The organism is Terriglobia bacterium (assembly GCA_020073495.1).
GTDB lineage: Bacteria > Acidobacteriota > Terriglobia > Terriglobales > Acidobacteriaceae > JAIQFD01.
Genome location: JAIQFD010000002.1, coordinates 459,347 through 800,853, shown reverse-complemented (window position 1 = coordinate 800,853; position 341,507 = coordinate 459,347). Strand labels below are relative to the sequence as shown.

Annotated in this window: 297 protein-coding genes, 7 tRNA genes and 3 pseudogenes (1 of these 307 cut by a window edge); 165 read left to right on the top strand and 142 right to left on the bottom strand. The window is 63.0% G+C overall.

Annotated features, from left to right (window positions below; all coding sequences use genetic code 11):
* On the top strand, positions 1 to 253 hold a 253-nt coding region (locus tag LAN37_07410), incomplete at its 5' end, for a hypothetical protein (GenBank protein ID MBZ5647035.1).
* Positions 254 to 383: 130 nt separating this feature from the next.
* Here LAN37_07410 and LAN37_07405 read toward each other — a convergent pair.
* Positions 384 to 842, bottom strand: coding sequence for a hypothetical protein (locus tag LAN37_07405; protein MBZ5647034.1), 459 nt, complete (start codon positions 840 to 842; stop codon positions 384 to 386).
* 584 nt (positions 843 to 1,426) lie between these two features.
* On the bottom strand, positions 1,427 to 1,885 hold the full coding sequence (locus LAN37_07400; protein ID MBZ5647033.1) for a hypothetical protein: 459 nt from the start codon (positions 1,883 to 1,885) through the stop codon (positions 1,427 to 1,429).
* A 45-nt stretch (positions 1,886 to 1,930) separates the two neighbouring features.
* Here LAN37_07400 and LAN37_07395 point away from each other — a divergent pair, with 45 nt between their 5' ends.
* Entirely contained in the window at positions 1,931 to 2,422 is a 492-nt protein-coding gene (locus LAN37_07395) for a hypothetical protein (GenBank protein MBZ5647032.1), read from the top strand.
* An 89-nt stretch (positions 2,423 to 2,511) separates the two neighbouring features.
* Positions 2,512 to 2,934: pseudogene (locus LAN37_07390) on the top strand (transposase).
* A 424-nt stretch (positions 2,935 to 3,358) separates the two neighbouring features.
* Here the strand turns inward: LAN37_07390 and groL are convergent.
* Both groL and LAN37_07380 read right to left on the bottom strand, forming a co-directional pair.
* Positions 3,359 to 5,026, bottom strand: coding sequence for a chaperonin GroEL (groL, locus tag LAN37_07385; GenBank protein ID MBZ5647031.1), 1,668 nt, complete (start codon positions 5,024 to 5,026; stop codon positions 3,359 to 3,361).
* A gap of 104 nt (positions 5,027 to 5,130) precedes the next feature.
* The gene (locus tag LAN37_07380) at positions 5,131 to 5,463 is read right to left on the bottom strand and encodes a co-chaperone GroES (protein MBZ5647030.1); all 333 of its coding nucleotides are present in this window, start codon (positions 5,461 to 5,463) and stop codon (positions 5,131 to 5,133) included.
* Between the two features lie 382 nt (positions 5,464 to 5,845).
* Between LAN37_07380 and LAN37_07375 the strand changes: the two genes are divergently transcribed.
* The 6 genes from LAN37_07375 to LAN37_07350 all read left to right on the top strand — a co-directional run bounded on the left by LAN37_07375 (position 5,846) and on the right by LAN37_07350 (position 12,127).
* Complete coding sequence (locus LAN37_07375) at positions 5,846 to 7,015, top strand: M48 family metalloprotease (protein MBZ5647029.1); 1,170 nt, start codon at positions 5,846 to 5,848, stop codon at positions 7,013 to 7,015.
* A gap of 156 nt (positions 7,016 to 7,171) precedes the next feature.
* Positions 7,172 to 7,537 carry a carboxypeptidase-like regulatory domain-containing protein gene (locus LAN37_07370; GenBank protein MBZ5647028.1) on the top strand — a complete coding sequence of 122 codons (366 nt, stop codon included), beginning with the start codon at positions 7,172 to 7,174 and terminating at the stop codon, positions 7,535 to 7,537.
* 275 nt (positions 7,538 to 7,812) lie between these two features.
* On the top strand, positions 7,813 to 9,633 hold the full coding sequence (locus tag LAN37_07365) for a M20/M25/M40 family metallo-hydrolase (protein ID MBZ5647027.1): 1,821 nt from the start codon (positions 7,813 to 7,815) through the stop codon (positions 9,631 to 9,633).
* 88 nt (positions 9,634 to 9,721) lie between these two features.
* Complete coding sequence (locus tag LAN37_07360) at positions 9,722 to 10,762, top strand: hypothetical protein (GenBank protein MBZ5647026.1); 1,041 nt, start codon at positions 9,722 to 9,724, stop codon at positions 10,760 to 10,762.
* A gap of 231 nt (positions 10,763 to 10,993) precedes the next feature.
* Positions 10,994 to 11,248 carry a 4Fe-4S binding protein gene (locus LAN37_07355; protein MBZ5647025.1) on the top strand — a complete coding sequence of 85 codons (255 nt, stop codon included), beginning with the start codon at positions 10,994 to 10,996 and terminating at the stop codon, positions 11,246 to 11,248.
* Between the two features lie 114 nt (positions 11,249 to 11,362).
* Positions 11,363 to 12,127 (top strand): hypothetical protein, encoded by a 765-nt coding sequence (locus tag LAN37_07350; protein MBZ5647024.1) that lies wholly within the window; start codon positions 11,363 to 11,365, stop codon positions 12,125 to 12,127.
* A gap of 109 nt (positions 12,128 to 12,236) precedes the next feature.
* Here the strand turns inward: LAN37_07350 and LAN37_07345 are convergent, their stop codons facing one another.
* A complete protein-coding gene (locus LAN37_07345; GenBank protein ID MBZ5647023.1) occupies positions 12,237 to 12,941 on the bottom strand; it encodes a pirin family protein in 705 nt (234 codons plus the stop codon).
* A gap of 44 nt (positions 12,942 to 12,985) precedes the next feature.
* Entirely contained in the window at positions 12,986 to 13,438 is a 453-nt protein-coding gene (locus LAN37_07340; GenBank protein MBZ5647022.1) for a MarR family transcriptional regulator, read from the bottom strand.
* Between the two features lie 180 nt (positions 13,439 to 13,618).
* Here LAN37_07340 and LAN37_07335 point away from each other — a divergent pair, with 180 nt between their 5' ends.
* Both LAN37_07335 and LAN37_07330 read left to right on the top strand, forming a co-directional pair.
* Positions 13,619 to 14,350: an SDR family oxidoreductase gene (locus LAN37_07335; protein ID MBZ5647021.1), complete on the top strand. Its 732-nt coding sequence runs from the start codon at positions 13,619 to 13,621 to the stop codon at positions 14,348 to 14,350.
* 700 nt (positions 14,351 to 15,050) lie between these two features.
* Positions 15,051 to 15,794 carry an SIMPL domain-containing protein gene (locus LAN37_07330; GenBank protein ID MBZ5647020.1) on the top strand — a complete coding sequence of 248 codons (744 nt, stop codon included), beginning with the start codon at positions 15,051 to 15,053 and terminating at the stop codon, positions 15,792 to 15,794.
* Positions 15,795 to 15,999: 205 nt separating this feature from the next.
* Here LAN37_07330 and LAN37_07325 read toward each other — a convergent pair whose 3' ends face one another.
* Genes LAN37_07325 through LAN37_07310 form a run of 4 tightly spaced genes read right to left on the bottom strand, consistent with a single transcriptional unit; the run spans position 16,000 to position 20,000 of the window.
* Entirely contained in the window at positions 16,000 to 17,280 is a 1,281-nt protein-coding gene (locus tag LAN37_07325) for a Glu/Leu/Phe/Val dehydrogenase (protein ID MBZ5647019.1), read from the bottom strand.
* A 51-nt stretch (positions 17,281 to 17,331) separates the two neighbouring features.
* Complete coding sequence (nrfD, locus tag LAN37_07320; protein ID MBZ5647018.1) at positions 17,332 to 18,534, bottom strand: polysulfide reductase NrfD; 1,203 nt, start codon at positions 18,532 to 18,534, stop codon at positions 17,332 to 17,334.
* A 3-nt stretch (positions 18,535 to 18,537) separates the two neighbouring features.
* Positions 18,538 to 19,299 carry a 4Fe-4S dicluster domain-containing protein gene (locus LAN37_07315; GenBank protein MBZ5647017.1) on the bottom strand — a complete coding sequence of 254 codons (762 nt, stop codon included), beginning with the start codon at positions 19,297 to 19,299 and terminating at the stop codon, positions 18,538 to 18,540.
* A 32-nt stretch (positions 19,300 to 19,331) separates the two neighbouring features.
* Positions 19,332 to 20,000, bottom strand: coding sequence for a glycine cleavage system protein H (locus LAN37_07310; GenBank protein ID MBZ5647016.1), 669 nt, complete (start codon positions 19,998 to 20,000; stop codon positions 19,332 to 19,334).
* Positions 20,001 to 20,397: 397 nt separating this feature from the next.
* Between LAN37_07310 and LAN37_07305 the strand changes: the two genes are divergently transcribed.
* Entirely contained in the window at positions 20,398 to 22,068 is a 1,671-nt protein-coding gene (locus LAN37_07305) for a serine/threonine protein kinase (protein MBZ5647015.1), read from the top strand.
* 199 nt (positions 22,069 to 22,267) lie between these two features.
* Here LAN37_07305 and LAN37_07300 read toward each other — a convergent pair whose 3' ends face one another.
* From LAN37_07300 to LAN37_07290, 3 genes are all read right to left on the bottom strand, one after another.
* Positions 22,268 to 23,653, bottom strand: a complete 1,386-nt coding sequence (locus LAN37_07300) for a sigma-54 dependent transcriptional regulator (GenBank protein ID MBZ5647014.1) — start codon at positions 23,651 to 23,653, stop codon at positions 22,268 to 22,270.
* Positions 23,653 to 24,573, bottom strand: a complete 921-nt coding sequence (locus LAN37_07295; protein ID MBZ5647013.1) for a hypothetical protein — start codon at positions 24,571 to 24,573, stop codon at positions 23,653 to 23,655. The genes LAN37_07300 and LAN37_07295 overlap by 1 nt, the downstream gene beginning before the upstream one ends.
* A 255-nt stretch (positions 24,574 to 24,828) precedes the next feature.
* Complete coding sequence (locus LAN37_07290; protein MBZ5647012.1) at positions 24,829 to 25,242, bottom strand: secondary thiamine-phosphate synthase enzyme YjbQ; 414 nt, start codon at positions 25,240 to 25,242, stop codon at positions 24,829 to 24,831.
* Between the two features lie 147 nt (positions 25,243 to 25,389).
* Here LAN37_07290 and LAN37_07285 point away from each other — a divergent pair, with 147 nt between their 5' ends.
* The 3 genes from LAN37_07285 to LAN37_07275 all read left to right on the top strand — a co-directional run bounded on the left by LAN37_07285 (position 25,390) and on the right by LAN37_07275 (position 27,701).
* The gene (locus LAN37_07285; protein MBZ5647011.1) at positions 25,390 to 26,334 is read left to right on the top strand and encodes a tyrosine recombinase XerD; all 945 of its coding nucleotides are present in this window, start codon (positions 25,390 to 25,392) and stop codon (positions 26,332 to 26,334) included.
* Positions 26,331 to 27,230, top strand: a complete 900-nt coding sequence (locus tag LAN37_07280) for a tyrosine recombinase XerC (GenBank protein ID MBZ5647010.1) — start codon at positions 26,331 to 26,333, stop codon at positions 27,228 to 27,230. Before LAN37_07285 ends, LAN37_07280 begins: the two co-directional genes overlap by 4 nt.
* A 99-nt stretch (positions 27,231 to 27,329) precedes the next feature.
* Positions 27,330 to 27,701, top strand: coding sequence for a PilZ domain-containing protein (locus LAN37_07275; GenBank protein MBZ5647009.1), 372 nt, complete (start codon positions 27,330 to 27,332; stop codon positions 27,699 to 27,701).
* On the opposite strand, the gene LAN37_07270 is transcribed toward LAN37_07275, so the two are convergent.
* Together LAN37_07270 and LAN37_07265 are read right to left on the bottom strand one after the other, a co-directional pair.
* On the bottom strand, positions 27,698 to 30,463 hold the full coding sequence (locus LAN37_07270) for an AMP-binding protein (protein MBZ5647008.1): 2,766 nt from the start codon (positions 30,461 to 30,463) through the stop codon (positions 27,698 to 27,700). The two genes, LAN37_07275 and LAN37_07270, sit on opposite strands and share 4 nt — an antisense overlap.
* A 42-nt stretch (positions 30,464 to 30,505) precedes the next feature.
* Positions 30,506 to 31,051 (bottom strand): superoxide dismutase family protein, encoded by a 546-nt coding sequence (locus LAN37_07265; GenBank protein ID MBZ5647007.1) that lies wholly within the window; start codon positions 31,049 to 31,051, stop codon positions 30,506 to 30,508.
* Positions 31,052 to 31,203: 152 nt separating this feature from the next.
* Here LAN37_07265 and secA point away from each other — a divergent pair, with 152 nt between their 5' ends.
* Positions 31,204 to 34,188 carry a preprotein translocase subunit SecA gene (gene secA, locus LAN37_07260; GenBank protein MBZ5647006.1) on the top strand — a complete coding sequence of 995 codons (2,985 nt, stop codon included), beginning with the start codon at positions 31,204 to 31,206 and terminating at the stop codon, positions 34,186 to 34,188.
* Positions 34,189 to 34,250: 62 nt separating this feature from the next.
* On the opposite strand, the gene LAN37_07255 is transcribed toward secA, so the two are convergent.
* The gene (locus tag LAN37_07255; protein MBZ5647005.1) at positions 34,251 to 34,877 is read right to left on the bottom strand and encodes a hypothetical protein; all 627 of its coding nucleotides are present in this window, start codon (positions 34,875 to 34,877) and stop codon (positions 34,251 to 34,253) included.
* Positions 34,878 to 35,299: 422 nt separating this feature from the next.
* On the opposite strand from LAN37_07255, the gene LAN37_07250 reads away from it, so the two are divergent.
* The 3 genes from LAN37_07250 to LAN37_07240 all read left to right on the top strand — a co-directional run bounded on the left by LAN37_07250 (position 35,300) and on the right by LAN37_07240 (position 39,624).
* On the top strand, positions 35,300 to 36,328 hold the full coding sequence (locus LAN37_07250; protein ID MBZ5647004.1) for a TonB family protein: 1,029 nt from the start codon (positions 35,300 to 35,302) through the stop codon (positions 36,326 to 36,328).
* A gap of 38 nt (positions 36,329 to 36,366) precedes the next feature.
* A complete protein-coding gene (locus LAN37_07245) occupies positions 36,367 to 38,124 on the top strand; it encodes a M48 family metalloprotease (GenBank protein MBZ5647003.1) in 1,758 nt (585 codons plus the stop codon).
* A 114-nt stretch (positions 38,125 to 38,238) separates the two neighbouring features.
* The gene (locus tag LAN37_07240) at positions 38,239 to 39,624 is read left to right on the top strand and encodes an MBOAT family protein (GenBank protein ID MBZ5647002.1); all 1,386 of its coding nucleotides are present in this window, start codon (positions 38,239 to 38,241) and stop codon (positions 39,622 to 39,624) included.
* A gap of 6 nt (positions 39,625 to 39,630) precedes the next feature.
* Here the strand turns inward: LAN37_07240 and LAN37_07235 are convergent, their stop codons facing one another.
* Positions 39,631 to 40,662 carry a polysaccharide biosynthesis/export family protein gene (locus tag LAN37_07235; GenBank protein ID MBZ5647001.1) on the bottom strand — a complete coding sequence of 344 codons (1,032 nt, stop codon included), beginning with the start codon at positions 40,660 to 40,662 and terminating at the stop codon, positions 39,631 to 39,633.
* A gap of 157 nt (positions 40,663 to 40,819) precedes the next feature.
* On the opposite strand from LAN37_07235, the gene LAN37_07230 reads away from it, so the two are divergent.
* A tRNA-Phe gene (locus tag LAN37_07230) sits at positions 40,820 to 40,895 on the top strand.
* A 47-nt stretch (positions 40,896 to 40,942) separates the two neighbouring features.
* On the opposite strand, the gene LAN37_07225 is transcribed toward LAN37_07230, so the two are convergent.
* The 9 genes from LAN37_07225 to LAN37_07185 form a co-directional block, all read right to left on the bottom strand.
* Positions 40,943 to 42,136 carry a site-specific integrase gene (locus LAN37_07225; protein ID MBZ5647000.1) on the bottom strand — a complete coding sequence of 398 codons (1,194 nt, stop codon included), beginning with the start codon at positions 42,134 to 42,136 and terminating at the stop codon, positions 40,943 to 40,945.
* A gap of 1,845 nt (positions 42,137 to 43,981) precedes the next feature.
* Positions 43,982 to 44,686 carry a Crp/Fnr family transcriptional regulator gene (locus LAN37_07220; protein MBZ5646999.1) on the bottom strand — a complete coding sequence of 235 codons (705 nt, stop codon included), beginning with the start codon at positions 44,684 to 44,686 and terminating at the stop codon, positions 43,982 to 43,984.
* 260 nt (positions 44,687 to 44,946) lie between these two features.
* Positions 44,947 to 45,630: a response regulator transcription factor gene (locus tag LAN37_07215; protein MBZ5646998.1), complete on the bottom strand. Its 684-nt coding sequence runs from the start codon at positions 45,628 to 45,630 to the stop codon at positions 44,947 to 44,949.
* Between the two features lie 2 nt (positions 45,631 to 45,632).
* On the bottom strand, positions 45,633 to 46,892 hold the full coding sequence (locus tag LAN37_07210) for a PAS domain-containing sensor histidine kinase (protein MBZ5646997.1): 1,260 nt from the start codon (positions 46,890 to 46,892) through the stop codon (positions 45,633 to 45,635).
* Positions 46,893 to 46,912: 20 nt separating this feature from the next.
* Entirely contained in the window at positions 46,913 to 47,242 is a 330-nt protein-coding gene (locus LAN37_07205; protein ID MBZ5646996.1) for a circadian clock KaiB family protein, read from the bottom strand.
* A 38-nt stretch (positions 47,243 to 47,280) separates the two neighbouring features.
* A complete protein-coding gene (gene kaiC / locus LAN37_07200; GenBank protein ID MBZ5646995.1) occupies positions 47,281 to 48,768 on the bottom strand; it encodes a circadian clock protein KaiC in 1,488 nt (495 codons plus the stop codon).
* A 329-nt stretch (positions 48,769 to 49,097) separates the two neighbouring features.
* A complete protein-coding gene (locus LAN37_07195) occupies positions 49,098 to 49,352 on the bottom strand; it encodes a hypothetical protein (GenBank protein MBZ5646994.1) in 255 nt (84 codons plus the stop codon).
* Positions 49,353 to 49,587: 235 nt separating this feature from the next.
* Entirely contained in the window at positions 49,588 to 50,856 is a 1,269-nt protein-coding gene (locus tag LAN37_07190) for a hypothetical protein (GenBank protein MBZ5646993.1), read from the bottom strand.
* Between the two features lie 85 nt (positions 50,857 to 50,941).
* Positions 50,942 to 51,640 carry a hypothetical protein gene (locus tag LAN37_07185; protein ID MBZ5646992.1) on the bottom strand — a complete coding sequence of 233 codons (699 nt, stop codon included), beginning with the start codon at positions 51,638 to 51,640 and terminating at the stop codon, positions 50,942 to 50,944.
* Positions 51,641 to 52,291: 651 nt separating this feature from the next.
* On the opposite strand from LAN37_07185, the gene LAN37_07180 reads away from it, so the two are divergent.
* From LAN37_07180 to LAN37_07170, 3 genes are all read left to right on the top strand, one after another.
* Positions 52,292 to 53,116, top strand: a complete 825-nt coding sequence (locus tag LAN37_07180) for a DUF3494 domain-containing protein (GenBank protein ID MBZ5646991.1) — start codon at positions 52,292 to 52,294, stop codon at positions 53,114 to 53,116.
* A 137-nt stretch (positions 53,117 to 53,253) separates the two neighbouring features.
* A complete protein-coding gene (locus tag LAN37_07175) occupies positions 53,254 to 54,849 on the top strand; it encodes an outer membrane beta-barrel protein (GenBank protein MBZ5646990.1) in 1,596 nt (531 codons plus the stop codon).
* Positions 54,850 to 55,050: 201 nt separating this feature from the next.
* Positions 55,051 to 55,923: a DUF3494 domain-containing protein gene (locus LAN37_07170; protein MBZ5646989.1), complete on the top strand. Its 873-nt coding sequence runs from the start codon at positions 55,051 to 55,053 to the stop codon at positions 55,921 to 55,923.
* Between the two features lie 71 nt (positions 55,924 to 55,994).
* Here the strand turns inward: LAN37_07170 and LAN37_07165 are convergent, their stop codons facing one another.
* The 4 genes from LAN37_07165 to LAN37_07150 form a co-directional block, all read right to left on the bottom strand.
* Positions 55,995 to 56,906 (bottom strand): hypothetical protein, encoded by a 912-nt coding sequence (locus tag LAN37_07165; protein ID MBZ5646988.1) that lies wholly within the window; start codon positions 56,904 to 56,906, stop codon positions 55,995 to 55,997.
* A gap of 168 nt (positions 56,907 to 57,074) precedes the next feature.
* The gene (locus tag LAN37_07160) at positions 57,075 to 57,230 is read right to left on the bottom strand and encodes a DUF3309 domain-containing protein (protein ID MBZ5646987.1); all 156 of its coding nucleotides are present in this window, start codon (positions 57,228 to 57,230) and stop codon (positions 57,075 to 57,077) included.
* Positions 57,231 to 57,380: 150 nt separating this feature from the next.
* Entirely contained in the window at positions 57,381 to 57,608 is a 228-nt protein-coding gene (locus LAN37_07155) for a hypothetical protein (GenBank protein ID MBZ5646986.1), read from the bottom strand.
* Positions 57,609 to 57,739: 131 nt separating this feature from the next.
* Positions 57,740 to 58,393: a Crp/Fnr family transcriptional regulator gene (locus LAN37_07150; GenBank protein MBZ5646985.1), complete on the bottom strand. Its 654-nt coding sequence runs from the start codon at positions 58,391 to 58,393 to the stop codon at positions 57,740 to 57,742.
* 701 nt (positions 58,394 to 59,094) lie between these two features.
* Here LAN37_07150 and LAN37_07145 point away from each other — a divergent pair.
* Positions 59,095 to 59,256 carry a hypothetical protein gene (locus LAN37_07145; protein ID MBZ5646984.1) on the top strand — a complete coding sequence of 54 codons (162 nt, stop codon included), beginning with the start codon at positions 59,095 to 59,097 and terminating at the stop codon, positions 59,254 to 59,256.
* 208 nt (positions 59,257 to 59,464) lie between these two features.
* Here the strand turns inward: LAN37_07145 and LAN37_07140 are convergent, their stop codons facing one another.
* Complete coding sequence (locus LAN37_07140) at positions 59,465 to 59,740, bottom strand: hypothetical protein (protein ID MBZ5646983.1); 276 nt, start codon at positions 59,738 to 59,740, stop codon at positions 59,465 to 59,467.
* Entirely contained in the window at positions 59,737 to 60,144 is a 408-nt protein-coding gene (locus LAN37_07135) for a response regulator (protein MBZ5646982.1), read from the bottom strand. Before LAN37_07135 ends, LAN37_07140 begins: the two co-directional genes overlap by 4 nt.
* Before the next feature lie 284 nt (positions 60,145 to 60,428).
* Between LAN37_07135 and LAN37_07130 the strand changes: the two genes are divergently transcribed.
* The 4 genes from LAN37_07130 to LAN37_07115 all read left to right on the top strand — a co-directional run bounded on the left by LAN37_07130 (position 60,429) and on the right by LAN37_07115 (position 63,304).
* Positions 60,429 to 61,163 carry a hypothetical protein gene (locus tag LAN37_07130; GenBank protein ID MBZ5646981.1) on the top strand — a complete coding sequence of 245 codons (735 nt, stop codon included), beginning with the start codon at positions 60,429 to 60,431 and terminating at the stop codon, positions 61,161 to 61,163.
* An 842-nt stretch (positions 61,164 to 62,005) separates the two neighbouring features.
* Complete coding sequence (locus LAN37_07125) at positions 62,006 to 62,701, top strand: lipid-binding SYLF domain-containing protein (GenBank protein MBZ5646980.1); 696 nt, start codon at positions 62,006 to 62,008, stop codon at positions 62,699 to 62,701.
* 74 nt (positions 62,702 to 62,775) lie between these two features.
* Positions 62,776 to 62,922 carry a lmo0937 family membrane protein gene (locus LAN37_07120; GenBank protein ID MBZ5646979.1) on the top strand — a complete coding sequence of 49 codons (147 nt, stop codon included), beginning with the start codon at positions 62,776 to 62,778 and terminating at the stop codon, positions 62,920 to 62,922.
* 166 nt (positions 62,923 to 63,088) lie between these two features.
* Positions 63,089 to 63,304 (top strand): hypothetical protein, encoded by a 216-nt coding sequence (locus tag LAN37_07115; protein ID MBZ5646978.1) that lies wholly within the window; start codon positions 63,089 to 63,091, stop codon positions 63,302 to 63,304.
* Positions 63,305 to 63,465: 161 nt separating this feature from the next.
* Here the strand turns inward: LAN37_07115 and LAN37_07110 are convergent, their stop codons facing one another.
* From LAN37_07110 to LAN37_07100, 3 genes are all read right to left on the bottom strand, one after another.
* Positions 63,466 to 63,855: a hypothetical protein gene (locus tag LAN37_07110; protein MBZ5646977.1), complete on the bottom strand. Its 390-nt coding sequence runs from the start codon at positions 63,853 to 63,855 to the stop codon at positions 63,466 to 63,468.
* 95 nt (positions 63,856 to 63,950) lie between these two features.
* Positions 63,951 to 64,757 (bottom strand): hypothetical protein, encoded by an 807-nt coding sequence (locus LAN37_07105; GenBank protein MBZ5646976.1) that lies wholly within the window; start codon positions 64,755 to 64,757, stop codon positions 63,951 to 63,953.
* A 14-nt stretch (positions 64,758 to 64,771) separates the two neighbouring features.
* Positions 64,772 to 66,148, bottom strand: coding sequence for a zinc dependent phospholipase C family protein (locus tag LAN37_07100; GenBank protein ID MBZ5646975.1), 1,377 nt, complete (start codon positions 66,146 to 66,148; stop codon positions 64,772 to 64,774).
* A gap of 399 nt (positions 66,149 to 66,547) precedes the next feature.
* Here LAN37_07100 and LAN37_07095 point away from each other — a divergent pair, with 399 nt between their 5' ends.
* On the top strand, positions 66,548 to 68,947 hold the full coding sequence (locus LAN37_07095) for a hypothetical protein (protein MBZ5646974.1): 2,400 nt from the start codon (positions 66,548 to 66,550) through the stop codon (positions 68,945 to 68,947).
* Between the two features lie 498 nt (positions 68,948 to 69,445).
* Positions 69,446 to 69,946: an Hsp20/alpha crystallin family protein gene (locus LAN37_07090; protein ID MBZ5646973.1), complete on the top strand. Its 501-nt coding sequence runs from the start codon at positions 69,446 to 69,448 to the stop codon at positions 69,944 to 69,946.
* A 348-nt stretch (positions 69,947 to 70,294) separates the two neighbouring features.
* Here the strand turns inward: LAN37_07090 and LAN37_07085 are convergent, their stop codons facing one another.
* Positions 70,295 to 71,038, bottom strand: coding sequence for a hypothetical protein (locus LAN37_07085; GenBank protein MBZ5646972.1), 744 nt, complete (start codon positions 71,036 to 71,038; stop codon positions 70,295 to 70,297).
* Between the two features lie 524 nt (positions 71,039 to 71,562).
* Here LAN37_07085 and LAN37_07080 point away from each other — a divergent pair.
* Positions 71,563 to 71,656 (top strand) — tRNA-Phe (locus LAN37_07080).
* 63 nt (positions 71,657 to 71,719) lie between these two features.
* Here the strand turns inward: LAN37_07080 and LAN37_07075 are convergent.
* Entirely contained in the window at positions 71,720 to 72,274 is a 555-nt protein-coding gene (locus LAN37_07075) for a tyrosine-type recombinase/integrase (GenBank protein ID MBZ5646971.1), read from the bottom strand.
* A gap of 68 nt (positions 72,275 to 72,342) precedes the next feature.
* On the opposite strand from LAN37_07075, the gene LAN37_07070 reads away from it, so the two are divergent.
* On the top strand, positions 72,343 to 75,033 hold the full coding sequence (locus LAN37_07070; protein ID MBZ5646970.1) for a hypothetical protein: 2,691 nt from the start codon (positions 72,343 to 72,345) through the stop codon (positions 75,031 to 75,033).
* Here LAN37_07070 and LAN37_07065 read toward each other — a convergent pair.
* On the bottom strand, positions 75,030 to 77,516 hold the full coding sequence (locus tag LAN37_07065) for a hypothetical protein (GenBank protein ID MBZ5646969.1): 2,487 nt from the start codon (positions 77,514 to 77,516) through the stop codon (positions 75,030 to 75,032). The genes LAN37_07070 and LAN37_07065 overlap by 4 nt on opposite strands.
* Before the next feature lie 594 nt (positions 77,517 to 78,110).
* Between LAN37_07065 and LAN37_07060 the strand changes: the two genes are divergently transcribed.
* The 8 genes from LAN37_07060 (at position 78,111) to LAN37_07025 (ending at position 87,094) form a co-directional block, all read left to right on the top strand.
* Complete coding sequence (locus tag LAN37_07060) at positions 78,111 to 78,434, top strand: metalloregulator ArsR/SmtB family transcription factor (GenBank protein MBZ5646968.1); 324 nt, start codon at positions 78,111 to 78,113, stop codon at positions 78,432 to 78,434.
* Between the two features lie 127 nt (positions 78,435 to 78,561).
* Positions 78,562 to 80,427 carry a hydrogenase 4 subunit B gene (locus LAN37_07055; GenBank protein ID MBZ5646967.1) on the top strand — a complete coding sequence of 622 codons (1,866 nt, stop codon included), beginning with the start codon at positions 78,562 to 78,564 and terminating at the stop codon, positions 80,425 to 80,427.
* Complete coding sequence (locus LAN37_07050) at positions 80,424 to 81,359, top strand: NADH-quinone oxidoreductase subunit H (protein MBZ5646966.1); 936 nt, start codon at positions 80,424 to 80,426, stop codon at positions 81,357 to 81,359. The genes LAN37_07055 and LAN37_07050 overlap by 4 nt, the downstream gene beginning before the upstream one ends.
* Positions 81,360 to 81,362: 3 nt before the next feature.
* Positions 81,363 to 82,025, top strand: coding sequence for a hydrogenase (locus LAN37_07045; protein MBZ5646965.1), 663 nt, complete (start codon positions 81,363 to 81,365; stop codon positions 82,023 to 82,025).
* A gap of 4 nt (positions 82,026 to 82,029) precedes the next feature.
* Positions 82,030 to 83,484, top strand: coding sequence for a hydrogenase 4 subunit F (locus LAN37_07040; GenBank protein ID MBZ5646964.1), 1,455 nt, complete (start codon positions 82,030 to 82,032; stop codon positions 83,482 to 83,484).
* Positions 83,481 to 84,953, top strand: coding sequence for an NADH-quinone oxidoreductase subunit C (locus LAN37_07035; GenBank protein ID MBZ5646963.1), 1,473 nt, complete (start codon positions 83,481 to 83,483; stop codon positions 84,951 to 84,953). Before LAN37_07040 ends, LAN37_07035 begins: the two co-directional genes overlap by 4 nt.
* A gap of 392 nt (positions 84,954 to 85,345) precedes the next feature.
* Positions 85,346 to 85,744 carry an NADH-quinone oxidoreductase subunit B family protein gene (locus LAN37_07030; GenBank protein MBZ5646962.1) on the top strand — a complete coding sequence of 133 codons (399 nt, stop codon included), beginning with the start codon at positions 85,346 to 85,348 and terminating at the stop codon, positions 85,742 to 85,744.
* Between the two features lie 582 nt (positions 85,745 to 86,326).
* A complete protein-coding gene (locus LAN37_07025; protein MBZ5646961.1) occupies positions 86,327 to 87,094 on the top strand; it encodes a recombinase family protein in 768 nt (255 codons plus the stop codon).
* 93 nt (positions 87,095 to 87,187) lie between these two features.
* Here LAN37_07025 and LAN37_07020 read toward each other — a convergent pair whose 3' ends face one another.
* Complete coding sequence (locus LAN37_07020) at positions 87,188 to 88,522, bottom strand: cytochrome c family protein (protein MBZ5646960.1); 1,335 nt, start codon at positions 88,520 to 88,522, stop codon at positions 87,188 to 87,190.
* A 217-nt stretch (positions 88,523 to 88,739) separates the two neighbouring features.
* Here LAN37_07020 and LAN37_07015 point away from each other — a divergent pair, with 217 nt between their 5' ends.
* The 3 genes from LAN37_07015 to LAN37_07005 are packed head-to-tail and all read left to right on the top strand — an operon-like array spanning position 88,740 to position 92,633.
* Complete coding sequence (locus LAN37_07015; protein ID MBZ5646959.1) at positions 88,740 to 90,395, top strand: cyclic nucleotide-binding domain-containing protein; 1,656 nt, start codon at positions 88,740 to 88,742, stop codon at positions 90,393 to 90,395.
* Between the two features lie 2 nt (positions 90,396 to 90,397).
* Positions 90,398 to 91,297 carry a hypothetical protein gene (locus LAN37_07010; protein ID MBZ5646958.1) on the top strand — a complete coding sequence of 300 codons (900 nt, stop codon included), beginning with the start codon at positions 90,398 to 90,400 and terminating at the stop codon, positions 91,295 to 91,297.
* Position 91,298: 1 nt separating this feature from the next.
* The gene (locus LAN37_07005; protein ID MBZ5646957.1) at positions 91,299 to 92,633 is read left to right on the top strand and encodes a cytochrome c3 family protein; all 1,335 of its coding nucleotides are present in this window, start codon (positions 91,299 to 91,301) and stop codon (positions 92,631 to 92,633) included.
* A 3-nt stretch (positions 92,634 to 92,636) separates the two neighbouring features.
* Here the strand turns inward: LAN37_07005 and LAN37_07000 are convergent, their stop codons facing one another.
* Positions 92,637 to 96,368, bottom strand: a complete 3,732-nt coding sequence (locus LAN37_07000) for a hypothetical protein (protein ID MBZ5646956.1) — start codon at positions 96,366 to 96,368, stop codon at positions 92,637 to 92,639.
* Complete coding sequence (locus LAN37_06995) at positions 96,349 to 98,439, bottom strand: carboxypeptidase-like regulatory domain-containing protein (protein ID MBZ5646955.1); 2,091 nt, start codon at positions 98,437 to 98,439, stop codon at positions 96,349 to 96,351. The genes LAN37_07000 and LAN37_06995 overlap by 20 nt, the downstream gene beginning before the upstream one ends.
* 140 nt (positions 98,440 to 98,579) lie before the next feature.
* Here LAN37_06995 and LAN37_06990 point away from each other — a divergent pair, with 140 nt between their 5' ends.
* Positions 98,580 to 100,115: a heme-binding protein gene (locus LAN37_06990; GenBank protein ID MBZ5646954.1), complete on the top strand. Its 1,536-nt coding sequence runs from the start codon at positions 98,580 to 98,582 to the stop codon at positions 100,113 to 100,115.
* A 711-nt stretch (positions 100,116 to 100,826) separates the two neighbouring features.
* On the opposite strand, the gene LAN37_06985 is transcribed toward LAN37_06990, so the two are convergent.
* The 9 genes from LAN37_06985 to LAN37_06945 all read right to left on the bottom strand — a co-directional run bounded on the left by LAN37_06985 (position 100,827) and on the right by LAN37_06945 (position 114,239).
* Positions 100,827 to 102,269: an NAD(P)-binding domain-containing protein gene (locus LAN37_06985; protein ID MBZ5646953.1), complete on the bottom strand. Its 1,443-nt coding sequence runs from the start codon at positions 102,267 to 102,269 to the stop codon at positions 100,827 to 100,829.
* A gap of 3 nt (positions 102,270 to 102,272) precedes the next feature.
* Positions 102,273 to 103,214 (bottom strand): hypothetical protein, encoded by a 942-nt coding sequence (locus LAN37_06980; protein MBZ5646952.1) that lies wholly within the window; start codon positions 103,212 to 103,214, stop codon positions 102,273 to 102,275.
* The gene (locus LAN37_06975; GenBank protein MBZ5646951.1) at positions 103,211 to 104,017 is read right to left on the bottom strand and encodes a hypothetical protein; all 807 of its coding nucleotides are present in this window, start codon (positions 104,015 to 104,017) and stop codon (positions 103,211 to 103,213) included. Before LAN37_06975 ends, LAN37_06980 begins: the two co-directional genes overlap by 4 nt.
* Entirely contained in the window at positions 104,001 to 105,758 is a 1,758-nt protein-coding gene (locus LAN37_06970) for a hypothetical protein (GenBank protein ID MBZ5646950.1), read from the bottom strand. The genes LAN37_06975 and LAN37_06970 overlap by 17 nt, the downstream gene beginning before the upstream one ends.
* Before the next feature lie 3 nt (positions 105,759 to 105,761).
* Complete coding sequence (locus LAN37_06965; protein ID MBZ5646949.1) at positions 105,762 to 107,474, bottom strand: hypothetical protein; 1,713 nt, start codon at positions 107,472 to 107,474, stop codon at positions 105,762 to 105,764.
* Between the two features lie 89 nt (positions 107,475 to 107,563).
* On the bottom strand, positions 107,564 to 109,444 hold the full coding sequence (locus tag LAN37_06960; GenBank protein ID MBZ5646948.1) for a hypothetical protein: 1,881 nt from the start codon (positions 109,442 to 109,444) through the stop codon (positions 107,564 to 107,566).
* A 402-nt stretch (positions 109,445 to 109,846) separates the two neighbouring features.
* The gene (locus LAN37_06955) at positions 109,847 to 110,590 is read right to left on the bottom strand and encodes a FecR family protein (protein MBZ5646947.1); all 744 of its coding nucleotides are present in this window, start codon (positions 110,588 to 110,590) and stop codon (positions 109,847 to 109,849) included.
* Positions 110,587 to 112,875, bottom strand: a complete 2,289-nt coding sequence (locus LAN37_06950) for a CHASE2 domain-containing protein (protein ID MBZ5646946.1) — start codon at positions 112,873 to 112,875, stop codon at positions 110,587 to 110,589. The genes LAN37_06955 and LAN37_06950 overlap by 4 nt, the downstream gene beginning before the upstream one ends.
* Positions 112,872 to 114,239 (bottom strand): sigma-54 dependent transcriptional regulator, encoded by a 1,368-nt coding sequence (locus LAN37_06945; protein MBZ5646945.1) that lies wholly within the window; start codon positions 114,237 to 114,239, stop codon positions 112,872 to 112,874. Before LAN37_06945 ends, LAN37_06950 begins: the two co-directional genes overlap by 4 nt.
* 712 nt (positions 114,240 to 114,951) lie before the next feature.
* Between LAN37_06945 and LAN37_06940 the strand changes: the two genes are divergently transcribed.
* Entirely contained in the window at positions 114,952 to 115,194 is a 243-nt protein-coding gene (locus LAN37_06940) for a recombinase family protein (GenBank protein ID MBZ5646944.1), read from the top strand.
* A gap of 313 nt (positions 115,195 to 115,507) precedes the next feature.
* Here the strand turns inward: LAN37_06940 and LAN37_06935 are convergent, their stop codons facing one another.
* On the bottom strand, positions 115,508 to 116,281 hold the full coding sequence (locus LAN37_06935; GenBank protein ID MBZ5646943.1) for a hypothetical protein: 774 nt from the start codon (positions 116,279 to 116,281) through the stop codon (positions 115,508 to 115,510).
* Positions 116,282 to 116,561: 280 nt separating this feature from the next.
* Here LAN37_06935 and LAN37_06930 point away from each other — a divergent pair.
* Positions 116,562 to 116,630, top strand: a tRNA-Ser gene (locus LAN37_06930).
* A 150-nt stretch (positions 116,631 to 116,780) separates the two neighbouring features.
* On the opposite strand, the gene LAN37_06925 is transcribed toward LAN37_06930, so the two are convergent.
* Genes LAN37_06925 through LAN37_06915 form a run of 3 tightly spaced genes read right to left on the bottom strand, consistent with a single transcriptional unit; the run spans position 116,781 to position 127,790 of the window.
* Complete coding sequence (locus LAN37_06925; GenBank protein MBZ5646942.1) at positions 116,781 to 117,521, bottom strand: 4'-phosphopantetheinyl transferase superfamily protein; 741 nt, start codon at positions 117,519 to 117,521, stop codon at positions 116,781 to 116,783.
* 35 nt (positions 117,522 to 117,556) lie between these two features.
* Positions 117,557 to 125,986, bottom strand: coding sequence for an SDR family oxidoreductase (locus tag LAN37_06920; GenBank protein MBZ5646941.1), 8,430 nt, complete (start codon positions 125,984 to 125,986; stop codon positions 117,557 to 117,559).
* A gap of 49 nt (positions 125,987 to 126,035) precedes the next feature.
* The gene (locus LAN37_06915; protein ID MBZ5646940.1) at positions 126,036 to 127,790 is read right to left on the bottom strand and encodes an acyl-CoA dehydrogenase family protein; all 1,755 of its coding nucleotides are present in this window, start codon (positions 127,788 to 127,790) and stop codon (positions 126,036 to 126,038) included.
* 322 nt (positions 127,791 to 128,112) lie between these two features.
* On the opposite strand from LAN37_06915, the gene LAN37_06910 reads away from it, so the two are divergent.
* Positions 128,113 to 128,487 (top strand): hypothetical protein, encoded by a 375-nt coding sequence (locus LAN37_06910; GenBank protein MBZ5646939.1) that lies wholly within the window; start codon positions 128,113 to 128,115, stop codon positions 128,485 to 128,487.
* A 35-nt stretch (positions 128,488 to 128,522) separates the two neighbouring features.
* Positions 128,523 to 128,753 carry a hypothetical protein gene (locus LAN37_06905; protein MBZ5646938.1) on the top strand — a complete coding sequence of 77 codons (231 nt, stop codon included), beginning with the start codon at positions 128,523 to 128,525 and terminating at the stop codon, positions 128,751 to 128,753.
* 5 nt (positions 128,754 to 128,758) lie between these two features.
* On the opposite strand, the gene LAN37_06900 is transcribed toward LAN37_06905, so the two are convergent.
* Positions 128,759 to 129,211 carry a hypothetical protein gene (locus LAN37_06900; protein MBZ5646937.1) on the bottom strand — a complete coding sequence of 151 codons (453 nt, stop codon included), beginning with the start codon at positions 129,209 to 129,211 and terminating at the stop codon, positions 128,759 to 128,761.
* A gap of 98 nt (positions 129,212 to 129,309) precedes the next feature.
* On the opposite strand from LAN37_06900, the gene LAN37_06895 reads away from it, so the two are divergent.
* Both LAN37_06895 and LAN37_06890 read left to right on the top strand, forming a co-directional pair.
* Complete coding sequence (locus LAN37_06895; GenBank protein ID MBZ5646936.1) at positions 129,310 to 131,190, top strand: GMC family oxidoreductase; 1,881 nt, start codon at positions 129,310 to 129,312, stop codon at positions 131,188 to 131,190.
* Complete coding sequence (locus LAN37_06890; GenBank protein MBZ5646935.1) at positions 131,187 to 132,839, top strand: wax ester/triacylglycerol synthase family O-acyltransferase; 1,653 nt, start codon at positions 131,187 to 131,189, stop codon at positions 132,837 to 132,839. The genes LAN37_06895 and LAN37_06890 overlap by 4 nt, the downstream gene beginning before the upstream one ends.
* A 19-nt stretch (positions 132,840 to 132,858) precedes the next feature.
* Here LAN37_06890 and LAN37_06885 read toward each other — a convergent pair whose 3' ends face one another.
* On the bottom strand, positions 132,859 to 133,335 hold the full coding sequence (locus tag LAN37_06885; protein ID MBZ5646934.1) for a pesticin: 477 nt from the start codon (positions 133,333 to 133,335) through the stop codon (positions 132,859 to 132,861).
* Between the two features lie 126 nt (positions 133,336 to 133,461).
* Here LAN37_06885 and LAN37_06880 point away from each other — a divergent pair, with 126 nt between their 5' ends.
* Together LAN37_06880 and LAN37_06875 are read left to right on the top strand one after the other, a co-directional pair.
* The gene (locus tag LAN37_06880; protein ID MBZ5646933.1) at positions 133,462 to 134,373 is read left to right on the top strand and encodes a hypothetical protein; all 912 of its coding nucleotides are present in this window, start codon (positions 133,462 to 133,464) and stop codon (positions 134,371 to 134,373) included.
* A gap of 305 nt (positions 134,374 to 134,678) precedes the next feature.
* Entirely contained in the window at positions 134,679 to 135,467 is a 789-nt protein-coding gene (locus LAN37_06875; protein MBZ5646932.1) for an alpha/beta fold hydrolase, read from the top strand.
* Here the strand turns inward: LAN37_06875 and LAN37_06870 are convergent.
* Together LAN37_06870 and LAN37_06865 are read right to left on the bottom strand one after the other, a co-directional pair.
* Positions 135,464 to 137,158 (bottom strand): hypothetical protein, encoded by a 1,695-nt coding sequence (locus LAN37_06870; protein MBZ5646931.1) that lies wholly within the window; start codon positions 137,156 to 137,158, stop codon positions 135,464 to 135,466. The two genes, LAN37_06875 and LAN37_06870, sit on opposite strands and share 4 nt — an antisense overlap.
* Positions 137,159 to 137,432: 274 nt before the next feature.
* The gene (locus LAN37_06865) at positions 137,433 to 138,872 is read right to left on the bottom strand and encodes a DUF4118 domain-containing protein (protein MBZ5646930.1); all 1,440 of its coding nucleotides are present in this window, start codon (positions 138,870 to 138,872) and stop codon (positions 137,433 to 137,435) included.
* 54 nt (positions 138,873 to 138,926) lie between these two features.
* On the opposite strand from LAN37_06865, the gene LAN37_06860 reads away from it, so the two are divergent.
* The 5 genes from LAN37_06860 (at position 138,927) to LAN37_06840 (ending at position 143,505) form a co-directional block, all read left to right on the top strand.
* Positions 138,927 to 140,048: a universal stress protein gene (locus LAN37_06860; GenBank protein MBZ5646929.1), complete on the top strand. Its 1,122-nt coding sequence runs from the start codon at positions 138,927 to 138,929 to the stop codon at positions 140,046 to 140,048.
* Positions 140,045 to 140,746 (top strand): response regulator transcription factor, encoded by a 702-nt coding sequence (locus LAN37_06855; protein ID MBZ5646928.1) that lies wholly within the window; start codon positions 140,045 to 140,047, stop codon positions 140,744 to 140,746. The genes LAN37_06860 and LAN37_06855 overlap by 4 nt, the downstream gene beginning before the upstream one ends.
* 221 nt (positions 140,747 to 140,967) lie before the next feature.
* Positions 140,968 to 142,449 carry a porin gene (locus tag LAN37_06850; protein MBZ5646927.1) on the top strand — a complete coding sequence of 494 codons (1,482 nt, stop codon included), beginning with the start codon at positions 140,968 to 140,970 and terminating at the stop codon, positions 142,447 to 142,449.
* Positions 142,450 to 142,557: 108 nt separating this feature from the next.
* Positions 142,558 to 142,647, top strand: a complete 90-nt coding sequence (gene kdpF, locus LAN37_06845) for a K(+)-transporting ATPase subunit F (GenBank protein ID MBZ5646926.1) — start codon at positions 142,558 to 142,560, stop codon at positions 142,645 to 142,647.
* Between the two features lie 222 nt (positions 142,648 to 142,869).
* On the top strand, positions 142,870 to 143,505 hold the full coding sequence (locus tag LAN37_06840) for a hypothetical protein (GenBank protein MBZ5646925.1): 636 nt from the start codon (positions 142,870 to 142,872) through the stop codon (positions 143,503 to 143,505).
* 55 nt (positions 143,506 to 143,560) lie between these two features.
* Here the strand turns inward: LAN37_06840 and LAN37_06835 are convergent, their stop codons facing one another.
* From LAN37_06835 to LAN37_06825, 3 genes are read right to left on the bottom strand one after another with little or no spacing between them, the layout of a single operon-like run.
* On the bottom strand, positions 143,561 to 143,911 hold the full coding sequence (locus LAN37_06835; protein MBZ5646924.1) for a hypothetical protein: 351 nt from the start codon (positions 143,909 to 143,911) through the stop codon (positions 143,561 to 143,563).
* Between the two features lie 18 nt (positions 143,912 to 143,929).
* Complete coding sequence (locus tag LAN37_06830; protein ID MBZ5646923.1) at positions 143,930 to 145,129, bottom strand: AMP-binding protein; 1,200 nt, start codon at positions 145,127 to 145,129, stop codon at positions 143,930 to 143,932.
* Positions 145,130 to 145,161: 32 nt separating this feature from the next.
* Positions 145,162 to 145,404: a glutaredoxin family protein gene (locus LAN37_06825; protein MBZ5646922.1), complete on the bottom strand. Its 243-nt coding sequence runs from the start codon at positions 145,402 to 145,404 to the stop codon at positions 145,162 to 145,164.
* 81 nt (positions 145,405 to 145,485) lie between these two features.
* Between LAN37_06825 and LAN37_06820 the strand changes: the two genes are divergently transcribed.
* Positions 145,486 to 146,217, top strand: coding sequence for a TlyA family RNA methyltransferase (locus tag LAN37_06820; GenBank protein MBZ5646921.1), 732 nt, complete (start codon positions 145,486 to 145,488; stop codon positions 146,215 to 146,217).
* Positions 146,214 to 147,068 (top strand): NAD(+)/NADH kinase, encoded by an 855-nt coding sequence (locus tag LAN37_06815; GenBank protein MBZ5646920.1) that lies wholly within the window; start codon positions 146,214 to 146,216, stop codon positions 147,066 to 147,068. The genes LAN37_06820 and LAN37_06815 overlap by 4 nt, the downstream gene beginning before the upstream one ends.
* Positions 147,069 to 147,215: 147 nt before the next feature.
* On the opposite strand, the gene lysA is transcribed toward LAN37_06815, so the two are convergent.
* From lysA to hpt, 4 genes are all read right to left on the bottom strand, one after another.
* Positions 147,216 to 148,469: a diaminopimelate decarboxylase gene (gene lysA / locus LAN37_06810; protein ID MBZ5646919.1), complete on the bottom strand. Its 1,254-nt coding sequence runs from the start codon at positions 148,467 to 148,469 to the stop codon at positions 147,216 to 147,218.
* A 48-nt stretch (positions 148,470 to 148,517) separates the two neighbouring features.
* Entirely contained in the window at positions 148,518 to 150,338 is a 1,821-nt protein-coding gene (locus LAN37_06805; GenBank protein ID MBZ5646918.1) for a GAF domain-containing protein, read from the bottom strand.
* A 70-nt stretch (positions 150,339 to 150,408) separates the two neighbouring features.
* Positions 150,409 to 151,119 carry a deoxyribose-phosphate aldolase gene (gene deoC, locus LAN37_06800; protein MBZ5646917.1) on the bottom strand — a complete coding sequence of 237 codons (711 nt, stop codon included), beginning with the start codon at positions 151,117 to 151,119 and terminating at the stop codon, positions 150,409 to 150,411.
* Positions 151,120 to 151,161: 42 nt separating this feature from the next.
* Positions 151,162 to 151,695 carry a hypoxanthine phosphoribosyltransferase gene (hpt, locus tag LAN37_06795; protein MBZ5646916.1) on the bottom strand — a complete coding sequence of 178 codons (534 nt, stop codon included), beginning with the start codon at positions 151,693 to 151,695 and terminating at the stop codon, positions 151,162 to 151,164.
* Between the two features lie 90 nt (positions 151,696 to 151,785).
* Here hpt and LAN37_06790 point away from each other — a divergent pair, with 90 nt between their 5' ends.
* The 3 genes from LAN37_06790 to LAN37_06780 are packed head-to-tail and all read left to right on the top strand — an operon-like array spanning position 151,786 to position 153,588.
* Positions 151,786 to 152,139, top strand: a complete 354-nt coding sequence (locus LAN37_06790) for a sulfurtransferase (protein MBZ5646915.1) — start codon at positions 151,786 to 151,788, stop codon at positions 152,137 to 152,139.
* 40 nt (positions 152,140 to 152,179) lie between these two features.
* Positions 152,180 to 152,887, top strand: a complete 708-nt coding sequence (locus LAN37_06785) for a metal-dependent hydrolase (protein MBZ5646914.1) — start codon at positions 152,180 to 152,182, stop codon at positions 152,885 to 152,887.
* A 38-nt stretch (positions 152,888 to 152,925) separates the two neighbouring features.
* On the top strand, positions 152,926 to 153,588 hold the full coding sequence (locus tag LAN37_06780) for an O-methyltransferase (GenBank protein ID MBZ5646913.1): 663 nt from the start codon (positions 152,926 to 152,928) through the stop codon (positions 153,586 to 153,588).
* Here the strand turns inward: LAN37_06780 and bshB1 are convergent.
* The 5 genes from bshB1 to LAN37_06755 form a co-directional block, all read right to left on the bottom strand.
* The gene (bshB1, locus tag LAN37_06775; GenBank protein MBZ5646912.1) at positions 153,585 to 154,394 is read right to left on the bottom strand and encodes a bacillithiol biosynthesis deacetylase BshB1; all 810 of its coding nucleotides are present in this window, start codon (positions 154,392 to 154,394) and stop codon (positions 153,585 to 153,587) included. The two genes, LAN37_06780 and bshB1, sit on opposite strands and share 4 nt — an antisense overlap.
* Positions 154,395 to 154,441: 47 nt before the next feature.
* On the bottom strand, positions 154,442 to 155,323 hold the full coding sequence (locus LAN37_06770) for a polyprenyl synthetase family protein (protein ID MBZ5646911.1): 882 nt from the start codon (positions 155,321 to 155,323) through the stop codon (positions 154,442 to 154,444).
* Between the two features lie 119 nt (positions 155,324 to 155,442).
* A complete protein-coding gene (locus tag LAN37_06765; protein MBZ5646910.1) occupies positions 155,443 to 155,814 on the bottom strand; it encodes a hypothetical protein in 372 nt (123 codons plus the stop codon).
* 100 nt (positions 155,815 to 155,914) lie between these two features.
* Positions 155,915 to 156,154 carry an exodeoxyribonuclease VII small subunit gene (locus tag LAN37_06760; GenBank protein ID MBZ5646909.1) on the bottom strand — a complete coding sequence of 80 codons (240 nt, stop codon included), beginning with the start codon at positions 156,152 to 156,154 and terminating at the stop codon, positions 155,915 to 155,917.
* A 111-nt stretch (positions 156,155 to 156,265) separates the two neighbouring features.
* Entirely contained in the window at positions 156,266 to 158,140 is a 1,875-nt protein-coding gene (locus LAN37_06755; GenBank protein ID MBZ5646908.1) for a bifunctional homocysteine S-methyltransferase/methylenetetrahydrofolate reductase, read from the bottom strand.
* A 123-nt stretch (positions 158,141 to 158,263) separates the two neighbouring features.
* Here LAN37_06755 and LAN37_06750 point away from each other — a divergent pair, with 123 nt between their 5' ends.
* Complete coding sequence (locus tag LAN37_06750) at positions 158,264 to 159,463, top strand: hypothetical protein (protein MBZ5646907.1); 1,200 nt, start codon at positions 158,264 to 158,266, stop codon at positions 159,461 to 159,463.
* A gap of 63 nt (positions 159,464 to 159,526) precedes the next feature.
* Here the strand turns inward: LAN37_06750 and LAN37_06745 are convergent, their stop codons facing one another.
* Positions 159,527 to 160,207, bottom strand: coding sequence for a lytic transglycosylase domain-containing protein (locus LAN37_06745; GenBank protein MBZ5646906.1), 681 nt, complete (start codon positions 160,205 to 160,207; stop codon positions 159,527 to 159,529).
* A 38-nt stretch (positions 160,208 to 160,245) separates the two neighbouring features.
* A complete protein-coding gene (locus tag LAN37_06740; GenBank protein MBZ5646905.1) occupies positions 160,246 to 161,076 on the bottom strand; it encodes a Cof-type HAD-IIB family hydrolase in 831 nt (276 codons plus the stop codon).
* 75 nt (positions 161,077 to 161,151) lie between these two features.
* Here LAN37_06740 and LAN37_06735 point away from each other — a divergent pair, with 75 nt between their 5' ends.
* The 4 genes from LAN37_06735 (at position 161,152) to LAN37_06720 (ending at position 164,528) form a co-directional block, all read left to right on the top strand.
* Positions 161,152 to 161,886, top strand: a complete 735-nt coding sequence (locus LAN37_06735; protein MBZ5646904.1) for a tetratricopeptide repeat protein — start codon at positions 161,152 to 161,154, stop codon at positions 161,884 to 161,886.
* 54 nt (positions 161,887 to 161,940) lie between these two features.
* Entirely contained in the window at positions 161,941 to 163,149 is a 1,209-nt protein-coding gene (locus tag LAN37_06730) for a threonine synthase (GenBank protein ID MBZ5646903.1), read from the top strand.
* 23 nt (positions 163,150 to 163,172) lie between these two features.
* Positions 163,173 to 164,384: an alanyl-tRNA editing protein gene (locus LAN37_06725; GenBank protein ID MBZ5646902.1), complete on the top strand. Its 1,212-nt coding sequence runs from the start codon at positions 163,173 to 163,175 to the stop codon at positions 164,382 to 164,384.
* 68 nt (positions 164,385 to 164,452) lie between these two features.
* Positions 164,453 to 164,528, top strand: a tRNA-Ala gene (locus tag LAN37_06720).
* A 217-nt stretch (positions 164,529 to 164,745) separates the two neighbouring features.
* Here LAN37_06720 and LAN37_06715 read toward each other — a convergent pair.
* The 5 genes from LAN37_06715 to aceA all read right to left on the bottom strand — a co-directional run bounded on the left by LAN37_06715 (position 164,746) and on the right by aceA (position 170,984).
* Positions 164,746 to 166,317 carry a benzoate-CoA ligase family protein gene (locus LAN37_06715; protein MBZ5646901.1) on the bottom strand — a complete coding sequence of 524 codons (1,572 nt, stop codon included), beginning with the start codon at positions 166,315 to 166,317 and terminating at the stop codon, positions 164,746 to 164,748.
* Between the two features lie 18 nt (positions 166,318 to 166,335).
* Complete coding sequence (locus tag LAN37_06710) at positions 166,336 to 166,671, bottom strand: PilZ domain-containing protein (protein ID MBZ5646900.1); 336 nt, start codon at positions 166,669 to 166,671, stop codon at positions 166,336 to 166,338.
* 62 nt (positions 166,672 to 166,733) lie between these two features.
* On the bottom strand, positions 166,734 to 167,294 hold the full coding sequence (locus LAN37_06705) for a hypothetical protein (GenBank protein ID MBZ5646899.1): 561 nt from the start codon (positions 167,292 to 167,294) through the stop codon (positions 166,734 to 166,736).
* 33 nt (positions 167,295 to 167,327) lie between these two features.
* A complete protein-coding gene (locus tag LAN37_06700) occupies positions 167,328 to 169,388 on the bottom strand; it encodes a hypothetical protein (GenBank protein ID MBZ5646898.1) in 2,061 nt (686 codons plus the stop codon).
* Positions 169,389 to 169,577: 189 nt separating this feature from the next.
* Positions 169,578 to 170,984, bottom strand: a complete 1,407-nt coding sequence (gene aceA, locus LAN37_06695) for an isocitrate lyase (GenBank protein ID MBZ5646897.1) — start codon at positions 170,982 to 170,984, stop codon at positions 169,578 to 169,580.
* A gap of 211 nt (positions 170,985 to 171,195) precedes the next feature.
* Between aceA and LAN37_06690 the strand changes: the two genes are divergently transcribed.
* Complete coding sequence (locus tag LAN37_06690) at positions 171,196 to 171,999, top strand: IclR family transcriptional regulator (protein ID MBZ5646896.1); 804 nt, start codon at positions 171,196 to 171,198, stop codon at positions 171,997 to 171,999.
* Positions 172,000 to 172,148: 149 nt separating this feature from the next.
* On the opposite strand, the gene LAN37_06685 is transcribed toward LAN37_06690, so the two are convergent.
* Positions 172,149 to 173,744, bottom strand: coding sequence for a S41 family peptidase (locus LAN37_06685; GenBank protein ID MBZ5646895.1), 1,596 nt, complete (start codon positions 173,742 to 173,744; stop codon positions 172,149 to 172,151).
* Between the two features lie 255 nt (positions 173,745 to 173,999).
* On the opposite strand from LAN37_06685, the gene LAN37_06680 reads away from it, so the two are divergent.
* The 5 genes from LAN37_06680 to LAN37_06660 all read left to right on the top strand — a co-directional run bounded on the left by LAN37_06680 (position 174,000) and on the right by LAN37_06660 (position 179,004).
* Positions 174,000 to 174,341, top strand: coding sequence for a twin-arginine translocase TatA/TatE family subunit (locus LAN37_06680; protein ID MBZ5646894.1), 342 nt, complete (start codon positions 174,000 to 174,002; stop codon positions 174,339 to 174,341).
* A 52-nt stretch (positions 174,342 to 174,393) separates the two neighbouring features.
* Positions 174,394 to 175,131 carry a twin-arginine translocase subunit TatC gene (gene tatC / locus LAN37_06675; protein ID MBZ5646893.1) on the top strand — a complete coding sequence of 246 codons (738 nt, stop codon included), beginning with the start codon at positions 174,394 to 174,396 and terminating at the stop codon, positions 175,129 to 175,131.
* The gene (locus LAN37_06670; protein ID MBZ5646892.1) at positions 175,128 to 176,102 is read left to right on the top strand and encodes a M28 family peptidase; all 975 of its coding nucleotides are present in this window, start codon (positions 175,128 to 175,130) and stop codon (positions 176,100 to 176,102) included. The genes tatC and LAN37_06670 overlap by 4 nt, the downstream gene beginning before the upstream one ends.
* A 67-nt stretch (positions 176,103 to 176,169) precedes the next feature.
* A complete protein-coding gene (locus LAN37_06665) occupies positions 176,170 to 177,972 on the top strand; it encodes a Na+:solute symporter (GenBank protein ID MBZ5646891.1) in 1,803 nt (600 codons plus the stop codon).
* Positions 177,973 to 178,029: 57 nt separating this feature from the next.
* Positions 178,030 to 179,004, top strand: a complete 975-nt coding sequence (locus LAN37_06660; GenBank protein MBZ5646890.1) for a TerC family protein — start codon at positions 178,030 to 178,032, stop codon at positions 179,002 to 179,004.
* Positions 179,005 to 179,011: 7 nt separating this feature from the next.
* Here the strand turns inward: LAN37_06660 and nadB are convergent, their stop codons facing one another.
* Entirely contained in the window at positions 179,012 to 180,595 is a 1,584-nt protein-coding gene (nadB, locus tag LAN37_06655) for an L-aspartate oxidase (protein MBZ5646889.1), read from the bottom strand.
* Between the two features lie 109 nt (positions 180,596 to 180,704).
* On the opposite strand from nadB, the gene aroB reads away from it, so the two are divergent.
* From aroB to LAN37_06640, 3 genes are read left to right on the top strand one after another with little or no spacing between them, the layout of a single operon-like run.
* Positions 180,705 to 181,802 (top strand): 3-dehydroquinate synthase, encoded by a 1,098-nt coding sequence (aroB, locus tag LAN37_06650; protein MBZ5646888.1) that lies wholly within the window; start codon positions 180,705 to 180,707, stop codon positions 181,800 to 181,802.
* Positions 181,803 to 181,862: 60 nt separating this feature from the next.
* Positions 181,863 to 183,536: a DUF885 domain-containing protein gene (locus tag LAN37_06645; protein ID MBZ5646887.1), complete on the top strand. Its 1,674-nt coding sequence runs from the start codon at positions 181,863 to 181,865 to the stop codon at positions 183,534 to 183,536.
* Positions 183,533 to 184,282 carry a ubiquinone/menaquinone biosynthesis methyltransferase gene (locus tag LAN37_06640; GenBank protein MBZ5646886.1) on the top strand — a complete coding sequence of 250 codons (750 nt, stop codon included), beginning with the start codon at positions 183,533 to 183,535 and terminating at the stop codon, positions 184,280 to 184,282. Before LAN37_06645 ends, LAN37_06640 begins: the two co-directional genes overlap by 4 nt.
* A 27-nt stretch (positions 184,283 to 184,309) precedes the next feature.
* Here LAN37_06640 and LAN37_06635 read toward each other — a convergent pair whose 3' ends face one another.
* Both LAN37_06635 and LAN37_06630 read right to left on the bottom strand, forming a co-directional pair.
* Entirely contained in the window at positions 184,310 to 185,422 is a 1,113-nt protein-coding gene (locus tag LAN37_06635; GenBank protein MBZ5646885.1) for an NAD-dependent epimerase/dehydratase family protein, read from the bottom strand.
* A complete protein-coding gene (locus LAN37_06630) occupies positions 185,423 to 186,574 on the bottom strand; it encodes a peptidyl-prolyl cis-trans isomerase (GenBank protein MBZ5646884.1) in 1,152 nt (383 codons plus the stop codon).
* Positions 186,575 to 186,690: 116 nt separating this feature from the next.
* Between LAN37_06630 and LAN37_06625 the strand changes: the two genes are divergently transcribed.
* From LAN37_06625 to LAN37_06610, 4 genes are all read left to right on the top strand, one after another.
* Positions 186,691 to 188,127, top strand: a complete 1,437-nt coding sequence (locus tag LAN37_06625) for a cation-efflux pump (GenBank protein MBZ5646883.1) — start codon at positions 186,691 to 186,693, stop codon at positions 188,125 to 188,127.
* Between the two features lie 14 nt (positions 188,128 to 188,141).
* Positions 188,142 to 188,546 carry an OsmC family protein gene (locus LAN37_06620; protein ID MBZ5646882.1) on the top strand — a complete coding sequence of 135 codons (405 nt, stop codon included), beginning with the start codon at positions 188,142 to 188,144 and terminating at the stop codon, positions 188,544 to 188,546.
* A 121-nt stretch (positions 188,547 to 188,667) separates the two neighbouring features.
* On the top strand, positions 188,668 to 188,823 hold the full coding sequence (locus LAN37_06615) for a glutaredoxin family protein (GenBank protein MBZ5646881.1): 156 nt from the start codon (positions 188,668 to 188,670) through the stop codon (positions 188,821 to 188,823).
* Positions 188,813 to 189,772, top strand: coding sequence for an EamA family transporter (locus tag LAN37_06610; GenBank protein ID MBZ5646880.1), 960 nt, complete (start codon positions 188,813 to 188,815; stop codon positions 189,770 to 189,772). The genes LAN37_06615 and LAN37_06610 overlap by 11 nt, the downstream gene beginning before the upstream one ends.
* Here LAN37_06610 and LAN37_06605 read toward each other — a convergent pair.
* The 4 genes from LAN37_06605 to LAN37_06590 are packed head-to-tail and all read right to left on the bottom strand — an operon-like array spanning position 189,759 to position 193,129.
* On the bottom strand, positions 189,759 to 190,709 hold the full coding sequence (locus LAN37_06605) for a bifunctional riboflavin kinase/FAD synthetase (protein ID MBZ5646879.1): 951 nt from the start codon (positions 190,707 to 190,709) through the stop codon (positions 189,759 to 189,761). The genes LAN37_06610 and LAN37_06605 overlap by 14 nt on opposite strands.
* A 5-nt stretch (positions 190,710 to 190,714) precedes the next feature.
* Entirely contained in the window at positions 190,715 to 191,485 is a 771-nt protein-coding gene (locus tag LAN37_06600) for an MBL fold metallo-hydrolase (GenBank protein MBZ5646878.1), read from the bottom strand.
* Positions 191,482 to 192,042, bottom strand: coding sequence for a DUF1844 domain-containing protein (locus LAN37_06595; protein MBZ5646877.1), 561 nt, complete (start codon positions 192,040 to 192,042; stop codon positions 191,482 to 191,484). Before LAN37_06595 ends, LAN37_06600 begins: the two co-directional genes overlap by 4 nt.
* A 31-nt stretch (positions 192,043 to 192,073) precedes the next feature.
* A complete protein-coding gene (locus LAN37_06590) occupies positions 192,074 to 193,129 on the bottom strand; it encodes a folate-binding protein (protein ID MBZ5646876.1) in 1,056 nt (351 codons plus the stop codon).
* A gap of 81 nt (positions 193,130 to 193,210) precedes the next feature.
* Between LAN37_06590 and LAN37_06585 the strand changes: the two genes are divergently transcribed.
* Positions 193,211 to 194,260: a 3-isopropylmalate dehydrogenase gene (locus tag LAN37_06585; protein MBZ5646875.1), complete on the top strand. Its 1,050-nt coding sequence runs from the start codon at positions 193,211 to 193,213 to the stop codon at positions 194,258 to 194,260.
* A gap of 42 nt (positions 194,261 to 194,302) precedes the next feature.
* On the opposite strand, the gene LAN37_06580 is transcribed toward LAN37_06585, so the two are convergent.
* Entirely contained in the window at positions 194,303 to 194,725 is a 423-nt protein-coding gene (locus LAN37_06580) for a tetratricopeptide repeat protein (GenBank protein ID MBZ5646874.1), read from the bottom strand.
* Positions 194,726 to 194,853: 128 nt separating this feature from the next.
* Between LAN37_06580 and LAN37_06575 the strand changes: the two genes are divergently transcribed.
* The 9 genes from LAN37_06575 to LAN37_06535 all read left to right on the top strand — a co-directional run bounded on the left by LAN37_06575 (position 194,854) and on the right by LAN37_06535 (position 205,780).
* A complete protein-coding gene (locus LAN37_06575; protein ID MBZ5646873.1) occupies positions 194,854 to 196,455 on the top strand; it encodes a hypothetical protein in 1,602 nt (533 codons plus the stop codon).
* A gap of 87 nt (positions 196,456 to 196,542) precedes the next feature.
* On the top strand, positions 196,543 to 197,421 hold the full coding sequence (gene mtnP / locus LAN37_06570) for an S-methyl-5'-thioadenosine phosphorylase (GenBank protein ID MBZ5646872.1): 879 nt from the start codon (positions 196,543 to 196,545) through the stop codon (positions 197,419 to 197,421).
* On the top strand, positions 197,421 to 198,341 hold the full coding sequence (locus LAN37_06565) for a sugar kinase (GenBank protein ID MBZ5646871.1): 921 nt from the start codon (positions 197,421 to 197,423) through the stop codon (positions 198,339 to 198,341). The genes mtnP and LAN37_06565 overlap by 1 nt, the downstream gene beginning before the upstream one ends.
* 22 nt (positions 198,342 to 198,363) lie before the next feature.
* Positions 198,364 to 199,995 carry a hypothetical protein gene (locus LAN37_06560; GenBank protein ID MBZ5646870.1) on the top strand — a complete coding sequence of 544 codons (1,632 nt, stop codon included), beginning with the start codon at positions 198,364 to 198,366 and terminating at the stop codon, positions 199,993 to 199,995.
* 40 nt (positions 199,996 to 200,035) lie between these two features.
* Positions 200,036 to 200,836, top strand: coding sequence for a diaminopimelate epimerase (gene dapF / locus LAN37_06555; protein ID MBZ5646869.1), 801 nt, complete (start codon positions 200,036 to 200,038; stop codon positions 200,834 to 200,836).
* 30 nt (positions 200,837 to 200,866) lie between these two features.
* On the top strand, positions 200,867 to 201,838 hold the full coding sequence (locus tag LAN37_06550; GenBank protein ID MBZ5646868.1) for an LD-carboxypeptidase: 972 nt from the start codon (positions 200,867 to 200,869) through the stop codon (positions 201,836 to 201,838).
* Entirely contained in the window at positions 201,835 to 203,259 is a 1,425-nt protein-coding gene (gene mpl / locus LAN37_06545) for a UDP-N-acetylmuramate:L-alanyl-gamma-D-glutamyl-meso-diaminopimelate ligase (GenBank protein MBZ5646867.1), read from the top strand. The genes LAN37_06550 and mpl overlap by 4 nt, the downstream gene beginning before the upstream one ends.
* Positions 203,256 to 205,073, top strand: coding sequence for a PDZ domain-containing protein (locus LAN37_06540; GenBank protein ID MBZ5646866.1), 1,818 nt, complete (start codon positions 203,256 to 203,258; stop codon positions 205,071 to 205,073). Before mpl ends, LAN37_06540 begins: the two co-directional genes overlap by 4 nt.
* Positions 205,074 to 205,189: 116 nt before the next feature.
* Positions 205,190 to 205,780, top strand: a complete 591-nt coding sequence (locus LAN37_06535; GenBank protein ID MBZ5646865.1) for a 1-acyl-sn-glycerol-3-phosphate acyltransferase — start codon at positions 205,190 to 205,192, stop codon at positions 205,778 to 205,780.
* Between the two features lie 4 nt (positions 205,781 to 205,784).
* On the opposite strand, the gene LAN37_06530 is transcribed toward LAN37_06535, so the two are convergent.
* The 3 genes from LAN37_06530 to LAN37_06520 form a co-directional block, all read right to left on the bottom strand.
* A complete protein-coding gene (locus LAN37_06530) occupies positions 205,785 to 206,576 on the bottom strand; it encodes a response regulator (protein MBZ5646864.1) in 792 nt (263 codons plus the stop codon).
* 34 nt (positions 206,577 to 206,610) lie between these two features.
* Positions 206,611 to 207,615 (bottom strand): UDP-3-O-(3-hydroxymyristoyl)glucosamine N-acyltransferase, encoded by a 1,005-nt coding sequence (gene lpxD / locus LAN37_06525; protein MBZ5646863.1) that lies wholly within the window; start codon positions 207,613 to 207,615, stop codon positions 206,611 to 206,613.
* Between the two features lie 155 nt (positions 207,616 to 207,770).
* Entirely contained in the window at positions 207,771 to 208,253 is a 483-nt protein-coding gene (locus LAN37_06520; GenBank protein MBZ5646862.1) for a hypothetical protein, read from the bottom strand.
* Positions 208,254 to 208,504: 251 nt separating this feature from the next.
* Between LAN37_06520 and LAN37_06515 the strand changes: the two genes are divergently transcribed.
* The 5 genes from LAN37_06515 to LAN37_06495 all read left to right on the top strand — a co-directional run bounded on the left by LAN37_06515 (position 208,505) and on the right by LAN37_06495 (position 217,723).
* Positions 208,505 to 209,998 carry a CCA tRNA nucleotidyltransferase gene (locus LAN37_06515; GenBank protein MBZ5646861.1) on the top strand — a complete coding sequence of 498 codons (1,494 nt, stop codon included), beginning with the start codon at positions 208,505 to 208,507 and terminating at the stop codon, positions 209,996 to 209,998.
* 156 nt (positions 209,999 to 210,154) lie between these two features.
* On the top strand, positions 210,155 to 213,631 hold the full coding sequence (gene dnaE, locus LAN37_06510; protein MBZ5646860.1) for a DNA polymerase III subunit alpha: 3,477 nt from the start codon (positions 210,155 to 210,157) through the stop codon (positions 213,629 to 213,631).
* 81 nt (positions 213,632 to 213,712) lie between these two features.
* Complete coding sequence (locus LAN37_06505) at positions 213,713 to 214,669, top strand: acetyl-CoA carboxylase carboxyltransferase subunit alpha (GenBank protein MBZ5646859.1); 957 nt, start codon at positions 213,713 to 213,715, stop codon at positions 214,667 to 214,669.
* A 167-nt stretch (positions 214,670 to 214,836) separates the two neighbouring features.
* Positions 214,837 to 216,675 carry a 2-oxoacid:acceptor oxidoreductase subunit alpha gene (locus LAN37_06500; protein MBZ5646858.1) on the top strand — a complete coding sequence of 613 codons (1,839 nt, stop codon included), beginning with the start codon at positions 214,837 to 214,839 and terminating at the stop codon, positions 216,673 to 216,675.
* Between the two features lies 1 nt (position 216,676).
* Entirely contained in the window at positions 216,677 to 217,723 is a 1,047-nt protein-coding gene (locus LAN37_06495) for a 2-oxoacid:ferredoxin oxidoreductase subunit beta (protein ID MBZ5646857.1), read from the top strand.
* A gap of 78 nt (positions 217,724 to 217,801) precedes the next feature.
* Here LAN37_06495 and LAN37_06490 read toward each other — a convergent pair whose 3' ends face one another.
* Both LAN37_06490 and LAN37_06485 read right to left on the bottom strand, forming a co-directional pair.
* A complete protein-coding gene (locus tag LAN37_06490) occupies positions 217,802 to 219,061 on the bottom strand; it encodes an ABC transporter permease (GenBank protein ID MBZ5646856.1) in 1,260 nt (419 codons plus the stop codon).
* Entirely contained in the window at positions 219,062 to 220,300 is a 1,239-nt protein-coding gene (locus LAN37_06485; protein ID MBZ5646855.1) for an ABC transporter permease, read from the bottom strand. It abuts the gene before it with no gap.
* 107 nt (positions 220,301 to 220,407) lie between these two features.
* Between LAN37_06485 and LAN37_06480 the strand changes: the two genes are divergently transcribed.
* Positions 220,408 to 221,388, top strand: coding sequence for a glycosyltransferase family 2 protein (locus tag LAN37_06480; GenBank protein MBZ5646854.1), 981 nt, complete (start codon positions 220,408 to 220,410; stop codon positions 221,386 to 221,388).
* Between the two features lie 21 nt (positions 221,389 to 221,409).
* Here LAN37_06480 and LAN37_06475 read toward each other — a convergent pair whose 3' ends face one another.
* Entirely contained in the window at positions 221,410 to 221,640 is a 231-nt protein-coding gene (locus tag LAN37_06475) for a hypothetical protein (protein ID MBZ5646853.1), read from the bottom strand.
* 151 nt (positions 221,641 to 221,791) lie between these two features.
* Here LAN37_06475 and LAN37_06470 point away from each other — a divergent pair, with 151 nt between their 5' ends.
* Complete coding sequence (locus LAN37_06470) at positions 221,792 to 222,979, top strand: pyridoxal phosphate-dependent aminotransferase (protein MBZ5646852.1); 1,188 nt, start codon at positions 221,792 to 221,794, stop codon at positions 222,977 to 222,979.
* Positions 222,980 to 223,147: 168 nt separating this feature from the next.
* On the top strand, positions 223,148 to 224,263 hold the full coding sequence (locus tag LAN37_06465; protein MBZ5646851.1) for a D-glycerate dehydrogenase: 1,116 nt from the start codon (positions 223,148 to 223,150) through the stop codon (positions 224,261 to 224,263).
* A 117-nt stretch (positions 224,264 to 224,380) separates the two neighbouring features.
* On the opposite strand, the gene purQ is transcribed toward LAN37_06465, so the two are convergent.
* Positions 224,381 to 225,076 carry a phosphoribosylformylglycinamidine synthase subunit PurQ gene (purQ, locus tag LAN37_06460; protein ID MBZ5646850.1) on the bottom strand — a complete coding sequence of 232 codons (696 nt, stop codon included), beginning with the start codon at positions 225,074 to 225,076 and terminating at the stop codon, positions 224,381 to 224,383.
* Between the two features lie 284 nt (positions 225,077 to 225,360).
* On the opposite strand from purQ, the gene LAN37_06455 reads away from it, so the two are divergent.
* The 5 genes from LAN37_06455 (at position 225,361) to LAN37_06435 (ending at position 230,266) form a co-directional block, all read left to right on the top strand.
* A complete protein-coding gene (locus tag LAN37_06455; protein MBZ5646849.1) occupies positions 225,361 to 226,107 on the top strand; it encodes a YebC/PmpR family DNA-binding transcriptional regulator in 747 nt (248 codons plus the stop codon).
* Between the two features lie 134 nt (positions 226,108 to 226,241).
* Complete coding sequence (locus tag LAN37_06450; GenBank protein MBZ5646848.1) at positions 226,242 to 226,790, top strand: acyloxyacyl hydrolase; 549 nt, start codon at positions 226,242 to 226,244, stop codon at positions 226,788 to 226,790.
* Positions 226,791 to 226,895: 105 nt separating this feature from the next.
* Positions 226,896 to 228,368 (top strand): glutamate formimidoyltransferase, encoded by a 1,473-nt coding sequence (ftcD, locus tag LAN37_06445; protein ID MBZ5646847.1) that lies wholly within the window; start codon positions 226,896 to 226,898, stop codon positions 228,366 to 228,368.
* A gap of 199 nt (positions 228,369 to 228,567) precedes the next feature.
* A complete protein-coding gene (locus LAN37_06440) occupies positions 228,568 to 229,542 on the top strand; it encodes a hypothetical protein (GenBank protein MBZ5646846.1) in 975 nt (324 codons plus the stop codon).
* 112 nt (positions 229,543 to 229,654) lie between these two features.
* On the top strand, positions 229,655 to 230,266 hold the full coding sequence (locus tag LAN37_06435; GenBank protein ID MBZ5646845.1) for a sulfite oxidase-like oxidoreductase: 612 nt from the start codon (positions 229,655 to 229,657) through the stop codon (positions 230,264 to 230,266).
* A gap of 85 nt (positions 230,267 to 230,351) precedes the next feature.
* Here the strand turns inward: LAN37_06435 and LAN37_06430 are convergent, their stop codons facing one another.
* The 4 genes from LAN37_06430 to LAN37_06415 form a co-directional block, all read right to left on the bottom strand.
* On the bottom strand, positions 230,352 to 230,969 hold the full coding sequence (locus LAN37_06430; protein MBZ5646844.1) for an SPOR domain-containing protein: 618 nt from the start codon (positions 230,967 to 230,969) through the stop codon (positions 230,352 to 230,354).
* A 23-nt stretch (positions 230,970 to 230,992) separates the two neighbouring features.
* Positions 230,993 to 231,766, bottom strand: a complete 774-nt coding sequence (locus LAN37_06425) for a slipin family protein (GenBank protein ID MBZ5646843.1) — start codon at positions 231,764 to 231,766, stop codon at positions 230,993 to 230,995.
* A gap of 186 nt (positions 231,767 to 231,952) precedes the next feature.
* Entirely contained in the window at positions 231,953 to 233,260 is a 1,308-nt protein-coding gene (locus LAN37_06420) for a nodulation protein NfeD (protein MBZ5646842.1), read from the bottom strand.
* A gap of 55 nt (positions 233,261 to 233,315) precedes the next feature.
* Positions 233,316 to 234,917 (bottom strand): tetratricopeptide repeat protein, encoded by a 1,602-nt coding sequence (locus LAN37_06415; protein ID MBZ5646841.1) that lies wholly within the window; start codon positions 234,915 to 234,917, stop codon positions 233,316 to 233,318.
* A gap of 174 nt (positions 234,918 to 235,091) precedes the next feature.
* On the opposite strand from LAN37_06415, the gene LAN37_06410 reads away from it, so the two are divergent.
* The 10 genes from LAN37_06410 to LAN37_06365 all read left to right on the top strand — a co-directional run bounded on the left by LAN37_06410 (position 235,092) and on the right by LAN37_06365 (position 246,155).
* The gene (locus LAN37_06410) at positions 235,092 to 235,574 is read left to right on the top strand and encodes an OsmC family protein (protein ID MBZ5646840.1); all 483 of its coding nucleotides are present in this window, start codon (positions 235,092 to 235,094) and stop codon (positions 235,572 to 235,574) included.
* 408 nt (positions 235,575 to 235,982) lie between these two features.
* Positions 235,983 to 236,648 carry a glycine cleavage system protein H gene (locus LAN37_06405; protein MBZ5646839.1) on the top strand — a complete coding sequence of 222 codons (666 nt, stop codon included), beginning with the start codon at positions 235,983 to 235,985 and terminating at the stop codon, positions 236,646 to 236,648.
* A 297-nt stretch (positions 236,649 to 236,945) separates the two neighbouring features.
* Positions 236,946 to 237,710, top strand: coding sequence for a 4Fe-4S dicluster domain-containing protein (locus LAN37_06400; protein MBZ5646838.1), 765 nt, complete (start codon positions 236,946 to 236,948; stop codon positions 237,708 to 237,710).
* 3 nt (positions 237,711 to 237,713) lie between these two features.
* The gene (gene hybB, locus LAN37_06395; protein MBZ5646837.1) at positions 237,714 to 238,904 is read left to right on the top strand and encodes a Ni/Fe-hydrogenase cytochrome b subunit; all 1,191 of its coding nucleotides are present in this window, start codon (positions 237,714 to 237,716) and stop codon (positions 238,902 to 238,904) included.
* Between the two features lie 3 nt (positions 238,905 to 238,907).
* Positions 238,908 to 240,617 (top strand): HAMP domain-containing protein, encoded by a 1,710-nt coding sequence (locus LAN37_06390; GenBank protein ID MBZ5646836.1) that lies wholly within the window; start codon positions 238,908 to 238,910, stop codon positions 240,615 to 240,617.
* A 5-nt stretch (positions 240,618 to 240,622) separates the two neighbouring features.
* Positions 240,623 to 241,996, top strand: coding sequence for a sigma-54 dependent transcriptional regulator (locus tag LAN37_06385; GenBank protein MBZ5646835.1), 1,374 nt, complete (start codon positions 240,623 to 240,625; stop codon positions 241,994 to 241,996).
* Positions 241,993 to 242,550, top strand: coding sequence for an archaemetzincin family Zn-dependent metalloprotease (locus LAN37_06380; protein ID MBZ5646834.1), 558 nt, complete (start codon positions 241,993 to 241,995; stop codon positions 242,548 to 242,550). The genes LAN37_06385 and LAN37_06380 overlap by 4 nt, the downstream gene beginning before the upstream one ends.
* A 206-nt stretch (positions 242,551 to 242,756) precedes the next feature.
* On the top strand, positions 242,757 to 244,781 hold the full coding sequence (locus LAN37_06375) for a protein kinase (GenBank protein MBZ5646833.1): 2,025 nt from the start codon (positions 242,757 to 242,759) through the stop codon (positions 244,779 to 244,781).
* The gene (locus tag LAN37_06370) at positions 244,778 to 246,064 is read left to right on the top strand and encodes a hypothetical protein (protein ID MBZ5646832.1); all 1,287 of its coding nucleotides are present in this window, start codon (positions 244,778 to 244,780) and stop codon (positions 246,062 to 246,064) included. The genes LAN37_06375 and LAN37_06370 overlap by 4 nt, the downstream gene beginning before the upstream one ends.
* Before the next feature lie 17 nt (positions 246,065 to 246,081).
* Positions 246,082 to 246,155 (top strand) — tRNA-Gly (locus LAN37_06365).
* 32 nt (positions 246,156 to 246,187) lie between these two features.
* Here the strand turns inward: LAN37_06365 and LAN37_06360 are convergent.
* The 6 genes from LAN37_06360 to LAN37_06335 form a co-directional block, all read right to left on the bottom strand.
* Positions 246,188 to 247,429, bottom strand: a complete 1,242-nt coding sequence (locus LAN37_06360) for a cytochrome c3 family protein (protein ID MBZ5646831.1) — start codon at positions 247,427 to 247,429, stop codon at positions 246,188 to 246,190.
* Positions 247,426 to 248,514, bottom strand: coding sequence for a cytochrome bc complex cytochrome b subunit (locus tag LAN37_06355; protein ID MBZ5646830.1), 1,089 nt, complete (start codon positions 248,512 to 248,514; stop codon positions 247,426 to 247,428). The genes LAN37_06360 and LAN37_06355 overlap by 4 nt, the downstream gene beginning before the upstream one ends.
* Before the next feature lie 3 nt (positions 248,515 to 248,517).
* Complete coding sequence (locus LAN37_06350) at positions 248,518 to 248,994, bottom strand: Rieske 2Fe-2S domain-containing protein (GenBank protein ID MBZ5646829.1); 477 nt, start codon at positions 248,992 to 248,994, stop codon at positions 248,518 to 248,520.
* 71 nt (positions 248,995 to 249,065) lie between these two features.
* Positions 249,066 to 249,371 (bottom strand): hypothetical protein, encoded by a 306-nt coding sequence (locus LAN37_06345; protein MBZ5646828.1) that lies wholly within the window; start codon positions 249,369 to 249,371, stop codon positions 249,066 to 249,068.
* A 1,020-nt stretch (positions 249,372 to 250,391) separates the two neighbouring features.
* Positions 250,392 to 251,171, bottom strand: a complete 780-nt coding sequence (locus LAN37_06340) for a carboxypeptidase-like regulatory domain-containing protein (GenBank protein MBZ5646827.1) — start codon at positions 251,169 to 251,171, stop codon at positions 250,392 to 250,394.
* Between the two features lie 208 nt (positions 251,172 to 251,379).
* A complete protein-coding gene (locus LAN37_06335) occupies positions 251,380 to 251,595 on the bottom strand; it encodes a dodecin family protein (GenBank protein ID MBZ5646826.1) in 216 nt (71 codons plus the stop codon).
* 273 nt (positions 251,596 to 251,868) lie between these two features.
* Here LAN37_06335 and LAN37_06330 point away from each other — a divergent pair, with 273 nt between their 5' ends.
* On the top strand, positions 251,869 to 253,005 hold the full coding sequence (locus tag LAN37_06330; GenBank protein MBZ5646825.1) for an energy transducer TonB: 1,137 nt from the start codon (positions 251,869 to 251,871) through the stop codon (positions 253,003 to 253,005).
* Here LAN37_06330 and LAN37_06325 read toward each other — a convergent pair whose 3' ends face one another.
* The 3 genes from LAN37_06325 to LAN37_06315 are packed head-to-tail and all read right to left on the bottom strand — an operon-like array spanning position 253,006 to position 256,924.
* The gene (locus tag LAN37_06325) at positions 253,006 to 254,205 is read right to left on the bottom strand and encodes a cytochrome c (protein MBZ5646824.1); all 1,200 of its coding nucleotides are present in this window, start codon (positions 254,203 to 254,205) and stop codon (positions 253,006 to 253,008) included.
* On the bottom strand, positions 254,202 to 255,572 hold the full coding sequence (locus LAN37_06320; protein ID MBZ5646823.1) for a sigma-54 dependent transcriptional regulator: 1,371 nt from the start codon (positions 255,570 to 255,572) through the stop codon (positions 254,202 to 254,204). The genes LAN37_06325 and LAN37_06320 overlap by 4 nt, the downstream gene beginning before the upstream one ends.
* The gene (locus tag LAN37_06315) at positions 255,569 to 256,924 is read right to left on the bottom strand and encodes a PAS domain S-box protein (GenBank protein ID MBZ5646822.1); all 1,356 of its coding nucleotides are present in this window, start codon (positions 256,922 to 256,924) and stop codon (positions 255,569 to 255,571) included. Before LAN37_06315 ends, LAN37_06320 begins: the two co-directional genes overlap by 4 nt.
* Positions 256,925 to 257,043: 119 nt before the next feature.
* On the opposite strand from LAN37_06315, the gene LAN37_06310 reads away from it, so the two are divergent.
* The 5 genes and pseudogenes from LAN37_06310 (at position 257,044) to LAN37_06290 (ending at position 260,279) form a co-directional block, all read left to right on the top strand.
* Positions 257,044 to 258,651, top strand: a complete 1,608-nt coding sequence (locus LAN37_06310) for a UbiD family decarboxylase (GenBank protein MBZ5646821.1) — start codon at positions 257,044 to 257,046, stop codon at positions 258,649 to 258,651.
* Positions 258,652 to 258,660: 9 nt separating this feature from the next.
* Positions 258,661 to 258,891 carry a type II toxin-antitoxin system HicB family antitoxin gene (locus tag LAN37_06305; protein ID MBZ5646820.1) on the top strand — a complete coding sequence of 77 codons (231 nt, stop codon included), beginning with the start codon at positions 258,661 to 258,663 and terminating at the stop codon, positions 258,889 to 258,891.
* Complete coding sequence (locus tag LAN37_06300; GenBank protein ID MBZ5646819.1) at positions 258,888 to 259,112, top strand: type II toxin-antitoxin system HicA family toxin; 225 nt, start codon at positions 258,888 to 258,890, stop codon at positions 259,110 to 259,112. The genes LAN37_06305 and LAN37_06300 overlap by 4 nt, the downstream gene beginning before the upstream one ends.
* Positions 259,113 to 259,120: 8 nt before the next feature.
* Positions 259,121 to 259,285 (top strand): annotated as a pseudogene (locus tag LAN37_06295) (menaquinone biosynthesis decarboxylase).
* Positions 259,286 to 259,832: 547 nt separating this feature from the next.
* Positions 259,833 to 260,279 (top strand): hypothetical protein, encoded by a 447-nt coding sequence (locus LAN37_06290; protein ID MBZ5646818.1) that lies wholly within the window; start codon positions 259,833 to 259,835, stop codon positions 260,277 to 260,279.
* Between the two features lie 260 nt (positions 260,280 to 260,539).
* Here the strand turns inward: LAN37_06290 and LAN37_06285 are convergent, their stop codons facing one another.
* Positions 260,540 to 260,932 carry a hypothetical protein gene (locus LAN37_06285; GenBank protein ID MBZ5646817.1) on the bottom strand — a complete coding sequence of 131 codons (393 nt, stop codon included), beginning with the start codon at positions 260,930 to 260,932 and terminating at the stop codon, positions 260,540 to 260,542.
* A 366-nt stretch (positions 260,933 to 261,298) separates the two neighbouring features.
* Here LAN37_06285 and LAN37_06280 point away from each other — a divergent pair, with 366 nt between their 5' ends.
* Both LAN37_06280 and LAN37_06275 read left to right on the top strand, forming a co-directional pair.
* Positions 261,299 to 261,823 carry a hypothetical protein gene (locus tag LAN37_06280; GenBank protein MBZ5646816.1) on the top strand — a complete coding sequence of 175 codons (525 nt, stop codon included), beginning with the start codon at positions 261,299 to 261,301 and terminating at the stop codon, positions 261,821 to 261,823.
* A gap of 73 nt (positions 261,824 to 261,896) precedes the next feature.
* Positions 261,897 to 262,139, top strand: a complete 243-nt coding sequence (locus LAN37_06275; protein ID MBZ5646815.1) for a hypothetical protein — start codon at positions 261,897 to 261,899, stop codon at positions 262,137 to 262,139.
* Positions 262,140 to 262,168: 29 nt separating this feature from the next.
* On the opposite strand, the gene LAN37_06270 is transcribed toward LAN37_06275, so the two are convergent.
* A complete protein-coding gene (locus LAN37_06270; protein MBZ5646814.1) occupies positions 262,169 to 262,555 on the bottom strand; it encodes a hypothetical protein in 387 nt (128 codons plus the stop codon).
* 325 nt (positions 262,556 to 262,880) lie between these two features.
* Here LAN37_06270 and LAN37_06265 point away from each other — a divergent pair, with 325 nt between their 5' ends.
* A complete protein-coding gene (locus LAN37_06265) occupies positions 262,881 to 263,654 on the top strand; it encodes a PilZ domain-containing protein (protein MBZ5646813.1) in 774 nt (257 codons plus the stop codon).
* 14 nt (positions 263,655 to 263,668) lie between these two features.
* Here LAN37_06265 and LAN37_06260 read toward each other — a convergent pair whose 3' ends face one another.
* A complete protein-coding gene (locus tag LAN37_06260; protein MBZ5646812.1) occupies positions 263,669 to 264,022 on the bottom strand; it encodes a PilZ domain-containing protein in 354 nt (117 codons plus the stop codon).
* Between LAN37_06260 and LAN37_06255 the strand changes: the two genes are divergently transcribed.
* The 5 genes from LAN37_06255 to LAN37_06235 all read left to right on the top strand — a co-directional run bounded on the left by LAN37_06255 (position 264,014) and on the right by LAN37_06235 (position 271,340).
* Positions 264,014 to 264,337, top strand: a complete 324-nt coding sequence (locus LAN37_06255) for a cytochrome c (GenBank protein MBZ5646811.1) — start codon at positions 264,014 to 264,016, stop codon at positions 264,335 to 264,337. The genes LAN37_06260 and LAN37_06255 overlap by 9 nt on opposite strands.
* Before the next feature lie 91 nt (positions 264,338 to 264,428).
* Positions 264,429 to 265,712, top strand: a complete 1,284-nt coding sequence (locus tag LAN37_06250) for a cyclopropane-fatty-acyl-phospholipid synthase family protein (GenBank protein ID MBZ5646810.1) — start codon at positions 264,429 to 264,431, stop codon at positions 265,710 to 265,712.
* A 51-nt stretch (positions 265,713 to 265,763) separates the two neighbouring features.
* Positions 265,764 to 266,300, top strand: coding sequence for an NADH-quinone oxidoreductase subunit I (locus LAN37_06245; protein ID MBZ5646809.1), 537 nt, complete (start codon positions 265,764 to 265,766; stop codon positions 266,298 to 266,300).
* Between the two features lie 112 nt (positions 266,301 to 266,412).
* Complete coding sequence (gene metH / locus LAN37_06240; protein MBZ5646808.1) at positions 266,413 to 269,892, top strand: methionine synthase; 3,480 nt, start codon at positions 266,413 to 266,415, stop codon at positions 269,890 to 269,892.
* A gap of 734 nt (positions 269,893 to 270,626) precedes the next feature.
* Positions 270,627 to 271,340: a PEP-CTERM sorting domain-containing protein gene (locus LAN37_06235; GenBank protein MBZ5646807.1), complete on the top strand. Its 714-nt coding sequence runs from the start codon at positions 270,627 to 270,629 to the stop codon at positions 271,338 to 271,340.
* Between the two features lie 230 nt (positions 271,341 to 271,570).
* Here LAN37_06235 and LAN37_06230 read toward each other — a convergent pair whose 3' ends face one another.
* From LAN37_06230 to tadA, 4 genes are all read right to left on the bottom strand, one after another.
* Positions 271,571 to 272,008, bottom strand: coding sequence for a hypothetical protein (locus LAN37_06230; protein MBZ5646806.1), 438 nt, complete (start codon positions 272,006 to 272,008; stop codon positions 271,571 to 271,573).
* A gap of 640 nt (positions 272,009 to 272,648) precedes the next feature.
* Positions 272,649 to 273,680, bottom strand: coding sequence for a methyltransferase domain-containing protein (locus LAN37_06225; GenBank protein MBZ5646805.1), 1,032 nt, complete (start codon positions 273,678 to 273,680; stop codon positions 272,649 to 272,651).
* Between the two features lie 54 nt (positions 273,681 to 273,734).
* Positions 273,735 to 273,824 (bottom strand) — tRNA-Ser (locus tag LAN37_06220).
* Between the two features lie 347 nt (positions 273,825 to 274,171).
* Positions 274,172 to 274,636, bottom strand: coding sequence for a tRNA adenosine(34) deaminase TadA (gene tadA / locus LAN37_06215; GenBank protein MBZ5646804.1), 465 nt, complete (start codon positions 274,634 to 274,636; stop codon positions 274,172 to 274,174).
* Positions 274,637 to 274,728: 92 nt separating this feature from the next.
* On the opposite strand from tadA, the gene LAN37_06210 reads away from it, so the two are divergent.
* Complete coding sequence (locus LAN37_06210) at positions 274,729 to 275,190, top strand: NADH-quinone oxidoreductase subunit I (protein ID MBZ5646803.1); 462 nt, start codon at positions 274,729 to 274,731, stop codon at positions 275,188 to 275,190.
* Between the two features lie 62 nt (positions 275,191 to 275,252).
* On the opposite strand, the gene LAN37_06205 is transcribed toward LAN37_06210, so the two are convergent.
* From LAN37_06205 to LAN37_06195, 3 genes are all read right to left on the bottom strand, one after another.
* Positions 275,253 to 275,603: a VOC family protein gene (locus tag LAN37_06205; GenBank protein ID MBZ5646802.1), complete on the bottom strand. Its 351-nt coding sequence runs from the start codon at positions 275,601 to 275,603 to the stop codon at positions 275,253 to 275,255.
* A 76-nt stretch (positions 275,604 to 275,679) separates the two neighbouring features.
* Positions 275,680 to 276,792 carry an agmatine deiminase family protein gene (locus LAN37_06200; protein MBZ5646801.1) on the bottom strand — a complete coding sequence of 371 codons (1,113 nt, stop codon included), beginning with the start codon at positions 276,790 to 276,792 and terminating at the stop codon, positions 275,680 to 275,682.
* Positions 276,792 to 277,691 (bottom strand): carbon-nitrogen hydrolase, encoded by a 900-nt coding sequence (locus LAN37_06195; GenBank protein ID MBZ5646800.1) that lies wholly within the window; start codon positions 277,689 to 277,691, stop codon positions 276,792 to 276,794. Before LAN37_06195 ends, LAN37_06200 begins: the two co-directional genes overlap by 1 nt.
* A 181-nt stretch (positions 277,692 to 277,872) precedes the next feature.
* On the opposite strand from LAN37_06195, the gene LAN37_06190 reads away from it, so the two are divergent.
* The gene (locus tag LAN37_06190) at positions 277,873 to 278,943 is read left to right on the top strand and encodes a deoxyhypusine synthase family protein (protein ID MBZ5646799.1); all 1,071 of its coding nucleotides are present in this window, start codon (positions 277,873 to 277,875) and stop codon (positions 278,941 to 278,943) included.
* 85 nt (positions 278,944 to 279,028) lie between these two features.
* Here LAN37_06190 and LAN37_06185 read toward each other — a convergent pair whose 3' ends face one another.
* From LAN37_06185 to LAN37_06175, 3 genes are all read right to left on the bottom strand, one after another.
* A complete protein-coding gene (locus LAN37_06185; protein MBZ5646798.1) occupies positions 279,029 to 280,333 on the bottom strand; it encodes an NCS2 family permease in 1,305 nt (434 codons plus the stop codon).
* A gap of 111 nt (positions 280,334 to 280,444) precedes the next feature.
* Positions 280,445 to 280,990 (bottom strand): arginine decarboxylase, pyruvoyl-dependent, encoded by a 546-nt coding sequence (locus LAN37_06180; GenBank protein ID MBZ5646797.1) that lies wholly within the window; start codon positions 280,988 to 280,990, stop codon positions 280,445 to 280,447.
* 177 nt (positions 280,991 to 281,167) lie between these two features.
* Positions 281,168 to 282,067, bottom strand: coding sequence for a LysR family transcriptional regulator (locus LAN37_06175; protein ID MBZ5646796.1), 900 nt, complete (start codon positions 282,065 to 282,067; stop codon positions 281,168 to 281,170).
* 364 nt (positions 282,068 to 282,431) lie between these two features.
* Between LAN37_06175 and glnA the strand changes: the two genes are divergently transcribed.
* The 5 genes from glnA (at position 282,432) to mdh (ending at position 290,092) form a co-directional block, all read left to right on the top strand.
* Positions 282,432 to 283,844 carry a type I glutamate--ammonia ligase gene (gene glnA, locus LAN37_06170; protein MBZ5646795.1) on the top strand — a complete coding sequence of 471 codons (1,413 nt, stop codon included), beginning with the start codon at positions 282,432 to 282,434 and terminating at the stop codon, positions 283,842 to 283,844.
* Positions 283,845 to 283,961: 117 nt separating this feature from the next.
* Complete coding sequence (locus LAN37_06165) at positions 283,962 to 284,393, top strand: nitroreductase family deazaflavin-dependent oxidoreductase (GenBank protein ID MBZ5646794.1); 432 nt, start codon at positions 283,962 to 283,964, stop codon at positions 284,391 to 284,393.
* Positions 284,394 to 284,486: 93 nt separating this feature from the next.
* Entirely contained in the window at positions 284,487 to 287,405 is a 2,919-nt protein-coding gene (locus tag LAN37_06160; GenBank protein ID MBZ5646793.1) for a DUF294 nucleotidyltransferase-like domain-containing protein, read from the top strand.
* 183 nt (positions 287,406 to 287,588) lie between these two features.
* Entirely contained in the window at positions 287,589 to 289,010 is a 1,422-nt protein-coding gene (locus tag LAN37_06155; protein ID MBZ5646792.1) for an NADP-dependent isocitrate dehydrogenase, read from the top strand.
* A gap of 155 nt (positions 289,011 to 289,165) precedes the next feature.
* On the top strand, positions 289,166 to 290,092 hold the full coding sequence (gene mdh / locus LAN37_06150) for a malate dehydrogenase (protein ID MBZ5646791.1): 927 nt from the start codon (positions 289,166 to 289,168) through the stop codon (positions 290,090 to 290,092).
* A 94-nt stretch (positions 290,093 to 290,186) separates the two neighbouring features.
* On the opposite strand, the gene LAN37_06145 is transcribed toward mdh, so the two are convergent.
* From LAN37_06145 to LAN37_06105, 9 genes are all read right to left on the bottom strand, one after another.
* On the bottom strand, positions 290,187 to 290,495 hold the full coding sequence (locus LAN37_06145) for a pyrimidine dimer DNA glycosylase/endonuclease V (GenBank protein ID MBZ5646790.1): 309 nt from the start codon (positions 290,493 to 290,495) through the stop codon (positions 290,187 to 290,189).
* 6 nt (positions 290,496 to 290,501) lie between these two features.
* Positions 290,502 to 291,029 (bottom strand): peptidylprolyl isomerase, encoded by a 528-nt coding sequence (locus LAN37_06140; protein MBZ5646789.1) that lies wholly within the window; start codon positions 291,027 to 291,029, stop codon positions 290,502 to 290,504.
* Between the two features lie 61 nt (positions 291,030 to 291,090).
* Positions 291,091 to 291,852 (bottom strand): peptidylprolyl isomerase, encoded by a 762-nt coding sequence (locus LAN37_06135; GenBank protein ID MBZ5646788.1) that lies wholly within the window; start codon positions 291,850 to 291,852, stop codon positions 291,091 to 291,093.
* Between the two features lie 61 nt (positions 291,853 to 291,913).
* Positions 291,914 to 293,218 carry a dipeptidase gene (locus tag LAN37_06130; protein MBZ5646787.1) on the bottom strand — a complete coding sequence of 435 codons (1,305 nt, stop codon included), beginning with the start codon at positions 293,216 to 293,218 and terminating at the stop codon, positions 291,914 to 291,916.
* A gap of 94 nt (positions 293,219 to 293,312) precedes the next feature.
* Entirely contained in the window at positions 293,313 to 293,936 is a 624-nt protein-coding gene (locus tag LAN37_06125) for a DUF5715 family protein (protein MBZ5646786.1), read from the bottom strand.
* 358 nt (positions 293,937 to 294,294) lie between these two features.
* Positions 294,295 to 295,047, bottom strand: coding sequence for a succinate dehydrogenase iron-sulfur subunit (gene sdhB / locus LAN37_06120; GenBank protein ID MBZ5646785.1), 753 nt, complete (start codon positions 295,045 to 295,047; stop codon positions 294,295 to 294,297).
* 52 nt (positions 295,048 to 295,099) lie between these two features.
* The gene (locus LAN37_06115; protein ID MBZ5646784.1) at positions 295,100 to 295,270 is read right to left on the bottom strand and encodes a hypothetical protein; all 171 of its coding nucleotides are present in this window, start codon (positions 295,268 to 295,270) and stop codon (positions 295,100 to 295,102) included.
* A gap of 6 nt (positions 295,271 to 295,276) precedes the next feature.
* Positions 295,277 to 297,058, bottom strand: coding sequence for a succinate dehydrogenase flavoprotein subunit (sdhA, locus tag LAN37_06110; GenBank protein ID MBZ5646783.1), 1,782 nt, complete (start codon positions 297,056 to 297,058; stop codon positions 295,277 to 295,279).
* Positions 297,059 to 297,090: 32 nt separating this feature from the next.
* Positions 297,091 to 297,777, bottom strand: a complete 687-nt coding sequence (locus LAN37_06105) for a succinate dehydrogenase (GenBank protein ID MBZ5646782.1) — start codon at positions 297,775 to 297,777, stop codon at positions 297,091 to 297,093.
* Between the two features lie 284 nt (positions 297,778 to 298,061).
* Between LAN37_06105 and LAN37_06100 the strand changes: the two genes are divergently transcribed.
* Complete coding sequence (locus tag LAN37_06100; protein MBZ5646781.1) at positions 298,062 to 298,604, top strand: hypothetical protein; 543 nt, start codon at positions 298,062 to 298,064, stop codon at positions 298,602 to 298,604.
* Between the two features lie 41 nt (positions 298,605 to 298,645).
* Here LAN37_06100 and rdgB read toward each other — a convergent pair whose 3' ends face one another.
* Positions 298,646 to 299,290 carry an RdgB/HAM1 family non-canonical purine NTP pyrophosphatase gene (gene rdgB / locus LAN37_06095; GenBank protein ID MBZ5646780.1) on the bottom strand — a complete coding sequence of 215 codons (645 nt, stop codon included), beginning with the start codon at positions 299,288 to 299,290 and terminating at the stop codon, positions 298,646 to 298,648.
* A gap of 260 nt (positions 299,291 to 299,550) precedes the next feature.
* Between rdgB and LAN37_06090 the strand changes: the two genes are divergently transcribed.
* Positions 299,551 to 300,960 carry a sigma-54 dependent transcriptional regulator gene (locus tag LAN37_06090; protein ID MBZ5646779.1) on the top strand — a complete coding sequence of 470 codons (1,410 nt, stop codon included), beginning with the start codon at positions 299,551 to 299,553 and terminating at the stop codon, positions 300,958 to 300,960.
* A 57-nt stretch (positions 300,961 to 301,017) separates the two neighbouring features.
* Positions 301,018 to 301,094: transfer RNA gene (locus tag LAN37_06085), tRNA-Arg, on the top strand.
* Positions 301,095 to 301,274: 180 nt separating this feature from the next.
* On the opposite strand, the gene LAN37_06080 is transcribed toward LAN37_06085, so the two are convergent.
* Positions 301,275 to 301,643, bottom strand: coding sequence for an STAS domain-containing protein (locus LAN37_06080; GenBank protein MBZ5646778.1), 369 nt, complete (start codon positions 301,641 to 301,643; stop codon positions 301,275 to 301,277).
* A gap of 182 nt (positions 301,644 to 301,825) precedes the next feature.
* Here LAN37_06080 and LAN37_06075 point away from each other — a divergent pair, with 182 nt between their 5' ends.
* Positions 301,826 to 302,551, top strand: a complete 726-nt coding sequence (locus LAN37_06075; protein MBZ5646777.1) for a tetratricopeptide repeat protein — start codon at positions 301,826 to 301,828, stop codon at positions 302,549 to 302,551.
* A gap of 82 nt (positions 302,552 to 302,633) precedes the next feature.
* On the opposite strand, the gene LAN37_06070 is transcribed toward LAN37_06075, so the two are convergent.
* Positions 302,634 to 302,861, bottom strand: a complete 228-nt coding sequence (locus LAN37_06070) for a hypothetical protein (protein ID MBZ5646776.1) — start codon at positions 302,859 to 302,861, stop codon at positions 302,634 to 302,636.
* Between the two features lie 130 nt (positions 302,862 to 302,991).
* On the opposite strand from LAN37_06070, the gene LAN37_06065 reads away from it, so the two are divergent.
* A complete protein-coding gene (locus LAN37_06065; GenBank protein ID MBZ5646775.1) occupies positions 302,992 to 303,357 on the top strand; it encodes a metal-sensitive transcriptional regulator in 366 nt (121 codons plus the stop codon).
* Positions 303,358 to 303,359: 2 nt separating this feature from the next.
* Positions 303,360 to 305,759 carry a heavy metal translocating P-type ATPase gene (locus LAN37_06060; protein MBZ5646774.1) on the top strand — a complete coding sequence of 800 codons (2,400 nt, stop codon included), beginning with the start codon at positions 303,360 to 303,362 and terminating at the stop codon, positions 305,757 to 305,759.
* 100 nt (positions 305,760 to 305,859) lie between these two features.
* On the opposite strand, the gene LAN37_06055 is transcribed toward LAN37_06060, so the two are convergent.
* Entirely contained in the window at positions 305,860 to 306,309 is a 450-nt protein-coding gene (locus LAN37_06055) for a TlpA family protein disulfide reductase (protein ID MBZ5646773.1), read from the bottom strand.
* Positions 306,310 to 306,371: 62 nt separating this feature from the next.
* On the opposite strand from LAN37_06055, the gene LAN37_06050 reads away from it, so the two are divergent.
* The 6 genes from LAN37_06050 to LAN37_06025 all read left to right on the top strand — a co-directional run bounded on the left by LAN37_06050 (position 306,372) and on the right by LAN37_06025 (position 310,323).
* Positions 306,372 to 307,514, top strand: coding sequence for a glycosyltransferase (locus LAN37_06050; GenBank protein ID MBZ5646772.1), 1,143 nt, complete (start codon positions 306,372 to 306,374; stop codon positions 307,512 to 307,514).
* Positions 307,502 to 307,912: a 6-carboxytetrahydropterin synthase gene (locus tag LAN37_06045; protein ID MBZ5646771.1), complete on the top strand. Its 411-nt coding sequence runs from the start codon at positions 307,502 to 307,504 to the stop codon at positions 307,910 to 307,912. The genes LAN37_06050 and LAN37_06045 overlap by 13 nt, the downstream gene beginning before the upstream one ends.
* The gene (locus LAN37_06040; GenBank protein ID MBZ5646770.1) at positions 307,909 to 308,331 is read left to right on the top strand and encodes a 6-carboxytetrahydropterin synthase; all 423 of its coding nucleotides are present in this window, start codon (positions 307,909 to 307,911) and stop codon (positions 308,329 to 308,331) included. Before LAN37_06045 ends, LAN37_06040 begins: the two co-directional genes overlap by 4 nt.
* Positions 308,332 to 308,345: 14 nt before the next feature.
* Entirely contained in the window at positions 308,346 to 308,948 is a 603-nt protein-coding gene (gene folE, locus LAN37_06035; GenBank protein MBZ5646769.1) for a GTP cyclohydrolase I FolE, read from the top strand.
* Positions 308,948 to 309,667 (top strand): SDR family NAD(P)-dependent oxidoreductase, encoded by a 720-nt coding sequence (locus LAN37_06030; GenBank protein MBZ5646768.1) that lies wholly within the window; start codon positions 308,948 to 308,950, stop codon positions 309,665 to 309,667. Before folE ends, LAN37_06030 begins: the two co-directional genes overlap by 1 nt.
* A gap of 104 nt (positions 309,668 to 309,771) precedes the next feature.
* A complete protein-coding gene (locus LAN37_06025) occupies positions 309,772 to 310,323 on the top strand; it encodes a hypothetical protein (protein ID MBZ5646767.1) in 552 nt (183 codons plus the stop codon).
* A gap of 67 nt (positions 310,324 to 310,390) precedes the next feature.
* Here LAN37_06025 and LAN37_06020 read toward each other — a convergent pair whose 3' ends face one another.
* On the bottom strand, positions 310,391 to 311,086 hold the full coding sequence (locus LAN37_06020; protein ID MBZ5646766.1) for a rhomboid family intramembrane serine protease: 696 nt from the start codon (positions 311,084 to 311,086) through the stop codon (positions 310,391 to 310,393).
* Between the two features lie 87 nt (positions 311,087 to 311,173).
* Between LAN37_06020 and truB the strand changes: the two genes are divergently transcribed.
* Positions 311,174 to 312,076, top strand: a complete 903-nt coding sequence (truB, locus tag LAN37_06015) for a tRNA pseudouridine(55) synthase TruB (GenBank protein MBZ5646765.1) — start codon at positions 311,174 to 311,176, stop codon at positions 312,074 to 312,076.
* A gap of 28 nt (positions 312,077 to 312,104) precedes the next feature.
* A complete protein-coding gene (locus LAN37_06010; protein ID MBZ5646764.1) occupies positions 312,105 to 313,787 on the top strand; it encodes a VWA domain-containing protein in 1,683 nt (560 codons plus the stop codon).
* 114 nt (positions 313,788 to 313,901) lie between these two features.
* Here the strand turns inward: LAN37_06010 and LAN37_06005 are convergent, their stop codons facing one another.
* The 5 genes from LAN37_06005 to LAN37_05985 all read right to left on the bottom strand — a co-directional run bounded on the left by LAN37_06005 (position 313,902) and on the right by LAN37_05985 (position 317,303).
* Positions 313,902 to 314,213, bottom strand: coding sequence for a hypothetical protein (locus LAN37_06005; protein MBZ5646763.1), 312 nt, complete (start codon positions 314,211 to 314,213; stop codon positions 313,902 to 313,904).
* An 81-nt stretch (positions 314,214 to 314,294) separates the two neighbouring features.
* Positions 314,295 to 314,783 (bottom strand): bifunctional nuclease family protein, encoded by a 489-nt coding sequence (locus tag LAN37_06000; GenBank protein ID MBZ5646762.1) that lies wholly within the window; start codon positions 314,781 to 314,783, stop codon positions 314,295 to 314,297.
* 23 nt (positions 314,784 to 314,806) lie between these two features.
* Positions 314,807 to 316,129 (bottom strand): tRNA (N6-isopentenyl adenosine(37)-C2)-methylthiotransferase MiaB, encoded by a 1,323-nt coding sequence (gene miaB / locus LAN37_05995; protein ID MBZ5646761.1) that lies wholly within the window; start codon positions 316,127 to 316,129, stop codon positions 314,807 to 314,809.
* Between the two features lie 96 nt (positions 316,130 to 316,225).
* Positions 316,226 to 316,999 (bottom strand): HAD family hydrolase, encoded by a 774-nt coding sequence (locus LAN37_05990; GenBank protein ID MBZ5646760.1) that lies wholly within the window; start codon positions 316,997 to 316,999, stop codon positions 316,226 to 316,228.
* Complete coding sequence (locus LAN37_05985) at positions 316,965 to 317,303, bottom strand: STAS domain-containing protein (protein MBZ5646759.1); 339 nt, start codon at positions 317,301 to 317,303, stop codon at positions 316,965 to 316,967. Before LAN37_05985 ends, LAN37_05990 begins: the two co-directional genes overlap by 35 nt.
* A gap of 194 nt (positions 317,304 to 317,497) precedes the next feature.
* Here LAN37_05985 and LAN37_05980 point away from each other — a divergent pair, with 194 nt between their 5' ends.
* The 4 genes from LAN37_05980 (at position 317,498) to LAN37_05965 (ending at position 323,613) form a co-directional block, all read left to right on the top strand.
* Positions 317,498 to 319,903, top strand: coding sequence for an efflux RND transporter periplasmic adaptor subunit (locus tag LAN37_05980; protein ID MBZ5646758.1), 2,406 nt, complete (start codon positions 317,498 to 317,500; stop codon positions 319,901 to 319,903).
* A gap of 98 nt (positions 319,904 to 320,001) precedes the next feature.
* A complete protein-coding gene (locus LAN37_05975; GenBank protein ID MBZ5646757.1) occupies positions 320,002 to 320,814 on the top strand; it encodes an efflux RND transporter periplasmic adaptor subunit in 813 nt (270 codons plus the stop codon).
* Positions 320,811 to 322,973 (top strand): HlyD family efflux transporter periplasmic adaptor subunit, encoded by a 2,163-nt coding sequence (locus LAN37_05970; protein MBZ5646756.1) that lies wholly within the window; start codon positions 320,811 to 320,813, stop codon positions 322,971 to 322,973. The genes LAN37_05975 and LAN37_05970 overlap by 4 nt, the downstream gene beginning before the upstream one ends.
* A gap of 67 nt (positions 322,974 to 323,040) precedes the next feature.
* The gene (locus tag LAN37_05965; GenBank protein MBZ5646755.1) at positions 323,041 to 323,613 is read left to right on the top strand and encodes a pentapeptide repeat-containing protein; all 573 of its coding nucleotides are present in this window, start codon (positions 323,041 to 323,043) and stop codon (positions 323,611 to 323,613) included.
* A gap of 27 nt (positions 323,614 to 323,640) precedes the next feature.
* Here the strand turns inward: LAN37_05965 and LAN37_05960 are convergent, their stop codons facing one another.
* Together LAN37_05960 and LAN37_05955 are read right to left on the bottom strand one after the other, a co-directional pair.
* Entirely contained in the window at positions 323,641 to 325,059 is a 1,419-nt protein-coding gene (locus LAN37_05960) for a sigma-54 dependent transcriptional regulator (protein ID MBZ5646754.1), read from the bottom strand.
* A gap of 158 nt (positions 325,060 to 325,217) precedes the next feature.
* Positions 325,218 to 326,321 (bottom strand): radical SAM protein, encoded by a 1,104-nt coding sequence (locus tag LAN37_05955; protein MBZ5646753.1) that lies wholly within the window; start codon positions 326,319 to 326,321, stop codon positions 325,218 to 325,220.
* Between the two features lie 235 nt (positions 326,322 to 326,556).
* Here LAN37_05955 and LAN37_05950 point away from each other — a divergent pair, with 235 nt between their 5' ends.
* Both LAN37_05950 and LAN37_05945 read left to right on the top strand, forming a co-directional pair.
* A complete protein-coding gene (locus LAN37_05950; protein ID MBZ5646752.1) occupies positions 326,557 to 327,144 on the top strand; it encodes a class I SAM-dependent methyltransferase in 588 nt (195 codons plus the stop codon).
* A gap of 77 nt (positions 327,145 to 327,221) precedes the next feature.
* Positions 327,222 to 327,713, top strand: a complete 492-nt coding sequence (locus LAN37_05945; GenBank protein ID MBZ5646751.1) for a PaaI family thioesterase — start codon at positions 327,222 to 327,224, stop codon at positions 327,711 to 327,713.
* 28 nt (positions 327,714 to 327,741) lie between these two features.
* On the opposite strand, the gene LAN37_05940 is transcribed toward LAN37_05945, so the two are convergent.
* Complete coding sequence (locus tag LAN37_05940) at positions 327,742 to 329,220, bottom strand: PLP-dependent aminotransferase family protein (GenBank protein ID MBZ5646750.1); 1,479 nt, start codon at positions 329,218 to 329,220, stop codon at positions 327,742 to 327,744.
* A gap of 117 nt (positions 329,221 to 329,337) precedes the next feature.
* On the opposite strand from LAN37_05940, the gene pdxS reads away from it, so the two are divergent.
* From pdxS to LAN37_05895, 9 genes and pseudogenes are all read left to right on the top strand, one after another.
* Positions 329,338 to 330,273: a pyridoxal 5'-phosphate synthase lyase subunit PdxS gene (pdxS, locus tag LAN37_05935; protein ID MBZ5646749.1), complete on the top strand. Its 936-nt coding sequence runs from the start codon at positions 329,338 to 329,340 to the stop codon at positions 330,271 to 330,273.
* A 97-nt stretch (positions 330,274 to 330,370) separates the two neighbouring features.
* A complete protein-coding gene (gene pdxT / locus LAN37_05930) occupies positions 330,371 to 330,937 on the top strand; it encodes a pyridoxal 5'-phosphate synthase glutaminase subunit PdxT (protein ID MBZ5646748.1) in 567 nt (188 codons plus the stop codon).
* Positions 330,938 to 331,187: 250 nt separating this feature from the next.
* Positions 331,188 to 331,997 (top strand): cytochrome c oxidase subunit II, encoded by an 810-nt coding sequence (coxB, locus tag LAN37_05925; GenBank protein MBZ5646747.1) that lies wholly within the window; start codon positions 331,188 to 331,190, stop codon positions 331,995 to 331,997.
* Between the two features lie 68 nt (positions 331,998 to 332,065).
* Positions 332,066 to 333,823, top strand: coding sequence for a cbb3-type cytochrome c oxidase subunit I (locus LAN37_05920; protein ID MBZ5646746.1), 1,758 nt, complete (start codon positions 332,066 to 332,068; stop codon positions 333,821 to 333,823).
* A gap of 7 nt (positions 333,824 to 333,830) precedes the next feature.
* Complete coding sequence (locus LAN37_05915; GenBank protein MBZ5646745.1) at positions 333,831 to 334,508, top strand: cytochrome c oxidase subunit 3; 678 nt, start codon at positions 333,831 to 333,833, stop codon at positions 334,506 to 334,508.
* Between the two features lie 711 nt (positions 334,509 to 335,219).
* Positions 335,220 to 335,318, top strand: a pseudogene (locus LAN37_05910) (cytochrome c oxidase subunit 3).
* Positions 335,319 to 335,325: 7 nt separating this feature from the next.
* The gene (locus LAN37_05905; protein MBZ5646744.1) at positions 335,326 to 335,661 is read left to right on the top strand and encodes a cytochrome C oxidase subunit IV family protein; all 336 of its coding nucleotides are present in this window, start codon (positions 335,326 to 335,328) and stop codon (positions 335,659 to 335,661) included.
* On the top strand, positions 335,658 to 335,921 hold the full coding sequence (locus LAN37_05900; protein ID MBZ5646743.1) for a hypothetical protein: 264 nt from the start codon (positions 335,658 to 335,660) through the stop codon (positions 335,919 to 335,921). The genes LAN37_05905 and LAN37_05900 overlap by 4 nt, the downstream gene beginning before the upstream one ends.
* Positions 335,887 to 337,308: a M20/M25/M40 family metallo-hydrolase gene (locus LAN37_05895; protein MBZ5646742.1), complete on the top strand. Its 1,422-nt coding sequence runs from the start codon at positions 335,887 to 335,889 to the stop codon at positions 337,306 to 337,308. Before LAN37_05900 ends, LAN37_05895 begins: the two co-directional genes overlap by 35 nt.
* Before the next feature lie 5 nt (positions 337,309 to 337,313).
* Here the strand turns inward: LAN37_05895 and LAN37_05890 are convergent, their stop codons facing one another.
* The gene (locus LAN37_05890) at positions 337,314 to 338,246 is read right to left on the bottom strand and encodes a cation diffusion facilitator family transporter (protein MBZ5646741.1); all 933 of its coding nucleotides are present in this window, start codon (positions 338,244 to 338,246) and stop codon (positions 337,314 to 337,316) included.
* A 168-nt stretch (positions 338,247 to 338,414) separates the two neighbouring features.
* Between LAN37_05890 and uvrA the strand changes: the two genes are divergently transcribed.
* A complete protein-coding gene (uvrA, locus tag LAN37_05885; GenBank protein MBZ5646740.1) occupies positions 338,415 to 341,363 on the top strand; it encodes an excinuclease ABC subunit UvrA in 2,949 nt (982 codons plus the stop codon).
* A protein-coding gene (locus tag LAN37_05880) for a tetratricopeptide repeat protein (protein MBZ5646739.1) crosses the window boundary here: on the top strand, positions 341,350 to 341,507 show its start. Its footprint extends 1,171 nt past the window's final position; 158 of the gene's 1,329 nt are visible here — the first part of the coding sequence; it begins with the start codon at positions 341,350 to 341,352; its stop codon lies off the right edge, out of view. Before uvrA ends, LAN37_05880 begins: the two co-directional genes overlap by 14 nt.

The window sequence follows — 341,507 nt, the reverse complement described above, 5'->3', positions numbered from 1 at the left end:
ATTTTCGTTTCGCATAAAGAAGGAACTCGGCTATCGCCGGGAGGTGTGGCAGCAGAGCTTCACGGAGCATCGCATCAAGGACACGGCCGACTACGAGCATCATGCGGAGTACGTCCGGATGAATCCGGTGCGAGCGGGAATCGCGTTGACAGCGGATGGGTATCCGTACTCGTCGGCTGCGCATGTCCTCGATACCGATCCTTGCCCACCGTGGCTAAAGCCACAACCCTCAGGGGCCGGTACGCGGGCCTAAAGGCCCGCTCTTCCACCGAAAAGAAGAAGCCTTGTGCTTCCGCGAGGTTTTGCTAACGACCGCCCTGAGCGAAGTCGAATGGCACCCTACCAATTCCTGCCTTTCCTACCTACCAGCTACTAGCTACCTGCTACTTTCTCTTTCCCGTGAGCACGATAACCAGCAACTCCGCCAGCACATCGCGCTTGTACCCCGGCCGCCCTCGGCCGGCTGTTCTTGTGGTGTCATCCTGAGCGAGGCTCCGCTCTGCGGAGCCGAGTCGAAGGACCCCTACTGGAAATTCCTTAGCCGCGCATCGCTCTCCCCCTATCTCCACTACCACCTTCAGTCCAATCTCCTTTGGCCGCGCCATTCCGTACTCTTCCAGATGGAAGTCCACGCCCCACAGCCGCTCCGCCTCGGCCAGCAACTGCTCAGTCGTCCAGGAATCGTACTTGCGCGCCTCCAACTCCGCCTCGTGCGGAGTCCGCCGACGCGCCCTCTCCCGCCGCTCTTCTCGCTTCTGGTCATCCTCTCGCTGCCTCTTCTCCCGATATTCCCGCTCCAACCTCCGCCACCACACCCACTCCCACATCCTTCCGCCTTTCATCGTCCCTTCACCTCAAACGAATGTCATCCCGAACGCATTTATGCGTGAGAGCCTGCCCTGAGGCAAGCCGAAGGGGACCTGCTTTTTTGACCACCGGTCACTGCCCACTGAAGCGGGCAGCAAAACAAAAGGCGCGCCCTTGAGCGCGCCTCTTAGGTCTTTAGGTTTTCAAATCACCAATTTCAAATCACAAATTGCAAATGAAAACGGGCCTTTCGGCCCGTCTGTACACTTCTTCCTACTTCCAGTATGGCACATCAGGCACCCTGAAAGTACCACCTTCCCCGACGATATATTTGCCGCCGATTCAGGCGCTTAGACCCGGATTGTGAGCGGCGCACGTCTTGACAGGTGACGGGCGTCGCGTCGAGTTGTGACAGTGCCGCTAAGTTCCTCGACGAGATGCTGGTAGCTGAATTCTTCAGTGTCCAAAAGTCCAATTGCATGGCTGTGGATTGTGCCTTCCTTTTCCATGCGCTCGAACCGTTTCTCCAATCGCTCCCTCTGGGCAGTCGTGAGGCGAGCCACTTGAACGTATTGCGAAAATGGGTCGTTCGTTGCGTAGTGGACGATGTATCGCTTTTTCATCTGAGGTTGTCGTCAGTTAACTCGGCGCGAGTACCCGCATAGTTGAGGCACATCCGGCGAAGGTCGAATAGCCCAATGCACTCGCTGGCAGAAACGTCCCATCCGTAGCCGCGCACGATTACGTCTTGCTCCTCCAGAGCCAGAATTCCCTTCTTCGTTTTTTCCGCTTGTTCGGGTGTCAGCACAGCCTCGTGGTGCTGGTCCAAATAGTGACCGCTGGCGGTCGCACGGTAGGTAATCCCGTACAGGTTCTTGCCAGCAAGGAGTTTCTTGTAAATCCGCTTGAGAGCCATGACGTGTTCCGGCCCACCATCTTTGCGTGTCATCTCCGCCGTGGGATATCGAAGTAGTTCGCCAATCGCCGCTAGAGCCACCGATGCTTCTTGTCCTTCCAACTTTATTAGCCTGCCAGGAAGCAGTTCGGCCAAGAATCCATCTGTTGTTTTTGTCGCCATGGAAATCAGCTTAGTGCAGAACGATCTTGATCTAAAGAGATCGCCATGTTATTGATCGCGAGATCAATGCCGGACCATGTAGCTAATCGCGGTCGTGAGAAACGTGGGCTCGAGATTCTGGCGAAGTCCATTCCGGGTTTCTACAGACCGAATTCCGCAGAGAAAGACCGCCTCCTCGAGTTGTTAGGGGTAAGCAGAAGTTTCAAACAGGCGTTCGACGCGATTCGGCTGCACGTGCCTAAGTTTTACGACGTTCGCTCTGCGAAGGACTTCGACCTCATTGAAACAAAGACAACCGATAAGTGCCTTCCGAAGTTGCCGCAGGGGTTCTTTTTCGGGATGACAGAGAACGAGGAAATGTTGTTGCGGGTGCTGGAAGGGAAGTATTTCCTGTGCCTCGTGTCCTTGCACAAGGACTCTGCGCCCCACTGCCTCGTGAGTTGGAAAGAACTTAAGGCCTTGAGTCAGACGAAGCGGATTCAGTACCAAATCAATATCCGTACGCCCACGACGAGCGCCGCAGCGGGCCGGGGCTAAAGCTTAAGCGTGCTCTCTTTAGCGGTGGAAGAGCGGGCCTTTAGGCCCGCGTCAAGGTCTAGAATGAATCCGGCCTTCAGGCCCGGTCCATGAAACCTCCTGCGCCACAAGAACAGCGAACCTTCTTTGTTACGACAAATTGTTACCAGCGTCAGCCGCTCTTTGGCGTCGACGAGAGCGCGCGCCTGCTGATGGACGTTTTGCGTGAGAGCCAGGGCAAAGGGCGCTTTCTTTTGCATGAGTTTGTCATCATGCGGGACCACGTTCACGTCTTGCTCACTCCCGCGCCGGACATCTCCCTGGAAAAGGCCGTTCAATTCATCAAAGGCGGATTTTCGTTTCGCATAAAGAAGGAACTCGGCTATCGCCGGGAGGTGTGGCAGCAGAGCTTCACGGAGCATCGCATCAAGGACACGGCCGACTACGAGCATCATGCGGAGTACGTCCGGATGAATCCGGTGCGAGCGGGAATCGCGTTGACAGCGGATGGGTATCCGTACTCGTCGGCTGCGCATGTCCTCGATACCGATCCTTGCCCACCGTGGCTAAAGCCACAATCCACAGGCATCGGTACGCGGGCCTGAAGGCCCGCTCTTCCACCGAAAAGAAGGGCCCGGCTTGCGCCGGGCCTTTGAGCTTGGCCCGCTCGAGGGCGAGCGGGCTACAAGTGAGACAGCCGAGGGCGCCTGTCCCACACGTGCTTCTCTAGTGCGCTCCGTGTCGCCGTGGTGGGTTTTCAGATAAAGCAGGTCCCTCGGGCTTAAAAAGCCCTCGGGATGACACTAGGGGTTCGCAATCAGAGAAAAAGCCCCGCGTTTCCGCGGGGCTTGGTTCTCGTAGAGATCCTTCGACTCGGGCTTGCGCCCTGGCTCAGGATGACGGCGGCGGGCTCTCGTTCGCGAGCCAGGCTCGCTCACTCACGCCCGCCAGGCGCCGTCAGTACATCCCTTCCATGCCGTGGCCGTGGCCGCCGGGCATCGGAGCTTCCCTCTTTTCCGGGATCTCCGAGACCAGGGCTTCGGTCGTCAGCATCAGGGCTGCGATCGAGCTGGCGTTCTGCAGAGCGGTGCGGGTGACCTTGGTGGGGTCGATGACGCCGGCCTTGACCAGGTCCTCGAACCCGCCAGTCTGCGCGTTGTAGCCGAAGTTCGGGTTGTTGTTCTCGCGCACCTTGCCCACCACGATGGCGCCTTCTTCGCCGGCGTTGCCGACGATCTGGCGCAGGGGCTCTTCCAGCGCGCGCTTGACGATGTCGGCGCCGATCTTCTCCTCAGCGTCCAGCGACTTCGCCAGCTTGTCCACCGCCGGGATGCAGCGCGCCAGGGCGACTCCGCCGCCAGGCACGATGCCTTCTTCGACCGCCGCGCGGGTAGCATGCATCGCATCCTCGACGCGCGCCTTCTTCTCCTTCATCTCGGTCTCGGTGGCCGCGCCGACCTTGATCACCGCCACGCCGCCCACGAGTTTCGCCAGGCGCTCCTGGAGCTTCTCACGGTCGTAGTCGCTGGTGGTCTTGTCGATCTGGCCGCGGATCTCCTTCACCCGGCCCTCGATGTCACTGGATTTGCCCTTGCCTTCGACGATGGTGGTGTTGTCCTTGTCGATGGTGATCTTCTTGGCCCGGCCCAGGTCCTGGAGCTGGATGTTCTCGATCTTGATGCCCAGGTCCTCGGTGATGGCCTTGCCACCGGTGATGATGGCGATGTCCTGGAGCATGGCCTTGCGGCGGTCGCCGAAGCCCGGCGCCTTGACGGCCACGGTCGCCAGCGTGCCACGCAGCTTGTTGACCACCAGGGTGGCCAGCGCCTCGCCCTCCACGTCTTCCGCCACGATCAGCAGCGGCTTGCCCGACTTGGCGATCTGCTCCAGCAGCGGCAGCAGGTCCTTCATCGAGCTGATCTTCTTTTCGTAGATCAGGATGTAGGCGTCCTCGATGACCGCTTCCATGCGCTCCGGATCGGTGACGAAGTAGGGCGACAGGTAGCCGCGGTCGAACTGCATGCCCTCGACCACTTCCAACTGGGTCTCCATGGTCTTGGACTCTTCCACGGTGATGACCCCGTCCTTGCCCACCTTCTTCATGGCTTCTGCGATGATGCGGCCGATGGTCTCGTCGTTGTTGGCCGAGATGGTGCCCACCTGGGCGATCATCTCGCCGGTGACCGGCTTGGAGAACTCGTCGAGCGCGCCCTTGCCGCGGTTGCCTTCCTTATCCAGCTTGCCGTTGACCACGGCGATGGCCTTCTCGATGCCGCGCTTCAGCGCCATGGGATTGGCCCCGGCCGCGACCGTCTTCACGCCTTCGCGGTAGATGGCCTGCGCCAGCACGGTGGCGGTGGTGGTGCCGTCGCCGGCCACGTCGGAGGTCTTGGACGCGACCTCGCGTACCATCTGCGCCCCCATGTTCTCCAATGGATCTTTCAGTTCGATCTCCTTGGCCACGGTGACCCCGTCCTTGGTGATGGTCGGGGAGCCGAACTTCTTTTCGATGACCACGTTGCGCCCCTTGGGGCCCAGCGTGACCTTGACGGCGTCCGCCAGTATGTTTACGCCGCGGAGGATCGCCTGCCGGCTCTCCTCCCCTTGAATGATTTGCTTCGCCATAGCTTCCTCTCTCCTTCAAATCTCGTTAGAAAATCCAAACTTGTGTCATCCCGAACGGCTGGTAGCCTTGGGCTTCAGCCCAAGGTATCCGTGAGGGACCTGCTCTAACGCTTTGCCCCGACCTTTTCCGCCGGCTTGCTCGCGCCGGACAGGATGCCGAGCACTTCTTCTTCGCGGATGATCAGGAACTCCTCGTTGTCGATCTTGATCTCGGTGCCGGCGTACTTGCCGAACAGGATGCGGTCGCCTGCTTTCACATCGAGCGGGCGGACCTTGCCTTCCTCGTTGATCTTGCCTTTGCCCACGGAGATCACCTCGCCCTCCTGCGGCTTCTCTTTGGCCGTGTCGGGGATGATGATGCCGCCGCGGACCGTTTCGCCCTCCTCGATGCGCCGTAACAGGATGCGGTCGTGCAGGGGAGTCAACTTCGTAGCCATTCGCCTACTCCTTTCGTAATTGTGTCTATCGTATTGTTCTTCAATGTGTTCCGGACGGATCGTCCGATGAAAACCAGGCCTTGCAACCCCTTGAATAGTCAGCCGGGAGCGGACTATTAGCACTCCGGCCTAACGAGTGCTAATTCTAAGGACACGGTTGGCGGTTGTCAAGGAGGTGGGGGAGGGGGAGGGCAAGGAAGAGGGCGGGGAGAGGTTGCGGGGGAAATCTCGAAGCATTGAAGGGTAAAGATGCGGGGCGAGAGGTTCTGGTCTAAGTTTGTCAGAAGAGAGTTGCCAATCCACGGCATCGGGAGCAGGATGGGGCTTCTGTGCCCTGGGCCTGGAGTGGGGAACGGCCATGATTTTCCGGAATAAGACGGGGATGAGAGTCGCTGGGATGGCGCTGGCGGTGGTGGTGTGGGTGGCTCCGGGGTGGGGGCAGAACGTCACCGGGACGGATGGGGCGGCGGCGCCTTCCACCAGCAAGGCCGCGGAGCCAGCCAAGCAAGTCGCCGACAAGTACGACGTGGGCAAGATCGGGAACCGGAACGTCGGCGGCGGGGTGAACTTCTACTCGCTGGAACGGGAAGTCGCTCTGGGTCGGCAACTGGCGGCCCAGGTGGACCAGTACTCGAAGTTCGTCACCGATCCGGAAGTGACGGAATATGTGAACCGGATCGGGCAGAACATCGTGCGCAACTCGGATGCAAAGGTTCCGTTCACCATCAAGGTGATCGACGACGACACGGTGAACGCGTTCGCGCTGCCGGGGGGCTTCTTCTACGTGGACTCGGGACTGATCCTGGCGGCGGACAACGAAGCCGAGCTGGCCGGGGTGATGGCGCACGAGATTGCGCACGTGGCGGCGCGGCACGCAACCCGGAATGCGACCAAAGGCGAGATCCTGAACCTGGCGTCAATCCCGCTGATCTTCGTGGGCGGGGCGGCGGGATATGCGGTGCGGTCGGTAGCCGGACTGGCGGTGCCGCTCAGCTTCCTGAAATTCAGCCGGAGCGCGGAGCGCGAGGCGGACCTGCTGGGGCTGGAGTACCAGTACGCGTCGGGATATGACCCGGAGGCGTTCGTGCAGTTCTTCGAGAGGCTGGAAGCGAATGAAAAGAAGAAGCACGGCTTCCTGGCCAGGACGTTCTCGACGCATCCGATGACGGCAGCGCGGGTGAAGGCGGCGCAGGAAGAAATCGCGAAATATCTGCCGGACCGTCCGCAATACGTGGTGACGACCAGCGAGTTCGACGAAGTGAAGGCGCGGCTGTCGGGGATCATCAATGCGCACCGCATCAACAACGGGAACGAGGCGCGACCGACGCTGCGGCAGCGGCCGGGCTCCGAGAAGGTGGACACGGCCCAGACGGACACCGCCGGCAGCAGCGGAGACAAAAGCGGCAGCGACGACGACCAGCGTCCGACACTGAAGCGGCGGTCGGGATCGGATGCGTCGGGAACGACTCGTCCGCAGACGGATACGGGCAGCAACGCTCCGACCAGCAGTGACGATGAGCAGCGGCCGACGCTGAAACGGGCGCCGCAGTAGTCGGCGCCGGCATCGCCCCACTGGCGTGGGGCTCGCTTCGAGACGCGGGCTGTAGATCCTCACGCTCATCCCTACGGGATCTCGCTCAGGATGACAAATGAAAGCGGGCGCGACGAGAGTCGCGCCCGTTGTGTTTACACGAGCTACAATCAGGCCATGCGGAAAACGGGAGTCAGTATTTTCTTAGTGGCGTTGCTGGCCATAGCGGCGGGGGCGGAAGAAAAGACGTCGAACCTGAAGTTCGTGGTGCTGAAGCAGCACAACGGGAAGCCGGTACGAAGCGCGAGCGTGATCCTGCACACGGTGGACAAGAAAGGCAAGCAGGGCAAGGGCGGATTGCAAACCAAGACCGACAGCGAGGGGCGGGCGATGATCCCGTCGATCCCGTACGGGAAGATGCGGGTGCAGGTGATCGCGCATGGGTTTCAGACCTTCGGCGAGGATTACGAGGTCAACCAGCCGGAGCAGGAGTTCGTGATCAAGCTTAAGATGCCGCAGGAGCAGTACACGATCTACAAGTAGCTAGTAGCTGGTAGTTGGTAGGCAGAGGCCGCGACTGAGGTCGCGGCTTTCTTGCGGGCATAGGGGTCCTTCGACTCGGCTGCGCAGGGCGCAGCCTCGCTCAGGATGACGCCAGTAAACACCTCCCCTTCCGTGCGTGAGCAGATCGCTTTGACTTCGACCAGCGGGGAACCTAGGATGGCGGGTTGCCCGAGGAAGTCATGGCCCTCATAGCTGGTCGTTGGTCTTTGGTCGCAAGTCCCTGGCCTGAAAGAGCCGGAAACGGGGAGCGGCGGATGGCATTGCGGCCCCGTCGCCCGCGCATCGTCCGCCTGGTCATTCCACTCATTCTTCTTCTGCTGTCGGCCGCGTGGGCGGGGGAGCAGGCAAGCCCCAAACGCTACATCGAAGACGTGAAGGTGCTGACCGAGGCGAAGATGGAAGGGCGGGGCGACGGGACGAAGGGACTGTCGCGCGCGGCCAAGTACATCGAGAAGGAATTCAAGCGGCTGGGGCTGGAACCGGCGGGGGTGGACGGCAGCTATCGGCAGCCCTTCACGGTCACGACGGGCGCGAAGCTCAAGGGCAAGAACCACCTGGTGGTGAAAGAGAACGGAAAGGAATGGCCGCTCAAGCTGGAGCAGGATTACATCCCGCTGAGCTTCTCGTCGGTGGGGACGGTGAGCGGGCCGCTGGTGTTCGCGGGCTACGGGGCGTCGGCGGACGAGTTCGGCTACGACGATTACATGCACTTCGACGTGAAGGACAGGATCGTGGTGGTGCTGCGCTACGAGCCGACGCTGTTCGGGCAGAAGAGCGGGGGGCAGGGCAAGACGCAGCACTCGCACCTGATCACCAAGGCAATCAACGCCAAGATGCACGGCGCCAAGGCGGTGCTGCTGGTGAACGGCAAACTCGATCCCAAGGAAGAAGACGCGCTGGTGCGCTTCGGCAGCCTGGCCGGGCCGGAGGATGCCGGCATCCCCATCGTGCAGGTAAAGAACGCGGCCGCGGACGAGTGGTTCAAGGCGGCGGGGAAGTCGCTGAGCGAAGTGCAGGGGGCGATCGACAAGGACGGCAAGCCGCAGTCGTTCGCGTTTCCCCCCGGCGTGCAGGCGACGCTGGCGGTGGACATCGAGCGCACGCACGCGACGGTGAACAATATCCTGGCCTACCTGCCGGGGAAGACGGACGAGTACGTGATCCTGGGGGCGCACTACGACCACCTGGGGTACGGGAACGCAAGCTCGCTGGCGCCGTCGCAGGTCGGGAAGCTGCATCCGGGGGCGGATGACAATGCGTCGGGCACGGCGGGCGTGCTGGAGCTGGCAAGATTGCTGGCGCCGCAGAAAGGGAAGCTGGAGCGCGGCGTGATGTTCATGTCGTTCGCAGGAGAAGAGATCGGGCTGCTGGGATCCGCAGACTGGGTGAAGGAGCCGACACGCCCGCTGGAAAAAGCGGTCGCGATGATCAACCTGGACATGATCGGGCGGCCGAAGAACCTGAAGATCTACGTGGGCGGAGTGGGCACCGGGTCCACGTTCCGGCCGCTGGTGGAGAAAGCGGCGAAGGACCAGGGGCTGACGGCGGAGATCTCGCAGGGCGGATACGCGGCCAGCGATCACACGTCGTTCCTGCCCAAGAGGATCCCGGTTCTGTTCGTGTTTTCGGGGCTGCACTCGGACTATCACAAGCCGTCGGACACGTGGGAGAAGATCGACAGCGAGGCGGCTGCGAAGGTCGTGGACATGGTCGAGGAGATCGCGACCGGAGTGGACAACGCGGCAGAGCGGCCGCAGTTCGTGAAGGTGGAGATGGAGTCGGCGCCGATGGGCGGGGGCGCGGGCGGCTATGGGCCGTGGTTCGGGTCGGTGCCGGATTTCGGCGAGACCGCGAACGGAGTGAAATTCGCCGACGTGACGCCGGGGTCGCCGGCGGCCAAGGCGGGATTCAAGGCGGGCGACATCCTGGTGCAGTTCGGCGAGATGCCGATCAAGAACCTCTACGATTTCACCTTTGCACTGCGCAAGCACAAGATCGGAGACGAAGTGGAGGTCACGGTGCTGCGGGAGGGGCAGCCGGTGAAGGCGAAAGTCACGCTGGCGCAGAGAAAGTAATCGCCGGGATCGCCGACATCGCCGGGAACGCCGCCATCGCCGGGAACGCCGCCATCGAACGAAATCTCACCACAAAGGACACGAAGGAATGCGAACCTGGATCATCGTGGTTGCAATCATTGCGTTCTGCGCCGAGATATCAGCGCAGCAAAATAAGCTCACAACGCCCGAGGAAGAGAAGCACCTGAAGAACGTCAAGCAGTTGACGTTCGGCGGGGAGAATGCGGAAGCGTATTTCTCGGCGGACAACAAGTGGCTGATCTTCCAGCACGCGGGCGAAGGCGTGCCCTGCGATCGCATCTACATCATGCCAGCTCGCGGCGGGACGCCGAAGCAGGTGAGCGACGGCAAGGGCAAGACCACGTGCTCGTACTTCTTCCCTCAGGGCGACCGGGTGCTGTTCTCGTCCACGGAGGCGGCGGGAGCGGAGTGTCCGGCGCGGCCGGAATATTCGCACGGATACGTGTGGCCGATCTACAGCAGCTATGACATCTACACCGCGAAGCGCAATGGAAGCGACCTGAAGCGGCTGACCGATTCGCCGGGCTACGACGCGGAGGCCACGATCACGCGCGACGGCAAGCACATCGTCTTCACCTCGACGCGCGACGGCGACCTCGACATCTACACCATGGATGCGGACGGCAAACACGTGAAGCGGCTGACCAACGAACTGGGGTACGACGGCGGGCCGTTCTGGTCGGCGGACGGAAAGAAGATCGTGTACCGGGCGCAGCGGCCGCGAAACGCGCTGGAGGCCGAGGAGTACAAACTGCTGCTCAAAGAGGGGCTGATCAAGCCGGGGAACCTGGAGATCTGGGTGATGAAAGCGGATGGCTCGGGAAAACACCAGGTCACGCACAACGGGGCGTCGAACTTCGCGCCGTTCTGGCATCCGGACGGGAAGCGGATCATCTTCGCGTCGAACATGGCCAAGCCGGACAGCATGGAATTCGACCTGTACCTGATCAAGGAAGACGGCAACGGGCTGGAGCGGGTGACCTATCATCCTGCGTTCGACGGGTTTCCCATGTTCAGCTCGGACGGGAAGAAGCTGGTGTGGTCGTCGAACCGGAACCAGTCGAGGCCCCACGAGACGAACATCTTCATCGCGGATTGGAAGGAGTAGAGATCGGGGGATCCGGGGATCGCCGGGATCGCCGAGATCGCCGGGGTCAAGAAGAGGGTCAACACAAAGGGCACAAAGGTCCGCGAAGGAAGGCACGAAGGGAGCCGGACGCTCACGCTGCGATATGTCGGACCTCACAAATTGACGTGACGGGCGTCACCGAGCAAGGTCCGGGCGGACGCTACCGTAGGAATGGCTTCACCCGAAACCCATCTTACGGAGTCAGCTTTCATGGCCTACGTCATCACCGATGGTTGTATCAAGGACTCGCTGTGCGTAAACGCGTGTCCGGTCGACTGTATCCACCCCAAAGAGGACGAACCGAAGTTCGCGGAAGCGACACAGTTGTACGTGGACCCGGCGACCTGCATCGATTGCGGCGCGTGCGTGGGGGTCTGCACTTCGGATTCGATCTTTGCCCTCGACGATGTGCCGGAAGACAAGAAGCAGTTCATCGAGGTCAACGCCCAGTTCTACGCCGCCTAGGCGCCGGCGTCCGCAGCCTCAAGTCAAGACAGGGAGACGTGTCTGCGTCTCCCTTTTTCATTCCGGGCAAAGGCAGCGGGGCGGGTACAATCTGGCGGAGGAAAATCAGGCGCGATGGCTGCCCCCACCCCATTGGCGTTGGATCTGGCGCTGATCTCGGCGGCGTTGCTTGGATTCCGCCACGGCTTCGATCACGACCACGTCGCGGCCATCACCGACATCGCCAGCGTGGAGAAGAGCCCGCGGCAGGCGATGAAGATGGGCCTGCTCTATGCCGCCGGGCACGCGGCGACGGTGGCGGCGCTGGGGACCGCGGTCATCCTGTTGCAGAAGTCCTTGCCGGCGGGGATGGACGCGTGGATGGAGCGCGTGGTCGGGGTGACGCTGCTGGCGCTCGGCTTCTACGTCCTGTGGACCGCAATCGTCCCGCGAGCCGGGCATGCGCATGCGCCGCGGACCAGGATCGTGCTGCTGGTGAACGCGGTGTTGTGGGCAGCGTGGCGCGTGCGCAAGGCATTCAGGAGAGCTCCGGTGGAGCGGTACGGACTTTTTCGTGACGGGATCGGGAAAGCGCCGGCCTTCGCGGTGGGGGTGATCCACGGCCTGGGCGCGGAGACACCCAGCCAGATCCTTCTCTTCCTGCTGGCGGTCAACCTGGGCGGCATGGCCAAGGGCCTGCTCGGCCTGGGCACCTTCATCGTGGGGATGATTGCGATGAATACGCTGATATGCGCGGTGGCGGCCGGGGTGGTCAAGGTGTCGGCGCAGCGGCCGCGGGCCTTCCAGTGGATGACCGGCCTGGCGGCGGCGTATTCGATCGTGGTCGGGGCAATCTTCCTGCTGGGGCCGACAGCGGTGTTCGCAGTCGTGGGGCGATAACTTCCTTTCCGCGGATGGACGCGGATCCGTGCAAATCAGGCAAAGAAAAAGGACGGGCGAGAGCGCCCGTCATAAATCGCCGAGACCGCCGAGATCGCCGGGAATGTAGTCAAGCAAGGTCGAAGACAAGTACCTCAGCGGGGTGAGGTTCCGCGCCGATGAGATGGAGAGCGGACTCATCGCTGACGGAGGCGCCGTCGCCGGCGTTCAGCGTCTTTCCGTTAAGTGTGACCGAACCGCGCGCGACCTGAACCCAGGCGTGGCGTCCGGGCGCGATCTGGTGGCGGACGGAGGCGCCGGTGTCGAGCACGGCGGCGTAGATGCTGGCGTCCTGGTGGATGGTGACAGAGCCGTCGCGGCCGTCGCGCGAGGCCACCAGGCGCAGGCGATTGCGCTTGTCGTCCTGAGAGAACGTCTTCTGCTCGTAGCTGGGTTCGAGCTCCTTCTTCTCGGGAAAGATCCAGATCTGAAGCAGGTGGACAAGCTCCTGTTTGGAATGGTTGTACTCACTGTGCAGGACGCCGGTGCCGGCGCTCATGCGCTGGACGTCGCCGGGGCGGATGGTGGAGCCGGTGCCCATGCTGTCCTTGTGGGAGAGCGCGCCCTCGAGCACGTAGGTGACGATCTCCATGTCGCGGTGCGGGTGCGTGCCGAAGCCGTAGCCGGGCTGCACAAAGTCTTCGTTGATGACGCGCAGGGCTCGGAACTGGTGGTGCGCCGGATCGTGGTAGTCGGCAAAGGAAAACGTATGCCAGGTGTTCAGCCAGCCATGGTCGAAATGGCCGCGTTCGCCAGCAGGACGGATGGTGATCATGTTCGCCTCCCGAAGGATATAGATGCTTTAACGTTGAAATAGATTCAGGGGCGCTTTTGGGCGAGGCCCAGCTTGCGGCAGAGGGCCGCCAGGGTCGCCTGTTGGGCGGGGCTGAGGGCGGAGAGGGCGCGGGTGATCTCCCGAGCGTGGGCGGGGAACAGGCCGGCGATGAGTTTCTTCCCCCGGGGCGTGAGGGAGACGCGCACGAAGCGGCGGTCGGTGGCGTCCGGGCAGCGGGAGGCCAGGCCGCGCTTTTCCAGGTTGTCCACCACCATGGTCAGGTTGCCGCTGGTCTTAAGGATCTTGCGGGCAAGGTCGGAGAGGAACAGCGGGCCCAAATGGTGGAGGGCCTCAAGAACGCCGAACTGGCTGACGGTGAGGCCGGCGGCATCGAGGCGGCGGTTGACGTGTGCAGTGACGCTCTCGGCGGCACGCAGCAGCTTGACGTAGGCGTCCAGCGCACGCTTCTCCTGCGGTCGTCCCTTGTAGTGGCCCATCGGTTCAATCTTAAAGCATCGGAAGAAAAAGACTCACCACAAAGAACGAGTCAACGAAGATCGCCGGGACCGCCGACATCGCCGGGATCGCCGAGAGTGCAAAGCCGACCACCAGAAGAGGACACCAGGGAGAGGGAGGAACGGGCACAGAGGAGAGGCCTCCATTTACAATCGGCGGGCATGGCTGGACTGAAGGGCAAGACGGTGCTGGTGACGGGGGCGGCGCGGCGCATCGGGCGGGAGATCGCGCTGGAAGCGGCGCGCGCAGGGGCGAATGTCGCCATCACGTACCTGGGTTCCGAGCGGGATGCGCGGCGGACGCTGGCGGAGGTCGGTGCGGCGGGGGCGCAGGGCCTGTCGGTGCGCTGCGATGTCCGCGAGCCCAAGAGCGTGATTGCAGCGGTGCGCGCGGTGGTGCGCGAGTTCCGCGGCATCGACGTGCTGGTGAACAATGCGGCGGTGTACGAAACGGCGCGGTTCGAGGAGATCACGGTCCAGCAGTGGGACAACATCTTCGCCACCAATGCGCGCGGGGCGTTCCTGGTGAGCCGGGCGGCGCTCGAGACGGTGCGCGAGCGGCGAGGAAGGATCGTTAATCTGGGGTCGCTAGGCGGCCTGCAGCCGTGGGCGACGCACGCGCACTATTGCGCGTCCAAGGCGGCGCTGATCATGCTGACGCAGGTGATGGCCAAGGCGCTGGCGCCAGAGGTCGCGGTGAACTGCGTGGCGCCCGGGATGATCGACATGGACGAGGGCGACAAGGCGTTTTTCCGCAGGCTGGCCAGGAAGACTCCAATGCGACGCAGCGGCGAAGCGGGGGAAGTGGCCGCGGCGGTCATGTTCTTCGCCACGGCGCCGCGGTTCATCACCGGGCAGACGCTGGCGGTGGACGGGGGATTAGGGCTGGGGTAGGCGTTCTCCGGCGGGAACCCACAGCGGCTTTGGAAATAGAGGTCCTTCGACTCGGTGCGCGAAACCCCGGCGCACCTCGCTCAGGATGACACCCGTTCTACCCGTGCAGCCGCCCTTGGCTGGCGGTAGGGGATGGAAGCGGAGGCCGAGACCGAGTTATGGGTTGGCCTTGGATTCCGTCGCGGGTGCGAGTGCCCGTTCGTCCTGCTGGTCATAGTGACTGTGCAGACCCGCAGCGATCTCCTGTTCACTGACGCGTTTGCGACAGTGATAGCAAATGATCACCGGTTTCATCTTCCACCCCCACCATGTCATGCGCGGATGATGGATCGAATCCCGGACCGCTTCAAGATAACGAGGGGCACCAGGAGCATGGTTACTATGGGGTCCAGAAGGTAATCGAGGGGAAGCGAACGGGGCGGAAGACCCGCCGGCGGATCGAGCCAGGTCGCCGGAATGACCGTGGAGGCCGAAGTGGCTTCGCGCGGTCTGCGATTGCGTGATTGCGCTTGCGACCGTTGCAGATCCGCAGGGTGATTTTCCACCCCGATCTACGAGCGCAGCATAGCGCGTAGCGCGGGAACCGCAAGATAACGGCGGTCACACCCATGGTTACCAGAAGTTTCCCGATCCGGCTCATCGGATTTCTGGCTGCTAGAATCATGAACTCTCTGAAGGGCAGTTTGAACCGGAGGCGCCTATGCCAGGCAGACAGTTCAGCACGCTTGTTCTGGGGATACTCTTACTTTGCACTGCAGCGGTGTTCGCTCAAGTCCAGCAGATTCCACCAAGCATTTCGGTCAGCGGCCAGGCGGATGTGCGGGTGATACCGGATGAAGTAGTTCTGACACTGGGAGTCCAAACCGCCGACAAGGTTCTCAAAACCGCGAAAGCGGCCAACGACAAGATCATCAAAGAGGCGACAGCCGTTTGCAGACGACACGGAGTCGAACCGCAACATATCCAGACCGATTACCTGCAAATCGAACCGCACTATCGAGACGAGGAAGTCACCGGCCAGTTGCTGGGATACGTCGTGCGACGTTCGATCGTGGTGCGCTTGAAGAACATAAGCCAGTTCGAAGGTTTGCTGTCAGACGTACTGGACGCCGGAGTAAACCATGTCCACGGAATCGATTTCCGTACGACGGAAATGCGCAAGTATCGGGACCAGGCGCGCACGCTGGCGATCAAAGCCGCCAAAGAGAAGGCGGACGCACTGGCCACCGACGCCGGACGGACAGTAGGGAAAGTGCTGACCATCAGTGAAGGCGGACAAGGCTGGTGGTCAGGGTATGGGGCGTGGTGGGGAAGCCGCGGCGGATACATGTCCCAAAACGTGATCCAGAATTCCGGTCCGGGGCCTTCACCGGAAAGCGGCAACCTGGCTCCGGGGCAGATTTCGGTGAGCGCGAGTGTTTCCATGACATTTGCCCTGGAGTAGGAGGCATATCTGTACTCGGGAATTTTCAACATCGCTGTGGAAAATTATGTGGAAAACTCGGACTTTAATTACGAAATGCCGCGTAAGTTCGGGCGGTTCTACAGGTTGCACACGTAGAGGTGCGGATTGCGGCGAGCAAAATGCTGAGGCCGAAATCAAGAAAAGGGGCGGGTCGGAGACCCGCCCCGCGCAACCATCGTTGCTGTCAGTGCCGTAAGCGGAGGGCCGAGGCCACGCGTTCCACGGCGAGCAGGTGGGCAGCACGGCGCAGGGAGATATGCTCGCGTGCCGCGGCATCGTGCACCGCGAGATAGGCTTTCTGGATGCAATCCTTGATGTGCGCCTCGACTTCTCCGTTCAGGCGGCAGACGCCGCGCTGGTTCCGCGACCACTCGACCACAGAGGCCAGCAGGCGGGTGGAATTGGCAAGAATGTCGGGGACCACCAGCACATCGCGATCCTCGAAGATGTGATCGGCCGCCGGGGTAATGGTCTCCTTGACGGCCTCCACCACTACGCCGGCGCGGACTTTGCCGGCGTTGGCGGAGGTGAGCTGGTGCTCCGCGGCGGCGGCAAGCAGCAGGTCGCAGGGCGCCTCGAGAACGTCCTCGTTGGCGACCGTGGAGGCGCCGGGGAAGCCGAACATGATGTGGTTGGTCTCGACGTAAGATTGGAGTCCCTCGACGTCCAGACCGCGCTCGTTGTACAGGCCGCCGGAGATGTCGGCGATGCCGACGATGCGAGCGCCGGCAGCGTGCAGGAGGCGGGCGGCCGCAGCGCCGATCTTGCCGAAGCCCTGCACGGCGATGGTCGACTCGCGCAGGTGGCGGCCTCGCTCCACCAGCACTCGCTCGAGCAAGAGGAAGAGGCTGCGAGCGACCAGCGCATCGTATCCGGGCAGTCCCCAGAGCCCCTCGGGTTTGCCGGTCACGACACCGGCTTCGATGTGTCCAGCGGCGCGGATGAAGCCGTCGAACATCCAGGCGGCGGTCTGGGGGTTGCTGCCGATGCCGGGCGCCAGGACGTCGGTCATGGGCCCAGCGATACCGCGCAGGGCATAGACGTACTCCTTGGTGACGTCGCGCAGCTCGCGCTCGCTGAGCTTCTGCGGATCGCAGACCACGGCGCCGGCGCTGCCACCGAACGGCAAATCAAATAGCGCGCACTCCCAGGTGGTGGTCATGGCGGCAGCCCGAACCTGGTTGAGGTGGACGTCGGGAGCAAAACGCACGCCCCCGAGGGTCGGCCCCTGCCAGGTGCAGTGCTGGACGCGGTAGCCGGTGATGGTCAGAGCCTGGCCGGCGTCGGAGACCAGGGGCAGATTGACCGAGAGCTCGCGCTCGGGATGGCGCAGGCGCTCGACGATCCAATCCTCAAGATCGAGTGCGCGTGCAGCCGTCTCGAAGTGCAAGGTGGCCTGGACGAATGGATCGAAGGATTCTTCTTCCGCTGCGATGTGCGCGGGGAGCAGCTCGTTGGAGATCATGGTGAACCTCCCCGGGGGCCCGGTGACGCGGGCCCCCGAACCAGTAGTCGGTCAGTCTGCGGCCCCAGCCTGTGGCATATAGGCGCGAGGCTGTGGGTAGCGGAAGTGCGGGAGCTCGCGCGGCGGCTCGCTCCGCGGGAAGATCTTCAGGTGGAGGACCGCCAAGCGGAACGCCAAGACCGCGGCCGTAGCCAGCATGATGGTCACCGCCATTTCCGGCCACTTGGGCACGTAGTGGGCCTGCGTAGCCCGCTCCAGCGAGGTGATAGAGACATTGATACGATGAACCATGAAGCCGGCGACCGTGACCGCGCTCGCCCAATACAACCCGATGGGCGCCTGCCGCACACGCCGCAGGTTGAACAGCACCAGCGGCGCGGCGATGAACAGTGCAATCTCCAGCCAGAAGTATGCGGTTTCTTCCACCGGCCGGAACATGTAGGGGAGCGCATTCTGCTTGGCCAGATCGGCGAAGCGGAACAGCGCGAAGATCACGAGAATGGGGGTGATCATCCGGCTGAGCTCATCCAGGATGCGCAGATCGATGCGCACATGCAGCGAGCGTACGCAGAGATACAGCGCCATGATGATCATGGCCATGCCGGCGGGGATGGCGGACATATAGAAGAGCGTCGTCTGGTAGTTGCTGTACCAGAGGGGATACATCTTGCCCTTGAAGATGATGAACAGCCCGCCCAGGAAGGACTGGTGTAGGGAGGAGAGCAGCACGCCGACCAGCACCAGTGCGATGAGGATGCGATGCTGCCAGGCCAGGTACCACTCGCGAACCGGCTTCCAGGGGATCTTCTCTGCCAGGGCGGGGGAGAACTCCAGCGCCAGCACGGTGGTGTAGAGCATGATGCACCAGACCACTTCGAAGAGCACCGAGTTACGGTTCCACATGACGATGGGATGCCAGAAATTCCAGGGCAGACCCAGCTCCCAGGCGTATCCCAGGCACACCGACAGGTAGCCAAGGAAGGCGATCATGACGGCCGCCCGCAGGATGGGGCGGTAGCGCTCCATGCCCAGCAGGTACACCGCGCCGGCGATGGCGAAGCCGCCGGCAGAAAGTCCGACACCGCAGAGCGTCGCCACGCCGACCCAGATGCCCCAGGGCTGCGCGTTCGACATGTTGGTGGCCACCGCGAAGCCTTTGACGAAGCGGAGATAGGTGGCCCAGATGCCGGCGGCGAAGATGATGCCGACCAGCACTCGCCACAACGTGATCTTGTCTGCAATCTTGTGCGACATGGCTCAGCTCCTTTCCTCGTTGGACTCGGTCGCGCGGCTTTCGGCCAGCGCCACCTCGCGCTTGCGCTGGGTGAACCAGTAGAGGCCGGAGAGCAGGGATCCGCCCACCAGGACGACCGTGGGCACTTCACCCAGGGCGGCCGCGCTCAAAGTGGGCAGCGGTTGCATCATGGGCGCGGTCACGAAGCCCAGCGCTTCGAAAGGCACATCGGAGATGTAGAAGACCGAAGTGCCGCCCACTTCCATCTCGCCGTAGATCTTGCGCACGTAGGCGGGGTTCTCGGCGATACGCTTGTGCGCCTCGGCCAGCAGTTCTTCACGGTCCCCGAAGATGGTCGCCCCGACGGGACAGACCTCAGCGCAGGCGGTGGGCTTGCCGGCGAGTACACGCTCGGCGCACATGTCGCACTTGGTGACGTAGGGCGCCAGCTTGCTCCACTCGTACTTGGGGACCTCGAAGGGGCAGGCGATCATGCAATAGCGGCAGCCGATGCACTTACCGCCGGCGTAACGCACCGCGCCCTGAGCCGTTTTCGTCAACGCGCCGACGGGACACGCCGAGACGCAGGCCGGGTTCTCGCAATGCATGCACTGCCGGCGGACAAACTTTCCGCCACGCTCCTGCACCACGGTGAGGGCCGTGGCCGAGAGCGCGGTCTCGTGCTCTGGCGGGAAGCCGTGGATCTCCTTGCACTTCTGCTCGCAGGCCTGGCAGCCGATGCACTTGGTGATGTCGATCAGCAACGCGTTCGATCTGGTTTCCATGGTCATGCCTCCTCATGCGTTCTGGCCGAGCCCTAGGTCAGGAAGAATTCCCTGACGATGCGGCGCTGGAGATCGGCGTCCACCTTCTTCAGTAAACCGGCGACCGGTTGCCCGCCATCCTGCATGACGGCGGCGCTCTGGGCCGTCATCGAAGCCAGACGGCTGAGAGTGCTCTGCATCCAGGGAGCGACCATCGGTCCCTGCACCAGGTTCTTCAGATTGGTGTTGATCTCGGGCGACTTGATGACGCAGATCCAGCCTTCCTTGTAGGGGTCCTTCAGCGCCAACTCGGGGTCCTTGAGGACACTGTTGTTGACCGAGATGAGCACCCCCTCGACGGGGGAAAGCATGTCCACGGTCTGGCCGTCAAAGGTGACGCTCCAGAGCTTCTGGCCCTGGCGGACCCAGCGGTTCAGGGCAGCGACCTCGATGCGCTCCGCCTTGCCGAACAGGTTGGCGGCAAAGCCGTCGAGGCCGATGCGCGCGTTCTGGTGGCCTTCGTCGATGGCCCAGGTATGACCAGGATGGAAGAAGTAGCCGCGCGGAAGGTCGAAACCCATCTCGCGGGTCATGACCGGCTGGGCGGGCGTGGCCGTGGCCAACACCGTCTTCGCTGCCAGCACCCGCTCATCCCTGCCCCTGATGAAGTAGGTGATCACCATGATCAGCAAGAATGTGAGCAGTACGAACAGAATCGACATATGCGCCTCCAAACTCCACTCGTAAACAGTGCACGTTGGGGCGCACTCCGAATGTGGTGGAGGGAAAGGAGTTACGAGAGGTCAGGAGGGCAGACTCTGGATTGTGATTAGCGTTTTGCTAGGGGGCGCTGCATTTTGCAGGAGCGCGGAAAGCAGTCGCCATGGGCTCGACCGGCTTGGCTTGCTCGAAATCACGGATCTCCGCGGGAAGATACGAGGCGTCGATGTCGCCCTCCGGAGCGAGGATCATGGCGCCGGAAGTGCCTTCGCCTTGACCAGTGATGGTTCAGGCGGCATAATCTCGCGCGCACCCGCGGTTGTTCCTCCGGCCTCATCTTGTCGCGCGTCCCGCGGCGACTGAGGCCCGGTCAAGTTCCACTCCACAGGAGTTCCGGCAATGAGCGATTCAGAGACCAAACGGCTGGGCGATTACGAGATCCTTGACGAATTGGGCGCCGGCGGCATGGGCCGCGTGTACCGCGTGCGAAACGTCCTTACCGACCGCGTTGAAGCCATGAAGGTACTGTTGCCCAACCTGCAAGGCCATGAAGAAGTGGCGGCCCGCTTCCTGCGCGAGATCAAGGTGCTGGCTGCGCTCAACCATCCGAATATCGCCGCTCTGCGCACTGCGCTGACCATCGAGAACCAGCTGGTCATGGTGATGGAGTATGTCGAGGGCGAGTCGCTGTCGTCGCGGCTCAACATCGGCGCGATCCCGGTCGGGGAGGCGCTGAAGTACCTGGACCAGGTGCTGGACGCGCTCAGCTATGCGCACCGGCACCATGTGATCCACCGCGACATCAAGCCCGCGAACATGATGCTCACCAGGCAGGGTGTGGTGAAGTTGATGGACTTCGGCATCGCGCACACCGAAGGCGAGGCCAAGAAGCTCACCGCTACCGGCTCGACGCTCGGCTCGATCAGCTACATGTCTCCGGAACAGGTGAAGGGCGAAGCCACGGACGAGCGCTCCGATCTTTATTCATTGGGGATCTCGCTCTACGAGATGGTGACGGGGAAGAGGCCATTCGATGAAGGCAGCAGCTTCTCGATCATGGCGGCGCACGTCAACCAGGCGCCGAGGCCACCGGTCGAGTTGCATCCGGGCCTGCCGGCGACGGTGAATGACCTGATCCTGACTTCGATCGCCAAGCTGCCGAGCGAGCGCTTCCAGACTGCGGACGCATTCCGTAATGCGGTGCGGCAGGCGCGGGCGTCCGTCCCCGCGGACGACCGGACGATCCTGCAAGGCTCGGCCAGCAACACATCGGCCGATGCGCCGACTGTGTCGCGTCTTGGCGCCGCGGCGAACGACAGGACGGTGGTGCAAGGCTCGACCAACGACACAGTTGACGCGTCAATGGCGCCTACCGCGTCGCACGCCGCAATCCCGAGCATGCCGGCGCCTCTTCCTCCCGCCTATCGGCAGGCATACGCAGCGGCTCCCACCCCTGCGCCACCGCGGGCGGCCTCTCCCCAATCCGCAGCAGCGCCGGCACAAGCTCCGCCCGCAGCGGCCAGCCACCGCGGGTTGTACATGGCGCTTGGTGGGTTGCTGGTGGTCGTGGCCCTGATCGGCGCCGGACTCTATATGCCTGGGCACAAGAAGGCGTCGGCATCCGATGCGGTGGAAGCGCCCAAGGTCATGCAGCAAACTGCGGCGCCGACTCCGGCGCCGGCTGCCACACCGGTCGCCGCGCCTGAACCGACACCGGACGCTAAGGCCCTCGCCCACGCCAAAGCGCAACGGCTCGCGCAAGAGAAGGCCGCCGCTGATGCCGCCGCTGCCGCCGAGCGAAAGGCGCAACTCGACCAGGTCGAGCACCAAATCGATCAACTGACCGGCCGGGCCGGGGCGGTGAATGCTAGCCTCAACACCATGCAGCGTCAGCAGGCCGCCGCTGGGTACGGGCTGCGCGGCGATATGGCTTCCGCGCAAACCAGGCTGAACGTCAATCTGCAGAAAGCCCAGAGCGCTATCCAAGCCGAAGATCTGGACCGCGCCAAACGATATGCGGCGCAGTCCGAAGCCGATCTCGAGGTGCTGGAGAAGTTTCTGGGCAGATGACTAGCGCCGACGGTTGTGCCCTCCACCCTTCGCGTCCAAAAGCGGGGCGCCCATCGGCTCCGCTCAGGGCAGGCTCCGGATGGGGCACCCACATTTGCCTTGCTCCCGGATAGCTCAGTTCTATGTTCTGCGCGAATAGGTGGGCCACCCGCCAACGGTTCGGAAATTGCCGCTTGTCACCGTCCTCCTGACTGATTCGTCAGTTGTCCGAGTGCGTGCGTTTCAGGCGGCGGAGCAGGGAAGTGGGGTGGATGCCGAGGATGCGCGCGGCCTGGGTCTTGTTGTTGCCGCTGGCGCTGAGCACCTCGTGGATGTACCGGTCTTCCAGTTCATCCAAGCTGAGGAACTGATGCCCGGTGGGAGAAACCTCGATGCTGGTCATGGGGGCTTCGGGCGGCTTGGCTTGCTCGTAATCGCGGATCTCTTCCGGAAGGTAGGCCACGTCAATGTCGCCTTCGGGCGACAGGATCATGGTGCGCTCGATGACGTTGCGCAGCTCGCGGATGTTTCCCGGCCAAGGATAGCGGCCGAGACTTTCAGCGGCGGCGGGGGTCAGGCCGGTAAAGTTCTTCTTTAAGTCCCGGTTGTAACGCTGCATCAGGTCAAGGGCGAGGGGGACGATGTCTTCCTTGCGCTCGCGCAGCGGATGGATGTGAACCGGGACCACCGCAAGGCGGTAGTAGAGGTCTTCGCGGAACTTGCCGGCGGCGATCAATGCCTTGAGGTTCTGGTTGGTGGCAGCGATGATGCGCACATCCACGGTGATGACGCGGGTGCCGCCCAAACGCATGAAGGTGCCTTCCTCGAGCATGCGCAGCAACTTGGCCTGCACGTTGAGCGACATGTCACCGATCTCGTCGAGAAAGAGAGTGCCGTGGTGAGCGCGCTCGATGAGGCCTTCCTTGCGGTGGCGGGCGTCGGTGAAGGCCCCGGGCTCGTAGCCGAACAGCTCGCTCTCGAGCAGGGTGTCGGGCAAGGCGGCGCAGTTGAGCTCGATGAGCGGCATGGCGGCGCGGGGGCTGTGATAGTGGATGGCCTTGGCCAGCACTTCCTTGCCGGTGCCGCTCTCGCCCTGGATAAGGATGGTGGTGCGGTCGGAGTCGGCGGCCTTGCGGCAGACCTCCAGCATCTCGTGGACCAGGGGGTTCTGGGTCACGACGCGGCCGAAGTCATAGCGTCCCTTGGCGTTCTGCACGGTCTCGGTGACGCGGACGCGAAGCGCGAGCATCTCGGTGGCGCGGCGTACGGTGTTCACCATGTCGGCCAGATGGAAGGGTTTGACCAGGAAGTCGTAGGCGCCGAGCTTCATGGCTTCGACCGCGCGATCCACCTGGTGATAGGCGCTCATCATGATGGCGATGGTAGTCGGCGACTGCTGCTTGATCTCGCGCAGGACCTCGACCCCGTCGATGCCGGGCAGGACGACGTCGAGCAGGACCAGGCTGGGATGGTCCTGGGCGAACATCTCCAGCGCCTGCTCGCCGCTGGTGGCCAGCTGCGCCTCGAAGCCTTCCTCGTGCAGGGCGCGGCTGATGGTGCGCAGGGTGAGCGCCTCATCGTCGACGACCAGGATCGAGTACGCCATTACGTCACCACCTCTTCGAACTCGGGCGCGGGACGTCCCACCTGCCGGATGGGCAGGGTGATGCGCACCGAAGTGCCCTGGTTGGGGATGCTCTCGATCCGCAGATCGCCCTTGTGGCTGCGGACGTAAGACTGGCTGATGCTGAGCCCGAGGCCGGTGCCTTTGCCGCGCTTGGTGGTGAAGAAAGGCTCGGTCACACGCGGCAGTATGTCGGCGGGGATGCCGCACCCGGTGTCGGAGACGACGATCTCGATCTCCTCCGCAAACTTGACCTTGCGCGCAGTGACGCAGATGCGGCCGCCTTCGTCCGTCGCCTGGCCGGCGTTGAGCAACAGGTTCATGAGCACCTGGGAGAGCTGGTTGGCGTCGGCGGAGACCTGCGGCAGGTCGGCGGGGATGTCCCTGGCCAGCTCGATGCCATGGAACAGCGGCTGGTAGCGGAGGAAGGCAAAGGTGTCCCCGACCAGGCGATCGAGATTGATCTTGCTGATGAGCAGCGGGCCGGGGCGGGCGTAGTTCAGCAGGCCATGGATGGTGGCGGAGATGCGCTTGGCGCCCTCGATGCATTGCTGGATCTCTTCGCGCAGCTCCTCGTCTTTGGCGGCGCGCAGCTCGAGTTCCAGGTGGGAGAAGATGCCGAGCAGGGGATTGTTGATCTCGTGAGCGGCGCCCATGGCGAGCTGGGCCAGGGCCGCGTACTTCTCGTACTCGGCGAGCTGCGCCTGGAACTGGGTCTTCTCGCGGGCGAGCTCGCGTTCTTCATTGAGGCGATGCGCCAGCTCCTCCTGGGCCAGGTCGCGCTCCTGCTCGCGCTGCTGGGCTAGTTCGAGGGCTTTGCCCAGCTCCTTCGTGGTCCTTTGGTACCGCTTCCGGGTGATCCACCACGCCAGAAGAGCAACGAGGAGGCCAACTGTCGTCATCAAAATGACGATCTCGTGGTTGATGAAAAACGGAGGGAGGGCGAGGGCGCAGCTGCCGAGCGGCAGGGCGGAGATCATATCCCGGGGCGGAAAGTGGGGCCGGCACGCAAGCAAAGTCCGCTCCTTTCCGTTATCCAACTTAACAATGGACGGGGACGGGCGGAGAGGCAGTGATGGGGGTCACACGGAGAGGTGATTCAGAACGTGGAGGAGCCCGGAACTGGTTGATTCCAGAGAGCGTTTCGTGATTGCGCATCATTCGCCCATGACTTTGACAATGACGCGCTTGCTGCGCTGGCCGTCGAACTCGGCATAGAAGATGCGCTGCCAAGTGCCGAAGTCGAGCCTACCGGCAGTGACGGGCACGACGACCTCGTGGTGCACCAAGATCGCCTTCAGGTGTGAATCGCCATTGTCTTCGCCGGTGCGGTGATGGCGATAGTCCTGGCGGAAGGGCGCCAGCCGTTCCAGCCACTCGTCGATGTCCTGGATCAGTCCGGACTCGTCGTCGTTGACGTAAACGCCGGCGGTGATGTGCATGGCCGAGACCAGCACCAGGCCCTCGCGCACGCCGCTCTTGCTGACAATGGCTTCGACCCGCGGCGTGATGTGCACGTACTCGCGGCGCTTCTTCGTGTGGAACGTCAGATATTCGGTGTGGACTTTCATGGCGTTCTCCTGCCGATGTGCTCCGAAACAGGATTCTAGCCCGGGCACGAGGACATGGCCGAGCCGGAAGGAGGAGGGCCGCCGGCCGGGGAGAAGCGAACCAAGGCGGGTATCGCGGAGCACGTCTGATAATGCGAGGATGGCAGCATGTCTGCCGCCATTCAAAACCAGCCAGCGCTGGTCTCCTTCACCGATTACTTAAAGGTGGAGAAGGGGCTGGCGCGGCTGACGGTCGCGGCCTATACCTGCGACCTGCTCCAGTTCGCCGAATTCCTCGAGGGGCGCCGCCGGGTGCTGGCCGGCGCACGGCGGGACGACGTCCGCGACTTCCTCGACCGGCTGTTCGCCCACCGGGTGGACGGCCGCTCGGTGGCGCGCAAACTCTCCGCTCTGCGCCACTTCTACAAGTACCTGCTGCTCGACCGCATGATCGAGCACGATCCCACGCTTAACATCGACACTCCCCGGCAATGGAAGGTCCTGCCCAAGGCGCTCTCGCGCGAGGAGATCGGGAGCATGTTGGGGCCGAGATCGCGCGAGCCGAAAACGAAGTTGGAGCGGGCGCTCGCGGCGCGGGACCGGGCGATGCTGGAGGTGTTCTACGGCGGCGCGCTGCGGGTCTCGGAGATGGTGGGAGTGAAACGGGAAGACCTGAAGCTCGACCTGGGCTACGTTCTGGTGCGCGGCAAGGGGGACAAGGAGCGGATCGTGCCGCTGGGCAAGCCGGCGATCGACGCGGTAGAAGACTATCTGAAAAACTGCCGGGAGGCGCTGGCCGGGGGCAAGAGTTCGCCGCTGCTTTTCATAGCGCGAGGCGCGCGGCAACTGACGCGGCAACGCGTATGGCAGATGGTGCGCGCGGCCGCCACCGGCACGGGTCGTCCCGCGAGCCCGCATATGCTGCGTCACAGTTGCGCGACGCATATGGTGGAGAAGGGCGCGGATCTGCGCACGGTGCAGACCATCCTGGGGCACGCCGACATCGCCACCACGCAGGTGTACACGCACCTGGCGCTGGACCGGCTCAAGACGGTGTATCGCGAACACCACCCGCGGGCGAAGAGGATAGCTCCACAGGGCGCGAAGGAATGACATCGCAGATCGAAAAATCGGTGGCCCGCTTCCTGAAGTCTCTGCGGGAGAAGAACGCTTCGGCGCACACCATCCGGGCATACGCAAATGACCTGGAACGGTTCGTGAGCTTCGCGGGCGGTGGGGCAACGTGGAAGGCGATCGATCACGTGCGCATCCGCGGGTTCCTGTCGCACCTGTACGAGGCGGGGCTGGGGAAGACCTCGGTGGCGCGGGCGCTGGCGGCGCTGCGGTCGTTGTACCGCTGGCTAGCGCAAGAGGGCGTGGTGGAGCAGAACCCCGCGCTGCTGGTGTCCACGCCGAAGCTTCCCAAGAAGCTGCCTCGGGTGCCGACTATCGAAGAGATGAACACCGTGCTGGACGGCGGCATGCCCGAGTGCGCCTCGTGGCCGGAGCGCGACCTCCTTATACTTGAGCTGCTCTACGGCTGCGGCATCCGCAACTCGGAGCTGGTCGGGATCCAGCTGGACGACATCCGCTGGTCGAACGAAGCCATCCTGGTGCGCGGCAAGGGCAAGAAGGAGCGGTACGTGCCCTTCGGCGATGCGGTGCGTGGGGCGGTCGAGGCCTACCTGCCGACTCGGCAACAACTCCTGGGAGAGAGGAAGAAGGCGACGCGAGCCCTGCTGGTGAACCTGCGCGGGGCGCCGCTGACCACCCGCAGCGTGGGCCGGATCGTGAAGCAGATCGCGGTGGCGAAGGGACTCTCGCCCGACGTCCACCCGCACACCCTGCGCCACGCATTCGGCACACACATGCTGGAGGAGGGTGCCGACCTGCGCGCCATCCAGGAACTGCTGGGCCACGAGCGGCTCTCGACCACCCAGCGCTACACGCAGCTCTCCATGAAGCACGTGCTCCGGGTGTACGACGAGACCCACCCGCGAGCGAAATAGTGGTCTATGCCGCAGAAAGCGGCAACGGCAGGGATTATTCGTGCTACGATTCGTCTCTCCTCTACCGGCTCCGAACGCCTGTTCACGGAGTGAGTCGACATGAGCTCTGCTGAAAAATCTGCCGAAGGCATCGACAAGCGGCGGCATCAGCGCGTGCCGCTGGACGTCCGCATGATGGTGCGTGTGACCACATCGGCGGTCACCACGCGCCTGAAGGCGCGCAGCGTGGACATCAGCGAATCGGGCCTGGCGTGCCGCCTGCCGGAGGATCTGATGGACGGCCAGTCCGTGGTGCTGGAGTTCGCACTGCCGCTGTGCCCGGAGACGTTCAAGGTACAGGCGGTGGTGCGTCACCGCAAGGGTTCGCGGCACGGCTTTGAATTCGTCAAACTGCCGCCCGAGTACAAGAAGCGGATCCTGGGTGTGCTGGAAGCCCTGCCCACGCTGGAAGGCGAGACCCGGACGTATTAATCGGCGGCGAGTTCCTCGGCCGGCGCCGGCACGCCGGCGATCTCCACCCACATCCGCATGACGCGCTCCTTCAGTTCGCGCGTGAGCTCCTCGTAGACCTTCTCATCGTGTTGCCGGCCGGGCGCCGGCAGGATGGGGTCGCCGATGGCGATGCGCAGGCGCGAGAAGCTCTGGAAGCTCCTTCCGCGAGGCCAGGCCTCGTGGAATCCCGCTACTGCCACCGGATAGATGGGGACGTTGAGGTGAGTGCTCAGGATGGCAGCGCCCTTCTTGAAGGTCCGTGGCGTGCCGTCGATGGAGCGCTCGCCCTCGGGAAAGAGCACCAGGATCCTTCCGCGCCGCAGGCCGAAGGCGCCGGCGCGCATCGCGGGGACGAGGTTCGAGTCGGGATCCACGGGGATGAGCTTGATGGAGCGAGCCAGGCGCCGCAGCAGACCGTCGCCGAAGATCTCGCTCGTGCCCACAAAGAACAACTCCCGGTAGATGGACCAGGGCACGAGGCTGACCAGGACGGGCGCGTCGAGGTAGCTCTGGTGATTGGGGGAAATGATGTAGGGCCCGCGGGGCGGCAGTTTTTCCAGGCCCGTGACCTTCAGGCTGAAGCTGTCACGAGCGACGAGATTCACCAGCCTGCCGAAAAGGAACCAGGCGAGCGTCTGAAGACGGTGCGGCTCGACGATGGCGAGGACTTCGGGATCGTCGGACTCGGTGGCGAAGACGGCGTCCCAACCGGCGAAGCCGCCGCGGGTCGAGGTGGAACCGATGCCGGCGCGCACCGCGTCCACCAGCTCCCGGACGGTGTACACCTCGGAGACGACCGAGTCTTCTACCTGTGCGCCAAGCTCTTTCTCGAGGGCCACGAGCAACTCGACCCGCTCCATCGAATCCAGGCCGAGGTCGAGTTCGAGATTATCGGCGGGCCGCAGTTCGCGTCCGCCGCTATTTGACGTCCTGCGGATGAGAGCCATGGCGCGCTGCACATCGGAGTCCTGGAGCCAATCGATCTCATCGCGGGTAAGCTCGCGTGCGGCCAGCGCGGGTGCGTCGCGGCGTGCAGTAAGCTCCTGGACGCGCTTCTGGATGGCATAGCGCTTCAGCTTGCGGGTGGTGGTGCGTGGCAGCTCGCCCCTCCAGATCTCATAGCTGAGGATGCGCTTGGTGCTGGGCAACTGCACCGAGAGCGTGTCGATGTCGAAGCGGATGACCTCGTTGACGTTGACGATCCTCTTCTGCTTCAGCAGCTCGAAATCCGGGACGACGACGGCGTGCAAACGCTCGGCGAAGGGCTCGCCCGGAGCGCTTTCCAGGCCAATCACGCAGATCTCCTTGATCCACGGCGACTGCGCGTAATGGGCTTCGAGCTCTTCGGGGTAGATGTTCTTGCCGGAGCTGAGGACGATGACGTCTTTCTTGCGGCCGGTGATGTGCAGGTTCTTCTGCTCATCGAAGAAGCCGAGATCGCCGGTGTGCAGCCAGCCCTCGCGGATGACCTGCTCGGTGGCGTCGGGGCGGTTCCAGTAGCCCTTCATCACGAGACGGCCGCGGACGCAGATCTCGCCGTCGGCCGGCCCGCCCTCGCCGGAAGGCTGCGGATCCAGGATCTTGCCCTCCACGCCCCACAGCGCCTGCCCGACGGAGCCGACCACGTTGTGCTGTGGGCGGGTGAGGAATGCGCCTCCGCTGGTCTCGGTGAGGCCGTACGCCTGCAGGATCTCGAAGCCCATGGCCTGCAGGTCGAGGCCGATGGCGGGGTCGAAGCGCGAGCCCCCGGTGATGAGATATCGCATCCGCGGTCCGAGCGCCTCGTGTGCCCGGCGGAAGAACAGCTTGCCGGCATTGATGCCGAAGGGATGCAGCAGGCGGGAGACGCGCATCATGGCACGTACGGCAATCCGCGCCAACGCGCCGCGCGCCTGCACCTCTTTCATGATGCGCTCGTGGATCAGATAGAAGAACTGGGGGACGCAACAGAATAACGTGGCGCCGCCCTCACGCAGCGCACGCAGCAGGTCGGTGACATTGAGCGACTCGAGGTAGATGACCTTGGCGCCGAAGCTGAAAGGGAGGAGCAGGTTGGCCATCTGCGCCAGGGCATGGAACAAGGGCAGCACTCCCAGGATCGCGTCCGTGGGGCCGAGCTCGAGGGTGCGCACCACAGCGTCCACTTCGGCAACCAGGTTGTCGTGCGTGAGCACCACGCCCTTGGGATCGGCGGTCGTGCCGGAAGTGTAGAGCAGGACCGCGAGATCCTCCGGCCCCACGCCGGCTGGAGTGAAGTTGCCGGGACCGGATGCGAACATGACGTCCAGGGTGGGGAACTGCCGGCCGGAAACGGGCTCAAGCAGGAGGATCCCAACTCCGATGCGCGCTGCCGCCTCCTCCGCAATGTGGAAGTGCCGCTGGTCACAGAAGATGTAGCGGGAGCCGCTGTCCTTGAGCAGTTTCTCGACCTGCTGGGCGGTGAAAGCGGTGTCGAGAGGGACGGCGATGCCGCCGCTGCTCATCACCCCGAGATACGCCGCGACCCAGCGGGGGCCATTGGCGGCGAGGATGGCGACCCGTTCGCCGCGGATGGCCCCTGCCTCCGCCAGCCATCGCCCGACCGACTCTGCCATGCGCCGCAATTCCGCGTAGGTGAACTGCTCGATCTCGGGCCGGCCGGGGGCCGCCTGGGAGTGGCGCATCTCGACCGCGATGTTCTGCGGCCACCTGGCCACCGCATCCAGGAAGAGCTGGTAGAAGCTTTGCATGCGGATGGGCATCTTATCAAACCGCCACCGTCCACCCGCGGACTGGAACGCGCGTTATCTGGTGATCACTCCGCACGCGATACGATCGCCGGCGTTGCCGGCCGGGTCCGTTTTCTCGTCGTCCGCCTTGGCGTGGATGACCAGCGCCGTTCCGCCATCGGCGAAGACCGAATTCGGAGACCCTTCGCCGAGGGTCACGCGCGGGTTTTGCAAGGTCCCCTTGGCGACGCCCTTATCATTCGCCTTGAAGTTGGGCATGTCGCCGGCGTGCGGGCCGTCTGGGTTCTGCAGGCCGTGCTTCTTGCCCTCGGGATTGAAGTGCGGACCGGCGGACTTGAAGCCGTCCGCCCCATCGCACTTCGCGTTCTTGTGGACGTGCAGGGCGTGCTCGCCCGGCGGCAGGTTCTTGAAGTTGTAGACGATCGCAACCGCTTGGCCATCGGATTTCAGCGTGGCCGTGCCCACGGCCTGCCCTTTGGCGTCCTTGAGCGACACGGTCACCGGCTTGGGCTTAACCTTCTTGTCGGCCTTGGTCTTGGCGACGGCTACGCCCGTGGTGAGAAGAATCACGGCCAGAATCGAACTCGCAAGCTTCCGCATCATCATCCTCCTAGGTCTGACAACTGATTAGCAAGTACCGGGTACTGAACTGGTAAGAGTCCCTGTTCGAGCGGCTGCATCCAATCCAAAGAAGCGTATGTTACGCTTTATTGATACGGAGCGGAACCTGCGGTTCCCGCCTAAAGGTCAAATTGTTCCACAAAATAGTAGCGAAGATTTTCGGCACCAAGAACGAGCGCGAGCTGAAGCGCATCCAGCCCCGGATCGGGGAGATCAATGCGCTTGAGCCGGAGATGCAGAAGCTTTCCGACGAGCAACTGCGGGCCAAGACCGAGGAGTTCCGGGCCCGCATCGCGGAGTACCTGAAGCCCTACGACGAAGAGGTCGAGCGGGCAGAGGAGCAGGACGCCGACGAAGTAAAGCGCGCGGAAGACACCCGCTACCAGGCCCTGCAGGACGTGCTCAACGAGATCCTGCCCGGGGCCTTCGCAGTGGTGCGGGAGGCCGGCCGCCGCGTGCTCAACATGCGGCACTTCGACATGCAATTGGTCGGCGGCATCGTCCTGCACGAAGGCAAGATCTCGGAAATGAAGACGGGCGAAGGAAAAACGCTCGTTGCCACGCTTCCCGTGTACCTGAACGCGCTCTCCGGCCGCGGCGTGCACGTGGTCACGGTCAACGACTACCTGGCCAAGCGCGACGCCGAGTGGATGGGGAAGATCTACAACTTCCTGGGGCTGACGGTGGGCGTGATCGTGCACGAGCTGGACGACAACGAGCGCCGCGAAGCCTACGCCGCCGACGTCACCTACGGAACGAACAACGAGTTCGGCTTCGATTACCTGCGCGACAACATGAAGTTCGACCTCAGCGAGTGCGTGCAGCGGGGGCACAACTTCGGGATCGTGGACGAAGTGGACTCCATCCTGATCGACGAGGCGCGCACACCGCTGATCATCTCCGGCGCCGCCGACGAATCCACCGACAAGTACGCCCGCGTGGACCGCATCATCCCCAAGCTCCAGCAGGGAGAAGAGATCAAGGGACCGACGGGCGAGCCGCCCACCTACACCGGCGACTACACCGTCGACGAAAAGCACAAGACGACTCTCATCACCGACCAGGGCTGGGTGAAGGTCGAGCAGATGCTCGGCATCGAGAATATCGCCGACCCGGAGAACTGGGACCTGAAGCACCACGTCGAGACCGCGGTGAAGGCGCACGCGCTCTACCGACGCGACGTGGACTACGTGGTCAAAGAAGGCGAAGTCCTCATCGTGGACGAGTTCACCGGGCGCCTGATGCCGGGGCGGCGCTGGTCCGACGGCCTGCACCAGGCCATCGAGGCCAAGGAGCGGGTGAAGATCGAGCGTGAGAACCAGACGCTGGCCACCATCACCTTCCAGAACTACTTCCGCATGTACAAGAAACTGGCCGGGATGACCGGCACGGCGGAGACGGAAGCCCCGGAGTTCGACAAGATCTACCGGCTGGAAGTGATGGTGATCCCGACCAACCGGACGCTGGTGCGCATCGAGAACCCCGACATCGTATACCGCACGGTGCGGGAGAAATACTTCGCCGCGGCGGACGAGATCAAGGTCTTCGCCGAGCGCGGCCAGCCGGTTCTGGTGGGCACGACCTCGATCGAGAAGTCGGAGACTCTCTCGGACCTGCTGAAGAAGAAAGGCGTGAAGCACTACGTGCTGAACGCGAAGATGCACGAGAAGGAAGCCGAGATCGTGGCCCAGGCCGGACGCAAGGGCATGATCACCATCGCCACCAACATGGCGGGCCGCGGCACCGACATCCTGCTGGGCGGCAACCCGGAGTTCATGGCCAAGCAGGAGGTCATGAAGAAGGGCCTGGCGCAGCCCATCAAGACGGCGGCAGGCATCGTGGGCCGCACCTCCCTCTCCGAAGGCATGACCTCGTGGTACTACCAGGGCAACGAGTACCAGGTCCCGAGCGACAAGTGGAACGAGATTTACGGCAAGTACAAGACGCAGTGCGACGCCGAGCACGATGAGGTGGTGAGCCTCGGCGGCCTGCACATCCTGGGCACGGAACGGCACGAGGCGCGGCGCATCGACAACCAGCTACGCGGACGCGCCGGACGCCAGGGCGATCCCGGCAGCTCGCGTTTCTACCTGTCGCTGGAAGACGACCTGATGCGCATCTTCGCCAAGGAGTGGGTGTCAACCCTGCTCCAGCGTCTGGGCATGGAAGAAGGCGTGCCCATCGAGTCGCGGCTCATCACGCGGCGCATCGAGGCGGCGCAAAAGGCGGTCGAGGGGCAGAACTTCGAGGCCCGCAAGCACCTGCTCGAGTACGACGACGTGATGAACAAGCAGCGCCAGGCGGTGTATGGCCTGCGCACCCGGCTGCTCGAGGGCGTGGACCAGAAAGACCTGATCCTCGAAGACTACGTCTCCGGCATCCTGGGCGACCTGCTCGACGAGTGCGCGCCCCGGGACAAGCACCCCGACGAATGGAACACCGACGGTCTGAAGCAGCAGGTGTTCACCCGCTTCGGCGTGGATATCGTCGCTGAGGGCGTCGACCCCAACAAGCTCAACCGGCAGGAGCTGGGCGACGCCATCTTCGAGAAGCTCAAGGAGCGCTACGACGCCAAGGAGCGCCTGATCAGCCCCGAGGCCATGCGCTACCACGAGCGCATGATCATGCTCAGCGTCTTGGACAGCAAGTGGAAGGACCACCTGCTCGACATGGACCACCTGCGCGAGGGGATCGGGCTGCGCGGTTACGCCCAGCACGACCCGCTGGTGGAGTACAAGCGCGAGTCGTTCGACATGTTCGAGCAGATGATGGCCCGCTTTCAGGAAGAGACCATTCGCTACCTGTATCTGATGCAGGTGGTGGAGGCGCCGGCCGCCGCAGAGGTCCGCGAGGAGCCGCAGCCCGAGACTGCCGCCTTGCAGCCCGCGCGAAGCGGCGGCGACGGCTCGCGCCGCCTGTCGACCACCATCGACGACATCGAAGTGGAGTTCCAGCGCAAGAAGAAACGCGAGCTGGAGCAGGCGCGCATGGCCGGCGCCGGCGACCTGCAACCAGTGCAGCAAGTGGTGCGCTCCGGCCAAAAGATCGGACGCAACGATCCCTGTCCCTGCGGCTCAGGGAAGAAATACAAGAAGTGCTGCGGGGTGGCCGCGTAAGCGAGACAGGAAACAAGAAGGCCCGCCGAAAGGCGGGCTTTCTTGTTTGAGATCGATTCAGCTTACGGTCCGGATGGGCTGGCTTGCGAGCAGAAGCCATTGACCGCGCAGTAGGCCACGATACCTGAAACTGCTGCGACGGCGATCGCGGGGATGTAAATCTTTGTCGAGCCCTGCGGGACCGTGGCGACCGGGCCGCACATTCCACCTGGGCGCTGCCGGGTGAGCGACTGGCCCGCGGAGAGCATGTGCTTGGCGCCGTCATCGACGACCGCCGAGCCTTGCTCTACCGTGATCTTCAGCGTGCCGTTCGTTTGCGAGACGCGGAATTTGGTCGTTCCCTGGCCGGCCGGCGTGATGGAGATGCCGGCTACGCGCACCACCGCTCCCATGCTGGTGGTCACCAGCGCGCTGCCGCATCCCAGGTCCAGAGCTTTATCGGAGAAGATGGCCGAAGTATTGGGATCAAGTTGGACCATGGTGCCCTGAGCGGAGATGGTGGCCGTGCTGTTGCCGGCTGTCTCGATCTTGTCGCCCGCGAAGACCGTGGTCGAGCCAGGCACGCGCGCGCCATTCACCGTCACCGCGCCCTGCGCCTGCACGGTCCCCTGCGCGGGAAGGGCGACCATCGGCACTGGAAACAGGACCAGTAACAGGCAGGCTGTCGCCTTCGAAATTGACGTTCGCATGCGGGAGCTCACTTGCGCCCATCGTAATCTGTCCTCTTGAGCAAGGTCAACGTGACTTTGGTGTAGTGGGGGGAAGACACGCGACCAAGTGAAACGGCAATGGAATACTGCGTCCCGCGACGGGAATGTTCCCAATCTGGACCGGTTGACGACTCTCGCGCCGCCGCGCCCAGCTATTTCCCGGCGAAGTAGCTGTTGCCTTCCCGATATCCGCCGGCGGTTTGCAAATCATTGTCCCTACAGTGATTCCCTCGTGGTGGCCGCTCTCCCAGAGTCGAGGGCGAATGGGCCAATGACCTTCCGGTGGGTACGCCGGGGTGACCCATCGGCCAATGCCGTGACCGGTCCCGGATGCTGCCCGCCGGACATCTTGTGAGAGTTTCGGGACACCCATAAGCTCGGGGCGAGTTCCAGGAGTGGGGATGGACTACACATTCAACTCGCTGCTCGCTCCCCTGGCGGAACCACCACGCCGCACGCGGCAGTTCAGCGCCAGCCTGCTGGTACACACCGCGGCGCTGATGCTGGTGGCGCTGATCCCCCTGACGCATCCCCAGATCGTTCTTCACAAGCCGACGTCCGGCTACCTGGTCATGCCGCTGCTGAGCGAGTATCAGGCGCCGAAGCACGTACAGGCTGCGCCCAAGGTGAAGCTGCCGCCGGTGCCCCAAGTGGACCCGGCCACGGTTGCCAAGCTCGAAGTGCCGCGGCGAATGCGGCAGGTTGAGCGCGAGATCGAGCCGCCCAAGGTCGTTGGTGCCAAGTTCGATCCGGTCGTTCCGGCGCCCGCGCCGGTGCAGCCCAAGCTAGTGCACGAAGTGAAGACGGGCGTGCTGGGCGAAGGGAGCTCCGCCAAGCCCACGGTCAAGGCGGCGGTAGCGAAGGTCCAGACCGGCGGTTTTGGTGACGAGAACGGAGTGAATGGCGAGGGCCGCCGCGACGCGCGACTTCTCGTGGCCCATCTCGGCTCCCCCGACCTGCCCTTCGGCGGCGGTGGATATGGGAACGGCTCCGGCGGCGCGCACGGGGTGCGCGGCACGGTGGCCAGCGCCGGGTTCGGGAACGGCATCGCGACCCCGCTGGCTGGGGGAAGCTCCCGCGAAGTGCATGCCGGAGGGTTCGGCGACGGCTCAGCCGTAACTGGCGGTTCGAGGATGCGCGTCCAGAGCGACAGGGGAGACCTGAAGCCGGTCGAGATCCTCTCCAAGCCGCGCCCGGTCTATACCGCGGAAGCGCGGCAACTGAAGATCGAGGGCGAGGTGCTGCTGGAGGTCGTATTCGGCGCCGACGGCTCGCTGCGCGTCCAACGCGTGGCCCGCGGATTGGGACACGGGCTGGATGAGGCCGCAGTCCGCGCCGCGCAACAGATCCGCTTCCGGCCGGCGCGCCGCGACGGCCAGCCCTTGGATTCTACGGCCATGCTGCACATCGTTTTTGAACTGGCATATTGATCCGAGCGCGTACGGCGCTGCATCGATGGGGTGAGCCTATGAAGAAAGTAGATCTGGTCCTGTTCACGCTTCTGCTGGCCACGATGGCGCTGGCGCAGGAGCAAGCGGTTCCCGACAGCCAGGTGATCGACCGCTTCATCGCGCGCGAGCAGTTACTGGTGCAGAACCTGCACAACTTCTCGCCTCTGGTCGAGACCTACGTCCAGTACATGCGTCCGGACGCCGAACTGGGTTCGGTGCCGGAGAAGGACGAGTACTTCCTGGGACGCATGAAGCTGTCCAAAGCCATCACTGAAGCCAGCTACACCGAGAAGCAGGGCCGAACCAAACGCGTGCTGGGCGTGTTCGGCGGCATGTTCACCGTGAAGTTCGCGCCCGAAGGCTTCGACGGGCTGATCCTGGTGGACGGCGAGCACTTCGACCGGGCGCATTACGGCTTCACCTTCGTGCGCCGGGAATTCCTGGGCGACATCCGCACCATGGTGTACGACGTGAAGCCGGCGAAGGGCTCGAAGGCGGGGTTCCTGGGACGCATCTGGGTCGAAGACCAGGAGTACAACATCGTGCGCTTCAATGGGACGCACGAAGCGCCCGGGATGTTCAAGTACAACTTCCATTTCGACAGCTGGCGGCAGAATGTCCGGCCCGGCCTTTGGCTGCCTACCCTGGTCTACAACGAAGAGTCGGACATGAAGTACGCAATGTTCCGCACGCTGCGCTTCAAGTCCCAGACCCGTCTGTGGGGCTACGACCCGAAATTCGCCGGGTACGAGGACGAGCTGACGCGCATCAAGGTCGAATCCAAGACGGGCGCGCAGGACCACAGCCAGACCGCGGAAGAATACTCGCCGTTGCAGAGCCAGCGCATGTTCGAAGGCGAAGCCGAGCAGAACGTGATCGAGCGCCTGGAGCGCGCGGGCCTGATCGCGCCCAAAGGCGAAGTGGACAAGGTCCTCAACACGGTGGTCAACAACCTCGAGGTGACCAACAACCTCGACATCGAGCCCGAGGTGCAGTGCCGCGTGCTGCTGACCTCGCCGCTGGAGTCCTTCACCGTGGGCCACACCATCGTGCTGAGCCGCGGGCTGATCGACACGTTGCCCGACGAAGCCAGCCTGGCGGCAGTGCTGTCGCGTGAGCTGGCGCACATCGCGCTCGGCCACCGCCTGAACACGAAATACGCCTTCAGCGACCGCATGCTGTTCTCCGATCCCGAGACCTTGCAGAAGATGCGGCTGCGCCGCGCGGAGCACGAGGAGGACGAGGCGGACACCAAGGCCATCGCGTTCCTGAAGGCTTCGCCGTATTCCGCGAAACTGGGCAACGCAGGCCTGTTCCTGCGTCAGCTCCAGGCGCGCGCCGGGTCGCTGCCCAACCTGACCACGCCGCGGCTGGGCAACCCGCTCATCCACGGCAACACCGTGAGCATGGCCGGCCTGGCCGCCAGCGCGCCTGAGCTCCAGATGCAGCGCACGGAACAGGTGGCGGCGCTGCCCCTGGGCGCGCGCGTCAAGCTCGATCCCTGGAGCAGCTCCATCGAGATGGTGAAAGCCAGGCCGCTGCCGCTGCTGTCGGCGCGGGAGAAGATGCCGTTTGAAGTGACGCCGCTGCGGCCTTACCTGAAGCGCCAGGTGAGCGAGGGCGAATCGGCGACCGCGCCGGAGAACTCGCCGGCGCCGGAAACAGCTCCTGCGACGGTGTCGCCCGCCGGCGCGCCAGGCGGCAGTGTCTCCGTTCCGGCCGCTGCGCAATCCAGCATCAACATGTCGCCCCTCCTGCAAGTAAAGCGCCCGTAGCTCGGGTGGCTCTCCCCCAAACGGCACAGCGGACCGGCTGTGCCGTTTGCCTTTTGTGTGGCACAGCCGCCCTCGGCTGTGCGAAGCTCGAAACGCGACTGAACCTTCAGCCGGATGCTCTTCAACAGCTACATCTTTGTTTTCGTATTCCTGCCTCTGGCGCTGCTGGGCTGGTGGCAGCTGCGGCATACCGCGGCGCGGCTGGTGTTCCTCACCCTGGCCAGCTACCTCTTCTACGCCTGGTGGGACTGGCGCTTCCTGCCGCTGATGATCGCTTCGACCACCGTGGACTACATCGCGGGCCAGCACATCGCCCGCAGCGATGATTCCCGCACCCGCAAGCTGTGGCTGGTGTGCTCGCTAAGCTTCAACCTCACCATCCTCGGATTCTTCAAGTACTACGGCTTCTTCGCGCGCTCGGCGAACACGGTGGCCGAGAGCATGGGTCTGATCGGTTTCGCGCCGGTGCTGAACATCATCCTGCCCATCGGGATCTCGTTCTACACCTTCAACTCGATGAGCTACACCATCGACATCTACCGGCGGATCGTTAAGCCGGCGAAGAGCGTCCTGCATTTTTCGACGTTTGTGGCCATGTTCCCGCACCTGATCGCGGGGCCGATCGTGCGCTACGCCGACATCGAGGACCAGTTCAACGACCTGAAGAGCCGGCTGCCGTGGCACCAGGCGTCGGTGGGGATCTACTTCTTCGTGATGGGCATGGCGAAGAAGCTGTTGATCGCCGACCAGCTAGCGCCGCAGGTGAACGCGTATTTCGCCGGGCCACAGGGGCAGGGAATGGCGGCGGCATGGATCGGAGCGCTCGGCTACACCTTCCAGCTTTACTTTGACTTTTCCGGCTACAGCGATATGGCGGTGGGGCTTGCGCACCTTCTCGGGATCCAGTTCCCGCAGAATTTCAACTCGCCGTACAAAGCCGAGAACATCGGGGACTTCTGGCGGCGCTGGCACATGAGCCTGAGCACCTGGCTGCGGGACTATCTTTTCATAACGCTGGGCGGCTCGCGCGGCACCACGCTTGCGACGGCGCGCAACTTGTTCATCACCATGTTCCTCGGGGGACTATGGCACGGCGCCAATTGGACCTTCGTGGTCTGGGGCCTGTACCACGGCGTGCTGCTGGCGGGATATCACCTGCTGCGGAAAAGAGGATTCGTGCCCAAGTCGGTCGGCCTCTCGCGGGCGTTGACCTTCCTGGCGGCGGTGGTCGGCTGGGTGTTCTTCCGCTCCGAGACGCTGCCCAAGGCGGGGCGGATCCTGTACGCGATGGTGGGCGGGGAAGGCTTCGGCTCGCTCCACGTCCCGCACGTTTATCTGGCGCTGATCGTGCTGGCGGCGGCGATCTCGTTCTTCGCGCCCAACACCTGGGAGATCAAGTTGGCGCCCAAGCCGCGCTACGCTTACCTGCTGGCGCTACTGCTGCTGTTCGCCATCCTGCTGCTGGAGAAGGAAAGCCCGTTCCTGTACTTCCAGTTCTGAGATTTGTTACCAGGGCCGGACGGCAAGGCTGGTGGTGACGCTCACGATGGAATCCAGGGTACGTAGGGCGGCGCGCTTGCCGCCGCTGGCGGGCACGAAAAGGATGTCGTCCGCCTGCAGGGTCACGTCCTTTTCCTTGGCGTCGAGGATCTTCTTCAATGGCACGGAGATCTCCTGGTAGGAGCCGTCCGGCTTCTTGCGGATGACCTTGGATTTGTCGAGGGAGGCGAAGCGGGCGGGCCCGTGGGCCAGCGCCAGCGCTTTGAGGACGGTGAAGTTCTGCGAAGCTTCCATGAGGAAGCCGCTGGGCTGCTGCACCTCGCCGACGACGTAAATGACGCCCGCCCTGGTCACGACCACGGTGTCGCCCTGGACGATCTCGACGTTGCTGACGGAATTCTTGGCCGGGTCGGGATCGAAGCTGACGCTCACCGGTTCCTGGGGCTTGTCGCGGTGCGTGATGGTGACCACGCGGCCGGCCTTGTCGGTAAGTCCGCCGGCGGCCGAGATCACGTCGAACAGGCGGCGCGAGCCGAAGATGGGATAGACGCCGGGGCGCGCTACCTCGCCCATCACCGACACGCCCGTCGCGTACTCGGCGACGAAGATGGTGACGTGGGGATCGTTGACGAACCGGCCTTCGATCAGGCGCTTCTCGATGGCGCCTTGCGCATCCTCGATGGTGAGGCCGTCGAGGTGCACGTAGCCCACCAGCGGGAGGTACACGTCGCCGGAACTGGTGACGCGGGTCTTCTGGCTGAGGTCAGGCACGCCGAAGACAGTGATGTCGAGGAGGTCTCCGGGGCCGATGCGCACCGTGCCGCTTACCGGCGGCGCCGGAGCCGAGCCGGGAGCCTGCACGGCGGGCTTGTCGGCGAGTGCGGCGCCGGCGTCTTGCACGGCCGGCGGCGGAGACGCCTGAGCCGGCTGGTTGGGCTGAACCGGCTGCTGCGCGAACGCGATCAGGGCGAAGAAGAGCACCCCGGCGCAAAACACCCCACGCGCGAATGTCCGATGAAAGCCCCGAGGAGAACTCATGAAGATCCTGTCAGGAATGAGAGAAGTCTAGCACGCACAGAGACTCGCGCGGAGCGGTTTGAGCGGTGGATACATCGTTGCTATAATCGGGTCTCCGCATTGGAGAAACCGGCCGCAGCGTGGCCGGCCCTCACTGCAGTCCTGCACACGCAAGCGTGGCCAGGTAGCTCAGCTGGTAGAGCGCAGCCCTGAAAAGGCTGGCGTCGGCGGTTCGATTCCGTCCCTGGCCACCATCATTTCAATCACTTGCGGCGCTCCGTTTCGCGGGGTTGGTCACAATTCACTGGATCAGCTGCGTCGCGGCGGTGCGGCGCTGCTCGACCATTGCGGTCAGTTTCGTGACCGCTCTACGCTGTGACTCCGGCACGAACTGCGCGTAGATGTCGAGCGTCGTCGAGATCCGGCTGTGGCGCATCTGTGCCTGCACGTCCTTTGGGTTCGCGCCTGATTCCACCATCCAGGTCGCGTACGAAGTGCGCAGGCAGCGCCAGTTGATAAAGGGCAGCCCGAGCTTCCGAGCCGCCGGCTTGATGAAGCGGGTGAGGATGTTGTTGTCGCGCATCGGGCGCCCGCTCCGCACTGACTGAAAGACGAGATCAGTGGGAGCGTCGGACTTCACCACCTTGTACTTGCGGGTGGCGCGGCCGGCGCGCACTTCAACGGTGAGCATCTTGAGGCGGTGCATCCGCTCAATGACGCATCGATCCACGCCGATGGTGGCGTTGCTGGCCGAGCTCTTGGTCTGGTCCCAATCGCCGCGGCAGTAACGCTCGTCCACGGTGAGCGACTCCTCGTGCACATCCTCCCACTTGAGCCCGATCAGTTCAGAGACGCGCAGCGCCGAGTACACCGCGACAAAGACCATCGTGGTGTAGGGCTCGGGGATGAGCGCTAGCAACATTCCGAACTGTTCCGGGGTGATGTGCGGTTTGACGGTTTTCCGCCCGGTGCGGTCGCGCGGGATCGCGACGCCCTCCGCCGGGTTCTTCACCAGTAGGCCGTACTTGACCGCCGATTTGAGGATGCTGGAGAGGACGTCGCGGATCTTGTCCTTCGACGCGTGCGATAGTTCGCTCTTGGCCAGCCCGGAGAAGTGTTTCTGGATGGTCAAGGGCGTCAGGTCGCGCAGGCAGAGCTTCCCGAAGGCCGGGAGAAGGTAGTCGTCAATCACCCCCTCGTAACGGTCCGTCGTTGTCTTTGCCAGCAACGGCAGTTCCACGGGTCGGTAGGTCGAATCCACGAACATCGTAAAGTTGGTGGTAGAGCCGATTGACTCAAGCCCCTGATTGAGGGGCCGGAGGTATTCGGCCAGGATCTTCAACACTTCCCGCTCCGGTGTTGAAGCCGGGGCGAGACGGATGCGCTCCTGCTTGCGCATGAGCTGGTTGTTCTTGGAGTGGTCCTTCCAGATGAGGACAGTCCACCACTCCCCGCGCCTCTGTGGCGCGGGGTTCTGGAATCTCCGGCGTGCCATCCTTTCAAACTCCACAGGAAACGGCTTGCCGGTGTCTGCCTCAAGGACAACACTAGCATGAGCATTTGATTCCGCATAATCATGTCTGTGCTTGACGGCCACGATTCGTTCCTGGCCAGCGCTTACGGCACGGGGAGCGGCCGGACGGTGTCGACCTCCTTCATACGAGCTTCTGTTAACGCTGTTAACGCCGCTCCAAGGCGATCCTGGAGCTTCGGAGGGAGTCGGACAGCCGGATCGCGGCAAAGCGCCCGTAAACACGGAATACAGAACGGCACGCTCTTTGCGGGTTTTTGCTTCCGTGGGCGGACGCCGAGCGTCGAAAGCAGGCCGCAAAGGGTCATCTCCGCGGGTCCGCCGCAGGTGACACACAGCTTAGACGTGTCCTGGCTTGCAGCAGCTGCAGCAGCGGGCTGGAGCACAGAGTTCATCTGCATCTCTGTGCCTCAGGGTATGCAGAAACACGTTTTATGCAAGAGATGGCTTGTATATTAGGGGCTGGGGGAATATGAGCGCTCGGAAGGCACTTCCCGCCGATTCAGTGCCACGGCTGCTGCCAGAAGAATGCGAAGACTTTGCCAACTGGCAGCTTGCAAATATCTGCCGCAGTGACGGTCGGGATTCGAGACCAGGGCCCCGCGTATTGCAGAGCAAGCATATGGCTCGTCATGGAGTCAGACATTTACGCGGGTCAGATCAAACCGAACGGATCTTCATCGTGGTCACGGTCTTGATGGCAAGCGGTTGGTCCGAAAACGAAGCATGTCTCTTCGTCGCCGACCACGCCAACGTTCGTCTAGGACAATCGAGGCGGGGGAGGCCAGCGAAACGCACTCACTCAAGAGACTTGTCGAGCAAGGTGCAGACGGTGCGGGCGATCGTAAATCGCTTCAAGCGAGCAGATCCGATGAACCTGGTACGCTTTACCGTCGACACCTTCCGATGGCAGCGCGAGAACAGGATTCTAGAGGGATCGAAATACCCAGAGGATTCTGGCCTACGTTTGCAGGAGGCCTATCGGCGCAGAGTGGCAAGTCTCGGACTTGATCCCGATCGGATTGGGCACGTCTAGACAGTTGACGGCTTCACTCCACGACTCGAGCTAGAATCGCTACGCGACTGTCCAGTATTTGCCGGTTACTCTGGCCAACCAACGCGATTGCGAAGCGCACAGCGAGCATGGTTCGCGGCACAAACGTGCGTCCGGCAGGGCGCAGAGCCTGTTTCTAGAGTTTGCGCTTCCTCGGGACGCGGCACACTTCAGGGGACGAAATTCGAAATGGACAGTAGCGGACGCTTGCTGAGGCTTTCGCCAAAGGTTGGCGAGTCTTGGATTCGACCCGGATCGAGCAGGTCGTCTACGAGGGGACCAACTGACGCCGTGACGCGGGTACAGTAGGTACTCTACGTACTATACCCGGATACACCGAGCGGATACCATCGGAACACCAGTACACTCCACAACGTGCAGCGCGCACTGTCCCGCGGCTACTCAATTGCCATTCCGGGACTCTACGACAGCCCTTCACGGCTCCTCAGAAACTCGGAGCTCTTTCGAATTGGTCCGCACAGGCGGGGCAGCTTCTGGCCGCCTGTCAACCCGGTCCTCATTGTGGGGCTCTGTGAGGGTTGAGAATCTCCAAGTGGCCGACGGTGGTGGATTTAAGCCGCAGACCTTTGGGTTATGAGTGAGTTGTCGTTGTGGGATTCTCAGGAAACCCAAAGAGTTCCGCGGCACGGATGATAGCCTTTAGTCACTCTCTGAACGGCCCGGAATACGTCATCGGGAGCTGAATGGGAGCAGCTTGCTGACCACGGCCGAATTCCTCGAAGAAGGTTCGCCTTCTAGTCGTGCAGGATGACGTTGAGAAGGGAACTGTGCACATCCGTTGAGGTGCCGTTGTACTCAATGAACCCCATCTTGCGGAAACGATTCATGAAGAAACTGACCCGTGACCGGGTGGTGCCGATCATTTCGGCCAAGGTCTCCTGGCTGATCTTGGGAATCACCGTTTCGGGTTTGCCAGGTTTGCCAAAGTGAGCCAGCAGCAAGAGGATCCGGGCCAGGCGCTTTTCGCTGGAATTGAATAGCTGGTCGACCAGGTCTTCCTGGATACGAGCATTTCGCGTGAGAAGAAACGCGACAAACAAATCGGACAAAGCCTGCTCCTTGTGAAGCGCTCGCACCATCTCCGCTTTGTGGATCCTGAGAACGGTGCACGGCGTAAGCGCTGCCGCAGTGGCCATACGCACCGGATGATCCGAAACGATGCAGTCTTCTCCCATGAACTCCCCGGCTCCCAGCAGGGCGATGGTCGCTTCCTTGCCGTTGTGGGAGACGACGGTCAGCTTCACCCGTCCTTTCTGAATGTAGAAGATGGCGTCGGCAGGTTCACCTTGTGCAAACGCGCGTTCATTTTTCGCCAACTCGATGATCGTTCTGCCGACTCCGGCCTTCGCCAGGAAGGCTTCCGGGTCAAAATCCCCATTCGACTTTTTGCGCGCAACCGCAGCGGCTCCCGAATTCAGGTTGCGGCGGACCGCAGCCATAACGGGAGGCGGGGGACCTTGCGGAATCGATGTCCTTCGCATTGTGCTGCTCTCCATGGTGCTGTACTCCACTGGCTGTTGGTTCGTTGCGCTAGTGTGTCCAAGAAAGTTGGAGAAACACTTCGAAACTCTGCCAGATAGTGTGCAGCGACTCAATCAAGCGGAGTATCGGGGATGCTGCTAAAAATGGAGGGTCTTGTCGGGAAAATCCCTGACAAGATGCGGTGGATAGACTCCCTCACCTGGCCTGGCGGCCCGGTTCAGCTCTCCAGCGACTCTGCGGTCAATAGGCCCATTCGGATCGCATACCGAACCACCTCACTGCGCGTCCGAAGCCCGAGCTTGTCAGCGAAACGAGCGCGATACGTTTCCACAGTCTTCACGCTCACAAAAATCCGTTTGGCGATCTGTGGACTGCTGTATCCCTGCGCGACAAGTTTGAGCACCTGCTGCTCACGGTCGCTGAGGATCTTTACCGGCCGCATGGAACGAGCTTTTGTGCCTCTCTTCGCAAGCACGTCCTGGACAAGAATGTTCGCCAGACTCGGGTCCACGAAGGTCCCTCCCCGATGCACCGCTCGTATGGCCGCAAGCAGTTCCGTATCCGCGGTCCTTTTCAACAGGTAGCCAGAGGCGCCGGCGGCCAATACCGATCTCAAATAGGCAGGGTCATCGTGCATCGTGAGGACGAGCACCCGGGTCCCGCGGCAGTTTCGCGCCATCTCTTGAAGCGCCTTCATGCCCCCGCCCCCAGGCATGGTGAGATCCAGCAATGCCACATCCGGTCTCGTTTCCCGTGCCGCCTGAACGGCCTTTTCTCCATCGGGAGCTTCTGCGACAACTTCCATGTCGGCCTGGGCGTTGACCAGCATTCTTAGCCCGGCGCGGAGAATCGCGTGATCATCCGCGATCATCACCCTGATCTTGTGCGTTCGCGCCGGCATTCTTAAGTTCTCGCCCGCCCCCCCAGGGGCTGGAGGCCCTGCTTGTGAAGTGGGATTTGCACCAGAACCCTGGTCCCCTTGCCCTGGGATGTGAAACTGACCGTCCCCCCCAACATGGCTGCTCTTTCTCGCATGCCCTGAATCCCCAGGCGATGCGAGGAGGCAGCCGCCGCTCCAGCGTCAAAGCCACAACCGTCGTCGATCACCGCTACCTTCAGGGCCGTGGCCGAACGCGCGAATGTGATGCTGACCTTCTTGGCTCCCGCATGTCTTGCCACGTTGGTCAGGGCTTCCTGGAGAATGCGATACAACCGGATCTGGACTGCTCGCGGCAGGTTGCTGGAGTTAAGTCCACTGAGCGTGAGATGGACAGCTATCTTGTGGGTCTCTGTATACTCGGCAGCGTATCGGGTCAGCGCAACACCCAGGCCATGGTCGTCGAGCACCATTGGGTGGAGCCCGCGGGCGAGTCGTCCGATCTCTTCGATCGCCCGGGCTGCGAGCTTTCGTAGCCGATGCCCCTGTGTCTTAAGTCTTGGTATCTTGGCGGAGTCTTCCAGGGTACGCAGGCCGACCAAGAGAGACGCCAGCAACTGGCCGGCTTCGTCATGCAATTCGCGCGCTATCCGGCGCCTTTCCTCCTCCTGAGCCGTAAACGCGCGTTCCAGGAGAAGCCGGTGCATCTCCGCGGCCTGCTTGATTTCCGCGGCCTGCGTGCGCTTTTGCTCGCTCAGATCGGTTACCACCATGCCCAGGGCGCGGCCCTCGTATCCCCGAAACCGGTTCAGAGACAGATTGACCGGAACCAGACTTCCATCTCTGCGCCGCAGGTTGAATTCACCTTTGGCAACCCCCTTCTGGGCCTCTGCCAGCAAAGCTTCAATCCTGTCTCGCTCTGTCTCCGCAACCAGCGACCGAACCGCAGCTCCGATGACTTTCTTGGGTGGCCGGCAAATCAGTTCTGCAAACCTGCGATTGCAGTAGAGCACGGCGCCATTGCGGGACAGAGTCGCCGCGCCTTCGCTCATGGCCTCCACCAGAATGCGATAGGCGGGTTCTCCACCGGCCAGAGTGACCACCTTCGGTCGGCGACGGCCGGCAACCATCAGAGCATCCACTTCGCCGGACCGTATGGCGAGCAGGGTCTCCTCCGCAGCTTTCAGCCGAGCGAGGAGCTTTTTTTGCTGATTGGGCGCACCGACTTTGCCGGGCAGCCCTCCTGGGAGGACTCGGCGATCGGAACGCGCTCGCTTGTTAGGCATCTGCGATCGGAGCCCTTACTTCAGCGCACCGGTTGAAGATCCAACCCCACAATGACGCTCTCGGTCCTGGAGAGGTTGCCAATGATCTTCTTGACCGGCGGCGGGAGCCTTCTCACTAGGGTCGGGATCGCGATGATCTGATCGCCCTTGGCCAGTTGCGGCTTCTTGAGTAAATCGATGACTTCGATACGGTACTTGCCCTGGAGCTGGTCCTCGCAAATCTTCTTGAGGTTGGCGACCGCCGCGATCGAATTAGGGGTATGACCCGCTATGTAAAGCCGCAATCGCCAAAAGTCACTCCTGCTGCTTTTGGCCGGGCGGCGCTTGCTTGCTGAACTCTTCTTCTTCATGTCGGTGCTCGGTGTCTGCCCCAGATGGGCTTAACTTGCTACTCGGCTGCCGCGACTGCACTTGGGCCTGCGACGGTCGTGGCCAGCGTGTGATCCCTCAGCACGATGCCCAATTCGATGCCGCGGTCACTCACGGTTAGCTCACGAACTTCGCGCGAATGTGCCATACCGCGGGATTTCAGAACGTAAAGCTCGCGTTTCGGTCGTCCATTGGGCTTGCTGTCCCGCAACACGATCCAGGTGTCCATGAGCGAGGAGACGGCCGCCGCAGTTCTCTCCTGGGGGTCTCCTGAGAATGTCAGATTCGTGAACATCGATGTGATCTGTTCCACCTTTAGAAAATCGACCAGGCGCATGAGCATCGATTTGACGCCATAAATGCCCGAGGCCGTAACCAGGTTCGTGATCGGGTCGATGACCACGACGTTGGGTCGAAGCTTGGCGCTCAATTTGTGAATAATGGCCAAGTGTCCTTCCAGGCCGGTGCTGGTCGGCCGCATCGCGTGGAAGTGCAATAGGCCCTGTCTTACCCACCGCTCCAGGTCAATGCCAACCGAGCGCATGTTCCGGAGGATCTGGCTGGGAGACTCTTCAAAAGCGAAATACAGGCAATCTTCGCCACGGGCGCAGGTGGCGCCGGCGAAGTTCGCCGCCAGGCTGGACTTGCCGGTTCCCGACGTGCCCGACACCAGCACACTGCTTCCACGGTAGAACCCCTTACCTTCCATCATCTCGTCCAAAGCGGGAATTCCCGTTGCAACGCGGTCCGTCGATGCTTTGTGGGCAAGGGCCAGTGAGGTGATCGGCACCACCGAGATGCCCTCGTGATCGATCAGGAACGGATACTCATCGGTGCCGTGGGAAGTGCCCCGGTACTTGACGATCCGCAGCCGCCGCGTGGAGATCTGTTCCGTGACCCGGTGGTCCAGCGCGATCACGCAATCGGCGATGTATTCCTCCAGCCCGTGGCGGGTCAGCGTGTGCTCTCCCGCTTCCCCGGTAACGACGGCGGTAAGCTTGTGGTCTTCCAGCCAATGGAACAGCCGGCGGAGTTCCGCTCGCAATATCGTGGAGTCAACTAATCCGGAAAAAAGCGCCTCGATGCTGTCCAGGACAACGCGCTTTGCCTTGATCGCCTTGACCGCGTGGGCCAAGCGGATGAACAGTCCCTCGAGGTTGTATTCTCCGGTCTCGGCGATCTGGCTTCGCTCAATGGAAACGTAGTCCACCAACAGCTTCTTGCGCTTGATAAGCTCACGCAGATCAAAACCCAGCGATGCGACGTTGGCCGTCAGCTTCTGCTCGGTCTCTTCGAAGTCCATGCATACGCCAGGCTCGCCGTATCGAACCGCGCCGTGCACCAGGAATTCCATCGCGAGTAAGCTCTTGCCACATCCCGCGCTGCCGCACACCAGCGTGACACGGCCTTTCGGCAGGCCTCCGCCGGTGACCTCATCCAGTCCTTGGATTCCTGTCGGGGCCTTGGGGAGCGAGGGGCGAACGACTTTTGGTTTGGCGCGCGCCATAGCAACACTCCTGAAACCAAATCTCCCTCGGGTCAGGTGTGAACGTCGAATCGGCTCCTTTTATACCATGCCCAGGTTCCGATGCGCAGGCGCGCGGGCATTGAGTCTGCGGAATCATCGCGCGCGGTTGGGCTTGCTTACCTGGACACACGATTATTGCGGTCGGCAGTCTTCGTTAAGTTGCTGGCTCATCTCAGCCAGAACAAACTTGATGCCTGCGATGGCCTGGGCCCGCACTGCCGCGGGCAGGGAATCGATCAGGGATTTCAGATCGCCGAGGATGCGTGGCCGTTCGGCGATTCGGCTCGGACTTTCTATCATTCGCAGGCCTATGCAGCGCTCTTATTGGTGATGTCCTGAGCCGGAGCACTCGCCTTGTCGCTGCAATGGTCGGCGTGGAGCTTTGCGGCTTCCGCGCCATGCTGAGTCGCATGTTGAAGATGTCCGAGGGCCAGGTACGCGTGGTGCGCAGCTCTTTCGTGATCGCCGGCCTCGTCGTGCGTCGCAGCCTGGTTGTGGTGGTAGGCCGCAAGCTCATGATGTTGGGCGGCGTGACGGTGTTGCTCCCAAGCTTGCGTAGACATACGGGTCTCCTTCGCTGCTAAAAATCGAAAGCAGATGTTACGTTCGGACCCAACGCCGGTCTGTTCAGAATTGAACAGCCTGGGGGACACGCCAGGGCCCGCGACAGTGGGTAGAGTGCTGCATCTCGCTGATTCAGCTGTTCCCTACTGATAAACCTCGGAACGCGCCTGACTCCACTGGCTCTTCTCGGTCAATGGAGCCGGGCGCTGGTTCAGGACACCACCATTCCAGTCTCTAGCGAAGCGGCTGGAAGTTGAGGACTTGCGACAGGATAACGTCCAGGATGCTATACCTGCCGTCAGAGTACCGACCATATTGATAGCGGCTGTTGTAGCCATCTTCATAGCCGCGACGGAAGCCCTCACGGAAATAGTAGTTGTAGTCGGCCTGGTTAACGTAATAGCCGTCATAGCCGTAGTTCGCGTCCTGATAGGCATACGAGGCGCGGTAGTCGGAACGCCAGCGATCCTCCCGGTCTGCCACTCCGGCGCGGTAGCCCTCCTGGTAGCCGTTGTTTACGGCCTGGCGGAGCAGATCTGCGCCATATTGATTCGTCTGGTAGTAGCGGCCGCCGCGGTTGTAACGATAGCTCGGAGCCGTGTAGTAGTACGGATCACGGTCGTAATCGTGGCGCTCGTTCTGGAGACGTATTTGCTGCTGGTGCAGGCGCGCGTAGTAGTCTTCCTGAAAACGATACTGCGCCATACGCTTTTGTTGCTGTAGCTGTGCTGTGTGCTGTTGTGCAAGACGCTGCTGCTGATCTAGATGTTGGCGGTACTGCGTCGAGCGCTGCTGCTCCTGGGCAATAAGCTGCCGCTGACGCTCTTGCGACAAACGGCTCTGCTGTTGCTGCTGGGCCTGCTGCTTGTTCCGGTCCTGCTTCTGTTGTTCCTGGGCGCGCTGCTGCTGCTGCTTGTTCTGGTCCTGCTTCTGCTGTTGCTGGGCCCGTTGCTGTTGCTGCTTGTTCTGGTCCGCCTTCTGCTGTTCCTGGGCGCGCTGTTGTTGCTGCTTGTTCTGGTCCTGCTTCTGCTGTTGCTGGGCGCGCTGTTGCTGCTGCTTGTTCTGGTCCGCCTTCTGCTGTTCCTGGGCGCGCTGTTGTTGCTGCTTGTTCTGGTCCTGCTTCTGCTGTTGCTGGGCGCGCTGTTGCTGCTGCTTGTTCTGGTCCTGCTTCTGCTGTTGCTGGGCGCGCTGTTGCTGCTGTTTGTTCTGGTCCGCCTTCTGCTGTTCCTGGGCGTGCTGTTGCTGCTGCTTGTTCTGGTCCTGCTTCTGCTGTTGCTGGACCCGTTGCTGTTGCTGCTTGTTCTGGTCCTGCTTCTGCTGTTGCTGGGCCCGTTGCTGTTGCTGCTTGTTCTGATCTTGCTGTTGCTGGGCGCGCTTTTGCTGCTGTTCGGGCTTAGCTTGCTTTTCAGGCTTGCCCTGCTTTTCGCCCGGCTGCTCCTGCTTCTGCTTTTCGCCTTGCTGCTCCTGCTGTGCGTAGGCAGGCGCAGTGGTTCCGAGAAGCAAAGACAGAACTGCTGTGCTGATAACCCCGACTCGTTTCATCATGGTTGCCTCGATTGCAGCTTAACCCGTTCCCCTTCCATCTCAATTAGAACGCGATGGTGACTGCGATCCCGAGACCGGGGTGCATGCGGTTGTATACGTAGTACCCATCGTCGGTGTAATCCAGATATACGTCGTCGGTTTCGTACCACGTTTCCGGCCACGTTTCCGGCCACGGATCAACGAATGTGACCCAATAGCCGTCGTACTGGAAGCGTGGATACCCGCCTACGAAGACCATCGGAAGGCCGTACATGCGGAAATAGTGGTTACTCCCGAAGTAGAGCCTGAAGCGGTCTTGAGGTACGCGGTAGCCGTTATAGCCGCCGCGCTGACCCCAAGTGCGGTGGTCGTTATTCCACGAACTGGCGCGAGACTGGCCGAAACCGCTGCGCACCTGCCCTTGGTGTTGTGGGACGCCGCTATGGTGGACGCCCCCATAGGCAGGGCCGTTGGGCTGGACGCCGCCGTGGTAGACGCCGCCGTAGGTCTGTTGCGGTTTTGCCTGACGTTGCGCAGGTTTGTTAGCCTGCTGCTTCTGCTGTTGCTGCGCGGGTTGCTGATGCTGTTGCTTCGCGGGTTGCCCCTGTTGATGTTGCTGCCCCTGTTGCGATTTGCCCTGCTCTTTACCCTGTTTCGATTTTCCCTGCTCCTTACCCTGTTGCTCGTGCTGTGCGTAGGCAGGAGCAGTGGTTCCGAGAAGCAAAGACAGAACTGCTGTGCTGATAACGCCGGCTCGTTTCATGGTGGTTGCCTCGGTTGCAGCTTACATGCAGCAAAGAGGATGGACTGTCTCCTTTTGACCACTTTGACCACTTTGGGAAACTGTCGATTTGGTCACGGTTTCTGCAATTGGTGGCTAATGCTTGCACGCGTGCACGACTATGCACGGACCGCAGTCTTGCTCGATGGGAGAGGCATCATTTGGGGAGCGGGAAGGCGCTCCGAAATGACGCTGATCACCGGCTATCGCAAATCGGGTTTGGCGCCCGCCGCTTCCTGAACATTCCTGTCCCGGGTTGTGCAACATTGGACAGCCGTGAGCGACTCCGCCACGATAAAAAGTGGCGATGAATGCGAACAGCACCGTGCTCTACATCCATCAGGACGCGGCGCACCCGCCTGAGTTCCTGCTGCCGACGCTTCGCTTCATGTTGAATGGCAAACGGGCGCAGGGAGCCCGGACGCGACCAAAGCCGACTGGTACCGCTCGGAGTGCTAGTCCGCGGTAGCGGCAGAGCCTTGCCTGGCTGCTGACGCGCCCTTGACGAAAAAGAGTGCCTACTCAATCTTGGCCAGATGTTCAATTTTGAACATACAACATGATCCACAGTTGCTAAGGTTGGCGGCCCGGAACGAGATTCGGCGGTAGTTGAGCCGAGAAGAAGAGGTATGTATGCGGACACACACCAACCGCAAGATCTGGTTCATAGCACTCCTACTACTCGGTTTTGCCGCCGGATGCGCCGATCTCGATAAGGGACTGGCGGGAGGAGGGGGAGGTGGAGGTGGGGGGCCTGTCGTTGTGCTGGGAGCAGCCGGCGGCTGTGCGATTCTGGGCGCAACTCCTGTAGTCAGCAATACCGGCCCGACCGTCGTCACGGGTGGAGACATCTGCATTAGCCCGGCCTTGTCGTTCACCGGCTGGGCCAGGATCGACGCTGGTCCTGGCGTTCTGACCCCTCCGGGACTCTTTCGTGCACCCAGCGGGCTCTCGCTCTTTCCCCTCTGCCCCCCCCAGTGCGGGCCCGACCCCGATCCTATCCCGGCTCAAGCTCAACTGGATATGCTTACCGCCTACAACGATCTTGCGGGAAGGACAGGCGGGCTTCCTCTACCTGGCGATATCAGCGGTTTGACTCTTACCCCCGGTATCTACAAGAACGCAAGCTCGACAGGGATTCTATCGCCGGCGCCGGGGCCGTTGTCGATCGTCACGCTCGACGGATTGGGTAACCCGGATGCCGTTTTCATCTTCCAGATCGGGTCGGCGCTGACTACCAACACCGGGACCCAGGTCAAACTGACCAACGGTACTCAGGCGAAGAACGTCTTCTGGCAAGTCGGCAGCTCGGCGACGCTGGGCGTAAATTCCACCTTCAATGGAAGCATCCTGGCCCTTGCGTCGATCACCTTGGACACCGGCGCGACCCTGAATGGCCGAGCCCTTGCACATACCGGAGCAGTCACGTGTGATTCGAATCCTGTGACCGTCCCGTAAGACGATTCGTGCTCCGTGCGGCAACGCGAACTAGCCCACCCGGGGAAGGTGGGGATGAAATCAAAGCTTATGCTCCGAGGAGTTCTCAAATGTCATCTCACTCGCAAAGCAATCCTGGCCCGCTTGCACTAAGGTTCGTGGCACTGGTCGTAGCCCTGTTCTTCCTGGGTGATCTAGCGCGTGCGCAAGAACAACCCGCACCAAAGTGGGAGATCTTTGGCGGATACTCCTTCATTTATCCCAACGCCAGGTTGCACGCCATTAATCCGATCATCGACGCAAACCAGGAGGGGAACCCTCGCGGTCTCGGCGCCAGCGTCACCTACAACTTCAATCGCTGGTTCGGGCTCACGGCGGATTTCAGCGGGACGCTTTGGGGAAGTGGTGAGACCCCGGCGCAGTTGGCGTTGCTGGACGACGCGCAGTTCTACAACGTCTCGTTCGGGCCCAAACTGACCTACCGCCGCGAGCATTTCGCGCCGTTCGTTGAGGGTCTGGTGGGCTGGCATCGCCTGACCGAAGATCAAGTGCCGCTGGTCGGCAGCAGCAACGCGTTCGGATTCATGCTCGGCGGCGGAGTCGATGTTCCGATCAGCAGGCATTTCGCGCTGCGGCTCTTGCGGGCAGACTTCGTGTTCTCAAATCACCAATTTCCTCCCGCGGCGCTGGTCGGGACCACCGATGTGCGAGGAGTGAGACTGCAGACGGGCATTGTCTTGATGTTCGGCGGGGAACGGATCGTAACGCCAACCGGCGCAACCTGCTCGGTACAGCCGACCGAAGTCTTTGCCGGCGAGCCGGTGCAGGCCACGGCCACTACCAGCGGATTCAATCCCAAGCACACGCTGAGCTACAACTGGACCTCCACCGGCGGCGCCATCAGCGGCAAGGACGCCTCCGCCAGCGTGGACACCAAAGGCCTGAATCCCGGCAGCTACACCGTCAACATGCACGTGACCGACGCCAGGAACGCCAAGGCCATGGCCGCCTGCAACACCGCATTCGCCATCAGGGAACGCGCCAAGCACCCGCCGCAGATCTCCTGCTCCGCCTATCCGGGGACCGTGCAGTCGGGCACTCCTTCCAACGTCACCTGCACCTGCTCGACGCCGGACAGCGGGCCGGAGTACCGGCCCCCGGTCTCGGTGAGCATCGGCAACTGGAGCTCCAGCTCCGGCAAGGTCAGCGGCAGCGAGGGCAGCGCCACCCTGGATACCGCGGGCGTGGGCGCCGGTCCGGTCACGGTCAGCGCCACCTGCACCGATAACCGCGGTCTCTCCAGCAACGGCGAAGCTAACGTCAACGTAGAGAACCCGCCGCCTCCGCTTCAGGCCAGCAAGCTGAACGAGTGCGGCTACACCAACAAGGCCAAGCCGGCACGAGTTGATAACGCCTGCAAGGCCGCTCTCGACGACTATGCGCTCCGCCTGCAGCGCGACCCTGACGCTAAGGGCGTGGTCGTCGGCAATCGTGGCGCCACCGAGAAAGCAAAGAATGTCGCCGGTCAGCGTGCCGCCAACGTCAAGGACTACATGGTCAAGGAGAAGGGTATCGATCCCGCGCGCATCGAGACCCGCACCGGCAGCGCCGATGCCATGAGCACGGAACAGTGGGTCGTTCCTGCCGGGGCTACCTTCAGCGAAGCAGGCACCGAAGTCGTGACCCAGACGGCTACCGCCGAGACTCACGGCACCGGCAAGAAGAAAGCTGCTCCCAAGAAGGAGGCCCAGTGAGAGGGGAACGGACCCCGAGTTGGTCGGCTGGTCCTTAGGGAGCAGTTTTGCTCGACTCGGAGCGGAGCTCCGAATTAGCGGAGGTGAGCAATTTTGGACATACAGAAGGGGGATGGGTCTGTCAGATTTGTTCACAGGCGTTTCGATCCCAGGTGGCAATAGTCGCTTCGCAACAGCTGTGAAGCGTCGGAGGAAACACTAATGAAATCACTTTGCGTTTGTTTGTTGCTCTTACCCTTACTGGCATTCGGCGCCCGTGCGGACACCCTCAATACAGCGGATAGTTTTGCGGTCCTGGCGGGTTCGACGGTGACCAACGCCGGCGTCGGAGTTCTCGGCGCGACTGTTGTCAACGGAAGTCTGGGTGTCAGTCCGGGGAGCACGTGTTCTGGCTTTGGGACCTGTCCGACCACGGGTCCGGGCACGGTCATCAATGGAACGGTACATTTAGCTGATGGGGTCGCGCTGCAGGCTCAGAGTGATCTCACCACTGCGTTCACTACTCTACAAGCCCTGGGCCTAGGCGGTTCTCTAGTGCCTGGTGGTGTCCTGAGTGGGACCTACGCGCCGGGCGTCTACTTTGCTCCCGCGGCGTCTTTGACGGGAAAGATCTTTCTCAACGACGGGGGCGTCGCCGGTTCGCAATTCATTTTCTACACACCGAGCACGCTGATCACCGCACCCGACTCGGCTATTGATGTGAGCGGTCTCTCCCCAAGTGACGGCCTGTTTTGGGTGGTCGGCAGCTCCGCGACTCTCGGTGACAACACTGTGTTCTACGGAAATATTCTTGCGCTCACGGACATCAACTTCGACCCCGGCGCAACCATTGGATGCGGTAGAGCCCTGGCGCGAAATGGTCAAGTGACGTTTGCCGGACAGAACGCGACTACAGGAATTGAGAACCTGGTATCCATTGGCTGCGAGGGCACTACTGGCGAAGGTGGCGGTGGCTTTAACGGTAGCGGTGGCGGTCCCGGTCCCGCTCCCGTGCCCGAGCTCTCCAGCTTGCCTCTGGTAGCGACAGGGTTAGCAGCGTTGGTGGGAAGCATTCGCCGCAAGCTGCTCCGGTAGCCTGGTCAGGTTCCATGTTTCACAAAGCCGCCCGCGAGGCGGCTTTTTCATTGTGTGGGGCAGACTCGGCCTTACATCCCCTGGGGTGGGATAGCCGGAGCAGAAGAAGCATTGAGTGTGGCCAGCTCATGCGCAAAGAGGGGGTTCTCCGGGAACTCCGCGACCAGCTCCATAAGTTGCGTGCGCGCCACTTCTGGCTTCTTCTCCCGCAAGGCCGCCATCGCCAGCAAAATCTTTGCGAACGGCTTGAGGTAGCGGCCGTGCGCGGCGGCAATCTCGAGCTGCTCTATGCCGCTGTTCTTATCGCCGCGGATCCCCGCGAGGCGGAGGAAGAACCGTTTGGGCGCCGACAGGCTCCCGATGATGTAATTGGCCGCGCCCAGGGTGAGGTAGGCATCGGCGGCATCCGGGGCGACCGCCAATAGTTTCTTGGCAAACTTGTCAGCCTCGCGGATCATGCGCAGGCTTTCGATCTGACGCTTATCGATCAGGCTGGCATAGTCGGCCTGCATGCCCAGGCTCAGCGTCATGGCAAACAGGGCGTTCGCATCGTCCGGGTCTACCTGGATGCGAAGCCGCGCCAGGTCTTGCGCCTGCTGGACCGCGGCGAAGAATGCCGCGCGCAGTGCCGGGTCCGGCTTGAGAGCGATCTTGCCCAGAAAACGCTTGTCGTTCAGAAAAAACTCGGAGGTCAAGACACCCTGCCGGTAACATTCCTCAAACAGATAGCTCGCGGCTTCCGAGGCGCTGCCCAGAGGGTCTCCCGGATGGGCCTTCTGCCAGACGGCAAACTGCGCACGAGCTTCAACCGGCTTAAGTTCGTAAAGCAAGCGATAGCCGGCGTCGAGTTCCGGCGCGTGGGAGACCTGGGCCTCAGCCCGCCACGAGCCTGCGGGGCTCGCCGGCGCCCCGAGTGCCACCCCGGGCACAATCGCGCCGCAAAGGAGCAGGCAAATCAGTAAATGGGGCCGAATCTTGGGCACTAGGCCCCCTTGCTTTAGCGCACCGGTCTCGACACCAGCAGCTTCACAAGACGAATGACGATCGATCCAACAGCCGACGCGAGAGCCTACCAAGGCAGACGCCGGTGGAGCCAACCCGACTCATGGGCTGTTGAGCTTGTAACTCCGACGTCAGGCGCCTCAGGCCAACTAAAGTTGACCCAGTAGCACCAGGATGATCAGAATCACCAGGACCATCCCCAGGCCGCCACTCGGGAAATAACCCCAGTTGCGGCTGTGCGGCCATGTTGGGAGTGCTCCCACCAGCAGCAGAAGCAGGACGACGATGAAAATGGTTCCTAGCATTTCATTTCCTTCCGAGAAACTTTGCCAATCACAGCGAGGTTACCAACTGTAGCGCCGGCCGTCTGAGCAATGATGCTCACACGCACGACTAATCCGGATGCGGTGACCAGGTAGTCGTCGTCACCACCGGCACAGACGCTGCGACGGAAGTCATGCGTTGCCCTTTCGAAGCACGCCACCCGCTACCGCCATCATCGCGCCCCCGACCATCATGACCAGGCTCGCCGCCGGAGGCAGTGTCTGGGTGTGGGTGGTCTCGACCCCTACCGACATCCCTCCTGCGCTCATTGTTTGTCTTTCACGTTGGGGAAACGGCACGAAGAAAGATGCGATCCCCAACGCGAAAACGATCACTCCGATCCAAAGTAAAGGCTTCATTGCATTCCTCCTGACAACGGCGTCGCTAGCCCTGCTCCCCGGACTGGCAATCCGGCCTGGGTGGGCTCCGGCGTCGCTGTTGGTATTTTGTGTGCCCGTACGACAAGTCTTTTTGGTGCGGCCTGTCGTTCTTAGTCATGCAGCAGGAAGGTGAGCAGTGACTCGTGCACCTGGAAGCTTCCGTTGTAGTTGATGAGACCCAACTTCCTGAACCGATTCATAAAGAAACTCACCCGGGAGCGGGTAGTGCCGACCATCTCCGCGAGCGTTTCCTGGTTCACCTTGAGGTGGGAGCGCCCCGAGTTTGAACCGTTTCCAACATTCGCCAGCAGCACCAGCAACCGAGCCAGCCGCTTCTCGCTGGAGCTAAAAATGTGGTCGACCAGGTCTTCCTCGATGCGCACGTTACGGGCCAGCAGGTGTGAAATGACGAGCTTTGCGAAGGCCGGGTCTTCGTGGATGATATGGAGGACGGTTGCTCTCCTGACTCGAACGATCGTGGACGGCTCCATGGCCGTTGCCGTCGAGATCCGCCGGGATCGGGTTGCCAGACAGCCCTCGCCGAAAAAGTCGCCTTGTCCCAGGATGGCGGCTACCGCTTTCTTGCCCTGCTTGGATTGGATTGTGAGCTTCACGATCCCGGTATGGATATAAAACATTGCTTCCGCGGCATCCCCTTGCGAGTAGATGGTCTGCTTCTTTCGATAAAGTCGGGTGGTCTTCTGACTGCCGATCTTGTGGAGGAATCTCTTGGAATTGAAGACAAGACTGCGTTCATTCGCCATGGCCGATCCTTACGAATCCCGTGCTACCCCGCTCGGGCACGCGGAAGCTCGACGTGAGGCCCTGAATGCCGGTGCACCTGAAGTGATCCAGCTTAGTGGGAGGGACACAATCCCGCTGGTCAATAGTGCTCACTCAGCAGTGCCGGGAACAACAAGCCGCGGCCGTTGCATTCACTGCAGTCCCGTCCATACATCTGGCCGCTTCCGAGACAACGAGAGCGCGTGTCTACGTGGCACTTCAGCGGCGGTAGATTTTGCGAAATATGGTAGCTCACGCCTTCGTGAGTCACTGTCTCGTCGCTCATCAGCTTCGCACCTTTCAGGCGGCGCGATCGATTATCTAAAGGTGTTTTCATCCACGACCAGAGGGTACTGGAACCTCGTCTGTGAATATTGGGTGAGCTCCCTTTGGGCGCATCTTCCTGGCATGAGTTTTGGCGACATTATGTCCTCCCCGATGGCCACTCTTCGATAGACTGGGTCAAGCGGTGTTAGAAATCGCTCAAACTCTTCCGGAAGATCTGCGACTGTGCAGCGATGCATAGCCCGCGGACACGTCAGCGGGGAGGTCAATTTTGCACATCTTCCGGGTGCGGGTAGCCGATAAACTATGGCACGAGGTGTTGTGGCGTCCAAGGCCGGACGACAGAACGCATAGCGGGTGTGCAGTTGGTAGCGTAGGACGGCAAAGGAGGAGTGGAATGACAAACTCCAAGCTCCAGGCCGCGCTTGACGAACTGGAGAGGCTGAACGGGACGGTTAAGGAATTCAAAGCTCGCAACGGCAGGCTGCCGAATCCGGACAGCGACGCTGGCCGCGCCGTCTCCCTCCTGGAGACGTTCGCAGGTGAGCTGAAAAACTGAATATCGGCCGGCTCGAATACGCCACTCTTTAAGACTCTTTGGCACACTCGGAGCTCTTATTTGCTGGTTGGTGGCGATAGCGCTTGGAAACGGCGAGGGCTGGCGGCCTCGCGCTGAAGCCGTCGCAGTCGACGCTTGATCGAGGCGAGATGCTGTCGCGCGGAGACCGTGTCCAACGGGGATTTGCTCTTGGATGTTCGACGTGAGGTCATGACACTATTCCCTCGACGCGAGTTGTGGCGCGCATCGTAGAGAGCAGTTCCAGGAAATGAGAGTCGTCCACTCCTGCTGTGATCCCTTCATACACGGTTCTGAATCTCTCGCGGGTCGCAGTCCGCATCTGGCGGTCGCCGAGGATCGCGTTCCTGCGGATCTCCCAATCGCTCGCCGCATGATCTTGGATCAGGACGGTCTGCAGGGACACGACTTCCAGGAACAGTGCCTCGACAAGACGGGTCAGGCTTTGTCTTTCTTCATTTGTCATGAACGGATCTGCATACACGCTCGTCCCCGCTGCGGAGGCGTAGATATCAGCTCAGCGATCTTCGAGCACAGCTGGTGAATGGTGAAAGATCCCTTTTGTAGGAACGCGTCAGCGAGTATCCCGGCCGGCAGCTCCTTTTCAGAAAACTCTCCGCTCATGGCGATCACTGGAACATGAGGGAACCGTTCGCGGACCAATGTCAACAGTTCAAATCCGGACATACGCGGCATTCTCAAGTCGGAGATCACCAGATCCGGTAATGGCTCCACCAGTTGCCCCATTGCCTCCACGCCATCTTCCGCCGTACTCACGTCGTAACCTTCCCATGCCAGCAGAGCAGATGTGACCTCGCGAATGGCGGGTTCGTCGTCGACAAGTAGAAGCCGCGCACGTGAACTGGCCATGGAAAAACCTCCGGCTGCAGGTTGGGAATACTGCCGATGAAGACGCCATCATCTATGTCTCAACCAACCGATGTCTGTTCAAAATAGAACACCCTTCGGCGCCTCCTTAAGGCTTACCCGGAGCCAACCGCCGCCAGAGCTGCGGTGGCCAAATGTGCACAGTATCGCGTTGCTCCCTGTGAGACTCTTGTTATGGTACACCTCCCGATCGAGCTCAGCATCTCGGCACCAAGTTCGGTACAGGGGTCCATATGAAGAAAGCGTGGTGCTTCCATTTCGCGGTCTTGTTGCTGTTCTTCGGGACGGGCCTGCGGCAGCCTGCGGCCGCACAAGAGTCGCAGTCCGCGGTCTCCATGCCTCCTGCTCCGCTCGACGCCGAGCAGGTCGTAGAGAACCTCGTTCGGATGAACCGCCAGCGGGCACAGGCACTCCGCGCCTATCAGGGGAGCCGGACCTACCATATTGAATACCGCGGTTTCCCAGGCACCCGAAGTGCGGAGATGGTGGTGGCGGTGAGGTACCGATCGCCGGAATCCAAAGAGTTCACTATCCAGTCTCAGGCCGGGTCCCAGCTGATCATCGACAGGGTGTTCAAGAAACTCCTGCAAAGCGAGCAGGAAGCGCTCGAGGCGGAGAACCAAAGGCGCACCGCTCTCGACAACGACAACTATGTCTTCACGCTGGCCGCATACGAAAGCACTCCCACCGGTTCAACGTACATTCTTGCGGTTGAGCCGAAGATGAAGAGCAAGTTTCTATACCGTGGGCGGATCTGGGTGGACGGCGACGACTTTGCCGTAACCAGGATCGAAGCGGAGCCCTCAAAAAGTCCTTCCTTCTGGACAAAGAACACCGAAGTCGAACATGTGTATGTCAAAGTCAGCGACTTCTGGCTTCCGCAACACAATCACAGCGTCAGCCGGATCCGCCTGGGTGGCCGGGCCGAATTGACGATTGATTACACCGATTACCAGATCACCGATGCGAATCCCCTGAGCACGCTCCAAGCGTCTCGTTGAACGACTAGGTGTCGAGAGGACCTTCACTTGCCAGACGAAAGTGGATCCCGAATGCGAAAACAATATCTTCACTTGTCACTGTATCGTTGCACGAATTGCAAAGGCCCGGTCGTCGCCGCATCTTCGGGCATACGCGAGGGCGAAATCACCAGGGAATCCGAGATCAAGCTGCTCGGTGCAGTTTGCCTATCGTGCGGAAACAGGCAACTGGAGGGGCCGGACAATGTCCGTCGCTTCCCGCCGGTGCAGTGGGAGACTCCTGAATCCGTAGATGCTTTCGATCGCCTTGTCCAGTCCAGTAGGTCTCCGCGGATCAGGGTCTCAGCAACGCGCAACGATCGCCATTTCCAAGAGGAAGAAGCTTCTTCGCGAATGGTTGACGAAGGATGCCCCAATGCACGGATCGCATTGACGCCGATCGCCGGCTATCGTAAAGCGCATTTGGCGCCCGCCGCTTCCTGAACACTCCTGTCCCGGGGTGTGCAATGTTGAACAGCCGTGAATGACTCCGCCGCGATATAAAGTGACCATGGATGCGAAATTCGGTAATCGAAGCGCAACCACGCATCGGTAATCGTACAGAGAGCCGGCCGCTAGCGGCCGGCTCCTCGTTTCTCTGCCTTCCGTCACGCGCGAGCCCAACCAACAACCGGAGGCTTTCCCGACGACGACTTATAGGTACCGTGTGCAAGAACCCATACTGGGGGCCGGGAATCGCCGTCGGTCGGTTGAGCGTTATTGCTCAGACGGCGCCATGTGAGCCGTCTAACGTAAGAAGTACCCCGTGTGCTACGAATTCGATCGAATGCGGCGCAGGGGTAGAAGATAAAGAGGCGGGAACTGTGAAGAAACTTATCTTGTTAGTCGCGTTGCTGAGTCTTACCAGCCTGGGCTGGGCGGGATCGGACCGCGAATCGTCGATTGATCGCCTGAATAATGCAGGCAAAGTGCTGCACGAGATCATGGCCGCGCCGGATAACGGCATTCCGGAAGAGGTACTGGAACACGCAAAGTGCGTAGCCGTGGTTCCGCACATGATCAAGGGTGGCCTTGTGTTCGGTGCCGAAAATGGCCGCGGCGTGGCCACATGCCGCACCGCCGATGGGTGGAGCGCGCCAGCGTTCTTTGCCATCACCGGCGGTAGCTGGGGATTGCAGATCGGTCTCGAAGGTGTGGACCTGGTCATGATCATCCAGAATGAAAAAGGCATGCAGCAGTTGCTGGCGAGCAAGTTCCAACTGGGAGCAGACGCTTCGGCGGCAGCGGGACCGGTCGGACGGCATGCTTCAGCTAACACGAATTGGAAGCTGGAGACCGAGATCCTGACCTACTCTCGCGCCAAGGGCGCCTTTGCTGGGCTCACGTTGTCGGGTGCTTCGATTCGTCGGGACGACGATTCCATGCAGGCCATCTACGGGCATAACGTCACGACCCGGAGCGTACTGCTGGGTAAAGTCGCAGCGACACCTGAGTCGGAATCGTTCCTGAACGCAGTCCGAAGCGCGAAGGCGCAGGCCGTACAGGTTGTAAAGGAATAGTTGGATCTGGAATGCACGTGGCACCCGAGGAGAATGTCAGGTCTCGGGTGCCGACGATGCGGAAGAAGGCGATTATGCTTTGGACGATCCTGGTCATCCTCATGATTATGTGGCTGCTTGGTTTCAGCCTGAACGTGGGCGGGGGGCTGATCCACCTGCTGCTGGTTGTGGCTCTGGTGGTCCTGATCTTCAACCTGGCGACTGGACGCCGCGCCGTGTAGGGTGAAGCAAGGCGTTGCACGCGAAGTAGTCGTGAGGATGCCTGCGCTCCGATGAGACTGTCGTTCGCATCGGGCGACGTCCCAAACTCTCCTAAGCAGCCCACTGAGCAAGATGCGGCGGGGTAACAGGTACGCTGAGCGGAGAGTTGCAAGGAAGGCCAAACCAATGAAACCTATATCCTGGATTGGACTCGTCGTGCTGATACTGGGCGTTCTGTCGCTCGTGGTCCCCATTCCTCACAAGGAGCGTGAAGGCTTTTCGGCCGGGGACTTCTCCATGGGAGTTGAGACTCAGCACAGTCAAACCGTCTCGCCGGTCATCAGTGCAGTGATGATCTTGGGCGGCGCCGGCATGATGATTGCGGGCAAGAGCATGAAATGAGCTGCGCCGCTTCTGCGCGGCTGGTTCAGGTTCGAGGGCGGTCCCAGAGGATCAGGACCGCCATCACGACCGCGTTAGGCCTTTGTGAACTCAGCCCGCCGGGGTTTTCCACAGACCCGCGGGTCCAGAACCCTACTCTGAAACATGCGTGCCGAGCGTCACTACTGGCAAGTGTCGCTGACCATGGTCAAATGCGTGACCGTCATATGGCCGCGCTCGGCGGTGTGTTTCTCCACGCCGTGCTCTTTCATCTCCGCCTTCGCGTCTTCCTTCATCCCGTGCAGTTTGGCCATGGAAACCACGCCGGTGATCCTGACCGTATGCCCGACATGTTTGTGGAGTTTGACGCTGTCGCTCTTGATCTCCCAGGCGCTGCCGTCCTTCGCGGCAAAATTGTACTCGTGGGCTTCCTCGCCTTTCTGAAGGCAGCCCGTGAGCGTCCGCGTTTTCTTATGGGTGGTCTTTGTTGGCTCCTCTGCCATAGCCAGTCCGGCCGCGCCCGCAAACATGAACAACGCAATGATCCCCGTCACGATCTTTAGATTCATCATTAGCCTCCAGAAGTTATGAATTGCCTCGCAGGTCGGGATGGTACGGCTTGCGCACATGGCGCGACTGGTCAATCTTGCACACTATTCAGAATATTCTAGCGAGCCAGAAGCTGGCTCGCCTCTACGAGGCTAAGAGCACCGGAAACCGTACGGAAATCCGACCGGGTCTCGTATTCCTGTTTGCTGATCGTCTTGAAGAACACCAGACGCCCTGATAATTGAATATTGATCAGGGCCGTCTTCCATTGTGAAGGTCCGACCTGAACGCGCCCAATCTCGATTGTGCCGCCATCGTCGATGTGCCCCAAGAGCCCCCACCCGAATTCCACACGGTTTATGAGTTGGCCCGAGAGCTTGGCCAGGCGTTTCTGCCGCGGATCGACCAGAACGATTCCGGCAAGGCTGTGCACCACCCGGGCTTCGTAGTTCGGGGGTTTGTAGTTGGGGTCGGGGCGGAATTTGAGCCGCACAAGATCTCCATCGACGCCATCGTAGTCGTAGAGAAAAGCGTCCGGCATCACCCGCATGAGGGTCTCCAGCTTCTGCTCGTCATCGTCATACTGTTGCTTGAGCTTCGACTGCTGGCCGGTATCGCGCAAAAGGCGGCCGATCCGTGCGTTATCCTGCTGCCGCTGGTCAGGGGTCAGCGGTATGCCGTCCATTGCGAGTACACGGTAGACGGGGCCACTCTTGGTCTCCACCTGCTCTTCCGTGAGGGATTGGGTTCCCACTCGCTTCTCGATCACATACATCCATTTCAGTTGCTGCACGCGGTCCCCGAGCTCATTTGCTACGACGGCATGAATGAGTTCGCCCGCAGGCACCACGGGACTTTGCCCTTGTGCAAGGGCGGCGGTAGAAACTACCAACACGATTGCGATGATGAGGCGGCTTAGATTCATAGGGTCCAGAGGGATTATCGATGTGCGAAGTTGTCGCTCGATCGAGGTGCTTCCTGCGCCTCGGGTGTTGTCGCTTCTGGAACCATCGATTTGAGCGATGCAATATTCCTGAGCGCTTTATTCCATCTTTCGGGGTTCTTCTTCGCGTAAACGGGAACATTCGTGGTGTTGTAGAAGTCCAGGAGGTTTTGCCGCAGTGAATCTAGCATGTGTGCGAATTTTGCGTCCGCCAGCTTGTCCAACAGCTTGGCATACGCTTCGTCCGTCAACCCGTACTCCCCAGCTACGGTCGGCTTGCCAGTATCAAAGTCCGTGTTTTTCAAAGAGAGCTTGTCCGCCTTCACATCCCGGAGATAGATCCCATATTGGTCTACGGTGGAGTTGATACTCTTCAGATACAGGGTCTCAGTCTCCGGGCTTGGCATCTTGAAGCCGATCGCCTTGAATGGGCCGATCTTGGGCACGAGCTTGAAAAGTACGGCGAGTATCCGGGCGCCTGCCCCCGGTTTCTGGTAGCCCTTTCCCCAGTCTCGCTCATAATCAGTGCGCTTCATGTTGAAGAGAAACTTCTTCTTGGCGAAAGTCGGGTCTTCCTTGACCATCTCGTCTTTCTTGACGAGGAGCGCGACGCGAGTCATTTCAGGAATGACATGGCCGATGGACCAGCGAAAGCTGCCGATGGATAGATCGATATTGGACACAACATCTTTCAGCTCGATCCCGTATGTCTTCAGGAATGCCCGTTCCAGCAATGGTTTAGAGACCTGAAACCCGATGAAGTTGTGGTACGCGTCCGTCGTGTAACGCTGTTTGGCGACTTGGACGACATCAAAGCCGAACTCTGTCTGGATGTGGGCTTTCTTGTTCTGGGCAAATGTGACTTGGGGGCCATACTTGGCTCTCAGTTTGGGAAAGCTGTCAGCTACGGCAGTGTTCACGGACGGATGCCCGGTTATGTCGGAGGTGTAGTGCGCCAGCGCTCCCAGCGCGAAGGCGTATTCATTGACGTCGGTCGCCTCGGAAAGCAGTGCCTGAACGAAATCGCCGCTCCGGACGTAGTGCACCAGGTCGCTGAAGAACCGGTTACCGAAGGGGTAATAACCGATATCCTGGATCAGGCATCCGCCGTACGCATAGCCATGCGCCACGCGCAGCTCCTCGTCTGATGTGCCGGGATACTTCTGCAGCAAGAGGGGTTTGATCTGTTCGTCCCAAAGCAGATCAACGATCTGTTCATGCGTCAGCACCGAGTAGCCGCTGCACACCTGACTTAGAGCGCAGACAAACAGTACCGACACTGCCAATGCTCCGCCGACACGGCGCACGAATTTGTGAGCTTTTATCATTGCGATGTGAAATCCTAACAAGTGGGAAAGGGATTTGATGTTCAATAATGCTCATCGTTGAGATGGGTCCGTATCGTTGGGCTTCGGAACCACCTCTGTCGCCAGCCTTTCGTGTGATTGAAGGGATCCCGGCACCGTGACCCTACACCCGCTTCTTGATTGATAGATCCTTCCCAGTCGATGTGAGCATTTCGGAACAGACGACTCCATCCGCGGGTTGGTACCGTCGGCAGTAGGGTTATTCCACGAGCCGCGGCCTGGGTTTGGTCCTGGTTACTCCGATCGTCCCGGTACTGTTCTGGGTGCCTCTGATTGGCCTCAATCCTACCCCTTACCAATACCGAGGGCGCTGAGCGAAACGCCGATTCTTGTGAGGCACAGTGCATTCCAGACAACCGTTGCCCCAAAATCGTTATTAGCGAGAAGAGAGAGAGAGCAACTTCCATGAGTACAAAACTGAAGAAGAGGCTGAGTTGGATGGCCGCGCTGCTCGCGGCCGCGCTCCTGACGTTAACTTTCCCGCAAGCGGCCGCCGCGGATGATAACGATCCCCCGGGCCGCGTGGCCCGCCTGAACTACATTCAGGGCTCGGTCTCCTTCCAGCCGGCCGGTGAACCGGATTGGGTCTCCGCTGTCATCAACCGTCCCATGACGACCGGCGACAGGCTGTGGACCGACCAAGGGGCGCGCGCAGAATTGCATACCGGTTCGGCGACGATCCGCCTGGACGGCGGCACTGGCTTTTCCTTCCTCAACCTGGACGACCGCACCGTTCAGATCCAACTCACCGAAGGAACGCTCGATATCCGCGTGCAGCGGCTCGGCCGCGACGAGATCTTCGAAGTGGATACGTCCAATCAGGCGTTTTCCATCCTGCGCCCAGGCCAATACCGCCTTCAGGCCAGCGAAGATGGGAACTCCACGTTCGTGACCGTGCGCAGCGGTGAGGGGGAATCGACCGGCGGTGGCCAGATCTACACCCTCCATGCCGGGCAGAGCGGCACGTTCACCGGCACGGATTACCTCTATGGAGATATCTACAACGCGGGCCGCAATGATGACTTTGACGATTGGGGCCAGAGCCGCGACCGTCACGACGATGAATCCCAATCGGCGCGATACGTCTCGCCCGACGTCGTCGGCTACCAGGACCTGGACGACTACGGTTCCTGGCGATCGGATCCGGGCTACGGCAATGTCTGGGTGCCCACCAGGGTTGCTTCCGACTGGGCTCCCTATCGCGATGGCCATTGGGCCTGGATCTCTCCCTGGGGCTGGACCTGGGTCGATGACGCGCCGTGGGGTTACGCACCGTTCCACTACGGCCGTTGGGTATCTATCAGAGGAAGCTGGGGTTGGGTGCCAGGACCAAGGCAAGTCCAGCCCGTGTATGCGCCCGCGCTGGTGGTCTTTATAGGCGGACCGCAGTTCGGCGTGTCGGATTCCAGAGGCAGAGGCGGTTACGGGGGCAATGTGGGGTGGTTCCCTCTGGGGCCAAGAGAAGTCTATGTGCCCGGCTATAACGCCAGCCGTGGGTACGTGGACCGCGTCAATGTGAGTAACACGACGGTCAGCAGCACGACCATCACAACCGTCTACAACAACCGAACCACAAACAACATCAACATCACGAACGTTACATACGCGAACCGGACAGTGCGGGGCGGGGTAACCGCTGTTCCACAGAACACGTTCACGAGCGCACAGCCGGTGGCCAGGGCCGCTGTCGCAGTGAATCCGCAGCAGATTGCATCGGCGCCCGTCACTTCGAGGGCAGCGGTGGCTCCAACCAGGAACAGTGTTCTTGGAACATCAGCCCATGCCGCCGACCATGTGGCTCAGCCCCCGGCAGCGATCGCCAACCGGTCAGTCGTGGCAAAAGCGCCGCCGCCTCCGCCGCCTGTGGCTTTTGCAAAGCAACAGCAAGCGCTCGCAGTGCACCCCGGCCAGCCGCTCGCTCGGCATGAAGTCGAAAGTTTGCGTCCGGCGAACGTTCCAGCGGAGCACCCGATGGTCAAGCAGGCGCCTCCGGGTAAACCCGCGACGCCGAATACAAACCGTCCGGTCAGCCAGCCGGCCAACGCGCAGCCGTCGAACGCGCCAGCGAGCAAGCCCGCCAACGTCCAGGCGAATGTGCCAGCCGAGAAGCCTCAACCAGTTCGCGGCGACCGGCCCCCTTCGGCACAGCAGCAGGCCGACAAGGCTCGCGAACAACAGGCAGTCCAACAGCAGGCGGAGAAGACTCGAGAGCAGCAGGCGGCTCAGCAGCAGGCGGAGAAGACTCGAGAGCAGCAAGCAGCTCAGCAGCAGGCGGAGAAGGCTCACGAGCAGCAGGCGGTTCAGCAGCAGACGGACAAGGCTCGCCAGCAGCAAGCGGCTCAGCAGCAGGCAGAGAAGGCTCACGAGCAGCAGGCGGCTCAGCAGCAGGCGGAGAAGACTCGAGAGCAGCAAGCAGCTCAGCAGCAGGCGGTTCAGCAGCAGACGGACAAGGCTCGCCAGCAGCAAGCGGCTCAACAGCAGGCGGAGAAGACTCGAGAACAGCAGGCGGCTCAGCAGCAGGCAGAGAAGGCTCACGAGCAGCAGGCGGTTCAGCAGCAGACGGAAAAGACTCGCCAGCAACAAGCAGCTCAACAGCAGGCGGAAAAGGCTTACCAGCAGCAGGCGGACAAGGCTCGCGAAGAGCAAGCCGCTCAAAAGCGGTCCGACCGGCCACCGAGTACACAACCTGTTCAACCATCAAAAGCGCAACCGGTAAAGTCGGCCGAGGCGCCGCAGACGCAGGCCCAGAAAGACAAAGCCCGCGAGGAACAAAAAAAGAAGGATGACAAACCCACGCCGCAGTAGGAGCGGCGGCAGCTTTGATCCGCCACAAGCTTCACACCCGGCATTTCCTGCGGACAGGTCAGCCGCCCCACGGGGCGGCTTTTTCTGTTACACCGAATCGACCGCGTTAATCAGATGTGCCGGACTCCCTCGACAAGCCAGGCCAGAGCAGCATCCAGGCGGTTCTGACCACCCGCGATTCGGAGTGTGCAATATTGAACAGTCTGAAGCTGCCGCCGGAGTTAGTGTCACCTTACTTGAGAGACAGAGGTTCCCAGACCTCTTACAGAAAAGCGCTCCATCTCCAGCGGAGCGCTTTTTCATTTCAAGTCAAGTAAGGCTGGCACCGGACAGGGGATCACTTATTCAGGCGGGCCAGGGGGCTGCAACATTGCGAGCTTGCTCGCGTGATATAATGCAACTGAGGTGGTTACCACCTTCCCCTCTTTCAGGTTCCCTGAACTAAGTCAGCCCATCTGAAGTCTTCCCTCTTAGATCACCCCGAGGAGGAACTGAGTCATGACACAATTGACCCGTTGGGAACCTTTCCGTGAGTTTCCGACCATGCAAGACCGCATGAGCCTGATGAACCGACTTTTCCGTGAGTCGTATAGCCCCGAAGGCCCGGAAGAGGCGTTGACAACCACCAGCTTCGCACCGCCGGTGGACATCTACGAAGATGAGCACAACATCACCGTGAAGATGGAAGTCCCGGGCATCGACGAAAAAGACATCGATGTCCGCATCGAGAACAGCACTCTCACCGTCCATGGCGAGCGCAAGATCGAGAAGGAAGAGAAAGAGGAGAACTTCCGTCGCGTCGAGCGGCACTACGGAAGCTTCACCCGCTCGTTCACGCTGCCCAGCTCCGTGGATCCGGGACAAGTGAGCGCCGACTATGACAAGGGCGTGCTGAAGATCAACCTCGCCAAGAAGGCCGAAGCCAAGCCCAAGCAGATCAAGGTCAATGTTCGCGGCGAGAAGACCCTCGAAGGCAAGGCTCACAGCAAGGTTGCGTAAAACCGTCACCAAGTGAGAGAAATGGGGGGCGGCGTATATCGCCTCCTTTTCTTTATCTTCACGAACGACCAAGGAAAAACCATGAAAAACACCAAATTTGTCGTAAAAGTGAACCGTGGCGGTACTCGTGCCCCTGCCTACGTGCTGCGGATCGATCGGACTCCCGTCCAGACCACAACCGACCGTAAGCTGGCACTGGTTATGGGGAGATTCACGGCTGAGGACGCTGTCAAATCCATCCAAAACTCCCGGTGCAGCCCGGAGTTAGTGTCCGTACAGGTTAGTGCCTAGCTTCATCTGGAAAGCTACTTGGAAGACCCTGCGACGCGGCTACGTAAGCAAGCCCGACTAACGCTTGTTTTCGCCTTTGCCGGTGCCGTTTTTCGACTCTGCTGCCGGCCAGGCTGGACTGGCTAGCTCGATCCGCCAGATCGGGCCGCCCAGGTAAAGCGAACCCTCTAATCTAACGAAGGCCGGGGCATCCCCGCTCTGGATCCAGACGTGGATGTCTGGGGGCTGCTTGCCCAGCATCGGCGCCAGCCACACGGCTACGCCCCCAATCTCAACCTTCAAGACGTAATGCGTGGCTCTGCGCTTGGAACCGCCGATCGAGAACGGCTCCTCGCCTTGGGGAGCGATCACGAGCTTTACCAGCCGCGGCTTTGGTGTGGCCGCCACCATCGACACTGTCGTCCGCGGCTGATCCGGTGCGACGTTCTTCACCAGCGTGAGGATCAGGCCGTTGGCTACGTCCGGCGGCAGTTGGAGGCGGTCGCTCGCGACCTTCTCCTTGCCATCGTCGCCGGTGTAACGGACCGTGACCTGGCCGGTGGAGCCGTCGATGGAGACTTCTACCGGATGCGGGAAGGCTGGGCCCTTCTGCACCAGGTGATAACGGAGGAGTCGGAAGCTGCGACGCTGAGAATAGACAGCGGTTTCGTCGTGCACCGAGCCGTCCTTGAAGCGGAACAGCAGCTGGCTGGTCACCCGATCACCACGGGCGACCTGAATCACGTCGCCGTCAGCGAGGGCGTTGCCCTCGAGCGTGCGGAGTACTAGAAAGCCGTGGACTACGCCCTCCGTGTGGCGCACGGCTACCGGCGCCGCCGGCAGCGCGCCAGGATGGAGCAGCGCGGCGCAGGCCAGCAGCACTGCGAACAGTCTGGACCGGGCATTTTCGAGCATCGCGTTCCGCATTCCTGGTGCTGGGCTAGGATGTTCGCTCGGATCAATCCTTACTTCTCGACGTCCCCAGCGGTCTGCTCACAATTGCTCATTAGACACCAGACTGGGCCGTTCTACCGCCAGAACGAGTGATCGTGTGAATTCTTCGTGGTTAGGGCAGACATGCTCGCAGGATTACCTCGTGCGACAGATCGTCGTTCGTGAGTGCACGAGGAGGAGGACTGCCGGGCGTTCCACGCTCTCGTAAGAAGCAGCGAGAAGGTACGCGAGCCCGCCCTTTGGGTTGCTACCCCTACGGTCGCTCGATGTTGATAGGCCCAGGAGTTTTCCACCCCGGCATACTTGGTGTCTGTGAGGCAAACACCGACAGCTCTATGTCACAATTGGTCACGTTTGGTCACAAAACACTGGCCCAAGATCGGCCCGCTCGGGGAGTTAAGTGCTGGTGATTGAACACGATGACGATGGGCGAAGCCAGCCCTGAAAAGGCTGGCGTCGGCGGTTCGATTCCGTCCCTGGCCACCATCATTTCAATCACTTGCATCGCGCGTCCCCGTCCATTTTGGCTGCAATTGGCTGCAATTGAACTCAGTTCACCATCTGCGACTGCGGTTTTGCCGAAATCACTGGCTTCGACGCGGTCGGCTGGGACATGCGCGCATTCACCATCTCGGACATCTTGGTCAGAGCGCGCCGTTGCGACTCCGGCACGAACTGAGCGTAGATGTCCATGGTGGTCGAGATGCGGGAGTGCCGCATCTGACCCTGCACGTCCTTGGGGTTTGCTCCGGACTCGATCATCCAGGTGGCGTGCGAGGTTCGCAGGCACCGCCAGTTGACCCAGGGCAGTTCCAATTTGCGCGCGGCCGGCTTGATATGGCGCGACAGGATGTTGTTGTCGCGCATGGCCGCACCCGTCTTGACCGACTGAAAGACTAGATCCACGGGGCCGTCCGATTTCACCAGGTTGTACCGTCGCCGCGCACGACCCGCCCTGACCTGTACGGTCAGCAACTTGAGGCGGTTGATGCGGTCGATGACACAAGGCTCGACCCCTATGGTGGCGTTGCTGGCCTGGCTTTTGGGAGTCCCCCAGTCACCGCGGCAGCCGTCAAGAGAGTCTTCAGCGTCGCTTCGCGCCAAGACTTGCTTCACAGCGCAGTGAATAAAAACTGAAGTGAGAGCTGCTGTTGAATAGTTAGAATAAGCGTATGAAGCGGCTCACAGCGCTGGAGATCCGCGATTTTCGAGTGCGGGGGAATTACTTCAACCAGCGCAGCCTGCTGACCCGGAAAGAGCAGCACTATCTGAAGCGGGAGCAGGCGGTCGCCGACCTGCCCGGATATTCTCCGCCGGTGGTGGATTACGAAGGGGAGGAGGGCGAGAGCGGCAGCATCGTCGTCAGCGAGATCGATATTCCTCTGCTGTGTGACAACGATCTCGAAAAGTCCAGGCATTACCTGTCGCTGATCCTGCAATCGCGGGGCGGCGACTCCCAAGCAGCGCGCGATCTGCTGGCCCTCACGCAAAAACATCCCTTCCTGGGCAAAACGGCAAAACGTGGGGCCACGGAGAGCCGATTCGTGGTCCCGTGCACCAGTGAGGAAGCGCACTCGGACCAGGACATCAGCCAGAAGGGGTCCATCCTGCTGAGGCTGAGCCAGGAAGGGTATCCGGTGCCGGACTTCGTGGTGCTGACGTCGCAGGCGTACCTGGACCGCGACGTGCCGGTGGAGAAGAAGCTGGCCGAGGCCATCGAGCAACTGGAGATCCTCACGTTGCAGAGCCTGGGAAGCGCGCCGGACCCGCTGGTGTTCGCCATCCGCAGCGCCACCACGCGCTATCTCCCGGGAGTGATGGACACGTACCTGAACCTGGGAGTGACGGAGAGAACGCTGCCGTGCCTGGAGAATATGTACGGTTCGTTCGTAGCCCGCAGGATGTTCCTGAACAACCTGAGGAATATCTGCAACGCGCTGGACAGCGAGCAGTACGCGGCGGTAGTCAGCGCGGTGCGCTCCGGCCTGTCGGCGAGCGAAGTGGCGCAACTGATCGACCAACTGTCCGAGATCATAAGGAGGACAGATCCCGGGCTGGTGGAAGATCCCTTCACGCAGGCCGTGTTCATCGTCAAGCACGCGTACGAGGAGTACGAGGAGAACAAGGACTTGCTGCTCACGCTGTGCCGGGGGACCGAACGGGGCAGCGAACCGTATCCCTCGCTGATCATGCAGAAGATGGTGTGCACGGTGCGGGCCGAGGAAGCGTATGCGGGAGTGCTGTGCAGCCGGCACACCCAGACCGGATCGGGGAGCGAACTGCAGACGGCGCGCAACATCTTCGGCGAGGAGATGATGACGGGAACGGCGGAGGTGGAATCGACGGCGTTCGCGGACCGGGAGGAGATCAAGAGCAAGTTCCCGGCCGTATACCACTTCGCGCCGCACCTGACCGAGCTCGAGATCGAGTTCGAGTCGCCGGTGACGATCGAGTTCGCGGTGGAGGCGACCAGCCGGTACCAGTGGTTCGCGCTGCTGCAACTGAACGAGACGGGCATGGCGGGACGGGCCGCGCTGACCGCGGTGGTCGACATGCACAAGGCGGGGACGATCTCGCGCAAGCGTGTGACCGAGATCATCCGGCCGTACCACATCAAGCAGCTTTGCAGCGACGCCATCGACCAGGAGGCCTACAGCGTGCTGAACAGCTTCGCGACCGGGGTGGCGGTGCTGCCGCGGTCGGCGGTGTCGGCGAGAGTGTATTTCTCCGGCGAAGCGGCGTTGCGGGCGAAGAGCCAGGGCGAGAAAGCGTGTCTCTGCAAGAAGACGTTCATTCCCACCGACACGGTGGTGATGCGGGAAATGGACGCGATCATCAGCCTGACCTCGGCCGCCATCCACGTAGTTACCATTTGCCAGAACCTGGGCATCCCCGCCCTGCTGAGCCTGGAGAAGAATGGCGTGACCCTGCATCCCGACGGACGGCTGGTGAACTCCGCCGGAAGGGAGATCCGGGAGGGAGACTGGATCACGGTCTCGTCGCGGCGGCAGGCGATGTACGAAGGGCAGGGAAAGTTCAAGCCCGCCCGGCTGCTGCGCTACATGCGAGGCGAGGCGGTGGAGATCGCTCCGGAGGAGGCCGAAGCTTTCCGCTCGATTGCCTACTCGTACCGCTATTACCTGCAGTTGATCAAGGGCCTGACGGTGGGGCAGATCTCGACGCTGGATGAGGTGACGCGGCTGGTGAATGTCGAGCTTCGGACCCAGTCGGAGGAAGCCAGCCAACTGGTGAACCAATGGTTCGACGACCGCGAGCAGAGTTACGTGGAGCAGGTGCTGAAGTGCGATATCGGCGACCACCTGGTGCAGAACCGGGTGTTCGACATCCTGACGCTGGACCGCAAGATCCGGTTCTTCAAGCGGGCGCTGGAGAAATGCGCGGGCGACCGCATCTCCGGGTACGAGGCGGGAGCGTTCATGATCGGGCGGTTCCTGTCGTCCCGCTATCCGGTGGCTTTCTGGAAGTGCTTCACTCCTTCGGAGATCGGCATGCTGGTGAATGAGTGGGTCCTGTTCGAGAAGTACATGCAGGTGCTGCACAAGATGGGGGAACGCAAGCTGCTCCAGGCGCGCAAGAAGATCCTGAAGGAAGGGCTGGACGAGCTCTACCTTCACCCCGGGAACGTAAAGGCGCTGATCACGTTGAAGCTGGCGGGCGTGCCCCTGAGAGAAGCCAAAGAGTCCATGCTGGACTGGAGCGACCCGCAGGTGGGGCGGGTGCTGGAGCTGCTGCAACAGCCGTACCGGGTGTTCTATGACTTCAGCGCGGCGTGGTCGGTGAAAGAGCTGGAGAAGATCTGCCAGGAGGGAAGTGTCCCCCTGCCCCAACCGGACGACGCCTAGACGGTCACCGCCGCCTTCCTATCCTCCTTCGCAGCCTGAGCCTTGAGCCCGTACAGATAATCGCGGTCAATGATGGGTTCCAGGTCGCGGAGCACCTCAGGGAGTTCCTTCCCATCGCGGGCGGCAATCAGGCGGCCGAGAGCCAGCGAAAGAGAAAGAACGGCGTTCATGCCGAGATTCGCCTTGCGCTGCATGATGCGGATCTTCTCTTCGGCGGGGGCGTTGGGCGCGATCTTGCCGCGCTTGGTGGCCAGATCGAGCTCGAGCAGCAGAAGCTCGCGGTCGATGTCGGTGATCGTCCCCAAGCTCGAGATCTTCTGGCCGAGGAAGCGCGGAGCTGCCACTTCGGTGACGTTGGCGACGGCGTTCAGACAGCCTTTCCCGCCATAGCGCTTCGCCCGCATCCAGAGGTCGGCGAGCTCGCCGCCCTCCTTGGGCGCGGACTTCCTGGCCTCGTCGGAGAAGCGGAAGGTCTTATCCCGGTCGTTGGAGACGAAGTATTGGGGGAACTTCCGGGTCAAGGGTCCGGCTTCGATAATGCTGTCGATCAGGTGAATGGCTTCGTCGGTGCCGGCGGAAGTCCCGAGGGGGGTGGCGGCGGCGAATTTCATGCCGTTGTCGAGCATCACCACCACGCCGACGGTCGGAATGCCGGCGTTGGTCGGCTCCTCGTGGGCGGAGATGTCGGCGATGATGGAATTCGGATCGAGCTTGCGGGTGATCTTGAGGCCCTTCTGGGCCATTTCGATCAGCTCGACGATGCGGCTGTACTTGACCAGACGCTCGGTATTGGCGCCGCCGCCGCATTTCAGGCCGAGTGCGCCGATGGCGAAGCTGATGTCGGCCTCCATGACCTCGTTCGGCGACTTGGAGCGGTGCGAGACGACCAGTGAGAGCCCTTTGTCCTTGGCCATGCGGGTGGCGAGCAGGGTCTCACTGAGGGTGCCGATCTGGTTGGCCTTGATCAGCACCGTGTTGATGAGCCCCTCTTCGGCGCATTTCTGGATCGTAGTGTCCTTGGTGGTGACTAGATCGTCGCCGATGATGAGGATGTCCTGGTCGAGGCTCCTCATGAGCTTCTTCCATCCTTCGTGGTCGTCCTCGGCGAAGGCGTCCTCCAAAGAGACGATGGGATACTTCTTGACCCAGCGTTCATAGAGCTCGACCATCTCGTCGGTGGTCATAACCCTTGGGTCTTCGGCCCGCCAGAACAAGTACTGGCCTACGGAATCTTTTTCTCCGGTCTTCTCGCGGTAAGCATTGCTGAGCTCGCTGGCAGCGGGGTCGAGGGCAAGGCAGACATCGCGGTCGGGTACGAAGCCGCACTCCTCGATGGCCTGGACGGCCACGCGGAGTGCGCGCTCCTCGGGGAGAATGTCGCCCTTCTCGCGGGCGTAGGAGGCGACAATGCCGCCCTCAAGCCCGATCCCCACGAAGTTCAGGCCTTCGGAATCCTGGATGATCTGGATGGCGCGGCTTTGCAGCATGTTGGTGACGCGCTGCGCCTCGATGTAATCCTGCGCAGTGAGGGGGATGAACATCAGCTCCTGGAAGCTGAGGTTCCCGCCCATCTCCTCGGTGTGACGCCCGCCCATGATGGAGTTGCGGAACTCCCAGGGGGCAAAGACGACGCGGCCGTCCGGCAGCTTCACTTCCTGAAGACGATGGAGCCGGAGCTTGCGGCGAAGCTCCGCTGGCTTGCCGCCGCGGCCTTCTGCGGTGGCGGCGGCCGGCTCCGCAGCTCTGACCTCCGCGGAGCGGGCGGCGGCCTCCCGCTGCCGTTCGTGGAATGCCTTGTATTTTCCCGGGTCGGCGATCAGGAAGTCGAAGAGCGCGACCACGCCGATGGTGAAAAGAAGTCTTCCCGCATACACGGCCGCAGGGATTCTGCCGTACATGCCGAGCAAGATCAGGATGATACCCGGCAAAAACGCGATCTGGGCGAGCACCTTGCTGGCCCCCGGGCCCGCAGCTGAAACCGCGAGGTTTTGCGTCTTGACGCTGGGATGGAAGCTGCCCGCCTCCTTATTCACTCCCGGAAACGCGCCGTAGGGAATCTTCGCAAACATCTCGAGGTACCAGAGCCAGCGGGCGACCAGGCCCTGGTTCAGACACGCCTGGGCCGGAGCGGCAAACTCCGGTCTCAAGTTGTTGGTTCGAACCGCGGCCAGGTAGTGTCCGATCTCGTGGATGGCGATATTGACGTGCCATGCGGCGTACCACATCGCAATGGAGATGAAGACCTCGAACCCGAAAAACATTTCGCGGATGACATCCAGCCGCGAGGCGACAAGTGGGGAGATGCTGAGCAGTGAGGTCAAGAATGCGGCGTGGAAGGAAACTAGCTTGTGATTGGCGATGATCCAGCCGCGATCGAGGCGGGCAGTCTCGGTCTGTGGGAAGATGGAACGCAGAAACCTCAATAAGGCCATGAGTACGATCCCGTAAGAAGAAGTTGTGACGATCAGGGGAACCCGACGCATCGCGACATCGCGCCGCACTCTGGTCGTCACCGGCGCGGCACGGTCGATCCTACGGTGCTCCTCGGCTATTATACGGACGAGGCTGGGGCTTTCCGGCAGTCATGCGTCACTGGCAACTGTGTCGGTGGTCACAGAAGTGCGTGCGGTACTCGGCGCATCTCGCGGAGGCCACTCGTCCGCCCATCGTGAGAGGGTGTAGGCATCTATTCGTCGGATCATTGTGCTATGGCACACCCACCAGCCCTTCTCTAAGAACTTGGCAACGGCGGGTACCGTTAGCCCAGGGTCCGCCTGCATGCGCTGAACGATTACTATTTCGCACCCATTTCATCCGACTGCGATCCCGGAATGACTAACTGTTGATAACAGCCCTTATCAACGGTTACGCCCAGCGGAGGCGAAGGGAAAGCGCACACTTGTGCTAAGGGGATTTCTCAACAGTCATGCACCGAGTCCAAGCAGTCGACGGAATGCCCACGGGCCGAAAACAGTCGTATAGATCGCTGACATGAAAAACCAAGAGTTCAGTCCATCAAGATTCCTACTTGCGGACCCTGTCTATACATCGTAATATATAGACATTAGAATATAGCAATGCCTCAGCTCTCCCAATTTACGGCGGAGTTTTTCAAGGCCCTGGCTCATCCCTTAAGAATCAGGATCTTAGACGCACTCCGCGCGGGGGAGGTGGGAGTGAACGAACTGTGCGGACGTCTCCAGGTCGAGCAGAGCACCCTGTCGCAACAGCTTGCGGTGCTGCGGAGGGGCAATATCGTCACCGGCCGCAAAGAGGGGCAGAACGTCTTTTATTCAGTGAGTGACCCTGCCATTTTCCGTCTTCTGGATGAGACGCGGAACATCTTCAACAACCATCTCGTCGACCTCCTTGCGCAATTGACGCCTACGGGTGAGAAGTGAGGTTGGACCCTTCCTGCTGATGTTCCAGACAGCATTCAGTGCGTTCCTGGTCTCACTCCTTTGTCTTCCAGCAATGTTCCTGCTGGGTGGCCGCCGGAAGGGCGCACGGATTGGAACCGCGGCCCTAATGCTGTTTTCGCTCGGTGTGGGCGCCTCGGTTGCCGCGGCCGGCTTCTGGCGAGGTGAAGGGCTCGCAATCAATCTGTCGGGTGGGGCTCCGCTGCCGTTCACGCTGACCGTGGACCGGCTCAGCGCATTCTTCCTGCTCATGATCTGCGCGGTGAGCGTGCCGGTCACGCTGTTCTCGATGTCCTACGTCGAGCGTCACTACGAGGGCAGGAAGCGCACATTGCTTTGGGCGCTGCTGCCGTTGTTCCTCGGATCGATGGTGCTGGTGGTCACCGCTTCCACCGCGTTCGCTTTCCTGTTCGGCTGGGAGCTGATGACGCTGTTCTCGGCCGGACTGATCCTGATCGAGGGCGATGCCGGCGAACGGCGGCACAGCGTCTTCATCTACCTTCTTATGATGCATGCGGGCGCAGCCGCCGTGGTCGGCGCCTTCTTCATGTTCCTGCCGCGCGCGACCGGTCTGGACTTCGCGTCCATGCGCGCCGCCGCCGGGCTGATGACGCAGGGGGTACGGACAGCGATTTTCGTTCTGGCCTTCGTCGGATTTGGAACCAAGGCCGGCATTATCCCCCTGCACCTCTGGCTGCCGCGGGCGCACCCGATCGCGCCCAGCCCGGTGTCGGCGCTGATGTCGGGCGTGATGCTCAAGACGGCCGTTTACGGCTTCGTTCGTTTCGGTTTTGATTTCCTCGGCGCTGGACCAGCCTGGTGGGGATATGTGGTGTTGGCGGCGGGCGCGCTGTCCGGCGTGCTCGGCGTGCTGTACGCCATCAGCGAGCACGATCTGAAACGGCTGCTCGCGTATCACAGCGTGGAAAACATCGGCATCATCTATCTCGGGTTGGGCACATCGTTGGTATTCATCTCGCAGGGCGCCTCAGGGTGGGCCGTGCTGGCGCTGGTCGCGGCGCTGCTGCATACGCTGAACCACGCGCTGTTCAAGAGCGCATTATTTCTGGGCGCCGGGGCGATCTTGCACGCGACCCACACCCTCGACATCGAGGAACTCGGCGGCCTGCTCAAGCGCATGCGGGTGACGGGAGTAGCGTTCCTGGTCGCGTGTTGCTCGATCGTGGGGCTCCCGCTGTTCAACGGCTTCATCAGCGAATGGCTGACCTTCCGCAGTTTTCTCGCCGGATCCACTCTCGCCAATGTGCGCGCCGCCATCGTTCTGCCACTGATGGCGGGCGTGCTGGCGCTGATCGGCGGATTGGCAGCCGCTTGCTTCGCGAAAGTGTTCGGGGTGGCGTTCCTCGGGAGGCCACGCAGCTCTGAGGCTGAGCACGCGCATGAGGTTCCGTTGCCGATGACGGCGGCCATGCTGTTGCTCTCAGCCGCCTGCGTGGTGATCGGCATCGCGCCGGCGATATTCTTGCGGCCTCTTGGTGCGGCGGTGCAGTCATTCGTCCCCGGCGGCATTCTGCCGGATGAGGCATTTTCGATCGCGCGGGTGATCCCGTGGGTGGCAGTCGCCGTGATGGCGGTCACCGCGCTGGCCGGCGCGATCCGGCGTGCGACGAGGATCACGCCCACGTGGGCCTGCGGCATGCCGGGTCTTGACAGCCGCATGCAGTACACCTCCACGGCGTTCTCCAAGCCGCTGCGTAGAGTCTTCGCGCGCGTGTACCGGCCGGAGCGGACGGTAGAAGTCGCGCCCGCCGAGGGCACATATTTCCCGACCGCGATCTCGTACCGCTCGGTGCGGACGACCTCATTCGAACGCATGCTCTACCGTCCCGGGGTGGACGCGATCGTCGCTGCGGCCTACCGCCTCCGCCGGTTACAGACCGGCAATATCCAGATCTACCTGCTCTACATCTTCCTGGCGCTGGTGGCGCTGCTGGTGTTCACGAGGTTCGCATGATGCTGGTGAACATCCTGCAAGCTGCGCTGCTGATCCTCATCGCGCCACTGTTGCGTGGCGTCATCGCGGTGGTGAAAGCCCGCATCCAGAACCGGCGCGGCGCCAGCGTGTTTCGGCCGTATTCCGACCTGCTGAAGCTCTTGCGCAAGGAAGACCTGGTCCCCGACACGGCTTCAGCGCTGTTCCGCGTCGCTCCCGTCGTTTTGTTCGCGGTCACGGTGGTCTGCGCCGCATTCGTTCCGGTGGTGTACGGCTCCGCGCTGCTGGGCACGAATGGCGACTTCATCCTGCTGGTCTATCTCTTCGCGCTCGGCCGGTTCTTCCTGGTGCTGGGAGCGATGGACGGCGGCAGCTCGTTCGGCGGGATGGGCGCGAGCCGCGAAGCCCTGGTTTCGACGCTGGCCGAGGCGCCCCTGCTGCTCGGGTTGGCGGCCGTTGCGATCCAGGCGCGGTCGGCGAGCCTCGCGTCGATGGTGCAGTGGACGCTCCGGCAGGAGTTCTTCCAGCTCTCGGCGGTGCATGCGCTGGCCTTCGCCGCGCTGGCGCTGGTGGCGATCGCGGAGACCGGCCGCATCCCGGTGGACAATCCCACCACCCACCTGGAGCTCACCATGATCCACGAGGCCATGGTGCTGGAATATTCCGGGCCGAGTCTGGCGCTGATCGAGTGGGCGAGCGCCATCAAGCTCAGCGTCATCGCGGGGCTGTTGATCGCGCTGTTCCTGCCGCCAGGAATGGCGATGACGGTGACCGCATCGACGCTGGCCATAGCTCTACTCGCGTTCCTGCTGAAGCTGCTGCTGCTGGCGGTGGCGGTAGCAGTGGTGGAGAGCAGCGTGGCCAAGCTGCGCATGTACATGGTGCCGGACTTCCTTGGTGTCGCATCGGCGCTGGCGATCCTGGCGGTGGTGTTCACCGCCCTGATGAGGTGATGGATGGGACTGGTTGAACTTGCGGCGACGAAAACGCTGGCGTCTTCCGCCGTGCTGCTGTTCATCACCGTGCTGCTGATGGCGTCGGCCAAGCGGATCTCCACCTGCATCGTCCTTTTCGGGGCGCAGTGCGCGGTGCTGACGTCGCAGATCCTGGCGCTGGCATTCGTTCACAAGTCGCCCGAGGCGTACGTGATTGCCGGTATGGTCTTCGTGGTGAAGGTGCTCGCTATTCCCTATGCGCTGTTCCGGATCGTGGAGCGGCTGAATGCGCCGCGAGACGTGGCGTCCTCGACCACCCCGGCGCAGTCCGTGTTCATCGCCGCCGGTTTGATCCTGCTTTCGTTCTTCGCGGTACAACCGTACGTACATACGCTGGGCGTGGATGAGGACATGCTCGCCGCCGCCGTGGCGCTGGTCTTGACCGGGATGCTGCTCATGGTCAGCCGCAAGAAGGCGCTGATGCAGGTGGTCGGACTTCTGGTGCTGGAGAACGGCATCTTCCTGGCCGCCCTGACCACTACGTTCGGCATGCCGCTGGTGATCGAGATCGGGATCTTCTTCGACCTGCTGATGGGAGTGTTCTTGATGGGGCTGTTCGTATTCCGTATCCGCGACACTTTTGAGCACCTCGACGTCTCCAAACTGCGGAAGCTGAGGGGATAAGACGATGACATTAACCCTTCTACTTCTGATCCCGCTGCTCGGCGCCGCTGTCGTCATGGCCTGCAAGCAGCGGCGTCCTGCCGTAGCGGTCGCGCTGGCGACCGGCGCGCTCGAACTGGCGGCCATCGGCAACGCCGTGTGGAAGATCCACGTGAGCGGGTCGCTGCAGACCGGCCGTTACCTGCGCGCCGACGGTCTCACCTCGTTCTTCCTGATCAACATCGGCCTGATCTTCGCGTTGGTGCTGGCGTATTCGGTCGGATACATGCGCCACATCCCGGAAGGCCGGTTCTCCTCGCCGCGCTGGTTTTATGCACTGGTGCTCGTGTTCCTGTTCACGATGGTCGCGGTCTACCTCTCGGCGAATCTTGGGATGCTGTGGATCTTCGTGGAAGGGACCACGCTGGCCTCGGCCCTGCTGGTCGGCTTCTACAACACCGAGGGCGCGGTCGAAGCCGGTTGGAAATACCTGATCGTATGCACCGTGGGCATCGCGTTTGCCTTGTTCGGCACTATCGCCCTGTACCTGGCGGCAGTGCGCGGAGGCGTGAGCCCGGAGACGGCGCTCGATTGGGCGGCGCTGATGGCGGCCGCTCCGAAGCTCCGCGCCGTGCCGGATCTAATGAAACTGGCGTTCGTGTTCGTCGCGGTGGGCTACGGGACCAAGGTCGGCTTCGTGCCCATGCATAGCTGGCTGCCGGACGCGCACGCGGAAGCGCCGTCGCCCATCAGCGCGCTGCTTTCTGCGGTGCTCCTGAACTGCGCCATGTACGCGGTGTTGCGGTTCGATGCGATCGTATCGCGCGCCATCGGGAGCGGCTTCAGCCACACGCTGCTGCTGGTGTTCGGCGGGATGTCGATCACCGTCGCCGCATTCCTGATGATCGTGCAGCGCGACCTCAAGCGCCTGCTGGCCTACAGCAGCATCGAGCACATGGGCATCGTCGCCATCGGCGTGGGCATCGGCGGGGCCGTCGGCATCTTCGCTGCACTACTCCATGCCTTCAACCATTCGATCGCTAAGTCACTGCTGTTCTTCGGTGCTGGCAATGTACGCGAGAACTACGGGACCCTGCACATCGAGCGCATCCGTGGCATGGCCAACTCGCTGCCTTGGACCAGCGGCGCCATGATCGTCGGCGGCCTGGCCATCGTCGGACTGCCGCCCTTCGGATTATTTGTCAGCGAATTCATGATCCTGACGCAGGCGTTCGCCACGGCGCACTATTTCATTGCGGTCCTGCTGCTTGCCGTGCTGTCTGTGGTTTTCGGCGCGCTGCTCTATCACTTCCAGCACATGCTAGGCGGCGAGAAAGAGCAGCCACCGACGAAGGTGAGCTTCGTGGCTTCTGATTTTGCGGCCATGTCGATCTGCGCGATGTGCCTGGTGGTGCTCGGCGTCCGCATCCCAGCAGCTTTCAACGTCGTGCTGAACGGAGCCATGGCGGTGTTGCGATGACTCCCGAGAAACAACGCGCCCACGAGACCAAGGTCGAGGACGTGCTGGATTTGTTGCGTTCCGACGGGGTGCGCCTGGTCTCGATTTTCGGCAGTCTGGACGAGGATGGGCAGCGCCGCGTGCACTACGTCGTGGACGTGGATAGTCGCGAGTACCGCGTACTCGACTGTGCGGTGGAGGGCTCGATCCGCTCCGCCACGGCGGTCACCCCGGCTGCGGCCTGGTATGAGCGCGAGCTAGCCGACCAGTTCGGCGTCGAGATCCACGGCCACCCGGACCTGCGCCCGCTGCTGTTGCATGAGAACTGGCCTGACGGGGTACATCCGATGACGGACGAGGTCGTCAAGGTTCCGACGGCGCATCGCGACTATCGTTTCCTGAGGGTGCAGGGCGAGGGTGTGTGCGAAGTCCCGGTCGGCCCGGTGCACGCCGGCATCATCGAGCCGGGACATTTTCGGTTCAGCGTGGTTGGCGACACCGTGCTCCACCTCGAACTGCGCCATTTCTACACCCACAAAGGAACCGAGAAGCTGTTCAAAGGCGCGCCCATCCTCAGCGGCCCGCTGTTGGCGGAGTCGGTCTCCGGAGATCACTGCTTCGCGCACGCAGTTGCATATTGCCAGGCGGTGGAGAACGCGTTCGGGGTGGCGGTTCCGCCGCGCGGCCGGGCGATCCGCCTCGTCGGCCTCGAGCTGGAGCGAATGGTGGCCCACATCGCGGACCTGGGTGCACTGTGCGGTGACGTCGGGTTCACCGTGCCTGCCGCCTACACCGCCCGCATCAAGGAATCGTTGCTGCAGGCGTCGGTGCGCTCGGTCGGAACCCGCTTCTGGCGCGGCATTGCCATATCCGGCGGAGTGAAACGCGATTTGCTGGAACGCGAGGCGCGCCAACTGTCCGCCACCGTTGCCGAAGCCGCGCGGGACTTCGCGGCCTTGGCGCGCATGGTGCTGGACACGCCGTCGGTCCAGGACCGCTTTGAGACCACGGGAGTCCTGACGCGCGAAGCATCCCGCGCCCTTGCGGTGGTGGGCCCGGCCGCGCGCGCCAGCGGAGTTCGCATGGATGTGCGGGTAGACCATCCCTACGGCCTTTATCGCACCATCAGTACAAACGTCCCGCACTACCGTTACGGCGACGTGCTGGCGCGGGCTCGCATGCGGATCGACGAGACCGCGGTCTCGGCGCGGTTGATCGACGAGACTCTGAGTGGGCTGCCGGCGGGCGCCATTAGCACTTCTGTCCCCCCGGAGCAAAGCGCAGAAGGATTTTCCGCGGTCGAATCACCGCGAGGCGAGCTGCTCTACTGGGTGCGGGTGAGAGATGGGGTCGTCGCGCGCTGCCACATCAAGTCGCCGTCGTTCCAGAACTGGCCGGCTCTGCCCCTGGCCATGCCGGGCAACATCATCGCGGATTTTCCGCTGATCAATAAGAGCTTCAACCTGTCCTATTCCGGGTGCGACCGATGATCTTCGACATCGCCAAACGCAGCCTGCAAAGCGAGAACGTCCTCATTCCGGTGGATGCGCTGGCGCGCAATGCAACAGGCAGCCGCATGCCGGCGGTACAGGCGCCGCGGCTGAACCGCGCCATCGCCGAGCGGGTCGTAGCCGCCTGTCCGACTTCGGCGCTCGCGCTGGAGACCTCGGGCTCGAAGCAGCACCTCACGTTGGATTACGGCCAGTGCATCGGCTGCGGCCGGTGCATCGAGGTCGGAGACGGAGCGTTCTTCGCCGCCGAAAAGCTGTCCCGCTGCGGAGTGGGCAAGGCCGGGCTGGTGCGCCGTTGGGATGTGGATGCAGCAGCCGAGTTCCCGAACGAGGAACCCGCATTGACCAAGGCAGCGGAAACCATTCGGGCGATGCTCGGGCGCGCGCTGAACATCCGCGAAGTAGACGCGGGCTCCTGTAACGGCTGCGAACAGGAGATCGTCGCACTGAACAGCCCTTACTACGACCTGGAACGCTTCGGGATCCATTTCGTGGCTTCGCCCAAGCACGCAGACATGCTCCTGGTGACCGGTCCGGTGACGCGCAACATGGCAGAGGCGGTGAAACAGACTTACGCGGCGACTCCCTCACCCAAACTCGTCGTCGCCGTGGGCGCGTGCGGCTGCAGCGGTGGCGTTTTCTCGGGCAGCTACGCCGTGGCCGGCGCGGTGGACTCGATCATACCGGTTGACGGCTACATACCGGGCTGCCCTCCAACGCCGGGCATGCTCCTGACGGGGATCTTGAGAGTCTTGCAGAAGCGAGGATGAGGCGCTCGATTCGAAGTTTTGTGAAGGTCGCAGGGTTACCCCGATCCGCATCGGAAACCTCTGCGCAGTAGAATCACTGTCGATAACAGACCTTCTCACCAGCTACGAACTGCTCCCCCACATATTGTGGTTGTGATGTCAGCGAGCACTATCGAGACCGACTGCCCGACACCAGTTTTTCTCGCCCAATCCGGTGGTCGGCCGCAGGCCGCCCCGATTTGGGGTGGTGATTACTTTCAGGCCGCGGCGAGCGGCGCGTTTTGGGCCGCGAAGGGCTGGCAAAGGTGGCAAGGCCGCCTACCAGAATTGAACTTGACAGTGTACACCAATGGTGTACACTTACCCCGTAATGCCGAAACGTCTCGAACGCGTGATCGTCTGGATTTGCGGACAATGCGGGCATGAGTGGCAGTCGAGAAACAATGACAAGCCACTTCGTTGTGCCCGATGCAAGAGTCCCTACTGGGACCGAGCAAAAGCGCCCAAAGCTGCTGCAGGCAAGAGGCGGGAGTAATCAGCGCGCCGCATCGGTGCTCGAACACCGACACGGCGCTAACCAAAGTCGCCTAGAAGGAGGCAACAATGGCTAAGAATCACCGTACCACCGCATGGAAGATCCCTCAAGAACTGCCCCCCACCATCACCCGCGTCGGGGCGTACGCGCGCGTCTCAACACTAAACGGACAAGATCCCGAGATGCAGCTACGAGACCTGCGCGAGTACGCGTGCCGGCGCGGATGGACGATCGTCGAGGAGTACGTCGATCAAGGCGTCTCGGGCTCAAAGGAGACGCGGCCGGCCCTGACGCGACTGATGGCAGACGCCTGTCAGCGCCGATTTGACGCCGTCCTTGTCTGGAAGGTAGATCGCTTCGGCAGATCGCTAAAGCATCTGGTCAACGCACTAGCCGAACTGGGCGCTTTGGGGGTGGCATTCGTCAGCCTGCGTGACAATCTGGACCTCAGTACTCCATCTGGCCGACTGATGTTTCAAATCATCGGGGGAATCGCTGAATTTGAACGCGCACTGATCCAAGAACGGGTAAAAGCCGGTCTGCGGAATGCTCGTGCAAAAGGGAAGCGGCTGGGCAGGCCGCGCGTTGTCGTGGACAGCACCAGGATTGGCTCTCTACGCGCTCAGGGGCGCTCCTGGGCCGAGACTAAGACCGAGGTAGGGGTCAGGGCAAAGGAACAGCGCAAAGGGCAGTTTCTAAGGCGTCAGTGGCCTGATTACAGCCACATTCTCGTCCGAATAGCTTGTCTCATCCGCAAGCCCTGTCAGTTCTTAACCGGTGCCGCTTCCGGAGGCTCCTCAGTCGGCCAGATGCGGTCGTGCCATTCAACGCAGTAGGCGACATCATCGTAGTGGAGATGGAGGTTAGCCCTTCTCACCAATAACGATCAGTGGCAACAAGGGGATTTGGCAACGCTGATCTGGCAATCGTCAGGGCAGGTGGGACTTGATCTTGCCGAGTTGCTCGCGGAAACGCTGCGGATTGTAGCTGGAAGGATTCTCCAACTGTTGGAACATGGCATCGATGGCGGCTTTCAGCTCGGCGTCGTTCGCGAGCTTCCCGTTCCTCGAGCACGCGAGGTACAAGGCGTCGGCTGCCATTACCGCCTGTTCGGCGCTGCGTTCGCCGCCATTGCTGATGGCGTCGGCGTCGGCCGAGATCTCGCCCAGGAGCCGCAAGGCGGACGCCTGACCATGTTTCCTGGACGCGAGGAGCTCCACCGCCCGGTTTGCGATCCCTCCGGCGGAGGATGCGGTTTGCCCCGCTGCCTCGCGGGCCGGCGAGAGCCGTTCCATCGACGCGGCGACCTTCGCCATCTCTCCGTCGAGCTGCTGTGCCAGTTGCGGATCGGCATCGCGCACGATGTGCCGCAGCACCGCGATCCGCGAGTTGTTCCAGGGAGGCGTGCCCGGTTTGCGGCTGGGATAGCCGGTCTGCTGCCGCCAGCTATCTGCCGGCTTGGTCAAAGCGTGATGGCACGCGAAGCAATCCAGTTCGGCGTACTCCGGCCAGTTGCCGGAACGAGCCCTGCGGTCCAGTTGGCGCAGTCCTTCGCGCAGTTGCACCGCCTGGCCGACACTCCAGCCGCGCACACTTGCCCAAGGATCTTTCTCGGGCTTCCAGTGGCGCGGCATCACGGCAGTGTAGGAGTCGAGTTCGAAAGCCAGGTCGGGATGGCCGGCGGCAATCATCTCGTGGTCCACCGCCTTCTCCGCCGTCCCCAGGTGGCACGACAGGCAGAGTTCCGAGCGTTTCACCAGTTCCTTGGTGTCGTACATGCCCAGCCGGACCGACTGCTCGTGCGTCCAGTTCTTGCTGGTGTGCGGTCCCAGCCATGCCGACGCCGGCCCGTGACAGCTTTCGCAACTGACCCCGTCGTCCAGCTCGAAGGTCCGCGCCCTGCGGCTGGCAGGCACATCGAGCGCGTGACACGCCAGGCACTTCGCCGACCTCTCCGCCGGCTCGCTCAGCTTCAGGTTGCGCGCGATCCGCTTCGACTGCGCGTTCGACAGCACCGCGTATGCCTTGGAGTGCTTGTCCTGGACCACCCAGGTGCTGTACTCGTTCTGCTGGACGTCGGTCTCGGTCTTTGGCTGGATGGCGCCGTGGCAACTCGACGACGCGCACGATCCCGGGCCGGTGTACTGGGACGCCGCAGGGCCTTGGGGAGCCGCGTAGGAGGAAACGCAGAGAAAGAGGATGGCGGAGAACAGGACGATAGGCGAGCACATCTCGGTCGTCGTTCTGGCCCTGTCGGATCTCACGTGCTCAGCCTGGTGCCCCGGGATAACGGACTTCAGCCTTATATCCGCGCTCTGGCGATTCGTCAATCGTACGGTTGGACGTCCCCCAAAATCCCGCTCTGGACATGGGTTTGCTCTTCTTATATCTTCCCTCTACTGTTCTTGCGCGCGGTGGATCCTGTCGCGCGTGATTTCCCATCAGCCAGCCCCCAGCTTCTGATCGGCATAGGGCCCGAATATGAGCACGAGCGATCACCTCTCACCGCCAGAGGCCACGAAGCAAGCTCCCGCCGGCTGGGGCACCACCCTGGGGCACGGCGAGCCGCTCGAGCCCGATGAGCTGCTGAAGATCTCGATCTTCGAAGGCGTGTCGAAGGGCCTGCTGGAGAAGAATCGGGGCGCCGTCGTCCGCCGCACCTTCCGCGCCGGCGAGGAGGTCTGCCGCGAAGGCGAGTTCGGCTCGACGGCCTTCTACATCCTCGACGGCCGAGCTGAAGTTTTCATTTCCAGCCCCATCGCCCACGTGAAGGTCGACGCCAGCGCTCCGGGGTTTTTCAGCCGCCTCAAGAGCAAGCTGGTCGCCCGCACCGCTCACCAGCGAGACGAGGAGAGCCAGCGCCGCTTCATCCCCATCGACGCTCCCGTCGATCTCTCCTACGACAGCCCGACCGCCTCGCTCGGCCCCGGTGACTTGTTCGGCGAGATGACCTGCATGAATTTCTACCCGCGGTCGGCGACCGTGCGCGCCGCCACCGACTGCGTGATGTTGGAGATGTTGCGCAACGTCCTCGACATTCTGCAGAAGAACCCGAAGTTCAAGGCCCAGCTCGACCAGAACTACCGGCAGCGCGCTCTCGACGACCACCTGCGCAGCGTCCCCATGTTCGCCAATCTCGCTCAGAGTCGCAACCTGCAACAGCTCCTGGCCGCTCGCGAATTCATCTCGGAGCTGCGCCAGAAGGTCGAACTGGTCCGCTACGCTCCGGGACAGGTGATCTGCAAGCAGGGCGAGCCCGCCGACTCCTTCTTTCTCATCCGCCTTGGCTTCGTGCGTGTCTCTCAGAACTATCCCGGCGGCGAGTTCGTGCTGACCTATCTCTCACGTGGCAACTACTTCGGCGAGGTCGGGCTGCTCGGCGGAGGCGTGCGCACCGCCACCTGCACCGCTCTGGACCACGTGGAGGTGGTCCGCATCAACGAAGCGGAGTTCCGCGAAATGATCGACCGTCTTCCGGATGTCCGCAAGGCGCTGGCGGAGGTGGCGGGTACCCGCCAGGCGGAGAACCAGGAGCAGCTCAGGACTGTCCAGAGCGTCCCCATCGGCGACTTCCTCTCCCAGGGCCTGATGGAGGCGCAGAACCTGCTGGTGCTCGACCTCAACAAGTGCACTCGCTGCGACCTCTGCGTGCGGGCGTGCGCCGACACCCACGATGGCATCACCCGCCTGGTCCGCGAGGGCCTGCGGTTCGACAACTACCTGGTCGCGACCTCTTGCCGTCAGTGTCGCGATCCCTTGTGTATGGTCGGCTGCCCCGTCGGCTCCATCCGCCGGCGCAACTCACTCGAAATCATCATCGAGGACTGGTGCGTCGGCTGCGGGCTGTGCGCCAAGAACTGCCCGTACGGCAACATCAACATGCATCCGGTGAAGATTGTCGGCGATGCGGCTTCAGCTGCCGAGGCGGTCGGCCATGCCATCGCCCGTCCCGAAGACGCGGAGCGCATCGCCAAGGCGGCCATGAAAAAAAAGGCGATCACCTGCGATCTCTGTGCCGACCTCAACCAGCCCAGCTGCGTCTACGCCTGCCCGCACGATGCTGCCTACCGCATCGAGCCACGCCAGTTTTTCCGCAGGATGGAGCACAAAAACCGGGCGGATGCGACGAGGTTCTAGCCGTGGTCATCGATTGCACGCACAAGCCGTGGGCTATCGCGACCATCGGGACGATCGTCCTCTGCGGAGTGCTCTTCGTGCCTTACTCGATGTCGAGGCCGGAGGGCGTCTCGGGCGGCAGCGCGGCCGGCCTTACATACGGGATCTCCGCGTCCCTCCTCATGGTGATCGCCGGTCTGCTCGGCGCGCGCCGCAAGGTGCCCGGTTGGAGGATCGGGCGCATGCAGTTCTGGATGCGCGCCCACCTCTGGCTCGGGTCCCTCGCCCTGCCCCTGGTCTTCCTCCATGGCGGGTTCAGCATGGGACATGCCACCTTGACCCGCATCCTCATGGCCCTTCTGATCCTCGTGAGCGTCAGCGGCTGGGCTGGCGCCGTGATCCAGCACTTTGTTCCCAAGGTGATGACCCGCCAGCTTCCCTTGGAAACCATCTACGAGCAGATCGACCATGTCCGCGAACAGCTCCGCGAAGAGTGTGAGCAACTCCTCGCCGCAGCCGAAAAGACTGTTGCGGCGACTGCTCCTGCCGCGGTTGCCGCGAAAGCCGGCGCTACTGCTGCACCGGCTGCCCTGGCACCTCCCGAGGCGGATTCCGCCATCCCGACCCTGCGCGCCTTCTACGACCTCGAGATCCATCGCCTGCTTGCGGGTACGCAGGCTCCCGACATGCTGTCCGACCGCGTGGCGGCCCGCGGCACCTTTCTGTCACTCCGCACCTTATGTCCCCCCGCGCTGCACGAAACGGTCGCTGCCCTGGAAGAGATCTGGGAGGAAGCCCGCGAGTTGAACCGCCAGGAAAAGCTTCATCACCTTCTTCACGGGTGGCTCCTGGTCCACGTCCCGCTCTCCTACGCGCTGCTGGCGCTTACCGTCGTCCACGCCGTCCAGGCGCTGAGGTACTGACGTGCCGCGCCGCCGCACCGCCAAAACCCTCGCTCAGCGCATCGACCTCGACTACTTCAAGCGCCTACACCCGTTCCGCCGGTGGAAGTTCATCCTTTCCCTCGCGCTGCCGCTGATCGCGGTCGTCTGGGTCGTCGCCACCACCATCACCGGCCACCAGAGGCCTTATAGCGCCGGCCCAATGTCGCCTGCGCACGCCTTCGTGGGAAAACGCTGCGAGGTCTGCCACACCTCCACCGCCGGCTTCTTCCTCAAACACGTCGACGACGACTCCTGCAAATCCTGCCACGACGGGCCCGTGCACCAGTCCCGGCAGATGTTCACGCCGGCCTGCTCCTCCTGCCATGTCGAGCACCAGGGCTCCGTGCAGCTCGCCGGCGTCGCCGACCGCATGTGCACCCAGTGCCACGCCGACCTCCGCACCCGCGACGGCCACGCGCGCTACGAGACCGCGATCGGCAACTTCAACACCGCGCATCCCGAGTTCGCCCCGGTCAGAAGCGGCAAGGATCCCGGCACCGTCAAACTCGACCACGAAGTGCACCTGAAGGCGGGACTCAAAGGACCGCGCGGCCCGGTACAGATGGTCTGCGCCGACTGCCACCGGTCGCCAGCCGACGCCCGCGCCTGGCCATACTCGGCACCGCAGAACCAGCCGGTCGCTGCCGCGGCGCCCGACCCGCTCGCTCCGCAGCCCACGCGCGCCTATATGTCACCAGTCAACTACGAGAAGCACTGCGCCGCCTGTCATCTGCTGAACTTCGACCGCCGCTTCGCCGAGCCCGTGCCCCACAAAGAGCCGAGGGTCGTCCACGAGTTTGTCGTGAAGAAGCTCTCCGACTACATTACCGCGCATCCGGAGGCGATCCGCCAAGTGGAAGTCCCTGTTCAGCGGATCCCGGAAGTGAAGATTGAGACCCGCCCCGCGCGCGATGCCGCCGACTGGGTCTCGATGCGCGTCGCCGAGGCCGAGCAGCTCCTCTGGAAGAAAACCTGCAAGGAGTGCCACGCGGTGAAATTCGGCGCCACGCCGCTCCCCGAGATCCCCAAGGCCCAGATCGCGGTGCGCTGGCTGCCGCATTCCGTCTTCAGCCACGACCCGCACCGCATGCTCGACTGCACCGCCTGCCATGCGCAGGCGCCGAAGAGCAAGGAAACCGCCGACGTCCTGCTCCCCGGCATCGCCACCTGCCGCCAGTGTCATGCCTCGCAGCAGACCGCGCCCACCGATTCCGCGCAGGCGCGCTGCTTCGAGTGCCATCAGTACCACGACTGGACCAAGCAGGTTCCCGTCAACGGCCGCTACACGATCCCAAGATTGTTGAAGGGAATGTGATCGTTACTTCGCGGGCTGCGGCGGATCGTCGCTGACCGTGTAGAGCCTGCCGTCGCGCAGGTACATGCGGCGCATCTCTTCGCGGTTGAACGGACGCGACCCGCGCCGCCCGAACACCGCCACCTGGTTTCCGCTCTCGTCCACCGCACGATCGCGGTCGATGCCCTTTGACACGGCCAGCGCCGCCCCGCGCGTGCGCCGCGTCGCAATCAGCTTCGGCGTCGGGCGCGGGCTGAACCCGTAGAACCCCGGCGTCTCCGGTGAGAACAACTGCACCACGCGCAGCCCGTTCTTCCCGTCGGCGACGAATGCGAACTGCGACGAGCTGACCATCCCAATCCTCACGTCGCGCGTGTCGTTGAGCTGTCCCTCGGCGGTGAACATCTGCTCCAGCGCGGGATGCTCCGGCCGCTCCACGTCCACGATCGCCAGCCCTTGCGCGCCCCCCGCCACGTACGCGTACGTCCTCGCTGCATACACATTTTGAGCGTCGGTCAGCGGGACCAGCGCGCGCTCCACCGGTTTCGGTGACGCGAGGTCGGTCACGTCCAGCACCTTCAGGCCCTGCCGGTCCACGACAAACGCGTAGCGGAACTGGATGGAAATGCCGCGCGGATCGTCCAGCGACGGCGCGCCGACCGCCGCCGTCACACGCGGCTCCAGCGGCTTGTCCAGATCGACCACCACCAGCCCCCGATCGCACAGCACGTACGCGAATGTCCCCGCGATCACGATCCGCCGCGCTCCATCCAGCGCGTGCTCCGGGTTGAAGGCCAGTGCGCGCGTCAGGAAGTTGTTCGCCGGGTTTCCGTCCAGCAGCGTGCCCACCCCGGGCGTCGGATGCTTCAGGTCCGGGTCCCCGACCACCACTAGCCCTTCCTTGCGGTCGGCGACGTACAGGAACCCGTACATCAGGTGGATCGGCTGCTCTTCATTCTCCGCGTGCCGCGCGCGCAGCGGGTCCACCGCAAGCGTGGACGGCGACGCCACGTCGGCCGCATCCTCGGTCTTCACGTACAGCCGTTGCCCCAGCGGCGACACCGGCGCCGTCACCATCCGCTCCGAGAAATCCTTGTTGTCGATGTTCGCGACGTCGAACGCCCGGAACCCGCCCTTGCCCATCGCCGCGTAGAGATACTCGCCGCGAAGCTGCACGCTCTCCACGTGGCCCTTGTGCTCGTGCGCTTCCGTCAGCTCGCGTCCACCCGCGACGAACCTCCGATAGTCCTGCGGATACGCGACCTTCTGGAACTCGCTGCCGTAGACCGCGGGCGGATCATCGTGCTCCGCCACCGCCACCGCTTCGTAGCCGTGCTCTCCGGTCGCGACGTACACCCAGCGGCCCATCTGGTTCAGGAAGTTGGTCCCCAGCAGCAGCACCTGCGACATCCACGCGTTATTGTCGCCCGCCGATGAGACGTGACAATCGCTGCAGCGCTTCGTCTCTTTGGCGCGCACCGTGTGCGGCATGTAGGGGCTGAATGCCTGCCCACTGAACCCTTCCGCCGACACCGTCTGCTGCATGTAGTAGATCCAATCGCGGTTCTGGTTCTGCGAGCTCACCAGCACCGCGCACGCCGACCGCACCGGCGCCACCTTGTTGCCGGTCGGCGTGCCGTCGATCCCCAGCATGTACACGTCGTCGCGCAGCACCTGGAAGTTGTAGCTGGTCCAGTTGCGCGTCATCAGACCTTCGTTGTGCAGCATCGGACGCCGCTGGTTCGCCGTCATGGAGAGGTGACACCCGAAGCAGCTCGTCGTCCACGATGTGTGGCATCCGAAGCACGTCATCCGCTCGTCCGGATGCGCCAGGTCGGTCCCGTGCGCCGGCACTGTGCCCCACGTGCGCCCGTCTTTGTTGATCGTCTTGGCCAGCCGTGACTGCTCGCTGTAGTGCGCATTCCCCGGCGTGATCGTGTCCAGCACCTGCACCACTTCCCATTCCTTGTCCGGATCGATCATCGAGCGCTGGTACAGCCTTCCATCTCTCCAATAGAACTGGCGCTCGCCGCTGGGTGTGCGCAGCCGCTCCAGGTGTGTGCCGGCGGCGGGCGCGGCCGGGCCGCTGGTCACCAGCTTGGCGCGCTCGCGGATCGTCCCGTGGCAGTCCACGCAGCTGATCTCGATCGCGTTCCGCGTCTCGCCATACAGCTTGCCGTTGCCGTGGTTGTCCTGCGTGAAGTGGCAATCGACGCAGTGCATCCCCTTTTGCATGTGGATGTCGGCGAGTTGCACCGCCTTCTCGAACTTCTTGGGATCGCCGTCTTCGATCTTCTTCCCGTCCTCATCGAGCAGGTTTCCCTTGCGGTCGCGCTTGAATACCGCCCGGAAGATCCACCCGTGGCTGTGGAAGTCGCCGAACTGCGCCTTGTCGAGCCTGGCGTTGAACTCCGGCGTGCCTGTCTGCTTCAGGAAATTGACGTCGGACCACAGCCCGCGCGCCGCCGACGCTTCCGGATTCCGCTGCGTGACTTCGAACCTCTCCTTCGCCGACGGGTCTCGCTGCTCCTTCGGGTACATCCTTTCGCCGTCCACTTCGTTGTCCCACCACGTGTACCCGAAGTAGCTGGCGACCATGTTGGTGCCCGGATGGACGTGACACACCATGCACTGGCTCGACGGCACTGCCCGCGTCAGCGCATGCCGGATCGGATGTCCGGACTCGTTCTTGTTGATCGTCGGGTCCCTCGACGCACTGCGACCGTCGTTGCCGAACGCCGCATACGGCCCCGAATGCGCCGCAGCCCGATCATTAGCGTAGACGACGTGGCATCCGGTGCATCCGCTGCCGCGATAGTCGCCCGGCTGGTCGTTCGTGCCCGGGAGCGACAGCAACGGGTCGAGCAGCCGCGTCTTCTGCAACCCGAGGAAGACCGGATCGGTGCGCAGCAGCGTGCCGAAACCGCGGTCGCTCAGCTTGACGTCGGGCCGGCCCGGGTTCTGCGATTCCTCCAGGTTCGGATTCCCGACCTCCGTCCGCGGCCCGCCGCCCCGCTCGAACACCCGCAGCACGTTGCCCGGCTGCGACGTTTCCCAGCGCGGGAGCGGCTCCAGCAACGGCAGCACGCCCTTGGCGCGCGTCTCTTCCGGCGTGGGTGGCGGAGACGTCCGCAATTCCTGCGGCTTGCCGTCCGCGCCGTAGCTCTCTCCATACCGCGGATTCTTGAACCACACGCCGCCGTTGTTGTAGAGCGCGGCGCTCCAAAGCATCGCTCCATGCGACATCATGCTGGTGCGTACCGCGCGCGCTTCCGTGACGTGACATCCGGAGGTCCCGCACGTCTGGTCCGCCACCCGAAGATCGCCCGGATTCACAAACCGGATGTACGCCGCATCTTCTTTCAGCCACTCCGTGTACGCGCGCACCGGAGCCTCGAACGAGCGGTCGCGCTGCCGCCGCGGCTGCACGTGCGCCTTTTCTTTCACTGCCCCGTACGAAGCCGAATCTTTAGCCGTTCCTTGCTCGACCCGCGCGCTCGTGTCGCCGCCGTGACAATCCACGCACCCCAGCCGCACCGTCCTGGTTGCGTGCATCGTCGGCTCATCGGTCGCGGTGTGGCAGGTCACGCAGCCCGCGCTCTTCCGGTCCGCTTCCTCCTGCGGCTGCGTCAACAGCACCTCGTGCGGCGCGGCATCGGAGTGCTGCGGACGGGCGCGCGCCGCCGTCCATCCCAGCAGCAGCGCCAGGACCACCAGCCCCGCCAGCGTGATTCGTTTAGAAACGGAAGCGCACATTGGTGAACATCGAGAACAGATCATGGTTGCTGTAGATGTCTCGGAATCCCTGGAACGGCGTCAGCACCGACGCCCCTCCCGTCAGCACGATGTTTTCCGATAGCTTGGGCCGGTACTGGAGCCCCACGCTGTAATCCGCCCCGATCCCGTGCCGGATCGGGCTTTGGAACAGCAACAGCTCCAGCGGCTCGGTATGCGCGAAGCGCATGAAGTTCGCGTTCAGGATCGCGCGCAACTTCGGCGTCAGTTCCAGGTCGCTGCCCGCGTTGAATAGCAGGATGCCGGGATTCACGAAGTTGGCCTTGCCCTGGAACTTGTTCGGACGCAGGCTGGGCAGAAAGCTGTCCGGTCCCACCAGCGCGACGCCCGTGCTCGTCAGCCGGATAGCTTCCCGGTTCCAGATGCTAAAGATCCCGCCCGCGAACGCCGGCTGGTCCACGATGGTGTCGAAGCCGCGCGCGGTGCCGTCGCGCGGGTTGCCGTCGCCCGAGGCGTAGAAACCCGAAACTTTGAACCGCGCCCAGTCCTTGTCGTAGGAGACCTCCACTGCGGCCATCTGCGCGTTGATGTCCACCGGCCGCCCGGCGATCAAGTTCAGGCTCTCGTGCCCGAAGGCCTGGTAGAACGCGTGGCTGATGTTGATGCGATGGATGTGCCCGTTCCCCGTCCAGCCGACGTACTTGGCATTCACTCGGCGCGACGCGACCAGTCCGATCGGCGCCGGCCGCACCAGAAAGTCGTTGTCGTCGTACTTCTTGCCCGCGTCGTCCTTGTTGAGGTGAAAGCTGAACTGGGTGGTGTAACCCTTCCAGATGAAGTCCTGGATATACACGTTCGCCAGCAGCACCTCCTGGTGCCGCGCATTGAAGGTGTTGAGCTGGCTGTTGGTGTTCTTCTCGAGGAAATAGAAATATGCGAGGTTGTATTCGATGCGGTTCGACTTCAGGTTGCCGAAGACGCGTACTCCGGGCTGTTCTTCGACGAACAGGAAGCCGCGGAAGTCGCTGGTGAACTGCTGGATGCCGGCCCGCACCGAGACGAAGTCGTAATTCGGGCTGAGGTCGCGGATCTTCTTCTCGACGAACGCCTCCTGCAAGGCCACTGTACCGTCCAGCCGGCTTGTTCCCGCGCGCACGTCGATATTCACAATCCCGTTCTCCTGCGCTTGCAGGTAATTGATGTTCGCCACCGGCGTCACCCGGATGCGCCAGTCCACCGGCTTGTACGCCGTGTCGCCGTGGAACAGGTCGGCGGAGAAGCGGAAGTTCTGCGCAAAGAAGAACTGCCCGCCGTGTCCGAAGAACTCGATGCTGCCGGGATTGGCCGCGCTGACTCCGCTGGCTACCGGCAGCCGCCTTCCTTCCGGCAGGCTTTCGGAGATCACGCTGATGTTGAGGAACGTCTTCTGCCCGATGATCGGGTAATCGCCCTTCAGCTTGTTGCGCTCGAAGGGGTTCCACGTGCCTTTATTCTGCTGCTGCAACTCGCCCTTCTTCTTGTAGCGCCGGTTGGGCGGCACCTCGATGTCCCAGCGGTCCGACTTCGCCACGAACACGCTGCCCGCGAGAGGAAGCCGCTCCGGCGACTGCTCCGGCGGCGCCGACTCCGCGCGCGGCAGTTCACGGTACGGTCCGGATTCCGATTCCGGCAGGCTGGGCGGCGGACCCACACCCCGCCAGACCACGGCGACGCCGGTTTCCCCGGGTGTCAGCGCAATGGACAGCGGCAGCACGTCGCCCGCTTTCACCTCGAACTCGACACTTCGATACGCCTGGAAGCCCTCTCGCGCCGCTTCCACGATGTACCGTCCCGGCTTAAGCTCCGCGGCGCGGAACACGCCGTCCCCTGACGTCTGCAAGGTCAGTGTCTGGCTGGTTTGCACGTTGCGGACAGTGACTGCCGCGCCCGGCACGCCCTTGGCATCAGGCCCGTGCACCAGCCCGAGCACCGCTCCGGTCGGCTTGGTTGTCTGTCGCGGGATCCGCTGTTCGCGCTGCGCGGCGTGCGCCGACGGCGCCATCAACATCGCCAGCGCACACAGCACCCCGATGCGGCCCACGCGACCCAGCACTCAGCTTGCTCCTTGCACTGCCCCGAGACGGAATCGTCTTTGCTATCACAATGGTCCGGCAATCACAAGACGGCCAAAAGACCAGTATCATCTTCACCGCAGGCTGTCGTATGGTATGAGTTTCTTTTGGGGACCGGCTCGTGCCTGCAAGAATCTGGGATTGGAAACTGGCGCTGGCGCTTTGTCTTGCTGCGCTGCTGCTTTCCTGCGGAAGCAATGGTGGCGGCTCACTGTCTTTTCCAGTGCCTCCACCGCTGCCGCCCCAGACGCTCACCTTGGCCGACGTCCAGTCGGTGGTGCAGAACGCCGTCCAGTCCGTGGATGCGCCGTTCGCTGTTGCTGTCACCGACCGCTCAGGGAACATCCTCGCCGTCTTCCAGAAGCCCGGCACGCCCCCCACCTCCATCGGCAACTTCAGCGCCGTCGTGGACACCAACGAGCTCGCCGTCTCGCTCGCCCGCACCGGAGCATTCTTCAGCAATAACCAGGCGCCGCTGTCGTCGCGTACCGTGCGCTTCATCAGCGGGACCCATTTCCCTCCCGGCATCCAGTTCGTCGCCAATGGCGCGCTCTACGGCATCGAGAACACCAACCGCGGGTGCCCCCTGAACATCCCCTACCTTCCCGGGCAATCGCTTCCGCCGGCGCGCTCCATCAGCGGCGCCGCTCTGGGCCTCGGAATCGCGACCGGCAAGGTGGATGTGAACGATTCCGACCAGACGGCGGTCGATCCCGGCGGCGTGCCGCTGTTCAAGAATGGTGTGCTGGTCGGCGGCGTGGGAGTCGCGGGCGTGGCGCCGAATGTCGCCGAATTCGCGGCCTTCTCGGGCGCCGTTGGTGCAGGGTTTGGCCCCAATCCCGCGCCGCCCGGCGTGGTCGTGATCGACGGCGTGTCGCTGCCCTTCGTGAACCAAACCACGCGCCCCGTCGGCTCGAACCCCGGGACCATCGTCGGAGGGTACGTCGTCGGCCCCATCGCCAGTCCGGGACCGCCCCCGGAAGGCGGCCTGATGGCTCCACAACCGGGCCCGATCGGCGGACTGACGGCAGCGGAGGTTCAGTCCATCATCACCAATGCCGTGGATACCGCCAGCATCACGCGCGCCGTCATCCGCCTGCCGCTGGGTTCCCGCGCGCGTATGGCCATCGCCGTCGCCGACCTGGACGGCACCATCATCGGCCTCCATCGCATGCCCGACTCCACCGTCTTCAGCATCGACGTGGCCGTCGCCAAGGCGCGCAACATGGTGTACTTCAACTCGCCCGCGGGTATCGGCGATCTTCCCGGCATCCCGCCCGGGACCGCCAGCACCAATCGCACCATCAGCTTCGGCGCACAACCATTCTTCCCGCCTGGAATCGACGGCAGCGGGCCTGGACCTTTCTTCTTCAGTCTCTATCAGTTCGACGTCGCGAACCCGTGCACCCAGGGTTCACAGCCGCCGGGTCCGAACCAGAGCGGCATCGTCTTTTTCCCCGGCAGCGTCCCGCTGTACAGAGATGGGGTGCTGGTCGGCGGGCTGGGCATCAGCGGCGACGGCGTGGAGCAGGACGACTTTGTCGCCAACGGCGGCAGCCTCGGCTTCGAGGCGCCCCTCAACATCCGCGCCGACCAGGTATTCATCAACGGCGTGCGCATGCCCTACCTGAAGTTCCCCCGCAATCCCGCCCAATAAACCCACCATGCAGATGTCGCCGGCTGAGAATACGTGTGTTCTGTAGGAACGGGAGCGGGATCCGCGGCAACTCATGTTGCAAACAGCGAAAGGCTCTTACACGCTCAGGTTGAAATATGGGGCCGGGCATCCCAACGGCCCTGACGGCGGAAGATTCATCGACGTCTTCACATTTCCGTGGCTGGATTAGGAAAGTGGATGGAGTTGCAGTGGCTATTTGACCCGACGTCCACGCCCGGTTAACCGCAAGTTGTTGTTTATCAGTCTGGTTTTCGACTCCACCCTCAGTTCAGATGCGCATAACACCTGTGGGTTCCCACAACACGAAGGGCTCGATACCGACTTATGTTCCATTTGTATCGCTCCGCGCTGGTTTGCTGGTTATTTCACTTCGGCTGGCCTCAGTTGGTTTTTCGAATCAGCTGGTGATGATAGCTGCGGAGCAAAGGCTTACACGTTGACATCCAATGCAAAGACGCCTCGCACGCTACCGAAAGCGGATGACCCCGTTCTCAAGGAAGTGGTCCGACAAGCAATCGGCCTCGTCGCGTCGATTCACTATAAGCGTTGCCCTCCAGCAGACTCGTCAGGAGGGTTACATGTCAGGCTACGAGAGAGGCTAAAACTCGCCAGGTCACAGTCGGGGATACCGCTGGGGCCGGTGACAGCAGATCTTTTCGGCAGCATGCCCTGGCAGGCTGCCGTTTTTTCCTATGCGGAGAGGGATTTGTTCACCATCTCGATGCCCACCCTGCGGAGGAACTCCTCGGGCGATTCGCCGCCGATGAGCACGAAGACGTAGTCGTTGGGAATGCGGATCGCCTGCCGTTCGACGCTACTGATGACAACGTGGTCCGTCGCGATCTTCTCCAAATTCGAATTCAGGATGACCTGTACATGCCCGCCTTTGCGTGCCTGTTCCAGGTGCTCCCGGTTACGCTCGCGCGCCCGGCGGAAGGAATCGCCGCGATATGACAAGTTGACCGTGTTCTTCCCAGAACGGCAGAGTGCAAGCGCCGCTTCGATAGCCGAATCGCCGCCTCCGACCACCAGTACCTGCTTGCCGTCGTAGGTATCGGCCTCGATGAGGCGATACGACACCTTGGGGAGATCCTCCCCCTCAACCCCGAGCTTGCGGGGCGTGCCGCGCCGGCCCATGGCGAGTATGACGTAGCGCGCCCGATAGTCGGTTTTCATGGTCTTGACATGGAACCCGGACGAGTTCTTCTGCACCGATTCCACTTTCTCGTTGGTGTTGATGCGCACTCCGGTGTTGGCGATGATGGTCTCCCAGACCGCCAGCAGCGCTTCCTTGGTGCCGTCGCCGACGTAGAGCGCCCCGTAAAGCGGGATGTCGATCGGCTCCGCCATGAGGAACTTCTGTCGCGGGTAATTCCGGATGGTGGACGCGATCTCTCCCTGCTCGAGCGTTATGTATTTCAGCCCGAACTGCTGCGCGCTGAGGGAGGCGCTCAGCCCAGCAGGACCAGCGCCCACGATGGCGACGTCGTACATCCCATCGGTCTGAACTCCTGAACCCTCCGCAGGCAGCCGCTTCCGCACGTGATCGATGACCAGCTTGCCTTCATTGACGGCGGTCTTGATTAGCCCCATGGCGCAAAGCTCGCCGACGATGAACATGCCTGACACGTTGGTCTCGAAGTTCTCCTTCACCAGCGGCACGCGCAGGGTCTGCAAGACCCCGCCGAAGGAGAGCGTGATGGCTTGCGTGGGGCACACTTCGACGCACTTGGCGTGCCCGGTACAGCGCTCGGCATGAGCCAGGATCGCCTTGCCGGCGCTCAGCTCCAGCGTGCCGGTCTCCGGGCATTCGTGGACGCAGCTTCCGCACCCTATACACAGCGAGGCATTGATCACCGGCTTGGGCTTCCCCGTGGCGGCCGCTGCTTCTCCCTGCTGCGCGGCGGCCCCGTGCACAGTCCACATAGCCATGGCCGCGCCACAGTGCGGGCAAAAGGCGGTTCCCAGTTCCATGGACTTGCCGCATCGCGGGCAGGGACGGACTTTTTTCGGAACCTGGTGTTCCCCTGCGCCGCGCACGCTCTTCGCAGCGGTGAGCTTCTTCAGGTATCCGCGCACGAAGAACAGCGTCACCGCACCGGCAAGCAAGAATGTGAGCAGCGATTCGAACATAGATCAGTAGTAGCCGAGCAACAGCACCACCGCGATATGGATCAGCGCGAGCACTGCGAAGGAGTAACTGAAGGGCCGGTGCACGACGTGCCAGAGGTGGAACACCTGCTGCGTGCGAGAGAGGAAGGCCACGCGCTTGGAGAGCGCCGACTTGCGCCGCGCGGTTTCGATGACGCGCTCCACTTCCGGGTTCTCCGTACTCAACAGCCCGCCGAGCGAGAGCGCGATGCCGGTCCATCGCAGGGCCCGGCGGCGCAGGCGCGCGATCTGGAAGGGGCGCATCAGGTCGAGGGCGATCACCAGCAGCAATGCCCGGTACAGCGGCATACGCCGCACTTCCTCCGGGCCCGGCATGCGCAGTACACGCTGCAGGTCCGCAGCCGCGAGGATCCGCTGTCCCGCGAGTTCGCTCTCCATCTCTTCCTGTTCGTTCCCCAACTCCTTCAGGGACACTTCGGCGGAATCCAGCGACCGCGGGATCTGGGCGTAGATGTACCGCCCGATGATCCCGCTGATGGCGACCGCCACCATGATCCAGAAGGCGATCCCGGCGATGCCGTGGAACTTGAACGAAGAATGGAGGGCGATCACCACCGGCGCGGTGAGTCCGGCCACAACGTGGTAATCGAGCCAGTGTTTCGATTTGCCCTGTTTCGCCAGCCACGGCACGCGCTTTCGCAGCGCGTAAAGAAAGATCAACAGGAACAAGCCGGCGCCGAGAATGCCCAGCTTGGTCCCGATCCGGCCGCTGGGCTTCAGCAGCGCGTGCTTGGGTGAGAGGGGCCGGTCCGCAGCGCCCAGGACGTAGTAGTCGGCGCCGTAAAAGGCTAGCGCGGACAGCAGCACCACGGAGGCCATGGCCGCCGCGTACACCCGCATCCGATGCCCGCGTTCCTTGTCAGCCGCGGGCGCCACGTAGGTTGTCAGAGTTGCAGGAGTGCTCATTTCTTTCCTATGTCGCTGGACACCGATTCCTGGGTGTCGACCATGAACCGTTTGTATTCGCTGAAGCGGTGTTCGTTGCGCCAATGCTGGCGAAGGGTTTCGACGTCAACGGTCGCCAGTACCGGGAAGCGGTATGTCTGCGTCCACCCCGGCAGACGGATGGGGGCGTAGTCGACATGGGTAGAGAGTGCACTCAAGCCGACGTCGCGCATGTCCTTGGCGACGGCGGCGTCGATGCGCGCGATCATTCCGGTGGCGGGGTCGATCCACGCCGTGCCGGCCAGGTCCAGCGGATACTCCCGGCCACGCACCGCGAGCGCTGCCGGTGTGCGCGACCCTGGGACATGCGAGAAGTGCACGCGCAGCAAGCGCTGTCCGTCGATCGTGTCATCCGCTTCGGCATCGAAGCGAAAACTACCCCGGTAGTAGGGATGGAAGATCAAGAACAGGGTGGAGAACCCATTGCTGATCAGCATGGGGAGATTCTTTGTCTTGCGGTCCTGCGCGGACGGTATCCGCGATTCGTTCAGTTGCAGATCGTCGTTCCCTCCCGACAACAGGACGAGGTAATCGTAGGTGCCATGTTCGGTGTATTCCGCGTGGCCTCCCTTGTTGAGCTTCTCCAGTGTGACCCGCTCCGTGCATTTCACGTCCGAGACCTGGTCCAGGAAGGCGCTGACCTGGTGGCTGGTCTTGTCGAGCACTTTTTCCAGGTCTGTGTCCTGGGCCCAGGCGCGCGGCTCCGCCCGGATCAGGAACATGGCCAGGGCAAGGGCGAGACGCGCCCTACTTCTGTTCGGCATCGGCCTTCTCCTGCTTGCGCCACCGGTTGTCGAACCGGTAGCCGAAGCTGGTGTACCACTGGGTATAGTTCTGGATCGCTCCACGCTGCAGCGTGAACCCGCCCTCGAGGAAGTAGCGCGACCCGAGATTCAGGTCCACGTGGGTGTTGATGAAGCGCGAACCGTTGTCCGTGGTGAACGGCGAGACGAATACCTGCGAGCCGGCCTGCACTTCCCAGCGGATCGCCTCTCGGAAGTTGCGGGACAAAGAGAGGGCGCGGTAGGAGCCTTGCGCAAAAGCGCTGTCGAACTTGGAGTAGCGGAGGTCGGCGCGCAGCCCGGTCCGCCAGATGCGCCCCAGCGTCACTCCAAACATCGTGTTCCACGAGCCCTTGGTGTCGCCGCTGCTGCTGCTGCGGCCGATGTTGGTGTACACGGTCACGTGCTGCGGCAGCTCCACGCGCGCTCCCCCGCTCACCCCTTGGAATAGGTACTTGTCGAGCAAGCCGGTGCCGACGAGTTGCGGGTCGTAGGTGGGCACGTCGCGAAAATAGTTGTGGTTCAGGTCGAGCGACACGCGCGGATGGACCTGGAAGCGCAGGGTGAGATAGCTGTGGCCGATGCCCATTCCCACTGGCGGCAAGGTGGGATCGGGCGAGCGCGGGTTGTCGATCTGGACCGCGTGGTACAGCGAGAACACGCGCTTGTAGGAGATGTTGTTCTCGGCGAAGGCGAAGGGGCGGTCGATCCGCCAGCCCAGCGTTTCCACTCCGAATCCAAAGGTGCTGCTGTACTTGACCGCGTCCCAAGAGCCACCTTCGAAGTTGATGAACGATCCGGCGATGCGGCGGTTCGGGTTGTAGCTCCAGGAAGCCGGGTCGGGCGTGGACCCGGCGAAGATCCCGGCGGTCGTGCCCTGCGCCAGCCGCCGCCCGAAGTAGCCGCCGTCGATGGTCTCGAGGCTGCTTGCCCACGGCAGGTACATGCGTCCCAGGCCCGCCACCCAATGCGAATCAGGGTTCACGTAGGTCAGGCTCATGTGATACGTGCGGTTGAGCAGGTCCTGGATCGATTGTTGTGTTGCATCGGAGGCACGTGAGTCGATGCGCCCGCGCCAGTAGCCGCTCAGGTTCCAGTGCGAGCCGTTGATGCGGGTGATGTCGGCGCGCAGCACCAGGCCCACCTCCGAGGAACTCGAGGCAAACGCTCCACCGCTTCTCATGCCGCTGTAGTCGAAGCCGATCCGCCCGCGCGCCTGGTTTACTTCCGGCAGCGGCGGCCGGGGCACCAGGTCGCGCACTTCCTCGTCCATGGGGTCGCCCTCGGTGAAGCTAACCACGGCGGGATACTTGCGCGTGCTGCTGAGCGCGCGCTTTTGTACCAGCACTTCCACCTCGTCGGAGGGAAGGGTGGCCACGTCGCCGGCCACAAGATCGCGAGTGTGCGAGACCACTTCGCACACTGCCGATGTCTCCGCCACCGACACGACTTTCAGTTCTGCGATGAGCGGCACTTCGACCGGCTCGTCGCTGTTGTTGCTGCTGCTGGACGCGGTCACACTGGGGGCCTGCTTGATGACCAGCTTCATCCCCTCAGAGAGTCCGGCGCGGCGGCCGCCCTCGACGTACACGGCGCCGAGCGTCACGTAACGGATACGGAAGGTGGTCTGCACACCCTGCTCCGAGACCTGACCGTCGCTGTCCGACGCGCAGAGCGCCATCATGCAGGCCATCAGTACCGCCCAATGGATCCAGCGCGGCATGGCTTAGCCACCTCCCTGTCCGGTGGGATGACACGAGTAGCAACTGGTCGCGTTGTAGTTGTAGCTGCCAACCTCGGTGTGTTTGGGATTCACGACCGAGGCGTCATGCGCGTGGCAGGTGATGCACGAGAACACCGCGAAATTGCTCGGGTTGACATGGCAGTCGTTGCACGTCATCCACTGCCCAGCATGGGCCCCGGAGTAGATGGGGAACCAGGTGTGGTTGAACGTCGCTCCCAGCCACGTCGCCGTGTTGTGACAGGTGCCGCAAGTGGTCGGGAAGTGGGCGGCCACGTGGTTCGGATTGGTGACGCTGTTGTAGTCCTTGGCATGGCAGGAGAAGCAGTCCGTCGGAGTTCCGGCGAACTGTCCGTTCACGTGACAGCTTGCGCAGGCCACGTTTACGTGCGCTCCGGTGAGCGGGAAAGGCGTCAGGTTGTGGTTGAAGGAGGCGGGATGCCAGGCCGAAGTCGAGTGGCAGACCGCGCAATCCGTCGGGAACCCGGCGGCCTTGTGGTTCGGATTGGTGGTGTTGTTGTAGTTGGTAAGGTGGCAGGAGACGCAGGTCGTCCCCAGGTTGGTGAAGTTGCCGTTCACGTGACACGAGACGCAGGCCAGAGTGGCGTGCACTCCGGTCAACGCAAAACCGGTGGCGGCATGATTGAACGTGGCCGGCGTCCAGCCGCTGGTCGTGTGACAGATGGAGCAGTCGGTCGGGAAGCCGAGGACCTTGTGATTCGGGCTGGTTGCGCCGTTGTAGTCGTTGATGTGGCAGGAGGAGCACGCCGTCGAGGTGAGGTTGTAATTCCCGTTCACATGGCACTGCTGGCACGGCACGGTCGCGTGCATGCCGGTGAGCGGGAAGCCGGTGAAAGCGGTGTGATCGAATTTTGCGTTCAGCCAGGTCGCAGTGGAGTGGCACATCCCGCAGTCGCGGGGGAACCCTGCCTTGGCGTGGTTCGGGTTCGTGGTCCCCAGGAAGTCCTGGGAGTGGCAGCCGTAACAGGTGGCTGGTGTGCCCTGGAACCTGCCATTCACGTGGCAGGAGGTGCAGTCCAGAGTGGCGTGCATCCCGGTTAGGGCGAACCCGGTGAATCGTGCGTGGTCGAACTTCGCGCCCAGCCAGGTGTCCATGGAGTGACAGGTCTGGCAGGTGGTGGGAAAGCCCATGGCACGATGGTCGAATGCCTTGTTTGCAAAGTCTTTCTGGTGGCACGAGTAACAATCGGTAGACAGCCCTTCGAAGCGGCCGGCGGCGGCATTCTTGTGACAGGCATCGCATTCCACCGTGGCGTGCACGCCGATCAGGGGGAAGCGGTTGTCGTGCTGCCGGATCTGCTGGATCGATACCATCCAGCCCTTCACCGTGTGGCACTGCTCGCAGTTGGCTCCGAACTGGCGGCGATGGATGTCGGCGTGGCAATCGGCGCACTTGGTGGGCGCGCTGCTGAACACCAGGCTGGTATGGCACTGGCGGCAGCTTACGCGTTCATGCATGCCGCGGAGCGGGTAGCGCGTCCTGTTGTGGTCAAACTCCGGGATGTTACGGATCGGCTTCCACGCTGTGTTGGTGTGGCAGTTGTCGCAATTGATGGAGAGGGCTCCGTGCGGGCTCCGGGTCGTGGGACGAGGCGCAGCTCCGCGCTGCTGCGCCTGCGGCATCGGCCACAGGAATCCCAGCATCGCCAACGTCAGCGAGATCAGCCCTGCTTTCAAATCCCCCGCATCCTTTCGGCCAGAGAAATCACTACCTACACTGCACGCCTCGGACCAAACGCGGCGTTCGGTGCCCTACCGCCCGCGCACTATAGGCCCTTCGTAACCACGACCGTGGCGCCGTGGCAGGCGGCGCAGGCCGTCGGCGTCGGCTTGTAAAACACGACTTTCCTTTCGCTCACCGCCCGGACATTGGTGTGACAACCGGCGCAACGGACGTCCTTGTGCGCCCCCTTGAGCCCAAAAATCGTCTTCTCGTGGTCGAACAGCGAGGGGCGCCATTTGGTGGTGTTGTGGCACTCGGCGCAGCGTGTCTCCTTGTCCGCGCGCGCGAACTGGGCGCCGTGTGGGTCCTCGTGGCACTCCTCGCACTTTGCTGGCGCCGAACTGAAGTTGACGTGCATAAGCGTCCGTTCCATGTTCGGTGGGCGATGGCACCCGGCGCACTCCACGGCGCGGTGCGTGCCCACCAGTTGGAATTTCGTGCTGTCATGGTCAAAGCGCGTGAGGTCCTGCCACGACTTGGTCGAGTGACACGCCTCACATCCCGCGGAGCGCCTGTTGGCCGCGGCCCTCTGCATCCGCGGCACGAACTCGCCGCGGTGCGGATCGGAATGACAGGTGGTGCACGCCAACGCGTCGAAGTGATAACTGATGGTGCGTCCGGCCTCCGCGGGCTTGTGGCAGTCGATGCAGGCGACCGCAATGTGCCCGCCGGTCAGCACGAATGTGCTCTCCTGGTGCCGGACGAGGGTGAACATCGACGGCTTGAAGCCGGATTCGGTGTGACACTTCTCGCAGCGGTTCCAATAAGGGGCGCGCGCGAACTGCCCGCGATGCGCATCGGTATGGCAGTCGGTGCAGGCCGCGAACTTCACCTTGAACAGCGTGGCGCGGCCCGAGGGCGCGTGACATTTGGCGCACTGTACGGTCGCGTGCTTTTCGCGCAGCGGGAACCCGGTCCGGTTGTGCTCCGCCAGCTCGAACTTCGCCGGCTTGAAGCCACCCACCGTGTGACAGCTTTCGCAACGGCCGCCGTCGGCGCGTTTGGCGAACTGCCCGTTATGCGGGTCGGGCTTGTGACAATCGGCGCAAGCCTGAAATGCAAGCGGAGTCTTGAAATCGCCGCCGCGGTGGCAGGTGTCGCAATGCACCTCCAAATGCCTTCCCAACAGCGCGAACCTGGTCTTCGAGTGATCGAAGCGCGCCATGAACGACGTTCGCTTCCAGCCGGCGGTGTTATGACACGATTCGCACCCTTGCTGAAAAGTGCCGCGGTGCGGGTCGCTGTGGCAGGACTCGCATTGCTGGAACTTCAGCCCGACGAACTTCACCACGCCATCGGCCGCGGGCACGTGACATTTCTGGCAGGCTACCTGTGCGTGCAGGCCGGCCAATGCGAACCGCGTCTTGGAATGGTCGTAGCTGCGGGCGATCCTCCAGTCGGTGGCGTTGTGACACTGCGCACAGTTCGTCCCCAATTGGCCGCGGTGCTTGTCTTCGTGGCAGCCTGCGCAGCTGGTGGAGAGGCCGAGAAAAGTGTGGCTCAGGTTAGTCGCCGTGAGCTTTTGCCGCTCCCCAGGCGGGAACTTGTCCGGCGTATGACACTTGGCGCAGGCCAAGCCGGCGTGTTTCCCGTCGAGCGAAAATCCGGTCTTGGAGTGATCGAACCGGGCGGGTGACGGGTCCCAGTGCGAGAGCGCGAAATTCTCGCCATTATGTTCCGAGTGGCAGCGGGCGCAGGACGTATTCCCGCCGCTCGCGCCGACATAGACAGGATGCATGCCTTTCTTCTGCTGCAGGCGCGTAGCGATCTCTTGATGACAATCCAGGCAGCGGAAATTCGGCGAACCCGCCGAAACTTCGTGGCAGCGCGTGCATCCGGCGGGGCCACTGAGGCGGGAGTGCGCCTTCGACAAAGGGCCGGGAGAGAGCTGGGCTGCCGCAACCGGGGTGAACAGAGCGGCCATCGTCACTACCAGCAAGGCCAGGCAGCCCCGGCCTCTCCCGGTCAGCCACACGGGGAGACGTGTCGGCTGAAGGAAAAAAACGGCTGACGGGAGCTCATGCGCCGATAGTTTGCCGTCAGCCGTTTTCACGTGAGTGGCCTTTGATTCCCAGGCGTCGATGTGCGCGCCACGGTGGCACACAGGTTCATGGCCGCCGATAGACACCCCCGCCTGGATTTGACCAAGGGAAGTGCACGTTACAGTCCATCGCGGAGAGGGGTGCGGACTGTTCGAGCGGTGCGCTTGTCAGGCGGAAAAACCGGGCGGGAGTCGGCCGAAATCGTCCGGGGAGGACGCGCAGGTGTGTCCATCGGACCCACACTGGGTCCGATGAGTACCCAACTGCGGAAAATCACAACGGAGCTAATCGGGCTCGCGGCTTCTTCCAGGCTGCTGCTGTTGCTGCTGCTGCTGTTGGTCGCGCTCCTGCCTGGAGCTCGAATCCCCGCGCGAAGAGTCGGGCTGCTCTCGCTCTGATCGGCCACCAGGTCCTCTGTTGTCGTCGAGGTTGTTGATCCGCTGTGGCCGTTCCGGATCCCGGTCCCGCGGCACGTACGTCCGGTACCCAGGCCCCACAAGCACTGGACGCGCTCCGATCATCATGCCCCGGACCTCGACGACGCCTTCGTACACGTAGAGGGATGTCTTGCCTTTCTTGTCCACTTCGGTCAGGAACTGGGTCCCGCGCACCGTGATGACGGCGGTCGGAGTCCCCATGCGGAATGAGGGTGTGCTGCCCAATTTCTTTTGGATCTTCGTCAAGACTTCGCCGATGAACAGTTCGAGCGAGAATTTCTTGCCCTGGGTCGGATCTTTCAGGACGACGCGGCTGTGGCCTTTGATCTGTACTTGCGAGCCGTCCTGCAGATTGAGAAGAACGCTTCCTTTCTCGGTTTCGATGACGGTCTCCGGCGCTAGGACCTGTCCGCGCTGCGTCGGAACCGCGGCTCCCTGGACCGAATGGATGGAGACGTTTCCCTTGATGGCCGCAATCGTTCCTTGTCCGACCGCCAGCGATGTCTGCTGCGGGGCCGGAGCTTGCCCTGTCGCCAGCGGCAATACCAACATCAGCAGGAACGCGATGCGCCAGACTGTACGAGATTTCATGTCGTGCCTTTCGCAGCTAGCGCCAGTGACCTGACCGGAAGATGAATCTCAAACGAAGCGCCCTCTGCGGTAATACTGATGTGTACCGAACCGCCGTGCTTTTCCGCAATACGTTTCACGAAAGCAAGGCCGAGTCCCCATCCCGCTTTGTTCGCTTCCGCTTCCGGAGTTCGGTAGAAGGGCTCAAAGAGCCGGGAGACGTCTTCCTCCTTGACCGGCACCCCTTGATTCTGCACGCTCAGTACCATCGCGTCACGCGCACAGGCGCATTTCACGAGAATGTCCTTGCCGGGCTTCCCGTACTTGATTGCATTGCTTACCAGATTGAGTACGGCCCCGGTGAGCAGTGGTGCGTCGCCGGAGATCGCAACCGGTTCCTGGCCCTCGAAAACCAGGCGTGAGCCGGCAGCAGCGGCGAGTGGCTGAAGGATGTCGAACACCTGCTTCACGACTTCATCGAGATTCACGGCATCCGACCGGAGAGGCCTTGCCCCCGCGTCCAGCCGCAGCACGTCGAGATAGCTGTTGATCAGCGCCAGCAGCCGCTTCGATTCCCGGAAGATGGTCTCCGGAGCCGCGGCGCAGGACGGCGAGTCGGGGTATTGCATCATCACCTCGGCGAAGCCCTGGATGGAGACCAAGGGCGTGCGCAGTTCGTGAGTGATGAATCCGAGGGCCTCGGCGCGGGCACGGTCGCGCTCCACGCGCGCGGCCAGGTCGGTGAGCAGAACCACGGTCCCGCCGCCCGGCGACAACGTCGTCGGAGGCAGGGGTACAATGCGCACAAAATACAGCGCATCGCCGATAAACGCCTCGCCCTCGACGGTGTGCCCGGTGGAGACCAGCGGGGCGTCTTCCTTCGGAGCCAACCGCGAGCGCACGTCGTCAAGCGCCAATCTTGGCTGATCTTCGCATTGGAAGACGTGGGCGAATGAGCTGTTCTTGAGCAGCAAGTGTCCGCCGTCATCGAAGATCGCCACCAGGTCCTGGGTCGATTCCAGCAGCGTCTCGTGAAGTTCGTAGAGCGAGCCGAGTTCCGTCTGGAGATCGTGCAACAGCTCGAGTCTCCAGGAAAGGTCGGCCTTGTCCGCCAGGGAAACGTTGTGCCGCCGCGACGCCAGCCAGTGCCTCAACTCTCGCAGTTGGCGGAGGTGGCTGCGCTCCACGATCACCAGGTCCGAGGTGTAGACCAGCAGCGGGCCTAGCAGCACGGCAAGGATCATGGAGCCGGCGGGCACGATGCGGAACCAGAGCGCGAACACCGCCAGCGCGCCACCGTACACCGCCGCCCCCATCACCAGGAAAACGCCGGCCGCGGGCCAGCCGCGCAAGCGGCTGAAGGCCAGCACCACGATCACGCAAGTCACCAGCAGCAGCGCGGCGGAGGACCCCATCGGGATGTCCCGCAGCGTGCGCCCGCTGATGATGCTGTCGAAGATATGCGCGTGCACTTCCACGCCCGGCGTCGGTAACTCGCCGCTGAGGGGAGTGATGACTCGGTCGCTGATCTCGGCCGGCCCGAAGCCGACCAGCACGGGCCTCCCACGCACGCGGGCAAGATCCTTGCCTTGCAGCACCGCTGCCGCAGAAACGGTCTCGAAACCGCCGCGCCGGAACGAGATCGGCACCAGCACCGGCTTGGCGATGGTCGCCACGAGCGCATCGTCCTGGAAGGGGATGTCATACGCGGAGAGGAACTGCGCCGTCCGGCGGGGATCGACGCGGCGCGCCAATTCCACCGCGAATGCCCAGCGCGGGCCGTCGGTGGTCAGCTCGCGCGGCGGGAATCGGCGGCAGACTCCGTCGCGATCCAGGACGGCGAGCGCATGCCCGACCGCGCCAGCCGATCGCGCGAACTCCGGCAGCGGCTCGGTCCAGCGCGGCCCGTCCGGATAGGTTCCGATCTTGTCCACCAGCACGGTGCGCTGGTCGAGTGCGTCCCGCAATCGGCTGTCGGCTGCAGGAGACTGCGGTTCAGCCAGCAGGATGTCGAGTCCGATCACACCCGCGCCCGCATCCTCCAGGTTCCGCGTGAGCTGTGCCAGCAGAGTACGCGACCACGGCCAGCGCCCGTAGCGGCGCAGGCTTTCGTCGTCGATCAGGACCAGCATAGCGGTGGCCGGCGAGGCCGGCTGAGGCGCGACGTGAAAATACGTGTCGGTGAGACGAAGCTGAAGTTCGCGGATGACAGGGGCGACCGAGAGGCCGGCCGCGAGTACGAACAGCATCGCCGACAAACCACAAGTCCTGCCCCAGCCGCCTCCGCGTGGCATCTTCGCGCTCATGGCTCTTCCGTTGTGTGCAGGTCGATCCCCAGCCGCAGCGCCTTCTTGTAAAGGGTCTTGCGCTCGATACCCAGACGCCGCGCGGCCTCCGACTTGTTGCCGCGCGTCTCCTTCAGGATGCGCACGATGTGCTCGCGCTCGAGCTCCAGCAGCCGGTCCGGCGGCACAGCCGCGGCAGTGCGCGGCGTGGGGGTGGAGGACGCCCGCTGCGCCTCGGCCTGGATGTCCGCCAACGTGATCCGGCCGGTCGGGGCAAAGATGGCGAGGCGGTTCACTGTGTTCTCCAGTTCGCGCACGTTGCCCGGCCAATCCATCTGTTGGAGGCGCTCGACCGCGCCCGCCTCGATGGTCAGATTGCGGTCGTTCTTCGCGTTGAATTGCTGGAGGAAATGCGTGACCAGCAGCGGGATGTCCTCGCGCCGCTGGTCCAGCGATGGGACTGCGATCTGGACTACGCTCAAGCGGTAATACAGGTCCTCCCGGAACTGCCCCTTCTTGATCATCGCGGGCACGTCCCGGTTCGAGGCCGACAGGATGCGCACGTCCACCGGGATGTAGGCGCTGGAGCCGACGCGCCGTACTTGCTGTTCCTGGATCACCCGTAGCAACTTCACCTGGAAGCCGAGCGTCGTTTCCGTCACTTCGTCGAGGAACAACGTGCCGCCGTTGGCCGCTTCCACCAGTCCCTTGTGCACCTTCTCGGCGCCGGTGAACGCTCCCTTCTCGTGGCCGAAGAGTTCGCTTTCCAGGATGGTTTCGGTGAACGACCCGCAGTTGACGGGAATGAAGGGCTGCGGCGCCCGCTTGGAATGCTGGTGGATGGCTCGCGCCACCAGTTCCTTGCCCGTGCCGCTGGCGCCGGTGACCAGCACATTGGCGTTGCTGGGCGCCACCCGTCCCACCGCTTTGTACACCTCCAGCATGTTGGGGCTGCTCCCGATGATCGCGGAGTCTTCCAGCCGGACCTGGGCAGGAGCGGGCGGCTTGCGGCTGTGCGAGCGGAATCCGTCGGCGCGGGTACAGATCTGGCGTATCTGTTCGATGGTCAGCGGCTTGCTGACGTAATCGACGGCGCCTTCCGCGACCGAGCGCGCGGCGGTCTCCACGCTGATTCGCGCCGTCATCACCACCGGGTAAAGCTCAGGCTGCAGCGCCTGGAGACGGCCCAGCAGGTCGATGCCGTTGGCCGAGCCGAGATAGATATCCACCAGCGCCAGGTCTGCCTTGTTGGCCGCGAGGTGCCGTTCTGCGCTCTCCGCGTTGAGGAAGGCCTGGCAGTCGTGGCCTTCCGCGGAGAATACGGCACGCAGGAAGGCACACGTGTCCGCGTCGTCGTCGATCACCACCACACGCAAGGGCCGCATCAAGCTGGTCTCGCTTCTTGCGACGGAATAATGAGCACGCTGTTTAATCTGACTTCTTCGAGTACTTCGAAGTCAAGCTGTTGCCCGACGTGAGCATCCGCCGAGGATACAGTCTGTGCAATTCGCAGCTTCACAGGCGTGCCGTCTTCCAACAGCAGCGTACTGGGTACCGTGGCGCTGGCATTGATTGTGGTTTCAGGTGGGCCAGATTTCTTCGGCTCAGCGAGAGGTGCCGGTGCTCCAGTGTGGGTAGCTGAATCCCCGCCCGCAGTTGCGTTTGGGGTTGGTGGGTTTTGGGTTTGTACTGGGACAGGCGGTTCGGGCGCGGCTTGATCCGATTGCGGCCAAGCTGGCGCGGGAAGAACGAAACACACCATGAGAACGTATGCGACGCAGTGGCGCGCCATGCGACCTCCAAGGCGGACTGGTATCTTCGGGGTGCGCCAATTCTCCGCCTGCGTTACGTCGCAGGCAATCGAATTCGCGGTGTATGCGACGACCGTCCCCGCCATTGTTCAGTGGATGCTTTCGGCGTGGGTGTGATACTCCTGCCGCATGCAAGCCGCGACATCGCCAGCGGCGTCCCCGGGGCGATGGTATTGGTTTAGAGCGGCGCCCACCTACCTGCACGATCACAAACGATTCCTCCTGTCTCTCATCCAACTTGCCGTGTTGTTGTTCGTTGCCAGGAAAGTGGACTTGATCCTCGCCGATCTCGAACCGGTCGCTAAGGCACCTCATCAACGCACTAGCCGAGCTTGAAGCCCTTGGAGTGGCGTTCGTCCGCCTGCGCGACAACCTAGACCTCAGCACGCCCTCGGGCCGGCTCATGTTCCAGATCATTGTCGCGGTGGCCGAATTTGAGCGGGCGCTGACCCAGGAGCGCGTGAAGGCCGGACTTCGGAATGCGCTTGCGGCGATTCTGAGCCAACCGGGAGCGGCGGTCGTCAATTGACCTTGGCTGATTTTTCGGAACTTGGGCCGGACTTGGGCTAGCGCGAAAATGGAAAAGCTGGGTAAACGATAGGAAGTAGATGGTAGGCACGCGTGCCCCTGAGCGCGCATGCCAGCAATTCTGTACGGTCCACGACGATGCAATGTCGACCGTGCCGCTTGTCTTTGAACGTCCCTGCTTCTGTCTCGGCCAAGTCGACAGTCGCCTTGCCCGCAAAGCAGTAGATAAGTTATCGCCCTAATCGGACATATGCCCACGGCATTTCAGGGAGTCATTCAGCTGAAATCTCAGCAACGCTCGCGCAATCCCACAATCAAAGACTTCCAGGTCTCAACCATCGCTCCAAGCTATTTGCGAGTGCGTCTACCGCCACCTTTGCGCCGAATGCCCACAGGAATAGCTTGACGTAGTCATGAACCGTCCCAAAGTTCTGCCCGAAGTAATTCATGCTGAGGCCGGTGAGGATGGCGGTTAAGTAGGCAAGCATGCCTAACAGACGATCTCGATGCTTGATCTCGGCCAGATAGTCAGCCGCTGAACGAGTCGAGCGATAGGCTCCGTATGTCCTGGGGCTGTACAGGCCAAAGCCTGCGAGCACCGGCGCTTGGACTGCCAATGCTGGCGTCGTCACCCCAGCGTCGACGAGCAGTTGTGCATAAGCACTCTCGAGCGAGCTCACATCCTCGTGAGCCTTCTTTACCTTTGTGGCATCTGCGCTATCAAGCCCCCAAATCTCGACCCACGTTTGTTCAGCGGCTTGTTGAACCTTTGCAACCTTGTCCCGATGGGCCTCTACGTAGTCGTGATGTGACTGGACGAATTCCGGTAATCCAGGGCCCAGCTTTTTCAATCTGCTCCAGAGATCCAGCCAAGTTGGAATAAACTTCGTGGCGGTCACGACTCGCGCTTGCAGGTCGTTGAACTCGGCGATTGTCAATGCTCGGCCATTGAGGAGAGAATCCGTTTCTCGCGCTATCGCTGGTTCCGAATCTGACCGCAGTTCACGTCCTAAAGCCTGGCCTTTTGATTGCGCGAGCACCCGCAGCTGCTGGCCAAAGACGGCCCAATTCTTTGCGACAGCTTCCAAGCTCGGGAGCTCCGTATCCAGCTGCTGGAAGATTTTGTTGGAAGAGTCGAGGGCTCCTGAGAGGCTGGATTGAAATTGGTCGATGTTGGACCACAACCTCCCGGGAAGCCCTTTGTGAATTGGCTGCCACTAACTTGGGCATCCAGAGACAAAACCCGTCACCGGCTGGGGTCTTCCTGGATGAGGCAAACACCGCACCCGCGGAATTGGCTGCAATTTGGCTGCTTTAAACTGGGGTAAAAGGGCAGGGAATTTGAGCGCAACTGTCCTGATTTCAGGTGGATAGGTACGGGAGAATCCAGCCCTGGAAAGGCTGGTGTCGGCGGTTCGATTCGGTCCCTGGCCACCATACTCAGAGTCAAGATTGAAATTCTTCGGGAGAGGTCCTTCGCCGCAAAGTGCGGCTCAGGATTTCGCCAGCGGGCTCTCCCCGTCGCTTTACGCCGGGTCACGCCCGCTAGGCGGCTCAAGTTCGATTCCGTCCCTGGCCACCATCAATTCAACGACTTGCACGCTTGGTTGGCGCCCCTTGGCTGCGATTTGCTGCACCCAGGTTCAGGGCGATGGGCTGGGACGGCGCCGGAACGGCAATCAAGGTTCGCACCAGGTTGCCATTGCGTTGCCACCATCCGTGAAAGACCTGACCGTCCGCACAACGCGCTTGCAGCGGATGCCAGGCCCGGGTGCACTGCTGCTGCTCCGGGCCACAGCTAACCTGCACGGAGCGGGTGTCCAGCCGAAGTCCCTCGCGCAGCGTTTTCAGTGCGCTCTCCTTCGCGCTCCAGAGGAGGGCCACAAGCAGCGACCGGTCGGCGGCGACGGTCCGCGCGATCGACGCCTGCTCGTCTGCGGTGAAGTAATCAGCGATGAAACCGTCGCTGTGCGGCTCGACGATCTCCAGATCGCAACCCAACGACGCGCCGGGAGACGCCAAGGCACACGCCGCTGTGCCGGCACTGTGGCTCAGTGAAATGACGACCGCAGCAGGTTTGTCAGCGAGGAAAACCTCAGGCGCTCCCGATGCCGCCGCGCGTATCTCGATGGTGGCAAGCGTGCGTGCATCACTGGGCAGGTTCAAGTACGTGGCCACTGCACACTTCGCCGTCCAGCGTCCCAGCCGCCAGTCGGCTCGGCGCTTGGGAAAACGCAGGCCGCGCAGGCGCGAGAGTTCGACGGCGCTGAGCCACGCATCGTCCTCGGGCAGCTCGGCCTCTGTCTGCTCCAGCCAATAGGTATCCATGCAACTGCTCGATGCGAGCGAGCGATCTGCGGCCGTCACACGGGTTCGACCTCGCACTCCTCGCGCACGACGTACTGCAGCGCCTTCAACGCGTCGGCATCAACGCCACCCGGCAGGGCGACTGTGCGATAGCCGGTCAACTGGAGATAGCGCGTTCCCGCCGTATCCAGGACCTCCGCATCGAATGTGCCTTGCTCCGGGTTCGGAGTGACGACGGCATGCAGACGGCCTTCGGCGAGATCCGGTGTGCGCAAGATGCAGACCCGATCGACATGGAGCGGCAGGCCAAAGCGTCCTTGCATCCCGAGCTCCCAGAGACCAGCAGTCTGGAAGCAGAGCTCGATTAGCCGCGGCGCCATGACCGTCGGCTGCTCGGGTGGTTGGTGATTGCTGGGCAAGTCCTTGGTCATGCGCCCGACGATCCGGTTCTCGTCCCACCACGCCTCCTCGATGACGCGGTAGGCCGGTCCATGGAAATAGACGCGATAGATGTCGGCGGCTTCGATGATCGATCCAGCCAGACGTGCCGGGGGTGTACCGGGCATACCTTTGGGCGGATGTTTCGCCAGCCGCAGGCGGGCGGTGAAGTGGGTGGTGATCTGGGGATCGGGTTGCCCCGGAAGCACCCGACGACCGGTCAGCCGGCAGTCCGCCTCCAAGCTGTCGCCGAGCGGATGGAGCGCCACCTGGATCGTCAACGCGCGCTTCTCGCTGCGGTAGAACTTGAAGGGCGCGAGGAAGTTCACGTCTTCGACGCTCTCGACGTGCCAATCCGGCAGCATGCAAAGCGTGGCCTCCGCAAACGCCTCGATGCCCATGACGCCGGGCAGCACCGGCGTGCCGTCGATTTGATGATCGTGCAAGAAGGGTTGGACGGCCGGGTCCAGCGTCGTCTCGATGGTGAGGCCTTCTCCCACGGTCATGGCTGTGATGTTGCCCACCATTGGTCCGGTCGCCGCGCCGGGAATCTCAACTGCCTTTGGATCGAGCCCACCGGTCGCGTCCCATTCACTCAACAGAATGCCGAGGCGCTCGCCGATAATGATCTCACCGCTCGTCCCCCCTTCGGTGAGCTCGCGGCGGATCAAGGGGATGCCCGCTTCCGGCGGCAGCATGTCGATCCCTGCAACTTCCATCATCTTGGGAATGGAACCGCGCGTCGCCATACCGATGCCGCCCCAGGCGGTCCAGTCGATGACGATGCCGCGGGTCGCGGGACGAGTGGTGCGGAAGCTCGACGTGATCTTGCACAACAGATCGTTGGCGGAGCTGTAATCCGTCTGTCCTGCGTTGCCGAAACGGCCGGCGATCGAGCTGAACGCCACCGTCGCCCCCAAAGGCATGTCGCCGATGGCGTGCAGAAGGTTGAACCACCCGTCGCTCTTGACGTCGAAGATGAGATCGAATTCCCGCGGCTCCTTATCGGGCAGGAGATGGCTGCGCTCCATGCCGGCGGCGTGCAGCAATACGTCGATGCGGCCGCTGCGCTCGCGCACTTCGCGCATGACCATGGCGACCTCGTCGCCATGGGTGAGATTCACGCTGAAATAGAGCGCGGTGCCGCCAGCCGCTCGTACTGCCTCGATGGCGCTACACGCGGCGTGTGCCCGCTCCAGCGCCGCCAGTTCCTTCTCCACCAGCGTCGGCGTGGCCCTCTCGCCACGAGCCTGAATGCGCGCGAACAGGTCGCGCTTAAGTCCGTCCTTGTCGCTCACGAAGCGCTTGAGATCCGGATCGTTCGGATCAGGCTCGGGAACAAGATCGAGCAGGTAGAAGGTACCGCCGGAAGCCGCCGCCAGGTCGGCTGTGATAGCCGAGACGATGCTTCCCGCTGCGCCGGTGATCACGAAAACAGTATCCTTACCGAGCTTCAGCCCGGGCTGACCGTCGGCCGCAGGTCGTTCCTGCAATCCGATGGACCAGCGCTGACCTTTGCTGTAACCGATCTCGACCGCGCCGGGATCGCGCAGCGTCTCCTCGATCAGGATGCCGGCGAGCTCCGACGGCTTGGCCTCGATCTCGAAATCGACCGCCTTGACGAGCACGTCGAGACGCTCGCGCTTGTACGTCTTGGTGAACCCGACGACCGCGCCACCCAAAGGCGCGACTGCTCCGGCTTCGTCGTAACCATGCTGGCCGCCCAGCCGCGTCGCCGATACCAGGAACGTGCCGGGCGCCGCCACTTGCTCGTACAGAGCACGCATGGTCGTGTACAGCGATTTCAGCCGGACCCGCACAGCTTCGTGCCAGGTTGCGGGCTCCATTGCGCTGAGCGAGCCTTCGTGATCGAGGGCGGGCAGCCAGAAGACCCCTTGTACGGGACCGTCCGAGATCCAGTCCTTCAGACGGCTGGTCAGCGCACCCGCATCGGCTACGGCTTCGAGGCGAAGGACTTCAACGCCTTTGCTCCGCAGCTGTTGCGCGAGAGCGTCGGCGACACCGCCTTGATCCGGCATGAGGACCACGCGGCTGCCGCGGCCCAGACTCACTCCCGTATCCTTGCAGATGTTGAGCGGAGGTCGGAGGATCGGCGCGGGCACGCGGCGCGGAATACGGTTTGCGGCGTCGAACGATGCGGGCGCTGGCCGCGCGACCGAAGTCGGCATAGGCGCTGCGACCGGCGCAGCTACCGGACTTTCCGCAGCCGGTTCAAGGATCCCCCGCAACTCGGAAGCGGGGGGCGGGGGCGCTGGTTTCTGCCCCGACCGTCTCTGTTGCGCGAATTGGATCACGTGAGCCAGGGTTGGGAAGTCGCGCAGCTTGAGATGTTCATCGCGTGGGATGTCGTATGCCGCGCGCACGGCCGCGAACATCTCCGCCTGTTTCACGGTATCAATGCCGAGGTCTGCTTCCAGATCGAGGTCCAGGTCCAGCATGTCCTTGGGGTAACCGGTCTTCTCGGCAACGATCTCAAGGACCTTTTCCTTGATGGCGTCATCGCTGGCAGGTTCGCCTGCGATCGGAACCGGAGCAGGCACGGGAATCGCGCGAGAATCGATCGGCTCGATTCTCGCCGGAGCCGCAGCGGCGAGGTCCGGCCGCTTCTCGTGAACGAACCGGATCACGTGCGCCAACGTCGGATAATCGCGCAGCTTGCGGCTCTCATCGCGAGGGATGTTGTAGATCTCGCGGATCGCCGCGAACAACTCCGCCTGCTTGACGGTGTCGATGCCGAGGTCTGCTTCCAGGTCCAGGTCCAGGTCCAGCATGTCCTGCGGATATCCGGTCTTCTCGACGACCAGGGCCAGCACGCGCTCCTTCACGGCATCCTCGGCGCCGTCTTCTGCCGGTGGAATCGGGGGCGCCGGAGCGACGACCTTGATCTCCTGCTTGGGTGTTTCTGGTGCGATTGATCCCGTCGCGGGAGACGACGCTTCGCTGCGCAGCTCCGGGCGGCGCTCGTGCACGAACCCGATCACGTGCGCGAGGGTAGGGAAGTCGCGCAACTTCAGTTTGTCGTCGCGCGCGATGCCGTAAGCTTCGCGGACGCTGGCGAACACTTCCGCCTGCTTGACGGTATCGACACCCAGATCCGCCTCGAGGTCCAGATCAAGGTCGAGCATGTCGACCGGGTAGCCGGTTTTTTCGGCCACGATCGCCAGGATCCGCTGTTTCACTGAATCTCCGGTCGGAGCGGGTTTTGATGGGGCAGGTGCAACCGGTGCGGCGACTTGAGGTGGCGCCTTTGGTTCGGCGACCGCGACGGTTGGCGGCGGTGCGGCGGGTTTGGACTGCGGGGCTGGCGGGGGCGGCGGTACCTGCACCGTAGGTGCGGGCGATGGAATCTTTCGGACCGCCGGAACAACTTCTTCGACCCGGGCTGCCTGCCGCTGATCGCGCACGCGCAGGGTGCGGTGGACCACTTCGAGCTCTACGTTCGGGAAGCCGGCGATCTTGCTGAGCCAGGTTTCCCATGCATGTTTATCGTCAACACGAGATGAATATCCCAGAGCGTTCGGGCTGGGGCGGAGGCCGTCTTTGCTGGTCACCCAACGCAACAGCGCCATGCAGACCTGCGAGCCGAACCCGGCGGCCAGACGCAAAGCGTATTCGACCGGATAAATGCCGCCCTTTGACAGGTTCAGGGCGCCCAACTCGGGGTCGACTTCCTTGAAGTTGGCCACTGGCGGCACCACGCCGGTCTCCAGCGCTTTCACCGCGACAACGTCTTCGATACCCGTTCCCATCGGGTGGCCGGTGAAGCCCTTGGTGTTGGCGATCACGATGCGATCCGCGTTCTCGCCGAAGACGCGGCGCAGGGCGTGGATCTCCGCCGCGGCGCTGCCGCCGCGTGCCGGTGTGTAGGTCTCGTGAGAGACGAACACCATCTGTGACGCGATCTCTCCGCGTTTTATGCCGCGGCGCGACTCCGCCTGGGAGACGAGGCCCTCCATCACGTCGCCGATGTGCTGTACATCGAGGCGCGTGCCGTGGAAGGCGCTGTTGGCGATCACCGCGCTCAGCACCTCGCAGATGGGACGGATGCCGCGTTCGTGCACGGCCTCTGCGCTCTCGACCACCAGGGCCGCGGCGCCCATGCCGATGATCATGCCGTGCCGGCGGCGATCGAAGGGAATGGCAGCCTGTTCCACGACCTCATCGGTCGCTGCCGCTCCGCTGGCCAGAAAACCGGCGCCGATCCACTCTATGAGATTGTCGGAAGTGACGTCGTCGGCCGAGACCACGATGACCCGGCGGCACCGCCCGGTGCGGATCCAGTCCTCCGCCACGGCGAGCGCTTGCGTGGTGCTCGCGCAGGCGGCATTGACGTTGGTGTTGGGACCGCGCGCACCGATGAACTCGGCAAATTGTGAATGTCCCATGGAGAGGATCCGGAACAGGAACCGCCGATCGAAGACGTACGGGTCCTTCTCGATGGCCGCGCGTAGTTCGTTGATGCGGCGCTCGATCTCCTGACCCAGGGTCGAATGACCATTGATCTCCGCCGCTCGTGAGCGGAGGCTCTCCAGCGTTGCGATCTGCTGGTGGCGCGCGAGGTCGGCGTAGTACCGCGAAAAGTCCTGGGCGAAAGCGTCGTAGCCAGGGAAGGCGGAGGCGAAGATCACGCCCGTGTCGTCGCGCAAGGACTCCGGCAGCATCCACCGATCCGGCAGCAGCGTGCCTTTGCTGGTCGTCTTGTACCGCATGACCAGAGGGATGCCGGCGTCGCGCAACGCGTCGATGCCGGCCGCGATCGCTAATTGGGTGGCCCGGTCGAGGGCAGCCACGCGATCGGCGGGGACACCGAATTCTTCTTCCACGTCGAATGCGCCGCCACGGCCGGCCAGCTTGATCACGTCCGCCAGGTCGCCGATGGACTCGAACGTCGGTCCACCGTTGTCGCTCTTGACCAGCCGCGTGATGTGTTTGTCGAGCATGGCCCGGCGAAAGCGGGTCGGGATCACATCGATGAATTGATCACCGCGCAGGATGCGGCTGACATTCGAGTCGTCGAAGATGCGCTCGGTGCCAGGCAGTCCCAACGACGCGCCCGTGATCACCACCGGCGAACCGGTCGGGATATCGTCCTGAGAACGTGGGATGGAAGCGGCTTTTGGGACATACGTCGGCGATCCGACAGCGAACACTGACTTCACGGGCTTAGTGGAGAGTTCGTGCGCGGTTGTCGCTTGTCCGTGGCCCAGCCCGGCCGCATACAAGCCGCACAGCGCCTGATTGAAGGATTCGAGGTCGCGTTTTGGATGATTGGTGAAGAGCGACATCACGTCGTCGCGCTCGCCGAGCACATCATCCACGAATCCCTGCAATGCTCTTTTCGGCCCGGTTTCGACGAAGATGCGCGCACCGGCTTCGTACAGCGTGCGCAGGCCCTTGACGAATTGCACGGGAGAGGCCACCTGCCGCGCCAAGATGTCGAGCATCTGCGGTACGACGTCAGCGCCCATCGGATAAAACTCGCCGGTCACGTTCGCGATGACCGGGACGCGTGCCGATTGCATCCGCAGCCGCGTCAGCACCTCGCGCAGCGGCTCGCTGGCCGGCGCGACGATCGAGGTGTGGAAGGCATGGCTGACCGGCAACGCGATCACGTGGCATCCCGCTTTCTGGAAAACGTCGATTGCCTGCTCGACCGCTTTGCTCGCGCCCCCGATGACTGCCTGGTTCTCACTGTTGATGTTCGCGATCACCACATAGCCTTCGACGGACTTCAAGATCCGCTCGATCTGTTCGAGCGGAGCAAAGACGGCGGCCATGCGGCCGTTGTCCGCTACCGATACCCGTGTCATTTCGCGGCCCCGCGCGCTGACCGCTTCCAGCGCGTCGGAGAACGGGAGGGCGCCGGCAGCGACCAGGGCTCCGTACTCTCCGAGGCTGTGGCCCATGGTTAAGTCTGGGGTGATGCCGTAAGCCGCCAGGAGCCGAGTCAACGCAATGTCGGTGGCTAACACGGCGGGCTGGGTGATGGCGGTTTGGCGCAGATCCTGTTCAGCCCGGGCGACCGCGCCGTCGGTTTCGTCGACAAAGATGTACTCACTGAGCGGCTTGCCGAGCAAAGAAGCCAACGCGCGATCCGCTTCGGCAAAGGTCTGAGCGACGATCGGTTCGGTGTCGCGGAGCGGCCGAAGCATGTTCACGTACTGCGACCCTTGACCCGTGTACAGGAACGCGACTTTGGGCGCAGCACCACGACCGCGGAAGATGCCTTTGGCGCGCAGAGCCTTCCAGGTTCCTCCGTGATTGGCCTGGAGCGCCTTGAGCGCCCGGGCAGACTTGTCCGCCAATTCAGGCGCGTCGGCATAGTCAATGGCCACGCGTTCGGGCGCACGCAGATCCGATTCCGCGGGAATCGTCGGTGCAGGGGCCCGGCCGGCCTCAGCGTTCTTTTGCACGGCGCGCAGACGCTCGGCCAATGCGGCCTCGGTGGCGGCGCCGATCACCAGCGCACCGCGCAACGGCGCTTTGAACGAGGATCCAACCTGAGAACTGCAGGAAAGCTCTTTGACATTCATAGTTGCGTCCTTCGCCAGAGTGGGCGGGATCGCACTGACCGTCACCGAGCGCTTGTGGTTGCCGGTCAGCTTCTGAGGAATGTGTTCTTCCAGGACGAGATGGAAGTTCGTCCCGCCGAAACCAAAGGCGCTCACTCCGGCGCGCCTCGGACTGTCGGCTGGAGCGGTCCACGGTTTCAGCTCGGAGTTGACGAACAACGGAGTGTGGGCGAAGTCGATGTCGGGATTGGGGTGCTCGCAGTGCAGGCTCGGCGGAAGCACTTTGTCGCGCAGTGCCAGCGCGGTCTTCAGAAGTCCAGCCGCCCCGGCGGCGCCTTTGAGATGGCCGATATTCGATTTCACCGAGCCCAGGGCCACCGATCTCGCCGGCAGATGAAAGCTGCTGAGCACCTCCGCCAGGCATTCGACTTCGACCACGTCGCCGACCTTGGTGGAAGTGCCGTGGCCTTCGAACAACGTGGCGGTGGCGGGCGACAGCCCGGCATTTTGCCAGGCTCGCTGGATCGCCAACCTCTGGCCGATGGGATTGGGAGCGGTGATCCCCTTGCCCTTGCCGTCGCTCGAGCCGCCGATGCCGCGCAGCACCGCATAGATCTTGTCGCCGTCCCGTTCGGCGTCAGCCAGACGCTTCAGCAAGAGGATGACACCGCCTTCTCCCATGACGAAGCCATCGGCTCCGTCCGCGTAGGGCCGAGTGCCGGTCGCCGAAAGCGCGCCGATCTTGCTGAACTTGATGAATGTCGATGCGCCCATGTTGTGGTCAATGCCGCCGGTGACCACCAGGTCGAAATCGTTCTCCGCCAGCCCGTCGACCGCCGCGCTGATCGCCGCCATCGCCGACGCGCACGCGGCATCCACAACGTAGTTCGGGCCATGAAAGTTGTAGAGGTTGGCGATGCGGCCGGCGATGCAGTTGGCCAGTTCGCCCGGCATCGTATCTTCCGTGATCTCGGGAAAATGCTTGCCGATCCGCTGCTGCAATTCGCGCGTGATCTCGCGGCGAAGCGCCTCGGGCAAAGCGGCAAATCCAGCCGTCTCCGCCAGTTCGCGCGCGTACTCGGGAAAATACGCGCGCAAGACGGTGAGGAACTGCTGTTCTCCGGCCATCGCGTTGCCCAGGATCACCGCGGTGCGATCGGGGTCCAGCGTCCGCTTGGGATACCCGTAGTCTTCCAGGGCTTCGCGGGTGGCAGCGATTGCCCATTTCTGCGTCTGGTCCATCGCAATCGCGACGCGCGGCGGGATGGGCAGGTGCCACTTCACGGGATCCCATGCGCTCTCGCGCACCCAGCCACCGATCTTCGAGTAAGTCATGTCGGGAGCGGTGCGGTCGGGATCGTAGAAAAGCGCCGGGTCCCAGCGGTCGGGCGTGACTTCGCTGATGCTGTCGCGTCCCTTTTTCACGTTCTCCCAGAATGCCGCTGCGTTGGGGGCATCGGGTAGGACGGCTCCCACGCCGACGATCGCCGTCGCTCGTCCAGCGGTCTTTTCCATGACGCTCCTTATCTCTATCTATAGTTCGCGACGCTCATGCGGCCTTCGGCTATCCGGACTGTCCTGCGCGCGTGGTGTTGCGATCGAACAAGACGTCGGCGATCAGATCCATGTCCGCGATCAGCCCTGCCTGCGCACGATGGATCTTGGCCAGTCCCAAGGCCGCTTCGAATGCTGCCATCTCGGGATCGCTGATCGCGGCGGCCCCAGTGATCCAGCGCAAGCCGTCTTCCGCTACTTTCAGCGCCGCCTCGCGGGCGAAGGTGCGGCTCAGGGCGGCTAGCGCCGTGACGTCGAAGCGCCGGTTGGCTTTTTCGTTCAGCCGGTTCTCCGAGGCAAGACCGACGCGGCGAACGAGACTGCCGGCGCACTCCGCGAAAGCAATCAGCTCGCCCAGGCGCAAAAGGATGTGTTGATACCGTGTCAGGCGAGCCAGGCGGGCCTTTTCCATCACTTCGGCCAGGGCATGGAAAGCCAGCCCCGCGACATCAGCACCAGCAGCCGGATAGCGGGCGTGCAGAGCTTCCAGCCGGCGCGCCTCGTCGTGATAATGCTGCCCGCGCGTCTTCAGGTGGAGCTGCCAGCGGTCGCGGCTGATGGTCATCTCCATGATCTCCGAAGTGCCTTCGTAGATCGTGGTGATGCGGACGTCGCGCTTGATCTTCTCCACCTTGTATTCGTGCGTGTAGCCGTAGCCGCCGAGCGCCTGGATGGCCGCGTCGGCAGCCAGATTCCCGGCTTCGGACGCCATGTACTTGGCGATCGACCCTTCGGTGTTCAAGCTTCCTTCGCCGGAGTCGATGCGCTCCGCCGATTCTTCGATGTAGGCACGACTGGCCTCCAGGCGGGCCACATGCGGCACGATCAGCTTGTGGGTGTATCCCTGCTTTTCCGAGAGCGGCGACCCCGCCTGGATACGTTCCGCCGCGTAAGGGATTGCTCGATCGAGCGCGGCCCAGCCGGCGCCGAGCCCAAACGCCGCCACCATCAAGCGCGTGTATCCGAACACCGCCTGTGCCTGGATCAGCCCCAGGCCTTCCACACCGCCGACGAGGCGGTCGACATCCACATCGACGTCGTCAAAGGACAGGGCGGCGGTGTTGCTGGTGCGGATCCCATGCTTATTCTCGGGCTTGTCGTGGCTCAGCCCTGGCGCGCCCTTTTCAACGATGAACCAGCTGGGCCCCCCGGGCGCCGTCGCCAGTACGCTGTACGCATCCGCGATGCCACCGTTGCTGATCCATTGTTTGCTGCCGTTGATCTTGTAGCCGATGACCCGACCGTCCTTCGTGACTGGCTCCGCGGTGGTGCGGAGCGCCGCCAGATCGCTTCCGGCTTCCGGTTCGGTCGCGGCATAGGCGAAGAGCAACCCCTCGTCGGCGATGCGAGTCATCCAGTATTTCTTTTGCTCGGCGGTGCCGCCGACGCTGATCGGCTCGCTGCCCAGGAATGTCGCCAACACGGCCGTCGCGATGCCCAGGTCGATCCGGGCCATCTCTTCGCACACGCGATACACATCGAACGCGCCCCCACCCATGCCGCCGAACTCTTCACGAATAAAGAGGAGCTGAATGCCCAGTTCCGCGCCGCACATGCTGCGGACAATGTCGAGCGGACACTCGTCCCGCGCGTCAAGTTCCAGTAGCTTTTCGTCCGGCAGACGGTCCTTGGCGAAGTCCCGTAGCGATTTCAAGCTGAGTTCAAGACTTTTGTCGTCGAGACCGGCGCTCGGCTTAGCTGCCGACTCCGCGATGGGATCACTGGAGACGGGGAGAGCGCTGACGGCTGCTGCGCTGTCGTCCATATGGGGCTGCCTCCGCACCCAAGTCTGGGACTCCTCAGGTACTCGGGCGATTGCGGTCGGGAGTGGCGACTCGGCAGCCGAGTCGGATCATGCCCGGCTGGCGGATAACGATTATGTTTCCGCCTGACGCACTGGTCTGTGAGGCGCGTCACAGGCGCATGGCAATGTGGCCGGAGCGGAATACAGCGTCACCGCCGCATCACCGGACTTCGTGCCCCACATCACAGACGCACATCGCACTACATGAGAATCTCTAGCGCGAGGTAGCCCGCCGCCGTCTATCGATGCGTCAACCATTCGAACCTTGAAGTGGAGAATCCGCATGGACCAGCATTCCGGAACCCCCTTCGACGGCATCGAGAGCGCCCACGAATTCTTACGAGTCTTGTCCGAGTGTGTCGCGGAAGCGAAGCACGAAATCGAGCTAGATGTAGAACGAGAGAGTGCCAAGGGTTCGCGCCGTCTCGATGCCTTGCGCGTAGCGTCGTACAACCTGGAAAAGCTTGAGGGCCACGTGAACAAAGGCGTTCGGATCCTCAATGATCTTCGTTCTTTGCGCCGACTCCTGTTTGAGGAACGAACCGCCGGCGCATACAAACTGAAGCCGCCCCAGGCCGCGAGTGCAGAAATACCACCCTCGACCACTTCACGGCGTGGCCGTGCGGCTGCGAAAAGCGGAGACCTAGTCGCGGCATGACAATGAGTTACTTTCAAGATTGATGAGAGGCCAGAATGGCGGCTGTAAGACAGATTCCGGTCCTAGAGTTCAGACCCGACTACACCACCTGGCTCAACGAGGTGCGGGCGACCCTTGCGTCCATGCACATGGAGATGGACGCCTGGCGGAAGAATTGGGCATACGACTTTCGCAGAGATTACGATGCGGGTGTCAGCGCGTACGATGCCGCCATGCATGCCCACACGTTCTGGTGGCAAGAGTTGATGGCTGAATCCTGGACGTGACCGGATTAGCTGGCGAATTGACGTGAGCCGATCGCGGTTTCGGCTTTTCGGATGGCCTTCTCGTGCAGATCCCAGGAGTGAATGGCTTTTCGACATCCCTCTCGGGCCAAACGGGTGCTTAATTGGCTCTCGGCTTCGTCAAACGTGTCCTCGGCGTCCATCCTGGCGCGATAGGCGTCTTCGGCGGCGCGTTTCATCTCCTTGGCAAAGGCCCGCAATCCGCCATCGGCGGTCCGTGCGTCCTTCGCAATTTCCGGTCCGGCCAATTCAGCGTAGGCAGCCAGCAGATCCTGACTCCAGCGGGCTTTCGTCTGCTCCATCGATTGGTCGAGAGCATCGTTGGCGCGGTCCGCTATCTTGCGCACCCGTTTCTTTTCCTTCAGCCATCTCATCACAGACCACTCCACGGCCTCGTTCATCAACGCCGTTGCCTCTTCGACTTCGGTGAGCTTTCGCATTGGCAGGAGATCCTCGTCCCAGCGACGGACGATACCGCGCCTTCGCCAGGATGTCTAGGACGCCGCCAAGCGGAACGGGCACGACCCGGAGCCGGGTCATGACGGCTCCTCATCGTGACGAATTCGATTTCGACTTCATCGTCATTGGGTCCGGCTTCGGCGGCAGCGTGGCTGCGCACCGTCTCACGGAAAAGGGATATCGAGTCGCGGTCATGGAAATGGGGCGGCGCTGGGAGGCGGACGATTTTCCCCGCACCAGCTGGGCCATCCATCGTTGGTTCTGGCGCCCGAAACTGGGGCTGCGCGGCTTCTTCAACATGCGTTTCTTCAAGCACGTAACGATCCTGCACGGTTGCGCGGTCGGCGGCGGCTCCATCACCTTTGCCTGCACTCTGCTGCGGCCGCCGGACACGATCTGGGACATGGGCTCGTGGGCGGGGCTTTCGGATTGGAAGGCGGAGATGCCGCGGCATTACGACTCGGCTTCCCGGATGCTCGGCGTCGTGCCCAATTCGATCCTCGGCCCCGCCGACGATCTGCTGAAACAAGCCGCAGGATCGCTCAACCTCGGCCACACCTTCTATCGCACGAGCGTGTCCATCTTCCAGCCGGCCGAGGGAGACTCCGGCGGCAAGACCGTGCCGGACCCGTTCTTCGGAGGAGAAGGGAGGGAGCGAACGACGTGCATCGCCTGCGGCGGCTGCATGATGGGCTGTCGCCACGGCGCCAAGAACAGCCTGGACCTCAATTATCTGTACCTCGCCGAAAAGCATGGCGCGCGGGTGTACCCGGAGACCCGGGTGGTCGACGTGTGCGCGCGGAACGGTGTCGCGGACGGTCGCGATGGGTACGAGGTGCATACCGTCTGCTCGACGGCTTGGATACGCCGAAACCGGAGACGCTTCAACTGCCGCGGCGTCGTGTTTTCCGCATCGTCGCTCGGCACCATGGAACTGTTGTTCCATCTGAAGGAAACGGGCTCCTTGCCGGCGATCAGCGATCAGTTGGGCCGGCGCGTGCGGACGAATTCCGAATCGCTGATCGGCGTGCGGATCCCGCGGTCTCGCCAGGACCTCTCGCAAGGGGTCGCGATCGGGTCCGGCCTCTACATCGACCAGCACACGCACATCGAAGCCGTGCGATATCCCAGCGGCTCGGATGCGATGAGCCTGCTGGCCACCATCCTCACCGACGGCCGTCCCGGCCCCGTCCGGATCGCGCTCTGGATCCAGAATGTCGCCGCGGCGTTGCTGCGGCATCCGTTCAAAACGCTGCGGTTGTTTCAACCCTGGGGCTGGGCGCGCGAGAGCATCATCCTGCTCTGCATGCAGGCGCTGGAGGGCCACATCGATATGCGCTGGGGACGCCCGTGGTTCTGGCCCTTCACGAAGTCTCTCGTCAGCCGTGGCGACAAGGTGCCCACGTTTATCCCGCAGGCAAACCAGTTCGCCGGACATTTTGCACGTCTCACGGGCGGGACCGCGATGAGCATGTTGCCGGAGATCCTGTTCAATGTACCCGGCACCGCGCACTGTATTGGAGGGTGCGTGATCGGCGATTCGCGCCACACCGGAGTGGTCGATCATCGTCACCGGGTCTACGGCTACACGAATATGTACCTGTGCGATGGATCGGTGGTGGCCGCGAATCTTGGAGTCAATCCGAGCTTGACGATCACCGCCCTGGCCGAACGAGCGATGAGTTTCATTCCAGCAGCTACAGAGACAGCTTGGCAAGACACCGCCGAGGATTCCCGGGAACGAGCTGGCAATCCGGGCAAAACGTCATCACGCGACCTGTTGAAGAACTCAACAGTACCGAATTGGAACCGTCGAAAATTATCCTCGATGATGTCCGTGCGGCCCGTCCCAAAGCGGAACTACGATAATGGGGTCTTAGATGTCTTCATTGACGGATTCATAAGACCTTTCATAAGGCGCTCGACCAGCGGTACGGCTGAGCGTGGAGGCAGCGCATGAGCACCACTGCAGCTTCCGAACAGAATGATTGCCTCTCCTTCGGAGACTCTCTTTTTCTGAATCTGGAACGCGAGGGCATGCCACTTCACGTCGCCTCGCTCTCCATCTTCGAGGGCCGGATCTCGCTGCAGGACTGCATCCGCTACGTTGAATCGAAACTGCCGCTCATCCCGCGCTATCGCCAGCACGTCGTAGCCCCGCCCATGAACGTCGGACTGCCATCGTGGCAGTACGATCGCGGCTTCGACATACGCAATCACGTCCGTGAGGTGACGCTCAGGCGCGGCACCGAAGCTGAGCTGAGGACCGTTGCCTCCCGCATCCTGAGCTCCACCATGGATCGCGCGCGGCCGCTTTGGGATTTGACCTTGCTCCGAGGGCTGAAAGGGAATCGCACCGGCATTCTGACCCGGGTGCATCACTCGATGGCCGATGGTCTCTCGGGGGTTGGACTGATGACCGTTTTGATGGACTCGAGCCCGGTTCGACCGGTCCTGCCGGCCGGAAAGCGGACGCCTGCGCCGACCAACGGCCAGCACCCGCAATCGGTTCTGCAATGCCTCGTCGACTCCTGTTTCAACGCTGTGCAACGGGTGCTGACCGCGGAATCGCAGTTGCTGAATATCGCCCAGCATCTGGTCGCCGCTGCGGAAAAAGAGGAAGAGACGGCGGTACCGGTACCCGCATTAAACGTTCCTTTCAACTCCGATACGCCGATCCCGTCCCTTCAGGATCTGAACCGGCTGCTTCCGGAATTGCTTGGACCGACCGAGCGGTTGCCATTCAACATCGTCTGTCGCGGTCCGCAGAAGTTTGCTTGCGCGGAGATCCCGCTTGCCCAACTGAAAGCCGTCAAGCACGCCTGCGGCGCCACTCTCAACGATGTCGTGCTGGCCTTGATGACCTCCGCGGTGCGCCGCTATGTCCAACTGCATGGCCTCAAGATACGTGGCCGTCGCCTGCGGATCGTTGTTCCCGTGAGTATGCGCGCCAAGTCCGAGATGGGGGAACTGGGAAACCACATCACTTTCATTCCTGTCACGATACCGCTGGATATCCGTCGGCTTCGGAGTGTCGTCGCCGCCGTACACGAGAACGTGGCCTTGCTAAAGAGCACGCATGTCGCGGAACTGGTCGGACTCGCAGGCACATTATTGGGGGCCATCCCAGCGCCGTTCCAGGCGGCGATCGGGCCCGTCGCCAGCCAATTGCCGCTGAGCGTATGCAATCTGATCTGCACCAATGTGCCCGGCCCGAAGACCCCTCTGTACCTGCTCGGCCACAAGATGCTCTCCTGTTATCCCTACGTGCCGATCGGCGGCGAGATGGGCATGAACTGTGCGATCCTGACGTACAACGGCACCGCCTATTTCGGATTTACCGCCGACGTGCACGCGGTCTCCGATGTTGAACTGTTTCCCAAGTTCCTCCGGGCAAGTTTTGCCGAATTGCAAAGGGAGACCGGTGTCGACCATCCAGCGCGGCGAAGTCACGTGCTGCCGACACAACATGGCAGCGCACCCGAAATGTCACCGCCTGCGCCGGCCGCCAAGCCGACAACGCCAGTGATCCGTTTTCCGGAAAAAGTTGCGACTTCGCCTGAGGGCGATCAGAAGCACAGGGCAATCCATGCGGCCATCGGCGCGTAGCAATCTCGCGGCACCCAGGTCAGCGCGTCGTCCGTCCGCGCTTCCCGCGTCGTGTGGGTTTCTTGCGGCGCGATCTCCGCAACTCGCCGCTGTCCGTCTGCTCCGCCGTTTTGCCCTGGATAAGGTCCTTCATCACATCGAGCGGAGACAGCGCCGCGGAGCGCACCTCCGTCAGCCCGCCTTGCAGCGCGTTCTGCATTTTCTGGTAGGTGCTGAATGCGGATTTCAGGTACCACATGACGAACTCTCGCCCGACGTGGTCGGTGGCGACGATGAGTTGGCGAAGCAGTTCCAGCGGCAGGCCGGCAGGCTGTTCTTTCGCATCTTCCACGATGATCTGCGTCAGGGTCACCCGTGTAAGGTCGTCTCCGGTTTTTGCATCGATCACACGGACGTCTTTCCCATTTCGGACCAAGCGGGCGATGTCGTCCAGGTTGATGTACCGGCTCGCGGAAGTGTCGTAGAGTCTGCGGTTTCCGTACTTCTTGATAACGATCGTCCTTGTCTTCACGCAATCCCCTTCATGATGCAGTGCAATAAAAAGCTGCCCCTATATTGACATAAACTGGCGGAAACACTATATTTTTCCTGATGCTGCAATGCAGCAAGAACGGAGGCCATCATGCCAAAAAAGACCAAGCCCGCCCCCACCAATCATCCATCTTCCTTCCTCACACTGTTGTCGGGCTGGGTGCAGCAAGGAGTTGAAAGCTTCTTTGCCACCCAGCGGATCCTGGTCGACATTGCCATGCGCCAGAATGCAGTCGCGATGAAGAGCCTGCGGGACGGATTGTCAGACCCGGAGCATTCTCCCGTCGCGGTCCTGACCGAACTGGCGGTCGAGGGGACCTCGAGTTTCATCGAAGCGCAGAGGATCTTGCTCAACCTGGCGCAGCAGGAGAATGAGATCCTGATGAACGGCGTAAAGGAACGGGTCGCGAGCTCCGTCCCGGCGACCGCCGTGACTGAACTTATGCGCCGCACCATCGATACGTTCCTGGGGGTGCAGCACGAATTCCTCAAAATCTCCAGCAAGCAGACGCTTGACTGGCTGGAGGCAACGAAGAAAGGCAAATACATGGGCACTCATGTCGTCGACCTCGCCCGCGAAGCGATTGAGGCCTTCGTCCACGCCCAAAAGAAATTCCTCGACGTGGTCGCACAGGAGACGAACCGGCTGGCCGCCGGCAAGGCGGAGAAGGCCAAGATGGTCAAGAAGACCGAACTGGCGAAGCTTGCGCGCGACGCCAGCAACGCCTTCATCGAGGCCCAAAAGAAGCTGCTGGACGTCGCTGGCCAGCAGATGAACGTCAACCTCAAGGCGGCGACGAAGACGATGGCGTTGATCACACCGTCCCGGCTGTTGCCCATGGCGAACATCACCGGAGAAGGCATCAAGAGCTTCGTGACCGCGGAGAAGGCGCTGATCGACTCCATGGTCAGGACTCGCGGCGGCCCGAAACACGTGGCGGAGCGTCACACCAAGCGTCCACCGCGGCGCAAGACCGCAGTGGCCCGCGCAGCCGCGGCTTGATGCAGAGAGCAGAAGGGCGGACGGCTGGTATCGGGCTGAACGCAGCATGATCGAAGGGCGTGCCGTTGCTTCCGCAACGGCACGCATCTCCTTCGTAGCCTCTGCCGGTCGGCCTGCTTGATTGCGGCTCAACGCGGAGATCGACGTGCTTTGATTGAGTCCCAACTGCGGAATTCGTGTTTCCCGAGCGACAAGAAAATCGTAGACATCGATCCACAGGACAAGAGATACTGACCCACCTTTTCATGTGGGTCGCCCACGGTCCCGGTCGAGTGAGAAAAAAAACAACAGTGGCATCGCACTGTATGGCCCCGCACCGCTACAGCGTCCGCAACGATGACGCGGAGGCTGACATCCCAATTTGGAAAGAAGTGCTGTTCGGCGCCGAACTTCTTCTCCTGCACGCCTCGCCTGTTTTTTACGGCCTTGGCATACCCCGCGGAGACGGCTCGGCAGTCGTCGTCATCCCCGGCTTCCTCGGCAACGACGTCTATCTCACGCACCTGAGTTCCTGGCTGGGACGCATCGGCTACCGCGCGTATCTCTCCGGCATCGGTTTGAACGCCGAATGCCCTAACCTGCTCATCAAGTACCGCCTTCATGAGGCCATCGAAAAAGCGCTCAAGCAGACCCGGAGAAAGATCCACTTGATCGGCCACAGCCTGGGCGGCATGATGGCGCGCTCGATCGCCACCCAGAGGCCGAAGGACGTCGCCTCGGTCATCACGCTGGCCGCTCCCTTCCGCGGGAAGGTCCTCCATCACAAGGTGATGCAGGTGGCATCCGCGGTGCGGCGGCAGATCCTCGACCACCACGGTTCCGACGTCCTGCCCGAGTGTTACACGTCTCACTGCACCTGCGACTTCGTCAATTCCTTGCGCTGCGAGATGGCCGGCCACGTGAAGGAGACTGCGATCTACACCCGCGATGATGGCATCGCGGATTGGCGATATTGCCGGACCGGCAACAGCGACGTCGACTTCGAGGTCTCGGGCACCCACATCGGGCTGGTTTTCAACCCTTCCGTGTACACCATCGTCGCCGACCGCCTGGCGGAAGCTTCGGACAAGCGGCGTGGTCGCGCCCCCAGCTAGCCACGCGCCTGCGAGGCCGCTTTCGCTCGCGGCGGCGAAGTCGTCGACTCAAGCGGGAGGAATCGGTTCAGGATCGTCTGTTCGCTCTTTACCCATAACCGGCTGCCGTACAGCAGCGCGCTGCATTGCACCGTGATCCAGTCGGTGGCAGTGAGCGGCGAGGCGAATGCCTTGCGATCGGCAAGCCAATGGCGCGCGATGTGGCGTGCCAGCACCAGGCCCATCGAGGTGCTGCTCCCGCCGATATCCACCAGGATGCCATCCAGCGTGAACACCACCTTCGACAGCATGACCAGGGGGCCCGGGAACCGGATGCCTTGAAAGGCGACCTGCTCCATCAGCCGCATGGCATCCACCGCGCTCGGAATATGCTTCAGCGGCAGGACGTCGAGAAAGTGGCGCACACAATCGCGAATGGTCTGCGCCTGTCGTGCACCGCGCCGCCCCCGCTGCTCTCCCAGCGCGGTGATGGCGTTCGATGCTCCGACCGGATCGCGCAATGCGACCATCAGGAACAGCAGCGCCAGGTGGCGCCGTTGATCGCGGCTCAACCGTTCCCGCAACGCCCAATCGATGAGGATCAATTGCCCGGTGGCGCCGTTGTACAGCAGGTTGCCGGCGTGAGGGTCGGCATGAAACAGCGAAAGCTCTCCCGATGCGAACAGGGGGACGGCGACCAGCGCTTCCACCAGCTGGTCGGCCACGCGGCTGCGTCGCCATGCCGGCATGCGGGCGGCTGCGTCTGTCACCTTGGACCCGGCCTCCTCGGACATCGCCGTGATCGTGGCCGTGCATAATGGCTGCATCACGCGCGGGACCCGGACCCCTGAAATTCCCCGGTAGAGCGCCCCAGCTTCGACCAATGTCTTCTGCTCGCGGACAAAATCCACCTCGTGCTGCAACAACCTGCGGACTTTCTTGAATGTATCCGGGATCAGGCGAGCTCCCGGACCGTACTCGCGATGCCTTCGTCCGAAGTATTGAGCGAGTTCCTGCAGCATTGCCATGTCTTCAGCGAAGCATGCAGGGATGTGCGGCTTCAGGACCTTGAAGACTCCCCGCTCCCGTTCGCCGGTCTCGGGATTGCGCCAGGTGAAACGGATGATGGCGCTGACGCTGGCTTCCGACAGCACGGCCGGCCTGATCTCCACCGCGAATTTCCCGATCCGCGCACCCAGTTGCCGGCGGATGATCTCGCAGATCCCTGCCGCGTCCACGTCGCGGATGCCGTTTTCCAATCTCGAGAGCGCCTTGCGCAGGGCCGGAAGGAGATGCCGGTTTCGCGCCAGCACCTGGCCGAGTTTTTGCAGGCCGGGGACCTTGGCGATGAGCCGCAGCAAACGCGTCTCCGGATGTGTCCTGGGAGGCAGCTCGATCTGTTCCAGGAGCTTGGGCGCGAGGCGCGCGTCCGATAGGTGGGCGACCACGAACAGCATGGCATCTCGTACCGGGGCTCGCCATGCCGCGTAGGCCTCCGGGACCAGGTGTTCGGCAGGAACGAGGTTGTCCACGATCCACGTTCCCATGTCGGCCCGCAGCGCCCGCCCCATGGGGCTTCCCAGGGCAGCCTCGATGGCGGAGATCCGCTCCTCGCGAGTGGCTTGGCCGGGCAGCAGACCAGCGAAGGCATGGCGTAACTGCTCTGGAGACATCCTGCCAGGGTCGAACTGGATAAATGGTTGGTCCGGCATAGAGGATTCGGGATGAGAGCTGCCGCGCGGGCGGCGCTCAAGTCGCCATAGATACCATTTGTTCTTCCTGTTCGGCTATGACCGTCGTCACCTGCGACAGTTCATTCGCGGCGGGCTCCCACGCCCCTTCGGATGCGCCTTCGGACCGCTCACGCCCGCTCAGCGGCTCAAGTTCGATTCCGTCCCTGGCCACCATTCTTTCCAAGATTCGTGGGAAGCCTAGGAATAAAGGGTTTTGATGGCACCTATGCGCGATGAATCGGCCATCGGCCCCTCAAGTAATAGGCAGCGTAAACGAGAACACCGATCCATGCCCCAATTGACTAGTCACATTGATCGATCCGCCGTGCGCCTCAACGATGGCTTTCGCGATCGCGAGTCCCATTCCGGTGCCTTGGACGCGGTAACGCTGGTCCTTTCCGCGGTAGAACTTGTCGAAGATCAGCGTTTGTTCGAAGTCGTCGATGCCGGGGCCGCGGTCCGCGACGCTCACCAGGATGCGCCGGTCCTTGGCCTCTGCCGTGATCCGGATCGGCGAGTCGGCCGGAGAATACTTGCCCGCATTCTCCAGGAGATGGTTGAGCACGTCTTTGATCCGGTCAAGGTCGATCCGCACAGTGGGCAGTTCTTCGGGCGCCACAACCTCGAGCGGGTGGCCGGCCAGGGCCTGCTTCGACTCCTCGACGGCCCGCTCCACCACCTCCTTGATCTGGTGCGGCTCGCGGTGGAGTTCGACCTGATTGGCGTCCAACTGGGCCATCTGCGCGGCCTCGCCCACTAGGCGATCCAGGCGGTCGCTCTCCTCGTTGATGACGGTCAACAGTTCCTTTTGTTGCGCCGGATCGAGATTGCCGTCGGAGAGCAGGCTCGTGACCGATGCCTTGATGCCGGTGAGCGGAGTGCGAAACTCGTGGGTGACCGAATCCAGTAGCGCGGAGCGCAGCTTTTCGCCTTCGCGCGACGCTTCCGCTTTGCCCAGCTTCTCCACCGCGCCGGCACGCTCGATGGCGATGGCGACCAGGCTGCCGGCCGCTTCCAGGGTTTCGCGGGTCAATTCGCCGCCGGCCACCCCGATGGCCCCTACCACGCGCACGCCCATCCGCAACGGCAGGAAGCGAAGCCCGTGCCCGGCGTCGACGATCGGCTCGCCGCGCGCGGCCGCGGTCCGCAGGCGCTCCGCATCCAGCTCACGCGTACTCGGGCTAGAGCGATAGATGTTCTCCCGCCCGGTGACGAACAGCGCTGCGGCGCTGACGCCGAACCCTTCCACCAGGTACTGGGGAAGGGTGTTGAGCAGCCCCACCACGTTGTCGGCTATCAGCATCTGCTGGCTGAACGCGTACAGCCGCTCGACTTCGTGACGTCGGTGGGTGGCGTCCTGGGCTTCCCGCCGCGCGCGCTCCGAAAGATGGCTGGCGATGATCGCGGTGACCAGAAATGCGAACAGCGCGACCCAGTTCTGGGTGTCGGCGATGGTGAACGTCCCCACCGGCGGCAGGAAGAAATAGTTGAAGGCCAGAGTGGCCAGCAGCGCCAGGACGACGGAGTACTTCAGCCCCCAGGTGGCGGAGACTACCAGGACGGCCAGAAGGAAGGTTAGCGCCGCGGTGGTCGGATTCACTCGCACCACGTGCCGGTACGCGCCCACGACGGCGAGAACGATCCCCACCGTCACCACGAAGCGCAACAACGAACTGGCCGGCGACCGTTTCACGCCCGCATTGTAGCCGACATCGACAATTCCTCCGCGCTCAAGGACAATAGCCCCATGCAGAGGACTCCGGAACAATGGCTGGACGAGGCCAGCCCGGAAAAGAAGGAAGGTGTCTTCAAGCTATTCCTTGGCTTTGCCCCGGGCGTGGGCAAGACCTACAACATGCTCAGCGAAGCCATCCGCCGCTACAGCCGCGGCGAGGACGTCGTCGTCGGCGTCGTGGAGACGCACAGCCGCAAACCCATCGGTGAGCTGGCGGGGAAGCTCGAGGCCGTCCCGAAGCGGAAGCTGGAATACAAGGGCACGGTCTTCGAAGAAATGGATGTGGACGCCATCATCGCGCGCAAGCCGCAGGTGGTGCTGGTGGACGAACTGGCGCATACCAACATCGAGGGCAGCAAGCATCCCAAGCGCTACCAGGACGTCATGGAGATCCTCGATGCCCGGATCGACGTCCTCTCCACCATGAATGTGCAGCACATCGAGAGCCTGACGCCAACAGTCGAGCGCATCACCGGCGTGCACGTGCGTGAGACCGTTCCCGACTGGGTAGTCCAGCGGGCGGTCGAGATCGTGATGGCCGACCTCACCCCGCAGGCGCTGCAAACGCGCATGAAGCGCGGCGACATCTACCCGCTCGACCGCGCGGAGCGCGCCTTGTCGAACTTCTTTCGTCCCGGCAACCTCATCGCCCTGCGCGAACTGGCCCTCCGCCAGGTCGCCCAGGTCGTGGACAAGACCCTCGAATCGTACCTGGCGAAAGAGCACATCGAGCGCAATCTCGGCGTGCGCGAGCGCATCGCGGTATGCATCAGTTCCAATCCGGCCGCCCAGTATCTGATCGCGCGGGGCGCGCGCATGGCGCAGGCCATCGACGCCGAGTTCTACGTGGTGTACGTCGATATCGGCGCCGATTCGCGGGATGAAGATCGCCGCACGCTGGCGGAGAACATCCGTTTTGCGGAGAACCTGGGCGCGACCGTGGTCCGGCTCGAAGGCGGCAGCGTGGCTGAGCGAGTCGCGGAATTCGTCCGCGAGAAGCACATCACGCAAGTGGTGTTCGGCCGGTCAGCATCCCGGGGCTGGCGCAAGCACCTCTACTTTTCCGCCATCCACAAGTTTCTGCGCGATGCGCCGTCCGTGGACGTCCACATCGTCACCCAAGAGGCCAAGTGACCGCCAAGGACCACCGCCGCATCCTGGTCGTGGACGACGAGCCCCAGATCACCCGCGTCCTGCGCACCAGCCTCTCCTCCCAGGGCTACGACATCCGCGTCGCCAACGACGGCGAAACTGCGCTGGAGATCATGAAGGACTGGACTCCCGACCTGGTGATCACCGATCTTTCCATGCCTCACATGGACGGCCTCGAACTGTGCCGCCGGGTGCGCGCCAGGGCCCAGATGCCCATCATCGTGCTCTCGGTCAAGAGCGAGGAGCGGACCAAGGTGCAGGCGCTCGACGTGGGCGCCGACGATTACGTCACCAAGCCCTTCGGCATGAGTGAACTGCTGGCCCGCGTTCGTGCCAATCTGCGGCGCGTGCCGGGCGGCGAACCGGAAGAGGGCGGCGTCATCGAGGACGGAGATTTTCGCATCGATCTGGGGGCCCATACGGTCGCCCTCCGCGGCAGAGACGTCCACCTCACTCCCAAGGAGTTCGACCTGCTGGTGTATATGGCGCGGCACGCAGGGAAGGCGGTGACTCACCGCGCGCTGCTTGCTGCCGTCTGGGGTCCGAACGCCACCGAGCAGCCGGAATACCTGCGCGTCTTCGTCGGCCAATTGCGCAAGAAGATCGAGCCTGACGCATCTACTCCACGTTACATCCTTACCGAGCCCTGGGTCGGATACCGCTTCACCCCCGGCGACTAGCTTCCTTCCCGTCCGGGTCTTTACGAACGTTTTACGAACCCTTTATCCCACCCTTATTGCCGCAGATGTCCAATCGTTTCAGGACGGCGCGGAATGCAAGCGGCGATGAGATCGATCCTTCCGGTTGTTGCAGTCACGGGCTTCAGTTCGGCCGGTGTTGTTTTCTTCTGTGGTGTCTGTGCAACTTCATTCACGAAGACAGGCGATACAGGAGGCGGAGAGTGAACGTCGCGTGCATCGAAAAACCATCGGCTCGCAGTTCGAAGGTCGTATCCATGCCGGTCACCTCGGCGCAGAGTCGCGGAAGGCACAAGCAGGCCGCATTGATGGTCTTGCTAGCGATTCTGCTCTCCCTGCCGGCGGCTCATGCGCAGCAAGCCTCCGATGCAGCGGCCGACAAGAAGGAGGTCGAGGAGCTCAGGCAGATGGTGCGCGAACTGCGCGACCGTGTGGCAGCGCTCGAGGCGCGTGGCGCTTTTCGCCCGTCCGCGCCACCGCAGGTTCAGGCCGCCACCGCAATCAATACGGCTCCGGCGCAAGTCGCTCCGGCTGGCGCCTTGAGTGACGCTGAGCGTAGTACGGTCGATTTTCTTCGCGACACGACTATCAACCTCGCCGTGGACGGCTACTACGGTTACAACTTCAATCAGCCGGTCGGGCGCGTGAACCTGCTGCGTGCCTATGACGTTTCCAGCAACAGCTTCAGCCTCAACCAGGCCAACCTGGTGATCGAACGCGCGCCCGACGTCTCCGCCGGCAGGCGTTTCGGCGGGCGCCTGGATCTCCAGTTCGGCCAGGCCACCGATACCCTGCAGGGCAACGCCGCCAACGAACCTCGCCCCCAGGTATACCGGCCGATCTTCCAGGCCTACGGGACCTACGTTGCTCCCATCGGCAGCGGGCTGACGGTGGACTTCGGGAAGTTCGCCAGCGCGATGGGCATCGAGAACAACTACTCCAAGGACCAGATCAACTATTCGCGCTCCTACTTCTTCAACTTCCTGCCCTTCTACCACATGGGCGTGCGCGCCACGTACAAGTTCGCTGATTGGTTGACGGCGACGTATGCCGTGGTGAACGGCGTCCAGCAGACCGAAGACTTCAACGGTGGCAAGTCCCAGATGCTGTTTCTGACCCTCAAGCCCACGAAAAACGTCTCGTGGAATGTCAATTATCACGACGGACGGGAACAGCGGGACGTACTTCCCCTGCTGAATCCCGGCTTGCCAGTCGGGCCGACGCAGCCCGGCCTGTCCACCACGCCGGTGGTCCCGACGCCCGATGGGCGGTTCCACATCATCGATTCGTATGTCGCTTGGACGGCGACACCCAAGCTGACTCTTGCCCTGGAGGGCGACTACGTCATCAACCGGGTCTTCAAGGAGTCCGCGCCAGCGCACGTCAGCGGCGGCGCCATCTACGCGCGCTATCAATTCACCCCGAAGAGCGCTTTCGCCGCGCGAGCGGAATATCTTTCCGATCGCGGCGGGCTGTTCAGCGGCACCACCCAGGCGCTCAAAGAGACGACACTGACCTACGAGTACAAATTCGCCGAGGGTTTTCTGGTGCGCACGGAGTGGCGCCGAGACTTTTCCAATCACCCGTTCTTCCTGACCGACGCTTCGGGCGTTCTGGAGAAGGAACAGAACACGGCGACCGTGGGTCTGGTCTGGTGGTTCGGGCAGAAGCAGGGAGCTTGGTAGGAGTGGCCATATGCAAGACCTGATTTTCAGCGCTGTAACCATCGCGTTCTTCATGGTTTCTCTGGCCTATGCCCGATTTTGCGATCGCTTGAACTGAGGTAAGACATCATGAGTACGGAATCCGTGATCGTGCTCGCAGTCAGCGCTCTGCTGATGGTTTATCTCCGCTATGCGCTGCTGCGCCCGGAGAGGTTCTGAATGATGGCGGACGCGGCATTCCTGCTCACCCTGACTGCGGGCTGCATATTGATTGTCGCGTTGCTCACCGAGGGCGGCGCCGGGGCCGTGTGAGCCGGCCCTGGTCATCATTCCTTCCCGTTCGTTCTAGAACTCCTCTAAGCCGTTGCCGGGGGAGGAACTTACTTCGTTAACGGGCAACTCATTGCCCTGCAACCGCAGGCAAGCTACTCTGAGCCGGAGATGCGAAATCCAACCCTCCTCAAAACTATTGCCTGGTGCCTCCTGCTGATTTTCCCTGGCGTGATGAACGCGTCGCCGGCGCAGGGAACAATCCTGGCGCAGGGCACGGTCACAGTCAACGGCACGGCAGTTCCCAGCACGACCACCGTATTCGCGGGCGACCGGATCCAGACCGCCGCGGCCGGCTTCGCCACCATCAGTTCGCAAGGGGTGATGGTGCAGCTCGATCCGAACACCACGGCTATCTTCACCAGCCGCACGCTCGACCTGGGCTGCGGCGAAGCGGTGGTGACGACTTCGGTGGGGACGATGGTGCGAGTAGCGGGAATCACGGTGACGCCGGCGGCGCAAAACATCACCAAGATCCAAGTCTCGCAGATGAACGGCACGGTGAAGATCACCGCGCTCGAGAATTGGGCGGTGGTCGACAACGGCACCATCCGGCAAACGATCGCTCCGAGACAGTCCGTGAGCATGAACCGGCCGGGAGCCACATGTGAAATCGTCGTGCACAGCGTGGCGCAGGGAAGCACGAAGATTTATCTGCCGGCGGCGGCCGCGGTGGTTGGCATGTCAATTTTGACTTTCTGCGCGCCGAGTTCCTACTGTACGGAAGCCAGCCCCTCGGAGCCGTGACGCAAAGAGACCGCGAAAGCTCTCCAGGCCCGCCGCGAGGCGGGCCGTGGTGTTTCTAGAGCAGCTTGCGGAGGTCTCGGCGGAGGATCTTGCCGGAAGGATTGCGCGGGACGTTGGCCACAAACTGGATCCTGCGAGGCTGCTTGTAGGGAGTGAGCCGTTCGGCGACGAAGCCGCGCAGTTCGTCCTCGATCTTCCGGGAACCAGGGTGTCCGTCACGCAGAACGATGAATGCGCACGGGATCTCGCCGGCGTCGTCATCGGCGACGCCGACGACACCGGCGTCGCGCACCGCCGGATGCTCGAGGAGGACGGATTCCACCTCGGCGGGGGCAATAGGGAAGCCCTTGTACTTGATCATCTCCTTGCGGCGATCAACGATGGAATAGAGGCCGTCCTCGTCCATACGGGCGATGTCGCCCGACTAGTACCAGCCGTCACGCAGGACGGCGGCGGTCGCCTCCGCATTGTTCCAGTAGCCGAGCATGAATTGCGGGCCCCGCATGACGAGTTCGCCGGGCTCGCCGGGAGCGGCCTCGGTGGTGTCGTCGCGCATGAGGCGGCAATCGGTCAGCGCCACCGGGATGCCGATGGAGTCCGGGCGGTACGGTTCCATGGTGCCGATGTGAGTGACCGGCGAGGCCTCGGTCATGCCATAGCCTTGCGTCACGGGAATGCCGGTCAGGGAGGTGAAACGGCGGGCCAGTTCCGGGGCGAGCGGCGCGGCGCCGCTCTGAACGCGCCGAACGCGATGCTCGCGGGGAAAGCGGCCCTGCTCGGCGGCGACGCAGAGGGCGTTCATCACCGGCGGGACCATGGGGACCCAGGTGACGCCTTCGTGCGGGATCAGACCCATGGCGCGGTCGAGGTCGAATCTCGGAAGCAGGACGAGTTTGCCGCCGACGGTGAGCACGGGATTGAGCACCACGTTCAGCCCGTAGATGTGATAGAGCGGCAAGAAACCTAGCGTCACATCGCCGGTCGAGATGCGGGCGGCGGGAATGGTCTGATAGACGTTGGTCACCAGGTTGGAGTGCGAGAGCATGACGCCCTTGGGAAGGCCGGTGGTGCCGCTGGAAAAGGGGAGGGCGGCGAGCGCGTGCGTCGGCGAGTCGGGAGAAGAGGAGATACCCGTGGTAGTCGGCCGCAGGAGCTCGGTAAAGGCACTGGCCGCGCCGGCTACCTGGCGCGTCATGTATACCCGGCGCAGTGCGGGCAGGCCCGAGAGGTTCGTTTGCTGAAGAACGGGCGCGTCGGTCAGGAGCACGGCGGCGGCGGAATTCTCGAGCTGATAGCGGACCTCTCGTTCGCGGTAGCTGGGATTGAGCGGCGTCGGGACCGCGCCCGCGAGGGTCACGGCGTGGTAGCTGACGCAGAATTCCCAGGAGTTGGGCAGGTAGATGGCAACGACGTCGCCGGGACGGACCCCGCCCGCGACCAGGTTGCGCGCGATGCGCTCGACCGTCTCGCCGTACTCGGCATACGAGATCCTGCGCGGTTCGGGGAGGGAGGCGTCGACGAGCGCAGTTTTCTCGGAAAAGCGGCGGCAAGCCTCAAGCACCAGATCGTGGACGAACCGGCCATGGGGATCACCGTGAAGCTCCGTACGAGGCTTGGGGCGCATGGGCGGCTGATTGTATCCCTATCCCGGAGAGGTCAGGAGGAGAGGCGACGCAGAAAGTCGCGTTCTTCCATGCGGTACTTGAAGGCCTTCTTCCCGTCGATGAAGACGACCGGGACTTCGTCGGTGAAGCGGCGGTGCAGATCGGGGTCGGAGTCCACGTCGACTTCGCGCCAGGTGAAGCCGCCGCGGCGGTGACACTTGTGCAGCGTCTCCTTCACGATCTGGCAGAGGTGGCATCCTTTGCGCGAATAGAGAATAACCTCGCGATCCCCCATGCGCCGGAGTCTACCAAAACGCAAGAACCCGCGCAGCCGCCCGTCGAGGGATTCGCGGGCCGTATAATTCGGCGCGCCGGGATGAAAGTGCGAATCGACAAGCTGCTGGTGGAACGGGGACTGGCGCCCTCGCGCGAGCGCGCGCAGGCCATGATCCTGGCTGGGCGGGTGCTGGTGAAGGAACAGAGAGTGGAGAAGGCCGGGACCGCGGTCGAAGAGGACGTTCCAATCCGTTTGCTGGGAGAGGACCTGCGCTACGTCAGCCGCGGCGGGCTGAAGCTGGAGAAGGCGCTCGACCATTGGAAGCTCGACGTCAACGGACGCACCTGCATGGACGTGGGCGCTTCGACCGGAGGATTCACCGATTGCCTGTTGCAACACGGCGCGGCGAGCGTTGTCGCCGTGGATACCGGTTACGGCCAGATCGACTCTCGTCTTCGCAACGACCCGCGCGTGCGCCTGCTGGAGAAAACCAATGCGCGCTATCTGAAGCCGGCAGACATCGGCGAATCTCCGAGCTTGCTTGCCATGGACGTGTCATTCATCTCTGCTACACTCGTGCTTCCCGCGGTGCTGGCCACCTGTGCACGCCCGCTGGACGCGGTCATCCTGGTGAAACCGCAGTTCGAAGTCGGACGCGAGCTGGTCGGCAAGGGCGGGATCGTCCGCGACGAGAAAGCGCAGCAGGCCGCGGCGGACAAGGTCCGAAACGCCGCGATAGCGCTCGGCGCCAGATCGACCGACGTGATCGAGTCGCCGATCCTGGGCACGGAAGGGAACCGCGAGTTCCTGTTGTACGCAAGATTCGAATGAAAACAGCCGCCATCATCTCCAAGCCGTCGGAACAGGCGAACCGGGTCGCGCCCCAGGTGGCGCAGTGGCTGGCCCAGCGCGGCTACACCGTCTACGTGGACCGCGAAACCGCGCCCCACGCGCCCGGCTACGAGGTGGTAGAGCGCGAGAAGCTCTCCGAAAAGAAGCCGGAGTTCGTGATCGTGCTGGGCGGCGACGGCACCATGCTGGCGGCGGCGCGCGCGGTGGCCCAGGCCGGCATCCCCATCATGGGCGTGAACCTGGGCTCGCTCGGCTTCCTGACCGAGGTGCCGGTCGAAGAGCTCTACCCGACGCTGGAGGCCCTGGTCGAGAACCGCTGCGACGTCGAGCCGCGCTCCATGGTGCACTGCCACCTGATGCGGGGCAGCGAGCGCGTGGTGCACTACGACGCCATGAACGACGTGGTCGTGGCCAAGAGCGCCATCGCCCGCATCGTCGAATTCGAAGTCACGGTGGACGGGCAACTGGTCACCAACTACAAAGCCGACGGCATCATCGTCTCCACCCCGACTGGATCGACGGCATACTCGCTGGCCGCAGGCGGACCGATCGTTTCGCCTGGCGTGAGTGCGTTCGTCATCACGCCGATCTCGCCGCATTCGTTGACCAACCGGCCGCTGGTGGTGCGCGACGACCGCGAGATCGTCGTCCTGGTGAAGAGCGTGGGCGAGGAGGCGTTCCTGTCCATCGACGGCCAGATCGGCGAGCCGGTGCTGGATGGCGACCGCATCACCTGCAAGAAGTCCGCCCGAAACGTCCGCCTGCTGAAGCTGGGCAAGCGCAGCTTCTTCGACGTGCTGCGCACCAAGCTGAGCTGGGGACAGAGATAAGAATCGCCGAGATCGCCGGGAGCGCCGACATCGCCGGGATCGTTGCCGTCAGCCGTGCCTAGCGGCGCATAGCCCAGCGTTGGCGCCTCATCCGCCGCTGGAGCGGCGGGCTAGTCTCAGACGCCCCGACGGGACTCATACGCCTTTCTAACGCTCCTGCCCCATCAGATCACGAATGGTTTCACGCTTGCGGATGACGGTGACCTTGGAGCCGTTCACCAGGACCTCCGCGGGGCGGGGGCGGGAGTTGTAATTCGAAGCCAGGGACATGCCGTAGGCGCCCGTGTCGAGGACCAGCAGCAGTTCGCCGGGCTCGAGGGCGGGCAATTCGCGGTCGCGGGCAAGGAAGTCTCCGGTCTCGCAGACGGGGCCAACGATATCCCAGTCGTCAGTGACCGGCCGGCGGTCGTCAGCGACGACGGGCGCGATCTGGTGATATGCGCCATAGAGGGACGGGCGGAGGAGATCGTTCATGGCGGCATCCACGATGGCGAACTTGTGGTCGCCGTTGTGCTTCACGTACAGGACACGGGTGAGGAGAGCGCCGGCGGGGCCGACGATGGCGCGCCCGGGCTCGAGGATCAGGTGCACGCCCAGCTTGCGCAGCGGCTTTGTGATCGCCTTGGCGTAGGCGCGTGCGCGGCGGGGAAGATCGTCGGGATGGTGATAGGAGATGCCGAGGCCGCCTCCAGCGTCCGCGTAGCGGATATGGTGGCCGTCGGAGGTAAGAGCCCACACCAACTCGGCGACCCGCTCCATGGTCGCTTCGAAGGGCTCCATATCGGTGATCTGCGAGCCGATGTGGACGCTGACGCCTGCGACCTCGAGCCACTTCTCTTGCGCAGCGCGGGCGTACAGCGCGCGCGCTTCGCCCATGGCCACGCCGAATTTGTGCTCGCGCAGGCCGGTGGAGATGTAAGGATGGGTCTCGGCGGAGACGTCGGGATTCACCCGCAGCGCGAAGCGCGCCGATTTCTTCAGCTTGGCGGCCCGCTGGGCGAGCAGATCCAGTTCGCCCTCGCTCTCCACATTGAACATCAGGATGCCGGCGCGCAGAGCGGCGTCCATTTCGCCGGCCGTTTTTCCGACTCCTGAAAAGACCACCGGGGCGCGCTTGCTGACTCTTTGGGCACGTGCCAACTCTCCGCCTGAGACGACGTCAAAGCCCGATCCCAATTTCGCCATCAGGCGCAGGATCCCGAGGTTCGAGTTGGCTTTGACCGAGTAGCAGATAGTGTGCGGCAAGCTGCCGAAAGCTTTGTCGAAGGTGCCGTACCGCTCCCGGAGCGTGGTTGCCGAGTACACGTAGAGCGGCGTGCCGTACTTCTCGGCAAGCCGAGGCAGCGGAACGTGCTCGCAGTGGGCGAGGTCCTTCTTGTAGGTAAAGCCCGGGGGACGCACCGGGTTATTTAACCACGGAGGACGCTGAGGACGCGGAGGAAGGCCAGCTTATTTCTTTTTGCCCGGCTTCGTACTTTTCGAAACCTCAGGCTTCGACGGTTTGATCTTGATGGCGACGATAGTCTGATCGTCGAAGGGGTCGAGGCCTGCGGCGTGCTCTGCGACGGCCTTGAAGATGGCGGTCACGATCTCGTCGGCGCTGCGCTCGCAGTTGGCCTGGACGATCTCTTCCACGCGCTGGCGGCCGAACAAGTCGCCGTCACTGCTGAGCGCGTCCGTGATGCCGTCGGAGAAGAAGAGGAAGACGTCTCCGGAGTCGGGGCGGATGGTGACCTCGTCATGCTCCGCATCGGCGAACAAGCCGAGCGGGAGGCCGGTGCATTCCACGGCTTCGGCCTGGCCGCGGTGGCAGTATATCGGCCGTGGCAGGCCGGAGTTGGCGATGCGCATGATGCCATCGTCATCCTCCCACACGGCGTAGATCATGGAGACGAACTGGGCATCCACGGCGCGCTCGGCGAGCGCAAGGTTGATCATGGAGAGCATCTCGGCGGGCGATGGCTCCATGCCCGCGTTGGAGCGCAGCATGCCGCTGACCAGCGCGGCGTAGAGCGCTGCCGGAGCGCCTTTTCCACTCACGTCGCCGATGGCGATGGCGGTGGAGTGCGACGAGTACTCGAGGAAGTCGTACATGTCTCCGCCGATGGCCTGGGCGGGAACGAACTTGGCGGCCAACTCGGCGTTGCCCATGGTCGGACAGCACTGGGGCAGCAGGCGGAACTGGATCTGGCGCGCCATGCTAAGGTCGCGCTCCAGGCGCTGCTCCTGCTTCGTCACCTGCTCGTAAAGCCGCGCGTTCTCGACGGCGATGGCCACCTGCGCGGCCAGCGTGGTGATGGTCCGCATGTGGTCGTCGGTAAAGTACCCACGCTTGGTGTGCTCGAGGTCGAGGACGCCGATCACCTTGTCCATGTAGATGAGCGGAACGCAGAGCTCAGACCTGGTCTCTGGATTTGCCTTGATATAGCGCGGGTCTTTGCTGACGTCGGGAACGAGCACGGGCTCTTTTTTCTGGGCGGCATAACCGACCAGGCCGCGCCCGAGCGGAATGTCGTGCTTGATCTGGACGCTCTCGTTGAAGCGCACGGAGAAGCGATGTTGCAGGATCTGCCCGGAGTTGTCGAGCAGCAGGATGCTGAACATCTGGTAGTCGATGATCCGGTTCAGCAGATCGCCGATGCGCTTGAGGAGCTGGTCGAGATTCAGGATGGAGGTCAGCTCACGGCTGATCTCGTTCAGGAGTTTCAGGCTCTGCGCCTGGCGGGCGACGCGCGTGTACAGGCGTGCGTTCTCGATGGCGATGGCAATGCGAGAGGCGATCACCGTCAGCAGCCGCGCATGCTCGTCGGTGAAGTAATTGCGCTGGCGGGCGTTGATGTCGAGTACGCCGATGCAGCGGTTCTTGATGATGAGTGGAATAGCCAGCTCGGCCTTCACTCCGGCGATGCAGGCGATGTAATCGCGGTCCGCGGCGACGTCGTTGACCAGGACGGCTTCGCGGCGCAACGCCGCCTGGCCGGTGACGCCCTGGCCGATCTTCACCCGCAGGCGCTCGGCGACCTCCGGGGGATGTCCGATCTGGAAGCGGCTGCGCAGCTCCTGGGTCTTCTCGTTGACCAACAAGATGGCGAAGATCTCGTAATCTATGACCCGCCGCACGAGCTCGGCCACACGTTTGAGCAGGGTGTCGAGGTCGAGGGTGGTGTTGACCACGTCAGCGACCTCGAGCAGGAACTGGTCGAGTTTGACCGAGGAGATCGGCTCGGGCCGCGAGCGCGCGGCGACTGCGGGATTGGCCGTGGGAGTCATCTCGTTCATGATAGCAGCCGGACCTGTGGATTAGATGTGAGGCTCGGGCCGCGGATTCTGTTCCGGAAAGCTATTTGAAGGCGGGAGCGGAGAGTTCGCCCATGATGCTCGCGGCCGTGCTGGTGCCGATGCGGTCGGCGCCGGCGGCCAGCATCCGGGCGACATCGGAGGCGGTACGGATACCGCCCGCGGCCTTCACTCCGGCGCGCGATCCCACGACGCCCCGCATCAGCGCAACGTCGTCCGCAGTGGCGCCGCCATTGGCGTATCCGGTCGAGGTCTTCACAAAATCGGCGCGCGCGGCGACCGCTACCTCGCAAGCGGCGAGCTTCTCCTCGATCGTGAGCAACGCCGTCTCCAGGATCACCTTTACGATCGCTCCCGCGTCATGGGCGATGTCCACCACGCCGGCGATGTCGGCGTGCGCCACGCCGCGGTTTCCGGACTTCAGAGCGCCGATGTTCATCACCATGTCGATCTCGTCGGCGCCCAGGCGCAGGGCTTCCCGGGTCTCGAAGCGTTTGACCGTGGTGAGGGCCGCTCCGAGAGGGAAGCCGACCGGCGTCCCCACCTTCACGGGAGTGTTGTGCAGGATGGAGACCGCGAGAGCGACATAGGAAGGATGGACAAATACGCTGGCGAATCCGAAGTGGGCAGCTTCTTCACAGAGATGCACGACCTGGGCGCGGCTGGTATCGGCGCGGAGCAGGGTGCTGTCGATGACGCGGGCCGCCTCCTGCCACGTCAGGGACCGGGTCTGGGGAACTTGCGTGGTGGCCATCGGGCAGATTGTAGCAAGGCGCGGGGCCGGAGGCACATTACCTTAGAGTACGTGGTTGGGGAGGATGCAGATGTCGGGGAGATTGCGGTAGCGCTCGGCGTGGTCCATGCCGTACCCCACGACGAACTCGTCCGGGATCTCGAAGCCGACATAATCGGCGCGCACGGGCTTGATGCGGCGCGCGGGCTTGTCCAGCAGCGCCACTGTGCGCAGCGCCCGTGGCTGGTGCGCCAGCAGGACCTTGCTCAGGTAGGTCATGGTCAGGCCGGTGTCGAGGATGTCCTCGACCAGCAGGACGTTGCGATCTTCCATGGACTCGTCCACGTCCTTGGTCAGGCGGACCTCGCCGCTGTGATGGGTCCCGTTGTTGTAGCTTGAGACTCCGAGGAAATCGAAGGTGGCGTCGAGGTGGATGGCGCGTGCCAGGTCGCTCAAGAATATGGACGCGCCCTTCAGCACGCCGAGCAGCACGACCGATTCGCCGGAAAAATCCCGCGTGATCTGCTCGCCCATCTCGGCGACCCGGCGCGCGATCTGCTCGCGCGTGAACAGGACCTGTAACTGCGGCAGCGGCATCAGCTTCATTGTAACCGCTGGCTTACGTTGCAGCCCGCCCTCCGGGGCGATTAGAATCCTCGCGATTCAAGTGCGAGGAGGGAACCAGTCATGGCGCTGCCCGAACTGAAGCAACTGGTGGACGAAGCCAAGAGGAACATCAAGGAGATCGACGTCAACGAGCTGAAGCGCATGCAGAAGTCGGGTGACGAGTTCATCCTGATCGACGTGCGCGACCACCCCGAGGTGGCCAACGGCATGATCCCCGGCGCCAAGCACCTCACGCGGGGGATGCTGGAGGTCAACATCGATCAGATCACGGCCGACAAGAACAAGAAGATCGTCCTGTACTGCGGCGGCGGGACGCGGTCGGCCCTTTCTGCCGACAATCTCAAGAAGATGGGCTTTAATAACGTGATCTCGCTGGCCGGCGGCTGGAAGGCCTGGAAAGAGAGTGGCGCGTAGCGCTTGAATCAGGCGACCGGATGTGGGGGAAAGGCATGTCATGAAGCTGAACGGAGTCAAGCTGACCTGGCTGGGGCACTCGACCTTCAAGGTCGAGACACCCTCGGGCGACACCGTCCTCATCGATCCCTGGGTGATGGGCAATCCCATGTGCCCGCCGAGAAGCAAGAAGTTCCAGAAGATCGACACCATGCTCTGCACCCACGGCCACTTCGACCACATCGGCGACGCGGTGGAACTGGCCAAGCAGCATGACCCGACGGTGGTGGGCATCTTCGAGCTGTGCACCTGGATGCAGAAGAAAGGCGTGCAGAAGATCTCGCCCATGAACAAGGGCGGCTCGCAGACGGTGAGCAACATGCGCATCACCATGGTGCACGCCGATCATTCCTGCGGGATCCTGGATGGGGACCAGATCATCTACGGCGGCGAGGCCTGCGGGTACGTGATCGAGTTTGAGAACGGGCTGAAGATCTATCACGCAGGCGACACCAACGTCTTCGGCGACATGCACATCATCCGCCAGCTCTACGAGCCGGAGATCTGCATGTTGCCGATCGGTGACCTGTTCACCATGTCACCGAGGGAGGCTGCCTACGCCTGCGAACTGCTGAAACCGAAGGCGGTCATCCCCATGCACTTCGGGACCTTTCCGCCGCTGATTGGGACGCCGGCGGAGCTGAAGAAGCTCACGGCGGACCTGGGGCTCCAGGTGCTGGAGATGAAGCCGGGGCAGACGCTGTCGTGAAGGGTCGCGTGTCGCCGGTCGTGGGAAAAGGAGATAGGGTGAACGCGAGCACGAAGCCGTACTGGGCGATGGGTGGGATCACGAACGAGGCGGTGGAGGCTTATCTCTACGGCATGCTGCCGGAGCGCGACGAAGTACAGGCCGAGCAGGAGAAGCAGGCGGAGAAGCGGCACATTCCCATCGTCGGTCCGGCGGTGGGCAGGATGTTCTTCCAACTGGCGCGCATGATCGGCGCCCGCACCGTTTTCGAGATGGGCTCGGCCATCGGGTACTCCACCATCTGGTGGGCACGGGCCCTGGGCGAGGGCGGGCGCGTCGTCTACACCGACGGCAATCCGAAGAACGCAGAAGAAGCCAAGGGGTACTTCAAGCGCGCCGGCGTGATGGACAAGGTGGACGTGCGGGTCGGCGATGCACTTGAGATCCTGTCGGAGCAGAAGAGCGAGTCGTACGACATTATCTTCAACGATGTGGACAAGGAAGACTATCCGCGCGTCTTCAAGATGGCGGTGCCGCGCCTGCGCCGCTGCGGACTGTTCGTGACCGACAATGTACTGTGGAGCGGCAGGGTGGCCAAGGGCAATCCGGATAAAGACACGAAGGCCATCCTCGAATTCAACAAGCTGCTCTACGGTTCGAAGGAACTATTCACCACCGTGCTGCCGCTGCGCGACGGGGTGGCGGTGGCGCTGAAACTCTAGACCGACTTTACCGGGATTAACGCGAGGTTGTCCACGAGGCCGACTTCCTTCTGCAAGAATGGCTCCGCATATTTCACTCCTGCCATCAGGCCGTAGAAGCGCGCCATGGACTCGACGCGGCTGCGGATCTCCTGCTGCGGCGGGAAGTCGCCCTTGCCCGCCTCCTGGTCCAGGTACTGCGACTTGTAGGCGAAGATGGACTGCATGCGGGATTCGAACTGGTCGGTGATGTCCACGACGAAGGTGGGGCGGACATCGAAGTAGAGGGTCGCATAAACGATTTTGAAAGGACGATGCGGGCCCTCAGCGGCTGAAGCCGCTTTCTTTCCTGGAGTTCTTTCGGCACGGCTGAAGCCGTGCCCCTTCAGGGGCTCGTCAATATCTAGCTTGGTAAGGCCGGCGAGGAAGCACGCTTCGTATCCGAGGGTGGAGCAGGTGTAGTGGTCGGGGTGGCGGCCCTGCCAGTAGGGAAGGATGACCACGCGCGGACGGGTTTGGCGGATGACGCGGGCCACTTTCAAACGGTTCTCCCAAGTGTTCTCGACGCGACCGTCGGGGATGTCGAGGGCCTGACGCCAGCTCACCTTGAGGATCCTAGCCGCCTCGGCGGCTTCGCGGGCGCGTTCTTCGGCAGTGCCGCGAGTGCCCAGTTCTCCCTGCGTCAGGTCGAGGATCCCGGTGCGATGGCCCAGTTGCGCCATTTTAAGCAGCGTGCCGCCGCAGGTCTGCTCGGCGTCGTCGCGGTGCGCAGCGATGACGAGCACGTCGAGCGGTCGGGCCAGTACGTCATGGAGAGAACGAGTCATCTGAAGTCAGAACGCAGCACTCAGATTGCAGAAGTGAAGGCGACGCTTCATTTTTTGCGCTCGACCAGGAAGTGCGCCAACTCCTTCAACGTGGCTGCCCGCTGGCCGAACGAATCCAGCGCGGCGCACCCCTGGGTCACCAGTCGCGACGCCATGCTCATGGACTCCTCGATCCCGAACAGAGCGGGGTAGGTTGCCTTGTCGACCGCGGTGTCTTTGCCGGCGGTCTTGCCCAGTTGTTCGGAGGTCTGCGTAACATCGAGCACGTCGTCGGCGATCTGGAAGGCCAAGCCGATGGCGCGGCCGAACTCGCGCAGCCGCTGGATGTCGGTGTTGCTGCCGCCAGCGTAGATGCCGCCGTTGACCAGGCTGGCGGTGATCAGCGCCCCGGTTTTCGACCGATGGATGTACTCCAGCGTCCTGGCGTCGGGCTTGGTGCGCTCGGCTTCGAGATCCATGACCTGGCCGCCGATCATGCCCTCCACCGTACCGGTGGCGCGGGCACTTTCTTCGATGATGCGCACGCAGCGGTCGGCGGGGCAATGCAGGCGGGCAAGCACTTCGTAGGCATAGGTTTGGAGCGCGTCTCCGGCCAGGATGGCGGTGGATTCGCCGAAGGCCTTGTGACACGTGGGCTGGCCACGGCGCAGATCGTCATTGTCGAGCGCCGGCAGATCATCATGGATGAGGGAATAGGTGTGCAGCATCTCCAGCGCCGAGCCCAGTTCCTCAATCCCTTCCGGCAGGGAACCTGTGAGCATGCGCGCCGCCTCCATGCAGAGGATGGGCCGCAGACGCTTGCCCCCCGCAAAGACACTGTGGCGCATCGCCTTGTGGATCGAAGGCGGGTATTGCGTGTCTGGAGGAAGAAGACGCTGCAGGGCGGCGTCGATGGCTACGCGACCCTGCTCGAGTGTGTCCTTGAGCATGAAATGATGAGTATAGCGGACAGCGGCAGGTCGGGTCATCGGTACGTCAGTCGATCGGGGTTCGATGCAAGAAAGCAAAAAGGGCGCGCCGAAGCGCGCCCCAGCCTTCCAAACTTGAGCTAGGCAGCGGCCCCGTTCCCCAAATGCGTGTCCCGCGTCGCCGCCATCACGATCGAGCGCACGTCGGAGTTCTGGCAGAAGTCCGACGCACCGGCCTCCATGACCAACGACCACATCTCCTCGTCCGGGGTGCGGTGTGTGCACACAACCACCGTCTGGGGGAATTCGCGATGCAGCTCTGCGATATCGGGGAGGGTCGCGAGCTCCAAGTCCACGACGGCCAGGTCGGCGCGATTCTTGGGGATAGCCGTGCGGAGCTCATCGACCGAGCGCGCCACCGAAATGGCGCGGAAGTGGGAGTGGAGAGACGCAGCGAGCGTTTCCGCGCATATGGGGTCTTGCTGAGCGATGACAACCGTCAAGGGCTTCATGGCGAACCACCTTCCAGGATCGGCTCGGCGCCCATGAGGCCGGGCCGGAGAAGGCTGCGGTGTCAGGGGGCACCGCAGGCGGGTTAAGGTTCAAAGCCGTTCACTTCTTGTGCGCCTGCGCCTTTTCTGCCATTTCAAAAGGCTCAGGCTGGAGCTTTCCGTTCTGCTTCAGCAGGATCTCGACCTTGCCTTCCGCCGATTCCAATTCCTTGCGACAGGAATTGGAGAGCTGGATACCTTCTTCGAAGAGCTTTAGCGCCGATTCCAGGGGCAGGTCCCCCTTCTCAAGCTCGTTTACTATCTTTTCCAGGCGCTGAAGACACTCCTCGAACTTCGGCAAGGTCTGCTCCGTCTAGCTAGAATCTTACTCCACATCCGCAATGGTCAAGGGCGAAGTTTTCCACATTACTGAACCGCAGTTCATTATTGGGCGCGGTTTCGTAACGGGCACTCAGACCGCAGTGCCGGCGGGGCGTGATCCGAGCACCTCGAGCACATCCATGGCCGCTGGATAACGGCCCAACGGGGCGCTGATCTGGGTACCTTGGACGATGCCACGGACGGCCAGTAACATCTCGCGGGCGATGGCGACGCCCTCGGCGCGCGCACTCTCGGCGCTGGCCGCGCGGGCCATGCGGTCGATAACGAGATCGGGCACCGACACGCGCAATTCGTTCTTCATGAACTCGGCGTTGCGCACGCTGATCAGCGGCCAGATGCCAGCCAGCACCGGGATGCGGCAGTGCTCGATGCGCTTCAGGAACTGCTCCAGAAGGGCGACGTCGAAGACCGGCTGCGTGACCGCGTACTCGGCGCCCGCCTCGACCTTGTACTCGAAGCGGCGGATCTCCTCGTCGAGGTCGGGCGCACCGGGGTTAGCGCCGACACCGATGACGAAGGTCGTTGCCGTGCCGATCGCGTTCCCGCCGATGTCCAGCCCCTTATTCAGGTTGCTCACGATGTTCACCAGCCCGATGGCGTCCACGTCGAACACCGCGGTGGCGTCGGGGTAGTTGCCGAGCTTCGGCGGGTCGCCGGTGATACAGATCAGGTTGTGGATACCGAGGGCACTGGCGCCCAGCAGATCCGACTGGATGCTGAGCACGTTGCGGTCCCGGCAGGTGTAATGGAGGACGGACTCGATGCCCACCTGCTGCTGGACCAGCGTAGCCAGCGCCTGGTTGCTCATACGCGCGGAGGCTCGCGGGCTGTCGGGAATGTTGATGCCGTCCACGCCCATGGACTTCAGGAACCTGGCGCCGTCGAGCTCCTTGCCCACGTTGGTGCCCTTGGGGGGGACGATCTCGACCATGGTGGCGAAATCGCCGCGCGCCAGCTTGGCCCCGAGGCTCGAGCGCTGCTCCAGCGGCGGGACTTCGACCGCGGATTGGGCCCGCGGAGCGCTCCCCACCTGGAAGGTGGTCTTGGCTTCGCTGGAGCGCAGCGCCGAACGCATGGCGCGGATGTGGTCGGGAGTGGTGCCGCAGCATCCGCCGACGAACAGCACGCCCGAGCGCACGAACTTCCGCGCGTAGCTGGCCATGTACTCCGGTGAGCAGAGATAGATATTGCGTCCTTCGACCGAGCGCGGCATGCCGGCGTTGGGCTGGGCCGAGGTGGGCAGGGACGTGACGCGGCGAACGCGCTCCAGGGCGTCCAGCATGGCGACTGGGCCGACGCTGCAGTTGCAGCCGACGACATCGGCGCCCCAGTCGGTGAGCTTGGTGGCAAAGGTTTCGGGGCTGGAGCCGTCGAGACAATTGCCTTCTTCGTCGATGGTGACTTGCGCCACCACGGGGATCTTGGGATCGACTTCGCGCGCGGCGAGGATGGCCTGGTGAACTTCCTCCAGATATCCCATGGTCTCGAGAATGAGCAGGTCCACTCCGCCTTCCACCAGGGCGCCGATCTGTTGGACGAAGGCGGTGCGCGCCTCTGCGCGGGCGATCTTGCCCAGTGGCTCGATGCGGACACCGAGCGGACCGACGGACCCGCCCACCAGTGGCTGGATGGCGCGCTTGGCGGCTTCGTGGTCGGCCGCGGCACGCGCCAGGCTGGCGCCGGCGATGTTGATGTCGCGCAGGTGCTCGGCCAGGCCGTGCCGCGCCAAGCGGAAGGAGTTTGCCCCGAATGTATTGGTTTCGATAACCTCGGCGCCCGCTTGGAGATACTCCGCGTGGATGGAGCGGATCAGGTCCGGCTGCGAGAGGTTCAGTTCGTCGTAACAGCGGTTGATGAAAATGCCCTTGGAATAAAGCAAGGTGCCCATGGCGCCGTCACACAGCACCGGGCCCTCTTTCAGCCGTGAAAGGAAATCACCCACCATCCGATGAGAATATCTCAAATCCGTGCTGTGCGTCAGTCCATGCGCGATCCGGACCGCGCGACCGCTCTGCTATAATCCGCAGTTCAGCACTCCAATTTCATCATCTCCGTGGGAGTTCGACGTTTGAAGCGAATCTTCTGGGCATTATCCGCTCTGATCCTGCTTGGCGTGTACCTGACGGCGTGCGGGACCTCTGGCTCCCAGACCACAACGAACCCGACCAGCGGGCTGACGAAGCGGGTCCTGGCGTCCAACAGCTTCTCCGGCGTGATCAACATCATTGACGCGAGCCAGGACGTTTTTTCTACCTTCTCTTTCCAGCTAACAAACGCCCAGCCGCAGCAGATGGAGCTAGCGCTCGACCGGTCGGTCACGCTCGTCTTCAGTCCAGCCGGCAATGTGATGTACGTTCTCAACAGCAGCACGGAACAGCAAACAGGCATCGTGTTGCCGGACCACAGCGATGGTTTTGCGGCTCTGAATAATGCGACCGGCTTCGCCTCCGTGCGGAACGCGAATCGGGTGGTCGTTCTCGATTTGCAAAACTCCATTATCGCCCAGACGGTGTCGGTGCAGACCCCGGTGCAGGTGGTGCTGGGCCACAACGGCAAGAAGCTGCTGGTGTTCAGCGACACGCTGACGGACACGATCACGGTCATCGATACGGCCACAGCGTCCACCAATCCGGCGGGTGCCGCGACAGCGATTCAGTCGGCGTTGGCCTTTGACCATCCCATCTCGGGCGTCTTCAGCTCCGACGATTCCAAGGCCTACATCCTGAGCTGCGGGGCGGAATGCGGCGGCGCACAAGCGAACGTGACCGTGGTGGACATGAACACCACGTCGGTGGTGGGGAGCCCCATCCCCGTGCCCGGAGCAACCGTAGCGCTGTTGGATTCCTCCACGCTTTACGTGGCGGGCATTGACGGCCAACTCGTGGGCCAGCTGTCGGTGGTGGATACGGGAACGATGACGGTGAGCAACCCCGTGCAGATCGGCGACGGATTTCACTGGAAGATGGGCCTGGACACGCACAGCCATCTTTTCATCGGAGCCAGGACGTGCACCCAGCTCCGCTGCCTGACTATCTACGACACCGGCGCGAAGACAGCGACGGTCGAGATCGACCCGGATCCGTCCCACAACGGCAATGGCTTTGGAGACGTGGGCGGGATCCAGGCGATCAGCGGGCGCGACCGCATGTACCTGGCGCAGGGCGGCGAGATCCGCATCTTCAATACGACAACAGCCCAGCCGCTGCCCTTGAGCCAGCAACTGGACGCCGTCGGGAAGATTGAAGACGTGCTCCAGATCGACCCGTAGCGGTCGGAAAGCGATGAACCTGGAACGGGGCGGATTCGCGCCCCGTTCTTCGTTCTAGCGGAATCAGTTACCGGGTTTCGGTGCGGTGCTGGATTGGTCTTTGTGCGGCTGCGAGCGCTTCGCGCGATTGTAATCATTGATCACGCGGCGGATGTAAGCACGCGTCTCGCGGTACGGCGGCACACCGTTGTATTGCGCCACGCGCAGCGGGCCGGCGTTGTAGGCGGCCAGGGCCTTGGCCACGTCTCCGTGGTACTGCAGCAGAAGATCGCGCAGGTACTTGGTGCCGGCGTCGATGTTGGCGCCAGGCTCGAACGGGTCTTGCACGCCGAGTTTCAAAGCGGTCTGCGGCATCAGCTGCATCAACCCTTGTGCGCCCTTGGGTGACAGCGCCCTGGGATTGAATCCGCTCTCCGCGCGAATGACACTGCGGATGAAATCTGCGTCCACCTGGTGCTTGTCACTGGCCAGATCGAGCAGCCGGGGAACGTCCCCTGTAGGGGGCGATTGCGGCGGCTGGGGCAGGGCCTCCTCGGCCTCGATGGAGGCGATCTCCAGCGTGGGGACATCCACGAAATCGTCGGCGGAGGTATACAGGCGGGTGACCCCGCCGTCGCGCGCTTCGCTGCGCTGGTGGCGGATGGAGAACCCGTTGCGCAGAAGGGCGAGGTACGCCACCGGCGCGACCGAGGGTTTCGCCTGGACGGAGGAATCCGCCGCCCATGACGGCAGCACCAGAGTCATGGCCAGAGCCCACGCGCCGAGTTTTGCCGCCCTCTTCATCAGATCCGCAAAACCTGTTCCACCGCCGCCGCCACGCCGCTCTGGTCGTTGCCCAGAGTCACGTGCCAGCCATTCTGCTTCAGATCTTCGGATGCATTGCCCATGATAACGGGGACGCCCGCAAACTCAAGCATTTCGACATCGTTATAGTTATCACCGATGGCCATGACCTGCTCGCGGCCGAAGCCGCGGTGCCGCGCCCATCGCTCCAGGGCGTGACCCTTGGAACAGCCCGCGTTCAGGACGTCGAGGATGCAGAGATCGCGCGCCACGTACTGCGTTTTCAGCAGGGTGACATGGAAGCGCCCTTCCACCAGCCGGGCTTCGGCGCGGCGCATCCGCTCCACGCCGCCGCAGAACATCACCTGCACCGGGTCGGAGGTGAGCGCGCGCTCGATGGGAACGACATGCTCGATGTACTCGGCATTCTTCTCCATCCAGCGCTGGATGCTGGGATGGCTCACGGTCTGCTCGAGCACAATCTCGCCGCGTCCGCTGATGTCGAAGGTGAGCACCAGGCAATCGCGGTAGTCGCGCATATAACCGCAGATCGCGCTTGCGGTCGCGGCGGGCAGCAGGTCGCGATGGAATAAATCGCCGGTGCTCGACTTGGTCACGGCGCCGTTGGAACTGATCAGCGACACTTCGAAGCCCAAAGCATCGGCCACGGGGAGGGCAAAAGTGCTGCGACGTCCCGTGACCAGCACGATCTCGATCCCCGCTTGGTGCGCGCGCTTCAGCGCCGCAAGGTTCGCCGCACTGACCTGGAAGGTAGGATCGAGCAAGGTGCCATCAATATCGATGGCGAGCAGGCGGACAGGCAGATTCACTACGTGCATTTTAGCAGAGCAGCGGACGCGGACCAGCTGCATTCCTAACGCGCTCCCATGTTATAACCAGCGCGCATGTTCAGCCTGTTGGGATTGCTGTACCCGTGGGGGATCCTCCTCCAGGTCGGGGCGATCATCCACTTCATACGACGGCGGCCGGATGGCTACTGGCTGTGGGTGATCCTTTTCCTCGGCCCCCTGGGCGCGCTGGTTTACATCGTCGCCGAGGTGCTGCCGGACGCGCAGCTGCTGGGCGGAACGTTTCGCGGGTTCTCGCGCCGCCGGCGCATCGGCGAACTGCAAGCGATGGTGCTGGACAACCCCTCCGCCGGCAACTACGAAGAGCTGGGACAGTTGTACCTGGACGAAGAAAAGTTCGCGCGCGCGAAAGAGTGCTTCGACCGCTCCATCTCGTCGCGTACCGATTCTTCCGATCCGTTCTACCGGCGTGGGATCTGCTCGATGGAGCTGGAAGATTTTGCCGCCGCCGTGCCCGACCTGGAGCGCGTCGTCAGCAAGGACCCGAAATATGACTTCGCGCGAGCGCCGGCGCTGCTGGCCCACGCCTATGCGCGCACGGGACAGAACGAGAAGGCCGACAACCTCTTCCGCAAGGTGATGGAGACCTCGACGCTGACCGAGTCGCAGGTTCATTACGCCGAGTTCCTGAAGTCCCAGGGCCGTGACGCCGAGGCGCGAGAACTGCTCGAGCGAGTGCGCAGTAAGAAGCGGACGATGCCAGGATTCCAGCGCCGGCGGGAACGTCCGTGGTACCGCCGAGCCGCAGCGCTTCTGAAAGACCTGCGCTGAAAGGTCGCAGCCCGAGCTTTGGGTCCGGGTTCTGCTAGACTTCTCGGTTTCCCCATGGCGAAGATCGCGTACCTGGAGTGCACAAAATGCGGCGCGAGCCTGGACGGCGACCGCCCGCAGACGGTCTGCCCGAAGGATGCAGGGTCGCTCTACGTCCGGTATGACCTGGCGGCGCTCCGGCGCAAGTTCAGCAAGAAATCACTGGCCGGGCGGCCGGCGACGATGTGGCGGTACGCCGAGGTCTTGCCCGAGGTCACTCCGGTTTCGCTGGGTGAAGGATTCACGCCCATGCTGCCCAGCCGCCACGACGCGAACGTCTTCATCAAAGACGAAGGGCTGAACCCGACCGGCTCGTTCAAAGCGCGCGGTCTGTGCGCGGCCGTGACCATGGCGAAGGCCTACGGGCTGAAGAAGCTGGCGGTACCCTCGGCGGGGAACGCGGCGAGCGCGCTGGCTGCCTATGCAGCCGCAGCCGGCATCGAGGCGCACATCTTCATGCCCACGGACGTACCCCAGGCCAATCTGGTCGAGTGCAAGGCGTACGGCGCGCACGTCACCCTGGTGGATGGGCTGATCAGCGACTGCGCTCGCATAGTCGGCGAGCGCCGGCAGGCCGAAGGATGGTTCGACATCTCGACCCTGAAGGAGCCCTTCCGCGTCGAGGGCAAGAAGACCATGGGCTACGAGGTCGCGGAGCAACTGAACTGGGAGCTTCCCGAAGCCATCATTTATCCGACCGGCGGAGGAGTGGGCCTGATCGGCATGTGGAAGGCCTTCGAGGAGATGCAGGAGCTGGGCTGGATCGGCGCCAGGCGGCCTAAGATGATTGCTGTGCAATCAAGCGGTTGCGCGCCTATCCCTAAAGCATGGGATGAAGGCAAGAAGGTGTCGGAACCGTGGCAGGACGCCGACACCGTTGCCGCCGGTCTGCGCGTCCCCAAGGCCTATGCCGACTACATCATCCTCGACATCCTGAAGAAGAGCCGCGGCACCGCCGTGGCCGTGACCGACGACGAGATCATGGAATCGTTGCGAGAGTGGGCGTCGCATGAGGGAGTGTTCGCGGCGCCGGAGGGGGCGGCGTCGCTGGCCGCGTATCGCAAGCTGCGCGCCAGCCGGTTCCTGAAGAAGAGCGACCGGGTCGTGCTGTTCAATACCGGCTCGGGGCTGAAGTACCTTGAAGTGATCGCGGCGGCGATGAAAATCGGCCGCGCGCAGCAGCCGGCTTCGCGCAACATCGGCGGAATCATCGGCCCCTATTGATCGGGAGATCGGCTCACAATCGGATGACTGAGCGGCTCTACTACACGGATTCCTTCCTGTACGATTTCGACGCCCGCGTCGTCGAGTCACGCGACATGGGCGGCAGAAGCGCTGTCGTGCTCGACCGCACCGCGTTTTATCCAGCGAGCGGCGGCCAGACATGCGATGTTGGCACTCTGAAAATCTTAGGTAGCGCCGAAGTCCGAGTCGAGCAAGTTGAAGAAGCAGAAGACGGCGCCATACTTCATTTCGGCTCCGCGCCGATCGACCAAGGCGCGATTATCCACGGGACCATCGATGCCGCGCGGCGCCGCGATCACATGCAGCAGCATTCCGGGCAGCACGTGCTCTCGGCGGCCTACGTGCGCCTGTTCGACGTGCCAACGGTCTCCTTCCACATGGGCGAGGAGAGCTGCACCATCGACCTGGAAACCAGATCAATCTCACCAGCGCAGGTGGAGAAGGCCGAGCGGCTGGCGAACGATGTGGTGACAGAGGATCGGCCGGTCGAGATCCGCTTGGTCACGCCGGATGAGGCGCGAAAGCTTGGGGTGCGCAAGATCCCCGAGGCAGAGCGGCACAAGCTGCGTCTGATCGACATCCGCGATTTCGACCTGACTGCGTGCGGTGGCACGCATGTGCGCAGCACGGGACAGATCGGGGCCATCCTGCTGCGCAAGACCGAAAACGTGAAGCAGGGGGTGCGGGTGGAGTTCGTCTGCGGCGGCCGCGCCATCAGTACCGCCCGGCATGACTACTCGGCATTGGCCGACGCTGCGGGCGCGCTCTCGACCCACATCTGGGAGCTGCCGCAGCAGATCCGGAAGTCACTCGATGACGCCAAGACGAGCGCCAAGGCGCAGCAGCGCCTGCTCGAGGAGTTGGCCGAGATGCACGCCGTCCGCCTGCTGGCCGCGACATCCGCTGAGAACGGGCGCAAGAAGATCGCGCGCGTGATCGCCGACCGCGACCTTATCTTCGTCCGCCTGCTGGCGCAGAAGATCGCCGCGGCGGGAGAACCAGCGATCGTCCTCCTGGCTTCGACCGCAGGGCAGCCGACGCTGGTGTTCGCACAGTCACCCGGTCTGCCATCGGATATGGGCGCGCAGATGAAGACGGCGATGGCGGCGCTGGGCGGACGTGGTGGCGGCAACCGCGAATTCGCCCAGGGCGGCGTAGCCAGCGCCAACAAGATCGGATCCGTTCTAGAAGAAATCGCCCGGGCGCTGGAATGAGTTGTGCGGAGTGGGTCATCGGCTCTACACAATCCGCGGGGCGGTTGATAAAATGAAAATGTTCGAGTGGGGCTATAGCTCAGCTGGGAGAGCGCATCGTTCGCAACGATGAGGTCGTCGGTTCGATCCCGACTAGCTCCACCAAACCCTTCCACGTGATCCCCTCCCAGGTCCTTCGCCTTCGCTGCGCTTCCGGCTCAGGATTTCGCCAGCGGGCTCTTGCTCTCTCGCTGCGCTTGTTCGCTCACGCCCGCTAGACGGCTCAAGTTCGATCCCGACTAGCTCCACCCAGTCTTCCTGCAAGTCTCCCGCCCGCAAACCGCAGTGACCAAAGAGTCGCGCAAGCCGGCGCAGGTCGCTCTTAGTCTGCCTTCTTCGCCGCGTACGCTTCGCGCAATCTGAAGCGCTGCAATTTGCCGGTCGCGGTCTTGGGCAGGTCGGCGACGAATTCGATCCAACGAGGTTCCTTGTAAGCAGCCAGCCGCTGCCCGACCCACGCCTTCAACTGGCGCGCCAGTTCGTCGGAGGCTAGGGCGTTCGGCTCGAGGACCACGTACGCCGCCGGACGCAGCAAGCGGTGATCGTCCTCGCGCCCTACCACGGCCGCTTCGCGGACGGAAGGGTGGGCCACGAGCGCAGCCTCGACCTCGACCGGGCTCAGCCAACTGCCGCTTACTTTGAAGAGATCATCGGCGCGTCCCGCATACCAGAAATAGTCATCCTCGTCCTGGTGGTACTTGTCACCGGTGCGATACCAGTGTCCCTCGAAGGTGTTCTTGGTTTTCTCGTGGTGATTCCAGTAGCCGGCGCAGGTCGAGTCGGCCTTCACCATGAGATTGCCGATCTGCCCGCGGGGCACCGGGCTCCCCTTCTCGTCCACGATCCTGGCTTCGAAGCCGGGGAGGACCTGGCCGCTCGAGCCGGGACGCACCTCGCCCGGCCGGTTGGAGAGGACCATGTGCAAGGTTTCGGTGGAGCCAAGCGCATCGAGGATCTCGATCCCGAATCGCGCTTTGAAACGCTCGTACAGAGCCGCCGGCAGCGCCTCTCCCGCGGAGACCGCGTGCCGGATGCTGGACAGGTCGAACTCCGAACCCGGCTCGCGCCGGAACGACAGGAGGGCCGCGTAGTTGGTCGGGACGGAGAAGAACAGGGTCGGGCGGTAGCGCTCGATGTTGGCGTAGATGGTTGCCGGTGACGGTGGCCGTGGGGACAGGATCGTGGTGGCGCCTACGCCCAGAGGGAAGTATCCGGCATTTCCCAAGCCATAGGCGAAAAAGAGGCGGGCCACGCTGTAGCAGCGGTCGCGATCGTCCATCTTGAGGATCGCCTTCGCGTAGTGCTCGGTGGACACCACCATGTCGTGGTGCAGGTGCACACAGCCTTTGGGAGCGCCTGTGCTGCCCGAGGAATAGAGCCAGAACGCCGCATCGTCGGCACGGGTGGGCGCCGCTGCTAGGTCGGGGGATGACGCCGAGACCAGATCATCGAACCCGAGGGCGCCTGCCTGTTGCTCTCCCACCACCACGACATCCCGCAGGAACTTCAGTCGCTCCTTCGGGATGGCGGACACCTTGGGAAGTAGCTCGTGGCCCACGAACAGAACACGGGCTCGCGTGTCGTTGAAAAGGTATTCGTACTCTTCGGGCTTCAGCAGGGTGTTGATGGGGACAACGACAGCGCCGGCCTTGATGGCCCCGAAAAAACAGTAGAGAAACTCCGGCCCGTCCAGGAGCAACAGGAGCACACGTTCTTCCGGGCGCACATCGAGGTCACGGATCGCGTTGCCGACCCGGTTGGTGCGCGCCAACAGATCGGCGTAGGAGATCCTCGCGTCTCCGCACAGGATCGCGATTTTGTCGCCGCGGCCTTCTTCTACGTGCCGGTCGACGAAGTGAGTGGCGACGTTGAACTCAGTCGGAAGTCGGACCATCTCCCGCTCCGGCCCGCGCTACCACCCCTGGATCTCGGGCAAGGCCTCGCAGCGGGTGATCTCGGCTGCGATCCCCACTTGTTTGCCTCCCGGCTTTTCTTCCACCCGAACCACGCGTGCATTGCAGCACACCCAACGGCGCGCGAATTCTGGGATCTCCGGCGGCATGATCAGGACCAGCTCGATCTCGGAGCCTTTCTCGACCTTGGCGTCGGCGAAGAAGAACACGCCCTTCTCGCTCAGGTTTCCAGTCATCGCCAGCGAGCGGCTCGTGCCGGGTTGCACTCTGACGCTGGTGGGAATGCGGTAAGCGTAGCGTTCGGCCCGGCGGTTGTTCTTCTTGGAGCGCGGCATGGGTCCCTCGTGGGTAGCCGAGGTTAGACCCGCCGAGGCGCGCTGTCAATCATGGCGAGCGATCACATCAAGGAAGGTTCATCGTCCAGATGGACATTGGCTTCTTCCTCCGGCGCGGCCAGGCCAGCAGGATAGGCGCCGCCGTTGTATTCGGCCATGCGGTTTTTCCACTTGAGGAAGTCGGTGATGGTCTGCGGCTCGATGCGGACTTCCACCCGCCTCAGGCTGGCCAGCAACAGGTTCATTTCGTGAAGAAGCCCTTCCTGGGTGCGCAGGCTGGTGCGCCGGGGCTTTACGACGAGCTGCACCTCGCGCCCGCGGCTCTCGAGCAGGCCCCAACCCTGGGGCAATTCGGAGGCCGCGATAAGGCCGGCGGGCGCCAGGTAGATGCGCTCACAGCCGAGGGCGATGCTGGGGTCCTGACGCCAGGGTTTCTGCGCGTCGGCCAGGAAGTCGGCGCGCGATACTTTGCACTCGACCACGACCGAGCGGCACTTGCCTTTCCACCCGATCACATCGGGCGTCTCGCCGCTGGCACAGGCCTGCTCCGAAAGGATGACCCCGCAGCGACAGGAAATGCGAAGCCATGATTCCGCCAGCTTGATCAGCTGAGCATGGGTCATGGCTTCGCTTGTATCGCAGCCACGGCGAACAAGCTAGTGACTGACCGGAGTCACCAGCTCGGCGTTCGCCTCTAATTGTTTGAGCGCGCGATCGGTGGCCGCAAGTAGGGCATGGGGGCCGACCGGCGCGCCCGTGGCGTGTTTCATCCAAAGGTCGGGCGCGACATGCCCGTATTTTGCGACACGCTCGAACTCCGGCCCGATCTTGCTCATTTGTCCCAACTTCTCTTCCACCTGGAAGGCGATCATGTGACCGAGCGGGTAGTCCGGCAGGTAGAGGAACGAATGGATCATGTGAGAGTAAATGCCGAGCAGCACCACGTCCTTCTTCTTGAAGACCGGCGCGTAGTACTGGTTCCAGACGTCCTTCGAGATCTGCACCGTCGCCTTCTTCAGGTCGGCGGGGGTGGCTTTGGGATGGTCGTACATCCAGTGCCAGACCGCCATGTCCACCAGTGCGACCCCAGCGATCTCGTAGGTCCCCCAGAATTCATTGAGCGTGGACATGGCCTGGGTCTTGGCGTCGGGTTGCGACAATCCGAGCAGCTCGAGATCGTGATTCTGGAGCACCATGGCCAGGGCTTCGGTGAAGGCGGTGTTGGGCACGCCGTTCAGGTCGTAGAAGTCGATGTCGTTCAGCGATAGGGTCTGCTCGATGTTGTGACCCATCTCGTGGACGGCGATGTTGTAGCCCTTGTAGTTCATCCCCGACTTTTCCACGCGGGTCCGAAGGTGAGCCTTCTCCGAGCGCATGCTGGCGCCCATGGCGTGGCCGGAGCCGCGCGCCGGGTCCACGATGATGTTGTCGGCCAGCTGCTGCGCCCGCTCGCGCGACCAGCCGAACTTCACCAGGATGTTCGGGATGTCCTTCTTGTAGGCCTCTGCGGTGGGGTACCTCTTGGCGACGATCTCGTCGAGTTCGGCCTCGGTGTAGTGTCCGCGCGGACGGAAGCCGCTGTACCAGACGTCGAACGGCTCCAGCGGGCGTCCCAGACGGGCCTCGATCAGCTTTGCCACCCTCGGCACCAGCGGCGAGGTGACCACGGCCTTCAGCAGGGCCTCGAAGCGTGGCTCCGGGATCTCACGATCCTCATCAAAGCGGCGCGCGATGTGCGTGGGTGCAGTGGGGGAGTACGGGTCGGCCTTCTTCACCGCGGCGTAGGTGCTCCACAGGACCGAGTAGCGTGTGTCCGGCTCGGCCGCATTGCCTGGTTTCACGTCCTTCTTGCCGGGCACCTCGCCATCCTGCACCGCCGCGGGGCTCACGTCGTTGGTGAAGGGGTTCCAGTCCACATGCGGGTTGTTGACCACGCTCTCGGGGATGGTCTGCGTCACGATGCGCTCCATCACCTGCTGGATGGTGCGCTGCTTGGCCAGGCCGTCTTTCTTGTCGCTGTAGTCGGCCTTGATCTCGTCGCGCAGGTTCCAATGGGAGAGCAGGCGCAGCTTGGGGGCGAACAGGCGGTTGCCCTGGCCGTCCACCAGGTGGTGCATCCAGATGTTGTAACTGGCGATGTAAGCGTCCGCCTGCGACGCGGCCTGGGCGATGGCCAGTTGCACGTCGGCGGGGATGCGCTTGGAAAAACGCTGTGCCAGACGCGCCTCGGCCCACTGCCGGCGGCTCCACTTCTCCCCGCCGGTGAGACGCTCCTCGAGCGTGGTCAGAGGGAAATTCAGCAGGACGACGAACGCCAGCTTGTTCTGGAAGAAATCGTCAAGGACGTGGGCGCTCGGCTCGTAACCGGCGAAGATCTCGTCGTAGGGCTGGACGGGGCCGACATCGAGATCGGCCACGTTGCGAAACTCGCGGCCGATCTCGTGCATGTGGCCGTCGAGCTGCTCCATGAGGGTTTCGAAGCGGTTGAACAGGGTGTCGAGCGCCGGCTGGCCGCCGGCGAAGTTGGTGCGGACAAAGTCCTCGAATGCGGCCCGGTCGCCGTCCTCGGCGCGCCAGAACTCGCCGACCTGCTTCAGGCCGCGCTTGATGCGCGTGCGCTGACCCTCGCCGTAACGGGTGATCAGGTCGGCCTGAAGCTTTGCGCTCGCGTCCTTGATCCAGGGTGGGGAAGCGGCTGTGGTTTGTTGTGCGGTCATAGGCAAGACGAACAGCACGATGCAGATGATAAAGACAAATGTGGTGAGACGCACCGGGGACTCCTCTGTGTCAAATAAGGATCGGTGGAACGCGACAGTATAGCGGACCGGCGACGGGGGTTGTGTTCGCGATCGATTCTGGAACAAAAAAGGCCTGGGCCGCGGCCCAGGCCATGGACAAAGAATCGTTCAGTCGGCCGCGCCCTCACCACTCCTCGTGATCTGGGTCGGCGTCACCGCCGGGCAGTCGCCCAGGATGGGCTGGCACGACGCGTCGCGCCCGGGGATGTGCACTGGTTTGACCTTCACGTCGAACTGCTCCTGCTCGGTCGAGCCTTCCAGCGCCATGGTCGAGGCCTGGCCCGAAGTGATCACCTTCTGCACTTCGTCGAAGTACCCGGTGCCCACGAAGTGCTGGTGCTTCACCGCGCCGTAGCCGTACTCGAATTCGCGGGCAAACTCCTTCTCCTGCAGTCTGGAGTAGGCCGCCATCCCCTTGTCCTTGTATGCGCGGGCCAGCTCGAACACGCTGAGGTTCATGGCGTGGAACCCGGCCAGGGTCACGAACTGGTACTTATAGCCCATCGCCCCCAGCTCGCGCTGGAATTTGGCGATGGTGGCGTCGTCCAGCTTCTTCTTCCAGTTGAACGACGGCGAGCAGTTGTAGGCCAGCTTCTTGGTCGGATGGTTCCGGAGCACACCCTCCGCGAAGCGCCGGGCTTCCTCCAGGTTCGGCTCCGCCGTCTCGCACCAGACGAGCTCGACATAGGGCGCGTAGGCGTTGCCGCGCGCGATAGCTGCCTCCAGGCCGCATCGGACCTCGAAGAACCCTTCCCCCGTCCGCTTGCCGGTGCAGAACTCACGGTCACGCGGATCCACGTCGCTGGTCAGCAGGCCGGCGCTGTTGGCGTCGGTGCGCGCCATCAGAACTGTGGGGACGCCCATGACGTCGGCCGCCAGCCGGGCCGCGACCAGCTTCTGGATGAATTCGCTGGTCGGGACCACAACCTTGCCCCCCAGATGCCCGCACTTCTTCACCGAGGAGAGCTGGTCCTCGAAGTGCACGCAGGCAGCGCCCGCTTCGATCATCGCCTTCATCAGCTCGAAGGCGTTCAAAGTGCCTCCGAAGCCCGCCTCGGCGTCGGCGACCAGGGGCGCGAACCAGTAGGTCCCGTTCCTGCCTTCGGTGTGGTGGATCTGGTCGGCGCGCTGCAACGCATTGTTGATGCGGCGGCAGAGGTTGGGCACGCTATCGGCAGGGTAGAGGCTCTGGTCGGGATACATCTGTCCGGCGTCGTTGGCGTCGGCGGCTGCCTGCCAGCCACTGACGTAGATCGACTTCAAGCCGGCCTGGACCATCTGCACCGCCTGGTTGCCGGTCATGGCGCCGAGCGCATGCACATAGCCGGGCTCTTGCAAGAGCTGCCACAGCCGCTCTGCGCCCAGGCGCGCCAGCGTGTAGTCGATATGGATGGATCCGCGCAGCCGTTCCACGTCCGCGGCGGAGTAGGGGCGCTCGACCCCTCTCCAGCGCAGGTCCGTCGCCCACTGCTCGGTGATCTTCGTTGCTGTGCCGTTCGTGCCGTTGGTTCCCATAAGCGTCTCCTGTCGTGGCCGGTTTTATCGCGGGCCTTCTCTCCCGGCTGGCGTTCGGGCCCCGGGGGAGCGTGATGGAGTCCGAGTGTTCAATATGTTGAACACTGATTCAGCATCCTGTACGCAGCCTAGGCCTGTGGAAATCCGAGGGTCAACGCAGTCGTTCAGCCTATTGAACACAAATTCAAGATGCTGTACATTCAATGGGCGTATGGCTGCAACCCTCGAATCCCCCTCCATCGCGGTCGAGCGCACGCTGGAGATCCTGGAAGCCGTGGCCCACCGCAGCGGCGGCATGAGCAACGCCGACATCAGCCGCAAGCTCCGTATCCCCAAGAGTTCCGCGAGCTATATCCTGCGCACCCTGGAGCACCGCGGCTACCTGCGGCGCGACCCGGAAACCGGCCGCTACCGCCTGGGTGTGAAAGTATTGAGCCTGTCGCGCGGAGCCCTCACAGGGCTGGATGTGCGCGAGGCGGCGCAACCGATCATGCGCCATCTCGTCGAGCACAACCATTTGACCGCGCACCTCGCCATCCTGGATGGCGATGAAGCCGTCTACGTCGAGAAGGTGGACGCTCCGGGTTTCATCAAGATGGACACCTGGGTCGGCCGCCGCATGGAGATCCACTCCACCAGCGTAGGCAAGGCCCTGGCCGCCTACCTGGACCCGGAGAAGATCGGGGCCATCCTGAAGTCCCGGGGGATGAAAAAGCTGACGCAACGCACCATCACCTCCCCGGCACGGTTCATGAAGGAACTCGAAAAAGTGCGCGAGCAGGGGTACGCGGTGGACGACGAAGAGAACAGCTCGGAGGTGCGCTGTGTCGCCGCTCCCATCTTCGGCGTCGGCGGCCAGATCGAAGCTAGCCTGGGCATGACCGGGACCATCCACCAGATCAGCCTGGAAATGCTGCCCAAGCTGGCTGCGGCGGTGAAGGACGCCACCCTGCGCATCTCGCATCAACTGGGCTACGACGCGCGCCTGCGGCGCTCCCACGTGGCCGGCTTGTAGGAGTCTGAATCCAGGCCGCCGTCGCGCATCGCGGGCGGGGTCGCCGGTCGGCAGTCGTCGGTCATCGGCGAGCGGCCAGCAAAAAGCCCCGTATTCTGCGGGGCTTGCGTTCTTGCGGAAGATCGGCGGCTAGCGGCCGGCGGCTGCTCTCACTGGCTTCCCGCGCGGGCCTGCGCCTTCTCGGCGATGATCTTCTTGGCGTTCTCCGCCAGGGCCTTGGCTTGGGGCATCAGATCCAGCGCCTTGGTCACCTGCGGATCGCTCTCCGCGCGCACCCGCAGGCCTTCCTGCTGGCCGAATTCGCTGATGAACAGCTCGCTCTTGATGCTCGACCGCACCCAGTCGTTGTTCTCCACCAGCTCCGCCTCGGTGTAGGGGACCTTCTGGTCGTCGAGGAATCGCCGGAACTCGTTCAGTACCTGGTCATCCACCTCGAAGTTCTTCGCCACATGGCGGTTGATCAGGTAGTGCTTGGCGAAATTAAAGAAGACGTAATGCTGGAGCATCGTGTCCTGGAAGCGATTGCTCTTCTGCGCCGCGATCTTCACGTCCGGGGTGATGCCACCACCTCCGTAGACGGTGCGGCCGCTGTCGGTCATGCGGACTTCCTTGTTGCCGTTGTTATCCAGCGCCTCCCGGTTGTAGTAGTAGTCGTAGAGAGAGACGCCGGTATAGTCGCGCTGGATGAGGCGTCCGCTGGGGGTGTAGTACTTGGCGGTGGTCAGCGCCAGGCCGGTGTTCTCCGCCAGCGGATAGACGGTCTGCACCAGGCCCTTGCCGAAAGTGGTCTCGCCCACAATCAATCCTCGATCGTGGTCCTGGATGGCGCCGGCGACGATCTCCGCCGCCGAGGCTGTCCCGCGGTTCACCAGCACCACCAGCGGGTAGTCCTTGCCGCCGTTGCCGTGCGTCGCTCGGTACTCCTTCCGCGGGCTCGAACGGCCGTGATGCGAGACGATCAGGGCACCCTTCTTCAGGAATTTGTCGGCCACGCCGACGCCCTCGCTCAGAAGCCCGCCAGGGTTCTGGCGCAGGTCGAGGATCAAACCCTTAAGGTCGCCGAAGTCTTCGAGGGCGTCTTCGACTTCCTTTTCTGTGGTTTCGTTGAACCCGGAAACGTGCATGTAGCCGATGCCGGGCTTGATCATGAATTTCAGGTCCACGCTGGCGCGCGGGATCTCGTCGCGCACGACCTTGAACTCGAGGGGCTTGTCGGAGCCTTCCCGCAGGATGGTGATGCGCACCGCGGTTCCCTTGGGGCCCTTGAGCATCTCGGCGACCTCACTGGTGGTGAGATTGTCGGTCGGCTTGCCGTCCACGGCGACGATGACGTCCCCGGGGCGGATGCCGGCGCGGTACGCCGGTGTACCCACGAAGGGCGCGATCACGATCACCTTATTGTTCCGCGGTCCCACCTGCATGCCCACGCCGTAGTACTTGCCCCGCTGCTCTTCGCGCAGCAGGGAGTACGACTTGGGATCGAAGAAGTTCGAGTGCGGGTCGAGGACGTGCAGCATGCCGGGGATGGCGCCGTTATAGATGGCCTTGTCGGCGTTCACGGGCTCGGCATAGTTCTGCTCCACGACGTCGTACACCTGGGAGAATTCGCGCAGGCTTTCACGGATGTCGGCATCGCTGTTTTGGGGCGTGCCGGTGACGCGCTGACCGAAGACGGCTCCCAGCGCCCCGCAAAGCAGGATGACGAAAACCACGAGGAGGAGAGAGCGACGAGAACGACCAGCCATTTTTCTGGGTTCCTTCAGCAGGCAGGACACAGATCGTCCCAATTTCCCGCAGTATAGCACGGTAGCGACAGGAACCTCAGGCCCCAATCGTCCGGCTTCTTTGAGTCTTAAGATGCGCCCGGGGGGTTCGGGGGTGCGAAAGTTCCCGTCTCACGGTTGGACGTTGCAGACCAGGAACCGTCAGGGGTAATAAACACCCAAGACTCCGGCCGGCGAGGCTCTCGCAGCCCGCCGTCCTGCTGGTATCATCTGCCTATGAACCTTGGCTTCTCGGAGATGCTGTTCATCTTCTTCATTGCCCTGCTTATTTTCGGGCCGAAGAAGCTGCCGGAGATCGGGCGCCAGATCGGGGAGGCGCTGACGCAGTTCAAGCGCGCTAGCAACGAGTTCAAGGCGCAGCTCGAGGATGAGGTCCGGAACATGGAAGCCGAGGAGACACGCAAGAAAATCGCCCCACCGGAGCCGCCCGCGCCGAAGCCGATCGCGCTCGAGACCATCCCCCGGGATGCTCCGTACCCGGAAGCAGCGCCCACCAACGGTACCGGCGAAAGCCTGAGCGTGCCACCCACCGAGCCCGAGGGGAGGCAAGGTGCCTGAGACGGCCGCCGCCCCACCCGAACCTCCTGTCAGCCGCTCAGAACTGCCGGGCATGAGCTTCCTGGAACACCTGGAAGAGCTACGCAAACGCATCATCTACTCGCTGCTGGCGGTGGGTGTGGGCTTCGGCGCCGCCTGGTACTACGCCGAGCGGATTTACGTCTACGTGCAGGCGCCGGTGGTCGAGGCCCTGCGGGCGCACCACAAGAGCGAGCAGCTGGTCTACTTGAACCCGACCGAACCTTTCAACCTTTACTTGAAGGTTGGGTTGCTTGCGGGCCTGTTCCTGGCCTCTCCCTTCATCCTCTACCAGGTATGGGCGTTCATCGCCCCCGGCCTCTACCGGCACGAGAAGCGCTACGTCGTGCCCTTCATGGTGCTGACCGTCTTTCTCTTCCTGGCGGGCGGCTATTTCGGCTACAGGCTGGTCTATCCGGCGGCGCTGGACTTCCTGATCGGATACGGCGAGCAGTTCCAGCCGATGATCACCATCGGCGAGTACACCGACCTGTTCCTGACCGTCATCATCGGCCTGGGCGTCATCTTCGAATTGCCCATCCTGGTGTTCTTCCTATCGTTGATGGGGGTAGTGAGCGCCGGCTGGATGTGGCGCAATTTCCGCTACTCCATTCTGGTGATCTTCATCATCGCCGCCATCCTGACGCCGACCACCGACATCCTGAACATGTGCATCTTCGCCGCCCCGATGATCGTGCTTTACCTGCTGAGCATCGGCATCGCGTGGTTCGCGCATCCGACTCGCCGGAAAGCCAAGGCGCAGGCGCCATGACCCGGATTGCCGTCGTGCTGGGCACGTTGAGTTTGCTGACGGCAGCGGGTTGCTCTCAAGGGAACGGAAATACGAAGAGCCCACCTCCAATCGAGGCCGCGGCACAACCGGCGCAGACTGCGGCGCCGGCGCGCACCGCTGACCCGGCTCCGGCCACCGCGCCCAAAATCGATGCCTCACGGGCCATGAAGTACGTGCGCGAGGTGGTGGGCCTCGGCGCGCGGCCGATCGGCAGCCCGGCGCACAAGAAGGTCGAGAACTACATCGTGGCGCGGCTCAAGGGCGACCAGGTGGAGAGCGATGAGTTCACCGCGCAGACGCCTGCGGGCTCAGTCCCCATGTTCAACATCATCGCCAAGTACGCTGGGACGAAGGACGGAATCATCGTCATCGCTTCACATTACGACACGCTGTATGGCAGGCCGAAGTTCGTCGGGGCGAACGATGGCGGTTCGACCACCGGCCTGCTGCTCGAGCTCGCCAACCATCTGCGGGGCAGACGGCGGGGCTACAGCGTCTGGCTGGTGTGGTTCGACGGCGAGGAGGCGGTGCGGCAATGGTCTGCGGAGGACAGCCTCTACGGCAGCAAGCACATGGCCGAGAAATGGCAGAAGGACGGAACCCTGAAGGAGCTCAAGGCCTTCCTACTGACCGACATGATCGGCGACGCGGACCTAGACATCCAGCGTGACCAGAACTCAACAGCATGGCTCGAGGATCTGGTGTACCAGGCGGCGTCGAACCTGGGTTATCAATCGCACTTCTTCGTGAACGAGACCGCGGTGGAGGACGACCACCTGCCTTTCGGCCGGCTCGGCGTGCCGGTCGCCGACATCATCGATCTCGACTACGGCTACAACAACTCGCTGCACCACACCGACCAGGACACTCTCGACAAAGTGAGCCCGAAGAGCCTGCAGATCTCGGGCGACGTGGTTCTGGAGACGATCCGGCTCCTCGACCTGCGCTAGGCCGCTACTCCGATACTCTCGAATAGCGATGGGCATGGGTTCGAATCCGTGGTAAGAGTTCAGCAACGTGCAACTGACCGCGCTCGACTGGCTCGTCCTCGCCGTCTACTTCGCCATCAACCTCGGCATTGGTTTCCATTACTACCGGCGCGCCAGCGGGAGCGTGGGCGAGTTCTTCATCTCGGGGAGGAGCGTGCCGTGGTGGCTGGCGGGGACCTCGATGGTCGCGACCACATTCGGGGCGGACACGCCCCTGGTCGTTACCGGCCTGGTTTACAAGAACGGCATTGCGGGAAACTGGCTGTGGTGGGCGATGGCGCTGAGCGGCATGATGACTGTCTTCTTCTTCGCCCGACTGTGGCGCCGGGCCGGAGTGCTCACCGATATGGAGTTCGCGGAGCTGCGCTACGCGGGCAAGCCGGCAGCCTTTCTGCGCGGCTTTCGCGCGCTCTACCTCGCTCTCCCGGTGAACACCATCATCATGGGCTGGGTGTACCTGGCCATGGCCAAGGTGCTCGAGATCACCCTCGGCCTCGACAAGCTGCACGCCCTCCTTCTCGCCCTCGCCATCGCTGCTCTGACGCTGGTCTACACCGCGGTCTCGGGTCTGTGGTCGGTGCTGTGGACCGACTTCATACAGTTCATCCTGAAGATGACCATGGTGATCGCGCTGGCTGCCTTCGCGGTGGCGGCGGTGGGCGGCATGGCCGGGCTGACAGCAAAGATCGCGGCGTATGACGCGACCATCCATCGGAACACGCTCGCCTTTTTCCCGGCGCCCGGCTCCGACCTGTTCCTCACGTTCCTGGTGTTTCTCAGCATCAACTGGTGGGCGAGCTGGTATCCGGGCGCTGAACCCGGAGGTGGAGGGTACATCGCGCAGCGGATTTTCTCGGCAAAGAACGAGCGGCACTCGCTGGGCGCAACGCTGCTGTTCAACATCGCGCACTACGCATTGCGCCCATGGCCGTGGATCCTGGCGGCGCTGGTCGCGGTCGCGATGTATCCGAACCTGAAGGATCCCGAGGCGGGCTACCTCCAGGTCATGGTGACGCAACTTCCTCCGAGCCTGCGCGGGCTGATGCTGGCGGGCTTCGCGGCGGCATTCATGTCCACCATCGGGACGCACATCAACCTGGGCGCGTCCTACCTGATCAACGACTTCTACCGGCGTTTCGTGCGCAGGGGAGAAGCAGAGCGTCACTATGTGGTGGCTTCGCGAGTCGCGACGGTATTCGTCACGCTGGTTGCGGGGATCGCCGCGTTTTATATGGACTCGATCGGAGGCGCGTGGAAATTCCTCATTGCCATCGGCGCGGGCGCCGGGCTGGTTTTCATTCTTCGCTGGTTCTGGTGGCGTATTAACGCGTGGTCGGAGGTCAGCGCCATGACCGCGGCCGCGGTGTCTTCGCTCTACCTGCAATCGAGGTGGTCGGCGCCGGTGGTCACGAGGTTGCAGGAGTTCGACCTACGCCTGCCGGCAGCACCCCTGAGCTCCGACGATGCCCACGGTTTCGCGTGGCTCATGATCCTTACCACGGCCTTTACTACCGTGAGCTGGCTGGTCGTCACCTACCTGACGCCGCCGGAACCCGCAGCCAGGCTGCAGGCGTTCTACGACAAGGTGCAGCCCGCGGCGGCGGGATGGCGCGCCTTCGCGCGTAACCATGTCTCCCGGCAGAGTCTGCGCTGGGCTGCGGTGGACTGGATCGTGGGCTGCGGGATGATCTACTCGGCCCTGTTCGGCATCGGGTACGTCGTCTTCGGCCGCTTCGCCCTGGGATTCGGCCTGCTGCTTTGTGCGGCTGCAGGCATCGCCTTCATCTTCTGGGACCTGGAACGACGCGGGTGGGAATCGCTCACCGGGTGAACCAACGCACAGCACATTCGACACCTCGCAGTTACAATGCCGACCGGAGAAAACTGAATGGCCGGGAACTGGCTGTTCTGGGTCTTATTCAACGCGTTCGTGCTGGCGATGCTCGTGTTGGACCTGGGGGTCTTCCATCGCAAGGCACACGCCGTGCGCTACCGCGAGGCCCTCGCGTGGACCGTGGTGTGGGTCGGCCTGGCCGCCACATTCGCCGTTCTCATCTACCATTTCGGTCATCTGATGACCGGCAGCTGGGCCAAGCCCAATCGCCAGCTCGCGCTCGAGTTCGTGACCGGTTATCTCATTGAAGAGTCGCTCAGCGTCGATAACCTTTTCGTCTTTCTGCTGATCTTCCGCCATTTTGCGGTGCCACGGCAGATCCAGCACAAGGTGTTGTTCTGGGGGATCCTGGGCGCGCTCATCATGCGGGCCATTTTCATCGCGACCGGCGTGACTCTCATCCGCCGCGTGCAGTGGATCATCTACGTATTCGGCGCGTTCCTGGTGTACACAGGCGTCAAGCTCGCCGTACATCGCGGGGTAGCGATCAGTCCCAAGGACAGCTGGGTGCTGAAGCTGTTCCGCAAGCATGTCCGTGTAACCCACGATTACAAGGACGACCGGTTTTTCGAGCACACGCCGCAAGGCTGGTTTGCCACGCCCCTGGCGCTGGTGCTGGTGCTGGTCGAGACCACCGACGTGCTGTTCGCCACCGATTCCATCCCGGCGGTCCTGGCGGTCACGCAGGACCCGTTCATCGTGTACACCTCGAACGTCTTCGCCGTGCTGGGCCTCCGCTCCCTCTACTTTGCGCTGTCTGGGATGATGGAGCTGTTTCACTACCTGCATTACGGGCTTGCGGTCATACTCATGTTCATCGGGGCGAAGATGCTGCTTTCGCACTATTACGACATGCCCATCCACCTCGCCCTCGGCGTCGTGGCGGTGGTGCTTGCCGTCTCCATCGGCGCCTCGATCGCGTTGCCGAAAAAGCATGAGCCGGAGGCTGGGGGCCCGTCCAGTCCGTAGGCGAGGTTTATTCGAAGCGAGTCTTGTCGCGCACGACGACCGAATGCTTGTGGAACTTGGCGTCGTTGTGGCTGGGGTAGTCCAGGCGGTAATGGGCGCCGCGGCTCTCTTCGCGCGCCAGCGCCGAGCGCGCGATCAGCAGCGCGCTCTGGTAGATGTTATGGGCCTCGCAGTTACGCCGGCTGGTCATGGGCGGAAGGCGGTCGTGCCATCGTTCGAGCTGATGGATGGCCTGCCGCAGTTGCCCGCCATTGCGCACGATGCCGACCTCCTTCCACGCCAAGTCTTGCACGCCGTGGATGATCCCCTCGGCCGCCGGTCCGTTCGGCTCACCCGGGGCCTCGATCCTTGTGCCTGCCTTGTTGCCGGGATTGTTCTTGTGCCCCACCGGGCGTGCTTCGGTGCAGAGGGTGCGGCCGGCGCGCGCTCCGTACACCAGCCCCTCGAGCAGGGAATTGCTGGCCAGGCGGTTCGCTCCGTGCACGCCGGTGCAGGCGCACTCGCCCGCGGCATAGAGTCCGGGCAGGTTCGTCCTGCCCTCCAGGTCGGTGCGTACGCCGCCCATGGCATAGTGCGCCGCGGGCCGTACCGGCATCAGGTCCGTCTCCATGTCGATGTTGAACTCCATGCAGGTGGCGTAGATGCGTGGGAAGCGTTCTCGGAGGTGCTTGCCCTCGAGATGCGTCATGTCCAGGAAGACGCAGGGATCGGGCGCTTTCGAGCGCTCCATCTCATGCGCGATGGCGCGGGCCACCACGTCCCGCGGCGCCAGTTCCGCCATGGAGTGGTACTTGGACATGAAGCGCACCATCTCCTGGTTGCGCAGGATCGCGCCTTCGCCCCGCAACGCCTCCGACAGCAGGAACCGGGGCGCCCCCTTGACGTACAGCGCCGTGGGATGGAACTGCACGAACTCCATGTCGCTGATCTCTGCTCCGGCGCGGTAGGCCATGGCCACGCCGTCGCCGGTCGCCACGCCCGGGTTGGTCGTCTCCTTGTAGACCTGCCCGATGCCGCCCGTGGCCAGCAGCACCGCCGACGCGTGGACCTCTTTCACCTCGCCCTTCTCGTTGATCAGCTCGATGCCTCCCACGCGGCCGTCGTGATGACACAGGTCGACGGCAAACTCGAATTCGCAGAAGGAGATGTTCCTGAACGTCTTTGCCTTGTGGTAGAGCGCGCGCCCGATCTCCCGTCCGGTGGAGTCGCCGTGGGCGTGCAACACGCGCGAGCGGCTGTGCGCGCCTTCGCGCGTGAAAGTCAGCTTGGTGCCGTGCCGGTCGAACTGCGTGCCCCAATCGATGAGTTCCTGGATGCGCTCCGGGCCCTCCTCGACCAGCACCTTGGCGGCTTCGACATTGCACAGGCCGTCGCCGGCATTGAGCGTGTCCTGAAGGTGAAGGCTGATCTCGTCCTCGTCGCTGAGCGCGACGGCGATGCCGCCCTGAGCGTACTGGGTGGCTGATTCGGTGAGCTCGTTCTTGGCGAGCACAAGGACGCGCCCCGCGGCGGCCAGTTCGATGGCTGCGCGCATGCCCGCGATGCCGGCACCCACGACAATGAAGTCGGTTTCGGCTGGGACGCTCTTCATGCCGGCAAAATGATAACACCCGGCCCGGTTTGCAATCGGTGAGCCGGAGTGCGCTCGACTTCCCGCATTTCTCCCGCCGTCACTTGGCCTTCGGCTATGATGAAACGCCGTGAAAGAAGTCAACATCGCCGTGCCGCCGCGCCCCTACTCGGCCTTCGTCGAGAGCGGACTACTGCGCCGCGCGGGCGAGCAGCTGGTCGCCGTGCTGGGCGGCAAACGGCGCGCGTTCGTGGTCAGCAGCCGCCCGGTCCGCAGGCACTGGGGACCAGCGTTCGCCAAGGCCCTCGGCAAAGCAGGGCTAAAATTCGACTTCATCGACATGGGTGACGGCGAGCGCTACAAGACCATGCGGACGGTCGAGGATCTCTCAGCGCGCCTGGTGAAGGGCGGCGCGGATCGCAGCTCCGTGGTCATCGCCTTCGGCGGAGGCGTGGTGGGCGACGTCGCCGGATTCGTCGCTTCCATCTACATGCGCGGCATCGACGTCGTGCAGGTGCCAACCACGCTGGTCGCCCAGCTCGACTCCGCCATCGGCGGAAAGACAGGCGTGAACCTTCCGGCGGGCAAGAACCTTCTGGGCACCTTCCATCAACCGCGCGCCGTGCTGGTGGATCCCCACTTGCTTTCCACCCTGCCGGAGCGCGAGTACCGCTCCGGCCTGTACGAAGCGCTCAAGTGCGGGGTGATTCGCAACCCGGCCATCTTCGAATTCATGGAGCAGGAGCGCGGGGCCATCCTGCGGCGGGACGGCGCCGCGCTCGAATGGCTGATCACCGAGTGCATCCGTGTAAAGTCCGATGTGGTCGCCGCCGACGAGCGCGAAGGCGGCCTGCGCCGCATCCTGAACTTCGGACACACCGTCGGCCACGCCCTGGAGGCGGAGACGGCGTACAAACAGTTCCTGCATGGCGAAGCCGTGGCCTGGGGCATGATCGCTGCGTCCACGATCGCCGCCGCCATGCAGAAGACCGACTCCGCGACTGCGCGGCGCGTGATCTCCGCTGTGCTCGCCTATGCTGCGCTGCCGCGCGTCTCCACGCGTCCGCGCAGCGTCCTCCGTCGGCTGCAAGCCGACAAGAAGACCCGGGACGGCGTGGTCCACTTTGTGCTCCCCACGGGGATCGGCAAGGTGGAGATCGTTTCCGACGTGCCCGATCGCGCCGTCCTGCAGGCGGTGGAGGGATTGCGCGATCTTAGCCGGGCGTAGAGGTTGCGGATCGGGCTGGCAGAGACCGAATCGAACCATCGAACCATACTGGTGACACTGATGAGAAAACTCGCTGTGCTCGCGTTGGCGCTGTCGCTGGCCGTTCCCCTCGCATCCGCCGACGCAATTGACGACCTCGGGCGCGACTTCTGGGCCTGGCGAGCCACAACCCAGCCGTTTTCTGGTGACGACATCCCGCGCATCGAGCGGCCCGACGGATGGAAGGCCGACTGGTCACCCGCCGCCATCACCACGCAGCGCCGGGCGTTGGCCGGATTCGAGCAGCGCTGGGGGAAGATCCCGCCGCAGACCGACCGCGCACGCGAGGTCGATCGCCGCCTCTTGGGGTCTGCGATCATGCGGGTGAAGTGGGAGCTTGACGTCCTATGTGCCTGGCAGCGCAACCCGCGCTTCTACAACGCCCAGACCATCGGCGCCCTGTTCGACGCCCTCATCGTCCAGCCTCCGTTCGGCCAAACACGCAGCGACGAGATTGTGCGCCGCCTCGAATCAGTTCCGGCTATTCTCGGCGACGCGCGCCAGAATCTCACCGACCCGGCCGCTCCCTTCGCCCGCGTCGCCCTGCTCGAATTGAAAGACATCCGCCCGCGCCTGCTGGCCGTCGCGCGCGAACTCAAGCCCGCAGTGGCGCCGGAAGCCGCCGTGAGGCTGGAGCCGGCGATGGAACGCGCCATCGTCGCGCTCGAGTCGTATGCCGGGTGGCTGCAGCAGCGCCTGCCGCAGATGTCGCAGAAGACCGCGATCGGCGGTGACAACTACGTCTGGTTCTTGAAGAACGTGGCCCTCCTGCCGTACGCGCCGGAGCAGCTGCTTCAGATCGGGCGCCTAGAATGGGCCCGCTCGGTCGCCTTTGAGGATCTCGAGCATCACCGCGATCGCGGGTTGCCGGACCTGAAGCTGGCGCCGTCCGCTGAGGCGCAGATCAAGCGCGAAGCCGGCGACGAGCTTGCGGTTCGCCAGTACTTCCACGAGTTCGGCATCTTGGACCTGCCCGATTGGCTCCAGCACTATCGCAACCTGCCCATGCCCCGCTACCTCGCGCCGCTCTCCTCCGTCGGCGTGACCGACGACCTGACCTCGCCTACGCGGCTCAAGGAGAACGGCGTGCGCTACCTGCCGCCGCCCGCGCCCGATATCGGATACTTCGCCGTCATCAACGCCAAGGATCCACGCACCAGCATCGTGCACGAGGGCGTGCACTACATGCAGATGGCGTGGTCCTGGGCGCACGAGGACCTTATCCGCCGCCACTACTACGATTCCGGAGCCAACGAGGGCATCGCCTTCTACAACGAGGAGATGATGGTCCAGGCCGGCCTGTTCGACGACTCGCCGCGCACCCGCGAGATCATCTACAACATGGCGCGCCTGCGCGCGCTGCGCGTCGAGGTGGACGTCAAGCTCGCTCTCGGCCAGTTCACCATCGAGCAGGGAGCCGAATACCTGAGCACCACCGTCCCCATGGATGCCGAGACCGCGCACGATGAGGCGGCATTCTTCGCCTCCGACCCCGGCCAGGCCATCAGCTACCAGATCGGCAAGGCGCAGATCCTCGGATTCCTCGCCCAGGCGCGCCGCAAGGAAGGCGACTCGTTCCTGCTGAACCGGTTCCACGACTTTGTGTGGAAGAATGGCAACGTGCCCATCGCCCTGCAGAAATACGAGTATCTCGGAGACAAGGCCGACCTCGACGCCGTGGAGCGCCTGCATTGACGTCGGCAGAGCAGGAGAAGATCGTCGGCGCTCAACCGGCCGGCGCGCGCGACGAGCAGGCCGCGGCCACGGCGGTGCGCGAGATGTTTTCTGCCATCGCGCCCCGCTACGATCTGCTGAACCACCTCCTCTCGATGAACGTGGACCGGCTGTGGTGGCGCCGCGCGGCGCGCACTTTCCGCCACCTCCTGGAACGTCCCGGCGCGCGCGTGCTCGATCTTTGCTGCGGCACCGGGGACATGGGTTTGGCCGTCCGCCGCCAGAGCCCGAATCCGCAGATCGTCGGCGCCGACTTCGCCCACCCCATGCTTCGGCTCGCCGCGGATAAGAGCTTGGGCAAGAACTTCCGCGTCGTCGAAGCCGACGCCCTCCGCCTTCCCCTGCACGATGCCAGCTTCGACCTGGTGGTTTCTGCCTTCGGCTTCCGCAACCTGGCGAACTACGACGCAGGCTTGCGCGAGATCTTCCGCGTGCTGCGGCCCGACGGGGAAGTGGGCATCCTCGATTTTGGCGAACCGCGGGGCGTGCTCGGCGTTCTCTACGGCTTCTATTTTCGCCGTGTGCTTCCGAAGGTCGGCACGCTCATCTCCGGCGTGCGCGGCCCCTACTCCTACCTGCCCGCCTCCGTGGAGCGGTTCCCGGATCCGCAAGAGATGCTCGGCCGGATGCGCGCTGCGGGATTCCAGGATGCGTCCTGGACGCCCTATACCTTCGGGATCGCCGGTTTGTATCGGGGAAGGAAATAGCTGTTCGGGGCGAACGCCCTTGGCTGTCTAGCGTCCCGCAGACGACTGCCGACCGCCGACTGCCGGCTCCACCAGGGGCTTGCGTTCCGCGACCGGCACGAACGAATCGGCCAGAGCCTCCTCGACGGTGTGCTGCATGACTTTTTCGTACTCCGATCCCAGGAACTTTTGCAGCCGCGACGTATCCATGGTGTAGCTGCCCACGAAGAAGGGCAGCGCCTCGGCTGGAACGCCGGAGATCCCCATGTTCCACATCAGGCCCAACACTTTGCGGCACGCCGCCTGTCCGGGCAGGCGGACCATCTTAGCGTTCGCGATACGCACGCATTCGCCAAAGCTGAGTGACCGCCCGCGGCCGGCGACGTTCAGCACAGTCAACTCTCCGCGCTTGTCCTCCCGGCGCAGGATGTGCGCCACCAGTCGCGCGACATCATCCACGTGCACGAACTGCCACTTCGTCTGGAGGTATCGCTCGCCCATGGGAAGGACGATGGGCAGACGCGTGCCGCGCTCGCGCAGCCACGCGCCCAGCTTGCCGAGGCCGGTTGGTGTCCCGCGCAGCGCGCCGACCAGGTAGTTCTGCATGGTGGCGCCGGTGAAGATGTGCGGGCGCAGGAGGTACGTGGCGCAGTCGCCCAGCGCCGGCGCGCGCTCCTGCACCACCTCGTCCGCCTCGCGTTTGTGGATCGAGTACGGCAGAGTGTGGCCGCCGAGCCGGTAATCTTCGCTGACCGCCTTGGGGAAGTCCGAGCCGTAGGCCGACACGCTGCTCGGATAGATGAATTTCTTCACCGCCCCACCGGTGCGGTTCACCACCGCGATCGCCTCCATCACCCGGGCGGTGCCCGCCACGTTGATGCGCCACATGCGGTCCACGTTCAGTACGCCGGTGCGTACGGGGTCGATCACAAACGCCAGGTGGACCACAGCCTGCGCGCCGGTTTCACGCAATACCGAAACCATCTGGCCGCAGGACGCCTCCTCCCCCAGGTCGATGCTCTCGAAGCGCAACGGGAGGTCGGCACCAGGCCGCGCCTTGTCCAGCCCGATCACCTGGAAATCCAGCAGCTCGCGGAGCAGGCGCAGGCCCAGGTTTCCCGCGACGCCGGTTATCAGGACTGTTTGCGGCGCGTCACTCATCTACTTTGGGGGCGCGGTCGGCGCGGTCCCGCTGGGCGGTGGCGTCTGCTGCTGCTGAGGCGGCGGCGAAGGCGGTGTCGCTGCAGGCGGCTCCTGTTTCGGAGCTTCCTTGTCCGCTCCCGCAGTCGGTGCTGCCGGCGCGGGCGTCACGGGGGCCGCGGGCGCAGCGGCCGGGGCCTCCGGCGGCTCCGGAGGCTTGAAATAGTTCTGTTCGAAGGTCGTCTTCACCAAGCTGATAGTTTTCTCGACGGCGTCCCGCATCTTTTGTTCCTCGAGCTGCCGTGCGATCTGCGTCTTCACCTCAGCCAGCGGGACCACACGCTTGCTCTCCACCTTGTAGATGAAAAAACCGTAACGCTCATCAAACAGGGGCGACACCTGCCCGGCAGTGAGCTCAAAGACTTGCGCCTCCTGTGGCGGGGGGAGAGTGCCGCGGCGCCGCGGACCGATGCTTGTCGGGGGCGCCGCTGTCTTCGCTGCCTCCGGGTTGACCGCCGCGATTGCCTCCTGTTGCAGTTTGTCGAAATCCTCTCCCGCTGCCGCGCGCTCGCGCGTCCTTTCCGCCATCGCCTTGGTGGCGGCTTCGTCCATGGCTGGTTTCTTCTCCCCGCTGCTGATCGGCTTGGGGATGTGCATCCGCTTCAGCGTGATCTCCTCGTACGCTGGCTTGTTCTCGTTGTAGAATTTTTCCAGTTCCGCCTCGGAGGGTTTCGCGTATTTCTCCTGGAGGTAGCGGTTATAGGCCATGGCCAGCGATTGCAGCCGCCGCAGCTTGATCTGTTCCTGGAATTCCGTCGTTTTGTCCAGGCCGGCCTTTTCCGCCTGGGCTGCGAAGGTGAGCAACTCGGCATAGCTTTGTGCCAGCTGCATGCGCGCGCCCGGCGGCAGGTTCGGCCGGATGGCATGCATGATCCGCTCGAACTCGTCTTTCGTGATCACGGTTTTGCATGGCGTCGGCTTGGGCTGCCTCGCCGGGCACAGGTTCTCGATGGTGATCACCGCTTGGCTGCCGCCGGCGGGACTCTTCTTCGCTGGGGTGGCCGGCTTTTTCGCGGCCCCTTGCGCGCTCTTCGAGGTCTGCGGCGTTCCCGCTTGTGCGGCCGCGACGCTTCCCATGGCCATCAATACCGCAAGTATGAGAAAAATGCGCATGCTGTGGGCTCCGGATGGTTCGAGTGTTTAATCCGTGATGCTACCACAAGCGGAAATGGCCTCCGGGGCGCTCATCCGTCTTGGCGCATCGCCGCTCCCGGTGAATAATGAACCCAATGGCCAGTTACCCGGGACAGCTTGCGTCGGAGACGATGCGCGGCGAGAAGCGCGGAGTGGCGTTGAATTCCGTGTTCGCCGCCGTCGGCATTACTGGTTTGAAGCTGGTTGTCGGCGTGACCACGGGCAGCTTGGGCATTCTCTCCGAGGCCGCGCACTCGGGTCTCGACCTCATCGCCGCCGTCATCACCTTCTTCTCCGTCCGCGTCTCCGACAAGCCCGCCGACGCCGACCACCAGTACGGCCACGGCAAGGTCGAGAACTTCTCCGCCTTTATCGAGACCGGCCTGCTGCTGCTGACCTGCGTCTGGATCGTGTACGAGGCCGTCAAGCGCCTCTTCTTCAAGCACGTGGAGATCGAGCCCAGCCTGGCCGCATTCGTTGTCATGTTCGCCTCCATGATCGCGGACTTCTGGCGCTCGCGCGCCCTGCGCCGCGTCGCCCTCAAGTACGACAGCCAGGCACTCCAGGCCGACGCTCTGCACTTCAGCACCGACATCTGGTCGAGCGCCGTGGTGATCCTCGGCTTGGTCCTGGTCGAACTCGGCCACCCCGGCCGCCTGAACCTGCCGTGGCTGCGCGATGCCGACCCCATCGCCGCCCTGGTGGTCGCTGGCGTCGTCGTCTACGTGAGCTGGCGGCTGGCGCGGCAGACCATCGACGCTCTGCTCGACGCCGCGCCCTCCGGCGTGCGCTCCCGGATCATCGAAGAGGTGGCCCGCGTGGACGGAGTGCTCGGTGTGGACCGCGCCCGGATCCGCCGCGCCGGCAACCGATACTTCGCCGACTTTTCCATCGCCCTGCGTCGCAATCTCACCTTCCAGAGGTCGGAGCAAGTGGTGGACGCGGTGACGCAGGCCGTCCGCCGCATCCTTCCCGAGGCCGACGTTGTCGTTCATCCCGTGCCCCGCGAGTTCGGGGGAGAAAACATCTTTGACCGGATCCGGGGCGTGGCGGCGCGCAACAACTTTAACGTGCACGACGTCAGCGTGCAGGTCCTCGGCGGCCGGCTGCATGTCGAGCAGCACCTGGAACTCGACGAGCGCATGCCCCTCAAAGACGCCCACGACACCGTCACCCGGCTGGAAGCCGAGATCCGCGAAAACGTGCCCGAGATCTCCTCCATCCTCACCCACATTGAGAGCGAGCCCGCCACCATTGAGACCACGGATGCCGTCCTGGGCAACCCCAAGCTGGAGAAAAAGCTCAAGACGATCGTCGCCGAGTTCCCGGAGATCATCGACGCGCACGAGTTCACCTTCAAGAAGGTCGGCGAGCGGCTGTACCTCTCTTGCCATTGCACCATGCCCGACTCGCTGCCGCTCGCGCGCGTGCACGACATTTCCACCGCGCTCGAGATCCGCTTCAAGCAGGCGGCCCCTGAGCTCTTCAAGGTCCTCATCCACACCGAGCCGCAGACGGATAACCGTCGGTAACGGCAGGAGAATCAATGGTCGAAGCAGTCGTGAATTGGACGGACAAAGAGCGCTTCATCGGCAAGGCCTCGAGCGGCCACGCGATCGTCGTGGACGCGGGATCCGACAAGTCCGCCAACGGCCCCATGGAGTTGGTTTTGATCGGCCTGTGCTCCTGCACCGCCGTCGATGTCATCAACATCCTGTCGAAGAAACGCGAGCCCTTCACCGGCGTCCAGGTCCGCGCTGAGGCGGAGCGCGCCGATTCGCCTCCGAAGGTGTACACGAAGATCAAGCTCGTCTACCGCGTGACCGGCAGGGTCTCGAAAAAGGCGGTGGAGGATGCGGTGCGCCTCTCGGAAGAGAAGCACTGCTCGGTGGCAGGCATGCTGAAGGCGACCGCGCAGATCACCTATGCCATTGAGCTCGCGGAAAAATGATGCAGCCTTTTTCATCCTCCGGTAGTCTCATCTGCCTATGACCGACAAACGGGTGATCCTTTTTAGCCAACCTGGATGACCGCCGTGCCACACGGCGAAGGCCTACCTCTCGGAGAGAGGGATCCAATACGAAGACCGAGATGTGAGCGCCGACTTCAATGCAGTGCGCGAACTGGTGGAAACCTATCAGAGCCGCGCGACGCCCACCATCGTGATCGGCGACCAGGTGCTGATCGGGTTCGATCCCGAACAGATCGACGAGGCGCTTGCCCGCTGAATCCCATCCAGTCCGTGGCTACCTGGCGATCGCCGGCGCCGCCTTCTGCTGGGGCGGCGCAGCGACGCTGGGGAAACTGGTTTTCACCGGCCGCCTGCTGGGCGGGACCGTCACCGCCATCGACCCGCTGATACTCGCCCAGACCCGCACCACCTTCTCGCTGATCGTCCTGGCGCCGCTTCTAGCCGGTGTCCGCGGAGGACGGGCTTTTGCCATGCCGGTCGGTGACGTGCTGCGGTGCTTCGTCGTCGGCGTAGCGGGAGTTGCGGCCTCGAATTTTCTCTACTACTTCGCCATCGAGAAAACGACGGTTGCGACCGCGATCATTCTCCAATACACAGCCCCAGTGTGGGTGCTGTTGTACATGGTGGCCCGAAGGCTGCAACGCGCCACGGTGCAACGCGTCCTCGCCGTCGCCGCGGCCGTGATCGGAGCGGCGCTGGCCATCGGGCTGGTCGGCCACGCGCGGCTGAGACTGAACCCGCTCGGAGTCCTTGCCGCCCTGGGGGCGGCGTTCTCGTTCGCTTTCTACAACGTCTTCGGTCACGGCCTGGTGGCCCGCTACGAGCGCTGGCGCGTCCTGACTTACGTGCTGCTGGGAGCAGCGCTGTTCTGGCTGGTGGTCAATCCTCCCTGGAAGATAGCAGTGGCGCATTACTCCGGCGCGCAGTGGGGGTTCCTCTTCTTCTTCGCTTGCATCTCGGTGCTGTTGCCCTTTTCCCTGTACTTCACCGGGCTCCAGTACCTCGACGCGACCCGCGCCATTGTGACGAGTTGTCTGGAACCGGTGTTCGCCATCCTGTTCGCCGCGACCTTTGTCGCCGAGCGGCTGTCCTGGTTGCAGCTGATGGGAGTGGCGCTGGTGGTGGCGGCAACCATCATCGTGCAGCTTCCGGACCGCAAGGGAGCGGAGCCTCCCACGGACGCCACCCTCGCTATGGCCGAGTGACGCGGGGGAGCAGGCTGAAGTAGCGCCGCGCTCTCTTCACGTCGTGCGCGATCTGTACCCGCAGGTCATCCACGGAAGGGAACTTGATCTCGTCCCGCAGGCGGCGGAGGAACCACAATTCGACCTTCGTTTCCGCCGTCAGTTCGATGGGGTGGAAATTGAGCAGATGAGTCTCGATGGCGAATGACTCCGAGCCGAAGGTGGGCCGGTTGCCGATGTTGGTCACCGAGTCGAAGCATTCGCCGTTCACCTGCGTCCGCGTGATGTACACGCCGTCCTTCGGCACCAACTCGTCGTAGCGCGAGAGATTGATGGTCGGAACCGTGTACTTGTGGCCGAAACCTCGTCCGCGTCCCGGCGTGCTGACGATGCTGAAGGTCCAGCCCAGCAGCTGGCGCGCCTGGCTGACGTTCCCCTCGCGTAAGAGCTCACGGATGCGGCTGCTCGAGACCTTGTGGCCGCGCACCTGCATGTAGGGGTAAGCCATTACTTCGAATCCGGCCTCGCGGCCGTATTCCTTGAGCCGGTCGGTGTTTCCTGCTGCCTTGTGACCGAAGTGAAAGTTTGCCCCTTCGTGCACCTCGCGGGCGTGCAGGCGCTTGCCCAGGATCCTGACGCCGAAATCGTGCGGTGACGTCAGCGAGAGATCGCGAGTAAAGGGCAGCACGAGGGTAGCGTCGAGGCCGGTGGCCGAAAGAAGATCGAGTTTCCGCGGAAGCGGGGTGAGCAGCTTCGGGGCGACGTCGGGCCGGAGGACGCGTGTAGGATGCGGGTCGAATGTGATCACCATCGCCCTGCCGCCGATCTCCCGCGCCCGCCGCACCATTTCCTTGAGCACATGCTGGTGGGCCCGGTGCACGCCGTCGAAGTTACCGACGCTCAGCACAGTGGGGCCGAAATCGCGCGGGACCTCTTCGATGTGATGGAAGACTTGCATGGCGCTCAGAGCTCGAACTCCAGCTTCAGACCGTCGTGCGCGAGGCGGATATGCGGAGGCAGGGACGCGTTGGTCTGCTCGTGCGCCAGGTCGTGCGAGATGTGGGTAAAGAACGCCCGCTTCGGTTGGATGCGCCCCACCAGCTTGACCGAGTTCTCCAGGGTCGAGTGCGTGGGATGGGGGCGCTTGCGCAGCGCGTCGAGGAAGAGGATGTCCAGGCCCTGCAACTGGGCGACCGATTCCTCCGGGATGTCGCTGTGGTCGGTGAGATAAGCGGCGGAGCCGAAGCGGTAGCCTTGGATCTCGGTGTCGCCGTGCATCACTTTCACGGGCGTAAACGTCGCGCCGAACAGTTCCAGCGGTCCGCTGAAGGTCTTGAGTTCTACCCGCGCCAGTCCGCCGTACTTGTAGTCGCCCTCGAAGATGTACGAGAACATGCGGCGGATGATGTCCGCGGAAGTATCGTCGGCGTAGAGCGGGATGTTCGAGTCGCGCCAGAAGGTAAGTGGGCGGAGGTCGTCGAGCCCGAGGATGTGGTCGGCGTGTGCGTGGGTGTAGATCACGGCGTCGAGGCTGCGGATGCGCTCGCGGATGGCCTGCTCGCGGAAATCGGGGGTGGTGTCAATGAGAACGGAGTGGCCCTCGTATTCCACCATGATGGAGGGACGCGTGCGCCGGTCGCGCGGGTCGGGGGAGTTGCACACGTCGCAGCGGCAGCCGATGGTGGGCACGCCCATCGACGTTCCGCTCCCCAGCACCGTCAGCGTGGCTTTCATTTCTTCTCCGGCGGGTTGTCTCCGCGGCCCTGCTGCGCGATCAGGTTGGTGATCTGGACGTAGGCCATGCGCAGATCGAAGAGGCAGCTGTGGAGCAGGTTCTCCTCGGCGGCGGTGAGGTTGCCCTTGGTCTTATCGGCGAGGATGGCGAGCGTATCGATGGTCTGGCGCGCCCCCATGATGTCCACCATGGCCTTGCCGCCCTCATCCTGCATGCCGCCCAGAGCCATCGCTCCGCTCATGTAGAGCGAGCTGACCAGGCGCTCGAAAGTCATCTCGAACTCCTGGGGTGAACGGCCGGCGAGGGGCGAAGCTCCGAACTTCGTGCGCGAATCGGCGTAAGCATCCTTGCTCGCCTGCTGCTCCTCGGCGGTCGGCGGCGGAGGCATTTCACTGCGCTCCCCACCGCTGCCGGCAGCCGCCTCGTGCTGCGGCGCAGCCTCTTCGGCGGGCGCGGGAGGCGTGTCTTCGCGTGGCGTGTCCTCGCGCCGCTCGCCCTCTGTGGTGAACTTGCGCTTGTCGGTGACGACGAAATCGGATTTCTTTTCTTCTGGCATAAAGAAGTACTCAGTACTCGGCACCCAGTACTCAGACCTTGAGAACCGGTTCGAGTACGAAAGGCAATTCGGCAATGCGGACTTCTGCACTACCAGCAGTCGCTGCGGTTCCCGGACCGCCAGCTTCGCGGCGGATGTAGCCGAGGGCGAGAGTTCTGCCACCGGGAAGTGTTGCGACGCTGGTGATCTCGCCCACATCCTTGCCGTTGGCCTGTAACTTTGTTCCGGGAGCGGGGACGGGACCGTCGATCTCAAAGCCGGTGAAGTGGCGATGGACCGCGCCACGCGAGCGGATACGCTCCACGATCTCCTGGCCGACGTAGCAGCCCTTGATGAAATTCAGGGCACGCATCTGCCCGGTTTCCTGGGGCAGGTCGCGCTCGCGAATGTCCTGGCCATAGCGCGGAATGCCTTGCGCGATGCGCCAGAGTTCGAGTGCGTCGCTGCCGACGGGCGTGGCGCCCGCTGCCATCAGCGCGTCCCAGAGCTTTCCCGCGTTGGCGTGTGCCAGCCAGATCTCGTAGCCGCCGTGGTCGGTGGCCACAACCGTGATCCCGGCGTCGAGCCAGACGGTGTCGTGCACTTGCAGCGGCTGAAGTTCCGGCGCCGTGATCCCCGCTGTTGCCATCACCTCGCGCGCTTTCGGCCCCAGCAGGCCGATCGCGGTCAGCTTGTCGCTGGCGTCGGAGATCTCGACGTCGTCCATGATGATGAACCGGTCGAGCGACTCCCTGAGCTTGGCAGCCTGCGACGCGTCCGTGTCGAGCAGGACGTAGTCGCCGCGGTTGTAAAGGTACATGTCGCCGAGGATGTGTCCCTGGGCGTTGAGCAGAAAGTTGTAAGTGCCTATGCCGACGGCCAGGTCGCGGATGTTGTTCGTCACCATGCCGTTCAGCCATTTCTGGCGGTCGGCGCCGGTGAGCAGCAGCTTGCCGCGCCAGCCGAGGTCAAAGACGCCGGCGCCTGCGCGCAGAGCGGCAAATTCTGCGGTCGCTTCGCTGAAGACAGCCGCGGTCTCCGCGCCATTGAACGCGGCGATACGGGCTCCAGAGGTCCGCAGCTTCTCCGTCAGGGTAGTGGAAGGCATGGTAAACAACTGATTATATCGGACCTCGGAAAGCCGACGGCGGATGGCTGAAGGTGGACGGCTGTGGTAGGTTTTCAGGCCGTGGGTCGAACTGAGAGGAAAAAAATCGCCGCAGTTCCGGGTGACGGCATCGGCAAGGAGGTCGTCGCCGAGGCCATGAAGGTGGTGCGCGCGACGAGTGCGCCGGTCGAGTTCACCGAATTCGATTGGAGCGCCGACCGCTACCTGAAGGATGGCACCACCATCCCGGCGGACGGTTTCACGATGCTGGCGAGGGACTTCGACGCCATCCTGGTGGGGGCGCTGGGCGATCCGCGCGTGCCCTCGAATATCCACGCCAAAGAGATCCTGCTCGGCATGCGCTTCAAGATGGACCTGTACGTGAACCTGCGCCCGGTGAAACTGCTGGACGAATCCCTCTGCCCGCTGAAGAACATGACGCCCGAGGACGTGGACTTCGTCGTGGTCCGGGAGAACACGGAGGGGCCGTACGTGGATGTCGGGAGCGTGCAGAAGCAGGGAACTGCGGACGAGGTCGCCACCCAGGAGGATCGCAACACGCGCAAGGGCGTAGAACGCATCATCCGCTACGCTTTCGAGTACGCCCGCAAGCACGGGCGCAAGAAAGTCCTGATGACCGACAAGTCGAACGTAATGACCTACGCCGGCGGCCTGTGGCAGCGAACGTTCAAGCAAGCCGCCAGGGAGTATTCCGACATCCAGGCGCACCACATGTACGTGGACGCGCTGTGTATGCACATGGTGCGCGATCCGAGGCAGTTCGACGTGATCGTGACTAACAACATGTTCGGCGACATCATCACAGACCTCGCGGCGGGACTACAGGGCGGGCTGGGGATGGCACCGAGCGGGAACATCCATCCCGGGCGGACGTCCATGTTCGAGCCGGTGCATGGGTCGGCTCCTTCGTTCGCGGGCAAGAACATCGCGAATCCGATCGGCGCCATCCTGACGGCGGCGATGATGCTCGACTTTCTGGGTCTGACCAAGGAAGCCGAGCGCATCAACAACGCGGTGCTGGCGGCAGTCCGCGAGAAGAAGACGACGCAGGATATCGGCGGAAAGCTGGGTACGCTGGAAGCAGGAGATTGGATCGCAGGGAAAGTCTGAAAAGCTTCACCGATAAATTAGACACGAGGGAAACCGGAAGCGCTAGTTGAATGCCGCTTGCAGGCGGCGGAGCGCCATCCGTGCCTCTGGGTAGTGGGGATTCAGGAAGCAGGCCCGGGCGTAGCATTCCTTGGCGCGCTTCCAGTCGCGCTTCTTCTCGTAGACCCGACCGAGGTTCATGTGGGGATAGCAGCGGGCCTGGTACCGGGCCGCGTGCATGGCTCTCTGGAACCAGGGAATGGACTCCTCCCACTTGTTCTGCTCGATGAGGTAGGCGCCGATGTCGTTGTAGGGATTGCCCAGGGCGGGGTCTACCTCGATAGCCCGCAGGCATTCGGCGATGGCGCGGTCGTAATCGCCAAGGAACGAGTAGGTCCAGCCGCGGAACGTGTAGGCCTCGGCGGTGGGGAAGGTCTCGATGGAGCGGGTGTAGAGGGCGATGGCCTCCTTGAGGTCGCCCTGCATCTGACACTCGTAGGCTAGGTGAAAGAATTCCGCCGCCTGCTTTTGTGCATCCTGGTTGGCCACGGTGTTGCCCTCAGGGCGGCGCCCCCAACTTCCGCCCGGTGCGTGTGTTAGAAATTATGGTCAATATGGGGTCGGTTGACAATCTCCTTTGCAGGATACTGAACTGGTTCGCCGTCATAGTGCTTGCCGCCGGGGTCGCGGCGGCGCAGCAAGCCCCGCCCTCGCGGCCGCAAGGACAGGTCAAGCCGCCGCAGACGCAGGCCCAGAAGCCGTCCCCGCAGCCGGAAACACGGATTACCCCGGAAGAAGCCCAGCGACTGTTCAGCTCGGTGGACGAGATCCTGCGTTTTGCCAGCGAGGATTCGCGCCTGCCCATCCGGGGGACTGTGAAACGCGAGCTGATGAGCCGGCCGCAGTTCCACGATTTCCTCATCAAGAAGATTGACGAAGACCCGGACACGCAGCGCTTCCGGCGAACGGAAGCCGTACTCAAGAAACTCAGCCTGGTGCCCCGCGACTTCGATCTGCGCGCGTTCCTGATCCGGATGCTGGAGGAGCAGGTGGAGGGCTTCTACGAGCCGAAGACCAAGACCATGTACCTGCTGAACTGGGTCCAGCCCGAGCTCCAGCAGCCGGTCCTTGCGCATGAACTGACCCATGCTCTCCAGGACCAGAACTTCGACCTGGAGAAGTGGTCGGAGATCACCTCGGAAGACGCTCCCGATCCAAAGCAGAAGCCGGTGCTGAAGAACGATCCGTACAACATCGAGCCCGACGAAGAGCGGGCGGCGCGGCAGTCGGTCTCCGAAGGGCAGGCCATGGTGGTGATGCTGGACTACATCCTGGCGCCCAGCGGGCACACGGTGGCCGAGGCGCCGTTCATGGCCGAAATGTTCAAGCAACAGACGCTGCACCAGACGGAAGAGTCGCCTATCCTGAAGTCCGCGCCCATGTACATCCGGGAATCGTTGCTGTTCGCCTACACCTTTGGGCTTGGGTTCGAGCAAAAACTGCTGGCGGAAGGAGGCAAGCAGCTGGCATTCGACGCTGCCTTGCGCGTCCCGCCGAAAAACACGCGGCAGATCATGACCCCGCAGGCATACGTGGACCGCGAGCAACTGCCGCCCATGCCGTTCCCTCGCATCGTCCCCCTGGTCGGGAAGAAGTACCGGAGCTATGACGCCGGCGAGGTCGGCCAGTTCGACGTTTACGTCATGCTCAAGCAGTTCGCCGACGAGAAGCTGGCGGACGAACTCTCCGACAAGTGGCGGGGCGGACTGTACTGGGTGGTGGTGCGGCCGGGACACCAGGTGGTGGAGAACAAGCCGGTCGAGCCCAGCGACCTGGCCGTTTTCTACCTGTCGCGCTGGGCGAGTCCGGACGACGCCACCCGCTTTGCCCAGCGGTACAGTTCCTGGCTGGGGAAGCGATACAAGCAAGCGGATCGGGCCTCGGTTGCCAACGCCAAGAGCGATTTCGCCCAGCGGGTCGCCAGCAACACCAGGTGGAGCACGGAAGACGGCCCCGTCTTCGTCGAGCCCTGGGGCCAGATGGTGCTGGTGATGGAGAGCTTCGACGACCAAACGGCGGCGGGCATCCGGGAGATCGTGCTGGGAAGGCCGCCCGCCGGGGTGCCGCGGCCGAAGCCCTCACCCGAACCGGCGCCGAGGCCATTGCCCCCGCCACCGCCTGCGCCCCACCAGACGGCAATGCCTGCGCTTCCGTGATCGACGCGGTCCGGGCAGACGAGAGCCCGCCCCGTCCCACACAACCGCGTTCTGTATAATCGGCGGTTCGAATCTCAGGAGCGGAACTTGCAGCAGGCGGAGATTGGAATCATCGGCGGCAGCGGGCTGTACTCCATGCCCGGCCTGACCCACACACGGGAAGTAAAGCTCGACACCCCTTTCGGCGAGCCGTCGGACGCCTACGTTGCGGGCACCCTGGAGGGGCGGAAGGTCGCATTCCTGTCGCGCCACGGACGGGGACACCGCATCCTCCCCAGCGAGCTCAACTTTCGCGCCAACATCCACGGCTTCAAGCAGCTCGGAGTGGAGCGCATCATCTCGATGTCGGCGGTCGGATCGCTCAAGCAGGAACATGCGCCGCTGGAGTTTGTGATCCCGGACCAGTTCATCGACCGCACCTTCCACCGCACCGCCACCTTCTTCGGTGATGGCATCGTGGCGCACATCGCATTCGCGGATCCGGTCTGCGGCGACGTCGCCAAGGTGTTGGAGGGGGCGTGCCGGAACGCAGGGGTGGTCGGCAAGCGCGGCGGCACTTATGTGTGCATGGAGGGCCCGGCATTCTCCACCAAGGCGGAATCAAATCTCTACCGGAGCTGGGGCGCGGACGTGATCGGGATGACGAACCTGCAGGAGGCCAAGCTGGCGCGCGAAGCCGAGATCTGCTACGCCACCGTCGCCATGGTGACCGACTACGATTGCTGGCACCAGGACCACGAGTCCGTGACCATCGAGCAGGTGATCGCCAACCTTGTGAAGAATGCGGAGCATGCCTGCGCGGTGGTGCGGGAGGCGGTCAAGGCGATGCCGAAGCAGCGGCGTTGCCACTGCGGGTCGGCGCTGGCCAAGGCCATCGTGACCGAGCCGGCGAAGATTCCGCCGAAGACGCTGGAACGACTGAAGCTGCTGGTCGGCAGGTACGTCGGTCCGGAGGCCAAGGCGTAATGGCACTGCTGGTCGTCGGCTCCCTCGCGTTCGACAGCATTCAGACACCGCATGGCAAGGCGGAACGGATTTTGGGCGGCTCCGCCACCTATTTTTCGCTGTCCGCCAGCTACTTCACCGACGTGCGCGTGGTGGGTGTGGTGGGCGAGGACTTCACCGCCGAACACGAAGCGGTGATGAAGGAACGCGGCGTGGACACCTTCGGCATCCAGCGCGCGAAAGGGAAAACCTTTTACTGGTCGGGCGAATACGGCGAAAACCTGAACGAAGCCAAGACCAAGGTTACCGAGCTGAATGTGCTCGGTGACTTCAAGCCGCGCATCCCGCCCCGGTTCCTCGATTCCGAATTCCTGTTTCTGGCAAATATCGACCCGGTCTTGCAGGCGGAGGTGCGGCTCGCGATGTCGGGTGCGAAGTTCGTCGGCGGCGACACCATGAACTTCTGGATCGGCGGCAAGCCGAAAGAGCTGGCCGACACGCTGAAGCAGATCGACGTGCTGCTGATCAACGACGGCGAAGCCAAGATGCTGGCGGGCGACCATTCCTTGCCGCGGGCCGCCAACAAGATACTGGCCCGGGGCCCGAAAGCGCTGGTGATCAAGCACGGCGAATACGGCGCGACCATCTTTTTCGGGGAAGGCGCGTTCGGCATCGGACACCACCCGTTCCGCGCGCCGGCGCTGCCCATCGAGGAAGTCAAAGACCCGACTGGTGCGGGCGATTCCTTCGCCGGCGGCTTCATGGGATACATCGCGTCGCAGGGCGAACTGAATCGCGGAGTGCTGAAGCGCGCCATGTTCTACGGCGGAGTGATGGGCTCTTTCGCCGTCGAATGTTTCGGCACCGAGCGGCTGCGCCGGCTGACGCGCGAGGAGATCGACGCCCGCTTCGAGATATTCCGCGAACTTACGCACCTGTAATGAGGATCGGGCCGTCGGGTCATTGGGCGATTTGACAGAGCAAGCGCCCCAACGCGAAACCAGACTGGTAGCATCCCTCGCTACCATCGTATCTGTCCTGTCGTTCCTGGCCTTCCAACAGCGTGACCAGGTGCTTCTCTCCGGCGATGCCGTTGCCCACATCGGCATTGCGCGGCGCGTCTTCGATTCGCTGACACCCGGTCCCTTCCAGCTGGGCACGGTGTGGCTGCCCTTGCAGCACCTCCTCACCATCCCGTTCATCCTTAGCGTCGAGATGTGGCGCAGCGGCGTCGGGGGTTCCATTCCCTCGATGATCGGGTACGTGCTGGCGGTGACCGGTATCTTTTGCCTGGTCCGCTCGGTGCTGGAGGATTCCACGCTAGCGCCGCAGGCAGGCCCAGCGGCCTGGTTCGCAGCACTGCTGCTCGCTGCAAACCCCAACCTGATCTACGTGCAGGCCACCGCGCTGAATGAATCGCTCTACCTGGCGGAGTTCATCTGGGCGGTAGTGTTCCTTGCGGAGTTCTCCCGCCTCATCCGCGCAGGCCGGCAGGACGACGCGGCATGCACCCTGGAGCGCTGCGCCATGGTCCTGGCCGCGGGCATCCTGACCCGGTATGACGGATGGATCCTGACCATAGCCTGCGGTGTGGTCGTTGTGATTCTTCTGGCAGAGAAGCCCTTACGGGTGTCTCTACGGGAAAGCAGGCGTATGCGCCGTGCGGTGATCGCCTTCGTCTTGTTGGGTGCGCTCACGCCCACGCTGTGGATGGCTTACAACTACGGCATCTTTCAGGACCCGCTGGAATTCGCCCGCGGCCCCTATTCGGCCAAGGCGATCATGGAGCGCAGCATGAAGGTGGGAGCGTCCGCGCATCCCGGCTATCACGACATCCGCGTTGCCGTCGTCTACTTTCTGAAGTGCGCCAAGTTCAACGTAGCCGAAGGCCGGTGGGAGCCGTGGTTGTTGCTGCTGGCGGCCGCCGGAGCAGCAGTATGCCTCGTGGCGCGGCGCTGGATATGGCTGCTGCTGTGGCTGCCGCTCCCGTTCTATGCATTCTCGGTCGCGTATGAGGCGGTTCCGATCTTCCTTCCTGTCTGGTGGCCGTTCTCCTACTACAACACGCGCTACGGATTGCAGCTTCTGCCGGCGATTGCCGTGTTTGCCGCTACCGCGTTGGCATTCCTTCTCAAACTGAGCGAGCAGAGACGCTGGCAGATCGTGGCCCCTGTCGTGTTCGCAGGGCTGCTGGTCGGAAGTTACTTGTCGGTGTGGGGCAAGGGCCCGATCTGTCTGCGGGAGGTAACGGCTAATTCGCGAACGCGCATCCCGTACGAGAAAGCTCTGGCGCGCGAACTGGAGAAGCTGCCGCCGACGGCGACGCTGTTGATGTATACGGGAGACCACGTGGATGCGCTGCGCCGCGCCGGCATCCCCTTGCGCCGGGTGATCAACGAGAGCAACTTCCCGCTCTGGCAGCAAGCGCTGGACGCGCCTGGGCGCAAGGCCGACTACGTCATCGCCATGGACGGCGGGCCCGTCGCGCACGCGGCTGAGCGTCACCGCGACCAGCTCGAGATGCTCCTGGTCATCACCAGCAGCGGGCAGCCCCGCACCACGATCTACAAGAGCCGGATACCTATCGCACCCTAGCGGCCACTGGTACAATCCAGCCACTCCGCGCTGAATCACCATGACGGCCAACAGTCAGTCCGGGCGTGTGCCATTCTTGAAAGCCAGCGCCTGCGGCAACGATTTCCTGCTCATCGATGGGATGCACGCGCCGCCCGACCTTGCCGCCTTCACCCGACGCATCTGCGACCGGCACCAGGGTGTCGGTGCCGACGGCGTGGAGTGGCTCTTTCCCGACAACAATTCCGACGTCCATGCGCGCCTGTTCAACGCCGATGGCTCGGAGGCCGAGATCTCCGGCAACGGCACGCGCTGCGTCGCTTCGTACTGGGTCGCCGAACACGGCGGGGAGAAGGTGGTGGTGCGGACCGGCGCGGGCGTCAAGGGGTGCACGCTGATAGGCTGCAGCGGCAACGATTTCGAGTTCGAGACCGACATGGGCGAGCCCCAGGTGGGCGACGAGTTCTCCATCAAGCTGGCCTTCGGCGAGGTCCGTGGCATCCCGGTCTCGATGGGCAACCCGCATTTCGTCGTGTTCGTGAAGGAATACGGCCCCGGCTGGCAGGCGGAAGCGGCCGAGATGGGGAAACACCACGACTTCAAGTACAGCATCAACGTTGAGCTGGTGCGGATTCTAAACAAAGGCGAGATCGAGGCTCGATTTTTCGAGCGTGGGGTGGGAGAGACGCAATCGTCGGGCACCGGCTCCTGTGCATCGGCCGTGGCCTCGATCGCTTCGGGGAAAGCGGCCTCTCCGGTAACCGTCCACGCGCCGGGAGGCGCACAAACGGTGCGCTGGGAAGGGAACGTCTTTCTGCGCGGCCCTGCGCGGCTCATCTGCCGGGGAGAATTTTTCATTTAAGATGAAGGTCCCCGCCGCGGGCGGGCTGAAATGTCGGCCAAACCCAATCCGCGTCTGAAGCCTGCCGCGCTGCAAGCGGGCGATACCATCGCGGTAGTCGCGCCCGCCAGCCCCTTCAACAAGCAGTCGTTCGAGCTCAGCTGCGCGAGCTGGCGCAACCAGGGGTACAAGGTCGTCTTTGATGAATCGCTCTTCGACCGCGAGGCGCCGTACTTCGCGGGTTCGGCGAAACAGCGCGCGGAAAACATCGAGGAAATGTTCGCTCGCACGGACGTGCGCGCCATCATCTGCGCCCGGGGCGGATACGGCTGCAACTACCTGCTGGAGAAGATCGACCTCGACGTGGTGCGCAATCATCCCAAGATCTTCATGGGCTACAGCGACGTGACCACGCTGCTGACCTGGTTCCACGATGCAGCGGGGCTGGTCACCTTCCACGGGCCGATGATGAACAAGGACTTCTCCACCGACGACGGCATTCACAGGCTGTCGCTGACCGCGGCGCTGGGAGGGGCAGCGCAGTGGAACCTCGGCGGCGCCGCTGGCCTGGAGCCGGTGGTGGCCGGGCGCGCGGAGGGCAACATGTATGGCGGTTGCCTCTCTATGCTGGCCGCATCCCTGGGAACGCCCTACGAAATCCGGACCGAGGACGTCATTCTTTTCATGGAAGACGTGAGCGCGAAGCCGTTCCAGGTGGACCGGATGCTCATGCAAATGAAGCTGGCGGGCAAGTTCAAGGGCGTGCGGGGGATGGTCTTCGGCGAGATGCTCGACTGCCGACAGTCGGATGACCAGCAGTATCAGTTGCAGGACGTGGTGAACCGCGTGGTCGGCGACCTCGGCGTACCGGTCGCATACGGATTGCGCTCCGGCCATGTGTCGCACGGCAACGTGACGCTGCCCATCGGAGTCCGTGCGGCGCTGAACGTCGGGAGCCAGGCATCTTTATCTTTTCTCGAGGCGGCGACCACATCCACGGCGGCCACGGCCAGGAAATCATGACTCCAAGGCACGTCCATCTCATCGGCATCTGCGGCACGGCGATGGCGTCGCTGGCCGGGATGCTGACGCAGCTGGGACACCGCGTGACCGGCTCCGATCAGGCGGCCTATCCGCCGATGTCGGACTTCCTCGCCGGACTGGGCATTGCGGTCTCGCAGCCGTTCGACGAGAAGAACCTGAATCCGCAGCCCGACCTGGTGGTGGTGGGTAACGCCATCTCGCGCGGCAACGTGGAACTGGAGTACGTTCTCGACCAGCGCATTCCAATGCGCTCGCTGCCCGACATCCTGCAGGAAGAATTCTTGCGCGGTCGCGAGCCCATCGTGGTCGCCGGCACCCACGGCAAGACGACCACGACCTCGATGCTGGCCTGGATCTTCGCTTCCGCCGGGCAGCGGCCGTCGTTCCTGATCGGTGGTATCGCCGAGAACTTCGGCTCAAGCTTTGCCGTGAACGACGGCCCGCACTTCATCATCGAGGGCGACGAGTACGACTGCGCATTCTTCGACAAGGGTCCGAAGTTCCTGCACTACATGCCGGTGTCGGCCATCCTGACGTCGGTGGAGTTCGACCACGCCGACATCTACAAAGACCTGGAGGCGGTGAAGACGGCTTTCAAGCGGCTGGTGAACCTGGTTCCGCGCCGCGGGCGGATCGTTGCCTGGGACGCCAGCGCCGATGTGGAAGAGTGCGTGGCCAAGGCCTTCTCTCCGATCGAACGCTACGGCTTCAGCGAGAAAGCCACCTGGCGCATCGTGGGCCTGAAGTACGAGCCGGCCTGCACCACCTGGACCGTGCTGCATCGCAAGCGTCACTTCGCGACCTTCGAATTTCCGCTGGCGGGTGAGTACAACGTCCTGAACGCCACAGCGGCGGTGGCCGTGGCCGCCGGATACGGGATCCCGGCGGATGCGATCGCGCGGGCGCTACGCACCTTCAAGAGCGTGAAACGCCGCCTCGAAGTCCGGGCCGAAGTCAACGGGGTCACTATCATCGACGACTTCGCGCATCACCCCACGGCCATCGCACAGACCCTCCAAGCGCTGCGCACGCGTTATCCCGGCCGGCGGCTCTGGGCCATTTTCGAGCCTCGCTCCAACACGCTCCGCCGGCGTGTGCTCGAAGGTGAACTGGTGAAGAGCCTGGGGCTGGCCGACCAGGTCCGTATTGCCAGCGTTTACAAAGCCGAGGCCATTCCCGAGAACGAGCGTCTTTCGGTGGCGCGCGTTGTGGAGCGGGTGAGTGCCGGGGGCGTTCCGACCCGCGAACTCAAGGATGCCGATGCCATCGTGGCCGAGGTCGTCCCGCTGCTGCGCTCCGGCGACGTCGTCGCCGTCTTGTCGAACGGAGGGTTTGGCGGTATTTACGAGAAGCTTCCCCAGCGTTTGAGATCCCAACACGAGGTCCCGGCCCGGACTTGAAGCCACACAGGAAAGCCAACTATGCGTTTGTCCTGGTGCTGTTCTGCACCACGGCGCTGGCGCAGCCGCCGGTGGATTACTACGTCTCGCTGGCCAAGATGCGCGACCGCCTGGTGCACGTGCGCATCCACGTGGCGGGAACGTCCGCCGAGCGCGAGGTGCAACTCCCGGTGTGGAACGCTCTCTACCAGGTCCGCGACTTCGCGCAGTACGTCCGCCGGGTGACGGCGAAAGACGCGACCGGGCGAGAGTTGCCCGTCCGCAAGCTCGACAAGACCACCTGGCGGATCTACCACGCCGAAAGCGGCGCGGAGATCGAATACGACATCCTTGCCGACCAGCCCGGTCCCTACGGCTCCCAACTCAACAGCGAACATGGCTTCTTCAATCTGGCCGAGCTGCTCATGTATCCCACGGATGCGCGCGATTCGCTGATGACGGTGACCTTCACCGACCTGCCGCGGGACTGGGACGTGGCCACCGTGCTGCCGTCGCTCAATCCGGGCGAAGCCGCCCGGCTGGGACGCTTCTCGGCGCGCAACTATGACCGGCTGGTGGACGCGCCGGTGGAGATGGGAAGATTCGCCGCCATCGAATTCGAGGACGGCGGGGCGCGCTACCACATCGCCGTGCATGCCGATCCTGCCGACTACGACATGAACGCAGTGCGCGAAACCGTTCGCAAGACCGTCGCCAGCGAGGTCGCCTGGATGAACGACCGTCCGTTCGGCGACTTCCTCTTCATCTACCATTTCCCCCGCAACACCGGGGGCGGGGGCATGGAGCACGCCTATTCAACCGCCATCGATGTTCCTGCGGATCGGCTGCGCGATGATCCGTACGCGCTACCCTCGGTCACCGCCCACGAGTTCTTCCATCTGTGGAACGTCAAGCGCATCCGGCCGAAGTCGCTCGAACCGATCGATTACCTCCACGAAAACTTCACCACCGCGCTCTGGTTCAGCGAGGGTTTCACCAACACGGTCGCGGACTACACCATGCTGCGCACGGGCGCCTGGAGCGAGCAGCAGTTCCTGACCGCGCTCTCGCGCGAGATCTACCGGTTGGAGAGTCGGCCCGCGGCGCGCATCCAGTCGGCCGAGGAGAGCAGCCTCGATACGTGGTTCGACAAGTATCCCCAGTACCGCACGGCCGAGCGCTCCATCGATTACTACAATAAGGGCGAGATCCTCGGCATCTTGCTGGATCTGGCCATGCGCGATGCGACCCAGGGAGGCAAGTCGCTGCGCGAACTCTTCCAGTGGATGGAAAAGAACTACTTTTACGAAGCGCGGTACTTCGATGACACGGCCGGCGTTCGCTACGCGGTGGAGAAGGTGACGGGCAAGGACTTCGGCTGGTTCTTCGAGAACTACGTCTCCGGCGTGACGCCCATCCCGTACGACGAGTTCTTCCGCAGCGTGGGCCTGCGGCTGGATCACCGTAAGGCCGTCTTCCCGGATCCCGGATTCGTTTCCGTCAAGAACTTCGACCAGCCACCGGCGGTGTACGTCGTCAGTCCCGGCGCGGATGCGGAGCGCGCAGGACTGGTGCCCGGTGACATCATCGTCGAGATCAATGGCAAGCCTGCCACGATCGATGTGGAGAGCGCGATTGCCAACATGCGTCCGGGCGACATACTGCGGCTGAAGATCAAAGGGCGGCGGGGGACGCGGGATGTGAAGATCAAGCTCGGCGGTCGGGAAGAGCAGAATTTCGCCATCGTGGAATCGCCCAGCGTCACGCCGGCGCAACAGGCGCGCCGCGCCGCCTGGCTGCGCGGCGAATCGCAATCCGCCGGAGGGACTCCCTAGTGCTGCGCGCCCTGATCGCGCTCACGTTCTGGGCACTGTTCGTCCCCCTGGCCGCCCTGATCGCGTTCCCCTGGACCTTCATCACCGGCAACGCGGATTTCCTCTACAAGACCTCCATGTGGCTGGCGTGGACAGGCGTGCGCTTGACCGGGGTGCGCGTCGAGATCGAGGGCCGAGACCGCTTCGACCCCAATCTCACGTACATCTACATGTGCAACCACACGTCGAACCTCGATCCCCCCATCGTGGTTCCCGTGATCCCTCGGCGCACTTCGGTGCTGGTGAAGAAGGAGCTGTTCCAGGTGCCGTTGCTGGGGCGAGCCATGCGGCTGGGGGACCTGGTGCCGGTGGACCGCGCCAACCGCGACGCCGCCATCGCCAGCGTCGAGCGCGGCGCCGAGGTCATGCGCAAGGGCCTGAACATGACCGTGTTTCCGGAAGGCACGCGTTCCCGTGACGGCAAACTCCTGCCCTTCAAGAAAGGGCCGTTCTACCTGGCGATGGAGACCGGCTTCCCGGTCATCCCCATGACCATCGTGGGGACGCACGAGCTGTGGCCCAAGGGACGCTTCAGCATCAAGGTAGGCGTCGCGACCGTCGTGTTCCACGAGCCTATCGATCCCAAGCAGTTCACCGAACGCGACGCGTTGATGGATGCCGTCCGGGCGAAGATCGAGAGCGCGCTGCCGGAACAGTACAGAAGCTAGATCTCTAGAATGACGGTTTCTTCTCGATGATGCGCGCGCTCAGCACCACGCCGTCGCTCTCGTCGTGCAGTTTGATGGGGAAGACCAGCACGTTCCAGACCCAGCGCGGGTTCTTCTTGGGGAGGTGGGGCATTCCGCGCATGCTGCGGTCGATGTAGGTCTCACGGGTGTCGGCGACGTTGCGGATAATGTCGCGCCACTCGCCCTCGGCCTCGGGAAAGCTCTCGAACAGGTTCTTGCCGGGAAACCAGCTGCGTTTTTTGTCGAAAAATTCCGCGAAGTATTCGTTGACGTACTGCCAATTGCCGTCGCGGTCGAGGATCTCCAGGGCGATGTCTTCGCCCATGGCCATGCTGATGCGCGAGTAGTAGAACTCGCGCGCATCCACCACCACGGGCTTGCCGCGCTTCTTGGCTTCGAAGGAGCGCAAGGCGGCCAGCATGTCGTCCACCGAACTGGAGCCCTTGAGCAGGTGCATGTCGGCGAGTCCGCCCCCGAAGCCGTGTTCCAGGGTCGCCGAAAGGATGATGATGGGCACGTGCGGGCGCTTCTGGCGTAGCGACGTCGCCACGTCAGTGCCGAACTTGCCCCGGCCGAGGTGGTAGTCGAGGACAGCGATGTCGATGTCGTTCAGCTTGGCTTCGGCCTGTTCGATGGTTGCCGCTGACACTGCCTCGTAGCCTCGCTGGCGCAGGATGGTGGAGCGCAACAGCAGGTTCTCCTCGCGGTCGTCAAGGAGCAGCACCCGGATGGGCTTTTTCTGCTCTTTGACGAGGTGTGGTTTGTCGTCAGACATTTTCAGAGACTTAATGCAGCAGGATCGGCCGGAACTACTCGCTCTCCGCCTTCTTTGCCGCTCGCAGCGCCTTCGCCACTTCCGGCAATTTGTTGAAGACGGCGACGCAGCGCAGCCACTGCCGGTTGTCGATGGCAGGATAACCGCTGACCGTTTTGCCCGCCTCTACGTCGTTCGGGATGCCGCTCTGCGCGGTGGCGATGGCGCCGTCGCCGATCTTACAGTGGCCGGCTACGCCCACCTGTCCGGCGAGGATCACGCGGTTGCCCACCTCGGTCGAGCCGGCAAGCCCCACCTGCGCGCACAACAGCGTGTCTTCGCCCACCACGCAGCCGTGCCCAACCTGCACCAGGTTGTCGATCTTCGTTCCGCGTCCTATGCGGGTCTCGCCGATCGAGGCACGGTCCACGCAGGCGTTGGCCTGGACTTCGACCTGGTCGGCCAGCACCGCCGGCCCGGACTGCACGATCTTGCGCCAGCGCTTGTGGTCGTCCAGGGCAAACCCGAAACCGTCCGCGCCGACCACCGCGCCGTTTTGCAGGATCACGCCATCGCCCAGTTGGCAGTGCTCGCGCACGACGGAGTGCGCGTGGGCGAAGAAGTCCCTCCCGATCTTTGCCCCTGGATAGATGACCACGTGGGGTAGCAGCACGCAGCCATCGCCGATCACGACGTTTTCCATGACCACGACGTAGGCGCCGATGTGCGCGTTCCTGCCGATCTCCGCCGTGGGATGGACGACCGCCGTCGGATGCACGCCGGGAGCGTAGTTCGGCGGCTGGTAGAAGAATTCGATCGCCCTGGCGAACGCCAGGTACGGGTTCCCGGTGCGCAGCGTGGCGGTGGTCAGGGCAGGGAAGGAGTCGTCCACGATGACCGCAGACGCCTTCGTGGTCTTGGCTGCGGCCGCGTACTTGGGGTTGGCGACGAACGTCAATTGTCCGGCGCTGGCTTCTTCGATCCCGGCCACGCCCGTGATCTCACAGTCGGAGCCGTCGAGGCGGACATTCAGTGCGGATGCGATTCTGGAGAGCTTCATAAGGACTTCATCCCCGCGGACTCCCGCGGATGCACGTAGGTTGACGGCCCGATTTTAATTGACCAATGTTAAGAGGGAAGAAAAAAGCATCACTACGAAGGACACAAAGGACTCGCGGCGGACAGGGCATAACTCGCCGAATACCGAGTGCGGGTCTATTCCGTGAACATCGGCACTTGCCGTGTATCCGCCGCCGCTGCGGGCCGGCGCCGCCGTCCAGCGGCCCCGCCGATCACGCTCAACACGGTCAGCTCGGCCAGCGCGCTGCGCGGCACGAAGATGCGCTGGGTGTTGGAGCGCGTGTCCGGCGGGCTGAGGAGGAACCCGTCCGCGGAGAGCTGGGTTAGGTCGTTGGGCATCATGCCCTCCATGACCTCGTTGTCGCGGAACTTGAGCCGCACCCACAAGCCTTCGGTGCGTGGGCGGGTGGCGAAGGTCTTCCGAGCGAAGGCCTCAGACTCATCGAAATCGCGCACGAAATACACGCCCTTGACCTCGGCGAGCTCGATCTGCACGACCTTGCCCGCGGTATTGAGCAACTCTACTTTGCCGTCCACGATGAACGCAGGCGCGACATAGCCTTGGACGCTGTCGCGGTCCATCTTGCGGACGATGACCTTCTTGTGGGTAGACGCCATGAGGCACCAGATATTGGGGCGTGCGCACCGATTGTCGCACTTTTCCAGCCCTCCGGAGCCTTTCCTGGCGCCTTGTAGCAAAAATATAAACAGTGTGCTATCGTGTGGGGTTTGCCGTGGCCTTCTGAGCGCGGCTAAGTGCCTTGTTCGGAACCACTTACAAGCGAAACGGGAGGATCCGGCCGGGCCCGGCCCGCACCCCTGCCGGGAACAACTGTGGGCGTCCGTCTGCGCCACGGGGTATCGCCTAGATGGCTGATTACATTTATATGATGGAAACACGGCTGACACCGGACCAGCAGCGGGGTGTCGCCCTGATCGCCGACGTGGCCCGACGCGACGAGATGAACGTGTATCTCACCGGCGGCGCCATCCGCGACATGATCAGCGGCTTTCTCATCCGCGAGATCGACCTCACGGTACAGGGCAATCCGCTCAAGCTGCAACGGGATCTGGAGAAGGCCGGTGCGATCGTCCAGTGGGTGGACGACGACACCCGCACCCTGTACCTGTTGCTGCCGGGCAACGTTCGCGCCGAACTCGGCATGGCGCGCTCGGAGCGCTACGACAAGCCGGGCAAGCCGCCGGAGATCTCGCCGGGCACCATCATCGACGACCTGCGCCGCCGCGACTTCACCATCAACGCCATGGCGCTTTCGCTGAACGAGGGTTCGCGCGGACTGCTGCTCGATCCCGCCAATGGCGTCGCCGATATCGAGAACAAGGTCATCCGCATCCTGCACAATTACGCGTTCCTCGAGGAACCCTCGCGTCTGATCCGCGCCACGCGCTTCACCGCGCGCTTTCACTGGAACCTGGAAGAGCGCACGCAAGCCCGCTTCGATGCCGCCAAAGAGGGCAGTTACATCGAGCGCATCTCCGACCGCCAGATCGGCTACGAGATCGAACAGCTGGCCTACGAGGAAGACCCGCTGCACATCCTGCGCGCGCTGGAGAAGGAAGGCTGGCTCAGGGTCCTGCACCCGCGCTGGTCGGTGGCGAAGGTGGATTCGACCGGGCTGGCGCAATTGCTCAAGACGCGCGAGCACATGCAGTCGTTAGGCTACGGCGCCATCGATTCCGGCCCGGCCGTGATGTACATGTTGACCGGCCGCGTCTCGGGGAGCGACATCAGCGGCATCCAGAAGCTCATCTCCAACAAGGCCTTCGTGCACAGCTGGAAGCGGCTGGAGGACGAAGCCAAGGACCTGGCCAAGCGGCTCACCAGCAAGGAGGCGGCCACGCCTTCGCTGGCCTGGAAACTGCTCTCGGCCGGACGTCCGGACACCATCCTGTTCCTGGAGACCACCACGCGCCACCACGGGGTCGGGCAAAAGATCAAGAACTTCCTCACGAAGTGGCGCCAGGTGAGGGACAAGATTCCGCTCCCGGAGATGGCGGAGCTGCACATCACTCCTGACGTGCCCGGGTACAACGAGCTGACCGAGCAGATCTTCTACCTGCTGCTCGACGGCAAGCTGCGCTCGCGCACGGAGACGCTGAAGTTCCTGAAGCCGTACGCGCCTCCGCCGCCGGCGCCACCTCCGCCGCCGCCCGCCAAGCGCGGGCGCAAAGGGAAGGCCGGCGCGGCTGCTGCTGATGCCCCGGCTCCGGCTCCAGCACCGGCAGCTCCAGCACCGCTGCCGAAGAAGCACGAGGTCAAACCGGCGAAGAAGATCGCTAAGTCAGCGAAGAAGCACGCTTCCAAGAAGCTCAAGCCGGCTAAGAAGAAGAAAAAGAGATAACCAGAGAGGTCACAGAGGGACACAGAGGGACACGGAAGCAGAAATCCTCTGTGCATTTCTGTGCCCTCTGTGGTTAGAATCGGGTGCCCTTTCCAGCCGGGATATTCACAGGCCCGTCCAGCCCTCCTGTGCGATTAGAATTGAAGTCAACCCCTCATGTCCCAATTCGTCCACCTGCACCTGCATACCGACTACTCCATGCTCGACGGCGCCTGCGACGTCGAGAAGTTGGCCGAGACCGCGAAGCGACTGGGCATGCCGGCCGTGGCCATGACCGACCACGGCAACATCTTTGGCGCCGTCCACTTCGTCAACGCCTGCAAGCAGCACGGGGTGAAGCCGATCCTCGGCTGCGAGCTCTACATCTGCAAGAAGGACGACCACGACATCGAGCGCACGCCTCCGGAGGGCGACACCTACAACCACCTGCTGGTGCTGGCCGAAAACGAAGAGGGCTACCGCAACCTGGTGCGCATCACCAGCGAGGCCTCTCTCCACGGCTTCTATTACAAACCGCGGATCAGCAAGAGATTCCTTGCGGAACACTCCCAGGGCCTGATCGCGCTCTCCGGGTGCCTCAAGGGCGAAGTCGCCGAGAACCTGACGGAAGGGAAGTACGACCAGGCGCGCGCGGCGGCCGGCTACTTCCGGGAGATCTTCGGCGCGGAGAACTTCTTCATCGAGGTGCAGGACCAGGGACTGGATCAGGAGCGAAAGATCCTGCCCGACTTGCACAAGATCGCAAAGGAACTGGGTGCGCTGGTCGTCGCCACCAACGACTCCCACTACCTCTGCGAGGACGACGCCCACGCGCAGGACGTGATGGTCTGCATCCAGACCGGTAAGTCCATCAACGACACCAACCGGATGAAGTTCCAGACCGACCAGTTCTTCGTGAAGAGCTACGAGGAGATGGCGCGCGTCTTCCAGGACTCACCCGAGGCGGTGTCGCGCACCCTCGCCATTGCCGAGCGCTGCAGCGTCAAGATCGAGAAGGTGAAGAACCCGTTCCCGCACTTCGAAGTCCCGCCGGGCTTCACCCTCGACAGCTATTTCGAGCACGTCACGCGCGACGGTTTCGCGCGCCGGCTGGAGACCCTGCGCGGGCTTTCCGCCCAGGGCCGGCTGAAGCACCCGCTCGGCGATTACGAGCAGCGCCTGACGCGCGAGATCTCCATCATCCGGCAGATGAAATTCTCCGGCTATTTCCTGATCGTCTGGGACTTCATCCGCTACGCGCGGGAGCACAACATCCCGGTGGGCCCGGGGCGTGGTTCGGCGGCCGGTTCTCTGGTCTCCTTTGCCTTGCATATCACCGATCTGGACCCCCTGCAGCACGAGCTGCTCTTCGAGCGCTTTCTGAATCCCGAGCGCGTCTCGATGCCCGACATCGACATCGACTTCTGCATGAACCGGCGTGGCGAAGTGATCGACTACGTGACGCGCAAGTACGGACGCGAGCAGGTGGCGCAGATTATCACCTTCGGCACCATGCAGGCCAAGGCCGCCATCAAGGATGTGGGCCGCGCCATGGACATGCCCTACAGCGACGTGGACCGCATCGCCAAGATGGTGCCGCACACGCTGAACATCAAGCTCGACGATGCCATCAAGGAGTCTCCGCAGCTCCAGCAGGCCTACGACAACGAGCCGCAGATCCGCGAGCTGATCGACACCGCCCGCAAGCTCGAGGGCCTGGTGCGCAACGCGGGCGTGCACGCCGCCGGCGTGGTCATCGCCCCGCGTCCCCTCATCGAGCTGGTCCCGCTGCACCGCACCAAGAACGAGGAGATCGTCACCGCCTTCGACATGAGCGCCATCGAGAAGATGGGCCTGCTCAAGATGGACTTCCTCGGCCTGACCACGCTCACCATCGTCGACGACACGCTCAAGCTCATCGCCCAGCGCGGCGGAGCGCTCGACCTGAGCAAGGTTTCGCTCGACGATCAGAAGACCTATGAGCAGGTCTTCCACAAAGGGCTGACCTCGGGCGTGTTCCAGTTTGAATCGCACGGCATGCGCGACGTGCTGCGCCGCTACCAGCCCAACTCGGTCGAGGACCTGACGGCCTTGAATGCGCTCTACCGTCCGGGGCCGATTCAGGGCGGGATGATCGACGATTTCATCGACCGCAAGTGGGGGCGCAAGAGCGTCGAGCACGAGCTGCCCGAGCTGAAGGAGATCCTGCGGGAAACGCTGGGCGTCATCGTGTACCAGGAACAGGTGATGCAGATCGCCAACCGGCTCTCCGGCTACTCGCTGGGAGAGGCCGACCTGCTGCGACGCGCGATGGGCAAGAAGGATCCCAAGGAGATGGCCAAACAGCGCCAGCGTTTCGTGGTGGGCGCGACCGAGCGCGGCTTCCCGGAGCAGAAGGTCGCGAAGATCTTCGACCTGATGGAGCAGTTCGCCGGTTACGGATTCAACAAGTCGCACTCGGCGGCCTATGCACTGCTCGCCTACCATACGGCTTACCTCAAGACGCACCATCCGGTGGAGTTCATGGCCGCGCTGCTGACCTCGCAGGTGGGATCGACCGACAGCGTGGTCAAGTACATCAACGAGTGCCGCGAGATGGGCATCCCGGTCGAGCCGCCCGACGTGAACGTCTCCGACGCCAATTTCACCCCCCACGATAACGCCATACGCTTCGGCCTGGCGGCGGTGAAGAACGTCGGGCACAACGCGATCGAATCGATATTGAAGGCCCGGGTCGAGATCGGACAGTTCAAGTCCGTCTTTCAGTTCTGCGAACGCGTGGATCTGCGGCTGCTCAACAAGCGCGTGCTGGAGTCGCTGATCAAGTCGGGCGCCATGGATTCGCTGGGCCGGCGCTCCCAGCTCATGGCGGTGCTGGACAAGGCCATCGAGCGCGCCCAGAAATCGCAGCGCGACGCCGAGTCCGGGCAGCACGGGCTGTTCATCTCATTCAGTGAGGAGCCCGCTGCGGAAGTCAACGACAACCTGCCCAACGTCCCCGAGTGGGACGAGCACACCCGCCTGGCAGCGGAAAAGGAGATCCTCGGCTTCTTCATCACAGGCCACCCGCTGGAGAAGTATCGCGACAAGCTGCTGGATTTCAGCGCCCTCGATACCGAAGCCATCTGCGCCATCAAGTCCTCGACCGGCAAAGACGAGATCCACACTGCCGGCATGATCACGAATGTGCGCGTGCTCAAGTCCAAGAAAGGCGATTTCTACGCCCAGGGCACTCTCGAGGACATGGCGGGCTCCGTGGACATGTTGGTCTTTCCCGAGGCCTATCGCCGCCTCGGCGACAAGGTTAAGCTCGATGTTCCCGTGCTGATCCGCGGCGGCGTGCGCGTCGAGGAAGGGGGCAGCCCCAAGGTGACGGTCAGCGAGATCACACCGCTGGAGCAGGCGCAACCCAGGCTTCCGCGGTCGCTACGCATCCGCGTCCCGCTCGAGACCGCGACCGAGGCCACGGTGGACGCGCTGCACTCGCTCTGCGTCGAGCGCAAGGGAGAAGCCAAGGTGTTATTCGACGTGGAACGTCCGGGTGACTTCATGGTCGTGATGGAGGCCGAAGGCTATAATGTCCAACCGGACCGGGCGTTCATCAGCCGGGTCGAACAACTGTGCGGGCGTGGCAGCGTCCGCATCATCGACTGAGTCCGACTGTCCCCGCGCTGTCAGGCGCGCACCCTTGGCTGAAAGGACGGAGTCGTGGAAGCTTCTGCCGTCGCAACGCAAATGGATCCAGCCACCAAAGCACAGCGAGAATTGCAGAACATCGAGCGCGAGATCGAGCGCCTGGAGACCGCCGCCGGCGACAACCAGGAAGCCCAGCGCCAGCTCCACCGGCTGCATGCCCAGGTGGAAGCGCTCCGCCAGCAGCTTTACGCCCATCTCACCGCTTGGCAGAAGACCGAGTTGGCCCGCCATCCGCAGCGGCCCTACACGCTGGATTACGCCGAGCGAATCTTCACCGGCTGGACCGAGTTGCACGGCGACCGGGTCTTCGGCGACGACCCCGCCATCGTCTGCGGCATGGCCAAGTTCCACGGCGAGGAAGTGATGGTGATCGGGCATCAGAAGGCGCGCGACACCAAACAGAAGGTCTATCGCAATTTCGGCATGCCCAATCCCGAGGGTTACCGCAAGGCGCTGCGCTTCATGAAGCTGGCGGAAAAGTTCAGGCGGCCTGTCTTCACCTTCGTGGATACGCCGGGCGCCTATCCCGGCCTGGGCGCCGAGGAACGCGGACAGGCGGAAGCCATCGCCCGCAACCTGCGCGAGATGGCGCGCTTGGAAGTGCCCATCATCGCCACCATCACCGGCGAAGGCGGATCGGGTGGCGCGCTGGCCATCGCCGTGGCCGACCGCGTGCTGATGATGGAGAACACCATTTATTCCGTCATCTCGCCCGAGGGCTGCGCCTCCATCATGTGGCGCGACACGGGGAAGAAAGAGGTCGCTGCCCAGGCGCTGAAGATCACCCCGAAGGAGTTGCAGGAACTGGGCTGCATCGACGACATTGTGCCCGAGCCCGTAGGCGGCGCGCACACCGACCACGAAGCCGCCGCCGCCCTGCTCGACGCGGCCCTGCAGCAGCACTTCGCCGCCTTGAAAGGGAAGAGCGCAGCGGACCTGGTGTCGGGCCGGTACGAGAAGTTCCGCCACATGGCGCAGTTCTTTGCCGTTGCGTAAGCGGCCCGGCGGAGTGCACTTACATCGTAAGACGATATTGCTTCGTTACCGCAGCGCCCCGGGCCCGCGGCTTACGTCACCGGCGAGTGTGAGGTACAATAAATATTTCCGATGTCCCCGATCTTCAATTCATAACGCCGTCGGGAACGGGAAAGGAACCTTCAGGTATGGCCTCCAGTGATCTCGCAGTCCGGGAAGCTCCGCAACGGCCTGAGCGCAAGCGGGTCGTCAACGACGTGAGCATCCAGGTTGCGACCGTCAACGGCTCCGGCTCGCAGTCTTCCAACTCCGTACTTCTTCGCAGCATTTTCCAGATGGGTGTCCCGGTCTCGGGCAAGAACCTGTTCCCTTCGAATATCGCGGGCCTCCCCACCTGGTACACGATCCGTGTCAACAAGGACGGCTACATCGGCCGCAAGAAAGAGATCGACCTGCTGGTGGCGATGAACGCGGAAACGGCGACCGATGACGTGAAGTCGCTGTCGCCGGGAGCTGCGGTCGTCTACGACGAGCCGCTGAACCTGGCCGCTCTGCGCCAGGACCTGACCTTCTACTCCGTGCCCTACGACAAGCTGGTAGCTCCGGTCTGTCCCGAGCCCAAGCTGCGCAAACTGGTCAAGAACATGATCTATGTCGGTGTCGTCGCCTATCTGCTCGACATCGAGATGACGGAAGTCGAGAAGGCCATTCGCAAACAGTTTGCCAGCAAGGTGAAGGCCGCGAACCTGAACCTGGCGGCGGTACAGGCGGGCTTCGATTACGCCAAGGCTTCGCTGAAGAAGGCGGACCCGTTTTACGTCGAGCGCATGGACAAGACCGCGGGCAAGATCATCATCGACGGCAACTCCGCTGCGGCCATGGGCGCCATGTTCGGCGGCGTGACCGTGGTGGCTTGGTACCCGATCACGCCTTCCTCGTCGGTGGCGGAAGCTTTGATCGACTACATGCGGGACTACCGCATCGGCCCGGACGGGAAGTCCACCTTTGCCATCGTGCAGGCGGAGGACGAGCTGGCGGCCATTGGCATGGTCATCGGCGCCGGCTGGGCGGGCGCGCGCGCCATGACCGCAACCTCAGGCCCGGGCATCTCGCTCATGGCCGAGTTCGTCGGCCTGGCTTACTACGTGGAAGTGCCGGCGGTGATCTGGGACATCCAGCGTGTCGGGCCTTCGACCGGGCTGCCTACGCGCACCTCGCAGGGGGACATTCTCTCCAACGCCGTCCTCTCCCACGGTGACACTAAGCACCTGATGCTCATCCCGAACTCGGTGAGCGAGTGCTTCGATTTCGGCATCGAGGCCTTCGATCTGGCGGAGCAGTTCCAGACCCCGGTCTTCGTCATGTCCGACCTCGACCTGGGCATGAACAACTGGATGAGCGACCCGTTCCAGTACCCGACCAAGCCCATCAAGCGTGGCAAGGTGCTCACGAAGGAGGACCTCGTCCGGCTGGGCAGCTTTTCCCGCTACAAGGACGTGGACGGGGACGGCATCGGCTACCGCACGCTGCCCGGCACCGACCACCCGGCGGCAGCCTACTTCACTCGCGGAAGCGGCCACAACGAAAGGGCGCAGTATTCCGAGCGCCCGGACGATTTCGAACACAACATGGAGCGCCTGGCGCGAAAATTCGAGACGGCGCGCTCCTTCGTTCCCAAGCCCGAGATCATCGGCGACGGCAAGGCCAAGATCGGCATCATCGCCTACGGTACCTCACACTGGGCGATCGTCGAGTCGCGCGATCAGTTGCGCGACGAGTACAAGCTCGACACCGATTACCTGCGCCTGCGCGCCTACCCGTTCACCAAGGAAGTGGTGGACTTCATCGACAAACACGACCGTATCTATGTGGTGGAGCAGAACCGTGACCGCCAGATGTTCGACCTGCTCCGTCTCGACCTGACTCCGGAGCGCATCACCAAGCTGCGCAGCATCGCGCACATCCACGGCCTGCCGCTCGACGCGCGCTCCGTGACCGACGAACTGATCTCCATGGAGGGGAAGTAAGATGGTGACCACACCGACCGCGACTCCGGAACCGAAAAGCAACCGTATCGGCCTGAACGTGATCGACTACCGGGGCGGGAAGACCACCCTGTGCGCGGGCTGCGGCCATAACGCCATCTCCGAACGCATCGTGGACGCCATGTTCGAGATGGGCGTGAAGCCCGAGCGCGTCATCAAGATGTCGGGCATCGGCTGCTCTTCCAAGAGCCCGGCGTACTTCATGAGCCGGTCGCACAGCTTCAACTCGGTGCACGGCCGCATGCCCTCAGTGACCACCGGGGCTGTACTCGCCAACCAGCAGGTGATGGCCTTGGGAGTCTCCGGCGACGGCGATACCGCCTCCATCGGCATCGGGCAATTCATTCACCTCATGCGCCGCAATCTGCCCATGATCTACATCATCGAGGACAACGGCGTGTACGGCCTGACCAAGGGCCAGTTCTCGGCGACTGCGGACATCGGTTCCAAGCTGAAGACCGGGGTCATCAACGACCTGCCTCCGATCGACACCTGCGCGCTGGCCATCCAACTGGGCGCTTCGTTCGTCGGCCGCTCCTTCTCCGGCGACAAGAAGCAGCTCTTCGCCATGCTGAAAGCCGCGATCGCGCACCGCGGTACGGTCATGCTGGACGTCATCTCCCCCTGCGTCACCTTCAACGACCACGAGGGTTCGACCAAGTCCTACAAGTTCATGAAGGACCACGACGAGCCGTTGCACGACATCACCTTCGTCCCAGGCTTCGAACAGATCGACGTGGAATACGATGCGGGCACGACCGTGGACGTGACCTTGCACGACGGCTCGCACCTGCGGCTGCGCAAGTTACACGAAGACTACGACCCCACCGACAAGGTCAAGGCCATCTCCATGCTGGCCGAAGCGCACGACAAGGGCGAGGTGCTGACCGGGGTGTTCTACATCAATCCCAAGGCGCCGACTTTCATCGACCTGCTCAACATGACCGACAAGCCGCTGGCCACGCTGCCCGAGTCCGCCGTCCGCCCGCCCAAAAGCGTGCTCGACGAGATCATGGCGGATTTGCGGTAGCTAGTAGCTCGAAAAACAGGACGGCACCTCTTGCGAGGTGCCGTTTACTTTTCCTAGCTCCTAACCACCAGCTACGAGCTACTCATACCTCAGCGCTTCCACCGGGTCGAGGCGCGCGGCGCGCATCGCCGGGTAGATGCCGAAGAACAGGCCGACGCTCATGGACGTCAGCACGCCGATCACCACCGCCCATGCGGGTACCTCCATGGGCAGCGTGGGCACAAAAGTATTCAGGATCCAGGTGATGGCGATCACCAGGAGGACCGCGATCACGCCGCCGATGCCCGTGAGGGTGATGGCCTCGATCAGGAATTGGCCGATCACGTCCGATCGGCGCGCCCCGATGGCCTTGCGCACCCCGATCTCTCGCGTGCGCTCCGTCACCGACATCAGCATGATATTCATCACACCCACGCCGCCGATCAGCAAGCCGATCGAGCTGATCACAACCACCAGCAGGGCCACCGCGCCCACGATCTGGTGGAACTGCTGTGCGATCTGTTCCGCACTGGAGATTCCGAAATTGTCCGGCTTCTTGAAGGGCACCCGGCGCCGGCGCCGCAGCACGTCCCGCACCTGGTCCTCAGCCGTCGCCTTCATCCCCGGGTATGCCTCCACGCCGATCACGATCTCGTCATTCAGCGGGTGGTGCTTGAGATAGGTATAGATCGGCACGGTGGCGACGCGGTCCGCCGACTGGTCCTTGAAGAAGTTCCCCTTGCGCTTGTCCGCCACGCCGATGACCGTGTAGGGGATCGAATCCACAAGAACGGTTTTGCCCAGCGGATCGGTGTTGCCGAAGAAGGTGTCGGCCAGGTCGTAGCCGATCACCACGACGTCGGCGCGATGCAGGTTCTCGGCTTCGTTGAAGTAGCGTCCCTTGAGCACGGTCACGTGGTACACCTGCTCGTAGGCCGGAAGCGAGCCGGAGTGATCGATGTTGAAAGCCTCATGTCCCTGGTAGCGCGCCGTGGGCTGTGACCGAGGACCGGAGAAGTTGAAGCGCGGATATGCCTCTGCGACGACGCTCTTCACCGCGGTGCACTCCTCGCGGATGGCGAAGGCATCCTCCAGCGTCAGCGACTTCCGCATCCTCTCTTCCGTGGAAAGTCGTCCGATGTGGATGCCGGGATCGAATTTGAATACGAAGAGGGTGTCCGCTCCGTACTGCTCCAGGAACCCGCGCATGTCGCGGTCCAAGCCCACCAGGATCGAGGCCACCCCGACCAGGGTGGTGATGCCGATGACCACGCCCAGCACGGTCAACGCGGAGCGCACCTTGTGCTCGCGCACTGTGGTGAGCGCCATCCTCGCGTTTTCGCGGACCTGGATCGCCATTTACGCCTCGTACCTCAGGGCTTCGATCGGGTCGAGCTTGGCCGCCTTCCGCGCCGGATAAAGCCCGAAGAACACACCGACGGCGGTGGACACGGCCAGCGCCAGGAATATCGCGGAGATGGGCATCGCCATGGGCAGCGGCGATGCGTTCCTTCCCACGATCGTGATCACCCAGGCGAGGCCCACGCCCATCATTCCGCCCACCGCCGACATCACGCAGGTCTCCACGAGGAACTGCATCAGGATGTCCCGCCGGGTGGCGCCCAGTGATTTCCGCACTCCGATCTCGCGGGTGCGCTCCGTCACGCTGGCCAGCATCACATTCATGATCACCACGCCACCGATCACCAGGAACACCGAGACGATCCCCACCGCGCTGGCCGCGATTGCCGCGAAGATCTGGTTCCACAGGTCCATCAGCGATTGCGAGGCCAGGATGCCGAACGTATCTTCATCCCCGGGACGCAGGTGGCGCCGCGCCCGCATCAGGGTGCGCGCCTCTTCTTCGGTGCGTGCCATCCATTCCGGCCCGCGGGCCTGGACATTGATGGAATATCGCGGCTGCTGGTGGCCGTAGACTTTCATGTAGGTCTCAATGGGGATGTAGGCGAAATTGTCCTGCGACTGTCCCAGGGCCGTTCCCATCGGCTTGGCTACACCCACGATCTCGAACTCCCGGCCATTGAGCAGGATCGTTCTCCCCAGCGGGTCGACGTTGGGGAAGAGCTTTTTCACCACGTCGTCCCCGATCGTGGTCACATTGGTGCGGTGCTGATTGTCCTGGTCGGTGATGTACCGGCCCCTTGCCACCTCCTCGACATCCATATCACCGATATTGGCCGTGACTCCGCGGATATTGATGTCCGACATGTCCTGGCCTTGGGCTCTGCCGGTGCCGAACGTCCGCACCTCCATGCCTACCGCCTGGGCCAGCTTCATGGTGTCGCGCAGGTACTCGAAGTCCTCGAAGGTGACTTCGCGGTTCTTGCGCAGTGCTTTCATGAACTCGGCCTGGTCCGTGATGAGCGGCATCTGATGGACCAGGAAGACGTTGGCGCCCATGTTGGCGATCCGGTCGGCGATGTACATGTTCATGCCGCGGACCAGCGAGACCACCACGATCAGGGTGGCGACAGACAGGATGATCCCCAGCAGGGTCAGGAAGGAGCGCATTTTATGCGCCCGCATCGTCTCCAGCGCCACCACCGCGGGTTCTCGCAGGGCCAGGCCTCGGTGCATCACGCCTCTTGCCAATGGATACGCACCCCTATGTCCAATTGTTCCACGTATCCGGCACTCCGGAAAGGTCTCCAGCCCTTAATAGACGTGTATAATCTCGATTTGTTATGCCCAAGATCTCCGTCGTGGTGCCTTTCCTCAACGAGGAAGAGAACATCACCGAGCTCTATGACCGGCTGAAGGCCACGCTGGAGGCCATGGGCGAGCCCTTTGAATTCATCTTCGTGGACGACGGGTCCACCGACGGCACCTTCCCCCTCCTGGAAGAGATCGCAACCATCGACAGCCGGGTCACCGTAGTCAAACTGCGCCGTAACTTCGGCAAGACGGCGGCGCTGGCTGCCGGATTCGAGCGCACCACGGGTGATTTCGTGGTCGCCATGGACGGCGACCTACAGCACGACCCCGCGGACATCCCACGGTTCCTGGCGCGCTTGGAGGATGGCTACGACGTGGTCTGTAGCTGGCGCCAGCGCCGTACCGACAGCTTCTGGCTGCGCCGGATCCCCTCGAAAATGGGCAACATCCTGCTCGCTATGTTGAGCGGCGTGAAGATCCACGACTTCGCCGGCGGCTTCAAGGCCTACCGCCGGGAGTTGATCAACCAGATCCCGCTTTACGGCGAGATGCAAGGATTCATCCCTTTGCTGGTGGCCGCCTACGGCGCGCGCATCTGCGAGGTCCCGGTCGTGGTGGCAAGACGGTCCCACCGCGCTTCCCGATACGGCATCGGACGCACGGTGGCCGCCGCCTTCGACCTGATCGCCATCTGCTTCCTGCATCGCTACGTGATGCGCCCGCTGCACTTCTTCGGCACTTGGGGCTTCGTCAGCATCTTTGCCGGCTCGGTCATCGGCTTATGGCTGTTCGCCCAGAAGCTGGTCTTCGGTACCGAGATAATGACCGCGCACGCCCCGCTGTGGATCTTCTGTGCCGTGCTCGTAGTATTCGGCGGGGAAATGCTGGCCATCGGCCTTTTGGGCGAGATGCAGGTCCGTCACTACCACGAGCCCCCGGCGCGCCCCCCCTACACCATCGAAAAGGTCCTGCGCACCGAAGAAAGCGAACAGCCCAGTCTGCCGGACTAGCCCCCGACTCCCGCCGCTTGGCTACCTCAGGTTCAGCTTGATGGACTCGTCCGTCGGCTCTTTGATGGGCCGCTTCTTGTGCCACAGGTAGAGTCCAAAGCCGACGAGCGCCCCCAGCCCGACACTGATCAATAGAAACCATCGGAGCACCGGCAACTCGAGGAGCATCCCGACGACCAGCCCAACTCCGACAATCCCGCCGAGTACGCCCTTGATCGGGATTTTGTCGATTCGCGGATCAGGGTTGTCCATATCTCCCCCGCGTCTTCCGTGTCCTCCGTGGCTAATAGGGATGCGCCCGACTCACTGTAAATCGCCTTCCAACGGACTATAATGCAGGGTTCTTCGTCCGGAGTCTGTGACGCCGGATGCCCTGGATACTCGCATTCATAAGGGGAATTCTATGAAAGCTACACAGACGGAATTGCGCCTGGCCCGCCGCATGGCCCGCCTAGGCACAGAGACCGCGTTTGAAGTCCTGGTCAAGGCGCGTGCCTTGGAAGCCAAAGGCCGCGACATCGTCCACCTGGAGATCGGCGAGCCCGATTTCGACACTCCCGCAAACATCATTGAAGCCGCCACCGACGCCCTGCACAAGGGCTGGACGCATTACGGTCCCTCCGCCGGCCTGCCGACGCTGCGCGAAGCCATCGCCGAGGACGTCAGCAAGTCGCGCCGGGTGAAGGTCGCGCCCGCAGAGGTGGTGGTTGTGCCCGGTGGCAAGCCGATTATTTTCTTCACCATCCTGGCGCTGGTTGAAGAAGGGGATGAAGTCATCTATCCCAACCCGGGCTTCCCCATCTACGAGTCCATGATCAACTTCCTGGGGGCTAAGGCGGTGCCCATCCAGCTCCGCGAGGACATGGATTTCCGCCTCGACGTGAACGAGCTGAAGTCGTTGATCAACGACCGCACGAAGCTCATCATCCTGAACTCGCCGCAAAATCCGACCGGCGGCGTGCTCACCAAGAGCGACATCAAGGACATCGCCGGCGTCATCGGCGATCGCGACATTTTCGTCCTTTCCGACGAGATTTACAGCCGCCTGATTTTCGAGGGCGACCATCATTCGCTGATGTCCCTGGACGGTTGGAAGGACCGTGTCATCCTGCTGGATGGCTTCTCCAAGACCTATGCCATGACCGGCTGGCGTCTGGGCTACGGCGTCATGCGCGCCGACCTGGCCACCCACATCGCCCGCCTGATGACCAACTCGAACTCCTGCACTGCCAGCTTTACCCAGGTAGCGGGCGCGGCGGGCATCCGCGGAGACCAGTCATCCGTGGACCGGATGTGCCAGGAATTCAAGCGCCGGCGCGACGTCTTCTTCGAGCGCGTCAACAAGATCAAGGGCTTCTCCTGCAAGAAGCCGAAGGGCGCCTTCTACATGTTCCCGAACATCACCAAGACCGGCTGGCCGTCGAAGAAGTTGGCCGACGCGCTGCTGGAAGAGGCGGGCGTGGCGGCGCTTTCCGGCACCGCCTTTGGCGCATTCGGAGAAGGGTACCTGCGCTTCAGCGTCGCCAATTCCGTCGAGAACATCAACAAGGCGCTGGACCGCGTCGAGCAGTGGGCCAACAAGAATCTGTGAAGGGACACGGCTTCAGCCGTGCCGTTTTGCTGCATTACGAGAAGCGGATTTAGCCGCTGAGGCGATCGGCAGAGACGTTGTGGGGCGTCTCTGCTTTGCTTTGTCAGGTTTCCTTCGTGGCCTTCGTGCCGACCTTTGCGCCCTTTGTGTTGAGGTTTTGATTCTTCAATGACAGAGAAAAAACGCTTTCGCGTCTTTGCCACCTGCGACATTGGCGATGCAGCCCTTAACATCCTCCGCCAGCGAGGCTACGACCTCGAGGTCTATCCCAAGCCCGAACCGCCGCCCAAGTCGCTGATCATCGAGAAGGTCGGCTCCGGCATCGACGGGTTGATCACCACGCTTCGCGACCCCATTGACGCCGAGATCTTCGAGGCAGGCAAGGGGACTCTGAAGGTCGTGGCCCAGCTCGCTGTCGGCTTCGACAACATCAATCGATCCGACGCCAACCGCTACAAGGTGCCCTTTACCAACACCGCGGACGTCCTGACGGAAGCCACGGCGGAGTTCGCGCTCTTCATTCTCTGCGCCATGGCCCGCAAGCTATGGCAAGCCGAGCACCTCCTGCGCAACAACAAATGGGACACCTGGCACCCTTTCCTGCCGTTTCTGGGGGATGAGGTCACGGGCAAGTCTCTGGCCGTGATCGGAACCGGCCGCATCGGCCTGGCCCTGATCAAAAAAGCGGTGGGCCTGGACATGGACATCCTCTGCTACGACTCGCAGTACCAGAACGAGCGCTACATCGCCAACATCCAGACGCTGATGGATCAGCGCTATTCGACCGGCGTCTGCAAGGACCGGCGCCACATCCGCTACGTCGAGTTTGAAGAGGCGCTCGGCCGGGCCGATTTCGTGAGCATCCACGTCCCCCTGATCCGGCCGGGAGAGAGTGACACCCCCACGCTCCACCTCATCAATGAGCGAACCCTGCGCCTGATGAAGCCGACCGCCTATCTGGTGAACACCTCGCGGGGACCGGTGGTGGACGAAAATGCCGTTGCCAAGTCCCTGAAGGAGCGCTGGATCGCCGGGGCCGCGCTGGACGTCTTTGCCAAGGAGCCTCTTCCCGCCGACTCGCCCCTGCGCGATCCCGAGATCGCCGACCGCTGCCGCCTCTTTCCCCACTTCGCCAGCGCCGCCACCATCACGCGGCTTTCGCCCGACCCCGACAAGGGCATGGCCGGCCGCTGCGTTCAAGGCCTGATCGACGTACTGGAAGGGAACTACGGAGGCGACTTCACCAAGATGCCGTACGTAGTGAACAAGGAAGCGTTCAAGTGATGGTTGCCGTTGCTGGCATCAGAGTTGTTTCTGCCGTGCCGATTCAAGGTTGTGGGAAGGAGAGGAACAACGAACGGCGAGGTCTTCTTCTGAGTACTGAGTACCGAGTACTGGGTCCTACCTTGCCGCCATCGCGCCGACCATCGACTGGAAGACTTTGAAGCCGTCGACCGAGCCCAGGCGGTCCTCGCTGGCGCGCTCCGGGTGCGGCATCATGCCGAGCACGTTCCGCCCCTCGCTACAGATGCCTGCGATGTTGTCGAGCGATCCGTTGGGGTTGGCCTGGGGCGTCACCTGCCCGTCGGGCGTCGAATAGCGGAAGACGATCCGCTCCTGCCGACGCAGTTGCTCCAGCGTCGTCTCATCACAGTAGTAATTGCCTTCCATGTGTCCGATGGGGATGCGCAGCACCTCGCCCTTGCGGCAGGCGTTGGTGAACGGAGTGTCCGTAGATTCGACGCGCACGTGCACGTGCTTGCAGATGTACTTCAGGCCGGAGTTGCGCATGAGCGCGCCCGGCAGCAGACCCGCCTCGCACAGGATCTGGAAGCCGTTGCAGATGCCGATCACCATCCCGCCCGCGGCGGCGAACGTCTTGACCGACTCCATCACCGGCGCGAAGCGCGCGATGGCGCCCGTGCGCATGTAGTCCCCATAGGCGAAGCCTCCAGGCACGATGATGGCGTCGCAATTCTCCAGGTCGTGGGTCTCGTGCCACAAGAACGTCACCGGCTGCTTGGCCACCTGGCCGGCTACCCAGTACGCGTCGTGATCGCAGTTGGAACCCGGAAACACCAGTACGCCGAATTTCATCGCTGCTCTCTCACTTGTGAGGGGATGCCCACAGCCGAGTCTAGCACGATTAAGAAATTGGGAAATTGAGTAATTGGGTGGTTGCTGTTCGCCGGAATCGGTTCGCCGACTGCGGAATTGCTCGATTTTCCGATTTTCGGCCTCGACGCTGGCGCTGCCGCCGCACTAGGGTGGACCGGATCCGCGCCGCCGACCACTGGCGACCGGCGGCTGACGACTGCTATAATCTGCGTTTGCCTTCATCTTTGCTGATCTCCCAAGCTCTTTAGTCAAGCGAGGTTCGTATGTCCGGCCACTCAAAATGGGCCACCATTAAGCACAAGAAGGGCGCCCTCGACGCCAAGCGCGGCAAGATCTTCACCCGCCTGATCAAGGAAATCTCCATGGCGGCGAAGAGCGGCGGGGACCCCGACAAAAACCCTCGCCTGCGCGGAGCCATTGTCGCGGCCAAGGCGGAGAACATGCCCGCCGACAACATCAAGCGCGCCATCCAGCGCGGCACCGGCGAGCTGCCCGGCGTCAGCTATGAAGAGTTCAGCCTCGAAGGCTACGGCCCCGGCGGCGTGGCCCTGCTCATCGAGATCTCCAGCGACAACCGCAACCGCACCGTCAGCGAGATCCGCCACGCCCTCGCCAAGAATGGCGGGAACATGGGCGAGGCCGGCTCGGTCGCCTACATGTTCCACAAGAAGGGTTCGGTTGTGGTCCCCAAGTCGGCGGTCAAGGAAGACGACCTGATGGGCGTCGTGCTCGACGCCGGAGCCGAAGACCTGCGCGACGATGGCGACAACTGGGAGGTCATCACCGACCCACACGGCTACGAACCTGTCCTGGAAGCGGTGAAAAAGGCCAACCTGCCCATCGTGACCTCTGAGATCGCCATGCTGCCCCAGAACTACATCAAGCTGGAAGGGCAGCAGGCCAGCACCATGATCCGACTGCTGGAGGCCCTGGAAGACCACGACGACGTCCAGCACGTCTACTCCAACTTCGACATCGACCAGAAGGCGCTGGAGGAAGTGGCGTCTTAGCTATCAATGTCAGTTATCAACAACGCCGCCCTTCGTGGCGGCTCTTGTTTTGCTGCTTGGCACCGTTTTTGTTATCGCCAGCATGCCACCTCTCCTGTTAGTTTGTTTCGCAAATCCACATCCAGGACTGAGCAATGAAACTGGCCGCCGTCATTCTGCTGCTGTGCGTATGCGCCGCCGCCCAAGACTTTCCGTCCGCCTCGATCAAAAAGGGCACATGGGAAATGGGTGTATGGAGTGGAGGCGGATTTTGGGTACCGGGCGGCACCGAGGACACGCAGGTCTGGAATGCCGGATTGCGCGTCGGCTACTTGCTCACCGACCATTTTGAGTATGCCGTGGACCTGATCCCGGCGTATGCCATCTTCCAGCCGGTGCAGAACGCCTTCGGCGCCGGATTCACGCCAGTGATCTTGAAATACAACTTCACCAGCGGGAACACGGTAGCGCCGTACCTCGAAGTCGGCGGCGGGCTCCTGTTCACCAACCACGACGTGCCTGCGGGCACGAACCAGGTCAACTTTACGCCCCAGGCGGCATTCGGTTTGCAGCTCTTTCCGCGCGCTAAGCGCTCCATCAATCTGGCGGCGCGCTACGTCCACATCTCGAATGCCGGGCTCTCGACTCCCAATCCGGGGATCAACACCGTCCAGTTCACGGTCGGATATCACTGGTGGCGCTAAGGTCGGGTACTTCTTCATTCTGACTTCTTACCTCTGACTTTCCTTGCGGCCCAGCCGACCATCCCAGTATGCTCATGTGTTCGTAATGCTGCTCAGGACTGATCCATGTCACTCGTCGAGTGTGTCCCGAACTTTTCCGAAGGCCGCGACAAGGCCAAGGTCGACGCCATCATTGCGGCGATGAAGGTTCCCGGCGTCTTCCTTCTCGACCGCGAGATGGATGCCGACCACAATCGCTGCGTCATCACTCTGGTGGGCGACCGCGATGCCATCGCCGAAGCCGCCATCCGCGGCGTGGGCAAGGCCGCCGAACTCATCGATCTGACCAAGCACCAGGGCGCGCACCCGCGCATGGGCGCCGCCGACGTCGTGCCCTTCATCCCCATCGAGGGCGTCACCCTGGACGATTGCGTGACCATCGCCCGCAAGGTCGGCCAGGAGATATGGAAGCGCTTCCAGATACCGGTCTATTTTTACGAAGCCGCCGCGGCCACGCCGGAGCGCACCAACCTGGAGAACATCCGCCGTGGGCAGTTCGAGGGCATTCGCGACGAGATCGCCACCCACCCGGCCCGGAAACCCGATGTCGGAGAGCCGCGCGTGCATCCCACCGCCGGTGCCACCGTGGTCGGCGCGCGCAAGTTCCTGATCGCCTACAACATTTACCTGAACACGCCGGACGTGGACATCGCCAAGAAGATCGCCAAGGCGATCCGCTTCTCGACCGGCGGCCTGCGCTACGTCAAGGCTGCCGGATTCCCGGTACGCGGACTGGCCCAGGTCTCGATGAACCTTACCGACTTCCAGCAGACGCCGGTGGCTCGGGTCTTTGAGTTCGTGAAGAGGGAAGCTGCCCGCTACGGCGTGATGCCGGTGTCCAGCGAGATCGTCGGCCTCATTCCGAAAAAAGCTCTGGAGGATGCCGCGGAATGGTTCCTCCAGGTCGAGAACTTCGATTCGTCGCTCATCCTGGAGAACCGTCTCTCCGCCATCATGGGCGGCAAGGTGGCGGTGGGCGGATTGCGCGCCGGAGTCGAGCCGTTCGTCGAGCAGCTCGCCGCTCCCACCGCGACGCCGGGCGGCGGAAGCGCATCGGCGGCCGCTGGGGCCATGGCCGCCGGGTTGGCGCACATGGTCGCATCTATGTCGCGTGGCAAGAAAGCTTACGTCCAGTACGACCGGGAACTGGGCGAAGCCATCGCCCGCCTCTCGCAGTTGCGCGAGGAGCTGAAGGCCGCCATCGACTCCGATGCCGCCTCCTACGACGCGGTGGTCAAGGCCTACAAGGCCGCCAAGGATTCGCCCAACGGCGACTCCGCCATCAACGCTGCGCTCAAGAATGCGACGAATGTCCCGCTGGGTGTTGCGGAGCGCTCCGCCGAGGTCGGCCGCATCACTGCTGCACTGAAACCGATCACCAATCCCAAAATGGCTTCCGATCTGACTGTAGCGGCCGCCCTCTCCCGTGCCGCCGTTGAAGGCGCCCTGGCCAACGTGGACATCAACCTGGATTCGCTGAGCGATCAACAGTTTGTCAACGAGACCCGTCACAAGACCGCAGCACTGAAAAGGCCATGAGCTGCCTGATCGCTTTGGCTGAGTACTGAGTACCTAGTACTGGGTACTGGCCTCTGGGCCAACGCCCGACGTCACCCGAAACCTTCCTCCGGCAGGTGGGTTTCAGTGGTATAAACGTGAGAAGCAGAGTTGCTCCCGTCCAACCAAAAGTTCTTCCGGGAGCATCTTCGGTGGGTATTGACTCCGAACAAGAGGTCCTATGAAGCGTAGTGTGCTGGTCGTTCTGGTGCTGGTGATGGCTTTGCCTGCGCTCGCCGCCACCCTGGGCACAGCCGCCAATGCGGTCATCCCGGCGGACGTGCAGCAGATCATCTCCGTGGATTACCGCCGCGTGAACAACTCCGAGACCGCCATGGCCCTGAAGGCGCGCGTGCTTCCCGACAACCTGAAGCAATTCGAAACCGCCTTGAAGGGTATCGGCATCAACGTCGACAGCGAGATGGACAATCTTACTTTCGTCTCCTACCGCGTGCCCAAGCCGTCCGAGCAGGCGCAGGGAGGGGAGGCAAAGCCCCAGCCGGCGACGCTGAAAGTCATGGGCATCGCCTCCGGGCAGTTCGGCCGGCCCCGTGTGGTCACGCGCATCCAGAAGAAGGGCATCAAGCCCACGATCTACCGCAAGTCCGCCATCTACCCCATGGGCAATGGCATGGAGATGGCCTTCCTGGATGACTGGACCCTGGTTTTTGGCGATTCGGCCGCGGTCAAGAATGCCCTGCAGACGCGGGATGGCGCGAAAGCCAGCCTCAACAGCAATTCGCAGGTCACCGACCTGATCCAGTCCGTCTCCGGGGGCGCGGTCTGGAGCGTCCTCGATGCCGATGGCACGCGCAACATGATGCGCTCCGCGCTGGGCGACGCCGCCAGCCTGGCCGACTATGACACCGTGAAGAAGCGCCTGCTGGGCTCGCATTACACCATGGATTTCTCCAACGGCGTCAACTTCGACCTCAACGTGCTGACCGCGGACAACATGACCGCGGCCACCCTGTCCTCGCTGGTGAAGGCGGGCGTCATGTATCGCAGGATGAACGCGAAAGGTCCGGAGCAGTACGCGCTGGAAAACACCTCCGTCGAATCCGACTCCTCGACCTTGAAGGTCCACTTCAAGAGCGACGACAAGCGCTTTCAGTCGCTGCTCCAGTCGGAGCTGTTCGCCGCCGTTTCGCACTGAGAGCCGCTCGGGAATATTTGCAGGCCGGGTCTTCGCGCCCGGCCTTTCTCATTCGTGGGGAAGCTTTCTCATCGAGGGCGCAACTTTACCGGGTCGTTGGAATCAGATGGACATGTTCTTCGAAGGCAACGAACGAAAAGAGCTCGAGAAGAGAATGATGGAGAAGGGACGCCTGCCTCCCGGCCAGGCGCTCACCCTGAAGTGGCCCGTGCTCCACTACGGATCGGTGCCACACTTCGATCCCGCCCAGTGGGAGTTCAAGATCTTCGGCTTGGTAGACAAGCCGGCCCGCCTCTCCTGGGACGAGTTGAACAACCTGCCGAAGTCGCAGCTGACCTCAGATTTTCATTGCGTTACGCGCTGGAGCCTTTTCGACAACCGCTGGGATGGCGTCCTCTTCCGCGACGTGCTCGAGCTGGTCACGTTGAAGCCCTCGGCGAAGTACGTCCTGGTGCACGCCGAGCAGGGCTTCACCGCCAACGTGCCCCTGGCCGACCTCGACCGCCCCGAGGTCATCTTCGCCACCCACCACGACAACCAGCCGCTTCCGCCCGAACACGGATATCCCCTGCGGCTGATCGTGCCTCATCTGTACGCTTGGAAATCGGTGAAGTGGGCGCGGGGGATCGAGTTCTTCGACCACGACGTCCCCGGCTTCTGGGAGCAAAACGGCTACCACATGTACGGCGACCCGTGGAAGGAACAGCGCTTCGACACAGATTAGAAGGGAAGACACAACGAAGAACGCAGAAGGTAGAATGCAGAAGTGTTTTCACTTCTTCGTTCTGCCTTCTTCGATCTGATTTGGTTCACTTCTTTACGATCGCGTTGTACCCGTCGCCCGCCAGCTTCGCCTTCATCTCCTCGGCCTGCTTGAGTTCGGCGAAGGGGCCGATCTGCACCCGGATCAGCTTGTCGTTGCCCGTGCCCATGACGAACACGGGATAGTTCTTCTTGCGCAGCGCGTCGGCCAGCGCGTCGGCGTCTTCCTGCTTCTTGACGGCTGCCACCTGCACCACGTATCCCGCGCCCGAATGCGTCTCCGGAGCGGCCGCCGGCTTTGCCGACGGTGCGGCGGCAGGAGCTGCCGGCGGGGCCTTCGCCTCGGCAGCCGGCGTCAGCTTCGCGGTAGCGTCCTTCTGCTCCGTGGACTTGTAGAAGGTGAGGTCGTTCTGGCTCGGCGTCCCCGCCGGGGCCGGGGTCGCCTCCGGTTGCGCGGGCGCTCCTGCCGGCTTGGCCGGGGTGGGCTTCGGGCCTGCCTGGGACGCCACCGGTCCGGCCTCGGTCACCAGCGATCCTGCCGGCGCCGCGTTCTTGCCCATCGAGTATCCCAGCCCGAAGAAGATGGCGCATACCACCACCATCCCGAAGAACAATCCCAGCAGCTTTCCCGTTCCCAAGGTTACCTCCACATCCTGTTCCGACATTCGCCGCTCCCTGGCTCAGGTTCTTACGGATTCGGCTTCGCTAGCGACTTCTCCAGCAGCTTCTGGACGTTTCCGATGATGTCGATGGGCACGGGGAAGACAATGGTCGTGTTCTTCTCCACGCCGATCTCGGTCAACGTCTGCAGGTAGCGCAGTTGCAGCGCGATGGGCTCGACCGCGAGGAGGTGCGCCGCATCCGACAGCCGTTGTGCCGCCGAGAACTCGCCCTCGGCGTGGATCACCTTGGCCCGCTTCTCGCGCTCCGCCTCGGCCTGCTTGGCCATGGCGCGCAGCATCGACTCCGGCAGGTCCACCTGCTTCACCTCGACGTTCACCACCTTCACGCCCCACGGCGCCGTGTGCGTGTCCAGGATGCTCTGGATGCGCGTGTTCAGCATGTCGCGGTGCGAGAGCAGTTGGTCCAGTTCCACCTCGCCCAGCACCGAGCGCAGCGTCGTCTGCGCGAACTGCGACGTCTGGTACAGGTAGTTCGAGACCTGCACCACCGCCTTGTTGGAGTCGATCACGCGCAGGAAGATGACCGCGTTGACCTTCAGGGTGACGTTGTCGCGCGTGATGATGTCCTGCGGCGGGACCTCCAGCGCTTCCTGCCGCAGCGAGATGCGCACCATGCGGTCCACCGGCGCGAAGACCAGGATGATCCCCGGCCCTTTCGCTTCCGCAAGCAGCCGGCCCAGGCGGAAGATCACGCCCCGCTCGTATTCCGCAAGGATCTTGATCGAACTCAGTAGGTATAGGCCGATGATGATGACGGCAAGGATGCCGAAGCTCGGCATGACTGACCTCTTTCTGAATGAATCTTTGTTTCCTGACGCGGATTGTACTGCAAAACGAAAGTCTCAGTAGCCGCCACTCGGTCCCCGGTATTCATCTGTGTACGGAAGCCGAAGCGTTAACCGATCCGGGAATCTAAGCCGGGCGTCCCGCTCGGCCACTCCGCACTCTGTCCTCCGGGCTCTGTACTACGCTTGGACGGCCTTTGGCGCCGCCTGGCGCACTGGCTCGACTTCGAGCACCAGACCATCCACGCGCTGCACGCGCACCCTCTCTCCCACCGCCACGGGCAGGGGTGAAACCGCATCCCAAAGTTCGCCGTTGACGAACACCTTCCCCTGCGGAGCCAGCGGGCTGCGCGCCTCGCCGACCTGCCCTACCAGCCCCTCCTCCCCGGTGACCACCTTGCTTCTTCGCGCCTGCACCACCAGGGTCATCAGGAAGACGGTGATCAGCGCCAGGGGGATGCTGACCGCCAGCGCCGTGACCAGCTTCACCCGCATCTCCGGGATGGGCCCGTCCACCAGCAGCAGCGCCCCCAGCACCATCATGGCGATGCCGCCGATGCCCAGCACGCCATGGGTGGCAAACTTCGCTTCCAGGGCGAACAACACGAACGCTCCCACGATCAGGGCGAGTGCCGCGAAGCGAGTGGGCAGCAAGTTGAATGCGAATACCGCCAGCAGGATGAAGATGAATCCCACCACCCCCGGCACGATCGCGCCGGGATGGTTGAACTCCACGTACAGCGCCAGCATGCCGATGGCGAACAGGATGAAGGCCACGTTCGGATCCATCATCCAGGCCAGGATGCGCTGCTTCAGCGACATGTCGTATTCGCGCACCGCCTGGCCCGCCGTATGCAGCACGGTCGTGCTGCCATTGAACCGCGTGATGGCCTTTCCGTCGATCTGCTTGAGCAGATCGCTCTGGTTCGCGGCGATGTACTCGATCAGGTGCTCCTTGAGCGCTTCCTGTTCCGTCCACGACTTCGACTGCCGCACTGCGCTCTCCGCCGCCTCGACGTTGCGCCCGCGCTTGGAGACGAAGGAGCGCATGAACGCCGCGGCGTCGTTCTCCATCTTGGCCTTCATCACGTCGTCCAGCTTTTCGCCGCCGAACATCACGGGATGCGCAGCCCCCGTGTTCGTGCCCGGGGCCATCGCCGCCACGTCCGCCGATTCCAGGATGAAGAAGCCCGCCGACGCCGCCCGGCTCCCACTCGGCGCCACGTACACGATCACCGGCACCGGTGAGGCCTCGATCTTCTCGATGATGGAGCGCGTGGAATCCACCAGCCCGCCCGGCGTCCGCAGCTCGATGAGCAGGGCGTCCGCTTTCTGCTGCTGCGCGTAGGCCAGCGCCCGCCCGATGAATTCGTCGGTGATGGGGTGGATCATGTCGTTCACCACGATCTTCACCACGTCCGCCGGGGCAAACGAAGAGAGAAGAAGGATGAAGAGGACCAGGTAAGAGAAAAATCCGGCGCGTCTCATGAGACGCCTCCTGACTCCCACTGAGTACTGAGTACCGGGTACTGGGTACTTGGGTTCACCGCAATGTCTTTTCCGCCAGCTTCGCCTGCACCGTGCGCTTGAGCGCCACAGCCGACGCATTCTCCGGCTCGAGCGCCAGCGCGCGGTCCACCTCTTGCGACGCCGCCTCAGGATTATTGTCGCGCAAATCGAGCCGCGCCAGCACGAGATACGCTTCCGCCGACGGCTGCATGCGAAGGGAGGTGCGGGCCTCGTTGCGCGCCGCCGCGGCGTCGCCGGTGGTCTCCAGCACCGTCGCCAGCCCGGCGTGTCCGGCCCCGTTGTTCTGGTCCAGCGTGATGGCCTCGCGGAACTCGTGCTCCGCCTCCCCTACGAAGCCCCGGCTCAACAGCTCCCGTCCGCGTTCGATGTGATAGTCGGCATGGACCCGCGGCGGCTGCTTCGCCATGCGCATCTCCGCTACGTTCTCGATCTCCTGCGCCAGTTGCTCTAACGAGGCTTCGTCGTAATTGCGCTTGATGCGTTCCAGCGGGACCTTCGGCGGCGCCGCGCGCCCTCGCGGGCCCGGGATTGTCGCCGGAGTGCCGTTGCCGCTCGCCATCTCCAGCAGCGACTTGGCCTCCGCGTCCGAGGGGCGCAGCGACAGCGCCTCGCGCGCCTGCCTGGCCGCGTTCCCCGCGTCGCCCGCGCGGTACAGCGCGACCCCCAGGTTGAAGTGGTAGTCCGCATCGGCGGGATCGGCCTGCACCGCCCGCTGGAAGTATTCCACGGCTTTCCTCTGCCCGCGCCGGCTCGCCACTACGCCCAGGTTGTTGTACACCTCGGTCAGCGGCAGCCGCGAGGCCACGAACGCGAAGGCATTCTCCGCCGTTTCGAACTGTCCCAGGTAATAGGCGGAAAGGCCCAGCAAGAAGCTGGCCTCTTTGGCGCGCGCGTCGCTCTTTGGGATTCTCGCCAGCCACTTTGTCGCCGAATCGTACTCCCGCTGCTCGTAATAGGTCTTGCCCAGCTCCAGGATCGCGAGGTAGTAGTCCGGCTTCAGTTTCACCGCCACCGCGAACTGCCGGATGCGCTCCTGCCCCGTCCCCGCTATGACCCCGCGGATGTAGGCCTCCAGCGCGTCCAGGCGGATGGGCTGGGAAGCCTTGACGAATCCGTTCTTCGAGGTCACGAGCATGGGGTTCAGCAGCCGCATCACGTCCCACGCCAGCGCCGTCTGGATATCGATCAGCTTCACCAGCGGCCCCGACTCGCTCACCTCCGGGTACAGCCGCAGCTTGTTCATATCCAGGAGCTGCGCACTGGCGGCAAAGGTCTGGCCGTCGAACGTGAAGCGCCCCATGACCACGTAGTCCACATCCATCTCTTCGGCGATGCGGTAGGCGGTCGCACGCGACGGGCGAAGGTTCACTGGGACGCCCAGGCGGTCGAACGCCGCGATCCGGTCCGGCCGGGAGAACATGGTCAGGGAGGGGATAGACATGCGCTGTCCCAGCACCTCGGGGAAGGCCTCGCCGATCCACTCGATCCCCGGCGCCTTCGAAGCGTTCTCGAAAGGGAGGATCACCATCGTTTGGATGGTGCCCGGGACGTGCTGGGCGACCGCCCAGCCGCCAACCAACAGGAGCACAAGCGATAGATGAAGAGCCCGTTTCAAGATGTCTCGATTATAGATTCCAGAGTGTCATCGTGAGTGAAGTCCGGTCGGGATGAGCCTGAGGGAGTGCCGCGAGATTCGCTGATTCCCCTGTGCCCGGGGTCACACCCGCTCGTGATTCTTGTCACCGCGACTTCCGCTCCCGCCGCGCTACCGTGGCCTGTGGAGGGCCCCATGCTCGAAGCGCGATGTACCCTGACCCAGCCCGGCGGCAGCCGGCGCCAGTTCGTCGTCACCACCGGCTCCAACCACCACCTCATCATCGACGACCCCAACGGTGCCACCGGACCCAAGCCGGTCGAGCTTGTCGCCGCTGGCCACGCTGGCTGCACCGCCTTCGACGTCATCAACATCCTCCGCAAGAAACGCCAGCAGGTCACTGCCTATGAAGTCCGCATCGAGGTCGACCAGGCGCCCACACCGCCACAGGTCTTCACCGATGTACGCATTCATCACGTGATCACCGGACTCAACGTCGATCCCGCCGCCGTCGAGGATGCCATCCGGCTCTCGGAAGAGAAGTACTGCTCGGTCGGCGCCATGGTGAAGCAAACGGCTCACATCCACACCGACTACCAGATCCTCCAGGAAACTGGGGACCTTCGTCCGCTCGAGCACAAGCCCGAACCCGTCGGCTCTGGCAAGTCCTCGGGTTAGCCCAACCACCCGGCCGAGTGCCTGCACCGTCTCCACCGTGGAGAAAACTCCTGCCTTCAGGCGGGATTGAGGACTCGGCGCCAATCTCCGTGCAAATTCTCAATGGCTGACGTTGCAAAACGCAGCGCATCGCCGGACATCGCTAACAGACTGATTCCATTGCTACGCTGAGGATTTCAGCGAACCGCCGTTGAAAAACGCTGCTGCAAAATTCAGCGGCTGCCCCCGCGCGAGCTCCTTCATTGGGGTCGCCCTGGCCGCCTCTCCTCCCTTGTAACCTGCTCTATCCACAGCAGTTGCTGACTTGGTCGCCACGCCGAACCCGCTCTGGCACACACGGCCACTGGGTTGCCTTAGGTAAAGGTGGAAAGTGGCTCAAAGAAAGAAGAGCACGCCAGGAGGCCCGTCATGACCGTTCTACTCGTACTCGCGACCTTCATCATCTTCCTGACCATCGACCACTTCTACAGCAAGCGCGCCCTGCGTCCGGCGGTGCAGCCCATGCTGGCTGCCGAGATGGTGCGCCGGCCGCAGCCCAGCATCGTCTCCGGCTTCTTGCTGCCCGAGACCCTGCGCTACCACCCCGGTCATACCTGGGCGCAGAGCGAAGGTCCGAAGCTGGTCCGTACGGGCCTTGACGACTTCGCCGCCCGTTTGATCGGCAAGGTTGAAAAGATCACGCTGCCCCAGCGCGGCCAGTGGATCCGCCAGGGCCAGAAGATGTTCACGCTGCATCGCAACGGCGTCGCCACCGAAATGGTTTCTCCCGTCGAGGGAGTGGTGACCGAGATCAACGAAGCCGCCGCGGCCGATCCCGAGCTCGCCCGTCGCGATCCCTACGCCGAGGGCTGGCTGGTAGCGGTGGAATCGCCCGACGCCAAACTCAATTTCCGCAACCTGCTCTCCGGCGACCTCGCCCGCTGGTGGATGGAAGAGGCCGGCGCGCGGCTGCGCAAGCACCTGCCCATGGCCGAGGGTGCCATGGCCGACGGCGGTGTAGCGGTCGATGACCTCAGCGCGCAGTTGCCCGACGCAGACTGGGGCAAGGTGACCAAGGAATTCTTCCTGGGATAGGGGCATGGTCTACCTCCTGGCGCAAAGCGGAGCGGCGGCACCGAGAAATCCGGAGCCGCCGCTCCGTTTTTCTTTCGCTGAATTTCACCGCACTGGGCCAGCGAACCCAAATTCTGCGCTGATTTCCTCAGCAAAGTATGGACACTCTCAGGAACCTGCACTCCGGATTGTGCACAGGCCGCGAAATCCTTCCCTCCCCATCACTTGCGGCGCTTCATCCCTGGCTTCAGAACACCTCCCACGGCAGGCCGCTTGCCCTCTAACTAGTGGGTGTTCTGTGCGGAGGTACGACAAATCATGAGCAAGGCTATCCTGTACGACGCCACCCTCTGCGTCGGCTGCAAACTCTGCGAGCAAGCCTGCGCGGAGCGCAATAAGCTTCCCTACGACGACCGCATCGCCGCCGAGCAGAAACAGTCTGCCCACAAATTCACCGTCGTTCTTACCAAGGGCGACAAGTTCATGCGCCGCCTGTGCATGAACTGCGGTGATCCCAGTTGCGCCTCGGTCTGCCCGGTCGCCGCTCTGCGCAAGACTGCCGACGGTCCCGTCATCTACGAGGAATCGCGCTGCATGGGCTGCCGCTACTGCATGGCTGCCTGCCCCTTCGGCGTTCCCAAGTACGAGTGGAGCAAGGCGCTCCCCGCAGTGAAGAAATGCGACATGTGCTCCGACCGCCTGGCCGCCGGCAAGATGACCGCCTGCGCCGAAGCCTGTCCCACCGGGGCCACCAAGTTCGGCACCCGCGACCAGCTTCTGGCCGAGGCCCACGAGCGCATCCGCCAGAATCCGGCGAACTACGTCGACCACGTGTACGGCGAGACCGAGGTGGGCGGCACCAGCATCCTCATGCTCTCCGCCGTGCCCTTCGAGGAATTCGGCTTCCGTACCGACCTGGTCCACGAACCCCTCCCCATGTTCACTTTCCGTGTGCTTTCCCGCATTCCGGACATCGTGGGGCTGGGCAGCGTGCTGTTGGGCGGGATCTGGTGGATCACCCATCGCCGCGAAGAAGTCGCCGCCCACGAATCCGCGGCGCAACCGCGCAAGGAGGGGCAGTAGGCCATGAAGCAGAAACTGATGAAGTTCACGCTTTGGAAGATCGTCTTCCTGGTCATCATGGCGCTCGGCGCCTACGCCACCGTCCTGCGCTTCATTTACGGCCTCGGCGCCTCGACCCACCTGAGCGATGAGTTCCCCTGGGGCCTCTGGATCGGGTTCGACGTCCTGTGCGGCGTCATGCTGGCGGCGGGCGGTTTCACTCTCATGGCTGCCGTGCACATCTTCAACCTCGAGCGCTTCAAACCCATCATCCGGCCCACGGTTCTTACCGCATTCCTTGGTTACGTCCTGGTTTGTATCGCGCTGATGTTCGATCTCGGCCGGTACTACCGCATCTGGCACCCGCTCGTCATGCGCAACCCGCACTCGGTGATGTTCGAGGTGGCCTACTGCGTCATGCTCTACACCACAGTCCTGGCGCTGGAATTCGCGCCCATCGTTTTCGAGAAGTTCCGCATGTCCAAGGCGCTCCGCATCATGCACGCCATCAGCATTCCCCTGGTCATCCTCGGTGTCATCCTTTCGACCCTGCACCAGTCCTCGCTGGGCACGCTCTACCTGATCATGCCCAACAAGCTCCACCCCTTCTGGTACAGCCCGCTGCTGCCGGTCTTCTTCTTCCTTTCGGCGATCGCGGTCGGCCTGGCCATGACCATCTTCGAGTCCAACATGAGCTCGAAGTATTTCCACCGCCAGTTGGAGATGCCGTTGCTCTCCGAACTGGGCCGCATCCTGGCGGTGGTGCTGATGGTTTACGCCGTGCTGCGTTTTGAGGACCTGATGCACCGCGGCGCGCTCCGGCTTCTGCTCCAGCCCAGCTACGAACGCAATCTTTTCCTGGTGGAGATCGTGCTCGGCCTGCTTCTGCCCATCGGACTGCTGGTGCAGAAGCGGATTCGGGAGAATCCCGGCCGCCTGTACTTCGCCGCCGTTCTGACCGTTCTCGGCTTCATCACCAACCGGTTGAACGTCAGCATCACCGGGATCGAAGGCGCGGCCGGCATGCACTACATCCCCAAGTGGACCGAGGCGGCCATCACCGCAGCCATCATCGCAGCCGGCTTCGCGCTGTTCGGCGCTGCGGCCAAGTACCTGCCCATCTTCCCCGAAGAGACGCAGGCGCCCGTCGCGCTGCGCGCCGCGCCAGCCGTCCGTTCCGTTGCCATGGAGGAAGAAGTGGTTCCGGGAGACTGAACCGTGTCACCTCGCGACCCAACCCGTCTCCCCGCCGATCAGGAGAGCCCCAGCGCGTCTTCGGGCGCGCTGGGGGATCGGCGCTTCGGTCGGATCACCCACAGTCTTAGCGCCAAGCTGATTCTCGTTCTCCTGGTCGCCGGGGTGGCGATCTTTTCGCTTCTCGGATACCTCAATATCCGCCTGCACCGCAAGAACCTCGAGCAGGCGACACTGCTGAGCGCGGAACGCATCGGCGATGTCATCAAGCGCAGCACCGAGTACCACATGCTGCGCAACGACCGCGTCGCCGTCTACACCCAGATCCGCACTATGGGGACGGAGCCCGGCATCCTGCGCATTCGCATCTTCAACCAGGAAGGCCGCATCAGCTTTTCCACCGACGAGAAGGAAGTCAACAAGTACGTGGACAAGAGCGCCGAGGCCTGCTACGCCTGCCATGCCAGGGCGCAGCCGCTGGCGCGCCTCGACCGCCCGGACCGTTTCCGCATCTTCAAGCCCAACGGCGAGCGCGTCCTGGGCGTGATCACGCCCATCGAGAACAAGCCTTCCTGCTCCAACGCCGACTGCCATGCTCATCCGGCATCGCAGAAGATCCTCGGCGTACTCGACACCGACATGTCACTCAGCCGCGCCGACGCGCAGATCGCGCAGGACAGCCGGCTCATGGCCGGTTACACCCTGTTCGGGGTCGCCGTCATCGTGCTGCTGACAGGCGTGTTCGTGTGGAGGTTTGTGCACGTCCCAGTCAAAGTCCTGAAAGTCGGCACCGAGCGCCTGGCCAAAGGCCAGCTCGGCTACCAGATCTCCGTTCATTCCCGGGACGAACTGGGCGAACTGGCAGATTCGTTCAACGATATGAGCCGCCAGCTGCGCGAGGCCCGCGAAGAGGTCACCGCCTGGGCCCACACCCTCGAGGAACGTGTCGACGAGAAGACCCGGGAGCTGAAACGCGCCAACGATCATGCTCTCCAGGTGGAGAAGATGGCTTCCATCGGCAAGCTCGCCGCCATCGTCGCCCACGAGATCAACAATCCTCTGGCCGGCATCCTGACCTACTCCAAGTTGCTGCGCAAATGGGCCGGCCACACGCCGTGGAAGGAAGAGCGCCGTCTGGAAGTGTGCAGCGCCCTCGAGCTGATCGAGTCCGAAAGCCGCCGCTGCGGCGACATCGTGAAGAACCTCCTCACCTTCTCCCGTTTCGCGCCCATGAACCTGGAGTGGGTGGCGCTGAACCCGATCGTTGACCGCTGCATCCGCCTGGTACACCACCAGCTTGAGCTCGGCAACATCAGCCTCAACGCACAACTGGCGCCCGACCTGCCCAACGTGCAGTGCGACGCGGCGCAGCTCGAGCAGCTCGTGCTCGCGCTGGTGATGAACGCCATCGACGCCATGCCGCACGGTGGAAACTTGACCATCCGTACCCGTCTTGTCCCCGAGTGCGCCGAAGTCAAGCTCGCGGTGCAGGACGACGGCACCGGCCTCGCGCCGGAGGCCCGCGCCAATCTTTTCGAGCCCTTCTACACCACCAAGGACCGCGGCACGGGCCTCGGCCTGGCCATCAGCAAGGGCATCGTGGAGCGCCATCGGGGGCGCATTGAAGTCGAATCGGAACCGGGATGCGGCTCGACCTTCACGGTCACGCTCCCGCTGGACGGGGTCGTGGGGACCACGGCGAAAGCGGCCGAACCGGCCGCGGCAAAGAGGTGACCACCATGCTGGAGAAAGCCAAGATCCTGGTCGTGGACGACGAGACCATCGTCCACGAGTCACTCGGGCACTGGTTTCGCGACGAAGGCTACGACGTCGGTACCGCCGAAAGCGCACACGAGGCCCTCGCACGCCTCGCGGAGCGCCGCTGGGACGTCGCGCTGGTGGACATCAAGATGCCCGGCACCGATGGCATCGAGCTGCAGCGCCGCCTGCACGAGATCGATCCCGAGCTCATCGTCATCATCATGACCGGCTACGCTTCGGTCGAGACCGCCGTGCAGGCGCTGAAGAACGGCGCCTATGACTACGTCACCAAGCCCTTCGATCCCGACGACATCGCCCACGTGGTCAAGAATGCCCTCTCCCATCGCCACGCTGAGCGCGAGGCCGCGCGCCTCAAGGAGACCGTCGGCGAAGTCATGCGTCCGCCCGAGCTCATCGGCCAGTCCGCCGCCATGAAGAAGGTCTTCGACTCCATTGAGACCGTCGCCTCCACCGACGCCACCGTGCTCGTCACCGGCGACAGCGGCACCGGCAAGGAACTTGTCGCCCGCGCCATTCACGCCATGAGCCCGCGCCGCTACAACCCGCTGGTCGTCATTCACTGCGGCGCGCTCACCGAGACTCTGCTCGAGAGCGAGCTCTTCGGCCACGAGAAAGGCGCCTTCACCGGCGCCCAGTACCGCAAGAAAGGGAAGTTTGAGATCGCCGAAGGCGGCACCGTCTTCCTCGACGAGATCGGCGATATCTCGCTCAAGACGCAGACCGACCTGCTGCGTGTTCTGCAGGAGCGCGAGATCGTGCGCGTCGGGGGCAACCAGCCCATCAAGGTGGACTTCCGCTGCATCGCCGCTACCAACAAGGACCTCGAGAAACTGATCGAGGAAGGGAAGTTCCGGCCCGACCTCTTCTACCGGCTCAACGTCTTTCGCATTGAGATCCCGCCCCTGCGCGACCGCAAGGAGGACATCCCTCTGCTGGTGGACAACTTCATGCGCAAGTTCTCCGCCTCCATGAACAAGCGCGTGGCAAACGTAGCGCCCAGCGCCATGGCCCTGCTGCAGAACTATGACTGGCCCGGGAACGTCCGCGAGCTGGAGAACGCCGTCGAGCGCGCCATGGTCGTGGCATCCGAGCCCGAACTGCGCGAGCAGGACTTTACTCTCAAGCTCAAGCCGCAGGAGGCTGAGGGCGGCAAGACCCTCGAAGACATCGAGCGCCTGCACATCCTGCACGTCCTCGAGGAGTGCGGCGGTAACCAGACACGCGCCGCCGAGGTGCTCGATATCGACCGCGTCACTCTCTACAACAAGCTCAAGCGCTACGGCTGGAAACGGAATTCCGTTCCTGCGGCGGCCATCAACTCGCATCGATGAGCGCCATCCACCTGCTGCCGGTCGGTCCCACCGACGGTCCGCTGCTCGAACGCTTACGCCGCGGGCTCGAGGACAACCTGCGCGTCCCCTGCGTCATGGACCCGCAACGCCTGGATCCTGCCTCCGCCTTCCACGTCGAGCGCCAGCAGTACCATTCCACCCAGATCCTCGGGATGATGCCCGGCTTCCTCCAGAACGGTTGCTGGCGCATGCTCGGCGTGACCTCTCTCGACCTCTACATGCCCATCCTGACCTTTGTTTTCGGCGAAGCCCAGCTCACCGGACAGTGCTCCGTCGTTTCCTGGCGCCGCCTGGCCCAGGAGTTCTACGGCTTGCCGCCGGACGGGGAGCTGCTCGCCGACCGCTTGCTGAAGGAAGCTGTCCACGAGCTCGGCCACACCCTCGGCCTGACCCACTGCCAGGATTACGCCTGCGTGATGGCCGCCTCCCACTCCGTCGAATGGATCGACATCAAGGGCAGCTCTTTCTGCCCCGACTGTCGTGGCCACGCCGCCTCCGTCATTCCCGCCAGGCGCCTCTTCGGCATCTTCTAGCACGGATCTTCATACTGGCGTCATTCTGAGCGAGGCGCGCCCTCCCTTTTGCGCGCGCCGAGTCGCAGGGCCCCTATCCGCGTGGTTACTTTCGGTCTTCCAGCCCTGGGAAATCCGTGAATTCCGGCCCCGACTCGGTCTATCATTCGCTCAGAAGCGTTGCTTAGGGTTTTTGCGGCTCTCATACTCCGAGCCGGGGCGGGCTTGTGCGTTACTGCGACAAGTGCCATGCGACTTATCCGAATGATTTCACGGTCTGTCCCCGCGACCAGACCGCCCTGCGCATCACTTCCGAGTTCGTGCAGGGCATGCAGTTGCGCGGCAAGTACGAGATCCTGGACAAGATCGGATCCGGCGGCATGGCTTCCGTCTACAAAGCCCGCCACCTTGCCTTCAACGAGATCCGTGCCATCAAGGTGGTCAGCAGCCGCCTCATGGATGATGACCTCTTCCTCAAGCGTTTTAAGAACGAAGCCATCATCACCCGCAAGCTCCAGCACCCGAACGCGGTCCGCGTGGACGATCTCGACACCACCGACGACGGTCGCCCCTTCATCATCATGGAATTCGTCGCCGGCCGCGACCTGCGCGAGGTCATCGAGAAGGAAGGTCCGCTGCTCGTCCGCCGCGCCCTGAGGATCGGCAAGCAGATCCTGTCCGCGCTCAGTGCCGCGCACGCCCTCGGCATCACCCATCGCGACATCAAGCCGGACAACGTCCTGCTCATCTCCCAGCCCGACGGGACCGAGATCGCAAAGGTCCTCGATTTCGGCATCGCCAAGATCCGCGAAGGCTCGTTCGAATCCGGCTCCAGTTACAGCGCCACAAAGACCGGTGTGGTGGTTGGCACGCCGCAGTACCTCTCGCCCGAGCAGGCCATGGGCAAGCACGGCTCCGAGATCGACGGCCGCGCTGATATCTATTCGGTCGGCGTCGTCCTCTACGAGATGCTTACCGGCTGTCTGCCATTCGAGTCCGATACTCCCATGGGCATTCTCATCAAGCACATCCAGTCCGTGCCCAGGCCGGCCCATGAGCTGAAGCCCAGCCTCGAGATTCCCAAGCCCGTCTCCATGATTCTGATGAAGGCGATGCAGAAGGACCGCAACGACCGCTTCCAGTCCGCCGACGAGATGCTGGAGGCGCTCAACGCCCCCGAGCAATGGGCCGCCACCGCTCGCATCGGCTCGCAAAGCGCCACCGCGCGCGACGATGCCACCGCTGCCATCGGCTCCGATTTCCTGGCCAACCTCCGGATTGCGCCTTCCCGTGTTCCCACGCCGCCGCCCTCACACGTGCACGAGCCTCTTCCGCCCCTGGCGCCACCCCCACAGCCGCTTCGCGCCACGCCACCCGCCCCGGTTGTCAAGCCGCCCGCCCCACCGCCACCGCCGCCCGCAGCAGCGCCCGCATCGGCGGCTCCGAAACCGCCATTCCAGTACTCACCTCCCTCGTCCTCCGTCGAACCTGCACCGCCGCCGCACGTGACGGCGCCACCACCGCCGCCAGCCCGTCAGGCTTCGCGGCCGGCTCACGTTCCTCCTCCGCCCAGGCAGGAACGCAGGACGTGGCTGTGGGTGGGGCTGGCGGTGTTGTTGACCGCCGCCGTCATGGGCGGTGGGGGGTATTGGTACCTGCACACGCAGGTACCGGTCGCGCAGCCTTCTACGGCCGCTCCGGCTCCCTCTCCCTCCGACGCCAGCATCAAAGCGGATGTCAGCGCCGCCCTCGGCGCATCCCACGATTTTCAGCGCGTCGAGGTCGCAGTCCACGATGGGGTCGTCACTCTTTCGGGGTCGGTGACCACGCCTGCTCTTGCCGACCAGGCCGTGCGCCTCGCCTCCGCCCGGGCCGCCGTAAAAGAGGTGCGCAACCAGGTCAATTTCCCCCCCGTGGCGCCATCCGCCGGAGAGCAGGCGGCTGCGACTCCTTCTGCGCTTGAGGAAACGCCAAAGCCTGAGCCAAAGTCGAAGCCCAAGTCGGCCGCCGCTCGCGAGACCAGGGCGGAGCCGGCGACGCCTCGCGGTCCTACGCCGCAGCAGCGCCGCCATCTGCGCGAACTTCTTGCCGATGGTGAGCGCCTGGTCAACTCCGGCGCCTACGCCGCTGCCATCGACGCCTATAACCAGGCGCTCGAGATCGATTCCCACGATTCGGCCGCCCTGGCGGGCCTCCGCCGTGCCCAGCAGGCGAAGGCGACGGAAGAAGAGATTCTGAGGAAACGCAAATGAGGTATCGCCGTTGCGCCATCATTCTTGTATTCGTCCTGTTACTTTTCTCTGACTTGGCCGGCGCTCAGATCTTCGGAAAGCGCGGCCAGGCTGCTACGCCCTCCGGCAGCGACGCCGTCGAACTGGTGTCCGCGGGTGACCATCCGGTTTTTCGGTATCCGGTCGCTCATCAGCACGCCGCCAGCGGATGCGGCGGTTACCTGTATTTTTCGCGCGATACCATTCGCTATGAAGTTGTCCACCCCGAGAGCGATAAGGGTCATTCCTTCGAGTACAAGCGCAGCGATCTGACCGTTGCCGGCCAGTGGCGCTTCTGGGGACAGCCGATGGACGAGGCTGAGTTCAAGTTTCGCAACGGCACCACGTATCACTTCTTCCGCGTACGAAAGGCGTTCGTCGACGCCAGCACCAGCACCCGCCTCGGTTGGTCTGACGTCCTGCCTCACCAGGAGTTGGTGGATGCTGCCATGGATTTCGATGGCATCCTGGACAAGATCCAAGCTCGCGAGGCCCGACTCCATCCCGCCGCTCCGCCCGCTCCGCCGCCGGTCATCAGCATGCTCGACCCGGTCGGCGCCGAGGCTGGCAAGGCTCTCGACGTCGCCGCCGCACGCATCAGCCTGCGCGGCGTCGCTTCCCACGCCAGCGGCGTCGCCTCGGTCACGGTCAACAACTTCGTCGCCACTCTCAAGAGCCTCGCCCCCACCACGATGGAATTCAACGTCCCGGATTTTGCGGTGAATGCCGGCGCCAGCGCCATCGTGATCGTCGCCACCGCCACCGACAAGTCGCAGTCGCAGATGATCTTCACTCTCAACCGGCCCGATGTCCGCGTCCTCGATCCCGTACCCAACGCCGAGACCGACAGAGAGACGGTCAAAGTGCGGGGAATCGCGGCTGGCTTTCGCGCCATCGACCGCATCGAGGTGGCGGGCAGGCAGGCCACCTTCCACTCCAATCCGGCCGGCGAGGTCGAGTTTGAGGCCGACGCCGTTCCTCTCACCGTCGGCGCCAACACCCTCCAGGGCTTTGTAGTCGGCCGGGACGGCACACGCCTACCCTTCAAGCTCGATGTGAAACGCAATCCTCCGCCCGGGCCGCCCCCGCTCGCCCTCAGCGAGGTGGCGGACGCGCTACAGAAGGGTGTGCCGGCCGCCCGCGTGGCTTCACTGGTCAGCCAGTTCGGTGTGTCGTTCGCTCTGACCGATGACGCCGAAAAGCAGCTCCGCGCCGCCGGCGCCGACACCAATCTCCTGCTGGTGATCGCCAAGTCGAGGAAGTGATAATCTAAGAAGCGCGGGCGGGGTTGGTATAGTGGTCGTGCCCCGGCTTCCCAAGCCGGTGACACGGGTTCAATTCCCGTACCCCGCTCCATTTTTATTGCGGTGTCTTTTCCTGGAAGCCGATCAGTGCTGGGAGTTGCCCTGCTCAATCTGGTGGATGTAGAACGCCAGGGCGCCGACCGTCACCAGGATGGTAGCCAGCGAGACCAGCAGCCCCATGCGGCGATACTCGCGCTGCTGGAGCGCGGCCTCAGCGTCTTCGTGCGTTTTCTTGGCGGTCTTCAGGCCGGCGGCGATGTCCTCCTCGACGCGCGCTTCATTGAAGCTGTGCAGCGACACGCGCGCCTTGGTCAGCGAGTCGTTGGCCGCGACCAGCTCCATCTCCGCGTCGCTGACCTCCATGCCGGAGTGCGACGCGCGGTCCAGTAGCTCCTTGGATTCATTCACCGCCTTCGCCAGCCCCGCGAACTTCGTCGCGATCGATTCCGCCGTCTTGTAGCCGTTATCTCCCGCCGAATGGCAGTTGGTGCACACCGAGCTGGGTCCGGTGCCGACCATCGCATCGCTCGGATGGGTGATGCGGTGATTGCTGTGGCAGGTGATGCATCCGGCCAATCCCGCCGCCGCAAACGCCTTCTTGTGCGGACTCTTGTCGAAGAGCTGCGCCTGGAAGACGTGGCAGGTCGAGCAAACGTTCTCGACCGAGGCCAATCCCGGCGGCGCAGCGCCGTGGTTGCCGTGACACGTGGTGCAGGTGGGCGCGCTCAGGTCGCCGCCCTCGTGCATGGCTTTGTAGTGGACGCTGGCGCTGTACCCTGCGAACTGGTCATGCGGGATCTTGTAATCCTTCATGTACACGGCGTCGGCGTGGCAGCGCTTGCAGGTGGTGGCCACGTTCAGCGGATGCACGCTGGAGCGCGGGTCGGACGCCGGCCGGATATCGTGCACCGTGTGGCAGTCGGTGCAGACCGCGACCTTCTGGTCGCCCGTCGCCAGTTTTTTGCCGTGCACGCTGGTCTTGTACTGACTCAACTGGTCGGTGCGCAGCGACGGGTTGTATTGCCGCATCTTCGCGGCGTCACCGTGGCAACTCCCGCAGAGTTCCGGGACCTGCCGCCGTTCGATATGTCCCCGGAACCCTGCGGCGCGACTCATCGGATTCTCGTCGCTGGTTGCATCCCCACCGTGGCAACTCGTGCAAGTCAGGCCTTTTTCCGCGTGAATGTTGCTGGCGAATTCCGCCTGCGTCACCTTCAGCGGCGCGTCCATCTGGGAGTGGCAGTCCAGACAGACATTCTTGTCCGCCGCCGGGCTCGCGGCCACCAGCAGCAGCAGACATCCCATCAACGCCAGTGTGTTCTTCATTTCGCCACCCACCCGTACACCGTCATGGCCGCCATGTACGCCAGGGCGAAGATGCCCGCGCCGGTGATGTAGCGGTATCCGCGCGCCACTCGTTTCGGCTCCAGAAAGGGAAGCGCCAGCCACAGCGCGCCCGCCACCCCGAATCCCAGGATCCCCAGCAACTCGCCGTCGAATATCAGGATCTTCGAGGGGATCAGCTTCAGCGTCTGGAAGGTGAACAGGAAATACCACTCCGGCTTGATGCCCGCCGGCGCCGGGGCGAAGGGATCGGCCTTGGCGCCCAGCTCCCAGGGATAGATGGCAGCCAGCGCGGCCAGCGCGCCCAGTCCCACGTACCACGCCATTACTTCGCGCAGCAGGAAGTTGGGGAAGAACCTCATTTCCTTTTTCTGCTCCGGCCGGTACTTCCACTCTTCTTCCACCCGCGGCGGCACGCTCATGCCGAACTTCTGCACCAGGGCAACGTGCAGTCCCAGCAGCACCGTCGTGATTCCGGGCAGCACCGCGACGTGGAAGCCGAAGAAGCGGGTCAGGGTCGCGCCTGTGACGTCATCGCCCCCGCGCAGGAACACCAGGATCCAGTGCCCGATGACAGGGACCTGCCCCGCGACGTCGGTGCCCACCTTGGTGGCGAAGAACGCCAGCGTGTTCCACGGCAAGAGGTATCCGCTAAATCCGAAACCCAGGGCCAGGAACAGCAGCAGCACGCCCGAGACCCAGGTCAGCTCGCGCGGCTTGCGGTAGGCGCGCAGGAACAGCACGCTGAACATGTGGGCGAAGGCGGTGAAGACCATCAGGTTCGCCGACCAGGAATGGATGGACCGGATCAGCCACCCGAACTGCACCTGCGTTGAGATGTATTTCACGCTCTCGAACGCTTCGTTGGCGCTGGGCCGGTAGTAGAGCAGGAGCAGGATGCCGGTGCACACCTGCACTATGAAGAGGAACAACGTGATCCCGCCCAGGAAGTACCAATAGGAAAGACGGTGCAGCGGCACCATCTTGTGGCGCAGGGGGTAGATGAGATCTTCCCATCCGAAGCGCTGGTCGAGCCAGTCGCGTACGTAGGTTGCGGGGTTGCGCATGGTTCAGGCCCCTTGTTTGCGGCTCACGTAGATCTCGTTCCCCTTGACGTGTACCTCGTAAGCCTCCAGTGGGCGTGGCGGCGGCCCCGAGATGTTGCGCCCGTTCAGGTCGTACATGCCGTTGTGGCACGCGCACCACACCTGCTGCAGATCGTTGCGGTATTGCACGGTACAGCTCAGGTGGGTGCAGGTGGCCGACATGGCGCGGTACTCGCCCGACGCCGTGCGGATCAGCAATCCCGGACGGCTGCCGAAGCGGAAGATCCTGGCCGAGTTCGACTTCAGCTCGGCCACCGTGGCCGCAAGCACAGAGTCCGTGCCCAGGTCGGCGGAGGGCGGCGGCAATACGTACCGCAGCACGGGATAGACGAACGATACCAGGGAGGCGAACACGCCCCCACCCAGCAATACGTGGAGAAAACGCCTGCGTCCTTTGTCCCGTCCCTCATCTTGTTCGGCCGCTTTCGCCGCCACCACCATCGGGCAAGCCGGTTTCGTTGCCATACCCTCTTTCTTCCCGTGTTCGTCCGTACCCTGGTCCGCCATGGCGTTTACAGGATAAACCCACCCATGGCCGGAATCTCGCGCACGATCCCTACGGGAGCATTACGCCTGCCGACGTGCTCCAAGTGCAAGACGGGCATGGTCTCTTCTTTTTCCGCCCGGTTCGGCTCGGCGATGAGAAAATGTGCGGCGATCCCCGCTACCGTGACGGCCGCCCCCAGATACCACAGCAGCGGTCCGATGATCCAGATCGCCCATAACGGCAGCGCATCGTACGTGCCGAATACCATCGCTGCCCCCGCCATCAGCATCGTAACCCCACAGATCGCGACCCAATCGCTTGCCTTGAACATAGGCTTCTCCTCTGCCTCTACTCCGCGCGGAAGGCGGGCACTCTTATCAGGAGGTAATTAAGAGTTCGTTTGAGTGCGGGGGTATGAAGCCCGCCTTCCACTCACCATTTCCTCTGCACCTGGATCACCGAATCCAGATGTTGTGGAAATCGCTGTATCTGACGGCAAACAGGGATTGTACATACGAATGTCAAGAATGGCGCAGGGGCGGCTGTTGTCAGAAGATCAGGCGACTGTCAGAAAATCGGGCGGTGGGAGGCTTCCGGCGCGGCGACGATTCTTGGGACTGTGCCCAACTGTGGACGTAACTGGCGAGAAGGTCTGTTATCGCCAGTTGTGCTGGGTGTTGTGTCCTGCGCTGCACGGCAAGCTACTTCGATTTGTCCACATCACAGTGCGCAGCCACGAAGTGCAGATATATCTCAGATGCTTTTCGCAGGTCGCCTGAAATGGATATTGGTATGAATGCGGGGTGGTGGCCGCATACAAATTGTGGCTGGCCCAGTTGGTGCGAGATTGCAGCGTCTTTCGGCAGGTCTGCTTCGGATTCGAGGATAAGTATTTCGGGAGGATATTTCCCCAATGTTTCAAGGAGCTTTTGGAAGCCACTCTCATTAGTCGCGGCCATCACGCCTACGCCACTGTTCACGTGGGATTTCGTCATGGCGAATTGCAGGTCTACGCGCCTCAATTTTTCCGCGAACGTGGCCGAAGGGTCACGCCATACGTGAATGACGAGCGGCGCAGATTGCTTGCTGTCTCTGCATGAAACGCACAGACCGCACAGGATCATGGCAGCTAACAAGAGGCGTACGCGTGGCATAGCGAGTCAGATACTAATCCCTCGACGTTGCAGTATGGACGTGTCACGCAGGGAACACCATGTGAAACTTCCCCATGACTGGCCAGAATCTCCTTCTCACCAGTTACGGGGCCGGAACACTGGGTTTTGGGGTAACCGGTGATATGGTCTGTTATCGCCAATTGACTTTCGGGGTTGATGTGCAGCGCGGCGGGATTTCAGTATCCGCTAGGTTCGTGCGGCCTCGGCACCGTGCAAGCGGAGTCAATGATAGCGTCGAAGTACGCTGCTGCATCAGCGGAGACGCCCGAATAGCGCACGAGTTCACTTCCAATTACCATGTTTGCCGACCGCCATCGTGAGCCGTCTATGCTTGTTCCACGCGCGTCTATTCCCCAAGAAGCGCCGCCTATCCTTCTTTCAGAATACTCTGACGATTTAACGAGCCAGTCGTCAATCGGGTCGCCGTTGATACCGACATTGACGCCAGACCATATTTCCACCGATTCGTTTGTCCTTGCGAAACGAACCCGATAGAGGACGTAATCGATGTCAGTTGTCTTCTTAACGGTCGCGCCCTTGGGCAAGAATAACCTGACCGTATAGCCCAGCCCGTAGCTGCTGCGAGGCAGGAAGTCTCTTCTACGCGAAGACTTGCTGTTGTCACACTGGGGGATCCTCCACTCAGTGCGCTGTTCAGGCTCGAGAACGATACGAAGCACCGTCGTGCTGGCTGAGACTATACGGCTGGCAGGTCGAAACCCCTCGCCTCTGATGTAGATTACCTTGCCGGGGTCACCCAGCCGAAACGCGCCGTTTGCGTCTGTTCGCGTTTCTTCAGCTTTGAACGGACAACAGGTTTTCTTACTCCCATAGACCGTGACATTCGGGACTGCTCGGTCATTCTCGTCAACGACAATCCCCGTGATTTCTGCACTGGCGACAGTCGCTAACCCGACGAGTACGATGCAGAGGACGACTGACCAACGGAAGGCCATAGGTCACCTGTAGATCGTTATCAAACCGGCCTTGAGGGTCTCTCGAAGGGAAAGTCCACTCTCGAACAGGACTCAAGTTGTTTTGTTGATAAATCGCCTTAGCACAAGTGTGCGCTTTTCCTTCGCCTCCACCGGCCGTAAGTGTTGTGAAATCCTCATATCACCAGTTATGCAGGCGCCGACCTCCGTTGCCGCTTTGCCCGGGTCCTTACTTCTCGTCCTGATGGTACTTGAACGACACGCTCAACTTCGCTCGATACACCGGCTTGCCGTTCTCCAGGTGTATGTCGAATTGCTTGACCTCGGCCACCCTCAGATCACGCAAGGTCTTGGACGCCGTCTTCAGAGCTACAGTTGCCGCCCGCTCCCAGGACTGCGTGCTGGTGCCGACAATGTCCACCACTTTGTAAACGCTATCCGCCATGTTGCTCTCCTTTCAGCCTCTCCGCGAAATCGGCGCGACACCGGACCCCTTAGCCGCTGGCAGGGGAACAAAATACGCGCCTGCAACCGTGTCCGCCGTGACATGCGTCACGGCCTTCGGCGTCACACTCTACCAGAGGCGCCCTGCTCTGGGATAACCGAAGCGTGTCCCTGAGAAAGTCGTGCCCGTCACGCAACTACCCGGGAGAAAACGGGTATTGTATGAGAGCGTAATTCCGCCGCTCGCGGGGGGCTTATGAGGATCGGGTCGTTTGTGTCTGACGTGGCAAGGACCATCGCTGCGCTGGCGATTTTCACGGTAATATCCGCCGGCGCCCAGCAGAAGACGAGCCTGCTGTCGTCGGTCGCTCCCATCCCTGCCGACCCCCTGGAGCTGGCCACGGGGCAAGGCAAAGTTCTGGACACGGCACAGGATCGCGCCTCGGTACTGGCTCTGCTGGACCGAGCGCAACAGAACGCGACCCTGCAAGCTCCGGCGGCGGCCCCGTTCACGTTGAAAACGTCGTTCGAAGCCGCAGGCGCACTCGCCAACGTCGGGCCAGGCGAGATGACCGATGTTTGGCTCTCTCCCAGCCGCTGGGGTTGGAGCGCACAGTTAGGCGGCTATTCTCAGCAGCGCGTTCTGGCCGATGGCCGCATCCACGACCATCGTGTCGGGACCTTTGTCCCCATGCGGTTACAGATGGTGCGCGCGGCCCTGTTTTGGCCCATCAACTTCAATCCCCGGGCCATGATGCGCATTGCCTCCGGAAAGATCGGCGATACCGACCTGCTCTGCGCCCTGTTTTCCGGGCGGATGAACGACACGGCAGCCATGTCCGCGGAGCCGGGACGCCGCTGGGTGGAGACCGAGTATTGCGCCGATCCTAAGACCGGACTGCTGCGGGTGTATTCCGAAGCGCCGGGCATCTACGTGGTGTACGACTATCAGGGCGCCATGAACTTTCACGGCCGTATCGTTCCCCGCAACATCGCCATCACCGAGGCAGGCGCTGTGGCCCTGAGCATCCGGGTGGAGAGCATCACCGATCCGGCCGAAGCGGAGGTCGCGCTCCTGCAGCATTCGCCGCTGTTGCAGGCCATCGGTCCGCAACCGGCGCTGTCGTATCCCATGCGATTCCCCCAGGCGGCCGCGCCACCCGAGGGATTCAGGGGAGAAGTGCATCCCATCATCGTCCACGCCACCGTCGGCCCGGAGGGACAAGTGCTGGAAGAAGAAGCCTTGCAGACCTCCGATCCGGTCCTGACCCAGGCGGCGCTGGACTTGGTGCGCCGATCCACCTATCCCCCGTCCAGTACTTTCCGGAGCGCCGCGGGATGGCAGCGCGAATACTTCATCAATGTCAGGTTCACGGCGCCTTCGGATGCGTCCATGCCGCGGCGCCGGTAATCAGTGCGCCTTTTCCAACGGCGTATTCAGGAACGCCAGCAGGTCTCCCACATCCGACGGCAGCAGGGATGGCCAGGGCTGGCCCTGGGCGCGGGTCTGGGCGTACATGCGCGCCCCGTGGTGCCACAGCGAGGCGGCTAGACGGACCGAGGTGTAGGTCTGGCCGCGTCCGCGCAATTGCGGGCCGGCGCGCGTCCCTTCAGCGCTCTTGCCGTGACACTGCGCGCAGCCGCGCCATGCGAAGACGCTCCCTCCCACCTGCGGCGATCCCGACGGCTCCAGGTAATGCAGGCTGTAGAGGAACACGGTGACGTCGGCCATCTCGCCCTCGCCGAAGATCGGCGGCTTGGCGCCCTTGGCCGCGATGGCGTGTTGCATGGTGGGGAAGTGGTTCAGCATGGAGGCCGCAAACTGCGAGTAGGTGGGCGGCAGGTCGCGGCTGGGTCCGAAGTCGGCGGCCACGTGCTCCGAGCCCCGCGAGATGCCGTGGCACTCGATGCAGCCCTTCTCTTGGAAGACGCGCCACCCGCGGTCGGGATCGGCGGTGGCGATGGAGCGGTGCGAGTCGCGCGCATCCCTGCGCACGTAGGCGAACAGGTCGCGCAGGTCATTGCCCTCGAACCGCGGCCAGGTGATGCCGATCTCCTTCATGTGGCTCTGCATCACCGAGGCGTGGTTCCAAAGCTTCTGCGTCCAGATCACGAGATCGTCGGTGCTGGCCAATTGCAACACCGTCGGCGCTTTTCCTCCGGCGACGCCGTGGCAGCGGTTGCACTGACGGACCTGGAACAGCTTGGCGCCGCGCTCAGAATCGCCCGGCTCGTCCATCAGCCGCGACAGGCACAGGTAGGCCACCAGTTGTCCCGCCTCGTCGTAGGTCAGGTCGGGATACTCTACGTGCTTCGCCGACATCGCCTCGAACATGCGCGGCGCGTGGTTCCACATGGCCGTGACCAGCGCCGGCAGCGCCTGCGACGATGGGTTCTGCGCCTCCGACTCGGCTCCCAGCACGCTGGCCTCGTGACATTGCACGCAGCCCTTGGCGCGGAACACGGCATTGCCCTCGACGGGACGGGACGAGACGTTGGTTGCGCCGCGGCGCTGCGTGGTCTCGTAGGCTCGCCGGATGGCGACCGTGAACGCGCCCACCGCCACCACCGACACCACCATCCACATCGCGAGTTGGCGAGGCGCGCTCATGGTGTCCCCACCGCGATGTTCAGGTCGCGCAGCTTGCGGTACAGCGTGTCCCGCGAGATCCCCAGCCGCGCCGCCGCCTTGGTGCGGTTCCCCTGGCACAGACGGATGGCGCGTTCGATGGCGATCTTCTCCATCTCCTCCAGCGTCATCGGCTGCTCCATCCATCCCGCCTGCGCCGGGCCGTTGGCATGGAACAGCGGGCGGACGTCGCGCTCGGTGATGGTCTGGGGGTCTTCCTTCGAGACCGCCGCGACGCTCTCCAGGATGTTCTCCAGCTCGCGCACATTTCCGGGGAACGAATATCCGAGCAGCGCCTCGGTTGCAGCCGGGTTCAGCGTGACTTGCCGCTCGTATCGTTCCGAGATGCGCGTCGCGATCCACTGCGCCAGTACCAGGACGTCCTCCCGCCGCGTGCGCAGCGGCGGCACCTCCAGCACCACGGTCGCGACCCGGAAGTACAGGTCTTCGCGCAGATACTCCGCGCGCAGCGCCGTGAGCGGCTTGTTGGTGGCCGCGACCACGCGCACGTCCATCGGCACCGCCACCGTCCCGCCCACCGGCCGCGCCTCGTGTTCCTGCAGCACCCGCAGCAGCTTTACCTGCGCTTCCTTGGGCATCTCCGCGATCTCGTCCAGGAAGACGGTGCCGCGCGCCGCCGCGGCAAAGACCCCCGGCATGTCGCTGTAGGCTCCGGTGTAGGCCCCCTTGCGCACGCCAAACAGTTCGCTCTCGATCAAATCCTTGGGCAGCGCCCCGCAGTTGACCGCCAGGAACGGCCCCGAGGCGCGTCGGCTGGCGCGATGGATGGCGCGCGCCAGCTTCTCCTTCCCGGTCCCGGTCTCGCCCACGATGAGCACCGTGGCGTCGCTGTCGGCGGCCGCCCGTGCCCGGTCCACCACCTGCTGCATGCCCCGGGAAACGTACACCAGCTCCTGGAACGGGTCGCTGACCTGCTTCAGGTCCGCTTCCAGCTCGGCCACGCGATGCCGCAGCCGGTGCAGCTCCATCAGCCGCCCGATCTTCTTCTGCACCGCCTCGCGGTCGAAGGGCTTGGTGAGGTAATCCTCGGCCCCGCGCTTGATGGCGTCCACCGCCGTCTCGATGGTGCCGAAGCCGGTCATGATGATCACCGGCAGAGTACGGTTGCGGCGGTGCAACTCCTCCATCAGCGCCATGCCGTCACATTGCGGCATGATCAGGTCCACCAGCGCCATGGCCAGCGGCGGGTTCTCCTCGTGGACCGCCAGGGCGTCGCCGGCCGAGTTGGCGGTTGCCACCGTGTACCCTTCGCCCACCAGCAGGTCGCGCAACGTTTCCGCCAGCTCGCGGTCGTCGTCCACCACCAGGATCTCGATCTCGCGCTTCATGACGCCACCACCGCCGCGGTAGCGGTTATCGCCGGAAGTTCCACGATCGCCCGTGTGCCTTTGCCGCTGCCGCTTTCCAGCCGGATGCTGCCGCCGTGTTGCGACACGATGTTCTTGGCGATCGCCAGACCCAGCCCCGTCCCTTTGCCCACGGGCTTGGTCGTGTAGAAAGGCTCGAAGATCCGCGCCAGGGCTTCGGGCGGGATGCCGCATCCGTCGTCCGTGATGGTGATCTCCACGTTCCCCTCGGCCGCCGCTTGCGCCGTGATGCGGATGTTGCCGCCGGTCGCCACCGCGTCGGCCGCGTTGCTCAGCAGGATCAGCAGCAGGGTTTCAAGCTCGTTGCGGTCGCCCAGCACCTTCTGTTCCGCGATGCCGTCGAATTCGCAGCTCAGGTGCACGAGCTTGGCCTCCAGCGTCGGCCCCACGAAGCCCAGCACGCCCTCGATCACCGCGCGCACCGCTTCCGGTTCCTTCTTTGCCGCCGGACGCCGCGCGAAATCCAGCAGGCGCCGTACGAACTGCTGGCAGAAGCGCAGGCTGCCCTCCAGCCGCTCCAGCTCGGAGGCGGTGGGGGGTTCCTGCATGCGCGCGCGCATCATCTGCACCCGCAGCAGCATGGCCGCCAGAGGCGTGTTCAAGTGGTGCGCCGTCCCCGCCGCCATCTGTCCCATGCTGGTCAGCTTCTCGAATTCGATCAGCCGCTCGCGCAGACGCACCCGTTCGCGGATGTCCGCCGCCACCTCCAGATAAAACAGCTCGCCGCCTTCGTTGAAGGGAAGCAGGCTGAGCTGCACCTGAATGGTCTGGCCGGAGGCGTCCAGCCGCTCGCTCTCGTGGTCGAGGACGGCTTCTCCGCGGCTGACCCGCGACATCAGCTCGCCCAGTTCGGCCCTGCGCTGCAGAGGCACCGTCGGCAGCGGCAATTGCAGGACGAGTTCGCGCTCGTAGCCGTACAACCGCTCCGCCGACGCGTTCCACTCCAGCACTCGCAGGTCGGCGCCGAACAGCGCCACCGCTCCAGGCGAGACGTTGAGCAGCCCGCGATACCGCTCCCGCGAGCGCCGCAATTCTTCCTCCGCCGCGCGCCGCTCGCGCAGCACGAACCACGCCGCCCACACCGCCAGCAGGATCGATGACGCGATCCCGCGGCTGATATAGAGGTAGTGCATCGAGACGTAGTCCAGGTCGCGGAAGAACCGGTTCTCCACCAGCTCCCAGAAGGCGAAGACCAGCGCCACCAGGCTCACCGTGGACAGCATGAGCGTGGCCCAGAACCATCCCCGGGAGGGGGAGACTTGTTTCATCGGCGCCTCGCGCGGCCCCGGCCGCGCCAGCTTCAGGGATACCATCCGCGGCTCACAAGGGTCTGTGATTAGGGTCACAAGGGAGTGTGCACCGCCGCACGCGAACAAGAGCTGCCGCCACGCCCCAAATCGCGCAGCGCAATCCCGTATAATCTCCCGTTCCCATGGCTTACAACGATTTGCGTGACTGGATCGCGGCCCTCGACCGTGCCGGCGAATTAAGGCGCATCAAGCCCCAGGTCGATCCCATCCTGGAGATCACCGAGATCACCGACCGGGTCAGCAAGAGTGTGGGACAGCCGCCCTCGGCTGTCGCTGGCGGCAAAGCGCTGCTGTTCGAAAACCTCAAGGGATATCCCGGCTCCCACCTGCTCATCAACCAATTCGGGTCCGACGCCCGCATGAAGATGGCGCTGGGCGTCGACTCGCTCGACGAGATCGCCGAGCGCATCCACCAGTTCCTCGACGTCAAGTCGCCCCAGGGCCTGCTCGACAAGCTCAAGATGCTGCCCATGCTCGCCGATGTGGGCAAGTTCTTCCCCAAGACGGTCGCCACCGGGCCTTGCAAGGAGGTCATCCAGCGCGACCAGTTCTCGCTGCTGGATTTCCCCGTGCTGCAATGCTGGCCCAAGGACGCCGGACGCTTCATCACTCTGCCCTGCGTCATCACCCGCGACCCGCGGACAGGGAAGCGCAACGTCGGCATGTACCGCATGCAGGTCTACGACGCGACCACGGCGGGCATGCACTGGCAGCGCCAAAAGGTCGGGGCAGAGCATTACCGGGAAGCGATGCGGGCGGCGGCGGCTGGTGCGGGACAGCCGCCCTCGGCTGTCGCGACCGGCGGGGGCGCCGGTCCCACACGTTCCGCGGCCGTCGACCTCATGGCCCGCTCCGGCGGCGGCGCCATCGAGGCTTCCGGAGGCAAAGTTAAAGGAAAACTTGATGTTGCGGTGGCCGTCGGCACCGAGCCCGCTCTGACCTTCGCCGCCATCGTGCCCGCGCCCCCCGACGTCGAGGAGTTCCTCATCGCCGGCTTCCTGCGCGGCAAGCCGGTCGAGCTGGTCAAGTGCGAGACCGTGGACCTGGAGGTCCCCGCCACCGCCGAGATCGTCCTCGAAGGCTACGTCAATCTCGACGAGCTGCGCACCGAGGGCCCCTTCGGCGACCACACCGGCTTCTATTCGCTCGAGGACGAGTATCCGGTCTTCCACGTCACCTGCGTCACCCACCGCAAGGACCCGATCTACTCCACCACCATCGTGGGCAAGCCGCCCATGGAGGACGCGTACATGGGCAAGGCAGTGGAGCGCATCTTCCTGCCGCTGATGCGCGTCACCCTGCCCGAGATCGTGGACGTCAACCTCCCGGTCGAAGCCGTCTTCCACAACCTGATGATCGTCTCCATCCGCAAGTCCTACCCCGGACACGCGCGCAAAGTGATGAGCGGCATCTGGGCGATGGGACAGGCCATGTTCACCAAGTGCGTCATCGTGGTGGACGAGGACTGCGACGTGCAGGACGTGCGTGAGGTGGTGCTGCGCGTGGCCAACCATATCGACCCCGAGCGCGACATCCAGTTCACCCTCGGCCCGGTGGATTCGCTCGACCACGCCTCACGCCTGCCCAACTTCGGCTCCAAGATGGGCATCGACGCCACCCGCAAGTGGCCCACCGAAGGCTTCACCCGCCCCTGGCCAGACGAGATCGAGATGGACGAGAAGACCAAGCAGCGGGTGGATGAGATATGGAAGAAGCTCGGGATTGAGTAGAATGCGCCTATGGCCAACCATCTCAAGTACCGGGTCTTGATCGAAGTGGATGAGGACGGCGCATTCGTGGCGGAAGTTCCCTCATTGCCCGGCTGCATTTCGCAGGGCAAGACCCGCGCGGAAGCCTTGGCGAATATCAAGGAGGCGATTGCGGGCTATTTGGAAAGCCTGGCCGCGCACGGCGATCCGGTACCGCCATCGATCCACGAAGAGATCGTCGAGATCGAGACGCCTCAGTGACGCTCCTGCCGCGCATCTCGGGCCGCGAAGCGGTCAAGGCGCTGCGGAAGTTCGGTTACGAGGTCGATCGCCAGCACGGGAGCCACATCATCCTTCGCAACACCAAGCCTCCCTTCAGGCGCCTCGTGGTTCCCGATCATTCAGAAATCGCCAAAGGAACGCTCCGCGCCCTGATACGGGAGGCCGGGATCAGCGTCGAGGAATTCAGGGCGTTGCTGTGAGATGTTTCGACCACGCCTCACGCCTGCCCAACTTCGGCTCCAAGATGGGCATCGACGCCACCCGCAAATGGCCCACCGAGGGCTTCACCCGCCCCTGGCCCGACGAGATCGAGATGGACAAGAAGACGAAGAAGCGGGTGGATGAGATCTGGAAGGCGCTCGGCCTCGGCTGAACTGTTGCTGAAATTCTGTCATCCCGAGCGAAGCGAGGGACCTGCTTTCACTGCCGAGATCGCAGAAACCGTCGAGACAGTTTGGTCGTGGTGCGCCCGCCCGCAGCCGCCAAAGGCGGCGAAAGAATCTAGCCCCGGGCGATAGGTCAGGGCTTCAGCCCTGACTTCGCGGACATTAGTCCGCGAACAAGGGGTAAGCTGTAAGAATATCGCCCCAGCCCCTTTAGGGGCGACAGAACTCGTCGCGGCCCACCGAGGGCTTCACCCGCCCCTGGCCCGACGAGATTGAGATGGACCCCGCCACCAAGGCGAAGATCGACCGCATCTGGAAGGATCTGGGGATCGGGTGATCGGGGGATCGTCACAATCGCCGGAATCGCCGGGATTGCCCGAGTCACCGAGATTGTGCGAGCGTCGTTATGAGAGGGAATCAAGGAATCAGAGGGCGCGCAAGCGGCGGCCACCCCAGCAATTCTTCGCTCTTTGCCACCCAGACCGCATTGGGCTGAAGTAGAACGGTAAGTCCCCTGAGGAGGAATTTCTCGACATGCTTCCGTTTGAGGCGTATCCCGGTGGGGGTCGGCAACTGCTAGGCCGGGTGAAGGGTGCCAACTGCCGTCACGAATACGGCCTCGCGTTCATGCGGCGGACAGGCCAGAGGCGGTGTGCCTACTGCGACGTCGATTTCACAGCCGTGTACGAGACGTGGTTGACAATGGTGCTTGACCACGTCGTTCCGGCGAGCGCGTGCACGGCGATGGTCATTCCAGAGGAGTGGAGTGAGGATGTGTCCAACAGAGTGCTGGCATGTGCAGCATGCAACGGATTCTGCAATCGGTATAAGCCCGCCGATAATATGATTCCGCCTAAGACACTGGAGGATTTCTACGACCTTCGGGATCAGATCTTCACTGAACGCGGAAAGTTGATTGCAGCGAGCCACAAGTCCGAGCGTGCGTTTTTCGATGCACAGCCCTGGGGGTCTCCTGCCTGATTTGAGTTCGTTTCTTGTGTCTTTGCGTCGCCGGGGTGCCCCACCCTTGTGCGGCGCGGGCGGGTGGCCCAGGTAACAATCGGGTGCCCCACACGAGCCGGGTTTGCTCGTGTGGGCGTCAGACCTCAGACAGCGCCATCGGCGCGGCGGAGTGGTAGCCCAGGACGAAGCGCGCCACGCGCGCGAGTCCTGGGTAGAGCGGTAAGGGAAGCCAAGTCCCGGAGGGACGACGGAATCTCCGCCGGACGAAAGTCCGGCGCTCAGCCCAGCAGATGCCACGCCTCCCGGTAGCTCTCGAATCGCCCTCGTCCTCCCGGCCGGATCCCGATACCTACTGCTGGCGCGAATGCCCCTACCGGGATGATGTACCACGCATTCTCCGCGATCACGTACGCCGCCAGCACATCGATGTCCTGGGGCGTGTACGGACGCTGTTTGCTATAACAGCAACGCACAAGGTATCCGCTCCCGCCGTCGCACCGCACCGACCTCACCTGCACCCGATACAGCCGCGTCCCCGAGTCCACCACGAAGTCATATCGCGCATCCGGCCCGAATGGCTTCGACACCACCAATCCCAGCGACACCGCCTTGTGTACGAACGCAGCTTCGGCGAGCTCGCCGTTACTCTTCGTGTCTCGGCGCGCTCCCATAAATGAAAAGCGCGGCCCTCGAAGGACCGCGCTGATTTCTTCCTACTTGCTGGCTACTGACGACGGACGGCTCGTTCTTACTCCCTACTTCCAGTATGGCAAATCGGGTGGGGTGAATCCGACATTTTCCACAATTTTATTTCGCGGTTGGAATGAGGAGGTTGCGGGGGAATCCAGATTCTGAGGGGCTTGACAAGAAAGCTGTCAGCCACCACCGGAAGACCCGTGGGTGCCCCACCCTTGTCGCTGGCGGTTTTTCAGCGACAGGGTGGGGATTTCTTGTGAGTCAATGTTCCCCGGAACCCACTAGCCCCTGGCGCAATCCGGCGATAACCTGCGCGTAGGCATCCGAACGCGGAGAGAGACATGAAGAACCTATGCCTTGCACTGGCCCTCCTGCTGGCCCTGGCCGGCTGCGACCGCGGCAAGCCCGCGCCCCAGCCCGTCGAGCTGAAGCATTTTCCCCTGGACAGCATGGAGGGCGTGCGCGCCACCACCGGAGTCCTGCTCGACCCGGCCGTCTCCAGCGATGGTAAAGGCTCGCTGCGCATTGACGCCAAGGAAGCCATGACCGTGCCGCTCTTCGAGGTCACCGGCGGCGACCTCGACAACTCCACTCTGCTCTATCAGGCCAGCGTGCAGTCGGAGAAACTCGACGGCAAGGCCTACCTGGAGATGTGGGTGCGCTTTCCCGGCAAGGGCGAGTTCTTCTCCCGCGGCCTCGATCAGACCGTCACCGGTTCCATGAGCTGGAAGACGATGACCATCCCCTTCTTCCTCAAGTCCGGCGAAAGACCCGACCTCATCCGACTGAACCTGGTGGTCAACGGGAAGGGAAGAGTCTGGATCGACGATATCCGGCTCCTCCGCGCCCCCTTGCCCGGCCGTTGAGCGGGCCCTGCCCTTGACACCCCGCCCGCCGGGTGGGAACGTAGCGGCCGGTTCTCCCCCGAGAGGACGATCTATGCGATTCAAGATTGTGGGCGTATTGCTGCTGCTGGCGGGTCTTTATTTTGCCGGACGAGGGTGGTGGATAGCCGACCAGGCGCGCATCGCCACCGAGAGCGCCAAAGTGGACGTGTTGATCGCCATCTTCTTGGCCTCGACCGTGCGCGTGCTCCAGGCGGAGAAGCATCACCGCGAGCACGTCAGGCACCTCGGCGAAGAGCGCCCGCGCCTCGCCCGGCCTGACCTTGACGACGACTAGCCTGCCAACGGGGACCCCGGCTCTGCTGCTTACATCCCCATCGATTTGAAGCGCTCGGCCAGCCTTTTGACGGCGGGGACCAGTTTCTCCATGCCTTCCGTTTCCGGCGTCACCTCGCTCGCCTCCAGATCCATCAGCAGTCCGGTGCTGAGTTCGCAGGCGATGCGCACCCGCTCGATGGCCAGCATGCTCAGCACGGAGAAGGTGTCGCCCTTCTGCACTTTCAGCCTCAGCCATTGTTCCACCGCCCACGCCGTATGGCGCACGTGGTTGACGGCTTCCCGGAACTCGAACAGTACGCGGACATCCAGGTCCGGGTCGTTGGTCAGCAGTTGCTGGATGTCGCGCAGTTCCGAGGTGGTTTTCTTAAGTCTTCCGCTGATGACTTCGTTGTAGGCCGATCCCGCGTCTCCCATGCCGCCCCCTAGTTGAGGGCGACAGTGTATGCCGGAACAGGCTCCCGTGAAAACTAGCGACATAAAAATGTGCGCCGCGGCTCGCAGCTGGCGATCCGGTTGCATGTCGTGGCCGCGTGGAATGCGGCCATGTCCCAATGGCCACCCTCTCTGGTGGCCCAACGGGTGGCGCACGATTTGCCCCGGCTGGGTAGAATCCTCGAATGGTTACGCGCCTGCAATGCATAGGACGTTCCGTTGCTGCGCCGGTGCGTAGCAGGGAACTTGCGCCTCGAAGCGTTATCTCACCCCGGTTCGCTTGGAGGTCGTTATCCGTATCCAGGCGATGAACCTGCGTTTTGAGCCTGCGGCGCATCCCAGTCCGGCCCCCAGCGGACGGCGCTCCCGGCGTCCCCAACTGCCTTCCCTCGTGCTCTCGCGCGACCTCACAGTCATCCGCGCCATCCGCTCCGTAGCCCAGCGCGAGGAGATCCCGCTGGACATCTGTGGCGATTCCCACGCCGCCGCGGAATTGGTGTTGACTAGACCGTACCAGGCGCTGCTCGTGGACTTGGACGTCGCGGGCGCCGGCCATGTCCTGAACTCCCTGCGGCGGCAGCCGGACAAGCCCGTTACCGTTGCCCTGGTCGCTTCCGGGACACTGTTGGAATCGGCGTTCGGCGTCGGCGCCGTTCTGGCCATTCACAAGCCACTGGCCAGCGGATCCGTGCGGCTGGGCCTGAAAGCGGCGTATTCCGTCGCCGACCGGCAGGGGAGAAAGAATTCGCGTCGGCCCGCCCACATCCCCTGCCGGTTGGGGCTGCCCAGCTCCCGTGCCGTCCCGGCAGCGGTGCTCAGTCTCGGCGAAGGCGGGGCCTGCGTCTCCGCGGAACGATGCATCGTCCCCGGCACTTTCGTCACCCTGCGCTTCGTTCTTCCTGGAACAAAACCGATCCTGGATGTCGGAGCCGTCGCCGTGTGGAACGACGGCAAGCGCGACACCGGCCTGCGTTTCCAGCGCCTGCACTACCGCCATGCCGGTCGCATCCGCGATTGGGTGCAGGCGCCCCTCGACCCCTCCACCGTTGCCATAGCCGCCGGCGCCAGCCACCATCGGTGATTCTGGATTTGGGCTTAGGTGCGCTGGGGATCTTGGATGACCGCCAGGTCGTTCAGCGCCTTGCGCAGTTCCGAGCGGTCGCGATCGTCCAGGCGCTGGAATTCCACGCCATAGCGGTAGCCGCGCGCATAGCGCACCACGCCCCGCAAACCCAGCTTCTGGCGGGAGGGAGGAACGTCGAAGACCACCAAGACTTCCTGCTGGGGAGCAAGCTCCATGCCGACGTAGATGGCCATGCCGCCTTCACTGATGTCGTAGCCGCGGCCGAACGAGTCGCTGGCGGGAGAATCCGGCGGGATGAACGCGCGCACACGGATGTCGGACTTGATCCGGGGAAATCGCCGAAGATCGACGCCGCCTTGCTGCATCCCACCCACCTGACCGATTGTAGTCCGGCTGGGCTGGGAAGGGAGTTGCTGAACCCGGTGCCCCCGGCACACCTCGCAGGCGGTCCCGCCGGGGCCAAGCTTTTCCGCCGGCATTGCGTCTCCTGCCACGGCGAAGACGCCACTGGAAAGGGCAACAAGCCCAGCCTGCGCTCGGAGCACGTCAGGAACGCGGCCCCGGGCGAGCTCCAGTGGCTGCTGACCAACGGCAGCATGAAGAATGGCATGCCTTCCTGGAGCCGATTGCCGGAGCCCCAGCGCTGGCAACTGGTCAGCTACCTCAAGAGCCTGAACTGACAGTTCGCCGGAAAACCGATTTTTTTCCGCCCCGGGAGCCCGATTTGCGCCACAATATCCTTAGCCGCTTGCGCGGCTCGGTGCACCTCTCATGGGGACTCTGGCAAGGTCGCTGTTCCACGACCTCCTGGTTCCCGTCAGTCGGCGGTACCTCGACGGGCTGTTCGCGGATTATCCGCGGCGCGATTTCCAGGTCCGCTTCTGGAACGGGAGCACATGGGGAACGGAGCCCCACCCGCGCTTCACGCTGGTGTTCAACCGCCCCGCCGCGGTCCGCCAGTTCCTTAGCTCTCCCGACGAATTGAGCCTGGGAGAGGCCTACCTGCGGGACGACTTCGACATTGAGGGCGATATCGCGGGCGCACTCGACCTCGCCGACTATCTGGTCAACCGTCGCGCGGCTGCGCCGCCCGGCCCGTTTCTCGCCACCGTCTTCGGCCAACCGGCGCCGCGCGAAAGCGCCGGCCGCCAACCCGCCAGCCTGGCGGGCACGCTCCATTCCAGGGACCGGGACCGGCAGGCGATCAGCTATCACTACGATCTTCCCCACGACTTCTACGCTCTCTGGCTGGACCGGCGCATGGTGTATTCGAGCGCCTATTTCGTCACCCCGGACGATGACCTCGACACCGCACAGGAACGCAAGCTGGAATTCATCTGCCGCAAGTTGAGGCTCCGTCCCGGCGAGTCCCTGCTGGACATCGGCTGCGGATGGGGTGGGCTGGTGATGTATGCGGCGGAGCGCTTCGGCGTGCAAGCGCATGGCATCACCCTCAGCGTACCCCAGGCGGAGATGGCACGCCGGCGGGTCCAGGCTGCCGGCCTCCAGGACCGCTGCCGCATCGAGGTGTGCGACTACCGCGACCTCCAGGGGACGCGGTACGACAAGATCGTCAGCGTGGGCATGGTCGAGCATGTGGGCGAGGCCATGCTCCCCGAATACTTCACCCGCACCTGGGATCTCCTCCAGCCTCAGGGAGTGTTCTTGAACCACGGCATCGCGGCTTCCGCCACCATTCGCCGGCAAGGACTCTCATTCAGCGAACGCTACGTGTTTCCCGACAGCGAGCTGCTTCCCATCCACATCACCCTGCGCGCGGCGGAGGCCAGCGGCTTCGAGGTCCGCGACGTCGAAAGCCTGCGCGACCATTACGCCTTGACCCTCCACCAGTGGTTGCGGCGGCTGGAAGCTCATGCCGGCGAGGCCCGCCGCATCACCAACGACGCCACCTATCGCACCTGGCGGCTGTACCTGGCGGGCTCGGCGCACGGATTCCGCACCGGACGTTTCAATCTCTACCAAACGTTGCTGGTCAAGCCGGAATCGGGGAAGTGCGGGCTGCCTCTCACGCGCGACGATTGGTACCGCGGATAGCGCGACAAGCCGATTCGGAAAGCGCGCCTCACGGTTTATACTGCTTGGTTTATGGGCGTTGTCCGGAACATCGCCGCGATTGCCAAGGGCATGTCGGTCACCCTGCGCGAGCTGTTCTCCCCGACCGTGGTGGAGAACTATCCCGACGGCAAGGGACTGTTTCGCGGCGCCGTCTTCCAGGAGCGCTTCCGCGGCGTCCATGTGCTGCAACGAGACGAGCAGGGCCTGGAAAAATGCGTAGCGTGTTTCCTGTGCGCCGCCGCCTGTCCCTCGAACTGCATTTACATCGAGGCCGCCGAGAACACCGCCGAACACCGCGTCTCCGGCGCCGAGCGCTACGCCAAGGTCTACAACATCGACTACAACAGATGTATCTTCTGCGGGTACTGCGTGGAAGCGTGCCCGACCGACGCGATCACGCACGGGCATGCCTTCGAGATCGCGGCACTGGACGCCAGCAGCCTGGTGTATCGAAAAGAGCAGTTACTGTCCGCCAAGCCAGCGGAGCAGGGCGAGAATGCGCGCTTCCCGGCGTCGCTGCCGCCCGGCGTGAACCGTCCCTTCGAAGCGGAACCGAAACGAATGTGACCGCCCAGGTCGCCGGGTTTCGCGTTTCCGAACTGATATCCTTTTCCGTGGGGCCGGAGTGAGCGAATTCCTCAAAACCGTGCAGGAGCGCGTCGTCATCTATGACGGCGCGATGGGCACCAACATCCAGGTGCGGCAGCCGAGCCTCGACGATTTCCGGGGCAAGGAAGGCTGCAACGAGATCCTGGTGCTCAGCCGGCCGGACATCATCAAGGACATCCACGCGGCGTTCTTCAAGGTTGGCTGCGACGTGGTCGAAACCAACACCTTCGGGGCGACGAGGGTGGTGCTCGCCGAGTACGACCTGCAGGACAAGGTCCGCGAGATCAACCTGGCCGCAGCGAAGCTGGCGCGCGACGTCGCCAGCCAGTTCAACGGCAAGAAGCGCTTTGTCGCCGGCTCCATCGGCCCGACCACCAAGCTGCCTTCGCTGGGCCACATCAAGTTCGACGAGATGGCCGCCGCCGTCGAAGAGCAGGCGCTGGCGCTGATCGAGGGCGGGGTGGACGTCCTGCTCATCGAGACCTCGCAGGACCTGCTCCAGGCCAAGGCGGCCATCGCGGGCGTGTTCGACGCCATGCAGGCGGCAGGGAAGCGCTTGCCGGTCACAGTTCAAGTAACACTTGAAGCCACAGGGACGATGCTGCTGGGCACCGACATCCTGGCGGCGGAGACCGCGCTCGAGCCCTACGACATCGACATCGTGGGCCTGAATTGCGCCACCGGCCCCAGGGAGATGAACGACGCCGTCCGCCACCTGTGCGCCACCGCGCCCAAGCACATCTCGGTGCTGCCCAACGCGGGGCTGCCGCAGAACGTCGGTGGCCAGGCGGTGTACAAGCTGACGCCGCAGGAACTGGCGGATTATCACAAGCACTTCGTGCAGGACTTCGGGGTGCGCATCGTGGGCGGCTGCTGCGGCACGCGCCCCGAGCACCTAAAGGCGGTGGTGGACGCGGTGAGCGGCCTGGAGCCGGCCAAGCGAGAGGTGAAGATCACCGCGGCGGCGTCGAGCGCCTACACCTCGGTCCCGCTGGACCTCGATCCCAAGCCGCTGGTGGTGGCGGAAGAGATGAACGCCACCACCCGCGTGGAGCATTTCAAGAACATGCTGCGGGGAGGGAAGTACGACGACATCCTCGCGCTCGCCAAGCGGCTGGTGAACGAAGGCTCGCACATGCTCGACCTGTGCTGCGCCATCGTGGGCGAGGACGAGAAGGGCTTCATGTCGTCGGTACTGGAGAAGATCGCCACCCGCGTGCCGGCGCCGATCCTGGTGGACTCCACCGAAGCCGACGTCATCGAAGAGGCGCTCAAGCGCATCCCGGGCAAGGCGATCATCAATTCCATCAACCTGGAAGACGGCGAGAAGCGCACGTCGAAGGTGCTGCCCATGGCCAAGCGCTACGGCGCGGCGGTCATCTGCCTGACCATCGACGAAGAGGGTATGGCGCTCACCGCGGAGAAGAAGATCGCGATCGCCAAGCGCATTTGCGAGCTGGCGACGAAGAAGTACGGCATGCGCCCGCAGGACCTGATCTTCGACGCGCTCACCCTGCCCATCTCCACCGGGCAAGAAGAGTACCGCACCGCCGGCATCGAGACGTTGAAGGCGGTGGAAGGCATCAAAAAAGAGCTGCCCGAGTGCCACACCATCCTCGGCGTGTCGAACATTTCCTTCGGATTGAGCGCCTACTCGCGGCGGGTGCTGAACTCCGTCTTCATGCACGAGGCGGTGAACCACGGCCTCGACATGGCCATCGTCAATTACGCCAAGATCTATCCGCTGTACAAAATCCCGGACGCAGAGGTGGAGCTGGCGCGCAAGCTCATCTTCCACGACACGTCGGACGGAGATCCGCTCCAGGTCTACATGCAGTTCTTCTCCGGGGTAGAGAAGAAGCCGGAGGCGGAGGTCCATGCAGAAAAGCTCTCGCTCGAAGACCAGCTCAAGTGGCAGATCATCAACGGCGAGAAAGCGATCGGCACGGGCACGAACCGCCGCGAACTGCCCCAGGTGCTGGAAGAGGCGCTCAAGCAGTACACCCCGCTCGACCTGATCAACAACGTCCTGCTCGACGGCATGAGGACGGTCGGAGAGCTTTTCGGTGCGCGCAAGATGCAGTTGCCGTCTGTGCTCGATTCCGCCGGCGTGATGAAGTCCGCCGTGGCCTACCTCGAGCCGAAGATGGAGAAGATCGAAGGCTCGCAGAAGGGCACGTTGGTGCTGGCCACGGTGAAGGGAGACGTCCACGACATCGGCAAGAACCTGGTGGACATCATCCTGTCGAACAATGGCTACAAGGTGGTGAACCTGGGCATCAAGCAGCCGGCGGACACCATCATCAAGGCCGCCATCGAGGCCAAAGCCGACGCCATCGGGCTGAGCGGGCTGCTGGTGAAGTCCACGGTCGAGATGAAGTACGTGATCCAGGACCTGGAGCGCCAGGGGCTGGAGTTCCCGGTGATCTGCGGCGGTGCGGCGCTGACCCGCAAGTACGTCGAGGATGACCTGCGGCGCGAGTACTCCAACGCCGTCTTCTACGCCGAGGACGCCTTTGGCGGGCTGAGCGTGATGAGCGACCTGTGCTCGGAGGAGGGCACGCGCGAGCATCGCCTGTCCGAGGGACGCAAGGCCAGGGAGTCCAAGGCCGCCGCCGCCGTGGCCGAGGTGGAGACTGCGCCGGTGCGATCCAGCGCGGTGCGCGCCGACGTCGAAAGCCCCAAGCCGCCGTTCTGGGGCGTTCGCGTCAAGAAGGACTACGACCTGCGCGAGGTGTTCGGCTACATCAACGAGACCGCGCTGTTCAAGAACCAGTGGCAGCTCAAGACAGCGTCGCAGTCGGATTACGTGCGCCTGGTCGAGGAGAAGTACCGGCCGGTGCTCGAAAATCTGAAAAAAGAAGTTATTGAGGCCGGCTGGTTCGAGCCCAAGGTGGTGTACGGGTGGTTCCCCTGCCAGGCGGAGGGGAACGATGTTTTGATTTACGACCCCGAATCTCTTGAACTGGCGACAAGGGGAGTGGGTCGTCGCGGGAATGACGCAGACGACGTTCTGGTTCCGGTAAAAGCTCGAATCGACAGCGTGCGCGAAAAGATCCGCTTCACCTTCCCCCGGCAACGAGAAGGCCGCCGCCTTTCGATCGCCGACTTCTTTGCGCCGAAATCCTCCGGCCAGATGGACGTGATCGGACTATCGTGTGTGACCGTCGGTGCACGCGCGACCCAGGAAACGCACAAGCTGTTCGAGGCCGGGGAGTACACGAAGTACCTCTACCTGCACGGGCTGAGCGTGGAGACGGCGGAGGCGCTGGCCGAGCTGCACCACAAGACGATGAGGGAAGAGCTGGGCATCGCGGGCGAGGACGCGCCCGAGATCCGCGACCTGTTCCACCAGAAGTATCGCGGGTCGCGGTACTCGTTCGGCTATCCTGCGTGCCCCAATCTTGAAGACCAGACCAAGCTGTTCGCGCTCATCCACCCGGATGAGACGATCGGGGTGCACCTGACGAGTGCGTTCCTTCTGGATCCGGAACAAAGCACCTCAGCTATCGTGGTTCATCACCCCGATGCCAAGTACTTTGTGGTGTGAGTTCCGACGCCGCGCTCGATCCGAGTCCCTACGGGTTGGTCCGGTGGGACACCCGCCGCCGATCGCGCTGGGCACCTTTCTTGTGGTTGTTGACAGCACCACCACAACCAGTGGGCACATCAATCGCAACTTGTGATAAGGGCTGTTATCGCCAGTTGACCGCAACACAGCCGCTAATAGCGGGCTATTCGCGCCCTAGCGCGTCCGTCTGGGCCGAACTTCACCACAAGCCCCTCCGAGTCAATGCGGATGAAACCCGGTCTTCGATTGCGCCAAGCCCCGCTCGATTCGGCGCCGGGGCAAACTGCGGAGCCGTCCCATGACGCAAGAGCACTCTTTTTCATTAATTGCGCAACACTTTGCAGCTTTTCTGGCAGGGCGGTTAGTCTATCCCCTGTCTGTTCACCAGTTGAGTGTTGGGCATGAAATTGCATGGCGAAAAGTTCGTGGGGGTGATAGTTCCTGCCGTTTAGAGGCTGGGGGACCATCTAGGGCCAGCCTGCAAGATCGTCGCCTGTGGCATACGCCCGACAGGTGAGCAAGACGCCGTTGACTTCACAAGGGGATGGCATATGCGACTGTCTTTTGTCTTTGTTCTGGCAGCAGCCTTGGTCTTGTTCGTCTCGCCTCTGGCTGCGGACACCACCTACACGGTAAGTGTGTTCGAGAACGGCTTCAATGTGGGGCCCTGTAACCCTGCGGGAGGCACCATCAACTCGAGCGCACCCGTTGCTATGGGGATGGTTTGCGGCCCCTTCGGAGGAAACATCAATGCCAACGCTGCCTCCGGTCCAGGCCACGTCGGGGCATCCCTGGTGTTGAATGAGTCTTTGGGAGGCGAAACCTTTAGCTTCGCGCACTTCTCTACGACGGTCGTCTTTACCAGCCTCGACCCGAACGCGCCCCAAGACCCGATCTCGGTGGCACTCAATCTCTTCGTGTCCGGCCAACTGAATCTCGGCGGCTCCGCTGGTACGGGATGGATCGCCACAGCCGAAATCGAGCACACGGAATTTTCGTACACGACGACCATGGGCAGTGGAGGCGACGTGTGTATCAATCCATGCCTGCGAACCCTCTTCTTTTCATCCGGCGGAGAAACGATCATCCCGGGCTCGTCAGACATCGTGGGCGGGACCCTGACCACGCCGTTTGTTGCTGGCATTCCCCTGAACACGCCGGTCTCCATAGATTTCAGTTTGGGGCTGGAGGGTTTTGCAAATCCGGGGTTTGTGAACGATCAATTCCTGAATAGTCTTGATTTTCCCACGGGGATGGACGTCTTCACGCTACCGCAGGGCTACACGGCCAATGCTCCCGACGTGTACCTCGAGAACAATCACTTCGTTCCACCGGGCGCGCCTGTGCCTGAGCCCAGCAGCATGCTCCTGTTGGGGAGCGGGTTAGCTGGCGTTGCGGGCGCGATTCGCCGCAAGTTACGCGCCTAAGGATTTCTGCAAACACATCAGCCGCCCCGCAGGGCGGCTTTCCTGTTGCGACTCGGCGTGCCAGGTCGAAGGTCAACCACGTGTGACAGCCCCTCGACGCCGATAACTGTTAAGAATGTATGGTCCGCCGCTCGACTACGAGGGAGAAGCTTCATAGGAACCTGCTCGCGCCCTGCCCCTCTCTTTGACCTTTCAAGTGTCGTGGTGCTCGTAAGTGTTGTGAAATCGCCTTAGCACAAGTGTGCGCTTTTTATTCGCCCTTTAAGCAGGTCCCAGCGGTCGCGCCAGTGTTCGTAGAGGCCGCAGAGGCGCTTGAGGTGGGGGTAGACGCGGACGCTCTTGACGTGGGCGATGGCGGAGACGGGGAAGATGTACCAGGCATCGCGGGGCGGGATGTAGCCGACGAGGATGTCGATCTGATCTTCCGAGTAGTTCTCCGCGTGGAATGAATTCCGCCAGTGGGTGTTGATGTAGTACGCGCCCTGCCAGATGTGGTTTGCGGACTTGATCTGCACGCGCAGCAAGCGGCGGCCGAAGCCGACAGCGAAGTCGTAGGGCGCGCTGTCGCCGTAGGGCTTGGAGACCACGAATCCGAGTGACACCGCCTTGTGTAGGAACGCAACTTCGGCCAGCTCGCCTTGTTGTTTGGAGTTGCGGCGAACGGGCATGAGCAATAGCTGCTAGTTAGTAGCTGGGAAAGACAGAAGGCGCGGGAGGAATCCCGCGCCTTCGTTACCCTCTAATTCCAGTATGGCAGATTGAGGGGAGCGAAAGTACCACGCTCCGGAGTTTTATTTCTCGAATGTTTGCAGGCAGTTGCAGAGGAATCCAGATTTTGGGGGGATTGACAAGAAGTACCCAGTACTCGGTACTCAGCAAAACCTCAATCCTCTACTTCCAGTATGACAAATCAGAGGGGGTGAATCCGACAATTTCCACAATTTTATTTCCTAGTTGGAATCAGCGGGTTGCGGGGGAATCCAGATTTGGAGGGGCTTGACAACAATCTAGAGTGGCGCAGGGATTTCACCGCAGAGATCGCAGAGAACGCCGAGAAAAGATAAACTCACGCCGTGACTCTTCTCTTTCGCCCCTGAAGGGGCCCCCATCAGGATTGGGAAATCGGGTAATTGGGTAATCGGGTGATTGAAATGGCCGGGAGCGGCCCATCGGCTTCGCTGAGGGCTCGCTCCGCTCGGCTAAATCCCTCAGCGGCTAAAGCCGCACGTGATTGGGTGTCCGCAAACGCCGGGCTAAAGCCCGGCACTACCTCGTTCAGGGTGACAGGGCGCGGGCTTAAGTCAGGCGCTACTCGCGTTTGCCGATCATGAGGCCGCTGGGGCCGGGGAGATTGACGCGATGCACGTCGGTGAAGCCGGCCTCGCGCAGCCAGGCGGCGTAGTCGGCCTCGCTGTAGCTGGCGCCCGATTCCGTCCCTACCAGCATATTGAGCGAGAACAGCGCCGCCCAGCGGGGCGAGGTGCGGTCCGGGTCGAGAATGAATTCGCGCACCACGATGCGTCCGCCGGGCACGAGCGCCTGGCAGGCGCGGCGGAACAGGTCACAGTTCTGCTCCGGGCTGAAACTGTGGCAGATGGCGGAGAGCAGCACGAGGTCGAACCCGGTGGAGAAGATGTCGTGCAGAAGATCGCCGGGGCGAAGCTTGATGCGGTCGGAGAGGCCGGCCTGGCGCACGTAACGCTCGGTCAGCGGGAGCACGTCGGGAAGGTCGAGGATCTCGATCTGGAGCTGCGGGCTGGCTTGGGCGAAGGCGATGGAGTAAGCGCCCGAGCCACCGCCCAGGTCGAGCATGCGGCGCACGCCCTGGAGGCCCACGGCCTCGATCACCGAGGGAGCCGTACCGGGAGCGAGGTAGTGCATGGCCGCGATGAAGGCTTCGGTCCAGTCATCGCCGTGTGTGGGCTCTTCCAGGCGCGTGACGGAAGTTCCGGCGCGCACGCAGTCGGTGAGGGTGGACCAGGTGTCCCACAGGTGCACGGTGTGCATCATGGCGAGGCGAGCATTGTGAGGGGAGCCGGCGGCGAAGAACTTGGCGGTGTCGGGCGTGTTGGAGAATCGTCCGCCCGATTTGGACAGCAGTTCCATGCTCACCAGCGCGTTGAGCAGCATCTCGGTGGCGCGCGGGTCGGTCTTCAGGCGCTTGGCGACGTCTGGCGCAGTCGCGCCGCTGCCCAGGGCGGTGAAGACGTCCAGCTCCAACGCGGTCAGCAGGACACGGCTCTCCTGGAAGGCGCGCATGGTGCGCATGAGTTCGTCGGGAACCGCTTCCACCTGGGTAATGAGTGCGGGATTCATGAGGACACCTCGGGCGAGGATCAAGCGAACATTATCGTCCGTTCAGCGGATGTAAGCGAATCTGGCTGGCAGGAAATCTGGCGGAGAGGGAGGGATTTGAACCCCCGATACCCTTTCAGGTATGTCCGCTTTCGAGGCGGATCGTTTCAACCACTCACGCACCTCTCCGCGCCGGACAATCGAATTGTAGTAGAGGCCCTTCGTCGCGCTGGCGCGCTCCTCAGGGTCTCGGCTGCGGGCTCCCGGCGCTGCGCGCCTCACGCCCGCAATGCGCCTCGATTTCAACCACTCACGCACCTCTCCGCGCCGGACAATCGAATTGTAGTAGAGGCCCTTCGTCGCACTGGCGCGCTCCTCAGGGTCTCGGCTGCGGGCTCCCGGCGCTGCGCGCCTCACGCCCGCAATGCGCCTCGATTTCAACCACTCACGCACCTCTCCGCGCCGGAAGAGCCCCATATCGGGGCGGTGTGTGGCTGTCTCTTAAGATTCTACCAAATCAGTTTCGACGGCACAGGTTACTGGCGGGGCTCTGTGCGTTTGTCGCGAAAGAAGGACTGCAGCAGGTCCATGCAGCGGGAGGCGAGGACGCCGGAGGTGACCTCCATCTGGTGATTGAGCGCGGGGTGGTTCAGCACTTGCATGACGGAGCGGACGGCGCCGGCTTTGGGGTCGTCGGCGCCGTAGACCAAACGTTTGAGACGGGCATGGACCAGCGCGCCGGAGCACATGGCGCAGGGCTCGATGGTGACGAACATCTCGCAATCAGCGAGGCGATGGTTGCCGATGGCGCGTCCGGCCTGGCGCAGGGCGACAATCTCGGCGTGGGCGGTGGGATCGTTGTCGAGCAGATTGCGGTTGCCGCCGCGGCCGACGATCTGGCCGTCACAGACCACGACCGCGCCCACGGGCACCTCCCCCGCAGCTTGGGCGCGAGCCGCCTCGCGCAGCGCTTCTTCCATCCATAGTTCGTCGGGGGTCATCGGACTGCCCTCAATTCTACTTGGCCGCTTTCACTTTGCGCGGACGTAGGGGCGGGTTTAGACTAATCGGCACGGGGGAATAGCCAAAAACCATGGCGCTCAGCGCGTTCCTGAAGAAGATCTTCCTTGTCGACCTGCTGAAGGGGCTGTCGGTCACCTTCCGCTATCAGCATCCCAAGGAGATCTACACCGAGCAGTATCCGATGCAGCGGCCGCAGGTGGCGGAGCGCTATCGGGGCGCGCCGCGGCTGGGCGTGAACCCCGACACCAACGAGACGCTGTGTATCGCCTGCGACCTGTGCGCGCTGGCCTGTCCGGAACACTTGATCGTGGTTTCCAGCGAGCGCAACCCCAACACCAAGCGCAAAGAGCTGACCACCTTCACCTACGACCTCAGCCGGTGCATGTTCTGCGGCCTGTGCGAGGACGCCTGCCCCACCGATTGTCTGGAGTTGACTCAGGACTTCGAGCTGGCGAACTATTCGCGCGAGGGCATGATCTGGAACCGTCAGACGCTGGAACAGGGACCCAGGCCGACGGTGTACAAGAAGTAGCTGGTAGCTAGTAGCTGGTAGTTAGGGGCGCCCAAGAGGCGCCCTTTGCGTTGCCGGGACGATCACTTTGAAGCGTACTGCCAGAGGCAGAGCTCGTTGCCGTCTGGGTCGGTGAAGGTTGCGAGCAGGCCACCCTCCTTCGGCTGAACGTCCGAGGTCGGAACGCTCTTGGAGCGCAGGTCGGCGAGGGCGGAATGGATGTCGTCCACGGCAAAACAGAGACGGGCATTGCCGGTGCCCTCAAGTTTTCTGCTCTCGGATAAGGGAACGAGTTCGAACAGCACGCCGTCAGCATCGAAGCGGGCGACGAAGTCGCGCGAGGTGAGCCGCAAGCCGAGTACGTTCTGGTAGAAGCGGACTGCCCGATCCAGGTCGGAAACATAATAGAAAACGCAATCGAAGTTGAAGCGCATGGCTCTCCACGTGTATGCCAGGATTGAAGCGCTGGCCGGACGTTCTGTCAGTGACGTATGGGGCCAACCACGGTGATCACAGCGCCGGCTGCTGCTGGGTCATGCAGTGGAGCGTGCCCAGGCCGATGACGAGGTCGCCGCAGTAGATGGGGATGATCTGGCGGCCGGGCAGGACATGTGCCAGGAGATTCAGCGCGACGCGGTCGTTGGGATCGTCGAAGGTGGGCACCAGCACGCGCCCGTTGCAGATGTAGAAGTTGGCGTAGCTGGCCGGAAGGCGCTGGCGGTTGAACCACACCGGCGCGGGCATGGGCAATTCGAGGACGGTTAGCGGCCGGCCGTCCTGGTCGGTGGCACGGCGCAGGATCTCTACGTTCTCCAGTAACGGATCGTAGTTTGGGTCAGAGCGATCGGTCTCGATAGGGGCGACGACCGTGTCGGGAGAGACGAAGCGGGCGATATCGTCCACGTGGCCATGGGTGTCGTCGCCGGCGATGCCGCGGTTCAGCCAGATCGTCTTCCTGACCCCCAGATATTCCTCGAAAACCTCTTCATATTGAGTGCGGGTGAGGCCGGGGTTGCGAGCCTGCTCGGTCGAGAGCAGGCATTCCTCGGTCGTCAGCAACGTTCCGCGGCCGTTGACGTCGATGCTGCCGCCCTCGAGGACGATACGGTGCTTGCGAACAGCAGGTCCCTCGCGGGTTGAAACCCGCTCGGGATGACACTGGATTATTGGCTGCACTCGGGGTAGCTTGAGGCGCGCGGCAATGCGGGCGGGGAGCTTGTCGTCGAGCTGCCAGTCGTCGTACTTGGCCCAGGCGTTGAAGAGCCAGTCGAGGGCGGTGAGGCGCTTGCCGTCCGAGACGAAGATGGCGCCGGTGTCCCGCAGCCATCCGCGATTGGTGGGCCAGAGGAAGAAATCGACGTTGTCGAGCGGGACATGGGCACGCGTTAGGACCTTGCGTGCGTCTTCTCGGGCTTTTGCGTTCTGCACGATGAGGTAGACGCGCTCGTGCCGCGCGAGGTGGCGGACGATCTCCGCGTACACCCAGGGGATGGGTGCGAACTTGCCCGGCCAATCGGTTTTGTTGTGCGGCCAGGCCAGCCAGGTGCCGGAGTGGGGCTCCCACTCGGCGGGCATCCGAAACCCCAGTTTCTCGTTTCTAGTTTCTCGTTTCTTGTTGGCCATCAGTCGAGAAAGCGATTCGTGATCTGAGAGTACGCGTCCACGCGGCGGTCGCGCAGGAAGGGCCAGTTGCGGCGGACGTCCTCCAGCTTCTTCAGGTCCACCTCGCCGATCAGGACCTCTTCCTTGTCATGCGAGCCCTCGACGATCACGGTGCCGAAAGCATCACAGAGGAACGAGCCGCCCCAGAAGTCGAGTCCCTCGCCGGGGGCGGACTGGCCGCGGATGTCTCCGGTCTCGTGCCCGACGCGGTTTACCACGGCGACGTAGACGCCGTTGGCGATGGCGTGCGCGCGCTGGATCGTCCGCCAGGCATCGTGCTGCGCCTTCCCATATTCTTCTCTTTCCGCCGGATGCCATCCGATCGCGGTGGGATAGAAAATGACGTTCGCCCCTTGCAGCGCCGTCAGGCGCGCCCCCTCGGGGTACCACTGATCCCAGCAGATGAGGGCGCCAAGACGTGTGACCTGGGTGTCGAAAGCCTTGAAGCCGAGATCCCCGGGAGTGAAGTAGAACTTCTCGTAGTAGAGCGGATCGTCCGGGATGTGCATCTTGCGATAGATGCCTTTCACGGCGCCGTCCGTATCGAGGATGGCGGCGGTGTTGTGGTAGACGCCGCGTGCGCGCTTCTCGAAGACGGAGGCGATGACCACGACCTTGGCCTGGCGGGCGACTTCGGCGATGGCCTGGGTGGTGGGGCCGGGGACGGGCTCGGCGAGATCGAACAGGGCAGCGTCCTCGCGCTGGCAAAAATATTGCGTGCGGAAGAGTTCGGGCAGGCAGACAATCTGGGCGCCGCGGCGGGCGGCGTCGCGCACCATGTCGGCGGCGTGGCGAACGTTCGCGTCCGGATCGGGGCCGCACGACATCTGGATCAGGCCGACGGAGAATCGTTCCAGCATCGGGCCGTAGGATAACAGCCGTTCGTCTCTGGTCGCCAGTCGCTGATAAGAAGCAGGTCCCTCACGGCCAAGGCCGTTCGGGATGACACTGAACAAAGCCCGTCATTGACGCAAGTGAGTGCGGCAAGTTAGCTTCATCTGTTTCATCCAGCACGAAATAGCACTCTTGCGAGGTGAAGTCTTGAAGAAAGGCAGCCACGAAGGCGCTGGGATCGAGCGCCATCTGCATGACCCGGTCAAAGACAAGCTGAGCCCGGTGTATCCGCTCGACCTGAGCAAGGTGCGCGGGATCGATGACCTGGTGCGCGCCATGGCGGACACGGCATTTACCGGCCGGCAGCTAGGCGAGGCGGCGGACGTGCTGGAGGCGATGGCACGCGACGAGGACTGCTTCGTGGTGATGACCCTAGCGGGCGCCATGACCGTGGCCAAGCAGGGGCTGGTCATCACCGACCTGATCGACCACGGGATCGTGAACGCCATCGTCTCGACCGGCGCGCTGATGGCGCACGGTCTGGTGGAGGCCACAGGCAAGGCACACTTCCGCTACGACCCCAAGATGAACGACGTCGAGCTCTACGAGGCGGGATACAACCGCGTCTACGACACGCTAGAGCCCGAAACCAACCTCGACCATGTCGAAGAAGTCTTCGGCGAGGTGCTGAAAAAGTGGGATCCGAAAGAGGTCGCGTGCTCGTACAAGCTGAACCGGGCGATCGGCGAGCACCTGCACAAGAAGACCAAAGAGCGGGGGATCCTGAAGTCGGCCTACGAGAAGAATGTGCCGGTATTCGTGCCCGCATTTACCGACTCCGAGCTGGGCCTGGATTTCGCGCTGACCAACCGCATGCGGGTGGAGAAAGGCAAAGCGGAGATACAGTTCAACCCGTTCCTCGACCTGAACCACTTTGCGGACACGCTGCTCAAACAGAAGAAGCTGGGAATCTTCACCATCGGGGGAGGGGTGCCCCGGAACTGGGCGCAACAGTTCGGGCCGTACATCGAGCTGCGTCACCGGCGTTCGGGAGAGAGCGTCCCCCTGAAGCGGTATCACTATGGCCTGCGCATCTGTCCCGAGCCGGTGTACTGGGGCGGGCTGTCGGGAAGCCCATACAGTGAGGCGATCTCCTGGGGCAAGTTCGTGCCACCGGCCGACGGCGGGCGGTTCGGCGAAGTGTTCCTGGACGCGACGGTGGGGCTGCCGATCATCGTGGCGGCGGTGTTTGAGCGTCTCGGAATCAAGAGCCGCTAGGCTTGGTACAGCTATTAGCGATTAGCAACTAGCGTTTAGCCGTGGGGATTAGGGGCTAAGCGCTAACGGCTAATCGCTAATCGCTTTATGTGTACGGATAGAAGATAAAGAAGAGAAGCGAGAGCGCTGCAAGGACCCACAAGCCTGCCTTCACCTCGCGCGCGCGTCCGGCGACCAGCTTAAAGAACGGATAGAGCACGAAGCCGGCGGTGATGCCGATGCCGATGTTGTAGGTGAAGCTCATCAGACCGATGACGGCGAAGGCGGGGATAAGCTCGCTGTAATCCTGAAAATTGATGCGGGTGATGGGCGCGACCATGAGCAGGCCGACGATGATGAGCGACGGTCCGAAAGCCTGGGCGGGGATGGCAGAGACAAAGGGCGAGAAGAACAGTGCCAGGGCGAAGCAGGCGGCGGTGACGACGGCCGTAAAGCCGGTGCGGCCGCCGGCCTCGACGCCGGTGGCAGACTCGATGTAGGCGCCGGCGGTGGTGGTGCCGACCAGGGGCGCGAAGGTGGTGGAGAGGGCGTCGGCCAGCATGGGACGCTCGATCTGCGGCAAGTTGCCGTGTTCGTCGAGGAAACCGGCGCGGGCGGAGACGCCGATGAGCGTGCCCATGGTGTCCACGAAGGCCATGACCAGGATGGTGAGCACGACGGGGAAGAAGCTCCAGGTAAAGATGCCGCGCAGGTCGAGCTGGAGCATGATGGGCGCGGGGCTGGGCGGCATACTGATCCAGGCGTGCGGCGGCGGAGCAACTCCGGTCAGAAACGCGAGCGCGGCGGTGACCACAATGCCGATGAGGATGGCGCCGGGCACGCGGCGCATCATCAGCACCGCCATGATCAAGAAGCCGACAATCGCCAAGAGAATGGGAAGGCTGGTGAGGTGTCCGGTCTTGACCGGGGCTCCGGGGATGCCGAGGGCGACGATGCCGGTCTCGTTCAGCCCAATGAAGGTTAGGAAGAGGCCGATGCCGACTGCAAAACTGTAGCGCAGGCCGGGGGGCACGGCGTCCACCAACCACTGGCGGATGCGGAGGATGGTCAGTAGGGTAAAGAGCACGCCACCAAGGAAAACGGCGCCCAGGGCCTTCTGCCAGGGGAACCCGAGCACTTGGCAGACGGTGAAGGCGATGAAAGCGTTCTCGCCCATGTAGGGGGCGATGGCGAAGGGCCGGTTGGCGTAGAGGCCCATGAGGAGCGTGCCGAAGATGGCGGTCAGGATGGTAGCGACCATGCTGGGCTCGGCAGGGATGCCAGCCGCCTTCAGGATGGCGGGGTTCACCACGACGATGTAGGACATCGTCATGAAAGTGGTGATGCCCGCCGTGATCTCGCGGCGGAGGGTAGTGCCGTGCTGATCGAAGGCGAAGTAGCGGGAGAACATGGACAGTGGATGGTATCAGGAGAGTAGGGGTCCTTCGACTCGGCGCGCCAAGGCCACGCCTCGCTCAGGATGACACCATCTATAATCTTTTCTCAGGAAGTGGGTATCGCCTCAGTCAAAGATCAAGATGGCGGCGGCGATGACGGTAGTCCAGCGGCCGCGCTTGTCGCCCACGGCGGACTGGGTGATGTTCATGGTGCGCACGATCTTGTTGGAGATGCGGTAGATCTCCTTCTTCTCGTCCCAGGAACGGTCGGGGTCGAATTCGACGTCGAGGGTGGTGGCGAGCATCTCGGCGGCAAGCTCTTCCGCGTAGTCGCCGGCGACGTCGTCGGTCTCGCCGAAGGAATGGTGCTCGCTGAGGTATCCGTAGGTGGAGCGGTCGGCGGGAATGGCGATGCCGATGCTGGAAGCTACCAGGCGGTGGGGCTCGCGGGTGGAATTCTCGGCGACGACGGCAAATACGACTTCACCAGGACTGAGGTACTTGAGACCGTCCTTACGCGCGATGAGCTTGCAGTGCGGGGGGAAGATGGAGGAGACCCGGACCAGGTTCTGCGCGGCGATGCCCGCGTCCCGCAGCGCCAACTCGAAGGAAGTTAACCGCTCTTTGTGCTTCCCCACCCCCTTGGTGAGAAACAGGCGCTTGGGGACCATGTCTTTGCTCAATTCGAACACCCTCCGGCGGAGCACAGGATACGTGGCAGAAGGAAAAAATGTAACACAAAACCGAAATCGGGTAATCGGCCAATCGAGTGAATGGGAAATTGAAAAACCTAAAGCCTTAATACAAAGGACACGAGGGACACGAAGGCAGGCACCAAGGAAGAAAATCTAGAGAGCGGACTTGGCGGCGGGCTTGAGCTTGACCGCGATGTCAATAAAGGCCAGGGCAGCGCGGGAGAGGGCCTTGTCTTTGCGGAAGACCAGGCCAAGATCGCGCTTGATGTGGGCGTCGGAGAGGGCCATGGCGGCCAGGGTGCCGAGCTGCACTTCCTCGCGCACGTTGGAGCGGGCGATGAAGCCGACCCCGACGTCGGCGGCGACAAAGCGCTTGAGCAACTCGCTGGAGTCGAGCTCCATGGAAATGTTGGGCTTGAGGCGGCGCTCGTCGAAGAGATCGTCGATGGCGTCGCGGGTGCGTCCGGCCTTGGGCAACAGCAGCGGAAACTTGATGATCTCGGCCAGCGCCGCCGACTTCATCTTCGCCAGAGGATGCTGCGGGGCGGAGATCACGATCAGCTCGTCGCGATGGATGGGCACCACGGTCAGCCGATTGTCGGCTACGGGAAGGGAAACGACGCCGAAATCCACCGAGTTGTCGACGATGGATTCGAGGACCTTGGAGCTTTCCGAGCGCTTCACGGTGATGGCGACGGCGCCGTACTGCTTCTTGAACTGGGCGAAGACCTCGGGGAGGATGTAGAGGCAGGTGCCCTCGTTGGCGCCGACGATGATCTCGCCGCGGGGCTCGCGCTCCATCTCGCCCAGGGCGGCGATGAGGCGGCGGCGGGATTCGAGGGCGTCCTCGGAGTACTTGTGGAAGATCTTGCCGGCCGCGGTGAGCGCGACCTTGCCGCCGGAGCGGTCGAAGAGTTTGGCGCCGACCTCCTCCTCGAGGGAGCGGATCTGGGCAGAGATGGCCGGCTGGGTGCGGAAGCGGCGCTCCGCCGCGCGGGAGAAAGAATTATGTTTGGCGACCTCTAGGAATGTTTCGAGCTGATCAAAGTCCATGAAATAAGTACTCAGTACTCGGTACTCAGTTTTCTGCTTTGAAAATCGCGGTTACGACTGGCGCAAGGCACAGCCTAACTCAATGAAACCGGGTCCCTTTCCGGGAATAAGCGGAGCTTATCGGCGCCATAAAAAGTATGAATTTCCCTGTTGGAAAACCGCGCCGTAAGCTGTAGTGTCCCGGGAGAAAACGAGACGATTGTAGTGTACCCGGGCCAGGCTGAGGCCGGATTTCTGGCAGAGCAGACGCCGGAGCGGCCACGTGAGCCAGAGAAGATATTTGTGCATTTCTTGAAGTTCCGCTTGTAAACCAATAGAACAACAGCAAGTTCGAAGCCCGCGCAGAGCGCGAAAGGAGCGAAGAATGGCAACTCCGAAGGACGTCATGGAGTTCGTGAAGAAGAATGGAGTGAAGCTGCTCGACCTGCGGTTCACCGATCTTCCCGGACTCTGGCACCACGTTTCCTATCCCATCGACCAGTTCACCGAGGACTCATTCGAGGAAGGGTTTGGGATGGACGGTTCGTCGATCCGGGGGTGGGCGGCGATCCACGAGAGCGACATGCTGCTGATCCCCGACCCGAGCTGGTTCATGCTGGACCCGTTCACCGAGGTGCCGACGCTGGTGATGATCTCCGACGTGATCGATCCGGTCACGAAACAGCGGTACGACCGCGACCCGCGGTACATCGCGAAGAAGGCGGAGATGTACCTGGCGTCGACCGGCATCGCGGACACGGCGTACTACGGCGCTGAGGCCGAGTTCTTCATCTTCGACAACATCCGTTTCGACCAGAAAGAGAACATGGGGTTCTACTTCATCGACGCCGAGGAAGGCCGTTGGAACTCGGGGCGGGTGGAGAACAACCTGGGCTACCGTCCGCGATACAAGGAAGGTTACTTCCCGGTACCCCCGACCGACCATTACCAGGACCTGCGCACCGAGATGGCGATGACCATGCAGGCGGCGGGGATGGAAGTGGAGTGCCATCACCACGAGGTGGCGACCGGCGGGCAGACGGAGATCGACCTGAAGTTCGACAAGCTGGTGATCTCGGCCGACCACATGATGCTCTACAAATACATCGTGCGGAATGTGGCCAACCAGTACGGCAAAACGGTGACGTTCATGCCCAAGCCGCTGTTCCAGGACAACGGCAGCGGCATGCACACGCACCAGTCGCTGTGGAAGGGCGGCAAGCCTCTGTTCGCGGGCGACGGCTACGCGGGCCTGAGCCAGACGGCGTTGTGGTATATCGGCGGGCTGATCAAGCACGGACCGGCGCTGGCGGCCATCATCGCGCCGACCACCAACTCCTACAAGCGCCTGGTGCCGGGCTTCGAGGCTCCGGTCAACCTGGCGTACTCGCGGCGCAACCGCTCGGCGGCGTGCCGCATCCCCATGTACTCGGCCAGCCCCAAGGCCAAGCGCGTGGAGTTCCGGCCTCCGGACCCGAGCTGCAACCCCTACATGGCGTTCGCGGCCATGCTGATGGCGGGCTTGGACGGCATCGAGCATAAGATCGATCCCGGACAGCCGCTGGACAAGGACATCTACGACCTGGGCGCGGAAGAGCTGGCCAAGGTGCCGTCGATGCCGGGCTCGCTGGGCGAGGCGCTGGACGCGCTCGAGGCCGATCACCAGTTCCTGCTCAAGGGCGACGTGTTCACGGAAGAGCTGCTGGGCACGTACATCAACTACAAGCGGGAGAAGGAAGAACAGGCGGTGCGGCTGCGGCCGCATCCGTACGAATTCGCGCTGTACTACGACATCTAAACCGCGACCTTAGCGGTGAGGAAACTACGGGTCCGGCAAGCGCCGGGCCCTTTTTTCTACTCCTCCTGAGTGCACCCTCTTGCGTATGATTCCGTTGACATCCGAGGAAGAGCTGCCATGAAGCGGCGAGTCGTTCATGCGCTCCAGAAGTACGCGCTCAATCCACCCATCAAGCTGTTGTTCGCGCTGGGATTGGTGCCGCCGGGCTACGCGCTTCTGGAAACCATAGGCCGCAAGAGCGGCCAGCCGCGGCGAACGCCGGTGGGAGACGGCCGGGTGGGCGACCGATTCTGGCTGGTCGCCGAACATGGCATGGAAGCCGGGTACGTGCGCAACATCGCGGCAAAAGCTCGCGTGCGCGTCAAGGTGCGCGAGGGTTTGCGCATGCGCTGGCGGGAGGGTACGGCGTACCTGCTGCCGGAGGATGACCCCCGCGAACGGCAGCGCTGGCTGGCCCGGCAGAATCCCGCCAGGTGGCTTAACGCCATGGCTGTCCGCGGCTTTGGGACCAGCCTGCTCACGATCCGCATCGACTTTGATGCGTCATGACGGCCCGGCGGGTCGCGCCCACGCCAGCCCCAGCAACGCAGGCAGAAGTATTTCCTCTGGGTTCCTCCATGCCCTCTGTGGTTAATTAGAGCCGTGGACCTGGCAGGGGCCGTCTCCCAGATCAGCTTCCGGGACCGAGAGCGGGCGCAACAGACGCTGGCGCAGGTGAGGGAGCGTGTCCCCGCGGGTGTGCGGGAGGCCCTTCCCACGCTGCTGGCCGACTCCCCCGACCCCGATACCGCGCTCAACTGCTTCGAGCGGCTGGCCACGCCGGAGAACTCCGAAGTCCTGCGCGTGCTGGAGCGCAATCGCTTCCTGGTGCACTACGCGGTCGCGGTCTTCGCCTACAGCCCGTGGCTGGGGGAGACGCTGATCCAGAGCCCCGACCTGTTCCATACCCTGGCGCGGGAGAAGAACCTGGACCGATCGCACTCACGCGAGGATTACCGGGAGAGCATCGCGCGCTTCCGGTCGCGCTCGTTCGAGACCGATATCTCGGTGCTGCTGGCGCGCTTCAAGCGGCGGGAGTACGTGCGCATCCTGCTGCGCGACGTGCTGGGGATCGCCGCGCTGGCCGAAACCACGGCGGAGATCTCGGCGCTGTCGGACGTCCTCATCGAGGAGGCGCTGCGCCATGCCGACCAGCAGATGCGCAACCGCTGCGGCGAGCCGCAGCGAATGGACACGCAGGGGCGGGTGGTCGAGGTGCCCTTTGCGGTCCTGTCGCTGGGGAAGCTGGGCGGCAACGAACTGAACTACAGCTCCGACATCGACCTGCTTTTCATTTACGGCGACGGAGAGCCCGCCGAGCCGCGGGAGATCTCCAACCGCGAATATTTCATCCGGTTGGCGCAGCAGGTCACGGAGGTGCTGTCGCGGGTAACGCAGGAAGGCGCGGTCTTCCGCATCGACCTTCGCCTGCGGCCGCAGGGCAGGGAAGGGGAGCCGGCGGTGGCGCTCAGCCATGCTCAGCGTTATTACGCCGAGACCGCGCACGACTGGGAACAGCAGGCCATGATCAAGGTGAGGCACTCGGCGGGGAGCGTGATGCTGGCGCGCGAGTTCATCCGTGGGGTGCAGCCGCACGTCTACAAGCGGGAGTTGAACTTCGCCGCCATCGAAACCGCGATTCATACGCGCGAAAAGATCGGAGCATCACGGCGGAGGAGGGCGGCGCTGCGCCCGGCGGAGAGCACGCTGGACGTGAAGCTGGACCGGGGCGGCATCCGGGACATCGAGTTCCTGGTGCAATGCCTGCAGCGCGTATACGGCGGCGCGGAGCAGTGGCTGCGCTCGGGCGGAACGCTGTTCTCGCTGCAAAAGCTGCACGACAAAGGACACCTCAGCGGCAAGGACTTTCACGAGCTGACGTGGGCGTACGAATTCCTGCGAAGGGTCGAACACCGCTTGCAGGTGCGTCGCGGGCAGCAAGTGCACCGGCTGCCCGCCGCCCCCGACGAGCTGGCGGTGCTCTACCGCACCGTGGGCCCGGACCGGACCGGGCAAGTGGCGGCGTACGGGCTGGTGGAGGCGCTGCGGCAGCGCATGCAGGCGGTGGCGGCGATCTACCAGCGGATCATCCACGCCGCGCAGCAGCACGGCCGGCAGGAGCGCGAGGCAGGGGAGTTCTACTTGTCTCCGAGCGCAGGCGAGAGCGGACGGGAGCAATCGTTCCAGCAGATCCTGGAACGGCTGGCAGCAGACGCGCCGGAACTGCACGACGTGGTCGCCAGCCGCGACCTGACCGCGCGCACGCGGCGCAACCTGCAGCGCTTCCTGAGTTCGGCCTTTACCAGCTCGGAGCGGTACGCGGCCGTCATCCGGCAGCCTGGAGCGGTGGAGCGGGCGATCCGGCTGCTCGCGGTGAGCGATTTCCTGACCGACATCCTGGTGCGACATCCGCAGGAGATCGCGACCGTGGCGGAGATCCCGGAAACGCCGGCCTGGGGGCAGGAGCTGTTCGCCGGCCGCGAACGTCCGCGGGGGCAGGATTCGGTCTTCGACTACATCGCCACCACCAGCGTCCCGCACACGGACAAGCTGGCGCTGCTGCGGCAGCACTACCGCCACCGGGTGTTCACAGCCGGAGTGCGGGACATCATGGAGCACCGCCCGGTGTACGAGTCGCTTTGGGAGATGAGCGAGGTGGCGGACGAAGCGATCCAGGCGTCGTTGGCCATCGCCGGCACGCCAGAAGGATTCGCGGTGCTGGCGCTGGGGCGGCTGGGCACGTGGGAGTTCGACGTGGGATCGGACGCCGACCTGCTGTTCGTGCGCGACGAAACCACCGACCCGGTCCAGGCGCACAAAACGGCGGAGCAGATCGTCGGCGCGCTGGCGGCCTACACCAAGGAGGGCACGATGTTCGCGGTGGACGCTCGCTTGCGTCCCCGTGGGGGCGAGGGCGAGCTGGTGATCACGCCGGCCACGCTGGCCGCCTACTTCGAGCAGGAGGCGCAGGCGTGGGAGGCGCTCACCTTCACCAAGCTGCGCTTCGTGGGAGGCGCGGAGGAGCTGGGAGCGCGGGCGATCTCAGCGGCGGGGCAGCACTTCCCGCGGTTCGTGGCCGATCCGACGTTCCCCGCCGCGGTGCGTGCCATGCGCGCCAAGCTGGAGAAATCCGACGAGCCCGGCAACTTCAAGGTGGCGCCGGGAGGGTTCTACGACATCGATTTCGTCTGCTCCTACCTGACCGTGCTGCATGCGGTGGAGGATGCGGGCGGGAATATCCGGGAGCGACTCTACGCGCTAGCCGAGCACGGGGTTCTGAGCGACGCCGATTGCGCCACGCTGGACCATGCCGCAGAGCTGCTGCGGACGGTGGAGCACGTGATCCGGCTGGTGCAGGGGAAGGCGCGGAAGTCCTTGCCGGGGACCGAACACGGCCGGGAGACGACGGAGTTGCTGGTGGCGCGAATCCTGCGGCGGGACTTCCCGCAGGGGCTGGCCGGTGAGATGGAGCAGGCGTTCCGCGTGGTGCGGGCGGTGTACGACAGGGTGGTGCGCGAGTAAGCGCGCTGCGCGGGTCGGAGACCTGCGCCCACGCCACGCCGTGCGCTGCACGGCTCCGAGTGACCCCAGGTGCGCCGCCTTGTGAGGCATGTCACAAATGGCTGTGACTTTTTGCCTTCCGCAGCTACCCGGGAAATCCCCTATAATCAACCGTCTCTTTAATATCCAGCGGAGGTAGAGCGAATGGCGGCATCATTCAATGGGGTCCCGGTGCCCACCGACGGCACCAAGATCACTTACAGCAACGGCAAGTACACCATCCCCGACAACCCGATCATCCCCTTCATCGAGGGCGACGGCACGGGGCGCGACATCTGGAAGGCGAGCGTGCGCGTGTTCGACGCTGCGGTGAAGAAGGCGTACGGCGGCAAGCGCCGGATCGTATGGTACGAGACCTTCGCCGGCGAGAAGGCCATGGCGAAGTTCAAGACCTGGCTGCCCGACGGAACCGTCGACGCGCTCAAGGAATTCCGCATCAGCATCAAGGGTCCTCTCACCACCCCGGTGGGCGGCGGCATCCGATCGCTGAACGTTGCGCTGCGCCAGATCCTCGACCTCTACGCCTGCGTGCGCCCGGTGAAGTGGCTGGGAGCGCCCAGCCCGGTGAAGCGTCCCGACCGCATGAACGTGGTCATCTACCGCGAGAACACGGAAGACGTTTACGCCGGCATCGAGTGGGAGGAGGGCACACCCGAGGTCAAGAAGCTGATCGACTTCCTGAACAAGGAGATGCTGAAGGGCGGGAAGAAGCAGATCCGCACCGACAGTGGCATCGGCATCAAGCCGATCTCGGTCACCGGCACGAAGCGCCTGGTGCGCCGGGCCATCCAGCACGCCCTGGAGCACGGCCTCAGCAAGGTCACGCTGGTGCACAAGGGCAACATCCAGAAGTTCACCGAGGGCGCGTTCCGGCAGTGGGGCTATGACCTGGCGGTCGAAGAGTTCCGCGACAAGGTGGTCACCGAGCGCGAGAGCTGGATCATCGACAACAAGGACAAGAACCCGAATATCACGATCGAGCAGAACGCCAACCTGGTGGAGCCCGGCTTGGAGTTCGCCACGCCGGAGTTCCGCGAGACCATCTACAAGGAAGTCAGGGCCTGCCTGGATTCGATCTACAAGACGCACGGAAACGGCGTGTGGAAGAAGAAGCTGTTGGTCAACGACCGCATCGCCGATTCGATCTTCCAGCAGGTGGTGACCCGGGCGGACGAATACCAGGTCCTGGCCACCCCGAACCTGAACGGCGACTACATCTCCGACGCGTGCGCGGCGCAGATCGGCGGGCTGGGCATCGCTCCGGGCGCCAACATCGGCGACGGCTACGCCATCTTCGAGGCGACGCACGGAACGGCCCCGAAGTACGCGGACCTGGACGTCATCAACCCCGGCTCGGTCATGCTGTCGGGCGCGATGATGTTCGAGTTCATGGGATGGAAGGAAGTGGCGACACTGATCGAGGAAGGCATCCGCCGCACCATCGAGCAGAAGAAGGTCACGTACGACTTCCATCGTCTGATGGAAGGGGCGACCAAGGTGAAGTGCAGCGAGTTCGGCACCTTCATCATCGAGAATATGGAAGCCAAGGCGGTAGCGGCCGACTAACTTTAGATAACGAACTGAAGTAAGGCATCGGCCCGTCGGAACGGCGGGCCGATGATGTTTGACTCATTCATAACGGCCCATTAAGCGGTACAATCTCCGGTTCGATTCATTCCGGCGGGCGCGCCAGCGTGCCGCACTCAGAAAGGACTCATCCTATGCGTAAGAAGATCACCATCGTAGGCTCGGGGAACGTGGGCGCGACGGCGGCCCACTGGATCGCGTCGAAAGAGCTGGGCAACGTCGTCCTGATCGACATCCTGGAAGGCATCCCCGAAGGCAAGGGCCTGGACCTGCTGGAGGCCATGCCCATCGAGAAAAGAGACTCGTTCGTGCTGGGGACGAACGACTACAAGGACACGGCGAACTCCGACATCGTCGTGATCACCGCCGGCATCCCGCGCAAGCCGGGGATGAGCCGCGACGACCTGCTCAACACCAACTACAAGATCATGCAGGACGTGGTGGGCAAGGTGGTCGCCCAGTCGCCAAACTCGATCCTGATTATCGTGTCCAACCCACTGGATGCGATGGCGCAGGCGGCGTACAAGATCAGCGGGTTCTCACGCAACCGCGTGATCGGGATGGCGGGCGTGCTGGATTCGGCGCGCTTCCGCGCGTTTATCGCCATGGAGCTGAAAGTCTCGGTCGAGAACGTGACTGCCTTCGTACTGGGCGGACACGGCGATACCATGGTGCCGCTGCCGCGGTACTCGACGGTCGCCGGCATCCCCATCACCGAGCTGATGGACAAGGCCACCATCGACCGCCTGGTGCAGCGCACGCGCGACGGCGGCGCCGAGATCGTGAAGTACCTGAAGACCGGTTCGGCGTACTACGCGCCGTCGGCCGCAGTGTGCGAGATGGTCGAGGCCATCCTGAAAGACAAGAAGAAGATCATGCCCTGCGCCGCGTACCTGGAGGGCGAGTACGGGATCAAAGGCCTGTTCGTCGGCGTGCCCTGCAAGTTGGGCGAGCGCGGCATCGAGGACGTCATCGAGATCAAGCTGACGCCGGAAGAGGACGCCGCCCTGAAGAAGAGCGCGGGCGCCGTCGAGGAGCTGGTGCACGTGATCGCGGTGTAGGAAGAAGTACCAAGTACTCAGTACCAAGTACCCAGAAAAACCCGTCCGGAAGGGCGGGTTTTCTGTTGTTTGGAGCAGCTGCGCGAAACCCGCATTAGGCGCGAAAGCAGTCTTGGCAGCGGCGGGCGAGTTCGCGGGCATTGGCAGGACGATCGACCTTGCCGCCCTTGCGGCGGGGAACCGGGCCCAGCGGCGAGTTGTGGCGGTAGCCGCGGCGCAGCATCTCGACGACTAATTCGTCGTGCCGGGAGCGCAGGCTGCCGAGCTCGAGCAGACCTTTTTCCAAGAAGCCGTTGAGGGACTTCCCCAGGCGCAGCGACGCGACCGCCATGTGGATCTCTACGTGCTCCCCCAGCAGATGCTTGCGGCACATCCTGCGGGGCGGGACCATCCACATTCGCATCCGCGGTCAGGCCCGTTCGATCTTCACCGAGTTGACCCTCACCTCGGTGTTGGGGCGGTCCTGGCGGTTGCGCGGGAGGTTGGCGATCTTGTCCACAACATCCTGGCCCTCGACCACCTCGCCGAAGATGGTGTGGTTCCCCGTGAGCCAGTCGGTGGCCGCCACGGTGATGAAGAACTGACTGCCATTGGTGTTGGGCCCGGCATTGGCCATGGCCAACTTGCCCTTCTTGTCGAAGCGGTGGGGCGAGCCCTTGGTCTCGTCTTCGAACTGGTAGCCCGGGCCGCCGAAGCCGGTGCCGGCCGGGTCGCCGCCCTGGATCATGAAGTTGGGGATCACGCGGTGGAAGATGGTGCCGTCGTAAAGGCGGTCGCTCGACTTCTTTTTCGTGACCGGGTGTGTCCACTCGCGCTTGCCTTCGGCGACATCGGTGAAATTCTTGACCGTCTTGGGCGCTTCCTTCTCAAACAGGCGGCAGACGATCTGGCCTTCCGTGGTATCGAAGATGGCGTAGGTTCCGGGCTGGCGTGCCATAGATTTCCTTTCAGTAGCGGTTCGCGGGCCGGGGATCGTGGGCAGCGACTCCCCGGCCGGCTTATTTCTTCGTCGGTGTGGTGGCAGCCGGCTTATCTGCGGGCTTCTTTGCCGCTGTTGATGCTCCCGGCTGCTCGATGGTGATGTGGTTGATCTTCACCGGCTTGAACGGCCGGTCGTTGCGCGGATCACGCGGGGCGCGGGCGATCTTCTTGACCATTTCGACCGTCGCGGCGTCGCACTGGCCGAAGATCGTGTATCCCCATCCCTTGGGCACAGGCTGGCCGCCTCGAGTGCAGCCCTTCGCATCGAGACACGCATCCAATCCCGGGACTGGGACCTCCGTGATAAAGAATTGAGATCCGCTGGTGTTGGGGCCGGAATTCGCATACGCTAGCCGGCCGGCGCGATCGAACTTCAAATCGGGCTTGAGCTCATCCTGCAGCCGGAATCCGATCTCACCGGTGCCGTCCCCGGCGGGGTCGCCCCCCTGGATCATGAAGTTCGGGATCACGCGATGGAAGATCGTGCCGTCGTAGAGCGGAACACCTTTCTTCGGCATGTGCGAGACCGGATTCGTCCAGTCCTTGGTTCCATTCGCCAGGCCGATGAAGCTGGCGACGGCTTGCGGCGCCTGCTTGGGGAAGAGGTCGCAGGCGAGCGTGCCCGCGGTGGTGTCGAAGATGGCCCTGGGATTGCCGGCCGCGGGTGCAGCGGTACCGGCGGAGGGTTTCTTGGTCGCCGTGGCCGCGGGTTTCTGGGCCGCTGTTTGAGCGGCAACAAGGGACGCGCTGAGCAAGAAAGCGATCAAAGTAGTGCGCATGTCGGCTCCTGGAACAAACGAGAGATTATAAACGTCGGCGGCCGATTCGGGCGGCCCCACGTCATCTGTTCTCTCCGGCGCCGAGGGGCTCCTTGCCGAGGGGCGTCTCTTTTTTCAGTTCGCGGCTGACGCGTTCCACCTCGCGAAACACCCTGAGGAAGTTCTCGCCCAGGATGCCGCGGATCTGCTCGGCGGTGTATCCGCGCTTGGCGAGTTCGACTGTGATCTTCGGTAAGTCGGCGGCGGAGTCGATGCCCTGCGGCAGCATGCCGGAAACGCCGTCGAAGTCCGAGCCCAGGCCGACGTGCTGCCAGCCCGCCACTTTGGCGATGTGGTCGATCTGGTCGATCAGCGACTTGAGCGGTGGGCGGGGCAGTTTGGCGGCATACTCGCGGTTGATGTGCTCTTCGACGGTGTACGGCGGAACCTGTCCGTTGTGCGCCCGGCTGTACTCCTCCTGGGCCTTGGCCACGGCCTCCCGGGCTTCGTCGCGGCGGGCCTCGAACAGCTTGCGGAAATCCTCGTCCACGAAAGCGGAGAAGAAGTTCACCATGCAGACGCCTTCGCTGCGGGCCAGGGCGCGAAGCATATCGTCGGTCATGTTGCGTGGGTGGTGGCTGAGAGCGCGGGCGGAGGAGTGCGAGGCGATCACGGGGGCGCGGCTGACCACCAGGGTGCGGTAAAAGGTCCGGTCGGAGACGTGGGAGATGTCCACCAACATGCCCAGGCGGTTCATCTCGCGGATGACGTCGACGCCGAGGTCGGTGATGCCGTTGTGGTGCGGGATTTCCTTGTTCTCGATGTCGCCGGAGGAATCGGCCCAGTCGTTGGTGTTCGACCAGGTCAGCGTCATGTAGCGGACGCCGAGGCGGTAGAAGTCGCGCAGGATGCCGAGGTCGTTCTCGATGGCGTGGCCGCCTTCGATCCCCAGCAAGGCTGCCAGCCGCTTCTTGGGCCCGGTGCGGGCTTTCACGATGTCGTCGGCGGAGAACGCCATCACCATCTCGTTGGGGTGCCTGGCGGCTTGCTGGTATACGGCGTCGATCAGTTGCATCGCGCGGTGGGCGTACTGCCCCTTGTACTTGGGCTCCACCCAGATGGAGAAGAATTCGGCGCCCAGGTTGCCGGCCCTGGCCTTCTCGAGATTCACGTTCACGGCCGGATCGGGCGTGGCCAGGTCGTAATTCTCATCCAGCATGAGCTGGGTGGTGTCGGCGTGGGTGTCGATGACGATGGACGAAGTGTGCAGCGCCAGGGGGTCGAACTTGCTCGCGGCGGGCGGGTCCGGCTTCTTCGGTGGGACCTGGGCCGTGACGCTGACAGCCAGCAGCAGGACGGAGAGGAGTGCGAATCGTTGAGGTCTCATTTGTTGTGGGGAAGCCCGGCCGGATAAAGGTCCTTCGACTTGGGCGCATAGCGCCCCCGCTCAGGATGACACCGTCAAAGTATCGCTAGGGGGCTTACTTGGTCCCTGACTGGTCGGCCATCCGGTTGGCTTCGCGCCAAGCAGTATAGCCGTCGTAGACCATGATGTGGAACACGGGCTGGCGGCGCTCCTCGGCAGCCTCCACCAGGCCGGCCTGCTGGAGCTGGTAGACGTACTCCGAGATCCACTGGCGCTGCTTGCGGGGGAGACCGCGCTTGTTCAAGTCGACGGTCAGGCCGCCCAGGTGAGAGGAGGTGATGTCGCCAGTCTCGGCGGCGGCGTTGCGGTTGCGGCGGCGCAGCTTGTGCTGTTGCTCCACCGTCCGAACCGCCGAATTGACCTGGATCGGCTGGTGGAACTCCTGGAAATAGGCCTGCGAGATATCGTCGAGGAATTCGCGGGTCCAGGGGCGGCAGTAGCGGCGGTTGGCCTCGAGGTTGGGGGCGACGCGCAACGCCTGGCTTTCGTCGATGGGCACCAGGTCCTGGCGGGCGATCAGCTCGTTGAGCTGGTCGTCGTCCATGATGCGTGGCAGGTTGAGCTTGTCGATCTCTTCGTTCTGCCGCAGCATGGACTCATGCGAGCCGCGCAAGAGCGGGTTCCAGCGGACCGGTCGCACGCGCTGCGAACTGCGGTACTTCGTCCGTCGGGCGCTCATGGGGAACGCGGGCGAGGCGAATGTAACCAACAGGACAGCCACCGTTATGTGCCGAATGTGCCGAGTCAAAGCCAAACCTCAAACCACCCGAATTCGCTTGCTTACGTGGGGGGAGTGTACACCAGGGGTGGTGCAAAGCGTCCAGAGGAATCTGCCCCCAAAGGTATGACAAAAGGGTACTGACCGGCCGGTGCGAAGGACGATGGACTGAGGTCATTGCAGGCGTAGTTAAAGCAAGACTTTAAGTGCATTTGTTATCCAGAAAGGCAACCGGACCCGGGCGCCACCGGCCGAACCATCGACCCCGCTGCGCCGCGGCTCGGGACGACGTCGGCGGGCTCGCGCCCGCCAAACGCCGTCACTTCCGGAACAGGTCGCCGAGGGCCTGGAACATCACTTGGCGGCCGACGTCGGAGATGGCGCGGGTCAAGGGGATGTCTTTGGGACAGACCTCGACGCAGTTCTGGGCGTAGCCGCACTCGTGGATGCCGCCGTCGCCCATCAACGCCGCCAGGCGCTCGCGCTTCAGCATGGCGCCGGTGGGGTGCATGTTGAACAGGCGGACCTGGCCGATGGTCGCCGCGCCCACAAATCCCGTGCTCTCGTTGAACTGCGGGCAGGCCTCCATGCAGCAGGTGCAGGAGATGCAGCGCGAATAGGGATAGGCCTCTTCCTGGGTCTCGGGCGACAGCTTGGGGCCGGCGCCGAGGTCGTAGCTGCCGTCGATCGGCACCCAAGCCTTGACCTTCTTGAGGTTCTCGAAGAGCACCTGGCGGTCGACGGCGAGGTCGCGCACGACAGGGAACTTGGAGAACGGCTCGATGGTGATGGGCTTGTCGAGCTGGTCCACCAGCGCGGAGCAGGCCATGCGCGCCTTGCCGTTGATGCGCATGGCGCACGATCCGCACACCTCTTCCAGGCAGTTGGAATCGTAGGTGATGGCGGTGGTCGCCTTGCCCTGGCGGTTGACCGGGTTGGCGGCGATGTCCATGAAGCAGGAAATGACGTTCATCCCTGGCTTCCAGGGCAGCTCGAATTCCTCCCAGTAGGGACTGCTCCCTGGGTCGTTTTGGCGTTTGATCTTTAAGAGGACGGTCTTGTTATTCGCCATATTTTTATGACTTCTTCTTGTTGGTGTTAACACCTAACACCCGGCACAGCATTCAATGACCTGCCGAACCGGTAACTATGAAAAGGACTCCGACTACTATCAGCAACAGGAGCGTGATGCCCGGCACCAGCAGATGCGCGTACAGAGCGTAGGCCAGAAGCAGGATCCCGACCAGTACGTACAGCGCGCGCAGAGGCGGATTGAGGTTGCACACCAGTTGCATGTTCACCTATGCCGCGACGTCATAACGACGTGGCCGCGGCGGGATCAAAGTCGTATCCACCGGCTCGAACTCGAACTTGGGCTCGTCGGCGTCGGGCGCGAACGAAGCCTTGGTCGTTTTCAGAAAGTTCTTATCGTCCCGTTCCGGGAAGTCCGGCTTGTAGTGCGCGCCGCGCGATTCGTCGCGCATAGCCGCACCCTGGGTGATGACCCTCGCCAGCTGCAGCATGTTGTAAAGCTGGCGGGCGAATACGAACGAGGTGTTGGCCCACTGGCTGCGGTCGCTCAGGTTCACGTGGCGGTAGCGCTCCAGCAGCTCGACCAGCTTGGCGTCGGTCTCCTTCAGGTTCTTGTTGTAGCGGATGACCGTCGCGTTCTTGGTCATGGTGTCGCCCAACTCGCGCCACAGGCGGAACGGGTTCTCGTTGCCCTGGTTGTTCATAAGCCGGGCATTGATCTCTTGCTGCCGCTTCTTCTCCGCTTCGAAGTGGCCGCTGCCCTTGGCGTCGGCCAGGTTCTTGGCGTACTTGACGGCGGTCGGTCCGGAAACGAATCCGCCGAAGATGCAGGAGACCAACGAGTTCGCGCCCAGGCGGTTCGCGCCATGGATGCTGTAGTCGCATTCTCCCGCGGCGTAGACACCCTGAATGTTGGTCTGCTGGTTGAAGTCCACCCACAGGCCGCCCATGGTGTAGTGCACGCCCGGGAAGATCTTCATGGGGACGTCGCGCGGGTCATCGCCGACGAATTTTTCGTAGATCTCGAGAATGCCTTCCAGCTTCTTGTCGAGGATCTTGCGGTCGATGTGCGTCAGGTCGAGGTAGACCATCGGCTGGCCGTCAACGCCGAGGTTGTTTTCGTATACGACCTTATGGATGGCGCGGGTGGCGACATCGCGGGGCACCAGGTTGCCGTACTTCGGATACCACTCTTCGAGGAAGTACCAGCGCTCGTTCTCCGGGATGGATTTCGGGTCACGGTTGTCCCCGGGTTTCTTGGGGACCCAAACGCGCCCGCCCTCGCCGCGCGCCGATTCCGACATCAGCCGCAGCTTGTCTTCGCCAGGAACGCAGGTCGGGTGGACCTGAATGAATTCTCCATTGCCGTAGTAAGCGCCCTGCTGGTAGAGGGCGGACTGCGCGGATCCGGTGCAGACAACGGAATTGGTGGACTTGCCGAAAATGGCTCCTACGCCGCCGGTGCAGATGATGATGGCGTCAGCCGGGAAGGTGCGGACCTCCATCGTCCGCAGGTCCATGGCGCAGATCCCGCGGCAGATGCGCTGCCCGTCGAGCACAGCGGAAAGGAATTCCCATCCTTCATACTTCTGGACTTTGCCTTCCGCCTCGAACCGCCGCACCTGCTCGTCGAGCGCGTACAGGAGCTGCTGGCCGGTGGTGGCGCCGGCGAACGCGGTGCGATTGAAGAGCGTGCCGCCGAAGCGCCGGAAATCGAGCACCCCCTCGGGCGTACGGTTGAAGGTCACACCCATGCGGTCCAGCAGGTCGATGATGCCGGGCGCCATCTCGCACATGGCTTTGACCGGCGGCTGGTTGGCCAGGAAATCACCGCCGTAGATGGTGTCGTCGGTGTGGATCCAGGTGGAGTCGCCTTCGCCCTTCAGGTTCTTGGCCGCGTTGATGCCGCCCTGGGCACAGACCGAGTGCGAGCGCTTGACCGGCACGATGGAGAACAGATCCACGTGCGCGCCCATCTCGGCGATCTTGATGACCGCCGACAGGCCGGCGAGCCCGCCGCCTACCACGATGATATTGGGAATCTTCGCCATGTATGAATGCTTCCGGGAGAAGCCCCGGCTCCTTATCTATGAACTTGCAATGACTGGACCTGGGCCTCCGGCTCGGATATCGGCTGCAGCGGGGTCACCAGGAAAGCGCGCAACGTATAAAGCCCTACTGCCGCAAAAAGGATGCCGATCGCCAGGCAGACCACGCCAAAGCGCTTGCGTGCCTTGCCGCCCACGATGATCCCCCACTTGGCGCAGAACAGCCAGATGCCATACGCAAAGTGCCAGGATGCCGCGACGATGCCCACGATGTAGGCGTACACCGGCCATCCTTCGGCGAGCTCCAATTGCACCTTGCCGAAGGCGGCGCCGGGGTTGACGAACAGGTGCGCGCCGGTAAAGCGCATGGTGTAGGTGTGGTAGAGGATGTAGGCGAAGGCGACGATGCCCGTCCAGCGCTGCGCCGTGTACATCCAGTTCCCCAGCCAGGGGTAGTCGGTCACGTTCGATTCGCCACGCCACCAGATGTAGATCCCGTACAGGGCATGGAAGGCGATGGGGATGTAGATTCCGAAGACCTCGAGCCAAACCGCAAAGGGCAGCCCGGTCAGGAACTTCACCTGATCGATATAGGCTTTGGGCCCGTTGGTGGCGAAGGCATTGCTGATGAAATGTTCAACAAGGAATGTCCCGACGGGAACGATCCCACTCAACGAGTGCAGGCGTCGCAGGACGAACGAGTATCCCTGGTCCGCACGCAACGGAGCGACACCGGATCGAACTTTGGGGGCAGGAGCAGGTATAGAAGGACTGACCGAAGAAGCCATCGGTATGAGTACTCCTTAGATGAATAAGACCCCGATTGCCAACCTTGCATTATGGTTTTCCGCCGGAGGGGAAGTCAATCGTTAATGAACGCACCTATGTGAGCTACATCACAGACGGAGGTATTGGGATTTCGGGGCCGGGCGGCTTGCCCCGGGCAGCCCGGCGGATATAATGGCGCGGCAGAGTACCGCCCATTGGGATCAGGAGATAGCGCACCATGGCGACACCCGTGATTGCATTCGCGCAGCTGGCGAACGAGATCGAGAAAGAGGGTCTGAACCCGAAAAACAGCGAGCGCGTGGCCGCTGAGATCGCGAAGGCCTTTAACGTGAAAGAGGACGAGGTCGGGATCCTGCGGTTGGAAAAGCAGATGCTGTCCTTCCTGTTTCCGGCCAAGTTGGCGACGGTGGGATCGATCCCGGTCAACACATCGACCTCGCTGGCGGCCCGCACCGCCAACACCAAGCGGGCGGAGATCATCAACAATTTCGCGCAGTCCAAGCACGCCAGTGTCTTCGAGGCGGTGGAGCTGGCGGGCAAGCCCAAGGTTGCGGGTCAACACCCCGCCGCGGACGAGAAGCTGGCGCACGTCATCCAGAAGATGATGAGCGTGCCAGTGATGGGGCCGGCAGGCGTGGTCGGCGTGATCGAAGTATCGCGCAAGGGCAAGTCGGCGCCGGATTCGGGACCGGATTTCGCGCCCGCGGACCTGCAGAGGCTGGTGACCATCGCCGCGTCGCTGGCGAAATGCTTCAAATGACGGCGCCTTGCGGGCGTGAGCGTAGCGGGAGCCCGCCGCCGTCATCCTGACCCTAAGCGCAGCGAAGGGGACGGATCTCGCTCGAACCATTGCAGAAAATTTCGGAATGCCTGGCCGCGGTGGCTGACCGCGGCCTTTTCTTCGGGCGCCAGTTCGGCAAAGGTTTTTCCCAGGGAAGGGAAAAAAAAGAGGGGATCGTATCCGAAGCCTCCGGAGCCGCGAGGGGCACGCAGAATGCATCCCTCCGCGCTGCCGCGGAAGGTGGCGAGAGTATGTCCGTCGCGGGCGGCGGCGATGACGCAGACGAAGCGGGCGGCGCGACGGTCGTCCGTCACCGAGACCAACTCGCGCAGCAGGCGGGCATTATTGGCGGCGTCTCCGGAGTTCGCCGCGGCCGAGCCGTTCTGGAGAGCCGCGAAGCGCGCGGAGTGCACACCGGGCGCGCCGGAGAGCGCGTCCACCTCGAGGCCCGAATCGTCGGCCAACACCACCTCGCCCGGCGCGAAGCGGCTGTAGTGCTCCGCTTTCTTACGGGCATTGGCTTCGAAGCTCGCGCCGTCCTCGACAACCTGGGGCAGGGAAGCGAAGCCGGGCAGCCCCTGGACGTCTATGCCGCGAGGGGCAGCCGCGCCGGAAAAGTCTCGCAGCTTGCCGGGGTTTGAGGTGGCGATCAGGACGCGTGCCATGCCGCCCGATTGTACTGTGCACCGACAGAGGGAGGGTCGAGCAAAGAAAAGCGGGCGACAAGGCCGTCGCCCGTGAATGCGAGGAGGTTCTGCCCCGGATTCCCATAATGAAAAACACAACCGCGACGCGGGGCTTAACCGGCTGGGCGTGACCTGCGTCACTGAACACCTCAGCCCCAACCGCGCACGATGCAGTAGCAGGGAATGAAACGCACGAGTCCTGGAGGATCCCCCACCGGGCGGCGTCTCCTACACGAACCATGGCGGCTGGGCGAATCCTCATCGTCGATGACGAAGCGAGCATGCGGGGATACCTGCGCACGCTGCTGGAGATCGACGGCTACCAGGTGGACACAGCAGCCAGCGGGCCAGAAGCCATCGAGCGGGTGCAGCGGCACGCTCCCGATGTGACGCTGCTCGATCTCGTCATGCCGCGGATGGACGGCCTTGCGACGCTCGCCGAATTGCGGCGCCTCCAACCCGAGCTGAAGGTGGTCATCCTGACCTGCGTCAGCGACACGCACCAGGTGGTCGAGGCCATGCGGCTGGGGGCGAGCGACTACCTCACCAAGCCATTCCAGAGATCCGAACTCGACGCCGTCCTGGAGGTTTGCCTGGACACGGTGACGCGGCCGCTGGAGGGAGGAGGCGCGGAGATCGAGCAGATCGAGGAGGGTTGTTTCTTCGTGGCGGCGAGCCCGGCCATGCACGCGATCCGCGCCCAAGTGGCGCAGATCGCCCGGGTGGACGTGCCCGTGCTGATGCTGGGCGAAAGCGGGACCGGCAAAGAGGTGGTGGCGCGCATGATCCACAAGATGTCGCTGCGCTCGCACCGAGACTTCCTCAAAGTGAACTGCGCGGCGGTCCCCACCGACCTGCTGGAGAGCGAGCTATTCGGATACGAAGCGGGGGCCTTCACCGGCGCCATCCATACCAAGCCGGGGAAGTTCGAGCTTTGCAACCACGGGACCATGCTGCTGGACGAGATCGCCGAGATGTCGCCCGGGCTCCAGGCCAAGCTGCTGCACGTCCTGCAAGACCAGTCATTCTCGCGGCTGGGCGGGCGCAGCAATATCGAAGTGGACGTGCGAGTGCTCGCCGCCACCAACGTCAACGTGCAGCAGGCCTTGGCCGAGGGGCGGCTGCGCGAAGATTTGTACTACCGCTTGAACGCTTTCACCATCCATATCCCGCCGCTGCGCGAGCGGAAGCAGGAGATCGTGGCGCTGTTGAAGCATTTCATGGGGCGCATGGCGGAACAATATGGCCGACAGCCGCTGGGTTTCTCGCGGTCGCTCCTGGCTGCATGCCTGCGTCACGAGTGGCACGGGAACGTGCGCGAGCTGGAGAACATGGTAAAGCGTTACCTGGTGTTGGGAGACGAGAAGCTCATCCTGCGTGACCTGGAAGGCGGTGCCGCGTCGACGGCGATCGCCGTCGCCGCCGCCACAGCCGCTACCAACGGAGGGCTCAAGCGCATGGTCCGCGACCTGAAAGACGAAGCCGAGGCAGAAGCGATCACGCAGGCGCTGGAGCAGAGCGGGGGGAGCCGCAAGGAAGCCGCGCGCACGCTGAGCATCAGCTATAAGGCCTTGCTCTACAAGATGAGGCGGTACGGCATCGATGTGCCGCTGCGCGGGCAACGCGCCCGCCGCACGCCCGCGGCGTGAACTTTCACGGCCAGCGGGCTTCCGATATAATCAGGTCTTCAGCAGCGCACGCGACGCGCGCCCTTAGCTCAGTTGGATAGAGCGTCTGGCTACGAACCAGAAGGTCGGGAGTTCGAATCTCTCAGGGCGCGCCATTTTCTTGCATGCTCCTTGCTGGGAGAGATCCTTCGCCGGCGCTGCGCTCCGGCTCAGGATTTCGCCTGCGGGCTCCCGCCTCGCTGCGCTCGTCTGACGCCCGCAAATCGGCTCAAGTTCGAATCTCTCAGGGCGCGCCATTCCTTTGTCGGCAGATTCCCCGCCATTCCTGCTGTTGATCAGAACGGTCCGGGAGCGGCGGAGCGAGCCTTCAGGGAGCGGATGGCGTCGTCCACTTTCGGGTACATGCCGAGGACGCCCACCAGTTGCATGGACTTGAGCACGTGCGAAAGGCGCTCGGAAGGGTTGGCGAACTTGATCTCTCCGCTGCGCGCACGGGCGGCGATGAACAGCCCCATGAGCGTCCCGATGCCGCTGCTGTCGGCGTAGGAGAGGCCGCTGAGGTCCATCACGATCACCGGCTTTTCTTCCAGGATGGCGCGGATCTGGTTGCCAAACTGGGTGATCTCCTCCCCCAGAACGAGTTTTCCCTGGCAGAAGACGACGGTGACGCCGTCCATGTCGCGGGTCTCGATCTGCAGTTCCATGTGCGGCTCCCGGGCGGGCGGGGGATGTGAAGGTTAGTGCAGCCGGCCCATGCAATGCAAGCGGAACGGGGCGGACGGAGGCAGGTTACCAGGGCGGTGCATGGGTCACCTTGCGGGGTGATGCGAGTCACTGAGGCCGGGTCGCCGGCGGCGTCCAATGCAATCAGGCCAGGAGGCCCCCTATGAGCAGCCCTGCTACCCCGCGCTGCAACCGCTGCGGACACGTCTGCCAGCCCAGCGACAAGTTCTGCGCCGAATGCGGCGTGTTTCTGCGCGATGCCTTCATCGACCACCGCCTGTTACTGGCGCTGGTGCACGAGCAGGAAGGCAACAACGACGAGGCGCGCCGCGAGCTGGAGCGGCTGCTGGAGGCACAGCCGGACCACGTGCTCGCCAACCACCTTCTGGGAGCGGTGTATTTCCGGCAGGGGGTGCTCGACGTCGCCGTCCGGCACTACGAAATAGCACTGGCCAAGGCGCCGCGCTTTGCGCGCGCCTACTACGACCTGGGAGTCGCCCACTACCACCGCGGCGACATGCCGGAGGCGGTGAAGGCCTATCGCAAATGCTTGTCCATCGATCCCCACTGCAATGCGGCCCACTATCGCATGGCCATCGCCCTGTTCCACGCCGGAGAGTTGGATGAGGCGTTGCGTGAGTTCGAGCAAGCCGTCATGCTGACACCGGACTACCTGATGGCGCACTACCACATGGGAGTGATCCACGAGCGGCGAGGAAACATCGAAGCCGCGGAGCGGGCCTTCGAGCGCAGCCAGGAGGAAGCGGTGGGTGAGGTGAGCAGCCTGTACCACCTGGCGTTGCTGAAGCGAGCCGAGGGCGATGACAAGGCGGCCGACGAGTGCCTGCGGCGGGCACGAGAGTTCGGCGCGCAGAAGGTCACGAAATAAGGTTCTCGAAGCGCAAGGGGCACGGCAGGAGCCGTGCCCCTTGTTTCTTGCTGTAAAGAGAGGCGAGCCCGCCCCGGGCCGCCTAAACCAGGGCGACTTTCTCCATCAGGTCGATGCCGGCGCCGCGCAGGAGGCCGGCGACCGTCTTCTCATTCAGACGGCTGGCGTCGTACTCCACGCGAATGGTGTGCTCCTTCTCGTCGAACCGGAGGCGGCGGATGCCGTAGACATCGCGCAGGGGAGCGATGGCGCGGATCTCGGCCTCGCCGGGAGCGGCGCCGTAGCGGAACACCACGTCAAGGGCGGTCATCGGATCCATCCCTCCTGGACCGTACCCATCAATATACGCGAGGGCAGGCCTCCTGGAAATTTCGGGATGGCATACCGCCGGTGGACATCCATTCGTTGCTTAATACCCCCATGGGGTATATGATGTGGATATGGCGAAACCCAGCCAATCGGAGCATCCAACGGCCGGCGCAGCCTGCGGGTGCGCCAGCGGGGCGGAGCGCGGCGCCAGGAAGGCAGTGGCTGTGGATCCGGAGATCCGGGCGGCGAACCTGAACCGGCTGCGCCGGATCGAGGGCCAGGTGCGGGGGCTGCAGCGAATGGTTGAGGAAAGCCGCTATTGCGCCGACATCCTGGTACAGCTCTCGGCGGTGAATGAGGCGCTGCGCAACGTAGGGCGGGAGTTGTTGCGCAATCACCTGCGCAATTGTGCCACTGCCGCCATCAAGGGCTCACCGGAGCGCGCCGAGGCGATGTACGACGAACTGGTCGAGCTGTTCTCCCGGTATTCGAGGTGAACATGGATGCACTGAAGATCGTGGGCCAATCCGGGCCGGGGAAGAAGGAGCTCGACCCGGTCTGCGGGATGATGGTGGACCCGGCGACCGCCAGAGCGAAGGTCGATCACGCGGGTAAGACGTTCTACTTTTGCTGCCCGGGATGCGCGGGGAAGTTCCAGGCGGATCCGCAGAAATATCTGAATAAGGTGGCGGGGACATCGCCGCTCGTAGGGATCTCACTCGGGATGCCGAAGCCGGCGGCGACAGATGCGATTCCGTCCCCCACCGCGCAAATCGCCCCGGCGAAGCCTGGGACGGTCTGGGTCTGCCCCATGGACCCGGAAGTCCGGGAATCGAAACCGGGGCCGTGCCCGATCTGCGGGATGGCGCTGGAGCCGGAGACGATTACCGCCGAGGCGCAGGACGATCCCGAGCTGAAGAGCATGACACGCCGCTTTTGGGTCGGGGCGGTGCTGCTGATCCCGCTGCTCGTGCTGTCGATGGGTTTGATGTACTTCGCCCCCCACGCGGTGCCGCCGCAGCTGATGCCGTGGCTACAATTCGCGCTGGCATCGCCCATCGTACTGTGGGGCGGATGGCCGTTCTTCCAGCGCGCCTGGGTGTCGCTGGAGACCCGCCATCTCAACATGTTCACTCTGATCGGCATGGGCACGGGCGTGGCATATGCCTACAGCCTGTTCGCGACGCTGTTTCCGTCGGCATTGCCGGAGCAATTCCGCGGACACGGAGGCGCGGCCGAGGTCTACTACGAAGCCGCGGCGGCGATCGTCGTGCTGGTGTTGCTGGGGCAGGTGCTCGAACTGCGGGCGCGCAGCCGCACAGGTGCGGCGATCCGGGCGCTGCTCGACCTATCGCCCAAGATGGCGCGTAAGGTTTCCGACGACGGCAGCGAGCGCGACATCACGCTCGACCAGGTTCATCCCGGCGACCGGCTGCGCGTGCGGCCGGGAGAAAAGGTACCGGTAGACGGTGTTGTGCTCGAGGGCACCAGTGCGGTGGACGAGTCGATGGTGACGGGCGAGTCCATCCCGGTCGAGAAGGGGCCGGGAGCAAAGGTGATCGGGGCCACGGTGAACGGGACCGGGTCGCTGGTCATGCGCGCTGATCGCGTGGGCAGCGAGACCTTGCTGGCACAGATCGTGCGCATGGTCGCCGAAGCGCAGCGCAGCCGCGCACCCATCCAGCGGCTGGCGGACAAGGTGGCAGGCATCTTCGTTCCGGCGGTGGTCGCGATCGCAGCGGTCACCTTCATCGTGTGGGCGTTGGTGGGCCCGCAGCCGCGGCTGGCGCACGGCTTGGTCAATGCCGTCGCGGTGCTGATCATTGCGTGTCCCTGCGCGCTTGGACTGGCTACACCGATGGCCATCATGGTAGGCACGGGGCGCGGCGCCCGCGCCGGTGTGCTCATCAAGAATGCCGAAGCGCTGGAGACCATGGAGCGCGTCGACACATTAGTGATCGACAAGACGGGCACGCTCACGGAAGGAAAGCCGAAGCTAACCTCGGTCGCCGTCGTGGCCGGATATGAGGAGCACGAGCTGCTGCGGATCGTTGCGTCGCTCGAGAAGGCGAGTGAACATCCGCTGGCGGCAGCGATCGTGTCGGGCGCGAGGGAGCGCGGGGTGGAGGCGACGAGTGCCTCTGACTTTCGTTCCATCACCGGCAAAGGGGTGGTCGGGCGTGTGGAGGGACATGAGGTCGCGGTGGGGAACGCGGCGTTGTTTGCCGAGGTTGGCGTCTCGCAAGACGAGGTTGCGCAACGCGCGGAGGCGGCGCGTCAGGAAGGCCAGACGGTGGTGCTGGTCGCCGTGGACCGCAAGCCGGCAGGGGTGATCGGCGTCGCCGATCCCATCAAGCCGTCGAGCCCGGAAGCGGTTCGTGAGCTGAAGCAGCAGGGCCTGCGCATCGTCATGCTCACCGGCGACAGCCGCACCACGGCGGCAGCGGTAGCGAGGAAGCTGGGGATCGACGAGTTCGAGGCCGAAGTGTTGCCCGACCACAAGGCCGACGTGGTAAAGAAGCTACAGCAACAGGGCCGCGTGGTGGCTATGGCGGGCGACGGTATCAACGATGCGCCCGCCCTGGCGCAGGCCCACGTAGGGATCGCTATGGGCACGGGCACCGATGTGGCCATGGAGAGTGGAGGGGTCACGTTGGTGAAGGGCGATCTGCGCGGCGTGGTGCGCGCGCGTCGCTTGAGCCAGGCCACCATGCGTAACATCCGGCAGAACCTATTCTGGGCATTCGCCTACAACTCGCTGGGCGTACCCATCGCGGCGGGAGTCCTCTATCCCTTCTACGGATTGCTGCTCAGCCCGATCCTGGCGGCCGCGGCGATGAGCTTCAGTTCAGTTTCAGTCATAACGAATTCGCTGCGTCTGCGGACAATTCGCTTGTAGGACAGAAACATTCGACCGCAGAGACCGCGGAGACCCCGGAGATCGCAGAGAATGGAATAGACAAATCACCTCTGCGGTCTCGGCGTTCTCTGCGGTTCCATCAGAGCTTGCTGATGTAATCGAGGATGTCGGGCTTGGTCCAATCCACGGGGCCGATGAACTTACGGCGCAGCACGCCCTGGCGGTCGATGATGTAGGTCTCGGGGAACTTGAAGGTGCCGTAAAGTTCGTTGCTCTTCTGCCGCGGGTCGCGGACGGTCAGCAGATCGACGTGGTTCTTCTCCAGGAAGGTGCGGTACTGGCGGGCGTCTTCGTCCAGGCTGACAGCCAGCACGGTGACGCCCTTACTTTTCATCTCGCGCTGCATCCTGACCAGGGAAGGCATTTCGTCGACGCAGGGCGGACACCAGGTCGCCCAGAAATTCAGCACCACCACCTTGCCGCGCAGGTCCTTGAGAGACACGGTACGGTCAGCGTCGGTGACGGTGAAATCCGGTGCGGGATTGCCGACCATGGCCGGCTTGGAGCCGCGGTCGCATCCTGCCAGCATCGCCAGCAGAAGCAAGAACCAGAGGAAACGTCTCACAAAGCTATAATAAAGGGATTCGCAGCATGCCGCCAGAATCGCTAGAGCGTGGGGAGCCGCGTCCGGCGCGGTCGCCGCTGGTATCGGTGATCGTTCCGGCGCGCAACGAAGAGGCCTGCCTGGGAGATTGCCTGCGCTCCCTTGTGGCGCAGGTCGGCGTGGATCTCGAGATCATCGTGGTGGACGACGGCTCGACCGACCGCACGCGCGAGATCGCAGGTTCATTCGCCGGGGTGCAAGTGATCTCCGCGGGAGAGCTGCCGGCGGGCTGGTCGGGGAAGTGCAACGCGGTCTGGGCCGGGGCACAGGCAGCTGGCGGAAAGTGGCTGCTGTTCACCGACGCCGATACCGAGCATCTGCCGGGATCGCTCGCGCGCAGCCTGCAGGAAGCGCGACGCGAGGGCGTGGCGTTATTGTCATATTCGCCAGAGCAGGAAGTCCGCGGCTTGGTGCAGTGGACCGCGATGCCGGCAATTTTTGCCGAGCTTGCTTCCGTGTATCCTCCGCGGGACGTCTGCGATCCGGCGTCCAGCGCGGCCGCCGCCAACGGCCAGTACCTGCTCATCGCGCGCGAGGCGTACGATGCGGTGGGCGGACACCAAGCAGTCTCGTCGAGCCTGTTGGAAGACCTCGAGCTCGCGAAGCTGGTCAAAGCCTCCGGGCGGCGCATTCGCCTGCGCTACGGCAAGGGTCTGGTGCGCACGCGGATGTATCGCGATACCGCCTCGCTGGTCGAAGGCTGGAGCAAGAACCTGGCACTGCTGTTTCCCCGCACCGGCGGACTGGCGGTAGAGAGACTGGCGGAATTCATCGCCATCGTCGCAGGTGTCGTCATCGGCGCCTGGGCGTTGACGCACCGAGGAGATGTTGCAGGCAGCGTTTCCACCAGAGAATTAGTCTTAGGGGCGGTCGGAATCGCGGTGCTGGCGTGGTTGCGCGTCTTGAAGCGCGTGACCCGGGCCCATTTCGGCATCACTGCCCAAACATTGGCCCCGCTGGGGTTGCCAATCTTTTCGTATCTTTTGCTACGTTCGCGCTTCTATTACAGGTGGCGCCGGAGCGTTACATGGAAAGGACGGGCGTATTGTCCAAGCATTCCACAGTCATCGAGCAAGAACCGGAGCGAGCCGGAGGAGACCCCCGTGCGCGGCGCACGATGGTCTATCTGACGCGCAAGGCCGAGTTCTCCGCGTCGCACTTCTACCACAATCCGGAGTTTTCCGCGGAGGAGAACCGGCGCATCTTCGGCAAGTGCAATAACCCGCACGGCCACGGACACAACTACACGCTGGAGGTCACGGTGAAGGGGCCGGTGGACCCGCGCTCCGGGTTCGTCGTTGACCTGAAGGATCTGAAGGAGATCCTGAACAGGGAAGTGCTCGATGCGCTCGACCACCGCTTCCTGAACAAGGAAGTGCCGGAATTCTTCCAGGCCATTCCGACGACGGAGAACCTGGCTATCGTGGTCTGGAACCGGCTGAAGCCGAAGCTGCACGCTGCGGAGCTGCATCGCGTCCGCGTGTACGAGACTCCGGACCTGTTCGCGGATTTTTTCGGAGAGGAATGAAGGCGCACCTCACACGCCGCTACTGGTTCTCGGCCTCGCATCGGCTGCACAGCGATGCGATGTCCGAAGAAGAGAACCTGCGCACCTACGGCAAGTGCAACAACCCGCACGGCCACGGGCACAACTACGCGCTGGAGGTGACCCTCGGCGGGCAGGTGCATCCCGCTACTGGGATGGTGTGCAATCTGGCGGAGCTGGATGGATTCGTCGAGAAGAACATCCTTGAGACTTTTGGCCACGAGCACCTGAACGCGCTGCCGCAGTTCCGCGACGCCGTGCCAACCACCGAGAACCTGTGCGTCGAGATCTACGAAGCGTTGAAACAGGGATTCGCGGCCGCCGTGGTGGAGAAGATCCGCCTCGAAGAAACGGCGCAGAACTCGTTCGAGTACGCCGGCGGTGATGAGATCAGGCGATGAGCAAGGGAGGGCCCATGAAGAGATCGGTGGAACCCGTGACGCTGACCAGCGCCAGCTTCGAAGAACTGACGCGGGAATTGCTGGTGCGGCTAGGTGAGGACCCCGCGCGCAACGGGCTGTTGGACACGCCCGGGCGCATGGTCAGCTCCCTCCAGTACCTCACCAAGGGCTACCAGGAAGACCCGGAGAAGATCCTCCGGGAAGCCCTGTTCGACGTCGATTACGACGAGATGGTCATAGTGAAGGACATCGAGATGTTCAGCCTGTGCGAGCACCACCTGCTGCCGTTCTTCGGCAAGGTGCACGTCGCCTACATCCCCAAGGGCAAGGTGATCGGGCTGAGCAAGATCCCGCGTCTGATCGACATCTTCGCGCGCCGACTCCAGGTGCAGGAACGCCTGACGGTACAGATCGCCGAGACCATCCAGAACGCCATCGATCCGCAGGGCGTGGGCGTGGTGATCGAGGCCCGCCACCTGTGCATGATGATGCGCGGGGTGGAGAAGCAGCATTCGGCGGCGGTCACCTCGTCGATGCTGGGCGTTTTCCGCGACGAGCAGGAGACCCGCCAGGAATTCCTCGCGCTGATCCGCGCCAAGGGCAGGAACGGGAGCTGATGCCCGCCAAATCCGATACCAAGACCGCTGTCGTCACCGGCGCCAGCCGGGGCATGGGCCTGGCCATCGCCGAGGGACTGGCGAAGGCTGGGTTCAATGTCGTGTTTACCGCGCGCAATTCCGGCGAGCTGACGTCGGCGGCCAAACGGGTCGAGAAGCACGGAACCAGGGTTCTGGTGGAGCGCTGCGATGTCCGCGACGCCAAGTCCGTGCAGCACCTGTTCGCGGCCGTCAAGCGCGAGTTCGGGTGCGTGAACGTGCTGGTGAACAACGCCGGCTACGCGGGTCCTCTAAAGAATATTGACGAGCTATCGATCGAAGCGTGGCAGGAGACGATCGAGACCAACCTGACGGGAACCTTCCTTTGTACCCACGCCGCGTTGCCTCTGATGGCCCGAGGCAGCACCATCGTGAACAATCTTTCGGTCGCGGCAAAAGGTTACTTTCCGGGAATGGCGGCGTACGTGGCCGCTAAACACGGCGTCATGGGCTTTACCCTGACGCTGCGCGAAGAAGTGCGGGCGAAGGGCATCCGCGTCATGGGGCTCATGCCCGGGGCGACCGATACCGACATCTGGAAGCAGTTCTGGCCGGATGCGCCGCGCTCCCGGATGATATCGCCGGAGAGCGTGGCGTCGGTGGTGGTCAACGCCATCCTGCTGCCGGAGAACGCGACCGTGGAAGAAGTGGTGATCGCGCCCACGGCAGGCGCCCTGTAGGCTGGTTGTTCACCCAGACATCCAGAATTCCACGAATTGTGATCGCCGTAACTTAGAATCGTGGCCGAAGCGCAGTACAATGCGGTTCTCCCCGGGAGGCGGCCATGCGCAGATCCGATTATCCGCGCGAATTCAATCCCACCAGGCGCACCACGCAGATCATCTACGGCGAGCGGCAGCACCTCAAGGGGGTGCTCGATTCCATCCAGAAGTTCGTGCTCAAGACTGATCAGCTCGATAAGGAAAAGAATCTCCTGCAATCGCTGATCGAGGAGCGCACCAGGGAACTGAACGGGATCAACCGCGACTGGGACCGCAAGCTGGAACTGGCGCGCGATCCGCAAACCAGCTCGCAGGAGCTGGCGCTACTGGCCGAGAGCGCGCCCGCGGACGATTACCTGCTGCTGCGTACCATCGCCGAGCACCCCAACACCCCGGCAACCATCCTCGACAAGCTCTCAGAGCACCCGTACGACGCGGTGCAGGAGAACGTCGCCCGGCATCCCAACGCCAGCGTGGAAACGTTGGAGCAGTTGGCGGCTGATCCAAGCCGTCCGCTGTGGTTCCTGGTGGCGTGCAATGCCGCCGCCCCTGCGGCGCTGCGCGACCGGCTCAAGCGGCGCATGACCGCAGCAGCGGCCGCGGGCACGAATTAAGCGAAGAAGTTAGAACGAAGAAGGCAGAAGTGACTTCTGCGATCTGACTTCTGCGCTCTGCCTAGGTTCAGGACCACTCGGTGTAGCGGTACCGCGGCGCGCGGGCAGGGAAGAGCTTGATCAGCCCCATCCCCGCGACGAATCCCCCCACGTGCGCCCAGACGGCAACGCCACCTCCGGTCTGGTGCGAGTAAGTGATCGCAGTGGCGGCGCCGCTCAGGAACTGCACGATGAACCAGTATCCCAGCACCAGCCACGCCGGCAGCCACGTGAAGTAGAGAAAGAAGAAGGGAATCAAAGTCAGCACACGGGCCGAGGGGTACAGCAGAAAGTACGCACCCATCACGCCGGCGATGGCGCCGCTGGCGCCCACGCTGGGTACCTGCGAGCCAGCGTTGAAGAAGATGTGCAACACGGCGGCGGCAAACCCGCTGAGGAAGTAGAACAGCAGGTAGCGGACGTGCCCAAGGTAGTCCTCGATGTTATCGCCAAAGATCCACAATCCCCACATGTTGAAGATGACGTGCAGCCAGGAGGCGTGCAGGAACATCGCGGTGACCACGGGAACGAGCGCCGCGGCGGGATGTCCGCGGAGCAAGCCGAGCACGCGCACCGGGACCATGCCGAAGGTGGCAATAAAACCAGTCCGGCTGCGCGGGTCGAGCACCACCTCGAACAGAAAGATCAGCAGGTTCAGCGCAACCAGAAAATAGGTGACATAAGGCGTGGTGGTGCGCGGAGTATCGTCGCGAATGGGGATCATCGTTCAGAGTGAGCGCCGTACAACCGGCACGTAATGGCGTTCATGGTTGACGCGGTCCGCGTTCTGACCTCACGATAGCAGAAAGCCATGAACGGTGTCTTGGTCATCGACAAGCCGGCCGGGATGACGTCGCACGACGTGGTGGCGCGCGTTCGCCGTCTGCTGCACGAGCGCTCAGTCGGGCACCTGGGCACCCTCGATCCCATGGCCACCGGGGTCCTGCCGCTGGTGCTTGGCCGCATGACCCGCCTGGCGCAGTACTACGGCGACGCCGAGAAGACCTACGAGGGCGAGATCCGCTTCGGCTTCGCCACCGACACCTACGACGCCGATGGAGACCGCGTGAGCGAGCCGAAAGCCGTCAGCCTCTCTTTGGAACAGGTGCGCTCGGCGGCGGCGCGGTTCTTGGGGAAGCTGGAGCAAGTGCCACCACCATTCTCGGCAAAGAAAATTGCGGGCGTTCCGGCGTACAAGCTGGCGCGCAAGAAAAAAGAGGTCGAACTGCAGCCGGTCACGGTCGAAGTGAAAGAGCTGGAGATTCTGTCGGTCGACGGTGACCGGGCGAGATTCCGCTCGCGAGTATCCGCGGGCACCTATCTGAGATCGATCGCGCACGAGCTGGGGCGAGCGCTGGGAGTTGGGGCGCATCTGGCTACTCTGCGCCGGACGGCATCGGGGGAGTTCGACCTGTCGGATGCCAAGACCCTCACCGAGGTCGAGGCAGCCGCCCAAACGGGGGATCCGGAGAGTGTATTCGTGCATCTGCGGCGGGTCTTACCGGCATTTCCGTCGGTGACGGTTGCCGAAGAAGTTGCGGCAAAGGTCTGCCACGGCATGGCCGTCAACCTGCCGGATATGTCGAAAGCCAGGTTTGTAAAGGTTTTCGTAGGGCAGTCGGAGCTTATCGCCATCGCCTCCAGGGTGGCAGGGACGCTGTTCCATCCCAAGGTGGTGCTCGCAGGGCACCAGGATCCGGTCACCAGTCCCTAATCGTGACGGAAACACAAAGGAGCGGATTATGCGGCGCAGCATCAGGTTGCTATTCGTGCTGATTTTCGTCGTATGTTGTTGTGCGCAGGAGAAGCCATCTCCGGGAACGCCGAAGTTCACAGCGCGGACGGAACTGGTAACGGTTCCGGTGGTGATTGTTCGCGACCACAAATTCGTGGAAGGGCTGAAGCAGGACGATTTCACGGTCCTCGAAGACGGGAAAGCAAAACGCGTCGCATTCTTCGAAGAAGTGAAAGCCGAACCGCAAACCATACAACATGCGGCCGCTAAGCCGGGCGAGTACACGAACTTGCTGACCGATGCACCGCGACCGGCGGCTGTCACCATCATTCTCATTGATCACCTCCTTGCCGGTTACTCGGAACAAGGCAACGCGCGGAACGAGCTCATGAACTTCCTGTTGCGCGCCGCGGGCGAGCGCGAGCCAACAATGGTCGCCGACGTCGGGCGATCGGGGCTGAAGATTGTCCATGACTTCACGACGTCGCGTGAGGTGTTGCTCGCAGCGCTAAAAGAGGTGCGGGGCAAAATGGAGTTTCGGGGGCCGTCGGAGGATGACCTAGCCAGGGAAGCCGACGCGGCAGGGGCAAACAGCATTGCGAACGCGATGGACGTAACAAAAGAGGCCCAAAGCCTGGAAGAAATCATGACCGGCGGCGGTCCGCAAGCCGGGGCCCAGCGCATGATGCGGCGAATCCAGGAAGAGAACATCGAGAAGATCATGCTCGCATTCGAACAACTGGCATTTGGGTTGCGCGGTGTGCCCGGTCGCAAGACGCTGGTGTGGGTAAGTCCCGGGTTCGAGTGCCCATTTTTCGCTTCGATGACAAACATTCATGGAGAACAGGTGTCCATGGGGCAACAGTGTGTCAACACGTGGCGCGAATTGAGCGCGGCGAACTTTGCGGTGTACCAGGTCAACCCCATGCAGACCGAAAATCCGGCATATGCCGGTCCTGCCTTTCGAAACTCGCGGCCCATGACTTCGTCCGTCCAGCGGCAGATGATGAACGAGAGCCTGACCACGTACACGGGTGGGACCATATGTTCGTTCCGCAGCGATCTGTACACCTGCTTCAAACGCGCGGTGGAAGATTCATCCCGTTATTACATGTTGAGCTACTACGCGATTCCGACGGAGAAGCCCACATGGCGCAAAATCCAGGTGAAGGTCAATGTGCCGAAGGTCAGCATTCGTGCTCGTAGCGGATACATAACGGCAGGCACTGAGCAGAGCTGGGAGGAGCGGCGCAAGAACGACATCGCTGTGGCCGTAGCCTCCCCGATCGAATACACCGGAGTAGCGATGACCGTGAAGTGGCTGAACACGGCCGAGAAGGATGGCAAGCGGCAGTACCGGTTCCAAATCATGGTGCCGCCGGGCGTGTTGAACGTGGACGAGAACGAGCACAACCACCTTAAGCTGAGCATCATTGCGTACGCGATGGACGCCCAAGGGGGCCACGTCGGCGACCTCATCAAGGACGTGGACGCGCATTTACAGGACAGAGGCTTGTCGCTGCTGAGGCAGCAGGGGTTTGGGTACACGGACGTTCTGAAAGTACCGCCGGGGAATTTCACCGTGAAGTTCATCTTGCGTGATGACCTGAGCGGGCGGATGGGGACGGTAACGGCGCCGACGCCGAGGGTCGCGGATAGGTCGAGCGCGCCGCCGGCGCAGCAGCAATAGCCCTGCTGCAAGTAATGTCCGATAAGAAGTATTATGTTAACTAACAAATAGGGCTAATGAATCTGCGGGTCTGCGAGCCCGCACGACGCTATCAACCCGGGCAGATGGCATTCCCTACCGCTCCGGGTTCAGCAGCCGGTCAAGGTCTTCCCGAAAACGTCTAAGCGTTTCCAGCATTTCGGGAGTCGCTTCGAGTACCTCTGCCTTCGCCTGAAACACCTGCTGCGCGTCCTTCTCCACCAGCACGCCCATGACCTCGCCCATGCGCCAACCGGGCGAGCCGATCATGCTCAGCCCCGCGGGCGTGACTGCCAGCAAGGCGATGGCGCCGTCGCGGGTCACGCCGACGGCGTTGGGATAACGATCGAATGTCTCCAGGTTGAATCCGGCGGCGTAGATGCGCTGGAGCTGCTCGGACGGGTCCATTTGTAGAGATCCTTCGACTCGCGGCTGGCGCCGCTCGCTCAGGATGACGCCGGCGGGGCTCAGACGCCCCGCCAAGTGGCGTCACATCTTGTAGCGCCCCAGGTCTTCGTCGTTGAGGTTCTCCAGCCACTTGCGCAGCTCCTCATTCGACACGCGGTCGGAGACGGAGTTGGCCAGCTTGGAGGTCTTCAGCACCTGGTCCTCGACGAAGATGGGGCAATCCAGGCGCAGGGCCAGGGCGAGGGCGTCCGAGGGCCGCGAATCCACGCTGATCACCTTGCCGTCCTGCTCCATCCATATGACGGCGAAAAAGGTGTCCTCGCGAAGGTCGTTGACCACCACCTTGTGCACGCGCGCTTCCAGCCCGGTGAGCAGGTTCTTGATCAGGTCGTGGGTCATGGGCCGGGGCGTGGTGACCTTCTCGATCTCCAGCGCGATGGCATTGGCCTCGTAGATGCCGACCCAGATGGGCAGCACGGCGTCCCCCGAGACATCTTTCAGGATCACGATGGGCATGTTGGTGACGGGATCCATCATCAGCCCGCGGATTTTCATCTCGACTTCGGCCATCATGCCCTCCTATGCCGCCTAGCCTATACCATCTCGCCCACGAGGCTGTTGGGAAAACTTTGGGTCACGCGCACCTGCACGTAAGAACCCAGAGCCGGATCGATGAGTTGCCCGTGCGTGAAGTTGAGGGTCTTGTTCTGCGAGGTGCGGCCGATGACCTGGCCGCGGCCGTTCTTCCCTTCAACCATCACTTCAACAGTCTCGCCGATGTGCTTCAGGTAACGCTCCCTCTGGATCTCGCGCTGACGCTCGTTCAGGATACTGAGGCGGTGCGATTTCTCGGCGTCGGGGATGCTGTCGGGCATCGTCAGGGCGGGAGTATTCGGCCGCGGCGAGTACTTGAAGGAAAAGATGCCGTCGTAGCCAACTTGGTCCAACAGGGTGATGGTCTGCTCGAAGTCCTGTTCGGTCTCGCCCGGAAAGCCGACGATCACGTCGGTGGTAATGCTGATCGGGCGCTTCCCTGCCTTGATCCAGCCGATGCGCTCCAGGTACTGCTCCCGAGAGTACTCGCGGGCCATCAGGCCCAACAAACGGGTGGAGCCGCTCTGCACCGGCAGATGGACGTGATCGCATAGGCTGGGAACCGCGTCAATGGCCTCGACGATGTCCTTCGTGAAGTCGCGCGGATGCGAGGTGGTGAAACGCACGCGACGGATGCCGGGGACTTCCCCAACGGCCGCCAGAAGCTCGGCGAAGGTTTTCTTGCCGGAGGGGTCGCGGTAAGAGTTCACGTTCTGACCGAGGAGCTGGACCTCGGTGAAACCCTGGTCGGCCATCCGGCGGGCTTCGGCCAGGATCGATTCCGAGATGCGGCTACGCTCCTTGCCGCGGGTGTAGGGCACCACGCAGAAGGCGCAGAACTTGTCGCACCCCTCGATGATGGTGATGTAGCCGCGGTGCGGGTTCGAGCGGGCCGTGAACTCGGTCTCGAAGGTCTCGCCGGTCTGGCGATCGTCCAAGCCAGTGACGCGCGAATCCCCTGCCTCGATCTGTACCAGCATATCCGGCAGGTTGCGGTACGAGGCTGAGCCGCAGACCAGCGACACGTGCGGGGCGCGCTCGAAAATCTTGTCGCCTTCCTGCTGGGCGACGCAGCCGAGCACGCCGAAGCGCTTGCCCTGCCGCTGCAGGGCGCGGAAATCGGCTAGCCTGTGGAAGACCTTCTGCTCCGCCTTATCGCGGATGGAGCAGGTGTTGTAAAGGATTAGGCCGGCATCTTCGACCTCCTCCACCTGCCGATACCCCTGGCTCATCAGGGTGCCGATGACCTTCTCCGAATCGTGGAAGTTCATCTGACAGCCGAAGGTCTCGATGTAGAACGTCCTGGCGCTGCTGGCAGCCATCCCTCTGTGAGTATATCGCAGCGAAAGATTCAACCGCAGAGGTCGCAGAGGAATCCTAAGATTTCCTCTTCTCTACGCTCTCCGTGATCTCTGCAGTCAAGTGCTTTTTGTCCCGAACTTAAAGGGAAGCTTCAGGACTTCATCGATCTTGCGGATCTCGAAGTCTGGCCTTTCCTCCGGGCCTGACGGCCTCAGCTTGGCGAATTCGCCGCCCTGGATGTGGACAGTGTGCAAGCCCAGCGAGTTCCCTGCCCGGATCTCGCCGGAGTAGCGGTCGCCGATGACCAGCACGTTCTTCGGGTCGGCGCCGGTGATGCGCAGAATGTCCTGGAACGCCGAATCCTTGGTCACGATCCTGGCGCGGTCGGCAAAGAAAATGCGCTCGACGGCGGGCTCGCGGTCCAGTCCGAGCGCGGCTGCCTTGGCGCGCTGGGTCTCGGGGATGCCATAGCTCACCACGAACACGCGCACGCCTCGCCTCCGCATTTCGCGCAGCACCTTGCGCGACCCGCGGAACAGCGTCAGCTTCCCTACTGGAAGGGAGAAGAAGGCCTCGCGCGATATGCGGGTGAGCTCTTCACGATTCTTGACGTCGTAGCGGTCGCACACTGCGCCATCGATGTGCGCGAGCTGTGGGTCCCTCGCATAAGCTTTCATGCGCAGACGGAAGATCTGGTCGCTGGAGGCGGGAATGCCGGCGCGAGCCATGGCCTCGGCGGCGTACCGGTGGGCGGCGCGCACGCGCTGCGTCAGGCAGTCGTAGAGAGTGTCGTCGAGATCGAAGACGGCGACGCTGATGCGCGGAAGGCGGCGCGCCCCCGGGCCCTTCCGCCGCCTAGCTGTAAGACTCGACCGCCGCGGCTTCGTCATCGAACACTTCGAACAGGGCGAGCAGGCCGACGATCTTCAGGGTCTGCAGGGCGAGCTTGGAGGGGTTCACCAGTTTGAGGGATCCACCCTTCTGCTTGGCCGTGGTCAGCGAGCGCACCAGCACGCCGATGCCGCTGGAGTCGATCATGGGCACCTCGCCGATGCTGACCACCAGCCGGGCGTCGCCGCTCGCGAGCAGTTCCTCGATCGTGTGGCGGAACTCATCCACCGCTTCTCCGATCTTCAGGTCGCCCCTCAGCTTGATGACCTGCACGCCAGAACGCTTGAGAACGCTGATATCCAAATGGTCTCCTCCGGCGCGGCGACGCGGCAACGCCGCAATAGACGGGCATTTCACGCCGCGGCCGCGCGTTGACACCCGATGTACCCGTTGTTATAGTGCGCCGCACAAGGTAAGAGAAGCACAGGATTTTTGCAAGTACTACAGTCTCCCCCACTCATGTCCTGATCTGCGCAGTCCCGAGGAGGACCGCTCGCATGGCGACTCAGAAACCGGGATTCGCCGTCCCGCTTGAGGAATTCGCCGCCGCCCTTTTGGCCCAACGCGAGGTCGAACCGCGTGCCCGACTGACCGCGGCGCAGGTGGCCGAATTGATTCCCGACAGCGGAGTGGTCGTGTACATCGTTCCCGACCCCGAAAATAACCCCGAGTGGGTACCGAAGGCGACCGTGGGCGACATCTCGCTGAACGACCCCACGGTTCCGTTCGACGCGGGCACGCTGAGCGCCATCCCGGGCAAGCTGGAATCGGTGTTGTATGCCGTCAAAGACCTGACGCGCGAAACCTACGCGCACCTGAACATCCGGCGCACCATGACGTCGCTGGCGGTCGTGCCGCTGGCGCTCGACGACATGCTGATCGGAGCCATCGAGGTCGTCACCTTCGACAAGCCGCTTACCGCGGCCCACGTCAGCATCATCGAGGAGATCGCAGGATACGCCGCCGTGGCACTGGCCACCGGCATGGCCTACGAGAACGAGCGCAACACCCAGCTCGAGTCGCTGACCCGCATCACCCAGATGTACGACCTGGAAAAGGTCTTCAACTCAAACCTCGAGATGGACGACCTCATGAACATGATCACGTCGAAATTCCACGAGATCATGAACGTCCAGGCGGTGAACCTGTGGATGGTGGGGGGCGACGGCGTGGCGCTGACGAGCCAAGCGGGCGTTGACATAACCGCCGCCATCGGCGCGCAGCAGCGGCCCGGCGAAGGCGTGGCGGGAGACATTTCCGATTCAGGCGAACCGGTGCTCATCGAGGACCCGAATGACGAACGCCTGGCGCGCCGGAACCAGGGGGTTGAAGAGGGCGCGGTGTTCACCCTTGTCGCGGCCCCGGTCATGGACCGTGGGTCGCTGGTGGGCGTGGTCGAGGCCATCAACCGGACCGACGGCACGGCCTTCGACGAAGACGAGCAGTTCCTGCTCACCACCATGTGCGAGACGGCCAGCAACGCCTTGCACAATGCCAGCCTGCTCCAGGCGGAACGCAAGGTGGAGATCCTGGAAACGCTGGTCAAGGTCAGCCAGGAGATCACCTCGACGCTGAACCTCGATCGGGTCATGCAGACCATCGTGAACGGTCCTCAGGCCGTGATCCCGTATGAGCGGGCTGCGATCGCGATCGAAAAGAGCGGCAAGCTGCAGCTGGGCGCCGTGTCAGGCATGCCCCAGATCGACCGAAACGACCCGAGCATCCGACGCCTGGATCAATTGCTGCAGTGGGCATCGATATCGAAAGAAGAGATATGGATCACGCAACGTGATGAAGAGATCGATGCCGAACGCGAAGAGACGCGAGCCAAGTTCAGAGAATACTTCGCGGAAACCGGCGCGCGGGGATTCTATGCGCTCCCTCTCACCGATGACCAGGGACGGGTCGGCATACTGAGTTTCGAGAGCAGCGATCCCGGGTTCCTCAGCCTGGTCCATTTGGAGATGATCAAAGTGCTGGTAAGCCAGGCAACGGTGGCGCTGCGTAACGCGCAGATGTACACCGAGGTGCCCTTCATCGGGGTGCTGGAGCCGCTGCTCCACAGGAAACAGAAGTTCCTCGCGATGGAGAAGAGCCGGCAGAAGGCAGCCATGGTCCTCGCCGCGGCTGCAGTGCTCTTCCTCGCCGTGTTCCCCCTCCCGATGAGAGTGGACGGCACAGCATCCGTGGCCCCAGCACATACCGCTCAGATCCAGCCCGAGGTCGAAGGAGTGGTACAGCGTGTTCTTGTGCGAGAAGGCGATCTCGTCGCGCAAGGGACCATTCTCGCCAAGCTAGACGACTGGGATTTCCGTGCTGCGGTGTTGGCAGCGCAGGCCAAGCGCGAGGAGTCGACGCTGAGGATGAACCAAGCCCTTGCCCGCAACGACGGCACCGAGGCCGGCATTCAGCAGGTCCAAGTCAACTACTGGACGGCGGAACTTGCGCGCGCCAAGGAGCGCCTCGAGAAGACCAACTTGCGCTCTCCGATCAACGGCGTCGTAGCCACTCCCCATGTGGAGAACCTTGCGGGAAGACGCTTGGCGTACGGCGACACCTTCGCCGAAGTCGTGGATAACTCGCACGCTGTCATGGACATCGCCCTGGATGAGAAGGACGTGAACCTGCTTCAGCTCGGCGAGAAGGCAGTCGTGAAGCTCGAGGGCTTCCCGACCAAGACATTCCGCGGCGACGTCGTCGTGCTCAGCCCCAAGAGTCAGCTTGTGGGGAACCAGCGGATGTTCTTCGCCCGCGTCAGCGTTCCCAATGCTGAAGGTCTCATCCGGGCGGGTATGCAGGGCCGAAGTAAGATCAGTACCGGCTGGCACTCCGCAGGCTTTGTACTCCTGCGCCGGCCGACAATGTGGATCTGGGAGAAGGTATGGTCATGGGTCGGGTGGTAAGGAGGCCGAAAATGAGGCGAGCCTTGCTGGTAGCATTGGTCGCAATCACCGTGTGCACGTGGACGGCATGCGACACGTCCCGAGAAACGACGCGGGCAGTGGGTCTGCCGACCAAGGCCGAAGCCGCTTCCGCATTGACGTCCACTCCCGCGGCTGAGAGTCCGTTCATCGCCTCGGGCCCGGTGATCGTGGAAAACCAGGTTGACGTGCAAGCGCAACGAGATGGTGTGGTCACGAAGATCTCCGCTGAGCCGGGAATGACGGTGAAAAAGGGCGACTTGCTGGCCCGCTTGGACGACCGGCAACTGACCGCCGACCTCGATGCAGCGAAGGCAAAGACCCGGGCCCAGGAAGCTGACCTGAAGAACTGGCAGGCCGAACTCAAGGTGCTCGAAGTCGATCTTGAGCGCGCCCAGAAGATGTGGGAGGCGCAGCTCATCACCAAAGAGCAACTGGACCACGCCTCCTACAAGCTGATTTCGGACCAGTGGAACGTGAAGAACATGGAGGAGTTGCTGGCACAGAGCAGCGCAGCGCAGCGTTCGCTCGAGCTCGAGCTCGAGAAGACAGCCATCCGTGCGCCCTTCGATGGAGTGGTGGCGCGACGCTACATCAGGGCCGGCCAGCGGGTGGCGAGCGGCGAGCGCCTTTTCTGGGTGACCGCCGTGGCCCCGCTGCGCGTGAAGTTCACTCTGCCGGAACGTTTTATCGGAAAGCTAAAGAAGGGAGAACAGCTGACCGTCATTTCCGCGAGCGCGCCGGAGATCAAGCACGCCGCGAAGGTCATCCTCATCAGCCCTGTCGTGGACCCTTCCAGCGGCACCATCGAGGTCGTGGCCGAGCTTACGGGAGATCCTGGAGAGATGCGGCCTGGGATGACGGCTAACGTGCGGCTCGACCACGCACCATGAACATCCTTGAGGCCCTCAACATAGCGCTGCCGGAACTGCCGGCGGAGGCGGTCCGCGTGGAGCGACCGCCGCGCGTGGATCCCTCCATCATCGTGCGGGAGCAGCTCCAGGAAGGCCGCCCCGTGGTTTTGCTGCTCATTCCCGAGATCCACAACTACTACGTGTTCGAGCCCCAACAGTGGGCACTGCTGCAGCTGTTCGATGGCCAGCGCAGCTACGAGGAGATCGCCGACCTCTTTGCGCAGCAGACCGGCAGCCCGTGTACCCCGGACGTCATTGAGGGTTTTGCCACCGAGACTCGCAATGAGAAGTACTGGTACAAGTCGGAGCAGGAGAAGAACATCGCGTTGTGGGAGACACTGAAGGAGGAGCGCCGAAAACGCGTCAAGAAGAAATCGAAGTATGGGGACCTGTCCGAGATCTCGTTCTCGGCGTGGGATCCCGACCCCTTCCTGACCTGGCTCCACGACCGCATCGGCCACCTCGTTTTCAGCCGCTGGTTCGTGACCCTGAACCTCATCATGTTCGCGTTCATGGTCTACATCTTCGCGTCGCACTGGAGCGCGATCGCGCGCGACACCATGCAGATGTTCAACTTCTCGGAGAAGGGCTTCGGGTCGATCCTGGAGATCTGGGTGTTACTGGCGACCATCGGTCTGATCCACGAGACGGCGCACGGCTTTGCTTGCAAGCACACAGGCGGAGGCGCGCACCGGATGGGCTTTCTGCTGATCTATCTCTCGCCGGCGTTCTTCTGCGACACGACGGAAGCGTGGGTCTACGGCAGCAAGTGGCAGCGGATCGCGACGGTGACGGCCGGGATCTGGATAACGATGCTGATCTGCTCGGTGGCCAGCTTCATCTGGTGGGGGACGGCAGCCGGCACCCCCGTCCACAATTTTGCTTACCTGCTGATGCTCGTATCCGGCTTGCTGCCGGTGGCCATCAATCTGAATCCTTTGATCAAACTTGACGGCTACTACATCTTCACGGAGATGCTGGAGATCGGGGACCTGAAGGAGAACTCGACGGCATTTCTCTCGGCCTGGGTACGGCGGAATATTTTCCGCTTGCCAGTGGATGTGCCCGCGACCACTTTCCGTCGCAAATTGCTCTACGTACCGTACACCATCCTATCTTCCGCGTACGGCTATACCCTGCTTTTCGTAGTGGTGAATTTCGCCTACAACATCGCCCACAGTTACAGTCCGGACTGGGCATTCGTGCCGGCCGGTCTTCTGGCATGGCTGGTCTTCAAGTCACGGATCCTGACCTTTGGTAGGTTTATGAAACTTGTTTACTTGGATAAGAAAGACCGTGTACGGGAGTGGCTGCGGCCGGGTAGCCATCGCGCTGCTCTGGCTGTCGCCGCTCTCGTCCTGCTCTTCGCTCCGGTGTGGCGGGAAACCGTGGACGGTCGATTCATTCTGGAACCCTCCCGTCGGGCAGTAGTCCGAGCGCGCGTGCCGGGGACGGTGGTTGCAGTTCGAGTCGCAGAAGGCGATTCAGTCCAGGCCGGCGCCCCCCTGGTCATTCTGCGCAACCTGCCCCTGCAGTCCGAGGCCGAGCGCGTAAGCTCCGAGGCGGCGATGGCGAAGGCGCGCACCGTTGAAGCCCAGCTTCGCTACGCCGACTACGGGTCGGCTGAGGCGCGATCCCGGGAACTGGGGGTTCGTGAAAAACTGCTGCACGACCAGGTGACCGAGCTCACGATCTCCAGCCCCATCGCCGGCGTTCTGCAGACGCCCCGCATGGGGGACCTCATGGGCTCATACGTCGGTGCCGGACGCGAGATCGCCGAAGTGGCGGACACCTCGAGCTTTTCTGCCCGCGTTTATCTCCCGGAAGCCCTGGTGCGCAACGTTCGCCAAGGCGCCCCGGCGGTGATCCGCCCCGCGGGATACTTCCGGTCCATACCGGGAGTCGTCGCCCGCATCGCCCCTGCTGCCTCCCGGGAGGCGGTAAAGATCTCAGAGGAAGAGGAATACACAGGAGTCGAGAGCACCCGGTACTATCCTGTGACTATCACGGTTTCCGGGGGCGGCGGCCGGCTGCGAGACGGGATGACCGGCGACGCCAAGATATTCGTTCGGCGACGCAGTATCGCGGGACTTACTTTGGAAGCTGTGCACGACTTCGCGCGACGAAAGCTCTGGTAAGAAAGAAGCGAGGCGATGAACCTTCATCGCCTCGCCCTCCCCCTTCTAACAGCCGCAGAAACGTTAGCTGAACTTCATCGGGGCCAGCTTGTTCGGCGCCAGCTTGTTAGGGGCCAGCTTGTTCGGGGCCAGCTTGTTCGGGGCTAGCTTGTTGGGCGCCAGCTTGTTCGGGGCTAGCTTGTTGGGCGCCAGCTTGTTCGGGGCTAGCTTGTTGGGCGCCAGCTTGTTCGGGGCCAGCTTGTTCGGGGCTAGCTTGTTGGGCGCCAGCTTGTTCGGGGCTAGCTTGTTGGGCGCCAGCTTGTTCGGGGCCAGCTTGTTCGGGGCCAGCTTGTTGGGCGCCAGCTTGTTCGGGGACAGCTTCGCGGTCGCCAGCTTGCTGGTGGCCAGGATGGCCTTCTTCGCGGCGGCCTGCGTATTGATCAGGGACTTTTTCTGGACCGACATTTTTTCCTCCCTCAGAATTCTCGATTTGAGCCGCCGGGGTTCGATTTCCCATCGGCGTTACGCCGAGTGTAAGTGCAAGAGACGTGCCAAAGGCCATGGCGGCCACTGGAATCTCTGGCCGCTGATTCGCAAGGAGTTACGTGTGGGGGGTTGCGCCGGCGTTCCAAAACGGGGAGTCAAAAAGTCACACTGGTAAGAAATTAATCCCCATCAGGGTCAATTTTTAAACCTTTGTGATGTTGTGTTTGCGGCAGAGATATTTCATCTTCTGCGCATTGATGTGCAACAGGGCGGCGGCGGCAGACTTCGTTCCGCCGGTGCGCCGCAGGGCAGCCTGCACGTACGCGGCTTCGATGCGCTCCATCTCTTCGTCGAAGTGGATGCCCTGTTCGGGGATGAGAATGGATTCCTGGCTGGCCGTGGCGCTGTAGAGGATGCGTTGCGGAAGGTGGCGCATCTTGATGGTCGGCCCGTCCGCCATCAGCACCAGCCTCTGGATCAGGTTCTCCAACTCGCGCACGTTCCCCGGCCATTCGTCCTGCTCGAGCACTTCCAGGACTTCGGGGTCCATGCGTTTGAGCGGCACATTGTTTGCCGAACAATACAGGCGGAGATAGTGGTCCACCAGGATGGCGATGTCGCCGGCTCGTTCGCGCAGCGGAGGCAGGACAATGGGAACGACGTTGATGCGGTAATAGAGGTCCTCGCGGAAGCGGCCCGCCTGCACCATCTCCTCCAGGTCTTCGTTGGATGCGGCAATCAGTCGGAAATCGATCTTCTTCGCCGTCTTGCCGCCGATGCGGGTCACCACGCGGTCCTCCAGCACCCGCAGCAGCTTGGATTGCAGCGGCAGGCCGAGGGTGGCGATCTCGTCGAGGAAGAGAGTGCCGGTGTGCGCGAGCTCGATGTGGCCGGCGCGGGCCTCGCGTGCGTCGGTGAAAGCACCTTTCTCGTGCCCGAACAGCTCCGTTTCGATGAGGCTGTCGGGCAGCGCCGAGCAATTGATGCTGACGAAAGGCTTCCCTGCCCTCGGGCTGCACGCTACGAGGGCCCGCGCGACCAGCTCTTTCCCGGTTCCGCTTTCCCCGCGGATCAGGACGGTGGTGTTGCTGGCGGCCACTCGCTGGACCGCGTCGTATACCATCTGCATCGATTCGCTGCCGCCGATCATGTCGCAGAAGGACTGCTTGGCCGCCACCTCTTCCTGCAACCTGCGCGCCTCAATCTCCGCGGCCCGCTTCTCCAGTGCCCGGCCGAGCACGATGCGCAGCTCCTGGAAGTCCACGGGCGCGATGAAATACTCATCTGCGCCGTACTGTTCTGCTCTCAGTCGCAGGTTACGGCTGTTGGAACGGGTGAGGGCGATCAGAACGATATCGGGCGCCAGCGAGCGTACTTGCTGGATGGCGCGCAGGCCGTCATTGCTGGTCTCCCCCACGGTGTCGATGTCCAGGAACAAGGCGTGCGGGGTTTGCTGCTCCAGAAAGGGGACGACCTGGTCCCAGGCGCTCAAGAAGAACGCGTCGAAATCGGCAGCAAGAAACTGCTCGACCTCGGGCAGCACAAGCTCGTCCGTGGTGAAGATCACAACGCACTGCCGTGGGGTGGTTTCGGTGGCGGCGGTCGACACGCGCGCGGTCATTGCGTTCCTTCCGGGGGAGGAGAGGATTATGTCAAAAAATGACCAACAGGGAAAGAAATTGTGACGCGTACTCTTGGCGCCATCCGTCGGAGGGGGACGACAGCGCAGAAAGAGGAAGGCCCCCGCGCGAGCGAGGGCCGTACAGAAACAGGTGGGACCTAATTATCGGTGGTGGCGCGCCCGGTCCAGCCGTGCAAACCCTGCTTGAGGATCCAGCGCAGCACGTGGGCGTTGTTGTAGTAGTAGCCAAGCACGTACTGGCAGGTGGAGAGGCAGTGCGAGTTGCACACCTTCTTCATCTCGTCGAGCTGGGCATTGTCGAACTTCGGGTCCTCGATGCTGCCCCAGTCCACCTTGGTCTCGCTATACATCGGGAAGCAAGGCGCCAGCGTACCGTCGGTGCGGATCACGCACGAGTTGTGGCCGGCGCGGCAGTTCCACGGGTAGGTGATGCCGCGCATGAAGTCCTTCATCTTACGCAGGTGGTCCTTGCTATTCACCATGATGTAGCCCTGCGCGTTCTTCTCGATCAGCCAGTCGAGGATGGCGTCCACCCGCGGCCAATCTTCCTTCATGATGTAGGTCACGTTGTCGTTCAGGTGCTGGAAGTGCGGCTGCTCGATGTAGGGCGGCTCGTTGATGTGCACGTCGGTGGAGATGCCGGCATCGTGCGCGATCTCGGTGAGCTTGTACACGTCCTCGATGTTGTTGCGGCAGATGTTCGTGTTGAACACGATCATGTAGCCGTACCTCTGCTGCTGCTTCACCAGGTAGTCGAACTGCTTGCGGATGCGCTTCAGGTTCTTAGGCAGGCCCGGCCTCTCTTCGAGCGCGTCCACGGCCAGGTTGATGGCAGCCACACCCAGGTCGCCCACGCGGTCGATGAAGTCCTCGTTCATGAGGATGCCGTTGGTGGGCAGATACACGAAAAAGCCGTTCTTGGTGCCGTAATCGACGACCTTCAGGATCATGTCGCGGCGCAGCAACGGCTCGCCGCCCATGATGGCGATCACGCGGCATCCCACCGACTTCAGCCAGTCGATGGAGCGGATCGCGGTCTCCTCCGTCATGCCCTTCACCTTGTTGTTGAATGCCCAGCAATAATGGCAATCGACGTTGCACTTCCACTCGGTGAACAGGTACGACAGCAGGGGGCGGAACTGTTCCGCCATGATGCGGGATTGAACGTAAGGAACCAACCAGCGACGGAACGCCCGCACGAAGTTATTCGCGTGGTAGCTCCGGGTCTGTAACTCCGCCATCTAGCCTCCTTGGGCAGGGGTGAATCCAGATTAGTGCCTGGCCGCCAACAGCTTGCCGTGGCCACCCGTAACCTTATAAGTCTCCTACAATAAACAGGGATAATCGAGCCCGTACAGCAAAAAATCATTAAGGAACCAAGTATGTGCAGCGTACTGTCGTTATTGCACAGTGAATTGAGCAACTTCGCAGGCGAACGGACGGAACTCTGGAGCCGATAAGGACTTAGGCAGCAGCATGCCGAAAGACGAACGCCAAGCCTGGGACCAGCGCTACCGCGAAGGGTCGCACGCCAACTTCACCCCCGACCCGTTCCTGGTATCCGCCTACGAGGAATACGTTCGTCCGCTATTCCCCAGGGCCGGGACGGCGTTGGACGTCGCCGGCGGCCTCGGACGCCATGCTTTGTGGCTTGGCCGGCGCGGGTGGAAGGTCACGGTGGTGGATATTTCCGAAGTCGCAGCGCAGAAGGCCCTGGCCAAGGCAGGGCGAGGGCACCTACAGCTCGATTTCCTCGTCCGCGACCTCAATACTTACAGGCTCGAGCCCGAGAGTTTCGATCTGATCCTCGTCTTCTTCTATCTTCAGCGCGAGCTCTTCCCTGCCCTCATCCGCGCGCTCAAACCCAGTGGCATGCTTCTGTACAAGACTTATACCAAGGAACACCGCAAGTTCGCCAAGGGCCCAAGAAATCCGATGTATTTCCTCGACCGCGACGAACTGCTCGAGGCCTTCCGCGATCTCAACGTGCTGTATTACCGGGAGACAGTCCAAGAAAGAGGCGTGGCGGAACTGGTGGCGAAGAAACCCAGTCCCAAACCGTGAGTCGCAGGTCGCAAGGCGGATTTGCCTGCGACGCACGACCTGCGTCCTGCGACTGCTAGAATTCCAGCGGATTCCCCATGGCCAAGAAACGCGTTCCCGGTCACGAGATCACCAAGCACCAGGCGCTGCGACGCAACCTCTGCTTCGGCTGCGGCAAGGACAATCCGCATGGCATGCACCTGAAGTTCCACTATCACGAAGAAACCGACAGCTTCGTCGCCCGCATGCGGCTTCCCCAGCGTTACTGGGGGCCGCCCAAGCATGCCCACGGCGGGATCATCGCCACCATCCTCGACGAGGCCATGGGCAAGGTGAACAAGCTCAAGCACGTCATTGCGCTGACGCGCGAGATGACCATCGAGTACCTCAAGCCCGTTCCCCTGCACAAGCCGCTGGTGGTCGAAGGACGCGCAAAGTACGCCCGCGGCCGGCGTCACGTGAACGTGGGCGAGATCCGCAACGAGAAGGGCGAGGTGCTGGCGCGCGGCCGCGCCGTCTTCGTCGCTATCGATCCCCACAAAATGTTCGCCAAGTACCTCAAGAGACGGTCGCGCACTTCGAGCAAATAGCGCGGACTCACTGAGAATATCGGTCGCCTCAGCGCAGCGCCTGTGCGAGCTTCCTCACCCCCTCGCGTATCTGAGGGATGGTCAGGGCGGCGTAGCCGAGCAGCAGTCCCCCGCGACGGACCTTCGCCACCGAGCACGACGACAGCGGGCGCGTATACACGCCGTGAGCCAGGGCGCGCTCGGACGCCTCCACATCGTCCACGCCGATCGGCAACCAGCCCACCAGGTGCATGCCGCCGTCCGACGGACGGATCTCGAGCAGGCCTTCGAGTTCGCCGCGCGCCGCCTCCACCAGCGCCGATTGCCTTTCTTGATAGAGCGCCCGCATGCGGCGGATGTGTCGCGCGAAGTGGCCTTCGGAGATGAAGTCGGCAAGCACCGCCTGCTCCGTCATCGGGGAGTGTCCGTCGATCACCGAGCGCGCCCGGCGAAATGCTTCCACCAGTTCGGGCGGAAGCACGAGGAACCCAAGGCGCAGCGATGGGAACATTGTTTTGCTGAAGCTGCCCATGTACACGACGCGGCCCGCCGGGTCCAATCCCTGCAACGACGGCAGGGGTTTGCCGCGATATCGGTACTCGCTGTCGTAATCATCCTCCAGAACCCACGCGCCGTTTCGCTCCGCCCACTCCAGTAGCGCGAGGCGCCGCGTGATGCTCATGGTCACGCCAAGCGGGAAATGGTGCGAGGGCGTGACGAAGGCAACGTGGGCCTTGCTACCAGCGGCGGCAGTGATGTCGGCACCTTCCGAGTCCACGGGCAGGCGGACCAGCGATGCTCCGGCGGCGCTGAGCGCCACACGTGCCCCCGGATATCCCGGGTCTTCCAGCAGTGCCGTGTCGCCGGGATCGAGCAAGAGACGCGCCGAGATGTCCAGCGCCTGCTGGGAGCCGCTGACGATGACCACCTGTTCCGTCTCGCAGCGCACTGCACGCGAACCGCGCAGATAGGAAGCGATCGCTTCTCGCAGTGGCTTGTAGCCGGCCGGGTCGCCATAACCGACCAGGTTGTACCCAGGACGCCGCCAATGCCGCGCCATCAGACGCGCCCACGTGGCGTACGGGAACTCGTGCAGGTCCGGCAGGCCGGAGGCAAACGGCTGTGGCCTTCCTGCCACCGTCAGCACGCGCACCGGGCGACTGGACAGCATCTTGCCACGGGTCGAGAGTGATCGCCGCCGCACGCGCTTCTTCTTGACCTTTATGGAATCAACAGTGGCCGATAGCAGCTCGTCGGGCAACGAACGCGCAACGCAAGTCCCTGAGCCCACCTTCGCCTCTATGTAGCCCTCGGCCAGGAGCTGCTCATACGCGCTGGTAACCGTGTTTCTGGACACGCCGAGATCGGCAGCCAGCACTCGCGTGGAAGGAAGGCGCTCGCCAGGACGTATCTGCCCGCGCAGCACGGCGTGGCGCAGCCCTTCGTAGAGCTGCGTGGCCAGCGAGCCCGGACGCCTGCGGTCCAGGTCCACTCCGGCCACGGTCACGTGTTCTGCGCTCTTGGGCATCTCGCGGCTATATAATGGCTCTATCAGTTACTCACAGAATGGCCCTTGCTACAAGTCCATTGTCCCATTACCGTAAAAGCGTGGAAATGGCGCAACGAGCGCGGCAGGAGATCAGGTATGTCAGCGAACAACGGCGATAGCGGCCTGCGTCTGAAGACCGGCCTGGCGGAGATGCTGAAGGGCGGCGTCATCATGGACGTCACCAGCGCGGAACAGGCCAAGGTGGCCGAGGATGCCGGCGCGGTGTCGGTGATGGCCCTGGAGCGGGTTCCGGCGCAGATCCGGCAGGAAGGCGGCGTCGCGCGCATGGCCAACCCCAAGAAGATTCGCGAGATCATGGAGACGGTCTCCATCCCGGTGATGGCCAAGTGCCGCATCGGGCACTTCGCGGAGGCCCAGGTGCTGGAAGCGCTGGGCGTGGACTACATCGACGAGTCCGAAGTCCTCACTCCGGCCGACGAAGCCCATCACGTGGACAAGCACGTCTTCAAGGTTCCCTTCGTGTGCGGTGCACGCAACCTGGGCGAGGCCCTGCGGCGCATCGCCGAAGGTGCGGCCCTGATCCGCACCAAGGGCGAGGCCGGCACCGGCGACGTGGTGCACGCCGTCAAGCACATGCGGCAGATCGTGAGCGAGATGCGCGCCCTCACCGTGATGCGCGACGAAGAGCTCTACGCCGCGGCGAAGCAGCACCAGGCGCCCTACGAGCTGGTGCGCATGGTGGCGCGTGACGGCAAGCTGCCGGTGCCAAACTTCTCCGCCGGCGGCATCGCTACCCCGGCCGACGCTGCGCTGATGATGCTGCTGGGCGCCGAGTCGGTGTTCGTCGGCTCCGGCATCTTCATGAAGGACAAGGCCACGCCGCTGGACCTGTCCATCAAGGAGGAGCGCGAGGACGCCGAGCGCCGCGCCCGCGCCATCGTGAAGGCCACCACCCACTTCAACGATCCCAAGATCGTGCTCGAAGCCAGCGAGGAAGTGACCGGCGCCATGAAGGGCATCGCGATCTCGGCGATAGCCGAGGCGGACATGCTGCAGACAAGGGGCTGGTAGGGACTAGCGATTAGCTATTGGCGTTTAGCGTTTAGCGCCTGACGAGAATCGTGGCTGGCTAACCGCTAATGGCTAATCGCCAATTGCTTTTCTATTTATGAAAATCGGTGTACTCGCCATCCAGGGAGATTTCGACGCGCACCGGCGCCGGCTCGAGGAGTTGGGGGCGGAGGTCGTCCTCGTCCGCAAGCCCGAGCAGCTCGACGAAGTCGAAGGCTTGGTCATCCCTGGCGGCGAATCGACCACCTTCCTGAAATTTCTTCATCGAGGCGGGTTCCTGGAGAAGCTGCGCGATTTCGTGCGCGCCAAGCCGACCTTCGGAACCTGCGCCGGCGCCATCCTGCTGGCGAAAGAAGTTTTCAATCCCGCGCAGGAAGGCCTGGGAGCGATCGACATCGCGGTGCGCCGCAACGCCTACGGCCGGCAGCTCGAAAGCTTCATCGACGAGACCGACAGCCAGCTGGGGCGCATCGAGACCGTATTCATCCGCGCGCCCAAGATCGAGCGCGTCGGCCCCGGCGTCGAGGTGCTGGCGAAAGACCGGGACGATCCCATCCTGGTCCGCCAGGGCAAGGTCATGGCCGCCACCTTCCATCCCGAGCTCTCGGCCGATCCGCGGGTGCACGCCGAGTTCCTGAAGCTCTTCCGCAACGGCAGCCGCTAGCGATCTCCTTCGTCCATTCCATTTTGGGAACCCCGCGCCGAAAAAACTGAAGCGCCCGCGGGTGCGCGTAATCACTAACCACAGTGACCGCTGTCACTCTGCGGTGTGCATGCATGGAACGCGGCTGCGGCGCGTGTTTTTGCCTTGGCTGGGGGGGGCGTGTGTTATATTTTCGACCAAGTTTGCCGCCGGGGGTGGCGGCAATTTCCCCAATGTCACCTAGCACAATCCCAAGCACCGAGGACGGATCATGGGCCTTGCGCTCCTGGTAGTCATCTGGCTCATCACGCTCTCCAGCACCTACTACTTCGCAATCGACAAATGGGCGATGCTCCCCCTGGCTTCGGCGCACGGCGCCGCCATGGACAGCTGGTTCAACGTCACCTACATCGTGGTGGGCGTGGTCTTCCTTGCCGCCCAACTCGGGCTGGGCTGGGTCGTATGGAATGCCCGGGATCGCGGCGCGGCCACGAAGGTCACCTACAGTCATGGCAACACCAAGCTGGAGGTGGTGTGGACGGTGTTGACGGCGATTATCTTCATCGGACTGAACCTGGCCGGTTCGAAGATCTGGGCGGAGAGCCGCTTCCAGGGCGCGTCGGCGAGCGCGGTGAAGGTCGAAGTCACCGGGCTGCAATTCGCCTGGTACTTCCGCTATCCCGGCCCGGACGGCGCCTTTGCGCGCACCAAGCCGGAGCTGGCTGACGCCTCGGTGGGCAATGCGGTCGGCATCGACGACACCGACCCGGCGGCCAAGGACGATTTCGTGACCGGCACGCTGGTGCTCCCGGTCAACCGCGAGGCGGAACTGACCCTGCGCTCACAGGACGTCATCCACAGCCTCTTCATCCCCGCCATGCGCTTCAAGCAGGACGCCGTGCCCGGGTTGATGATCAAGATGCACTTCACGCCTACCAAGACCGGCGATTACGAGATCGCATGCGCCGAACTCTGCGGGCTCGGGCATTACAAAATGCACGGGATTCTGAAGGTGGTCAGCCAGGACGAGTTCGACAAGTGGTTGGCGCAGCGTTTGGCGGAGAAGCAGGCTTCGCAATAAGGGGATTCGCGGGCCCCAACGGGCCCGGTTGTCAGTAGTCGACCAAAGAGGACATGTCGGGGAGGAACATGGACGCACAGGCGAACGCGGCGACGGGCCACACGGCACATGCACACGCCGCACCCACCGGTTTCATCCGGAAATACGTCTTCAGTCTCGACCATAAAGTCATCGGCCTGCAGTACTACTTCTTAGCGCTGCTATCGGTGTTCGTCGGCATGGCCCTGTCGCTGCTGATGCGCATCCACCTGGTGTGGCCGGAGGCGAACCTCCCGTGGCTGGGTCACATCAAGCCCGAGACCTACCTGACGCTGTTGACCATGCACGGCACCTTCATGGTGTTCTTCGTGCTGACGCTGGCGCCGCAGGGCGGGTTCGGCAACTACTTCCTGCCCATCCAGATCGGCGCCGCCGACATGGCCTTCCCCGTCCTGAACATGCTCTCGTTCTGGACGACCTTCGTCGCTTTCTGCGTGATGATGGCGGCCTTCTTCGTGGAAGGTGGCGCGCCACTGCACGGCTGGACCGGGTACGCCCCGCTGAGCGCGCTGCAATCGGCCGGGCCGGGCGAGGGACTCGGCGCCGACCTGTGGATCATCAGCATCGCGCTGTTCTGCGCGGCCTCGCTGATGGGCGCTCTGAACTTCATCACCACCACCCTCGACCTGCGCGCCAAGGGCATGACGCTGCTGCGCATGCCGCTCACCGTCTGGACCTGGTTCGTCACCGCCATGCTCGGCCTGCTGGCCTTCGGGGTGCTGCTGGCGGCCGGCATCCTGCTGCTGCTCGATCGCAACGTCGGCACCAGCTTCTTCGTTCCGAGCGGACTTGTCCTGAGCGGCAATCTGGTGAAACACAGCGGAGGCTCTCCCCTGCTCTGGCAGCACCTGTTCTGGTTTTTTGGCCACCCCGAGGTGTACATCGCCATCCTGCCGGGCATGGGGGTGGCGTCGCAGCTGCTCTCGACTTTCTCGCGCAAGCCGATCTTCGGCTACCGCGCCATGGTGTACGCCGTCCTGTCCATCGGGATCCTTGGCTTCCTGGTCTGGGGCCATCACATGTTCATCAGCGGCATGAGCCCTTATTCCGGCTTCGCCTTCTCCGTCATGACCATGGCGATCGGCGTGCCCTCGGCCATCAAGACTTTTAACTGGCTGGGAACGATGTGGGGCGGGCGCATCCGCTTCACTTCGCCGATGCTGTTCGCCATCGGCTTTGTCTCGATGTTCGTCTCCGGCGGACTGAGCGGACCGTTTCTGGCGCAGCCCGCGCTCGACATCCAGTTGCACGACACCTACTTCGTCGTGGCCCACTTCCACCTCATCATGGGCGTGGCCGCGATCTTCGGGATCTTCGCTGCCACCTACTACTGGTTTCCCAAGATGTTCGGGCGGATGATGAACGAAGGTCTGGGCAAGGCACACTTCTTCCTTACCTTCATCGGCACGTACGCGATCTTCATGCCGATGCACTACCTGGGGATGGCCGGCCATCCGCGGCGCTACTCTCAGCTGAGCGAAGTGTCCTACCTGCACGGGCTGATCCCGCTGCAGACGTTCATTAGCGTGGTGGCGTTCATCACCATCGCCGCGCAGTTCATCTTCGTGATCAACCTGTTCTGGAGCATGTTCAAGGGCAAGAAGGCGGAGATGAATCCGTGGCAGGCGACCACCCTGGAATGGACGGTGCCTTCGCCGCCACCACACGACAATTTCGGCGGCATGGTCCCGGTGGTGAATCACGGACCGTACGAATACAGCGTGCCCGGCGCGGACAAGGACTACGTCATGCAGACGGACCCGGCAGGAGCCGTGAGCGCGCACTAGGTTTCCTATGGCGACTTCATTTCGCGACATCCCGGTACTGGAGCGGGAGCCCAAGCTGGGCGGCGGCTCTCAGCAATATCGCGACCGGCGACGCCGCTATCGCATGGGCGTGATGATCGGCATGGCGGCGATCGTCATGTTCTTTGTGTCGCTGACCAGCGCCTACATTGTGCGCCAAGGCATCGGAAACTGGGACTCCAAGACCGGCCAGTACGTCACCGATTGGGTCTCCCTGAAGATGCCGGGCGTTCTGTGGGTGAACACGCTCATTCTCCTGCTCAGCAGCTTGACCATGGAGCTGGCGCGGCGGCGCACCATCGAGCGCGCGGTCACCGCCCAGGAGTTCGGTATCGACGGCGAGCAGCGGAGCATTCCCTGGCTGGGCATCACCACCGTGCTCGGGATGGGCTTCATCGCCGGGCAGGCCATGGCGTGGAAAGACCTCGCCGCGCAAGGCATTTTCATCAGCACCAATCCAAGCAGTTCGTTCTTCTACGTATTGACGGTCAGCCACGGCTTACACCTGCTGGGCGGCGTGCTGGCGTTGCTGTATGCGTCGGTCACCGCCCTGCTGGCGCGGCCGCTGGAAACCAAGGCCATGGTCGTTGACGTGACCGCTCTGTACTGGCATTTCATGGACGGGTTGTGGATCTACATCTTTGCCCTGCTTCTGGTCGCGAAGTGATGGGCAACGGGAGATGAATTGATGGCGGATGCCGTCTTGCACCACCCAGAGGCTCAGCTCTACGAGCAGCCCCTGTTCGGGACGTACTCGAAGAAGTTGGGCATGTGGTTGTTCATCCTGTCTGATTCTCTGACCTTCGGCGCGCTGCTGTTCGCGTACAGCTATGCGCGCATCTCGAATCCGGCCTGGCCGACTCCGTTCGGCTCGCACAGCGTCGTGAACGCCACCATCATGACCGGGTTCCTGCTGTCGAGCTCGCTGACCATGGTGCTGGCCGTCAGCGCCGCCAGCCGAGGCTTGAAAAAGGCGGTGACGGGGTGGCTGCTGGCCACCATGTTCTTCGGCGCGGGTTTCGTGGTGCTGCACGGGATGGAGTGGATGGGCCTGCAGCGCGAAGGGCTGTGGCCGATCTCGCTCCTGTTGGGCGACAAAGCGCCCACCGAGGGCGCGTTCGTACACGCCATCCCCCAGTTCGGCGGGACCTTCGTGGCGCTCACGGGCATGCACATGCTTCACGTCACCATCGGCGTGGTCTATCTGGGTGTAGTGGCGTTGCGCAAGAAGTGGCTGCCGATCCTGGTTGTGCTTTGGGCGCTGGCATTCTTCCTGACGCCGTCGAGCAACCCCTTCCACTACGGGTCGTTCGTGCTGCTGATCGCCGCCGCGATCTGCGCCATCATCCTGTTCCTGAAGCCCAAGGACTACACTCCCGACGATGTCGAGGTCGCGGGTCTGTACTGGCACTTCGTCGACCTGGTGTGGATGTTCATCTTCCCCTTGGTGTACCTGATGTCCACGAGGATCCAGTGAGGCGCGCATGAGCGACGAGATCGAGATCACAGAACGGGTGATGGAAGCGCACACCCACCACAGCCACGCCCAGTTCTTCTACGTCTGGGGCGGACTGCTGGTGCTGACCGGGGTGGAGGTCTTGCTGGCCTATCAGAATCTTCAGCCAGTCAAGATGCTCGGCATCCTGCTGGTGCTGTCGTTCGTGAAGGCGGCGCTGATCATCGGCTATTTCATGCACATGAAGTTCGAGATCGCGCGCATGCGCTGGGTGCTGATGACCGCGCTGGTCATCTGCCTAGGGCTGATGAGCATGTTTTTCGCCGACGCAGCCCGCATCCTGTCGATCGGAGTGCGGCATTGAAGAGAAAAGCTGCGAGCATCGCGCTGTGGCTGGCCCTGGCCGCCGGTCCCGCATTCGGCCAGGGTTGCGCCATGTGCTACACCGGCGCCCACGCCGCCGGGGCGAAAGCCCAGAAAGCTCTCAATCGCGGCATCGGTGTACTGATGGTCACCACTCTGAGTATGATTGGGGGCTTGGCCCTGCTGGTCTTCAGGACAAGGAACAGCGGGCAGGACCTCCACGACGATGAAGCGACTGATCCCGGTTCTCCTCCTCAGTAGTTCCCTGTTCTCTGCGGCGCAACAGGCGCCGGAACCCGACCTCAGCAAGTTTTACTCGCAGGAGTTGCTCGCGCAATTGCCGCAAGTGCAGCAGGCGGCGATGAAGAGCGATTACGCCTTGCGCGAGCTCGACCACCTGACCAACAACATCGGCCCGCGTGCGTCGGGCTCGCCGCAGGCCCAGGCGGCCATCGAGTACGTGGCCGACGAGCTGCGCAAGCTCGGCCTCGAAGTCCGCCTGGAGAAGGTCATGGTGCCGCACTGGGTGCGTGGCACGGAGACGGCGGAGCTGGTGCAGTATCCCGGCCAGGCGCCCAACACGCGCCAAAAGGTGGTACTGACGGCTCTCGGCAACAGCGCAGCGACGCCCCCGGATGGCATCACCGCCGAAGTCGTGGTCGTGAGCAGCTTCCGCGAGCTGGCCGCCCTGGGCGCTGAGAAGGTCACTGGCAGGATCGTCCTGTTCAACGTTCCCTTCGACGAACGTGAAGCTGAGATGGGCCTGGCGGGAGAAGCCTATGGCACCGTCTCGCGCTATCGCGGTAATGGCGGCGTGGAGGCGGTGAAGCTGGGCGCGGTAGCAGCCCTGGTGCGAGCCGCAGGCGGCGCCGACTTCCGCATCGCGCACACCGGATACAGCGCGCCCGCCGGCATCCCCAATGCTTCCGTCACTGCGGAAGACGCCGATCTGATCGCCCGCCTGAGCAAGGAAGGCCCAGCACGGATGCATCTGACGCTGACGCCGGCGAAGTATCCCGACGTGGAGAGCTACAACGTCGTCGCCGACCTGAAGGGCTCCGAGCATCCCGAGCAGGTCGTGATCGTCTCCGGTCACCTCGATTCATGGGACCTGGGCACGGGCGCGATCGATGATGCCGCCGGAGTGGTGATGGCGATGGAGACCGCCGCGGTCTTCCAGCAGCTGAAGCTGCGGCCGAAACGCACCCTGCGCGTCATCGCCTGGATCGACGAGGAACTCCGCGGCAGCGGGCATGATGCGTACTTCAAAGACCACCAGGCGGAGATCGCGAATCACGTTGCCGCCATCGAAAGCGATTCCGGCGCAGGCCATCCCGCGGGTTTCCAGGTGGCGATACCGCCGGACGCGATTCCGCTCCTGCGCCCCGTGCAGGACGTCCTGCGTGGTCAGGGCGCCACCGCCATGCGTCCGGGACACACCGGATCGGACATCGCGCCGCTCTCCAAGGCGGGCGTGCCTACGTTCGGGCTGATGCAGGACACCCGCCATTACTTTGACTACCACCACACGCCGGCAGACACCTTCGACAAAGTCGAGCCACAGGGTCTGGCGGAGAACGCGGCCGCTATGGCCACACTGGCCTGGGCGTTGTGCAATACAGACCAGCCTCTGCCGCGGGCGAAATAAGCTAATTACGAAGGGCGTCCGGTGTAGTGGGCGTCCTTGTGGACGTCAGCGTGGTCCTCGAGCGACTCGAGGTGAGTGAGCACTTCCGCGGGGATCTCCAGCGATTCCGGCAGCCGCTCTTCGATGATGGTGGCGATGCGGTGCGCCTCTCCGACCGCGGTGGTGTGCGGGAACAGCAGGTGGACCTCGATCAGCAGGCGCTGCCCGGTCATGCGGAAGCGGACACCGTGGTACTCGACGCCCAACTCCTGACAAAGCTGGTCCAGGCGCTCACGTAATCGTCGCCCTACCCCGGGGTCCGCATAGTCGAGCAGGCCCGTCGCCGAACGCCACACCAGGGCGCCACCCGACCACAAGATATTCAGCGCCACCGCTATAGCGCAGATCGGGTCGAAAGGCTTCCAGCCTGTGATCAGCACCAGGCACAGACCGCCCACCACCCCAAAGCTGGTCCAGCTATCGGTTAAGACGTGCTTGCCGTTGGCCTCCAGGATCAACGAATGGTTTTTCTTCCCCGTGCGGACAAGGTACCAACCCAGCAGTGCATTGATGATCGACGCCGCCAGCACCAGGAGCGTCCCCAGCCCCAGTCGCTGAAGTTCCAGCCCGTGCAGCCATTTGTGGATGGCCGAATAAATGATGGCGAAGGCGGCCAGGATGATCATGGCGCCTTCGAACCCCGCGGAGAAGAAAGTGATGCGCTCGTATCCGTAGAGGAACTTGTCGTCCGCCGGACGCGTGCTCAGCCACAAGCTGAACGCGGCGAAAGTGACCGCGATGACGTGGATGACGGATTCCGCGGCGTCCGACAGGATGGCCGCCGAGCCGGTGAGAAAATAAGCAGCGCTCTTCCCCACCAGCATGCCCACGCCAAAGATCAACGAGAGACGCATGGCGAAGCGAGTGTCGCGCAGGGTCTGCTCGGCAACGGCCCACATGAGGCGCATTGTATGCCGGGCCGGCCACTCTCGCCTGTGACGTCAGACACAGGCCGCCGCGGAGAGCCTCCTGCACGCGCTGTATAATAAAAAGATTCCCCAGTGGCGCCGCGACCGCTAGCAGGCCCGATGGGTGGCTTCGGCGGAGGCGTTCTGCGATCGGGACCCATGGCAACAGAAAGTATCGTTGTACGCGGCGCGCGCGTTCACAACCTCAAGAACATCGATTTTGAGATCCCGCACAATACCCTTACGGTCGTGACCGGGGTTTCCGGGTCGGGCAAGTCTTCCCTGGCCTTCGACACCATCTACGCTGAGGGGCAGCGGCGCTACGTCGAATCCCTTTCCGCCTACGCACGCCAGTTCCTGGAACGCATCGAAAAGCCGGACGTGGACTTGATCGACGGCATCGCGCCGTCCATCGCCATCCGCCAGAAGAACACCACCCGGAACCCGCGCTCCACCGTCGCTACCGCCACCGAGATATACGACTACCTTCGTTTGCTCTTCGCGCGCGTGGGAAAGACCTTCTGCCTGCAATGCGGCGGTGAAGTCAAGAAAGACACGGTGGACGAAATCGTCACAAGCGTCCTTGCCCTGCCCGAAGGGACGCGCTTCAACGTGCTTTTCCCGCTTCGCCAGCCCGTACACCCTGTCCAGGCGGAAGAGAAAGAGCGCAACAAGCGGCGCGCCAGCCTTAGAGCGGAGCAGCCGGCAGCCGACGCCGACCTGCTCAAGGCGCGTCTGTTCGAGCTGCGCAAGCGAGGCTTCAACCGGCTCTTCCAGAATGGCCAGGTTTTCGAGTTCTCCACGCCCGAGTCGCTTCTGGACGTGAACTTCAACGAGCCGGTGTTCATCCTGGTGGACCGGCTGGGCGTCGCGCCCGACATCCGCGCGCGCCTGGTAGACGCCCTCGAGACTTCGTACCGGGAGTCCGGCGAAGTCATCTTCGAAAGCCCGGCCACGAACGGGACGCCGCCCGAGCGCCTGCGATTCTCCCAGCGCTTCGAGTGCAAACGCTGCCACATCCGCTACGAAGAGCCGGAGCCGCGCCTGTTCTCCTTCAATAACCCATACGGCGCGTGTCCGCGCTGCCAGGGCTTTGGTAACACCATCGACTTCGACCTCGACCTGGTGATCCCGGACAAATCGAAGTCATTGGCAGAAGGCGCCATCGAACCCTGGACGAAGCCCAAGTACAAGTCGTTGACCGCGGACCTGAAGCGCTATGCCAAGCAGCACAACATTCCGCCCGACGTTCCCTGGTCGGAATTGCACCTCGACGATCAGCAGATGGTGCTGGAGGGCGACGGCAAGTTTCCCGGCATCAAGGGATTCTTCGCCTATCTGGAGCGCAAGAAGTACAAGCTGCACGTGCGCGTGTTCCTGAGCCGCTATCGCGGCTACGCCCTGTGCTCCTCCTGCGGCGGGGCCCGCCTCCGCGCCGAGGCCCGACACGTGCGCATCGAGGACAAGAACATCACCGATGTGACCTCCATGACGGTCGAAGAAGCGGCGCGATTCGTCGCCTCCATCCAGCTTTCACCCGAACAGGAGGCCATCGCGAAGGAGGTCCGCGACGAGATCCGCTCCCGCCTGAAGTACATGAACGACGTCGGTCTCGAGTACCTGACGCTCGACCGGCTGGCCTCCACCCTGTCAGGCGGCGAGGCGCAGCGCATCCAACTCGCGACCTCACTGGGATCGCGCCTGGTGGGCGCACTCTATGTACTGGACGAGCCCTCCATCGGCCTGCACTCTCGCGATACCGCACGCCTCATCCGCATTCTGCACGACCTGCGCGACCTGGGGAACACCATCCTGGTGGTCGAGCACGATCCGGAGATCATGAAGGCATCCGACCGCATCCTCGATCTCGGCCCGGGGGCGGGCGAGAACGGAGGACGCCTGATCGGCGCCGGGACCTTCGACCAGATCCGCCGCATGGCCAATTCCCTCACCGGTCGCTACCTGGCCGAAGAACTGCGCATCCAGCTCCCTCCCGCGCGGCGTAAAGCGGGACCGCAACAGGTCAAGCTCTTCGGCGCCCGCGCGCACAACCTGAAGAGCATTGATGTCAGCTTCCCCCTGGGCATGATCGTCGCCGTGACCGGGGTCTCCGGCTCGGGCAAGTCCACCCTCGTGCATGATGTCCTGTACCACGCGCTGGGCGCCATCAAGGGCCAGGGCATGACCGCACCCGTCGGCTCCTTCGATAAGCTCGAAGGGGGGCAGTTCGTAGAAGAGGTCATCCTGGTGGACCAGTCGCCCATCGGGCGCACGCCGAGATCCAATCCGGTCACCTACATCAAGGCGTTCGACTCCATCCGTGAAGTGTTCGCTTCTCAGCCCGAGGCGCACAAGCGCGGCTATACCGCCGGCCATTTCTCGTTCAACATCCCGGGCGGACGCTGTGAGGCCTGCCAGGGCGACGGCACCGTGGTGGTGGAGATGCAGTTCCTGGCCGACGTCGAGCTCATCTGCGAGGAATGCAAGGGCACGCGTTACAAACCGGCCGTCCTCGAGATCCGGTACAAGGGGAAGAACATCCACGAGGTGCTGAACCTGACGGTCAAGGAAGCCCTCGGATTTTTCCGCGACGTATCCAAGATCACGGACCGCCTGCGAGTGCTCGAGGAGGTCGGGCTCGGTTACCTGCGGCTGGGACAGTCAGCCACTACTCTCTCGGGAGGCGAAGCGCAGCGCATGAAGCTGGCGGCGCACCTCCAGCCGAGACGTGACATCGCCCGCTTCAGGGGCGAGCCGGGCAACGGCCACGGAGACGGCAAGGAAGGCAAAGCGCGGCGCCGCGTACTCTACATCTTCGACGAACCCACTACCGGCCTTCATTTCGACGACGTCAGCAAGCTCCTGGCTGCCTTCCGCAAGCTGATCGACTCCGGCGGCTCCATCATCGTCATCGAGCACAATCTGGAAGTCATCAAGACCGCCGATTGGGTCATCGATCTCGGCCCCGAAGGCGGCGAGCGCGGCGGCCAGGTGGTGACCGCCGGCTCCCCCGAAATGGTCGCCCGGAACGCCAAGTCGTACACTGGAAAGTGGCTCTCGCGCATCTTAAGTAGCAACGGGAACTCACGTTCCAATGGCCGCCAATAGAGCGATCGCGCTACTGTTGTTGCTGGCGCTGTCTCTGCCCGCCGCGGCACAGTCCGCGGGCAAGGACAAGGCCGCGCGCCCGCACCGCGTCCCCGCCCAGGAGACGGACCCTTCCGCTCTGGTGCGCGACGCTGAAGCGGCCAT

Coding starts and splice junctions, on each gene's coding strand:
- LAN37_06210 (MBZ5646803.1), top strand. CDS start 274,729: ATGGCGCTCAGCGCGTTCCTGAAGAAGATCTTCCTTGTCGACCTGCTG.
- LAN37_06305 (MBZ5646820.1), top strand. CDS start 258,661: ATGGCCAACCATCTCAAGTACCGGGTCTTGATCGAAGTGGATGAGGAC.
- LAN37_07270 (MBZ5647008.1), bottom strand. CDS start 30,463: ATGCCCATCCGCATGCAAAGCTTCTACCAGCTCTTCCTGGATGCGGTG.
- LAN37_06145 (MBZ5646790.1), bottom strand. CDS start 290,495: ATGCGAATGTGGATGGTCCCGCCCCGCAGGATGTGCCGCAAGCATCTG.
- LAN37_06195 (MBZ5646800.1), bottom strand. CDS start 277,691: ATGCTGGAACGATTCTCCGTCGGCCTGATCCAGATGTCGTGCGGCCCC.
- hybB (MBZ5646837.1), top strand. CDS start 237,714: ATGAAGCAGAAACTGATGAAGTTCACGCTTTGGAAGATCGTCTTCCTG.
- LAN37_06835 (MBZ5646924.1), bottom strand. CDS start 143,911: ATGGACGAGGACGGCCTCTATTCCATCGTTGATCGCCGCAAGGAGATG.
- LAN37_06550 (MBZ5646868.1), top strand. CDS start 200,867: ATGTCGGCCAAACCCAATCCGCGTCTGAAGCCTGCCGCGCTGCAAGCG.
- LAN37_07170 (MBZ5646989.1), top strand. CDS start 55,051: ATGAAATCACTTTGCGTTTGTTTGTTGCTCTTACCCTTACTGGCATTC.
- LAN37_05940 (MBZ5646750.1), bottom strand. CDS start 329,220: ATGCCCAAGAGCGCAGAACACGTGACCGTGGCCGGAGTGGACCTGGAC.
- LAN37_05905 (MBZ5646744.1), top strand. CDS start 335,326: ATGAGCGACGAGATCGAGATCACAGAACGGGTGATGGAAGCGCACACC.
- LAN37_06175 (MBZ5646796.1), bottom strand. CDS start 282,067: ATGGACTTTGATCAGCTCGAAACATTCCTAGAGGTCGCCAAACATAAT.
- LAN37_06335 (MBZ5646826.1), bottom strand. CDS start 251,595: ATGGCGGATAGCGTTTACAAAGTGGTGGACATTGTCGGCACCAGCACG.
- LAN37_06690 (MBZ5646896.1), top strand. CDS start 171,196: ATGGCTGCAACCCTCGAATCCCCCTCCATCGCGGTCGAGCGCACGCTG.
- nadB (MBZ5646889.1), bottom strand. CDS start 180,595: ATGAAGAGCGTCCCAGCCGAAACCGACTTCATTGTCGTGGGTGCCGGC.
- LAN37_07340 (MBZ5647022.1), bottom strand. CDS start 13,438: ATGGGCCACTACAAGGGACGACCGCAGGAGAAGCGTGCGCTGGACGCC.
- LAN37_06130 (MBZ5646787.1), bottom strand. CDS start 293,218: ATGAGACCTCAACGATTCGCACTCCTCTCCGTCCTGCTGCTGGCTGTC.
- aceA (MBZ5646897.1), bottom strand. CDS start 170,984: ATGGGAACCAACGGCACGAACGGCACAGCAACGAAGATCACCGAGCAG.
- ftcD (MBZ5646847.1), top strand. CDS start 226,896: ATGTCACTCGTCGAGTGTGTCCCGAACTTTTCCGAAGGCCGCGACAAG.
- lpxD (MBZ5646863.1), bottom strand. CDS start 207,615: ATGAAGCTCTCCAGAATCGCATCCGCACTGAATGTCCGCCTCGACGGC.
- LAN37_07195 (MBZ5646994.1), bottom strand. CDS start 49,352: ATGTCTACGCAAGCTTGGGAGCAACACCGTCACGCCGCCCAACATCAT.
- mdh (MBZ5646791.1), top strand. CDS start 289,166: ATGCGTAAGAAGATCACCATCGTAGGCTCGGGGAACGTGGGCGCGACG.
- LAN37_06200 (MBZ5646801.1), bottom strand. CDS start 276,792: ATGGCCAACAAGAAACGAGAAACTAGAAACGAGAAACTGGGGTTTCGG.
- LAN37_06090 (MBZ5646779.1), top strand. CDS start 299,551: ATGGCGGCTGGGCGAATCCTCATCGTCGATGACGAAGCGAGCATGCGG.
- LAN37_07105 (MBZ5646976.1), bottom strand. CDS start 64,757: ATGAATCTAAGCCGCCTCATCATCGCAATCGTGTTGGTAGTTTCTACC.
- LAN37_07250 (MBZ5647004.1), top strand. CDS start 35,300: ATGGACTACACATTCAACTCGCTGCTCGCTCCCCTGGCGGAACCACCA.
- hpt (MBZ5646916.1), bottom strand. CDS start 151,695: ATGCCGCTGCCGCAGTTACAGGTCCTGTTCACGCGCGAGCAGATCGCG.
- LAN37_06490 (MBZ5646856.1), bottom strand. CDS start 219,061: ATGGCGATCCAGGTCCGCGAAAACGCGAGGATGGCGCTCACCACAGTG.
- LAN37_06370 (MBZ5646832.1), top strand. CDS start 244,778: ATGAGGTATCGCCGTTGCGCCATCATTCTTGTATTCGTCCTGTTACTT.
- LAN37_07025 (MBZ5646961.1), top strand. CDS start 86,327: ATGGCTAAGAATCACCGTACCACCGCATGGAAGATCCCTCAAGAACTG.
- LAN37_07370 (MBZ5647028.1), top strand. CDS start 7,172: ATGCGGAAAACGGGAGTCAGTATTTTCTTAGTGGCGTTGCTGGCCATA.
- LAN37_07300 (MBZ5647014.1), bottom strand. CDS start 23,653: ATGGCGTACTCGATCCTGGTCGTCGACGATGAGGCGCTCACCCTGCGC.
- LAN37_06950 (MBZ5646946.1), bottom strand. CDS start 112,875: ATGAGCGCGAAGATGCCACGCGGAGGCGGCTGGGGCAGGACTTGTGGT.
- LAN37_06315 (MBZ5646822.1), bottom strand. CDS start 256,924: ATGGTATCCCTGAAGCTGGCGCGGCCGGGGCCGCGCGAGGCGCCGATG.
- nrfD (MBZ5647018.1), bottom strand. CDS start 18,534: ATGTCGCACAAGATTGCAGACAAGATCACGTTGTGGCGAGTGCTGGTC.
- LAN37_06340 (MBZ5646827.1), bottom strand. CDS start 251,171: ATGGCCTTCCGTTGGTCAGTCGTCCTCTGCATCGTACTCGTCGGGTTA.
- LAN37_06430 (MBZ5646844.1), bottom strand. CDS start 230,969: ATGTCGGAACAGGATGTGGAGGTAACCTTGGGAACGGGAAAGCTGCTG.
- LAN37_06405 (MBZ5646839.1), top strand. CDS start 235,983: ATGACCGTTCTACTCGTACTCGCGACCTTCATCATCTTCCTGACCATC.
- LAN37_06875 (MBZ5646932.1), top strand. CDS start 134,679: ATGGCCCCGCACCGCTACAGCGTCCGCAACGATGACGCGGAGGCTGAC.
- LAN37_06075 (MBZ5646777.1), top strand. CDS start 301,826: ATGAGCAGCCCTGCTACCCCGCGCTGCAACCGCTGCGGACACGTCTGC.
- LAN37_06830 (MBZ5646923.1), bottom strand. CDS start 145,129: ATGCGCCCCAAGCCTCGTACGGAGCTTCACGGTGATCCCCATGGCCGG.
- LAN37_06785 (MBZ5646914.1), top strand. CDS start 152,180: ATGAAGCTGAACGGAGTCAAGCTGACCTGGCTGGGGCACTCGACCTTC.
- LAN37_07065 (MBZ5646969.1), bottom strand. CDS start 77,516: ATGCGTCGGGTTCCCCTGATCGTCACAACTTCTTCTTACGGGATCGTA.
- LAN37_06815 (MBZ5646920.1), top strand. CDS start 146,214: ATGAAAACAGCCGCCATCATCTCCAAGCCGTCGGAACAGGCGAACCGG.
- LAN37_06625 (MBZ5646883.1), top strand. CDS start 186,691: ATGGCCAGTTACCCGGGACAGCTTGCGTCGGAGACGATGCGCGGCGAG.
- LAN37_06860 (MBZ5646929.1), top strand. CDS start 138,927: ATGCAGAGGACTCCGGAACAATGGCTGGACGAGGCCAGCCCGGAAAAG.
- LAN37_06790 (MBZ5646915.1), top strand. CDS start 151,786: ATGGCGCTGCCCGAACTGAAGCAACTGGTGGACGAAGCCAAGAGGAAC.
- LAN37_06000 (MBZ5646762.1), bottom strand. CDS start 314,783: ATGGCCGAAGTCGAGATGAAAATCCGCGGGCTGATGATGGATCCCGTC.
- LAN37_07140 (MBZ5646983.1), bottom strand. CDS start 59,740: ATGACAAATGAAGAAAGACAAAGCCTGACCCGTCTTGTCGAGGCACTG.
- LAN37_07155 (MBZ5646986.1), bottom strand. CDS start 57,608: ATGAAGCCTTTACTTTGGATCGGAGTGATCGTTTTCGCGTTGGGGATC.
- LAN37_06670 (MBZ5646892.1), top strand. CDS start 175,128: ATGACCCGGATTGCCGTCGTGCTGGGCACGTTGAGTTTGCTGACGGCA.
- LAN37_06080 (MBZ5646778.1), bottom strand. CDS start 301,643: ATGGAACTGCAGATCGAGACCCGCGACATGGACGGCGTCACCGTCGTC.
- LAN37_06065 (MBZ5646775.1), top strand. CDS start 302,992: ATGGCGAAACCCAGCCAATCGGAGCATCCAACGGCCGGCGCAGCCTGC.
- LAN37_07380 (MBZ5647030.1), bottom strand. CDS start 5,463: ATGGCTACGAAGTTGACTCCCCTGCACGACCGCATCCTGTTACGGCGC.
- groL (MBZ5647031.1), bottom strand. CDS start 5,026: ATGGCGAAGCAAATCATTCAAGGGGAGGAGAGCCGGCAGGCGATCCTC.
- LAN37_06945 (MBZ5646945.1), bottom strand. CDS start 114,239: ATGCGGCCCTTGCGTGTGGTGGTGATCGACGACGACGCGGACACGTGT.
- metH (MBZ5646808.1), top strand. CDS start 266,413: ATGGGCACCAACATCCAGGTGCGGCAGCCGAGCCTCGACGATTTCCGG.
- LAN37_07290 (MBZ5647012.1), bottom strand. CDS start 25,242: ATGAAAGTCCACACCGAATATCTGACGTTCCACACGAAGAAGCGCCGC.
- tadA (MBZ5646804.1), bottom strand. CDS start 274,636: ATGACCCCCGACGAACTATGGATGGAAGAAGCGCTGCGCGAGGCGGCT.
- LAN37_06285 (MBZ5646817.1), bottom strand. CDS start 260,932: ATGGGAGCGCGCCGAGACACGAAGAGTAACGGCGAGCTCGCCGAAGCT.
- LAN37_07235 (MBZ5647001.1), bottom strand. CDS start 40,662: ATGAGTTCTCCTCGGGGCTTTCATCGGACATTCGCGCGTGGGGTGTTT.
- LAN37_06005 (MBZ5646763.1), bottom strand. CDS start 314,213: ATGGACCCGTCCGAGCAGCTCCAGCGCATCTACGCCGCCGGATTCAAC.
- LAN37_06710 (MBZ5646900.1), bottom strand. CDS start 166,671: ATGCCGCGCTCCAAGAAGAACAACCGCCGGGCCGAACGCTACGCTTAC.
- LAN37_06680 (MBZ5646894.1), top strand. CDS start 174,000: ATGAACCTTGGCTTCTCGGAGATGCTGTTCATCTTCTTCATTGCCCTG.
- folE (MBZ5646769.1), top strand. CDS start 308,346: ATGAAGAGATCGGTGGAACCCGTGACGCTGACCAGCGCCAGCTTCGAA.
- LAN37_07160 (MBZ5646987.1), bottom strand. CDS start 57,230: ATGCTAGGAACCATTTTCATCGTCGTCCTGCTTCTGCTGCTGGTGGGA.
- LAN37_05920 (MBZ5646746.1), top strand. CDS start 332,066: ATGGACGCACAGGCGAACGCGGCGACGGGCCACACGGCACATGCACAC.
- LAN37_06385 (MBZ5646835.1), top strand. CDS start 240,623: ATGCTGGAGAAAGCCAAGATCCTGGTCGTGGACGACGAGACCATCGTC.
- LAN37_06290 (MBZ5646818.1), top strand. CDS start 259,833: ATGCTTCCGTTTGAGGCGTATCCCGGTGGGGGTCGGCAACTGCTAGGC.
- dnaE (MBZ5646860.1), top strand. CDS start 210,155: ATGTCCCAATTCGTCCACCTGCACCTGCATACCGACTACTCCATGCTC.
- LAN37_07210 (MBZ5646997.1), bottom strand. CDS start 46,892: ATGCCTAACAAGCGAGCGCGTTCCGATCGCCGAGTCCTCCCAGGAGGG.
- LAN37_07110 (MBZ5646977.1), bottom strand. CDS start 63,855: ATGATGAATCTAAAGATCGTGACGGGGATCATTGCGTTGTTCATGTTT.
- LAN37_06455 (MBZ5646849.1), top strand. CDS start 225,361: ATGTCCGGCCACTCAAAATGGGCCACCATTAAGCACAAGAAGGGCGCC.
- LAN37_07245 (MBZ5647003.1), top strand. CDS start 36,367: ATGAAGAAAGTAGATCTGGTCCTGTTCACGCTTCTGCTGGCCACGATG.
- LAN37_06975 (MBZ5646951.1), bottom strand. CDS start 104,017: ATGCCGAACAGAAGTAGGGCGCGTCTCGCCCTTGCCCTGGCCATGTTC.
- LAN37_06420 (MBZ5646842.1), bottom strand. CDS start 233,260: ATGAGACGCGCCGGATTTTTCTCTTACCTGGTCCTCTTCATCCTTCTT.
- LAN37_06100 (MBZ5646781.1), top strand. CDS start 298,062: ATGGCGACACCCGTGATTGCATTCGCGCAGCTGGCGAACGAGATCGAG.
- LAN37_07255 (MBZ5647005.1), bottom strand. CDS start 34,877: ATGCGAACGTCAATTTCGAAGGCGACAGCCTGCCTGTTACTGGTCCTG.
- miaB (MBZ5646761.1), bottom strand. CDS start 316,129: ATGGCTGCCAGCAGCGCCAGGACGTTCTACATCGAGACCTTCGGCTGT.
- LAN37_06400 (MBZ5646838.1), top strand. CDS start 236,946: ATGAGCAAGGCTATCCTGTACGACGCCACCCTCTGCGTCGGCTGCAAA.
- LAN37_07095 (MBZ5646974.1), top strand. CDS start 66,548: ATGAGTACAAAACTGAAGAAGAGGCTGAGTTGGATGGCCGCGCTGCTC.
- bshB1 (MBZ5646912.1), bottom strand. CDS start 154,394: ATGACTCGTTCTCTCCATGACGTACTGGCCCGACCGCTCGACGTGCTC.
- LAN37_06310 (MBZ5646821.1), top strand. CDS start 257,044: ATGGCTTACAACGATTTGCGTGACTGGATCGCGGCCCTCGACCGTGCC.
- coxB (MBZ5646747.1), top strand. CDS start 331,188: ATGGGCCTTGCGCTCCTGGTAGTCATCTGGCTCATCACGCTCTCCAGC.
- LAN37_06040 (MBZ5646770.1), top strand. CDS start 307,909: ATGAAGGCGCACCTCACACGCCGCTACTGGTTCTCGGCCTCGCATCGG.
- LAN37_06660 (MBZ5646890.1), top strand. CDS start 178,030: ATGGCCGGGAACTGGCTGTTCTGGGTCTTATTCAACGCGTTCGTGCTG.
- LAN37_05990 (MBZ5646760.1), bottom strand. CDS start 316,999: ATGACGAAGCCGCGGCGGTCGAGTCTTACAGCTAGGCGGCGGAAGGGC.
- LAN37_06985 (MBZ5646953.1), bottom strand. CDS start 102,269: ATGTTCGAATCGCTGCTCACATTCTTGCTTGCCGGTGCGGTGACGCTG.
- LAN37_07050 (MBZ5646966.1), top strand. CDS start 80,424: ATGATGCTGGTGAACATCCTGCAAGCTGCGCTGCTGATCCTCATCGCG.
- LAN37_06880 (MBZ5646933.1), top strand. CDS start 133,462: ATGCCAAAAAAGACCAAGCCCGCCCCCACCAATCATCCATCTTCCTTC.
- LAN37_06580 (MBZ5646874.1), bottom strand. CDS start 194,725: ATGCAGGGCGACCTCAAGGAGGCCATCGCCCTCTACACCCGCTCCATC.
- LAN37_05945 (MBZ5646751.1), top strand. CDS start 327,222: ATGGCCAAGAAACGCGTTCCCGGTCACGAGATCACCAAGCACCAGGCG.
- LAN37_06070 (MBZ5646776.1), bottom strand. CDS start 302,861: ATGACCGCCCTTGACGTGGTGTTCCGCTACGGCGCCGCTCCCGGCGAG.
- LAN37_06440 (MBZ5646846.1), top strand. CDS start 228,568: ATGAAGCGTAGTGTGCTGGTCGTTCTGGTGCTGGTGATGGCTTTGCCT.
- LAN37_07090 (MBZ5646973.1), top strand. CDS start 69,446: ATGACACAATTGACCCGTTGGGAACCTTTCCGTGAGTTTCCGACCATG.
- LAN37_06600 (MBZ5646878.1), bottom strand. CDS start 191,485: ATGAAAGCCACGCTGACGGTGCTGGGGAGCGGAACGTCGATGGGCGTG.
- LAN37_06235 (MBZ5646807.1), top strand. CDS start 270,627: ATGGGGATGGTTTGCGGCCCCTTCGGAGGAAACATCAATGCCAACGCT.
- LAN37_06140 (MBZ5646789.1), bottom strand. CDS start 291,029: ATGGCACGCCAGCCCGGAACCTACGCCATCTTCGATACCACGGAAGGC.
- pdxS (MBZ5646749.1), top strand. CDS start 329,338: ATGTCAGCGAACAACGGCGATAGCGGCCTGCGTCTGAAGACCGGCCTG.
- tatC (MBZ5646893.1), top strand. CDS start 174,394: ATGAGCTTCCTGGAACACCTGGAAGAGCTACGCAAACGCATCATCTAC.
- LAN37_07220 (MBZ5646999.1), bottom strand. CDS start 44,686: ATGGCTGCGGTCCGCCGCAACCTGAATTCGGGAGCCGCTGCGGTTGCG.
- LAN37_06715 (MBZ5646901.1), bottom strand. CDS start 166,317: ATGGTCCGACTTCCGACTGAGTTCAACGTCGCCACTCACTTCGTCGAC.
- LAN37_07350 (MBZ5647024.1), top strand. CDS start 11,363: ATGGCTGCCCCCACCCCATTGGCGTTGGATCTGGCGCTGATCTCGGCG.
- LAN37_06230 (MBZ5646806.1), bottom strand. CDS start 272,008: ATGCCCGTTCGCCGCAACTCCAAACAACAAGGCGAGCTGGCCGAAGTT.
- LAN37_07215 (MBZ5646998.1), bottom strand. CDS start 45,630: ATGCCGGCGCGAACGCACAAGATCAGGGTGATGATCGCGGATGATCAC.
- LAN37_07045 (MBZ5646965.1), top strand. CDS start 81,363: ATGGGACTGGTTGAACTTGCGGCGACGAAAACGCTGGCGTCTTCCGCC.
- LAN37_06320 (MBZ5646823.1), bottom strand. CDS start 255,572: ATGAAGCGCGAGATCGAGATCCTGGTGGTGGACGACGACCGCGAGCTG.
- LAN37_06905 (MBZ5646938.1), top strand. CDS start 128,523: ATGGCGGCTGTAAGACAGATTCCGGTCCTAGAGTTCAGACCCGACTAC.
- LAN37_06735 (MBZ5646904.1), top strand. CDS start 161,152: ATGTTCAGCCTGTTGGGATTGCTGTACCCGTGGGGGATCCTCCTCCAG.
- LAN37_06425 (MBZ5646843.1), bottom strand. CDS start 231,766: ATGCCGAGCTTCGGCATCCTTGCCGTCATCATCATCGGCCTATACCTA.
- LAN37_06645 (MBZ5646887.1), top strand. CDS start 181,863: ATGAGAAAACTCGCTGTGCTCGCGTTGGCGCTGTCGCTGGCCGTTCCC.
- LAN37_06595 (MBZ5646877.1), bottom strand. CDS start 192,042: ATGCCAGAAGAAAAGAAATCCGATTTCGTCGTCACCGACAAGCGCAAG.
- LAN37_06520 (MBZ5646862.1), bottom strand. CDS start 208,253: ATGGCGTCTACCCACAAGAAGGTCATCGTCCGCAAGATGGACCGCGAC.
- LAN37_05980 (MBZ5646758.1), top strand. CDS start 317,498: ATGGCGACTCAGAAACCGGGATTCGCCGTCCCGCTTGAGGAATTCGCC.
- LAN37_07115 (MBZ5646978.1), top strand. CDS start 63,089: ATGAAACCTATATCCTGGATTGGACTCGTCGTGCTGATACTGGGCGTT.
- LAN37_07275 (MBZ5647009.1), top strand. CDS start 27,330: ATGAGCTCTGCTGAAAAATCTGCCGAAGGCATCGACAAGCGGCGGCAT.
- LAN37_07365 (MBZ5647027.1), top strand. CDS start 7,813: ATGGCATTGCGGCCCCGTCGCCCGCGCATCGTCCGCCTGGTCATTCCA.
- LAN37_06630 (MBZ5646884.1), bottom strand. CDS start 186,574: ATGCGCATTTTTCTCATACTTGCGGTATTGATGGCCATGGGAAGCGTC.
- LAN37_06825 (MBZ5646922.1), bottom strand. CDS start 145,404: ATGGGGGATCGCGAGGTTATTCTCTATTCGCGCAAAGGATGCCACCTC.
- LAN37_07285 (MBZ5647011.1), top strand. CDS start 25,390: ATGTCTGCCGCCATTCAAAACCAGCCAGCGCTGGTCTCCTTCACCGAT.
- LAN37_06410 (MBZ5646840.1), top strand. CDS start 235,092: ATGCTCGAAGCGCGATGTACCCTGACCCAGCCCGGCGGCAGCCGGCGC.
- LAN37_07400 (MBZ5647033.1), bottom strand. CDS start 1,885: ATGGCGACAAAAACAACAGATGGATTCTTGGCCGAACTGCTTCCTGGC.
- LAN37_06020 (MBZ5646766.1), bottom strand. CDS start 311,086: ATGATCCCCATTCGCGACGATACTCCGCGCACCACCACGCCTTATGTC.
- LAN37_07035 (MBZ5646963.1), top strand. CDS start 83,481: ATGACTCCCGAGAAACAACGCGCCCACGAGACCAAGGTCGAGGACGTG.
- LAN37_06900 (MBZ5646937.1), bottom strand. CDS start 129,211: ATGCGAAAGCTCACCGAAGTCGAAGAGGCAACGGCGTTGATGAACGAG.
- LAN37_06605 (MBZ5646879.1), bottom strand. CDS start 190,709: ATGCAAGTCTTCCATCACATCGAAGAGGTCCCGCGCGATTTCGGCCCC.
- LAN37_06820 (MBZ5646921.1), top strand. CDS start 145,486: ATGAAAGTGCGAATCGACAAGCTGCTGGTGGAACGGGGACTGGCGCCC.
- LAN37_07040 (MBZ5646964.1), top strand. CDS start 82,030: ATGACATTAACCCTTCTACTTCTGATCCCGCTGCTCGGCGCCGCTGTC.
- LAN37_07060 (MBZ5646968.1), top strand. CDS start 78,111: ATGCCTCAGCTCTCCCAATTTACGGCGGAGTTTTTCAAGGCCCTGGCT.
- LAN37_06205 (MBZ5646802.1), bottom strand. CDS start 275,603: ATGCGCTTCAACTTCGATTGCGTTTTCTATTATGTTTCCGACCTGGAT.
- LAN37_06805 (MBZ5646918.1), bottom strand. CDS start 150,338: ATGACTCCCACGGCCAATCCCGCAGTCGCCGCGCGCTCGCGGCCCGAG.
- LAN37_07030 (MBZ5646962.1), top strand. CDS start 85,346: ATGCTCGGGCGCGCGCTGAACATCCGCGAAGTAGACGCGGGCTCCTGT.
- LAN37_07145 (MBZ5646984.1), top strand. CDS start 59,095: ATGACAAACTCCAAGCTCCAGGCCGCGCTTGACGAACTGGAGAGGCTG.
- LAN37_06260 (MBZ5646812.1), bottom strand. CDS start 264,022: ATGCAGCAAGGCGGCGTCGATCTTCGGCGATTTCCCCGGATCAAGTCC.
- LAN37_06155 (MBZ5646792.1), top strand. CDS start 287,589: ATGGCGGCATCATTCAATGGGGTCCCGGTGCCCACCGACGGCACCAAG.
- LAN37_07355 (MBZ5647025.1), top strand. CDS start 10,994: ATGGCCTACGTCATCACCGATGGTTGTATCAAGGACTCGCTGTGCGTA.
- LAN37_06345 (MBZ5646828.1), bottom strand. CDS start 249,371: ATGTTCAAGGCAAGCGATTGGGTCGCGATCTGTGGGGTTACGATGCTG.
- LAN37_06920 (MBZ5646941.1), bottom strand. CDS start 125,986: ATGGAAAAGACCGCTGGACGAGCGACGGCGATCGTCGGCGTGGGAGCC.
- LAN37_06325 (MBZ5646824.1), bottom strand. CDS start 254,205: ATGAGCGCGCCTCGCCAACTCGCGATGTGGATGGTGGTGTCGGTGGTG.
- LAN37_07225 (MBZ5647000.1), bottom strand. CDS start 42,136: ATGGCACGCCGGAGATTCCAGAACCCCGCGCCACAGAGGCGCGGGGAG.
- purQ (MBZ5646850.1), bottom strand. CDS start 225,076: ATGAAATTCGGCGTACTGGTGTTTCCGGGTTCCAACTGCGATCACGAC.
- LAN37_07180 (MBZ5646991.1), top strand. CDS start 52,292: ATGCGGACACACACCAACCGCAAGATCTGGTTCATAGCACTCCTACTA.
- LAN37_07330 (MBZ5647020.1), top strand. CDS start 15,051: ATGCCAGGCAGACAGTTCAGCACGCTTGTTCTGGGGATACTCTTACTT.
- deoC (MBZ5646917.1), bottom strand. CDS start 151,119: ATGGCCACCACGCAAGTTCCCCAGACCCGGTCCCTGACGTGGCAGGAG.
- LAN37_06470 (MBZ5646852.1), top strand. CDS start 221,792: ATGAAAGCTACACAGACGGAATTGCGCCTGGCCCGCCGCATGGCCCGC.
- LAN37_07295 (MBZ5647013.1), bottom strand. CDS start 24,573: ATGACGACAGTTGGCCTCCTCGTTGCTCTTCTGGCGTGGTGGATCACC.
- LAN37_06465 (MBZ5646851.1), top strand. CDS start 223,148: ATGACAGAGAAAAAACGCTTTCGCGTCTTTGCCACCTGCGACATTGGC.
- LAN37_07185 (MBZ5646992.1), bottom strand. CDS start 51,640: ATGAAACGAGCCGGCGTTATCAGCACAGCAGTTCTGTCTTTGCTTCTC.
- LAN37_07280 (MBZ5647010.1), top strand. CDS start 26,331: ATGACATCGCAGATCGAAAAATCGGTGGCCCGCTTCCTGAAGTCTCTG.
- LAN37_06705 (MBZ5646899.1), bottom strand. CDS start 167,294: ATGACCCATGCTCAGCTGATCAAGCTGGCGGAATCATGGCTTCGCATT.
- LAN37_06685 (MBZ5646895.1), bottom strand. CDS start 173,744: ATGGCTGGTCGTTCTCGTCGCTCTCTCCTCCTCGTGGTTTTCGTCATC.
- LAN37_06055 (MBZ5646773.1), bottom strand. CDS start 306,309: ATGCTGGCAGGATGCGACCGCGGCTCCAAGCCGGCCATGGTCGGCAAT.
- LAN37_07345 (MBZ5647023.1), bottom strand. CDS start 12,941: ATGATCACCATCCGTCCTGCTGGCGAACGCGGCCATTTCGACCATGGC.
- LAN37_07325 (MBZ5647019.1), bottom strand. CDS start 17,280: ATGATCTCCAACGAGCTGCTCCCCGCGCACATCGCAGCGGAAGAAGAA.
- LAN37_06730 (MBZ5646903.1), top strand. CDS start 161,941: ATGGCGAAGATCGCGTACCTGGAGTGCACAAAATGCGGCGCGAGCCTG.
- LAN37_06125 (MBZ5646786.1), bottom strand. CDS start 293,936: ATGAGCGCCCGACGGACGAAGTACCGCAGTTCGCAGCGCGTGCGACCG.
- LAN37_07135 (MBZ5646982.1), bottom strand. CDS start 60,144: ATGGCCAGTTCACGTGCGCGGCTTCTACTTGTCGACGACGAACCCGCC.
- kdpF (MBZ5646926.1), top strand. CDS start 142,558: ATGAGTACGGAATCCGTGATCGTGCTCGCAGTCAGCGCTCTGCTGATG.
- LAN37_06275 (MBZ5646815.1), top strand. CDS start 261,897: ATGCGATTCAAGATTGTGGGCGTATTGCTGCTGCTGGCGGGTCTTTAT.
- LAN37_05895 (MBZ5646742.1), top strand. CDS start 335,887: ATGAAGCGACTGATCCCGGTTCTCCTCCTCAGTAGTTCCCTGTTCTCT.
- LAN37_07120 (MBZ5646979.1), top strand. CDS start 62,776: ATGCTTTGGACGATCCTGGTCATCCTCATGATTATGTGGCTGCTTGGT.
- LAN37_05955 (MBZ5646753.1), bottom strand. CDS start 326,321: ATGGCGGAGTTACAGACCCGGAGCTACCACGCGAATAACTTCGTGCGG.
- LAN37_07055 (MBZ5646967.1), top strand. CDS start 78,562: ATGCTGTTTTCGCTCGGTGTGGGCGCCTCGGTTGCCGCGGCCGGCTTC.
- LAN37_07000 (MBZ5646956.1), bottom strand. CDS start 96,368: ATGTGCGCTTCCGTTTCTAAACGAATCACGCTGGCGGGGCTGGTGGTC.
- LAN37_06515 (MBZ5646861.1), top strand. CDS start 208,505: ATGGCTGATTACATTTATATGATGGAAACACGGCTGACACCGGACCAG.
- LAN37_07240 (MBZ5647002.1), top strand. CDS start 38,239: ATGCTCTTCAACAGCTACATCTTTGTTTTCGTATTCCTGCCTCTGGCG.
- LAN37_06565 (MBZ5646871.1), top strand. CDS start 197,421: ATGGCACTGCTGGTCGTCGGCTCCCTCGCGTTCGACAGCATTCAGACA.
- LAN37_07305 (MBZ5647015.1), top strand. CDS start 20,398: ATGAGCGATTCAGAGACCAAACGGCTGGGCGATTACGAGATCCTTGAC.
- truB (MBZ5646765.1), top strand. CDS start 311,174: ATGAACGGTGTCTTGGTCATCGACAAGCCGGCCGGGATGACGTCGCAC.
- LAN37_06870 (MBZ5646931.1), bottom strand. CDS start 137,158: ATGCCGGACCAACCATTTATCCAGTTCGACCCTGGCAGGATGTCTCCA.
- LAN37_06180 (MBZ5646797.1), bottom strand. CDS start 280,990: ATGGTCCCCAAGCGCCTGTTTCTCACCAAGGGGGTGGGGAAGCACAAA.
- LAN37_06635 (MBZ5646885.1), bottom strand. CDS start 185,422: ATGAGTGACGCGCCGCAAACAGTCCTGATAACCGGCGTCGCGGGAAAC.
- LAN37_07360 (MBZ5647026.1), top strand. CDS start 9,722: ATGCGAACCTGGATCATCGTGGTTGCAATCATTGCGTTCTGCGCCGAG.
- LAN37_05950 (MBZ5646752.1), top strand. CDS start 326,557: ATGCCGAAAGACGAACGCCAAGCCTGGGACCAGCGCTACCGCGAAGGG.
- LAN37_06530 (MBZ5646864.1), bottom strand. CDS start 206,576: ATGTCTGACGACAAACCACACCTCGTCAAAGAGCAGAAAAAGCCCATC.
- LAN37_07205 (MBZ5646996.1), bottom strand. CDS start 47,242: ATGAAGAAGAAGAGTTCAGCAAGCAAGCGCCGCCCGGCCAAAAGCAGC.
- LAN37_06955 (MBZ5646947.1), bottom strand. CDS start 110,590: ATGAAATCTCGTACAGTCTGGCGCATCGCGTTCCTGCTGATGTTGGTA.
- LAN37_06135 (MBZ5646788.1), bottom strand. CDS start 291,852: ATGCGCACTACTTTGATCGCTTTCTTGCTCAGCGCGTCCCTTGTTGCC.
- LAN37_06265 (MBZ5646813.1), top strand. CDS start 262,881: ATGAACCTGCGTTTTGAGCCTGCGGCGCATCCCAGTCCGGCCCCCAGC.
- LAN37_06480 (MBZ5646854.1), top strand. CDS start 220,408: ATGCCCAAGATCTCCGTCGTGGTGCCTTTCCTCAACGAGGAAGAGAAC.
- LAN37_06925 (MBZ5646942.1), bottom strand. CDS start 117,521: ATGGATACCTATTGGCTGGAGCAGACAGAGGCCGAGCTGCCCGAGGAC.
- LAN37_06980 (MBZ5646952.1), bottom strand. CDS start 103,214: ATGAGCACTCCTGCAACTCTGACAACCTACGTGGCGCCCGCGGCTGAC.
- LAN37_06770 (MBZ5646911.1), bottom strand. CDS start 155,323: ATGCTCAAGGACACACTCGAGCAGGGTCGCGTAGCCATCGACGCCGCC.
- sdhB (MBZ5646785.1), bottom strand. CDS start 295,047: ATGGCGAATAACAAGACCGTCCTCTTAAAGATCAAACGCCAAAACGAC.
- LAN37_06620 (MBZ5646882.1), top strand. CDS start 188,142: ATGGTCGAAGCAGTCGTGAATTGGACGGACAAAGAGCGCTTCATCGGC.
- LAN37_06575 (MBZ5646873.1), top strand. CDS start 194,854: ATGGGGTCGGTTGACAATCTCCTTTGCAGGATACTGAACTGGTTCGCC.
- LAN37_06485 (MBZ5646855.1), bottom strand. CDS start 220,300: ATGCACCGAGGCCTGGCCCTGCGAGAACCCGCGGTGGTGGCGCTGGAG.
- LAN37_07395 (MBZ5647032.1), top strand. CDS start 1,931: ATGTTATTGATCGCGAGATCAATGCCGGACCATGTAGCTAATCGCGGT.
- LAN37_05915 (MBZ5646745.1), top strand. CDS start 333,831: ATGGCGACTTCATTTCGCGACATCCCGGTACTGGAGCGGGAGCCCAAG.
- LAN37_06030 (MBZ5646768.1), top strand. CDS start 308,948: ATGCCCGCCAAATCCGATACCAAGACCGCTGTCGTCACCGGCGCCAGC.
- LAN37_06700 (MBZ5646898.1), bottom strand. CDS start 169,388: ATGACCGCACAACAAACCACAGCCGCTTCCCCACCCTGGATCAAGGAC.
- LAN37_06505 (MBZ5646859.1), top strand. CDS start 213,713: ATGGATCCAGCCACCAAAGCACAGCGAGAATTGCAGAACATCGAGCGC.
- LAN37_06960 (MBZ5646948.1), bottom strand. CDS start 109,444: ATGGCCGCTCTGTTCACCCCGGTTGCGGCAGCCCAGCTCTCTCCCGGC.
- LAN37_06475 (MBZ5646853.1), bottom strand. CDS start 221,640: ATGGACAACCCTGATCCGCGAATCGACAAAATCCCGATCAAGGGCGTA.
- LAN37_06500 (MBZ5646858.1), top strand. CDS start 214,837: ATGGCCTCCAGTGATCTCGCAGTCCGGGAAGCTCCGCAACGGCCTGAG.
- LAN37_06280 (MBZ5646816.1), top strand. CDS start 261,299: ATGAAGAACCTATGCCTTGCACTGGCCCTCCTGCTGGCCCTGGCCGGC.
- LAN37_07265 (MBZ5647007.1), bottom strand. CDS start 31,051: ATGCGGAAGCTTGCGAGTTCGATTCTGGCCGTGATTCTTCTCACCACG.
- LAN37_06910 (MBZ5646939.1), top strand. CDS start 128,113: ATGGACCAGCATTCCGGAACCCCCTTCGACGGCATCGAGAGCGCCCAC.
- uvrA (MBZ5646740.1), top strand. CDS start 338,415: ATGGCAACAGAAAGTATCGTTGTACGCGGCGCGCGCGTTCACAACCTC.
- LAN37_06435 (MBZ5646845.1), top strand. CDS start 229,655: ATGTTCTTCGAAGGCAACGAACGAAAAGAGCTCGAGAAGAGAATGATG.
- LAN37_05890 (MBZ5646741.1), bottom strand. CDS start 338,246: ATGTGGGCCGTTGCCGAGCAGACCCTGCGCGACACTCGCTTCGCCATG.
- LAN37_06185 (MBZ5646798.1), bottom strand. CDS start 280,333: ATGTTCTCCCGCTACTTCGCCTTCGATCAGCACGGCACTACCCTCCGC.
- LAN37_06450 (MBZ5646848.1), top strand. CDS start 226,242: ATGAAACTGGCCGCCGTCATTCTGCTGCTGTGCGTATGCGCCGCCGCC.
- LAN37_06535 (MBZ5646865.1), top strand. CDS start 205,190: ATGTGGCTGGCGTGGACAGGCGTGCGCTTGACCGGGGTGCGCGTCGAG.
- LAN37_06755 (MBZ5646908.1), bottom strand. CDS start 158,140: ATGGTGGGTGATTTCCTTTCACGGCTGAAAGAGGGCCCGGTGCTGTGT.
- LAN37_06010 (MBZ5646764.1), top strand. CDS start 312,105: ATGCGGCGCAGCATCAGGTTGCTATTCGTGCTGATTTTCGTCGTATGT.
- LAN37_06350 (MBZ5646829.1), bottom strand. CDS start 248,994: ATGGTGGTGGCGGCGAAAGCGGCCGAACAAGATGAGGGACGGGACAAA.
- kaiC (MBZ5646995.1), bottom strand. CDS start 48,768: ATGGCGCGCGCCAAACCAAAAGTCGTTCGCCCCTCGCTCCCCAAGGCC.
- LAN37_06915 (MBZ5646940.1), bottom strand. CDS start 127,790: ATGGACGACAGCGCAGCAGCCGTCAGCGCTCTCCCCGTCTCCAGTGAT.
- LAN37_06050 (MBZ5646772.1), top strand. CDS start 306,372: ATGCCGCCAGAATCGCTAGAGCGTGGGGAGCCGCGTCCGGCGCGGTCG.
- LAN37_06045 (MBZ5646771.1), top strand. CDS start 307,502: ATGGTCTATCTGACGCGCAAGGCCGAGTTCTCCGCGTCGCACTTCTAC.
- LAN37_06840 (MBZ5646925.1), top strand. CDS start 142,870: ATGCGAAATCCAACCCTCCTCAAAACTATTGCCTGGTGCCTCCTGCTG.
- LAN37_06060 (MBZ5646774.1), top strand. CDS start 303,360: ATGGATGCACTGAAGATCGTGGGCCAATCCGGGCCGGGGAAGAAGGAG.
- LAN37_06495 (MBZ5646857.1), top strand. CDS start 216,677: ATGGTGACCACACCGACCGCGACTCCGGAACCGAAAAGCAACCGTATC.
- LAN37_06165 (MBZ5646794.1), top strand. CDS start 283,962: ATGAAGCGGCGAGTCGTTCATGCGCTCCAGAAGTACGCGCTCAATCCA.
- dapF (MBZ5646869.1), top strand. CDS start 200,036: ATGACGGCCAACAGTCAGTCCGGGCGTGTGCCATTCTTGAAAGCCAGC.
- LAN37_06270 (MBZ5646814.1), bottom strand. CDS start 262,555: ATGGGAGACGCGGGATCGGCCTACAACGAAGTCATCAGCGGAAGACTT.
- LAN37_06765 (MBZ5646910.1), bottom strand. CDS start 155,814: ATGAAGCCCTTGACGGTTGTCATCGCTCAGCAAGACCCCATATGCGCG.
- LAN37_06355 (MBZ5646830.1), bottom strand. CDS start 248,514: ATGCGCAACCCCGCAACCTACGTACGCGACTGGCTCGACCAGCGCTTC.
- LAN37_07150 (MBZ5646985.1), bottom strand. CDS start 58,393: ATGGCGAATGAACGCAGTCTTGTCTTCAATTCCAAGAGATTCCTCCAC.
- LAN37_06360 (MBZ5646831.1), bottom strand. CDS start 247,429: ATGAAGAACACACTGGCGTTGATGGGATGTCTGCTGCTGCTGGTGGCC.
- LAN37_06025 (MBZ5646767.1), top strand. CDS start 309,772: ATGCGCAGATCCGATTATCCGCGCGAATTCAATCCCACCAGGCGCACC.
- pdxT (MBZ5646748.1), top strand. CDS start 330,371: ATGAAAATCGGTGTACTCGCCATCCAGGGAGATTTCGACGCGCACCGG.
- LAN37_06250 (MBZ5646810.1), top strand. CDS start 264,429: ATGGGGACTCTGGCAAGGTCGCTGTTCCACGACCTCCTGGTTCCCGTC.
- LAN37_06725 (MBZ5646902.1), top strand. CDS start 163,173: ATGACTGAGCGGCTCTACTACACGGATTCCTTCCTGTACGATTTCGAC.
- LAN37_06590 (MBZ5646876.1), bottom strand. CDS start 193,129: ATGCCTTCCACTACCCTGACGGAGAAGCTGCGGACCTCTGGAGCCCGT.
- LAN37_06970 (MBZ5646950.1), bottom strand. CDS start 105,758: ATGCCGCGCTGGATCCATTGGGCGGTACTGATGGCCTGCATGATGGCG.
- LAN37_06745 (MBZ5646906.1), bottom strand. CDS start 160,207: ATGACTCTGGTGCTGCCGTCATGGGCGGCGGATTCCTCCGTCCAGGCG.
- LAN37_07375 (MBZ5647029.1), top strand. CDS start 5,846: ATGAGAGTCGCTGGGATGGCGCTGGCGGTGGTGGTGTGGGTGGCTCCG.
- LAN37_07335 (MBZ5647021.1), top strand. CDS start 13,619: ATGGCTGGACTGAAGGGCAAGACGGTGCTGGTGACGGGGGCGGCGCGG.
- LAN37_07405 (MBZ5647034.1), bottom strand. CDS start 842: ATGAAAGGCGGAAGGATGTGGGAGTGGGTGTGGTGGCGGAGGTTGGAG.
- LAN37_07315 (MBZ5647017.1), bottom strand. CDS start 19,299: ATGGAAACCAGATCGAACGCGTTGCTGATCGACATCACCAAGTGCATC.
- LAN37_07070 (MBZ5646970.1), top strand. CDS start 72,343: ATGAAGCGGCTCACAGCGCTGGAGATCCGCGATTTTCGAGTGCGGGGG.
- LAN37_06895 (MBZ5646936.1), top strand. CDS start 129,310: ATGACGGCTCCTCATCGTGACGAATTCGATTTCGACTTCATCGTCATT.
- LAN37_06890 (MBZ5646935.1), top strand. CDS start 131,187: ATGAGCACCACTGCAGCTTCCGAACAGAATGATTGCCTCTCCTTCGGA.
- LAN37_06380 (MBZ5646834.1), top strand. CDS start 241,993: ATGAGCGCCATCCACCTGCTGCCGGTCGGTCCCACCGACGGTCCGCTG.
- LAN37_05970 (MBZ5646756.1), top strand. CDS start 320,811: ATGAACATCCTTGAGGCCCTCAACATAGCGCTGCCGGAACTGCCGGCG.
- LAN37_07015 (MBZ5646959.1), top strand. CDS start 88,740: ATGAGCACGAGCGATCACCTCTCACCGCCAGAGGCCACGAAGCAAGCT.
- rdgB (MBZ5646780.1), bottom strand. CDS start 299,290: ATGGCACGCGTCCTGATCGCCACCTCAAACCCCGGCAAGCTGCGAGAC.
- LAN37_05960 (MBZ5646754.1), bottom strand. CDS start 325,059: ATGACCGCGCGCGTGTCGACCGCCGCCACCGAAACCACCCCACGGCAG.
- mpl (MBZ5646867.1), top strand. CDS start 201,835: ATGACTCCAAGGCACGTCCATCTCATCGGCATCTGCGGCACGGCGATG.
- sdhA (MBZ5646783.1), bottom strand. CDS start 297,058: ATGGCGAAGATTCCCAATATCATCGTGGTAGGCGGCGGGCTCGCCGGC.
- LAN37_07310 (MBZ5647016.1), bottom strand. CDS start 20,000: ATGTCGATTCTGTTCGTACTGCTCACATTCTTGCTGATCATGGTGATC.
- glnA (MBZ5646795.1), top strand. CDS start 282,432: ATGGCAACTCCGAAGGACGTCATGGAGTTCGTGAAGAAGAATGGAGTG.
- LAN37_06115 (MBZ5646784.1), bottom strand. CDS start 295,270: ATGCAACTGGTGTGCAACCTCAATCCGCCTCTGCGCGCGCTGTACGTA.
- LAN37_06245 (MBZ5646809.1), top strand. CDS start 265,764: ATGGGCGTTGTCCGGAACATCGCCGCGATTGCCAAGGGCATGTCGGTC.